The organism is Vibrio azureus (assembly GCF_002849855.1).
GTDB lineage: Bacteria > Pseudomonadota > Gammaproteobacteria > Enterobacterales > Vibrionaceae > Vibrio > Vibrio azureus.
Map to the genome: position 1 here is coordinate 749,728 of NZ_CP018617.1, position 461,373 is coordinate 1,211,100.

Annotated in this window: 396 protein-coding genes, 5 tRNA genes, 21 pseudogenes and 1 riboswitch (2 of these 423 cut by a window edge); of the genes and pseudogenes, 210 read left to right on the top strand and 212 right to left on the bottom strand. The window is 41.0% G+C overall.

The annotated features are described in order from the left end of the window. Window positions 1–452, top strand: the final stretch of a protein-coding gene (locus BS333_RS17005) for a DEAD/DEAH box helicase (protein WP_021710659.1). It extends 805 nt beyond the left edge of the window; 452 of the gene's 1,257 nt are visible here — the last part of the coding sequence; the start codon falls outside the window, past its left edge; its stop codon occupies window positions 450–452. Window positions 453–528: 76 nt separating this feature from the next. Here BS333_RS17005 and BS333_RS17010 read toward each other — a convergent pair whose 3' ends face one another. The 3 genes from BS333_RS17010 to BS333_RS17020 all read right to left on the bottom strand — a co-directional run bounded on the left by BS333_RS17010 (window position 529) and on the right by BS333_RS17020 (window position 3,584). Further along, entirely contained in the window at window positions 529–1,317 is a 789-nt protein-coding gene (locus tag BS333_RS17010) for an EAL domain-containing protein (protein ID WP_033004115.1), read from the bottom strand. Window positions 1,318–1,507: 190 nt separating this feature from the next. Next, window positions 1,508–2,140 (bottom strand): hypothetical protein, encoded by a 633-nt coding sequence (locus BS333_RS17015; RefSeq protein ID WP_021710661.1) that lies wholly within the window; start codon window positions 2,138–2,140, stop codon window positions 1,508–1,510. Between the two features lie 320 nt (window positions 2,141–2,460). After that, a protein-coding gene (locus BS333_RS17020; RefSeq protein ID WP_101903941.1) for an IS3 family transposase occupies window positions 2,461–3,584 on the bottom strand; the annotation gives its coding sequence in 2 pieces (ribosomal slippage) (window positions 2,461–3,332 and window positions 3,332–3,584; 1,125 coding nt in all). An 85-nt stretch (window positions 3,585–3,669) separates the two neighbouring features. Here BS333_RS17020 and BS333_RS17025 point away from each other — a divergent pair. The 4 genes and pseudogenes from BS333_RS17025 to BS333_RS22110 all read left to right on the top strand — a co-directional run. Further along, a pseudogene (locus BS333_RS17025) lies at window positions 3,670–4,040 on the top strand (integrase core domain-containing protein); the annotation flags it as partial. A gap of 190 nt (window positions 4,041–4,230) precedes the next feature. After that, entirely contained in the window at window positions 4,231–5,217 is a 987-nt protein-coding gene (locus BS333_RS17030) for an IS110 family RNA-guided transposase (protein WP_021711687.1), read from the top strand. A 513-nt stretch (window positions 5,218–5,730) separates the two neighbouring features. Next, a complete protein-coding gene (locus BS333_RS17035; protein WP_021711686.1) occupies window positions 5,731–16,269 on the top strand; it encodes a hypothetical protein in 10,539 nt (3,512 codons plus the stop codon). A gap of 245 nt (window positions 16,270–16,514) precedes the next feature. Next, window positions 16,515–16,682 carry a hypothetical protein gene (locus BS333_RS22110; protein WP_156007142.1) on the top strand — a complete coding sequence of 56 codons (168 nt, stop codon included), beginning with the start codon at window positions 16,515–16,517 and terminating at the stop codon, window positions 16,680–16,682. A 145-nt stretch (window positions 16,683–16,827) separates the two neighbouring features. Here the strand turns inward: BS333_RS22110 and BS333_RS17040 are convergent. Then, window positions 16,828–17,046, bottom strand: a pseudogene (locus BS333_RS17040) (integrase core domain-containing protein); the annotation flags it as partial. A gap of 349 nt (window positions 17,047–17,395) precedes the next feature. On the opposite strand from BS333_RS17040, the gene BS333_RS17045 reads away from it, so the two are divergent. Both BS333_RS17045 and BS333_RS17050 read left to right on the top strand, forming a co-directional pair. Beyond that, window positions 17,396–17,926, top strand: coding sequence for a cytochrome b (locus tag BS333_RS17045; RefSeq protein WP_021711685.1), 531 nt, complete (start codon window positions 17,396–17,398; stop codon window positions 17,924–17,926). Beyond that, on the top strand, window positions 17,923–18,492 hold the full coding sequence (locus BS333_RS17050; protein ID WP_021711684.1) for a YceI family protein: 570 nt from the start codon (window positions 17,923–17,925) through the stop codon (window positions 18,490–18,492). Before BS333_RS17045 ends, BS333_RS17050 begins: the two co-directional genes overlap by 4 nt. A gap of 95 nt (window positions 18,493–18,587) precedes the next feature. Here the strand turns inward: BS333_RS17050 and BS333_RS17055 are convergent, their stop codons facing one another. The 3 genes from BS333_RS17055 to BS333_RS17065 form a co-directional block, all read right to left on the bottom strand. Beyond that, a complete protein-coding gene (locus BS333_RS17055; RefSeq protein ID WP_021711683.1) occupies window positions 18,588–19,634 on the bottom strand; it encodes a hypothetical protein in 1,047 nt (348 codons plus the stop codon). A gap of 80 nt (window positions 19,635–19,714) precedes the next feature. Further along, window positions 19,715–20,812: a hypothetical protein gene (locus tag BS333_RS17060; protein ID WP_021711682.1), complete on the bottom strand. Its 1,098-nt coding sequence runs from the start codon at window positions 20,810–20,812 to the stop codon at window positions 19,715–19,717. 574 nt (window positions 20,813–21,386) lie between these two features. Beyond that, window positions 21,387–23,021 (bottom strand): DUF2813 domain-containing protein, encoded by a 1,635-nt coding sequence (locus BS333_RS17065; RefSeq protein WP_021711424.1) that lies wholly within the window; start codon window positions 23,019–23,021, stop codon window positions 21,387–21,389. A gap of 332 nt (window positions 23,022–23,353) precedes the next feature. Here BS333_RS17065 and BS333_RS17070 point away from each other — a divergent pair, with 332 nt between their 5' ends. The 3 genes from BS333_RS17070 (at window position 23,354) to BS333_RS17080 (ending at window position 27,121) form a co-directional block, all read left to right on the top strand. Then, on the top strand, window positions 23,354–25,102 hold the full coding sequence (locus BS333_RS17070; protein WP_050568082.1) for a bifunctional metallophosphatase/5'-nucleotidase: 1,749 nt from the start codon (window positions 23,354–23,356) through the stop codon (window positions 25,100–25,102). Window positions 25,103–25,636: 534 nt separating this feature from the next. Continuing rightward, entirely contained in the window at window positions 25,637–26,659 is a 1,023-nt protein-coding gene (locus tag BS333_RS17075) for a TerC/Alx family metal homeostasis membrane protein (protein WP_021711422.1), read from the top strand. 273 nt (window positions 26,660–26,932) lie between these two features. After that, window positions 26,933–27,121, top strand: coding sequence for a hypothetical protein (locus BS333_RS17080; RefSeq protein WP_021711421.1), 189 nt, complete (start codon window positions 26,933–26,935; stop codon window positions 27,119–27,121). Window positions 27,122–27,226: 105 nt separating this feature from the next. Here the strand turns inward: BS333_RS17080 and BS333_RS17085 are convergent, their stop codons facing one another. Together BS333_RS17085 and BS333_RS22115 are read right to left on the bottom strand one after the other, a co-directional pair. Then, window positions 27,227–27,565 (bottom strand): DUF952 domain-containing protein, encoded by a 339-nt coding sequence (locus tag BS333_RS17085; protein WP_021711420.1) that lies wholly within the window; start codon window positions 27,563–27,565, stop codon window positions 27,227–27,229. 143 nt (window positions 27,566–27,708) lie between these two features. Further along, complete coding sequence (locus BS333_RS22115) at window positions 27,709–29,235, bottom strand: hypothetical protein (RefSeq protein ID WP_021711419.1); 1,527 nt, start codon at window positions 29,233–29,235, stop codon at window positions 27,709–27,711. 560 nt (window positions 29,236–29,795) lie between these two features. On the opposite strand from BS333_RS22115, the gene BS333_RS17100 reads away from it, so the two are divergent. The 18 genes and pseudogenes from BS333_RS17100 (at window position 29,796) to BS333_RS17190 (ending at window position 40,451) form a co-directional block, all read left to right on the top strand. Continuing rightward, window positions 29,796–31,196 carry an SMI1/KNR4 family protein gene (locus BS333_RS17100; RefSeq protein WP_021711418.1) on the top strand — a complete coding sequence of 467 codons (1,401 nt, stop codon included), beginning with the start codon at window positions 29,796–29,798 and terminating at the stop codon, window positions 31,194–31,196. Window positions 31,197–31,491: 295 nt separating this feature from the next. Further along, window positions 31,492–32,100: an EVE domain-containing protein gene (locus BS333_RS17105; protein ID WP_021711417.1), complete on the top strand. Its 609-nt coding sequence runs from the start codon at window positions 31,492–31,494 to the stop codon at window positions 32,098–32,100. 189 nt (window positions 32,101–32,289) lie between these two features. Further along, window positions 32,290–32,925, top strand: coding sequence for a DUF6348 family protein (locus BS333_RS17110; RefSeq protein ID WP_021711416.1), 636 nt, complete (start codon window positions 32,290–32,292; stop codon window positions 32,923–32,925). Between the two features lie 187 nt (window positions 32,926–33,112). Then, complete coding sequence (locus tag BS333_RS17115; RefSeq protein ID WP_021711415.1) at window positions 33,113–33,574, top strand: hypothetical protein; 462 nt, start codon at window positions 33,113–33,115, stop codon at window positions 33,572–33,574. A 154-nt stretch (window positions 33,575–33,728) separates the two neighbouring features. Next, a pseudogene (locus BS333_RS22655) lies at window positions 33,729–33,851 on the top strand (integrase); the annotation flags it as partial. A gap of 200 nt (window positions 33,852–34,051) precedes the next feature. Further along, a complete protein-coding gene (locus BS333_RS17125) occupies window positions 34,052–34,252 on the top strand; it encodes a hypothetical protein (protein ID WP_021711413.1) in 201 nt (66 codons plus the stop codon). 153 nt (window positions 34,253–34,405) lie between these two features. Further along, a pseudogene (locus BS333_RS22250) lies at window positions 34,406–34,960 on the top strand (RHS repeat-associated core domain-containing protein); the annotation flags it as partial. Between the two features lie 14 nt (window positions 34,961–34,974). Beyond that, a complete protein-coding gene (locus BS333_RS17140; RefSeq protein ID WP_021711411.1) occupies window positions 34,975–35,454 on the top strand; it encodes a hypothetical protein in 480 nt (159 codons plus the stop codon). A gap of 118 nt (window positions 35,455–35,572) precedes the next feature. Beyond that, window positions 35,573–35,986: a hypothetical protein gene (locus tag BS333_RS17145; protein WP_021711410.1), complete on the top strand. Its 414-nt coding sequence runs from the start codon at window positions 35,573–35,575 to the stop codon at window positions 35,984–35,986. Beyond that, window positions 35,976–36,404 carry a hypothetical protein gene (locus BS333_RS17150; RefSeq protein ID WP_021711409.1) on the top strand — a complete coding sequence of 143 codons (429 nt, stop codon included), beginning with the start codon at window positions 35,976–35,978 and terminating at the stop codon, window positions 36,402–36,404. The genes BS333_RS17145 and BS333_RS17150 overlap by 11 nt, the downstream gene beginning before the upstream one ends. 108 nt (window positions 36,405–36,512) lie before the next feature. Beyond that, the gene (locus BS333_RS17155; RefSeq protein ID WP_021711408.1) at window positions 36,513–36,830 is read left to right on the top strand and encodes a hypothetical protein; all 318 of its coding nucleotides are present in this window, start codon (window positions 36,513–36,515) and stop codon (window positions 36,828–36,830) included. 8 nt (window positions 36,831–36,838) lie between these two features. Next, on the top strand, window positions 36,839–37,366 hold the full coding sequence (locus BS333_RS17160) for a hypothetical protein (protein WP_021711407.1): 528 nt from the start codon (window positions 36,839–36,841) through the stop codon (window positions 37,364–37,366). Window positions 37,367–37,623: 257 nt separating this feature from the next. Then, window positions 37,624–38,016, top strand: coding sequence for a DUF6911 family protein (locus BS333_RS17165; RefSeq protein ID WP_021711406.1), 393 nt, complete (start codon window positions 37,624–37,626; stop codon window positions 38,014–38,016). A gap of 50 nt (window positions 38,017–38,066) precedes the next feature. After that, window positions 38,067–38,462 (top strand): hypothetical protein, encoded by a 396-nt coding sequence (locus BS333_RS17170; RefSeq protein ID WP_152428710.1) that lies wholly within the window; start codon window positions 38,067–38,069, stop codon window positions 38,460–38,462. 115 nt (window positions 38,463–38,577) lie between these two features. Further along, window positions 38,578–38,862: a bacteriocin immunity protein gene (locus BS333_RS17175; protein ID WP_021711404.1), complete on the top strand. Its 285-nt coding sequence runs from the start codon at window positions 38,578–38,580 to the stop codon at window positions 38,860–38,862. Window positions 38,863–38,868: 6 nt separating this feature from the next. Further along, window positions 38,869–39,468, top strand: coding sequence for a CPCC family cysteine-rich protein (locus BS333_RS17180; RefSeq protein ID WP_021711403.1), 600 nt, complete (start codon window positions 38,869–38,871; stop codon window positions 39,466–39,468). Window positions 39,469–39,580: 112 nt separating this feature from the next. After that, a complete protein-coding gene (locus tag BS333_RS17185; RefSeq protein WP_021711402.1) occupies window positions 39,581–39,886 on the top strand; it encodes a hypothetical protein in 306 nt (101 codons plus the stop codon). 82 nt (window positions 39,887–39,968) lie between these two features. Continuing rightward, window positions 39,969–40,451 (top strand): hypothetical protein, encoded by a 483-nt coding sequence (locus BS333_RS17190; protein WP_021711401.1) that lies wholly within the window; start codon window positions 39,969–39,971, stop codon window positions 40,449–40,451. A gap of 139 nt (window positions 40,452–40,590) precedes the next feature. Here BS333_RS17190 and BS333_RS17195 read toward each other — a convergent pair whose 3' ends face one another. Further along, entirely contained in the window at window positions 40,591–41,148 is a 558-nt protein-coding gene (locus tag BS333_RS17195; RefSeq protein ID WP_021711400.1) for an SUKH-3 domain-containing protein, read from the bottom strand. Window positions 41,149–41,192: 44 nt separating this feature from the next. Then, window positions 41,193–41,792 (bottom strand): SUKH-3 domain-containing protein, encoded by a 600-nt coding sequence (locus BS333_RS17200; protein ID WP_021711399.1) that lies wholly within the window; start codon window positions 41,790–41,792, stop codon window positions 41,193–41,195. A gap of 330 nt (window positions 41,793–42,122) precedes the next feature. Between BS333_RS17200 and BS333_RS17205 the strand changes: the two genes are divergently transcribed. From BS333_RS17205 to BS333_RS17215, 3 genes are all read left to right on the top strand, one after another. Then, the gene (locus BS333_RS17205; protein ID WP_033004396.1) at window positions 42,123–43,250 is read left to right on the top strand and encodes a hypothetical protein; all 1,128 of its coding nucleotides are present in this window, start codon (window positions 42,123–42,125) and stop codon (window positions 43,248–43,250) included. 15 nt (window positions 43,251–43,265) lie between these two features. After that, window positions 43,266–43,619 (top strand): hypothetical protein, encoded by a 354-nt coding sequence (locus tag BS333_RS17210; protein ID WP_021711397.1) that lies wholly within the window; start codon window positions 43,266–43,268, stop codon window positions 43,617–43,619. Window positions 43,620–43,739: 120 nt separating this feature from the next. Next, window positions 43,740–44,126 (top strand): nuclear transport factor 2 family protein, encoded by a 387-nt coding sequence (locus BS333_RS17215; protein ID WP_021711396.1) that lies wholly within the window; start codon window positions 43,740–43,742, stop codon window positions 44,124–44,126. Window positions 44,127–44,164: 38 nt separating this feature from the next. Here the strand turns inward: BS333_RS17215 and BS333_RS17220 are convergent. Continuing rightward, a pseudogene (locus BS333_RS17220) lies at window positions 44,165–44,356 on the bottom strand (hypothetical protein); the annotation flags it as partial. A 40-nt stretch (window positions 44,357–44,396) separates the two neighbouring features. On the opposite strand from BS333_RS17220, the gene BS333_RS17225 reads away from it, so the two are divergent. The 4 genes and pseudogenes from BS333_RS17225 to BS333_RS17240 all read left to right on the top strand — a co-directional run. Next, on the top strand, window positions 44,397–45,422 hold the full coding sequence (locus BS333_RS17225; protein WP_021711395.1) for a hypothetical protein: 1,026 nt from the start codon (window positions 44,397–44,399) through the stop codon (window positions 45,420–45,422). Further along, on the top strand, window positions 45,391–45,633 hold the full coding sequence (locus BS333_RS17230; protein ID WP_021711394.1) for a hypothetical protein: 243 nt from the start codon (window positions 45,391–45,393) through the stop codon (window positions 45,631–45,633). The genes BS333_RS17225 and BS333_RS17230 overlap by 32 nt, the downstream gene beginning before the upstream one ends. A gap of 79 nt (window positions 45,634–45,712) precedes the next feature. Then, window positions 45,713–46,282 carry a hypothetical protein gene (locus tag BS333_RS17235; protein ID WP_021711393.1) on the top strand — a complete coding sequence of 190 codons (570 nt, stop codon included), beginning with the start codon at window positions 45,713–45,715 and terminating at the stop codon, window positions 46,280–46,282. Window positions 46,283–46,284: 2 nt separating this feature from the next. Next, window positions 46,285–46,989: pseudogene (locus tag BS333_RS17240) on the top strand (IS3 family transposase); the annotation flags it as partial. 167 nt (window positions 46,990–47,156) lie between these two features. Here BS333_RS17240 and BS333_RS17245 read toward each other — a convergent pair. Then, on the bottom strand, window positions 47,157–47,456 hold the full coding sequence (locus tag BS333_RS17245; RefSeq protein WP_021708785.1) for a hypothetical protein: 300 nt from the start codon (window positions 47,454–47,456) through the stop codon (window positions 47,157–47,159). A gap of 482 nt (window positions 47,457–47,938) precedes the next feature. Then, window positions 47,939–49,840, bottom strand: coding sequence for a hypothetical protein (locus BS333_RS17250; protein WP_033004591.1), 1,902 nt, complete (start codon window positions 49,838–49,840; stop codon window positions 47,939–47,941). A 159-nt stretch (window positions 49,841–49,999) separates the two neighbouring features. Here BS333_RS17250 and BS333_RS17255 point away from each other — a divergent pair, with 159 nt between their 5' ends. From BS333_RS17255 to BS333_RS17270, 4 genes are all read left to right on the top strand, one after another. Continuing rightward, window positions 50,000–50,431, top strand: coding sequence for a toxin YdaT family protein (locus BS333_RS17255; protein ID WP_081638588.1), 432 nt, complete (start codon window positions 50,000–50,002; stop codon window positions 50,429–50,431). A gap of 112 nt (window positions 50,432–50,543) precedes the next feature. Further along, window positions 50,544–51,422 (top strand): helix-turn-helix domain-containing protein, encoded by an 879-nt coding sequence (locus BS333_RS17260; protein ID WP_101903943.1) that lies wholly within the window; start codon window positions 50,544–50,546, stop codon window positions 51,420–51,422. Then, the gene (locus BS333_RS17265; protein ID WP_033003449.1) at window positions 51,409–51,828 is read left to right on the top strand and encodes a hypothetical protein; all 420 of its coding nucleotides are present in this window, start codon (window positions 51,409–51,411) and stop codon (window positions 51,826–51,828) included. The genes BS333_RS17260 and BS333_RS17265 overlap by 14 nt, the downstream gene beginning before the upstream one ends. Continuing rightward, entirely contained in the window at window positions 51,828–52,388 is a 561-nt protein-coding gene (locus BS333_RS17270) for a hypothetical protein (RefSeq protein WP_021708800.1), read from the top strand. The genes BS333_RS17265 and BS333_RS17270 overlap by 1 nt, the downstream gene beginning before the upstream one ends. A gap of 47 nt (window positions 52,389–52,435) precedes the next feature. On the opposite strand, the gene BS333_RS17275 is transcribed toward BS333_RS17270, so the two are convergent. Further along, on the bottom strand, window positions 52,436–52,774 hold the full coding sequence (locus BS333_RS17275; RefSeq protein ID WP_033003430.1) for a hypothetical protein: 339 nt from the start codon (window positions 52,772–52,774) through the stop codon (window positions 52,436–52,438). Between the two features lie 643 nt (window positions 52,775–53,417). Between BS333_RS17275 and BS333_RS17280 the strand changes: the two genes are divergently transcribed. The 8 genes and pseudogenes from BS333_RS17280 to BS333_RS17315 all read left to right on the top strand — a co-directional run bounded on the left by BS333_RS17280 (window position 53,418) and on the right by BS333_RS17315 (window position 58,587). Continuing rightward, entirely contained in the window at window positions 53,418–53,831 is a 414-nt protein-coding gene (locus BS333_RS17280) for an RDD family protein (RefSeq protein WP_021708799.1), read from the top strand. Between the two features lie 343 nt (window positions 53,832–54,174). Further along, window positions 54,175–54,527: pseudogene (locus BS333_RS17285) on the top strand (site-specific integrase); the annotation flags it as partial. Window positions 54,528–54,838: 311 nt separating this feature from the next. Continuing rightward, window positions 54,839–55,303: a hypothetical protein gene (locus BS333_RS17290; RefSeq protein WP_021708797.1), complete on the top strand. Its 465-nt coding sequence runs from the start codon at window positions 54,839–54,841 to the stop codon at window positions 55,301–55,303. A 22-nt stretch (window positions 55,304–55,325) separates the two neighbouring features. Further along, window positions 55,326–56,126: pseudogene (locus BS333_RS17295) on the top strand (DUF4150 domain-containing protein); the annotation flags it as partial. Between the two features lie 121 nt (window positions 56,127–56,247). After that, window positions 56,248–56,547, top strand: a complete 300-nt coding sequence (locus BS333_RS17300) for a hypothetical protein (protein ID WP_021708795.1) — start codon at window positions 56,248–56,250, stop codon at window positions 56,545–56,547. Between the two features lie 661 nt (window positions 56,548–57,208). Next, window positions 57,209–57,637: a hypothetical protein gene (locus BS333_RS17305; protein WP_021708794.1), complete on the top strand. Its 429-nt coding sequence runs from the start codon at window positions 57,209–57,211 to the stop codon at window positions 57,635–57,637. A 97-nt stretch (window positions 57,638–57,734) separates the two neighbouring features. Further along, the gene (locus BS333_RS17310; protein WP_021708793.1) at window positions 57,735–58,076 is read left to right on the top strand and encodes a hypothetical protein; all 342 of its coding nucleotides are present in this window, start codon (window positions 57,735–57,737) and stop codon (window positions 58,074–58,076) included. Beyond that, window positions 58,060–58,587, top strand: coding sequence for a hypothetical protein (locus BS333_RS17315; RefSeq protein ID WP_021708792.1), 528 nt, complete (start codon window positions 58,060–58,062; stop codon window positions 58,585–58,587). Before BS333_RS17310 ends, BS333_RS17315 begins: the two co-directional genes overlap by 17 nt. A gap of 42 nt (window positions 58,588–58,629) precedes the next feature. On the opposite strand, the pseudogene BS333_RS17320 reads toward BS333_RS17315, so the two are convergent. Continuing rightward, window positions 58,630–58,964, bottom strand: a pseudogene (locus BS333_RS17320) (hypothetical protein); the annotation flags it as partial. Window positions 58,965–59,007: 43 nt separating this feature from the next. Here BS333_RS17320 and BS333_RS17325 point away from each other — a divergent pair. From BS333_RS17325 to BS333_RS17350, 4 genes and pseudogenes are all read left to right on the top strand, one after another. Continuing rightward, complete coding sequence (locus tag BS333_RS17325; protein WP_021708791.1) at window positions 59,008–59,295, top strand: barstar family protein; 288 nt, start codon at window positions 59,008–59,010, stop codon at window positions 59,293–59,295. Between the two features lie 22 nt (window positions 59,296–59,317). Continuing rightward, a pseudogene (locus BS333_RS17330) lies at window positions 59,318–59,593 on the top strand (type I restriction enzyme endonuclease domain-containing protein); the annotation flags it as partial. 871 nt (window positions 59,594–60,464) lie between these two features. After that, the gene (locus BS333_RS17335) at window positions 60,465–61,490 is read left to right on the top strand and encodes a hypothetical protein (RefSeq protein WP_033003425.1); all 1,026 of its coding nucleotides are present in this window, start codon (window positions 60,465–60,467) and stop codon (window positions 61,488–61,490) included. A 951-nt stretch (window positions 61,491–62,441) separates the two neighbouring features. Next, entirely contained in the window at window positions 62,442–62,846 is a 405-nt protein-coding gene (locus BS333_RS17350; protein WP_021708787.1) for a DUF6201 family protein, read from the top strand. 336 nt (window positions 62,847–63,182) lie between these two features. Here the strand turns inward: BS333_RS17350 and BS333_RS17355 are convergent, their stop codons facing one another. The 3 genes from BS333_RS17355 to BS333_RS17365 all read right to left on the bottom strand — a co-directional run bounded on the left by BS333_RS17355 (window position 63,183) and on the right by BS333_RS17365 (window position 65,624). Next, entirely contained in the window at window positions 63,183–63,482 is a 300-nt protein-coding gene (locus BS333_RS17355; RefSeq protein WP_021708785.1) for a hypothetical protein, read from the bottom strand. Window positions 63,483–63,897: 415 nt separating this feature from the next. Next, window positions 63,898–64,380: a hypothetical protein gene (locus BS333_RS17360; protein WP_021708784.1), complete on the bottom strand. Its 483-nt coding sequence runs from the start codon at window positions 64,378–64,380 to the stop codon at window positions 63,898–63,900. A gap of 581 nt (window positions 64,381–64,961) precedes the next feature. Then, window positions 64,962–65,624: a LexA family protein gene (locus tag BS333_RS17365; RefSeq protein ID WP_021708783.1), complete on the bottom strand. Its 663-nt coding sequence runs from the start codon at window positions 65,622–65,624 to the stop codon at window positions 64,962–64,964. Between the two features lie 293 nt (window positions 65,625–65,917). Between BS333_RS17365 and BS333_RS17370 the strand changes: the two genes are divergently transcribed. Genes BS333_RS17370 through BS333_RS17380 form a run of 3 tightly spaced genes read left to right on the top strand, consistent with a single transcriptional unit; the run spans window position 65,918 to window position 67,664 of the window. Continuing rightward, complete coding sequence (locus BS333_RS17370) at window positions 65,918–66,208, top strand: hypothetical protein (RefSeq protein ID WP_021708782.1); 291 nt, start codon at window positions 65,918–65,920, stop codon at window positions 66,206–66,208. Beyond that, entirely contained in the window at window positions 66,208–67,077 is an 870-nt protein-coding gene (locus BS333_RS17375; protein ID WP_021708781.1) for a helix-turn-helix domain-containing protein, read from the top strand. Before BS333_RS17370 ends, BS333_RS17375 begins: the two co-directional genes overlap by 1 nt. Continuing rightward, a complete protein-coding gene (locus tag BS333_RS17380; protein WP_021708780.1) occupies window positions 67,077–67,664 on the top strand; it encodes a hypothetical protein in 588 nt (195 codons plus the stop codon). The genes BS333_RS17375 and BS333_RS17380 overlap by 1 nt, the downstream gene beginning before the upstream one ends. A 179-nt stretch (window positions 67,665–67,843) precedes the next feature. Here BS333_RS17380 and BS333_RS17385 read toward each other — a convergent pair whose 3' ends face one another. Continuing rightward, the gene (locus BS333_RS17385) at window positions 67,844–68,443 is read right to left on the bottom strand and encodes an SUKH-3 domain-containing protein (RefSeq protein WP_021708778.1); all 600 of its coding nucleotides are present in this window, start codon (window positions 68,441–68,443) and stop codon (window positions 67,844–67,846) included. A gap of 698 nt (window positions 68,444–69,141) precedes the next feature. Between BS333_RS17385 and BS333_RS17395 the strand changes: the two genes are divergently transcribed. Beyond that, window positions 69,142–69,519: a DoxX-like family protein gene (locus BS333_RS17395; protein ID WP_021708777.1), complete on the top strand. Its 378-nt coding sequence runs from the start codon at window positions 69,142–69,144 to the stop codon at window positions 69,517–69,519. Between the two features lie 151 nt (window positions 69,520–69,670). Here the strand turns inward: BS333_RS17395 and BS333_RS17400 are convergent, their stop codons facing one another. From BS333_RS17400 to BS333_RS22355, 3 genes and pseudogenes are all read right to left on the bottom strand, one after another. Continuing rightward, window positions 69,671–70,759 carry a TolB-like translocation protein gene (locus tag BS333_RS17400; RefSeq protein ID WP_237359110.1) on the bottom strand — a complete coding sequence of 363 codons (1,089 nt, stop codon included), beginning with the start codon at window positions 70,757–70,759 and terminating at the stop codon, window positions 69,671–69,673. 863 nt (window positions 70,760–71,622) lie between these two features. Continuing rightward, a complete protein-coding gene (locus BS333_RS17405; RefSeq protein WP_021708775.1) occupies window positions 71,623–73,296 on the bottom strand; it encodes a DUF262 domain-containing protein in 1,674 nt (557 codons plus the stop codon). Window positions 73,297–73,535: 239 nt separating this feature from the next. Beyond that, window positions 73,536–73,977: pseudogene (locus tag BS333_RS22355) on the bottom strand (site-specific integrase); the annotation flags it as partial. A 113-nt stretch (window positions 73,978–74,090) separates the two neighbouring features. Between BS333_RS22355 and BS333_RS17415 the strand changes: the two are divergent. The 8 genes and pseudogenes from BS333_RS17415 to BS333_RS17455 all read left to right on the top strand — a co-directional run bounded on the left by BS333_RS17415 (window position 74,091) and on the right by BS333_RS17455 (window position 85,179). Then, window positions 74,091–75,809 (top strand): annotated as a pseudogene (locus tag BS333_RS17415) (class I SAM-dependent DNA methyltransferase). Continuing rightward, the gene (locus BS333_RS17420; protein ID WP_021708771.1) at window positions 75,799–77,193 is read left to right on the top strand and encodes a restriction endonuclease subunit S; all 1,395 of its coding nucleotides are present in this window, start codon (window positions 75,799–75,801) and stop codon (window positions 77,191–77,193) included. The pseudogene BS333_RS17415 and the gene BS333_RS17420 overlap by 11 nt, the downstream one beginning before the upstream one ends. A gap of 127 nt (window positions 77,194–77,320) precedes the next feature. After that, window positions 77,321–80,590 (top strand): type I restriction endonuclease subunit R, encoded by a 3,270-nt coding sequence (locus BS333_RS17425; RefSeq protein WP_021708770.1) that lies wholly within the window; start codon window positions 77,321–77,323, stop codon window positions 80,588–80,590. A 253-nt stretch (window positions 80,591–80,843) separates the two neighbouring features. After that, window positions 80,844–81,389 (top strand): hypothetical protein, encoded by a 546-nt coding sequence (locus tag BS333_RS17430; protein ID WP_152428726.1) that lies wholly within the window; start codon window positions 80,844–80,846, stop codon window positions 81,387–81,389. Between the two features lie 60 nt (window positions 81,390–81,449). Then, a complete protein-coding gene (locus BS333_RS17435) occupies window positions 81,450–82,394 on the top strand; it encodes a hypothetical protein (protein WP_021708768.1) in 945 nt (314 codons plus the stop codon). 207 nt (window positions 82,395–82,601) lie between these two features. After that, on the top strand, window positions 82,602–83,630 hold the full coding sequence (locus BS333_RS17440; protein WP_033003421.1) for a hypothetical protein: 1,029 nt from the start codon (window positions 82,602–82,604) through the stop codon (window positions 83,628–83,630). Window positions 83,631–83,862: 232 nt separating this feature from the next. After that, window positions 83,863–84,066, top strand: a pseudogene (locus BS333_RS17445) (site-specific integrase); the annotation flags it as partial. Window positions 84,067–84,750: 684 nt separating this feature from the next. Continuing rightward, window positions 84,751–85,179 (top strand): hypothetical protein, encoded by a 429-nt coding sequence (locus BS333_RS17455; RefSeq protein ID WP_101903944.1) that lies wholly within the window; start codon window positions 84,751–84,753, stop codon window positions 85,177–85,179. A gap of 100 nt (window positions 85,180–85,279) precedes the next feature. Here BS333_RS17455 and BS333_RS17460 read toward each other — a convergent pair whose 3' ends face one another. Next, entirely contained in the window at window positions 85,280–85,873 is a 594-nt protein-coding gene (locus tag BS333_RS17460) for a phage antirepressor N-terminal domain-containing protein (protein ID WP_021708765.1), read from the bottom strand. 247 nt (window positions 85,874–86,120) lie between these two features. Between BS333_RS17460 and BS333_RS22125 the strand changes: the two genes are divergently transcribed. Further along, window positions 86,121–86,288, top strand: a complete 168-nt coding sequence (locus BS333_RS22125) for a hypothetical protein (RefSeq protein ID WP_156007083.1) — start codon at window positions 86,121–86,123, stop codon at window positions 86,286–86,288. A 250-nt stretch (window positions 86,289–86,538) separates the two neighbouring features. Here BS333_RS22125 and BS333_RS17465 read toward each other — a convergent pair. From BS333_RS17465 to BS333_RS17495, 6 genes and pseudogenes are all read right to left on the bottom strand, one after another. Continuing rightward, window positions 86,539–86,817 (bottom strand): annotated as a pseudogene (locus BS333_RS17465) (alkylphosphonate utilization protein); the annotation flags it as partial. A 150-nt stretch (window positions 86,818–86,967) separates the two neighbouring features. Next, complete coding sequence (locus tag BS333_RS17470) at window positions 86,968–88,194, bottom strand: site-specific integrase (RefSeq protein WP_021708763.1); 1,227 nt, start codon at window positions 88,192–88,194, stop codon at window positions 86,968–86,970. A gap of 374 nt (window positions 88,195–88,568) precedes the next feature. Then, entirely contained in the window at window positions 88,569–88,940 is a 372-nt protein-coding gene (locus BS333_RS17480) for a hypothetical protein (RefSeq protein ID WP_021708761.1), read from the bottom strand. Continuing rightward, on the bottom strand, window positions 88,940–89,191 hold the full coding sequence (locus tag BS333_RS17485; protein ID WP_021708760.1) for a hypothetical protein: 252 nt from the start codon (window positions 89,189–89,191) through the stop codon (window positions 88,940–88,942). The genes BS333_RS17480 and BS333_RS17485 overlap by 1 nt, the downstream gene beginning before the upstream one ends. A 169-nt stretch (window positions 89,192–89,360) precedes the next feature. Continuing rightward, window positions 89,361–89,624, bottom strand: coding sequence for a hypothetical protein (locus tag BS333_RS17490; RefSeq protein WP_021708759.1), 264 nt, complete (start codon window positions 89,622–89,624; stop codon window positions 89,361–89,363). Window positions 89,625–89,752: 128 nt separating this feature from the next. Continuing rightward, a complete protein-coding gene (locus BS333_RS17495) occupies window positions 89,753–90,418 on the bottom strand; it encodes a LexA family protein (RefSeq protein ID WP_021708758.1) in 666 nt (221 codons plus the stop codon). Between the two features lie 128 nt (window positions 90,419–90,546). On the opposite strand from BS333_RS17495, the gene BS333_RS17500 reads away from it, so the two are divergent. From BS333_RS17500 to BS333_RS17525, 6 genes are all read left to right on the top strand, one after another. Continuing rightward, entirely contained in the window at window positions 90,547–90,750 is a 204-nt protein-coding gene (locus tag BS333_RS17500) for a helix-turn-helix domain-containing protein (RefSeq protein ID WP_021708757.1), read from the top strand. A 59-nt stretch (window positions 90,751–90,809) separates the two neighbouring features. Then, window positions 90,810–91,358 carry a toxin YdaT family protein gene (locus BS333_RS17505; RefSeq protein WP_021708756.1) on the top strand — a complete coding sequence of 183 codons (549 nt, stop codon included), beginning with the start codon at window positions 90,810–90,812 and terminating at the stop codon, window positions 91,356–91,358. Window positions 91,359–91,470: 112 nt separating this feature from the next. Further along, on the top strand, window positions 91,471–92,349 hold the full coding sequence (locus BS333_RS17510; RefSeq protein ID WP_021708755.1) for a helix-turn-helix domain-containing protein: 879 nt from the start codon (window positions 91,471–91,473) through the stop codon (window positions 92,347–92,349). Continuing rightward, complete coding sequence (locus BS333_RS17515; RefSeq protein WP_033003419.1) at window positions 92,336–92,755, top strand: hypothetical protein; 420 nt, start codon at window positions 92,336–92,338, stop codon at window positions 92,753–92,755. The genes BS333_RS17510 and BS333_RS17515 overlap by 14 nt, the downstream gene beginning before the upstream one ends. Continuing rightward, the gene (locus BS333_RS17520; RefSeq protein WP_021708753.1) at window positions 92,755–93,342 is read left to right on the top strand and encodes a hypothetical protein; all 588 of its coding nucleotides are present in this window, start codon (window positions 92,755–92,757) and stop codon (window positions 93,340–93,342) included. The genes BS333_RS17515 and BS333_RS17520 overlap by 1 nt, the downstream gene beginning before the upstream one ends. 814 nt (window positions 93,343–94,156) lie before the next feature. Further along, a complete protein-coding gene (locus BS333_RS17525; protein ID WP_033003418.1) occupies window positions 94,157–94,627 on the top strand; it encodes a hypothetical protein in 471 nt (156 codons plus the stop codon). 519 nt (window positions 94,628–95,146) lie between these two features. Here BS333_RS17525 and BS333_RS17530 read toward each other — a convergent pair. The 7 genes from BS333_RS17530 to BS333_RS17555 form a co-directional block, all read right to left on the bottom strand. After that, complete coding sequence (locus BS333_RS17530) at window positions 95,147–96,724, bottom strand: S8 family peptidase (protein ID WP_021708749.1); 1,578 nt, start codon at window positions 96,722–96,724, stop codon at window positions 95,147–95,149. A 393-nt stretch (window positions 96,725–97,117) separates the two neighbouring features. Next, window positions 97,118–97,249, bottom strand: coding sequence for a hypothetical protein (locus tag BS333_RS22515; protein WP_255209430.1), 132 nt, complete (start codon window positions 97,247–97,249; stop codon window positions 97,118–97,120). A 131-nt stretch (window positions 97,250–97,380) separates the two neighbouring features. Then, window positions 97,381–97,632 carry a hypothetical protein gene (locus BS333_RS17535; RefSeq protein WP_152428741.1) on the bottom strand — a complete coding sequence of 84 codons (252 nt, stop codon included), beginning with the start codon at window positions 97,630–97,632 and terminating at the stop codon, window positions 97,381–97,383. Between the two features lie 346 nt (window positions 97,633–97,978). Next, window positions 97,979–98,881 carry a DUF4435 domain-containing protein gene (locus BS333_RS17540; RefSeq protein ID WP_033003415.1) on the bottom strand — a complete coding sequence of 301 codons (903 nt, stop codon included), beginning with the start codon at window positions 98,879–98,881 and terminating at the stop codon, window positions 97,979–97,981. Then, the gene (locus BS333_RS22660) at window positions 98,844–99,161 is read right to left on the bottom strand and encodes an AAA family ATPase (protein WP_101903945.1); all 318 of its coding nucleotides are present in this window, start codon (window positions 99,159–99,161) and stop codon (window positions 98,844–98,846) included. Before BS333_RS22660 ends, BS333_RS17540 begins: the two co-directional genes overlap by 38 nt. Then, a complete protein-coding gene (locus tag BS333_RS17550) occupies window positions 99,158–100,207 on the bottom strand; it encodes an ATP-binding protein (RefSeq protein WP_101903946.1) in 1,050 nt (349 codons plus the stop codon). Before BS333_RS17550 ends, BS333_RS22660 begins: the two co-directional genes overlap by 4 nt. A gap of 395 nt (window positions 100,208–100,602) precedes the next feature. Beyond that, window positions 100,603–100,821 (bottom strand): hypothetical protein, encoded by a 219-nt coding sequence (locus BS333_RS17555; protein ID WP_021708745.1) that lies wholly within the window; start codon window positions 100,819–100,821, stop codon window positions 100,603–100,605. A gap of 407 nt (window positions 100,822–101,228) precedes the next feature. Here BS333_RS17555 and BS333_RS17560 point away from each other — a divergent pair, with 407 nt between their 5' ends. The 28 genes from BS333_RS17560 (at window position 101,229) to BS333_RS17695 (ending at window position 122,512) form a co-directional block, all read left to right on the top strand. Beyond that, complete coding sequence (locus BS333_RS17560; protein ID WP_021708744.1) at window positions 101,229–102,281, top strand: DUF2971 domain-containing protein; 1,053 nt, start codon at window positions 101,229–101,231, stop codon at window positions 102,279–102,281. Between the two features lie 201 nt (window positions 102,282–102,482). Further along, the gene (locus tag BS333_RS17565; RefSeq protein ID WP_021708743.1) at window positions 102,483–104,006 is read left to right on the top strand and encodes an RNA-directed DNA polymerase; all 1,524 of its coding nucleotides are present in this window, start codon (window positions 102,483–102,485) and stop codon (window positions 104,004–104,006) included. Window positions 104,007–104,040: 34 nt separating this feature from the next. Then, window positions 104,041–104,994 (top strand): GapS4a family protein, encoded by a 954-nt coding sequence (gapS4a, locus tag BS333_RS17570; protein ID WP_021708742.1) that lies wholly within the window; start codon window positions 104,041–104,043, stop codon window positions 104,992–104,994. Beyond that, window positions 104,987–106,090 carry a GapS4b family protein gene (gapS4b, locus tag BS333_RS17575; protein WP_021708741.1) on the top strand — a complete coding sequence of 368 codons (1,104 nt, stop codon included), beginning with the start codon at window positions 104,987–104,989 and terminating at the stop codon, window positions 106,088–106,090. The genes gapS4a and gapS4b overlap by 8 nt, the downstream gene beginning before the upstream one ends. Window positions 106,091–106,265: 175 nt before the next feature. Then, entirely contained in the window at window positions 106,266–106,631 is a 366-nt protein-coding gene (locus BS333_RS17580; protein WP_021708740.1) for a hypothetical protein, read from the top strand. 281 nt (window positions 106,632–106,912) lie between these two features. Continuing rightward, a complete protein-coding gene (locus tag BS333_RS17585; RefSeq protein WP_021708739.1) occupies window positions 106,913–107,125 on the top strand; it encodes an HP1 family phage holin in 213 nt (70 codons plus the stop codon). Beyond that, window positions 107,106–107,633: a lysozyme gene (locus tag BS333_RS17590; protein ID WP_021708738.1), complete on the top strand. Its 528-nt coding sequence runs from the start codon at window positions 107,106–107,108 to the stop codon at window positions 107,631–107,633. The genes BS333_RS17585 and BS333_RS17590 overlap by 20 nt, the downstream gene beginning before the upstream one ends. Before the next feature lie 12 nt (window positions 107,634–107,645). After that, the gene (locus tag BS333_RS17595) at window positions 107,646–108,002 is read left to right on the top strand and encodes a hypothetical protein (RefSeq protein WP_021708737.1); all 357 of its coding nucleotides are present in this window, start codon (window positions 107,646–107,648) and stop codon (window positions 108,000–108,002) included. Window positions 108,003–108,030: 28 nt separating this feature from the next. Further along, the gene (gene lysC, locus BS333_RS17600; protein ID WP_227739162.1) at window positions 108,031–108,216 is read left to right on the top strand and encodes an Rz1-like lysis system protein LysC; all 186 of its coding nucleotides are present in this window, start codon (window positions 108,031–108,033) and stop codon (window positions 108,214–108,216) included. A 213-nt stretch (window positions 108,217–108,429) separates the two neighbouring features. Beyond that, the gene (locus BS333_RS17605; RefSeq protein WP_021708735.1) at window positions 108,430–108,900 is read left to right on the top strand and encodes a DUF1441 family protein; all 471 of its coding nucleotides are present in this window, start codon (window positions 108,430–108,432) and stop codon (window positions 108,898–108,900) included. Then, entirely contained in the window at window positions 108,881–110,977 is a 2,097-nt protein-coding gene (locus BS333_RS17610) for a terminase gpA endonuclease subunit (protein ID WP_021708734.1), read from the top strand. The genes BS333_RS17605 and BS333_RS17610 overlap by 20 nt, the downstream gene beginning before the upstream one ends. Then, window positions 110,974–111,195 carry a hypothetical protein gene (locus tag BS333_RS17615; protein ID WP_021708733.1) on the top strand — a complete coding sequence of 74 codons (222 nt, stop codon included), beginning with the start codon at window positions 110,974–110,976 and terminating at the stop codon, window positions 111,193–111,195. The genes BS333_RS17610 and BS333_RS17615 overlap by 4 nt, the downstream gene beginning before the upstream one ends. Beyond that, on the top strand, window positions 111,188–112,690 hold the full coding sequence (locus tag BS333_RS17620) for a phage portal protein (RefSeq protein ID WP_021708732.1): 1,503 nt from the start codon (window positions 111,188–111,190) through the stop codon (window positions 112,688–112,690). Before BS333_RS17615 ends, BS333_RS17620 begins: the two co-directional genes overlap by 8 nt. Further along, window positions 112,674–114,707 (top strand): ClpP-like prohead protease/major capsid protein fusion protein, encoded by a 2,034-nt coding sequence (locus tag BS333_RS17625; RefSeq protein WP_021708731.1) that lies wholly within the window; start codon window positions 112,674–112,676, stop codon window positions 114,705–114,707. Before BS333_RS17620 ends, BS333_RS17625 begins: the two co-directional genes overlap by 17 nt. Before the next feature lie 71 nt (window positions 114,708–114,778). Further along, window positions 114,779–115,111, top strand: coding sequence for a hypothetical protein (locus BS333_RS17630; RefSeq protein ID WP_033003411.1), 333 nt, complete (start codon window positions 114,779–114,781; stop codon window positions 115,109–115,111). A 69-nt stretch (window positions 115,112–115,180) separates the two neighbouring features. Next, on the top strand, window positions 115,181–115,441 hold the full coding sequence (locus tag BS333_RS17635) for a hypothetical protein (RefSeq protein WP_227739166.1): 261 nt from the start codon (window positions 115,181–115,183) through the stop codon (window positions 115,439–115,441). Further along, complete coding sequence (locus BS333_RS17640; protein ID WP_021708728.1) at window positions 115,422–115,946, top strand: hypothetical protein; 525 nt, start codon at window positions 115,422–115,424, stop codon at window positions 115,944–115,946. Before BS333_RS17635 ends, BS333_RS17640 begins: the two co-directional genes overlap by 20 nt. A gap of 10 nt (window positions 115,947–115,956) precedes the next feature. Beyond that, on the top strand, window positions 115,957–116,433 hold the full coding sequence (locus BS333_RS17645) for a hypothetical protein (protein WP_021708727.1): 477 nt from the start codon (window positions 115,957–115,959) through the stop codon (window positions 116,431–116,433). Next, window positions 116,381–116,974, top strand: a complete 594-nt coding sequence (locus tag BS333_RS17650) for a phage baseplate assembly protein V (protein WP_021708726.1) — start codon at window positions 116,381–116,383, stop codon at window positions 116,972–116,974. The genes BS333_RS17645 and BS333_RS17650 overlap by 53 nt, the downstream gene beginning before the upstream one ends. Continuing rightward, a complete protein-coding gene (locus BS333_RS17655; protein ID WP_021708725.1) occupies window positions 116,971–117,303 on the top strand; it encodes a phage baseplate assembly protein in 333 nt (110 codons plus the stop codon). The genes BS333_RS17650 and BS333_RS17655 overlap by 4 nt, the downstream gene beginning before the upstream one ends. Further along, window positions 117,300–118,280, top strand: coding sequence for a baseplate J/gp47 family protein (locus BS333_RS17660; protein WP_021708724.1), 981 nt, complete (start codon window positions 117,300–117,302; stop codon window positions 118,278–118,280). The genes BS333_RS17655 and BS333_RS17660 overlap by 4 nt, the downstream gene beginning before the upstream one ends. Further along, window positions 118,264–118,920: a phage tail protein I gene (locus BS333_RS17665; protein ID WP_021708723.1), complete on the top strand. Its 657-nt coding sequence runs from the start codon at window positions 118,264–118,266 to the stop codon at window positions 118,918–118,920. Before BS333_RS17660 ends, BS333_RS17665 begins: the two co-directional genes overlap by 17 nt. Continuing rightward, window positions 118,917–119,453 (top strand): phage tail-collar fiber domain-containing protein, encoded by a 537-nt coding sequence (locus tag BS333_RS17670; RefSeq protein ID WP_021708722.1) that lies wholly within the window; start codon window positions 118,917–118,919, stop codon window positions 119,451–119,453. The genes BS333_RS17665 and BS333_RS17670 overlap by 4 nt, the downstream gene beginning before the upstream one ends. After that, window positions 119,453–120,250 carry a hypothetical protein gene (locus BS333_RS17675; protein ID WP_021708721.1) on the top strand — a complete coding sequence of 266 codons (798 nt, stop codon included), beginning with the start codon at window positions 119,453–119,455 and terminating at the stop codon, window positions 120,248–120,250. The genes BS333_RS17670 and BS333_RS17675 overlap by 1 nt, the downstream gene beginning before the upstream one ends. A 7-nt stretch (window positions 120,251–120,257) precedes the next feature. Further along, window positions 120,258–120,587: a tail fiber assembly protein gene (locus tag BS333_RS17680; RefSeq protein ID WP_021708720.1), complete on the top strand. Its 330-nt coding sequence runs from the start codon at window positions 120,258–120,260 to the stop codon at window positions 120,585–120,587. Continuing rightward, entirely contained in the window at window positions 120,563–120,862 is a 300-nt protein-coding gene (locus BS333_RS17685; RefSeq protein ID WP_227739165.1) for a hypothetical protein, read from the top strand. The genes BS333_RS17680 and BS333_RS17685 overlap by 25 nt, the downstream gene beginning before the upstream one ends. Continuing rightward, the gene (locus BS333_RS17690) at window positions 120,862–122,031 is read left to right on the top strand and encodes a phage tail sheath protein (RefSeq protein ID WP_021708718.1); all 1,170 of its coding nucleotides are present in this window, start codon (window positions 120,862–120,864) and stop codon (window positions 122,029–122,031) included. The genes BS333_RS17685 and BS333_RS17690 overlap by 1 nt, the downstream gene beginning before the upstream one ends. After that, complete coding sequence (locus BS333_RS17695) at window positions 122,024–122,512, top strand: phage major tail tube protein (RefSeq protein WP_021708717.1); 489 nt, start codon at window positions 122,024–122,026, stop codon at window positions 122,510–122,512. The genes BS333_RS17690 and BS333_RS17695 overlap by 8 nt, the downstream gene beginning before the upstream one ends. Before the next feature lie 90 nt (window positions 122,513–122,602). Here BS333_RS17695 and BS333_RS17700 read toward each other — a convergent pair whose 3' ends face one another. After that, window positions 122,603–123,070, bottom strand: coding sequence for an Arc family DNA-binding protein (locus BS333_RS17700; protein ID WP_021708716.1), 468 nt, complete (start codon window positions 123,068–123,070; stop codon window positions 122,603–122,605). Window positions 123,071–123,265: 195 nt separating this feature from the next. Between BS333_RS17700 and BS333_RS17705 the strand changes: the two genes are divergently transcribed. The 10 genes from BS333_RS17705 to BS333_RS17750 all read left to right on the top strand — a co-directional run bounded on the left by BS333_RS17705 (window position 123,266) and on the right by BS333_RS17750 (window position 131,613). Continuing rightward, window positions 123,266–124,084: a KilA-N domain-containing protein gene (locus BS333_RS17705; protein WP_021708715.1), complete on the top strand. Its 819-nt coding sequence runs from the start codon at window positions 123,266–123,268 to the stop codon at window positions 124,082–124,084. Further along, window positions 124,081–124,278 carry a hypothetical protein gene (locus BS333_RS17710; protein ID WP_021708714.1) on the top strand — a complete coding sequence of 66 codons (198 nt, stop codon included), beginning with the start codon at window positions 124,081–124,083 and terminating at the stop codon, window positions 124,276–124,278. The genes BS333_RS17705 and BS333_RS17710 overlap by 4 nt, the downstream gene beginning before the upstream one ends. Window positions 124,279–124,323: 45 nt before the next feature. Next, window positions 124,324–124,899, top strand: a complete 576-nt coding sequence (locus tag BS333_RS17715; RefSeq protein ID WP_021708713.1) for a phage tail assembly protein — start codon at window positions 124,324–124,326, stop codon at window positions 124,897–124,899. Between the two features lie 112 nt (window positions 124,900–125,011). Then, window positions 125,012–127,732: a phage tail tape measure protein gene (locus BS333_RS17720; protein WP_021708712.1), complete on the top strand. Its 2,721-nt coding sequence runs from the start codon at window positions 125,012–125,014 to the stop codon at window positions 127,730–127,732. Window positions 127,733–127,734: 2 nt separating this feature from the next. Continuing rightward, window positions 127,735–128,103: a phage tail protein gene (locus tag BS333_RS17725; protein WP_021708711.1), complete on the top strand. Its 369-nt coding sequence runs from the start codon at window positions 127,735–127,737 to the stop codon at window positions 128,101–128,103. Next, entirely contained in the window at window positions 128,100–128,303 is a 204-nt protein-coding gene (locus tag BS333_RS17730; RefSeq protein ID WP_021708710.1) for a hypothetical protein, read from the top strand. The genes BS333_RS17725 and BS333_RS17730 overlap by 4 nt, the downstream gene beginning before the upstream one ends. Window positions 128,304–128,539: 236 nt before the next feature. Further along, entirely contained in the window at window positions 128,540–129,277 is a 738-nt protein-coding gene (locus BS333_RS17735; protein ID WP_237359111.1) for a contractile injection system protein, VgrG/Pvc8 family, read from the top strand. Window position 129,278: 1 nt separating this feature from the next. Further along, a complete protein-coding gene (locus tag BS333_RS17740; RefSeq protein ID WP_021708708.1) occupies window positions 129,279–130,553 on the top strand; it encodes a tyrosine-type recombinase/integrase in 1,275 nt (424 codons plus the stop codon). Between the two features lie 38 nt (window positions 130,554–130,591). After that, entirely contained in the window at window positions 130,592–130,888 is a 297-nt protein-coding gene (locus BS333_RS22665; protein ID WP_021708707.1) for a MarR family transcriptional regulator, read from the top strand. A gap of 296 nt (window positions 130,889–131,184) precedes the next feature. Continuing rightward, window positions 131,185–131,613 (top strand): hypothetical protein, encoded by a 429-nt coding sequence (locus BS333_RS17750; protein WP_033003406.1) that lies wholly within the window; start codon window positions 131,185–131,187, stop codon window positions 131,611–131,613. Window positions 131,614–131,713: 100 nt separating this feature from the next. On the opposite strand, the gene BS333_RS17755 is transcribed toward BS333_RS17750, so the two are convergent. From BS333_RS17755 to BS333_RS17770, 4 genes are all read right to left on the bottom strand, one after another. Further along, entirely contained in the window at window positions 131,714–132,307 is a 594-nt protein-coding gene (locus tag BS333_RS17755; RefSeq protein ID WP_021708705.1) for a phage antirepressor N-terminal domain-containing protein, read from the bottom strand. A gap of 665 nt (window positions 132,308–132,972) precedes the next feature. Continuing rightward, a complete protein-coding gene (locus BS333_RS17760; protein ID WP_021708704.1) occupies window positions 132,973–133,530 on the bottom strand; it encodes a PhnA domain-containing protein in 558 nt (185 codons plus the stop codon). 200 nt (window positions 133,531–133,730) lie between these two features. Then, entirely contained in the window at window positions 133,731–136,241 is a 2,511-nt protein-coding gene (locus tag BS333_RS17765) for a VolA/Pla-1 family phospholipase (protein WP_021708703.1), read from the bottom strand. 23 nt (window positions 136,242–136,264) lie between these two features. Then, complete coding sequence (locus BS333_RS17770; RefSeq protein WP_021708702.1) at window positions 136,265–137,503, bottom strand: outer membrane protein transport protein; 1,239 nt, start codon at window positions 137,501–137,503, stop codon at window positions 136,265–136,267. Between the two features lie 566 nt (window positions 137,504–138,069). Between BS333_RS17770 and BS333_RS17775 the strand changes: the two genes are divergently transcribed. The 5 genes from BS333_RS17775 (at window position 138,070) to cutA (ending at window position 141,210) form a co-directional block, all read left to right on the top strand. Beyond that, on the top strand, window positions 138,070–138,504 hold the full coding sequence (locus BS333_RS17775; protein WP_021708701.1) for a hotdog fold thioesterase: 435 nt from the start codon (window positions 138,070–138,072) through the stop codon (window positions 138,502–138,504). A gap of 54 nt (window positions 138,505–138,558) precedes the next feature. Next, window positions 138,559–138,792, top strand: a complete 234-nt coding sequence (locus BS333_RS17780) for a DUF3389 domain-containing protein (protein WP_021708700.1) — start codon at window positions 138,559–138,561, stop codon at window positions 138,790–138,792. 141 nt (window positions 138,793–138,933) lie between these two features. Then, window positions 138,934–140,640: an SgrR family transcriptional regulator gene (locus BS333_RS17785; RefSeq protein ID WP_021708699.1), complete on the top strand. Its 1,707-nt coding sequence runs from the start codon at window positions 138,934–138,936 to the stop codon at window positions 140,638–140,640. After that, the gene (locus BS333_RS17790; protein ID WP_021708698.1) at window positions 140,624–140,875 is read left to right on the top strand and encodes a hypothetical protein; all 252 of its coding nucleotides are present in this window, start codon (window positions 140,624–140,626) and stop codon (window positions 140,873–140,875) included. The genes BS333_RS17785 and BS333_RS17790 overlap by 17 nt, the downstream gene beginning before the upstream one ends. Before the next feature lie 2 nt (window positions 140,876–140,877). Then, window positions 140,878–141,210, top strand: a complete 333-nt coding sequence (gene cutA, locus BS333_RS17795; RefSeq protein WP_033003433.1) for a divalent-cation tolerance protein CutA — start codon at window positions 140,878–140,880, stop codon at window positions 141,208–141,210. Here the strand turns inward: cutA and BS333_RS17800 are convergent. Further along, window positions 141,172–141,768 (bottom strand): DUF2238 domain-containing protein, encoded by a 597-nt coding sequence (locus tag BS333_RS17800; protein ID WP_021708696.1) that lies wholly within the window; start codon window positions 141,766–141,768, stop codon window positions 141,172–141,174. The two genes, cutA and BS333_RS17800, sit on opposite strands and share 39 nt — an antisense overlap. A gap of 256 nt (window positions 141,769–142,024) precedes the next feature. Here BS333_RS17800 and BS333_RS17805 point away from each other — a divergent pair, with 256 nt between their 5' ends. Further along, window positions 142,025–142,864: an isopenicillin N synthase family dioxygenase gene (locus tag BS333_RS17805; RefSeq protein ID WP_021708695.1), complete on the top strand. Its 840-nt coding sequence runs from the start codon at window positions 142,025–142,027 to the stop codon at window positions 142,862–142,864. Window positions 142,865–143,012: 148 nt separating this feature from the next. On the opposite strand, the gene BS333_RS17810 is transcribed toward BS333_RS17805, so the two are convergent. The 4 genes from BS333_RS17810 to BS333_RS17825 form a co-directional block, all read right to left on the bottom strand. Beyond that, window positions 143,013–144,665 carry an ABC-ATPase domain-containing protein gene (locus BS333_RS17810; protein ID WP_021708694.1) on the bottom strand — a complete coding sequence of 551 codons (1,653 nt, stop codon included), beginning with the start codon at window positions 144,663–144,665 and terminating at the stop codon, window positions 143,013–143,015. Window positions 144,666–144,783: 118 nt separating this feature from the next. After that, the gene (locus BS333_RS17815) at window positions 144,784–146,679 is read right to left on the bottom strand and encodes a sensor domain-containing phosphodiesterase (RefSeq protein WP_021708693.1); all 1,896 of its coding nucleotides are present in this window, start codon (window positions 146,677–146,679) and stop codon (window positions 144,784–144,786) included. A 196-nt stretch (window positions 146,680–146,875) separates the two neighbouring features. Further along, window positions 146,876–148,075: an enoyl-ACP reductase FabV gene (fabV, locus tag BS333_RS17820; RefSeq protein WP_021708692.1), complete on the bottom strand. Its 1,200-nt coding sequence runs from the start codon at window positions 148,073–148,075 to the stop codon at window positions 146,876–146,878. A gap of 83 nt (window positions 148,076–148,158) precedes the next feature. Further along, window positions 148,159–148,761: an arylesterase gene (locus BS333_RS17825; RefSeq protein WP_033003402.1), complete on the bottom strand. Its 603-nt coding sequence runs from the start codon at window positions 148,759–148,761 to the stop codon at window positions 148,159–148,161. Between BS333_RS17825 and BS333_RS17830 the strand changes: the two genes are divergently transcribed. From BS333_RS17830 to BS333_RS17840, 3 genes are all read left to right on the top strand, one after another. Next, the gene (locus BS333_RS17830) at window positions 148,760–149,455 is read left to right on the top strand and encodes an ABC transporter ATP-binding protein (protein ID WP_033003401.1); all 696 of its coding nucleotides are present in this window, start codon (window positions 148,760–148,762) and stop codon (window positions 149,453–149,455) included. The genes BS333_RS17825 and BS333_RS17830 overlap by 2 nt on opposite strands. Beyond that, window positions 149,452–151,866, top strand: a complete 2,415-nt coding sequence (locus BS333_RS17835) for an ABC transporter permease (RefSeq protein WP_021708689.1) — start codon at window positions 149,452–149,454, stop codon at window positions 151,864–151,866. Before BS333_RS17830 ends, BS333_RS17835 begins: the two co-directional genes overlap by 4 nt. Window positions 151,867–152,273: 407 nt before the next feature. Then, a complete protein-coding gene (locus tag BS333_RS17840; RefSeq protein ID WP_033003432.1) occupies window positions 152,274–153,722 on the top strand; it encodes an FAD-dependent oxidoreductase in 1,449 nt (482 codons plus the stop codon). A 127-nt stretch (window positions 153,723–153,849) separates the two neighbouring features. On the opposite strand, the gene BS333_RS17845 is transcribed toward BS333_RS17840, so the two are convergent. From BS333_RS17845 to BS333_RS17855, 3 genes are all read right to left on the bottom strand, one after another. Further along, the gene (locus BS333_RS17845) at window positions 153,850–154,785 is read right to left on the bottom strand and encodes a 5-oxoprolinase subunit C family protein (RefSeq protein WP_021708687.1); all 936 of its coding nucleotides are present in this window, start codon (window positions 154,783–154,785) and stop codon (window positions 153,850–153,852) included. Next, on the bottom strand, window positions 154,782–155,468 hold the full coding sequence (locus BS333_RS17850; protein WP_021708686.1) for a 5-oxoprolinase subunit B family protein: 687 nt from the start codon (window positions 155,466–155,468) through the stop codon (window positions 154,782–154,784). Before BS333_RS17850 ends, BS333_RS17845 begins: the two co-directional genes overlap by 4 nt. A gap of 98 nt (window positions 155,469–155,566) precedes the next feature. After that, window positions 155,567–156,310 carry a 5-oxoprolinase subunit PxpA gene (locus tag BS333_RS17855; protein ID WP_021708685.1) on the bottom strand — a complete coding sequence of 248 codons (744 nt, stop codon included), beginning with the start codon at window positions 156,308–156,310 and terminating at the stop codon, window positions 155,567–155,569. 441 nt (window positions 156,311–156,751) lie between these two features. Between BS333_RS17855 and galE the strand changes: the two genes are divergently transcribed. After that, on the top strand, window positions 156,752–157,768 hold the full coding sequence (gene galE / locus BS333_RS17860; protein ID WP_021711742.1) for a UDP-glucose 4-epimerase GalE: 1,017 nt from the start codon (window positions 156,752–156,754) through the stop codon (window positions 157,766–157,768). A 402-nt stretch (window positions 157,769–158,170) separates the two neighbouring features. On the opposite strand, the gene BS333_RS17865 is transcribed toward galE, so the two are convergent. Both BS333_RS17865 and BS333_RS17870 read right to left on the bottom strand, forming a co-directional pair. Further along, a complete protein-coding gene (locus BS333_RS17865) occupies window positions 158,171–160,336 on the bottom strand; it encodes a TonB-dependent hemoglobin/transferrin/lactoferrin family receptor (protein WP_021711743.1) in 2,166 nt (721 codons plus the stop codon). Window positions 160,337–160,705: 369 nt separating this feature from the next. Beyond that, a complete protein-coding gene (locus BS333_RS17870; protein ID WP_021711744.1) occupies window positions 160,706–163,345 on the bottom strand; it encodes a bifunctional acetate--CoA ligase family protein/GNAT family N-acetyltransferase in 2,640 nt (879 codons plus the stop codon). Between the two features lie 288 nt (window positions 163,346–163,633). On the opposite strand from BS333_RS17870, the gene BS333_RS17875 reads away from it, so the two are divergent. The 4 genes from BS333_RS17875 to yciH all read left to right on the top strand — a co-directional run bounded on the left by BS333_RS17875 (window position 163,634) and on the right by yciH (window position 166,177). Then, the gene (locus BS333_RS17875) at window positions 163,634–164,203 is read left to right on the top strand and encodes an SPOR domain-containing protein (RefSeq protein ID WP_021711745.1); all 570 of its coding nucleotides are present in this window, start codon (window positions 163,634–163,636) and stop codon (window positions 164,201–164,203) included. A gap of 166 nt (window positions 164,204–164,369) precedes the next feature. Further along, window positions 164,370–165,359 carry a D-alanine--D-alanine ligase gene (locus BS333_RS17880; protein WP_021711746.1) on the top strand — a complete coding sequence of 330 codons (990 nt, stop codon included), beginning with the start codon at window positions 164,370–164,372 and terminating at the stop codon, window positions 165,357–165,359. Between the two features lie 118 nt (window positions 165,360–165,477). Next, window positions 165,478–165,861, top strand: coding sequence for a DUF3319 domain-containing protein (locus tag BS333_RS17885; protein ID WP_021711747.1), 384 nt, complete (start codon window positions 165,478–165,480; stop codon window positions 165,859–165,861). A 4-nt stretch (window positions 165,862–165,865) separates the two neighbouring features. After that, window positions 165,866–166,177: a stress response translation initiation inhibitor YciH gene (gene yciH, locus BS333_RS17890; RefSeq protein WP_021711748.1), complete on the top strand. Its 312-nt coding sequence runs from the start codon at window positions 165,866–165,868 to the stop codon at window positions 166,175–166,177. A 120-nt stretch (window positions 166,178–166,297) separates the two neighbouring features. Here the strand turns inward: yciH and BS333_RS17895 are convergent, their stop codons facing one another. Continuing rightward, on the bottom strand, window positions 166,298–168,352 hold the full coding sequence (locus BS333_RS17895; protein ID WP_152428722.1) for a metallophosphoesterase: 2,055 nt from the start codon (window positions 168,350–168,352) through the stop codon (window positions 166,298–166,300). Window positions 168,353–168,873: 521 nt separating this feature from the next. Here BS333_RS17895 and BS333_RS17900 point away from each other — a divergent pair. Both BS333_RS17900 and BS333_RS17910 read left to right on the top strand, forming a co-directional pair. Further along, a pseudogene (locus BS333_RS17900) lies at window positions 168,874–170,225 on the top strand (ISNCY family transposase). 445 nt (window positions 170,226–170,670) lie between these two features. Continuing rightward, window positions 170,671–171,633 (top strand): phosphatase domain-containing putative toxin, encoded by a 963-nt coding sequence (locus tag BS333_RS17910; RefSeq protein ID WP_033004496.1) that lies wholly within the window; start codon window positions 170,671–170,673, stop codon window positions 171,631–171,633. A gap of 629 nt (window positions 171,634–172,262) precedes the next feature. On the opposite strand, the gene BS333_RS17915 is transcribed toward BS333_RS17910, so the two are convergent. The 21 genes from BS333_RS17915 to BS333_RS18015 all read right to left on the bottom strand — a co-directional run bounded on the left by BS333_RS17915 (window position 172,263) and on the right by BS333_RS18015 (window position 217,319). Further along, the gene (locus BS333_RS17915) at window positions 172,263–172,955 is read right to left on the bottom strand and encodes an ABC transporter ATP-binding protein (RefSeq protein ID WP_021711736.1); all 693 of its coding nucleotides are present in this window, start codon (window positions 172,953–172,955) and stop codon (window positions 172,263–172,265) included. A 17-nt stretch (window positions 172,956–172,972) separates the two neighbouring features. Next, complete coding sequence (locus BS333_RS17920; RefSeq protein WP_021711737.1) at window positions 172,973–174,256, bottom strand: ABC transporter permease; 1,284 nt, start codon at window positions 174,254–174,256, stop codon at window positions 172,973–172,975. Between the two features lie 6 nt (window positions 174,257–174,262). Continuing rightward, window positions 174,263–175,477: an ABC transporter permease gene (locus tag BS333_RS17925; RefSeq protein WP_033004497.1), complete on the bottom strand. Its 1,215-nt coding sequence runs from the start codon at window positions 175,475–175,477 to the stop codon at window positions 174,263–174,265. Beyond that, window positions 175,477–176,751, bottom strand: coding sequence for a TolC family protein (locus tag BS333_RS17930; RefSeq protein WP_021711739.1), 1,275 nt, complete (start codon window positions 176,749–176,751; stop codon window positions 175,477–175,479). The genes BS333_RS17925 and BS333_RS17930 overlap by 1 nt, the downstream gene beginning before the upstream one ends. After that, window positions 176,744–177,880 (bottom strand): efflux RND transporter periplasmic adaptor subunit, encoded by a 1,137-nt coding sequence (locus BS333_RS17935; protein WP_021711740.1) that lies wholly within the window; start codon window positions 177,878–177,880, stop codon window positions 176,744–176,746. Before BS333_RS17935 ends, BS333_RS17930 begins: the two co-directional genes overlap by 8 nt. Before the next feature lie 235 nt (window positions 177,881–178,115). Continuing rightward, complete coding sequence (locus BS333_RS17940) at window positions 178,116–192,038, bottom strand: non-ribosomal peptide synthetase (protein ID WP_158297085.1); 13,923 nt, start codon at window positions 192,036–192,038, stop codon at window positions 178,116–178,118. Between the two features lie 52 nt (window positions 192,039–192,090). Further along, window positions 192,091–201,807, bottom strand: coding sequence for a non-ribosomal peptide synthetase (locus BS333_RS17945; protein WP_021711499.1), 9,717 nt, complete (start codon window positions 201,805–201,807; stop codon window positions 192,091–192,093). 120 nt (window positions 201,808–201,927) lie between these two features. Then, entirely contained in the window at window positions 201,928–203,598 is a 1,671-nt protein-coding gene (locus BS333_RS17950; RefSeq protein ID WP_021711498.1) for a cyclic peptide export ABC transporter, read from the bottom strand. Between the two features lie 173 nt (window positions 203,599–203,771). Then, window positions 203,772–205,082, bottom strand: coding sequence for an amino acid kinase family protein (locus BS333_RS17955; protein ID WP_021711497.1), 1,311 nt, complete (start codon window positions 205,080–205,082; stop codon window positions 203,772–203,774). Window positions 205,083–205,173: 91 nt separating this feature from the next. Continuing rightward, the gene (locus BS333_RS17960; RefSeq protein WP_021711496.1) at window positions 205,174–206,046 is read right to left on the bottom strand and encodes a cupin-like domain-containing protein; all 873 of its coding nucleotides are present in this window, start codon (window positions 206,044–206,046) and stop codon (window positions 205,174–205,176) included. A gap of 15 nt (window positions 206,047–206,061) precedes the next feature. Next, window positions 206,062–207,006 (bottom strand): cupin-like domain-containing protein, encoded by a 945-nt coding sequence (locus BS333_RS17965; protein ID WP_021711495.1) that lies wholly within the window; start codon window positions 207,004–207,006, stop codon window positions 206,062–206,064. Continuing rightward, window positions 206,996–208,351: a diaminobutyrate--2-oxoglutarate transaminase gene (gene ectB, locus BS333_RS17970; protein WP_021711494.1), complete on the bottom strand. Its 1,356-nt coding sequence runs from the start codon at window positions 208,349–208,351 to the stop codon at window positions 206,996–206,998. The genes BS333_RS17965 and ectB overlap by 11 nt, the downstream gene beginning before the upstream one ends. Window positions 208,352–208,980: 629 nt before the next feature. Beyond that, a complete protein-coding gene (locus BS333_RS17975) occupies window positions 208,981–209,148 on the bottom strand; it encodes a YoaH family protein (protein WP_021711627.1) in 168 nt (55 codons plus the stop codon). A 120-nt stretch (window positions 209,149–209,268) separates the two neighbouring features. Continuing rightward, window positions 209,269–210,180 carry a DUF2861 family protein gene (locus tag BS333_RS17980; protein ID WP_050568045.1) on the bottom strand — a complete coding sequence of 304 codons (912 nt, stop codon included), beginning with the start codon at window positions 210,178–210,180 and terminating at the stop codon, window positions 209,269–209,271. A 10-nt stretch (window positions 210,181–210,190) separates the two neighbouring features. After that, a complete protein-coding gene (vxrB, locus tag BS333_RS17985; RefSeq protein WP_021711629.1) occupies window positions 210,191–210,853 on the bottom strand; it encodes a response regulator transcription factor VxrB in 663 nt (220 codons plus the stop codon). Then, complete coding sequence (gene vxrA, locus BS333_RS17990; protein ID WP_021711630.1) at window positions 210,828–212,282, bottom strand: sensor histidine kinase VxrA; 1,455 nt, start codon at window positions 212,280–212,282, stop codon at window positions 210,828–210,830. The genes vxrB and vxrA overlap by 26 nt, the downstream gene beginning before the upstream one ends. 165 nt (window positions 212,283–212,447) lie before the next feature. Further along, window positions 212,448–213,842 (bottom strand): Re/Si-specific NAD(P)(+) transhydrogenase subunit beta, encoded by a 1,395-nt coding sequence (pntB, locus tag BS333_RS17995; protein WP_021711631.1) that lies wholly within the window; start codon window positions 213,840–213,842, stop codon window positions 212,448–212,450. 11 nt (window positions 213,843–213,853) lie between these two features. Next, window positions 213,854–215,410: a Re/Si-specific NAD(P)(+) transhydrogenase subunit alpha gene (locus BS333_RS18000; RefSeq protein WP_021711632.1), complete on the bottom strand. Its 1,557-nt coding sequence runs from the start codon at window positions 215,408–215,410 to the stop codon at window positions 213,854–213,856. A 146-nt stretch (window positions 215,411–215,556) separates the two neighbouring features. Next, window positions 215,557–215,838, bottom strand: a complete 282-nt coding sequence (locus BS333_RS18005; RefSeq protein ID WP_021711633.1) for an HlyU family transcriptional regulator — start codon at window positions 215,836–215,838, stop codon at window positions 215,557–215,559. Between the two features lie 144 nt (window positions 215,839–215,982). Next, complete coding sequence (locus BS333_RS18010) at window positions 215,983–216,333, bottom strand: late competence development ComFB family protein (protein WP_021711634.1); 351 nt, start codon at window positions 216,331–216,333, stop codon at window positions 215,983–215,985. A 23-nt stretch (window positions 216,334–216,356) separates the two neighbouring features. Further along, window positions 216,357–217,319 (bottom strand): GGDEF domain-containing response regulator, encoded by a 963-nt coding sequence (locus tag BS333_RS18015; RefSeq protein ID WP_033004478.1) that lies wholly within the window; start codon window positions 217,317–217,319, stop codon window positions 216,357–216,359. 222 nt (window positions 217,320–217,541) lie between these two features. On the opposite strand from BS333_RS18015, the gene BS333_RS18020 reads away from it, so the two are divergent. Continuing rightward, window positions 217,542–217,982, top strand: a complete 441-nt coding sequence (locus tag BS333_RS18020) for a DUF3069 domain-containing protein (protein ID WP_021711636.1) — start codon at window positions 217,542–217,544, stop codon at window positions 217,980–217,982. Between the two features lie 128 nt (window positions 217,983–218,110). Here BS333_RS18020 and modC read toward each other — a convergent pair whose 3' ends face one another. Genes modC through modA form a run of 3 tightly spaced genes read right to left on the bottom strand, consistent with a single transcriptional unit; the run spans window position 218,111 to window position 220,668 of the window. Continuing rightward, the gene (gene modC / locus BS333_RS18025; protein WP_021711637.1) at window positions 218,111–219,220 is read right to left on the bottom strand and encodes a molybdenum ABC transporter ATP-binding protein ModC; all 1,110 of its coding nucleotides are present in this window, start codon (window positions 219,218–219,220) and stop codon (window positions 218,111–218,113) included. Beyond that, the gene (modB, locus tag BS333_RS18030) at window positions 219,217–219,906 is read right to left on the bottom strand and encodes a molybdate ABC transporter permease subunit (RefSeq protein WP_021711638.1); all 690 of its coding nucleotides are present in this window, start codon (window positions 219,904–219,906) and stop codon (window positions 219,217–219,219) included. The genes modC and modB overlap by 4 nt, the downstream gene beginning before the upstream one ends. Window positions 219,907–219,918: 12 nt before the next feature. Next, complete coding sequence (gene modA, locus BS333_RS18035; protein WP_021711639.1) at window positions 219,919–220,668, bottom strand: molybdate ABC transporter substrate-binding protein; 750 nt, start codon at window positions 220,666–220,668, stop codon at window positions 219,919–219,921. Window positions 220,669–221,049: 381 nt separating this feature from the next. On the opposite strand from modA, the gene BS333_RS18040 reads away from it, so the two are divergent. Beyond that, window positions 221,050–221,583 (top strand): hypothetical protein, encoded by a 534-nt coding sequence (locus tag BS333_RS18040; protein WP_021711640.1) that lies wholly within the window; start codon window positions 221,050–221,052, stop codon window positions 221,581–221,583. 91 nt (window positions 221,584–221,674) lie between these two features. Here BS333_RS18040 and BS333_RS18045 read toward each other — a convergent pair whose 3' ends face one another. The 3 genes from BS333_RS18045 to nrdD all read right to left on the bottom strand — a co-directional run bounded on the left by BS333_RS18045 (window position 221,675) and on the right by nrdD (window position 225,674). Continuing rightward, complete coding sequence (locus BS333_RS18045; protein ID WP_021711641.1) at window positions 221,675–222,862, bottom strand: amino acid aminotransferase; 1,188 nt, start codon at window positions 222,860–222,862, stop codon at window positions 221,675–221,677. 196 nt (window positions 222,863–223,058) lie between these two features. Further along, window positions 223,059–223,538, bottom strand: a complete 480-nt coding sequence (gene nrdG, locus BS333_RS18050; protein ID WP_021711642.1) for an anaerobic ribonucleoside-triphosphate reductase-activating protein — start codon at window positions 223,536–223,538, stop codon at window positions 223,059–223,061. A gap of 15 nt (window positions 223,539–223,553) precedes the next feature. Next, window positions 223,554–225,674, bottom strand: a complete 2,121-nt coding sequence (gene nrdD, locus BS333_RS18055; RefSeq protein ID WP_021711643.1) for an anaerobic ribonucleoside-triphosphate reductase — start codon at window positions 225,672–225,674, stop codon at window positions 223,554–223,556. A gap of 581 nt (window positions 225,675–226,255) precedes the next feature. On the opposite strand from nrdD, the gene BS333_RS18060 reads away from it, so the two are divergent. Further along, window positions 226,256–227,131, top strand: coding sequence for an endonuclease/exonuclease/phosphatase family protein (locus BS333_RS18060; protein ID WP_418369085.1), 876 nt, complete (start codon window positions 226,256–226,258; stop codon window positions 227,129–227,131). A 222-nt stretch (window positions 227,132–227,353) separates the two neighbouring features. Then, complete coding sequence (locus tag BS333_RS18065) at window positions 227,354–228,616, top strand: hydroxymethylglutaryl-CoA reductase (protein ID WP_021711645.1); 1,263 nt, start codon at window positions 227,354–227,356, stop codon at window positions 228,614–228,616. Between the two features lie 425 nt (window positions 228,617–229,041). Here the strand turns inward: BS333_RS18065 and BS333_RS18070 are convergent, their stop codons facing one another. Further along, window positions 229,042–230,139 (bottom strand): ketoacyl-ACP synthase III, encoded by a 1,098-nt coding sequence (locus BS333_RS18070; RefSeq protein WP_021711545.1) that lies wholly within the window; start codon window positions 230,137–230,139, stop codon window positions 229,042–229,044. A 258-nt stretch (window positions 230,140–230,397) separates the two neighbouring features. On the opposite strand from BS333_RS18070, the gene trxC reads away from it, so the two are divergent. The 3 genes from trxC to BS333_RS18085 all read left to right on the top strand — a co-directional run bounded on the left by trxC (window position 230,398) and on the right by BS333_RS18085 (window position 232,643). Further along, a complete protein-coding gene (gene trxC, locus BS333_RS18075; RefSeq protein WP_021711546.1) occupies window positions 230,398–230,832 on the top strand; it encodes a thioredoxin TrxC in 435 nt (144 codons plus the stop codon). 175 nt (window positions 230,833–231,007) lie between these two features. Then, window positions 231,008–232,168, top strand: a complete 1,161-nt coding sequence (locus BS333_RS18080) for an MFS transporter (protein ID WP_021711547.1) — start codon at window positions 231,008–231,010, stop codon at window positions 232,166–232,168. A gap of 298 nt (window positions 232,169–232,466) precedes the next feature. Further along, complete coding sequence (locus BS333_RS18085) at window positions 232,467–232,643, top strand: DUF2986 domain-containing protein (protein ID WP_021711548.1); 177 nt, start codon at window positions 232,467–232,469, stop codon at window positions 232,641–232,643. 90 nt (window positions 232,644–232,733) lie between these two features. Here BS333_RS18085 and BS333_RS18090 read toward each other — a convergent pair whose 3' ends face one another. The 3 genes from BS333_RS18090 to BS333_RS18100 form a co-directional block, all read right to left on the bottom strand. Then, window positions 232,734–233,096 carry a hypothetical protein gene (locus BS333_RS18090; RefSeq protein WP_021711549.1) on the bottom strand — a complete coding sequence of 121 codons (363 nt, stop codon included), beginning with the start codon at window positions 233,094–233,096 and terminating at the stop codon, window positions 232,734–232,736. A 299-nt stretch (window positions 233,097–233,395) separates the two neighbouring features. Further along, window positions 233,396–234,865: a tryptophanase gene (gene tnaA / locus BS333_RS18095; protein ID WP_021711550.1), complete on the bottom strand. Its 1,470-nt coding sequence runs from the start codon at window positions 234,863–234,865 to the stop codon at window positions 233,396–233,398. Window positions 234,866–235,136: 271 nt separating this feature from the next. Beyond that, window positions 235,137–236,411: an aromatic amino acid transporter gene (locus BS333_RS18100; RefSeq protein WP_021711551.1), complete on the bottom strand. Its 1,275-nt coding sequence runs from the start codon at window positions 236,409–236,411 to the stop codon at window positions 235,137–235,139. 434 nt (window positions 236,412–236,845) lie between these two features. Between BS333_RS18100 and BS333_RS18105 the strand changes: the two genes are divergently transcribed. Both BS333_RS18105 and BS333_RS18110 read left to right on the top strand, forming a co-directional pair. Next, entirely contained in the window at window positions 236,846–237,526 is a 681-nt protein-coding gene (locus tag BS333_RS18105) for a winged helix-turn-helix domain-containing protein (RefSeq protein WP_021711552.1), read from the top strand. A 13-nt stretch (window positions 237,527–237,539) separates the two neighbouring features. After that, window positions 237,540–238,052: a hypothetical protein gene (locus BS333_RS18110; protein WP_021711553.1), complete on the top strand. Its 513-nt coding sequence runs from the start codon at window positions 237,540–237,542 to the stop codon at window positions 238,050–238,052. On the opposite strand, the gene BS333_RS18115 is transcribed toward BS333_RS18110, so the two are convergent. Further along, window positions 238,046–238,501: a hypothetical protein gene (locus BS333_RS18115; RefSeq protein WP_021711554.1), complete on the bottom strand. Its 456-nt coding sequence runs from the start codon at window positions 238,499–238,501 to the stop codon at window positions 238,046–238,048. The two genes, BS333_RS18110 and BS333_RS18115, sit on opposite strands and share 7 nt — an antisense overlap. Then, on the bottom strand, window positions 238,494–239,219 hold the full coding sequence (locus BS333_RS18120) for a winged helix-turn-helix domain-containing protein (protein ID WP_021711555.1): 726 nt from the start codon (window positions 239,217–239,219) through the stop codon (window positions 238,494–238,496). The genes BS333_RS18115 and BS333_RS18120 overlap by 8 nt, the downstream gene beginning before the upstream one ends. A gap of 333 nt (window positions 239,220–239,552) precedes the next feature. Between BS333_RS18120 and BS333_RS18125 the strand changes: the two genes are divergently transcribed. Then, window positions 239,553–241,520 (top strand): FG-GAP repeat protein, encoded by a 1,968-nt coding sequence (locus BS333_RS18125; protein ID WP_033004454.1) that lies wholly within the window; start codon window positions 239,553–239,555, stop codon window positions 241,518–241,520. A gap of 105 nt (window positions 241,521–241,625) precedes the next feature. Here BS333_RS18125 and BS333_RS18130 read toward each other — a convergent pair whose 3' ends face one another. The 11 genes from BS333_RS18130 to BS333_RS18180 all read right to left on the bottom strand — a co-directional run bounded on the left by BS333_RS18130 (window position 241,626) and on the right by BS333_RS18180 (window position 250,832). Further along, the gene (locus BS333_RS18130) at window positions 241,626–243,242 is read right to left on the bottom strand and encodes a methyl-accepting chemotaxis protein (RefSeq protein WP_033004455.1); all 1,617 of its coding nucleotides are present in this window, start codon (window positions 243,240–243,242) and stop codon (window positions 241,626–241,628) included. Between the two features lie 231 nt (window positions 243,243–243,473). Continuing rightward, on the bottom strand, window positions 243,474–243,962 hold the full coding sequence (locus tag BS333_RS18135) for a LabA-like NYN domain-containing protein (RefSeq protein WP_033004459.1): 489 nt from the start codon (window positions 243,960–243,962) through the stop codon (window positions 243,474–243,476). 83 nt (window positions 243,963–244,045) lie between these two features. After that, window positions 244,046–244,567: a sterol desaturase family protein gene (locus BS333_RS18140; RefSeq protein WP_021711559.1), complete on the bottom strand. Its 522-nt coding sequence runs from the start codon at window positions 244,565–244,567 to the stop codon at window positions 244,046–244,048. Window positions 244,568–244,986: 419 nt separating this feature from the next. Next, a tRNA-Cys gene (locus BS333_RS18145) sits at window positions 244,987–245,060 on the bottom strand. An 84-nt stretch (window positions 245,061–245,144) separates the two neighbouring features. Then, a tRNA-Leu gene (locus tag BS333_RS18150) sits at window positions 245,145–245,231 on the bottom strand. A gap of 76 nt (window positions 245,232–245,307) precedes the next feature. Then, window positions 245,308–245,383, bottom strand: a tRNA-Gly gene (locus BS333_RS18155). A 4-nt stretch (window positions 245,384–245,387) separates the two neighbouring features. Beyond that, window positions 245,388–245,461 (bottom strand) — tRNA-Cys (locus BS333_RS18160). A 69-nt stretch (window positions 245,462–245,530) separates the two neighbouring features. Continuing rightward, window positions 245,531–245,617: transfer RNA gene (locus BS333_RS18165), tRNA-Leu, on the bottom strand. 242 nt (window positions 245,618–245,859) lie between these two features. After that, on the bottom strand, window positions 245,860–247,581 hold the full coding sequence (dld, locus tag BS333_RS18170) for a D-lactate dehydrogenase (protein ID WP_021711560.1): 1,722 nt from the start codon (window positions 247,579–247,581) through the stop codon (window positions 245,860–245,862). 134 nt (window positions 247,582–247,715) lie between these two features. Next, window positions 247,716–249,161, bottom strand: coding sequence for an ATPase RavA stimulator ViaA (gene viaA, locus BS333_RS18175; RefSeq protein ID WP_021711561.1), 1,446 nt, complete (start codon window positions 249,159–249,161; stop codon window positions 247,716–247,718). A 9-nt stretch (window positions 249,162–249,170) separates the two neighbouring features. Continuing rightward, complete coding sequence (locus tag BS333_RS18180; RefSeq protein ID WP_021711562.1) at window positions 249,171–250,832, bottom strand: ATPase RavA domain-containing protein; 1,662 nt, start codon at window positions 250,830–250,832, stop codon at window positions 249,171–249,173. A gap of 724 nt (window positions 250,833–251,556) precedes the next feature. Here BS333_RS18180 and BS333_RS18185 point away from each other — a divergent pair. The 3 genes from BS333_RS18185 (at window position 251,557) to BS333_RS18195 (ending at window position 254,330) form a co-directional block, all read left to right on the top strand. Further along, complete coding sequence (locus BS333_RS18185) at window positions 251,557–252,072, top strand: NUDIX hydrolase (RefSeq protein WP_021711141.1); 516 nt, start codon at window positions 251,557–251,559, stop codon at window positions 252,070–252,072. Window positions 252,073–252,106: 34 nt separating this feature from the next. Beyond that, entirely contained in the window at window positions 252,107–253,114 is a 1,008-nt protein-coding gene (ltaE, locus tag BS333_RS18190; protein WP_021711142.1) for a low-specificity L-threonine aldolase, read from the top strand. 220 nt (window positions 253,115–253,334) lie between these two features. Then, window positions 253,335–254,330 (top strand): succinylglutamate desuccinylase/aspartoacylase family protein, encoded by a 996-nt coding sequence (locus BS333_RS18195; RefSeq protein ID WP_021711143.1) that lies wholly within the window; start codon window positions 253,335–253,337, stop codon window positions 254,328–254,330. A 109-nt stretch (window positions 254,331–254,439) separates the two neighbouring features. On the opposite strand, the gene BS333_RS18200 is transcribed toward BS333_RS18195, so the two are convergent. From BS333_RS18200 to BS333_RS18255, 12 genes and pseudogenes are all read right to left on the bottom strand, one after another. After that, window positions 254,440–254,757 carry a hypothetical protein gene (locus BS333_RS18200; RefSeq protein ID WP_021711144.1) on the bottom strand — a complete coding sequence of 106 codons (318 nt, stop codon included), beginning with the start codon at window positions 254,755–254,757 and terminating at the stop codon, window positions 254,440–254,442. 221 nt (window positions 254,758–254,978) lie between these two features. Further along, window positions 254,979–255,359 carry a nuclear transport factor 2 family protein gene (locus BS333_RS18205; protein WP_021711145.1) on the bottom strand — a complete coding sequence of 127 codons (381 nt, stop codon included), beginning with the start codon at window positions 255,357–255,359 and terminating at the stop codon, window positions 254,979–254,981. Between the two features lie 138 nt (window positions 255,360–255,497). Continuing rightward, window positions 255,498–255,863 (bottom strand): hypothetical protein, encoded by a 366-nt coding sequence (locus tag BS333_RS18210; RefSeq protein WP_021711146.1) that lies wholly within the window; start codon window positions 255,861–255,863, stop codon window positions 255,498–255,500. Window positions 255,864–255,980: 117 nt separating this feature from the next. Further along, window positions 255,981–256,115, bottom strand: a pseudogene (locus BS333_RS22560) (cupin domain-containing protein); the annotation flags it as partial. A gap of 188 nt (window positions 256,116–256,303) precedes the next feature. Next, window positions 256,304–257,554: an SDR family NAD(P)-dependent oxidoreductase gene (locus BS333_RS18220; RefSeq protein WP_021711147.1), complete on the bottom strand. Its 1,251-nt coding sequence runs from the start codon at window positions 257,552–257,554 to the stop codon at window positions 256,304–256,306. Window positions 257,555–257,757: 203 nt separating this feature from the next. Continuing rightward, the gene (locus tag BS333_RS18225) at window positions 257,758–258,312 is read right to left on the bottom strand and encodes a GNAT family N-acetyltransferase (RefSeq protein ID WP_021711148.1); all 555 of its coding nucleotides are present in this window, start codon (window positions 258,310–258,312) and stop codon (window positions 257,758–257,760) included. Window positions 258,313–258,390: 78 nt separating this feature from the next. Then, window positions 258,391–258,864: a GNAT family N-acetyltransferase gene (locus tag BS333_RS18230; protein WP_021711149.1), complete on the bottom strand. Its 474-nt coding sequence runs from the start codon at window positions 258,862–258,864 to the stop codon at window positions 258,391–258,393. 228 nt (window positions 258,865–259,092) lie between these two features. After that, complete coding sequence (locus tag BS333_RS18235) at window positions 259,093–259,548, bottom strand: GNAT family N-acetyltransferase (protein ID WP_021711150.1); 456 nt, start codon at window positions 259,546–259,548, stop codon at window positions 259,093–259,095. Window positions 259,549–259,628: 80 nt separating this feature from the next. Continuing rightward, window positions 259,629–260,102: an HAD family hydrolase gene (locus BS333_RS18240; RefSeq protein WP_021711151.1), complete on the bottom strand. Its 474-nt coding sequence runs from the start codon at window positions 260,100–260,102 to the stop codon at window positions 259,629–259,631. Between the two features lie 25 nt (window positions 260,103–260,127). Continuing rightward, a complete protein-coding gene (locus BS333_RS18245; RefSeq protein ID WP_021711152.1) occupies window positions 260,128–260,352 on the bottom strand; it encodes a hypothetical protein in 225 nt (74 codons plus the stop codon). 75 nt (window positions 260,353–260,427) lie between these two features. Further along, window positions 260,428–261,036 (bottom strand): glutathione S-transferase family protein, encoded by a 609-nt coding sequence (locus tag BS333_RS18250; protein ID WP_021711153.1) that lies wholly within the window; start codon window positions 261,034–261,036, stop codon window positions 260,428–260,430. 187 nt (window positions 261,037–261,223) lie between these two features. Beyond that, window positions 261,224–261,607, bottom strand: a complete 384-nt coding sequence (locus BS333_RS18255) for a lysozyme inhibitor LprI family protein (RefSeq protein WP_021711154.1) — start codon at window positions 261,605–261,607, stop codon at window positions 261,224–261,226. A gap of 433 nt (window positions 261,608–262,040) precedes the next feature. Between BS333_RS18255 and BS333_RS18260 the strand changes: the two genes are divergently transcribed. Then, window positions 262,041–262,574: a hypothetical protein gene (locus tag BS333_RS18260; RefSeq protein WP_021711155.1), complete on the top strand. Its 534-nt coding sequence runs from the start codon at window positions 262,041–262,043 to the stop codon at window positions 262,572–262,574. 10 nt (window positions 262,575–262,584) lie between these two features. Here the strand turns inward: BS333_RS18260 and BS333_RS18265 are convergent, their stop codons facing one another. The 4 genes from BS333_RS18265 to BS333_RS18280 form a co-directional block, all read right to left on the bottom strand. Further along, entirely contained in the window at window positions 262,585–262,986 is a 402-nt protein-coding gene (locus BS333_RS18265; protein ID WP_021711156.1) for a hypothetical protein, read from the bottom strand. Between the two features lie 152 nt (window positions 262,987–263,138). Then, on the bottom strand, window positions 263,139–263,951 hold the full coding sequence (locus BS333_RS18270; protein WP_021711157.1) for a hypothetical protein: 813 nt from the start codon (window positions 263,949–263,951) through the stop codon (window positions 263,139–263,141). 159 nt (window positions 263,952–264,110) lie between these two features. Further along, entirely contained in the window at window positions 264,111–265,202 is a 1,092-nt protein-coding gene (locus BS333_RS18275) for a hypothetical protein (protein WP_021711158.1), read from the bottom strand. A 239-nt stretch (window positions 265,203–265,441) separates the two neighbouring features. Beyond that, window positions 265,442–265,954 carry a lipocalin family protein gene (locus BS333_RS18280; RefSeq protein WP_021711159.1) on the bottom strand — a complete coding sequence of 171 codons (513 nt, stop codon included), beginning with the start codon at window positions 265,952–265,954 and terminating at the stop codon, window positions 265,442–265,444. A gap of 385 nt (window positions 265,955–266,339) precedes the next feature. Here BS333_RS18280 and BS333_RS18285 point away from each other — a divergent pair, with 385 nt between their 5' ends. Next, a complete protein-coding gene (locus BS333_RS18285) occupies window positions 266,340–267,170 on the top strand; it encodes an AraC family transcriptional regulator (protein WP_081638560.1) in 831 nt (276 codons plus the stop codon). On the opposite strand, the gene BS333_RS18290 is transcribed toward BS333_RS18285, so the two are convergent. From BS333_RS18290 to BS333_RS18310, 5 genes are all read right to left on the bottom strand, one after another. After that, entirely contained in the window at window positions 267,139–267,480 is a 342-nt protein-coding gene (locus BS333_RS18290) for a branched-chain amino acid transporter permease (protein WP_021711161.1), read from the bottom strand. The two genes, BS333_RS18285 and BS333_RS18290, sit on opposite strands and share 32 nt — an antisense overlap. Before the next feature lies 1 nt (window position 267,481). After that, window positions 267,482–268,177, bottom strand: coding sequence for an AzlC family ABC transporter permease (locus BS333_RS18295; RefSeq protein ID WP_021711162.1), 696 nt, complete (start codon window positions 268,175–268,177; stop codon window positions 267,482–267,484). A 283-nt stretch (window positions 268,178–268,460) separates the two neighbouring features. After that, window positions 268,461–270,632 carry an immunoglobulin-like domain-containing protein gene (locus BS333_RS18300; protein WP_033004305.1) on the bottom strand — a complete coding sequence of 724 codons (2,172 nt, stop codon included), beginning with the start codon at window positions 270,630–270,632 and terminating at the stop codon, window positions 268,461–268,463. 437 nt (window positions 270,633–271,069) lie between these two features. Beyond that, complete coding sequence (locus BS333_RS18305) at window positions 271,070–274,120, bottom strand: AAA family ATPase (RefSeq protein WP_021711164.1); 3,051 nt, start codon at window positions 274,118–274,120, stop codon at window positions 271,070–271,072. Further along, window positions 274,117–275,277 carry an exonuclease SbcCD subunit D gene (locus BS333_RS18310; RefSeq protein WP_021711165.1) on the bottom strand — a complete coding sequence of 387 codons (1,161 nt, stop codon included), beginning with the start codon at window positions 275,275–275,277 and terminating at the stop codon, window positions 274,117–274,119. Before BS333_RS18310 ends, BS333_RS18305 begins: the two co-directional genes overlap by 4 nt. 494 nt (window positions 275,278–275,771) lie before the next feature. On the opposite strand from BS333_RS18310, the gene BS333_RS18315 reads away from it, so the two are divergent. Together BS333_RS18315 and BS333_RS18320 are read left to right on the top strand one after the other, a co-directional pair. Beyond that, window positions 275,772–277,334 carry a ricin-type beta-trefoil lectin domain protein gene (locus BS333_RS18315; RefSeq protein ID WP_021711166.1) on the top strand — a complete coding sequence of 521 codons (1,563 nt, stop codon included), beginning with the start codon at window positions 275,772–275,774 and terminating at the stop codon, window positions 277,332–277,334. Window positions 277,335–277,623: 289 nt separating this feature from the next. Continuing rightward, window positions 277,624–278,199 carry a YceI family protein gene (locus tag BS333_RS18320; protein WP_021711167.1) on the top strand — a complete coding sequence of 192 codons (576 nt, stop codon included), beginning with the start codon at window positions 277,624–277,626 and terminating at the stop codon, window positions 278,197–278,199. Window positions 278,200–278,414: 215 nt separating this feature from the next. Here BS333_RS18320 and BS333_RS18325 read toward each other — a convergent pair whose 3' ends face one another. The 3 genes from BS333_RS18325 to BS333_RS18335 form a co-directional block, all read right to left on the bottom strand. Further along, entirely contained in the window at window positions 278,415–278,987 is a 573-nt protein-coding gene (locus BS333_RS18325) for a cytochrome b (RefSeq protein ID WP_021711168.1), read from the bottom strand. Window positions 278,988–279,145: 158 nt separating this feature from the next. Then, entirely contained in the window at window positions 279,146–282,013 is a 2,868-nt protein-coding gene (locus tag BS333_RS18330; RefSeq protein WP_021711169.1) for an Ig-like domain-containing protein, read from the bottom strand. Window positions 282,014–282,435: 422 nt separating this feature from the next. Beyond that, complete coding sequence (locus BS333_RS18335) at window positions 282,436–284,088, bottom strand: SpoIIE family protein phosphatase (protein ID WP_021711170.1); 1,653 nt, start codon at window positions 284,086–284,088, stop codon at window positions 282,436–282,438. Between the two features lie 379 nt (window positions 284,089–284,467). Here BS333_RS18335 and BS333_RS18340 point away from each other — a divergent pair, with 379 nt between their 5' ends. From BS333_RS18340 to BS333_RS18380, 8 genes are all read left to right on the top strand, one after another. Next, a complete protein-coding gene (locus tag BS333_RS18340) occupies window positions 284,468–285,724 on the top strand; it encodes an aromatic amino acid transport family protein (protein WP_021711171.1) in 1,257 nt (418 codons plus the stop codon). 247 nt (window positions 285,725–285,971) lie between these two features. Continuing rightward, a complete protein-coding gene (locus BS333_RS18345; protein WP_033004308.1) occupies window positions 285,972–286,307 on the top strand; it encodes a lipoprotein in 336 nt (111 codons plus the stop codon). A gap of 724 nt (window positions 286,308–287,031) precedes the next feature. Then, the gene (locus BS333_RS18350) at window positions 287,032–288,810 is read left to right on the top strand and encodes a S8 family peptidase (protein ID WP_033004070.1); all 1,779 of its coding nucleotides are present in this window, start codon (window positions 287,032–287,034) and stop codon (window positions 288,808–288,810) included. An 11-nt stretch (window positions 288,811–288,821) separates the two neighbouring features. Further along, window positions 288,822–289,280: a hypothetical protein gene (locus BS333_RS18355; protein ID WP_021710483.1), complete on the top strand. Its 459-nt coding sequence runs from the start codon at window positions 288,822–288,824 to the stop codon at window positions 289,278–289,280. Window positions 289,281–289,602: 322 nt separating this feature from the next. Beyond that, on the top strand, window positions 289,603–289,938 hold the full coding sequence (locus BS333_RS18360; RefSeq protein ID WP_021710484.1) for a hypothetical protein: 336 nt from the start codon (window positions 289,603–289,605) through the stop codon (window positions 289,936–289,938). A 1,367-nt stretch (window positions 289,939–291,305) separates the two neighbouring features. Continuing rightward, window positions 291,306–292,400, top strand: coding sequence for a pyruvate dehydrogenase (acetyl-transferring) E1 component subunit alpha (pdhA, locus tag BS333_RS18370; protein ID WP_021710486.1), 1,095 nt, complete (start codon window positions 291,306–291,308; stop codon window positions 292,398–292,400). Then, a complete protein-coding gene (locus BS333_RS18375) occupies window positions 292,393–293,376 on the top strand; it encodes an alpha-ketoacid dehydrogenase subunit beta (RefSeq protein ID WP_021710487.1) in 984 nt (327 codons plus the stop codon). The genes pdhA and BS333_RS18375 overlap by 8 nt, the downstream gene beginning before the upstream one ends. Then, window positions 293,373–294,518, top strand: coding sequence for a dihydrolipoamide acetyltransferase family protein (locus BS333_RS18380; protein WP_021710488.1), 1,146 nt, complete (start codon window positions 293,373–293,375; stop codon window positions 294,516–294,518). The genes BS333_RS18375 and BS333_RS18380 overlap by 4 nt, the downstream gene beginning before the upstream one ends. A gap of 105 nt (window positions 294,519–294,623) precedes the next feature. Here the strand turns inward: BS333_RS18380 and BS333_RS18385 are convergent, their stop codons facing one another. Both BS333_RS18385 and BS333_RS18390 read right to left on the bottom strand, forming a co-directional pair. Then, window positions 294,624–295,595 (bottom strand): electron transfer flavoprotein subunit alpha/FixB family protein, encoded by a 972-nt coding sequence (locus tag BS333_RS18385; protein ID WP_021710489.1) that lies wholly within the window; start codon window positions 295,593–295,595, stop codon window positions 294,624–294,626. A 13-nt stretch (window positions 295,596–295,608) separates the two neighbouring features. Further along, entirely contained in the window at window positions 295,609–296,358 is a 750-nt protein-coding gene (locus BS333_RS18390) for an electron transfer flavoprotein subunit beta/FixA family protein (protein ID WP_021710490.1), read from the bottom strand. A gap of 257 nt (window positions 296,359–296,615) precedes the next feature. Here BS333_RS18390 and BS333_RS18395 point away from each other — a divergent pair, with 257 nt between their 5' ends. Further along, window positions 296,616–298,274: an electron transfer flavoprotein-ubiquinone oxidoreductase gene (locus BS333_RS18395; protein ID WP_021710491.1), complete on the top strand. Its 1,659-nt coding sequence runs from the start codon at window positions 296,616–296,618 to the stop codon at window positions 298,272–298,274. 72 nt (window positions 298,275–298,346) lie between these two features. Here the strand turns inward: BS333_RS18395 and BS333_RS18400 are convergent, their stop codons facing one another. Further along, window positions 298,347–299,363, bottom strand: a complete 1,017-nt coding sequence (locus tag BS333_RS18400; protein WP_021710492.1) for an OmpA family protein — start codon at window positions 299,361–299,363, stop codon at window positions 298,347–298,349. A 104-nt stretch (window positions 299,364–299,467) separates the two neighbouring features. After that, the gene (locus BS333_RS18405; protein WP_021710493.1) at window positions 299,468–301,027 is read right to left on the bottom strand and encodes a methyl-accepting chemotaxis protein; all 1,560 of its coding nucleotides are present in this window, start codon (window positions 301,025–301,027) and stop codon (window positions 299,468–299,470) included. A gap of 322 nt (window positions 301,028–301,349) precedes the next feature. On the opposite strand from BS333_RS18405, the gene BS333_RS18410 reads away from it, so the two are divergent. The 4 genes from BS333_RS18410 (at window position 301,350) to BS333_RS18425 (ending at window position 305,448) form a co-directional block, all read left to right on the top strand. Then, entirely contained in the window at window positions 301,350–302,948 is a 1,599-nt protein-coding gene (locus BS333_RS18410; protein ID WP_081638558.1) for a response regulator, read from the top strand. Continuing rightward, window positions 302,945–303,280: an Hpt domain-containing protein gene (locus tag BS333_RS18415; RefSeq protein WP_021710495.1), complete on the top strand. Its 336-nt coding sequence runs from the start codon at window positions 302,945–302,947 to the stop codon at window positions 303,278–303,280. Before BS333_RS18410 ends, BS333_RS18415 begins: the two co-directional genes overlap by 4 nt. A 44-nt stretch (window positions 303,281–303,324) precedes the next feature. Beyond that, window positions 303,325–303,510 (top strand): hypothetical protein, encoded by a 186-nt coding sequence (locus BS333_RS18420; RefSeq protein WP_021710496.1) that lies wholly within the window; start codon window positions 303,325–303,327, stop codon window positions 303,508–303,510. A 114-nt stretch (window positions 303,511–303,624) separates the two neighbouring features. Then, window positions 303,625–305,448, top strand: coding sequence for an acyltransferase family protein (locus BS333_RS18425; protein WP_021710497.1), 1,824 nt, complete (start codon window positions 303,625–303,627; stop codon window positions 305,446–305,448). Here the strand turns inward: BS333_RS18425 and BS333_RS18430 are convergent. Next, the gene (locus BS333_RS18430; RefSeq protein WP_021710498.1) at window positions 305,438–306,850 is read right to left on the bottom strand and encodes a coniferyl aldehyde dehydrogenase; all 1,413 of its coding nucleotides are present in this window, start codon (window positions 306,848–306,850) and stop codon (window positions 305,438–305,440) included. The two genes, BS333_RS18425 and BS333_RS18430, sit on opposite strands and share 11 nt — an antisense overlap. 22 nt (window positions 306,851–306,872) lie before the next feature. Continuing rightward, window positions 306,873–307,445 (bottom strand): GNAT family N-acetyltransferase, encoded by a 573-nt coding sequence (locus tag BS333_RS18435; RefSeq protein ID WP_021710499.1) that lies wholly within the window; start codon window positions 307,443–307,445, stop codon window positions 306,873–306,875. A 195-nt stretch (window positions 307,446–307,640) separates the two neighbouring features. Here BS333_RS18435 and BS333_RS18440 point away from each other — a divergent pair, with 195 nt between their 5' ends. Further along, complete coding sequence (locus tag BS333_RS18440) at window positions 307,641–308,996, top strand: endonuclease/exonuclease/phosphatase family protein (protein ID WP_021710500.1); 1,356 nt, start codon at window positions 307,641–307,643, stop codon at window positions 308,994–308,996. Between the two features lie 471 nt (window positions 308,997–309,467). On the opposite strand, the gene BS333_RS18445 is transcribed toward BS333_RS18440, so the two are convergent. Further along, window positions 309,468–310,199, bottom strand: coding sequence for a sulfite exporter TauE/SafE family protein (locus BS333_RS18445; protein ID WP_081638559.1), 732 nt, complete (start codon window positions 310,197–310,199; stop codon window positions 309,468–309,470). A 302-nt stretch (window positions 310,200–310,501) separates the two neighbouring features. Here BS333_RS18445 and BS333_RS18455 point away from each other — a divergent pair, with 302 nt between their 5' ends. Beyond that, window positions 310,502–311,038, top strand: coding sequence for a prepilin-type N-terminal cleavage/methylation domain-containing protein (locus tag BS333_RS18455; RefSeq protein WP_021710502.1), 537 nt, complete (start codon window positions 310,502–310,504; stop codon window positions 311,036–311,038). Between the two features lie 170 nt (window positions 311,039–311,208). On the opposite strand, the gene BS333_RS18460 is transcribed toward BS333_RS18455, so the two are convergent. Continuing rightward, window positions 311,209–313,389 (bottom strand): prolyl oligopeptidase family serine peptidase, encoded by a 2,181-nt coding sequence (locus BS333_RS18460; protein WP_081638557.1) that lies wholly within the window; start codon window positions 313,387–313,389, stop codon window positions 311,209–311,211. A 556-nt stretch (window positions 313,390–313,945) separates the two neighbouring features. Then, on the bottom strand, window positions 313,946–314,689 hold the full coding sequence (locus tag BS333_RS18465; RefSeq protein WP_021710504.1) for a hypothetical protein: 744 nt from the start codon (window positions 314,687–314,689) through the stop codon (window positions 313,946–313,948). 407 nt (window positions 314,690–315,096) lie between these two features. Between BS333_RS18465 and BS333_RS18470 the strand changes: the two genes are divergently transcribed. After that, a complete protein-coding gene (locus BS333_RS18470) occupies window positions 315,097–316,086 on the top strand; it encodes a BspA family leucine-rich repeat surface protein (RefSeq protein WP_021710505.1) in 990 nt (329 codons plus the stop codon). A gap of 89 nt (window positions 316,087–316,175) precedes the next feature. On the opposite strand, the gene BS333_RS18475 is transcribed toward BS333_RS18470, so the two are convergent. Together BS333_RS18475 and BS333_RS18480 are read right to left on the bottom strand one after the other, a co-directional pair. Continuing rightward, window positions 316,176–323,123, bottom strand: a complete 6,948-nt coding sequence (locus BS333_RS18475; protein WP_021710506.1) for a TcdA/TcdB pore-forming domain-containing protein — start codon at window positions 323,121–323,123, stop codon at window positions 316,176–316,178. Between the two features lie 347 nt (window positions 323,124–323,470). Further along, window positions 323,471–324,436: a hypothetical protein gene (locus BS333_RS18480; protein WP_021710507.1), complete on the bottom strand. Its 966-nt coding sequence runs from the start codon at window positions 324,434–324,436 to the stop codon at window positions 323,471–323,473. A gap of 327 nt (window positions 324,437–324,763) precedes the next feature. On the opposite strand from BS333_RS18480, the gene BS333_RS18485 reads away from it, so the two are divergent. From BS333_RS18485 to BS333_RS18495, 3 genes are all read left to right on the top strand, one after another. Next, the gene (locus BS333_RS18485) at window positions 324,764–325,297 is read left to right on the top strand and encodes a hypothetical protein (protein ID WP_021710508.1); all 534 of its coding nucleotides are present in this window, start codon (window positions 324,764–324,766) and stop codon (window positions 325,295–325,297) included. Window positions 325,298–325,435: 138 nt separating this feature from the next. Then, complete coding sequence (locus tag BS333_RS18490; protein ID WP_021710509.1) at window positions 325,436–326,170, top strand: IclR family transcriptional regulator; 735 nt, start codon at window positions 325,436–325,438, stop codon at window positions 326,168–326,170. Window positions 326,171–326,324: 154 nt separating this feature from the next. Next, a complete protein-coding gene (locus tag BS333_RS18495; RefSeq protein ID WP_021710510.1) occupies window positions 326,325–329,429 on the top strand; it encodes a DUF6701 domain-containing protein in 3,105 nt (1,034 codons plus the stop codon). A gap of 3 nt (window positions 329,430–329,432) precedes the next feature. On the opposite strand, the gene BS333_RS18500 is transcribed toward BS333_RS18495, so the two are convergent. Further along, complete coding sequence (locus BS333_RS18500; RefSeq protein ID WP_021710511.1) at window positions 329,433–330,467, bottom strand: metal-dependent hydrolase; 1,035 nt, start codon at window positions 330,465–330,467, stop codon at window positions 329,433–329,435. A gap of 91 nt (window positions 330,468–330,558) precedes the next feature. Between BS333_RS18500 and BS333_RS18505 the strand changes: the two genes are divergently transcribed. Continuing rightward, window positions 330,559–331,356, top strand: a complete 798-nt coding sequence (locus BS333_RS18505; protein ID WP_021710512.1) for a CLCA_X family protein — start codon at window positions 330,559–330,561, stop codon at window positions 331,354–331,356. A 25-nt stretch (window positions 331,357–331,381) separates the two neighbouring features. On the opposite strand, the gene BS333_RS18510 is transcribed toward BS333_RS18505, so the two are convergent. Then, window positions 331,382–331,633: a DUF6482 family protein gene (locus BS333_RS18510; RefSeq protein WP_021710513.1), complete on the bottom strand. Its 252-nt coding sequence runs from the start codon at window positions 331,631–331,633 to the stop codon at window positions 331,382–331,384. A gap of 169 nt (window positions 331,634–331,802) precedes the next feature. Between BS333_RS18510 and BS333_RS18515 the strand changes: the two genes are divergently transcribed. Both BS333_RS18515 and BS333_RS18520 read left to right on the top strand, forming a co-directional pair. Then, on the top strand, window positions 331,803–332,402 hold the full coding sequence (locus tag BS333_RS18515; protein ID WP_021710514.1) for a pentapeptide repeat-containing protein: 600 nt from the start codon (window positions 331,803–331,805) through the stop codon (window positions 332,400–332,402). A gap of 146 nt (window positions 332,403–332,548) precedes the next feature. Beyond that, window positions 332,549–332,788 carry an RNA recognition motif domain-containing protein gene (locus BS333_RS18520; RefSeq protein ID WP_021710515.1) on the top strand — a complete coding sequence of 80 codons (240 nt, stop codon included), beginning with the start codon at window positions 332,549–332,551 and terminating at the stop codon, window positions 332,786–332,788. A gap of 172 nt (window positions 332,789–332,960) precedes the next feature. Here BS333_RS18520 and BS333_RS18525 read toward each other — a convergent pair whose 3' ends face one another. The 5 genes from BS333_RS18525 to BS333_RS18545 all read right to left on the bottom strand — a co-directional run bounded on the left by BS333_RS18525 (window position 332,961) and on the right by BS333_RS18545 (window position 337,775). Next, window positions 332,961–333,968, bottom strand: a complete 1,008-nt coding sequence (locus BS333_RS18525) for a tetratricopeptide repeat protein (RefSeq protein ID WP_021710516.1) — start codon at window positions 333,966–333,968, stop codon at window positions 332,961–332,963. Window positions 333,969–334,256: 288 nt separating this feature from the next. Beyond that, complete coding sequence (gene yidD, locus BS333_RS22670; protein ID WP_081638525.1) at window positions 334,257–334,610, bottom strand: membrane protein insertion efficiency factor YidD; 354 nt, start codon at window positions 334,608–334,610, stop codon at window positions 334,257–334,259. Between the two features lie 72 nt (window positions 334,611–334,682). Beyond that, entirely contained in the window at window positions 334,683–335,153 is a 471-nt protein-coding gene (locus BS333_RS18535; RefSeq protein WP_021710518.1) for a GNAT family N-acetyltransferase, read from the bottom strand. A 148-nt stretch (window positions 335,154–335,301) separates the two neighbouring features. Further along, the gene (locus tag BS333_RS18540; RefSeq protein WP_021710519.1) at window positions 335,302–336,594 is read right to left on the bottom strand and encodes a DEAD/DEAH box helicase; all 1,293 of its coding nucleotides are present in this window, start codon (window positions 336,592–336,594) and stop codon (window positions 335,302–335,304) included. 200 nt (window positions 336,595–336,794) lie between these two features. Next, window positions 336,795–337,775 carry a CobW family GTP-binding protein gene (locus BS333_RS18545; protein WP_021710520.1) on the bottom strand — a complete coding sequence of 327 codons (981 nt, stop codon included), beginning with the start codon at window positions 337,773–337,775 and terminating at the stop codon, window positions 336,795–336,797. 163 nt (window positions 337,776–337,938) lie between these two features. Between BS333_RS18545 and BS333_RS18550 the strand changes: the two genes are divergently transcribed. Continuing rightward, window positions 337,939–338,187 (top strand): hypothetical protein, encoded by a 249-nt coding sequence (locus BS333_RS18550; RefSeq protein WP_021710521.1) that lies wholly within the window; start codon window positions 337,939–337,941, stop codon window positions 338,185–338,187. A gap of 90 nt (window positions 338,188–338,277) precedes the next feature. Here the strand turns inward: BS333_RS18550 and BS333_RS18555 are convergent. The 5 genes and pseudogenes from BS333_RS18555 to BS333_RS18575 form a co-directional block, all read right to left on the bottom strand. After that, window positions 338,278–338,390 (bottom strand): annotated as a pseudogene (locus tag BS333_RS18555) (putative quorum-sensing-regulated virulence factor); the annotation flags it as partial. 194 nt (window positions 338,391–338,584) lie between these two features. Then, on the bottom strand, window positions 338,585–339,064 hold the full coding sequence (locus BS333_RS18560; RefSeq protein WP_021710522.1) for a hypothetical protein: 480 nt from the start codon (window positions 339,062–339,064) through the stop codon (window positions 338,585–338,587). Between the two features lie 62 nt (window positions 339,065–339,126). Then, on the bottom strand, window positions 339,127–339,714 hold the full coding sequence (locus tag BS333_RS18565; RefSeq protein ID WP_021710523.1) for a hypothetical protein: 588 nt from the start codon (window positions 339,712–339,714) through the stop codon (window positions 339,127–339,129). Between the two features lie 244 nt (window positions 339,715–339,958). Continuing rightward, window positions 339,959–340,789 (bottom strand): TIR domain-containing protein, encoded by an 831-nt coding sequence (locus BS333_RS18570; protein ID WP_021710525.1) that lies wholly within the window; start codon window positions 340,787–340,789, stop codon window positions 339,959–339,961. A gap of 872 nt (window positions 340,790–341,661) precedes the next feature. Continuing rightward, window positions 341,662–342,540 carry a LysR family transcriptional regulator gene (locus BS333_RS18575; protein ID WP_021710526.1) on the bottom strand — a complete coding sequence of 293 codons (879 nt, stop codon included), beginning with the start codon at window positions 342,538–342,540 and terminating at the stop codon, window positions 341,662–341,664. A gap of 62 nt (window positions 342,541–342,602) precedes the next feature. Here BS333_RS18575 and BS333_RS18580 point away from each other — a divergent pair, with 62 nt between their 5' ends. Beyond that, window positions 342,603–343,595, top strand: a complete 993-nt coding sequence (locus BS333_RS18580) for a nitrilase family protein (protein ID WP_033004090.1) — start codon at window positions 342,603–342,605, stop codon at window positions 343,593–343,595. A gap of 229 nt (window positions 343,596–343,824) precedes the next feature. Here BS333_RS18580 and ltrA read toward each other — a convergent pair whose 3' ends face one another. After that, window positions 343,825–345,297: a group II intron reverse transcriptase/maturase gene (gene ltrA / locus BS333_RS18590; RefSeq protein WP_101903951.1), complete on the bottom strand. Its 1,473-nt coding sequence runs from the start codon at window positions 345,295–345,297 to the stop codon at window positions 343,825–343,827. Window positions 345,298–346,150: 853 nt separating this feature from the next. Here ltrA and BS333_RS18595 point away from each other — a divergent pair. From BS333_RS18595 to BS333_RS18615, 4 genes are all read left to right on the top strand, one after another. Further along, on the top strand, window positions 346,151–347,356 hold the full coding sequence (locus BS333_RS18595) for an N-acetyltransferase DgcN family protein (RefSeq protein WP_021711668.1): 1,206 nt from the start codon (window positions 346,151–346,153) through the stop codon (window positions 347,354–347,356). Further along, window positions 347,353–347,844, top strand: coding sequence for a type III PLP-dependent enzyme domain-containing protein (locus tag BS333_RS18600; RefSeq protein ID WP_021711667.1), 492 nt, complete (start codon window positions 347,353–347,355; stop codon window positions 347,842–347,844). Before BS333_RS18595 ends, BS333_RS18600 begins: the two co-directional genes overlap by 4 nt. Then, a complete protein-coding gene (gene gspS2, locus BS333_RS18605; protein WP_227739128.1) occupies window positions 347,819–348,205 on the top strand; it encodes a type II secretion system pilot lipoprotein GspS-beta in 387 nt (128 codons plus the stop codon). Before BS333_RS18600 ends, gspS2 begins: the two co-directional genes overlap by 26 nt. A gap of 462 nt (window positions 348,206–348,667) precedes the next feature. After that, window positions 348,668–348,877: a hypothetical protein gene (locus BS333_RS18615; RefSeq protein WP_021711665.1), complete on the top strand. Its 210-nt coding sequence runs from the start codon at window positions 348,668–348,670 to the stop codon at window positions 348,875–348,877. A 13-nt stretch (window positions 348,878–348,890) separates the two neighbouring features. Here BS333_RS18615 and BS333_RS18620 read toward each other — a convergent pair whose 3' ends face one another. The 4 genes from BS333_RS18620 to cspE all read right to left on the bottom strand — a co-directional run bounded on the left by BS333_RS18620 (window position 348,891) and on the right by cspE (window position 350,050). Beyond that, the gene (locus BS333_RS18620) at window positions 348,891–349,106 is read right to left on the bottom strand and encodes a hypothetical protein (RefSeq protein ID WP_021711664.1); all 216 of its coding nucleotides are present in this window, start codon (window positions 349,104–349,106) and stop codon (window positions 348,891–348,893) included. Further along, window positions 349,103–349,267, bottom strand: a complete 165-nt coding sequence (locus BS333_RS22210; RefSeq protein WP_021711663.1) for a hypothetical protein — start codon at window positions 349,265–349,267, stop codon at window positions 349,103–349,105. The genes BS333_RS18620 and BS333_RS22210 overlap by 4 nt, the downstream gene beginning before the upstream one ends. 251 nt (window positions 349,268–349,518) lie before the next feature. After that, window positions 349,519–349,719 (bottom strand): hypothetical protein, encoded by a 201-nt coding sequence (locus tag BS333_RS18625; protein WP_021711662.1) that lies wholly within the window; start codon window positions 349,717–349,719, stop codon window positions 349,519–349,521. A gap of 118 nt (window positions 349,720–349,837) precedes the next feature. After that, window positions 349,838–350,050, bottom strand: coding sequence for a transcription antiterminator/RNA stability regulator CspE (gene cspE, locus BS333_RS18630; RefSeq protein ID WP_021711661.1), 213 nt, complete (start codon window positions 350,048–350,050; stop codon window positions 349,838–349,840). 920 nt (window positions 350,051–350,970) lie between these two features. Here cspE and BS333_RS22225 point away from each other — a divergent pair. Then, window positions 350,971–351,207, top strand: a pseudogene (locus BS333_RS22225) (reverse transcriptase N-terminal domain-containing protein); the annotation flags it as partial. A 470-nt stretch (window positions 351,208–351,677) separates the two neighbouring features. Here BS333_RS22225 and BS333_RS18640 read toward each other — a convergent pair. The 3 genes from BS333_RS18640 to BS333_RS18650 all read right to left on the bottom strand — a co-directional run bounded on the left by BS333_RS18640 (window position 351,678) and on the right by BS333_RS18650 (window position 352,671). Next, on the bottom strand, window positions 351,678–352,100 hold the full coding sequence (locus tag BS333_RS18640) for a GNAT family N-acetyltransferase (protein ID WP_021711659.1): 423 nt from the start codon (window positions 352,098–352,100) through the stop codon (window positions 351,678–351,680). A gap of 68 nt (window positions 352,101–352,168) precedes the next feature. Beyond that, a complete protein-coding gene (locus BS333_RS18645; RefSeq protein WP_021711658.1) occupies window positions 352,169–352,414 on the bottom strand; it encodes a hypothetical protein in 246 nt (81 codons plus the stop codon). Between the two features lie 41 nt (window positions 352,415–352,455). Further along, a complete protein-coding gene (locus BS333_RS18650; protein ID WP_021711657.1) occupies window positions 352,456–352,671 on the bottom strand; it encodes a DUF3820 family protein in 216 nt (71 codons plus the stop codon). Between the two features lie 150 nt (window positions 352,672–352,821). Between BS333_RS18650 and BS333_RS18655 the strand changes: the two genes are divergently transcribed. After that, a complete protein-coding gene (locus BS333_RS18655; protein ID WP_021711656.1) occupies window positions 352,822–353,130 on the top strand; it encodes a cysteine-rich CWC family protein in 309 nt (102 codons plus the stop codon). A 101-nt stretch (window positions 353,131–353,231) separates the two neighbouring features. On the opposite strand, the gene BS333_RS18660 is transcribed toward BS333_RS18655, so the two are convergent. After that, window positions 353,232–353,570 carry a 4a-hydroxytetrahydrobiopterin dehydratase gene (locus BS333_RS18660; RefSeq protein WP_021711655.1) on the bottom strand — a complete coding sequence of 113 codons (339 nt, stop codon included), beginning with the start codon at window positions 353,568–353,570 and terminating at the stop codon, window positions 353,232–353,234. After that, the gene (gene phhA, locus BS333_RS18665; RefSeq protein WP_021711654.1) at window positions 353,560–354,354 is read right to left on the bottom strand and encodes a phenylalanine 4-monooxygenase; all 795 of its coding nucleotides are present in this window, start codon (window positions 354,352–354,354) and stop codon (window positions 353,560–353,562) included. The genes BS333_RS18660 and phhA overlap by 11 nt, the downstream gene beginning before the upstream one ends. A 233-nt stretch (window positions 354,355–354,587) precedes the next feature. Between phhA and BS333_RS18670 the strand changes: the two genes are divergently transcribed. Next, window positions 354,588–356,561: an acetoacetate--CoA ligase gene (locus BS333_RS18670; RefSeq protein ID WP_021711653.1), complete on the top strand. Its 1,974-nt coding sequence runs from the start codon at window positions 354,588–354,590 to the stop codon at window positions 356,559–356,561. A gap of 153 nt (window positions 356,562–356,714) precedes the next feature. On the opposite strand, the gene BS333_RS18675 is transcribed toward BS333_RS18670, so the two are convergent. The 6 genes from BS333_RS18675 to BS333_RS18700 all read right to left on the bottom strand — a co-directional run bounded on the left by BS333_RS18675 (window position 356,715) and on the right by BS333_RS18700 (window position 364,361). After that, window positions 356,715–357,704 carry an OmpA family protein gene (locus tag BS333_RS18675; protein WP_021711652.1) on the bottom strand — a complete coding sequence of 330 codons (990 nt, stop codon included), beginning with the start codon at window positions 357,702–357,704 and terminating at the stop codon, window positions 356,715–356,717. Window positions 357,705–357,713: 9 nt separating this feature from the next. Beyond that, complete coding sequence (locus BS333_RS18680; RefSeq protein WP_021711651.1) at window positions 357,714–358,751, bottom strand: fimbrial protein; 1,038 nt, start codon at window positions 358,749–358,751, stop codon at window positions 357,714–357,716. Window position 358,752: 1 nt separating this feature from the next. Continuing rightward, window positions 358,753–359,496: a fimbrial biogenesis chaperone gene (locus tag BS333_RS18685; RefSeq protein ID WP_021711650.1), complete on the bottom strand. Its 744-nt coding sequence runs from the start codon at window positions 359,494–359,496 to the stop codon at window positions 358,753–358,755. Between the two features lie 122 nt (window positions 359,497–359,618). Next, the gene (locus BS333_RS18690) at window positions 359,619–362,063 is read right to left on the bottom strand and encodes a fimbria/pilus outer membrane usher protein (RefSeq protein ID WP_033004480.1); all 2,445 of its coding nucleotides are present in this window, start codon (window positions 362,061–362,063) and stop codon (window positions 359,619–359,621) included. Window positions 362,064–362,185: 122 nt separating this feature from the next. Further along, window positions 362,186–362,743 carry a fimbrial protein gene (locus BS333_RS18695; protein WP_021711648.1) on the bottom strand — a complete coding sequence of 186 codons (558 nt, stop codon included), beginning with the start codon at window positions 362,741–362,743 and terminating at the stop codon, window positions 362,186–362,188. A 1,030-nt stretch (window positions 362,744–363,773) separates the two neighbouring features. Next, window positions 363,774–364,361: a class I SAM-dependent DNA methyltransferase gene (locus tag BS333_RS18700; RefSeq protein ID WP_021711647.1), complete on the bottom strand. Its 588-nt coding sequence runs from the start codon at window positions 364,359–364,361 to the stop codon at window positions 363,774–363,776. Window positions 364,362–364,579: 218 nt separating this feature from the next. Here BS333_RS18700 and BS333_RS18705 point away from each other — a divergent pair, with 218 nt between their 5' ends. Beyond that, window positions 364,580–365,458, top strand: a complete 879-nt coding sequence (locus BS333_RS18705) for a LysR family transcriptional regulator (RefSeq protein WP_021711646.1) — start codon at window positions 364,580–364,582, stop codon at window positions 365,456–365,458. A 439-nt stretch (window positions 365,459–365,897) separates the two neighbouring features. Beyond that, window positions 365,898–366,791: a cation diffusion facilitator family transporter gene (locus BS333_RS18715; protein WP_021711928.1), complete on the top strand. Its 894-nt coding sequence runs from the start codon at window positions 365,898–365,900 to the stop codon at window positions 366,789–366,791. Here BS333_RS18715 and yddG read toward each other — a convergent pair. Continuing rightward, window positions 366,785–367,708 carry an aromatic amino acid DMT transporter YddG gene (gene yddG / locus BS333_RS18720; RefSeq protein ID WP_033004609.1) on the bottom strand — a complete coding sequence of 308 codons (924 nt, stop codon included), beginning with the start codon at window positions 367,706–367,708 and terminating at the stop codon, window positions 366,785–366,787. The two genes, BS333_RS18715 and yddG, sit on opposite strands and share 7 nt — an antisense overlap. 906 nt (window positions 367,709–368,614) lie before the next feature. Between yddG and BS333_RS18730 the strand changes: the two genes are divergently transcribed. The 4 genes from BS333_RS18730 (at window position 368,615) to BS333_RS18745 (ending at window position 370,411) form a co-directional block, all read left to right on the top strand. Further along, window positions 368,615–368,824 carry a cold-shock protein gene (locus BS333_RS18730; protein ID WP_005433440.1) on the top strand — a complete coding sequence of 70 codons (210 nt, stop codon included), beginning with the start codon at window positions 368,615–368,617 and terminating at the stop codon, window positions 368,822–368,824. A gap of 72 nt (window positions 368,825–368,896) precedes the next feature. Then, the gene (locus BS333_RS18735) at window positions 368,897–369,442 is read left to right on the top strand and encodes a YaeQ family protein (RefSeq protein WP_021711469.1); all 546 of its coding nucleotides are present in this window, start codon (window positions 368,897–368,899) and stop codon (window positions 369,440–369,442) included. Continuing rightward, the gene (locus BS333_RS18740) at window positions 369,429–369,980 is read left to right on the top strand and encodes a hypothetical protein (protein ID WP_021711468.1); all 552 of its coding nucleotides are present in this window, start codon (window positions 369,429–369,431) and stop codon (window positions 369,978–369,980) included. Before BS333_RS18735 ends, BS333_RS18740 begins: the two co-directional genes overlap by 14 nt. Window positions 369,981–370,051: 71 nt before the next feature. Next, window positions 370,052–370,411, top strand: a complete 360-nt coding sequence (locus BS333_RS18745; protein ID WP_021711467.1) for a glutaredoxin family protein — start codon at window positions 370,052–370,054, stop codon at window positions 370,409–370,411. 198 nt (window positions 370,412–370,609) lie between these two features. On the opposite strand, the gene BS333_RS18750 is transcribed toward BS333_RS18745, so the two are convergent. Further along, a complete protein-coding gene (locus tag BS333_RS18750) occupies window positions 370,610–371,233 on the bottom strand; it encodes an OmpA family protein (protein WP_033004431.1) in 624 nt (207 codons plus the stop codon). A 249-nt stretch (window positions 371,234–371,482) separates the two neighbouring features. Here BS333_RS18750 and BS333_RS18755 point away from each other — a divergent pair, with 249 nt between their 5' ends. From BS333_RS18755 to arfB, 3 genes are all read left to right on the top strand, one after another. Beyond that, window positions 371,483–372,115 carry a thioredoxin domain-containing protein gene (locus BS333_RS18755; RefSeq protein WP_021711465.1) on the top strand — a complete coding sequence of 211 codons (633 nt, stop codon included), beginning with the start codon at window positions 371,483–371,485 and terminating at the stop codon, window positions 372,113–372,115. A gap of 30 nt (window positions 372,116–372,145) precedes the next feature. Continuing rightward, entirely contained in the window at window positions 372,146–372,619 is a 474-nt protein-coding gene (locus BS333_RS18760; RefSeq protein ID WP_021711464.1) for an FKBP-type peptidyl-prolyl cis-trans isomerase, read from the top strand. A gap of 233 nt (window positions 372,620–372,852) precedes the next feature. Further along, on the top strand, window positions 372,853–373,266 hold the full coding sequence (gene arfB / locus BS333_RS18770; RefSeq protein WP_033004430.1) for an alternative ribosome rescue aminoacyl-tRNA hydrolase ArfB: 414 nt from the start codon (window positions 372,853–372,855) through the stop codon (window positions 373,264–373,266). A 110-nt stretch (window positions 373,267–373,376) separates the two neighbouring features. Here the strand turns inward: arfB and BS333_RS18775 are convergent, their stop codons facing one another. Next, on the bottom strand, window positions 373,377–376,529 hold the full coding sequence (locus tag BS333_RS18775; protein ID WP_021711461.1) for an efflux RND transporter permease subunit: 3,153 nt from the start codon (window positions 376,527–376,529) through the stop codon (window positions 373,377–373,379). Between the two features lie 8 nt (window positions 376,530–376,537). Then, window positions 376,538–377,665, bottom strand: coding sequence for an efflux RND transporter periplasmic adaptor subunit (locus BS333_RS18780; protein WP_021711460.1), 1,128 nt, complete (start codon window positions 377,663–377,665; stop codon window positions 376,538–376,540). A gap of 209 nt (window positions 377,666–377,874) precedes the next feature. Between BS333_RS18780 and BS333_RS18785 the strand changes: the two genes are divergently transcribed. Further along, entirely contained in the window at window positions 377,875–378,333 is a 459-nt protein-coding gene (locus BS333_RS18785) for a dCMP deaminase family protein (protein ID WP_021711459.1), read from the top strand. 282 nt (window positions 378,334–378,615) lie between these two features. Further along, the gene (locus BS333_RS18790) at window positions 378,616–378,789 is read left to right on the top strand and encodes a hypothetical protein (protein ID WP_021711458.1); all 174 of its coding nucleotides are present in this window, start codon (window positions 378,616–378,618) and stop codon (window positions 378,787–378,789) included. A 302-nt stretch (window positions 378,790–379,091) separates the two neighbouring features. Here the strand turns inward: BS333_RS18790 and phaC are convergent, their stop codons facing one another. The 8 genes from phaC to BS333_RS18830 all read right to left on the bottom strand — a co-directional run bounded on the left by phaC (window position 379,092) and on the right by BS333_RS18830 (window position 388,267). Further along, complete coding sequence (gene phaC / locus BS333_RS18795) at window positions 379,092–380,885, bottom strand: class I poly(R)-hydroxyalkanoic acid synthase (RefSeq protein WP_021711457.1); 1,794 nt, start codon at window positions 380,883–380,885, stop codon at window positions 379,092–379,094. 68 nt (window positions 380,886–380,953) lie between these two features. Then, window positions 380,954–381,301, bottom strand: coding sequence for a phasin family protein (locus BS333_RS18800; protein ID WP_021711456.1), 348 nt, complete (start codon window positions 381,299–381,301; stop codon window positions 380,954–380,956). Between the two features lie 54 nt (window positions 381,302–381,355). Next, the gene (locus BS333_RS18805) at window positions 381,356–382,564 is read right to left on the bottom strand and encodes an acetyl-CoA C-acetyltransferase (protein ID WP_021711455.1); all 1,209 of its coding nucleotides are present in this window, start codon (window positions 382,562–382,564) and stop codon (window positions 381,356–381,358) included. Between the two features lie 11 nt (window positions 382,565–382,575). After that, on the bottom strand, window positions 382,576–383,316 hold the full coding sequence (locus tag BS333_RS18810) for an SDR family oxidoreductase (RefSeq protein WP_021711454.1): 741 nt from the start codon (window positions 383,314–383,316) through the stop codon (window positions 382,576–382,578). Between the two features lie 571 nt (window positions 383,317–383,887). Beyond that, entirely contained in the window at window positions 383,888–384,790 is a 903-nt protein-coding gene (gene secF, locus BS333_RS18815; protein ID WP_021711453.1) for a protein translocase subunit SecF, read from the bottom strand. A 2-nt stretch (window positions 384,791–384,792) separates the two neighbouring features. Continuing rightward, window positions 384,793–386,622, bottom strand: coding sequence for a protein translocase subunit SecD (secD, locus tag BS333_RS18820; RefSeq protein WP_033004429.1), 1,830 nt, complete (start codon window positions 386,620–386,622; stop codon window positions 384,793–384,795). A gap of 372 nt (window positions 386,623–386,994) precedes the next feature. Further along, window positions 386,995–387,528, bottom strand: coding sequence for a hypothetical protein (locus BS333_RS18825; protein ID WP_021711451.1), 534 nt, complete (start codon window positions 387,526–387,528; stop codon window positions 386,995–386,997). Window positions 387,529–387,604: 76 nt separating this feature from the next. Continuing rightward, a complete protein-coding gene (locus BS333_RS18830; RefSeq protein WP_021711450.1) occupies window positions 387,605–388,267 on the bottom strand; it encodes an SH3 domain-containing protein in 663 nt (220 codons plus the stop codon). Between the two features lie 320 nt (window positions 388,268–388,587). Between BS333_RS18830 and BS333_RS22565 the strand changes: the two genes are divergently transcribed. After that, window positions 388,588–388,818, top strand: coding sequence for a hypothetical protein (locus BS333_RS22565; protein ID WP_021711449.1), 231 nt, complete (start codon window positions 388,588–388,590; stop codon window positions 388,816–388,818). 56 nt (window positions 388,819–388,874) lie between these two features. Here the strand turns inward: BS333_RS22565 and luxQ are convergent, their stop codons facing one another. From luxQ to BS333_RS18865, 5 genes are all read right to left on the bottom strand, one after another. Continuing rightward, window positions 388,875–391,457 (bottom strand): quorum-sensing autoinducer 2 sensor kinase/phosphatase LuxQ, encoded by a 2,583-nt coding sequence (gene luxQ / locus BS333_RS18840; protein WP_021711448.1) that lies wholly within the window; start codon window positions 391,455–391,457, stop codon window positions 388,875–388,877. After that, a complete protein-coding gene (locus tag BS333_RS18845) occupies window positions 391,457–392,560 on the bottom strand; it encodes an autoinducer 2-binding periplasmic protein LuxP (RefSeq protein ID WP_021711447.1) in 1,104 nt (367 codons plus the stop codon). The genes luxQ and BS333_RS18845 overlap by 1 nt, the downstream gene beginning before the upstream one ends. Before the next feature lie 660 nt (window positions 392,561–393,220). After that, the gene (locus BS333_RS18855) at window positions 393,221–393,574 is read right to left on the bottom strand and encodes a GIY-YIG nuclease family protein (RefSeq protein ID WP_050568014.1); all 354 of its coding nucleotides are present in this window, start codon (window positions 393,572–393,574) and stop codon (window positions 393,221–393,223) included. Further along, entirely contained in the window at window positions 393,571–394,227 is a 657-nt protein-coding gene (locus BS333_RS18860) for a YceH family protein (RefSeq protein WP_021711769.1), read from the bottom strand. Before BS333_RS18860 ends, BS333_RS18855 begins: the two co-directional genes overlap by 4 nt. A gap of 70 nt (window positions 394,228–394,297) precedes the next feature. After that, complete coding sequence (locus tag BS333_RS18865; RefSeq protein WP_050568015.1) at window positions 394,298–394,513, bottom strand: hypothetical protein; 216 nt, start codon at window positions 394,511–394,513, stop codon at window positions 394,298–394,300. A gap of 184 nt (window positions 394,514–394,697) precedes the next feature. On the opposite strand from BS333_RS18865, the gene BS333_RS18870 reads away from it, so the two are divergent. The 4 genes from BS333_RS18870 (at window position 394,698) to BS333_RS18885 (ending at window position 398,980) form a co-directional block, all read left to right on the top strand. Next, the gene (locus BS333_RS18870; protein ID WP_255209443.1) at window positions 394,698–395,060 is read left to right on the top strand and encodes a DUF496 family protein; all 363 of its coding nucleotides are present in this window, start codon (window positions 394,698–394,700) and stop codon (window positions 395,058–395,060) included. Window positions 395,061–395,217: 157 nt separating this feature from the next. Continuing rightward, window positions 395,218–396,549 carry an MATE family efflux transporter gene (locus BS333_RS18875; RefSeq protein WP_021711766.1) on the top strand — a complete coding sequence of 444 codons (1,332 nt, stop codon included), beginning with the start codon at window positions 395,218–395,220 and terminating at the stop codon, window positions 396,547–396,549. Between the two features lie 503 nt (window positions 396,550–397,052). After that, a complete protein-coding gene (locus BS333_RS18880) occupies window positions 397,053–398,486 on the top strand; it encodes a glyceraldehyde-3-phosphate dehydrogenase (RefSeq protein ID WP_021711765.1) in 1,434 nt (477 codons plus the stop codon). Window positions 398,487–398,770: 284 nt separating this feature from the next. After that, window positions 398,771–398,980 carry an FxsA family protein gene (locus tag BS333_RS18885; protein ID WP_021711764.1) on the top strand — a complete coding sequence of 70 codons (210 nt, stop codon included), beginning with the start codon at window positions 398,771–398,773 and terminating at the stop codon, window positions 398,978–398,980. A 65-nt stretch (window positions 398,981–399,045) separates the two neighbouring features. On the opposite strand, the gene BS333_RS18890 is transcribed toward BS333_RS18885, so the two are convergent. Next, entirely contained in the window at window positions 399,046–399,696 is a 651-nt protein-coding gene (locus tag BS333_RS18890; RefSeq protein ID WP_021711763.1) for a YoaK family protein, read from the bottom strand. Between the two features lie 166 nt (window positions 399,697–399,862). Beyond that, window positions 399,863–400,480 (bottom strand): LysE family translocator, encoded by a 618-nt coding sequence (locus tag BS333_RS18895; RefSeq protein ID WP_033004513.1) that lies wholly within the window; start codon window positions 400,478–400,480, stop codon window positions 399,863–399,865. A 282-nt stretch (window positions 400,481–400,762) separates the two neighbouring features. Between BS333_RS18895 and BS333_RS18900 the strand changes: the two genes are divergently transcribed. From BS333_RS18900 to BS333_RS18945, 9 genes are all read left to right on the top strand, one after another. After that, the gene (locus tag BS333_RS18900) at window positions 400,763–402,103 is read left to right on the top strand and encodes an ABC1 kinase family protein (protein ID WP_021711761.1); all 1,341 of its coding nucleotides are present in this window, start codon (window positions 400,763–400,765) and stop codon (window positions 402,101–402,103) included. 540 nt (window positions 402,104–402,643) lie between these two features. After that, the gene (gene codB, locus BS333_RS18905) at window positions 402,644–403,909 is read left to right on the top strand and encodes a cytosine permease (protein ID WP_021711760.1); all 1,266 of its coding nucleotides are present in this window, start codon (window positions 402,644–402,646) and stop codon (window positions 403,907–403,909) included. Between the two features lie 691 nt (window positions 403,910–404,600). Next, window positions 404,601–405,335: a helix-turn-helix domain-containing protein gene (locus BS333_RS18915; protein WP_021711816.1), complete on the top strand. Its 735-nt coding sequence runs from the start codon at window positions 404,601–404,603 to the stop codon at window positions 405,333–405,335. Between the two features lie 172 nt (window positions 405,336–405,507). Then, a complete protein-coding gene (locus tag BS333_RS18920) occupies window positions 405,508–407,373 on the top strand; it encodes an MFS transporter (RefSeq protein WP_021711815.1) in 1,866 nt (621 codons plus the stop codon). A 149-nt stretch (window positions 407,374–407,522) separates the two neighbouring features. Next, on the top strand, window positions 407,523–408,137 hold the full coding sequence (locus BS333_RS18925; RefSeq protein WP_021711814.1) for a lipase family alpha/beta hydrolase: 615 nt from the start codon (window positions 407,523–407,525) through the stop codon (window positions 408,135–408,137). A 123-nt stretch (window positions 408,138–408,260) separates the two neighbouring features. After that, window positions 408,261–408,401: riboswitch (FMN riboswitch) on the top strand. A gap of 159 nt (window positions 408,402–408,560) precedes the next feature. Continuing rightward, complete coding sequence (ribB, locus tag BS333_RS18930; protein WP_021711813.1) at window positions 408,561–409,217, top strand: 3,4-dihydroxy-2-butanone-4-phosphate synthase; 657 nt, start codon at window positions 408,561–408,563, stop codon at window positions 409,215–409,217. Window positions 409,218–409,533: 316 nt separating this feature from the next. Further along, window positions 409,534–409,833 carry an isoamylase early set domain-containing protein gene (locus tag BS333_RS18935; protein WP_021711812.1) on the top strand — a complete coding sequence of 100 codons (300 nt, stop codon included), beginning with the start codon at window positions 409,534–409,536 and terminating at the stop codon, window positions 409,831–409,833. Window positions 409,834–410,177: 344 nt separating this feature from the next. Further along, window positions 410,178–411,827, top strand: a complete 1,650-nt coding sequence (locus BS333_RS18940; RefSeq protein WP_021711811.1) for a phosphoethanolamine transferase — start codon at window positions 410,178–410,180, stop codon at window positions 411,825–411,827. Window positions 411,828–412,092: 265 nt separating this feature from the next. Next, window positions 412,093–412,524, top strand: coding sequence for a YccF domain-containing protein (locus BS333_RS18945; protein ID WP_033004542.1), 432 nt, complete (start codon window positions 412,093–412,095; stop codon window positions 412,522–412,524). Window positions 412,525–412,675: 151 nt separating this feature from the next. On the opposite strand, the gene BS333_RS18950 is transcribed toward BS333_RS18945, so the two are convergent. Continuing rightward, window positions 412,676–413,551 (bottom strand): LysR family transcriptional regulator, encoded by an 876-nt coding sequence (locus tag BS333_RS18950; protein WP_021711809.1) that lies wholly within the window; start codon window positions 413,549–413,551, stop codon window positions 412,676–412,678. A gap of 789 nt (window positions 413,552–414,340) precedes the next feature. Here BS333_RS18950 and BS333_RS18955 point away from each other — a divergent pair. Both BS333_RS18955 and BS333_RS18960 read left to right on the top strand, forming a co-directional pair. Then, entirely contained in the window at window positions 414,341–414,634 is a 294-nt protein-coding gene (locus tag BS333_RS18955; RefSeq protein ID WP_021711583.1) for an ArsR/SmtB family transcription factor, read from the top strand. Between the two features lie 380 nt (window positions 414,635–415,014). Beyond that, window positions 415,015–415,467, top strand: a complete 453-nt coding sequence (locus BS333_RS18960; RefSeq protein ID WP_021711582.1) for a fimbrial protein — start codon at window positions 415,015–415,017, stop codon at window positions 415,465–415,467. A gap of 176 nt (window positions 415,468–415,643) precedes the next feature. Here BS333_RS18960 and BS333_RS18965 read toward each other — a convergent pair whose 3' ends face one another. The 6 genes from BS333_RS18965 to BS333_RS18990 all read right to left on the bottom strand — a co-directional run bounded on the left by BS333_RS18965 (window position 415,644) and on the right by BS333_RS18990 (window position 422,692). Beyond that, window positions 415,644–416,048, bottom strand: a complete 405-nt coding sequence (locus tag BS333_RS18965) for a putative signal transducing protein (RefSeq protein ID WP_021711581.1) — start codon at window positions 416,046–416,048, stop codon at window positions 415,644–415,646. Window positions 416,049–416,694: 646 nt separating this feature from the next. Then, window positions 416,695–418,452, bottom strand: coding sequence for a leucine-rich repeat domain-containing protein (locus BS333_RS18970; RefSeq protein WP_021711580.1), 1,758 nt, complete (start codon window positions 418,450–418,452; stop codon window positions 416,695–416,697). Between the two features lie 550 nt (window positions 418,453–419,002). Then, entirely contained in the window at window positions 419,003–420,418 is a 1,416-nt protein-coding gene (locus tag BS333_RS18975) for a BspA family leucine-rich repeat surface protein (protein WP_021711579.1), read from the bottom strand. Between the two features lie 26 nt (window positions 420,419–420,444). Then, window positions 420,445–420,882 (bottom strand): BspA family leucine-rich repeat surface protein, encoded by a 438-nt coding sequence (locus BS333_RS18980; protein ID WP_021711578.1) that lies wholly within the window; start codon window positions 420,880–420,882, stop codon window positions 420,445–420,447. Between the two features lie 596 nt (window positions 420,883–421,478). After that, window positions 421,479–421,952: a type III secretion system chaperone family protein gene (locus tag BS333_RS18985; RefSeq protein WP_021711577.1), complete on the bottom strand. Its 474-nt coding sequence runs from the start codon at window positions 421,950–421,952 to the stop codon at window positions 421,479–421,481. A 26-nt stretch (window positions 421,953–421,978) separates the two neighbouring features. After that, window positions 421,979–422,692 carry a hypothetical protein gene (locus BS333_RS18990; RefSeq protein ID WP_021711576.1) on the bottom strand — a complete coding sequence of 238 codons (714 nt, stop codon included), beginning with the start codon at window positions 422,690–422,692 and terminating at the stop codon, window positions 421,979–421,981. Window positions 422,693–423,017: 325 nt separating this feature from the next. On the opposite strand from BS333_RS18990, the gene BS333_RS18995 reads away from it, so the two are divergent. Further along, entirely contained in the window at window positions 423,018–423,740 is a 723-nt protein-coding gene (locus tag BS333_RS18995; RefSeq protein WP_021711575.1) for a ZmpA/ZmpB/ZmpC family metallo-endopeptidase-related protein, read from the top strand. Further along, window positions 423,730–424,020, top strand: a complete 291-nt coding sequence (locus BS333_RS22365; RefSeq protein ID WP_021711574.1) for a hypothetical protein — start codon at window positions 423,730–423,732, stop codon at window positions 424,018–424,020. Before BS333_RS18995 ends, BS333_RS22365 begins: the two co-directional genes overlap by 11 nt. 224 nt (window positions 424,021–424,244) lie before the next feature. Here BS333_RS22365 and BS333_RS19000 read toward each other — a convergent pair whose 3' ends face one another. The 6 genes from BS333_RS19000 to BS333_RS19030 all read right to left on the bottom strand — a co-directional run bounded on the left by BS333_RS19000 (window position 424,245) and on the right by BS333_RS19030 (window position 431,058). Further along, window positions 424,245–424,634, bottom strand: a complete 390-nt coding sequence (locus tag BS333_RS19000; RefSeq protein WP_021711573.1) for a hypothetical protein — start codon at window positions 424,632–424,634, stop codon at window positions 424,245–424,247. 86 nt (window positions 424,635–424,720) lie between these two features. Beyond that, a complete protein-coding gene (locus BS333_RS19005) occupies window positions 424,721–425,827 on the bottom strand; it encodes a hypothetical protein (RefSeq protein ID WP_021711572.1) in 1,107 nt (368 codons plus the stop codon). A 1,157-nt stretch (window positions 425,828–426,984) separates the two neighbouring features. Further along, complete coding sequence (locus BS333_RS19015) at window positions 426,985–427,848, bottom strand: HNH endonuclease (RefSeq protein ID WP_021711571.1); 864 nt, start codon at window positions 427,846–427,848, stop codon at window positions 426,985–426,987. 233 nt (window positions 427,849–428,081) lie between these two features. Next, entirely contained in the window at window positions 428,082–429,272 is a 1,191-nt protein-coding gene (locus BS333_RS19020; protein WP_021711570.1) for a BspA family leucine-rich repeat surface protein, read from the bottom strand. Between the two features lie 26 nt (window positions 429,273–429,298). Further along, window positions 429,299–429,736 (bottom strand): BspA family leucine-rich repeat surface protein, encoded by a 438-nt coding sequence (locus BS333_RS19025; RefSeq protein WP_021711569.1) that lies wholly within the window; start codon window positions 429,734–429,736, stop codon window positions 429,299–429,301. A 566-nt stretch (window positions 429,737–430,302) separates the two neighbouring features. Beyond that, entirely contained in the window at window positions 430,303–431,058 is a 756-nt protein-coding gene (locus BS333_RS19030; protein ID WP_021711568.1) for a hypothetical protein, read from the bottom strand. 173 nt (window positions 431,059–431,231) lie between these two features. On the opposite strand from BS333_RS19030, the pseudogene BS333_RS19035 reads away from it, so the two are divergent. Continuing rightward, a pseudogene (locus BS333_RS19035) lies at window positions 431,232–432,101 on the top strand (phage portal protein); the annotation flags it as partial. A 539-nt stretch (window positions 432,102–432,640) separates the two neighbouring features. Here BS333_RS19035 and BS333_RS19045 read toward each other — a convergent pair. Beyond that, window positions 432,641–433,033: a hypothetical protein gene (locus BS333_RS19045; RefSeq protein WP_021711565.1), complete on the bottom strand. Its 393-nt coding sequence runs from the start codon at window positions 433,031–433,033 to the stop codon at window positions 432,641–432,643. Between the two features lie 973 nt (window positions 433,034–434,006). On the opposite strand from BS333_RS19045, the pseudogene BS333_RS19055 reads away from it, so the two are divergent. Then, window positions 434,007–434,257, top strand: a pseudogene (locus BS333_RS19055) (Ogr/Delta-like zinc finger protein). Here BS333_RS19055 and BS333_RS19060 read toward each other — a convergent pair. Beyond that, window positions 434,252–434,470, bottom strand: coding sequence for a hypothetical protein (locus tag BS333_RS19060; protein WP_021710426.1), 219 nt, complete (start codon window positions 434,468–434,470; stop codon window positions 434,252–434,254). The pseudogene BS333_RS19055 and the gene BS333_RS19060 sit on opposite strands and share 6 nt — an antisense overlap. A gap of 187 nt (window positions 434,471–434,657) precedes the next feature. Here BS333_RS19060 and BS333_RS19065 point away from each other — a divergent pair, with 187 nt between their 5' ends. Then, a complete protein-coding gene (locus tag BS333_RS19065) occupies window positions 434,658–435,203 on the top strand; it encodes a BRCT domain-containing protein (RefSeq protein WP_021711563.1) in 546 nt (181 codons plus the stop codon). A gap of 93 nt (window positions 435,204–435,296) precedes the next feature. Further along, entirely contained in the window at window positions 435,297–435,569 is a 273-nt protein-coding gene (locus tag BS333_RS19070; protein WP_050568094.1) for a DUF4917 family protein, read from the top strand. Here the strand turns inward: BS333_RS19070 and BS333_RS19075 are convergent. Next, a protein-coding gene (locus BS333_RS19075) for an IS1 family transposase (RefSeq protein ID WP_101903957.1) occupies window positions 435,570–436,269 on the bottom strand; the annotation gives its coding sequence in 2 pieces (ribosomal slippage) (window positions 435,570–436,016 and window positions 436,018–436,269; 699 coding nt in all). Window positions 436,270–436,366: 97 nt separating this feature from the next. Between BS333_RS19075 and BS333_RS19080 the strand changes: the two genes are divergently transcribed. Then, window positions 436,367–437,080, top strand: a complete 714-nt coding sequence (locus tag BS333_RS19080; protein WP_227739134.1) for a DUF4917 family protein — start codon at window positions 436,367–436,369, stop codon at window positions 437,078–437,080. A 220-nt stretch (window positions 437,081–437,300) separates the two neighbouring features. On the opposite strand, the gene BS333_RS19085 is transcribed toward BS333_RS19080, so the two are convergent. Genes BS333_RS19085 through BS333_RS19095 form a run of 3 tightly spaced genes read right to left on the bottom strand, consistent with a single transcriptional unit; the run spans window position 437,301 to window position 440,901 of the window. After that, window positions 437,301–439,316: a DUF3732 domain-containing protein gene (locus BS333_RS19085; RefSeq protein ID WP_021711204.1), complete on the bottom strand. Its 2,016-nt coding sequence runs from the start codon at window positions 439,314–439,316 to the stop codon at window positions 437,301–437,303. Beyond that, entirely contained in the window at window positions 439,313–439,777 is a 465-nt protein-coding gene (locus BS333_RS19090; protein WP_021711205.1) for a three component ABC system middle component, read from the bottom strand. The genes BS333_RS19085 and BS333_RS19090 overlap by 4 nt, the downstream gene beginning before the upstream one ends. Next, complete coding sequence (locus BS333_RS19095; protein ID WP_021711206.1) at window positions 439,774–440,901, bottom strand: hypothetical protein; 1,128 nt, start codon at window positions 440,899–440,901, stop codon at window positions 439,774–439,776. The genes BS333_RS19090 and BS333_RS19095 overlap by 4 nt, the downstream gene beginning before the upstream one ends. A gap of 423 nt (window positions 440,902–441,324) precedes the next feature. Here BS333_RS19095 and BS333_RS19100 point away from each other — a divergent pair. Continuing rightward, a pseudogene (locus BS333_RS19100) lies at window positions 441,325–442,095 on the top strand (phage integrase); the annotation flags it as partial. Window positions 442,096–442,218: 123 nt separating this feature from the next. Here the strand turns inward: BS333_RS19100 and BS333_RS19105 are convergent. The 6 genes from BS333_RS19105 to BS333_RS19130 all read right to left on the bottom strand — a co-directional run bounded on the left by BS333_RS19105 (window position 442,219) and on the right by BS333_RS19130 (window position 450,146). Further along, window positions 442,219–443,265, bottom strand: coding sequence for a GMP reductase (locus BS333_RS19105; RefSeq protein ID WP_021711208.1), 1,047 nt, complete (start codon window positions 443,263–443,265; stop codon window positions 442,219–442,221). Window positions 443,266–443,829: 564 nt separating this feature from the next. Then, a complete protein-coding gene (locus tag BS333_RS19110) occupies window positions 443,830–444,972 on the bottom strand; it encodes a DUF3103 family protein (RefSeq protein ID WP_021711209.1) in 1,143 nt (380 codons plus the stop codon). Between the two features lie 261 nt (window positions 444,973–445,233). Then, window positions 445,234–446,529: a sphingomyelin phosphodiesterase gene (locus BS333_RS19115; RefSeq protein ID WP_021711210.1), complete on the bottom strand. Its 1,296-nt coding sequence runs from the start codon at window positions 446,527–446,529 to the stop codon at window positions 445,234–445,236. 556 nt (window positions 446,530–447,085) lie between these two features. Continuing rightward, the gene (locus BS333_RS19120) at window positions 447,086–448,612 is read right to left on the bottom strand and encodes a bifunctional ADP-dependent NAD(P)H-hydrate dehydratase/NAD(P)H-hydrate epimerase (RefSeq protein ID WP_021711211.1); all 1,527 of its coding nucleotides are present in this window, start codon (window positions 448,610–448,612) and stop codon (window positions 447,086–447,088) included. Between the two features lie 88 nt (window positions 448,613–448,700). Continuing rightward, on the bottom strand, window positions 448,701–449,141 hold the full coding sequence (locus BS333_RS19125) for a PAS domain-containing protein (RefSeq protein ID WP_021711212.1): 441 nt from the start codon (window positions 449,139–449,141) through the stop codon (window positions 448,701–448,703). After that, window positions 449,142–450,146: a response regulator gene (locus BS333_RS19130; RefSeq protein WP_021711213.1), complete on the bottom strand. Its 1,005-nt coding sequence runs from the start codon at window positions 450,144–450,146 to the stop codon at window positions 449,142–449,144. A gap of 658 nt (window positions 450,147–450,804) precedes the next feature. On the opposite strand from BS333_RS19130, the gene BS333_RS19135 reads away from it, so the two are divergent. Next, on the top strand, window positions 450,805–451,800 hold the full coding sequence (locus tag BS333_RS19135) for a TDT family transporter (RefSeq protein ID WP_021711215.1): 996 nt from the start codon (window positions 450,805–450,807) through the stop codon (window positions 451,798–451,800). A gap of 79 nt (window positions 451,801–451,879) precedes the next feature. Here BS333_RS19135 and folE read toward each other — a convergent pair whose 3' ends face one another. Continuing rightward, window positions 451,880–452,551: a GTP cyclohydrolase I FolE gene (gene folE / locus BS333_RS19140; protein WP_021711216.1), complete on the bottom strand. Its 672-nt coding sequence runs from the start codon at window positions 452,549–452,551 to the stop codon at window positions 451,880–451,882. 284 nt (window positions 452,552–452,835) lie between these two features. On the opposite strand from folE, the gene moeA reads away from it, so the two are divergent. Together moeA and moeB are read left to right on the top strand one after the other, a co-directional pair. Further along, window positions 452,836–454,074: a molybdopterin molybdotransferase MoeA gene (gene moeA / locus BS333_RS19145; RefSeq protein WP_021711217.1), complete on the top strand. Its 1,239-nt coding sequence runs from the start codon at window positions 452,836–452,838 to the stop codon at window positions 454,072–454,074. Between the two features lie 9 nt (window positions 454,075–454,083). Next, window positions 454,084–454,833 (top strand): molybdopterin-synthase adenylyltransferase MoeB, encoded by a 750-nt coding sequence (gene moeB, locus BS333_RS19150; protein ID WP_021711218.1) that lies wholly within the window; start codon window positions 454,084–454,086, stop codon window positions 454,831–454,833. A 106-nt stretch (window positions 454,834–454,939) separates the two neighbouring features. Here the strand turns inward: moeB and ribB (BS333_RS19155) are convergent, their stop codons facing one another. From ribB (BS333_RS19155) to luxC, 7 genes are all read right to left on the bottom strand, one after another. After that, window positions 454,940–455,632, bottom strand: a complete 693-nt coding sequence (gene ribB, locus BS333_RS19155) for a 3,4-dihydroxy-2-butanone-4-phosphate synthase (RefSeq protein ID WP_021711219.1) — start codon at window positions 455,630–455,632, stop codon at window positions 454,940–454,942. A gap of 21 nt (window positions 455,633–455,653) precedes the next feature. Continuing rightward, window positions 455,654–456,355 carry an NAD(P)H-flavin reductase gene (gene fre / locus BS333_RS19160; RefSeq protein ID WP_021711220.1) on the bottom strand — a complete coding sequence of 234 codons (702 nt, stop codon included), beginning with the start codon at window positions 456,353–456,355 and terminating at the stop codon, window positions 455,654–455,656. Window positions 456,356–456,441: 86 nt separating this feature from the next. Beyond that, window positions 456,442–457,581 (bottom strand): long-chain-fatty-acid--protein ligase LuxE, encoded by a 1,140-nt coding sequence (gene luxE / locus BS333_RS19165; RefSeq protein WP_033004323.1) that lies wholly within the window; start codon window positions 457,579–457,581, stop codon window positions 456,442–456,444. 87 nt (window positions 457,582–457,668) lie between these two features. Then, window positions 457,669–458,643, bottom strand: coding sequence for a luciferase subunit beta (luxB, locus tag BS333_RS19170; RefSeq protein ID WP_021711222.1), 975 nt, complete (start codon window positions 458,641–458,643; stop codon window positions 457,669–457,671). 26 nt (window positions 458,644–458,669) lie between these two features. Then, a complete protein-coding gene (gene luxA, locus BS333_RS19175; protein ID WP_021711223.1) occupies window positions 458,670–459,737 on the bottom strand; it encodes a luciferase subunit alpha in 1,068 nt (355 codons plus the stop codon). Window positions 459,738–459,771: 34 nt separating this feature from the next. Beyond that, entirely contained in the window at window positions 459,772–460,689 is a 918-nt protein-coding gene (locus tag BS333_RS19180) for an acyl transferase (protein ID WP_021711224.1), read from the bottom strand. Between the two features lie 15 nt (window positions 460,690–460,704). Next, on the bottom strand, window positions 460,705–461,373 hold the 3' portion of the coding sequence (gene luxC, locus BS333_RS19185) for a long-chain-fatty-acyl-CoA reductase LuxC (RefSeq protein ID WP_021711225.1). The gene runs 765 nt beyond the window's last position; the window shows 669 of its 1,434 coding nt (coding positions 766–1,434); the start codon falls outside the window, past its right edge; the stop codon is at window positions 460,705–460,707.

Consider the following 461,373-nt stretch of genomic DNA (forward strand, 5'->3'; position numbering starts at 1 on the left):
AGGCAGTGTCGATCAATGGTGATAAATCTCAAGGCGCAAGACAACGTGCATTAGATGAATTTAAACAAGGAAAGGTGCGTGCATTAATTGCAACGGATGTAGCCGCTCGTGGGCTTGATATACAAGAATTAGAGCAAGTGGTTAACTTTGATATGCCCTTCAAAGCTGAAGATTATGTTCATCGTATTGGCCGCACAGGGCGAGCGGGCAAAAAAGGTCGTGCCATTTCTTTAATGAGTCACGATGAAGAATACTTGTTGCATGCAATTGAGCGTTTGTTGGATAAACGCTTGCCTCAAGAGTGGTTGGCAGGATTTGAGCCTAGTGCAAAAGAGGATGTGGTAAACGAAAAACACAATACTCCCCCAAGACGGTCAAGTCGCTCAGCAGAAAAACGCAAGCTGAAAGCGAAGTTAGCGATTCATAAGAACAGAGGTAAAGCACGAAAGTAACTAAGATCCGAGTATTTAGTTATAACTGAGCGTTGAGGCCTCTCAATCAGTATGAAAAATTGTACCACCCAAGTAATTATATTGCTTGGGTAATCTGTTTGCTTTTCAAAGGCTCTGGCATGGCAAGGTAATAACCTTGGTACATATCAAAGCCAAGCCTTTGCATTAAATTAAGTTGTTGTTTCGTTTCAATACCCTCGATCACTGTCTTAGAGCGCATTTCTTCAGCCAGTGATAGAGCACCTAAAAGGCCGCTAGAATCGCCAGCTTCATACTGAACTAGCAAAGAGCGATCTATTTTAATAATGTTTGGTTTAACGTATTTAACACGTTCACGCGTAGAGGCATTGATGCCATAATCATCAATAGCGATCTGGTAGCCATATTCACTGAGTTTTCTGGTGGCCTTGTAAAGAAAGCTTTCATCACTCGCATCAAGTTCGAGCAGTTCCATGACGATTTGTTCATGTTTCAAACCAGCATCTAAAATAGTTTGTGATAATAAGTGACTGTTGGTGTTTTCTTTGGCGAGCAATTCCGCGGCTTTGGGTAAAACATTAAGGAACAATCGGTGCGAGTTAAATTCAGATTGACCAAAATTACGAATATGAATAAGTCGACTTAACCGTTCAACATTAATTTGACAAGATTCAGAAATTTTATCCGACTGGAAAAAGTAAGAAGGAGTAATATTACCCTGATTACGACTGTTTATCCTAAGTAGTGCTTCCAAACCAACAATAGACAGATTCTGACTGTATATAGGTTGAAATACGCTTTTAAGTATCAAGTCATTGTATTTAGCAATATATTGTCCATCTTCTTGCTTTGAAATACAGCTCAAAAGCTGTGGCACTCTCATCATTAGCTTATAACCTAGCTCAATTAAGTTCACATTTCTTGTTTATGTAAAAACTAATTCTATCTATAAGAATAAATCTATGCTGGCATGAGACTTATATCAAGATAGCAATGGGTTATTAGGAATTAATGTGGATCTGCGTCAAAAAAATAAATGAATACAATGAGAACCATTGATGATCTTTTGAATGAGTCTACCACTGTAAAACGGCATAAAGCTGAACGTACTTTCTCACTTCTTGCTGATTATTAGAACGGCGGAGTGGATGAACAGATTTTATATAACAAGGGCTGATGCCAAATCGTTGCTCCAGCGATTCAAGCAAGGTTGATTGGCAAGTGTATAAATGAATGCCTTGCTCGATGTAATCATTTAACGGTTGGGGCATTTCTCCTTTCCACCAGTGTATGAGTTCACGGCTTGTTTTACTCCGATTAAACCAATGATCAGTGACTAAAAACAGTAAATCATTTGGCTGTAATGCATAAGCGTACTCACTTTGCCATTTAGCGATACTTTCGAGTAAATTCTCACGACATGCTTTCCCCGCACTGACCATATGGTGGCTGAGTACCCACACTGTGCCTATGTCTGATGAGATACGATAATGATGAGGAAGTTCCTGTTGTGCTGAAATTTCAATTGGCTGTATGGCGCTTTGATGACCAAAGTGGGAGAAAGTGTGTTGCATTCTTCGTGCAAACGCGAGGCCTAAGTGATGCTCATTCATCCCTTTATTGTGTACGGTGGGGTAATGTTTTTGACACAGCTTACGACAATCATCTTGAAAATAGTTGACGCTTTCAATCACTAAATCGAGCAGCAAAGATAACCTCTAAAGATTTAAATTTCGTGGGTTAGGTGCTATTTACCCAAGTACAAGGTTCCATATACTCAAGTATAAACTTATACATAAGTATATACCCAAGCAACCTTAGAAGTCAGTGACTTTGCTCGACTTGAATTGTCTCGTTCTCACATCTGCTTACTTGGTAACAGAAAATGAAGGTGATTACCTTGAAAAACGCAAGAACAATGAAAGTGGGTATTGGAAGATGAGGTAGAGTGTTGGAAGATGATGGTCAGTAAAGAAGTGGACCCCAATGGTTGGACACATAAGCTAACTTCTTAAGTGGTTGATCCAGCTCATGCAGCGTATCTCTGCCTACCAAGGTAGGCTTCATCAGGGGTGAGGTCATTGAGTCCCTGACGGTTACGCTCCTCATTATAAAACACCATGTAGTGGCCGATTTCAAGCCCTGCTTCTCGGGGCGTGGTGTAAGCTTTTAAGTAAACCTCCTCATATTTCAGGCTTCTCCATAATCGCTCGATGAAAACATTGTCGACCCAGCGTCCTTTCCCATCCATACTTATCCTGACTCCATGGTCGAGTAGCTTCTGTGTGAATTCGGTGCTGGTAAACTGACTGCCTTGATCTGAGTTGAAGATATCTGGCGGCCCATAATGTTTAAGCGCGTCTTCAAAAGCTTCGATACAAAAGCTCGTGTCCATCGTGTTGGATAGCCGCCAAGACAGCACCTTCCGGCTATACCAGTCGATAATGGCGACTAAATACAGGAATCCCTTAGCCATCGGGATATACGTGATGTCAATCGCCCAAGCTTGGTTCGGGTAAGTGACTTCGATATCACGCAAAAGGTAGGGATAAACCTTGTGTGCTTCGTTCGCCAGGGTCGTTCGAGGCTTGGGGTAAATAGCCCCAATGCCCATGTCTCGTATGAGCCGAACGACACGTTTACGATTAACGTTATGGCCTTTTTTAGTCAACTTATTTCGAATGCGTATGCTCCCCATGAACAGATACTGAAGGTGAATTTCGTCAATCATGCGGCGTAGTTCAATCTCTTCAGCAGAGAGTCCTATGGGTTGATAGTAAGCAGTAGAGCGAGCAATACTGAGAAGCTCACACTGGCGTTTTATTGGCAATTGGGTGGATTTAACCAGCGAGCTCTTTCGCTGGGCTCGGTCTAACGACCAAGCACTTTGGCCAAAAAATCATTTTCCATGGTCAATTGACCAATCTTGGCGTGCAGTTTATCCACTTCTTCAGAGCTGTCCTTGCCTGACTGGCTTTCAGAGGTAAAAATCATGGCTGCATTTTCGAGCAGCTCTTTTTTCCATGTAGAGATTTGGTTAGCGTGAAGGTTGTATTTCTGAGCTAACTCAGCGACAGTTTTATCACCTCTAGCAGCATCAAGCGCCACCTTAGCTTTAAATTCGGGTGAGTGGTTTCTACGTTTTCTAGTCATAATCTGTTCCAGTATTTTTAGGTACTATACAAACAGAACAATCACTTAAAGTCATGTCCGAAAATTGGGAGGCCACTTCTTAGGCAAAGCTCTTTCGATGGCTTATGAGTCTCGTGTAAGCCTAAAGGTGTCATGTTCCACAGCGATCAAGGTAGTCACTATACCAGTCGTAAATACCGTCAATTACTGTGGCGCTTTCAAATAAAGCAGAGTTTATCGCGCTTAGGAAATTGCTGGGATAATGCGCCGATGGAGCGCTTCTTTAGAAGTCTGAAAACGGAATGGGTGCCAACGGTGGGTTATCGTAGCTTTGCAGAGGCTCAACAAGAAATCACTCGCTACATCATTGGATATTACTGCCAACTCAGGCCACATCAGTATAACGGTGGTCTAACTCCCAATGAGTCAGAACGATTATATTGGGAAAACTCTAAAACCGTGGCCAATTTTAGTTGACCACTTGTATGTTGAGATTTTGGATGATTAGCTATCACCAAGCTCTAAAATCAGTGAGGATGCTTGACCACATAATGCTAGACATTGTTCTGTAGATTATCCCCTGATTTTACTTACTCAAATACTGGATGGTATCCAAGCGCATAGCTCGGTAGCTAATGATGCTGAATGTACAAGTGGAGTCGTTGATATGAGTATAAATGTTGGCATTGATGTAAGTAAGGGAAGTCTAGATGTTTGTGTACTTAACAATCAAACCAAGAGCGGACAACGATATCGTAAGTTTAAGAACGATAAAGAGGCTCATTCTGACTTGAACTCTTGGTTGCTAAAAACAGCAAAGTGTAAAGCAGAAGATATCTTAATCACTATGGAGGCGACTGGTGTCTATCATGAGCCAATAGCTTTTTACTTACATATGGCTGGTTTTTTGGTGTTTATATCTAACCCCGGCAAAGCAAAAAAGTTCTCTCAATCATTGGGCCTTATACATAAGACCGATAAATCGGATTCATATATGCTGGCTTTGTATGGTGATGCACAGGGAAGCCGAGCTCATCTGTGGACACCAGATAGCCTAAACGTAAGGAATATCAAATCATTATCTCGTCGCCTGAGTGCTTTAGAAAAGGATAGACTGAGAGAATCAAACCGTTTGGAAGCTAGTGAAATCAGTGATGCTCATGAGCGAGTGATATGCTCGATAAAGCGCGTCATTAGCTTAATCGACGAAGAAATAGCCTCGATTGAGGAAGAGATTGATCTAGCAATTAGATCAGACCCTACCATGAATAAAAATCATCAACTATTACAAAGCATCGTTGGTGTTGGTAAGGTCATGTCTCGCGAACTTGTTTACTTATTCAGTGCTAAACAGTTTTCTAGTGCAAAGCAGGCCGCAGCTTTTGTTGGGCCCATCCCTAGACTAAATGAATCGGGAAACCTCAAAGGTAGGACTACCTTGAGTAAGGTTGGCCCATCAAGAGTTCGTGCTAAATTGTTCTTGGCGGCGGTAAGTGCTAGCACCCACAACCCTGATATTAAAGAGCAGAAACGAAGGTTGCTGGCAGCAGGTAAAACCAAAATGCAAGCGCTTGGAGCGGCAATGAGGAAACTTATTCAGATTTGCTTTGGGATACTCAAAACGCAGACTGAATATCAGCCCCAAACGAGCTAGAACTATGCTTGCTGATTAAGTTGAGAGATGGTATCTACAACCTGACAGAGGGCGAATACGTACAAAAATCCCTATTATAAATTCACACTAGTCAATTTCGTCTCCCATCACCTACAACAAGTGGGTCGTCGTTTAATGTTCAAAAATAAGTCTAATAATCATATAGATATTTTTATCACCTTCACATCACTTGAAAAATTATGCTGACTAGCTTGAAAATAAAGCTAAAAAAATAAACATTTATTACTTTTTACAAATTATCATAATTACTCATGAATAGTTAGTTCAGCTTGTCTCCATTTTTTGTAACAGTGAATTTATTATTAAGCACAATATTTTGAAAATCAGTGGACAGAAAGCGTCTAGTATTCGCATGATTGTTATCATCAATTTCGATAAATGCAGCCATTCGCAAGTAGATAAACTTGAGCGCAGAGAAATATAACGATTTCACCAAGCTTTAAGACTTTCTGTCAACGTGATGAATAAATTTAAACCTAGCGGATGCAATCAATGCCAACTCCACCAGTTCGAGTCACCTCTTCTCATTCTTTTAAACCATCCAAAAAAGAGACTATAGATAACTCTTCAGCCAAGGGGGCTTTGGGTAAAAAAATAGTTAGAATTGGAACAGCAGATAAAAATGGGGGCAAATTATTTAATCCTTCGCATATGCTTCGTGATGAGAGTTTTCGGAAGCAAAAGCTTGCAAACCTATCGGGATTGGGGGCTGAATGGCAAATCGAACCTTATGGCAGTATAGCTAAGGTCAATTTGCCTTTACAGACGGTATTTGCCTCCTTGGATGAAAAAGCAAAAAAAGCACAAATAAAAGAGGCCGAGGAGTTTATCGAGAAAGGCTATAACGAGCTAGTTATCTCTATTAAGAAAGAGATGTTGCCGTCTTTGGAGAAGAGGATTGCAGAGATAAGGAAGGCACGAGATAGTCAAGACTCTTATCTGGGGCCAGACGAAAATACACTCAAGAAGATTGAGTTGTACATCAATAAGTTTGAAGGGTGGGACAGCCTTGAATCTAAGCCTAAGAATAGAGGCTTAGCCTACCAAATCGCACGTCATATCGAAACCAGTATTAAAGCCGTTGATGAGGCGCTAAAACTAGGGCAGATGAATGCACGTATTGGTGATTTATCACAATGGCACGCAAACGTTACCAATGAATTTTTGCAGAAAAATGACTTTTTCAAGAAGCAAAATAAAGATGGTACTTCTACCTATGAGCACAGACGGGCGATGAAACAACTCAGTAGCTCTTGGGGACAGAAGCTAATGACTAATCATCTCACTATGCAGCGCACCGAGGTTATGAATGAGCTTAACAGGAGTAATAATCAACTGTGCAGCTTGTGGGCAAAAATGGATAGGTATGATAGAGAGGTATCAAATACCAATCACTTTTCTATGTCTAGAGAGATAATTGGCGATATCCAAAGAGTTGTTCGTGTTAATGCAAAGGAGTTTCGTGGCAATGCTGGACGCTTTAAAGATCCGAAAAAGGCATGGGGATATGAAACATTTACAGTTACCCAGAAGCCGACTTTTGCCGAGACAGTAATCGCTATATTTAAACATTCCAACAGTCAAGCGAGTCAGGCGATGAGCTCGCTCACTAAGGCTTTGGGAAAATTGCCATCGGATACATTAGGCGCCTTGAAAAAGCTGCCACAGCAAGCCTCGATGGCTTCACATGTTGCTGGTCATTGGCGAGATGTCCCCTATAAAAAAATGGCTGCTCTTTGGCCGGGTACCATTAGTGCCCCCTCAACATTATCAGGCGAAGAACAGAAGGTTAAGTCCATTGTCCGCAGTATGTATTGGCTGATGCAGCAGCCAGCACTGCGTATGCAGTATGATTTTAACCCCTTGCAAGCAGCAGCGACTCATCTGAAGAAAGATAAGCCGTTGGACGCAGATTTTACCACAGAGGCTATGCAAGATATTGGGCTTACATTTACTATTGACGACATGGTAACCGGGAAAGCGAGCGGACAAAATCAAGCTGATCCGCTTAGCAAAATGGACAAAGCAACTCAAAAAAGTGCATTTAGGGAAAGTTGTGATAAGGCGATTAAAGCGTCAGATGACATCCTTAAACAAATTGATGAGTTGCCAGATTTGATGCGTCAGCTTATTGATTCACAAAAAAGAGATCTGTCTAGCTGGGGGCAGGATCTTTTGGATAAAGAACTCAAAGTAATAGATGTGCCAGAGTTTTATAAGTCCTTAAAGGGACAGATAGACAAAGTTAAACAGGCTACGAGAAATAAATCGACTTTTACAGAAGAAGAATTAGGCAAGATTATTGATCTAACTCGCATTGCTAACCTATCTGGGCAAGGCGAATTAGATAACCTCGATTTTAAGGCTCTTTCTTTGACAGGTAAACGCCTCGAACCTTTTTCCAGACATGCAAAAGTCGCCAAGCACTGGGGAATAAAGGCACAACAGATCATGCCGGAGGATGATATTCCGGAAGTTGAATCTTTACGTCAAATGCTGGAAAACGACGGATTATTAAAAGCTGTGGTTTCAGAAGAGGATCCTAAAGGGATTTTATTTGCAACACGCATGTGTCAGGAGTGGCAGTATGCACGTGATGAAAAGACCATTCTGCCGAAGACGCCAGAGCAGCATCTCGCGGAAGAAAAATCTTTCGCTGAGTTTGTGACCAAATGGGGACAGAAGCAGGTGGGTCGTGGAGCCATTTATGCTGTGATTGAAGGTGGTGTTGACTTTGCTGCGGGGGCAAACGTGACCTTAGTAAAAGGAACGGTGAAAGCTGGGGTTAAGACGGCTATTGCTTCGTTCACTATTCCTTATAAGGTGCGCCAGATAAAAAATGGTGTGATGCCAGGAGAGGATTACCCCTATAAAGTGGTGCAAGATGTCGTAAATAATAGACTTAAGCAGCTTGGTTTTAAGGCTGCAATGTCGTTTGTGCCTCGTCCAATCAAAACAGCCGTCGGTGGCGCGGTTGTGATGAGTGCCTATACACATAATGCAATCGTAGACCCTAAAGATAAAATTAAAATGGACTCGTGGTTCAAGACCTTAGCAATAGAAGGTGGGGTAACTGGCGCCTTCGTTGCAGTGAACAAGGTTATGCAAGTAAAGGCTCAAGCCGATTTCAAGAGCATTCAATTACCAGAGTATAAGGAAAAACTGGCTCAAGCGTACGAGGAGTACTCTAACGGGCTCAAAGCGCAATTTGAGGAAATGAAGACACAGTTCAGGACAGAAATGGAGGGAGTACTGCCTGAAGAAGTTATCAATGAAATGATTGCGACTCAGGAGACGTCTTTCCCAGATGATTTAGCCGAAATGCAGGCTAAATTTAGACAAGAAATGTCGGCAAGCTTTGATGAAAAAATGCGAGACTGGCAAAAGCAGGGACTGGTTAAAGAGTGGGATCCCTTGTTTGCAGAGGAAGTGAGCAACGAAAGTATTGAAAGCGGTAGTCTTGGTATTGATACTGACAATGCAGATACTGAAGCCGCTGGCCCTGATTTCCAAGGAATACAATTGGGCGGAAGTAAAGCATACCGAGTCAAGGTTAGAGCTCACCTAGAAACCCTACAACAGACCCCAGAGGGGAAAAATACTCTGGAAACAATGAATGAGCTAGGGATCACCATCAGCCCTCACCGTGCAGGAGAGCCTTTGCGTACTGATGAAAATGGCCAAGAATATTATGCTAATTTCGCCAGTCCTTTAACAAAGACCATTTATTTCGATCCTTGGAATACTTTGTTCACATCAAGTACAGATGACCTTGAGACTCGATCTTGGCTTAAGTGCGATCCCACAATATCTTTGGCTCATGAAGTGCAGCATATTGGTCTTCATAGTAACCCAGCAATAGTCAATGCTCATGGTGAGGTTTTCATTCTTAGGGGAGATGGTGACCCAATGAATGAACACCTTGTTAGTGGGGTCGATCACACCGACGCTTTAGGAGATACGTTCTACTTTTCTGACCCTAAATGGGTTGAGAAACATGTTTCGAGAGCCTCGGGAACTAAAGAGTTCGTAACCGAAAACGATTATCGGCGTGCTTTCTACGGTTATAGGAAAGAGAAACCTGTCTTAAGGGAAGCCTATTGGACTGGCCTAGATGATATCTGGAGTGATGACATCAAGCCGTTTGATGCTCAAGATAACTGGAATGAACAAGAGGATGTTACAGACAAAGAGGTCTCTTTAGCTCGGTATGCTCGTCATCGTGGAACTGAAGGGGAACAGAACTATCAGAGCAAATCCAGACGTGCTAGGTATAAAGCAACCAATAAATTTTATACGCGCTTCGAGGGTGATATTGAGCAGGTAAAGGTGAAATTTTATAAGAAGATCAGAAGTATATATAGCACTGATGGTCGATTAGAGTTTCTTGAAAAAAATCTCAATAGAATGGAGAAAATGGCGGCGCAAGCTAGAGGGAACAAACAATCAGCATTTTTTGCTGAGGTTATTTCATTGTTGAAGCAAGCTGCTGACTCCAATGACACCAGTCATTTCCGTGATGCCTTGCGCGCTTTCCGTCCTCATTTGACCGATATGGATGAGGATATCTTAGATAACATTTATGGCTCTGATTTTCCCAAGCACAAGTTTATCCAACCTATGATTGATTACCATAAGTTCTTAGTAGAGTACTCTCTAGCGTATAGTGAAGAGGAGTTTAGTGCCTTTATTGAACAAGAGGACTTTATTGCTAGACAGCCAAATACAGGCGGTCCTCGGGGAATGACTATTAATGATGAGTTTCGCTTTGAAACACGCTCGATAATTAATAATATGAGTAACAAGTCCTATCGAGACAAAATCCTCGAAAATAGCGTCATCGCACAAATGAATGCCATTAAAAACGATCTTAAGATCAGTGGAAATAATATTTCTCCTAAGGACTATAAAAGGATCATTACTGAGCTTAGGGCGAGAAAAGAAGCAAGCATAAGGCCTTATGATAAAATAATCTATACCTTGTCAGAGCACGCATTTGAGTCAGAATTTGAACATGGTGAACATGGTGAACATGGTGAACATGGTGAACATGGTACTCGAGTAAAAAATATAACAACAGAAATCTATCAGCGTCCAAGTTTTGATGAATTTAAGATACCTTTGCTGCCAAGTGAAGATCTCTATGTTAAGAATCATCCAGAGCTTGACCAAGAGACAGTGCTGTCAAAGATTCTTCAATATCGAAATGGAGATCTTGAAGTTCTGCATGAAGACGGGGCTCAGCTAGAAAAACTCTATTTGGATGGGCTACAAGATAAAACACTCCCCAATGGCAATGTTTATACCAAAGCGCAGCAAATTAAAGATATTACGGTTCATGGCGGTCTATTTGCTTACGAAAGGTCGGTTATAAGAAGCCATAAAATGGCTGGGCTTTTAGGAGATTTACATCACCCTACAATAGGCAAAAAATATTGGGCACAACGTGGTATATCAGAGCCTGAAAAAGTCAAATACGTATATAAATATCCCGAACTTCCAGCCGCAAATATCTATACTATGCCCAGTGAGGGGGATAGTCGTAAAGTCCAAGTTGAAAAGCTGGAAAAGGTGACTTGGGATGTCAGCTATTATAGGTTGATAGAACAAAAAATGGGCAAGCATTACTTACATTCAGTTAATAAGGCTGAGCTAGGGAGTGATGATGTCAATTGGGACCCAGAAAAGTACGGTAAAATATTAGAAAAACGCGCAACCTCCTTGGTTGATTCCATGACAAATAAGGGTGATCGAGAGTATGTAAGGAACACGTTGCAAAGCGCATTAAATCCGCCTAAATTTACGACCTCGACAGAGGCCTTACCTTTCTTTATTAAGCCGAAAATAGGCGACTACCCACTGGAGAACATGTTGTTTATCACGGATGGTAATAAGCATATTATGATTAGCTTAATGCCACCCGGAAATATTCGAGTTTTTGATTCGTATGAAAAAGTTGATAGATTTGTCCGCAATAAAAGTAATCATGAATTTCTTCTATCACATGCTAGTTTAGCAAACCAAATGGACGGTAGTACAGCTAGCGGTATGGAATCTATCCTGGAAGATGTCGCCGCTCACCGCTATGTAACTACTGGAGGGAGAACCTTAACTGTGGCAGGGAAAGAAATTTTCCCCTACCGTTCAGAAAATACAGTGCACAATAGAATGAACGGTCAGGGAATATTTCATCGTTTGGCTGTATCATCAATCGGTGATGGTGGAGGCGGTCATATAGTCAAGACAGATTTACTCCAAGCGCTTGGTGAAAGTTATTGGCAAGGGATCACAGGCTCTCATACTGTGGAAGTAGCGGGTGATTATCAGTTACCGGCTCGATACCAAGGTTTAGATGGAGAAGAGCTGTTTAAAAAGCTTTACAGTCCTCAAGTTAAAACTGATATGCAAAGACTGGTTGAAGGTAAAATCAATGAATTCGAAGAAAAGCATTTCTCAGATTATTCTGATCATCTCAAAGCGACATTTGACAGATTAGCCTCTTCAGCGGAGCGTAACAGAAGTTTAAGTCCTGAAGGAAAAGTCTTGATTCAAGAGATGAAAAATGGATCAACTGAGGTCGAAGTCTCCTTACCCGGACTGACGGGGAAGAGAGATGATTATTTCCCTCTGGAAGGTATGTTGCTGATAAAGAAAGGAGAACGCCACATCCTTGTTAGTCTGCAATCTGATGGGGCCCTTATCGAATTTGGTAGCAAACAATCCCTTCATCGATTTTTCAGTAACCCAGCGAATAGAAACTTCATACTTTCACACATGAGTGAATATGATAAACAACCCGTTCTACCAGGTGGAGATACTCCAGATAGGACATTAAACGATTTCGCGACGCACTCAGATCGTTATCACGGTACGAAATTCACAAGTGTGAATTATCGCGTGTCTAAAAGGGAGGTCGCTGATAATCTCGACCTAAATCATATTCCTCTCAATGGTAAGGATAATATATTCGATACCATTGGCAGAAGAAACTTGCAGAGGCTTAGGCAAGATGCTGATGCACAGCTGACTTCCCATGCAGAGTGGAATACAAAGAAAGCGCTTGAGGTTGTCGGCGGTGTATTGGCCGTTCCAGCATTTGCACTCAGTGTTGCTGCGATCGTCGTGAGTGGGGGCAGCGCTGCACCTGCTGTAGTAGCAGGCATCACTGGGGCTGCAATGATTGTTGATGCTGCGAGCCTTGGTGTAGGACTTGCCGAAGGGATTTATCTTTTAGTTGAGGGAGATTCGGCCGAAGAGAGGGCTAGTGGACTCATTCCTCTTGCTTTAGCTCCTCTGGATGCGCTAGGGCTAGTGTCTAGTGCTGGTGATGCTCTCAAGGCGTTAAAGGCGCTGAAATCGGCACGACAGGCTGGCGGAGCTTTAGGTGATGCCAGTTCATTTGTTGATGATGCCTTGACTGGTTTGAGAAGACAAGGTCAGGATATAGATGATGTTTCAGGGGGGGGGAAGCCTAAACTGGGTTCTGATGCAGCGGAGCAACTCAGGGAAGAGATAGATGATCAGCTGGCTAAAATACGTAGTGCTCTGGATGATCTCGATATCGTACAAGAACCTTCATATGCTGAGCATGCAACAGTTGTAAATTTGGATGTTGGGGTTTGGAGAGAATCCCAAGCAGAAATTCATAATGCTCCAGGTGGTTTTATTCGCAATGGACCCAATCAAGCCTATGCAGTGAAAGATTCGAAGGGAAATTATCTTTTTTCGGATACAGGAGCAGGCGCCAAGCCACTCAATGTTCATGGCCATAATCAAGATGAGGTACTGACCTACCTAGATGTACATTCAGAACAAAAGATAGTGAATAAAACAGGCGGGGATTCAGGTGTTTATGTTGGATGGGTAGAAGACCCCAAGCCTAAAGCTCAGCAAGGGATTTTCTATAAACAAGATGCAGCAGCTACGACAACAAAATCCGGTGTGAATTTTGTTGTAAGAACGGGGTTATTTCCAGGACCGTCTTTGGGAAGCAGGTTTCCTGAGTTGGCAGGGGTGAGTGTTTCTCCTGGTGGTTTGGGCAAACCCATTTCCGGCGGCTTAGCTCGAGTGAAGAAAGTTTTGGGCTGGCAGGATCAGCTAGCCAATAACCCCAAGCCCAGGTGTACGCTGAAAATCTCTATGTTCCCTGAAGAAGGCCTAACCAAAATAGGTGACGGAGAGGTGACTTTTGGCGATATAACTAAAAAGTTAAGCACCACTCAAAGAGAAATACACAGTAGCGAGGTACCATCAGGAGGATCTGCGAATCGTATTTTAGATGATGGTCGTGGTAGGACTCCTAATGTGGGAGAGGGGAACAATACTGCATACCCGGTTGATGGTCATTCTCAAACTAGGGACGGTTTCGTACCGAACCCAAGGAGAAATATTGTAGTCCAAGGGATTCAACAAAAATTTGAGGAAATAGCAAGGCCATTTAGCCTTAGTGGCACAGGTATTGACGTTCTAGGAAGAGTGAAAGGTGGAGTGTTCCAAATAAAGACTAAGGGAGCATGGACGACAGGTACGCCTGCTCAAAAGGCGGCTTGGCGTTCGCAAAATGCTGGCAGTATTAGCAAGTGGGTCAAAACGTGGTTTGGAAATAAATCACTTCGCGACAACTTTGAACCAGGCGATATAATTTTTGGACTGTCGATAGACAGAACACCGGGTGTTGATTCTTTAGACCCTGCTCTCTTCCCTAGACGCACGGGTAAGAAGGATAATATTTTAATTCAAAACCCACTAACAGACGCAGTTTATGGTCCACAGGTTAAACCTGACATTCCGAGAACTGATGCGGAAATTTTAAACGATTTAAATGACGGCCAAAGAGGATTGGGGTTTAAAAAGTTTGCCTCTTCTTATCCGCCATTACAAAAGCAAGATTATTTAGCATTAGAAGGGGATGTAAGAGCTAATAGGCTTTGGAAAAGAACGAGTAAAGCTGGCTTGCTTTATCAGATTTTTGAACGGAAGAAAACTGTCCACTTTTGTGTTGATCATCTAGAAACTGCTATTGGGAAAATAGCGAAAAAACAAGGTGTTGAAGGTAATAGTGTGACTGCCACAGAAATAAGATTATTATATAGATATAGACACCATCCTGATATCAGAAAATACTTGAAAGTATACAGTGGAAATAAAGAAATATCAGTAGATGCGTTTTTTGCAAACCCTTTATGGAACGACTATATTCCGCATCGATCGTATTATCAGATTTTAGGGACAGATGACGCACCTAAACTTGCTGCGGAAGGTTTTGATCCTGTCGGTACTGCGACTCGCCAAGTTAACGGTAATTTAGTTACCTCTACAGATCTTCAAACTTCGAGTGGTTTCGTACCCTATATAAAGCCTGGCGGTAAAAAGTATGTTTATTTCCCCTTGATAGATAAAGAAAGAGTCGTTGATAGGTTAATACCTTTGCTCGAAGGGCTAAAGAAAAAAAATAAGCCTCTATATGTTCCGGTATTTAAAGATTCGGCTCAGGTTAAGAAATTCAAAGGCATTCTTACTAAGAATTATGGGCCAGCTGACAATTCCACATTGGCGCCAGAATATCGATACTTATATACAATAGATAAAACCAATTTATCTGATCTTGATAAGACCAGTACACTGTATATTAGCGGGCATTCTTCACCGGGTGAAACAAATATATATAATGCGGGAGGCTTTCTTGCTCCCAAAAGAATGAGTTCTAAACAACTCGCGGAAAATGTTGTTGATATGGGCTTGCCACCTGAAGTTACCGTAAAAATGGCATCTTGTAACAGTGCTGTAGGGAATAAACAAAAGATAGAAATTCCACCGTCTTTATTTCATAAAAAAGGGACTCAGGAAGTCAATTATGATGAGGCTTATTCATATGTGACGGATCCAGCTAGAATGGGGCCATATGATGCATCGCTGGCGGGGGATTTTGAGAATGAATTACTGAAACTACAACCGGGTAGAGAATCTGGGATTGTCTATGGTACTGTCGGGCTTAACACGTTAAATAAAATAGAGATAAGGATGGCGAAAATAGTTGATGGTCAGCTAATCGATGCTGATACAACTCATTCCTTAGCTGTCTTCTATGAACATGGATCGGCTAACATGATGGAGTTCAGGAAAAGTGATATGATGCGCGGCCGCTTTTATGATCCAAATCCAATGTTAGGTAAACATGGACTACCGCCGCTACCAGAAGATGCACCTCATATCGATACACAAAAATTAGCAGCCTCGGATCCAGATTTAGAACCTAGAGTGAGCACAGCAGTAGATCTAGATGCGCCTCACTCTCTGATACAAGCACAGGGACGTCCAAGTGATACACTTTTCCTTGCTTCAGGCCGTGATGGGAATGTACTTGATCACGCTAAAGGTACTGTATGGGAAAATAGTTTGCAAAGTAGCAAGGCGATACCTAAAGATGTCTTATTGTTTGATTCTGGTGCAGGTATCAATATCGATACCGTTATAAAGAGTATGAATAATGGCGATTTGAGACAATATAGTGAAGTATCAGGCTATTTTGGAACTGCTCTAGCTTCTTTCATTAAAATAGTTAGACATGTTCATGAGGGCGAAGATCGTTATGAAATAACAGTTGAAACATTAGAGTCGCAGCCTTTGACTGTTCGTGATGTTGGACAAGGTTATGAAGATCCAGAAGCAATAATAGGGGCATCTTTATTGGGGGAGACGGTAACGGAAGTTGAGGAGCTAAACTTCAAACAGCTACAAGATATGTTTAACTCGATAAATGACTCTCAGCAATGGGGGAACTGGGTACAAAAACATCACCTTGAATTTAATCAGCTCTTTGAACAGATGGCAGATGGTGGATCAGAGATATTCCAAGAATATAGATCTGGATTTAACAATGAAACTGCTAAAGAGTTATGGTTCAGCGTAAAGGATTTACAAACGGTTAGGGCTGATCGTAATAGCACGCCAAAAGAGTTGGAGATGGCATTTAATCGTGCTGTTACATCGCTTAGTTCTGCACTGCGATCTGGATATCAAGCAGCGTCATGAGGCTTAGATGCTGCTTAATATTCCGTGTTATGGCCATAACATAGTGAATAAGATGCCTCACAGTAAGTGAGGCATTTCTTAGCACTATCTTGCTAGTTTGATGGGTCTTTAAATAATGTTTTGTTCAATTTATCCTTGGTAAGTTAACGTAGCTGTTGGCCTCGGTTTAATGCAATTGGCTTATCTAAGATATGCTCGCCATTTATACGGATGCCCTTGTGCTCATATTCTGAGGTTAACCAATATTGGATCTGGTTTTAGTTGCCTTTGCTTTTAGTCGACCGGAATTACCAAAAGACGGAGTATTCACTGTTTTTCATACCTGTTCTGAGTTAGTAGAGTACGAGCAAATAAAGGCGATGAAAGGACAGAACAACGCGATTGCCGTACCTGTCAATCAATTCAAGAACTAAGGTTGTATAGCCATTAAATAAACTAATGGCTATTAATTCAATAGATTAGAAACCTATAATGGTTTAGATATCTGGGAAAATATCTTAGAGAGGTGGACCTCAATGGTTGGAAACATAAGCTAACTTCTTAAGTGGTTGATCCAGCTCATGCAGCGTATCTCTGCCTACCAAAGTAGGCTTCATCAGGGGTGAGGTCATTGAGTCCCTGATGGTTACGCTCCTCGTTATAAAACATCATGTAGTGGCCGATTTCAAGCCCTGCTTCTCGGGGCGTGGTGTAAGCTTTTAAGTAAACCTCCTCATATTTCAGGCTTCTCCATAATCGCTCGATGAAAACATTGTCGACCCAGCGTCCTTTCCCATCCTTTTAGGTACTATACAAACAGAACAATCACTTAAAGTCATGTCCGAAAATTGGGGGCCACTTCTGTAAGCATGGTAGTGAAGTGCGTCACAAATTGATGTTATTCAGTCTTCTGGTAATAAGAACTCACCATTAAATTAGCCATAATTTATTATAAGTCCATGTATTTATTAGATAACTTAAATATAGATTGTGATGAGTGTTTCGGGTAATATCGATTGAGTTCCAATTATTGTTAAGACCTTGTTTATTAGACAAGTACAGGTAGTTCAAACGAGGATTCGGTAGTAGGGGTTATACCCTAAGCGGCCTTTTGGGGTGAATCATTTGGGCAATACAAGGATGTGAAATGACAAAAAATTATAATCTTCCGGCGCGCTTGATGCACTGGATTTCAGCGATAGTTATTTTCATTATGTTCGGCGTTGGCCTATGGATGGTCGACCTAAGCTATTACAGTCAATGGTATCAGCTTGCTCCCCATTATCATCGTTCTGTTGGCATTTTATTGTCCGTTTTGATCCTTTTTAGAGTCTTTTGGAAAGTGACCACTGCGTCTCCGAGCATAGAAGGCAAACGATATGAAATTGTCTTAGCGAAATCTGCTCATGTGCTGATGTATGTCATGTTGGCCATAATTTTTATTTCTGGATATCTTATTTCTACGTCTGATGGACGTGGTATCGAGGTTTTTAATTGGTTTACGGTTCCCAGTGCAGGGGAGCTTTTTCCTGAGCAGTCTGATGTGTCAGGAGAGATCCACTTTTATGCTGCAGTAACGCTGATGATTGTTGTCAGTTTGCACGCGATTGCTGCTCTAAAACACCATTTCATCGATAAAGACAACACATTTAAAAAAATGTTAGGAGCTTCAAAATGAGAAAGTCACTGATTGCTACAGGATTAGCCTTGATTACGGCGTTGCCATTGAGTGCAAACGCTGCAGATTACGTCATCGATACCAAAGGGGCACATGCCTCTATCAACTTCATCGTAAGCCACCTCGGATACAGTTTTACTAAAGGTCGTTTTAATACTTTTAGCGGTGATTTTACCTTTGATGAGAAGAATCTTGCTAACTCAAAAGTTAACGTCGTTGTGGATACCAGCAGTGTCGACTCAAACCATGCTGAGCGTGACAAGCATATCCGCAGTGCCGATTTCATTAATGCTAAGAAATACCAGCAAGCGACGTTCAACAGTACCAAGGTGGTCGATAAAGGTGATGGTAAGCTTGATGTAATTGGTGATTTAACCTTACACGGTGTGACCAAGCCAATTACGATTGAGGCCGAGTTTATTGGTGCGGGTAACGATCCTTGGGGAGGGGAACGCGCAGGATTTTCTGGTCAAACGCGTATTGAGCTTGCCGATTTTGAGATACCTGTGATGGGGGCGTCAAGCTATGTCGATATGGAGCTCTACGTTGAAGGAATCAAGAAGTAATTGAGTTGAATAAGGACCACAATACCCAAGTGGCTTGTAATCACTTGGGTATGCACTTTGATATTCCCTTTGATATTGGTTTCTGTACTGAAATCTTATCTAAAAATACCGCCAATCAACTGAGAAGGTGTCTTACTTTCATAGCCAACAACATATCGATAAGTGTTGCCCATCCAGTTAACATCTTCCGTGGTAATCGTCAGGGTTTTCTCGTCGTCCGGTATCGTAATACTCATTGCTGTATATTCGTCAGTTGTCGGTATATCTGCTTCAACTAATTCCTCATGGCTGTAACCATCCGCCATGATCAAAGGGTAGTGATTAGGTAAAAACTCCCTAACATAAGAGTGGCCAACACTGTATTCACCATCAATATCGATATCCGGTGAACAACTGTCATAAGCCGATACGCTGACTGAGCCACAGGCAGAATGCAAAGCGACAACACCATCATCATTACCAGGTAATAACCCACTGGTTAAGTTAGCAAAATCACTTCCACCACCAATTATCCTCAATCTTGGTATGCGATTGTAAGGATAGCGAAGGTAATTTCTGGCTTTGCTTGGACTGATGTCATTAATAATACCAATATTATCTGGCCCTGGCGCCTCACCAAGCCATTCTTCAATAATAAAGTCGTAAAATGCGTTGCCATCTCCATAGGCAGAGCTGATCACTATGTCAGCAAGCTCAGTACCACCTCCTGCTCCAGAAAAATCAAAAGTCGCAAGAATATTTAGAGGTTTATAACCTACTGCGGATAACCAGAGCTCTTGGTGTTCCAAGATGAGCCTAGCAACAAGATCGCCTGTTGAGTGAGTGACAAAGATACAACCGACCTCACAGGTTCCTTGTTGAGAAATTCGTTGTAGTTCTGGCCATATATAACCAGTTATGACGCCAGATTGAAGCCTCTCAGATGAAGACCAGTTAATAAAATCATCAGCCTGTTCAGCCCAGTAAGACTGCCAATAATGGGCAGTGTCTGAAACGAGCTCTTCAGGTGTTGGTTTAGAGGTAATATGTTCGCTTTGTAAGCCATGTATTGCGATAATTTTAATTTCATTTAATGGTATAGCAAAGGCACATTGAGCCACTATACAGTTAATAAAAAATAAAATATAAATCAAAGTCTTCATATAAGCCCTTATAACGATGTTGTGTGTGTTTTATACCCAATGTTCTTTAGGTGACTTGGGTGTTTTATTTTGTTTTAATATTATTTTGATATGGATTTAATTAAAGATAGTGAATTTTCCTCCTGGCTGTTTATTGTATGGTTATTAATTATCAAATCGTCTTTTGAAATAACACCAATGTCATGTTCATTTTTTAATTCTTTACCATATTCTTTCTTTTCATAAGGAGAAGTAGAAAGTTTATTTATCCTAATATTGAATAGCTGATAATTTTGTTGTGTCCTTTCTAAAACGCTATGGTGAATTTTTAAAAATATTTCATTCTCTCCAGTTAATAACTGGCTTCTGTTTCTTAAAAAAGCGGTAATATTTTTATTGTTGGTTTTTAAGTTTGCCAATATTTCATAAAAACCATCTTTTATGACGGTAACGTAAATAGGAATAATGATATCTTCATTTAAAGGATAGGGTGTTCCAAGGTGAGAAACTTGTCCAACGCTGGATAAATGATAGGCGTCGGCGACTAAGGTTATCTTTTCAGGGCCTGTAAAATCAAATGCGCCTTGTAGATCCTCATAGCTGCCCTCTTGAGTACTAGACAAATCTCGTGGCATATTCGTGTTGTTTTGCTCGAGCTGAACCTCTGCAATGATACGTAACTCATTTCCCCAATGTGATTCAACTGGAATACTTAGCTCTTGTGACACGGTTTCATCAACGTATAAAATCTCATCACTATCAATATCTTGTACTGAAATTTTCACCTGTGACATAGTAATAGGCGTCGTAATGGTTAACTTCATTACATCAGAGTCAAAATATCGATATTTATCTAAATGCAAGCTGATAGATAAACCGTCTTCTGATATTGGTAAAGAGACACGGTAGCCCGGATTAGAATCTAAATAATAACTTTCATTGTCTATTACTTTGATAGAGTACTTTGGATAGCTTATTGATTGCTCGTAACTTTTAGCGATGATATTTTTAAAGCGTTGTTTTAAGTTTTCTTCTTTTTCGTTACTTATATCAAACTCTTTTGTTGATAAGCTCTTTTTACTTCGAGATTCTTCATTTTTTACAGTTTTATTATTTAATTTGTCATTATTTGTGTATTTAAAAAATATCAATAATAGAGATAACAGTATTAGTGTTGCAGCTAACGACTTTCTGAGCATATGATTACCAGAATAATATATAATGTTGTTTATAATTTTTATTCTAACTTCTGTTATTTGTCAATAAACTGGATGCTCCGTTTCATTATTTTTCTATTAACTGTTTATCTTAAATTGATACAAATTAATAATAAGTAACTTTAAAGGATACATTTCATTGGTTTGGTATGAAATGTATTTACTTTAGTTAAATTATACCCAAGTAACCTCAAGATGCTGTGTTCAGCGAGATGACCTTAACTTTCAGGCGCGGCAACGATTCGAAGATATAGTCGTTCTACATTGAGAATCGTTAACAAAGCCTGAGAGTTAAGGGCACTCGCCCTTTGGGAGCGTGTCACTGAGCCGACTTCTTTCGTCAGACAACCGTTCTTCTTACAAAAATGAGAAAGAGCCTGCTATTCCGCTTCGTTGTCTTCCTTGAATTCGACTCAGTGACCTCGCTCTGAATCAAGCATCTTGAGGTCACTTGGGTATATACCCAAGGCTAAGTATCTTGTTGGCATTGCGGTGTGTTCGGCGAGATGGCCTTAGCTCTCAGGCGTGGTAAAGAATAGACAACTGAGACTCATCCTTAGGTATTACCATTGGCCATGCTGACCACACGTTTCAGTGTCCAACGTAGTAATAAAGGAATACACTCTGTTCCTTTTTCTTCACAAAATGACACGATTGCGAGTGCAAGATCGGGTTTGGCTTGTTTTTTTAATACTCGACTGACGACTTTTTTCGCGGGAATAGGATGGCTATGTGGGATTTTGATTAGGTCTTTAAAGAATAAATCAAAGCCATTGTTGTATAAGAAATGTTCGATGTCTTGATCAGGCAGTTCAGTTAAACGATGGCGATCGTTTTCGTGTTCTAGATGAACTCGAACGGTGTGAGCGTACTTCTTACCAGCGGGATCACCGTCGGTGACAACATGCCAATCAATTGCAAACTCTTCGGCCACTTTTATTAAAGACTTCAAGCCCGATTGAGCAAACTCGACAATTTGTACGCCTTCTGCGGCGAGGTCATAACCGCATTGTTTAGCTAATTCGTTAAATAACCAAACTTCTGTTTCCCCTTCGACAAGCAGCCAACAGCGAGCAAATAAAGCACCGGCTCGATGAAATCGGATGTGGAACCCGATTCGACGGAGTTGGTCTTCAGAGAAGTGCTTGGCATTCATTGACTTGGCTATCGTTTTTTCTGATTGGCGCACAAGGCGACGAATGGAAGCCAACGGCACGGAACCAAGCATGAGTGTACTGTTCGTGGTGAGTATCTTTTGCATGGGAAGACGTTGAAGCACTCCCCAAGCACGCGATAAGTGAGTAGGGTGGAGACGCCCCTCGGGATCCTCGATAATCAATATCGGTCGTGCACAGCGTCGCAATTCATTGGGCCCTTTGGCCTGAAGATAAGCATTTAGTAGCCCCATTAACAAGAGTCGTGTTTGCTTGTTGTCAGTCTCTTTTAAAAATTGCGCTAAACCTTTATCAGAGGGCGAGCTTGTATAAAATAGCCCGTCTCTAGGCTTTCTCGGGTTGCCTTTCTTTAGACTCCGAAAGGCAAAGTAATGCTCTATAAGGGTTTGCATTGAAGACAAGCTGCTGCGTACCTCGCCTTTGTTAACGTGCCCGGGCATAGCGATCAAGCGTCGACAGGTGTTATTAATACGCTTTTCGATTCGAGCGTTTTTGCTTTCATTACTAATATGAAGTGGTTGAGGGAAGCGGCGAGAATCTTGCAGACGGATAACAGGATGCAAAGTCATCAATTCTCTTGCTAATCGTTCAGTATCATGGAGTAATAGGTTTTCGCCTTGGGTATCTAAGAAAGCATATTTCGTTGTGATTGTATTACCGAGCCGTGTAGCACTCAGACGGTAATAAATAATGTGCTCATTATCTTGATTAAGACACCAAATGGGCCGGATACGTCGATAGCGACCAGCATTGATTTCATTTTTATCTAGGCTTTTAAAGCAAAGGATGATCTGCAGATGCTGCGATTGCGGGGACGAGATTGAATAATCGACATGAAAATCTGTCATCGTAAATTGATAAAGCTGACCATTTGCAGGCAAAGCCAGTGACAGGGCATCCAACAGAGAAGACTTGCCCCATGTATTTTCCCCAATCAATGTGGTGAGTTCGTCAAAAGAGAGTGAGAGACGCTTAATTCCTCTAAAGCCAGAGATTTCAATTCGCTCAAGCCGCATTGGCACCTTCCATGATACGTGTTTTTGTCGAAAATCTTGCCGTTACTTAATTTAAGTATATACCCAAGTAACCTCAAGATACTGTGTCCAGTGACCTCGCTCTGAAGCAAGCACCTTAAAGTCACATGGGTATATGCTTTGGTTGTATACCCAAGTTATTTGGTTATAAAGTTTTTTTATTGTGAACCACTGTGTCATCACTTGGCTCTATGAATTACTTGTATTAGGCCAATTAACATCACACTCTGTTGAAACATGAAATTCTCGGTTTCATAACATTCATGATTCTGTCATGATTAAGCTCTAATAATAAGAACAATTAAAAAGAGAAGATGCTAATGAAGAAAAATCATAAGTCAGTCAGAATCAAACTGGCACACATCAATGATACCCATTCCTACTTTGAGCCTACCTCATTACAGCTTGCGCTCAATCTTGACGGGCAGCAGGTTGCTGAGCCTTACGTTAGTGCTGGAGGCTTTGCTCGTATTGCCACGCGAGTCGAGCAATTACGTGAGGATGCACATCGTCAAAATCAAGGAATGTTATTTCTACATGCGGGTGACTGTTTTCAGGGAACATTGTATTTTTCTCTTTTTAAAGGGGTCGCTAATGCCGATCTTCTTAACGCATTAAACATTGATGCTATGACTTTGGGCAATCATGAGTTAGATATGGGCAATGAGCCTGTAGCACGCTTTTGTCAGCGGATTCAATTTCCCTTTTTAGCGGGCAACTGGGACCTCACTCATGAGTTACCACAAAAGGAACATCGGATCAGTGAAAGCTCAAATGTATACAGTTACGATCCAGACAGCAAAAGCGCTCAGTATATCGTTAAAACGTTTGATGATGAGCCCGTAGCAATTTTCGGTCTATCAATTGATAAAATGAGTGATATTGCTAACCCAGACGTTGATACCCCATTTATTTCTGCCTTGCAGACTGCACAAAACACGGTGAAAAAAATCCACAGTGACGGGATCAATAAGATCATTTTGCTTAGCCATTTAGGCTACGATAGTGATCTAGAACTTGCTGAAAAAGTGGATGGGATTGGTATTATTGTGGGCGGGCACAGTCATCGCCTTCAAGGTGATTTTAGTGCGATTGGTTTAAGTAAAGATGATCGGTATGGCGTTGAAGTTAATGGAACGTATGTCGTCCAAGCTGGTTATCATGCACTGGCGCTTGGACATTGCACCCTTGAGTTTGATCAGCAAGGTAAGGCGACCATGTTAAATGGTCAGAATGAATTACTGCTTGGACGTCGCCTGTTTTGGGACTCAACGATGACGACCACTTTGGATCAACGTAAATTCGAGTCTACCTGTGATTTCATTCATCGTCAGCCTAACGTGACAATTTGTAAAAAACATCCGGCGATTCAAGCGATTCTGAATGATAAATACATACCTCAAGTACGTAAGTTGCAGTCTCAAGTTATCGCTCATAGTAACAAAACGTTACGGCATGTCAGAATACCTGATGAGCAAGGTGGCAGTGAGTTGGCTCCGGCTGTTGCTCGATCATTTTTACACAGTTTGAACAAGCGTGGACATAACATTCAATTTGCGATTCATAATGCAGGTGGTGTTCGAACTTCTCTCAATTCAGGAAATATTACCGTTGCTGACATTGCAGGCCGATTGCTTCCGTTTGCGGTGCCAATTGGCTGTTATGAAATTCAAGGAAAAATGATCCGTCTGGCGCTCGAAGGTGCAATTAATAATGCTTTAAACAATGGTGTAGAAGGAACGGGGACAGGCAGTTTCCCTTATGTTTACAATCTTGATTTTAAATATAACAAAGAGGCTGAACAGGGCCAGCGAATTGAAAATCTGACAATTTTTGAACAGGATAAATGGCACCCAATTGATGATAAACGCTGGTATCGTGGGACGTCATCTGCTTATACCATGAAAGGAAAAGAGGGCTATGATGCGATGCTTCATATGAAAGGGGAAGGATGTGTGAGCCCGCTTTCCATGGCCGATTGTTTTATAGAGTTACTCACCGATAACCCCGATTGTTTAAATCAGCTTACTTCAATGGGGTCTTCAACAGGGTTTTATCCTTAAAAACAACGGTTCTGACAGAATCTCTTCTCAGGTGATTTGGTCTAGAGCGAGCTAGGCCTGATCCAACTGGTATCTTTTTTGCCTAATCCTCACACTGGTGTAACAGGAGAGGAGAGAAAAATGTGGGACAGAGATTGGCTTGACATCGTTATTGTTATCGCTCTGATTGCTATTTGGTTGTTACTTGCCTACCTGTTGCCCTTACATGGCTTTTAGAGCAAAAGAGATATACCCAAGTAACCTTCATTTGCTCACTAAGAACGATGACAAAGAACGATAAATAATTTTTGTTGGAGATGTTCGTTAGCAGGCGTATGATAGCGCCGTTTGGGGAGTAGTTAGCGTAAGTTTATTTATCGTCATCTCGTTAAGCATTCGCTTATCCGGTAAGTAAAGGTGCCCACCACAAAGATTGGTCAGGCACTCCAACGAGACCAACGCATACTTTAAGTCGTGCCTGAATGATGTTCAGGTACTGGTTTTTATTGTCTGCGGAAGGTCTAACTCTTGTCCACCTTCCGCTCGGGAGGTTCCATGTCTTTATTAGAAAATACCCTTGCCGTCAATCCACCTGTGGTCGTTCACGATTCTTTATTCATGTATGGTGCATTTGGCTTATTTACATTACTTCTGGTCGCGATAGACATTTTTCAAACCCGTGGCGGCGCAATTACGATGAAGAAAGCCATGGCCTGGAGCGTGTTTTGGTTTCTGTTAGCCTTTGTTTTTGCTGCTTCTATTTATTTTTTCTGGACTCATTATGCGCCGTATAGCAGCTACACGAATGAAAAAGCGACCGTGGCATTTTTAACGGGTTACCTGTTAGAAAAATCCCTGAGTGTCGACAATTTATTTGTGTTTGCCATCATTTTTACGCAATACAAAGTCCCTGAAGCGTTACGCCCTAGAGCATTACTTTGGGGGGTGATTGGGGCATTGGTGCTGCGTGCCATCATGATAGGTGTAGGTGCTCAATTATTGGCTCAATACCATTGGGTTCTGTATGTATTTGCGGCTTTCCTTATCTGGACTGGTATTCAACTGGCTCGTGATAAAGGGGATGAAGAAGCGGTAAACCCTTACCCTGAACGCTTCATTCGTAAGTTTCTTCCTGTAACGGAAGCGTTCCATGGTAAGCACCTTGTTTTGAAGCAAGCAGGGCGCTGGTTTGCGACTCCTATGTTGGTTGTAGTAGGGGTGATTGCGGTCATGGATGTGATGTTTGCGCTTGACTCTATTCCGGCCATTTTTGCGGTGACTCAAGAACCCTTTTTGGTACTAGCGGCAAACGTGTTCGCGTTACTTGGTTTACGTTCACTGTACTTTGTACTTCAGGCGATGTTGGATAAGTTTGTTTATTTGAAACCTGCACTGTCCATCATTATGATTTTTATTGGTATTAAGATGGTTTTAGTTGGTTCTGAATACGCCATTCCAACCACTTGGTCTCTGACGTTTTTAATCAGTGTTATGTCGATTGCGGTGATTGCTTCAGTTTATAAATCCAAGCGTAATAATGAAAGTGGACTAACTATTCCTAATGAGAACCTAAAGTAAATGAAGCTAGCACAGAGACTTAAAAAAACTTAAGTTAATTTGATGTTAATTTTTCAGGGTTGATAAACTGATAAATGTTCTTTATTCAATCAGATATGCCTTGTTTTGAATAAAAACTCTATTGTTTTGATTTTTTATTACCCTTGTATGTAACAAGGTTGTTTCATAAGAAAATGTAATGCGAGTGGGTAGTTTTTGTCATTTCTTGAACAGTTAAAAAGTGTCTAACATACAAGCATCAAAACTCATTAAGGCTTTAAAAGAGAGGCAATCATGGAACAAGCAATGCAAATGACTAATATCGCTTTACCAACCTCTATGGATAAGAAAACCTATTCGGTTAACTTCAAAGGATTGATTGCTCACTTGGTTGACATTCTGTTTACGGAAAAGGCACCACGTCAGTACTACGCAGAAGATTTTTCAGCGCATATGCAAAAAGATATCGGCTTTTATCGATAATTACCGAATGGAATTAAGAGACAGATGCCAGCGTAATTGCTGGCATTTTTGTTTTTAACGCATGATGGTTAAGAACAGTAAAGTAGTCATGAAGGATTCAGACATCTATAAGTTTGCTTTTAACGCACCTGCTGAGTCTGTGACTAACCTTATCGTTTTAACTACTGCTTGCTTCCATAGCGGGCTGTATAAATGAGGGTAGAGCACCCCATTATCTACAATACCTGCTGGAGGTTCGTCTTTTAGTGATTGGGCTACAGCGTTTATATCGATTTCAAGAAGATACACCTCATTAACACCAACAAAAAAGCAATCAAGGATTTTTTGGACTTGCTCTTTGTAAGCGAGATGAATAAAACCGTCATTCTTAAAAGAAGCAGGTTTATAGTATTCAGTACTTTCATACTTCCTGTAATCATCTTTTGTAAGTAGATGATATAACAACTATCTATCCTTTGTTAAAAGTCGTTATCTGTATGGCAATTGCCTATCCATTTCGAATGTATTAAATTTTTTGTTGTTTGTGTATTTAAAAAAAGCAGCGTGTTACGCTGCTTCAATATGATCATTTAGAGTCATGATGCTATCTATTTAGCTTTAAATGATTCATGTCGAGATAACCTTCCATACTCAATTGGTACAAGTTCAGAGCCGTCCCTTAACTTGTGTACATTTGATAACTTATTCGTATACAGAACAAGATATGCAATATCAAGTCGATCTGTTGCATCTACTTTAGACTTTTTGAGAGCATGTTTATAATACCTTATTCCATCATTTATTTCTTTACCAAAATAGGTATATTTCCCTGATATAGTCGCAGAACTCTTTTTAGATGACATATCACAATCCGGATCAGAGTAAGCAATTAGTTCACTATCAAAATAATATTTGTCAGCAGAAAAATCTACTGTTATGTAATAATCTTTAGCGATGAGTTTGCAAGGTAACTGCCAGTCCCCAGTCAATTTACCTTCTGGAAAGAGTGGATCAGGATTAAGAGTTATTATACCACTAGTATAAACTATTATGTTATGGTCGACTTCATCATAAAGAAAATCCAACGTGTCTTTGGCAGACTTTTGTATATTCTTAATATTTTCAGATGTTTCTACCAACCTATTTTTAAAATCTGAAAATATAGTGCTCGCTAGAGCAGAAGGCATATTTGAGTAGTACCCCTTAGTAGTATAATCATTTGATATATCCAAATAACCACCAGGGGTCTCAAATTGACTTGATAATTCATCGAGGTTATAGTTTTGTAGCTTGGCTAATGTTGTAAATGGACTAATGATTCGCTCACCTTGAACAGATATCATTTCTTTGCCTTCAAAACGAGCGATGATGTCGTAATCACTGTCCGATTTTGTAATTAGAACTTCTCCATTTCTATCGGTATTACCGATATACTCATCCTCTTCCACTCTTTTATTGCCATTTCTATCAGCATATACCTTCGCGCTACGAGATGGAGAATAAACGATTACACGGTATTTATAGCTTTCCGTGTCATCAATAGTACTTTCGTCAGTGCTTGAGGGCGCTGTGCCACCCGTAGTCTCTGTTTCATCTGGGGTCGTGGTTCCACCTATGGTCTCCGCTTCAACTGTGGTCTCTCCATCATCTGGGGTCTCTGCTTCATCTGTGGTACCTGTTCCACCTATCGTCTCTGTTTCATCTGTGGTATCTGTTCCACCTACGGTCTCCGCTTCATCTGTGGTCGCTGTTCCGCCTGTGGCCGTTGTTCCGCCTGTGGTCGCTGTTCCGCCTGTGGTCGTTGTTCCACCTGTGGTCGTTGTTCCACCTGTGGTCGCTGTCCCACCTGTGGTCGCTGTCCCACCTGTGGCCGTTGTTCCGTCTGTGGTCGCTGTTCCGTCTGTGGTCGTTGTTCCACCTGTGGTCGTGGTTCCGCTTGTGGTCGTTGTTCCACCTGTGGTCGTGGTTCCGCCTGTGGTCGTGGTTCCGCCTGTGGTCGCTGTCCCACCTGTGGCCGCTGTTCCGCTTGTGGCCGTTGTTCCACCCGAGGATGCTGACGTATCCTTCGAGTCATTGCCGCCACCACATCCAACTAAAGCACTACTTAATGCAATAGCAATCAACGTGTTTTTCATTAATCAAAATCCCTAATTCATTATACTTAATATCAATCATCTATAGAGCGCATGGTTTCAACTCGACATATCCCAAGCTTTTGCAAATTACACCAGTGTAGGAGGAATCAAATGAAACTCTAAATGCTATATTTTCATTGCAATTGGTCGTTGAAATTTTTTGAGATACTCAACTCAATTTACTAATATAAGAACGTAAACCACTAAAATTCATACCAATTTTTGCTCGCATATAATGCACACACAAAAAAATAAAATCAACGTTAAAATCAATGACTTAAATTACAATAATGTCATTAGTTTCTAATGAGCATAATAATGTTTAATTTGTTAATTAAATTTATTGAGAGTATCTGAGGTGGCATTGCGTCTAAATAGGGCTAAAAAGCAGCTTATTTGCGCTGTTTTATCGTTGTTACCTTCGATAATGAAACTATCTATTGCACTTTATATCCTTTATCAAGGGCATATTCATAATTCATTCTCTACCCATTATGATAATAATGAGTGATCATGTTATTATTGATTATCACTTAAATAAATATATTGAGTAATAACTGATGTATGAAGAGCAGATAATAAGAATCAAACAAAAACTCAAAAAGGCATATTCTGTAGACTCTGACTTTAAGGTTTTTGGGGCGAGCTCACACAAATACTGTGTAAAAGATCCAATATCAAATTCTAAAATCGAAGAATTTGAATCAACTTATAGAGTGACTCTTCCTTTATGCTACAAAGAGTTTATGTTAAATGTAGGTAATGGTGGAGCCGGTCCTTATTTTGGGATATACCCTCTAGAATATGGGGTTAGTCTGCTAGCCAAAAAAGCCGGTGAAACGCTTGGAAATGAGGTGCTTATTAGTCCCGGGATTACAGATGATGAATGGGAAGAATTAACACTAAAACTTGATGATGTTAATCTTTCCGATGATGTGTTAGATGATTTAGATGCAGAATTTTACTCTGGCATTTTGCCTATAGGAAGCCAAGGATGCACTTACTATCATGCCTTAGTATTAAATGGAAAGTATGCTGGTAGAGTGGTTAATGTTGATGTTGCTTTAAACATGCCAATACTTTTTTGCTATGAAAATAACTTTTTAGATTGGTATGAAAGGTGGCTAGATGAAGTAATCTCAGGGGTACTGATATCAGATAAAGCAGCCTGGTTTGGATATACCATGGGTGGGGATGATATTGAGCTACTAAACCGTTTCGATGAGTCAGATAACTATAATGCTAAATTCGATGTTCTATTAGGGCTTACAAAACTCCACTCTGCAAGCGAAGAAAGTTGTGAAAGGCTAAAAACTATTTACTTACAAAGTACCGGGAAGTTAAAGCGCCTATCAGGTGAGCTTATTACGAAATTTAACTACCAAAAGTCCAAGAGTATATTAGAAGAGCTTATTGAAAGTGATGATGTAGATTGCAAAACGGCTTGCCAAGCTATTTTTTGGTACCAAAGAGAGTACTCGTATGAGTGGGTACCGCTTTTATCTAAAAGAATCCAATTTATTAAGGATCCTGAAACGTTTACATTTGTCACATACATTCTGCGTGAAGCAAAGTGTGATTTTGGTGATTTGTTGGCTCCATTTTGTCATAATGAATCTGAGCAGATTAGAGCAACCAGTTACTATTCATTAGGGTTGCTTAAGAGCAAATCAGATTATATAGATGAGTTTTCAAGAGGGTTGAGAGACGAATCCTCTAGAGTAGTTCGTACAGCATTGCAGGCCGTGTCGGGCATTAGAAATGATAAACTAGAGCGCGAATATCTGGGGATTATAGAAAGATTTAAAAACAAGAATAGCATGCTTGTAGAGCTTGATCACAATATCAAAAAGCTTGGTTATAAAACAAGATCGGAATTCATAAAAAAGTATGATGTTAACTACAGTCCTAACAACAAATTAAAAGGTATCGTAAAAAGAATATTAGATCTATTTAAGTAATGCCTAAAAAACACATAACAATCGTGGTCGAGTGAAAAATATGGCTATCGAATTCTATTTTTAGAGAGGTAATGTGAATAATAATCATGGGATTAGTCGAACGTATGCCGTCATCATTTGATGCGCGAAATACCAATGTGCAGTTCACAGAAAAAGGGGCAAACTTGATATTTGAAGCAATTATAGAAAACACAGATGAGGATTTTTTTCCTGCTTAAGCGAGGGTCAACTTAAACAAATATCAATCCCTGACATCAAAATTAATGGTTTATAAAAATCTATCACAGGATGTGTTGTGAGAAAGTTTTGGTGTGGGGTCGTTTCCCGTGAACATATTAAACGTGGCGTCGCAGGAGGATTTTGCCAAGTGTGCCATGGCAAGTCCGCCCCTTTGAATAGAATGTCAGTGGGTGATGGCATAGTTTTTTATTCTCCGACTCATAAGTTCAAAGGAAAAGAGCGATGCCAGAAATTTACCGCGATTGGTCAGGTGATAGGAAAAGGGAGCTATCAGTTTAAAATGGCACCCGATTTCATTCCATACCGCAGAGATATTGAGTATATAAGTGGTCATGAAGTCGCCATTCATCCAATGTTAGATCAGTTAGAGTTTACAACCGGAGAAACAAACTGGAGATTTAAATTCAGGTTTGGTCATTTTGAAATCTCACAGAGTGATTTTGTCACGATAGGCCAACATATGGTGGGCTCTGTTACTCTATCAGAATGCTTTAACCTTTCTGACAGCACAATATCCACCATTCCACTACATCCATATGATTTGACGCTGCAACAAATACGAAAATACCCCTTTCCGGGACAGCGATACTTAGCCTTTGAAACTATTAGTAACGTGCTTTGCCTTACATGTTGCTGGGTAGCATTACTGATCATCTGTGCGTAATGGGCGTTATAACTCCCTAGTATCAAAGCAAATGTAGAGACAAATTTGACGCATTAATATAGATGGTATATTCAATAGAAATCTGATAAGTTCTTGTTTTACAGATAGTTAGGGTTGCACGTTTTTGCTAATTCAATGAGGCAAAAGTGCATGCGTACGAATGCAAATTTATGCTCCTTAAGGAGAGTCATGGAACCTTTAGATATAAAAGAGTATATATGTGAGTTGTTTAAAGCTCACGAAGTCCCTTTTCACACAGAAAATGAATGGATAGTTCCTTACGGAGAGTTTCCTGCTATTCGAGCGACTTGGTTTCAAAAGGAAGCTATTGGTGTGTTTGAAGTAGAAGTTTTGTTAGATAGCGGACGTATTATTAATGAATGCTTTGCTGGGTTTGGTGTCGGTAAAGCAGGGATCATTAACGGCTTAGAGAACTTCTGCGCTAACTCGTTTCATGTTTTATTATCTGCCTTTTGGAAAAAGCACGAGCCCGAACAAGTAAAAACCGACAATTGGCTAATAAACGGAGTAAAATATAACGTATATATTGGAAACTTAGGAACCAGAACGACAAACGGTGTCGAAGCATCAATTCCAGAATCTCTTGCTGAGTCTCTAGAAAAAGCAGTCAAAAGTGAAACACTAGAATCAGAAATATCTTGGTTTAGGATATTCTTCTGTAGTGTGTCTGGCGAATTTACCTTTGAAGCTTTAAAAGAAAATGAGATTTGGGAAAAAGGTATTTCAATGTTAAGTACACAACCTTGGGAAAAAACCGAAGGTTATTATAGTGTTCGAAACTTCATTGTACTGCGCAAAGCATAAAAAAGCGTACTCCGATAAAACTGCTACGCAAAACGCTCTTCACAGAATGTGCTGGTGAGCTTTGTGTAAAAGGCCTTAGATTGAGAAATTAAATGATATCGAGAGATGAAGCGATACAGTCAGTGCGAGATACCTTAGATGAGGATATGGATATCTTGAACGAATCAATTATCGAAAAAGACTACGGGTGGTTGATTTTTTTAATTCAAAGAAGTTTATTCGCACTGGAAACCATATAAACTCAAAGGTCGGCTCTGGAGGCATTCTGATAGAGCGTAAATCTGGTAGGCATATTTCTTTCAGCTCAGCATACTCTTGTGATGAAAACCTAAAGATATATGAAAAAGGTTATCTTAAGTATGAGGATTGGGATATTGAAATAACCAAAATCAGTAACCTGAGAGTTACGGTAGATGCTTTATTAAAGTTAAAATTGAGTTTCGTCGTGCCAGAGGAAGCCAATGGTACTATTTGGAAGATTCCAAGAACATACAAGTACAAAGAACTAAAGCGGAAGCTAGCTAAATTACCGGTCAAATTTAATGTTGGTAATTTGTATTTCCTATGTAAAGAGCTAGATACACTCAAAATACTTGGGTGTTGCGAATTTAAGTTGATGGAAAATATGGGCTGTAAAAATGACATTTAAGATGGGTTTACAATGCTTGCCATTTTCGATTTGATTCAGTTTTAGAGTTTACAGCACAATGATTTAGGCTAGGGTCTGAGCGTTGCTCACCTCTGATTTCCTTTTCCCGAGTCCAAGGAAAGTGGGTCAACCCATGAGATATAGTTATGATGTGCGCACTAAAAATATTCGAGCGCTTCAACTGCTTCTCGGTCATGCTAAGTTGGATAATATTATCCGATATCTTGTTGTTGAGGTTGAAGATGCTCTCCATATCTCAGATGGCGTTGATTCTTAGCCTTTCTACTCTTTTGGCGAATTAACAAGGGTTCGATAATGAATGCTATTAAAGCAATACAAACACCCGTGGGATTTGTTGCGGGGCGAGATGGATTTTATTAGGATGATATCAGCGAGGACAAGCAAGGACAACGGCTTGTTCTAAGCGGTGATATTAACTTGGAGTTAGCATCAGGATATAAGGGGCAGGCCATATGGATGAAGTATAAATTAGAATTTTCTGATGTTACTTCATTTAAAAAGGAAGATGTTGATAATAGTAGTTTTGGTGAAAATTCAAGCTTTGTTGAGCTACCATCTTATGATACCAAGCGAAAATTTATATTTGCCACATATGATTATATATACAAAATAGAGGCAAGGGAATATGTGTTCAGCCTAGGTGAAGGACGAACTTAGGAAAAAGCTACAGGATATAAACTCAAAGCTTTGCTTAAGCGCCAGTTTTTATTTTTACAGTTCAGCAGCGAATGACCTACGCTATTAAGGGAGTATTTTCTTTATAAAACATCGCTTTACTATAATCGGCACCGTTATTATGATAGCGGCAGCGGTCAGTATTTAAGCTCTGACCCAATAGGGATGGCAGGTGGTTTAAGACCACAAGCTTACGTGCATAATCCGATGGAGTGGGTTGACCCGTTCGGTTTAGCTGAGTGTCCAAAGGGTCCAAGCAAAGTTGGTGTTCCTGCCACTCGATCCTCAAATCAGTTAGATACAGTCTTAGAGCGTGATGCTTATGGAAATGAAATCATGTATCGGTCTATGTCAGAGAAGCAATATCGAATATTTGAGGAAACTGGTCAGCTTCCCTATGCTGGTGAGACTTCAGTTTCGCCGTTGCTTGAGTACTCAAGTAAATACGATGGCCATACCGTCAAAATTACTACGCAACGAGGTACTTCCGCGCAGCTTCAAGATATAGGAATTGCAGCTAACAAACCTGCTTCTATTGAATTGCCTCATTTGTCCACTCAAACAGGAAAGTGGAATCAAACCCATTCTCGATTTAAAGTCGAGTCAGGACAGATGACCACCCAGCTTAGTCAAGGTAAAGCGTTGGATATATTCAATCAAAATATCTTGGATTTTGAGTTATTAGAATAGAGAAATTAATGTAAATGCTATTGAAATTAGATGATTCACCAGTTCCGATGAAGCTGGTGTACTTATTATCCGACGAATTAAAAAATGACCCGAATCGAGTTAAGGTGGCTCAAGAACTTACTCTCGATCCGGCAAGGCCGTTGATGGGGCTTAAAGGTTCTCATGGTTTATTTGCGTCTGATGAATGGTGGGAGAACGTCTATGCGGAAAAAATTCCTTTGTCATTCATTAAGGGGGTTATTGAATCTGCATATATCGCTGGTCAAGATGAAGAAGGAATCAATAATACGGTTGATGTAAAACTGGAGGATGGATCGACCGTTGCTGTAGGTATTTACACGAATGATGTAGCGGATGTGAGCTTATTTAAGCCTGGCTGTTTAGTTTATGTTGTGTATGCATTTGATGAATTGAAAAGGCAGCCCGCTAGAGATGGTGGTGTAAATTACTCAAAGGTGGCTGTCGAAATGGCAGTATCAGAATCCCCTATTTAGCCTTTTATTTAAATTTTAGTATTGTTTTTGAGTGTATTTGGAACAGGATATTCGGCTTCAACGGGAAGTAGGTTTTTAGCTTCTTCTAAGCTGTTTTAATAGTGCTGTTGTTGGTGCAATGGCTAATGCTCGAACTCGCTTAGAGTATGGTGATGATTGCTCTGAGATAGCTGATGATTTACATAGAGCTGCGGGTGGTGAAGGGCAAGTGATTGTTTTTCGTTCTAACGATGCACCTTGGCCAGCACCAACTGTCGAGAATGTGAAACCTAGATTCAATCCGCCATTTAGGGATAGTACAACATTCAATTACCCGCAGAATCTAGATGGGTCAATAAGATCGTTAGATGAAGCCTATCATGCTGTCTATTCAGATGGTCGCTATGTTTATGACGGTGCTCTGCATAACGATGGAATACCAATTGGCGATGATACTAAGCTAGTAGATTCGATGAACCCCAATGGTGTGGGTTATCGCCTCTATAACCCTGATGCTGGTGAATTATTGAAAGGACCGATTAATGGAAAGTAAATATTACGAGGTTAAAGCGCTTCAAAATGGCTTGGCAACTTCGTTACCCTCGGTTTTAAGAAATAAAGATCTTATTGTTTGGCACTCCGCTTTACCGGCGAAGAGCCCGCTTGGTTATGACGATCAAATTGCGCCTCTTGTAATGTGGGCATTTGCTAGTGATAAGGAAGATCAAGAAGATGAATTGATTTCTTTGATTAATTCATTTCAGACAAAGATTGGATGGCATTTAGATAAAGTAAGAAATGGGAGATGGAGGTTAATGCCTAATCGTGTATGGGCTGTTTATGAAAAAAATAAAGATTCCACTCTAATTGATGCGTCAGCAATAGTACAGCGAGAAGATCCTCAATTTGGAGTGTTGGCAAATAAAGAAATATTAGAGATGGCGCGTTATCTGGATGAGAGCCTCCGCTGACTAATATATAAACATACAGGACATATATGAATACGAATGAAAGCGCTTTAATTGAATGGCGGAGGCAAATTTGTGCATTAAGAGATGTACAGTTGAATAGAGGTAATTATGGATTTGAAACTTTCTCCTTCTTCTGATGAAATTGAAATCTTTTTGTTTGAATGTGTGGTAAAGAACTTGCAATCATTCTATGGACATTCATACGATGATGCTGTGCGCTTAGTTAATGAATACTATGCGAAATTTACTGATGCGCACTTCTGTCGTCAGCATGGTATTCCTGTACAGACTGCTGACCTCTTCTCGCATATTGCGGCTGCAGGTATGGCTGATAGGGTTCAATATTACCAAGGGCTAAAAAATGATCCGAATGAACGCGCTTTAATTGAGTGGCAGTGGAAAATGGTGGCATTAAGAAATGTATAGGAATTTAAATGGCTGTTTTAATTGAAGCATTGTCTGTTGTTATTCGCTGCGAAGCGATTGCTAAAAAATATATTGGAGGTATGGACGCTTTTATCGCTGCTCTTCCAAATAAATCGCTTTGCTCAGATGGTGAGTTGGCTCGTGTCAGATTTATGGTTCCTATAGATGTTCAAGCTTATGTTGAAAGTTTGATTGCTAATGGATTGACTTTCAAACGGTCAGATAAAGCTATAGATATAGTCGTTGTCGATCAGATGCATGGTCCGACAACTGATTGTGATTGGGTTGATGTTGGAGAAACTGATTGGAATAACAACCCCAATCATACGGTGGCAGTGTGCTGTGCTAGGCCGACAAAAGTGGATCGCATTTTCGTTCCAGAAGGCTGGAGATATGAAGAATCTCTGAGCGCAAGCGGTATCTATATTGATGGAAAAGAAGTTCCAGAAAGCTTAAAGTTTGCTAGACATGAAAATGGGGTAGATGTTCTTCTTGATGAAAAAACGGGTCAAGAGTTTTATGTTGGCCGTTCATAATATTCCTATTTTCTATTTTGCTTTCAATTACCAAAGGTATGTTTAGCAGTACATTAAATTATAGCAAACAAAGGCCTAGCACTTGCGAGGTCACTAATTTACACCACAGTAAAAATCAATTTCTTGTCAGGCACATCAATGGTTTAAGGAGTACATATTGGCTAAACAAGCTGAATCTAAATCCTTGACAGTATAAGAAGAAACCGAAAGTCCCCAAATGGGCAACTAGGCTTGAAATCTCTAAAAAAGGCGCAGTAATGTTTTCATTTTCTTGGGTGATTGGATTTGGTGGAAGTGCACAGGGCGGTAACACCAAGGATGTGCAGATTGAAAATGTTTTAGAAACAGTTGAGTTGATTTTTAGTCGTGCAGGCTCAGTGACTCTGGATGTGATTGATGGTGAGGAAATAGGCCCAGAATGTTTACAGGTTCAAACTGAGAGTGGTAAGTCAGTAATATTGTTGGGTGAAAATACTAGCGATGATTATGTGGTTCGTTCATTTAACGGTAAATTAGTTAATGATGGAATGGTTTCAATTCTTGGGAATGAATGGGACTCAAAGATGATTTGTGAGGGTTCTGAATTAGTAAAAGCCATAGTCAAGGAATTTCTTTCAACGGGTAATGTATCAATGGATTTCTTGAGTTAATACTCCGGATAGGCAAAAACAAATGAGACAATATTATGAGGGCAAAAACGATGGCTGATTTATTGTTATCCTGTCCAGACTGTAGTAAACAAGCATGTGTCAAATTGGGGCAGGTTGATAGAAGGAATAATCTAGCTTGGTTTCGATCATGGAATTGCGAAAATTGTGGGTTGAGAATCGAAGAAGATGGGGATGAAACACCCAATAAAATTCGGGAAATTCTTATAAATGAAGAGGGCGCTTGGGCTCTCATTCTGAGTGAAGTATCTAAGAAAGCTTCAGCTTTTAAAATCCTGAGAGATGTTATAGGTCTTTCATTGCAAGATGTTGCGAGACTAAGAAAAGATAAATCAGGCTGTGTTTTTATAGGAACTAAAGAAGAAGTTAATTTTTATCAGAGGAAATGTGGTGAGTTAGGTTTGGAGCTATTAGTAATAGATAATTAGTTCCAAACAGTTCACTTCAGAAACATCTTCTATTTTTGCAACAAGCCTGTATCAATAGGTTAGGGTATTTCATCTCCAGTTCAGTGCCGCTAAGGCAGTTTAGAGGAACACTATTATGAAACTTATAATGAAAGATGCCCTGCAGGACTATACAGAAGCCGAGTTTTATCGTTTTCTAGAGGACTTTTTCGAAGATACTGACACTAATGACTTAGATGATGATGCTTATGATCTTCATATATCAAAGCTAACTGATCATTTTTCAAAATTGGTATCTCACCCCGATGGGAATTCATTAATCTTCCATCCATCACCAGACAGGGAAGACTCGCCTGAAGGAGTTATTATGGAAATAAAAAAATGGTATGCAAAACAAGGAATGATTTGCTTCAAAGAATAAAATACAATGTCAAAAAATGATGGTAGAAATACTAATGCATTCCAAGAAGTAATTTACTTTGCAAAGGTCTTTGATGTGAAAATACTCGATAGAGTAGAAGCGATAAAAGCGATATGTAACAAAAAATTGCCGACGCTTAGCTTTAATGAACGAGAGTCAATTATTTTGGATTGGTGGGGAATTGATGAGGAAGATAATGAATTTTCTAGACTCTCTGCTCAGTTAAAATGTCAGATATTAGAAAATGATGAATTACCAGAAGATTGTGAAAATCGTAAGTACGATGAGCTAATACTCGTTGCATTATTATCCGATTATGAGGGAGTCAGTAATAATTACATAGCTGAATCTATGGATATAATGGGTCTTGGACATTTTCGCGTAGAAGGTCAAGTGGAGAAGCTGGAAGTTTGTCCATGTTGCAATTACAGAACCTTGAAATCTAGAGGTAACTATGACATATGTCGGTTATGTAACTGGGAAGATAATGGACTGAACGATGACGAGAAGTATAGCGGGCCTAACTATATGACACTGGGTGAAGCTCGTGAAAATTTCTTAAGAAACATGGGACAACTACCATCTAGCAAATGGGTCAAAGCTTAACTTTTAAGGCTTTGACTTAATGTTACATTTGGGCTGGAGTATCTTCGGTAGTTCTCGTTTAAGGAAGTATTACAGTGAATGCATTAAAAGTAATTAGACAATGGGATTAACCATGAACGACAAGGAATTACTGGCAAAACTAGAAACAGCCTATGAGGCATTCAGCGTTCCACTTAGAATGGGGGATGGTTTGAATACTCAATTATTTTCAGACCTATATACTGCACTAGAGCAATGTTGTAAGTGTTGGAAAGATAAAGACAATATCCCTAAAAGAGCTGCTTCTATTTTTGTTGATACTTATTCTTCTATGGTATCTGCATCATATTTTTACGATGAAAAGAAAAGACAAGAAATAGATATGATAGCTGACGAACTGACTGACTTGATTAGAGCGTGCGTTGAACCTAAGAAGTAAATAGTGCGTTTACGACTAGACAAGATTTTGTTAGAGCGCTTTCTGTTAGTGGTATCCCGATGGGAGAATGGATAAGAATTAGATGAGTAAAACTATTATTGGTTATATCAATTCACAGAAAAAAAATGAATTGATATCGTTAGAGAATGACATTCAGAGAGAAACCGCTTTTGGATTTAAGTTCAAGAACGGATTAAATCTGTATAATTATCCACAGATCGTGTTGTTACGTGATGATATTGTTCAATTCGTGATATCTGACTCAAGAGAGCTGAATACGGCAACAATATTGCTCAATGAATATGACTACGATCCTGAAGATGAATCAGAAAGTGACTTTCAAAAGCGGTTTCCATCTTTGCTGAAAGATAGGATCTTTGAAATTACAAAAATTATTAAATTTTTGCTAAATGTGGATTCTGTTCGAGAGCTGGGTTTCTCACTTAGCGACTGCGATGAGGTAGAGCAAGTAAAACACAGCTCAATAGAGTCATTTGAAAGTCTTGTTGTTGCTGATTGTATTAAAGACTGCCCTCCGAACACACTTTATGTTATAGATAAGTAAAGAGTTCAATAATAATCGTATTATCGGGTATTTTTAATGCGTTGCTTTTCATTACTGGGCTATCAAACTTGTACCAGTGTTAGTGCATAGGATTCAGCATCACCCAAGTAGTTAACACTTGTGTTAATACAACATTCATTCACGACAGTTTAATTGGAATAAGTCCTAATTCGATATCATACAACCAAGGCGCCGGGGTTTTCGAATTGTAATAAGTTAACCTTTGTGAGGATGTTAATTTACTCTCAAGTCCTTCTGGGTAGTTAACACACACGTAAGGCTCTGGACACTCAATCATGACCCATTTTCTTTCGTTATAAACAATCGTTTCAATGAACTCATCTAGATTTGAACCTAGAAAAGTGATTTCTCCATCAGAGTGATAGAAATTTCCATATTTATCTAAAAATAGATAGCCATCAACCTCAGACATTGTACCAATTGGATATAGTTGAAAAGGAAGCATGACATCTTCAATAGTTTCCAAAATAGTTTCTTGTGCAATATCATGATCTTGGCGGGTCAGAAGTAAAGGCCTTTTGTATTTGCCAAAATTTAAAGTGAGGCCATATATATTCCTTAAAATATTCTTGATGATATCACTAATTGAATACGCTGAATACTCTTCAGGTAATTCAACCTTACGATCACTACTCCAACCAATGGAGGTAAGATATTTTTTAGTTTTTTGTTGCATTATCTATTACTCCATTTTTTACGGGCTTGGTGCAACAAGCCCAATCACTTTGTCATTCTTAGAAGTGACTTGAATCGTTGCAAAAAACCTATATTCAGCGGAATAAGTCCTAATTCGATATCATATAACCAAGGGGCTGGCTTTGTCGTACTAAAATAAGTGAGCCTTTGTGAGGGTGTTAATTTGTCCTCAACACCCTCTGTGTAGTTGGCACACATACAAGGCTCCGGGTACTCGATAACGACCCATTTTCTTTCGTTATAAACTATCGTTTCAATAAACTCATCTAGATTTGCACCTAGAAAAGAAATGTCTCCATCTGAGTGATAAAAGCTTCCATGTTTATCCAAAAATAGGTAACCAGGCATATCATCCATTGTACCAATTGGATATAGTTCAAAAGGAAGCTTAAATTCTTCAATCGTTTCTGATACAACTTTGTTTGCAGAAACGAAATTCTCACTCGTTAGAATTAAAGGTCTCTTATAACCACCTTTATCAATTAAAGTGAGGCCATATATATTTCTTAAAATATTCTTTATGATATCACTAATTGAATACGCTGAATACTCTTCAGGTAATTCAACCTTACGATCACTACTCCAACCAATGGAAGTTAAATACACTTTACTCTTGTTTTGCATTATCTACTTCTCTTCCTTCACATCCTCGATAACAACAAGAAAGCTGAGTGCCGTTCCAAATGACGCTATAGCTTCGGCTGCTTTTTCTCTAGATGCGACTATACATCGAATAAACGCCTCAAATAAAAAGATTTAAAGCTTCATTATGAGTATTTGGCTAGTCAAAGTGACCTTTTGATTGGTCAAGTTACCTTTATATCTTGTTAGTAATGATAACCAATTTAAAGTATTGATATCATAATATATTTATTAGTCAGGTGACCATCTTACCTTAGCCATGATTCATCAGCCATACCACTTATGTGATTAGTATTTAGGTAAAAATTGATTATGCCCAATTCGAAACAGACTTTATCCATTGAATATTTTGGTGATCAAGACGGAGTATTTTGGTGTTCCATTCTCGTTATCATTCTATCTGCTATATGGTGGAATGACGACTCGAAGGTATTTTATCAATGGTCGGTAGTTGGCTTAACTACACTCTATACTTTTTCGTTTCACAACGTTTCTCCACGATTATGCCAGACCATTTCAGATACTGGAACGCATCTTCAAATTGAACAAAGACGCGAACTACCAATCATGGCGAGTGTGTTGTTTGTCATCATTGCATACAACAGCTGGAATCTGAATGAGTTTTCACCAGTTTGGGGCTCTTTTTGCGCTTTATTACTCACGTCGGTTTTACTTCGACCTTTCGTCTTAAATACCATCACTCTGGATAAAACCAAGACCTACGGCTTTTTTGTTGAGAAAGGTATACACCCTAATGACGATAATGAATATACGTTGCTTGAATGTAATGAAGGGCAATGGAAACGTCTTGGTATTATGTATAGTTCACTTTCTCTTAAAGAAGCAAAGTATTGGCTAGTAAAGCAGGGCGTCAAAACGCTTCACGGCGAGTGCATACAAAAAGGTAACATTTTTTCTAACCTTCGGGCCGCCGCGTTTTATATCTTCCTTGCCTATTTAGTACTGCATTATTTACCGCAAATAACTAGGTATATTTTCCCGGTAGGCTTTGATGAAGTGAAAGGCCTTACAGTATACCGTACAAAGTCGGAACAGGATGTGGCTGTTTGGATTTCCTTCTTGTTAGGAGCTATCCCCTCTGCCTTTTTTTTTCTCATAGAAGCGTTCATTTGTCTGAGATTAGTGTCGCTGGGTGGGCGGCAGCTCATTCTATTTCTAAATAAGCAAGTTATTTTGACCAATGGTAGCGGTAGAAGAGGTACGAACAAATCGCTGAGTTTTACAACTATTCAAAGTATTATTATTTGCCCAAACAAAGAGGGTAAAGAGAATACTGACATCGATGAAAGGGTCAAACTCACCGATGTAAAAGGTGAGTTAGTGTCACTCTCTGAATGGCATTTTGGTGCTAGAGAAGTATTAAACCATCTAGCGACTCTAGGTGTGCCCGTAATCAATGAAGAGAACAAAGCGCCGTAGGTGATTCATTCCTGAATGTGCAATCGAGACTTTATCATAGACATAGATTATTCAGCTGGTTATGAGGAGATAGAAAAATCCATTTCTTCATTTCCATTAAGTGTTGACGTAAGAGTGAGTGACTCTGGAGATAAGTACATTCATCAAAATAAAGTGTCTACAGTCGCGGGGATATTACTTGAGGAGACCGATGGCTTCATTCAAAGCTACTCAACATCGAGCTTACTATCTGAGACTAAAACAGATGAACTGCTTTTAAAGTTCTCAGAGTTTTTTAAGCAAGCCAAAATACCCCACAAAATTATCGAAATCTTGCATGATTTAGACTTTGATGAAGAGATAATTAGCTATAAATGGGAACACGCATAACAAAATTATTAACCTATTGATTCTAAATTGAAATACGATTGAAAAGGCTGCATAATGTGAGTAGGAAAAGCCGCTAAAAGTTGTATAGAAAGCGTTATCGGATATGAGGTAGTTGATAGTATGGAAAGTCATGCAGTTAAAGAAATAATTGAAGCAGAAGAGAAGTTAAAAACTGCAATGCTCAATTCAGATACAATTGCCTTTCAAGACTTATTATCTGATGACTTGGTATTTATTAATCACCTTGGTCATCGAACTTCCAAACAAGACGATATAGCACTGCATAGTTCAGGCTTACTAGTTATTAAGTCGATTCGATACCATGATTTTCAAGTCGTCCCTCAGAAGAATGTCGTTTTGGTTTACGTAAACGCGGAGATTAAGGGTAGTTATAATGGGGCTTTAGCAAACGGTGAGTTTGCCTTCTCTCGTGTTTGGACAAAGTGTAAGGGCAACTGGCAGGTTATCTCTGCGCACTCAACAGTTATCACAAAAACGAACTGTTAAAGAGGGATTTATGTACCTAGATGGATCAACAGGTGTACATCAATCTCTTCAATTAACCTTCGGCCGAACCTTTCCCTTATCTGAGCCAATTCAATTTCTATAACGCAAGGGCAACAACTTTACAGCGTCTATCTCGCTTACATTTGGACGAGAACTGAATGAGAGCTTTCTTCGAGCGTTACAGACAGTACGGATTGACCTTTAAAACGTACCGAAATTAAGCCCCGCAAGGTAGGGATGTACGATGACAGACTTGAGGATGTTTTTTAAATGAGTATATTTTCAATACAGTTACCCATGTTTAGAGGGACTCCTTTTTCGTATTACTGGCCTAGCCTCCGTAAAGAAGTACAAATCGTAAAAGAAGAAGACCCTATGGAACCTTTTATGTCTGTGAACGATGATGTGCTTACATTGCGGTCTGGCTTTCATATAAGGCGAATATCCGTGATAATCCCCTTAGCCTTATTATTTACTGCAGTGTCTATTTTATATCTAAAAGACCGTTCAATATTTTTTGAAAATAAAAAGAAGTATGCTGCCAATGAGATTAAGTTGATTAAGAAGGATATTGAAGAGATGCGTTCCCTAGTAGTATCTTTTGAAAAAAAAGGGAATATAGGAAAAGCTGAGTGGTATAAAAATCTAATAAAGAAGGATGAAAAAAAATTAGAAGGCTTAAACGTATATATCAATAAAAAAGGTACGGTGAATATATTTACTCATATGGAAGCTCTAGCTATTATTGATGATGATGAGCTTAGAACATTTAAAATTTATCTATTCATGGATTGTATAATCTTAATTATAACCTTGTTATTTTGGATTCTTCTTATCTTTAAGCCTCGCGATGCTGAAATATATTTTGATCGGCAGAGGCAAATCGTTTATACCTGGCGTTCTGGTCGAGTAGGGGCTGCTGCTTTTGATAAAGTAGGTTTAAGAACTAATAATACGGGATTGTGTATCATTCTGAACTTTGAAACAAAAAAACGTGATGGTTATACTCCCAAATCAACTCCAGCTATCAGTATCGATAAACTTGTTGGTCATGTATCGAGAGACTATATCTATACACTAGGTCAGATACTAGCATTTATGGATAATGGTAAGGAGGCGTTAATTACAGGCGACTCATTCCATAGGCCGCAAGAAAAGTTTTTCCTTCGTGACTATCAGAAACCGGAAAACTTGGAACAGCGAATAGAAGCTGCGCTTAAAGACGGAGATAGGTTTATGGAACGTTACCAGACACGAACGGTTCGTGGTTTTCACGATTTGTCGATTAAGAAGTAATGGTTGTTCTTTAATAGCTTTTGCAAAAGGTGTTATTTTAGAGGCGACCATTGTGCCGCCTCATTCTAACCTGCCTACTAAGAAAGAAATTGACCATATAGGAGCTTTGAAAGTTTACCTTGGTATGATTGACGGCAAAATTGTTAAAGCGAATCTATATGGATTTTCCATATTAAAACTTATCCATGAGCATTTAGTTTTAGATTTTTGAAATAAAAAGTAATGGTACGATAGGAATGAATGATAACAAATATGAAATAATTGATAACCTATTAGAGGTGCTCTTGTAAATGAGTATATTTTCAATACAGTTACCCATGTTTAGAGGGACTCCTTTTTCGTATTACTGGCCTAGCCTCCGTAAAGAAGTACAAATCGTAAAAGAAGAAGACCTTATGGAACCTTTTATGTCTGTGAACGATGATGTGCTTACTTTGCGTACAGGGTTTCATAGGCGTCGACTATTTGCTTTGATGCCATTTGTTATATTATTTACTGCAGCGTCCATCTTTGCGATGATCCATTACCCTCCTTCTTTTGGTTATCTTAAAGAATATGCTATTGGTTCGATTCAATTCCGCAAAAAAAATATTGAGAAAGCGACTATATATGCAGAGGATGCAAGAAAAAATGGAAACATTGAAGAGTATAATACTTTTAAGGGGTATATTGAAGATGACTTAAAAGAAATTGAAGTCTTGGAAATTTATGCCAAAAAGCAAGGTTCAGTCACGATTTTTACTCATCTGGAAGCGTTAGCCGCTAGCGATGATGGCAGCTTAGGGGATGTTATTGATGGGGTATTTTCACTTCTCGAACTATATTTGACTACCTTATTACTTTGGTTCTTTCTTCTTTAGCAATATTTAAGCAAAGTCGAAATAGCTTAGGTTATCGGGAATTGCGTAAGCGGTTGTGCAATGAGGGCTTTACTATCAGTGATTATGGTACACAAAAGTTGATGGACAAGCTGGGTTTAGTGGTTACACAGCGTGTGGCATACAAGGTCACAACTAAGCGTAAACACAGTGATGCAGTGGCTGACAACCTGCTGAACCAGAATTTTAACCCTGTTGCTCCTAACCAAGTGTGGGCAGGAGATGTAACCTATTTGAAAACAGGAGAAGGTTGGATGTATCTGGCCATCGTGATGGACTTGTATTCTAGGCGAATTGCCGGCTGGCACATAGATAAACGTATGACCACTGATTTAGTCAGCAAAGCCATGATGAAAGCCTATAACTTGCGCCAACCACCTAAAGGTTTGGTATTTCATTCAGACAGAGGCTCACAATATACCAGCAAACGTTATCGTAATCTGCTGACGAGTTACGGCATCAGAGCCAGTATGGGCGATGTTGGTGCTTGTTGGGATAACGCTGTAGTAGAAAGGTTCTTCGGTAGTCTAAAGCACGATTGGTTACTCAAGGTGCCCCAACTAACCAGAGAACACATGAGAAATGATGTCGCAACTTATATGCAATATTACAATTTAGATCGGCTTAATACTGCTAACAACAATATGTCGCTAATTAACTATGAAGTTTCTTTTAGAAAAGTGTCCTGAAAAACTTGAGCAGAACATTGAAAGAATGTATTAGTATCTAGACAATTTGAATATTACGACAACTGAGTCGATATGAAGTTGACACACTTACGTCTATTCATTGTTCTGTGAGTATAAGTTATCAAAAAGTAATGCCGTCACTTGAACGGCATTTTTGTATTGATAATCTAGCTCTTAGTTTTCTCGAACCAGTAACTGTCCATTTGAGGTATCCAGTTTCGGTTTTTATCTTTTGGTAAGACGCCAGCCCATAGTAAATTCAGCTGCCTATTAAAAGTTCCAATAGAGTGCCCACCTTGCGCACCTTCAAATGATAATACCATTGGGCCTTTATTACTGACTCCTGCTTGTCCCTCATGGCAGTAGATTTTCGAGGTATGTTCTACATCAGGCGTTAATGAGTAGCTCATAGTTAACGTTGTGCAGTCTGTACCACAAGAGCCAGGTTGGGGGGCTGTAACATACATTATTAAACTAGAAGAGTTTATAGCAGTCCATTGCCCTGAAAGGTATGAACAATCAATAGGTTGCGTTTGATTTGCGTATATATTTTTAGAAGCAAGAAGACATAAAGATACAAGGAGGCATTTATTCATTAGAAAAACCATGAGATATAAAATATAGGCTTGTAATATGTCACATTGAAGTATTAATTGATAGCGTATATGTCTAATACTTTATGATCCCGTAAGTTAAAATAGGTTCTTCTGGATCCTACAGATTTGCAAACGCGGGTACTGTTCGTGAAATAAAAATTTTTCGGGGTATATGGCCACCACCACCTCTAAAGAGATTTATGAGGTAATTAATAGAAATCTAGTTTAGCGTGACGCTGCATGAACTTTATTTGCTCAATAAGCCCTAATACTTCGATGAAAATTAGGGCTTACAGATCCACCATGAGCTCCCTTGTGTGTATATTTTAGGAGTTAATTATTGGATGCCACATTTAAAGGCCAGACATACCTGGTCCCCAACTTACTCCTGACATTGCGTTTTGTAGTTCTTGAATCCTTAATCGTTGTTGTTCTTCTTCTTGTTGACGCAGTATTGTCATAAGTGAAGTAGGGTACATCGGAGCAATTTCGGCCACTTGCTCCATATTTTTGTAAAAATAATCAGGCAATTTCGTGTAAATTTTTAGTTTATTTAATAAACACTTTTGTTGTTCTTGACTCGTATTTCTATAGAGTGGGCAACCAAACTTCTCTTCTCGATATGGATTAAAGGTGGGTTCATCTAGTTTACGTACAAAGTGGAACTTGTTCTTTTTAATGACTCCGCCATACTGTAATTTAAACATATCTTCTGATAGTTCAATAATAGCAATGGCATCATGTTTTTCTGGATTAGTATTTGTTATGTATAATACCATTTCATTCAAATTAAAAGCTATGACTGAACTCCTTTTTAGGTTCAGTTGCTCTCCTTTACTGACGATGTTTGTTGTCAAGGTTTGATTTGTTGGTTTGTGAAAAATAGCGATTTCATAGGGATATTTATCCTGTTCCCCATAAGTTTTTGATACTGTGATAGGAAATGATTTATCAATAAAACTAGGAGTAAAGACGCATAGATCTTCTAGCAATATATAAAATGGTTGAGGTGGGGCCCAAGCATCTGAATTACAACCATGGCGCTGAATTTCACCAATTAAAACTTTTGGTATTTTAGACAAAACGCTAGTAATAGCTGTCTTTAAAGCAAACGTTTTAGAATAATTTGCTACCTTAAATTGATCAGAAACAATACCGCGCATAGCAACAACGGACTCGCTCAGTTTATCAAGTTGATTAACCGTTGTGAGCACCTTTATAGTGGTATTAAATATCTGACGTATATTTGGGGTGACTGCCTTGTTATAAACGAATTGACCTAGATCCTGTAATATAAATTCTCTATCGATAGGCTTTAATTCACCTAAAGAGTTTGTATTAACATCAAAAATATCTGCGTTTTCATTATAAAATATTCTATATTTCAGAAGGAAATCGATAATTTCACTATTATATTTGGCGGGAAATATTATTCTATGTGAAGGTAGTTCAATGATGCTGGAAACTCCGAATAAAGTAAAATCAAAAGCATTGACTTCGTCATACCATTTTTCTTCACTTTGAGCATTATAATGTTCGACAATGAACCTAGTTGTACAATTATTACACGCAGGACTATCTTTTTTATTATTGACGATATCCGAAAAGATATCTTGGAATAACATTAACATAGCCGAAGTAAACTTTCCCGTTTCATTTTTAATATTCATCCTTAATACGCCCATCAAAAATTCTTTATAAGCGGAGGAAAGTGGGTTGTTAAAGTCTAAGCTTTCACCGAATTCATTATTCAAATAGCGTAGATCCTGATTATCTTGGATATTTTTTAGCAAGACCCTGTTGACACCTTGAAATTCAATTGGAGTAAACTGCATATTCTCTAGTAAAATTCTTTTATATTGAGCTTGTCGTATTAACTCCAACCGAGTATTGACAAATGAAAGAGGGATGGTCAGAGCAGTAAAAATATCTTCGTGAGAAGTGAGCTGACTGTATGCAGAATCTAAGTAATCGAAAGTTGCTTTTGTAAATGGAGTTTGTTTTTCTCGATACTTGATTTCTGCTGATATACGCATGGAATATAGCACATGTTCACAGTAGCCATAATTATCAAGACATTCTTTGGCGACTCCTAGTTGCATGATTAATAAAGTGTCCACTTCCTCATTAGTCAGTGTGGGATAATATTTTGAAAAAGAGCTATTAAAGAAGTGTTGGCGTAAGTTGTCATTAAGCACGTTAGCTTTTAATGATAATGGCAACAATGCGATTAATGTTAAGAGAAAAGTTTTCATTTCATATTTACAGGATATATATTAAATAGAACCCATTATTCTTATTTATTGCAAGGCTAAGATCAAGATTAGATATTAAATCAAACGTCTTTAGGGAATTGGTTGGTGTTCAGATGACAGTGTCACCAGAGAACATCGTCACATTCGGTTTGGGATTGGATGACTTTATCGCGAATTTCGCAACACTTACTTAAAGTCCCCTCAGCATTAAACAACTCAAACAATACCCAAAATCTATTTCGATACATCAGCCGAACAAGTCCAGAAGCGAAAGCGAACGTCATGGATCTGCTGCCCGCCATTATTGCCGCCATGCCCAAACAAAGAGCCACCGCTGCGCTGAATCAGTTCCTTAATCCACTTGGTTATTCAGTTGCAGCTATTGGCTCAAGTCACGCTATGGCGAACCGTGATCAACTGCTGGCCGATTTCAGCAAAGAATCTTCAGAAGCCCTTCGCTCAGTACTTTTACTGAGTGAGTACGCTTCGACGGATCAACTTCGTAACGCTTACCGAGAGTTACAAGAGAGTGTCGGGTCTCATGAACCCTTACTCAAATATCTAGAAACATTAATGGTGCAGAAGGCCTAACCCCCCGAATGCAATTACTCACCACGCTAATAAGCAAAACAAGAGAACTTTGTGCAATGAGTCTTTCTTATCAAAATTATGAATCTGCATTGAATGCGGGGAGGGAAGCCAGATGAGTATGCTTCTTACCGCTCAAGCCATGCAGTTAAAAGTCGGCAATGCGACCCGTAAACTCGTCCTGCTGAAGCTAGCAGATAACGCCAATGATAATGGTGTGTGTTGGCCATCTTATGAATACATCGCTGATATGTGCGAAGTCAGCCGCCGAACCGTGATGCGCCACATCAAAACGTTGGAAGAAATGGGGTTGGTTTCAGTGAGTTCTCGTAAGGGAGAAAAGGGCAATTCGACCAATGTTTATCAGTTACATTTAGGGGGTGACAAATTGTCACCTCCTAGTGACACACGATCACCAGGGGGGGTGACACAGGATCACCAACCTAGTGATCCTGTGTCACCCGGAATCAGTCATAGAACCAGTCATAAAGAACCTAAAAAAAATAAACAAAAAAAGTCTGCTGAATTTGAATCTTGTTTTAGCCGACTTTGGGCCGTATTCCCCACCAAAAAATCCAGGAAAAACGCGTTAGCAAAATTCATCAGCATCGTGAAAGCGCAGAGTGAACCTCCAGAAGTCTTCACCGAGATGCTTTGCCAAGATATCGAGACCCGGGTGGCTAATCGGCAATTTGGTTTCGACAGGCTTCACCTAACGACCTACTTGAATCAAGAGCGATGGAACGACGATCATGAAATCAACCAAGCAAGCCATGGAGGCGCAGAATCACAAGCACAGCGATTGGAGCAGCTTAACGCCGATTTGCTCGCCCGTTACGGCCACACTGCCACACCAATTCGACAATCAAATTTTGCACCTGAGTGTGGAGGATTGGATCCAAGCGAAGTTTGTGGAGGGATTTGGCACGAAATGGATTTACAAGGTACTCCCATCGACCTGGATTCAAGCGATTTCCACGATGTCAGTGACTGAGATTCGAAGAGCCATGAGCCAAGTTTTGTTGAAAGGGGATGCGTGGCCGCCAAGCATACCTGAGTTCATCAACATGGGGCGAGAAGTACTGGTCGATGTCGATGAAGCCTTCACTCGGATGCTGCACGGAGTGCCAAAAGGGGACATCGAATACTGGGCTTCGCAAGAAATCGGTTTTATTTGTCGCACACAACTGCGTGAACGAGAAGCCAGGGCCAAGCACCGAAAAGTGCTGAACAAGTACGCTGAAAAGGCGAGAGCAGGGACATTACCTGCAAGAAATTCCCTCCGCTTAGTGGACAAAACGAATGTAAAACCCATCAGTGAAATCACAAGGCCTGACCCAAGCATGTTTGAAAAAGACTCGGTGTTTGCAAGAGTCGCGGCAATGGGGGCTAGGGCGTAATGCAAATTGAAAGATTATTGGCCAAATTCAACGTAAAAGGGATGAACTACGAACCATTAAGCGGTGGGAAAGGGCTCATTTCACACGAAGAACAGTTGGCCATCGTCGGTGCAGTCTGGAAAGAATCGCCAATTGGATTTTTAGTGTTATTCGTTGAGTGCCTTCAAGATAAAACCGCACTTAACAAGTTGTATCAAGCCACTTTGCTTGAAGCGAAAGCCCTGATGGATAAATGGCGTGGCCCATACCCAGACAAGGCACTTCACGCACTCGTATCCACAGCCATTGCAGAAGCCACGCAGCAGTCTGGCCAAGTTTGCCCAGAATGTAATGGCAGCGGCAAATACATTGCCAAAAACCGAGCCAGAAGAACCTGTCCATGCTGCGATGGTGGCCGTATAGCTTGGACCCAAGAAACCCGTTTTGCGTTCTTCTGCCAAACTTTGCCCGTCACATTCTCACGTTTTAAGAGGTACGAACCCATTCTTAGCAAGTTAGTAAAGTATTTGGTCGACAAACGCAATGCAGCGGCTTTGGTGTTACAGGGAAGGTACGAGTAAGAAAAGGCCGTGGCGAAAATGTTATAAGAAAAGATAGGTGCTTAGCCTTACTTCTCCTCATACATACCAGCGCCGAGGCTGCGGACGACTTGCAGAGATGAAGGAACAGAATGGCGTTTCGACCGCCTGCGTTTGTTAAATATTTTTGATAAGTACATGCTCAGCAATTTGCTCAGCAATTTTGAAGGCAGCAGACATTGCATGACCACATTGTGGATAGTCATCTGAGACGACCTCGATTTCTTGAACTTCAAGGTTACCATTGTGTTTTTCATTTGCACCCCTGCCAGTATTTCTTCGATATGCCTATCAAGATTAAACTGTATTTCAGACTTTTCTTGCTTGAGGGAGAGACGCTTCACTACAAGTACACCATCTTTGGGCATTTTACCGAACTTTATTGAGACAAGAACACAGCCTGATCCTGTGACATGTTGCCTCCGATAATATGTGCTTTCGTGGATCATCATAGATATTTAACAGGTATCACCCCGAGTTTCGCGTTATTCCAGATTCTTTAAAATAATAACAAACATTTAATTTCAACTATTGTTGACTATTTTCAATGCATTTCCAACCCTCTCTGGCAAAAACTCATGCACTCATGCAATTTGAAATTGTAGAAAGAGAGGATTGGGTTCTGTCACAAATCTAGTTAGAGGTGTGACGATCTATCCTACAGGTATAATTACAAATTGAGTACATAGAATTATTCCAAAACCGTCTGAACTTCAACATCTATCTGCTCTCCTTTCAATATTGTCGACATTCCTCGCCCATGTAGTATTACCAGATCTTATTCTATTGACTTCCAACCCCGCGCTAGTTGTGTTTTCTGTTTCATTGGGCGTTTACTTTGCTCTACGATATTTTTGATATATCCAATAACCGTATTAAATAAAGTATAAGGTGAAGGTGCAATGTCGTAAATGGTTGTTATTACTGTCAAAAAGTCATTATAATATAAAGAATTATTCTATCTAATGTCTGTTAGCTAATTTAACAGATTTCTACATCAGGAGGTTTACAATGTTATCAGACAGCCAGTATCATCAAAATGAGCGGATCCTCGCTAGTCCAGGCATTAGGCTTATCGGAATAAACATAGATTTTTTATTTAGTGCTGCTATTTTCTCTTTCTTACTTTGGGTTGTACCAAAGCTTGGTTTCGTTCAAGTGATAGCTAGTGAAATATCATTTTTTACGGCTGTAATGTGTTTTCTATTGTCGGACGGGTTACCAAATGGCCAAAGTTTAGGTAAGAAACTTCTAGGTATTTCGACTATTAGTATCAAAAGTGGAAAATATTGTAGCTTTACTCAATCTTTTTTCCGTAATGTACTATTTCCAATAATTGGTATAATTGATGCTGTGTTTATTTTGGGTAAAAAAAGACAAAGGCTCGGAGATAAATTAGCAAAAACAGTCGTTGTGAAAAAATAAATTAGCTAACAATACGTTAAGATTCTAAACTTTTCATATTAGGCTTTGTTGCTTAAATCAATGGAACTAAATCAAGGTACTATGAACTGAACGGCTACTCCAGAAATCATCATAGACCGTGATGAATCATAGTGAAAGTTTGGCGGCTCGTCAGGTTATTGCAATAAGCCCGCACAGTGAGTTTTCTATTTGCTGACTTTAATTTTTCGCAGTTTAAGTGAGGTGTAAGAGGCCTATGAGACTAATCATCGCTTTTTTATCAGTGGCTATTTTGCTAGCTCTATTAATGACAATCTTTTATCTTTATGGGCAATGAGAACTTCACGGACCAGATTACCCGTTTATTTGGTTTGAAATCACATCGAGGGCCGCTCAATCTATTTCACAGTGGCTTATCATGAGTGGGTTGATCGCCTCTAATTTCTTTTCCCGAGTCCAAGGAAAGTGGGTCATCTCGTGAGTTATAGCTATCATATTGGGTTTATTCGATGGTGGGCCGAGACTCTGGGCTATGACGTTTATCTGTATGGCACTCACTCGATGAGACGAACTAAAGCAACACTTATCTATGCACGCACTAAAAATATTCGAGCGCTTCAACTGATTCTCGGTCATGCTAAGTTGGATAATATGATCCGATATCTTGTTGTTGAGGTTGAAGATGCTCTCCATATCTCAGAAGGCATTGATTCTTAGCCTTTCCACTCTTTTGGCGGCCTCTGTATGTTCATGGAGGTCCCATTTTTCCATGTTGATTTTTATGACGGTCATCGTCACTCCCTGACTTTAATGGTTGATCTAGATCACATTTATAGAATGTCTCAAACAAGGCGATTAGCCGCAAAAGAAGGCGATTCTTTCTTTTAAATTATGTGAATCATAAAAAGCCCACCATAAACTCTTTTTGTTTGGTGATAATGTCGTATTGATTGGTTATTGTCACATTATTGTCTTCATTGAAATTACAGTAAAATCATAGATATATGAAATTGTTGTGAGATAAAGAAGTGCAGAAAAACGATGACATGCCTTTTCAAAACATTCCTAGAAAAAACGCCTCTCGTATTGGCCGGATAACAGAACTCAATCAAGACAACGTACGAGTAAAAGTTGAGTACGACCACCCCCCATTAAGCCAGCCTGTCTGGGCGATGCTCGGTCGCGCTTTTTCGCATGATGCCATACACATGGCAATCGACAACAAATTGGATTGTCGTATCGACTTCATTTCTGATGACCTAGAACTTCCAACGGTGGTTGATATTTACATGTCTTTGTTAGGAGCAGATGAATTGGTGATTAAAGCCAAGCGTGTTGTTCTCGATGGTGAAGATGAAGTGGTGATTCGCTCAGGTATCGCACAATCCAAATACAGTGGTTGCGATAGTCGTGTTTCTACCTCCGCTGAGCATATTACTTCCAGTGCTGAAAGAATGCAGAAAATTCAGGGCTCAAAGATCTCACTCAACTAAACCGTTTAATAAGGATGTCCCTATGAGTGTCACAATCAATGCAAATGGACTCAGTGTTGTCCATAAAGGCTCAGGTGGAGAAGCGAACGCGTCGGTCCCTGATGTATGTTTAACCAAGGTGGGTAAACCCGTAGTTCCCATTCCTTATGGAAATAATGCGAAATCATCGGATTTAGCGGGCGGAACAACGACGGTAACCGCAGATGGTGGTAACAGTATCGCCTTAAAAGGCAGCACCTTTTCAAAAAGTACCGGTGATGCGGGAGGGGACAAAAAAGGCATCTCTTCAGGCACCATTGAAGCAGAAGCAAAATTTACTTCCGCGTCTCCCACCGTCTTCATTGAAGGTAAAGGCGTCGCTCGTCTGTCAGATCAGATGACAATGAACGAAGCCAATACGATATGTCTTGGAGTACAAAACCCTCCGGTGACGGTCACCGAAGAAGAGGAAGGCACTCACACTGTCTTTGTAAAAGCAAGGTATCCTGATGGTATCTTGCTCAAAGAGGCCGATTTTGACATTACAGAGACGAGTGGTAGCGTCCTAAAAAATGGACGCCTTGATAACTCAGGAAAAAGTAAGGTTTCAAAGCTTAAGCCCGGACAAATCAAAATTGCTGTCAAAGAGAGTTCAGAGGATTTTGAGCCTAAAAAAGTGCGGTTGGCGAACCCTCACTTTTTGGCAGAGATCAGCGACAGTGATTTCTTTGATATTGCGACTCAAGGGCAACAAACATTTTGGCAACCAAATCTTATCGCTCCGCCTGCTGCAAGCTGGGGATTGATGGGGAAAAGTTTAATCGCTGACCGCTCTTTCTTAGAGAGATGGTTCAAGAGTATATTTCAGAACAATAGGTGAAAATGTTGAAATCCTTGGAAAATCGAATAAAGCCAATCAACAAAAAGTCATAAATGAAGTAATCAAAACGTTTGGAGGCAAATAAATGGAGTATAGTCTTTCGATAGTAAATGGTAAAAGGGAAATTAATGAAACTAATGATAATATTGACGTCGAAATTCATTTAAAAGATGGAAGTGTATATTCTGCCACACTTTTTAGCATGGAAAATATTACTGAAATTATGGAAAGTTATCAAAACACAGGAGAGTGTTTAAATGGAGCGTTTTTTTGGGCCTCAGACATGATAATTATTCAGAATTTCAAGTTAGAAACCATTAATAATATTATTAAAGAATTGGTCGAATCAGGTGAATACAAGTATGCTTGTTCTAAAATTAATTAGCTAGGGGACCCACTCCAGGCCCTAGCCTTAACACAGATTTGCATCTAATACTGCAATCAGTTTTAAAAATCATCCCTGGTCGACAGCACTCATCAACACATAGCCATTATGCTAAGCTGGGGTATATTAACCAAGCTTTAAAATCTGGTTTATATCGTTCAGAAGGAAATTTGTTCTGGTTGCAATTGGCAATGCACAACTAGGTATGATATTAGATGATTTATTTGATGAGGTAATTTCGAGGGCTTGTTGCAAAAATTAAAGATGTGTCTGATGTGCCTATCTGAGCACCTCTTTTCATACGTATATTCCAAAGATACTGAAGAGTGTGTTGAAGAAGACAGATCTTTCCAGCACTCTCAGTTCAGGCTTCTTAAGACTTAACCAATAATCGAACTGGCTTTTATTCAAGTGTAATAGTTATTAAATCGACTTATTGACTCTCAGGCATCAAAATAGAGACCACCCACTAAGGCGGTCTCTTATGTTAGGCTTTACTATGCTGTCTATTCAGATGGTCGCTATATTTATGACGGTGCTCTGCATCATGATGGAATATCAATTAGCGATGATACTAAGCTAGTAGATTCGATGAACCCCAATGGTGTGGGTTATCGCCTCTATAACCCTGATGCTGGTGAGTTATTGAAAGGACCGATTAATGGAAAGTAAATATTACGAGGTTAAAGCGCTTCAAAATGGCTTGGCAACTTCTTTAACCTCGGTTTTAAGAAATAAAGATCTTATTGTTTGGCACTCCGCTTTTCCGTCGAAGACACCAATTGGTTATGACGCTCAAGATGCGCCTCTTGTAATGTGGGCATTTGCTAGTGATAAGGAAGAGCAAGAAGATGAATTGATTTCTTTGATTAATGCATTTCAGACAAAGATTGGATGGCATTTAGATAAAGTAAGAAATGGGAGATGGAGGTTGATGCCTAATCGTGTATGGGCTGTTTATGAAAAAAATAAAGATTTCACCATAATTCATGCGATAGCAGAAGTAAAGCGAGAAGATCCTCAATTTGGAGTGTTAGCAAATAACGAAATATTAGAGATGGCGCGTTATCTGGATGAGAGCCTCCGCTAACTGATATAAACATATATGGATACGAATGAAAGTCCTTTAATTGAACGGCAGAGGAAAATTGTGGCATTAAGAGATGTACAGTTGAATAGAGGTGATTATGGATTTGAAACTTTCTCCTTCTTCTGATGAAATTGAAATCTTTTTGTTTGAATGTGTGGTAAAGAACTTGCAATCATTCTATGGACATTCATACGATGATGCTGTGCGCTTAGTTAATGAATACTATGCGAAATTTACTGATGCGCACTTCTGTCGTCAGCATGGTATTTCTGTGCAGACTGCTGACCTCTTCTCGCATATTGCGGCTTTAGGTATGACTGATAGGGTTCAATATTACCAAGTGCTAAAAAATGATCCGAATGAAAGTGCTTTCATTGAGTGGCAGAGGAAACTTCGGAAACGAAAAGAGTATAGGAATTTAAATGGCCGTTTTAATTGAAGCGTTGTCTGTTGTTATTCGCTGCGAAGCGATTGCTAAAAAATATATTGGAGGTATGGACGCTTTTATCGCTGCTCTTCCAAATAAATCGCTTTGCTCAGATGGTGAGTTGGCTCGTGTCAGATTTATGGTTCCTATAGATGTTCAAGCTTATGTTGAAAGTTTGATTGCTAATGGATTAACTTTCAAACGGTCAGATAAAGCTATAGATATAGTCGTTGTCGATCAGCTGCATGGTCCGACAACTGATTGTGATTGGGTTGATGTTGGAGAAACTGATTGGAATAACAACCCCAATCATACGGTGGCAGTGTGCTGTGCTAGGCCGACAAAAGTGGATCGCATTTTCGTTCCAGAAGGCTGGAGATATGAAGAATCTCTGAGCGCAAGCGGTATCTATATTGATGGAAAAGAAGTTCCAGAAAGCTTAAAGTTTGCTAGACATGAAAATGGGGTAGATGTTCTTCTTGATGAAAAAACGGGTCAAGAGTTTTATGTTGGTCGTTCATAATATTCCTATTTTCTATTTTGCTTTCAATTACCAAAGGTATGTTTAGCAGTACAGTAAGTCTGATAAAAAGCCCAGCCATCGAGCTGGGCTTTTTACGTCTGTTGCTGGATCGCTGTATCCATCATACTTTATGGCCCTTTTGGCAGATACACCAATCATCTTGGCCGTTTCGTTGATGCTCATTTGGTTATCGACTCTGAGCTTGTAGATTTTTTCATGCAGTTCCAGGTTAGGCTTCCTTCCTTTATATTTCCCTTTTCAATACCTTGCTTCTGGCGGCGTCTATCTTCATAATCCTTTCTAGAAATTGCGGCCAGCATGTCCATCATCATGATGTTGATGGTCTTGATAATCGAGTTGGTGAATTCATCAGAAAGTACATAAGTTTGGTCGTTAGAAAAATTGAAGAAAATATCAAATATGAAAGTCTTTATTAACGGTAATGATATTAAAACGGAAATTGACTTCCACAAACACATTGCACAGGCATTGAATTTTCCATATTACTATGGGAGTAATTTAGATGCTCTGTGGGATGTTTTGAGCACTGACATGGAACGACCTACAACGCTTGTTTGGAAAAATGCTATGCTGTCTCAGGATGCTATGGGGGAGGAATTTATAAGAATACACGACCTTTTAAACAAGGTTGTGGCCCAAGATATTGAATGGGGACTGGATGAGAGATTTGAATTGATCATTGATTGAGGATACTTTCAGCTACAAGCCCGATGAAATCGCTTTTTATCGAGCATTGGTTACTAATGAAGCATCGGTACGAGTATTAGGTGATGATAACCTTCGTCAATTGGCCATTGAATTAACCATACAACTGCGCAAATCAGCCACCGTTGATTGGCAAAAGCGAGAAAGTGTTCGGGCCCGCATGCGTAATTTAGTACGCCGGCTTTTGCGCCGCTGGAAGTCTCCACCAGATGAGGCTGAAGAAGCCATCAAGCTGGTTTTAGAGCAAGCAGAAGTGCTCGCTGACGGTTGGTATAAGTAATGAGAAAGGCAGGGCAGATACCCTGCCTTTTGAGTATCTATTCACATGTGGCTTTTATACAAGATCGAATAGTCATACCTTCGAGATAAAAAATATAATCCCAAATGAACCAAATTAGGTTTGACCCCTAACCAATAAATGTCTGAAGACCTGCTAATGAGGCATGTTTATTGGATTACTGGCCTCACTTTGTCGATGATTGCTTTTGTAAATTATTATTTATTAACGGCTTGTTTTTCATATCTTGGACAACATGCATTGTTAAAAAAGTGGTGATAGGCCGGCGCACTTTATATTAGGATAGAGTAAAAATCTCGATATATATTCTTTAATTTTTATTGGCTTATGATAAATTAAGCGAAAGTAGAGCAGGTGTAAAAACGAGACTGACTGTTACTAAAAATGTTAGGTTTAAAAACAATGCTAAGTGAATCACAAAATATCGAGACCTATAAAATGCTTGGACAAGTAGCTTCTTCAGCAAATATTCAACTTTATGGAATTTAGTAAAAGCTCACTTATTACTGGAGATAGCTTTAAGAGAAGTCAGCCTAAAACATATTTTTTCACTGATAAGAAGCCGGAACCATTCGAAGAAAGACTAAAAGACATTCTAGAACACGAACATATTCTTCCTAAATTATATCGCAATCTAAAAGAGTAACTGAGCATTAGGTGCTTCAAGTCCGCACTTTATTTTGGACTCAGTCACTAATCTGAAAAGTTCAAGCGAATCTATATGGATTTTCTATATTAAAACTTATCCATGAGCCTTTAGTTTTAGATTTTTTAAATAAAAAGTAATGGTACGATAGGAATGAATGATAACAAATATGAAATAATTGATAACCTATTAGAGGTGCTCTTGTAAATGAGTATATTTTCAATGCAATTATCCATGTTCCGAGGAACCCCTTTTGCGTACTATTGGCCAGATCTTCGAAAAGAAGTACAAATTGTTATCGAAGAAGAAGACCCTAAGGAGCCGATTTCGTCTGTAAGTGATGATGTACTTACTCTACGCACGGGCTCTCACCTGCGTCGAAACTTTGTTCTTATTCCTTTACTAATAATGTTCACCGCTTTTTCGTCTTATATAGTGAATTTTTCTCCTCGTCTTTATCATAGCAAGGTATATGCTGCTGATATGACAAAGTATCATAAACAAAATGTAGCTAAATTCACAAAACATTCAATTGAAGCAAAAAAGAATGGAGATATTAAAAAATATAAACATTACCAAAAGGTTATCGAAAAAGAACTAAAAGAAATTGAAATTCTCAGTACTTATTTAGAAAAGGAAGGCTCGATAACAATTTTCACTCATATAAAGGCGTTAGCCATTGCTAATAACGGTGAGCTTGAAACGTTTTTATTAGAGTTAGCTATATTCGTAGGGCTCTATGGAGTCACTCTCTTTTTCTGGGTTTTCTTTCTACTAAAACCTCGTGATGCAGAAGTATATTTTGACCGACGGAAGCAAATTGTCTATTCGTGGCGAGCAGGTAGAGTAGGTGCAGCTGCATTTGATAAAGTGGGTTTGATGACCAACAACACGGGATTGTGTATCGTTTTAAATTTTGAAACGAAAAAGCGTGATGGTTATGTAGTCAAAGCAATGCCAGCCATTGATATAGATAATTTTGTTGGTCATGTCTCCAGTGATTATATCTACACGTTGGGTCAGATCCTTGCTTTTATGGATGATGGTAAGGAAGCGTTGATTGCTGCAGATTCATTTGAAAGGCCTCAGACAAAGTTTTTCCTCCGTGACAGTAAAAAGCCCGAAGATTTAGAGGCGCGTATTGAAGCCGCTCTAAAAGGTGGGGAAGAATTTTTGGACAAATATCAAAGTCACATTATCTGGGGGTTTGGAGACTTCAATTTCAAGAAGTGAGATTGCTCCTCTGTTTATTGTGATATTGCAAATGAGGCGACCACTGTGTTGCTCTATTGGCGCTAACCCCGAATTTGGGGTTAGCTATGGCATCGGTCAATTCTGATAAATCTTGGTGCCGTTAAACTAAACATTTATTAATGTTTTTTCCCCGTGAAATCGGGTATTGAACACCCTTCAGCTATATATGGTGTTAGTATCACGGGTGGCCAATCAGATGAGCAGAGCGATCGTGCATGGCTACTAAACCGCATACGATTTAAGAGAGTTAGCGCATACCCTGTGGACAGATATCGGCATTGATTACCTGTGGGCAGAGACCTTATTGAATCATGCGAAGGGCAAAATGGATCAAGCGTATATCCACACGCACATAGAGCTGCAGAAATCAGAAGCACTCAAAGCTTATCATTTGTGGTTAAAAAATTGCTGGTGAACCTGTTGTATACCTGATTTTCAAAAAAACTTCCTCTTTACAATCGCGAGTTAAATCAATGATTAACCGCTATTCAAAATTTAATCACGGTGGACAATATTACTAGGCTCAAAGTGTGATAAAAGTCTCAATTTAGAGGCTAATGTACAACTTGCGCCTCACCAGATGATTGGTTGAAGCTGATCAACACACAAATACGTGTCCTTGGATTTGATAGAGTAGAGGGTGGGTGACAGTGTAACTTGTTTCTGATCGATTAGGTTTGTCACCAAGATGGGCAAGTTCGAATTTGAGAAGTTTATATGAGAGATGTTACCTAACGAGAAGACATACTGGTTTAGATTGTGGGGTCATGGAGTTTCGCTATCGTCGTTTTAAAATCGCTGAAGAGTAAATAATACGATAAGTGGCATTTGCCTATTATAAGCTTCGTTTTAACTAGTATTACACTCATAAAGCTTATCGGTTCATGATAATATCAATCATGGATTAAAGAGCAATGATATCAGCAAGTTATGATTAAAAAATGTTTAAAATTTCTCTCTCTAACTTTCCTTGCATTTTTACTATTTTGGTGGCTTGTATTATCTCCAGTTTCTTTCCCAAATGATAAATACTTTCGAACTATAATAAGTCCAGATCATAAGTGGAAGCTAGTAATTGTACCAGTATCTTTAACAACACCATTATCATTCATTCAAGCCTTACAAAATAAAAGTTATATCGTATTGTTTGATGAATTTGATAATTACGTAGGGCAAAGTACACCTTTTTGTCTCATGCCAATCGATGATTTTAATGTATTATTTCCATCAAAATATTATAAAGATGTCGGTATCCAACCTGAAGATTGCGATTATGAAATACCGACAGATGATAAAAAATGGTGGAGTGAGATAATCGGATTCCTTCATTATTGAAGAGATTTTTTTAAAAATTAAATAGCTTCTATGCCTTATGAAAAGAAAGAGTTTAATAATAACATGGCTATCCTATATGCTTTTGAGTGAAAAAGGGATGAAGTACGCAGATAATTTGCAACACTCTATTTTAAAGATTGCTGATGCGCAGAAAACAAAAGACGAAATCTTAGCGAGAGAATCATATTGAAAGAATGTATTAGTATCTAGACAATTTGAATATTACGACAACTGAGTCGATGTGAAGTTGACACACTTACGTCTATTCATTGTTCTGTGAGTATAAGTTATCAAAAAGTAATGCCGTCACTTGAACGGCATTTTTGTATTGATAATCTAGCTCTTAGTTTTCTCGAACCAGTAACTGTCCATTTGAGGTATCCAGTTTCGGTTTTTATCTTTTGGTAAGACGCCAGCCCATAGTAAATTCAGCTGCCTATTAAAAGTTCCAATAGAGTGCCCACCTTGCGCACCTTCAAATGATAATACCATTGGGCCTTTATTACTGACTCCTGCTTGTCCCTCATGGCAGTAGATTTTCGAGGTATGTTCTACATCAGGCGTTAATGAGTAGCTCATAGTTAACGTTGTGCAGTCTGTACCACAAGAGCCAGGTTGGGGGGCTGTAACATACATTATTAAACTAGAAGAGTTTATAGCAGTCCATTGCCCTGAAAGGTATGAACAATCAATAGGTTGTGTTTGATTTGCGTATATACTTTTAGAAGCAAGAAGACATAAAGATACAAGGAGGCATTTATTCATTAGAAAAACCATGAGATATAAAATATAGGCTTGTAATATGTCACATTGAAGTATTAATTGATAGCGTATATGTCTAATACTTTATGATCCCGTAAGTTAAAATAGGTTCTTCTGGATCCTACAGGTTTGCAAACGCGGGTACTGCTCGTGAAATAAAAATTTTTTGGGGCGTATGGCCACCACCACTGGCAAGCCGCTTAATGGTGAAAATTGAGCTTAACCACTGAGAGTGATGCGTAACGTTAAGCTGTAATGTCCTTGTTTGCTTAAAAAACGCGGTAAAGCATTATTTTAGAATAAACCCTTTATCGGGATATATAACCTCAAATTGATTTCCTTTGCCAACTAACTCCGTACAGACGCGCTTGTAACCAGCGACTAATCCATCACGTTCAGTAGACCTTTCAGAGTTAATGGTAAAATAAAAGCGATTAATACCAAGTTTATTTCCAATAGCCACACCTTCCAAGAGAGTTTTTATCGCATATCCTTGACGCTTGATTGACTCATCCATCACTACTGCAAAAAAGTGAATTCGACTCATTGGTTTCTCCCAGTAAAAGTAGCGAAAGCCTAAAATATTCTCTGATTCATCCTCTACAGCTAACACATAATTTAGTTCCTTTTTAGCAGAGGTTGGATCAACCTTTTCTAAGAAATTCGTATGATTATGAACATAGGAATAGAAATCCTGTGCAACGTTTTCTGTCATACGCGAGTCGTAGTCACTTTCCAATAAGTCTTGTGCCAAATACTGTACTATTTTCATCTGCTTACTCTGATGCAAGATTGTGTCAATACATAAAATACTTTTTATACTGAGATTATCCGCATTTAAAGAATGAATAATGCCGCTTTTTATTATCCAAATCAATGGTAAATCAATAGGTTAGTGGTGTTTTAAAGTTGTTAGATTAACCTTGAAGCTTTTTTACATGCTGAATAGAAGGATGATGAAGGTGTAAGGACAGAGCGAAAATTGGGGCTTTTTGATTACAAACACATGGGACAATTGATACATTTTTCATGATATTAACTCTCATGGAGTCTTTCTACTGATTTAAGTACCTTGAGAGTGCAAATTTAATTTGTATCTTTGAGATACCAAATTGAAATTAACTTGGGCCTTGTAAGTTCATAGTATGACGCGTCTTTTCAACTCAACTAATTACATGATAATGATTTTTTAATTAGTGAAAGTAGGGTAGAAAAATTTCTAAATGAGGGCATTTGTGACGCTAGAACACGTTACTGGGGAGTTAAGAGGGTAGGTGTTACAGCAATACTTTATAAGGTTTAACAACTAGAGTTTGAACAAGGTCGAGAATTATCGATTAATCTTGTAGCAAACTATTCCGGATTATAGCTACCTATGACAACACCACAAACCTCAATCCCATCTTCTAGTATTGGCCGGTAAGAGGGGTTGAGAGGCTTTAAATATTTCTCGCCATACTCGTTTTCTGCAAGCTGTTTGAATGTATGTCCCTTGATTGTTTTTGCTAAAACTCTTTTACCTACTGAGGCTTCTTTGAGTGGGTCAACAAAAATGATCGTTCCCTCTGGATAACTACGGCCGTATGGATTGGTCATTGAATCCCCGACAACACGCAAAGCAAACGTACGTTCCGATGCACCTAATGTTGGACAAAAAATCATCTCAGAATTGGCCGGTATAACTTGTGGCTCTGAACAGCAAAAGATACTGGCTTGAACCCAAGAGATAATAGGAACCTCGCGAACTGGAGTTGTGGTTGGAGAGTAGGCTTCCTTTTGATCTACAGTGTTTGTTGCTCTTGAATGGTCTAAGTCTAGCCAGCCGGTTTGCATACTGGTACATCTTTCAATATGACGAGCTAATTTTGAACCAATTGTCTTAGTAGGATTTTTTCCCATCACCCTACTAATTTGAGTAGCGGAACGATCCAGTACATTGGCGAACTCCGATAATGTCTTATACCGAGCAAGTAATGTGCGAGCATTTAGTAAACGGACTTCTTCAATAGTTTTCATTATTCGCCTGATCTTTGTGATGTACCACTACAACTATTTTATTTTCATGGACTCAAAAGGTACACGACCTTTACGGTTCATATGCTTTATTGTTTAATGTACCAAGTAGGTACCTATTACGTGCAAGGAGTATTGCGGAACTTATCTGACGATAAAAAAGCAGCGCTCGCGAGTCAATTAGAATCACGATAAACACAAGTTAAGGCCTGACATTTTCTAAATACAACTTAGTCAATCTAGGTCATGAAGTATGTTCACCAACAATCTGGTAAAAAACCAGTAAGGGAGGAACCATGCAACCCAGTTTAAAAAGTGTTATGCATAACGCGGTCGTCGCTTGGCGCAGCGAGGCCACTAAAGGACAGATCGCAGAATACATTTCACGTTCCTATCACAAGATGAAAATCTTCGAAGAGGAAGATTGCCAAGGGCAACATCTGTTTAGAATCCCCTCGGCTTTAAACAAACCAAACAATACTCAAAATCTATTTCACTACATCATGTGCAAAACAAGAGAACTTTGTGCAATGAGTCTTTCTTATCAAAATTACAATTCTGCATTGAATGCGAGGAGGGAAGCCTGATGAGTATGCTGCTTACCGCTCAAGCCATGCAGTTAAAAGTCGGCAATGCGACCCGTAAACTCGTCTTGCTGAAGCTAGCAGACAACGCCAATGATAATGGTGTGTGTTGGCCATCTTATGAATACATCGCTGATATGTGCGAAGTAGACCGCCGAACCGTGATGCGTCATATCAAAACGTTGGAAGAAATGGGGTTGGTTTCCGTGCGTATTCGTAAGGGAGAAAAGGGCAATGCGACCAATGTTTATCAGTTACATTTAGGGGGTGACAAATTGTCCCCCCCTAGTGACACACGATCACCAGGGGTAGTGTCACAGGATCACCACCCTAGTGATCCTGTGTCACCCGGAATCAGTCATAGAACCAGTCATAAAGAACCTAAAAAAAATATACAAAAAAGTTCGGCTGAACTTGAATCTTGTTTTAACCGACTTTGGGCGGTATTCCCAACCAAAAAATCCAGGAAAAACTCGTTAGCAAAATTCAAAAGCATCGTGAAAGCGCAAAGTGAACCTCCCGAGGTCTTCACCCAAATACTTTGTCAGGATATTGAAACACGGGAGGCCAACCGTCAATTTGGTTTCGACAGGCTTCACCTAACGACCTACTTGAATCAAGAGCGATGGAACGACGATCATGAAATCAATCAAGAAAGTCATGCAGCTAGAGGCTCACAAGCATATTTTGTTAGTCGTTCACCGCTGAGTGAGAGAAGGGTCAGAGTAGGGGCATTACCAGCAATAAATTCCCAATATTTAGCCGATAAAGTGGATGTAAAACCTGTCAATGAGATTACAAGGCCCGATCCAAGCATGTTTAATCAAAAATCGGTTTTTGCAAGGGTCGCTGCAATGGGGGCTAGAGCATAATGAAAATTGAAAGACTACTGGCCAAATTCAACGTAAAAGGGATGAACTACGACCCATCGTGCGGTGGGAAAGGGCTCATTTCACACGAAGAGCAGTTAGCCATCGTCGGCGCAGTATGGAAAGAATCGCCAATCGGATTCTTAGTGTTATTTGTGGAGTGCCTTCAAGATAAAACAGCACTTAATAAGTTGTATCAAGCAACGCTAATGGAAGCGAACACCCTGATGGATAAATGGCGTGGCCCATACTCAGAAAAGGCACTTCACGCGCTCGTGTCGACCGCTATTGCAGAAGCGACGCAGCAGTCTGGCCAAGTTTGCCCAGAGTGTAATGGCAGCGGTAAATACATTGCCAAAAACCGAGCCAGAAGAACCTGCCCATGCTGCGACGGCGGCCGTATAGGCTGGACCCAAGAAACTCGTTTTGCTTTCTTCTGTCAAACTTTGCCTGTCACCTTTTCACGCTTTAAGAGATACGAACCTGTTCTTAGCAAGTTAGTAAAGCACTTGGTCGATAAACGCAATGCAGCGGCTCTGGTGTTACAGGGAAGGTACGAGCAAGAAAAGGCCGTGGCGAAAATGTTATAAGAAAAGATACGTGCCCTAGACATGACGCTTTACTTCAAATTAAAAAGAGCAACGACCTGTTTGCTGAGAGGGTGCTAACTTGGTCATGCCCCTTTCTATTTCTATAGATTTTCGGTTACGTCGTAATAAGCCGACACTGAGTGTCTCTAAGATCTCAGCTTTCCTTAACAAACCCTTAATCACTTTGTCATTCTTAGAAATGACTTCAATCGTTGCCAAAAACCAGTTTTCAACGGAATAAGACCTAATTCGGTGTCATACAACCAGGGGGCCGGCGTTTTCGAATTGTAATAAGTTAACCTTTGCGAGGGTATTAATTTGCTTTCAACGCCCTCTGGATAGTTGAAACAATAGCAAGGATCAGGCTCGTCAATCCCGATCATATCCCTCTCATTGAAAACCATCGTTTCAATAAACTCATCTAAATTTGAACCCAAAAATATTAGTTGTCCCTCTAAGTAATAAAAGTCCCCATTTTTATCTAAATATAGGTAACCTCCTAATTCAGATAGCGAGCCAATTGGGTATAAATCTAAAGGGAGTTTATAATCCTCAATCATTTCCTGAATATCTCTTTTTGAGCAATCAAAATTCCTACTCGTTAGACGTAAAAGCCTCTTCTGACCAGTCTTACTAATTAGAGTGAGTCCATATATATTCCTTAATATGCTTTTGGCATTATCACTGATTGAATAGGCTGAATATTCTTCAGGCAATTCAACCATACGTTCACTACTCCAACCCATGGAGGTTAAATACTCTTCAGTTTTTTGTTGCATTGTCTATTAATCCATCTTTACGGCCTTGGTGCAACAAGCCCATTCTTTCCAGGTGATATGTTTGTTATTGACATATTTTATTTCAAGATAAATAAAGATATTTAAATCTATATAATTATTGAAATATTAACATTATAAGTGATTGATATGAAATGAAAGTATAAAGTTTTAATATCATTTAAACGAATGATTTAGTTGCTCTCAAACCTGAAAAAGTGTTATTTTCTCTATAGTCAATTTAATTCAGCTATTTAGCTCATCATTTAATGAAATTCAGTACTCAAAGAAAAATTTATCGCTCACGAAAAAAATTTCATTTTTTTATTTATCGTACTAGTAGAATAATATTTAACCTGGGCGGTGGGATATTTTTGGGCTTTGCATCTGTCGGATACTGGATGCGTCGTAGTCAGGAAACAATAACGATCTCCAATATAAGGCATAGTATGGTACTCGAAAATACTGAATTCCTTAAGTTTCAGGAATTATGCATAAGTGTATTTTTGGGTTTCCTTGCTTTCTGCTTTCTGGGATGTTCTTTTATTTATATCATTAAGGCGTATTGTAAAGATAATTATCAAGCGTCAAGAAGAAAATGGAGAAAAAACAGGCGTGATAGAAAACTAAAGAAAAAAGCTGATGGTAATCCTTAACGACAAAGTGGCTTGGTGCAAAAACCTCAAATTGAAGGAGAACATATGACTACTGTGCAAATCGCTAGGTTCATAATTACCTCTGCGTGGTTATATCATGGTCTAGCTCCAAAGCTAATACAGATAGCACCGCTTGAACAATTTATTTCAGGAAGTGTAGGTTTTGGAGAGGAAATAACTTACATATTCATAAAAGTGGCAGGGATTGCAGAGGTTATGTGGGGAGTAATATTCTTCTTTTTTTACAAAGTTAGAGTAGTCCTACTATTAAATATTATCGCTTTGATTGGCTTGCTCTTAGCGGTCGCAGCGTTGCAACCTCAACTTTTAATTGAAGCGTTCAACCCTGTAACAACAAATATTCCTCTGATAGCTTTTACGGTCATTATTCTTACAAGTCATAAACATTGTAGAGAAAGTTAAGGGACAAATTGGGATTTAGAGAAGACGTAGAAGTGTTGCTAACCAAGCCCTCATTTTGTGCAGGTGGCAAGGTTTGAGAAGCTTGGCCATAACACCTTGCTTAGAGAGGGGCTTGTGCAACACTTGGGATTTAACGTTGGCTACGCAACGCTTAATCCTTAAACCACAGACCGTTATTTGCTGACGCATTATATAAGCTCAGATTTGAGTTTAACCCTGTAGAGCCGTTACCAAGCGGCCTCCAGCGCCAATTTAGCTGTTTCTCTCGGTCGGCAACATAAAGAGGAGATAGGCGAGCCCCCGCACTAAATTTGGCATCCTTACCAAAAACCAATGGTCTTCTAAAATTTTTATCTTTTATTTCTTCGACAGTTTCTTTTTCTACATCGAAATAGTAATCAGCTTCCATATTAGTTCCCCAAGCAAAACGGCCCCCTGGACTAACCGAGCGAAATTTTAACCTCTCATATCGCATGATTTCTTGACCTGGTTTCATGCTAATCTTCTTTGTTTCAAGGGTTTTAATATTTCTTTTATACAGACCAGTAGCACCCACCGAAGTTAGGTTATCGCCATTGAGAACAGCGCCAAAAGCAACACCAAAATTCGATTCTGTAATTTCGCCGGTTTCAGAATCCCATCGAGCACTCGTTGAATTAGAACTGACTTTTGATGTCTGAAAGTACAAATAGCGGCTGTCTGAAGACCAAACCATCCCCGGTCGAGCGCCACCCGGTAAACGTGTCTGTTGTTGAGTTTTTAGGTCATAGACATATTTTGAGCTTGCTCTATCAACCCATGAAACATACCGCAAGTTAGGTGAGCGTCTAATCAGCTCAATGCCATCAACATCCGATTCAGGCACGACCAATCGCAAATCGGTACCGTCCGTTTTCATGCTCCAAATTCTTAAATTGTATCGATTATCGTCAGTCGACCAGGCAAATTGAAAGCGTGGTAAGTCATAAGAGCTTGGATCCTCGATGTCTTCTCTCGGCCACTCGTCAGCGTTTTGAATGTGATACTGAGGAAAGAGTCTAGAGACGTAGGTCAAGCCTTCAGCCGTTTGTTTAAAATTATCGGTATCGCTGTACTTCATAACATAGTAATTATGTTCACCTACGTAAGTACGTTTGGGGTATTGCTCTTGTAACGTCAGCTCTTTCTCATCATTCGCTTCATTTAATTGCAACGAACTGTCGCAACCATAAAACGCAAAGCTGAGAAGGGTAATTAACATTGTTTTTTTCATTGTTAGCCTAATAAGTCTGTTATTCTTATTTTTGTTGTTAGCTTAATGGATTTAAAAGAATTTTGTTGAAAAAATCATGTTCTACAATTGTTTATCATTGAACAATGCCTTACGGTCAAGTCTGAATTCAAAGTGTGAAAGCAGGCTTGGCCAACCATCCAAGCTTCTTCCTTTATTCAAAGCCCGTGATAGTGCATTAATTTCCGCACATTCACGGCGAAGCAATTGCCAAGTGCATTACCTAATGCACTTTATGCCTTCATTATGAGTGTTTGGTTAGTCAAAGTGACCTTTTGATTGGTCAAGTTATCTTTATATCTTTTTAGTAATGATGACCAATTGAAATGGTAGAAGAGGTACGAATAAATCGCTGAGTGTTACAACTACTCAAAGTATTATTATTTGCCCACAAAAAGAAGGTAAAGAGAATACTGACATCGATGAAAGAGTCAAACTCAGCGATGTAAAAGGGGAGTTAGTGTCACTCTCTGATTGGTATTTTGGTGCTAGAGAAGTATTAAACCATTTAGCGACTCTAGGTGTGCCCGTAATCAATGAAGAGAACAAAGCGCCGTAGGTAATTCATTCTTTTATTTGGTGTGTGAAGTCGTCAATTGAATTCAGACTTAGCCATAACCATAACGTCTTACTCAGTGATGAATCATAGGGAATGTTTGGCGGGTTGTGAGGTTTAATCTACTATCGATATTTTTAAATCATTAGGTACAAAATCACAGGGTGAATATCTGAAAATCAGTTCGCTTGTTCTACTTCATAACTTTGCTAAATATATGAACCGCATGTTGCCACTATCCAGTCTCAATCGACTCTGGATAGTGTCTGGTTACCCTTTACCTAAATGACCATTCAGTGATCGCAAAGTCGACGATTTTGTTATGCCGTTCATTTATTGCTTCACAATCCCACATTGGGGCCTCGCTATCTTTAACAAAAGAAGCAATCTCAGCTTGTTGGTTGAGAATTGGGTTCTTTATGTAAGACATTAATTTATCAGCAAATGGTTTGTTTCCGATGGACGCATTGTGCGACCCTGATATAAGCATCAAGTTACCAAGACAATTGAGGTATTCAGAGCTAAAGTCTTCGGAATATTCACCCTGCTCATTGAGTTCATATCCTATTTCGATAGGATTCCCATCAGTAGGTGTGCGCGGTGCTATATGTTCAATTTGTTGGTTAGTAATCTTGAACCCTTCGACTGAATATCCCGCTCCCTGAAGATAACTCTCATAGCTCCAAAGCAGGTAGCTTAGTACATTATTTCCGTACATCCCGCCATGTAGATAGTTCTTCGTATTTGTATCACTCCAATACCATATATCGTTGAGCTTACTTGTTATTTTTTCTGATAAGACAGCATTGTTGCCATCGTAGGAGAGCAGAATTTCATTGAGACGCTCTTGGATATTTGCCCGACTATTGATGAGCTTAGCCCTAAAGGTTATCACTTCAAGAATGCGGAAAAGAGTTGGGAGATCTGAAGGGTTATAACGGTAGCCCTTAATAATGAATGGGTAAATGTACGCGGGGATCCCAAGTTTAAACAGTCTTTTCGCATACAAACTCTCTTCATGTTGTAACTTATCTATGGCCACGAATGAATCGTTTAAACTTCGAACGTACTCTTTTATCCAGGTAACCTTGTCATCTTTGTCACGGAAAGCTTCCTTCAAGTCATCCAGAGTACGGTAGGCATACCCCTTGATATAGGCATTGTTGTGGTAAATCAGCACACTATCTTCATTAATACGTTCTATGTTGTTGATCACCTGATAAATGCGTTTAAATATGTTCGATACAAATTCGATATTGTTATCAACATCATCAGCAGGGCTATTCACGTACATCTGATACATGAAATACGATTTGACCTTTTCCATATTGGTCAATTCTTTGCCTCTATTATTTTCCAGTTCAAACATCAGAGCCGCATCCTTCTTACCCTCCAATTCGATGATGGTAAGGTCGGTATTTTCAAGCTTCTCCTGGATGCTTACAAGACGTGCGGTATCAAGTTTAGAAAGTTGTTTAGTGAAGTATGCTTTCGCTTCAAGTAGTTTCTTTTGTGATGGAGAATAGGCATCAAACTGATCGTGATTTTCGACAATTAGGCAGTCATAACAACTTCGATCATATTCAACTGGGCGAAGTTTAATATTTTTATCTCTGATGAAGGCTTCTTCAGTGTCATCAATGTCAAAATCATGCTCTGACAGGTCATTTCGTGTCTTTAATACATTGAGCAGAGAGCGAACAAATATAGTAATGGTAGTGACCCTTTGCTGGCCGTCAATGATTTCGTATAACTTGTTCTTTTCAACGCATTCAAGAAGAATATTCCCGAAAAAATAATTGTTTTCCCCATCTACTTGCTCATAAAGATCTGACAAGAATTCATTCCAGTTGTTCTCTCCCCAAGCATAAGCCCGCTGGTATACAGGGATCTCGTAACTAACCTTGGAGGGCTCAAAGAAAGCCAATACTGTGGTTTGATTAAAGTTCATTTTACTCCCATTACTAAATATCGCAAAGTGTTTAATATCAACAGGTTAATCATAGTGAATGCATTAAAAGGAAACAGTGAAGAATGCAGTATTTTTTGATTCATTACATAAGAACCCATATTTGGGGTTGTCGTGGTTCACTAAAACTGACCCCTGATTAAGGGGCATTGCATGGTGGTTCCTCACGTCTCACAACTCACCGAAATCCTTAGTGCATCTTCAATCTCGACACTAAGGCTTTAATTAGTAATTGATAATTTAGTATAATGTGCAATTGAACAAATAGTCCTAAGATGCTTATTCTTAACGTAGATCAAAGAATATTTGGTACGATGTGTGGAATATATGCGCATTGCGTTTTGTCTAAGCTGGTATTGCTCACCCAGCGGCTCACTAGCGTGGTGTAGAAATGGTATGAAATCGGGTGTCTCACGGCGTGGGCAGGGGAGAAGGAAGTCTTCTGCTGTGTCACGATGGCTCTCGGCATCACACAGCCACTGCGGCTGATATCTTGCACTTTGTGGTTTTGCAGGTCACAAGACCTTAGCTTGCTATCAATGGCAAGATTGAACAGCGCCAACTTAAATAAGCGCTCTTCAAGCTCTAAGCGAATTCGAATCCGCCAAATACCTTTAATTTGAACGCTTTCTTCTGACCAACTCGCTTACCTTTGTTCCAAGCTACCTTGGTGTACTCTTTACTTCATAAAAACCACGATCAAATAGACATAAATCAAAGTAAATCGAAAGCTGAGTGCTATTATGTGTGCATTGTTGCATATTAAGTAAACTCAAATGAACCAACAAGAACAACTATTCCTGAAAGAGCTTGAAAGTAAGCTCTGGACAGCAGCAGAAAAGCTGCGCTCAACGCTCGATGCGGCACAGTACAAGCATGCAGTGTTAGGTCTAATCTTCGTTAAATACGTTTCTGATGCGTTTAAGTTGCGTCAGGATGAAATCAAAGCTGACCTTGCTAACCCAGATCACGAATACTACCTAGATCCAGCCGACTTCTCTTAAGAAGAACTGGCTGAAGAGATTGCTAATGAACTAGAGGTTCGCGACTTCTACACCGAGAAGAACGTGTTCTGGCTGCCAACAGAGTCTCGCTGGCAGTTCTTGCAAGATAATGCACCTATAGCTATTGGTGGTGCCGACCTTGAGATTGACGGCCCAAATCAGCAAAAAGTCACCAAGAAAATCACTTCTGTTGGTCACCTAATTGATAACGCACTTGAAGGTATCGAGCGCGACAACCCGAAACTGAAAGGCGTACTGAACAAATCCTACTCTGCTTTGAAGATTGACCAAGCGAAGCTGAATGAGCTAATCAACTTGATTGCCACTATTCCGTTTGTTCATGCAGACCTAAACAGTAAAGACATCCTTGGTCACGTATATGAATACATGCTTGGTCAGTTTGCACTGGCTGAGGGTAAAAAAGGTGGTCAGTTCTATACGCCAGCATCCATCGTATCGCTGATTGTTGAAATGATTGAACCGTTTGAAGGTCGCGTCTATGACCCTGCAATGGGTAGCGGCGGTTTCTTTGTGCAATCGGAGAAGTTTATCGAGCGTAGAGCAAATCAAAAAGAACTCGACTCGCTAACGCAAAAGCAGAAGATCTCTATCTACGGTCAGGAATACAACCACACCACATGGCAGCTCGCGGCGATGAACATGGCGATCCGTGGTTTGGATTACGACTTCGGTAAAGAGCCTGCCAGCACTTACACCAATGACCAGCACCCTGATCTTCGTGCTGATTTCATCATGGCGAACCCACCGTTCAACATGAAAGAGTGGAACACAGGTGTTGATGATAACGATCCCCGTTGGATCTACGGCAATCCGCCTTCAGGTAATGCGAACTTTGCGTGGATGCAGCACATGCTTTATCACCTTGCACCGGATGGCTCGCAAGCCTTGTTACTTGCCAACGGTTCGATGAGCTCCAGTACCAATAATGAAGGTGAAATCCGTGCTTCCTTAATTGAAAACGATTTAGTGGAATGCATGGTGGCACTGCCGGGTCAGCTGTTTACCAATACCCAAATCCCAGCATGTATCTGGTTCCTAACCAAGAACAAAACCGCTCGCACCGATAAAGCGGGTCGCAAACTGCGTGATCGCAAAGGTGAAGTGCTGTTTATTGATGCGCGTAACCTTGGCTACATGAAAGATCGTGTACTGCGTGATTTCACCCGCGATGATATTCAGAAAGTCGCTGATCTTTACCATGCGTGGAAAACTGGAGCAGAAGTAAATGGCATCGTTTATGAAGACCAAGCAGGCTTCTGTAAATCAGCAACCCTTGAAGAAATCACCAAGCACGATTTTGTATTAACTCCGGGACGTTATGTTGGCGCTACTGAAGAGCTAGACGATGGCATTCCATTCGGTGAGAAGATGGCAACGCTAACAACTAAATTGAGTGAGCAATTTGCTGAGTCAGCAACGCTAGAAGCTGAGATCAAGAAGAACCTAGCGGGGTTGGGTTATGACATCTAAATGGCCTGAGGTATCCTTAGCTGATATTTACGATATCCGTTCGGGTCTATCAAAACCAGCAAGTGCATTTGGTAGTGGTTACCCGTTTCTAAGTTTTAAAGAAGTCTTTGGTAATTATTTTGTTCCTGAAGAATTATCTCAGTTGGTTGAGTCTTCAGAAAAGGAGCGCGCAAATGGTTCGATAAAGAGAGGTGATGTCTTCCTTACTCGGACAAGCGAAACAATGCATGAGCTTGGTATGAGTAGCGTAGCTTTAAAAGACTACGAAAACGCTACTTTTAACGGGTTTACCAAACGACTACGTCCCAAGGAAGGTACTTCTTATGAAGTGCACCCAGAATTTGTCGCTTACTATTTTAGAAGCCCACGCTTCAGAACTAGTATGCTCGCATTCTCGACATTATCAACAAGAGCTAGTCTAAACAACGATATGATTAGTCGTTTGACGCTACCTTTGCCTCCAATTGAAGAACAGGAGAGAATAGCTAACATACTGAAATGTCTAGATGATAAAGCTTCAGTTAACACTAGCACTAATCAAATACTAGAACAAATGGCTCAAGCCATCTTTAAGTCATGGTTTGTCGACTTCGATCCTGTCAAAGCCAAGATGAATGGCGAGCAACCAGAGGGTATGGATGCGGCTACTGCCTCGCTATTCCCAGAAAAGCTCGTTGAATCTGAGTTGGGTTTGATACCAGAAGGTTGGGAAGTTGGAACTTTAGATAGCCATACATCTATGATTATCGACCATCGTGGAAAAACACCTAAAAAGCTCGGTAGTGACTGGGTTGAAGAGGGTTATCCAGCGATCTCGGCAAAAAATATTAAGTCCAAGAAGATTGTTCGCCCAGACACAATCCGTTTTATCGATGAAGTTACATATAAGAAATGGATGAAAGAGCCTCTTATCAAAGGTGACATCATCATGACGTCTGAAGCACCGATGGGTGAACTGTACTTCTTTGATGGTTCACAAGATTTTTGCTTAAGCCAACGACTTTACGGTCTTAGAGCTAACAGTGATGTTTGCAGTCCAGAGTTCTTGTTTAACTGGCTCCAAACAACAAAAGCAAAGTCAGATATGGAAGGTCGAGCTTCAGGTACAACTGCCTTGGGCATTAAACAAGCTGAGCTTCGCAAGGTTAAGATCTTGACGCCACCACGAGAGCTTCTCGAAAAGTACAGTGTTGTAGCAAGTAATCTCGTGGGTATGGCAGCAAAGAATAACGCTCAAAATACTGTTCTTGAAGACTTGCGCGACACCTTACTTCCTAAATTGCTTTCGGGCGAAATCGAATTAGAGGCAAGCAAACCATTAGTTGAGCCGCTCCCATGGCTACTTGATTTAGATACAAGAGAACAAGTGGTTGAGGCTGTCTAATGGCAACCCGAGTAGAAATGATCATAGAAACGCTTAAGGCGCATCCTGAGCAAAAATGTACTGCTCGGTCTGTTTATGGTTGCTTGATTCATCGTGCTTGGAATCAATAATAAGGGAGATAGTGGTCATGATTACAGAACACCAACTAGAACAGCTCTGTCTTGATTGGTTCGTAGACCAAGGTTACCTCTATAAAAATGGCTACGATATCGCCCCTGACGGTGATACACCTGAACGTGACGATTATCACCAAGTCGTGCTGAAACAACGCTTACTGGAGCGTTTAGAAGTACTGAACCCTGAGCTACCACAAGAAAGCTTGGCTGTGGTGGTGAGCACGGTGAGTACACCGGATACGCCAGTTCTGATTAAAAGCAACCGAGTTTTCCATAAATACCTGATTGAAGGCGTGCCTGTTGAGTACCCCGTGTATGAAGACGGGGAAACTGGTCAGTTGGAAACAAAGACTAAGCACACTCATGCGCGTTTAATGGACTTTACCAATCCAAATAACAACGAGTTTTTGGTTGTCAATCAGTTCACTATTACAGGTAAAAAGGGCAACCGTCGCCCGGATATCGTGGTGTTCATTAATGGTTTGCCTATTGCGGTTATCGAGCTAAAAAATCCAGTTAAGACGCATTCTGATATTTGGAATGCTTATAACCAGCTTCAAACCTACAAAGAAGAAATATCGGATCTATTTGTATTTAATGAAGCCTTGGTGATTAGTGATGGTGTCATTGCCAAAGTGGGGTCATTAACGGCAAATCAAGAACGATTTTTACCGTGGAAAACCGTTACAGGTGAAGATGATAAACCACTGTTAGAGTTTCAGTTAGAAACCATGGTACGCGGGTTCTTTAGACCGGATTTGCTTTTAGATTACATTCGCTATTTCATCTTGTTTGAAACCGACCATGACAAAATTATTAAAAAAATTGCAGGTTATCACCAGTTTCATGCTGTTCGTGCTGCGGTAGAAGCGACCGTTAAAGCAAAACAGGGGGGGGATGATTTACCAATGGTGGCTGAAAGTGTTGGGAAGTATCAAGTTCAAGCAACGAAGGGTTTAGAAAACATCAAATCCGGTAGCGGTAAAGCTGGTGTGGTTTGGCATACTCAAGGCAGCGGCAAAAGTATCTCTATGGTTTGTTATGCCAGTAAGTTATTGCAGCAACCCGCGATGAATAATCCAACCATCGTTGTGGTTACCGACCGAAATGACTTAGATGGCCAACTTTACAATACCTTCAGTATGGCGAGCGAGACGCTAAAGCAAATTCCTCAGCAAGCAGATGATCGTGAGGAATTGCGGGATTTGCTACTCAACCGTCAATCAGGCGGCATCATCTTCACCACGATTCAAAAATTTGCGTTATTGGCAGATGAAACAGAGCATCCCGTTTTATCTGAGCGAGCCAATATTGTGGTGGTATCGGATGAAGCGCACCGCAGTCAATATGGTAACAAATCCAAGTTAGTATCAATCAAAGATGATGATAATAATGTGATAGATTCTAAGTATGTGTTTGGGTATTCGAAATACATGCGTGATGCACTGCCTAATGCGTCTTTCATTGGCTTTACGGGTACACCCATTGCCGTTGATGACAAAGACACGCGTGGTGTGTTTGGTGAATATGTCTCTATATACGATATTCAAGATGCTGTCGATGATGGTGCTACGGTACCCATTTATTATGAATCGCGCCTAGCAAAGCTTGATATCAACCAAGCTGAAATTGAAAACCTTAACGATCAAATTGACGATGAGATCAGCGAGGAAGATGAAACAGAAACGCGTGAAAAAATTAAGTCGCAATGGGCAACGCTAGAAAAGCTCGTTGGTGCAGAGCCTCGTATCAAACAGGTTGCTCAAGACTTAGTGGCACATTTCACCACTCGTACTGAAACGTTTCCTGGTAAAGCGATGATTGTTGCAATGAGTCGCGAAATATGTGTCGATTTATATAACGCGATTGTAGCGATCAAACCTGAATGGCACAGCGATGATCCTAATCAGGGTGCTATTAAAATTGTCATGACTGGCTCTGCTTCTGATAAAGAAAAAATGCAGCCTCATATTCATGATAAAAAAACAAAAAAGCTGTTTGAAAAACGCTATAAAGACACCAATGATGAGCTGAAGTTAGTGATTGTACGAGATATGTGGTTAACCGGCTTTGATGCCCCATGCTGCCATACCATGTACATCGACAAGCCAATGAAAGGGCATAACCTTATGCAGGCCATTGCTCGTGTTAACCGTGTTTTTAAAGATAAACCCGGCGGTCTTGTTGTCGATTATATTGGCATCGCCAGTGAACTTAAAAACGCCCTGAAAACGTACACAAACAGCCATGGTAAAGGGCAACCAACCGTTGATACTGCTGAAGCTTTCGCTGTCTTGATGGAAAAGATTGATATTGTTCGCGGGATGTTTGCTACGCCAGTTGATGACAGGGTATTTAACTACCGTCCTAACTTTGAAACCGAGGCTTTACGTTTGCTGCCGGGCGCGGTAAATCATTTATCAGGTTTGTCACATATCGATAGCAATGGCAAGGAAGTGCGCGATGGCAAGCGTCGGTTCCTAGATGTGATGGCCGCAATGACGAAAGCCTATTCGCTGTGTAATACCATGGATGAAACCCAAGGCTATAAAAATGAGATAGCCTTTTATTCTGCGATTAAGACGGCGTTTGTTAAGCACTCAACGGTTGATAAAAAACGCACTGATGAACAGCGTAACAGTGCGTTAAAGCAAATTTTAGATAATGCCATTATTGCTAATGGTGTGGATGACATTTTCTCGATGGTGGGGTTAGATAAACCGAATATCGGATTGCTTTCTGACGAGTTCTTAGAAGATGTAAAGAACCTAAAAGAGAAAAACCTTGCGGTAGAATTGCTTGAAAAGCTCTTGCGCGATGAAGTCAAAGCACGAATGAAAAATGATGTGGTGCAGGAAAAGAAATACTCAGATCGCATTCTAACGACGCTAAACAAATACCATAACCGTAGTATCGAAACTGCACAGGTCATTGAAGAGTTAATTAAATGGGCTAAAGAGATGGCTGCTGACGCTGAGATGGCGGCAGGGCTGAACCTGTCAGCGGATGAAATCGCTTTTTATCGAGCATTGGTTGCGAATGAAGCATCGGTACGAGTGTTAGGTGATGATAACCTTCGTCAATTGGCCATTGAATTAACCATACAACTGCGCAAATCAGCCTCCGTTGATTGGCAAAAGCGAGAAAGCGTTCGGGCCCGCATGCGTAATTTAGTACGCCGGCTTTTGCGCCGCTGGAAGTACCCGCCAGATGAGGCTGAAGAAGCCATCAAGCTGGTTTTAGAGCAAGCAGAAGTGCTCGCTGATGGTTGGTATAAGTAATGAGAAAGGCAGGGCAGATACCCTGCCTTTTGAGTATCTATTCACATATGGCTTTTATACAAGATCGAATAGTCACACCTTCGAGATAAAAAATATAATCCCAAATGAACCAAATTAGGTTTGTCCCCTAACCAATAAATGTCTAAAGACCTGCTAATAGGCCGGCGCACTTTATATGAGGATAGAGTAAAAATCTCGATATATTTTCTTTAATTTTTATTGGCTTATGTTAAATTAAGCGAAAGTAGAGTAGGTGGAAAAACGAGACTGTCTGTTACTAAAGATGTTAGGCTTAAAAACAATGCTAAGTGAATCACAAAATATCGAGACCTATAAAATGCTTGGACAAGTAGCAATGTGTGCTGGTGGAAGCGAGTTTAAAATTTCGTGGGCAATGAGCTTACTTGAACAAGGTCTCGAAACAGAAAATCTAGCGATTCTGGCCACTTTACTTAAGCCCGTGAACGAATTCGAAGCTGATGATTATTTCAACCGTGTTCTAGCTGAGTTAAGTATTACTCGTCCAAGCGATGAAGCGGCTATTGAGGGTTATGTAAAAGTAATAACCGATGAAGTGACAAAAGGGTATCTTTTACCTGAATCAGCGGTGTCGAAGATCTGTGCTGCAAATGTTCGACTAGATTATCCAGGTTTTTTGGGGGAATTTACTACTTTGGAAGATGAGTGGTATTGTGAATGTATTAACGGGTGGTCAAAACAGAAGAGAAATGAAGAAATTATTAAGGCTTGTAAAGAAGCATATGAAGCTCTCAACTACCCATACATCAGAGAAGCCTAAAAAGCAGAAAACTTACCTTGATATGATAGACGGCGAACTTGCGGATTATGAGAGATATTTATGATTAATAATGATAAGTTATTCATTAGATCCAAATATGCTCAAAAACTTATTAATGGCAGAGACTTCTTTTTACAGAAAAAAAATATAGAGCCCGAAGAAGAGCCACTTGAGCCATTTATGCGTGTTACAGATGACATACTTTGTGTTCGTGAACACAGGTATAATATACGCTCTGTATATATAATTCCGTTTGTTATAGCTTTTTGGATTATATTAATATATGCTGTTAGTAATATAGGATTAAACTCAAATAATATTTCTTATGCGAAAGAAAAACTAATTGAATATGAAGAAATGAAAAAAAGTGGTATTTATTTTGATGAATTTGATACTAATAGTCTTAACTATTTTAAAGGTTTATTCGGAGAAAATAAAAAATATTCAATTATCAATTACTTAAAAACAGTGTATTTATATGCTAACGAAGGTCACCGTGAGGCTGTAAAAAATAATTTAATTACTATAGCTATCATATCAATTTTTACATTTTACTTAACTCTCTTCTTTATAAAATCGCCAAGGCCCGCTGATATTTATTTTGATCGTAGGCGGAAAATTGTTTATACGTGGGTTCTAGGTCGTTTAGCAGCATGCCGGTTTGAGAATTTGGGATTTTTAGAGAAAAGTACAGGTGTTGTTTTATACCTTTATGGAGATAAAAGGAATGATCACGGAAATTATGATCTGATCCGTATGAAAGTGCAACCGACAGGTGGTGTATTTCTTAATTCAGAAGAAGGGAATAACTATTTTCTTCAGCAAATATTCAACTTTATGGAATTTGGTAAAAGCTCACTTATTACTGGAGATAGCTTTAATAGAAATCAGCCTAAAACATATTTTTTCACTGATAAGAAACCGGAACCATTCGAAGAAAGACTAAAAGACATTCTAGAACACGAACATATTCTTCCTAAATTATATCGCAATCTAAAAGAGTAACTAAGCATTAGATGCTTCAAGTCCGCATTTTATTTTGGACTCAGTCACTAATCTGAAAAGTTCAAGCGAATCTATATGGATTTTCTATATTAAAACTTATCCATGAGCCTTTAGTTTTAGAATTTCGAAATAAAAAGTTATGGTAGGATAGGAATGAATGATAACAAATATGAAATAATTGATAACCTATTAGAGGTGCTCTTGTAAATGAGTATATTTTCAATGCAATTATCCATGTTCCGAGGAACCCCTTTTGCGTACTATTGGCCAGATCTTCGAAAAGAAGTACAAATTGATATCGAAGAAGAAGACCCTAAGGAGCCGATTTCGTCTGTAAGTGATGATGTACTTACTCTACGCACGGGCTCTCACTTGCGTCGAAACTTTGTTCTTATTCCTTTACTAATAATGTTCACCGTTTTTTCGGCTATTATGATGGTGAATGCTCAACCCCGCTTCTCTTACAGTAAGGAGGATGCTGCTGATATGATAAAGTATCATAAAAACAGTGTAGCCGAATTTACTGAATATTCAATTGAAGCAAAAAAGAATGGAGATATTAAAAAATACAATGATTATCAAAAGATTATTCAGCGTAGCTTAAAACAAATTCAAGGGTATAAAGTTTATACAGATAAAGAAGGCTCGATAACAATTTTCACCCATATGAAGGCGTTAGCCACTTTTGGCAACGGTGAGCTTAAGGAGTTTATATTATATATAGCTGTATTCGGAGGGCTCTATGGAGTCACTCTCTTTTTTTGGGCCTTCTTTCTACTAAAACCTCGTGATGCAGAAGTATACTTTGATCGACGGAAGCAAATTGTCTATTCGTGGCGAGCAGGGAGAGTAGGTGCAGCTGCATTTGATAAAGTGGGTTTGATGACCAACAACACGGGATTGTGTATCGTTTTAAATTTTGAAACGAAAAAGCGTGATGGTTATGTAGTCAAAGCAATGCCAGCCATTGATATAGATAAGTTTGTTGGTCATGTCTCCAGTGATTATATCTACACGTTGGGTCAGATCCTTGCTTTTATGGATGATGGTAAGGAAGCGTTGATTGCTGCGGATTCATTTGAAAGGCCTCAGACAAAGTTTTTCCTCCGTGACAGTAAAAAGCCCGAAGATTTAGAGGCGCGTATTGAAGCCGCTCTAAAAGGTGGGGAAGAATTTTTGGACAAATATCAAAGCCACATTATCTGGGGGTTTGGAGACTTCAATTTCAAGAAGTGAGAGTGCTCCTTTTATTGTGATATTGCAAATGAGGCGACCATTGTGTCGCTTGATCGGAGCTAACCCCGAATTTGGGGTTAGCTATTGCATCGGTCAATTCTGATAAATATTGGTGCCGTTAAACTAATCATTTATTAATGTTTTTTCCCCGTGAAAGCGGGTATTGAACCCCCTTCAGCTATATCCGAGGCCAGTATTCAGCTCGGTGGCCAATCATATGCTCAGAGCCATCGCGCATGGCCACTGGACCGCACACGATTTAAGAAAGTTAGCGCGCACCGTGTGGGCCGATATTGGCATTGATTACCTGGTTGCAGAGACCTTATTGAATCATGCGAAGGGCAAAATGGATCAAGCGTATATCCACACGCACATAGAGCTGCAGAAATCAGAAGCACTCAAAGCTTATCATTTGTGGTTAAAAAATTGCTGGTGAACCTGTTATATACCTGATTTTCAAAAAAACTTCCTCTTTACAATCGCGAGTTAAATCAATGATTAACCGCTATTCAAAATTTAATCGCTATGGACAATATTACTAGGCTCAAAGTGTGATAAAAGTCTCAATTTAGTGGCTAATGTACAACTCGCGCCTCACCAAATGACGGGTTGAAGCTGATCAAAACACAAATACGTGTCCTTGGAATTGATAGAGTAGAGGGTGGGTGACAGTGTAACTTATTTCTGAACGATTAGGTTTGTCACCAAGTTGGGCAAGTTCGAATTTGAGAAGTTTATATGAGAGATGTTACCTATCAAGAAGACATACTGGTTTAGATTGTGGGGGCATGGAGTTTCGCTATCGTCGTTTAATGCCCCTGTGATGATGAAAGCTTAAAAAGGATCTCAAAACCATCTATATAAAACAATGAGATAGGTTCTTCTGGATCCTTCAAGTTAGCAAACGAGGCAACTGCTCGTGAAATAAAAATTTTTCGGGGTGTATGGCCACCACCACCTCAAAAGAGATTTATGAGGTAATCAGTCAAACTTAGATTGAGCGTGATGCGTAACGCTGTATCAAGACCAGCTTTAAGTGCAAAGTGTAGTTGAGCGCAATGCTAAACTGACCTGCTTTCTAAATGATTCTCCATAAAATGTATTTAATTGAAAAAAATTTTTGTATAAAATTATCTACATTATTGTTTTTAATAATCTTTTTATGCTAAAAATCATTTTAATCGTTGTGTCAATAATATTTACTTTTTTCGTTCAGGCTAACACGCTGGTTACAACCCATTTATTATGTGCGAATGATAAGGGTACAGAGTGGGATTGGGCCAATTGGAGTAACGGGGATTATATAGAGTTAAAAGGATACTGGGGGTCTCTACAGTATAAAGGAAAGTGGATTGGTTATTTTACTGTAGATAACAAACAATATGAGCTTTTGAGTGAATGTTCTTGTTTTACAGAGCAGTGTCTTAATTATTTCCCTCATCCCGCCGATGCTCTCAATAATTATTGGTATTTAATTAGAAATGCTGACACAAAGAAATTTTCAGGGGGCTATTACACTAAGTTTAATTATAACCCTTTCCCAACATAATTGTGTAAATATACCTCATCGGTCAAAAAAGGCGCTCCAATAATTTGAGCGCCTCTTTTAAATCTTCACGAAAAATAATAACGACTTCTTACGACAATATTCAGCGATTATTTCTCTTTGCAGATAATAATTCAGCCAATCTACAATTTGCAGTTTCGGCAATTCTTGCATAGTCCTCAATAGAAAAATATCCAGGCTCATTCAGCAGCTCAGGAAGCTTTGAACGCTCAAAGACCGTTACGTCATTGCCAACTGGAATAACACCGATCACACGGCCGTTTTCTAATGTCATTAAAAGTTTGGTAGTAGTGGAGATAGGACTTGAGGGAGGGAGTTGGTTGGTTTCTTGATTCCAGTGTCGCCAGAGAACATCGTCACATTCGGTTTGGTATTGGATGACTTTTTCGCGAATTTCTCTACGTATTCGATTAGGTTGCAGTGTTTGGAGCCAACCAAAGAGTTTTCGAAGTGGGATGCAGATACGTTCACGAGGTTTGTTATCAGAAGCAACCATGGTCATTATGACCATAGTCCAGCGTTCGGAGTTCCCAGTTAACTTTCTATACTGTGTTTTCCAATTTAAACCGATGCCTTCGACAATGGGTTTCATTGGTATGTAAGGTTCGTTGTTGTACTCAACGACCAATAGATTAGAACCGTAGAAAGGGACAATGACTTGATGATTGTTCGGCATAAATGCCTCCGATGCAATGAGATTGAACATTGACCACTCAAAGGGACCAAACTTTGGTGGCGGACTGAACTGGGTTGGTCCTACCGCTGCATCGGAAGCGGCCAGCCTAAGCTGCCCAATCCAGCCCACCATAATACAGATGTGCGGATTCTGTGCGTAAAAAAACCAGCAAGAGCTGGCGTATACACACCGATGCAAGAGATTTAACTCCAAAGCGGGGGACCAATCCCGTCACTGGATTTTGCCAGTGAATTCAAATTATGAGCCTAGAGATACATTAAATCAAGATATGCTTTTGGGGCGATTGGTAAGACCAATTTTAGGCTTTGGGGCGTTTTTGGGGCTTTTGGGGCTTTTTGATTACAAGCACATGGGACAATTGAATAAATTTGCTCACTTTATTAGCAGGATTTAGGACAAATTTACGTGCATTCATCGGAACCTTTGTTCTTTTTTAGTTCAATATTATCAATCACTTAGACGTAATGACCCACAGAAAAAAAATTATCACGATTCTTTGGGGCAGTCGGTAAGACCAATTTTAGTCTTTGGGGCGTTTTTGGGGCTTTTTGGGGTCAAACTGGCCAAATTCAGCCCATTTTTCCGATAAAAAAAAGGCGCTCTAATAATCTGAGCGCCTCTCTTAAATCTCACTAAAACAATGACTATTTTTTACGGCAATATTCCGCGATAACGTACATTGATTGACCGCCATTTGCCTTACCAGAAACCAGCTTCGGATCGTCGCCAAGGCTTATGCCACGTATGACCGTGCCTTGTTTGATGACTTGGTTTGTACCTCGAACGGGGAGGTCTTTGATGACCGTTACGTCGTCACCTTTTTTCAGTTCAGTGCCGTTACAATCAAGCGTTTTATCGTCATCTGACATGCCTTTCATCGCCCAATTCATCTGCTCTTCTTCCATATACATCATATCGAGCGCAATGTTGAAAATTTAAAATCACCTATATAAAACAATCTTTTATACAAATTTATAAAAAAATTTTGGGTAGAAATGGGATCATCGCTCCTGCTGTATTGTTCACCCCAATCGATCAACTTATCCAAAGGAGCGGACTCGCGAAGCTTTTGTCTACTTATCAGAACTCACTTTCTTCAACGCTTCCCAGGCCTTTTCACTTTCCGAAGCGTTTTTGTTCTCCATCCATTTCCCATAGATATTGGCGATCATTAAAAAGTTACTGTGTCCCATTTGCTTTGCGAGATACGCAATGTTCACGTTCGCGTAACTCAACATCCACGACGCATAAGTGTGGCGCAGTTGATAAACATTGCGGTAAGGGATACCGGCACGAATGCAAATATTCCTCCACATCTTATTTGGTGACGTCTTACTAAAATAATCATAGGGCGTTTTCGCATTGAGATTTTCTGTCGCCTTCGGGTTGAAGACAAAACGAATGTTATCGATACGGACAGTCTTATCAGCCAATTCAACTTCATGGTCTTTTTTGGGATAGAAGGCACTCAATTTCATCTGCGCTTTCAAAGCCTCAAATGCAGGAGGCATTAAATCAATCGTTCGTTCACGATCCGTTTTGGGTGTTTTCAACCCGCGAGCCTCAAAGGTTGCTCTACGAATGGTGAGTTGCTTGTTCTCAAAATCGACATCTTCCCAGGCTAACCCACAAATCTCACCCGTTCTCAGACCCGTGTAAGTGAGTAGGGTGATCATGTTTCTGTGTTGCTCTTTCATGCAGGCATTCAGGGCTTTGTTTATCTCATCCATCGAAAATGGGTGAATGTTACGTTCTGGTGTTTTAACGCTCTGCATAAACTCCGCATAGTTGCGATCTACAAACTCCATTTTATGCAGCCAGGTAAAGAAGGATTTGATCGCACGGAAATACGTATTCAGTGTTCTAGCGCCTCGATCTTTCATCAGGAGGGCACGCAGTTCCGTCACCGATTGAGGACTCAACGTGTTACAGCTACGCTCAGCACCATACGCGTTTTTGGCGATCTTAAACAAAGAAACGTATTTCTTGTAGGTCGATGATCTTAATTCAAGCTGTTTGATTTTGAGGTATTTATCCACCATATCACCAAACGTACTCGCTTTGGCGCAATCAGTCGCATGAGGGGAATCAGGGAAGTGTTCTGCATAAGAAAACGTGCCAATACAGATTTCATACATGATGGTCTCGCGTTTTCGTGAGGCAAATTGAATGTTCTGCTTGCTCGCAACAAGGCCTAGAGATTCACGGCGACGCTTTCCTTTGTAGAAAAAAATGATTCGTAACCGCCTGCCATGGATCTCTATACCCGTTGGAAGTTTTACATTCTGGCCCTGTGCCATCGGTTCCATTCCTCAGTGTCGACCATCCATGTTCCATTAATTTTACAAATGACCGAGGAAGGGTAGATCCCCTCGTTGGCTCTATCACGCATAGTTTTTGTACTGATACCGATAAGCTCAGAGGCCAGTTTTAAAGTGACGATGGTTATCTTTGCAAGTTTGGGATTTTGGGTTTCCATTGTATTAGAACCTCGCTTTAGGGGGGGATTGAACGTTATCACCCCGTGATAAACCGGAAGAGTTCACACTCATCCATAAAGTGTTCAGATTGACGAGTCATGTTGAGCCTCACTCATTGTCGTTCTCCCTGTTGTATAAAAAGTAAAATCCATAAAAAGTCGCACAAACGAGTGCGTAAACCTCGATGCTCAAAATCAATCATCTCCTGATGGTATAATTCGTACTCGGTTTGTTGTGTGCCAACACATCGCATCACCATAAAACAAACCGCCTTCGCGTAACTTTGCACATCCTAGTGGTAGTGGTTCGCCACATTGACCACAGCAACCTAACTCGTTTTCTATTTTTGGTATCTCCGCATGAACGCGATGAATAAGAGACTGTAAAGCTTCAACTTGTGTATAAGCGGTACCGGGGTAAGAGAAGAACTGACAGATATCCGCTAACATCACAATCTCATTCTGTGACAACGTCACTCTAATGTCTTTGTTACCACTGGCTTTACGCTTGTCTCTTAGACGTTGAGCACGAGCCGCTGCTTTTTCACGCCTACGCTTTTCATTCATTAACCCGCCTTGCGTTTGCGAGAGGTGGCTTTCTTTTTCATAGGGGCGAGTAACTGGCGGGCTTTGACCAGACAAAAGTCGAAACACTTTCCCCCTCGGCCGCCAAAAGAAGCGGTGGTTCGGTAGGTTTCAATCGCGAAGTGACAGGCACGATTGACTTGGTGATATTCGTAGCCTTCACCAATTAAGATTTTGTGAATGTGCTTATGGATAAACTCTTCCTGAGAGTTTCGAAGCGGTGAGGTCTTCATTAAACAGTTCCTTTGTTTTCAGGGTGAAGCCAAGCAATCAGTTTAAATACTTGAAATCGGTGGTCAGCCGGTTATATACTGATTATGAGGCTTGGTTATAAAGTCTCATTGCACAAAGTCAGCCCTTATTGGTTTAGTCACCGATAGGGGTTTTCTTTTTCTGATGCTTTCAAATTCTCATTTCATTCAACTTACTGCTCAATTGTTCAGAAAGGGCGTTGAACTGCTGGATGGTCTGAGAGTCCTCTTCTCCTACGCTGATTTCCAAGTCTTTACACTTATCGCTTAGCGCAATAAGCTGTTGTAGTTCGTTGTATAACGGGTCACTTTTCGGCAGGTTAGCTAACAAATCCTGAAAGCTCGTCCTATGAAGTTGAATGGCTTTATAGCCTTCAAGAGTCTTGCTAATCGCGTCGATAGGCACAAACATCATATTTTCCTCATAACACCTTAGGTTGTTTTTAATCCTACAACTGATTCTTTTAGCATGTCAACACCTAAGGTTGTGTTTTTGGATATAAAAAAACCCGCACTGGGCGGGTCATTTTTATGTCTTAAGGTTTAAATATCCATAACTACTTGTTTGACATAACCAATTATTCGGCAGTTACCACTGATTGATATCGGGTCGTACTTCGGGTTCAACGGTAATAAATATTTCTGAGGGCCATCGATTTCAAGTTTCTTTATTGTTGCCTCTGGTGCGTCGTTTAATATCGCGACAACTATCTTTCCGTTGTCTGGGCTGCTACATGGCTCGACTACAATGACAGAGCCTGCTGGGATAGAAGGATAACCGAAAGGGTTAGTCATTGAGTTACCCGTCACCCTCATCGCAAAGGCTTTTTCTGATACCTTAACTGATGTGATTTGTTGATCAAAGTCCTGGTCTTTATCATGTATTACCTTCGCCCAGTCTCCAGCTTGTGCTTGGCTCAATATTGGCAAGGAACGAATCCCACTGGTCATCACCATTGCAGTATTGGAAGGACTTGTATGGTCTTTGTTACAGACTGCTAGGTTATCATCCTGAGGCTCTAACCCTTGAAGCCAAAGTGCACTGCATTTAAGAGCGCTAGCGAGCTGTAAGATATTACGAGGCTTCAACGTTCTACCATCTTCAATTTTATGAATAGACTGCTGGGCAACTCCGACTCTTTCAGCTAACTCAGACTGAGAGAGGTTGAGTTCTTTTCTACGTTGCTTAACTCGGTCAGCAAAACTCATTCGTACTTCCTATAACAAAAAAACCTTTCGGTGTTATCTAATTATCACAACAAAATGTGTTAATTGACAAACATCTTAAGTTGTAATTTAATGAGACAACATAAGTTGTTTTGGGTTGAGAGGGAACGATGTCAGCCATTGAGAGAGCTACTGCAATTCTAGGAGGTCAAACATCACTAGCAAAGCTTTTAGGTGTAAGCCAATCCCATGTTTGGAATTGGATCAACCGAAAGCGTCAGGCGCCAGCAAAATATATTCGAGCAATTTCAAAGGCAACAGGAGGTCAAGTATCAGTGAATGAATTATTAACTGACCATGAAGATATTAAATGAAATGCGTTAAGGGATCGAATTACCCACATTCTGGATAAAAAGCCAGTAAGGAAGGAACCATGCAACCCAGTTTAAAAAGTGTTATGCATAACGCGGTCGTCGCTTGGCGTACCGAGGCCACGAAAGAACAGATTGCGGAATACATCTCACGTTTCTATCACAAGATGAAAATTTTTGAAGAGGAAGATTGCCAACGGCAACACTTACTTAAAGTCCCATCAGCATTAAACAACTCAAACAATACCCAAAATCTATTTAGATACATCAGCAGAACAAGTCCAGAAGCGAAAGCGAATGTCATGGATCTGCTCCCCGCCATTATTGCCGCCATGCCCAAACAAAGAGCCACCGCTGCACTAAATCAGTTCCTTAATCCACTTGGCTATTCAGTCGCAGCCATTGGCTCAAGTCACGCTATGGCGAACCGTGATCAACTGTTGGCCGATTTCAGCAAAGAATCTTCAGAAGCCCTTCGCTCAGTACTGTTACTGAGTGAGTACGCTTCGACGGATCAACTTCGTAACGCTTACCGAGAGTTACAAGAGAGTGTCGGCTCTCATGAACCCTTACTCAAATATTTAGAGACATTAATGGTGCAGAAGGGCTAACCCCCTGAATGCGATTAATCACCACGCTAATAAGCAAAACAAGAGAACTTTGTGCAATGAGTCTTTCTTATCAAAATTATGAATCTGCATTGAATGCGGGTAGGAGAGCCAGATGAGTATGCTTCTTACCGCTCAAGCCATGCAGTTAAAAGTCGGCAATGCGACCCGCAAACTCGTCTTGCTGAAGCTCGCAGATAACGCCAACGACAATGGTGTGTGTTGGCCATCTTATGAATACATCGCTGATATGTGCGAAGTCAGCCGCCGAACCGTGATGCGCCACATCAAAACATTGGAAGAAATGGGGTTGGTTTCAGTGAGTTCTCGTAAGGGAGAAAAGGGCAATTCGACCAATGTTTATCAGTTACATTTAGGGGGTGACAAATTGTCCTCTCCTAGTGACACACGATCACCAGGGGGGGTGACACAGGATCACCAACCTAGTGATCCTGTGTCACCCGGAATCAGTCATAGAACCAGTCATAAAGAACCTAAAAAAAATAAACAAAAAAAGTCTGCTGAATTTGAATCTTGTTTTAGCCAAATTTGGGCGGTATTCCCCACCAAAAAATCCAGGAAAAACGCGTTAGCAAAATTCATCAGCATCGTGAAAGCGCAGAGTGAACCTCCAGAAGTATTCACCGAGATGCTTTGCCAAGATATCGAAACCCGGGTGGCCAATCGGCAATTTGGTTTCGACAGGCTTCACCTAACGACCTACTTGAATCAAGAGCGATGGAACGACGATCATGAAATCAACCAAGCAAGCCACGGAGGCGCAGAGTCACATGCACAGCGATTGGAGCAGCTTAACGCCGATTTGCTCGCCCGTTACGGCCACACTGCCACACCAATTCGACAATCAAATTTTGCACCTGAGTGTGGAGGATTGGATCCAAGCGAAGTTTGTGGAGGGATTTGGCACGAAATGGATTTACAAGGCACTCCCATCGACCTGGATTCAAGCGATTTCCACGATGTCAGTGACTGACATTCGAAGAGCGATGAGCCAAACGCTCTTGAAAGGGGATGCGTGGCCGCCAAGCTTACCTGAGTTCATCAACATGGGGCGAGAAGTGCTAGTCGATGTCGATGAAGCCTTCACTCGGATGCTGCACGGAATGCCAAAAGGGGACATCGAATACTGGGCCTCGCAAGAAATCGGTTTTATTTGTCGTACACAACTGCGTGAACGAGAAGCCAGAGCCAAGCATCGTAAAGTGCTGAGCAAGTATGCTGAAAAGGCGAGAGCAGGGGCATTACCCGCAAGAAATTCCCTACGCTTAGTGGACAAAACGAATGTAAAACCCATCAGTGAAATCACAAGACCTGACCCAAGCATGTTTGATAAAGACTCGGTGTTTGCAAGAGTCGCTGCAATGGGGGCTAGGGCGTAATGAAATTGGAAAGATTACTGGCCAAATTCAACGTAAAAGGGATGAACTACGACCCATCGAGCGGTGGGAAAGGTCTCATTTCACACGAAGAACAGTTGGCCATCGTCGGTGCAGTCTGGAAGGAATCGCCAATTGGATTTTTAGTGTTATTCGTAGAGTGCCTGCAAGATAAAACTGCACTTCACAAGCTGTACCAAGCCACTTTGCTTGAAGCGAAAGCCCTGATGGATAAATGGCGTGGCCCATACGCGGAAAACGCCCTTCATGCACTCGTATCCACAGCCATTGCAGAAGCCACGCAGCAGTCTGGCCAAATTTGCCCAGAGTGTAATGGCAGCGGAAAATACATTGCCAAAAACCGAGCCAGAAGGACCTGCCCATGCTGCGACGGTGGCCGTATAAGTTGGACCCAAGAAACCCGTTTCGCTTTTTTCTGCCAAACCTTGCCCGTTACCTTTTCACGTTTTAAAAGGTACGAACCTATTGTTGGTAAGTTGGTAAAGTATTTAGTTGATAAACGCAATGCAGCGACTTTGGTGTTACAGGGAAGGTGGAAGCAAGAAGAGGCAGTAGCGAAGGAGTTATAAGCTTAGGTATAACTCCTCAATGGTGCTTCGCTGATTAAGTATGTAGACAGGATTTAGTCTTCTAGGTAGTCAGTCTTTACTTCTAAATATGGATTGTCTTAAAGTCCATAGAATAAAAAGAGAAGTTTGAAAAATTAATCGCTTAACTGTGACATAGCCCTTTGCAGCCATATAACGTTGGGTAGTATATTGACGTGGCATTGATGTACTTTTTGAAGTACTTTCTACATTAGTAATCTTTTCATGACCAGCCAATAACCATCTTGGCTGGTTTTTTTTTATTACCAGTTGCTAAAGTATGAATGGGAGACTAGGCTGTAAAAGTAGAGTTTATACTCCGAGCCACTTTCCTTAGCTTCCAGTCGTAGCTAAGGCTTTTTTCTCTTATCTCGTTAATTCAGCCAGTGTCGAAAAGTCCATAGTTTTAAAACGTTAACCTTCCTGGCTTCCTTCTTTTCTTGAAGAATTCAACAAAACACTTGCGCGCAAAAAAAAGCCCAATGGAGTAGACATTGGGCTAAGTTTACGTAGCTAACAGTGACAGTAGTGAAAAGTCTGGGGAGACTTTCCAGATACTCAAAAACTATAGTCAATGCCTTTTAAAAGATCCCTTTTGGGATACTAAAAACATCACTCTTCGAGAATAAATTGAAAAAATGTGATGAGTTGCAAATTATCGCGGTGCTTAAATCATTGGATTCAGAAGTGACGCCTACGTAACCTCAAATTATGGAAAAGTAAGTTTTAGAACTGTTAATTTCCAACCATTCACATATGCCATAATTTGCACATAATCGTAAATAGAGACAAATATATGCCCCCAAGTCATGATCAAGACATACACCAATGTATTGAAGAAATATTAATAAAAAGTCCTTCTGCTTCGTCTTTTACCTTGCGTCAAGAAGTTAAAATGAGTGTTCAAGGTCAATGTCAGTATCATCACCTCCTGCCATTCTATGAAAGTGGCCTTGTCAATGACCGAGCAGATATTTATCGAGAAATCCAACTCATGCTGGATAAAGGGTATGGGTTCACATTGATTGCCAAATTGATTTCGTGTGATCGATTTAATTACCTGCAGGTGGCGCAAATTCTGAATAGATTAGCAAGAGGACTGAACCATCTTGAACAAGCAAGAAAATGTAAGCTCCTCTCTTTTGGCTTTAAAACGGTCAATGACTCAGATGAGCAAGCCCGGATCATGACACATCTAAAAAATAAAGGGCATCGTTTAACCGATGTGTGGCAAGTGATTCATGATGAACGCAATGGAGAGATTTGACGAAAGACGAGCTTGTATCCTAGGAGACACATTTGAATGAAGCATAAATCAATAGCCATATGAGCTAAAAGCCACTTTGCTGCAATCGTCCTAGGATATTCGTTTAATAACTAGTCATAAAAGGGGGGGTAAAGTGTGTAGCCATCTCTAAAACTGACTGAATGAACCCCTTTCTCATTCAGTAACCTCCTGTGCTCATGCATCAATTGCTGGTGATTGAAATCGCAATAGAGATGGATGTCAGAGTGTGACTGATTACTATGATAAATGTCTATGAGCTCTGTCAAAGAGACTTCCAATAATTCTAGCTCTTCAATATACAACAATGGGGGGGCAAAGACTTCTTCCATGTTCTTACCTCGGTCAATAAAATCATTAGAAAAATAGACGACCTGTTGTTAAACGAGCGTGATGTAGCGCATAATTTTTGTTGCAAATTAACAAGTCTATGAATGATAGATGAAAATATTTTGATGTGGCCGTCGCTTCAAAACGACGGCCAGAGCAAGACGCTTTAGACTAGAAATCCGCTTGCAGTGATACCCCAGAGTAATCTGAATAGGCATTCAGCATAATGTGGTAACGCCCTGTTTCTGAATTATTTATTGTGCAAGTTTCTCGATTTCCTAGTTTATAGGGGCGGCAGTCCCAAGTCTGTTTTGTCGGCTTATCCCCAAATTTTAGGTACATATCTGCATCGCCGTTGCCGCCGATCATCAACACATTTAAGGTGGTGCCTTTTACTAAATCAACATAGAAAAACTGCTGCTCACCTTTCGGAGCACTCAGATTGTGAATGGGTACACCGGACAGTAATTGCTGGTCTGGAGAAGGGGTCGGGGTAGGCTTGTTACAATCAACCTTACAAGCGTCATCAGATAAGCTGTAGAGTAATTTATTAGCCGTATTACGGTTATCTGAAACTTTGTTGTCACTGGCGCGAGCGATCAATCGCTCCGAGACTTGTGCTGGTAAAAGGGTCTCATCTTCTTGTAAATACAATGCTGCTACACCTGCTACATGAGGTGTTGCCATTGAGGTGCCACTAATCGTCCTATAACCGCCATCGAACCAAGCCGATTTAATGCCAGAGCCCGGTGCAAACATATCAACACATGAACCCCAGTTAGAAAAGCTTGAGCGTGAGTCATTTCGGGTCGTTGACCCAACCGTAACGCCTGGCTCGACACGTGCTGGAGAGCCATTACAGGCGTCTGCATTTTCATTACCCGCAGCGAGCATGTAACTAATCCCAGACTCAATAGATTTCTCTACGGCATTATCCAAAGCCAGAGATTTTCCACCACCGAGACTCATATTGGCCACCGATGGTCCGCTTGCGTGTCCTGTCACCCAATCCACGCCAGCTATCACTCCGGAGGTGGAACCTGAGCCACTACAACTTAAGACTCTGACCCCAACCAGCTGAATGTTTTTTGCCACGCCGTATTGTGCGCCACCAATCGTACCTGCTACATGGGTTCCATGGCCGTGACAGTCAGAAGTATCATTATCCTTATCCACTGCATCATAACCTGAAATGGAACGGCCACTGAATTCTTCATGTTCATTGTTAATGCCGGTATCAATGACGTAAGCGGTCACACCCGTTCCATCATACTGGGTTGTATATTGGCTATCTAACGGCAAATCACGCTGATCGATGCGGTCGAGCCCCCAAACTGCGTCGTCTTGAAGGAGAGAAGGCGACAAAATTGGCCCCAATTCGATGACTTTATCCTGTTCAATAAAGTCAATACGTGGGTCCATACGAAGTACATTAAGCTGATGAGTGTCTAATCTGGCAACAAATCCCCCCATGGAATGGTCAAAAATTTGCTCTATATTGATGGATAAATCTTGGGCGACATCATTAATGACTTGATGAGTGAACTGTTTTAGCTCAATGGAGTTACTTTCTATGACACCTGGCAGCTTGAGAGAAACAATGTACTGTCCAGGGATCCCGCTGCTCGCAGGTGCTAACAGTAGAGGCGCCTTATCTTCCTTAGTTCCATCGAAATGTTGAGTGAAACCAGCATTTGCATAAGTTAAAGTTATGGCGGTGAGACCACCGATTATAGATATTTTCAGCATATTCATTCCTTGATTGAAAAAAGCCGCCCCTTCAACCTGTTATTAAAGGAGGTGCATATTGATAACTACGACTACTAAAATCTATATCAATAAGTGCGTTTTAATTCGATGACTTTGCCGCTTTTATCCAAAATACGACCAGTAATAAAATACTCTGTAACAAAATGTAACAAGAATAAGGTTCACGAACGTCGGAGATAGAGTGAATAGGGGGAGTATTGAGGTTGGGAGGGCCTTAGAGGCTACGCAAAAGGAAAACCGAATAAGAGTTGTGATGTAGCACACATAAATACTATTCTGTTTGGTATTTTAATAACGAATCTGAGAAAGCGAGCTAGTCTGTTTGTGTAAGCTTTTTCTCGGTAGTTTTAGCTTGCACTACTCATACGACTTTCAACCTATTTGCAATACGACTTTGCCCGGCGTTACCTTGAATGCGCTGGGCTTCTTTTTTGTTGAAGCATTGTGTCGCTTTGCTCCGATTTCCTGTTCAATCTCAGCTAGCTCATGGCGTATTTGTTCCATTTTCCTACTCCTTTTCAATTCATTGCCTGAAACAAACCTACCATTTTGATTACCAAAATTACTATTCACAGAAAAAGCTTTGCGTGAGGTGGTCTGTATCGATCAAACCTTACGGAAAGTGACTATAGAAATTATAATTCTTTAAGAATAGGACTTTCAGGGTTGGTCTCTTCCAGTATTTTTACAATTTTTTCGAGCAGTTTATCTTCTTCATTTGAATAGAATTCTTTTTTAATTTTAATTGTTGTATCGACTAGTTCATTTGTCTCAATTTTAAAGCCTAACCCTTCAAATGTACCTCCACAAAGTAGAAAAACAATGACAAATGGGAGAAGGCTACCAGTTAGACCTAATTCAATAACCCCCATAGCATCATTTTTCAAATAAAAAGTGACCATAGAAACAGGTTGCCGAAACTGTAATAAACTATTTAAAATCATACGGTGAGGTATGTTGTTTTTTGTGGGAGAGTTGGTATAGATGGCATGTTATTTTAGCCGAGGTTTAGAGGACGGTAGTGTTTGCCCTTTTCCAGTTAGTACTTTTACTCATTCAAAACCTGTTAATGTGCGTTTGTCATACTAAAAGTTATCCAAATTCAGTATATGCCGAGATTATGCATCAAGAGACGTTTCAACTTCTCAATACCACAACTAACTTACGGATTTTTTGAAGCTTTAGAAAATTGCGCTAGTTATAAAATCCAGCGCAACTAAAGTTAATTTAAATCTAGATGCTAGGTGTAATAACAGAGTTTCGACAATCTATTACTTGAGATATGTCGCAGTTCAAAGCAAGTCTTTGCTTGAAGTTCATATGTGATACACTCTTATTCAAAATCGTAGATACCTTACTGTGAATCATAGGGTAGAGGTAATCTTTTCCCGATACATGCGTTGTCAACTTACATAACGAAGATTCCATTCTTTCAAGTATTTCTTGGTATGTTTCAGTAAATATTTCTTGCCCTTTAGAATTTATTATCACGTCATTGAGTTCCGAAATTTTATACTTTACTTTTTCTGGGTCGATTGTTGAATTATACTTATCATCAAGGAAATCTTTAATAGGAATTGAAACATTAGGTACACTGGGAATGTTTAACTTTTGAATCATTGCATACCTGATAAACAATTCAACAAGTGGATACTCACAAACTGATTTCCATTCGTCGTAAGAGAATTCACTAACGATGTCCTCTTCACGTAAACTTGTATGCTCTTCATTAATGTAATTAATAATTGCGTTGACATCAAGTAGAAGGTTTTCGACACAATAATAAGGTAAACGAAAGACACCACGAGGAAGTTCATTTTCCCCTTTTAATATGTAAAGGTCACCATCAACAACAAATAGAGTTGGTTTTTTAATATTGCCTTTTTTCTCGTTACATTTTTTTATGACGTTACCTCTAGAGCCAATAGGATATACATTGTCAATCTTGTATTGATCATTAAATATTCTCTTGAAAATATTCACATATAGTTTGTCGTAATTTTTTGCAGTATCTTCTATATAAATATCAATATCATTGTATGTATCCAATAGTTTTGATTTAGAAAACTTAGCTGCATCTTTCCTCTGCAAAGTCATCTTATATCCCCCACCTCTCGATCGGAGTGCAATAATCATCATATTCGCCAATGATATCAGGAGAGTGTGTTGCCAAAATTAATTGAATATTACTATTTATCTCTCTCAATGCAGAGATAAACATATCCTGCCACTTTATGTGTAGGGATATTTCTGGTTCATCTATAATAATACTGTTAATATCGTTCTTTCTCGAGAATACCATGTTGGCTATTATGATGACTAGTTGCTTTTCACCAGAAGAGAGTTCATCTATTTCTACTTTATGTGAGCTATTTTTAATGCTTGCGTAAATATTACCTATTGAGTTTATAACTATTTTTTTTCGGTTTCATCAAAAAAGTAATTTACTACCTTTTCAAAAAGATCAATTTTTTTTCTCTTTTCGTCAAGGTTGGATTTATGCTTGTCTATTATTTTCACGAGGTTATAAATTCGTTCCACTTGGGTTATGTTGAGTAAGTACTCAAGTGTAAACTTCATTTCTTCTCGATCTTTGTTTTTTGAAAAAGCTTTGTCGTAAAGTCCATCGAGTTTCTCAAAGAAAGATGAACTCATAGTGCTAAGTTCATGACCTTTTATTTCTATATTATTAAGGACATCTAGTATTTCGTTTTTCCTTTCTTTTACTTCTAGAAAGCGAGATTCAATCATCGATTGACTATCTATGATTCCATCATAGTTATCAATGTATGTAAAAGATGAAGTTATTATGTTATTTCTTAAAGTATTTAGTTGAGCGTTTTCGTATTTCTTAATTCTCTTAAATTCATTATTAACTAGTCTCTTGCAATCGTTAAGAGCAACATCAAAGCTGTCTATTTCTCTCTCGATCTTTTCATCAAACATTTTAATATTATAGCTTCCAAATAAGTCATCTTTAGATAGTAAATCCTTTTTTTTGTTTGATATTCTTCTGTTTAATCCTATTAACATTGGTGCGTTAATATTTGAGAATATATTGAAGTCTGAATTGTCATTCATAACTTCCATATTGTATCTATCAATGAAATCATTAACTATTGTGGATTTTTTATTGCCAAATATGTTATTTTTTCCAGTGTTTTTCACTGAAATTTTAAAGTCGTTAACATAAAAGTCTAAGCTGGCTTCAGCTTCAGGTTCTAATTTTTCAATTAGTATTTTATAATCTTTTTCTCCTACATTTATTAAAAGTTCAAATGTCTTAAATGATGTCTCATTAATTTTTTTTATATCTAATTTTAGTACTGACTCAATTAAACATAATATGCTGGTTTTACCACTTCCGTTTACACCTGTTATAATGCTTAGTTCGTGATTAAATCTTATTTTTTTCGAAATATATTTATGCAAATCTTGAGTTTTTACACTTAGTATTTTCATTGTATGCTCCTATGCAACTAGTGTTTATGATACATTGACACTCAGTGTGTCACAAGCATCGTAAAAGTTTTCAACATGACGTTTAAGAGTGATTCTCAACGCTTGGCATTTTCAGTTTGTATCGATTTTAGTGATCTGCACTATCAACTATGGACTTCAAGTTAAGCTACTTTTCATACCTGTAGTTATTCATGAACTGCTAATGTTCGAGTTTCTGAAACTGATTCATGTCCAAGAACCATTCACATAAAGCCTACTTTTTTGCGTCAAACCTATCGATACCGTAGTAAGATAGAATAGACATACTACCGACAACTTGAGTGTGGAAGCCTTTCAAAAGGGGAGTCCACAAAAATTTGTCTTTATGTTCAAAAATCCAAGGGGTTACACGCCCATTAATCATCACTGAAAAGAGCAATGTACTCAGGTGAATAGATGTTAATGTATTGTTGGTGGGGAGCATAGAGCTCAAATAGTATCTCTAAGGTATCAGTTTCAACTTGAACCATCGGGGATTTATTAGCTTTTGCCTGTTCAAGGGCAGCTTGTGCAGTTTGTAGTTTTTCGCCGATTTCCTGTTCAATCTCAGCTAGTTCATCTTGCACTTTTTCCATGTTCCTATTCCTCTTCAATTTAATACCTGAAACAAACCTACCATGCTGATTATCAAACTTACTATTCACAGAAAGCACTTTGCGTGACATCACACAGGACCTTAGGAAACGAGATGTAGATTAAGTGGCGTATTGTGTGAGGTGGTCTGTAACGATCAAGCCTTACGGAAAGTTACTATAGAAAAAAGTTGTCGAAACGATAAATAATCCCTTTTGTGAACTCAAATACAGTATGGTATTTTGTTTTCTTATTTATAGAGAGTTGGAATTGATGGCTGGTTACTATGGCCGAGAAGTAAAGGGCGGTAGCTTTTATACTTTGTACTCCATCTAAAGAGTATAATTTTGTCTTTAAATATAAAATTTCTCTACCTAATAGTGGTTATACAATAGGAGTTAAAAGTAAGTTGTTGGTTAAATATTATGGTTTGATTGATGATGAAAGTGGTAATGGTCTAATCCCAAGATTTCAATTTCTAATAAATGGTAAATTTCGTTTTACTCAGCCAAAGTATTTAAATGATAAAGGTAGCGAATCAAAGTTGCTTCCTTATTTCAACCGGTTTTCCCCATCAGACCTAAAATGGGCAAAGCGGCAACATGACAAATGGCAGGCTGATCCTGATTATGTCCCTTCGGATGAAGAATTGATTAATATGCATTTGAGACCATCAGGCATAAGGCTTGATGACTGCTTTCCGACCATGATTCTAACAGAAAAAAACTTTGATTCTGTGTCTGATTTTGAAGAACATAAATTTAAAAGTATGGTTTCGAGTGTTAACACGCTTATCCTTGATGCTTTAAGTAGCCAAATTGGTGTACTTTCACTAAGTAATACAGCGACAAATGAATTAATGTGGACACACTATGCTTCTGAGGGCAAAGGGATAGCGATTTCATTCAATGAAGCTCATCCATTCTTCACTAAACACATACCTCTTCCTGTGACTTATAAATCAGAAGATAGAGCATGTATTACCTATTTTGAAGGTAATTGGCGTATAAATGGTGAACCAGTTGAAAGTTATCAAACTTCAGAAAAATCAAGTGCAATTGAAGCTTATACTCAAATGTTGTCTAACGGGGTTGATATTGATGAGCTGACGAAGCGACTAATGTTCTCAAAAGCACATAAATGGGCTTATGAAGATGAAACACGTATTGTCTTGCCACTTGAGCTTTGTGATGAAAAGCTCGGTCCAATAATAAAACTGCCGGAAGAAATAAGCAGTCTTAATGTTAAACTTTTAAATTTAGGCAATTACCCTGAAGTATGCCTAAAGAGAATTCCGTTTGATGCGTTCGACACTTTATTTTTTGGTTATAATTTGGATAATGTCCATAAAGAAAAAATCATCAAAGCTGTGAAAAATAATAAAGAGCTTTCACATTTAAAAATAAAGTCAGTTAAACATGATATTTATGGGGAAATTGAGCTTGTTGAAGCTTTTATATGACATTTTTTTTGGTGTTAGAATACTTTTTTAGTTTGAAATTAACACTTTAAATCCCAACTTAAATGCGATTTTGGATTAGATTTTAAAACTATAATTATGGGTAGTAGTAATGATTGGGGACTTTATCACTTGGACTCCATTTTTTAATAATAAACATTTCAATTTTTAGTTAATAATATATTATAAATATAAGGTTAGGTAGTGAGTAAATTAACAGAAGAATCATTGGAATTCGCAAAGAAACACATCAGCTCATTTTACGACTCAGACTTTTTCCCAAAAACGTTTGAATTTGAAGCTATTTGGTATAACTGGGAAGATGTTAAAAAGCATCTAAGCTCTACTAATATATCGAAGTTGAGGGTTAAACATCCTTTATCCCTAGCTTCTAAGAAGCCGAAAGGCAGTTATAGAATCGTCCATCAGTTAGAGCCATTGGATACAATTATTTATACAGCATTAGCTTACGAATTTGCTGAAGCTATAGAATTATCTCGAACTCCAGAAAAACAAAAAATAGCTTGTTCATATCGTATAGAGCTAAGTGAAGGTGGTTTCTTTTCCAAAGACAACGGTTTTAAGAACTTTACTGAAAGAACAGAGAAGTTATCCACTAGTTACGAATATGTTTTAACAACCGACATTACTGACTTCTATAATCAAATTTATTTACATAGATTAAATAATGCTCTTGAGCTTGCAGCCCCTAGCTTGAAAAATAAAGCAGACGATCTTGAATCATTTCTTACAAGTTTAAATGATAAATCATCACAAGGTATTCCTGTTGGACCTGCGGCAAGTATTTTAATGTCAGAGGCAATATTAGTAGATATAGATCGTTTCATATTCGAAAAAGGTGTAGAACATACAAGGTATGTTGATGATTTTAGAATTTTCTCAGACTCTAAGCTTGAGCTGGAGAAGGTACTTGAAGAGTTAACTCTTTATCTGTACGAAGCTCACAGGCTTTCACTAGCTACAGACAAAACGAGGATACTCGAAACTGAACAATATGTAGAAGGTACACTCCACAATCAATATGAACTAGAGAAAGTGGAAATATTCAGAACCTTAGAGGTTTTAAACCCCTATTCAGGTGAGGTTGATTTCGTCGAAGTGCCAGTTGAAGACGAAGACGAAAAAGTAGAGCATCAACTGAATGAAATCTCTGATCAGCTCCTGAAGCGTGATACTTTAGATCTTGGTTTAGCTCGGGCATTAATCAGAAAGGCTAAAAAAAGCAAAAATATCTCAATTGCATCTGTGATATTAGATAATTTTGAGTTTTTTGTGCCTGTTATAAACGACGTGGTTTTGTATTTCGAAGAAGTTACTAATGAGAGTTTTACAAAGGTACACAAAAAACAGCTTAAGTCTGTTATAAATAATGATGCAGCTCAAAGCCAAATTGTTCGCTTTTGGTTAGAGTGGTATGTCGCTCACAATAGTTTATTACTAGAAGACCGTGAATTCAGACAGTACATTCATGGTAGTGAGTTTATTGAAAACCAAGCTATTGCAGCTGTAACAACAAAGAATGTGTCTTGGGTACGTGATATCAAAAAAGACGTATACAACGTAGGTGAGAAAGGAAAGCGTGCCATTTTGTTTGCAACACAAATATTACCTACTGATGAGCGAACCCATTGGTTAAAGTTATTTGCTAAAAACTCACCGGAAGAGCTTGATCGTTGGATTGCTAAGTGGATTTTGGAAGCAAAGTAAAATTTTAGTAGTTGTTGTATTTAAGAGGTAGATTGTGGCTGGAGAACGTTCTAAGACCATTGGTGAAGTTGGTGAAAGTATTGCTGAAAACTTTTTTAGTAAAATTGGGTGGGGCTTACCTCAGAAAGGGATCTATTATCCTTGCATAAAGCGTCAAAAGCATGCACTTTCAACGTCTAAGAGTGGTGAAAAAACACAGCACGGTATTGATTTCCAATTTTCTTACAAGTCATTACTAGAGTCAGAAACTCTGAACCACCTTATTATTTCTGTTAAACATGCCAAAGATAGTAAGTATCCAGCATCTGCTACTGCAAAGTTCAAAGGGTATATTCAAGATCTAGTTCATACAAGAGAGTGTTTTTTACGCTCTGGAGAGCGAAGAGAGCTGAACGTAGATTACAAAGGGTGCAAGAGAATTAATGATATTCCCGTTTTATTCTACATATCAAGTTGTGACCATGAAGATTTTGACTTCGTCTCAAAACTACAAAGCAGTAGATTTATGAATGACTATGATATAGGTGAGTTATATATAGTGGATAATCGTAGAGTATCATTTATCCTCAATGTTTTGACATATATTGAAAGTAAACATTCTGATTGGGATTGGAATTTTTTTAATCCATTGACTGGCATGAACATAGCTGACTCTACTATTATGCAACATAATAAAAAAATGCAAGTAGAGTTCTTGAATAGTCCATTTGTCCCGTTTTTGCTAAAGAAGACTGTTGGCGGGCATGAAACTTGTAAATTCTTGGTTGCATCTATCGATGGATTTTCTGCAAATAACTTTGCAAAGCTGATAACATACTGTCGTCAGAACACTAATGACAATGTCAGTGATGTTGAGATTGTTACTGGTGATTATTTTCCAGATGATCATGACTCGATAATACGAAAAGTATTATCTTCGAATGAAATGGAACTAAATGTATCACTTGGTAACTTTAAGCCTAATTTTAGGAGTCTAGCTAATGTCTGACTTCTTTATTCCTACTGGTGATTACCTACGGCAATTTATTGGTAATTCAATGATAAAACCTGGTGATATCAAGGATATTTTAAAAAAAAGAGGGATCTTTTCTTCATCTAACGATAAAAAAATTCTTGGTCCTTTGTTGGTAAAAACTGGTATATCTCCGGATGAATTTGAAAGCTTGAAAGAGTCCATTCAGACGAAAGAAGAAAACCCTAAGGTCCAAACTAGAAAACTTGTCTGGAATAGTGAAGAAGATTTAGTTGATGCAATACCATATGATTTTGACTTTTCAGATTTAATAGTAGATCCGTTTGGAATATCCACTGTTGATAACGATCCATGCTTTTCTCTTGCAGGTGATGGAAAAGATCCAAATCATTTAGTTGCTGATATTGTCATTAAGAGAACAGATAAAACTAAAAACTTTGGGGATGACACTTCTTACCATAATTGTTCTATAGAATTAAAACTTGATGATAACAACAATATTGATTTAAACATCACAGTCAAACACTCATCTAAAGAGAGTCTTAGTGTAATTAACAAGGTTTCAACCAGGGTCCATCATCATTTAAAAAGTAACGGCTATGTTTCCCAAGAGCCAATGAAGAAAATTCTATTTGGTGACTTTACCAATGAGCATCGTGTAGATTTTCTCATTGAATTAGCTAAGTCAAAAGAAATGTATTTATATTACCAAGACATTAAGAAAATTTACTTTGCTCCTGATGAAAATGTTAAAGGAGAAAAACCTCAAGAGATCGAGTGGTTTGAAAAGAAAGTTAAAGACTTAATGTTCAAAGGAGAAAAGCTGGATTCCAGTATTTTCTTGATAAAGCCCGAACTCAAGAAGCATCTAAAGTTATATAGTATAAGTTCTAGCCATGAGCTAAATGACTCTGATCATCAGGGCACCTGTGTGCTTAACCTTTATTTTCAAGGAATGGACGCGAATAGTGAGTTAATGATGGAAGTTGATGGTTTGAAGATTCAACAGAAGTTAGCAGATGAAAACAAGTCTATTATCAAGTTACAAGTACTAAAGTTTTTAGAAGCAAAGAAGCTAGAACTTTACGAAAAATATTCGCATAAAGAATAGTCAGACACATAATGATTGCTTTTATTTGAGTTCTTAAAGCCGATCTCGCTTCACTCAAACATAACACACCTAAATAAGCTGAGCATTTAACGCATCGTTATTGCGTTGCTAATATCTTAACAGTTGTTAGCAGTGCAAATTGAATTCAACTTTAAAAATAACTGGTAGGATAAGAATGAACTTAGAGGCTTTAAAAGAAATTATTAGAAATCACCCGGAGATTCTTGAGGAGTCAGCTCGAGATAGTGGTGCCGATGAAAGTGTAGTTATGGGAATCGCTAAATTTTCCAGTCGGAATGGCTATGAGGTAATGTCTGAACATCAGAAGTATCATTTTGATAAATCAATTCGTCATTTGGTGGAAGATGTTCAATGTTCAGGTTATACACATGAATTTGAAGAAGAACATCAAGAGTGTCTAAATATCTTAGATGACGATGACTTGGTTGAGTATTACCAAAATGACGGGGGGTACTGTGAAAGCTGTCAAGGTCAATCCGACGCAGATGCACATAGTAAAGCATCATTTATGGCGGACTAATCTGAAGAGTGCTGCGCACTGCTAATAAGCGTTTAGGGTTTCAACTAACTTTAACTAACCAGAATGAAATAGGTTAATGCATAGTGCAGTACCTCTAAAGCGTTTTTGTACAAATGTTATGACACATAGACCTAGTATTCTTGCTTTCCCCGCTCAAGTGTGCATAATTACTACAGTAAAAAAACCTCGCCCAATCGGCGGGGTTTTTTCGTTTCTAGCGTTTATAACTTTCGAGCACCCCTTTCCATTGTGAAAGTAGGGTGCTTTTTTATGGGCCTCATATGCAAGATAAACTCAGTTCATTCTTTTCATATCTCACGAGCGGCTTATTGGCTCTGACCGGGGCCTTCAGCATTCAAGATTGGGCAGCCGTGATTGGTATTGTGATGGTGTTTGTCACGTACTTCACCAATCGGCGCATCAAACTCAAAATGCTTGAGGAAATTCGCAAGCAACGAATTTCGGAAGCGCTCAATGAAAAACTTAATCAGTAAAACCGTTTGTTCAGTTGCCGTTGTATTGTCCATTGTTTTTACCCTTAGTCCCAATATGCAAACCAGCCAGCAAGGTTTGGCGCATATTGCCAACCTCGAAGGGTGCCGAACACAAGCGTATCAGTGCAGCGCTGATGTATGGACCATTGGCCTGGGTCATACCACGGGCGTTAAGCAGGGTGATGTCGCGACGAAAGAACAGATTGCCCGTCACTTTGTCGCCGATATCCAAACCGCTGAAAAAACGGTCAACCAATACTTAACTGCTGATGTGACTCAAGCTCAGTTTGATGTCCTGGTGAGCTTTGTGTTCAACCTCGGTGCTGGCAACTTTAAACGTTCCACCATGCTCAAGCTGTTTAATCAAAACCAACCTTTAAAAGCGTGCCGAGAGTTTTCACGTTGGGTTTATGTTAACGGAAAAAATTGCAATGACCCTGACAGCCAATGTTCAGGGGTGGTCAAACGCCGGGCAATAGAGCAACAAGCGTGCTTAAACGGCTGGTAAAAGAGGGGGCTTATGAACGTCTCTATCAAACAGTTCTTGCTGGTGGGCGTAGGGGTTTTACTGCTTGCTAGCTTAGCGGCGTCGGCTTATCTGTTTGAGCTCACTCAGCTTCAAGCAACGCGATACGGTGATCTGCAGAGTCAATTTAAAGCGTCCCTGAACCAAAATAAATCCCTAGCTATCACGGTGAAAACCTTAACTGAGGAAGCTCGTCAAGCGCAGCAGGCCGCCGATGTCTTGCTGCAAGCCAAAGCAGAGCGAAATACCGTCACCATTCAAACCGTGACAGAAATTAAAGAGGTACTCAACCATGAAAAGTGCGCTGATGTACCTATTCCTGATGCTGCTAAGTGGGTGTACTACCACTGAAGTCATCACCGAAGTTCAAGAAAGATTAGTGCTTCCACCTGCGGTGTATCTGACCGCTTGCCAACAACCGTTTACCGCGCCGCCGAAAACCTACGGTGAGGCGGTCGAGCGTGACCCAATATGGCTCGAATCTTGGCGCAATTGCGCAGACCAAATTGAGCACTTGCGTGACTTTTATGGTTACGACAGTGCGATTTCAAATCCAGACAAATAACACCGAATACCGGTAGGCGTGGGTTCCTCGCTGTCTGGCTTGTTAGCGATGATCATCTTCAGCTTCGGCTGATACTCCTTACGTGTGAGCGCAAGTACAGAATCAAAAAGGAACAAGCAGAGTTCAAACGAACTACATTGATTAGCAACGTCAGCTTGATGCGAAAAAGGGCGTGACGCTCGGAGAGACGAGACCTATTAATAAGGGCTTTCAATGAATAATGAAAAACGACTTTGGAATTTAACCGAGTTGGAAGCGTTCGACTATCACCGTTCAACGATCCGCAAAAAGCTTAAATCGGCAGGAGTTGAGCCGATTGCCTTTAAAGGGCAAACCCCGCTGTATGATGTGGTGCAAGTCGCGCCTTACTTATGCAAAGCGCCACTCAAAGAAAGTGCGGCGCCGGATTTGATGGGGTTTAAAAGTGCCGCGGAGTTAAGAGCGTACGTGCAATCGGAACGAGAAAAGCTCGCGCTGCAAAAAGAATCGAGCGAGTGCATTTCTAAAGAAGATTATGAGAATGAAATTGCGCTTTGTATATCCGGTTTAAAGGGCTTTAAAGACAAAGTCATTACCCGGATTGAATCGGCAATCCCAACGGCGACCACGCAGCAACTCGAAGCATTAGAACGTTTACTTAACTTTGATTTAAAGGCGGTGTCAGATGGGCTTGAACAGCTTTGATACCCGTCTTGGTGTTCAATTTGCTGATGCGAGTAAGATCCGTCGAGAGCTGGCTTATTTGTGTGCACCCACCGATAAAACTCCGCTTGAAGCTGCAGATGAAAATTTGTGGATATCCGATGGTACCGATGTGACCAAGTTTCTGTCTTCGTTGGTCCCTTACATGAAAGAGCCGATGAACTGCTTGGCCAGACGCATTTATGAAGCGGTGATCGTCGTCGGTCCGGCGCGTTCGGGCAAAACCAAAGCCTTGGTGGAAGGGTGGATCAACTATACGGTCACGCAAGCTCCTGGCGATATGCTGCTGATTTACAGCACCAAAACCAAAGCGGCCGATATGTCCAAGGCCGATTTGGATCGCTGCTTTTCGGCCACATCAGGCATTGCGCGTTTGAAAACCGGGCGTAAGTCTGACGATAACATCACCTCTAAGAAATTTAGAAATGGCATGAATCTTAAGCTCGATTCTGCCACGGAAACCAGTTTGTCGGCGTCGACCTATCGATATGCGGGTGCGACCGATTACGACCGGGCCGATGATGGCGTAGGGCAAGAGGGCTCTAAGTTTGAGCTGATGCTCATGCGGGTTCAAAACGCCAAATCGTCAGGCATGGTGATGGCCGAGAGTTCGCCTGGTCGTATTGTTCGCCATCCCAAACCGGAAGAAGAATTGCTGCCTCATGAAGCGCAACCTTGTGGGGGGATTGCCTCGTTGTATAACCAAGGGGATCGTCGCCGTTTCTATTGGACCTGCGATGATTGCCACGCCCACTTTAGGCCAGAATTTGAAACATTGAAATGGGACGACAAAGGGGACCCATTACTTTCGTCTCAAACCGCGTATGTGGCTTGCCCAAGGTGTGGCCATCGAATTGAAGAAAGTGAAAAACACGCCAAGAATGCCAGCGGCCAATGGTTGCGTGAAGGGGCGGTGGATAAATACGGCGAGTTAGTCAAAGATGAGTCCGAGATACGCACCACCAAATGGGCCACGTTTTGGTTTGAGGGCGTGATTGCGACCTACAGCAGTTGGCAAAACTTGGTCTATCGCTATCTCAATGCCGAGGCCATGTATCAAGACAGTGGCGACGAAGACGCCTTGATCTCGTTTATCAATACCCGAATGGGGCGCTCGTATATTCTGCAATCCCAAGGGCAAGATATTGGGGCGCATGAGCTGATGGAAAAAGCCAAAGCGAACCCGTATTTACGCTGCGTGGTACCCGTTGGCGGCCGCTTCTTGCTGATGAATATCGATGTGCAAGGCGGGCAATCCAACGCCCGTTTTGTGGTGCAAGCTCAGGTTTTTGGTGAAGGGCTGCAGCGCTGGATCATCGACCGCTTTGAAATTCTCACCGCGCCACACCGAAACGGTGACCGCATCAATCCGACCATTTACGCCGAAGACTGGGACTTGCTTATCGATCAGGTAATCAAGAAAACCTATCCCGTGGCCGATGGCAGTGGCCGAGTGATGAAACCCGCTTTAACCCTGTGTGACTCTGGCGGCTCGGCTGGGGTCAAAGATGGAAAGAAAACCTCCGTGACCGATTTTGCTTACCAGTTTTATAACCGGCTCAAAGCAAAAGGCCTGTCTCATTTGTTTCGCTTGGTGAAAGGGTCCAGTAACAAAGACATGGATTCGTTAATCAAAGAGTCTTATCCAGATAAGCGCAGCAAGTTGGCCCATGGTGAGATCCCGTTATTGCTGCTGCACACCAACCGACTGAAAAATCGTGTGGTGGCCAGCTACTCACGTGAAGAATTTGGTTCTCGGTATTTTCATTTGCCGGCTTGGGCACCTAGAGAATGGTTTGATGAACTGACGGCCGAATTTATCGATGAAAAAGGCCAGTGGATTTGCCCGGATAAGACGCGTAACGAGAGCTTTGATTTGTGTGCCTATGCTGAGGCGGGGATGCACTTTCTCGGTGGTGATGATATCGATTGGGAAAACCCACCCCCTTGGGCGTGTGAATGGCAGATAAACCCAAACGTCATTGATGCAGACTTACCGCCGGTGTTCGAGCGCAAGCCTAAGCAACGATACAACCACTCAAGAGGGATTTTCGGATGAATGTCGCCATACCCAGCCATCAAGACAGATTGCAGTGGTACCTAGACGCTGAGCAAAAAATCTTACAGCAACAGTCTGTAAAAACGGCAGAAGGGGAAGAGTTGACCTTGGCCAGTTTAAGCACGGTGCGCAGAGAAATAGAACGTTTACAGCGCATTATCTCGCTGCAGGCGCAAGGAGGGCGGCTTGCCATGATACGGAGAAACTATCTTGAGTAGCCCAAACTGGATTGACAAGCTTATCGCCGTCTTCAATCCGCGAAAAGGCCTAGAGCGCGCCCACGACCGGCGACTGTTAAATAAATACAATGCCGCACTTTCTCGTAATCCCCACACTAAAAAGACCAACAAACAATCGAAAGGCGATGCCAACGCCCTAAACAAAGGCGCCAAAGCCGTCTATCAGCGTGCCCGGCACATGGATGAGAACAACCCATTTGTGACGGCCATTTTAGATGAGCTTTGCGCCAACGTGATTGGTCCCAATGGCATTATGGTCGAGCCTCAACCGCTCAATCATAAAGGGGAAGTGCATGTGGTCTGCGCTCAGGCGATCATGACTTGGTGGGAGAACTTTTCGTTAAAGCAGAACATCGATGCCGAGCTGTCGAGAGCAGAAACCGAGTGGTTAGCGGGGCGAACCTGGTTTCGTGATGGCGAGGTGTTTTGTCGCATGTTCATGGGCAAACATAAGGATTTAACTTATCCGACCGACACGCCCTTTGCCGTGCAGCCCTTTGAGCCCGATTTCATTCCGGCGCACATCACTGAGGCCGACGGGGGCATGTTTGAAGGCATCAAGCGCAATAAGCTGGGGCAAGCCATCAGCTATTTGATCCAAAAAGATGCAAGGGGCTTTGAGTTTGCAGAGGTCGATGCGCAGTTTGTTTGCCATTTGAAGTTTACTCGCCGCTTTCATCAAAACCGGGGCATTTCGCTGTTGCACTCGGTATTGGATTTGGTCGATGACCTTGAAGATTACGATCAGTCGGAGCGTATCAGCGCCCAAATCGCCAGCCGCTTTGCCTATTACATCAAACGCGATCCGTCTTTGCATTCCAACACCACCGACGCGTTTGATCGTGGCGGGGATTTGTTCTTAGGGATGGGAAATTCGTTTGAACTGGCCCCCGGTGAAGAAGCCGGCGTGGTGGAGAACAACCGCAAAGAGACCATGAGCAGTCCTTTTCGTAATGCCCAGCTGCGATTGGCCAGTGGAGGCGCCGGGGTGAATAACTCCAGCGTAACCCGAGATTACAGCAACGGCAGTTATTCTGCGCAGCGGCAAGAGTTAATCGATTCGTTCAGTCGTTACCGAGTCCTGCAGCGCAAATTCGTTTTAGGTTGGACGCGCCCCCAGTATCGGCATGCCCTTAAAATGGCGATGCTCGCCGGTGAGGTAACCTTGCCTAAAGACGTCGACCGTACGACCATTTTGAATGCGATTTATCAAGCGCCGGTGATGCCTTGGATTGATCCCAGCAAAGAGATGGTCGGCGTGGAAAAAGGTACGCGCTTGGGGCTGCATTCGTTAAGCCATGCCCAGCGTGAACGCAACATCAACCCCTTATCGACGCGCCGTGAAATCCAATCGGAGCGACAACAAATGAATGATATGGACATCGTGAGCACCTCCGATCCTGCTCATGCGATAAAGAACAACAACCCACAACACAACCAACAAGAAGAGGCCAACCATGCCAAAGCCAAATAAGCGTTGGTACACGCTCAACAATGAAGCCGAGGTGATTAAGATCTGGGTGCATGGCGACATCAGCGCTTGGGATATTGATGCGACAGAAATCATCACGGCACTGCAAGCGGCCGATGGAAAAGAGGTCGAATTACGCATGTTAAGTGGCGGTGGCAGTGTCTACCAAGGCTTAGCCATGTACAACGCCTTACAGGCCCACAAAGGAAAAGTGATCGGCATCGTCGATGGGATGGCCGCCAGTATCGCCACTTATGTTTTGCTCGCCTGTGATGCGATTCGTATGCCTGAAAACGCCATGTTGATGATCCATAACCCCTCGATTGGGGCCTGGGGCGGTGAGAAAGAAATCAACTCCGCACTGCAGCAGTTGCAAGCGGCCACCCAAACCATTTCGAAAGCGTACGCGCAAAAGTCCGGCCAACCGCTCGACGCGGTACTGACGGCGATGGAGAACGAAACTTGGTTCACCGCGAAGGCCGCCAAAGAGTGGGGACTGGTTGATGAAGTGGTGGAGGCAGTCGATTTGAGTAACTCTCTACAAGACTTCGATGAATCCGACTTTAAGCATTTCAAACAACCGCCCAGCGCACTTATTCACTCGCTCACACGGCAAAGCAAAGAAACCGAACCCTTGGCCGCCTCTGCTCAGCCACTTGCAACTCAACTCAACCCACCCAAGCAGGAAAGCGACATGCCAAGCCCAAATGAAGACATACACAAGGCGGTGAAACATGAAAACCAGCGCCAAGCCGATATTCGTGCGCTGTGCGCGCAACATCATGTCAGTGAGGCCCTCACCAATGCGATGCTCACCGATTTAACGTGCTCAGTGGCGCAAGCCTCGACCAAGATTTTAGCCAGTATTGGCCATCAATCGGCGACAGGGCAGCCCGAACCGGAGGCTAATTTAACCGCCATCCACATGAGAGTGGGCAATGGTCACCATGTGAAAGAGGAACTGCAAAATGCTTTAAACGCACGATGTGGGGTGGCGGAGCTGGAAAAAGACAACGCGTTTGGTCATGAATCGCTGCTCAATATGGCGCGGGCTTGCCTTGATGTGAATGCCCGCAGTGCCATCACCAAAAATGAATTGGTCAACCGGGCCTTTAACACCGGGGATTTTGGCGACATCATCACCGAAGGCATTCGCACGGTGATGCGTGATGAAGCGCAGGCCAGTGCGCCGATGTGGCGTGAGCTGGCCAATGTGGAAAACCTCACGGACTTTCGTGAAACCGAGCTGGTGATGGTCAACGACGCGCCGGATCTGATGAAAATCTCAGAAGACGGTGAGTACAAAGCGGCGATCTTAAAAGGCAGCGGTGAGCGCATTCAGCTTGCAACCTTTGGCCGAGAAATACAGTTCACTCGTCACGCCATCATTAATGATGAGATTGGTTTGGTAGCCAAGGTGCCGCGTAAATTCATGCAATCGGGATATCGTCTGTCAGACAAGTTGATGTTTAACGCGATTTTCGCCGGCAAGATGGCCGATGGCGGCGATGTGTTTAAAGCCGGTAAAGACAAGGGCTGGGGTAATCTGGTTAACGACGTAGCCCAAGGCGATTACGCGGCCATGATCATGGCACTGCACAAGGTGTTTGCTACGGCCACCACCATTCCGTTTAGTGGCGAAGCCGGTCAAGGTGATGCGTTAGATTTGCGCGGTGAGATTTTAATCGCGAGCCCCGATCATGCCTCTATGTTTGAAGCGGTATTGAATACAGCAAGCAAACCCGATGTGTTTAACCCAGCGTATAAAAAGTTCAGCAAAGTGATTGAAACGGCGCGTGTGGCCGAGGTCAATGGCGCTTTGGCGTTAACGGGCAAAGACTTTGATACCGTGGTGATGGGGTTTTTAGATGGCCAGCAAGATCCGTGGCTTGAAACCGGCGACGGCTGGACCAGTGATGGGGCCAAATTCCGCATTACTTATGACTTAATGTCGAAGGTGTTGGATCGCCGTGGCATTGCTAAGGCGAGCTTTGCAGCAAATGGGGTCAAAACAAAGTGATGGGATGGCTAACAACCAGTTTATTGGATAGATAGGGTGAGCATGGCTTGCCCTTTTTTAATGGTGACGATATGCGTTTAAGCGATGGAAAAAAGATAGTCGCCCCCGTTCCAGCGGGTGGTTTTCAAAAAGATGTGCCGTGTTTACTTGGGGCGTTACTCGTGGTGCCCAATTTTACCGCAGAAGCGGGAGACACGGCGGTGTGTTACCTACAAGGCCATTTTGATGGGCCCATTCGAGCAGGCGATGATGTGCGTTTTGAGTCTGAGCCAGCGTACTTTCACGATAGCGAGTTTACCAAGACCCAACCGACGGGTACCGGAGACATCTCTCAACCGGTTGGGGTGTTCATTGATGGCGGTGTGCTCTTAACGGGCGGGCTCATCACTGAGTTTGTGACCTAAGCGATGAGCGTGTTTGTAGCGGCTCGGGATCTTATTCGTCAATCAATCCAACGCTGTTTTGGGCGCTCGATGGAAGTGATGACCAGACAAGGGCAGCCATTGGAAGTGGTGGGTTACCTTCGGCGCCATGAAAAGGGCGTCAATCAAGTGCATTTGCTGCTTACCGACTCCACGCTGCCGGAAGGCTGTATCTTACACTATCAGGGCGAGCGCTATCGGTTGGTCTTTCATGCCGCCGCGGGCAATCCCAGCGCAACCAGTCAGCTGATGCGCGAATATGTCATGGTCTCAGACAGTCAGAGGGCGCAGCATGAATGGTCTGAATTCTAGTCGAAATGAATGGCAGCTCGATACCACGTTCATTCATCGTTATGAAGCGTTTGAAAAGGCCATCCCCAAAGCCGTGATTCGAGCGGCGTCGCTGACTTCTCGGTGGCTGCGGGGGGTATCGATGGCCGAGCTTGGCTATGAAATGAGCATCGATATCAAAGCGCTGCGTTCACGGTTTCGAGTCTACAAAAAAGGGCGGGTGTCGAAGGTGTGGATTGGGGTGCGTGATATTGGCGTGCATCGGCTTGGCAGGCCAGTGCAAACTCGCTCAGGCGTTCAGGTTGGGGAACATTTTTTTGCCGGCGCGTTTATCTCGCCAATGGACAGCGATCAGCTTTTGGTATGGCGAAGGCGAGGTAAGTCGAACAAGCGCATCGAAAGCGTCACCATCGAGATCCATGATGAGGTCGATGCGATTGTCGAGAGCTACTTACCTGATATTAATCGTAAATTTGAGGCATTTTTTCATCGTGAATTCAAACACGTTCTTTCGCTCGCCGCGTGAGTGGGTTTTATTGGTGGTCCATCACTTAGAGCAGCGCCTGGCGCTGAACATCGAGACTGTTTATCGGCGCCAAGCGGTTCAATTGGACACTACCACCGTCAGTTATCACATCGGCGAGGCCGATCCGGTCAACGAATATGCCAACGATGGCCGGAACCTTCATGAGATTGAATTGCGGTTCTTGGTTGAAGTGCCTCTTTCCATGCCGGACTTTGATTTAGAAGCATTGGACGCGTCAACACGCTTAGAGCGGGAATTATCGATGCAGCACTTTGGCGTCTGCAGTGATTTAGACGGCGCGACCGTGGTAGCCAATCTGCCGAGTAAATTCGATCCGAAAAATGGTGTGTTTGCCCGAACCGTGACCATGAGACAGCGGATCCGATTAGGCCCAGTGGAAGAGAGCTGGCATTACATTGAAGGAGGGGCGGCCCATGCTCACCCAACTGATGAAACATGTGAGTGCCTTAGAGAAGAAGGTGCTTGAGTTGCATGAAGAGCTTGAAGAAAACCATCGTGCTTCGGCCAATCTACTGCGCTTAGGTGTGGTGGTCAAAGCCGAGGCAAACACCGTCGATATTCAAACCGGGGCGAATCTGGCTAAGCGGGTCCCTTTTTTTGTCCTTGCCGCAGGCAGAGTCAGTCAGTATCGGCGGCCCTCGGTCAACGAGCAATGTTTGCTGATCAACTTGGGCAGCGGGGATAACTTAAACAATGCGGTGGCGTTGATGGGATTGCCGTCGACGCAGTTTCCAAGCCCCACCATCAACGAGAACGAGGTGATGACCGATTACGGCAACGGCATGACTGAGCTTTATAACCTCGATGACGGTGCGCTGATTTGTCGGTATCCAGGCGGCATGAAAATCTATGGGGATACTTGGCAAGACGGGCACTATAAAGCCACGGGCGCCATCACCGACCATACTCGCTCGATGCAAGCAGACCGTGAGATTTATAACCAGCACGCTCACCCAGGTATTGCCTCTGGCCCTTCGAAAACCCAGCCAACGGAGCAAAAGCAATGATAGGTATTGATCCCCAAACCGGCAAAACCGTCACCGGAGCCGCTGCGTTGAGCTGCCGTTTTGCCAAGATATTAACCACACAAGTGAGTTCACGAGTCAAACGTCGCGGCGTGGGCAATCGCGCCGTCTCGCGATTGGGCAAACAGCAGAGCCCGACCGAAGCGATGATCGTGCAAAACCTCACCCTAGAAGCGTTATCTAACCCATTGAATGGCTTGACCGATTACCAAGGCATTCAGTGCCAAGCCACCCCACATTTGAATGGATTTCGAGTCAAGGTTTCTGGGACCTGGCGCGGTGAGCCGCTGCAGTTAAGGGGTGTATTATGAGTGCCAAACCCAAGGCGTTCAGTGAGCCGCACTTTGAAACGCTGCTCAGTGACTACATCCAACATGCGCTGGCTTATTGCGCCGAGCGAGACCAAGACAAAGCTACTCTTCTGCGTGAGGCGTTTGACAATCAAGGCGAGCTGCTGGCTCAGGTAACGCAAGCCTTTGTCTTAAAACGCACCGCTGAAATTCGCGAGCAAAATCATCAAGCGTTGCAGATGTTTCGTAAATACGTCACCGATAGCGACATGGTCGATTTACTGGCACTGCAATACAGCTTGAAACGCCAAGTGATTGAAGCGGGGGATGACACGGTCTTTCCTGCCAAGCCTGCGGTGATGGAATCGAATGAAAGCTTGCTGCAGCGTTTCGATTTGGCGCCTTTTCAGTTTCATACCACCGGCACTCGGCTCGGTTATCGCTTTCATGCGATGACGTTAGAAGAGCGGCCCACCATTACGGTGCGCTCAGAAAAAGACGCGCTGGTGATGCGTTATGAATTTCCTGACACATCCTTACCCAATCCCATCAAAGATGCGCAGGCCAGAATGCTAGAACCAAATACGGGCAAAGTGTGCGTGGCACTGCTCAGCCGTGCGTCCGCCGATGGGGTCCCTCATTCAGACTTGCTGGAAAGAGCGCACCAATATTTAAATCGCGATGATATCGCGCAAGAGTCTGATGAAGTGACGGTCAAAGCCGCGATACCGAAACCCTATCGCATTGAGGTGACCTTGTTCACTGGCGCCGATCCAAAAAACGAAGTCGATAATGCTTCAGCGGTCGCTGTGGCTTGGCAGTTTGCCGACCAGGCGCAGACACTTGGCAGCATTGTTGACCGAGAAGAGGTGGCGCACATCTTTTATGAATTAGGGGCCAAGCGAGCCAAAGTGCAAGCGCCGGTGACGGATGTGATCTGCGCTTGGGATGAAGCGCCGTATTGTACGGAGGTCGTGGTCCATGTCCGAGCTGAATAAGGCGTTTATTTCGGTCCAGCCCAATAATGCGTCTTTGATTGAAGAGGCCTTGGAGTATGGCTGGGCGCAGCTTCTCCACTCGCTGCCTTGCCCGTATCCCAATCTCAAACAGCCTTTATTGACCGCGCCACCCTTTGTGGCCTTGCTGGCGGGTGAGCGGGGCGTGCGCGATTGGCAACCCAAAGATACGCCACAGAGCCAACGCAAAACCGTCGATAAGGCTTTTGAGATCCACCGTAAAGCGGGCACGCGGCTCGGTTTGTCGATTGCCCTCGATGCAATTGATTGTGATGTGGACGTGATCCCTTGGCATCAAATGACCCCAAGAGCGCCTCCGTACCACATTGAATGCATCGCAACGCAGCGGAGCCAAGCGCTTGATAAGGCGGCCACCACCCGAGTGTTAAGCCGCATTGAGAGCACCAAATCAGAGCGAGACACGGTGCATTTGATCATGGCACTCAGTGTCGATTCTGGGTTTACCTTGTCTGCCGTGACGCACCCCATCGTCATGGTAAGCGATGAATCTGCACTTTTGTGTGCGCTTCCTGATATTTCCCCTGGCGTTGCGCCGCTGTACTGGGGCGCTGCCACACGCCTTATTTTTACCACCGAACATCAATTTGGAGCCATCGCATGAGTTATGTCGTGCAATACACCGATGCCGGGCTGGCGGAACTTATCAGCGCCCAACATCAAGGACTCAAGGCAGCGATCAAAACCATTGCCGTGGGGGATCGCAGTTATACACCAACGACCGACCAGCAGGCGTTACACAACGAGCGGCAACGTGAAGTGATTGTCGATTGGGAGGAGCTCAGCCCAACACAATTGAGAATGAGCGCCGTATTCAAAGGCAATCAAGAATATGAAGTGCGAGAAGTCGGGTTCTTTTTAGCGTCCGGTACCTTGCTCGCACTGTATTCCGCTCCGAATACCTTGCTGACCTACAAGTCAGCGAACTCGAGTTGGTTACAAAAGTTCACCTTGGATGTGTCTCCACTGCCAAGTGACAGCATTACGGTCGAAGTAGGGACCGAGAATTTGAATTTACTGATGTTTGAAGAGGTGCTCACTGCGGCCATCGCCACGATCTCTTTAGGCACCACACAAATTAAAATCGCGCACCAGCAATGGTTGCTGAGTGAGCGACTCAGAGCGGAGTTGGATTAATGAGTATCGAGCAAAAGATCACCGATTTACAGACGGCCTCGGCAGAGCAGACGGCCGCTTCACAAGCCTTGTCCCAAGAGGTGATAGAGAAACTGGGCGAGATTGATCAAAAATTTATTGAAGCCAAGGACAGCTTTGAGCGTTGGCGGGGGCAAGTACAAGCCAAAGACATCCATGGCCAAAGTATGTATCAGTCGATGATTGATTTAACCGGGTTGAGTACTGACAATTACTATCCGGTGTGGTGGCAATTTCCCAGTAATAAAGGGGGTGACTCACGGCTCACCATTTCAAGAGAGTGGGCGCAAGACCAAGAGCTGGATCCGTTCGGCGAAAGGTTGTCTGTCGCGGGGTTAAATCTGCAAATAGAAGGCGCCGGACACCCAACTCTTGGCGACGCCGATTACATGACCATCAAACGATTTTGGCAAACCTACCGAAAAACGGTCCGAGGCCTTGCGTTTGGCATGCAGTGCATTGCTCGCCCCATTAATGGCCTTAGACCTATGTATCTTGGGTATACGGACGGGCAAATCGTTAACCATTCAAGTCGAAGTGGTTGCTACCTGAGAGGCGGGCTGACTTACCATGTCACCAAAAGCTTCCAGCATCAGCTGTGGTACAGCCGGGAAGGTGGGGAGGTGTCGGCCGGGACCTATTCCAATGAAGCTTTTGAAATCGATTGGCGAGTGAAAGCTTATCATAAGGACGATCCCTTTCTGGGCCCCGATTATGACGATCAAATTCGCTTTCTTTATGCGATGGAGTTAGACAAACGTTATGTAAAAGCACAGTGAGGACAGCATGACCTATACAATTAAGACGTTGACGGATGCCCATGGTGAGACACTGTACAATGTGCCTGCCGAGCCCGAAATATTGATGAAAATGGGCTTTAATGCGCAGCAAGCGGTAGAGATGTGCCATGCGGCTGAGCAGGAAGCGCGATGGGCACACATTCGAGCCGAGCGTGACTCAACCCTGTCACAGACCGATTTTACTCAGGTGGGGGATGCGCCGATGACCGAAGACAAGCAGCGTGAGTTTGCCACTTACCGCCAAGCGCTTCGTGATTTACCCCAACAGTTTTCTAATCCCAATGAGGTCATTTGGCCACCAAGGCCCACCCTATAAACGGCGCCGAATGCGTTTTTCTCTTTAACCCAAGCCCTTTGCCACCGCGTGAAGGGCTTTTTTATTGGAGCGTCTCTGTGCAGAAATCCACACTCACCCCACTGGAATACCCGATCCTCCAAGCGTTTCGATTGCAAGGTCGTTGGGTATCGCCCAGTGAAAAAACGATCCACCTTTTGCCTCAACAAACGGCCTTCCTGATCCAAAACGGGAAATTAGGGGCCGCGATGGACGCCAAGGTATCGTCTAAACCCACGCAAAAAGAGGGCAAGTAATGCTCACACCAATCCAAGATTTTGAACTCAATGGGGTAGAAGTCAATACCATTGAGCCTCAACCCAGCATGGGGCCACTTGCCTTGCAGGTGGTGCACTTAATTGGGACCGCGCCCAATAAGAGTCCAAGTTTGAATTATAACGAGCCCACGCGTGTATGGAATTTCACTCATGCGATGGTATCGCTCGATAGTGTTGGGACCCGGCAAGGCACGTTACCAAACGTGGTGCGCTACTTACTCGAATTCGTTCAGTGTATTGTTTACGTTACGATTGTCGAAGCCGATACCGATCCTACCGTGACCGAAGCCCATATCATCGGTGGCGTTAATCCTTCTACCGGCGCAATCACCGGCCTTGAAACCGTGAAAGCGTGCGCAGAAACGCCCACCATCATCGCCGCGCCAGGGTTTCATTCCCTCGCCGTGGGGCAAAAGCTGGCGCTTATCGGGCGCGATGTGCGCTGCCGACCAGTTCTGGATGGTCCGAACACCAATGATAAGGACGCGGCCGAGTTTGCCGCTCAATTTGGCTCGGAGGGGACCGGGCAAGATAAGTTGTCAATCATCGACCCGTGGTTTTTGAAAACCTATGACGGCGTGCAATCACTGATGCCAGCTTCCATTGCTTTGGTGGCCGCGATGGCCTCGGTTGAAGGTTGGGAGAGTCCACAAAATCAAGGGGTTTTGTGTGACGAAGCGGCGCGGCCTGTGTCGTACAAAATCAACGATAAAACCACCCAAGCCAATTTCTTAAATAAGCATGGCGTGGTGACCATCGCCCGTACACGAATGGGCGGCATGTCTATCATTGGCAATCGGACCAATACCGGACGTTTTATTGCTCATGTCGGCTTGGAAGATTTAATGGCGCGTAAGCTCGAAGAAACCAGCCAACCGCTGCTGGGACAACCATTGACCGAAGCGTTTATGGAGCAAGTGGTTGATCGCTTAACAAACTGGGGGCAAAACTTGGTGGCGCAGGGCGTGATCCCAATCTTTAACGCCTTCCTGCACCCGAGTAAAAATAACCTAGAAAATTACACCTCTGGGCGTTGGTACTTGTGTGTTAACTATGGCCGCTACAGCCCAAATGAACACATGGTGTATGAAATGAGTGTGGATAATGGCCTGATTGAGGCATGGTTAGAGGAGGTCATCAATGGCTGATCGTATTCGCATGCGGATTTCGGCGCAGGTAGAGTCTGTGCCGCTGATGAACGAAATCGTCGAATTCACTCCGGTTGATATCAAAACCAAGACCGTCTCAAACGAGGGCTCGTTTGTGCAATCGGAAGATGTGGTGGGCTTTGAGCCGCTGAAATGGACCCTGAAAGTGCGGGGGGATCACCAAAAAATCCAAAACGCGCTGGGCCGCTTCTTTATGGATAACGCCCAAGTGAACGTGACGGAAAAAGGCAAAGGCACCGATCAGTCGAAATACCATGAGGTGTATTCGATGTATGGGCTTATTACCAACATCAAAAAAGAGGCGGTGAAGATGGGAGAAAAGCCCACCGTCACCATTGAGGGAACGTGTAAAGCCTACAAGCTCACCGATACGGGTACCGTCATTCACGATATTAACGTTGAAACGGGCAAGACTATCGTGGGTGGTGTGGATCTGATGGGGACGGCGGGGATCCGTTAAGATAGAGAGTAAGTCCACATTGTTAACATTGTTATTAGTGGCGACTGTCCACACGCCCCTTATCACCCGGCAATATTCGCGTGACCGCATTTATTCCCAGGCTATCGTGAAACCTTCAATACTCCAGTCGCAGGGGAGTGTATACCCACAATCCACCAAAGATGAGATGACGGGTTTGATGACCGTCTCAATAACAGGCTCAGCATCGGAGGCCAGCTCAAACTCTCTGAGACAAATATAAGCGTTAAAAAGACCCAGCGCCGAGCGGCGGTGAACTTCATTGCTGATCCGGTTCATTAGGTTCAAATGAAGGAAAGCTCTGCTTGCAATGGTCTTCTGTTTTGCTTCATTGGCGTTGGGGAGTTTGACGGGTATCGGCGTCTCTTTTATAAATGATGAACTGAGGCGACTGACTATCTCGGCGTTGACGGAGATGTTGTGTTCTTTTGCTGCTAAGTGAAGGTTTTTCTTAAGATCTTCTGGCATTCGCACGTTAATTTGTGGAGGACGTTGAGTCATATAAAATTCCATAGGACAGTCTTTGACAATAATAGCCATATACTACTATTCTTCCAATGGTAGCAACTGGCTATCACTGGTTGAAGGAGGTCATTTTGAAGGGAAAACATCGTGATCAACAAGCCAAAATGGAGCATGAAAAACAGGGTGGATGATCAACGGTGTAGAAATGACAAAACCCCAGTGCGTGAACACTGAGGTTTCAGTCCAATTCACTATTCCGTGGAGGGGAATATGAGAAATGAACATGGTTTAATCTTAACACCAGATCCGATCCCTGTCATTGCGGGTATCGAAATACGTGTCGATGAGATGGGCCGTTATAACTTAAATGATTTGCACAAAGCCAGTGCGCTTGGAAAAAGTAAGGCGCCCAACAAGTGGTTAGACAACGCGTCGACCCAAGCTTTGGTGACCGAATTGGACCTAACCCCGAATTTGGGGTTAGCCTCGGTCAACTGTGTAAAAGGGGGCATTCACCCTGGTACCTATGCCCACGAACTGCTCGCCATTTCCTATGCCGGTTGGATAAGCCCACGCTTTCAATTGACGGTGAATCAAGCCTTTTTAGATTCCAAACAAGCACAGCGCCCAGAACTGACCACAACCGAGATATTGGAGATTGCGTTAGAAGCGGCAAGAGAGCGTGATGTGCTGAGAGTTGAAAACCAACAACAAGCGCAAAAAATTGAGGGACTGGAAAATCTATTTAAAGGTGGATTGACCGCGCCGCAGTTTGGTCGCATGCTCAATGGTATTAACGTCCAACAAATCAACGCGTTTTTGGTTGAGTTAGGCTGGATGTACAAAGAGCGCAGCAAAAGGTCGGGTTATCGGGTCGCCAGTTATGCAAGAGATAACTACATGACCGAAAAAGAGAACCTGATCTCAATGCATGGTTACGACTCGTTTGTCACGGCCACGCCCATTTTACTGCAAAAAGGCGCCATCAAATTATATGAGCTGTATTTGCAGGGTAAGTTACCGATGAAGAAGAGCTGGGACAGTGCCTACACCCACCTAAAGCTGAGCAAGGATCGGGTGGCCGCATGAGTGACACTGACCCCATCGACGCGGAATCTCTTGAGCACGCCCTGGTCTCACTTCGCAGCATTTCTTCCATACTCTCTCTTGCGCTGGAAGGCGAAAATCGAAAAACGGAACAATACGCAGCGATTGAGGGCGCGATCCAGCTCGCGGACTTTCAAGAGCGTAAGCTGAGCAAATTGCTCCGTAATCCCTATTAACCACGATGCATTCAAGCCAAAGCCATCCACTCGGGTGGCTTTTTTATGGAAAAACGCATGAAAAATCAAAGTAAACTGACGTTCTTTTGCCGTGAGAACGTGGTATTGAACACCCTTCCTGTTGCCCAATTTCGTCAGCTGCCACACATCGAAACCGAAGATGAACTGACCGCCAAACAGTTATTCGAGCAACGCAAAGCGCTGATCTTGGCGTGCAGTGATGTGAGCAAAACAGAGTTTGATACCTTATCGGTCCCCGATTTTAATCAGCTCTATGACGATATCTGCGATATGATCCTCCAACCTTCCGATGCCTTGCAGGGCGCACCGCTGAATGGGGCCTCAGCCGAGTTTACCTTGCTGTATCCTTTCGACAATGAGGTCGGTGAAACCATCCATAAAGTGACGTTTGCGATACCGAAAGTGGCGCACTCTGAAGCGTTGGCCGACATCAACGAAGCGCAAGCGCGTGAAGATTTCATGTTTGAGGTCATCACCGGTTTGCAGCCTAGTGATCTTCACTTTCTGTCCATTAATGATTACCTGGCGCTCAAACCGCAGGTGGGCGCTTTTTTTCAACAATCGGCGGCGTACTTTCGCCCGATGACGTCGAAAGCCTGATTGACCTCATCCCGATGCACCGTAATACCTCTGAATCTGAGCTGAGGCGATGGCCACAAGATGTGGCGGTGCGCCGTTATGAGCTTATTCTGGCCAAACTTGGGGTGAACTAATGTCCGAAAAAATTAACCTCATCCTTAATACTGCGGTAAAGGGTCTTGAGGCGATAACCTCCACGACCACGGCGACAGAGCGCTTAACCGCGGCATTGGAAAGCCAACGTGGTGAAGTGATTTCACTCAATGGCAAACTCAAGCAGCTCAACGGATTTGAGTCGGCAAGCAAGCGGGCGGCAAAGTTGGCAGGCCAGCTGGATGAGGCCAAAGACAAGCTGAGTCGCCTTGGCCAAGCGCTGGCCGATAACAAACAGCGAACGTCGAGTCTTCGCGGTGAATACAGCAAGACACAAGCGCAGATAAACCAGCTCAACGCGCAAATGAAAAAGGCCTCAGGCGAAGGGGCGAAGGATCTCAAGCGCCAGCTATTGGAGGCGCAACAGCGGTTAGAGGCGTTAAACGATGAGATCCACCACGGTAAGGTAAAAACCCAAGACTTGAATGCGGCCTACAAAGCGGCCACCAAACGAGTCACTCAGCTCACAGAGCGCCAACACCAGCAGCGAGACAAACTCAAACGGTTAGGCGCGGCCTTAAAAGAGTCGGGGATCCATACTGGCCGCTTGAGTGATGAGCAAAAAAGGCTCGAAGCGCAGGCAGAAAAAGCCACCGCAGCGCTTGCCAAGCAAACTCGGCACTTGAAAGAGCGCCAATCGATCCAATCTCGCATCGACAGACGTAATGCAACATTGAGTGAGATGGGTGGGCAAGCCACCTCGCTGACCATGGCTGCAGCCCCCATTGCGGCCACGGTGTGGTCGGCCGTTAAGAACGAAAGTGCCTTCGCGGATGTAAAAAAAGTGGTCGATATGACCCCTGAAGAAGCCGAAGCGATGCGCAGCTGGTCGTTAAAAACCTCGACGCAAACCCCGATGAGCGCCAATGACATCAACGCGATGTTAGCCGCCGGTGGCCAAAGCGGCATCAAAGACCCAACGCAATTAAAACAGTACGTGCTCGACGCCGCGCAAATGGGGGTCGCGTTCGATATGGAAGCGAGTCAAGCGGGTGAGACCCTCGCGGTCTTTAAAGCCGCATTAGGCTTAGATCAAAAGGGGGCCATGGGCTTGGCGGGGCTGGCTAACCATCTATCGAATCACTCGAATGCCAAAGCGAAAGACATTGCCGGCGTAATGGCAAGGCAAGGGGCGTCGGCCAAGATGGCAGGGTTCTCCGCCAATGAAGCCGCGGCGCTGTCGGCCTCAATGCTCTCTGCGGGGATGGGCGAAGAACGCTCAGCGACCGCATTAAAGAACATCTCCGGCCGCCTGACCCTCGGCGACGCTGCGACCAAAGCGCAGCAAAACGCGCTCTCTAGCGTAGGTTTCGATCCCACTCAGCTTGCTGCCTCAATGCAAAGCGATGCGTCAGGCACCTTATTGCAGGTGCTTGAAGCCATCAAAGACGCGCCATTGGAAGAGCAAAGTGCCTTGATCACGAAAATCTTTGGTGAAGAGGCGAAAGGCGCGGTGGCGTCGCTGGCCGCGAACACCGGGCTTTTTCGTCAAACCCTTATGTTAGCAAGCCAAGGGCAAGACTTGCATATTCAGTCATTACAAGACGAATATCAGGCGCGGATCAACACCAGTGAAAACGGCATTGCTCAGTTCATCAACAAGGTGAATCGGCTCAGCGTGATCATTGGGACCGCACTTTTGCCGGCGCTCAATTGGGTGCTGGAGCCACTAGGTGATGGCATCAACCTCTTGGCCGATTTTGCCGAAGCCAATCAGGGCGTGACCGCTGCCGTCGGGATCGGCATTGCCGGCTTACTGGCCTTTAAAGGTGCGCTGTTAGCAGGAAAAGCCGCCTCGCTTATCTTTGGCAATACCCTGGATAAAGGGCGCTTATTTCGCAAAGGATTAAACCAAGAAACGCAGCAAAGTGGCCGGGCTGCGGCCTTTGCCACCAAGCAATTGAGTCGATTGAATCACACCCTGATGCGCATGGGCTCCGGTCGTGGCGGTATGGGGGCGAACAGGCGCTCACCCTCTCAGAGATCTTCAAACCGGCCGCGATCACGTAACCCATTAGGGCGCGCTTACTCGATGGCCAGCACCATGATGACCGCGAACAGAGGGGCATTACCGCTGGCTTTGGGAGGCGGCGCCTTAGCCATGACGCCAGCGGTGGCGATGGCCCAAGACGGCATCGGGTTGGCAGGCGATCTGGCCCAAGGCGTTGGGAAAACGGGGGTGGGCAAGTTACTTAGACCATTGGATATGGCCATCAGTGCCGGCAACATTGCTACGGCGGTGTCCGAAGGCGATACCAAAACGGCTTTAGTCGAAAGTGGCGGCCTGCTTGGCAGCATGGGAGGCGCCGGGATCGGGGCAACGATTGGTACCATGATTTTCCCTGGCGTCGGTACCGTGATAGGTGGCCTCGCTGGGTCGCTATTAGGGGATTTGGGTGGTGAGTTTTTAGGGGGCTGGTTTGGCGATAAGCTTGATACACCCAGCGATAAGCTGATGGCCTCACAAGCGGTGTCTGAAAAAGTCGTAGAAAAAGAAAAAGCCGGTTCCGCCGTTCGACAGCCCTCCAATGTCAACTTTGAAACTCATGTCGCGATCCAAGCGGCGCCGGGTATGGACGAGCAGGCCATTGCGGCCCAGGTCAGCGCTCAAATTGATCAACAACTCAAGGCTCAATATCACTCGCTCACGGGGCTGACCATCGACGAATCCATTCAGGTATCGGCCATTGATAGAGGTTAACCATGCATCATTTAGTGATTGGAGAGTGTGTGTTTTCGGTGGGCGATAAAACGCCCATCACCCAGTTTGATAGAACCACGGCCGGCGCTTATTCTGAAGTGGGCCTGATTGATAACGCCCGTTCAGAGCGAACGGGCCGACCACTGGAAACGATAGACATCCGTGCCAAATGGCTTCAATACAGCGCAGCGCAATCGGTGGATGCGATCCGTGCTTTGATTGATGAGCCGCAACAAGTCAGTGATGGTCAAGGGTTTAACCTTGGCCGCTGGACCATCAAGCAGATCAAAGAAGGGCGCAGTGAGCTCATCCATGATGGCCGCGCCATGGTCACCGAGGTGTCGTTGCAATTGTTGGAGTTTCGAGAATGAAAGTATGGGCCCGTAAAGGGGAATTAATCACTGATTTGTTGTTTAAACACGCCAGGCAAGACAGCGACCCATTAGAGGTCGAGTTTTATCGCCTGAATCCACATGTCCGTGGGGATATCTTCACGGCCGATACCGAGGTTCAACTGCCTGAGTTACTCACGGTCGAACCCACTCAATCTGTAACGAGGTCTTGGGACTGATGCTCAAACTTATTGGTAAACACAGCGAATGGATATTGGCTCGCCTTAAATCTTGGCGCCTCTCTGATGGCAACGGCATCGAGGGGGATAGCCTGACATTAACCATTAACTCGGATGATATCGACGGCATTCCCCCGAAAGGAGAAAAGTACTCGGTCTATTTAGGGGAGGTGCTGCGCGATGAGTTTCAAATATCGAAACGCTCCATTTGCTTACACCCCCGAGAAGTGACGTTGGTGCTCTCTGTTGCCCCGTTCCACATTAAAGACCAAACCGGTTATCGAGAGCGTCAATCGATGAGCTGGGACAAGACCACCTTAGCGCAAGTCGTCGCCGATACGGTCACCCCACATGGCTTTCAAGCTTTTGTCCATCCGAGATTACAAAAAATTGAAATCGCACATCTTGATCGCACCGATGAAAGCACCCCGGCGTTTTTGCACCGATTGGCCAAGCACTATGATGCGGTTGCCAAACCCGTCGATGGCCGTTTTATTTTTGCGCCCAAAGGGGAAGCGAGAAGTGCCAGTGGTAAAGCGATTGAAACGGTGACGTTGTCACAACCTGACGATAACCAACCCCAGCGACCGAACGTCATTAATGTCAGCATTGATCTCGATGGCCGAACCGAGGTGACCGGTGTGAAGGCGTTTTATCTTTCGACCGAGAATGGCACGCGTCAGGAAGTGAAAAAGGGCAAGGCGCCATTTAAAGTGATCGGCAAAGACAAAAACAGTCAACAAGAAGCCGAGCAAGCCTGCGCGAGTGAACTGAGAAAAATGCAGCGAGAGGGACGAAAGCTCACTATCGACGCGCCGCCAAACCCTGCTGCCTTTGCCGAAGGGCTCTTGATCCTAGACAGCACCTTCCCCAAAGCCTTTCAAGGGACGTGTTCCATTGATAGCGTGTCATTCTCAGGCCAAGGGCTACAGCCAAGAAGAATGAACATTACCGCTACGTTAACAGGAGAGTAGGATGTTAACGTCAAATGCTGCCGTGCATCTGCCTGCGACCGTGCGTTGTAAGATCTCAGAGGCGCAGATCAAGCGATATGCCAGACGCCTTCATGTCAGACAGCTGAAAGATGACCGATATTCGGTGTACTTTCGCTATAAGAAAAACCGAGTGCAAGGCTCTTGGGTCTTTTATGAGTACAAAGATGGCAAGCAAAGCGCCCATGTGTTTGGCAAATACCCCAACTTAAGCGCGAAAGACGTCCCCGAGGTGGTTGAGCACATCGCCAAGCAGCGCTCAGTGGGGATCACAACACGCGCGAATGAATTTACCACCGTCGATGAGCTGCTGATTTGGTATTTAGATATGGAGACGCGAAATCGACACTTATCGAGAGATCGACTGAATTCGCTTAAGCCCATGGTGGATGCCCACCTGATTTCTCGTCTGCATGGTGTAAAGATAGCGGGCCTGTCCCACCGTGAAATTGAACAGCAATTGATGAAGCCGTTACGCGAACAGCAGTATTCCATCAGTTATATTCGCTCGATATTTCAGGTGTTAAAGGTGGCCTTCAACCGGGCAAGAAAAATCAACAAAATCGGCCATAATCCGCTCAATGACATGATCTTCACTGACTTTGTCAAAGCCAGAATCCAGCCAAAGGGATGCAGTTTGCTGGTTGGGCAGACAGCAGAGTTATTGGTGCAGTTTGGGCAAGCTGAGCCTTTAACGCGCATGTTATGTTTGATGATGCTCAGCCATGGCACACGCATTGGGGAAACGCGCAAATCAAAATGGTGCAACATTTGTTTTATCACCAAGCAGTGGAAAATTCCGATGCGGGACACCAAGACCAGAAAAGAGATCGTCTATCCATTAACCGATGAATGGGTGTGTTTGCTTAAGGCCTACAAAGCCTGGCAATTGGCGCATCATTATAAAGGCAACCATCTCTTTCCCGCCTCACCGCGAGATCGAAGCCCAATCTCAAGCACGGTGGCCAATCAGATGATCAGAGCCATCGCGCATGGCCACTGGACCGCACACGATTTAAGAAAGTTAGCACGCACCGTGTGGGCCGATATAGGCATTGATTATCTGGTTGCAGAGACTCTACTGAATCATGCCAAAAACAAAATGGATCAAACGTATATCCACACGCATATAGAGCTGCAGAAATCAGAAGCACTCAAAGCCTATCATTTGTGGTTAAAAAATTGCTGGCGAACCTGTTTTATACCTGATTTTCAAAAAACGTTCCTCTTAATAAACGCAAATGAAATCAGTGATTAACCTCCACTCAAAATATAATCGCTGCGGACAGTATTACTATGGGTAAATTTGGGGTAAAAGGTGACCTGAATCACAATTTAGTGGCCGAGGCGCAACGTGATCCTCACCAAGTGAAATGGTTGAAGCTGAGCAAGACACAATTACGCGTCTTGGATTCGATAGAGCAGGGTGAAGAAGTTACAGCGCAACTTATTTCTAAACGATGCGATTTGTCACCAAGTTGGGCAAGTTCGAATTTGAGAAGTTTAAATGAGAGATGTTACCTAACAAGAAGACATATTGGTTTAGATTGTGGGGGCATGGAGTTTCACTATCGTCGTTTAATGCCCCTGTGATGATGAAAGCTTAAAAAGGATCTTAAAAGTATCTATATAAAACAATTACATAGGTTCTTCTGGATCCTTCAAGTTAGCAAACGAGGCAACTGCTCGTGAAATAAAAATTTTTCGGGACGTATGGCCACCACCACCTCTAAAGAGATTTATGTGGTATTCAGTCGAACTTTTATTGAGCGTGATGCATAACGCTCTATCAAGACAAGCTTTTGGTGCAAAGTTTAGTTGAGTGTTATGCTAAACTGATCTTCTCTCTAAATGATTCTCCATAAAATGTATTTAATTGAAAAAAATTTTTGTATAAAATTATCTACATTATTGTTTTTAATAATCTTTTTATGCTAAAAATCATTTTAATCGTTGTGTCAATAATATTTACTTTTTGCGTTCAGGCTAACACGCTGGTTACAACCCATTTATTATGTGCGAATGATAAGGGTACAGAGTGGGATTGGGCCAATTGGAGTAACGGGGATTATATAGAGTTAAAAGGATACTGGGGGTCTCTACAGTATAAAGGAAAGTGGATTGGTTATTTTACTGTAGATAACAAACAATATGAGCTTTTGAGTGAATGTTCTTGTTTTACTGAGCAGTGTCTTAATTATTTCCCTCATCCCGCCGATGCTCTCAATAATTATTGGTATTTAATTAGAAATGCTGACACAAAGAAATTTTCAGGGGGCTATTACACTAAGTTCAATTATAACCCTTTCCCAACATAATTATGCAAATATACCTCATCGGTCAAAAAAGGCGCTCCAATAATTTGAGCGCCTCTTTTAAATCTTCACGAAAAACAACAACGACTTCTTACGGCAATATTCACCAACTTTTTCCCTTTGCCGATAATAATTCAGCCAATCTACAATTTGCAGTTTCGGCAATTCTTGCATAGTCCTCAATAGAAAAGTATCCAGGCTCATTCAGCAGCTCATGAAGCTTTGAACGCTCAAAGACCGTTACGTCATTGCCAACTGGAATAACACCGATCACACGGCCGTTTTCTAATGTCATTAAAAGTTTGGTAGTAGTGGAGATAGGACTTGAGGGAGGGAGTTGGTTGGTTTCTTGATTCCAGTGTCGCCAGAGAACATCGTCACATTCGGTTTGGTATTGGATGACTTTATCGCGAATTTCTCTACGTATTCGACTAGGTTGCAGTGTTTGGAGCCAACCAAAGAGTTTTCGAAGTGGGATGCAGATACGTTCACGAGGTTTGTTATCAGAAGCAACCATGGTCATTATGACCATGGTCCAGCGTTCGGAGTTCCCAGTTAACTTTCTATACTGTGTTTTCCAATTTAAACCAATGCCTTCGACAATGGGTTTCATTGGTATGTAAGGTTCGTTGTTGTACTCAACGACCAATAGATTAGAACCGTAGAAAGGGACAATGACTTGATGATTGTTCGGCATAAATGCCTCCGATGCAATGAGATTGAACATTGACCACTCAAAGGGACCAAACTTTGGTGGCGGACTGAACTGGGTTGGTCCTACCGCTGCATCGGAAGCGGCCAGCCTAAGCTGCCCAATCCAGCCCACCATAATACAGATGTGCGGATTCTGTGCGTAAAAAAACCAGCAAGAGCTGGCGTATACACACCGATGCAAGAGATTTAACTCTAAAGCGGGGGACCAATCCCGTCACTGGATTTTGCCAGTGAACTCAAATTATGAGCCTAGAGATACATTAAATCAAGATATGCTTTTGGGGCGATTGGTAAGACCAATTTTAGTCTTTGGGGCGTTTTTGGGGCTTTTGGGGCTTTTTGATTACAAGCACATGGGACAATTGAATAAATTTGCTCACTTTATTAGCAGGATTTAGGACAAATTTACGTGCATTCATCTGAACCTTTGTTCTTTTTTAATTTAATATTATCAGACATTTAGACGTAATGACCCACAGAAAAAAAATTATCACGATTCTTTGGGGCAGTCGGTAAGACCAATTTTAGTCTTTGGGGCGTTTTTGGGGCTTTTTGGGGTCAAACTGGCCAAATTCAGCCCATTTTTTCGATAAAAAAAAGGCGCTCTAACAATCTGAGCGCCTCTCTTAAATCTCACTAAAACAATGACTATTTTTTACGGCAATATTCCGCGATAACGTACATTGATTGACCGCCATTTGCCTTACCAGAAACCAGCTTCGGATCGTCGCCAAGGCTTATGCCACGTATGACCGTGCCTTGTTTGATGACTTGGTTTGTACCTCGAACGGGTAGGTCTTTGATGACCGTTACGTCGTCACCTTTTTTCAATTCAGTGCCGTTACAATCAAGCGTTTTATCGTCATCTGACATGCCTTTCATCGCCCAATTCATCTGCTCTTCTTCCATATACATCATATCGAGCGCATCCTGAGCCCAGCTTTCTGTGTTTAGGCGAGTCAATTGACGCCAAGCTGTAACTTGTACTGCTGGAACTTGGCTCCACATGCTATCGTTCAAGCAGCGCCAGTGATTAATGTCTTTAGGGTCTTCGATTTCACTATGACACTTATCACAAATCATGATAGCAGTATCAACTGTGACATTGCTGTGTGGTGGCACAGCGTAAGCCGTGAGTTGAGAATCTGATGCACACAATTCACATTTTGAATCGCAGCGTGAAAGAAGAGTCGTTTCGATAGACATAAGAGCATACCTGAGTAATTTTGAATGGCGGTATTATCCACTTTATCTCGAGAAAAAAAAGGGGGGGAAGTCATTAATGACTCAATTCTGAGCAAATAGAACAGAGAAGTGTAGGGTAGTGAAGCCATGTGTGTGAGGAAAAAATAAACAATAAAAAAAGGCCCTGAAAAACAGAGCCTTAAATTAATCGGAAGCTAACTTTAATTGATGTCTGTATTTATCGTGTTATCTAACAAATCATCATCATTTTTCACATTAAAGTTACCGTCTTTGTTGCCTTTTGAAAGAGTAAACTTAACTATTTCGGAAGCCATTTCTTTATGTGCAGCCGGATCTTTTTCAGAAGTAACATCTGGCGCTATAACTGTTGAATGCTTAGCATGTTTGAAGTAGGAAGCTAACTTTGTTTTACCCTGTGTTCCAAGCATTGTGTTGGATAACTGCAATTTGGCAAGAAGCGGTTGCCCCCCAGCTGTAGGCATCGTTTTTACAGTGTTGGGAATGGTAGTATCTTGATTTGACTGAATAGCAAACACAGGAGCATCCTTATCGACTAAAGAAGCTACGTTGTATGGGTCAACGGGATCAAGCACGGTTTGGGCTGCGAATGCAAACATATCGAGTGTGTAATCAATCATTTGCTTGTTCTGCTCAGATTGATTGTAAAAATCGTCAAAACACTTAACATCAGAGATCTTGTCATCGTTGGCACAGTTTTGCTGATAGTAAGTTCTATAATCAGGAACACCATTATAACTGACAGAATGTTTAATTTGACCGGAAAATGCTTGAGATTCCAGCAAGAATGGCGCGATAACGGCACCCGGATTAGCTAAAGTCGCACTGGTATAGTGGAAATCTTCGCCATTATTAACGTCTGCAGCGGCATAAGAACTGATGCCTGTGATGGCTCCAATAGAATGGCCCATTAGCGAGATGTTGCTTGTATCTATAGTACTAAACGCAGACAAGTCTTCAGGAGAATGTTGTACAGCATAAGCCAGACCAAGGCCATCAATAGCACCTTGACGGATATTATCTCGAGCAACTGGCAAGTATTCCAAATTCATAAAGGGTGTTGGGTTACTTGGGGTTGTCACTACTTCTTTGGATAGAGCTCGTTGACCATGCAAAGGTTGATCGATAGCAATAAGTGCATATGGTTTGTTATAGTTTGGGTTCTGGATGGCAGATGCAATATGCTCCAAAGCAAACAGGTAAGAAGTCTCTTTAATACCAGTAATACCATGTTGATATTGTAGAAGAGGAAGGTTATCGTTGAAGTCCTCTCCATTATCTCCATCCTTGACTTCAGGAACAAACATCAGGAATGGTACGTCTTGTACAGAGCGAATTTGTGGTAATGTACTGTACTTAGTTAAAATACGCTCGGGATCCAATTGTTCGCCATTTGCAAGGAATAACTTAGCGCCAAATAGCTTAGCCTGATTCGCAGGGTTGGCTAACTGCTCCGAAAGGTTTTCAGGAGAAAAACCCAATTTTACCAGTTGCGTGACCAAATACGCTTGGTCTTGCTTAGACCCAGACGACAGCACTGAAAGTATCTTTAAGGCACTTGGCATAGCACTACGCCAAGGTTGTGTCTTCCATTGGTCGTTTTCTAAATTATTACTCAGAAAGTAAGGAAGCTTTACCGTTCCACGATAAACAGTGATCCCTTTTAATTTAGTCAATGCTTTTGCCAAAAGATAGAGATTTTTCATTTGTTCTGCTACGGCTAAGCCTTCTTGTGCATTTGGAAAAAGGCTTAGAAATAATTGATCAGAAAGTAACGCTTCACCAAAATCAATCTGAGTAACATTATTAAATGTGTAAAGTTCTTTGAGTTGTTCGGCAGGAATGTTATTTGGGTTAGCAGTATGACCCGGTTCCCAAGTTTTACTCGGGTCGGCTTTAGTCATTTCCTGTGCCACAGCTTTTATTGATTGACCAACAGAAGCGGTGGTAAACATTGAGGAGTAAATAATGTCGTCTTTTTCGACACCATTAGCTCCAAATGTATTCTCAATCATCCAAACCATTTTTTGCGGTGCACTGAGGTCTCCACCTTGTGGCTTGGCAGATTTTAGCATTGCGTAAGATGGGGAAGTGCCTAGGTTATCTCCGTTGCTGTCTTTAATGCTTTGTTTTAGGGCATAGATATAAGTTGCATTTGGCTCTAAACCTTTAACTGGTAATACTTTAATATTTTTAAGATCGCTAGAAACAGCAATAAAGTCTTTTCCAGGGAACAAAGGGGTATAAACTTTATCTTGTGACTGTGGGTCATTGCTAATTTTAGCAACCAAAATACCGTCAGTCACGTTTTGACTATAACCTGACTCAACAAGGTCATTGAGGAGAGTTACGCCTTGCTTAAAGTTTAGGTCGATAGAAAATGGCATGACGGTACTCCAGCCATCCGCTTCACCCATCGCGACTGATGGGTTATTTAATCCCGTTGGTTCGCCAGGAGAAACAGGGATGTTTAAAGTATGATCCGTTGGGTCTAGAAGCAAAGATGATGGTACTGGAACGTTCGCGTTTGTACCTGATAATACAAAGTCGATAGAACCGTCACGGCCAAGAAGATCTTGGATGCTATCTTCAAATTGTGGGGTATCAGAAGTGCCTGAGCTTGAACTGTTATCACCACACCCTGCTAATAATACAGCAGCACAAAGTAAAGATAGTTTAAATTTATGATTCATTCTGGTTTACTCCGATAATACCGTTATTTGAAGGTGTAGTTCATTTGAATTGCACTAATGTATGCAACACCTTTGGAGTCAAAGCTGAGCTCTTTATTGATGTTGTTCGTTTCTTTGAATGAGCCAGACTTACTTTTAACCAGCGCAAATCCAGCATCTAAAGACAGGTTTTCCTGTACTTTATAAGTAAAGCCTGCGGTGTACCACATACGGTCACTGTCAGGGATGCTAAGCGTTGCTTCGCCTGCTTGTTCGTCATAGGCGATACCGGCTCTTAGGGTCCAATCTTGGTTAAGAGTGTAAGCACCACCGACTGAATAACGGTTATTACCTTTGTAATGCTCTGGCTTTTGAAAACAAACACCGCCTAAACAATCACTACTGGTTGCTTTTAGCTCAGTGAACTCACTCCAGTCAGTATGTTGCCAGCCATAGTGGACTGCCCATTGGTCATTCAATTGGTGGAAACCAGAAAGTTCAATAATGGCAGGCAAGGAGATTTTAAGGCGACCTTTAACCTTTTTTGGACTCGAAAGGCCAGAATCGTAGCTATTAAATTCACCATCGTCAAAATCAAGATCGATTTTAGAACGGTAGCCAAAACCAAAACGATGATTTTCATTTAACTCAAATAGTGCACCTACGTTCCAACCAAATGCGACGGTATCACCATCCATGCTAATAAGCTTTTTCGATTTTTGAGCCTCACCGGCTGCTGAAGTCAGATTACCTTGGTGGCGAGTAAGTTCAGCTTGAGCATAAACAAGGTTTACACCTCCACCAAGGCTAAATTGTTCATTAATTCGGTAAGCGACATTAGGATTAAAATTTACAGATACAAGGGAGGTGTCGCCTGCTAAATCTCCAGCGGAAATATCATCAGGGTAATCGGTTGCTACACCATAGTTGGTAAACATACCGAAGCCCCAAGCCCACTGATCATTAATTGGACTGATATAATAAGCAGCAGGAACAAACTGCATCGGTGCGACATCTTTTGAGTGCTCATTATTTGTAACGTCGTAGACATCAATTTCAGGGTCAACAATAGAAAAAGCACCTGAAAATTGAGCTTCTTTAAAGCGTGTCATGGCTGCTGGGTTACGTGCTAATACACTCGCATTATCAGCTACAGCACCTTCACCAGAAAATGCTCTACCTAGGCCCGATGCTGAATGTTCGTTCACTTGAAAACCCGCAGAATGGGCATTAAACGCCATCAATACGGATATTGAAAGCAGAGAGCAGCGCGTTTTATTCATTCTTTCCTTCCTAAAGGTCGTTATATTAGGCTTGAGCCCAAAAGTTAAATTCAGTAACAAAAAAGTCAGGCTATAGTTCTAAAAATAACACCTAGAGCTATTGATTCTGTTATTACTTAAATACGTCACTAAATTTAAATTTAACATAATGTTTACTTAATGCTAACTTTTATTCTTCGCCATTGTCAAAGAAACGACGAATTTCAATTAGTAAAACTGATGCATAAATCAAAATAAAAGATTTCAGCTTTGCATTATGCCGAGATAATTTCATCAAATGGTATTACCAGATTAAATCTTTGATAAATATTGAACAGAAATCGTTTAATTATTGAACGGTTGAGCGTTTCTATACAGTTTGTTTATAGGTTGATAAACAAAATCTAAAGTAGGGACATTCATGAGTAAAAACTCTAAAATTGTTAGCAAGCTCGATTATACGCAAGTAAGTTCATTCGATTTATTAAGCTTTCATCATAATTTTTGCTGACATTTTGTGGTTAAATAAACAACGTAATAGCATATGCACGGTTATATTTTTAACTCATAGCGAAAAAGGATGGAAAATGAGCATTTGGACTGAAACACTTTCATTAGAACTTCTCAATGCAACGTCGAAGAACACCATGATGGAGCACTTGCAGATTAAGTACACCGAATTTACTTCAGATACGATCAGTGCAACGATGCCCGTTTGTCACTATACGCACCAACCTTTCGGCTTACTTCATGGTGGAGCTTCCGTCGTTCTTGCTGAAACCTTGGGCTCTCTAGCGGCAAATTGTTGTGTCAAGGAGGGGCATTACTGCGTTGGTCTGGAGATCAATGCAAATCATATTCGCTCGGTAAAAAGTGGCATTGTAACGGGTCAGGCGAAACCGATTCATCTAGGCTCAACAACACAAGTTTGGCAAATTGATATTAAAAACGAAGACGATCAATTAGTATGTACGAGTCGTTTGACGGTCGCGGTTAAACAACGCACTGCTACGCCCAAGTAACCTCAAGAATCTTGGGTATCATTAATATTAAAACGAAGATATAGTAAAATACACATGGTTATTGATTTCTCACTAGGCAAAATTGTTGCTACTCCTCATGAAGTTGTCATCAAACTTATTGGCGATAATATGGTCACTTTGCAAGCTCATACTGATGCTTTACAACTGCTAGGCCGCGGAGCGAATGTTATTTTAGCGCATGGAGCAGAAACGAAATGGTCGATCAAATTGGATGATGAGCAGCAGTTGCAAGCGTTAGCCAGCGCCATTGGAATTGATGTTCGATAGCCATTCTACCCAAGCCGCCTTTAGAAGCTTAATTCAGTAAGAGAACCTTAGGTATCTTTGGCTCAAAGAGTGAAAAATTTGCACTTTTCATTAAAAATGAGGAAACTGAAGATATCAATCGAATGAAACCATTTCCTCTTTATGACTAGTACACGATTACGTCTTCAATTCGAGACCCTGTTCAAGAAATTTTCTGGTCAAAATTCAGAAGCCCAGTTGGACGATATTACGGACGCGTTATTTTGTACTCGTCGTAATGCTCGTATCGTCCTCAACAAGCTAGAGCAAGAAGGCTGGATCGAATGGCATCCTTCGGCTGGACGAGGCAAGCTGTCCAAGCTGATTTTCAAACGCAGCCGAAATGACGTCAGTGAAAAATTAGCCAGACATTATCTCGAAGAGGGCAAAATTGGCCAAGCGCTTGAAGCGTTGGATAATGATGCCACCAAGCTTGCCCAAGTCATTCAAGGTTACCTTGGGCTACAACACCAACAAGGTGAGCAGGTGATTCGCTTACCTTATTATCGCCCATTGTTGATGCTTAATCCTCAGAAACTGATGCGTCGTTCAGAATTGCACATTGCTCAGCAAGTTTTTAGTGGCTTAACCAGATTAGATGACGAAGAGTGCCTTCAGCCCGATTTAGCGCATCATTGGGAAGCACTATCAGACAAACATTGGCGTTTTTATTTAAGGCGTGGGGTTCGTTTTCATAATGGTCAACGTCTCACCACCGCTTGTGTGATTGAGAGCATAAAAGAATTATGTGATTTTAACCTTTTTTCACATATCGAAAGTGTCAGCTCACCTGAACCGTGGACGATAGATATCCTTTTATGTCGTCCTGATAAATACTTACCTCAATCACTCAGTGAGCCACAAGCCAAAATATTGCTGCCATCATCAATGCGCTCTGAAGAATTTGATACCAAGCCAATCGGTACCGGACCATTTCAAATCAAAATTAATGACGAAAAACGCCTCATTTTGACTGCATTTGATGGCTATTTTGGTCTGCGCCCACTTCTCGATCAGGTGGAAATATGGGTTATTGATGAAGCATATTCTTCAATTGTCTATCCTAGTTTGTCCAAACCTCAGATGGATAAAACCTCTTCTGCTGATGACGTTGAACTTGATCCGGGTTGCACACTTTTGCTGCTCAATAAACGCTCTGGTTTAGCCAAAGATCCTCGATGGGCAGAATTTTTGAGCCAAGCGTTAAACAGTTATCAAATTTATGCACACCTGCCTCAAGATAAAGTTGTTGAGTTTGGTATTTTACCTGCTTTCGGTTTGAAGCCAGGATGGTTGGATCTCGTTCCTTCGTCAATCGGTGCCGCACCACAGCAAGGTAAGCCGATCTGTGTGGCGTATCAAAAGAACCATCCGGTATACCCAAGTATTGCCCAAGCGATTAAACAACAATTGCTTCCTTATGATATCAACATCACTTTTTTAACTTATGAGTATGAACTCCCGAGCGTCGATGATATCGATATATGGATCAAACCAATGGGGATTACTACCCGTCGTGACGATGTTTTTGCTGGCTGGTTATTAGACTACAGTAATATTGAGCAAGCCAGTAATAACAATGATTTTTCAAGTTGGGTCACATTGGTTGATGGCTGGCGAGCTGGGAAATACAACGATTTTCCAGCTCGTGAATTGGGCCGTCAGCTGGTAAAAAGTTGCCAAGTGATTCCCATGTTCCATTGTTGGCTTGGAGTCAACAAAGACCATAGTGGTGCATTACAAAATGCAAAATGTAATGCGTTAGGGTGGTTTGATTTTAGTCGAGTATGGGTTAAACCGGAAATAGAGAATTATGGCAAAACCAAATAAGAAACAGCCTTCCAAAACTGTGGTCATTTCTTGCTCTAAATGTAAAGCAGTGTTATTCAAGTACCGAAAAGGGGGTAAAGGGGCGTTAGTTAAATGTTTCAAGGAGCGTATCACACAAGACTTTACTCTTACCGCTTGCTTTTGTCCCAACTGTAGCCAAGAATTTGCAAGAGAGACCCTAATCCGTGGCACGCCTGCCTATAAAATTATTGGCGGTAAGGTAACAATGAAATGACAATAAACGAACGATATGAATACTGCATGGTTCTCAGTACAGTAGGCTCGGCAGAAAATCGCGATATTATCATCAAAAACTTACTTGATGACCAACTTGCTGCTTGCATTCAAACTCTGTCTATCGACAGTCATTATGTATGGCAAGGCGAGGTATGTAGTGACCCAGAATGGCTATTAATTATCAAGACAAGAAGAGACTTATACGCCTTGGTCGAAGAGAAAATCAAGAACTTGCACGAATATGAGATTGCTCAGATTGTACAAGTTCCCATTGTCGATGGTTTTAACCCATATTTAACTTGGCTTAACCAGTCTACGCTGCGTGGCCAATAACAGTAAAGCTGTCACGGCACCGAGTGTGTCACACAACATATCTTTTTGTGCATCCCAAACATCCCCTTGAGAGCCCAAAAAAGCGATCCCTTCATCACCACCGGCTAGTGCGGCATACCACCATTCTATAATTTCATAGCTCGCCGCCAGAGACATAATGGCAAATAAAGCAAATAGCGTTGAAAACGTCATGCTTAATTTTTTTTGTCTTATCAAGTATTCGGCAATAGGGTAGGCATAAAGGCCGATTGAAAAGTGCGCGACGCGATCAAAGTTATTACGCTCTGAACCGATCAATTGATTAAACCAGTCAAAAGGAACGTTGGCAAAAGTATATTTGGCACCAATTGTATGTAAACAAAGCCAAATGAACATTAAAATATAAGCAGTTTTGCTAAAAGTAAACCGGAGTGATATCACCCATATAATGGTAAGTATGGCAAGTGCAGGAATAATTTCTGCAAGCCAGACAGCAAATGAACTTGGTTCGACGACAGAAAATAAAAAGATAAAAGTATATAGCAAAGTTAATAAGCGTAATGTCGTACTACTTTTCATAGGGTGATATGTCCTTAAATGGCATGTTAGCCGCATTATGATTACATATAAATGAACGGCGTTCAATAAACTAGGAACTTTTCCATAAGCTCCATCAATACAGTGCAGTGACGAATCACAAAGCTTGCGAATAGGTGTAATAATTCTGCGCTCAGGGCTAATTTTTTACTTAATAAAATAATAATTAGGTTTGCGTTCAAGCATAGTCACTCATAAAATTCACTTTATTATATTTACATTACAAAGAAGTAAAGTCATGAAACTAGAAACTGTCGATTACCTTGCTGACGATGCTGCTCAACAGTTCGTTGCATCGCTCCGTGAAACAGGATTTGGGGTTCTTAAGAATCACCCGATACCACAGGAGTTGGTTGAGTCTATCTATAACAATTGGTACCAATTCTTTAACTCTGAGCAGAAGAACGACTTCCATTTTAATGTCGAAACTCAAGATGGCTACTTCCCACCATCCGTTTCGGAAGTGGCAAAGGGGCACTCAGTCAAAGACATTAAAGAGTATTTTCACGTTTACCCTTGGGGACAGATTCCTGATCAGCTGAAAGCTGAAATTTTGGAATACTACGAACGCGCTAATGCCTTCGCGCAAGAGCTGTTAGGTTGGGTTGAGGCATGCGCACCAACAGACGTTCAAGAAAAGTTCTCCGTTGCGCTTTCTGAAATGATAAATAACAGTGACAAGACATTACTTCGTGTTTTGCATTACCCACCAATGACAGGTGAGGAAGAACCAGGTGCTATTCGTGCTGCCGCTCATGAAGATATCAACTTACTTACTGTTTTGCCTGCAGCCAACGAACCAGGTTTGCAAGTAAAGAGTAAAGAGGGTGACTGGTTAGATGTGCCTTGTGATTTTGGTAGCCTGATCATTAATATTGGTGACATGCTGCAAGAGGCATCGGGTGGTTACTTCCCATCTACGACTCACCGCGTCATCAATCCGACTGGCGGTCGTCAAGAAAAGTCTCGTATCTCTCTACCGCTTTTCTTGCACCCAAAACCAGAAGTTGTTTTGTCTGAACGTTACACTGCAGATAGCTATTTAATGGAAAGACTGAGAGAACTTGGTGTGATTTAACCTGAAGCTCTTTGGTAACCATTCTTCTATAATATGGTTATTACAACAGATAGAAAAAAGAGCCAGCTGTTTAACTCAGCTGGCTCTTTTTTTGAACGCTTTCTAATCACTTTTAAGCACTAAGGAGCTGAGAACAATGGTGTTTTGCTCAGTTTTGCTTAAACTGTGACTTTCTCATTCTATTCAACGCTGCCATCACATCGAGAGTGCGTGGCTTGGCAAGATCACCTTGTTGAGGAAGTGTTTTATGCCAGCCGTCTGAGAGCATGATTTCGATTTCTTTGGCTGGATTCTGTGACCAACCAGGTTGCTGAGCCAATTGAAACCACAGCCAGCCGATAGTATTGACTTCATCTGCCGATTCAAGCTGTTCCAATGCACTCAAGTCTGTAAACTCTTTTCCGAAACGCAAAGAAGTTTTACCTTTTGCACTCACACGGAATTTGCCATCGGTTAAAATAGCCATCAGAGCTTGTCGGCTCAAAGAACGTGGACGGAATGTGTGAAGATTATCTTCCGATTCATTGTGACGTTGAGTTGGGTGTTGTTCGATAACTTGACGTGCTTTTTCTGTGACATCGACGGCTTGGTAATCGTGCATTTGAATCACAGTATCGGCAACGTCTAAATAGTCTCCCGAGCCACCCATAACAATAAGGGTAGACACGTCCAGTTCATCGCGAATTTGTGCAATGCGGTCCACTAAAGGCGTTATGGGTTCATCACCTTTAGCAACGAGAGCTTGCATGCGCTCATCACGAATCATAAAGTTAGTGGCTGAGGTATCTTCGTCAATAAGTAATGAAGAAGCACCAGCCTCAAGAGACTCCTGTAGCCATGCGGCTTGAGACGTTGAGCCAGATGCATCTTGAGTTGAAAAGTCCGCGGTGTCTTTACCCATTGGTAAGTGGTTAATGTAATTCGATAAGTTTAAGTGATGAACGCAGCGACCATCTTCAGCTCTTATCTTCATTGCATTTGCATCTGTCACAATATACTCACGGCCATCACCGGGAATATGATCATAAATTGATCGTTCGATAGCATTGAGTAAGGTAGATTTACCGTGAAAACCACCACCGACAATAAGCGTAATGCCCTTAGGAATACCAAGTCCTGTAATGTAGCCTTTATTAGGCGCATGCAATGTAACTTGCAGTGAGTCTGGAGCTTGGAATGGAACCGCATCTTTCATCGGTAAATCACAGTTACCTGCAAGGCGAGGTAAGATACTGCCATTTGCGACGAAAGCGACCAGATTATGCGCCTCTAATTGTTCACGAATCGCAGCCTGATCTTCGATTACTTTACAGTGCTCAACCAGCGCATCATGATTTAATTCTCTTGCCAAGGTAGCACGTCGAATGAATTTTGGAAGATAAAACGTCAGGATGTTGTTGGCTTTTTTCCCAAGGACAGAACGACCTTCGGCAGGTAAGTTCACTCTGAAACGCAACTCAATGCCTTCTTCAGTAAAAAGAACGGCGGTATTATCTAAAACGGTTTGTCCGCTAAGAGCAATAGAAACGGCATTTTCTTGTTTGGCAAATTGATCAAAGCTACGGGCAATAAAATCACGAGCAGCGCGCTGGAAAGAAGGGGATTCTTCTTTTAGCCACTCAAGACCGGTAAGAGACCACGCTCTTGTAGCACGTAAGCGTGAGGCTGAAGCATAGGGATCACCTTGAATGTAGTCGATGTGCAAAGTGAAATCACCGAAGTCATATTGACCTTTGATTTGCTGGTACGCACGGTAGTTTTGCTTTTCGATCTTCTTGAGCGTCGCTGTCAACTGATCCATGAAAGTTAGCCTTATATTTTTAGCGGGATGGCGATTATAGGAATCAAGAGTAGGATAGTAAAGGAGAGATAACTGAGATGGTTACGTTATCAACGAGGATAGTTGGTTATCAGTATTTCTAAATACCCGATGTCCCTTGCTGAGTGTAGAGTACTTGTTCAAACTTATGGCAGGGCATTGGCTTGGCGTAGAAAAGTCCTTGGCCGATATCACACCCTTCTTGAAGCAAAAACTGTACTTGTTCTGCAGATTCAATCCCATCGGTCATGACATTCAAATTAAGTTTCTTGGCGATATGAATGATAGAGCGCACAATGGTTTTGTCCTCTTCTGAATAGTTCATTTGTTGAATAAAGCTTTTATCTATTTTAATCGCCTTAAAAGGGCAATTTTTAAGGTAATTAAACGAATAGTCACTGGTACCAAAGCCATCAAGTGACAGTGTCACACCAAGTCTATTGAGTGTTTTCAAGGCATTGAATGTGATATTCCCATTTTCTTGCAGAGCAGATTCAGAGATTTCTAATTCAAGGCAATGTGGAGGCAAATGGTAAAAAGCGAGAAAGTATTCGATTTTTTCTAAGAAATGTCTGTTGAGTAATTGGGATTGAGAGACATTAATCGCAACCTTAAAATCCTTTACTGTATCAGACCATTGCTTGGCCTTTTCAATCACGATACGCAAAGCAAACGTACTTATTTCATGAGTTAAGTTATTTTGTTCAGCCATCTGCATTAACGCATCATTAGACACATCACCCAAAACCGGATGCAGCCAGCGAAGCGAGCTTTCTGCACCAATCCATTCTCCCGTATTGGAGCACACTTTTGGTTGGAAATAGATCATGACATCGTCATTACGAATCGCTTCAAGTAAGTAATTTTCTAATTGATTATGTTGGTTGAGAACTTTTGTGTTTTCTTCACTGCAGTATCGATACGATTTACCCGATTCTTTACACAAAGTCATGGCATGGCAGGCATTTTGAAGCAATTGTTTTGCATTGAATCCGATGTTGCCTTGGACAATGCCTGTGTAGGTTTGTAAGTGCACGGTTTGATCATCGATGTTGTAACTATCACATTTGATGTGGGCAATATTCTCAAGTAGCCGGTGGGTGACATTTTTGGGCTCAGGGCCTGAAATAATCACCACCATATCACTAGAACTGAGCCGACCCGTGACGAAGTGTTTTGACTCAGCGAAATCAAGTTTGCTTCGAAACTGTTGCAGTATTTCGTCTAAACGTTCAAAACCATATTTGGTTTGAATGGCTCTTGCATTGGCAAAACCAATATTTAATACGGTCAAAGAACTCATTTCACCGTTGAGCTCAGCTAACGCTCTTTCTAAGTACTCTTCTGTGGCCGATGTATTTAAAAAGCCGGTGCCCAAATCGTGAGTATTCTGGTAATTAATCTGCTCCTCTGCTGCTTTCCGGCGCGTGATCTCCTGCGTAAGAGAATAGCTTAGCTTAGCAAGATCGGTTGTTCTGGCTGCAACTCTGTTTTTCAATTCGTGATTTAAACGGGCCAGTCTATGTTGGTCAAAGACAATGGCCAACTGTGTTTCTATCGACTTCTTAAATGTATACAGCAATTGTCGATAAGCTTTATGGTATTGATTTGCTTTGGAATCGAGTAAACATAAGGTGCCAAACGTTTTACCATTTGGCCAATGTAACGGTAATCCACAATAAGAAATCATGCCCAATTTTTTGTTTGCCATATGAGGCAATTTTTTAGATTCTAAAGCATTAGGTATCACAAGCTCCTGTTTATTTAGAATCACTTGTTCACAATAAAGGCTTTGTTCTGGGTAACCTTTGTCACCAACTTGGAATGGATTTCCTTCAATCTGACTGGAGGTATTGACCTCAATATGCTCCGGGTAGATACGCATAATGAGGGTAGTAGGGATGTTTGTTGTTTTGGCTAATAGGTCAACAATGCTTTGCCAATTCTTTTCTACTGACTCTGGGATAGTGTAATTTAAGGTATGAAATGTGCTCATGGTGGTAATCCATCTCCTGATTCACTTCCTGTATTCTTACCGCATACGAGTTAAGCCTTAAAATGTGATCTATGCCACTTAATGAAGTTTATGTATAGAAAGCTGGAAATTAAATAAAATCCGCCCTGAAAATTCATCAGGGCGTAAAATAAGCGGATTTTATCTCAGCAGTGAGACAGATTTGAGAAAAGCTCTGTTAAGGTTTCAGTGCTTTGAGATATGCAAACGAGATATCTTGGGTATAATCGATATCAGCAAAGTTAAATCCATTTTGTTTCATAAATTCCTCTTTAAAACCTGCGTAGTCGCCTAGCTCCATGAAATTATCCTCATTCATCTGTTGTAGGCATTGCTTCACAGCTTCCTGTACCTCAGAATCAAGTTCCCACTCATCCAGTCTTATCAAACGTTCACCATCGACTACTGTGTTATCTTGGTGGTACATTTTGGTTGTGAAAAGACGCTGCATTTGTTGTATACAGTTTTCATGAGTCCCTTTGTTTTTCATTACCTGATACAGGGCAATAAGGTAGGGGCTCAGAGTAGGAATAAACACACTGGCTTTAGTGACTAAAGCCTTACATACCGTGGCATAGGCACCGCCATTGAAATTGGCAAGCTTCAAGTTGAGTGAGTGACTGGTTTGATGTAAGTCGACTTTGGCTCGTCCTAATGTGCCATCTAAATAGATCGGATGAGTGCTTTCAGGCCCAACATAAGAAAAAGCAATGGTCTTGCAGCCTTCTGCCAACGACTCGGAGTTAATCAAAGTATCGATCCAGCTCTCCCAATCTTCTCCCCCCATAACTTTAACCGTTGCATAAGCTTCATCTTCACTGGCAGGCTCAAGGATAGACTCTCGCCATTTATCCTGTTCAATGTCAATGGTTGCACCGCTGATCGATTCCCCTATGGGTTTAATCACGCTCCGCCAAGTGTGACTGGTTTTATCATCCAACCTCATACCAGAAGCTAAGCTGTAGATCACTAAGTCTACTTCACCCTCGAAGTACGTTTCGATCGCTTCAATCACTTGGTCTCGGACTCGTTGCGAGAAAGCATCGCCAACAATATTCACTGCTTTACAGCCATGTTTGAGCGCCGCTTGTTTAAAAAAGACATTATTATACCAGCCGGCACTGCCCGTTTTGTCCTCTGATGGGCCGTGTTCAAATGAGACTCCAATGGTATCTGCATTGGCTCCACCAAAAGTTAACGCGATTCGAGCCGCTAGACCAAATCCAGAAGAGGCACCAATGATCAAGACTCGTTTAGGGCCTCGCTGAATTTGGGGTGCTTGCTTAACGTAATTAATTTGCTCATTAATATTTGATTGGCATCCAAAAGGATGAGCAGAACGTGCGATAACACCTTGAATAACAGGTTTTATTTGCATTTTTATTACCTAACCTTTGTGACTGTATGTAGGGTTAGACTAACGCAAACTATCCGGTGACTTATTGAGCTAGGCCATTAAAATTAGAGATGTTTCAGTAATTCTTGTGCAACGAAGTTAGCAATGAACGGCTGAGCTTCAGGTTTGGGGTGCAATCCATCCGACATCATCCACTCTGGCTTGGTTATCACTTGTTCTAAGAAAAATGGCATTAAAATCACGTTTTTTTTATCAGCTATTGCTGGGTAAATGCCGTAAAACATCTCACCATAGCGTTTACCATAATTGGGCGGTACACGAATCTGCATCAAGACCACATTTGCACCAGAAGTTTTGCTTATATCAATGATTTCCGATAAATTCGAAGAGATCAGTTTTGGCGGGAAACCTCGTAAACCATCATTCGCGCCAAGCTCGACAATCACCCAAGAGGGTTGATGCTGTTTTAAAAGTTGTGGTAATCGAGCTAAACCATTGCCAGTTGTATCACCGGAGATACTGCCGTTGATAACAGAAATAGCTTGGCCTTGCTGACTGAAAATACTTGGCAACAAACTGGGCCAACTCTGTTCAATAGCCATCTGATAGCCAGCACTTAAGCTATCTCCTAAAACTAATATCTTTTGGTTAGCTTGAACCGCAACGGAAAGAAATAAAGATAATACTATGGAAAGTAAACGAATCATGACGACACCTGTATCTAATGAGCTGATCATAAAAGCGACGGAAGTGAGTAAACAAGTTTCTACTAATCAAAGTCAATTAACAATCTTAGATGGTATAAATCTTGAGATAAAACGTGGTGAGAAGGTGGCTATTGTTGGGGCATCTGGAGCAGGTAAATCAACATTAATGACATTATTAGCAGGTTTAGACACCGTTACGTCAGGTGAAATTTGTTTACTGGGTCATTCTTTGTCGGGTATGGATGATGAGGCTAGAGCAAAACTTAGAGCAAACTCACTTGGATTTGTTTTCCAAAGTTTTCTGCTGATTCCGAGTTTAAGTGCAATACGTAATGTCACTCTGCCTTGTTTACTCAAAGGTGAACGAGAAGATTTTACCAGAGCACGTGCATTGTTAGCCGCGGTAGGTTTAGATCAGCGAACTGAACATTTGCCCAGTCAGCTTTCTGGAGGTGAACAGCAAAGGGTCGCATTGGCTCGCGCTTTTATGACGCAACCCGAACTGCTGTTTGCCGATGAGCCAACCGGTAACCTAGATCATCATACGGCCGAGAAAGTGACCGAGTTGCTGTTTTCTTTGAATCAACAGCATGGCACCACGTTGGTACTGGTGACACATGACCTTCATTTAGCGCAACAATGTGACCGAATATTCACCATGGAAGCCGGAAGATTTGCTGAGGAAACACTATGAAATCAGCAAGTCTCAACGTAAACAAAAGCCTAGCAAGGTGGGGGATGAGCGAAATTTTCCAAGGTAAGCTCTGGCCTGTAGGTTTTGCTCTGGTTTTAATTATTGCCAGTATTTTCGCTTTGTCTGCGCTGGCCATGAGAATGGAGCTTGTGGTCGTAAAGCAGGGGAAAGAAGCACTCACCGCTGATGCTGTTTTCGCTTCAGCCAACCCTCTTCCTCATACTTTATTGTCCGCTTCAACAACACTTGAACGCTCGATGATGACTCAATTTAATACCATGTTATTCAGTGATACGGGTATGCAGCTTATCTCCGTACGTGCTGTGGATGAGTATTATCCCTTGATTGGTGATTTGGTTCTCGATGACAGTCAAGTTCATCATGTTGGGGAAAGCCAATTGTGGCTTGATAAACGCATCATGACACAACTTGAACTTTCCCATGGTGACGTTGTCACATTAGGTGATGCCGATTTTAAGGTTTCAGGTATTGTGCTTGAGGAACCTGGATTAAGCTTTAATCCTTTCCAACAAATGCCTTCTGCTTATATCCATTCCAGTGATATTAAAAAAACAGGTGTAATCCAATTGGGTAGCCGCGTTCAATATCGGATGTTTCTAAATGGAGAACCAGAAAAGCTGATACAACTTCAGGAATCGGTGGAGTTATCACCCAGTGATAAATGGCAAACGCAAGAGACAACGAACCGTAGCAGTGAGTTTTTTGAACGAACGATTCAATATTTATCGCTGACCGTCATCATGGTGATCATCATGTCGGCAACGACTTTAGTATTAACATGCCAAAGTTATGTAAACAGTCGTTCTCAGACTATTGCAATGCTCAAGAGTTTAGGGGCCAGTACAGGTTGGGTTTGTCGGTGGCTTCTTATTCAAATCAGTCTTCTTTTCTTGTCCTCGATACTCATTGGGCTTATTGTGGGCATTGGCTTAGAATATTTATTACGCATTCCCTTAAGCGAACTGCTGCCAAATCCACTTCCAAGTTACGGGATTACGCCGTTTGCCGTTTCAGTTCTATCCGTGGTGTTGATTAGCCTACCGGCCTTAGGCATTCCTTTGAGTCACCTAGTGAATACGCCTGCTATCGACGTACTTCAGCAAAGTCAGTGGAGGTTTAATAAGCAATTGTTATGGTTGATTTTAATACCTCTGATTCCTTTGTTGGCCTTTTATTCGAAAAATGCCCTGATATTACTGATTTTGCTCAGTATCTTGGTTTTGTTTATTGTTTTAGCCCTAATCAGTGTAGGACTGACTCGTGTACTCAGTAGACTCTCACTGTCTTCTTCTTTGGCTCTCGCTTTCAGCAGAATTAATCGTACTCCCGTAAGTAGTGGTCTTCAGTTATCGGCATTAGCGTTATCTTTAATGTTGTTAGCCACTATCGGATTGTTAAGACATGATTTAATCGAGGATTGGCAGCAAGTCTTACCTGAGCATGCTCCTAACGTGTTCGCCTTAAATATCTCAGAGCAAGAACTAAATGACTATTTAACGCAGCTGGATAGCAATCAAGTCATCCGCTCGGAGGCTTTTCCCATCATTCGCGGTCGACTTCAGTTCATAAATCAACAAGACGTCAAGGAATTGTCTTACCCTAATGGCAAACCGAATGCAATTCAGCGAGAACTCAACTTCACTTGGGGGAATGATATTCCTGACTATAACCAAATAGTTTTAGGCGAATGGTCCAATTATTCCCATGTTTCAGTAGAGGAAAAGCTTGCCAATGAGCTGGGTATTCAGGTTGGGGACAAATTAGGCTTTGTGATCAACAGTCAGTTTATCGAAGCGACAGTAGGCAGCCTGAGACATGTTGAATGGCGAGATATGAAGCCTAATTTTTACTTTATTTTCTCGTCAGATATTATGCAAGAAGTCAAAGGTTCTTATTTACTCAGTTATCGTATTGAGGAAGATCAGCAAAGCTTACTCCAACAACTGTCACGGCAATATCCGACGGTTACAGTCTTGGATATTCAGACGATGGGTAACAAAATCCAGGCTTTACTGCAGCAGGTTATGTCTGCTGTCACCATTCTTGCTACACTGGGTTTGCTTGCAGGACTCTTGCTTATCTTTACATTACTCCAGCTCAGTATTTCACAACGCCAAAGTGAGGTTCGTTTGTACCGTACCTTAGGCGCAAGTAAAAAGCGGATTGCATCGACGCTTTGGGTAGAGTTTGGCATCATTGCTTTTGTCGCGAGTTTTATTGCTGTCTTGTCTGCAGAAACCATGGTCGCCATTGTTGTTAAACAGGTGTTTGAAATATCCCCTCAGTTGCACCCTTTTTTGTGGCTAGTGCTGCCCATTGCGACAAGTTTAGTGCTGGCAGTCGTGGTCATGAATGCTCTGGCGAATTTATTAAAACCACACAAGCCGTAATCGGTTTACTTTTACCCACATCGGGCTAGATGAACTTAGTTATCCACAAAAACAGTGGATAACTTTTTGGATAACTAAATCAATAAAGGATAGGAAGTTTTCCCTAGGCTTTATATTTTGGGAAGTTGCGAAACAGCGGTTTTACAAGTTACCGCTCAAGGTGTTTTTCACCGAAATGCGTCAAGTATTTTATTTGCTTTTTTTCATATTATTTTTGATCTGAGTCGTCTTGCTTAACGTAGTGTCTTGAGGTCATTTGGCATGGCATTGCACGTTCTTTGCTGATTCCTGTCGATGTCAATATTGATATCACACAAAACCATGAGTTTTTTGTGATTTTAATCGTATTAAAAGGCGAGTAGAATCTATGTCCAGTCTAGAATATTTGTTATATGTCTGATAATAAAATGAAGCCGAAAACTTCCGATAAAAAACAGAAACACATTGCGGTCATTGGTGGTGGAGTTGCAGGTGCTACCGCTGCTATTCACTTTGCTGAGCTAGGATTTCATGTCTCAGTGCTTGAGCAAGGCCCCTCATTAGTCAATGGCCCGCCAATTTGTCATTTGCATGCTGGTGGAAACCTTTACCGCGAAATTTCTGAACAACAATGTCTAGATCTTCTTTCACAGTCGATCGAAACCATTCGACTGTATCCGCATTCACTTAATATCAGACCGACAATCATCGCGGTACCAGAGACGGATGGCGGAGATCCTAACACTCTGATCCCTCGCCTTAAAATCATTAAAACGGCTTATCAAAAGCTAGTTTTATCCGATGAACGAAATCAAGTTTTGGGCGACCCAGAAGCTTATTTTAAGCTTTACACCAAGCAAGAACTTCAGGCATTAGCAGAGAAAACTCAGCCCAAAGAGCCCAAAACGATTGATGAGTGGTGTATCCCTTTTGCCCAAAATGCCAACTTAGAAGTACTGAAATACCCAGTTGTTGCAGTGCAAGAATACGGCTGGAGTGTTTTTCGCCTTGCCGCTATCGCCAATTTGACATTATCCGAAACCAATAATGCAGACGTTTACCTTAATGCTAAGCTAACAAGTGCGCAATGGAACGGTACACAGTGGCAACTCACTTACCAACAGAATGCTCTTGACCAACATTTAGCGTGTGATTATTTAGTCAATGCGTGCGGTTTTGAAACGGGGACAGTTGATGACTCAATTGGGCTTAAGCGTAAACGCTTAGTCGAGTTTAAAGCCGCTTATGTGACACACTGGCAAGCGTGCCATCAACTTTGGCCTGAAGTCATCTTTCATGGCCCTCGTGGTACAGATAAGGGCATGGCACAACTCACACCTTATGGTAATGGCTATTTTCAATTGCATGGAATGACGAAAGGCATCACCTTATTCAAAGGTGGCCTTGTTGAAAGTTCTGACCAATCTGCCCAGCCTAAATTACCAAATCAATACCTTGCTAAAATTCGTCATGGCTGGCAACAGGACGTTCTCACGCAAAGAACGGATAATGCAATTCAACACATGGCACAATTTATTCCAGATTATCAATCGGCCAAACTGGGGGGTAAAGCCCTATTTGGTGCTCAGCAAATCCCTGGGCAAGATCCAATACTTCGTGCTGCTGATGTTACGTTTGAAGAAAACAATTATGCTCGAATCGAAGTCGTTAAAGCATCATCAACACTGTTGGCAGCACAAAAGATTGCTCAGCACTGGTTTAATTTAGCTAAATCAGAAGATGTAGAACAACAACATCCTATTACCGTCCATTGGCACCCGCAGCAAATAGAGCAATACGCGATTCAACTTTGTCATGATCGAGGTTATCCAGTAGAACTAGCGCAATATTATGGTGTAAGTCAAAACATGGTGTGAGCCAAAACGCCCGGTTGATGTCCGAGTAACGTTTTATTCCCAAGTAACCTCGCTCTTAATCAAGTATCTTAAGGTCACTTGGGCAATACGTTCAACTTGAGTATTAAATTTAACTTGAGCATAAAGTTCAATAGCCAAAAAATCGGGCCCATTGACACCATAAATTCTGTAACTCTTCACGGTTCCCTTTGACAAAGTGCACATGTTGCCCTGCCTTAGCTTGAGCAAGGCGGGGCAAATCTATTCTCGCAACACAACCGAGCTTCGGATACCCACCAATGGTTTGATGGTCGTTCAGCAAAATAATGGGCTTACCATCTGCTGGAACCTGAATTGCTCCCAGAGTGATGCCTTCTGAGAGAATTCCGCTCACCGGTGGTGTGATGGTCTCTCCCGTCACCTTGTAGCCCATGCGGTTTGATTGGTTAGAAACGGTGAAAGATCCTGAATATATTTTTTGCCGCGCTTCAGAACTGAAATATTCGATTTGATAGCCTTCAATCACTCTAAGAGTCAGCGGGAGGTTGTAATCAGGTTTAAAACGGAAAGTCACTTGGCGTGAATTGGACTGGGGTAAATCATGTCTTTGAAATGGAATAATATCGCCTGATTTCAACTTGCTACCACGCTGGTCAAGGCCACCTAATGACTCCCTCATGACGGTAGCCGTACTGCCAAAGTGAGGGGACACGGAAAAGCCACCTTGAATGGCCAAATAAGCACGCAGGCCATTTTTAGCGTGACCAAATTTGAGAGTCTGGTTCTTTCTCAAGTAGAAATCCGTCCAATTATTCAGCGGGGTCCCATCGATGCTTGCACTAAGGTCTCCTCCACAAATGGCGAGGTGGCAGTCTTCCGTAGCGGTAAAAGCGCAGTGACCAAACGTAATCTCAATCACTGAGCTGTTAATTGAATTCTTTAGCAAGTGATTAGCCCAACAATACGCATAGTCATCGACAGGACCACCTTGGGTAATACCAATATGAGCGAAACCATAACGACCATAATCCTGTATTAACGATAGTGGGCCAGCTTGTTTGACCAAAAGAGCAGCGCAACTCATAACTTTCCCCCTAATTGAATAAATTCATCGCGTGATATGGAGGTAAAGGTAATGTTATTGCCGACTTCAAAAGGAATAAATGGTGCGTGGTCAGAGAACAGACCAAGAGGGGTTCTTCCAATCACATTCCAACCTCCAGGACTATCCGACGGGTAAACTGCGGTTTTACTATCGGCGATGGCAACACTACCAGCAGGTACATTAAGACGTGGAGATGCATGCCTTGGAATGCTAATAGAATTAGGCACATCAGAAAGATACGCAAATCCGGGCGTAAACCCTATCGCTGACACGGTATAAATCGGCTGAGTATGGACTTCAATCAACTGCTCTAAATGTATGCCTTTATCCTCAAAACGCTTAAGATCCAAGGCGGTCTCTTTTCCATAATATACTGGTATCGTTAGCGTTTTAGCATCCTCACTTGATAAGGTGATTTGCTCAAAGCTTAAAATTATCGACTGAATGTATTTATAGATTTCGGACTCACTGACTCTAAAGGGCAAATACTGGACTAAGATCGTCCGATATGAGGGGACGACATTGATAATAGAACTTGACGATACATTTTCACGCATCTGTTGAGCAAGATACCCAACAGACTCAATCGAAACAGTCTTGTCAAACTCGAGCATTAAACTGCTTTCCGAAACAGGAAAGAGGGAATATCGATCACTGTTCATTGAGGTCCTTCTCTTTGAGTGATTAAAGATGTTTGCTACCCAAGTGACCTTGCTCTGAATCAAGTACCTTTAAGGTCATTTAGGTATAGATAGTGTGATTACAAACAATGGCGAATTTTTTGAATTAAAGCGATGGCCTCCGCATTATCACCATGGACACAAATAGTATCTGCCTCCAAACGGATATATTGACCTGATTCTGTCTTTACTCTTCCTGAGTTAGCCAACATTTGCACTTGCTGTAATATTGCAAACTCACTGTTTAGTACAGCATTAGACTGAGTCCTCGGTGTTAACTTGCCATCATCTTGATAAAGTCTATCTGCAAAAGCTTCGAACAACAAAGGAACATCAAAGTTATCCGCAATTTCTAGATATTTCTCATTTTGTTGTGATGCCAGAATCATCAAGGGCAATTGAAAAAGGGCAGCCGCTTTAACCACTGCGAGAAAGATCCTGTCATCACACATCATGTCATTATAAAGTGCACCGTGTGGTTTGATATAGTTAATATCGTTGAATTGAGCTCGACATAAAGCTTGTAATGCTCCAATTTGATAAATCAACATGTTGGTTATCTCTTCGCCACTCATTGCCATACTTCGTCGGCCAAAACCTTGGAGATCGGGATAACTTGGATGAGCGCCAATTTCCACATCGTGCTGATTTGCCAATACGATAGTGTTGTTCATGATGGTAGGGTCGGAAGCGTGAAAGCCACAGGCAATATTGGCCATATCAATGTGAGGCATGACATTCTCATCATTGCCCATCTTCCACGAACCAAAGCTCTCTCCCATATCACAATTGAGACTGAGTTGTTGCCTATTCACTAATGTCATCGGTCATTGTTTATATTAAATGTTGTGGATTAATTTTAGTGGATCGTCAATACAACTGACAAGCAGGCTAAGGTATATATACCCAAGTGACCTCAAGATGCTTGATTCAGAGCGAAGTCACTGAGCTGAATTCAAGGAAGACAACGAAGCGGAATAGTATTCTATTTCTTATTTTTGTAAGAAGAACGGTTTTCTGACGCAAGAAATCGGCTCAGTGACTCGCTCCCAAAGGGCGAGTGACCTTAACTCTCAGACTTTGTTAACGATTCTCAATGTAGAGCCACTATATTTTCGAATCGTTGCCGCGCCTGAGAGCTAAGGTCATCTCGCTGAACGCAGCATCTAGAGGTTACTTGGGTATACAAGTACTTGAGGGTATAAACATTTAAATATGATGGATAAGGCGTTAAACTAGAAAGATAATGTCATAAGGAATGAAAAATGAAAGTACTTGTTACTGGTGGTATGGGTTACATAGGCAGTCATACTTGTATTCAGATGATTGAAGCAGGCATGACACCCGTCATCATTGATAACTTATATAACAGCAAATCAACAGTATTAGAACGAATTGAGAAAGTGTGTGGCCAGAAACCCACTTTTATCCAAGGCGATATTCGTGATAAAGCATTACTGGTTGAAATCATGAACCAACATGATATTGAAGCAGTTATTCATTTTGCTGGCTTAAAAGCCGTCGGAGAGTCTGTCGCAAAACCTTTGGAGTACTACGACAATAACGTTAATGGGACGTTAGTTCTTGTCGATGCCATGCGTGCAGCGGGTGTGAAGTCAATTGTTTTTAGCTCTTCAGCAACCGTTTATGGGGACCCGGCTACTGTACCAATTACAGAAGATTTTCCTACCAGTGCGACCAACCCTTATGGCCGCAGCAAACTCATGGTAGAAGAGTGTCTGACTGACTTTCAAAAGGCCAACCCAGATTGGAGCATTACTTTATTGCGCTACTTTAATCCGGTCGGTTCACACCCATCGGGAGAGCTTGGCGAAGATCCTCAAGGTATTCCAAATAATTTGATGCCATTTGTTTCTCAAGTTGCGGTAGGGCGACGTGAGTTTTTATCTGTCTTCGGTAGTGATTATCCAACCAAAGATGGTACTGGTGTTCGCGATTACATCCACGTAATGGACTTGTCCGACGGACATATTGCTGCGTTAAATAAGGTAGGTCAGAAACCAGGTCTACACGTTTACAACCTTGGCACAGGCAATGGTTTTAGTGTTCTAGAAATGGTTCACGCCTTTGAAAAAGCATCTGGTCAAGCGGTTCCATATCAATTAGTTGACCGTCGTCCAGGCGATATTGCCGAATGCTGGGCAGATCCGGCAAAAGCGGCAGCAGAACTCGAATGGAAAGCAGAACGCACATTGGATGAAATGACCGCTGACACTTGGCGTTGGCAATCTAATAACCCTCAAGGCTATCCAGATGCCTAACCAATAGGCGCCTTAATAATATTAGGCTCCCCCCCAAACCTATTTCACACTTTTGGGGGGACAAGTTTCTGATTATACACATACATTATTTGATCTAAATCGAGATCTTTGTGATGCATTAGTTAAATTGTGGTTTAAAAACCTCAAAGTGTTAAACTGCTGTTGTTTTTCAAGTGTTAAATCGTAATTTCGTCTAAATCAATTGGGGTAGTCAATGGAACTTGGTCTGATCATCGCCTTTATCGTTACAGCAGCAGTGATGGTAAAGAAAGAGATGACAAAGTAAACTTTCACTTTTATTCCTTTCATAACATTTTAATGTGAAAGTTGAATTACCATGATAAAAGCCAGCAATTTAGCTGGCTTTTTTGTCGATAATTTAAAGGTACAAATCAAACAGCATTAGAACTCATACTTAACACTCAAGCTATAGTTTCTCTCTGCTTGAGTAAGATCGCTCGTTAGCGCTGACTTTCCTCGAACATCGTTCCACAGATAGTATTTTTCATCCGTTAAATTCATCACGCCAGCACGAATCGTTATATTATTGATTGGTTTGTAGTAAGCGGTTAAGTCAGCAACGGTTGCTGAGGGGGTAGCCACTTGTTTATCTGTGCCACCATTATCTTTATCATAGTTGATGTCTGATTTAGACTTATTCGCTGTGTATCTCACTTTTAAACTGGTCCCCCAAGTTTTATTCGGTGAGTCGTAATTGACTTCTGTTACTGCATTCCATGGGTTGACGCTATTAAGAGGTCTACCTTGGCCATCTTCACCTTGCGTATATTCTGCTGCAATTCGAGTGGTAAGCCCCTGAGGTGCATTGGCGATCTTGTGAAGGTCGAGTTTGTTAGAGATTTCTATTCCTTTGATTGTAGCTTCATCTAAATTTTCATTTGTATATATCGTTGGACTGCTGTTGTTAGTACCGCTTGAGGAAACTTGCGCAATAAAATCGTCATAATCACTGTAATACAATGAAATTTCACTGGCTGAAAATGCATTAATGTGACGATAACCGACTTCATAAGAGATACTTTTTTCAGATTTCAGATCCGGATTTGGCTCATTTACGTAGCCATGGATTGGGTTATCATAGGTATAGTAAAGCTCATCAAATGAAGGAGCTCGAAACCCTTGGCTGACTAGGCCAAAAATTGTCCCCGACGGTGACAGTTGATAAGTCGCTCCCAAGCGGCCAGTTAAAGCAGCATCATCAAACTTTTTAAATGATTCCCCATCAATGTTAGCTGGGTCGGTCACGAAGCGGTCGTAGCGTACACCCGGAGTTAAAGTGAGACGCTCATTTAGAAGAGAGATTTCATCTTGAACAAATAGACCAAGGCTGCTTTCTTTTGCATTTGGGCTATAGACATACAGTTTATCATCGATATCTGGTGCAGAATTATATTCTTGGTTCGTATTTTTGATTTTACTTTTTTTATAAGATAGGCCGTAATTCAAGTAATGATTATTGATCTCTTTATCGAGTTGAGTTTCTATCTCAATTCTTTTTTCAGAATAGTGGTAATCTTTCTTCTGGTTGTTATCTGAATGCCTTTGACTTGCTGGTTGAAAACGATGAGTTTCCGCGTGTTCTTTTTTATCTATCCAATTTGCACGTGTAGTGACACTATCAGCAACCGCTGAGTCCGCAAACCATTGATGTTTCAGGCCAAAACGATTTTGCTTTGTGTTATCGCTAGAGGTATCGTTATCAGAATATGAACTGGCAAGATCAGCATCACTCTGATTTGAGATCATTTCACCCAATAAGGATATTTGGTGTTGATCGTTCAATTGCGACTGTAACTTGACTAATAGATCATTTTTGCTGTAATCCTGAGATGTGACGGCGTTTTTCACATAAGGTGCTTTAGCGAAGTTTTGTAATTTGTCACCGTCACGTCGAGTAAAAGCAATCAGGGATTCGACCTCTCCAAAACGATTCGCTAGAGCAACGTGTTCATTAAATGATTTGTCTGCCGACGAATACCCCAGTTTAACTTGTCCACCTTGTTTACGGTTTTTACCCAGAAAGTCCTTAGGGTCTTTGGTATCAAAAGCAACGACACCTCCAATTGCATCGCTGCCATGAAGACTAGAAGCTGCGCCTTTTACGACTTCAACAGTTTTCAGCATGTCTGGATCAATCGATACCGCACTAGAGTTGATAAAAGAGTAGGGACCACCATCAAATGCGCCAGGTTGTGATGCACCATCAACTAAAATCTGAATCCGCTTTCCCTCAATACCACGGATATTGATGCTCTGAACGCCTTGGCGCTGAGTCGTGTTTACAGTAACTCCCGGAGTCTCTTTAAATAACTCGCTGATGTTTTCGACCATATTTTCATCGATCTCTTTTGCAGTAATCACACTGACAGAAGCTGCAACAGACTCCAGATTTTGGCTATTTCTTGTGGCAGTTACTAAAACTTCATTAAATTGTGACTGCCCTTGTTCATCAGAGGCTTCTTTTATAGTAAGAGACTCTTGCTGTGCATTTACGGAATGACAAAAAGTAAAAAGAATAGAAGCAGACAATAAAGATCGTTTGAACATTTTTCCAACTCCATGATACTAAACGGGAGGGGAATGTTAATTCATGATAATGAGAATTACTATCGTTATCATTCAGATTTAATTTTGGTAACTCGTAACCCAAATGTGCTAACTTAATTTTTACATGTTAAAATCAGAAGGTTAGAGAGTTTATTTTGCCGAGAATAATTATTCTTTAATTAGCATTATTGTGACAAAAATCACAATATCACTAATTGGCAAATCAGATCAAAAGCGTAATAAAACCTTATTATTTAGAAGAGAATATTGATTTAGAAGAGGATAGTGATTTAGAAGGATATATACTCAAGTGACCTCAAAATGCGGCGTTCAGCAAGATGACCTTGCTCTGAATTAAGCATCTTGAGGTTACTTGGGTATAAGAGTTAATGTCATATCCGCAGTGCCGTCAGCAAATTGAATATCTAACTCAAACCCTAAGCTTTGAGCCAAACAAAGCATCCCTCGGTTGGTTGGCATCGTCATTCCTGAAATTTGTCGAGTCTCCTTCACTTGACAATAATTAATGATTTTCTGCATGAGTAGTTTGCCAAGACCTATTCCTTTTAAGTCAGACTGAACTAAGATTGCAAATTCAGCATTACTATTATCGGGATTAATTAATGCTCGAGATACCCCGATAATTGAAGGGCCATTTTCGTCAAATGCCACAGCCACAAAGGCCATTTCTCGGTCATAATCGATCTGAGTTAAATGAGCAAGTGCTTCATGATTTAATTCACCAACATCAGAGAAAAAGCGGTTATAAAGATCTTCTTTGGAAACACGCTTTATGAAAGCGACGTAGTCAGGTTCATCTTCAGGCAAAATAGGACGTAATAAAATTGGCTGTCCATCTTTAAGCGTTACCGTTTCGACAAATTCGGCAGGAAAGGGTCTAATGGCAAGACGTTGTTGTGCATCGCCTTGATAAGGTTTTAAAGTAAGATCCGCATCAATAATCGTCATGTCACTATCTGCAACGAGAAGAGGATGAATATTGAGCGTCTCTATTTCAGGCAGCTCGACCGCCATTTGAGAAATCCTCACTAAAAATTTAGATAGCTCATTTATATTAATGGTCTTTTGATGTTTTTGACTACGTATTTTCCCCGTTTTCAATGCAATAACAATCAAGTAACGGGCTAATGCCATATTCAAGGGAGGTAGGGCAGCAACAGCATCTTGATTCAAATTCCACTCTGTTCCTCCTTGACCTAGTAAGATTACTGGCCCAAACACTTCATCAGAAACAATACTGATACGTAATTCTTCTGCATTCCCCAGTTTTGCCATACCTTGGATTAACAATCCTTGTAACCGAGCTGAGGGTTCATGGTTTCTAATATCGGCAAGAATAGATTGAGCAGCAGTTTCGACTTCCTGTTGATTACGCAGGTTTAAAGCAACACCATGAACATCTGATTTATGTTTAATATCAGGAGACCGGAGCTTTACAGCAACAGGATAACCAATTTTATCGGCCATGAGCATGGACTCATTGACATCATGTGCAATATAGGTGGGTAATAACTGAAAGCCTAACTGCTCAAATAATGGGAATACTTGATGTGTATCTAATTGGGTCTCGTGTTTTGTATTCAGTTGGTCTTGTATCCATTTTCTAGCAGAATCAACACGACTTGAGTGCAAAGGTTCAGCCGTGGTTGGAGTTTCCATGAGCTGTTTTTGGTTTCGTCGAAATTCAACCAGATGCATGTAAGCAGATACCGCGCTCTCAGGTGTGCGGTAGCTAGGAATGCCCGCTTGAGTGAAAGCTAGACGAGCTTCGCGGGACATATGCTCGCCAGCCCAGTTTGTCAAAAAGTTAAAGTGCCTATAACGAGGGTGACTTTTAATACATTCAATAACAGCATGAGCAGTATCTAATGAGTCAGAAACAGCAGATGGGCAATACATAATGAGAATAGCGTCAGTACAGTCATTATTCATTAACGCATTGAGGGATTGTATATAATGATGCTTTGTTGCGTCCCCTTTTAAATCGATAGGGTTCGTTCCTTGCCAATGGTTGGAGAGAACATTAGCTAATTCTGACTTAGTATCTTCATCTAATACCGCCAATTTTCCACCACGATTTAACAACTCATCAATTGCCATCACAGCGGGTCCGCCACCATTAGTAATAACAGCAAATCGCTCTCCACGTAATGGTACTGAATGCGTCAATGTTTCAACCGCGGCAAAAAGCTCTGCGGTATTTTTTACCCGAAGCATGCCTGTTCTGCGAATTGCAGAATCATAAATGATGTCTAGAGAATCTGTTGGTTTATTATTTAAAGAGCGAGCTTCGGAATATTTGCCGGCTTTAAGTACCAAGATCCGGCAATTGCGCGATGCGGCTCGAGCTGCAGAAATAAAACGTCTTGCATCATGAATTGAGTCGACGTACAGCAAAATCGCATCTGTTTTTCCATCCATAGCAAGATAATCAAGCAGTTCAGCAAAACCGATGTCCCGACCTTGACCAATTGAAATAAAGGCTGAAAATCCGATATTTTTCTCATACGCCCAATCAAGAATCGTTGTACATACTGCTGCCGATTGTGACACAAAGGCGATTTTTCCGGGTTTTGCTGCAACGGGAGAGAAAGAACAATTAAAATTATGCCAAGGTAGAATCATCCCTAGGCTGTTGGGGCCCAGAACTCGAATATTCAAATGGGCTGTATCAAGTTGTTGCTGGTCATCCGAGATAACGATAGCAAACTCAGTACCTCGCTGGTCTAGTTCTTCAAGTAGCGCTAGGTTTCGTGAAGCATGGGTACATAAGATAGCTACATCAGGGGTAAAAGGGAGAGAGTTGACGCTCGGATAAACAATCACACCTGATACGGTTTGATACTTGGGGGTCACTGGCATAATTGCCCCTTTAAATCCACTTTGGAGTAAGTTGCGCATGACGATGTTGCCTGCGCTTAACTCTTTTTGAGATGCGCCAATCACCGCAACGGACTGAGGTTTAAATAACTTCTGTAACGTATTCATCATGGCTCCTTGGCGTAAAATGCAAAAACCGTATCAAAAATTCAATTGACCCAACTGACATTGCTACTGTGGGAAAAATCACTGAATCGAAAAGCTTGAGAGCACTAGGGTATACAATAACATTGGTTTAAAACGTGAATAAGCTAGATATTGCTGCAATTTTGAGCCATGCTTACCATGTTAATGTCATTGATCTAATCAAAATCACAAATTATTGTGTTTTGTACTTGATAATGTGCCCGGCTATCGGCATGATTTATAGTAAAATTTTAGAGCGTTTGTTATTCCATGAAAAAAATCTCAATTTTAGCTTTGTCAGTGCTGTTATCTGCATGTGCATCTGAAACCTACATTTCTGATGTAACGACCGAAAGCTACCGTGAAGACTACACAACACCAACATCATCACAATCTATCACAACGACTGAAACGACGGATGTTGAGCAAGGAAACTCTCAAGCCTTCACTCGAAAGCCTGCAAAACCGATAGAGAAGAATTACGCTCGACTGACGCCTAAAAATCAGGTTAAACCTGTTGAAATTACTCCTCCAAGTAGGCAGCAAGCAAGTATCCAACGTTTTGGTTATACCATTCAGGTAGTTGCAGTAGGGAGCCCTTCGAAGGTTACTCAATTTGCCAATCAACTGCCTCAGAATGGCCAACCAATTTGGCAAAATTACAAAGTAGTCAATGGTACTAAATGGTACTCGGTCCTTTATGGTGACTATGCAACAAAAGCTGAAGCCAAACGTGCGATTTCATCTTTACCGAGCTATTTCCGTCAGCTTAGCCCATTTGTTAAAAGTATTGACTCGATTAAAAACTCAGCTTATCCAGGTTTAAACAAATTAAACTGATACCGAATAGGGGGCCTCGGCTCCCTTTTTACTTTTACATTAAGAGCCTAGCTAGGTTATGTCTGCATAACCCCTACCCAAACAGTATGTACCCCACTAAAATAACTGTACGTCCACATTCAATTGTTTATCATATCTAGTTTAGCGATCACGGAAAGATGAATTCATGATTAAAAATGTCCTCCTTTTATGCGGCGGTGGTTCGTCAGAGCACGAAGTATCAATCATGTCCGCCAATTTTGTCGAACAACAACTTAACTTAATCGAAGATATTCAAGTTGTTCGTGTAGAAATCAAGAAAAATGAGTGGCTGACAAGCCAAGGCGAGTCAGTTTACCTGAATATCAACACAAAACAGTTGTGCTCAAAGACCTCTGAGCTTCAGATTGATTTCATTGTACCTTGTATTCACGGCTTCCCGGGTGAGACTGGTGATATTCAATCCATGTTTGAAATGGCAGGCATCCCTTACTTAGGATGTGGACCGGAAGCCAGTAGTAACAGCTTCAATAAGATCACCTCAAAGCTCTGGTATGATGCGATTGGAATCCCCAATACGCCATATTTATTTCTGACGCGCAATGATCAGCAGTCTCATCAGCAAGCTTTAGCCGCTTTCGATAAGTGGGGTAAGGTATTTGTCAAAGCTGCAAGACAAGGCTCATCGGTTGGCTGTTACAGTGTAACTGAAAAGCAGGATGTCACTCGTGCTGTTAATGATGCATTTGATTATTCAGAACAAGTTTTAATAGAGAAAGCGGTTAAACCCCGTGAGCTAGAAGTCGCTGCTTATGAGATAAATGGTAAGCTCTACATTACTAAACCTGGTGAGATCATCGCCCCAGACGATAGTTTCTATTCATATGATGAGAAATACAGCTCTAGCAGCCATTCTTTAACAGAAGTTGAGGCTAAAAACCTGACTGATGAGCAAACGGAAACGATTCGAATCATGTCAGAAAGAGTCTTCAAGCAAATGCATCTTCGCCATCTGTCAAGAATCGACTTTTTCTTAACCGAAGATGGCGAGATATATTTAAATGAAGTAAATACATTCCCTGGCATGACACCAATATCGATGTTCCCAAAAATGTTACAGAACAATGGTCACTTGTTTCATGAATTTTTAGCCAGTTGCATCGAGATTGAGAGCTAGGAAACATCATCACCGAGCATTTTGTAGTGAAATATACGAATGTTGAGAAGAGATTATTTGAATAATACTCAATAACCATTATCATAGAAATAACGCACTAAGTGGATGACTCGGTGATATGGCGATTTCAAATTACAGAGGATTTAACCTCAAAGCAGGCGGTCCAGATGGCAGAGTCTGGAAAGTTAAAATTAAAAACCATGTTTTACAAGGCAGTTTATCTGCAGTAAAAAAAAGCATTGATTGGTGGTGTGACACTGCATCGATTGTTGATCCCAAAGAATTTGATAACCTTGATCAACGTTCGAAAAATACCGCAAATGCTCAGTCAGAGGCTTTTAATGGTTATACGCTAAGAAATGATACTGGAGAGCCTAATGCTTGGTATTGTATGTTCAATGGCAAGCTAATTAAAGGTGCGAAACCTGCGATCCAACGTCATATCCAAGCTTATTTGGTCGCTAAGGAAAAAGCGTTACAATCACAACAACAAAAGAAATAATGTTATGACACTTGTATATTCCACGGAAACTGGCCGCATTAAACCAGAAGAACCTAAAATAGAACGCCCTCAAGGTGATGGTATCGTCAGGATACAGCGTCAGACAAAAGGTCGAAAGGGGAAGGGGGTCTGTATCATCTCTGGTTTAGACCTTGATGATACCCCGCTTAAATTATTAGCTGCCGAGTTGAAAAAAATCTGTGGCTGTGGTGGCTCTGTCAAGGATGGGACGATAGAAATTCAAGGTGATGCTCGTGATAAAATCAAAGCTCACCTTGAGAAAAAAGGCATGGTGGTCAAACTTGCCGGTGGATAATCACATAGATTGATTGCAAAAGCCTACACTAACTTCTTTAGCCTAAAAGTTTATAGGAATCTAAAAGAGCGCTGATTGAAAGCGCTCTTTTTATTATTTAAATTTTCGTTAAACTAGGATCTACCAAGCAATACAAGGCCTTTCTTCCACGAAATTATGTTCTTTTAGTAAACTCCAATAGTTAGTATTACTAAAATCATATTGATAAGAGTTATCTGACTTAGCTTTGTAATATTGAATCAAAGCTCTTGGCTGTTGTGACCATCCGTCTGTGATTTGAAAAACTTTGCTGTCATCAAAAACATCATATCCAGGGTAGGCTTGAGGCTTACCACCATACATTCTAAGGAAGCGGCCTGTTGCTCTATTTCTCAATAATAACTGATTACCTTGTACAGGCATTACCCACCATTGTTGATAAGCATTGCCTGCATTTGGGTATTTTGTATAAACCTTACCATTAGAGTCACTGTCTAACACTCGGCCAGTTTTCATTTGTTTAATGTTGTACCAAGAGTTGTTTTCTGGCCAATAGTCCCCGTAGGCTTTTTCAAAAGACCATAATTGATATGGATTTCCTGCATTTTGTGAATGCCCGTATACATTACCTTTTGAATCTCCATCAAGTACCCAATCTTTATTGTTTGACAGAGAAAGATTAATATAATGACCAGAAGGGGGTAAAAAATCACCTCTATAAATAGCACCAGCTGCACCGACTTGACCTTTAGTTAGACACATTGATTTTTGGTCTTTCTTTTGTTCAGTATACGTTTCTAAAGTGGTAATATTCTGAGCACCTTCTGGTGCGCTATATTCTTTAATTTCTATTTCGCCTGTTGCAGCCTTATAGTTGACGATATGAAATTCACCCTTAAATGCGGCACTCGTAACATATACTGGTGTATTACCATATACCGAATGATTGTAGTGCTTATGTTGGTAAAAAGCGTGGTTGTGTCCTACAAATATCGCTATAGGATTATAAGTATCGAGTAAACTTCTAAATAGTTTCTTTTCGCTCTCTGTTGCCTCATTCCAATAATCATAGGCGTGGAAATTGATAATGATATCTTTAACACCTCTAATTTTTGCTAGCCTTAAGTCTTCTGCAAGCCAAGTTAAAGAAGATTTATAATCATAAGTACGCCCACCATGCCAAGTGCCATATGTGTATTTATAATAAGGTTTAAATTGAAGTTGAGTAAAGTGAACCCCTTTGTAATCCCAAGAGTAAGAAAGGCTGCCGACCTTATGTCCATCAGAAATACCCCCCCAGTCTTTACTGAAGTGTTCTAAAATAGGAGAGCGAGCATAATTATATTTAATTTTATCTTCCATTCTATTCATGCTGTACATCGCACAGCTATTCTCTGATGTACCATCTAGAGCTGCTTCAATACAATCATTTCGATTATTGGCAATATCATGATTACCAAGACCAACAAGAAGGGGACCTTTCACATTAGAATATACTTCTTCAAATGAATTCCACTGGCTTTTACGTCCATATTCAGTGAGATCACCGTTCATGATAGTAAAATCAACAGGAGTTTGATCGTACATTGCATTTAGAGCAGAAACCGTATTTCTGTTTATTTTATACCATGCGTCTTTATTTTTTCCGTCACCAGAAACTCTCCATGGCTGTGGATCGGCTGTCAAAGCAAATCGAATATCTTCATTCGTATCAACTTTATAGACAGCTTTCATCTCTTTATTCACGTCAAGATCCACACGACCACATGAAATATCTGAGCCTTTTTTAAGGAATACACCTTCTTTATACGGTGGGTTTGCACCGCAATTACCATTTTCATTCAGGTCCCATGAGTTATAAGAGCCTTTTGGAACAACACTGGTCGCAGTTTTGAATGAAGCGACAATATTTCCCTGTAGATCGGCTAATTGCCACTCATGATCAAAACGACCATTACTATTAACATTATATGTCAATGGAGAATGGCAAAATACTCCTGTACTTCCTTTCGGAATAGTGGATGATTCGCTGGTTGATGCATGTGTATTTGCAAAGCTTTGAGTTGTTCCAAATTGAAAATCTCGAGCCGTGTTGGTCACATCAATGCAAAGTGATTGCGCTGCGGTTCCAGCGTATGAGGCTGCACTCGCCATCATACTTGTGGAAGCTAATATATATATAAGTTGCTTATTCAAGGTATCACCAATGAATGGTTAGTGGTTGATATAGATTTTGAATTCTAGTTTTATAAAAAACACTAACCAAGTGATTTATCATTACCCTTTATTTTTCATAAATTTTCAAATTTGATATTTTTTTGACATTTATTTAATTAGAGGAATAAGCCCATAAGTAACAGATTTTTCAATGTATTAATTGATATCTAACGTCAGTTTAGATAATTTTTTTAGATAAAATTTAATAAAAATGTGATTCAATTAATCAGGAGCTAACCAATCGTGATTGGTTAGCTCCTGATTATATACTTTATGTTAAATGGACATTATGTTTAATTGAATTTCTACTTTATTGTATAAGTTATAAAAGGGGGTAGTGCCCATTCAAAATGAGGCAAGGAAAGAATCTTTCCCATGAACTCAATTTAACATAATACATATAATACGCACCGGGCTTGTTATAACAAAGCGAAAATGTCTTAATATTACCAAGTGAAAATGTCCTACATTTCCTTGGAGGTTTGAGGATGCTAATCACTATGAATGATCGTGAATTACAAAGACTGACGATAATCCAAGATGTCTTACACCATAACCTAAGCCGACGTGATGCCTTAAAGTTATTGGGTTTAAGTTATAGGCAACTCCAGCGGCTCATTACTCGCTTCATTCAACAAGGCGCAGCTTCTCTTGCGCATGGTAATCGAGGCAAACCTTCCTCAAATCGTGTCAAAGAAAGCGTCAAGCTGCAGGCATTAGAACTCATTCATCAGCACTATTCTGATTTTGGACCAACGCTAGCCCACGAAAAAATTCAGGAAATCCATGGCGTCTCGGTATCTCTTGAGACTCTACGACAATGGATGATTGCTGACGGTTTATGGGTTCCTCATAACAAGCGCAAACCTCGAGTATATCAACCTCGTTATCGACGCGATTGTCTAGGTGAACTCATTCAGATTGATGGCTCACACCATGATTGGTTCGAAGGACGCAGCGATAAGTGTTGCCTACTGGTCTTTATAGATGACGCCACGGGTCAATTAATGAATTTAAGGTTCAGTGAGACTGAATCCGCATTCGATTATATGTTGGCAACCCGAGAATATCTCAATGAGCACGGCAAACCGGTCGCATTTTACAGCGATAAGCATTCCATATTTAGAGTTAACCAAGAAAAGCACAAACTGGTAGGACAAACGCAATATGCGCGTATCTTGAATGAACTCGGTATTGAGCTTATCTGCGCCAATAGCTCCCAAGCTAAAGGACGCGTTGAACGAGCGAACAAAACGTTACAGGATCGCTTAGTGAAAGAGATGCGATTGCAAGGCATTAACACTATTGAAGATGCGAATGCGTGGCTCCCTGATTTCATTCATGATTTCAATCGTCGTTTTGCAAAACCTGCTAAATACCCAAAAGATTCACATCGAAAAGTAAGAGAATCGGACCAGGATCTCCACGATATCTTTAGCTGGCAAGAAGTTCGCAAGTTGTCTAAAGCACTGACTATCCAATACGACAAAGTCATTTATCTTATTGAACCTTCGGATGAAAATAGCCGATTAGTCCATGAAAGTGTGAAAGTACTCGATTATCCAAATGGAGAGATTGCGATTGTTTATGGTCATCGAAAACTTAGTTTCAAAACCTTCGACAAGCTCGAGGAAGTTCACCAAGCTCAAGTTGTCGACAACAAACGTCTGGGTCAGTACTGAAGTTTGCTCAGCAAAAACAAGAAGAATTCGAGCAACAACAAAAACGGGCTCGGAGCAAAAATGCGCCAAAACGTCGAGCTCAACAACGAGCATTGCAAGAACAGTTGCGAACGATTAATCCAGTACTGGCCAACCCCGAGCAATTCAAAACTTCAGGCAGAAAAACATAGCTTCCCTACTCTTTTTCTTCTGAGTTTTAGGACATTTTAACTTGGTAAGAAATGAGTCATTTTAAAATGGGATAAACAGAATCGTGGATTCAACTGTAGGCCCCAGATAGTAATGTCCGGTTTGACCCATTTAAAAATGTCCCCCTAAGATTAACGACATTGTTTGCTTTTGAGGCTTTAACCGATGTTGATTACGATGAGTGAAAAAGACATTTATCGATTTAAGGTTCTGTCTGACATCCGTGAAAAGCGATTACGTCAAGTTGATGCTGCAGTTATTCTAAATGTGTCTGGTCTGACCTTCAAAAGGATAATTATTGACATGATTAATTATATGGGTAATATCTCTACCATATTTTTGTTTGACATTTAATTTTTTATGAAGATTTCATCTTTCGTTAAAAGTCATTTTAGTACTGTAAACATTTCATCTTCTGATGCTAAAATGTTTAAGAATGACATAAAAAGAATTTATAACTGTAAGAATGTAGACCGTGCAATAAATACGGTTTTAAAATCATCGAGAAAGCACGATAATTTAAAAATAGACAAAATAGCGACTCTTACATCAGCGTTACTCTCCGAAAAAGAAACAAAGAACAAATTACTTCAAAGTATTGACAACAAGAGTCCAGATAAAGCAGCGACAGTCATAGGTAACCTACCTAAAGGTCTATCTAAAGATGTTCTAGAGAGTATTTCTCCGGGGAAAGCTGCAAGAATCCTGATGAATCTGCCATTAGGTAAGCAACTAGATATCCTAACAGAAATGAGTCCCACTCGTGCTGTCAATGCTCTTTTCCAAATGCCCCCTTCAAGTGCGGACAAAATAATTGATAAACTAAGTATAGATATTAAAACCTCAGCTGATAAAGATTTTATTCATGAGGTTATGGAGAAATACCATCCGCTATCAGGCCTTGAACGAATTGGGATGATTAACATCCAATATGTTGAAAAAACAAATATTATCAGGGGAGGAGCTCCATATCCTCCGGGCCATAAAAGAGAGGGAAAGGTCGACTATAATAGTGATGTCGTTAGTGCTCTTTTGAGAGCGGAAGTAAGGCATGTGATTAGTTTTAATGAGTTTTTATCTCCTGAAATTAGTGAACTTGACCATGCTGGTATTACATTTACACACTTCCCTACCGAAGACTTCACTCCTCCCCAAATGACTGATATTCAGCGAGCCTCGGAAATATGCTCAAATATGACAGACGGTAATGTATTCATTCACTGTGGAGCTGGATTTGGTCGTACAGGCACAGTTATTAGTGGTATAGAGATAATCCAAGATGGTACTAAAAAGTACAAGCATGAAAGAACTAGGGCCTATAAAAACAACGGTGTTGAGACTATAGAACAAGTTAAATTGCTAGATAAACTTTATGAAACTGTTTCATAGACACACTTTCAACCATACTGGGTGCCTATGGACTTTTCACCTGACTAACCTCTCAGGCACGACAGGGATAAGCGAAGCGTGACATGCCAGAACTCAAAGACATTGAGTCTACTTAAGAGACTAGTATGAAGAGTTGTTTAGCAGCCGTTGTTGTTCTTATTGAATAGATACACTTAACCAGTTATTCGTTGCTTTTTTGCAATCAAAAATGAAATTTACTAACTATTCGCACCGCACACTTTGCAATCATAGCAAGAACTATGTTCGGGTAAAAACCACAAAAGATTGCATTTTAAGATAATCACGTTTAAAGAGTTAAACACACAAGCCTTCATGCCTTGGCTATGACCTTTTTCTATCCTAATCTTATATTGAGTTATGTATCATTTTAGTAAAGGGAAGAGCCAATGGATTGGATACACGATGTTTATGAATTTATTCTTGGGGTTTACCTTGTCGTGCTCTTCGCTGGGCTTTTTAGTTTACGTAAAGCACGGCGTAAGTAAAAACTAAGCTGGCTTAGGATGGATGATGTAAACCAGCTTAGTAATACGAACAATACCAATAAACTTTGAAAACTAAGATCCATTAGTTTTGCTCAGGATTAGTCAGTACCTTTTCAACAGCGCTTATTTTTTACTTAGATCAGATACCTTTTTACCGTCTTTAATGGTAATAATTCTTCTTGTTCGTTGAGCTAAGGCATTATCGTGAGTCACCATGATTAACGTTCTTCCTTGTTCGTGAAGTTGATGAAACAAGGCTTCGATTTCAGCACCTGACTTTGAGTCTAAAGCTCCTGTTGGCTCATCAGCAAAGATAATCTGTGGATCATTAACGAGTGCTCTTGCGATGGCTACCCTTTGCTTTTGCCCTCCAGACAGTTGATTAGGCTTATGCTCGAGTCTGTCCCCTAGCCCAACTTGGTTTAATGCTTCAGCCGCCTTTTGTCGTCGAATATTGGCTTTAATACCGGAATAAACCAAAGGTAAGGCGACATTATCTAGTGCTGACGCGTAATCCAATAAATTGAAACTTTGAAAAACAAAACCAATTTGTTGATTACGGATTCGAGCAAGTTCATTTGAGTCAAGCTTTGCTACATTTTGACCATCCAATAAATAATCACCTTGCGTCGGGTTGTCCAAGCAGCCAAGCATATTCATTAAGGTTGATTTACCTGAACCTGACGGGCCTAAAATGGACACAAACTCACCATGTTGAATTGTCAGGTCGACCCCATCCAGCGCTCGGACTTCAGTCTCACCACTCGAATAATATTTACAAATATTGGTCATTTTAACCAATGGACGTGATGTCATATGTGTCTCCAATGTGGTTAATCACTTTGTAATGCATCTAAAGGACTCACTTTCGCCGCCCGATTTGCTGGAAGCCATGCTGAAACAATACCAATAAGTGTCAGAGTAATGATGACGATAAAGACCACGAACCACGATAATTCGGGTACCGGTTTTCCTATCCGCTCGTAAAGCATGTTGCCATCTAGATTGACTGACTGAATAGCGGACACAAGAAAGTAAGTGATGCCGAGGCCAATTAAGCCTCCCAGTGCCATTGTCATAATAGATTGGAGTAAATAATGCAGCCGAATGGCCGTTGGTGTCGCACCTACAGCCATTCTTAATCCAATATCACGCGTGGCTCTTTTAACCGTTGCGTACATCACGTTCGCAATACCTATCCCTGCAACCGCTAATGTAATAAAACCTATAATCCCAAGGAAACCTTGTAAACCAACCAAGAATGACCGCATACTTTCTTGCTTTAATAGCATATCTTCAACTTGAACTACCCGTCGGTCCAAAACACTTGCTCCATTCTTACGTGCTATGGTTTGGCGTATTTTCTTTGCCAATTCAAGACGATTCGTATCCTCTGTAGGATTGATATTTATTGCAGAAAGATCGCCATTAATATGAAAACGTTGCCATGTGGTGAGTGGGACAAAACTCGAATAGTTAATATCATACCCTTGCTCAATTTTGCCGCTATTCTTCTGCAAAATACCAATTATCGTGAATTCTTCATCACCAATTTTCACTTTTTTGCCTACAGGATCAGTCTGCAAGGATTCTGTTTTAAACCAGTTAAAGTCGCTTTCTGAATTAAATAAGCTCGTCGCTAATAAATAGCCAATCACCATGACTTTCCGTTTTTGTTTCATGTCATGTGGATTAAACCAGCGGCTGCCAGCTAATAATTTTAGGTGCGTCATCTCTTGGTAATTTATTGGCACAGCGAGCGGCGTTTTCCATGTTGTTCTATCGCCGAATGTGATGCGTTCTTCCCAGTTAGCTGAAGGCGCGACTTGGGCAATGCCTGGTAACTCACTCAGAACCTTTACATCACTCATTAACAATTTAATTTTTTTTCCTTGATGTGCAGACCCATGATTAATACTGACCATACCGCTTGTTAGGTGCATAAGATTACCATTACCGTTTTTTACGGTGGTTAATACTCCTTGCCGAATACCTTCCCCAACCGCTAACATTACGGAAATGCTTACCGTGGCCCAAGCAACCGCCAAAATGGTCAATCCCAAGCGTAGTTTCTCTGCGGCCATTTCTTGAAAAATTTGTCTCATTGGGAGCAACATAACGATTTATCCTCTTGCGCCTAATGCAATGACAGGGGTAAGACGCGAAGCTCTTCGAGCAGGAAAATACGCGGCCAGCAAAGCCAGTAATGATGTTAAAATCAAAGATTGTGCAATCGCCCCAAATGTAATGACTGGTGTTCCAGACCACTCTGGTAGACTTATCTGCGTCAATAATAAGACCGCAGCGTAAGCCAGTAATAATCCCGTTAATGCCCCAACAGCAACCAAAATCAGCCCTTCGAGTAAAAATTGAGCGAGAATCAGTCTTGGTGTAGCCCCTATCGCGAGCCTTACTCCAACTTCTCGTGTTCTGTCAGTGACAGACAAAAACATAATATTCGCCACGCCCAGTGCACCGACGGCTAAAGTCATCGCACCGCTTACTCCAAGGAAAAGTTGAATACCCCGCAAAATACTTTTGAAAATCGCAGAACTTCCGGCCAAGTCTGGCTGACGAATCGCTTCTCGATCACTGGGGTCAAAATGAAGTATCTTTGCTAAAAACTGCACTATATTTTTCTGAAAAAGAGGGATATTACTGGGGTTGTAAGGCACGAGTAATAACATCCAAGGTGGATTATCCCACATACTAAGATAGGTAGTGTTAGGAATAAATACCGCCCGGCTGGCCCCAAATGAATAGCCTGTATTTTTATTGCTTATGATACCAATCACACGAAATGGGACATGGTTAATGTGTATTTGATCGTTTATCTCAACTTGTCCCATAGCTGCAATTTGATTCCCTAATATTGCAACTCGAGTACGATTTAATATATCCGTCGGTGAAATATTACGCGAACCGGCTTTTAATTGACTTTGCATCAAGGGGAAGTAATTAGAATCGATACCACTTATACGTCGAGCAAACTTTAGCCCTTTCTTGTTTGTAATCTGACTGTCTGTTTGGCTATAAACCGCCGATACCTGTTGGACAAGTCCCGATTGTTCGAGTTGGTTTAAATGTTGTTGAGAAAAATTGATACGGCGCTTCTCAGGTAGGCCTTGCCACGTTTTACTGGTCGTTGAAGGAAAAACAAGTTGGGCATCACTTATCATGACAGAAAACGCTTTGCTTTGATGACGATAAAAACCTTCACCAATAGCCAGTAGCACCAATACTGATAAAACACCCCAGGTAATCGCAATAATAGCTAGTACGCTTTTGACACGATATGCAAACAATGTTTTCAGCGTTTGTTGCAACAAAGCGTTCATCATTGGAAAGCCATTGTAAGCAACTGGATAGCTTGTTCATCGAGCTTACCCACTGTATTGAGTAGATTAACTCTTTCACGCCAGTAACGGTTCAAGTTTATTTGTAAGCTATTTTTTGCTTCATAGAAACGATCATGTGCATTAATCACATCAGAAAGTTCAAGACGCCCAGCTTTGTATAACGTATTTTTACTGTTCAGCACCTTCTCTCGCGATTTTACAAGTTCATAGGCAACCAATACCTGACTCCAGTTTAGGCCTACCTGAGAATAAGCCTGCATAACACGCTTTTTGATGTTAATTTCCACTTCTCGTAAACTTTGCTTAGCTATTAATAGGTTCAATGATGCTTCATCAACTCGTGCAGCCATGGAGCCATTTAAATCGAGGGGTAAATTTAAACTGACCCCCGCATTCAATTCTCCATGATCTTGAAGAGCGCTGTCATTATACCCAAGGTTACCTGTAACTTTAGGGTAGTACCCACTCTCTGCTGATTCTTTGGCGATTTTACTGGCTTTTACTTTTTGTATTGCGACCAAAAGCTCTGGGCTGTTGTCTTTAGCAAGTTTCAACCAAGCTTCTTGTTTTTCAACCATCATAGCAGGTGGCTTATCAATATTGGTTCGTATCAGATTTACTTTTTCAAAGTCCTGATTCATTAAAGAAGAAAGCTCTGTATGTTTGATTATTAAATCCGCTTCTGCTGTAAGCACATTATTCTGACTCGCAAGGAGCGTTGCATTACTTTCTTCTACATCCACCGATTTTATTTTACCAGCAAGAAAGCGGGCTTTGATAATCTCGTGTAATTTCTTGCCATCTCGCAGTTTGGTTTTTGCTAATTCCAAACTACTTTGTGCACTTGCAACATCCAGATAAGCCTGAATCACCTTCAAAGCTAAATTATTTTGAGCCTGTACTAATTCTAATTTAGATTGCAAATATTGAGCTTTGGCATGGTCCAGCTCTGACCACAGATTACTATCCCAAATATTTTGGCTAAGAGAAATACCATAACGATTAGAGTCACCACCTGATTCACTCCAATTTTCAGATGCCGACACTTGAACGTTAGGTAACAGATTACTTTGGTACTGTTGAACAACCACTTCACCCCGTTTAACACCGAGCAATGATTTTTGATATGAAGGATCCGTTACCTCCGCACCCTTCCATGCCTCTTCAAGCGATAAGGCAAAGCTAGAAGTACTCAATGACACCATCATTATCACTAAGAAACTGTACAAAGCTAAGATAGACTGTTTAATCATTGGTATGAGTACCCGTCATGCTGCTATCAATAATGGTTTCATTGAGTTCCAAACCTGATATCACTTCTACTTTGATGCCATCAGACAAGCCTAATTGCACCTCTTTCTTATAAAAACCTGATTGTGAGTTGTCCGGAATCAGCACATATGAGGTCTCACCATCAAATTGGAGTGCTCTCTCTGGAACCGTTAAGACATCAATAGACTGCTGCAGAGTAATTTCGGCAGTAGAGGAGAAACCAGAGCGTAATTTAATCCCTTCAGGGATGGTTAATTGTTCGACTTCCACCTCAAAACCATTTTCAAAACTTTTTGCTGAGCTCGCATCCTCTGGTGAATTGAGGGTCTCCGACTGGATGGCGACTTTACTTAACACGCCAGTGAGCTTCTGATCAGGATAAGGCGCAACGGACAGTAAAACAGGCATGTCTGGAGATAGAAGTGCGACATCTTGCTCACTCACACTCCCTTTAAAAATCAAATGATTCATATTCGCTAACGACATCATCTCTGTTGCGGCTTGACTAGATTGAGTCGAAATAATGGGCTCACCGACTTCCACTTTTTGATTGAGAACCGTACCATCGATTGGAGCATAAATGGTTGAAGTTAAGTGAGCTTCTCCCACAGATGCTTCACCACTACGAATCAGCGCTAAGTTCTGTTTCTTTTGTAAAACATTCGCCTTTTCTGATTTGACTCGAGCCAGAGCAGTGACATATTCATCGTAGTTGGCAGGAATGATCCCCTGCTGTACTAGGCCTTCTAGGTTGTGGAGTTTTTGCTTTGCAGACTCAAGTTCCGCTTCACTCCTCATTAAATCCGTTGAAGCATCAGTCAGTGATTGAGGTGTAGGATTTGGACGTACCTTAATTAAAGCTTGCCCTTGCTCGACTTTCTGACCGACTTCGACATAAACATCACCGACAATACCATCAATTTGAGATTTAATTGAAACGGAGTGTGCGGGAACGATAAAACCAACTGCAATAGCCTGTCTCTCGATTGTGCCCTTTTGAACTTTAATAGTTTTAAATACACTTTCTTCATGAGGCGAGGAAAGATAAGTATAAGATCCCATACCAACTAGGCTGACAGTTAAAGCTAAAATAATCCAAAATTTAGGCATGAGTGGTTCCATTAGTAATGACTTAAACAAGAAGTTATACCCAATAGAAAAATTATCTGTGAATTTACGAAGGGGTAAAGCATCTCTTTTGTGATAATAATATCAAAAGAGATGAGAAATGAAAATTTGAAAAAAATAGGCCGTAAAGTCATTACCAATAAACTTTACGGCCTATATCATTTCAATCTATAGAAATATTATTTTTCTTACACGCGCACGTTGAAGAATGAATAAATTAGTCTGCATAATTTTTCAAAGTATGTTCTATTACTAAAGCGATTTCAGCTGCTCCTTGATCAAGCAACATGGTATTGTGATCGCCGAAGGCTGTGTAAGTATATGCCTCTCCAGTCGTTAATAAGTGTCTATTTTCCCTTTCTTTTCTTTTATCAATTTCGTCAGCCGCATAAATCATAACAACATCATTGATGGAAGAAGCACTGGGCTGATACGCATCTGACATCGCGTCATGACGACGACCAATATCAATGAAACGCTGTGTCATGGCTTTATCGTCAAAGAATTGTTTTAACAGTTCATCAGTCGTTGTATCACCCACTTTTGAACTTTTTCCACGATTTAAGAAAAGCTCAACAATTTCAGCGATATCGTCTTTATCACTTGATGTTACGCTGTCACCATGGGTTACACCGTCACTTACCTCTGAGTAATCTTCACCTATAGGACGAATAAAACTATCGAGGAGAATGGTGATCGCCTGCTGCCCTTGATTTTGTAGTGCAATTGCGACTTCATAGGCAATTTGTCCACCTGAAGAATGACCAAGGATAAAATATGGACCACATCCTTGTTCCTTACGTATTTCAGCTGTAAATGCCACGACCATTTCTTCAATAGAGTTATGAGGTATTTCTTCAGTAAGAATGCCTTTATGATCAAACGCATTAACGTCAAATTTTGAACCTGCACATTGAGCGAGATCTAAATAAGCAACGGCTAGTCCCCCGGCTGCTGGTACACAAAATACCTTAGGTGCATCCTTGCTTGCAGCAGAGTTCAATTTCACCATCAGCTGATGATTATTTTCATTCGGTGTCGACTCTAACCTTGCTGCTAAATCTGTAAGTGTATCCGCTTCAAAAATATCTTTGATTTGAAGGTTACAATTAAAGTGGCGTTTAATATGAGTCAGCAATTTTACCGTCAAAATAGAATGGCCACCGCTAGTGAAGAAATTAGCATGCTTACTGACTCTCTCCAGTCCAAGGAGTTCACACCAAATATTAGCCAGGCGCTTTTCAGTGCCACTTTCTGGTGCGAGATATTCACTCTCTGCTTGCCAGTTAGGCTCTGGTAAAGCACGGCGATCAATTTTATCCGCCGCGTTTAAAGGCATCTTATCTAAAACGGTAAAACTATTTGGCACCATATAATCGGGCAACGAACGTTGCAGTCCTTGACGCAGCTCTGCCGTTGTCGGATAAGGTTGTTGTTTCGCCACCAAATAAGCCGCGAGCGCATTTTGGCCTTGTTGATCACGGCGTATGACAACCGCACATTCCCCGACATTATCCAGTTTAGCCAGACTGGCCTCGACTTCACCGAGTTCAACCCTGAACCCTCGGACTTTGACTTGGTTATCAATCCTGCCCATAAACTCTAGCGTGCCATCAGGTAACCAGCGCCCTAAGTCTCCAGTGCGATATAAGGTATCACCATGCACTTGATTATCCGGCTCATCATAATAAGGGTTAACGACAAAACTGCTTGCGGTCCGCTCCGGCTTATTCCAATACCCTTTACCGACACCAACACCAGATACACACAGCTCACCTGGCACACCAATCGGCTGTAGCTGAAGCCCTTTGTCCAATACGTACATGGTTAAATTAGGGATCGGCCGCCCAATCGGTACACTCGGTGTGTTTGCGGGTAATGGCGTACGGATAACGTACTCTGTAATGTCATCAGATGCTTCACTTGGCCCATAACCGTTCATGATCGGGATTTGAGGGTTCAACGCTAACCATTGGTTTAATAATGGCACTGGCGCAGCCTCTGCGATGGCCATCATCCACTCTAAATCTGGTAAGGCTCTCTCACTCGGTGGCAATGTTTCTAAATGGTCGACAAGTAACTGCAACACCACAGGAGCAGCTTGCATCAAATGCACTTGATGCTGTTGTAGTAATCGCACTAATTTAGGTATATCAGTCATATCATCCAGAATGACCGTCTGCCCGCCACACATCAATGGTGCGAGGAACTGCCACACCGAGACATCCGATGAAGAAGCAGCGCTTTGCAAGAAGTTCTTCGCCATCAATTGGTGGTTTTCATCGATAAAGTCCAACACATCAAACTCGGCATCAATATGATTGAGCGCGCCCGCATGATGAACAAGTGCGCCTTTAGGTTGCCCGGTGGAACCGGAGGTATAAATCATGTAGGCCAAATCATCAGATTCATTACACCAAACCGGGTTCTCTGTACTGTAGGTTTCTAAAGAAGATAAATCACAATCCAATCGCAATGCTTTACAAGCCAATGGCGTTTCTAGATTATCTTTCAAATGTTCAAGCAACTCGTTTTCCGTCAACAGCACCGAGACACCCGAGTCTGTGAGCATGTAATCAATGCGCGAAATTGGGTTCACGGGATCAAACGGAATATACGCCCCTCCGGCTTTCATTATCGCTAGAATAGCGACCAAAAACTCAGGTGAACGCTGAGCATAAATACCCACCAAGTCTCCTCTTGCCACGCCAGACTCGCGTAAATAGTGCGCTAACTGGTTAGCTTTGGCATTTAATTCGGCGTAGCTCAGACTGTGATTGTCCCCGATAACCGCCATCGCATCTGGGCAGCGTTGCACCTGAGATTCAAATCGATAATGAACGCAAGGCTCACCATGATAAGTGACGGTCTTACCATTGAAATCATTGAGGATCTTGGTTCTTTCATCCGATGATAAAATGGAGATATCGCTCATTTTATCGTTTGGACGATGAACAATTTGATGAAGCAGTTGATCAAAATGTTCAGCCATTCTCTCAATCGTTATTCGATCAAACAAATCCGCAGCATAATCCCAGACCAACGTCAGACCGTTCTGGTTCTCACTGATGTCCAAGCTAAGATCAAACTGAGTCGTAGTGAATTCTTGCTCAACCGGTGTCAAATTAAGATCAGAGAATGACAAAGTGCTATCTGAATTATTATCTAAGGAAAGCATGACCTGAAACAGCGGGTTATAGTTAAAACTGCGTTCTGGTTGAAGTTTATCGACCAATAACTCAAACGGCAGTTGTTGATGTTCAAAAGCAGCGAGGACCCGTTCACGACTTTGTTGTAACAACTCAGTAAAGCTCAAGTCTTCAGACAAATCCGCACGCAATACCACCGTATTGATAAAGCATCCGATCAGTGGTGCGATTTCATTTTGCTCTCTATTCGCGATTGGGGAACCTATAACAATATCACTCTCTCCACTGTAACGATTGAGCAGTGCAGAAAATGCCGCATTAAGCACCATAAATAATGTAGCTTGATTGCTTCGGGCCAATTGGTTGAGCTCTGACGTCAAGTTTTTATCAATCTGACAAGTAAACTGCGCGCCTTTAAAGCTCGAATTATTTGGGCGTTGGTGATCCAAAGGTAAACTGTGCGTAGGCGGTAAATCCGCCAACTGAGTCATCCAATATTCGAGATGACGATCAAGGTTGTTAGCCAGCCAGTTTCTTTGCCAGTGCGCATAATCACTATATTGAATCGCTAGCGGTGCGAGTCCATTAGGCTCACCTCTTACTGTACTCGCATATATCTCCGACAGCTCATTGACCATCACACCTTCTGACCATCCATCAGAAGCAATATGATGTAGCGTGAGCAATAGAACATGGCGCGTTTCTGCCAAATGCAGTACCTGTGCGCGCAGCATTAAGTCCTGACTCAAATCAAAAGCTTGTGACATTTCTTGATGGACTAACGCTTGGACTTGTAATGACTGCTCGGGTTCTGATAACTCGCTCAAATCAATGACAGGAAGAGTAAACTTAATATCTTGTCGTCGCTGAGCCTTTGCTTCTCCATCGTCCAACTCAAAACAAGTATGCAACACATGATGTCGTGCAATTATCGTTGAAAATGCTTGTTCAAGAGCTTGAATATTTAAGGCGCCCTCCACTCTGTATGCTGCGGGCATATTATACTCACAACCTTCTGGATCTGATTGGTGAATAAACCACATTCTTTGTTGAGCAAACGATAAAGGCACCTGAGCATCGCTTACGACGGATACAATTTCAGGTGTCTGTGTCTTAAATGCAGCAGATTGAGTTGAAGCAGATTGAGTTGAAGCAGATTTAATTGAAGCAGAGAGAATTAACGCAAGTTGCGCTAATGTTGGTGCTTCAAAAACCGCTTTTACGGGTACATCGATGTGTCTATCTGCTCGTATCTGTGCCACCAAACGAGCCACTAACAGCGAGTGCCCACCACAATCGAAGAAGTTGGCGTTCGCACTGACCTGTTCTAACTGCAGCAACTCACTCCAGAGCGTCGCTAAATACTGCTCTAATTCCCCTTTCGGTTGTTGATATTCACTATCAGCTTGCCAGTTAGGCTCTGGTAAGGCACGGCGATCAATTTTATCCGCCGCGTTTAAAGGCATCTTGTCTAAAACGGTAAAACTATTTGGCACCATATAATCGGGCAACGAACGTTGCAGTCCTTGACGCAACTCTGCCGTTGTCGGATAAGGTTGTTGTTTCGCCACCAAATAAGCCGCGAGCGCATTTTGGCCTTGTTGATCACGGCGTATGACAACCGCACATTCCCCGACATTATCCAGTTTAGCCAGACTGGCCTCGACTTCACCGAGTTCAACCCTGAACCCTCGGACTTTGACTTGGTTATCAATCCTGCCCATAAACTCTAGCGTGCCATCAGGTAACCAGCGCCCTAAGTCTCCGGTGCGATATAAGGTATCACCATGCACTTGATTATCCGGCTCATCATGATAAGGGTTAACGACAAAACTGCTTGCGGTCCGCTCCGGCTTATTCCAATACCCTTTACCGACACCAACACCAGATACACACAGCTCACCTGGCACACCAATCGGCTGTAGCTGAAGCCCTTTGTCCAATACGTACATGGTTAAATTAGGGATCGGCCGCCCAATCGGTACACTCGGTGTGTTTGCGGGTAATGGCGTACGGATAACGTACTCTGTAATGTCATCAGATGCTTCACTTGGCCCATAACCGTTCATGATCGGGATTTGAGGGTTCAACGCTAACCATTGGTTTAATAATGGCACTGGCGCAGCCTCTGCGATGGCCATCATCCACTCTAAATCTGGTAAGGCTCTCTCACTCGGTGGCAATGTTTCTAAATGGTCGACAAGTAACTGCAACACCACAGGAGCAGCTTGCATCAAATGCACTTGATGCTGTTGTAGTAATCGCACTAATTTTGGTATATCAGTCATATCATCCAGAATGACCGTCTGCCCGCCACACATCAATGGCGCGAGGAACTGCCACACCGAGACATCCGATGAAGAAGCAGCGCTTTGCAAGAAGTTCTTCGCCATCAATTGGTGATTTTCATCGATAAAGTCCAGCACATCAAACTCGGCATCAATATGATTGAGCGCGCCCGCATGATGAACAAGTGCGCCTTTAGGTTGCCCGGTGGAACCGGAGGTATAAATCATGTAGGCCAAATCATCAGATTCATTACACCAAACCGGGTTCTCTGTACTGTAGGTTTCTAAAGAAGATAAATCACAATCCAATCGCAATGCTTTACAAGCCAATGGCGTTTCTAGATTATCTTTCAAATGTTCAAGCAACTCGTTTTCCGTCAACAGCACCGAGACACCCGAGTCTGTGAGCATGTAATCAATGCGCGAAATTGGGTTCACGGGATCAAACGGAATATACGCCCCTCCGGCTTTCATTATCGCTAGAATAGCGACCAAAAACTCAGGTGAACGCTGAGCATAAATACCCACCAAGTCTCCTCTTGCCACGCCAGACTCGCGTAAATAGTGCGCTAACTGGTTAGCTTTGGCATTTAATTCGGCGTAGCTCAGACTGTGATTGTCCCCGATAACCGCCATCGCATCTGGGCAGCGTTGCACCTGAGATTCAAATCGATAATGAACGCAAGGCTCACCATGATAAGTGACGGTCTTACCATTGAAATCATTGAGGATCTTAGTTCTTTCATCCGATGATAAGATGGAGATATCGCTCATTTTATCGTTTGGACGATGAACAATTTGATGAAGCAGTTGATCAAAATGTTCCGCCATTCGAGTCATACTTGAGTGCTCAAATAAATCGGTTGAGTATTCCCAATGCAATTGAATCCCTTGTTCAGATTCGACCACATTCAAACTGAGATCAAACTGAGAGGTTGAATATTCTTGCTCAATAGACTCAAACTCTAGACCATCCAAATTAAAATCAGACTGACGATTATTTTCTACAGACAACATGATTTGGAATAATGGGTTGTAACTCAAGCTACGTTCTGGCTGTAATCGTTCTACGAGTGTTTCAAACGGTGCCTGCTGATGCTGTAAACCAGCTAAGGTATTGTCGCGACATTGAGCTAAAAGTTGAGTAAAGCTTTGTTGATGATCCACTTGCGTTCTCATCACCAAGGTATTGACAAAAAAGCCAATAATAGGCTCAAGTTCAACTTGCTCTCGATTGGCAACTGGCGTCCCAATCACAATATCCGTTTCACCACTGTAACGGCTGAGCAATAACGAAAACGCGGCTTTGAGTACCATAAATAAACTGGCTTCATTATGTTGCGCTAACGTTAAAATCAGACGGGATAGTTCTGGACTTAAAGTCTGAGCCAGTTCAGCCCCTTGGAAGCTTTGAATCGAAGGCCGTGCTTTGTCCAATGGCAAATGATGCACTGGAGGCAAGTCTGCTAATTGTTGCAGCCAATAATCTAAATGGCGTTCAAGTCGTTCACCTTCAAGCCAAGCACGTTGTGAATAAGCATAATCACTGTATTGATATTCCAGTGGCAACAAAGGTGTTGGTTCAGTGGTTAAAAACCTATGATAGGCTGATGATAATTCTGAAATAAGTACACTGGTTGACCAACCATCAGAGGCGATATGGTGCTGCGTAATCAAAAATGCATTGTGTGGCCCTTCCGTTTCTACGCCCTCTTTTTTGAGCTTAACCAACTTAGCTCTTAGCATTAGATCTTTGCTAAGATTGAACGGTGTGATGGCTTCCTGTTCAACAAGGTTTTCTAACATCACCTGCTGTTCAGTGTGCGAGTACTCCGATATATCAATCAGCTCGAGAACGGAATCGAAATCTTGTAAAACGCTTTGATAGACGTTCTGATCTTTGACTCGGTAAACCGTGCGCAATATTTGGTGACGCTCAACCACGCTGTTCAATGCACGTGTAAATGCAGCAACCTCTAATCTACCATTCACGTAAAACGCTTCTGGCATATTATATTCATAGCCGTTGGGTTCTAGCTGGGCAATGAACCACAAGCGCTGCTGGGCAAAAGATACCGGAAGTAACGCATCTTGTGGAGCCTTGTTAAGAGGCATCACATGAAGATCCATGAAATCCTTACTGCCACTTCGAGCCAATTGATTATCGATCTGGCTGGCTATCCCTTTTAACGTTTTTAGCTCAAAAATCGCTTTTAGGCTGAGTTCAACTTGCCAAGCATCACGCACCTGAGAAATTAAACCAACCGCCAACAGTGAATGTCCTCCAAGCGCAAAAAAGTGACTGTCTCTACAGACACTTTGGCATGAAAGTAATTGGCACCAAATAGACGCCAAACGCTGCTCGGTTTCAGATTTAGGTGGCTCATCGCTGTTGAGTAATGTGAGTTTAATATCCAATAAGGCTTGTCTGTTGATCTTACCTGCCGCAGTTAGAGGCAATTCATTCAGAGACATAAAGATCGCGGGGATCATGTGGTCAGGCAATGTCTTACTCAAATATTCACTCAAATTGTGTTGGAGTTCTGACTCTAGACCCAATTTGGTGACCAGATAGGCAATCAACTGATCAATGCCTTGCTCTGTTTTCTTTATCATCACCACCGCTTGAATGACGGCCTCATGCTGCATCAATACTGTTTCAATCTCACCCAGCTCGATACGAAAGCCTCTCAACTTAACTTGGTCATCGATACGCCCAACAAACTCTAATTGCCCATCCTGATGATACCTGACCAGATCACCGGTTCGATATAATTTGGCGCCTGGCTTTTGACTCAAATGGTCATCAATAAAGCGCTCTTCGGTTAACGTGTCACGATGCAAATAACCATCAGCCAAACAATCACCACCGATTAACAATTCTCCAACAGCACCAACAGGCACACGTTGCATTAATGGGTTAACAACATAAAGTTGACGAGGACCACAAGCTTGTCCAATCAACATTGTCGTCAGAGAGGCCAAGTTGTCTGCGGTTATCTCAAAAGCAGTACTGGTGACGGAAGCTTCTGTGGGACCGTAAGCATTGATAAAGCGACGACATAAATTCACATCAAAACAGCTTTCTACGGTTGCTTTAGGGATCGCCTCTCCACCTACAACGAGTAATTCTAAGCTTGTGAGTTGTTTAGCCTCCAGTGTTTTTTGAGAGTTAAGATAAGTTAAATATTGTGATAAATAAGCCAAAGGTAAATCAGCCACACTGATTGCATTCTGGGTTAAATAGCGATCAAATTTCGATACCTCCATTTCTTGAAGGGAGACAATGTGCAGTTCACAGCCTAGAGTCAAAGGCAGAAAAATTTGCTCAAAGGCAGCATCAAAATTGACCGATGCAGATAAAATACAGCGATCTTGAGACGTTAACTTAAAGTGGTCATTGATGGTTGCAATATGGTTTGCAGCGGCTTTGCGACTGACTTTAACCCCTTTAGGCACGCCAGTGGAGCCAGAGGTATAAATAACGTAGGCCGGAGCACTGTGATTACTCGGCAAGCAAGTAAACTCGATGTGATGCTCCTCTAATTGCGCGATAGTCTCAGGCGTATCCAACAACATGTACGGCACACGCACTGGTGGTAACAGTCCGAGTTGCTCTGTGTCCGTTATGATGAAATCGGCTTGAGAGTCATTCAACATATGCTCCAAGCGAGCTTTAGGATAAGCCGGGTCCAGTGGTAAATAGGCAGCTCCTGCTTTAAAAATCGCGAGTATTGAGACAATTAAGTCCACGCCTCTCGGTAAGCATAAGCCAACCAAGTCACCTTGCTGGACGCCTTGCTCAATCAATCGATGAGCGAGCTTATCAGCACGATGTTGTAATGCTTGGTAAGACAAACGTTTCGTGTTCCATACCAAGGCCGTTGCGTCAGGTGTACGCTTTACTTGCAAGTCAAACTGTTCTTCGACCGATAACACTTCGGCATCAAGAAAAGCGGTATTCGACCAAGCATTGAGTTTCTGTTGATCCACTTCAGCGAGAATTTCAATGGCATTCAATGGAGCACTTGGGCTCTCAATAACCGCACCGATCAGTCTTTGCAAGCATTGGGACATACGAGAGATTGTCTCCGGTAAAAAGAGCTCCGTATTGTATTCCCAAGCCAACGCCAACCCATGCTCTGTTTCACTCATATCAAGCGTAAGATCAAACTGTGCGGTATGGTTAGGTTGCTCAATTGGAGAAAGCGCAACATCACCAAACTTGAGCGAATTGACATTGGTATCATTTAAAGAAAGCATGATCTGGAACAGAGGGTTATAGCTTAAACTCCGCTCAGGCTGCAGATCATCAACAAGAATTTCGAATGGAACATGTTGATGCTCCCAAGCCTGTAATAATGTTTCTTTGCTGTGGCTCAACAATTGTTCAAAACTTGGGTTACCTGCCGTATCCAACCTTAGCACTAAGGTGTTAGCAAAAAAGCCTATCAAATCTTTTACTTCAAGCTGGTCACGGTTGGCGATTGGCGACCCCATAACAATGTCAGACTCGCCACTATAACGGCTGAGTAACGCGGCAAAGAGAGTATGTATCGCCATAAATAAAGTGGCATTATTGTTCTCTGCAAGCTGCTTAAGTTTACTTGTTGTTGCTACATCGATTTGTTGCTTGATCTGATTACCCTGAAACTTCTGTACTGCTGGTCGTACAAAGTCCACTGGTAAACTATGTACCAAAGGCAAAGAAGACAATTGCTTACGCCAGTAAGTGAGATGTTGTTCAAGCGTATCCCCTTTCAACCAATCACGTTGCCATAGAGCATAGTCTCGGTACTGGATTGGCAAAGGAGGTAATGGAGCCGCTTTTTGTCGTGAAAAAGCACCATATAACGTTGAAAGCTCGTTAATGAGTAAATTCATTGACCAGCCGTCAGAGGCAATATGATGCATGGTAATCAATAAGACAAAGTTCTCTTTGTCTAGAGTTAACAACTGAGTTCGCAACATCATATCTTGGCTTAGGTCAAAAGATTTCGACGCTTCTTCTGTGACAAGGCGATGAATTTCTTCGGATTTATCTTCAACCGTTAAGTGAGTTAAATCCTTCTGCTGTAATTTAAGAACCCTACCTTTTACCACACTTGATTCAGTGCGCTGCGCTTGTGTTTTCGTTGACACTTGTGCATGAGTCGACTCAACATAAACAGTATTTAATACCTCATGACGTTGAACCACTGTCGCGAGAGCACTCTCTAACGCAGCAATATCGAGCTTTCCAGTCAGTTTAAGCGCGGCTGGCATATTATACTCACTGCCACCAGGGTGCATACGGTCAAGGAACCAAAGCCTTTGTTGTGAAAAGGATAAAGGTGCTTTGTCTATATTCGGATTTGCAATGATCTGACGTCGATTTGCACGACAATCAACATGGCTTTCTCTATCAATTAAATCAGCTTGATCTTCGAGTGTTTGCGTTTCAAAAATGGATCTGATGCTAAGATCCACCTCCCAAGCCTGCTTGATCTCAGTGATCAACTTTGTCGCCAAAAGAGAGTGCCCACCCAAGGAGAAGAAATTACTCTGTCGACCTACCTGCTCTGTCGCAAGCAGCGTTGACCACAACGAAGCAAGTTTATGTTCTGTTTCAGTTTTTGGTGCTTGATACACGTTTGAGGAACACAAGTCCGGCTGAGGTAATGCTTTCTTATCCACTTTACCATTGACCGTTAACGGCAATGCCTCCATTAAGCAGAAAACACTTGGGATCATATAATGAGGCAGTGATAGTTTCGCTTGTTCTATCAGCTCTTGCTCAGAAATAAGGAAACTTTCTGCGTCTTTTTCTGCAACAACCCACGCAACCAGTTGCTTTTCCTTACTTCCTTTTGCCGACTGAGCCAACACAAGCGCATCTTTGACGCTTTGATGACGACTCAAAGCATTCTCTATTTCTCCAAGCTCAATACGAAAGCCACGAATTTTTATCTGATCATCACTTCGTCCAACAAAAACAAGCTCGCCACTTGGTAACCAACGAACTCGATCTCCTGTTTTGTAAACACGCTTTGCTTCTGGATTGGAGAATTTTGAAAGATCTGAGCCACTTGGAAGAGATAAATCGAAAAATTTTTCCTTAGTCAACTCAACCTGATTTAAATAACCTCTTGCTAAACCTAAGCCGGCAATATGCAGCTCACCTTCAACACCAATAGGCACGATCTGCTGTTCATCATCCAAAACATAGATAGAGAGGTTATCTAATGCAGAACCAATGTTAAGTGTTTGATGTGGCTGTACTCTCGATATCGTGGCGCATACCGTACATTCTGATGGGCCATAGGCATTGTATAATGGAAAGCGCTCTGCCCATTGCCAAGCTAAAGCCTGATCACAGGCTTCTCCACCGACAATTAAAACTTGGAAAGCGTATTCTCTTTCCATGTCCAAGTGTGCAAGTAAAGACGGTGGTATCAGCGCATGTGTGACTTTATGCTCCAATAAAAAGTCCGATAGCTTGTCTGGATTCACACGAGTATTGTCGCTACAAATGTATAAGCAGGCTCCCTGTGTCAACGCCATCATCCATTCCCAAGTTGCTGCATCGAATCCCAAGGCGGCAAATTGTAGGACTCGGCTGTTTTCGTTTATCGCGAACTCTGAGTCGAGACTTTGCAATAAGTTCACCGCGCCAAGGTGCTCTAACAACACGCCTTTCGGTTGACCAGTCGAGCCCGATGTATAAATAACATATGCGAGGTTTTTTGCTGTCAATTCTTGAGCTAAAACAGGGTTATCCGTGGTGTATTGTGACAACTTTGCGCCGATCTCCGGAGCGTTTAAACTGATCGACGTAATATCTCCTGCAAGCCGAGCCGTTTCTTTCTCAGTTACCAAAAATTGGATGCCGCTATCATTTAACATGTACTGCACGCGCTCTGTCGGGTTGGTTGGATCGATTGCGACATAAGCCCCACCCGCTTTCAAAATCCCCAGCATGCCGATCAACATATCCACTGAACGAGACACAGACAAACCCACTAACGTATCTGGTTTAACTCCGAGTTGAATCAAATGGTGCGCAAGTTGGTTAGCCTTGTTATTCAGTTCACCGTAAGTTAGCGACATTTTTTCATCAGGCATTTTCTCCGCTACCAGTGATGTGTACTGTGCCGTTTCTTCTACAACAATGGCCAACTCATTAGGACGCTGTTTCGCCTGCTGTTCAAAATATTGATGAATACAATGAGGTCGTGCAAGTGGGACTTCACTACGATTAAACTGATTCACTATGCCGTCTTGTTGATTCGAGGTCAGTAAAGGTAAAGTCTGCACTTTCTGATTGGGTTGAGCGACAATCCCTTCCAGCAAAACATTAAAACTGTCTGCCAAACGTTCAACGCTTTGTGGTGTGAACAAATCTTTGGCAAACACCCAATTCAGCGTAAGGCCTTGTTCAGATTCGGTGACTTCCAAGGTCAAATCGAATTTTGCGTAATCGTCTTTGAAGACTTCAATTTCAGTATCAATCCCATTTAATCGCAAGCTAGCATCATCGTTATTCTGAAGAACCAGCATAATTTGGAACAGCGGTTGATGGCTTAAGCTGCGCTCAGGCTGTAAGGTTTCTACTAATAAATCGAATGGCATCTGTTGGTGCTCAAATGCCGACAAAATGTTTTTGCGTGACATTTGTAGAAGTTCAGTAAACGACAGAGACTCCGACATATCGGTTCGTAAAACGAGATTATTAAGGAAACATCCGATCAGACCTTGTGTTTCACTGTGATCCCGATTGGCTATCGGTGTCCCAATCACGATATCAGTCTCACCGCTATATCGTGCTAAAAAACAACTTAATGCAGCATTCAGCACCATAAATAACGTTGAATCATGCGCTTTGGCAAGTGTATATAATGCGGCCAGCCCTGATTTAGAGAAGGATCTGTCTATTTGTTGCCCACGGAAGCTCTGCTCAGCAGGCCGGGGAAAATCAGTCGGTAAGTTATGCAGTGTCGGCAAGCCCTTTAAGGTTTGTTGCCAATAATTCGTTAGTTGACGTAAGGCCTCTCCTTGCAGGTTATCTCTCTGCCAAAGTGCATAGTCTTTGTATTGGATACTCAAAGGCAATAGAGGGGCTTCTTCACCTTCACAATAACCATCATAAAGCTTGGACAGCTCATCTGCCCAAATCCCTTGTGACCAACCGTCCGAGGCAATATGGTGCATAATAATCACTAACAGATGCTCTTCGGCGCCTAAACGCAATAACTCTCCGCGCATCATAATATCTGAGCTAAGGTCAAAAGGCTGACTGAGTAAGAAGTCGAGGCGCTCGCGCATTACGGTCTGTCTTGTTTTTGAGTCTTTTACATCATCACTTAAAAGTTCATAAACAGGTAACTCGAACATCACTTCATCTTTTACATGTTGCACAGGCTGACCGTCTTTAATCCGATAAGTGGTACGTAAAATATGATGCCTTTGAACAATCGTGTTCAAAGCTTGCGTCAAGGCGAATGTATTGAGGTGACCTTTCATCCTCAAAATAATCGGCATATTGTATTCCACACTGCCATTTTGCATCTGGTCTACGCTCCATAAACGTTGCTGGGCAAACGATAAAGGAACAGGTTCATCATGTTGAATGTGCTGTTTGATCAACTGAGGCATTACTGCTTTTTTAGCGGCTTTTTCTGCCATCATTTTCTTCAATAATGCGCGTTTCTTTTCTAAATCCATGTTTTGTCTCATTGTCATATTTTTTGATTTTTTTGATGACGCGTGTCCGTACTTATTGTTCAGCCAGCAGAGCAAGATATTGATCTAGCTCTTGCTCCGATAACGAATCTAAGTCGAGATCGTGCAGTTGTAACAACGCCTTATCGGCATCGATCATGCTGGCAACCTCAGCGAGATGTGTGGCTTCAAATACCGATTTGAACGCCAGATCCACTTGCCATTGATCACGAATATGGTTGATCATTCGGGCTGCAAGAAGTGAATGACCACCGATATCGAAGAAGTTGTCATATCGGCTTATTTCAGTGTTGTTGAGTAATATTTGCCAAATTGACGCTAATTGTTTTTCTGTTTCAGAAACAGGCGCTTTATATTCCTTTTCTCTGTCGTTCACAGGATCGGGTAAGGCATTTCGATCCAGCTTTCCGTTGGCTGATAAAGGCATTGCCTCCAAGAAGGAAATATTATCTGGCACCATATACTGAGGTAATTGTTGTTGAAGGTATTCTTTAATTGCTTTTGAGACTGAACCTAGAGTAGCGGAATCTCGCTCTGGTTGATTAAGCACAACGTAAGCCACCAGCACTGCGTCTCCTGAGTGATTCGATCTAGCAATGACCACACTCTCATTGACCATTTCGTGTTGACTGAGTGTCGCTTCGATTTCCTCTAGTTCAATACGATAGCCTCGTACTTTGACCTGAAAATCTTTTCTCCCGATGAATTCAAGACGACCATCAGCATGGCGTTTAACAAGATCACCGGTTAAATACATACGTGAATCGAACTCATCTCTTGGCCAAGGGTTAGAAACAAACACAGCTTGCGTCTTTTCAGGTTGATCTCGGTAACCTCGCCCAACAACAGCACCAGACACCGCCAGCTCTCCAACCACACCAACAGGAACAAGTTCTAAACTTGGACTTACAACATGTAGGTGTGCATTGGCAACAGGCGTCCCAATCATGACCTTTTCTATCGGGCTATCAATCACTTGAAAAGCGACATCATCCGAGCATTCCGCTGGACCGTAGGCGTTCATCAGTGGAATTTGTGGGTACTGTTCAAACCAGACACTCACCAACTCTGACGATAAGGCCTCTCCTGTTGGCATCACCCAACGCAAGCTCGGCAATTCAATTTGATAATATAACGCGGCCTTAATCACTGAAGGGACGGGTTCCCAAATCGTCACCGCATGTTGATTGAGCTGTGTGAGCAAAGCTTTAGGATCTTGAGTGATACTCGAAGGGACTATCACCACCTTGGCTCCCAGAATAGGTGCGGTTAAGAACTGCCAAACAGAGATATCAAAACACTGAGATGCAGTTTGCGCAATCACATCATGCTGAGTAAGAGCAAGTGGCTCAAACTTACTTAACATGTTATTGATCATGCCTCTATGTTCAATCATTACCCCTTTAGGCCTTCCTGTTGAACCAGAGGTAAACAGCACATAAGCTAAATCCCCTAGAGAAGGCCATGGTAAAGCATCGGTACAAAGAGAAGTCGGCACCTCTGCGAATAGTTCAGAATAAGCGCAGATTTTGTCCTGTTGCCATGTGCCACTTAGCTTGCGTTGTGTATCTTGGAGCTTATCACCAACAATAAGTAATGTTGGCTGGCTTTCGTTTAAGATCTTTTGCCAACGCTCTAAAGGCTGCTCTGGATCCATTGGCATGTAAGCGGCACCTGATTTTAGAACCGCAACAATCATGATCAACAGATCTAACCCTCGGTGATCAAGCAGTCCAACAACATCACCATTACGGATCCCTTTGTGACGCAGTGATCTCGCTAGAGCCTCAGATTGTTCGTTGAGTTGTTGATAAGTCAACTGATTACCTTCACATATGGCCACGACGGCTTCAGGGCTTTTCATCACCTGCTGGTGAAATAACTCCGGCCAGCTATGTTGAAGTAGTGCTGGATCCGTGGTGTTATTCCAATCAGATAACGATTGAATTTCTTTTTGCCCCAAGTAACGCGTCGTTTCAACCAGGCTGTCAGAGTTTTCAGCCAAGTCACATACAATTTGATCAAGGTATTCTTTAATGCACTCGACAAAATCATGATTAAAACAGCCAGAATCAAGATTAATGCTAATTTCAAACTGCTCCGTTAACGGATGACGGCTGTAATTGGCATCAAACAAGTAATTCGTTTGTTCAAAGTCATCCACTCTTAATATTTGAATATCTTGATCCATCTGTTTATAAACGTGGAAGTCAATGTAGTTAAACAGTGATGATGAGTACTCTATACCCGTTATTTGCTGAATTTTAGCTAATGGATAATGGCGGTGTGGCATCATCATTAACCACTGTTCGTCTAACTGACGAATCAATTGATGCCAGTCCTGTTTAACATCCCCAACACGAAGTGGCAGTGAATTCAAAAATAGCCCTAAGGTCTTATCACTGCCTTCCATTTCCGGCCGTCCATTGGTAACAACAGAGGTTGTGATATCAGAACACCCAGAAATCTGAGCCAGTAACACCATATGGATCGCCAAAAAGACGCTTTTTTCCTGAACTTTGAGATGATGAGCTAAGGCTTTTAGCTTTTTATCATGATGTGACGCCAATGAATAACTCAGCAAGGTAGTACCATTTTGTTCAGCACTGGCCCACCATGGCAGCTGCACTTGTTGCAAATGAGATTGCCAGTACCCTTTGGTTTGCTGATTTTGCTCAGACTGCTGTTCTAGAGCAATAAATTGTCGATATGACAGTGGCTTCTTGAGTTCAGGCAATGTTTCCTTGCGTAAAGCACGAGTGTACAAATCAAATAATTGTGTATTTAGGCTTGCAACACTCCAACCATCCCACAGCGCATGATGGAAGCTGAGTTGATAATAAAACTCATCTTGAGCCAATTGAAAGATGAAGATTCGCCATAATGGTTGAGTAAAATCAAAGGGGGCACTTTTCTCGTTCATCGAATGCTCTTGCATGACTTTATCTTGTTGATCTTTTGTCATATGGCACAAATCGATGCATTCAAAAGGCAGGTCAATGTGTTTGTAAACCACTGATAATGGACGCTCTACGCCTGATAAATATAAGGTGCGGAACGACTCCTGAGAGTAAACAAGCTTAGATAACGCGTTTCTAAACAGCGCTTCATCCCAACGGGCTTTGACTCTATAACCAAAGATATCGTGATAAGTCCCCTCTGCAGCACTTAGCAAGCTATGTACAATCATTCCCTGCTGTAAGCTCGATTGAGGATAAGCATCTTCAATCGATTCATGATCACCATGCTCACTCAGCCAATGTTTCTCAGCTGTGTCTAATAAACCAAAAACCTCTACTTGCTGTAATTCTTCGACATGCGTGTTTTTCTGTTGAATTTCATTGGCTAAGCTTTGAATCTCTGGGAATGCAAACAGATCGCGAATTGAGTAGTTAATTCCAGCCTTTTTGCTTGCTGCTACGATCGAGATTGCTCGAATTGAATCACCACCTAAATGGAAAAAGTTATCCAATACCCCGACTTTATCGACTTTGAGCTGAGTCTGCCAAATTTCACATAAAGCTTGTTCGGTCAGCGTGCTAGGCGCTACAAATTGGTGATGGCTTTGCTCTTCTATCTTCATCGAGAGCAGCGCATTTCTATCGGTTTTACCATTGGCCGTCGTTGGCAACTTATCGAGCAATACAAAAGCAGCTGGTACCATGTGTTCTGGCAATTGCTGAACCATTGCCTCTCTCAATTTGGCAATGTTATCCGAGCCTGCATGCTCATCACCGGAAGAAATGACAACATAAGCAACCAGTCGTTTTGGCTCATCACGAGGAAGTACAACGGCTTCTGTCACTTCAGGCAAGCTAAGCAAACTGGATTCTATTTCACCAAGTTCAATTCTGAAGCCACGAATTTTGACTTGCTGATCACAACGGCCAAGGTATTCCAACTCCCCATCATGACGATAACGTGCCAAATCCCCGGTGCGGTATAACCTTTCGCCTGGCACAAATGGATTATCAATGAAACGAGTTTGATTGAGATCGCTACGATTCAGGTAACCACGAGCGACCCCTGCACCACCCACATAAATTTCACCGGGTACACCAGTCGGCACAACATCTAAGTTAGGCGTGAATAAATACATAGCCAAATCTTGGAGTGGTTGACCAATCAGGCTACTGTTAGAACACGTATTCTGTACATCCTGCTGGTAGATTCGTCGATAAGTCACGTGGACGGTTGTCTCGGTAATACCATACATATTGATAAGCTGAGGGGCGTTATCTCCATGCCTATTGATCCAAGGCACCAATGACTTCATATTCAACGCTTCTCCACCAAAAATGACATAACGTAGCTTGAGAGGTTGGCGATGTTCACTGTCCACTCCAATAAGATGGCCAAAAGCGGTAGGTGTTTGGTTAAGAACCGTTACGCCTTCATCGCATAACAGTTGATAAAAATCAGTTGTTGAACGAGCGACCCATTGCGGAACAATAATCAATTTACCGCCATGCAATAACGCTCCCCAAATTTCCCAAACGGAAAAATCAAAAGCAAAAGAGTGAAATAGTGACCATACGTCTGACGAGTTAAATTGGAAGTGTTGCTCACTGGCATCAAACAATCGAATCACTTGTCGATGCTCCACCATTACTCCTTTCGGTTTACCCGTAGAGCCAGAGGTATAAATCACATAAGCAAGATTATCAGCAGACACGCCACGACTAGGATTCTCTGGTGAATATTCAGAAAACAGGGCTTGGTGGTCGATATCAATCACGCGTTGGTCGCTTATCGGCAATTGCTGCTTGATCTCAGAGGTGGACAAAATAAGTTTCGTCGCAGAATCTTCTAGCATATGCGCCAAGCGTAACGAAGGATAAGCTGGGTCTAAAGGTAAATAAGCCCCACCCGCTTTTAAAATGGCCAGTAGCCCAATCACCATGTCACAACAACGATGGACACTTAGCCCAACCAATACATCAGGACCAACACCTTGCTCAATCAGATAGTGCGCTAAACGGTTGGCACGTTGATTGAGTTCTTGATAAGTCATTTGCTCCTGCTCATCACTTAAAGCAATAGAGTCTGGGTAACACTTCGCCTGCTGCTCAAACCTCTGATGTAACACATCTTGGCTTGTTATTGGATTAAGGTTGGCCACCCAATGGTTGATCAAGCTTTGACGCTGACTCTCAGTGATAAAAGAAATCTCAGTTACCTTTTGTTGTGGCTGTACAGAGACGTTATTTTGAGCAACGTTATTTTGAGAAATTTTGTTTTGAGAAACCTCTTGTTGAGAAACATTGCACAACAACTGATTTAAGTGCATCGCCATAGACTCAATGGTAGCAGGTTCGAACAAGTCTGTGGCCCAAGTCCAATTTAACTTCAGTTGCGCACCAATTTGTTGTACCTCGACACTGATATCAAATTGTGACCTTAAGCCATCTAACGTCTGTTCCTCTATCTCGAGCTCAGCTAAATGTAACGAACTCTGTGTATTATTTTGTACAGCTAGCATGATTTGGAACAAAGGGTTATAACTTAAACTTCGTTCCGGTTTTAATGTCTCAACCAAGGTATCAAATGGCAGTTGGCTGTGACTGAATGCATCCAATGCACTTTGCTTGCTGCGTGCTAACATATCAGCGAAAGACGGGTTACCCGATAGATCAGAGCGAATAAGTAGCGTATTAACAAAAAAACCAACCAGAGAAGCTATCTGAGGCTGATCTCGATTAGCAACGGGCGTACCGATTACAATATCGTCTTCACCACTATAACGATGAAATAAGCATGCTAATGCCGCATTCATTAACATAAATAACGTCACATTATGCTGTTTAGCTAACTGTAATACCCTCTCACTGACTTCCGCTGATAAATCCAATGAAAGTGTCTGGCCATTATGACTTTGTTGTGCCGGGCGGGGTTTATCCAACGGCAAGCTATGAACTGGAGGAAGCCCTTTTAAGGATTCTCGCCAAAAATGGATTTCTTTGTCTAATCGTTCTTCGTTCATCCAATTACGTTGCCAATGAGCATAATCGGAATATTGCACAGCTAAAGGAGGTAAAATGGCTTTTTGCGCTTCTGGAGTCTCTTGAGATAGCGATAGCTGAGGGAATGGTTGTTGTGAAAAGACACCATATAGTGTCGACAATTCCTCAAGTAATAGCGCTTTTGACCAACCATCCGACGCAATATGATGCACCACAATCAATAAGCGATGTTCTTGGTGACTCAATTTGAAAAGATTCGCTCTCAGCATCAGGTCACGGCTTAAATCGAACGGATAAAGGGTTTTGTCACTGATTAAGTACGCCAGTTTGTCTTGCTGCTCACTGGCACTCAGTTTTGTTAAATCTTGCTTGTTCAACTGAAAGTGAATTTCTGCTAAACGATGTTGTTCAACTTGACCATCAATTTGTTGATAGACGGTATGAAGGATATGGTGACGAGCAATGATATGGCTTAAGGCCTTTTCTAGCGCAGACTCATTGAGGTTACCCTTGATAGAAAAAGCAGCCGACATATTGTATTCCGTTGCATCGTTTTCCAACTGATCAATAAACCATAAGCGCTGTTGAGCGAATGAGAGAGGCAGTGAACCATTTTGCTGCACAACCGGTGTAATCGTTGGCAAACTGGTTTGGCTGGCATGATCGATCATGTTGGCAAGATCGGCCAAGTGTTGCGCCTCAAATATGTCTTTGATTCGAAGATCAACATGCCAAGTGTCACGGATCATTGAAAGCATTCGAGATGCCAACAATGAATGGCCACCAATGTCAAAAAAGTTAGCCTGATTACTTATGGATTTTCGGTCAAGCAGTTGAATCCACATCGCCACCAGCTTCTCTTCGGTTTCTGTTTGTGGAGCAATACATTGTTGTTCTTGTTCGAAAGTCGGCTGTGGTAAGGCCTTACGGTCTATTTTTCCGTTTGGTGTTAAAGGCAGCTTATCCAAGGTAACGATAACTTGTGGCACCATATACAGAGGCAAAGTGGATTTTAACCAATGACGCAGTTGATTTGACTCCAACTCGATTTCTGACTGCGTATCAAGAACCACATAGGCCACCAAAAGCAATTGATCGTGCTTGTCATATTTAGCATCCACGACGGCTTCAACGACCATTGAATGGCATAAGAGTTGTGTTTCAATTTCGCCAGGCTCAATACGATACCCACGAATCTTAAGTTGATGATCTTTACGACCAATATACTCTAGACTGCCATCTGGCAAGCGACGCGCAAGATCCCCCGTTAAATACAAGCGTTGATCGGTCTCATCTTGCGAATACGGATTATCAATGAATACCGCTTGAGTTTGTTTAGGCAGATTTAAATATCCACGCCCGACAACCGGCCCTGATACGGCAATCTCCCCCACCGCGCCCAATGGTAACAGCGCCTGTTGGTCATCTAAGATATACAATTTGACGTTAGCCACAGGTTGACCAATCAAGACTCGGTCTACCGCTTGATGAATTGGCTGAAAAGCAACATCATCAGAACACTCTGCAGGGCCATAGGCATTCATAAGAGGGATATGTTTATAGCAGTCAAACCACTGCGAGACCAAAGAAGCACTCAAAGCTTCACCAGTTGGTAACACCCAGCGCAACGATGACAAAGGTTGGTGACAGTCCAATGCTGCTTGCATCATCGACGGTACGGGTTCCCAGATAGTCACTTTTTGTTTTTCGAGGTAAGCCAATAATGCACTAGGATCACGGCAGATTTCGAATGGTACTACATCAACCTTGGCTCCAAGCAAAAGTGCGGTTAATGTCTGCCAAATCGAAATGTCAAAACATTGAGATGCGGTTTGAGCAATGACATCTTGAGGCTCAAGGGAAAGAGGCTCAAATTTCGCCAACATGTTATTGATCAAACCCGCTTGCTCAATCATGACACCTTTTGGTTTTCCCGTAGAACCGGAGGTAAAGATAATGTATGCCAAGTCGTTCATGGCTGGGTAATGACAGAGTTCACTATCGCCAACGTTTAAGGCTAAGAATTCATCGATGTTGAATACTTTTTCTTTATTCCACTTTCTTTTCAAAGAGCGCTGCTCAAGAAGTAATGTATTTCCAACGAGTAAGGCTGCTGGGTCACTTTCTTGTAAAATATCCAACCAACGTTTAGCGGGATGGTTAGGATCTAATGGTACCCAAGCAGCGCCCGATTTTAGTACTGCAATCATCATCGTAACCAGATCAATACCTCGATGATCTAATAAGGCAACGAGGTTTCCGGAACCGATACCTTTTGCATGTAACGCGTGGGCAATCATGTTTGAACGCGTATCAAGCTCTCGATAGGTGATCGATTGCTCTTCTTGCTGCACAGCAATCGCCTCGGGTGTTTGTTTGACTTGATTTGCAAACAGTTCTGGCCAGCTTTTGGCAATCAACTGTGGTTGTTGGGTACAATTAAATTGATTGAGTAGCTGATCTCTTTCACTAGAAGTAATAATGCTAATGTCAGAAAGGCATGCTTGAGGTTCGATACTCGCAAACTGTTCAAGAACATGAAGATATCGTTGCGCAAATAACGCCACCTCTTGCTGATTTAAATAAGCATTTCGGCAATAAATTTCTATAACAGGCGTAGATGGTGACATTGCATCGACATTGGCGGATTCGGTGATCCTAACTTGAAGCGGGTCACGACCGGTATCCGTTGCGACGAAATTCACCTCAGTAGGAGCTTTAATATAGTTAAATACAACCTCTGATAAAAACGCTCTTCCTTGCCCAGTCAGATTCAGCGCTCGCCCCAATTGGTGCATGGGATAACTTTGATGACGTAAGTTGCTTCTCTGCTCTTTCTTTACCTGATTAATTAATTCTTCAACCGTCTCCGTAGATGACAAATCAAATCGACCAGGCAGATCGGTGGTGAACATTCCTAGCGTATTTTTCTGAATCGCATTCTTACGACGATGAACAGGAGTCGCAATAACCACATCATCACGTTGCTTTTCTTTTGAAAAATACAGGATCAATGCCGCCAGTCCAAAATGGTGAAGTGTGGCTCCCATTTCTTTGGCTTTTTTCTCTAACGTTTGATGAAGAGAAGCTGACATCTCTAAAGAGACTTTGTGACTGGACGCTTCTAATGATGAGGTTTGCTTATGAACACTAGGCAATAATAATGGCTCTGGTAACGTTTTGAACTTCTCATTCCAATAAGCGGCATCTTTGGAATATTGATCTGAGTCTAAATACGTGTGCTCTTCGAAAATCACTTCCTGAAAGTTTCCAACCCGTGAGCTCAACGCTTGGTTTTTACCAGAAAGTAATGACTTTAAATGATTAATTAGCAGATAAATACCCATTCCATCCATCATGATATGGTGTGCTTTAATGCACCAAAAATATTGATCATCATGAATTTTATAGAGATAAGAGGCTAAAAGGCGCTCTTCGCCGAGTTTGAAGGGTTGCTCAAACACCACGTTTATCTGCTCTATCGCTTGTTGCTCAGGGTTTGAAAAAGTAGAAAAATCTTGTGTGATGAGAGGAAAAGAATTGTGGTGACCAAATTCTTGCATCAACTGCTTATCTTTCACGACGAAATGAATACTCAGGACATCAAAGTTGAACACGCAAGCATCCAATTGCTTCTGTAAAGAAAGCGCTTGCTGTTTGTTTAAACTAATGTAACAACCAATGTTGTAGCAAGGGTCGTCTGGCTTTAACATCTGGTCAAAATAAATGCTTTCCTGAGAAGTGGTCAATGGGCAAACAGTTGGGTGTTGAAAAACACGATCCATCATAATAGATTAATTCCTTTTATATTTTTACGCATAAGTTGCGCCAAGAAATTGCGCCAAGAGTGACATCGCGCTGAATAAAGCATCTTGAGGTCACTTGGGTATATATTTTTCTGTAATTTATTATGTTTCTAATGAACATGGTGCATTGGAACGCATAGGTGAATGAGACATTTCCATGGCCAGTCCGGCTTCGAATTTGTACAGCTTGTCAGACAAATGAAAATATCGGTCATCATGGCTGATCACGATGACAGCTTTGCCTTTCTTTTTCATATCAGGTAATAACTCTTGATAGAAAAACTGTCTAAAATACGGGTCTTGATCTGCAGCCCACTCATCAAATAGGCACACGGGTGTGTCTTCTATATAAGATTGAAGCAAAGCGAGTCTTTTTCTCTGGCCATGAGACAGAGATATCGTGGATAGAACACCCTCTTTAACCGAAACTTTTTTATCCAGTTTTAAAAGTTTTAGGTAATGGTTGACCTTGTCATCACTCGCAAGCTGCCCTTCGTGATTAAGAACGTGATTGAATACATAAAAATCAGAAAAAATCGTACTGAAGTTTTTCCGGTATTGTTCACCCTCTCCTAGCGTATTTACCTGATCAGCATCTAAAAATACTTGCCCACTTGTTGGTTGATATAAGCCTGTCAATAACTTCGCAAACGTTGATTTGCCACTGCCGTTGCCACCAGTAATAAACGTAACTTCTCCACGCTTAAAACGAGCATTGATCGGACCTAATACAAATTGATAACCAGAAGACTCGTTAGACTGATATTCATACGTTACCTGGTTAAGAGACAACTCAGACCAATCAGAATCACTAAGATCACTTTCTTTGGTTTCAAACTCATCGACGTTCTCAGATAATTTAAGCTTTTCTATTTTGCGATTAGCGACTAAGCCGTTACTGAACTCTTCAAAGCTATCGACAACAAAGCTAAGAGGCCCTATGAGGTAGATCATGACCAAAATAAATTTCACCATGACATCCACAGAAATCTCTGAGAAAAAAAACTGACTGCCATACACCACCGCTCCCATTGAGGTGAACAAAACAACATTGGTCCAGTTGGTGATGTAAACAAAAAACATTTTGGCTTTGACATCTGCTTTTTGGACTTTCTTTATGGTTGGTGTCGCGACATCACGGTAAAAAAAACGCTTACGATTAGGATTGATATATAATTCCTTACCCCCTTCTACTAGAGCTTTGATATGCGCGAATAACTCGTCATCACACTCCCTAAGTGACTCATAACTTTTAATGCCTTTTTTAAGAATCAAGCCTCCAACTAATACCGCGATACTCAACAGAAACACAACGACAAGAAAAAGCTGCCAGGAGTGGTAAGCCATATAAGCCAAACAAAACAAAACGGCACTAAAGTTGTAAACAAATAAAGGCAAAATAGATAAAGCTTCAGAAGCGGTTCTGATATCTCCCGTTAAAGTGACGTATATTCTATGACCGCCAATTTTCTCTAGATTTGAATAGCTCGTGGACAAAACCCTTTTAATCATTGTATCGCGTAGGGTCGCAACGACAGAGGCACTCAACTTGGACAGTATAAACTGTGAAAAAACACCAAAAAAAGCTAACGTAACGATACCAGTGATGAACAAGGTGAGCCCTTCTTGCAGATCAGCAGTACCGTTAGTCATTTCGGTCAGTTGGTCATTCACCAACGCCATAATACTAATACCAGCTAATGCACTCAGTACACTGAATACCGTAGCAATAAATATTGTCAATTTATATCGAGCTAAAAGGTTACTCAACATGATTAATTCCTAAATATATTCATGACACAACCTCAAACTTTTATTATAAAGAGTAGGAGTTGATTCATTAAATGAAATATGGATAAGAAATCTAGAAACAAAAAACAATCGTTTAAGGGAATCTTTTCAATTTTTAATAAGTAATCTCTATTAAATTACTTTGAAAGATATACTTAAGCGCAAGATTTTATATCTTCAGAATGCTTACATACTCTAGCATGCATAGCGCTATACTGTGCATTAGTTATACTTCCATAACAAAAAACCAAAAAGGTTTCCTCGTTAACTTCCCATATATGGAAATAAGAAACTCTCTCTTTATTTAAAGTAACTTCGATATCTTTTTTAATACCGGAAATCAATATTAGCCCCACTTCTTTTGAATTAGAGTAGTTTTCTCGAAATTCAGGCTTAATAAAACAGTATTGATTTTCCGGAGAACGTGACTCTAACAAGACATGAGCATTTTTTAATTTAGTCAGTTCTTCAGATGCGAGTAAGGAAATATGATTCACTGCTGAGACCAAACACACACTTGGCTTGTATTTCCGCACGATCTTAGTACCTGGAGCTGAAGGATGGTGGCTGTTTTTTAAAAAGACTTCGCAATCTACATTGCCGATGACGTCTAGGGTGCGGGTATGCAGGACTGGACTTCCTGTTTTGGCTAAAGTATCGGCAAGCTCCCAGCTGATTTCTGCAAGTGGGTATGCCTCTTCAACTCGATTAGGGTCTGCGCTATAAATCCCTGATACATCGCTCCAAAAAAACAATTTAGTCGCACCAGTTAAACGTGCACATAAACTAGCCGAGTAATCACTGCCGTTTCGCCCTAACGTCACTGTGCGACCCTGCTTATCGGAAGCGATGTATCCCGTTACCACTTTAAGACTCGAGTCATCAGAAATTGGCACCAAACCGAGGTGGCTCAGCTTTTTCTTACTGACTTCCAGATCAACATGTTCACCATCGCACAGGATAAATGATCTAGAATCAACGGCCTTGGCTGGTTTGCCCAAACAAGTCAGTAACTGAGCCATTAATCTCGCAGACCAAAGCTCTCCAAAGCATACCCAATCGTCAAAACACGTGACTAAGCGATCACAGCTAAAAATCTGTTTTTTCAGCTGGTCAATATCCTGTTGTAATTCATTGCTAAGTTGATGTCTTATAAGTTCTTGTTCAAAGAGCTCATCAATATTGTAAAAGACATTGAATAAGTTCAACTGAAAATGTGCAATGTCCATTAATAGGCTCAAAGCCTGTTCTTTTTCTTGAAACGCTTTTTCGGCAACATTAATGAGTCGGTTGGTGGTTTTTCCAGCTGCAGAAACCACCACCCACCCATCCATCGAACTCATGCCATTGCCAGTATGGCTCTTGATGATTTGGGCGACTCTTAAAAAAGAATCGGGGCAACTCAAACTAGAGCCACCAAATTTATGAATATGAGTTTTTTTAATTCTCGAACAACTTAATTCCACGGAAAATCCTTTATCTATGATTAAATTGAAATTATGAATCTTTTAATTTTTAAAATGGATTCCATTCTATTATATTTTTAGTGGTTAAGATTTATGAAATATAATTGAGGTAAGACTTGTACCTTTCAAAACATTGATCATTGCCATCGCCAAGAGAGAGTGCTTTAAAAACTTGCGAGTTGTAGCGTAAATTAACCAATGGCATTCCTTTAAAGCACCCCAGAAAAGATTGAAAGACACTATTCAAAGTGTGAAAGTCCACATTAAAGGAGATACCATCATCTAGGCTTCTGACTTGATGCAAAGTACCTGGCGGCATATAAAATATATCCCCACTCCTCACCGTAATATGTTCTACTTTGGCATGCTTAAAATCTGGAAACTTGTCATAATCTGGATTGTCAGGATCAACATCAAACCAGCGCCACCCTTTTCGATAGCAGTATCGGCCATCTCGAGGGTGGATAATGGTAAATACCTTTTCACCTTTAATTTGAAAAAATAAATTATGAGTCAGTAAAGTATCAAAGTGTAAAGGCGTGACATTACCTTTGTTAGAAACGAAGAATTGAGCATATCGGGACCAGTTTTTCGCGTACCAATCTGGAAGGACTTCTGAAGGAAACCAACCGATATCATTGAGAAGTGCTTTTTCCAACAAAAAAATAGGCACATCATGACAATAAGGAATCGATCGATTTTTTTTCTCATCTTGAGAAATTTTTAATTTTCCTATGATAGAAGCATATTGACCCATCGACATGTTTTTAGATTTAATGCCTTCCTGACCAAATATTTTCGTTACAATAGGTATGTTCGGATAAGACTGGGCAAAAAAATCTAAACTCCATTTATTGACTGCAGGCCAATCTGCGACCGCACCTCTAAAAACAGAGGTATGCTTCCCTAAACAAAGGTGCTGAAACTCGCTAGACTCGAAATAATTACGTTCTATTATCGACATTATTCACAGCCCCTTCTAAACATGTACTTGTTCTTCAAGAGCTTGCTCTATCTGATAAAAATACTGGTTGTAACGTTTGATAATGTCTGCAGGTGCCGCGAAGTTTTCCCCTGCTTGTTGGTAGAAGTAGTTAAGAACCTCAAACTCACTGTCATTCTTGGGATCATCCATTAAATAATCGATGTATTCTAATGCACCTCTTTCATGAATAAAGTTCCAAGTTATTGAGACAGAGTCTTCAACAGCAATTACATCGTGCAACCAGCCATGAGGTACGTAAAGAAGTTCTCCTGGATTTAAGCGCCCTTCAAAATCAGGTGTAACACTGAGTGTATCTAAACGTTCTTTTCGAACATCTAAATATCCGCCAAAAGAATCATCAGAATGATTTATGCTTAGCTCTTTAACACGGCTAGGATGGTACATCGCCACATCTTTAGAGCCATAAAACTGAACGACCATCGCATCACTACAAAAAGGGTCGGTATGAAGGCGGGTTCTCGCACCACGAGCGGCAACAAGAATGCCTCTGTAAGGAAAAGGATCAATGACTGGATCGGGATATTGATCTTGTTGAGAAGGAGGGATTAATAAGTTTTTACCACTGAAGAAGTCAGGTTTCTTCCATAAAGAGCGCAATTTTGCAAAAGCCTCATCTCCCCAAGCATAATCTACGTCTTTTAAACGGTTGTACCAACGAACATAAGGAATATTAGGCTTATAATCTCCAGATTTACCAAAATACTCATCAATATACTGACTCAAAGTGGAGAGATTCTTCAAGTCAAAAAGTGAATCGTATTCCTGAGTAGGTAAATGACCGATAAGATCTTTCAAATGATCAGGGTGCCACTTATCTTTTTCAAATTTCAAGTTTTTAATAACAACTGGCTTATTTTTTTCAATATATTCTGAGGTAAATAACTCTTCACTAATATTATCGAGAACATCAATTTTCATTGCACACCTCTTCTATATTGGTGACGTTATTTTTGATATCTGTTATTTTTTCGAGCAATGCTTTTTCTTCGATACATTGATTAAAAACAGAGCAAACTAATTTTATGATGTCACCAATATTTGCTAAAGAAGATTTAAGAAGTGAAGTAGTCATATTAAGAGCTGGCATAAATTTAAGAACTTGATCTCTTTCCCCGCATGTTTCAATTAAGATCTTATTCTCAAAGCAAGCTTTTGCTACAGCTGCTGTTAAGACTTCATCATAAAATTCAATTCCCTGAAATAGCCCAACTCCTCTCGTCTCCTTGATATATTCATCGCATTCGGTTTTCAATTGATGAAAAAACTGATGAAATAGGATTTCTTTTTCTTTAAGTTCACTTTCAAAACTATTATCAGACCAATACATCTCGATCATTTTCTTTGACGCGATAAATGCCAAATTATTGCCTCTAAATGTACCGTTATCCTCGCCGGGTGCCCAAATATCTATCTCAGGATTAATCAATAACAAAGCCATAGGGAATCCAATTCCACCAATAGACTTAGACAAGCAGACTAAGTCAGGCTTAATATCTGCTCTTTCAAAACTAAAGAAAGCGCCAGACCTACCTACACCGGCCTGAATATCATCCACAATAAGAAGGATGCCAAAATCTGAAGCCAATTGACGAATTCCCTTTAACCAATGATTGGAAGCGACATTAACCCCCCCTTCACCCTGGATGGTCTCTAGAATAATCGCTGCAGGCAGATCAATCCCAGAACTTGCATCAGTAAGAAGCTTACGATAATAACTGATCGAGTCATAACCTTGTCCAAGATATCCATCGTAAGGCAATCGGGTCACCCCACCTTGAGAAACGGCTTGTCGCTTACTCTTGTTACCTGTAAGACTCAGTGACGTCCCTGACATCCCATGGAAGGCATTGGTGAAACAAATGACATTCTGTCTACCTGTGGCTTTTCTCGCAAGCTTTACTGCAGATTCAACAACACTGGTGCCTGTTGGGCTAGTAAATTGTATCTTATAATCTAAGTTTCTAGGCACTAAGATATTATGATTAAAAGTTTCAATAAACTCTTTCTTGGCTGAAGTATGAAGGTCTAAGCTCATTAGCACCCCATTACTTTCTATATAATCAATAATATCTGACTTTATTTCCAAGCAATTATGTCCATAGTTTAGAGCACCAGCACCACATAACATATCTAAATACTGATTCCCTTCGGTATCATATAGATAACTATCTTGAGCTTTATTAAATGTTACGACAAAATTACGACAATAACTTCTAGCTTGGGATTCATACTTATCATATGTATTTGAGCTAATTTCATCCATTATATATTAATCCTTTTTTAACTTGCTTAACTTTGACCCAATTAATGACTCCATTATTAATAATCACAGGTCAGAAATAAGTATACCAAATAATTTACAGAAAAATATACATATTTTAAATATTAATTTAAATAATAAGTTAATTAACTTTTTATTTTTATGGAATTGAGCTTTTGGATAACAAAAAATAAATGATAAATCCAGATAAAATAACGCGCGCTAATTCTAACTTTTTTAAATAAGTAATATTATATTTAATATTAACGGGGTAATCATACCCAAGCAGTATCAAAGTGCTTGCTGCAGAGAGATACGACTTGGGTATAGGAGGAAAGGAACTTAACTATACCCAAGTGACCTCAAGATGCTTGATTCAGAGCGAGGTCACTGAGTCGAATTCAAGGAAGACAACGAAGCGGGATAGTATTCTATTTCTTATTTTTGTAATAAGAACGGTTGTCTGACGCAAGAAGTCGGCTCAGTGACACGCTCCCAAAGGGCGAGTGACCTTAACTCTCAGACTTTGTTAACGATTCTCAATGTAGAGCCACTAAATCTTCGAATCGTTGCCGTGCCTGAGAGCTAAGGTCATCTCGCTGAACGCAGCATCTTGAGGTTACTTGGGTATATTAATCTTCATTTTTTCTGTTCGTTTTTTCGGCATATTCAGCGCGAATCTGCTGAGCAACGATCTTTATGGCTTCTGCTGTACTCGTACCAGTTTGCATCAACTGTTGAATTTTTTCGACAGCCTTTTGCTGCTCTTGATGTGATAGAGGGGGTAAATCATCAAACATTAAAAAAATCCTCTTCGTAAAGTGCGAAGACTATAGCGATTCATACTTCGAGCTGCAAGTTAAAAGATAGTGCCTTACAGTGAATTTAAATAATCAGTTTTATAGAATATAAGTTAAGGTTCATTCATCGTCTGGTAGATCATCTGATGACTGCTGAGTAACATTAAATGTACGGCTAATGGTTTGTGCCTGCTCAATACTTATCCCACCCTGCCAACGACGACTACTGATTGTTAAAGCAAGTACATAACGTGATTGCGGTATCGCATTATCGGGTAACGATGTTGGGTAATTTGATTTGTAGCTTTTTTGCCAAACTTCCTCAAACTCTCCATTTGTATAGTCGAAAAGTGACATTTCTAGTTCAGGCAGAGGACAATAAGAGTTGATCAACACACTTTTTTCAACTTTCCAACTGTCGTTAGACGTCCAGCGTACATAAAGAGATGAGTTTGACATCCCTAAAATAACCCATGTTCTGTAAGTTTGAAAATCGCCACTTTTAATTGTTAGATGATACAAGCCAGGCTCTAACCTTCCGGAGATGTTGTAATGTTTTAAATATGTTTTTAGATTGTAACTTGGGTCAGTGCCCTGTGTGGAATCTTTTTCATAGTTAAACTTGTTATCGGAAGAAATAGACTCTTCAAACCAACGTTCAAAAACAATTTCGTCAATATCCTTCGTTGAACTGGCCTCAATCACAACCTTATAGGAGTCTCTACCCGGGCTTTGTATAGTTTGATGAACAATGTTTAAACTTTTAAGCCAGTCAGGAAACTCTGGGGATGTTAAAGACTTACCACAGTCTTTGGTCAACGATTGCGCCAATAGCTCATCCAAGTGAGCACCAACCCCAGGATCGGTTTGACGCTGTAGAAGTTCGACAAGATCATCAAACATTGCACCTAAATCGTCCTCAAGAAGGTCTTTGTGAGCACGCTCTAGGGGCGAGTTAGATTGAAACCAGTCCATAGAATAGGCTGGTTTTATCAACATTAACAAAAGAAATAACGCAATTGATGATTTCATTATTTGTTACTTATGTCTTCATTTTGTATCCAACACCTCGTAATGTTTCAATCTCTAGCCCTGGCAGTTTCTGACGAAGTTGAAGGACATGTGTATCAACAGTACGGGTGGTGGGGAAATGGTTATAACCCCAAACATGATCGAGTAATTCATCTCGAGTGAATACTCTACCAAGGTTGGAAGCTAAAAATAATAATAGGTCAAACTCTGTTCTAGTTAGCGTTATCGGCTGACCATTAAAGATAACTTCACGTGTCGCTCGGTTAATCTCAAGGCCTTTAGTAACCACTTTATCTGATGCATCTACACCATCAGAATCTGGAGCTCGAAGCTGAGCGCGAACTCTTGCCAGCAATTCTGCTTCTGCAAAAGGTTTTGTCAAGTAATCGTTTGCACCTGAGTCTAAACCTGCGACCTTATCTTTTATTGTCACTAATGCAGTTAAAAGAATGACTGGGACATCTTTGAGTTTTTTCCATTTAGGCAACGATAAAACAGAATCACCATCTGGTAGTTGTCGATCTAATATAACTAGGTCAGCCTTCTTCCACTCAGGCTCTACATCTGAAATACGCTCAACATGTATACATTCATAGCCAGCTTGTTCCAAGCTTACTAGTAGCCCATCGGCCAAGTTTCTATCATCCTCAACGAGAAGCAGCGTCTGTTTCACAAGGTATCTCCAAAGTAAACGTTGTTGGTGGACCCGCTAGGTGCATCTTCCCACCCATGCGACCTACCATCGATTCAACAATAGTTAAGCCCAAACCTAACCCATTTGCACTGACAAACGGCTTTCTTAAGTTTTGCCAATCTTTTTCAGTCAAATTACCAGCGTCTTTGACTTGAATTATGAGCTTTTCAACGCTGGTTTGTATATGTAGTTCAACGGGAGCAACACCATATTTGATGGCATTCTTCAACAAATTATCAATACATGTTCCTAACCAGTACACATTAACTTTAGCAGCAACGTCATGGTTTATATTTAAAGTTACTACACCGCTGAATTCTTCTTCAATCTTGTATTCTAACCATTCTTCAACAGATTGAACCCATTCTGTTGCAAGCATTTGGTTATCTGACTGTAAATAATCTTTGCTCGCTTCGGCTAACTGCCTTAGACGGCGAGTATCCTCACACAATCGACGGAACTCTTCATATAGGTTTTCTGGTAAGTGTTCAAACTCTCTTCGAAACCCTTCCACTGTTAACGAAAGAGAAGCGATCGGTGTTCGCAGCTCATGAGTTAGAATTTGTAAAACAAGCATACGACTGCGTAGCTCTTCTCGTTTACTGTTCCAACGATAGACTGACCAACCGATCACCAAAAGTATGTTAGCAATAACCAATACTAATATGCCGATTTGAAGCAGAGCTGAATGATCTTCCAGATCCCAACAAATATTACCTCGCTTCACGAAACAGTGATTACTCACCGCTGAGAGCTCGAATGACAATCCCGCTTCACTTATTTTTGGAGCCCAAACTTTTTTTGGAAAAACAAAGTAATGATCACCTTGTAATAACCATAAATCTTGACCTTCTATGAACATACTTGCCCCTCTGATAAAGGCATTGATAGTATCTTCATCCATGTTTTTCAAGCTGGTCAATAAGTGATCAGCGCTATTATTTGGCCGCTCTTTAACATGCATAAATTTGAGCAACTTATCTTTACTATCGGGAAAGATATTTATGTATCTAGCTGCATAAGTACCACCACCAGGATGAATCAGCCCACTCCTTTTAAACCAACTTGGCTTTAACTTTTTCGAATTACACATTGCTCGAGTAAAAACAAGCGGTTCAGTTATTGATGGGTTTAATGGCAGTTTGCCACGACATGTTTGCGATAACCGATAAAGAAGTTGAATATCTTTTAAAGGATAGTCTGTCGTTTGCGGGAACATCGAATCGGGCGAAATCAACTTTGTAGGATAAGTCGAACGCAATTCACGGGTATCATATGACCATTCTGCTATCTGATAGTTAAATAACGTTTTAAATGTATCAATACGTTCAGGTAATGTGTTTGCAATCGCAGCTGGAGAAAGCAAAGACAATATGAATGCAGAGCGTTGTAAAAACTGTTTAATCAAACTGTTACCGTTAGTTATGTTTATGCAGGAATATACATCAAGATAAATCTAAAAGTCATTATTTGCTTTAAGGCTTTACAGTACTATTACATTAACAGTATACAAAAAAGGCCAGCATTTGCTGACCTTAATTGATTTAATTGTTGATAAATATTTTTACCGTAGCTAGAGTGCTTTTAAAATTGACTCTACGGTTTCTTTGGCATCACCAAATAACATTGATGTATTCTCTTTAAAAAACAGGGGGTTTTGTACACCTGCATAGCCTGTATTCATGGAACGTTTAAAAACAATCACATTTTGTGCATTCCAAACTTCTAGAACAGGCATACCAGCAATTGGACTGTTTGGATCTTCTAGCGCAGCTGGATTAACGGTATCATTCGCACCAATCACCAACACAGTATCTGTTTCAGGAAAATCATCATTGATTTCATCCATCTCTAAGACAATATCGTAAGGGACTTTCGCTTCTGCTAACAAAACATTCATGTGACCCGGAAGCCGCCCAGCAACCGGATGAATACCAAAACGGACATTAACCCCCTGCGCACGCAGCTTTTCAGTAATCTCATGAACTGGATATTGCGCTTGTGCAACTGCCATACCGTACCCTGGAGTGATAATGACTGATTTTGAATTCTTCAACATATCTGCCACCTCTTCTGCGTTTACTTCAGTATATTCACCCTGCTCGTCATCACTTGTGATAACCACTTCTTGGCCAAAGCCACCTGCAATCACACTAATAAATGAACGGTTCATTGCTTTACACATAATGTACGAAAGAATGGCACCAGACGAACCAACTAACGCGCCTGTAACAATCAGCAAGTCATTAGCCAACATAAACCCTGCCGCCGCCGCCGCCCAACCTGAATAAGAGTTCAGCATAGATACGACCACAGGCATATCTGCTCCACCAATAGACGCGACGAGATGGTAGCCAAAAACAAATGCGATGAGCGTCATAGCCACTAACGCCATCATATTGCCATCAGCGTTGACAAAATAAACCATTAACCAAGCCGAAATTATAAGGATCGCAAGGTTCATCTTATGTTTATGAGGTAAGTTTAACGGTGAAGAAGAAATAATTCCGCGCAGCTTTCCAAACGCCACGACTGAACCAGTAAAGGTTATTGCTCCAATAAACACACCTAAAAAGACTTCGACCAGATGAATAACATGCTCGGCATGAATCTCTGTAAGCTCCGTAGAAACTGGAGCTGGTGGCGCTAAGTAGCTGTTGTAACCAACCAGAACAGCAGCCATACCAACAAAGCTGTGTAAGATAGCGACCAGTTCTGGCATTTCAGTCATTTCGACTTTTTTTGCATAATGGATACCAATACCACCGCCTATCACCATAGCAATGATAATCCAAGCAAAGCCTTCAGCATTGGGGCTAAAAATGGTCGCAAGTAACGCAATGACCATACCTGCGATCCCGAAATAATTACCTCTTCGAGCAGATTCTTGCTTTGAGAGGCCCGCAAGACTTAGGATGAAAAATAATGCAGCGACGATATACGCTGCCTGTACTAAACCAAAAGACATAATGACTCCTATTATTTGTCTTTGCGGAACATTTCAAGCATGCGTTTAGTAACCGTAAAGCCACCAAATATATTGATACTTGCAATAAGAACAGCAATGAATGATAGGAAGGTCACGACGCCATTCCCTTGACCAATTTGTAATAACGCCCCTACAACAATAATTCCAGAGATTGCGTTGGTCACCGACATTAATGGAGTGTGAAGAGCATGTGTCACATTCCAAACAACGTAATACCCCACAACACACGCTAGAACAAATACGGTAAAATGAGACAAGAATGCAGCTGGAGCCACTGAAGCAATCCATCCAAATGCGCCAAGCCCCAAGGCTAAGCATGCGACTTTCTTAGTAGGTGAAGTCGGTTCTGATTTTTTGGGGTCTTTTTTTATTGGTGCTTTTGACTCTACTTGTGGTTGAGCAGAAACCTGAATTGGAGGCGCTGGCCAAGTAATGTCACCAGCTTTGATCACAGTGACACCTCTTATGACAACATCATCAAAATCGATATCGATCTTGCCATCTTTTTCTTTACAAAGAAGTTTAAGTAGATTGACCAGATTCGTAGCATACAGTTGTGAAGATTGAGTCGGTAAACGACCCACCATATCTGTATAGCCGATAATCTTTACGCCGTTTGCCGTTGTGATTACTTGATCTTTGATCGTATATTCGCAGTTACCACCGTTGGCTGCCGCAAGATCTACAATAACGCTGCCTGCTTTCATGCTATCGACCATCTCTTTAGTAATCAATACTGGCGCAGGCTTTCCAGGAATAAGTGCAGTTGTAATGATAATATCAACATCTTTTGCCTGATCTGCATACAGCTCAGCCGCCTTATTGTTGAAATCATCTGACATCTCTTTGGCGTAACCATCACCAGAACCCGCTTCTTCTTTGAAATCGACAGTAAGAAATTCTGCGCCCATCGATTCAACTTGCTCTTTTACTTCGGGTCGAACATCAAATGCTCTAACAATCGCACCTAAGCTTCCTGCAGCACCAATTGCTGCCAATCCGGCAACGCCTGCGCCAGCGACCAGGACCTTTGCTGGAGGGACTTTACCTGCTGCTGTAATTTGACCAGTAAAAAAACGGCCAAACTCATGAGCGGCTTCTACCACAGCACGATAACCGGCAATATTTGCCATGGATGACAGAGCATCTAATGCTTGTGCTCTGGAAATACGTGGTACTGAATCCATAGCAAGAACATTGATATTCTTGGAAGAAAGCTGCTCCATCAACAGCGTATTTTGAGCTGGCCAAATAAAACTAATGAGTGTCGCTTCTTCTTGTAACTGTTCAATCTCATCAATCTCAAGTTCTGGATTCACTATGGGTGCATTCACTTTTAAGATGATTTCTGAAGCCCAAACCTCTTCCTTTGTAGACACTTTTGCACCAGCAGATTCGTAGGCAATATCATCAAAGCTAGCAAGTAAGCCAGCCTTTGATTCGATTACAACATCGAATCCTAATTTGATTAACTGCTCAACCGATTTTGGCGAGGCAGCTACTCGCGTTTCTCCCGCAAGTATTTCTTTAGGAACACCAATTTGCAAAACGCATACTCCTTGTATACATATGGCCATCATTTATAAAAGCAGGTCAATTACAACCATTTTTTAAGGTAAAAAACTAAAAGAGCCATTAGCATATACGCTAATGGCTCTCTTTGAGATGATACGAATCAAATTGCAACAATTTCTTAGCTGAAGATGCTATCACCCATCTGATCAATGAACATTTGAGATTTTTTAAGCATCAACTCGTTCGCATCTTGTTCTGCTAGCAAAAGGTCGGAACGGATAAAGCGGTGTGATTTTAATTCACCATTCAATTGTTTTTCGATACGCCCAGCGACCCGGTATTGCCCACCTTCTAAAAGACTTTCTTGATAGATTAAATACCCTTTGTATTCCATTGGCTCACTGATTTTCATCTCAGCGTTGTTTGAACTGCTCTTAAATAAACGAGAAAAAAATCCCACGCTCCCTCCTGTTGGGTATAGACATTAACGAAGATATTTTGGTTAAAATAACAATGACAGGCAAGCGGCAATACAAGAAATGATTTAAATAATCCATCAAAAGGGATAGTTAGACAAGGTCTATGAGAGCCTCATGGTAAAGCTCTAAATAGGATCATCATACAGCTCGAGAGCATTCTGTCGGCTTTCATTAGAATATGAAAGAAGAATTGGTACGTCGTTATTGCGATTTTGTCTTCGGTCTTGCTCAATCATTTTGACTGCATTCTCAACCGCAACAGACGCATTGTGTTTAAGTTGAGTGAGCTTATCTTCGGGTAGTGTCGCAAGAAAGTCGATATCATGTCGAATGTAAACTGGTTTTAATTGCACTAAAGCCAAACAAGCGATATCGGCAAGCTGTTCACTGTTAAACTGAGCAACAATATTCGATTCTGACAGTAATTGCCCAACGAGCGTTTCCATATAGTTATGAACTTCAGCACTAATTTGCATCGACTCTCTCCTTAAGTCATCTTCTATTCGGGCGACTCAATAACAGTATAAGTGTTTCGACCTCGTGATTTTGACAAGTACAGCGCCTTGTCAGCCAAAGAGTAAATCTCTGATATCTTCTCTTTACCCGTAGGTTGAAAAGCAAGCACACCCTGTGACACTGTCACGCAACTAGACACCGCTGAATATTCATGAACATAATCTAATGAGATCATAGCCTGTTGGACCCGAACCGCTTCTTTCTCAGCCGTATCTTTATCTGTACTGCTGAATATCAGAATAAATTCTTCTCCTCCATATCGGCCAACAAACTCCCCAGCCCGACAAAAAGTGCCTTTGAGTTGCTGGGCGATCGCTTTCAGGCAAAGATCGCCTTCTATATGACCGTAGTTATCATTAAAAAGTTTGAAAAAGTCGACATCAATAAGAATGATTGCCATGGGAATTCTGTGACGCCCATGCCATGCGATCATCGCCTGCAGTTGAGTATCAATATATCGGCGATTGTAAAGGTTAGTTAAACCATCTTCATTTGCTTGCTGTTGAAGCAAAATATTCATTGCCTCTAATTTTCTGGTTACTTGTTTAAGTTCACGACGCATCGACGCAATTCTTTGCATCGCCATTAATTTAGAGTTCAGCACTAAGCGATCAACGGGCTTGGTAAGATAATCATCGCCACCAGCAGCAATCGCTTTGGCAATCGTTTCTGGCTCTTCATGACTGCTTAAAAAGATGATGGGTATCCAGTCAGGAAACTTCTGTCTGATTCTTAATGACACTTCAAAACCTGTCATATTGGGCATCGCAATGTCTAAAAGGATAAGCTCAGGGTCAAAACGTTCATATAACTCAAGTGCTTCTCGGCCGCTACTCACTGCTTCGACATCATGTCCTTGCTGCTGTAACCTTATCGCCAATTGCATTCTGTCCACTTTGACATCATCGACAAGTAGAATACGCATGGCCGTTCCTGTTGGGAGCATGCCTTTCTCACATTATTTTTATATCTATTATTAAAAATATACCATTATGTGAATTTTGTATGATTAAAACGGAAAATAGATGCTATATTTTCGTTCTCAACTCATTTATTGGGTCGCTAAGCCATAGCGATATACAAGTCACCTTAAAATGCCTAGGTATAAAGGTAGCTATTTAATGTTTTTGGGATTAATATTCCTGCTTTTTGTAATGAGAGCGATATCATGTCAGAAGCCACTATGAACGAAGAAAACACCAAGATTGATCTTGCAACAATTTCTCCTGAGCTACGAAAAGTCATTGAGTTTGATGAAGTACCTGAGGAAATGTTTACAATGGTAGTCTCCATCCATGAAGTGTCAGAAGATGCTGTACGCGAGTCGTGGGATAGCATGCCAGCAAGCGCTCAGAATGTTTTAGACAACTTCGAGCAATTCCATGCATTAGTTTCGGTTGGGCAAGCATTCGCTGGTCTTAATGTTATGGAAGAGTTCCCAACCTTGAACTTACCTGAGAATATGAGTGACGAGGATAAAGAAGATTATCGAGCTCAGTTACTTGACAATGTACTTCATAACTGTGTTAAAGATATGGTTAAACAGGTGAAGAAAGCACGCCGTGATCCACTGCTAAAGCGTGAGTTTAAAGAAGTATTTACTAAGTAATCGTTATGCGGTTAAGGTATACCAACGGATTACCTCGCTAAGCAATCGAGCAATACTGAATTATGCTACTCAGTAAATTCGTAAAACGTCGTTCGGCTCTGTACGGCGTTTTTTTTGTACTTAAAGAATCAATCGTAATGTGGTCCGAGTAGGTCTTTGGGGCTAATTGCCACTCCTTTAATTTGTACATATACCTTATCATTAACCTGCAAGTTCAAGTCATCAATAGACCATTTGGTAAGATTAGCGTAGAGACAACATGACCGGGCCAGATTCAGTGACACTGTCACATTTTGTCTTCCTCCAGCGCAATTCACTTCCTGCATTGAAATCACTTTACCTAAAAGTACATTTCGGATAGAAGTCGCTATTGGTTTTTCCAGTGAGATAGAGACATCGTTCGAGCGTATTTGTAAACGAACCCAATCACCCAATTCTGCCTCTACCCTCTGAACCCAAAGCTCAACATTAGGCGCAACGGCTACTTTTGTCATTGTATATGTATCGTGCTGTTCTATTACCTTACCTTGAAAAAAGCTGCTCTGTTCACTGAACGATTGCCATGGCAACATTTCTTGTGAACTCCATACCTCTTCTAATGAACCAGAAATGGTAACTTTGCCACGATCTAAAATAGATAGATGATTTGAAAGGCGAACGATTTCCTGCAAGCTGTGTGAAACATAAATGATCGGCGTATTTACCGTCTGAGAAAGATTTTCCAGAAATGGTAAAATCTCTTGTTTTCGTGGCAAATCCAGTGAAGCTAATGGCTCATCCATTAAAAGTAAATCAGGCTTCGATAACAAAGCTCTAGCAATAGCAACTCGTTGTTTCTCACCACCCGAGAGTGAAATAGGGAAACGATTGAGAAGTGGATCAATTGCGAGAAGTTCTACGATAGTTTTGAAATACTGTTCATCCTTATTCGTCATTCCATAGAGGAGGTTGCCTTTCACTGAGTAGTGAGGAAATAGCCTAGAATCTTGAAAAACATAACCAATGTTTCGTTTGTGAACGGGTAAATTTATGTTTCTTGAACTGTCAAATAAGACATGCTCACCAATACTTATTTGTCCCTCCCTCGGCGCAAACAAACCACTGATCACATTAATAACCGTTGTTTTTCCAGCTCCTGAACGGCCGAATAAAGCGCTGATTCCCTGCTGAGGTAAGGTAAAATCGATATCAAAATCAACGTCGGAGAAGGACTGTTTAAATCGAATTTTAATGCTCATTTTATTTCACCTAAACGACGCATGGCTTTGCGACTTAACCATTCGGAGACCATTAAAGAAGAAAGTGCTAGAGCAATAGAGATAAGACAAAGACGAGCAGCTTCAATCTCTGCACCTGGAGTCTCGATAAAATTATACATCGCGAGTGGTATCGTTTGTGTCTCCCCTGGAATATTTGAAACAAAGCTGATTGTTGCGCCAAATTCTCCAAGGCTTCGGGCAAAAGCAAGCATAGTACCAGTGACAATACCTGGGATTGTAAGCGGTAACGTAATAGTGAAAAACACTTTAATCGGCGATGCCCCAAGTGTCGCAGCAGCATACTCCAGCTTTGAGTCAACGCTGTCCAAACTCAGACGTATTGAACGCACCATTAGAGGTAAGGCAACGACCATACACGCAACCACTGCACCTTTCCAGTTGAAGCTAAAAACTAAACCAAACTGTTGGTAAAGCCAATGACCAAGAAAACCGTTTTTACCAAGAGTGATAAGCAAAAGATAGCCAATAACAACTGGGGGTAAAACAAGCGGTAAGTGTACCAAGCTGTCTATAATTGATTTACCGACAAACTGTGTTCGTGAAAGTAACCAAGCTAGGCCTAAGCCAAGCGGTATCAGCCATAAAATAGTATAAAAACTCACTTTTAAGCTTAACGTTAACGCCTGATATTCAAGTTCTGTCACTCTAATAGCCTTTTATTGAAAACCGTATTGATTAAAAATATGCTTTGCAGAATCAGAGCGTAAAAAATCAAAGAATAACGTCGCCTGCTCGGACTGCTTTATGATAGCAGCAGGATACACGATTTTATCATGAGTGCCTTGGTTAAATTCCCCGACCACTTTTACGGTATCAATTAATTGTGCATCCGTTTTATAAACGATCCCTAAAGGCGATTCTCCTCGACTAACCAGTGCCAGTGCTAAGCGAACGCTTTTTGTCGGTGCAATAAAACCCTCAAGATCAGACCAGTGGCTTAAAGCAGTTAATGCTTGTTTAGCATAAATTCCTGCTGGTACCGAAGTGGGATCCCCCATCGCTAATCGCCCTCCATCCAAAGCCATTTGCCATTGCGTAAGGTTCGATAATTCCAACTTGTTTATCTTGGAAGTACTTGGTGTGATCACCACCAACTGATTGGTTACCAAATTTGTGACGTCGTCACCTTTTAGATTCATATCTTTTACAACAAAATCCATCCATACCGAATTAGCTGAAATAAAAATATCCGCTGGAGCTCCGTTTATAATTTGTCGTGCTAATGAAGATGAGCCGCCATAAATAGGTACGACCTTAACTGAGTGCTTTTTGTTAAACTCTCGAATGACTTCATTAATCACATTAGTCATTGAAGAAGCCGCATAAACTTTAATATCAGCAGCATAAGCCGAATTTTGTAAAACTAGCAATATCGTCAAACAAGCCAGTATGAACCACCTTTTCATACATACATTCCTTTTTAAGATTCTCAAATAAAGTAATCTCCTGAATAAAACCAAAAAAGAAATATTACTTTATGAATCATCTTCAACTGTACCATATATCTTTATATATCATATCGTTATCTTATACTTAGACTCAAGCACTTGAGTGTTATATTTGCATTTCAATGGACAAATGTTTATAAACTGTTGGCTTCAAAATATATAATTCAGTGCATTTGGGGGTTACTTGGGTATACCGCTGAATTGAATACAACGAACGCATGACGTAAACTGTTGAATATGATATACCCAAGTGACTTTAAGATACTTGGATATACTGTTACTTTTTTGTTATATAGCTTGTCAAAGCTAGGTTTCAATTCGATTCTTCTGGAGATTTCCATGTTAAAAGCCCTAAAGGTTCTGTCCCTTGGTTTATGCGCTATTTTACCACTCTCTTCATACGCCAATAATTTTAACTACAACATGTTAGAAGTTCGTATGGGAACAAGCCCTGGCACATTTGGAGGCGAAGCATCCACCTACTTTACTCAAAACACTCATTTCATTGGCCGTGTAGACACATCATTTGATAATGATTGGGATATGGCTGCTGGTGTGGGCTTTAATGGACCTGCTGGTCAGTTTGCTGATGTCTATGGCCAAATGCTAGTACATAACGTCAAGTCTGAAAATGATGATATTATCGGCAATAAATGGCGCACCGAGATCAATATCGGCACACGAATCTGGTTTATGCAAAATGTAGAGCTACACGCTCGTCTCGGTCAATTGATAGATAATGATGAGTCGAATCTTATTTACAACGTTGGTGCTCGTTTCTATTCAACTCAACAGCTGTCGATTGGGGCAGAGATCAAGGATAATGCCATATATGGCTCACAAATGGTGTTATCAGCTCGATTTAATTACTAGAATCTGCCGAAGAGCCAGCAAGCCTCTCAGTGCATCGAGAGGCTTAAAATATCGATAAAATGGCCGCTATTTTACGATATAAAAAAGTATTCTAACCTTGAGCAACTTTATGAATTGCCTTCGCGACATAAGGGATAGCTTTTTCAGTCAAACCTGCAATGTTCACTCTGCCATCACCAACAGCATATACCCCGAACTGCTGCTGTAATTGGGTCATTTGATTATGGTTAAAACCAATGACACTGAACATCCCTTTATGGCTTTCAATAAAATCAAATTGCTCTGAGTTGTGCTCGGTTCGCAGTTGTTGACACAAAGCATGGCGCAATTTTATTAACCGTTGCTGCATTTCATCAAGCTCTTGCTTCCAAACCGACGTCAAATGCGTATCTTGTAAAATCGTTTTTACCAGTGCAGCACCATGATCTGGCGGCATGGTGTAGTTAGTACGAACAACCGTCAGCAGCTTACTTTTTGCATTCGTTACGTCTTGAATACTCTTGCCCACAATCAAGGCCGCACCTGTACGTTCACGATAGAGTCCGAAGTTTTTAGAACAAGAGGTAGTGATCAACATTTCATCGACATGATCAGCCATAAAGCGTAAGCCTTTCGCATCCTCTTCAAGGCCATCGCCAAACCCTTGGTAAGCCACATCAACAAAAGGAATAAAGCCATTTTTCTGTGACAACTCAGTAATGGCTTGCCAAACAGAGAAGTCGAAGTCAGCCCCTGTAGGATTGTGACAACAGCCATGAAGCAACACGACATCTGACGGGCCAGCTTTGGAGAGATCATCCAGCATTTGAGCAGTGTCGACACCTTTTGTTTCTGGCGAGAAATAACGATACAACTTAACGTTGAGTCCAGCTGCTTCCATTATTGGCTTATGGTTAATGTAACTAGGGTTAGAGATCCAAACGGTCGTATCAGGTTGCACAAGCTTCATTAGGTCGGCCAACATACGTAGCGCCCCACTTGCGCCTGGTGTTTGGACGGTCGCCACCCTCCCCATTGCTGAAGTCCCTTGCAAAAGTAGGCTCGTCATACATTGGTTGAATTCTTCACACCCCGCTAAGCCGACATAAGATTTTGTTTTTTGGTTTGATATGACAATATCTTGCGCACTTTGAACCGCCTTCATGATTGGTGTTTCACCCAAACTATTTTTGTACACGCCAATGCCAAGGTCGATCTTATCTGGACGAGGATCGTTTCGATAAGCAACCGATAAAGATAAAATAGGATCTAATGCTGTTGTTGGAAGATGAGAAAACATGAAAGTCATAACCCTTTGAAATCCAAGAAGTGGACCTAACGTTATCATTTTCAGGTTGAATTCAGAAAGACTTTTTGTCGCATTTCATCGATTAAGGTATAAAATGTTGGTCAATTGCATTTTTTATGAGCGGGCTCATTGCAAAAAAGCACAATTACCTTCACTTCATTTACCTGATTGAGCCTTGGCTACCTCATTACCTAAGGAATCGTTCTGTAAATCGATAGATCACCTGATTAGAGCTGCCTCGCCACTCTAAATCCAAATCTTTTTTATCTTGTTCAAACTTTCCATCAACCAAAGTATCAATCAAAGCAATCACGGCCCTTTGAGCTTCATTTAGAGCTTCAAGTTGATAGCCAGTCCAAAGCCAAATATCCTTATCTGGACATTCTTTTCGAACGCGTTTTACCAGTTTGAGGATACTCGGTACATTTGCAGGGTGAAGGGGATCACCACCAGATAAAGAGAGGCCACGTCGTTTAATCCGAGTGTCCTTTAAATCAGCGATGATTTGATCTTCTGCTCGCTGGGTAAACGGTTGACCTGCACTCAGAGATTGGCTTGACTGATTGTAGCAGCCACGACATTGATGTTCGCACCCCGAAACAAATAAAGTACATCGTGTACCAGGGCCATTCACCACATCAAGTGGGTAATATTGCATATAATTCATTCGGATTCATACCCATTAAAGGTGTTTCACTCGCCTTTTCACTTCTTCTTGCTTGCCAAAGTTAAACGGCCGAGCATCTGGGCTCCCCAAATATCCGCATACTCGACGTGTCACTGATACTTTAGTGGAATCATGATTACCACAATTTGGGCAAGTAAAGCCTTTACTCGTACACTCGAACTCGCCGTTAAAGCCACACTCATAGCATTCATCGATAGGTGTATTGGTTCCATAATATGGCACACGTGAGTAACTGTAATCCCATACATCTTCCAATGCTTCAAGGTTACGCTGCATATTAGGAAATTCACCATAGCAGATAAAACCACCACTCGAGATTTCTGGGTATGGCATCTCAAAGTCAATTTTATCGTAAGGGTTCACTTTCTTTTCCACATCTAGGTGGAAACTGTTGGTGTAATATCCCTTATCCGTCACTCCTTCAATAACACCAAACTCCTTGGTATCAATGCGACAGAAGCGGCTGCATAAGTTTTCACTCGGTGTTGCATACAGACTAAACCCATACCCCGTTTCATCCGTCCATTGATTCACCGCTTTTTTCATGTATTGAATGATAGCAATGGCTCTTTCTCGAAGAATTTGGTCATCGTAGACATGACGGTCATTACCAAACAGCGCTTGGATGGTTTCATGAATTCCGATATAGCCAAGGGAAATAGACGCACGGCCATGTTTGAAAATGTCAGCAATCGCATCATCCGCTTGTAAACGTACACCACACGCCCCTTCCATATACAAAATAGGCGCGACACGGGCTTTAACATTTTCCAAACGACTAATGCGAGTTTCTAACGCTTTACGAGCGAGGCGAAGGCGTGTATCTAATAAGTCGTAAAAAAGTGCTTCATTGCCTGCCGCTCGAAGCGCAATTCGCGGTAAGTTCAAGCTGACCACACCTAAGTTATTACGCCCTTCGTGAATAAGTTCACCATTCTCTTGGAACACCCCTAAGAAACTTCGACAACCCATTGGTGTTTTAAATGAACCGGTTATCTCCACCACTTTGTCATAGTTGAGGATATCCGGATACATTCTTTTTGAAGCACATTCAAGCGCGAGTTGTTTGATATCGTAATTAGGATCAGTAGAACGATGATTTAACCCATCTTTAATGGCAAAGACTAACTTAGGGAACACAGCTGTTTTATGGTTTTTTCCAAGCCCAGCAATACGATTGTTTAAAATGGACGTCTGAATTAAACGTGATGCCCAGCTTTTACCCAAGCCAAAACCAAAGGTAACAAAGGGAGTTTGCCCGTTTGCTGTATGCAAAGTATTCACTTCATATTCCAATGATTGGAAAGCGTCGTAGCACTCTTTTTCAGTTCGAGCCTTAGCAAAAGCTTGTTGTTCAGTAATGCCCCACTCTTTTGCTACCTCTAAATGTTTATCGAAGCTCGCGATGACATAAGGTTCTAGGACTTCATCAATCCTATTGATTGTCGTCCCACCGTAAATATGACTCGCCACCTGCGCAATAATTTGAGCGGTAACGGCCGTTGCCGTTGAAATCGATTTTGGCGTATCAATCTCAGCATTGCCCATTTTGAAACCATGGGTAAGCATGCCTTGTAAATCGATAAGCATACAGTTAAACATCGGAAAAAAAGGCGCGTAGTCGAGATCATGATAATGGATATCACCCGATTCATGAGCAAGCACAACATCTCGTGGCAAAATATGAGTTTTAGCGTAATGTTTCGCAACAATACCCGCCAATAAATCCCGTTGGGTAGGAATGACTTTACCATCTTTATTGGCATTTTCGTTGATCAGATCAAGGTTGCTTTCCTCGATAAGTCCCTCGATTTCACGCGTAAGAGAACTTTGCTTTTCTCTTGCAATATCGCGATCGTGTCGGTATTCGATATAAGAGCGTGCCAATGACTTATGTGGACCTTGCATCAGTTCATTTTCAACAAGATCTTGTATCTCATGGATATGAATTTCATCGTGATCACTGAGTTTCACTTCGATGGCAAGAGCAACATTGAGAGCATAAATGGCGATTTCTTTGCTTTTTTGCTCCGCTGCCGATTCAATAGCAACTTGAATTCGGGCTCTTTCAAAAGGCGCTCTCGAGCCATCTCGTTTGATTACGATTGGTTTCACATCGGTTCCTTAATTTGGATAAACATACGCGTTTAACAGCTTTGTTGTTTCACGGCCAGGTATGCAGCTGTTATGTTTTTTAGAGAAAGTGACTGACTCGGTATCTCCTTTTAGAGACCATGGTCAGGGTGGTTAAAGCACAACGCAATGCCTCATCAGCTCGATATCATGCCCCCGGGTTCGAGTCCGTATCTGAACGACCATTAGTGCATATGTGCTACTTAACTTAACACACACCCACAACATATTGTGGCGTATTAAACGAAAAGCGCCATCTAAATACTTTGACTTTGATCAATAAAAAGCCGTCGTCGTACAATAAGAAAACAGTGCGAGCCTATTTCTAAAACTGTCAAAAACATGACTCAAACCCGACTGAATTTATAAAAAATTAATGTTTGTTTTTCAAAAATTGACGCAGACCACTTTTCAGGTTCAATTTCAACAAGCTTTGCTCGCAAAACATCAACATCAGACATTTTCCTCTGAAGATATTGTAGTAGGATGTTCTATATGACCTTAAGGTGCTTAGGTATATTAAAGAATATGCCACGCTGTCAAAAACGAGTTTATCCACGATGATAAGAATATGTTTATTGCTGACGGTTTTATTGTTTAATCGTCAAGGTATTGCCCAAAACCTCTCATTTACCGAACCTCTAAAATTCACCAGTTGGAACTTTGAATGGTTATCAAGTGGAAAAGGTAAAGTGATAAGAGACCAGCATGACTTCACTAAGTTGAGTATGTATATGCAGCAATTATCACCAGATGTTCTTGCCTTTCAAGAAGTGGACAGCACAGCTGCAATCCGAAAAGTGGTAGGAGACAATTACACCATTTACCTCTCCGACCGCGCACAACGCCGTTATCAATCATTACAGTTCAGAGATATTAATCAGTACACCGGCTTTGCCGTCCGTAAAGGTTTAGATGTCATTGATGAGCCAGATTTTTCTGTTACCAAAGGGAGGAGTAAGCTGCGATTTGCCAGTTATGTCGTTCTTAACCCAAACAAAAAGAATGAAATCCATCTGCTATCTGTTCATTTAAAAGCAGGATGCAGCGGGGCCTATAAAAATAGCCGAGACTGTAAAATCCTTAAGCAGCAAGGCCAAGCTCTGGCAAAGTGGATGAAAGAACGGGCTTCCAAGAAACAGAAATACGCCGTTCTTGGTGACTTTAATCATAATTTAGCGTATCGCGGTGACTGGCTTTGGTCGCAAATATCACGCGGCAATAGTGCCAAATTGATGACAAAAAATACGCCAGCTAAGTGTAAAGTACGCTCGAAGAAGAAACCCAATAAAACTCATCAGTTCCGCTCTTTGATTGACCATATTATTGTCAGCAATGGCGTGGCGGCCTCTGCCAGCATCCAAACACCTTTCAAGAGTCAAGATGTTCTGGATTACACGCTCAGCGATCACTGCCCTATTTCAACGCAGATCCAATAGCTCAATAACCCATATATTTAGAAACCTAAGTAATTTAAAACCTAAGCAACTTAGGCAAGACAAGATAGTAAAAGTAGAAATATTTTAACGATAATATCCAAGCAACCTCGAAAGGCTTGATTCCGAGCGAACACGATATCTTGTTACAAAAAATCAAGTGGGGATTGTAATTGTTTCAGGTATCACTACAATTCCAAAGAAAACGAACCACGAAACCTGTCTATGCCGAAACTTCATTTAAACAGCGCAATGCACCGCACAGATCTGACTGAAATTGAAACCAGCGAAAAAATCCAATCGGCATTAGAACCGAAGTTCCACAAACCCAATGTAAAGCTTTGTTTAAGTCCGAGCTTAACCGAAAAAAATATCGAACGACGTTGGAAAGTTTTGGAATCATACACCGATAAAACACTATTATTGGATGATTTCACTCGGTCCCATTTTGAGCAATATTCGCATAATATTGAACACTTTATTGGTACAGTCAATTTACCAGTCGGCGTTGCAGGTCCACTTCGTGTTAATGGGCTTTATGCCAATACCGACTATTTGGTGCCATTAGCCACCACCGAAGCTGCTTTGGTTGCTTCATACAATAGAGGTGCAAATTTAATCACAGCGGCAGGAGGAGCAAGCACACTCGTCATTAGTGAAGGGGTAAGCCGTACTCCTGTATTTGCATTTCAATCTCTTGCAGAAGCCGCTCAATTTGTCAGCTGGGTAGTAACACAATATGACATTTTCCGTAAAGAAGCTGAGTCCACTACTACGCACGGAAAGCTGAAAGACATTAATGTCCACATCGAAGGTAATCACGTCTACTTAGTGTTTGAATATGTCACTGGTGATGCTTCCGGACAAAACATGGTTACAATTGCAACGCATAATGTCTTCCATTACATCCTCAATCATAGTCCTGTTACCCCCATCGAAGCCTTCTTGGATGGTAATTTATCCGGTGACAAAAAAGCCAATAGCCACACATTACGCTCTGTCCGTGGTAAAAAAGTTTCAGCTGAAATCACCATCCCTACAGAGTTAGTGCAAAAGTACCTACATACTACCCCTGAAAGTATGGTCAAGTTCGGTAAAATGACCATGGTTGGAGGTCTTTTAAGCGGTTCAATTGGCATCAATGCTCACTATGCGAACGCATTAACCGCCCTTTACATAGCATGCGGACAAGACGCTGCCTGTGTCGCGGAGTCTGCTGTGGGCATCACACGAATGGACGTCAACGCGGAAGGTAACTTGTATGCTTCTGTGACGTTACCCAATATTATGGTTGGAACCGTTGGCGGTGGTACGGGACTACCCACTCAAAAAGCATGTTTGGATATTCTAGGGCTGCATGGTAATGGTAAAGCCAAAGCCCTCGCTGAAGTCGCTGCTGCTTTATGTTTAGCTGGTGAACTTTCCATCGTGGGTGCATTTTGTGCCGACCATTTTTCCCGAGCGCACCATAAACTTGCAAGGAAATAACCCGTATAGCCAGAACGTTTTTACGCCCAAGTACTCTTTTGTACCCAAGTAATTTTAAGATGCTTGGGTATATACCCAAGTAACCTCAAGATACTGTGTTCAGCGAGATGACCTTAGCTCTCAGGCGCGGAAACGATTCGAAGATATAGTGGCTCTACATTGAGAATCGTTAACAAAGTCTGAGAGTTAAGGACACTCGCCCTTTGGGAGCGTGTCACTGAGCCGACTTCTTGCGTCAGGCAACCGTTTTTCTTACAAAATAAGAAAGAGCCTGCTATTCCGCTTCGTTGTCTTCCTTGAATTCGACTCAGTGACCTCGCTCTGAATCAAGCATCTTGAAGTCACTTGGGTATAAGTGACTAGCTCGTTATACCTCTCTCAAAAAAGAGAGGTATAACTTCTCAACATTCTTAAACTATTGTCGCTTAAAGATGCTTCTTCCGCGCATTATCAAGACAACGCGTAACCGATTCTTGAATTAATTCTGCTGCACTTTGGTGACATTCAGGCAATTGCGCCTCGCTCTCAGCAACCGGCGTTACCCTGTCACCCCACTTAAGTAAAGCTGCACCCCAAGTGAGACCCGCTCCAAATGCGGCCAGTAGAAGGTTTCCTCCCGGTTTTACCCTACCTTCTTCTAAGGCTTCACACAAAGCGATGGGCACCGTTGCTGCAGAAGTATTGCCATATTTATGAATATTGATAAACGCTTTCTCTTCATCTATACCCGTTAATTCACACAAAGTTTGAATGATTCGAATATTGGCCTGATGAGGGATAACAAGGTCAATATCATCGGTTGTTAGCTCAGCATTTTTTAAGACATTTTTTGCAGCCAGTCCCATCCCTTTTACTGCGCGTTTGAAAATCTCCTGACCGACAAAATCGAAATGCCAAAATGCGTTATCTGGACAGAAACGATCCATCGCTGAACCAAATTTTGGCACCGATAAAATATCGCGCCCATTGGCATCACACCCGACTTTAGACTGCATCAGCCCTAGCGGCTGTTCTGTGCGGCTGAGCACGACCGCCCCAGCTCCATCCGCAAAGAGAACGGCAGAGTCTCTTAACGACCAATCAATATAGAACGACAGTCGTTCTGCTCCAATGACAACCGCATGATGGTAATTACCTGCTTGAATTAACCTGGTTGCTGTTTCTAACCCATAGATAAAACCCGTGCATGCCGCATTTAAATCAAAGGAAGCTGCGGAGCGAATTCCTAAATTCTGTTGAACCTTAGAGGCAATGTTTGGAATCAAGGTATCAGGCGAGCAAGTCGCAACAATGATAATATCGATATCAGAGACTTCAAGACCAGCCCGTGCTATTGCATGCTGGGCGGCGACGGTTGCAAGATCAGAGGTATTAACATGGCTGATTCGTCGACTTTCAATCCCTGTTCGAGTCTTTATCCATTCATCTGATGTGTCGATAAACGTACTCAGTTCTTCATTAGATAATGTCGCTGGTGGGATACATTTCCCCCAGCCTGTAATTTCAGCATAAAAATTTGTCATCCAAGCACCATTTAATGTTGATTTCTTGGGGATTTCCCTAGAAGCTGTAAAGATCTTACTCTGCCTAGCCTACTCGTAGGCAGCAGGATGAAAATAAGTATATGCAACAAGTATAATTATGCGAGGTTGAAATTAAGTCCACTTACATTAATCCGACTCTAGATGATGTCCGGCAATCAATGTATGTTCAATTAAAGCTTCTTTCATGATCGCCTAATTTTCTGCAAATACACAAAGATAGAAACAAAGGAAAACATCATGTCATCATTTAAAACTCGCTGCCCTTCTTGTGGCAGTTTAAACCGTGTTCCTAATGAACGAGTGTCAGAGTCCGCAAATTGTGGAAAATGCCAGCAAGCTTTGTTTGATGGAGCACCAATAGAAGGAACGATTGAGAATTTCTCTGCCCTACTAGAAAGTGACCTTCCTGTCGTTGTCGATTTTTGGGCACCGTGGTGCAACCCTTGTGTTGGGTTTTCCCCAGTTTTCAGTGATGTGGCAAATGAAAAAAATGGCAAGTTACGCTTTGTCAAGGTAGATACCGAAGCTCAGCAGCAACTTGCCGCTCAATTTGGCATTAGAAGTATTCCTACGGTCATGGTATTTAAAGGTGGTCAGCGCCTTGACACCATCAATGGTGCACTGCCTAAGACTCAGTTTGAACAGTGGCTAAATCAAGCACTTAATAAATAATACTAGCAGCTGGCCTACTTGTTAGGCTGGCTTTTTTTACCCCATCAAATTCTCTAAACTTCGATAAATATTTTTTGTCGACACGACAGAAATTTATCAGTTTACTTGACGATTAAATCACCTATTATGCGCGCCTGATCACTCTTTTATTAATCAATTTTTTAGGCGTAAAACATTGGACAACATCGTCAACACCCCAGTATCTCCAAAAGTTACAGTTCCGGTTATTGCACTGTCTCTTTATGCAGTAGCATCTGGTTATTTAATGAGCTTAATCCCTCTGATGTTGGGCGAATACCACATCTCTGTCGATTACGCGAGTTGGTTGGCCAGTGTTTTTTATGGCGGACTTTTGGTGGGTGCTGTTTTTTTTGAACGAGTTGTTCGCCTACTCGGTCACAGACAAGCCTTTGTTGGCTGCCTAGTCGCATTTTCTTGCACCGTTATGATTATGCCCTTGCTTCCGAATCCTAGCGTTTGGCTCATTGCCCGTTTTATCGCAGGTATCGCAGTTGCGGGGGTCTTCGTCATTGTTGAGTCTTGGCTGATGTCAGGAGAAGAAGCCACTCGAGCAAAACGACTCAGTTTTTACATGCTCTCTCTTTATGGTGGCTCAGCTCTTGGCCAGCTTGGTATTGGCGTATTAGGTGTCAGCGGAGGAGTGCCATTTGTTGCAATCACAACGCTCATCATGATCGCTATATTAGTGTTGCTGTTTATCGACTCTGAACAACCAAAAAGCCACGAGTCAACGGCGTTATCACTTAAACAAATCATGAAGCTAAGCCATGCCGCTATTATTGGCTGTATCATATCAGGGCTAACACTAGGGTCTATTTATGGCATGATGCCAGTGGAATTAGCAAACCGTAATATTAATCATCAAGATATTGGAACCTTAATGGCTTTGGTTATCTTAGGCGGAATGCTGGTTCAGCCAATGGTAGCAACACTGAATAAATACATGGGAAGAACCGTACTCATGGCTTTTTTCTGTATATTGGGTATTTTTTCAATCGGGCTGACATTCATCTCAAGCTCAACAGCAGTCTTAGCCGTCGCTTTGTTCTTGATTGGAATGGCGATCTTTGCCCTATACCCGATTGCTATTAACCTAGGTTGTGAAGGCTTAGAAGAGCGATACATCGTCTCTGCAACCCAAGTCATGCTGTTTAGCTACAGCATTGGCTCAGTCGTAGGGCCTGTAGTCGCTGACCAATTTATGGATAAAATACACGGTTTGTTAGGGTATTTATTTACGGCTTTACTCGCAACGTGTCTCTATATGTTGCTTGCAGCTGCTCGCTCAAAACGTCCAATGGCGACGGGCCTGTAAACAAAGCCTTAAACTGCAAACTTTCTGGGGTCTGTTTCTCTTTCGAAATAAAACTGTATTCGAAAAGTCAACAGACCCTAAGTCACACTATCCCTAGAGTCGCAAGAGAACCAAAAGTCAAAAGAGCGCTAAGCTCTCGTTATATTTCAGAGAGTTTTTCCAACTTTCCACCGTCATTGCTAACGCCAAAAACGGGGTTCACCTTATCATCACCGCTTCCAACCCAGCAGTTGAAGCACTTATGTTGTAAATGATCACAAAAGTGACTATCCTTCCGTTCGTCACAAAGGAATCAATCATGAACCGTAAGAAAAAAATTAATCAAATATTAAAAGCCAAGCAGAAGAAAATGAATGCTAAGCTGCATAAAAGTAACAAGCCTCGTTATATTTCAAAAGCAGAACGCGCTAAAATGGAAAACGAAGAACAGCAGCAACAAGAGCAAAGCTCGGAAAGCTCTCTAACAGAGTCCTGAACTCGTTATATCTTATCCAAAGGCCATGGTCTGCATCACCATGGCCCCTAATTTGTTCGGTTTCTTATCATCATTTACTTCCAAGTAATATTAACCTGTCTTCGACAAAGCTGACTTTTGTAATACTTGGTTAATCCCTACTGCTTTTTCAATGACGGTAATTAAATCCCCAGCCGTTACCATGCCTTTAGCCTCAATTGATGCCGTTAGTTGCTCAACCATGAATGGAGGTAATGCATACTGAGTTGACAACTCATTCTTAAGCGCCTCAATAACAGAATTTGTCTCAGTCAGACTAACATCAACGGCTATCGAATCACGACTTTTATCCTCTTTACCATAAGGCGCAGAAGCTCTGGCTTTATCTTTCAATTCCATTTGAGCATTAGTTTCTATCACATCGTTCATCTTTTCAGACAGATGAGAGTGTCCAATACTGTTACATTTATTCATAGCACAACACATTCACAAAACAAATAACTAAGGCAAGATGCTATACCAAATCTAAAATATCACTTATCAATATTGGACAAAGTTTTAACAATTTTAGGTGAAGCTGATAGAGGTACTAAAAAAGAACACAAGCCAAAATAGTGGCTACTTCAACCTACGAACTATTTATTCAATAGCATCAATAGATTAAAGCTAGAATAAAAAAAGCGCCCAAAATGACGCTTTAACTTAATGGATTGACTTCACCACTGCTCATTCAATCCTATTACTGCCGCTTTTGTAGTGACATAGTTAATTTGTTATACCTGCGCTATTTCTGAGGCAGTCGCCTGATTGGACAAAACATAAGGGGCTTCGACTTCTTTTAAACGTGCAGTGAAATGCCTTAGTACTGGTGGTTCATAAGTGAAGGTTAAACCTTTAACCTTGTGCACGTTTTGCTTCACCTTTTCAAACGCTTCAATCACATAATCCATATGAGTTTGGGTATAAGTCGCTCTTGGTAATGTCAGGCGCAAAAATTCAGCAGGACAAGACAGTTGCTGGCCCGTTTTGGGATCTCGACCCAGCAATAGCGAGCCAATCTCAGGCGCTCGTATTCCTGCCACTTTATATAGCTCACACGCTAGAGCATGGGCCGGAAATTGCTCCGGTGGGATATGAGGCAGTAATTTACCTGCATCAACAAACGCAGCGTGACCACCAGCTTGCTGACAAACAATGCCCAAAGCCTCAAGACCTTCCACTAAATATGCGACCTGAGAAATACGATAAGCTAACCATTCTTGACGCATGCCATCATAAAGACCAACGGCTAACCTCTCCATTGCTCCTCCTTCAAGCCCGCCATAAGTAGGAAATCCTTCTTGTACCACACATAAAGTCTGACATTCATGAAATACGTCTTTATAGGTGTCATCTTTAAAACAAAGTAACCCACCCATCGGTACCATCGCGTCTTTTTTAGCTGACATAGCCAAAGCATCAGCATATCGATAACATTCTTGCGTTATCTCTTTGATACTCCAATGTTGGTAACCTGGCTCGCGCTGTTGGATAAAGTACGCATTTTCAGCAAACCTTGCAGAATCCATGATCACTGGAATGTCATATTTCTTCGCGATCTGATAGACCGCTTTAAGATTCGCAATAGAAACCGGCTGACCACCGGCCGAGTTACAAGTAATCGTGCTGACAATATAAGGAACATTGTTAGCGCCTGTCTCTCGGATCACGAGTTCAAGTTTGTCTAAATCAAAATTACCTTTGAAGTCTTCATTCGTGGAGGTATCAAACGCTCCTTCTGAGTAAACATTGGTTGCGACACAACAGTTAATTTGTGTGTGACCTTGTGTGGTATCAAAAAAGTAATTAGAAATCGCTACCATCTTACTACGATCCAAACCTTTTTCTTTTTCTCGCTTCGCTATCAGCACCGGAATGTAAATTTGCTCAGCACCACGACCTTGGTGTGTCGGTATGGTGAACTCATAACCAAAAATATCCTGAACGGCATTCGCCAAAGCATGATAGCTTCGACTGCCACTGTAGGCCTCATCTCCTCGTAACATGGCGGCTTGCATTTCTTGAGTGACTGCCCCTGTTCCGCTATCGGTAAGAAGGTCGATAAAAACATCATCACTCGAAAGCAAAAACGGGTTCATGCCTGCTTTAATGATTGCTTCTTCTCGATAAGCTCGGGTTGTTCTTTTCACCGGTTCTATAACACGGATACGGAAAGGTTCTGGTAAGTGTTTAAAGTTTTCCATCTAGACTGCCTTTAATATTGATTCTTTGGATTTAAGCCATCAATAAATTACATATGCAATGGCTTCAGATATCAGGGCAAACCGTTAATAACAAAACGATTTGCTGTTTACTAAAGACCAAAGGCACTGTATATCTTAGAAAGAAAGCAAGTTTGCGGATCCCTTGTATACCAAGCAAATGAGCTCAGCCACTGCTGATATTGGGTCGCAAAACAGCTTCTCATGTTATCTGTATAAACCATAATTCCATCACTAGAAATTTACATCGGTATCAATTTAATCCATTAAAAGAAGGCAATTGCTCCATCACATTGAAGATGTGGACAACCATCACTGAAAGGCCGAAGGCAAAACATACCACTAAAACACCATTCCCTCCCTTCACTCTAAAATCTAATTGATTGCTGTTATCATGGCGCAATTCGTCCAATTCTGGGGTGGGATGAAAACGCAGCTTAACCGCCAAAAGTACCGGGATAATACAAGCCCATATCGCCGCGGCAAAAGCAGCGTAGCCAATCGCCGTTAGAAAACCGAACGGAAACAAAATCGAGCAAATCAATGGAGGCAGGAAAGTCACTGCCCAAGACCGAGTTCGCCCAGCACGAGTATCTTGGAACTTAAAGAAGTCTGCCAAGAAATCAAAAACTCCAAGACCTACTCCTATAAAACTAGACAATATTGCCGCCATTGAAAAAGCATGGATCACTTTTGTGACAAAAGACACCTCAATGGCCGTACCTAGTTGGTTCAATAAGACATCAACCGAACCTTTTGAGGCGATAACAGGTGCAAATTCATTACGAGGAAGGTTGCCATATATCGCGATAAGCCAAAGAACATAAACCATCAGTGAGATAATGGTTCCACCTAACAACGCCCTAGCCGCTTTATTTTCACAGCGATAATAATCACGCAACGAAGACACAGAGTGATGAAAACCAAATGAGGCCAACGCGACAGGTAACATGGACGCAACGTAAAGCGTATAGTTATTTTTAGATGAGTGACCAACATCCCATAAAATATCAAAATCAATATTTTTTGCTAATCCGAATACACCAAATACAAATGACAAGGCCATAAAGATAACTAATAGCACGGAGATTCGGTCAACCCAACGAGTCGAATGCCAAACAAAAAATGAAAACATCAATACGTACATAACAGATGCTGCTTTGCTATTAATAGACAACAAATCCCCAAATACTAAACCTGCAGAGGTAATGTAGGCATATAGTAATATGGAACCAACAAAGTAAACTGCGATGTTATTTATTATATTGACTTTTTTACCAAGTAATGTGCGCGTAACGGTGCTAAAAGAAACCTTGTACGGAAACTTTGAATAAACCTCAAGTAATAAACAACCAGACAACGTCATTAATGACATGGAAATAGCAAGTACAACGATACTCCAACTTGTCCAAGCACCCGCTCCTGCCGTTGGTAAACCTAACATCCCTGCTCCAACACAAATACATGTAATGATACATGCACCACCATAAATCGAAGGTGAATTTGCCGTAGTAGATGAATTGTTCATCGATTGCCTCCTATGCTATTGCTTTTCTCGCTCTCGTAATACTAATAAGCCGTGTGAAAGCCTTCTTATTTATCACAAGAGTTTAATATTGTTATTTTAATCATTATATTTCCCACTTAATCATTCCCGCTCACTAAGTGATTAAGGATAGATTACAGAGCTTCTAAAGAAAAACAAAATAATTTATTAACAGTTCTAAACTTTAAAGCGAAAGCTAATGATAAACTACTGATTAGTATAAGATTAAACTTCAGAGCAAAGGACAAAAGTACACACATAAAATTAACGTTAAAATAATTATTTACATTATAAATTAATATAATTTAGTTAAAATTATTTTCTAATCATGGAAAATGTTTGATTGAAACACTAAGGCGTAGAGCCAAGAAAATGATTTATTGAATGAACAGTAATTTCATTACAAAGGAAAAGCAATGAATATGAGAGAAAAGCACAGTGACTATATTGAAATCAGCTTTGGTTCATCGACACTAAAAAGGGATGAAAATGGTGCCTACATAATATTAAATAATGGTAAGTCTATTTCTATAACCATTCCAGAAAGTTATATACTCCATAAACTTATCAAACAAAAAAATGAGCTTGTATATAGAGATGAGCTGGTCATAGATGCGTGGGGCAGTATCGATATTATTGGGCCTAACTCTCTTCCCGTAGCCATTACAAACTTAAGGAAAATTCTCGATTTTGATAACATCAAAATTGTTAACATTCCTAAACAGGGTTACATGATAAAGCTCCCTGAGCCTAAAATAGTCACAGAAGTTCAACTCGATGAGGATGAACTTGAGGCTTTATCTGAAATCAACACTTTGAATATAGATAGAAGGTCGCCTAATCACTATTCAATTTATAAGACCAAGCGTTTATATTTGACTTTGTTTATATTTTTATCTTGTTTGTATATTATTTTTTATCTTGCACTTTCCTGGATTTCATTAGGTTGTCAATCCGTAGGAAACAACTCTATTTGTTTTATTGATGGTGAAAATATTGATATCAATAATGATATTTTCTCCTCATTGACCGACGGAAGCTATTATTCAGCTCGCTCGGGCCTAATCCAAATTAATGAAAAAGCTGACGAAAAGTGAATGGGGTCATCACATGGAAAAATTATCTTTTAATCTTCAAACAGCCCTCTCTCAGATTTTTAATAAATATCGCTTTTTTACCATGTTTTTTGCGGTGACTGTACTGTTAAACGCTCTACTCGCATCTGTTTTTATCTATGGTTGGATAAATGGATCAACTTGTCATTATACTCTGACATTGAAAACAGACGAAAGAGATACAGCAGCAACTTGTTATCGTGGAAAAGCCGTCATAATACATACTAAAGTAAATGATCAAGGTGAAGATCAATCTAAATGGAAAGTCGAGGCCAGATACCTCAGGGTCGGTGCTCAAATGGTCTTTGTTGTCTATCAACGCCAAGCCATTATTCAAAATAAAAAGTCGGATGCTAACGATCAGTTCAATCGATTATCAAGCGGGCTAACCTTTCTCTTCTACCATACGAAAAGAGTCGGCGATAAACTTTACATTTTCCAGAAATTCCCTGAATACAACATTCTACAAGCTAAAGTGTCAGGCAAACTGGATATGTGGGATCAGTGATTGAAAAAGCTCATTTCGCCATGTACAAGCCCTGTAGTAATTGTGCTTTTGGGGAAGTTTGCAAAGATGAAAACACGATCATCGATCCGGTCGATATGATAAAAAACCGTTTTGTATCCTGAGAATATTTGGTTGTAGCGATCGGTTTCATTTTCTTGGTTACCGCCTTCTAAACGTTCACGATGATAAACAAAGTAAATGAGTTGCTTACCAATTTGAAGTTGTCTGGCTGAAACTTTCCATTGACTGATGATCTCTCTGTCTTGGTTTAGTAACGTATGTAGGACCATCACCTTACCACGATGACAAGTTAGAAAAGTATTATGGCTATCCTGTTTTTCTATTGATAAATCATAACGACAGCCTGCACCATTGACCAGCCCAAACAAAATCACCAATACGACCAAGAAGGTACAGGTGTAAACCGCTCTTTCTAACCATTTAATCATTGCTTTTAGCCTCATACCGTTGACCTTCTGCATCAATAAAATAGGTCACACCTTTACTAATATGGTTTAGCTCATCTTGGCTAAGAAGTTGTTCGATATTAACTTCGGACGGGCTACAAACGGTCCCCTGTCCCCAATGTTGACAGCGGATATCTACCCAAGAAAACCATAAATAAAAAATGAGTATACAAGTGCATATGGCACACACCACAACCGAGACATAACGGACAGCTGATACCTTACTTGCTGTTTGCTGTTGAGCATGGTCAAATCCTTGGGTCAACGGTTCTTGTTCGTACGAGCTTTTATTTCGCTGTTGCTGACTATTAGAATTATTGGGGTTGTCATTCTCATTTTCTTGAGCCTGAGACTGAGCATCAAACATTAAACGATACCCTTGCCGAGGAACATTGATAATATTAATGCCTTCCGGCTGTAAAATTCGGCGTAAATTTGAAATAGCTACAGGTAGCGAATTACTACCAATGGTCTCGGGGTTTCCCCAAGCAGCAGTAATTAATTCATCTTTGCCAATGACTGTTCCTTGATTCTTTACCAAAACACTAAGAATGACTCCCTCCCTAGCTGTGACAGTGTAACTCCTGCCGTTTTTAATCACTAGTTCTGCACCACTTGAGTGAGTATGTAATACACAGTCAGCAAAATTCAGTTCAGAATCTTGAATTTCCTCATGTATATTCGGTTTTGTTGGCTTCATATTACCTACTCGCTTATTAAATCTAACTTCAAGTTTAGAAAACAATCACGACATTTAGTAATAAAAATAATAATATAATTAAATGTGAATATGTGGATTCTTTAATATAGGTTTCAATTTGACTTTCAATTTGCAAAATATAAATCATGGCCGCGCCTGAGAGTTAAGGTCATCTCGCTGAACGCAGCCTCTTGAGGTTACTTGGGTATATCAATATATTCACTTAACGAAGTTTGGTATGACTTGTGCTTTATTCATATCACGATGACCTGATGGTTAGTTTTAGCAGCAAACCTTTCGGGTAAAATTGAGTGGACTATCGTGAGGCCTATAATGAAATCGACGTCTGTATTGTGCGTACTAAGTTGTTCTCTTATGTTTGGTTGTAACTTGGACACCAAAGTCAATCAAATCCAGCTGCCGGACTCGAATGACAAACAAACAGAATTAACTCAAGCGCCTCAGCCATCGACGGAGCAGCCAGAACAACCCACTCCTCCCCAAAGCGAAGTGCCACAACCGCCAACGCCGTCACAAACTGAGCAGCCCAGTCAAACGGATACCCCCCCTGACACCACCATAGAACCTCCACAGCAGCAACAAGAACCACCCAAAATGCCCGGAGCGTTTACCCTTTCTGAACCAAGTGCGACGGGGTTTCACCAGTTTCAATTTCAATGGCAAACCAGTGAACACGCAGACAATTATTCTGTATGTTTAAAAGATGATTCACAACTCAATCGCTGTTCACCACTTATTACCGCTCTAAGTTCCACACAAATCCGCCATACTTTTGATCAGATTTTAAGCCCTTCTTCTGTATTTTTCGTGTTGGCCAACAATCAAACGGGCAGTACAAAAAGTAATGAAGTGAGTATTAGTTCTACAACCTTGCTGAATGCAATAAGCCTGCTCAAACATTCTAACGCAGATAGCCAAGATGAGTTTGGGCATGTACTGGCCTTGAATCAAGATGGTACTCGACTTGCTGTTGGAGCCATAAATGAATCCGGCCTGGCTAACGATCCTAACGTTAATACTTTCAGTAACTCTGGTGCTACGTATATTTTTGAACTGGACAGTAATAATTGGCAACAGAAAGCCTATCTAAAACCCTCTAATAGCGAATCTGGTGATGAATTTGGGTATGCCCTAGACCTCAGTGACGATGGTAAAACGCTTGCGGTAAGTGCCTTGCAAGAAGGCTCCAATGCTACTGGTGTAGACGGAGATCAAAACGACAACAGTAAACCACTTTCTGGAGCGGTGTATGTATTCACACTCACAGGCGAAACATGGCAACAGCAAGCTTATCTAAAAGCCTCAAATACAGATGCTTATGATTCGTTTGGTTTCTCGGTTTCTCTCAGCGGCGATGGCAAAAGACTGCTGGTTGGTGCACCTGGGGAAAGCTCCTCAGCATCGGGAATCAATGCAAACCAACTGGACAATACTGGTGCTTTATCGGGTGCAGCTTACCTCTTCGAGTTTCAAAATGATACTTGGGTTCAAACTCAGTACTTCAAACCTTCCAATACGGGGAATTTGGACTCTTTTGGCTTTGACGTTGATATTAGCCAAGATGGCTTGACCGCCAGTATTGCCAGCCCAGGTGAAGATTCTCTGAATGGCGATCCACTCGATAATAACGCCAGTAATTCCGGAGCCGTTTATCTCTTCAATGATGATGGAGCCCAGTGGAGCCAACACGCTTACTTAAAAGCGAGTCTCCCCGATGCAGAAGATCAGTTTGGGTACTCAATATCACTCAACCATGATGGATCAACACTTGCGATAAGCGCTTACCTTGAGTCATCGGACAGCGTAACCAATGGCAACGACGCTGATAATTCCGCGCCCAATGCAGGAGCCGCCTATATTTTTCAACAACAGCAAGACGTTTGGTCCCAACAAGCTTATCTAAAAGCCGATAACTCAGATTCAGGTGATAAATTTGGCCATGATCTTCAACTCGATTTATCTGGTGAACGACTGATTGTCGGTGCTCCCTTTGAAAGTTCATCAGACACCGGAGTTGGAGGCTTACTAAAAAATAATGACACGCTCTCTTCAGGTGCGGTGTATGAGTATCAGTTCAAAGAGGGGAACTGGCAGCAAACCAAATACATAAAAGCAACAAACCCAGACCAAGATGATCTTTTCGGTGATGCGGTTGCTATCAGTGGTCAAGGCAATACCTTAGCAGTAGGAGCGAAACAAGAGTCTTCCGCTCCACCACTGAGTGATAACGCCCCTACAGACAACTCACTTTCTAAATCTGGTGCTGTCTACCTTTACTAAGTCATGCTGATATTTGGGCAACGCACATTTTATATTGAAATTTTTGTCTATTGTTCGGTTGGTCTATTGGTCCCATAGTGCAGTTGCTTGTCTTGCTCTATCAGCTCAAACTTTGAAATATTTTAACTGATCATGCAGGATTTCAGAGGTAGCGGCTAAATGCTGACTTTCCTCTGCTAGCCTTTGTGAAGTTTGTTTCACCTCATTTGCAGCAAGATGAATCGTCGAAACATTTTGGCTCATCTCCTGAGCGACCAACCCCTGTTGTTCAGAAGCTGCAGCGATTTGCGCCACCATATCATTAGAGTGAAGCAGTTCAGAAACCATGGTCTCCAACTGAGCTTGCGTAGAACGAGAGATATCAACACTGACTTCTACCTTAAGGTTACTTCTTTCCATGGCTCTCACTGTTCGTTCAGTTTGTTCTATCAGTGAATCTATGGTTTTTTGTACCTCATCCGTGGACTTTTGTGTTCGACTTGCAAGGTTACGAACTTCATCTGCAACTACCGCAAACCCTCGTCCTTGATCGCCTGCTCGAGCTGCTTCGATCGCTGCATTCAAGGCCAAGAGATTCGTTTGTTCAGAGACATCTCGAATCACACTGACGACGGCTCTAATTTCATTAACACCAGCTTGAAGCTCGGACACCATTTGATCGGCAGTAGCAATATCTTGAGAAACTTCCGCGATGGTTTGAGCTGTTTGATGCATATCTTGGCCACTTTTCTCAGCATGTGATGTTACTAAAGAGGTGCTGTGCGATGTATTTTCAGCATTACTGGCCACGTCGGAAATTGTGGTGCTCATTTCTGTCATCGACGTAGACAGTTGTTCAAGTTGTGAATGTTGATTATTCACACTGCTGGCTGATTCTTCACTGGCCTGAGCAATATTTTGTGCCATGACTGACGATTGTAAAGCCGACTCATGAGCCGCTTGAAGCGTAGATTGTAACTTATTTAGCATGCGATCGAGCTCGCGACTCACCTCGCCCAATTCATCTTTGCGTTTAGCATGTTGACGTACGGTTAGATCGCCATTTGCGACTTCGCCAGTAAAAGCACTCAGTTGATTTAAGAAGCTGACAATGTTGTTGGAAATAAAGTATCCTAAAACCGCCAAAGCAAAGATTAAACTAAAAGCAACAACTGATTCTTTGATGATATCAGCAATTAAAGCTTCCTTGATATCAGCAACAAAAAGCCCTGAGCCGACAATCCATTGCCATTCAGGGAATAAAGCAATATAGGAAATCTTATCTTTGAGCTCGCCTTGAGGGCTTTTCCATTGGTAATCAAGAAATCCGGCTTGTTGCGAATTAGCAATAGTGGCCATTTGCCGCCAATGGAGTTTTCCCGCCCCATCTTTGATTTGGCTGGCATCAGCCCCTTCCAAGGTGGGTTTGCGTGGGTGAAGCAGTATTTTAAGTTCAGGGGTCAATACCCAAAAGTAATTATTGGTATCGTATCTTAGCGAACGAAGCGCCTCCAGTGCCCTTTGCTTAGCACCTTGTTCTCCTAAAATATCGCGTTGCTGGTAGTAATAGTTAATTAAGCTTGTGGCTACCTCAACTTGAGCACTCAATTTTGCTTCTCTTTCGCTAAGAGCGTTCTTCCTTTGTTCATTTAGATTATACAAACAGGCTGCGAGTAAAAGTGAAGCGGAGAAAACAACCAAGAGCAGTAATTTATTTCTAACTGAAAGATCACTAAGTTTCATCATTCGATTCTATGGTTTTTTATTAAAGTAAAACTTAAACCTATTAGAATCAAAGTCAGTCAAAACTGATTCAAATCAATTTTCATAATATTTGTTAGCAAAAAGTAACTTATATGCTGAAGTCCTCACACTATATTGCAAAGACAGAAAGTTTGCATCTAAGCCATATAAACTTAATTATAAAACAGATAATTATATACCCAAGTTACCTCAGGTGCTTGGGTATAAGCACTACAACAAAAAGTCTTCATCTATGGCAACAAAAGTATCTGCGCAGTCGACTAGAGCTTGAGCGGTAAGTTTAGGTACACCATAAACCGTGACTTTTTTCTTAAAACGCTGCTGAATGCGTTCAACAAGAAGGCAGAAGTCACCATCTCCAGAGACTAGAATCACTTCATCGACATCCGCAGCTAATTCGATTGCATCGAGAGCAATACCAACATCCCAATCTCCTTTGGTGCTCCCATCACTCCTTTGTATGTAAGGTTTCAAGATAACTTCAAACCCTATACCCCGTAAAATATGATGGAACTGTCGTTGCTTTGCATCTTTACTTGATATCGCATAAGCACGAGCCGTTGATACATTCACTGCTTGCGTTGCAACATACCAAAACTGATTGTAATCAAAGTGACGTTGATAGGCTTCCCGGCAGGTATAATAAACATTCTGGACATCGACTAAGATAGCCACATTGCGCTGATGATCTGAATTCATGCTTCTTTTCAAGTTAAAAACGTTGCCCATACCCTATGCCACTTTTCAGTAAAGTACAATCAATTCATGTAAGACAATGAAATTTAATATGATATCTTTGAAGATTTTAGCCTCTGGCTACGTCGCTTTTCTTTTACTGACTTTTCGTCTGTTCTAAATAGATAATCCCAAAAGGTAATAAAGAATGAAAAATTGCAACGAACGTTAGAGTGGTGTTTTAAATGAAATGAGCCAATAGACATAAAACGAGTGATTTTACCGGTAATTTTAGGGTTATGATCCAGAACATTACGGCTAAGAAATAATTCATAAAAGTAGTGAAACACCAGCAAAATTGCCCCTGGAATAGGATCAAATATCGTCAAAATCACCAATGGTAAAGTAAAGGCAAGATACACATCCATTGATGAACGAAGATCACCAAACCAGAAGAAGTACTCATTCCATGGTGGCCAGATACTGCCATCGTACTTATAACCATGATGCTTAAGATGGATGTATTGCAGGAGATTATATTTCGAGCGTACATGAGCAAGTACGTGATAAAGATATGAATATAATGTCCATAATAAAAAATACCCAATGACTTTAAATAAGATTTCCATAAGTCGTCCTTCATTCCATGACTTGACGTTTTTGATTAATAACCTGCTGTGTCTGCAACTTTCTAGTACGTCCGACAACAGAGCCAATATACCCAAGTAACCTCAAGATGCTTGCTTCAGAGCAAGATTACTTGAGTAGAACTATAAATTTGACATAAAAGTCATTAATTACAAAAAGTTAAATTAACTTCACTGGAAATATAGATGCTTATCCTAAATAGTCAAATAGGTTATTTATGTTAAATGAATAAACATTGCATAACCGTTAACACACGATGTTAAGGCGATAGGATTGGATACTTAATTTAAAAATATACCCAAGTGACCTCAGAGTGCTTTATTCAGAGCAAAGTCATTGAGTCGGATTCAAGGAAAACAACGAAAAAGCCCCAGCCTATTGGATGGGGCTTTTCGTAAAATGGAGGCGCCTCCCGGAGTCGAACCGAGGTCCACGGATTTGCAATCCGCTGCATAGCCACTCTGCCAAGGCGCCTTAATTCTTAAAATTTCAAGTCTTTAAGATTAACTTTTGCTACTTTGAATTTAAAAATTATTTTATCATTCAAAGTTTAATAGATGGTGCCCCGGGCCGGACTTGAACCGGCACAACGCGAACGTCGAGGGATTTTAAATCCCTTGTGTCTACCAATTCCACCACCAGGGCACACAAATTTCTTTGCGATGCCTTTACTAGAAAAGTAAAACACCATCTGATACCGCCGAAGCCATATCGTTTAATTTGGAGCGACACACGAGGTTCGAACTCGTGACCTCAACCTTGGCAAGGTTGCGCTCTACCAACTGAGCTAGTGTCGCAAAATGGAGGCGCCTCCCGGAGTCGAACCGAGGTCCACGGATTTGCAATCCGCTGCATAGCCACTCTGCCAAGGCGCCTTAATCTGTTTTTATAGAGTACAACTCTGTATTCATCACTTTACCTTAAATAGGTAAAAACGAGTAAGATGGTGCCCCGGGCCGGACTTGAACCGGCACAGCGCGAACGCCGAGGGATTTTAAATCCCTTGTGTCTACCAATTCCACCACCAGGGCAACGCAATCATGCGATGGTAACACCACCTCTCATCGGCCTTTGCCGTGAGAACGAGGCTTACTTTAACGGATTAATTTTTCTGGTCAACAACAAATTTTATCTTTTTCATTCATGCGGTTAAAAACCAGCCTTTACGATCACATTCCAATCAGCTCGAATAAATAACACTCAGACGATACCCCAGTGACCTCAAGATACTTGATTCAAGCACCTTGAGTTCACTTAGGTATAAAAATCCGATTCATCCCCCTTCAGCACAACACAAGCAATGGCGTCGATAACGATCCATTTTACCGATACCAGGGTTAAACGTATTGGTTGGATCAAGTTGATAATAAAATTCTCTTAACTTGGTTTCTGCTTCGTATAAATGACCCACATTATGCTCAGCTGGGTATTTTGCTCCTCGGCGAGTCAGATGCTCTAGCATTAGCATTTTCATCCGATGCGTGTCCGTACCCTTTGCAAAAATGTAATCTTGGTGAAAGACGTGACACATGAAATGTCCGTAGTAAAGCGACTTCACTAGATGCTTACGGACTTCTTCTGGCAGAGTTTCCACCCAATTCTCATCATTACGTCTCAGAGCAATATCAAGCGCAATGATATCTTCGACTTCATTTTCATGGATGGTTTCGTATTTAATTGCAGCACCTGCTGCTGCAAAACGATGAAGAAAGGCCTTTGTCCCCTCTTCTGGCGTGCATTGAAAAAAGCCACAATCGGGATCATCCAGCCAGCAACGCTTCAGATACTCTGTTGCTTCAGAGATACCAGTATCACTCATTTTTAAGATAAGGTGGTGTTCATATCTGTCCCGATAGTCCAGCATGCGCTGTGGTAAATGCGATGGAAACAAGAAGCTGACGTAATACATGGCTTTATCGGGCCAATTTTTATTAGCTAAAGGAATACGCTCGAGGACGTTTTCTACGCGAGCTTTTAACGAAAACAGTTTTGGCAGATTATCTGTACCCAAAATATTGATAGCAAGAAAAGTATCTTTGCCGTATTTTTCAGCTAAATTAAAAATATCACGGTGCAGGTATTCTGCCATTTCGGGGAGCTGAGTAAACTCAGAAAGCATGACTTGCCTGAGTTTGGTCAGCTTAGCAGGATCATTTGTGCCGAGGTAAAAGACTTGCTCTGTATTTGGTAACGGATAACTGTCCACTCGAACCGCAAATACGCCTAACTTTCCAGCACAACCGCTGGCTTCAAATAGACGTCGCTCATCGGCATTAAAACGTGCAGGAGTATCGGCATTAACCTCTCTGACTCGTTGTTGATATTCCTTATCTGATGCCATCCTCTGATCGAAAATGACATTTTGTGTGGAGAAATTGCCTTCATCTAGGTTTTGCAAAATCTCCTCTGGGGTTGAACCCAACCCTTCGATACCAAGGTGGTTAACCAAATGAAGTTTGCCCTCTTTGTCAACCTGAGCATAAATCGCGAGCTCAGTATAAGCAGGGCCACGTTTGACTAAAGCACCACCAGAGTTATTTGCAATGCCGCCAACCACGGTGGCTCCCAACGAAGAGGAACCAATCACAGAATGTGGTGCCCGATGTACTCCTTTGAGTACCTTTTCCAATCGATGTAATCGCGCGCCCGGCATGCATATAACTTGCTTACCACCATCGATCAAATGAATACGGTCGATATGGGTAATATTGATGATAATAACATCCCGATCATAATCATCACCACTTGGGGCTGAGCCTTCGGTCAAGCCCGTTTTCGCTGCTTGCATAATAATAATGCATTGGTTTTCCACACACTGCTCGATCACTTTCCATTGCTCAACAAGCGTTTGTGGAAATACCACAGCTAAAGCGCAGCCACTTCCAGAACGAAAACCACTTCGATAGTATTTCGTGCTTGTCTCTTCGGTAAGAACGTGGGCATGACCAACGATGGCTCGAAATTCATCTATAAGTAATTCTTGCTTACGATTCATGCCATTCATCTTCCTTATTTAATAAAACTGAGAGATACCCAGCTCGCTCCAAATCATTTTCGTAACGGTCTTAGGGGTACAATAGCAGAGTAAACAAAGAACAAATGTGGTCTAAATCGACTTAATTTATCAACTTATTTTAAATTGAAAAGACGCCCTGCAAGGCTAGGATGGTAAGACCAAGTATGATCAAACATCGACATCAACTCAGGATTACCGTATTTGGATAGACTGATCGCATGAAAACGGTTTTTTTTGGCTTTGAGTGCTGAGATTTGAGCCAACAAATCGTCTTGTTGTTTTGGTGCAATAAAGTCAGAGATCACAACCATATCCGCATTCTTGTATTTATCGTGACTCATTAAATCGATCGATTTCATTAAAGTCGGCTCAAGGTCTGTGCCACCATGAAAGCTGTATGAAAGAAAGTCCGCCGCTTCTCGTAGGCCATCTTGGCGGGTCAGCTCGTAGGTAATGTGCTCGGTGGAAAAGATAATAACGTAACAGTCTCGTTGCTCAGCTAAAGCAATCTGCATTAATGCATACGCCATCGCTTTCGCACATTGTTCTGGAAAGCCACTCATCGATCCCGAAGCATCAACACAAACAATAAAAGGCCCTTTTTCAATATCGACAGCCTTGTTGTCTGGACAATACGCCTTAACTTTACGCAGCTTACGAGACTTTCCCTGAGTCCGGTAGTTCATTAGTCTCTTATCAACTAAATGCTTATAAAAAACCACTTCGAGTTCTGGATAAGCAAGAAACATGGTCTCATTAGGCAGTAATTTGTTGAGGTCGTCGCTTTCGTGAATCCCGACAATGTCATCGGTCGCTTCATCACTTTTTTCCTCAACCATCTTGAGCTCCTCGTTAGGTGCTCGATTGAGTGACGGATCATCCACTTGCCCCGCCATTCGACCTAATTGGTCGGCAATGTCTTTTAAACCTTGATGTTTGTTGAGAAATTCAGCGTGACGCTTCATCACTGTTAAGTCAGTTTTACTCAGTTTTGCCGAAGCCATATCCCATAAACGCCCGACACTGTCCTCATCACCGGATTCTGTTACTTTATCCATATTGCGCATGGTTTCCATACGCTGATAAAGGTCATGCAATACTTTTTCTTTATTTTCTTCGAGTTCAGAGATTTGAGCCTGTTTGATTGCATCGGCTAAGCTTTGATACCATTGATCACAAAAGTAATGCGGAAACATCGGGTTATGAACCCCTTTGTTTTTTTCCAACATTCTTCGAGCCTGCATGTAAAAAGCAGAATGCCATTCCAACTTTCTAATCACATCATCAATCTGTTCGAAAAAAGTCTCTTCGTCCCAGTAAATAACCTCTTGATACAAGGCTAACTCTTGCTGAAAACGCTCTGTTTCACATACTTTGGTAATGCGTTTCTTAACCTGACCGCGCCATTTTAAAAGATGATTCTTGACCGATGTTTTCATTCCTCGGTTCTCGGCCACGACCATGACTTGGGAACGAGCTAACAAATCATTGACTGCTCCATCAATGATCCCGGAGTCTGCTATCATCAAGGCTAAATTCAGGCCATCTGCTCCTAACATCCTTTCTCCTTAAGAAAAAAACTGCGGTAAGTTTTTAAAGCGTTGAATGATTTTTTCATTCTCCCCTTGAATGGAGTCTAGTTGTTGAGTAACTTGCTGCAAGCTTGATTCCATCAATCGCGGCAGTTCAGGATCAACAAAGCTGTGTGGCAAAGCTCCGTGAAAATTGGCCTTTACTTTACGGATGTGGTGCTCAGCATCATTGAGTTGGCGGATAACATCTTCACACGTTGTTAGCCACAGTTGATGCAAATCCGTATCGAATCCTTGCTTGGTCACCAAACTGACCAAAATAGCGCGATTAGCAATGTCTCGAATGACAAAATTATTGTCCGCGTCAACGTCAAAACGCAAACGACATAAACTGGTGTTTTGGTTTACATAGCCATAGACGTCACCCTGACCTTCTTTAATGATTCGTTCCAAGTCGTCTTTCGCTACGTACACCCAGCGGCTGTCACCTTTTTCAGACTCTGACACCGACATGTTGCTCTGTAACATCACCAACTTAACCAAATTTTTAGCCGAACCAACTTGGTACTTTTTAGCGGAAGAAGTATCAAAGCTCATTGTTTCTTTACGCAAAATGCCGGTTGCTGCTTCCATGTTCAAAGTCATTTGGTAATGGGTTTCTAAGGCATGTTGGATTTCGGACAACGCTTCTCGACACTCTTCGATCTCTCGTGAGGCATCCTGTTGGTCAAACGCATGATTTAAGGCAAACTCTTCAATCACACGACGAACAACATCGCGAGACTCTGGGCTATTCCATAGGCAGTCTTGTAATAACAAGATATCTAACGGGTTGATTTCATCACGACCATTAAAGAATGCGCTTGCTTTGAGCAACTTAAGTGCTTTCTTCCAGCGTCGGTCAGAGACGTACATATCATTTAAAATGGGGTCACCAAACTCGGCTTCCACTTTATTTTCGAGCATTTCTTTAAGTAAGAATAATTTCTCAAACACTCCATCAGGCAATGTAAGGGCTTCTAGCTGTTGTTGCCAAGCATGATATTCTTCATCCGTGACCGCCAGACCTTGTGGAATTTTTACCTCTTGGGGTGTCCCAACCGTTAACATAGATTTAAAGTTCTGTTTATCCTGTATTCGATTGACAAAAACTCGCACCAGCATACGGTCATAAAGTGCGTCTAAACCGCTGTCTTCATCGGGCAATTCATTCGAAGCTGAAATCAGCAGTCGCATGGGTACTCGTTCGATATCACTGCCATTTTTAAAGGTTTTTTCGTTGACGACCGTGAGTAACGTATTGAGTATTGCGGGCCCTGCTTTCCAGATCTCATCTAAAAAGACGACTTGAGCGGTAGGTAAATAGCCTTGTGTTAAACGAACATAACGACCATTGTCTTTCAGCTCCTGAATACTTAACGGCCCGAACACTTCTTCCGGCGTGGAGAAACGTGTCATCAAATACTCGAAGTAGCTGCTGTTATCAAACGCTTGAATCAATCTTTTGGCAATTAAGCTTTTTGCAATACCCGGAGGACCAAGCAAGAACACACTTTCTCCTGCCAGAGCTGCAAGTAAGCATAATTTAATCGTATGCTCACGTTCATAAACGCCATCGGTCAACGCGTTAGCAAGTTTATTAATACGCTCAGAAAGCAGAGCTTTGTCGGCATTTGAGGCGAAATTCGGTTGGATCATGCAAGCTCCAGCAATAGACGGACAGTGTGTTTTTAAATGTATACAATTGTTATAACTTTGTTACAAGTATAATTTATCTTCTATCCTTTTATACCAGATGACTTTCACAACAATGCCTTTGGAAACCATAGTTTTCATTTATAGTGAGATAAAACACTGAATATATTAATGAAAAAATCATGCGTTTTTATCTTCTGGTCACAGCCATGGGTTTGAACGAATTGATTCACTACATTACGTCAAGCGGTTCAGATTGAGTATATACCCAAGTGACCTCAAGATGCTTGGGTGTATTACCTTGTACGAAAGCGCTAGGGATTCTATGATGTGAAGTTTATTAGGAACGATATATACCCAAGTGACTTCAAGATGCTTGATTCAGAGCGAGGTCACTGAGTCGAATTCAAGGAAGACAACGAAGCGGAATAGCCGGCTCTTTCTCATTTTTGTAAGAAGAACGGTTGTCTGACGCAAGAAGTCGGCTCAGTGACACGCTCCCAAAGGGCGAGCGGCCTTAACTCTCAGACTTTGTTAACGATTCTCAATGTAGAGCCACTATATCTTCGAATCGTTGCCGCGCCTGAGAGTTAAGGTCATCTCGCTGAACGCAGCATCTTGAGGTTACTTGGGTATAGTCACCTCATGATGCATTGTTCAACGAAACGACTTTAGAAAGCGTATCCATTGAGCACATTGAAAGTAACAAACTAGGAAATCCACTAGGATGAGCAAGACCATTCATACATGGAAGCAAATTTCTTTAATAGAAGAAGACATCGCACTCCCCAATGGCCAGACAATTACGCATACCATGATTCAGCACCCCGGAGCTGCCGTTATTTTGCCTATCACACAAGAGGGTAAAATCGTCTTGGTCAACCAGTTCCGCCCTTCTCTGAACAAATGGCTGTTAGAGCTGCCTGCCGGTACTCGTGAAGAAGGTGAAGATCCATTAAGTTGTGCGCAAAGAGAGCTTGAAGAAGAAACGGGTTACAGTGCTACAAGCCTGACCTCACTAGGCCAAGTGACCCCTTTAGCTGGGTTTTGTGATGAAATTCAGTATTTATATGTCGCCAAGAACCTAACAAAAACAGCACGCTACCAATGTGATGAAGATGAAGTCATCGAAGTGGTCACTTTATCTAAAACAGAACTTGAACAACATATCATTGAAGGTAAGATCACCGACGCAAAAACGATAGCGTGTTTAAGTAAAGCAAGCCTTTGTGGCTGTATATAAATCAAATAAACCCAGTTTCAATCTAGGAGAAATTATGGATTTTCGATCCGATACCGTGACCAAGCCCACTCAAGCAATGCGTGAGGCTATGTATAACGCAGCAGTAGGAGACGATGTCTATGGCGATGATCCAACCGTCAACGAACTGGAAGCTTTTGCAGCAGAGCTCGCTGGGTTCGAAGCCGCTTTATTCACAACATCAGGTACACAAGCTAACTTACTTGGATTGATGGCCCATTGTGATCGTGGTGATGAATACCTATGCGGTCAACAGGCACACAACTATAAATACGAGGCGGGTGGCGCTGCGGTATTAGGTTCAATCCAACCACAACCCATCGAAAATAACCCCGACGGCACCCTACCGTTTGATAAACTTGAAGCCGCGGTGAAACCTGATGATTCTCACTTTGCCAGAACTCGGCTCTTAAGCTTGGAAAATACCATTAATGGTAAAGTCTTGCCGCTTTCCTACTTGTCTGACGCACGAGATTTCGTTAATAAACATGGCTTGAAATTGCATTTAGATGGCGCACGCGTCTTTAATGCTGCGGCTGCTTTAGATGTACCAGTCAAGGAAATCGGCCAATACTTTGATTCTATGACGATTTGTCTTTCTAAAGGCTTGTGTGCACCTATCGGATCTTTACTTCTCGGTGACAAAGCGTTTATTGCTAAGGCACGCCGATTAAGAAAAATGGTCGGAGGCGGCATGCGCCAAGCCGGTATTTTAGCAGCAGCAGGTAAGCTCGCATTAACCGATCAAACAGAGCAGTTAAAAGTTGACCACACCAATGCTCAGTTACTTGCCCAGGGGTTGGCAAAACTTCCGGGCTTCACTGCAAACCCTAACCATGTTCAGACCAATATTGTCTTTGCAAAACTTGATGCAAAAATCGACATTCACGCAATTGCTGAAAAGCTAAAACAAAAAGGCATCACCATTTCGCCCGCTAACCCAATTCGCTTTGTTACGCATAATGATATCACCGAAAAAGATGTCAATGTCTTACTTACGGAATTGACGTCACTTTTAGACTGATGTATCGACGAAAAAGCGAGTTGTTTACACAGAAAAAGTCATGCTTCCACTGAGTAGGATTTTCATCTAAACTTATGTTTAGTATGTATAAAAGTAATTTTAAACGATAAAAATATTTTTACCTCTCAGCTCTATACTCAAGCGCTTCAACGTGCTTGAGTATAGGTAAAAACTTAACCCAAGAGATAGTTCACATCTCTCATTTGGGAGTTGCTCGCCGATGCCAACCACGATTTTAAGTGATACTCTTCAAGGCCATTCAGTCCTTCAATCTCTTGATGTCTCTGACTTACCTGCTGGCGAACATAAATTCTGGTTTCGTATTGCGACCAATGCTATTGGTCAATGGCAACATACACCAGTGTGGGTTTTTAAAGGAGCATCACCGGGTAAAAAAGTCATGATTACTGCAGGTGTTCATGGTGATGAATATAATGGTGTGTTAGCCGCTCAATCCGTTGCAAGGCAGCTTATTGGCGAGCGGTTATCAGGCACCGTTACCGTGGTTCCAACAATCAATCTGACCGGCATGCTCAATCATAGTCGTGATTTTGTCTCACCCGATCCTGATTTAGTGCGAACGAACCTAAATCGTTGTTTTCCTGGCAATGAAAAAGGAAAAGAGGCACACCGCTATCTTAGCGTTTTATGGCAAAATCTCCTACAACCTAACGCGGACCTCGCGATTGATTTGCACACTCAGACTAGCGGCGCTGTTTATCCACTTTATGTCTTCGCGGATTTTCGTCGTCCCCTGTCTAAGGATATGGCTCGTTGGCTAAATCCTGATGTTATTTTGAACGATCCCGGTGAACAAGGGGTACTAGAAACCACTTGGCAAAGTCATGATACCGATTGTATTACTGTAGAAATTGGCCAAGGAAGATATATTTCAAACGACTTGATACAACGCACTACCGAAGGCGTTTTCAATATTCTTAAACACCAGCACATCGTTAAAGGCCAACCCAAACCAATAAAACCGTGCCTTGAAGGCAATGAAATTATCAATATCAGCGCTAACCAAGGCGGCTTCGTCATACCCCAAGTGACCATGCTGCAAGCAGTAGAAGAGAAGCAACTATTGGCTATTCAATATGATGGCTTTGGCAGTGAAGTCGAACGTTACTTCTCGCCAGCCAATGCAACAGTATTAAGTTTTAATATTGAACCCATGCGTGCAGCTGGTTCATTGATTGTACGTTTAATAAGATAGCCGATAAGCTCAGCGCTAATATACCATTGAGTGCTTTATGCACTTATGAAAATTATCCGGCCTACCTTATTCTATGGTAACTTTACGGGAGACTTATTTCTAGAAGTCCTTATTTATCACTGAAGATCATTACGTAGTTTATTTCCTCTAAACCGACTCCATTACAAACGCCGCTGCCTTGTACTTGAACAACTTTATTAGCCATCAATGCAGCTAAGGCTGTACTGTGTTGGACTTCATTTACAAGAACCATCCTATTTTCTTTATTGGTTTTTTCACAGGCTGAATCAGTAATTGGCTTCTTAAAGTAAATAGCATTATAAGGATCTTTAATGCCTTCTGCTTGTATTTTTGATATCTCTGATGTCCAACTGTAAGAGTAAAATGATATACATGAAGCAGTAATAAATGTCAGAAAATTTCTCATCAGTGAGAATATCCATATTAATTCTAAGGTTTACATTATACTTATGAAATGGTCATAAAGCAGTGCTATAAATAAAACCAGTTACTTTTACACACTTTTATTTTTAATTCCAACTTATATTGGAAAAATGATTAACTCTTCATAGAAAAGTCATATCTACCCTAAAAGTACGTTGCTCAACGAGGTACCCTTTATCATCATTTCTCTATTAGGTACGAAGTTTAACCTTGTACCAACGTAACCCATTTGGAACGCCATTGTTGTGCAACCATAGGGTCAGGCCAGAACTCTTTTTGCTTGGTAATTAAACCGTGTTTAACGGTATGAAACGTAATAGCTCGGGCTTTTTGGACACCGTCTGTAATAGAAACATCCGTTACAACAGTGACACCGTCACAAATCACAGAGTGAATTTCAAACTCCCAGATGTCATTGGCAGGGTAATGAGTATTAATCGCTATGAAATTTTCTCGGCCAGTTATCAGTTCATTTGATTGAGGCCAAAGGCACTCGAAGTCAGCGCTGAGCCACTCACTCGCCCTAGTAAAATCATTAGTTTTCATCGCACCCCAAAAAGCTAGGACAACTTCCTTTGAATTCACAGTTTCCTCCAAATACCTAACAACAAATTGAGGATTAAACTAGCTTAGATTGCGCCTCAATCATAGTAAGCTAACGCATTGTATACCCAAGTGACCTCAAGATGCTTGATTCAGAGCGAGGCCACTGAGCCGAATTCGCTATTTTAAAGTAATATTAAACATCTCACTGTTGGTCCCACCAATCAATATAAGAGTATCGAATTGCTCTTTAGTTACCAAAATAGTTGTCTTTAATTCACTGCTTGATTGATTTGATTTACTGTCTTTGATTACCAGTACATCTACTATGTAATCTGTGTACTCCTTAGTAACTGAACCTGAAAACTCCAATTTTTCATCGTCATTATTTCTAATAATTGCAAACTTTTTATCTTTTCCAATTTCCGCCGAGATCGATGAGTCACCATAGGTCAAAGTCACTGAAGTTGGTTCTATAGTTTGGCCACCCAAGGCACTAAATGTAACTAAACAAATTGGAAGTATAAGTTTTGATAAAAAATTCATAATCTGCCTTATATTTGACTAATTAAAAAAGATCTCATGTTCTACTTTAAAATGAAGGTCAATGCGTCGTAAAACGCCATGAGTTAAGAATCACTGCCGAGGACCACTTATTGCAATTTACTTTAAGCTTGCTTGAATAATTAAAAGCTCAATATCATGGCTCGATGTGTTTACCAAGCCATGCGTCCCAAAGCGTTTATTGACTATGATATCTCCTGAAAACACTCGTGTTTCTTTACCCTCTATGGTCATTAAGCTCGTGGTAGGTTAAAACTCCGCTAATTTCTTAAGCTTAAACAGGAATTCAAAATCGCTGTTATTAGCTTCACGAATTTCGTACACCTAGCTCTCCACATCAACAACCAAGATTCGTTTATAACACACTGAGAAAATTTTTTAAAAAATCCAAGTAAAAGTAACCTGAAAAATGTTACCTAAAACTAATAAGTTAACTGATAAAAATGACGACGTGTCGGGCTACAACCAGGTAACTGAGCAAACAGAGGAAATAAAATTCTTGCCGCTCCATCAATCTCATCTAACGGCGGCACAACCCAAGGTCTATCACTCTCATAATATTCATCGACAGAAAACCAGCCAGGATCACAGCCATGTATGGAAAACCGACTCCCAGCCTCCGTGATTAAGTCGGACTTTCTGGCTAAACACTTCGTCAACATATGCAAAGCTGCCTTTGCCATATTAGTCTGTAGATGTAAGTCTTCTTTCTTCGTTTTAAAAATGCCTTCTCTAGCATGCACATTGATTATATAAGGTGAAACCGAAGACTTATTAAGTAAGGGAAGCATTTTTTGAATCAGTAATGTTGGTGCGACAGCATTAATACGATAGCACTCTTCTGCTTCTTGTTGAGGGAAGTCAGTTAATTTGACATGCCAACTATTCGTAAAACTATGATCAACATACTTTGGATCACCATAGCGATTTTTACCTTCGACAGAACCGATCTCACCATAAAGATGAGACTTATCTCTCGCTCTAATTGTTTGAGCGGCACAATTAACTAAAATATCTAAAGACTTGAGTGGCTCTAGTTCATTAGCTAGCGTAGCAAGCCTTTGATTTAGATGTAATGAATCAAGATCAAGCTCAATCAATTTCAAGTTATTTTTCCAGCAAGGATAATCATCATAGCTTGAAAAGATTTTCTTTGCTGAATCGATATTTCTCGTTGTCACAACGACATTTTTACAATTTGCCCGAAGAAGTTTCAATGCAATTTGGTGGCCTAGCTTTGTTCTGCCTCCAGTTACTAGAGCATTCAGTCCTTCTAAAGAGCGACTATAGTGCCTAAACCTCTGATTAAGACCACCACATTTATGGCAACAAAATAAGTAGGTCGGATGTGGGTTTCTGACCAGTTTATGGCATTGATAGCAACGCATAAAATGTTTATGAGAAGGGAGTCGAAAACGATTGTTGACATCAGGCTTAACAAATCTCTCCAATTCATCTAGCTGGTGGCATGTACTTTGTAGTTGCCTAGTAATACTATTATTTACGATTGCTTCTTTACCACTACAACTTTCATTCTTTAAACCAAAGTGTTCAACAGCTAATTGATAGAGTTCCTTCTGACTTACTTTTATATTCTTTTCTAAAAACTCTCGGCTTTTTTGTGTTCCATTTAAAACAACTTGAATGCCATACTTCGAGCTACTTTGATTCAATCTAATTTCCTATACTTCGTTGCTAATTTTATTAAGCTTCAAAAAATCAATACAGCCGAATAAGCTGAATTACATCAAAATGGGGGGCATTTGAAAATGCTCATACCTCGTCAGATTTAATGATAATCAAAAAGATGATAACAATATTTTCAATGATTTATCATTACTAATAAGGTATAAAGGTAAGTTAACCAGTCAAAGGGTTATTTTGACTGGTCAAGCCCCCTAGTATAAACCTGTTTTGAATAAACGGCTGTGCCACTCAAATCGCCTGAAGGCAACCTTCGAGCATTACGTAAAACCCCTTCCAAAACAAATCCACTACGCTCTGCTACCATTCGGCTTTTCCAGTTATTTTCAGCCGCTTTAATTTCAAGTCGGTTAGCGTTAAGCTCATTAAATGCAAATAACTCTATCGCTTTAAGTGCTTCAGAAATGAAACCATAGCCAACACTTGAACTACGCAGCCAATAGCCAATTTCAAAAGAAGGTACTGATTTATCAAGAATGATTAGCCCTATAGCACCAAGAAAGTGCCCAGTGCTTTTTTCTACAATGGAGTATCGTAACTCACCTTCAAAATTTTCAAAGTTATTAATTGCTTTCTTTGTCTGCTCAATGGATTCTGCTTCCGTTAACGCATGAGGCACCCAAGGAAGATACATAGCCAGTTCTTCTTGGCTTTCAATGATTGCTTCAAGCATCAAAGGTTGATGAACCAATGAAGGAGGGAGTAACTTCAGTCTATCTGTTTCCATAACTATCGCTTTCCACTCAAGGTTAATGAGTCCTAGTTAATGGGTAAGCAACACCATCATCAAAGACTCCATCGTAAATTAATAGGCCATGAGTTTTTTGTACATTATGTACTGAGGTCCTGCTGGACCGCCCAAATACTGCTCAGAATGAGCCTCGAAACCACCCTTTTCGTAACACGCTTTAGCACCTAAGTTTTTACAATTAACAGTCAGGTAGATCCAGTTGAATGTTGGGTAGTGTGTTTTTACGTAGAGTAAGAGTGTTCTGACCGCTTGCGTGCCCAGCCCTTTGCCTTGCTTATTAATATCGATGGCAAAAGCTCTTAATCCTAATGCGTCTGTCGGACAAAACTCGTAGTTAGAAGAGTACGCAATATCCAACTTGAAGAAACCGACGACTTCATCATTATCTTTTATGACATGTAAATGAGTCGTCTCATTTGCACTCGATATAAATTCTTCAGCAGTACCAGCAAATTTTACTTGTTCATCGGCTAAACGTACAAACTTAATTGCCGCAATATTTGACTCGTTAACTTTCTCTATTTTCAAAACTTCACCTCCATGCCATTGAATCGCATAACACCAGATTAAGGTGAATACCACGACCTCATTACCTGAACCATTACACCGTAGTCATTAAAATTAACGAATAGTAATGCTAACGCCAGCCTAAGCAGAAGACAAGGTACAAATAAATCCTCTGCATTAAGCTTTAAACACTAATATTACCGAAAACTCAAAATGCCAATATAAGAACCGTGGCATCTAACTAACAACCTACAACGCGAGTTTTAACCCTTCATGTGTTGCTTTGAATCCAAGTTTTTCATAGAACCTGATTGCATCAGGGCGCTGCTTGTCACTTGTTAGCTGAACGACTTTACAACCTCTATTTTTTGCCCGTTCAATAGCATGTGCGAACATTTGTTCACCGAACCCTTGCCCACGATAGTCGCTATGAATTCGAACGCCTTCAATGAGGCAACGCCAACTACCAATGTGCGTCAGATAAGGAATAAAAGTAATTTGAAGCATCCCAACCAAACAGTTTTCCTGCTCAACAACAAGTAATTCGTTGTTCGGGTCTCGTACAATTGCTTCGAACGCTTCAAGGTACGCATTATTCAACGGAACAGACACATCTTCTCTTTTACTACCTAGTGGGTCATTTGAGAGCAAAGCAACAAGACTTTCCAAATCTTCGACATCAGCTGAACGATACTTTAATTCCATCTATAGATCCTTATTTATTCTGACTGCTAGGAATTGAACAACGCAATACCACGCGCAGCCCCCTGTCCTTGAGTAACTTATTACATATAAATTTCTGACAAATGACTGATCTGCTTTACATTGTGAGCTGTGCTATGGCTTTGTTTTGTCGGATTAAACCAAATTACCTCAATGCCCACTGTTATTGCTGGTTCGATGTCTTTGTCGTAAGTGTCACCGACCATCACTACTGATTTTGCGTCTACATTTAACCTTTCGATTATTCTTTCGAAAAACTCTGGTGTGCCCTTACCTATACCGAGGTTTGCTTTGCAGAAATAGCCTGAAATATACTGAGATAAACCAACTCGGTTAAATGCATTTTTAATGTCATTTTCGGATGAATCTGCTGCATTTGTAGCAACATAAACGTTGTTATTGAGCGATAGCTTCCTTAGAACATCCAGTGCGCCATTTACAGCCTGAACGGTTACCCAGTCACACATTTTCCCTCTCTGACCTGGAAAATCGATCATGAGTGTATCGCCCCAATCAAATAGATAAATCTTGGTCATTTTGCCTCCTTGCACAAAAAACCATTTAAGTGATCACTACAAAAATTTCTTCTGGATAAATGTGACTTTTTGCACCAAGCGCCTTTGTATAAAACCCATCTTTAAAACGAGTTAATCTTGTATAATCACCGCTAACGCTATCTTCAGATAAGGTAATTTGACTTAAATTACCGTCTGAACCTTCAATGCACTCCCACTCTTTACCACTTGCTTCAGCCAATGGGTTCCAGTACTTTTTAGTCGATTTCATATCGTTTCCTCCATGAGACTCCTAAAGGATGGGCAACGCAATACCAAAGCCGCTGCGCCCCTCTTGAGCAGTTTGTTATGCGCATGGTTGACACATACCAACGTAACATTCAAAATCTTGAATCTCTGAAATCCAACGCTGAATATTTGGATACTTTTCTAGATCAAAGCCCCCTTCATGCGCAACGTGCGTGTAAGCGTACAATGCAATGTCTGCAATGCTAAACTGCTCACCAACTAAATAAGCTGATTTAGATAGTTGCTTGTCCATAATCGATAACGCTTTATTACCGCCTACTTGCAACGAAAGATATTCTTCAACTCGATGTTCAGGCATGCCAAGATATTTTTGAATAAACCTTGCTACTGCAACATAAGGCTCATGTGAGTATTGCTCAAAGAAAAGCCACTCGTAAACTTTTGCTTTTTCATATCTGTCCGTTGGCAAATATTCAGTACCCTCAGCAAAATAGCCAAGAATGGCATTTGATTCACACAGCACCCTATTATCATCAAGTACAACTGTTGGGATTTTTCCATTAGGATTTAAAACTAAAAATTCATCTGATTGCGTTTCTTTATTCAAAATATTTACATGTTGCCATTCATGATCAACGCCTAACAACGAAAGTAAAAGTTTAACTTTAAAGCAGTTGCCCGACTGATCATCACCATAAACTAACATATACACTCCTTGTATTATTGCGATTTAAACGCATAGTGGCTATTAAATAAAACCTCCACATTGAAATACAGAATTTTTCTATCTATTACCTTGATGATGTAAACCATGTCCCATTTTTATGCAAAATAGCAGCAAGCATCACCAATGCTCGAAGTTCTCATCTTATTATGTGCTTAATCAAATCAAGTCAGTACCAAGTTGTTAGATAGTTTGTACGCTCTTTGGTCATTTCAATTTCACACTCCAAGCGAGCTTCGTTTCGCTGGCTACCCCCACTCTGGAGTACATAAAATGCATCACAATTGGATTTTTTGAATTGGAGCCAACTTCTTTGACTACTGAGCAAACTTTGCTTAAGTTCAGCAGAGTCCACAAGGGAGCTATCAGATAGATCTCCTGAATTGATACGATTCATTATGTTTTTATAAACTTCATTCAACTCTTTATCTGCCACTTCAAAACTCCTCTGAAGTGTGCACAAAGAGCCCAATAATTGACAATCTTCGACGTTACTCTCCGCAGAAAGTAAGAACGATGAACTGTAAAGAATCACAACCAAAAAATTACGCACTTAACTTACTCCTACTAATTAGCACATAACGCCTGCATCATTTACAAAGTCTCATATACCCGAGTGACCTCAAGGTGTTTGATTCAGAGCGAGGTCACTGAGTTGAATTCAAGGAAGACAACGAAGCAGAATTACAGGCTCTTTCTTATTTTTTCAAGAAGAACGGTTGTATGATTCAAGAAGTCGGCTCAGTGACACGCTCCCCAAGGGCGAGTGGCCTTAACTCTCAGGCGCGGCATCTTGAGGTTATTTGGGTATATAAGTTACCACACTCTTTCATTGCGTTTTTACTGATTTAATGACAGAAATTATAGTATGTTGTTAAGTTACAACAGTCTATCTCATCGTAGGAACAGAGCTATTTTGTCTTTCATTTGACAACAAAGTCATTTAAAAATAGGATTATCATTAATTTGTAAAATAGGATTTTTCAATGAAGCAAATAGCCTTTTCTTTGTTCATATTTTTGTTGGTGGGGTGTTCAGGAAAACCGAATGAACAGCAACAAAATCAGTGGTCTTACGGCTCAACGGTAGCCGAACATACTATTACCCTTAAATACTCTAACAGTAAGTCCCCTTCTCAGTTTCAAAGCTATAAGATCACATTCAATCTTGAAGAAGACGCTCCGACGTTTTCTTTTGATTTGTGTAATGATTTAAATGAAGAGGCTTCATGTCCAAGTACTTTTAGTTTAAAGCCTTATAATGATACTTCGGCTTTTTTAAATTATTCCCTTTACTTCCCTAGTGGTGTCAACAATAAAGATAGTAGTCCAAACGAGCAGTACGCTTTTGGTATGAGAGGGGGCAACTCCCTATTAGTAGAGTATAGTAATGTGTCTGGCTCTACCTACCTGTCGTACCATCGATTAAATAAAGGTCCTGTTTTACTTCTTGCGCTGACTGATGAAGGCTCGGATATACCTTATATGACACTTGAGATTGTATCCAATTTATTACCTTAATCGTGGGATGTTACTTGCGATATTTTTGGTATATTGACTCGATTGAGTATTCGAAGAGTTGTTTGATATGTTGCTTAGCTTCTGCAATAGAAACAACCTCAAAGTCTACTGAAACCTTTTTACGACCAAAAATCCCAAGAAAACCAGGCTTCAATACCACATCCAGTGACAAAACTCCTTTATCCACCTCGACAGGTGTAAACTCATAGGAATCATGTATACCATCCATATCACCGATTGAGAAAACTAATCCACTTCCTTCCTCGAGCTCTATAGACAATTTAAGTTCTCTTTCCCAAGGGTAATTGGCAATGACTTCACAGATTTCACTATGAAAATTAAGAACCCTTTGGTAATTAACAAGTTTAGTACCATCTTCTCTAATTTGGTAAAAAGCGTTAACTAAAGCCATGCATCATCCTTATTCTATAAACGCTACATTATGCATTAAATCGTAAGTAGCGCGGTCACTTCAATTATCTATAAGCTACCACACTCTTTCATTGCGTTTTTACTGATTTAATAGCGGAAGTGATGGTATGCCGTTAAGCTTTTAATCGTGAGTCAAGTGATATCCTCTAGGTGATATATGAGATCATTTCTCATCCCTATAGGACTTTGCAGTAATCGTTCTTTTTCGCCATTCAAAAAACCACCTGTTATTTCTAGCTTTTTTAACTTTGGCAGATTGTTTCCTTCAAGAAATGCATCGGGGAAACGATAGCCGTACTGATCGTCGTCACAGTTCAAATCTATATACGCTTCTTCCAAGGCTGGATAATCTGATTCAAGCAATTTGTTCAGTGTAGAATGGCTTATGAAGCCGCCATTCGAACCTGTCACGAAATCCTCCAACGTTACCGAAATACTCTTGAGGCACTCAAAGTTCACAGCTTCTGTAAGCTCAAAATTGCCGTATAGGCCGAGTCGTTCTATTTTTGGGCTATTGTTGAGAATTTTTGTGATATCACCAAGCTGCCCGTACATACAGTGCGAGTTACTAAATAGCTGCCAAACCCCTAAATCAAGTATCTTTAAATTAGGGAATCGAGCAACACTCACTTTGTTAACCAGCTCGGTGTAATTTTGGTGTTTGCCAATCGCAAAAGAAGAGTTGCCTATGACAAGCTTCTCAATATGTTGCGGGTAATACGAATTTGCAAAATCAGAGACAAGCTGGACGCACTCCCCTCCAAGATAGAAGTAAATGCCTTTCAGTTGATTAGGCATTTGATTCAATGCAGTCCATCCAAAGGCATCATTTTGAGGAACACCAAATAAACAATGCTCAAGAGGCAAATTCCATTGACCTGGCGAGCTTTGTATACATCGATGTGCACTTGGCACTGATAGTGTAGACTGTTGAAACGTTCTCATAGCACACCTATTCGTAACCGTTATTGTATAATAAAGTTGAGGCGCCTAAATTGGCGCCTCAGATTTATGTTTTTTTCGTTAAAGTTCATAGATAGGAAGGTTTACCTTGGAGTAATCAATCCGATCGTATGTATTTAAGATGAGAACTAGCACTATCTATTATACGAAGAAATGATTTTTAGTGACAAAATTCTTGTTCATCTCATCTCTTTTTAACTCATGTTCGAGTAATTTACCAAATTTATGTTCTTTACCCACTTCTTTTATGATCTGATTTATAATTTTTTCCTTAAACTCGATAGGAAGCTCAAATAGCAATTCTCCATTATTTTTGTCAAAGGTATCTTTAGTCGAATCATGAGAAACAGCTTTGTCATCAACTGTTTTAAAATGGAATGTATTTAGAGTTCTAGACCTTCCATAAAGCACGCTCGTATCGTGATTGGCAGCTCTAAGGAAACCTCCAGCACTCCTAAATCTTACGTCGGTGAGATCATTGAGAGAAAATCCAACATAGTCTTCTCTGGAGCCTCCGAGCTTTTCAACTAGCTGATCATGTGATGTGACGATATTATTATCAGCATCGCGCATTGCATGTTTCAAAGGTTGGCCGCCATCATGTGTCTGGCCTTTATATTTTTTACCCCAAACTGAATCTGTCGCATCCTCTCGTTCAGGAGCTAAAGGATAAAGAGAGAGAGCCCCACTTTTTATATTGACGACCCCACAAAAAGAGTTTCCATCACTAGAACTATCAAGATAAGCTCTTGCTTCCTCGGTGCAAATTGGAGAAAATCTATCTAATTCAATATCTGAAACGACTTTTGATTTCAGCGAACCAGACTCTGTTCTTGGATCAACAAAGGTATAAATAAATTGATCTGGATTCACATTAGACTGCTTTTTTTCTGCCGGAGTAGTCTGAAGCTTCGCTAAGAGTCTAGGGTCATATTTAGACGTATCAATTCTGTACTGAGAAAGATTACTCGACTTGGATGGTTGAGCCGACTTCTGGCTTACATCTAATCTTATTGGAGATACTGTAATCTTAGATTCTTGATTATTAATTTCATTCTGATGAGACTTGTTACGCTGCTTAAAAAGCTTTTGGATTATAGTTGGTATATATTTCTTACTGCTAGTGGGTTTGACAACCCTTACGTTGTTAGCAAAATTGCCGTCCAAGCTTTTTGACTTTTCTGACTCCATAACTGATGATGTGTTACTTTCAACACCCTTAAATTTGATCATTAAATCATTCCTAGAGTTGTATATATTTAGATTGGCAAAAGCTTCTGAGCAAAAGTCACTTCTCTGAACAGCTCACTCTTAAAACTTAGGCGAATATACTCTGAGAATAAGTCAGTTAAAGCAAATGAAAAAAAATGACAATACTTGGCATACTTAAATCACCAATAAAAGAGGCGATCAAGGAACGTTCCTATTAATTTAGCACTGGCCGTTCCTGATTAATCATAATCTTCAGTTGATTAACGTTGCTCCACAAAAATCAATTGATCGACGTTAAAACCTTTTTCCGATGCCACCTGCTTAAAGTGTTCAACGATAGCACTGTCTACTGTTGGGGTTCTCGCCAGTAACCAAAGATAATCATGGTTGTAACCAGAGATAAAGGCGTAATCCTCACCCTGTTCAAACACAACATAAGATGAATAGAAAGGACCAAAAAACGATACTTTTAAATGACCTACGTCTTCTGCATCAACAAAGTAGGCCTTACCTTCAGCTTGAGTCCATTGCTGATCTTCATTGGAATAACCGCGATTGATCACAGCAATACCACCATCTGCTTGTGGTTGATATTCAGCACTGACTTGTGTCAAACCACGCTCAAAAGAATGATCGAGACGAGCAATTTCATACCACTTACCAAAATAAGGTTGTAGTTCAAAGTTTTTGACAGGTTCAACCCCTTGTGGCATCGATGTACAGCCAAATAAAGTGGTAAGAAAAGCGCAGGAAAGAACTCTTAGATATTTCATTACATAACCTAAAAACATTTAAACAAAAAATATTACTGTCTAGTGTGGTATATGGTTCAACCGATGTCATTTTATTTTTTGCTCTGTGGCACAGTGAGCTCTAACCTACCTATTACGTAAACCAGCCAACAAAGCTAACACTAACCCAACATAGCAAGTAAAGACATGTTTAATAAGAAGTTATATTCAATCATCTTGAAGTCACAGGGGTATACTGATAAAGTTTCGGTTATGCCATTGCACTTAAGTTTTAAGGCTGACATTAAAATTGTGACAGCGTCACTCAAGGTAAGCATTCGTAGAGTATTGACATCCTCCTATACCCAATTTAGTTATCAATAATGCTTCTTGAAATTAATAACTGCCCACTGAAGTATAAAAGGATATGATGAGTACGCTAAAATATTCTGATTTCAAAATAAATCCGATTTTCCCAGAAATTATCACCTCCAAAGTGGAGAGCCTTGAGCAAAAGTGTACGCCTCATTTACACCTTGATTATGACATCACTTTCGTTACCTCTGGTATTTTGAAACTTCAACTTGGTGATTCAACCCGATTCTATCATGAAGGGCAATTTTGCCTTCTTAACCCAGCGACGGTTCATCATGGCGAAGGCGTTGGGGATAAGCCACTCTCTATTAAAAATATAAAAGTTTCTCCAGCACAGATGCTTCAAGTGATGAAACTCAACAACCCAGAGAATACGCAATACCCAGCCTTCGACAGTTCACCTATTTTTGACCGTTCATTAAACCAGATATTTCAACACTTTTTTGATTTATTACGGGCCGATACCTGTCAGTACCAAGCTATCTCAGATGAAGGCTGGCGTTTCCTGCAAACCCTTGTCAACTATGCCTCTTTCCCCTCTTCTAAATCATCTGATGTTTCCCTCGACTTGCCTTTTGAAATCAGAATCATGAAAGACAAAATCCGAGAAAAGCTGAAAATTCCTGAATTGGCTCAAAAAATGAACTTATCAGAACACTACTTTATCAAAAAATTCAAAAGGCTATATGGCATCACACCCTATCATTTTTTTATGCAGCTTAAGTTGGAGACAGCATTCCGTGAATTATTAAAACAGCAAGAAATACAAAAGGTCGCCTATGATTTTGGCTATTCTGATCAAGCTCATTTCACTCGTCTTATTAAAAAGCATTACGGCTATAACCCTAGAGCTATAGGCAACTTATTAAAAAGTCATAGTTAACGATGATTAAGTGAGCCATCAACCCTCCCACAATTGCGATTAAAATATTTTTGCAGCACAAATAGAATACCGCAACAACCATGGCAGCACCTATCTGAGGCAGTCCGTAAGGCGCGGTTGTCACATCAATATCTAAAAAGGTATAGACGACTAACAAACACATGACGCCAAGTGGCATTTTAGAGCCGATATAAGTGATGTACTCACTGGAAGTCAGTGCCCCTTTCATCAAAAAAGGCAGAGCTCTTAGTAAAAATGTCACGATAGAAACCGTCGTTATAACCAAAAAGACATTCCAGTCACTGTGCATGTCAGGCCACCTCCATCGATTTTGTACGGTAATCTTTACTGATCAAAACCACATAGCAAAGCAATCCTGTTGCTAAAAATGAACCATTCACTACAAAGATTTCCATTAGTACTCCAACAACTGAAGAAACTAAAGCGTATAGCAGTAAAATGCCCTCCTTCATATGACATATTGTGTCCATCGCTAAGGCTATAAACATCGCGGTTAATGCAAATTCAAAGCCCGTGACTTCTGGTGGTAAGGCCGTAGCAAAAAGTGCACCGCAAAAACATGCTCCAACCCACCAACCATGGCTGATGATTTGCAGTAAACTGATCTCTAAGCCATTTAAAGGTGTTTGTTGATTGGCGGATAGGATCGAGTAGGTTTCATCGGTTAACGCAAAAATGCCGTACGTCCTTTGAACCCAAGATGTCATGCGATCGAGTGGAAAAGAGAGACCATAAAAAATGTGTCTAAAATTGATTATCAACGTCGTCGATGCAATCGCAACTAAAGACTGACCTGATTCAATAAATGAGACAATCAAAAACTCTATCGAGCCCGCGAATATGAACAAGGCGGTAAGTGGTGCCCAATACCAGTCAATACCGCTGGAGACCATAAAAACCCCAAGAGCAAACCCCAGAGGTATATAGGCTGTGGCAACCGGAATGGACCATTTGAGCGCTTTTATTATATGAGAAAGATACAACATGATTCCTATTGTTTATTTAATATTTCCCTGAATAACCTAAGTCACATCAGAGCAATAATCGTTAGAATTGGTTGATCTTACTGTTGTACCTTTGCTAAAGATTGCAGCAAAGTGCGCTATTTTTTGAATAATACTGCGATTAACGTATAAAAAACGTACACACCCATTTAGTGAGTGTGTACGCCGGATTAAGTTAAGTCTTCAAAAACTCAATCTTTAAAAGTTAATTCTTCAGAAACTAACCACTTTAAAAACCAAGCTCTAAAAACTTAAATCAAGGTGTTTACAATTTATCCCAAGCATCTGCCCAGAATTGTGACTCACCTGGTGCGTAAGCAGCATTTGCACACCAACCTGTGTAAGGCCAAGGTTTACATTGGTAAGCATTACCATCAGTACCTGTTACAATGTCACCTGCAGCATAGCTTTTACCTGCTTCATAATCAGGGTACTGACTCGGATTTGAAGACTCCTCTTCTACCTTAAAGCTTTGAGTGATGTTTTCTTCTTCACCGTTTTCTGACGTCGCAGTAGCTTCAAACGTAAAGTTACCGGCTTCGATATCATCCAGAGTGATGGTTACGCGCTCTTCGCCATTCACTGCGATACTTTGCTGGTAAACAGCCGTGTTCGTTTGGTCTTTAACTGCGACAGTAACAGATGATGATTCTGAGCTAACGAATGTTACGCTAAGCTCTACCATACCATTATCTATCGTGTATTGGTTTTTAAGGCCAGATACTTCAAAGTCGAACTCAGGAGCTGGAGTTGGGCCACAGCTTTCATCACTGGCTTTTCTCCATACCCCCTCCTCGCCTGTTGTACCTGGCTCATCACCTTTAGTCCACCAGCCAGCTTGCCACGTTGCGCCATTGTGAGAAACTTGATCGCCTCCGAGGTAAATCGCAGTTTTGTCCCAAGCTGCTGCACAAGCTTCGTTATCACCAGATACTACGTTCACTGTTCGAGAAACGGTTGACGTTTGATTTGAACTGTCTGTTACTCGGTAAGTTAATGTGTATGAACCTAGCACGTTGACATCAACAGTCCCTTGGATACGAATTTGATCAGTAAGATCACCGTCTTCTGCATCAATCGCTTTTACGCCAGTCATTGGATCGAACGCATCACCAAGCTTTACTTTAGTAGCAACAACACCCTCAAATTCAGGCACTAAGCTGTAAACCTCAACGGTACGACTCTGTTTTGTCTCGTTGTTATCGCTGTCTTTTACACTGTAAACCAAAACATAAGCGCCAAGAGTATTAGTGTCAACTGTACCCTCGACATGGATACTATTCGTCAGATTACCGTCTTCTTTATCGGTTGCGGTAACGCCAGCGTAAGCATCAAACATTGAGCCAAATCGAACGCGTGCATCTGACAAACCATTTAGAACAGGTTTGCCATCGCTTGGTTGAGGTGGTGTTTGACCATGTACAAACGGACCATAGTTTTTGATGAATTTTTCACCGTAAGCTTGGCCTGCAGCGTTCGTACCCATATCCCAGTTAATAGACCATGTCATGACACCACGTAACGCTTGACCTTGTGATTTTAAACGATCAAAAGCACGATATAGGTCTTCTGGGTTGTTCAAATAACCTGTGGCCGCTGCATCAATATTTGATGGAATACCAAAAACGAGTTTGTCATTAGGTATTTTATGGAAACCACGCGTACCATTTGATAGAGAGTCAGAGATGTAGTAAATGAACTCTTCTTTTAATGTATCGTTATTTTGTGCAATCCAGCCCACACCATCAACCCAGATACCGTCTCCACCTTGATTATAAAATTGTGGGTTAATCCAGTCATACACCCCTTCTAATGTCGTTAGGTAAGGGATATATTTGTCACCTTTCTTTAAGTAAGGAAACTCAGGTGCCATAGTGATCAGGAAATTTTTACCCTGCTGCTGGTAGTGCTCTTTCACTAGGAGCAAAGCTGCAGGGATCACAGTTTGGTTATCGGCTGCAGTGATCGCGGATTGCTCAAGGTCAATATCAAGACCATCAAAGCCGTATTTATCTGTAACACGGATGATTTCTTGAGCGAATGCTTCTTCATCACCGGCTTTTAATTCAACGTGTGCATCTGCACCACCTAAAGCAATCAATACTGCGCGACCTTGAGCATTGATTTCTTCAATCTGAGCAATAAACTCCTCTTCGCTCGAGCCCACTCCAGGATTAAACTTAAATGTTGGGATTCGGCCTTCGCTTGTATCGTAGACTTTCATAAAAGAGACGTTTACGACATTGTACATCGGATCAACTTCATCCAACGTAATACATGGAGCATTACCCCCTTGATAACCAGTGCCGTCACACCAGTTATGCCAGTAACCAACGACAACACCGCCATCAGGGTTCACCATTTCACTCGCTGATACAACATTTGAGAAACTACCTAGGCCTAGTGCTACTGCAAGATATAATGACTTATGCTTCATCCTATTACCTTTTCTGTCTTGATTTACTTTAATATCAATCGACATGATGAGACTAAACTGTAAATCGATTTAGGTGGGCCTAATACTAAGATTAGGTTGACCACATCAACACACGCATTGACTAACAATGCGTAATAGAAAACAGAAAAAATTATATTTCTAACATCATATTATTGATAGCAGTGTTACTTTTGTATTTTTAATATATGTTTATAAATGTGATTCAAGTGATATTTTCATTTAAAATCCTATTGAATTCATATTAATTTCAAACATTTTAGAAAAAAATCATTATAATTATTTGGTTTTTAAATCAAAAAAAACATCAAAAAAAGAAATGGATAAAAGTGAGGAATTGAAATTGTACATATGAGGAGTACTCAGTGCCATTTTGATTCCTCCCAAGTCATCTTCGAATAACTCAGGAGGAACAGAAGCTAACTGAGCAAAGCAGAGTGTATTTTAACTTTAGAGCCCAACCTTGACGCTTCAACATCTATCCTTTGACGCATCTGCTCTTTAAGCTCAGCAACATGGGAGATCACACCAATCATTCGACCTGTCTGTTGTAAATCGACTAAAGTCTGAATAGCAAGGTCAAGCGAATCGGGGTCTAGGCTACCAAACCCTTCATCGATAAAGAGCGTGTCTAAACGAATGCCACCGCTGTAAGATTGCACCACATCTGATAAGCCCAGCGCTAATGCTAAAGCCGCCATGAATGACTCCCCACCTGACAAGGTCGCAACATCCCGCGTTTTTGCGCTGTAGCTATCTTCAACCACTAAGTCTAACCCTCGCCCAGCAATACCTTTAAATCCTTCTGTTTTTCGGGCTAAAACATAGCGACCTTTGCTCATCAAACTCAACCGCTGCGACGCTTGGATAAGAACATCATCTAATAGAACGCCTAAAACAAAACGGTGCAAACTGATTCGGCTCCCGGTTTTACCACTGGCGACATCAAACAGAGTGCCATATATTTTATACTCTTCCTCAAGCTTGAGATTCTTCGCATGCAGTTCAACAATATTACTGCGCACTTTTTCTAAACGCTCAAACAGTGAACGCGTCTTATCCAACTGCTCCCTTGAGTGAGTGTAAGTTTCTTGAGCTTGATCTAAATGCGCATTCAGAGCGACTAAGTCAGGCTTGTCTGTCTCTTTAAGCGATTGATTTAAATCTTCCAGTGTTTGCGCTAGTTTGATGTGTTCTTGTTTAAAGGTTTCGACTTCTTCGAGCCAAGACTGCATCTCTTGCTCAGGTACTTTACTGGCTAAAAATTGCTCTTGACCTGAGAACATACTGCTATGTAAAGCACTTTCCCAATCTGTCTGCGCTAATTCATAAGCCGCGACGGCCTGTTTGAGTAGGTCTTGATGTGCGTATTTCTGACTCTCTGCTTGTGCTTTTTGAAGTGTCGCCTGCTGAAACTGGGATTGCGCCTGGTCTAGTCGCGTCTGTAATTCAATCAGCAGCTTACTCAATCGGTTCAATTCCAGATCGAGTTGTTCAATAGATGAAAACCTATCCCCCAGTTTTGCCATCACACCAGTGCGCTGATCTTGTTTAACGGTGAGCATGGATTCATTGGCTACCACTTGATCGTTAAGTGCCTTAATTTTACCTTCGCCATCTTCACAACGTTGCTGCAATGTCTTTACATGACTTTCTATTTGTTGAAGATCAATAGAGGCCAAGGTCTGCTTGTGATTAAACTGTTGTTGCAAACTTTGTTGGACATTGTTCAGTTCGGCCTGAGCATGTTGTCCTAACTCTTCGAGTATCTTATTGAGTTGTAGTTGATACTGAGAAATAGCAATGTGGTGCTGCTCCAATTGGTTATTCAATTGATTGAACTCAGCTTGCGCCATGCTCTCTTTCTGACGAGCTTGTTGGACTTGCTCTTTAGTGATTTCCTCGTTAGTAAATTGAGCTGGCTTGGGATGCTCCCTACTGCCACACACCGGGCACATTTCACCGATCTGTAATCGCTGCGCAAGAATCGCAGCTTGAGCATTATGCCAACTGAGTTCACTTTCATTGGCCAATTGTTGATGCTGTTGATAAGCAGACTGTGCCTTAGCTACGCTGTCTTGTTTACTCTGGGTTAATGCCTCTAGTGAACTTAAGGATTGGCGTATATCATCTCGTTTTTGTAAATCTTGCAGTAAGCGCTGTTGTTGTTGAATCTCAGCTTCAATCGTCGCAATATTTGCAACATCAAGACGTGCTTTTTCAAGCTCTTGCTGACCTTGTTGCGCTTCCAGCATTAATTTGTTTTTTAGCGCAACATATTGAATCTGTTTATCTTGTAGCGTTTTTTGCGTTTCAATGGTCTCAGCAATCGTTTTGTCTAATGCGATTTTTTCTGCCCACTGACTTTTCATGCTGTCCAATTGGTACTGCTGCTCGGTTAAAGCCGGAATTTGTTTTGCTTGCTCTTTTGCTTTTTGACAGTCTGATTCCTTACTGGCCATGATGTTTTCTGCCGAGCTCAGCGTTTGTGTAAGAGACGTGACTTTTGCTGTCAGTTCATCGACCTGCTGCTTTGATTTCTGTAAGTTAATGAAAGGAGGTTCAATTTGGTTCGCTTTGTAGGCTCTGTCTAACTGCAGCTTTCGTTCAGCAATATGCTTTTCTTGCTGTAGATGCTGATTCAATGACACTTCGGCTTGGTCACGTTTCGCAAAGTCACGGCGAATTGCTTGTGCTTTTTGTAAATCTGTTTTTAAACGGTTGAGCTGAGCCAAAGCTTCTTGTTCTTTTGCGTTTGATGATTCAAGTTGTACAGAAGCACTCTCTGCTTGCTCTCGTAATTCATCCTCTGAGGATACCGCTGCCACTTGAAGTGCTCCGCGAATTTGATTATCAAAATCCACTTTTGCCTTACTGATCGCCCCGGCTTTATCTTTTAGAGCATATTCTATTTTTTTGTAAATGTCGGTCTGGAACAGTTGACCGAAGATCTCTTCTCGCTCTCTAGAGCTTGCTAGTAACAACTCACGGAATTTACCCTGTGGTAGCACCATCACTTGACGAAATTGAACTTCATTCAAACCAATAATGTCTACGATTTCAGTTTTCACTTGTGTCGTTTTACTCGTGATCAACTGCTCTTCATCGGTAATGTCATACAGAGCCGAAGTATGTTTGCGTACGGTCATCCCTTCGCCACGTGCTTTGGGAGATTCCTGCTCCGGAGTACGGGTCACTCGGTAACATTTACCGTTCAGCACAAATTCCAACTCCACCTTGGTCATTAAAGTTGCATCAGCCATATCACTACGCATCTGCATGCCTTGGCGCTCATTACCCGTCGTTTCACCATATAACGCGAAACAAATCGCATCGAGAATGGATGTTTTGCCGGAACCGGTTGGACCGTTGATCAAAAATAATGGATTAGTACCTAATTTATCGAACTCAATGGTTTCTGTTTTAGCAAATGGCCCAAAGGCTTGCATGGTCAGTTTGAGCGGTTTCATAAGCTACCTTTGTTATTATTTGAGCGATGATGAGAAAGCTGATTGATAATTTGACTGATCGCTGCTTCTTGATCTTGGGAAAGATCGGTTTCTTGAGCTTCAGAAAAGAAGTCACGAAACATGTCCATTTCACTTCGTGCCAGTTTAGCTTGTGAAAGGGTTTGATTGACTCCGATAAGCATACCCGGTTTCTCAAGGTGTAAGACATTCGGATATACGGCTCGTAATTTATCCATTGGATTTAAAATCGCATGTTTATCCATCAACCGAACCAGTAAATAGTCATGATTTTTAGGGTCGGTTTTCCCCAGCTCTAAGACCTGATTCAAATCACCTTCGATGATTCTCATTTCATGAGGAGCGGTGAGCTCAATATGTTCTGCACAGACAAAGCCATGATGATCTAACTCAACCAAGGTAAAGCCTTTCTTGTGCTTTTGCTCCCCAAAACTGTATTTCATCAGTGAGCCAGAATAACGAATATACTCCTCACCTTTTTTTTGTGGTTGATGAAGGTGGCCCAAAGCAACGTAATCAAACCCCTCAAAATGCGCATGACTCACTCGATCAGCCCCCCCGATTGAAAGTGGCCGTTCTGAGTCAGACTCGATCGCTCCATCAACAAAGCAGTGACTGATCAATACATTGCGCTGGCTAGGTTGAAACTTCTGCTTAATATGATTCGCTAAAAACTGATGAGCTTCATCGTGCGTCGAGATTGCCTGTTTAAAAGTAAAACGAACGTGTTCTGGATCATTGTAAGGCAAGCCATAAAACGCCACATCTCCTGCCGATGGAGTATTGATCACAACAGGAGTCAGCATATCATCGAAGTTACTGACAATATGCAAACCTGCCTTACTCATTTGTTCTGCGCCAAAGCCTAGGCGCTCGGCACCATCATGGTTACCGGGAATCATAATCATCGGTGTGTTGAGCTCACCACAAATCTTCTTAACCGTATGATTCAGTAGTTCTATCGCGGATGTCGGCGGCACCGAACGATCGAAGATGTCCCCCGCTACAATCACGGCATCAACAGGGTTTGCCGCTATGTAATCAATAAATTGTTCAAGTACAGCTTTTTGGTCATCGAGCAAAGAGACATTGTGAAACTGTCGACCAAGGTGCCAGTCTGACGTATGGATAAACTTCATTTAACTTCGCTTAGTACAAAAATAGGCATCTGCCTATTATCGCAGTAGAAAGAAAAATCGTCATGAGTTTTTAACAAATTCAGCCAACACAGAGATATGTATCCCAGTGGCCTCAATTATTTCTGAATCGAACACCTTGCTCTTACTGAATATGTGAAAAACAAAAGGATAACTTTAGGTTATTTGTAATTTATTTAACAAAAAGAGCCAAAAAAGATAAATAAACCCCAAAAAAATAGCTTTATGTAATTTTCTGTAAATTTAATTGAGTTTTATAGAATTACAAAGAGTTTACTGTTTGGAAATAATCTTTGCGTGTAATTTAAAAGCCCATTAACAAATGGGTAACTAGGAAGGACATGCAGTCTAATGCCCGTACGAGGCTTATTCTCAAAGGCCACGTGTAAACGAAAAGTATGTTTAGCCAATTCAAAACATCAATAGCTGCATGAAAAGCCGAGCAAAAAATTAGACTGATAAATAAGAAATACAACATGAATAATAAAACTCAATTAGCACGTGCCATAGGTACTTTCATCCTCTCTTTGAGCGCATTAAGCCATGCTTTTGCTGCTGAAACATCCTTAGATAACACGAAAAGTGCAATGAATTCCCAGATAAGGTTTCTGTTTACAGCAGACCCTCAATTTAATACTAAAGAAGGCTATACCAATCATCAAACACAAGATCGGTTAGCGGGTATGTTTGCAGAGCTTCAATACAGTCAAGTAACGCCCAATCCAATTTTTGGGCTACTCGTCGGTGGCGACATGACACAGAACGCTCATGATACCAGTATCGTTGGTTGGGAGTTTCGTTTCTGGAAAGATGTTGTTAACTATTATGGTTTAAAAGGTAAGGCCTATGAAACGATCGGCAACCATGACGAGACAACATTAGGTGCCGCTGCTCCTGGAGATATCGTAAAGTATATTGATCGAGAACGTGATCATCGACGTTTAAGCTATCGCAGAAAAGGAGCCATGTACTCATGGGATGTCGACGATACTCACTTTGTTGCTTTGGGTACGGGAGTCTTTTCTTCGGACAACCCGACAAGGTTTGGTGATGTAAAGAACTACAACCAGTTGGACTTCTTGCAGTCCGACCTAGACGTCAATGTCGGAAACAGTGATAAAAAAGTGGTCTTAATGTTTCACATGCCAGCCAATAACGGCGACTGGAATGCTGCTGATAGAACTCGTTTTATCAATTTAATCCAGCAATATAATGTTGTGTTAATCCTTGCAGGTCACACTCACTCTTGGGGGGGGCAACAATACATCACCTTACCCAATGGCCGTAAAATACCACAGGTAATTGCACCAACAACGAGATATGACCTGAGGCCTGATATGGCACAATATACGGATATAAAGCTCCGTAAAGGCTCTCCTTGGCTGCAAGTAGAATTAAAGCATAATGAAGGAGAGCAACACTTTAGGGGTGATATAGAACTTGATTTAAGAACCGATGCAAATTGGTATCCAGATGCTTCACCAGTAAAAGCGCCCAAATATAAAGACAAGCAAGGCAACTTCGGTGGCTATCGATACTCCTACAAAGATGTTCATTATTATAACCTAAAAAATGATCAGAGTGGTCGTTGTATTAGTTATCATGAGTCGACACCGGGGCCTGGAAGTATGCTTGTTCAAACCACTTGCCACAAAGAAGATCCAAGACAAAACTGGTTCTGGTCATCTCAAACACAGATGATTCATAACAAATTGAATTGGAACTATTGTTGGTCAAACTCTGAGCGATATGCAGGAGGTTCCATTGTGTTAGCTGAATGTGATACGAATAACCCAAATATGCGTTGGGAATACACCAAATACGATAGAACACATGACTGGTTAAGATACATTAAACCTGCTGGTTTTTCCGGCTTAATGGTCGATGCTTATCGAGATACTGATGAAGTCAAAGTTTATCCTGCTCATGGTGGTGATAATCAGTTGTGGAGCGCAGATCACCAGCGTTACCCAGCAAACCAGTTTTCTCTGAGCACGCCAATCCCTATGCACAATGATCAAGTCATTTCACTAAAATAGGTTTATCCCTAAGTAACGGCAAGCATCTCTATTTAAAGGCCCTTCTCTTAGTTGGGCCTTATTTTTTCTTCTATTACTACTATTCCCAAGTGACTTCAAGATGCTTGATTCAGAGCCATATGCAATGTTTGTTAGGTATGGCAGCCAAATTTTATTTCCCTTTACTTATTCACAGCGTAAATATCAACTACTATACTCAAGTAACCGTTAGAAACTCATAGAAGGTTGCGATAACGTAATGATACTTGAATATATAACCAAGTAATCTGATAAAATAAAGGGATAAATAATGAAAAACATCATCACTCCGATCAGTTTGGCTTATCTGTTGTTTGCTGGACATACATTGGCTGATAATAGCTATGCTCTAAACCCAGAGTTTTCATCTGTGAATTTCGCAACAATTAAAAAGCAGTATATTATTGAACCTGCAACACTGAATACCCTCGAGGGCTCGATCGACAAAGAGGGAAAGTTCGAGCTCAAAATAGAGTTAAAAGGTATTGATACGGGCGTACCTATTAGAAATACTCGCTTGCAGGAGATCTTTTTCGAAACGGTGAAGTTTCCACAAGCAACTGTGACTGGAAAAGTATCATTGAAAGCGCTATCCGGTGGCCCTAATAAAATGATCATTCCAGCTAACATCACCCTATTTGGTCATACTAAAACTCTAGATTTTCCTGTTGTGATATTAAAAACAAAGGAATTAATGATGATAAGCTCAACTCAACCTATTATTATCAATGCCAGTGATTTTGGGATCCCTAATGAAAATTTAGATAAGCTTTCTTCAACTGTGGGTAACATCGCGATTTCAGGAACAGTACCTCTTTCATTAGTTTTAACATTTGTCGCCCAGTAATCGTTTAACCCAAAAAATCTCAAAGTACTATGTTCATGTTCAGTAAGATGACATTAGCCCTGTTCAGTGAGACTACTTGAGCTCTTCAGGCACGGCAATGATTCGTTAATGCAGTGGCATAATAGATACAAGGCAGAGTAGCTATTAGAAGACATAGGAGCATAAATAAATCGCACTCCACCAATTAGTGGAGTGCGGTTAATTCAGCTTAACATTTAAGAAACCATGCTTTTTAAAACATTGTTCTTATTGACAAAATGATGTTTTAAGGCTGCGAAAATATGTAATACAATCAATCCAGCCAATAGAGCACAAGAAACACGGTGCACCATAAAGAAAAACTGATTAATCTCTGGATTAGATATTGGGTTAGGAATAGTGAATAAACCAAACAACTCATAGCTATGTGTAAGCATTAGAAATCCACTAACAAAAACAACCAACATGATTAGGTAAATAACACTGTGTGCAAGTTTCGCTATTTTTTTTTGCACAGTTGGAATCGTATCTGGTAATTCTGGTTCAACCCGAAAAAAAGACCATACCCAGCGGAATAAAAGTAAAACAGCAGCAACTGTTGCTACAGACATATTTATTATCGATAACGTATGAAATAACTTAGGCTTATCCATTACCAGTAACATACTATAGCCAGCCAAAGTGGCGTAAATGATAATAATAGCCATCGTCCAATGCATCCACTTACTGAATGAATCATACGACCTTACTGCAAATTTAGAATTGTTAGTTTTTAATTCTGAGGATTTTGCTAAATTAGCTTGTGACATGAGGCTACCAATAAACGTAATTTTTAAAATGAGATTGAAAGTATCGATTAAATAATATATGAGCTCTTTGAGAGCTTACTATAAAATAAGATTTCGAATGAAAAGGTTAGAAGTTAAAAATGGCGGAAGGCCTCACAGCATCCCGCCATTTTATACCGTTATTTACTTACACTGATCATATCGTTGAAGTAATTCACTTGCTCTGACATGGATAGGCTCTGTGAATTAGAACCAAGTGTCCACATAAAGAAGCCACCGTAACCATTATCCTTCTGCCATTTAGCTCGCTCTAGGTTATTTTCTCTCGTTTCTACAAAGCTACCGTTTGGTCCCCATTGTTTATTGATCGTATTACCCAAAACAATTTTAGACTTGTCACCGACATAGGTTGCGAAGTTGTTCATGGCAACTTTATACAAGAATTCTTTACCTGCGTCATAAGTCATTACATTAAAGAAGTCAAAGTCGTCTTTTGTCTCTTTCAGAAGATCAATAATTTCACCATGGTGACCTGAACGACCACCAGCATCAATAAATGAGCAGTTTTCAAACACGTTTGAGTTTGCACATTCAACTGGGTCCGCACCAACATGGTAAGTGGTTAATGAAAGGATCTTGCTATCACCCACTTTTTGTCGAATCAGCTTGATCAACGCCGTAAGATCCTGATTCTCTTTGTCGGTGATACGTGCTGCCTTTTCAAAGTCGAAGTCTAAACCATCAATTTGCACGTAACCTGCAAGCTGATATTTAGAGTAATCACAGTCACCATTGCTATTTGTAGCAAGACACTGACCTACCACTTCCTCTGGTTTAAGGTTCTTCTTATATACTGGGAATGGCGTATTAACTAACTTAACCAATCCATTCGCCACAGCTTCACGGCTTTGTTCGGTACCAATTGCAGACCAGATGCTTTCGTAGTTCTGCCCACCAAAAGCAACCATCATAGAGACGTTTTCTTTGTTGTGCTTCAACGTCGTCCATGCAAGGTACTGAGAACGTAGCCAGTCTGGGTTGTACTCCGGAGCTTCAACCATTTGATCAGAAATGGTGATGTTACCTTGTGAATCCCATTTACCAAATGACAATAAGTAACCGTCACCTTCCGAATTATTCAGTTCTTCAAAGTCATTCAATCCCCATGAAGTTAGGTAACTGATCGAACGGTCTGGGTTATTTGCTAAACCTGCTCCACCTGTACTTTCTTGCACCAAAATGTTCGACACCGCAGAAGTTTGGGTTTGATTGTTAGTATTCACGGCCTTAGCTGAAACTTGATATTCGCCAGCTTGGACGCCTAACCACTCATATTCAAATGGCGCTTCAGAGTCTTTAAATAGCACTTTGCCATTAGCCATAAAGTCAACATGATCGATGTCTCCTTCATAGCTCTTTGCATCGGCTTTTATTGAGATTGCGCGACCTTCAAAGAAACGAGAACCATCAGCAGGTGAAGTCAAAGAAACCACAAGATCTTTGTCTGTGATTGCAATAGACACTGATTCTGTTTCTGAACTTGCCCCTTGATCGTCAAATGCAACCGCTTGAAGTGTGTACTGACCTTCCACTTGGGCTGGTACGTTAACAGTAAAGATATCCCCTTCACTTGCCTCATTTTCCGATGCAACAACCTGTCCATTTAGCTTCACATCAACTCGAGTGACTTCGGTATCGTCCGTTGCTGCGATAACAACATCAAATGGCTGATTTGGAGCAATCTTTTGACCATTAAATGGAGAGTTAATTTGGACTTCTGGTAGTGGATTTGGATCACACTCACCCACTTCGTTCCATGCATCTTTCCAAGCATTTGGATAACTTGGATGACCTGTTCCTGGTGTCCAAACAGGGTTGCCACACCAACCAAAAATAGTACATTCATAAATATTACCAACATTAGTGACTTTATCGCCAACATTGTATGAAGTGCCATCTTGGTATGGAGCAACGTCGCCACAGCTTGAGCTCGTTTCTGTTACAGTGATGGACAAACTTTTGTGAGCAACATGAGATTCTTCATCCTGAGCTTCAACACGCAGAGTAGTCGTGCCCGCTTGATTTGCAGACCAATCACAGGAGAAATTTTGCGTCGCCTTAGCATCGAAGCTGCAAATCTCAGCATTATTTGCCAAGATCTTTACTGTCGATAGATCATCGTCGGAATCTGTTACATTCGCCGCAACAGTGACAACATCACCTTTCTGGAATGAAGCATTCAAATTCGGTGATAGAAACTCAATTTCCGGTGGATTAGAAGCATCAGCATCAGAATCAACAGAGATTTGAACTTTTGATTCAGTTAACTTCTTACCTGCAGAATCAAAAGCCATAACTGAAATCACAGTTTCACCTAACTCTGTTGGTTTCCATGTTTGCTGATATTCAGTTGTGCCAGTAACAACAGATTGTTGTGCTAGACGAGTGTTGTTAATCCAAAACTCGACTTTATCAGCACCTTGGCCATCAATTTCCGCCAAAATATCTACACTCGAACCAACATATGCAATCGTATTAGGTGCTGGAGACAATATGTCTAAAGAGACATCAGGCGTCGGAACAGTTTCGCCATCAAGTTTTACCTCTACAGAGCTTTCCAAACCAGTTAAATCAGTGAGCTTAGAACCAAATGCAAGAGTTAAAGCGAAACTTTCATCAGCCTCAAGAGAAGAATCCACCCATGAACCTTGAGAAAAATCGACGGTTACAGAATGAAGCACTCCACCATCAACAGGTGTATGATCAATAGATAATGATGGATAAGACAAGTCAGTAGAAGCCCAACCAATATTATTCAAGGCTTCTGGTAGAACAAACTCAATCACTGCATTTCTAAGTTCAGCACTTTCAGAACCTGAGTTTTTCACTTCAAGTTTATAACTGCTCCAATATTGGCTTTCTGATTCAGCCACTGCATGTGAAGAAAACTCCACTGCTATTGCCTGTGAAATAGGATTTAAAAGCATCCCACCACAAAGAACCGCTAGGCCTAATTTCTTATATTGTTTTGTTTTGTACACACTCATTCTCTCTATCTCTTCCATGTTATATTTAATTTCAATATCAAAATTAATTATTGATACTAAAATCAAATTAAAAAATATAGAAAACAAAGTAAAGTAAAACTAAATCATTTATAAATAATTAACCAGAAAATAATTAATTCAAAAAAAAGCCAAAAAAACCACAAAAACCATTCATGAAAAAGTTATGAATTAAAATAAAAATAAATATAAAACCAAACATATCAACACCTTAAACAAAAACATCAAAAGTTTGCATTTTAGTCATTAGTCAAAAGCCAGTAAAAATCGTTGAACTTTTAAAAAAGGATAATTAGTAAAAATTTAAATCTATAACGTATAAAATTTAATTTAACGAAAACATAACAAAAGCGAATGATACGTTAAAGTTACACTTCACTTACCATTATTTATGTTGATGTAATCTAAGAAGATTTAAATACAGTGAATGTATTCCCATAACTATTCGTCTTAAAATAAAAATCATCAGTCATTTCAGCGATAAGCATAAGCCCTCTCCCCGAGGCTGACCAACTGGCTTCATCAAGTAGGTTAGGCGCTTGAATTTCTCTCGATACATGAGATTGAAAAACGCTTTCTTTGATTGCCTCTCCAAAGTTCGTGATACTAATCATCACTTTGGGTTCACTCTCTTTAAAAACTTCACATAACAACTCTATTTGTTGGCCATCTTGCTCTTTGTATGAATGAATGAATGCATTATTCATGAGTTCAACTACACAGAGTTCCATCGCCTGTACAATATTTCTTGGCACAAATTGAACATTAAGAAAAGCGGTAACATCTTTACTGGCTCGCCGAGAGCTTTCAAGTGAACCATAGTATGAGCGTTCCATTTTCAACTTTTTTGGATGCTCGAGTGTATTTGCTTGTGGCCCAAGCCAAGAAACTCTTAACAAGCTGACATCATCTTCCATTTCTCGTTTGTTTTGCCACCTTTGAACCTCTTCCAATATAATATTCGCTTGTTCTTTGGTACACCTACTTTGCACCTTATTGATTGCAGAGATGAGCCTATCCATACCAAATAGAGTTGTCCCTTTTCTGGCCTCTAAAAGACCATCAGAAAAAAACCACAATGTGTCCCTAGGCTCCATTTGCAATGTGCCACTTTGGTACATCATAGGCTCCAGCATACCAACCATGAAGTTATCATCACCTACCAGCTCGAATTTGTTATATTTCTTTTGCCAAATAAACTTAGGGTGACCTGCTGTACAGTATTGCAGCTGGCCTGTTCGAGTATTGAGAACCGCATATTCAATCGTGAAATAGATTTGGCTTTGTGGTGTTTGCTGGTACAGCCGATTTAGTCTCTCTACGACCTCTGCGGGTTGCCGAATTTGAGAGCCTTCTTCATTCCAGTCTAGCGTTATCGACTCAATTTTATTTTTTTGCGATAGCGTTTGCTGGATAGAGAAAGCCATTAGAGCCGCTGATATACCATGCCCAGAAACATCAAAAACATAAAAAGCGACATGTTCATCATCCAACTCGATATACCCCAGCATATCCCCACCAATTTTGGAGCATGGTAAATAGGCATAATTAAATCTGGCCGAGTGAATATGCTCTTCAATTGGCAGCAATTGCTCAATGAGTTCACTTGCCGCATCCAAATCCCTTTGGATCATCTGATAAGCAGAGTCGAGTTCTTGGTTTCTAGCCGTAATCATATTATGCAAGTTCAAAGTCCTAAACCCTGCTCTGATTCGAGCTTGAAGCTCACCAACCGATGTCTTCTTATCTACAAAATCATCAGCACCAGCATCCATACCTTTAATGATCGAGTCTTGATCATTCTTAGAAGAGAGTAATACAAAAAAAATATAACGTGTGAAACATTCAGATTTAAGTCTACGGCATAACTCAATACCACTGATACCGGGCATGAGGAGATCGCTGATCACAAATTGAATGTCATCCCGTTTGATCAAGGTCTGTAAAGCGTCTTCACCGTTTTCAACTGTGATGATCTCGTAGCCATGTTTTTGTAATGCACTACTCATGTAACATAAAACTGTCTTACTATCGTCGACCAGTAATATAGAATCCATTTAATGCCCTACCCAATCAACCTCGTGCGTATTCCCCTAATATACCCAAGTGACCTCAAGATTCCTGATTCAGAGCGAGGTTACTTGGTTATAACTATAGATAAAATTGTTCAATAAAGTGATAAGCCTACCAATTTACTCAAGTTCTCTATCTAAAATGGGCTAAAAGTAACAAAACTAATAAAGTGTGAAATTTCCACTTTAAAAACCAATAAACTAATAAAAAATGGTGTTTAATAGTAATTTTTTTAAAATAAACAGTTCAAATAACCATTCTATAAAATCAGTTTAGTATATGATGCTAACTCATAAAGATGATAAATCTATCCGAAGACTATAAGATTCTCGACATTATTGTTTATATAAAGGCTTGTTTTGAGTGAATGAATCTAGAGAAACGTTAAATATCAGTGAACCTACTACAAAATCTAACTGGTCAAAACATGATACACGTTGGACACTGAGCTTATTTGGCACTGCTGTCGGAGCTGGGATCTTATTTTTGCCAATTAACCTTGGAGTTGGTGGCTTCTGGCCATTAGTACTTATGGCCATCTTAGCGTTTCCAATGGCATTTTTATCACACCGAGGCCTCAATCGATTTGTTCTTTCTTCAAGCAGTTCAAATGCAGACTTTACTGATGTCGTCAAAGAACATTTTGGTGCAAAAGCTGGTCTATTAATCTCTTCGCTGTATTTTTTGTCTATTTTCCCGATCTTACTTATCTATGGCGTTGCCATTACAAACACAGTGGATAGCTTTCTCGTTAATCAAGTTGGCATGAGCTCTATTCCAAGACCGATATTATCGGGCACACTCGTGTTCAGCTTGATTGCGATTATGATGGCGGGAGAGAAAGTAATGCTGCGAGTTTTTGCCCTGATGGTTTACCCACTCGTGCTCGTATTAACCTTAATTTCTTTGTATTTGATCCCACACTGGTCAATGCCAAACTTATCTTTTCCCGAGACAGGGGCATTTCTTAAGACGACTTGGCTTGCAATCCCAGTCGTGATTTTTTCTTTCAGCCACGCTGCCGCAATTTCAAGCTTTGCTAATGTTCAGCGCCGCCATTACGGCCAACAAGGTAACCGAAAATCTGAACAAATACTTCGCTGCACTAATATCATGCTAGTTGTCTTTGTCCTGTTTTTTGTCTTTTCATGCACACTGAGTCTATCACCAGAGCAGTTACTCCAAGCTAAAGAGCAAAATGTATCGATTCTTTCATACCTTGCGAATGCGAATGGCCAACCTTTCATTGACTTACTCGGCCCACTCGTTGCTTTCGTTGCAATTACATCTTCTTTCCTAGGTCACTTTTTGGGTGCTCGCGAGAGCTTGAATGGATTATTAGTCAAACAGACTTCCATGTCTTCCTCGACGATCAGCAAATGCATCAATGTTTTTCTTTTCTTAGCGATTTGGTGTGTTGCTATTATCAATCCAAGTATTTTGGACATGATGGGAGATTTATCTGGCCCTATCATTGCTATGATTCTCTTCATAATGCCCACCATTGCGATTTTTAAAGTCAAATCCTTGCACAAGTTCCGTTACCACATTTCGACCGCTTTTGTTTTTATCACTGGCACGATTGCCGTGAGTGCACTAATTTTTCAGTTGGTAAACTAACTCAAAGCCTAAACTCAAAACCCAAGCACTTTTTTACGTGCTTGGGTTGATACACCCAAGTGACTGCAAGATACTTAGTTATATATGCGTCACTTTTAAGATCCTATCGCTTAAAATAAAGATATAACTGTTGACTTGCTCTATCTAGAAACGAGAATAGCGGCATTATCATGACTGAGAGAAAACACGGGATTCGTAAATTCACTTGCTTAGTCGCTGTTGGCCCTTAAACATCAATGAATATATTATGAAAAAAACATGGATTTTTACGTTACTAATCACACTCTTTCTGTCTGCCTGTAGCACGCAACAAGCTTCTCAAATGGGCTTAAGAGGAGGCAGTGTAAATACCTACGCTCAAAAGATGAGTAGTATGGAACTCTGTGAAGTTCTTTATTATAAAAGACCAACGAATCAATCGAAGGTCTCCGTTGGAGCAGAGTTTAATCGACGTGGTTTGAATAAACGTATGTGTGACAAAGAGTATAATAAACTCTATGTTGAGAAGATCATTGAAGATCTGATTCCCGTTGAGGAGAAAAACACATTTAAGCCACTTGCAACAATACAACCGCTCAAATAAAACATCACCACTCAAATAAAGACCAGTCAGTTGCTTAAAGAACAATCGGTTAACTAAAAAACAAGCGGTTAACTAAAAAACAAGCGGTTAACTAAAGAACAAGCGGTTAACTAAAGAACAAGCGGTTAAATGTGCGTACTTCTTTCGTTAACCTCACCTCCTTTAAACTCGATTATCCAGAATATATACCCAAGCTACCTCAAGATACTTGATTCAAAGCGGGCGCCCTAAGCCATCAGACGCAGCACCTTGAGGTAATTGGGTATATTGATCGTTCAAGTCATAAACGTCAAAATAATGTCACTCGTCGAAAAAATAACGTAAATAGCCTGTAAACGGTTTTCGTCTTTCTTGTAACCCGTTAGCTTTATACCCAAGTAACCTCAAGATGCTGTGTTCAGCGAGATGACCTTAACTTTCAGGCGCGGCAACGATTCGAAGATATAGTCGTTCTACATTGAGAATCGTTAACAAAGCCTGAGAGTTAAGGCCACTCGCCCTTTGGGAGCGTGTCACTGTGCCGACTTCTTTCGTCAGACAACCGTTCTTCTTACAAAAATAAGAAAGAGCCTGCTATTCCGCTTCGTTGTCTTCCTTGAATTCGACTCAGTGACCTCGCTCTGAATCAAGCATCTTGAGGTCACTTGGGTATGTAAACAGCCCCATATACCCGTTTGTTAACCCAATCTGGATATGTACTTCACAAAAAGACATGAGGTCACACATGAATCAACTTTTTCATCGGCTATATATGGCGACAACTTTGCTTGGATTAACCACGACCGTCCAAGCCAATGATCCCCTTTATCCACACCAATGGCATCTCAATAATACAGGTCAACATGCTTTTGCTGATAACCCAGCAGTGGCAGGTAATGATCTCAATACCCATCTGGCTCAAGCCATGGGGATTGCCGGTGTTGGCGTTAAAGTTGCCGTTATTGATACTGGCGTCCAAATCGACCACCCCGACCTGTCTGAGAACGTTGTGGCGGGCAGTCGAAATTTTATCGAGGATTCACTGCATCCTACTGACTACCCCGTTGATAATCATGGCCATGGCACTGCAGTTGCAGGATTAATCAGTGCTGTTGGCAATAATGGAGAAGGAGTAAGAGGCGTCGCTTCTCGATCTTCTCTACTTGGTTTCAACTGGCTATCTAACCAAACTCTCGAAGGCTGGCTAATTTCTCATGGTGTTGATTCAGCGACCTCTGATGTAAGAGTGTTCAATCAAAGCTATGGTTTTAGCCCTATTGATCCCATTCCATTTGATGAGAGTGACCCACAAATAAAGCTTGAAATGGATGTACTGAGAGACATCAGTAACAATAATGCTTGGGGACGAGGAGCCATCTTTGTTAAGTCTGCAGGAAATGGATATCGCTATTTCAATAACGGCCGTTTTTTTGTGCTGCCGGGCGATTTTTTTGCGGGAGGCAATAACGGTGGCTTACCGATGCATAATTCCGGACAATCTTATGATAACAGCAATTATTATAACCTTGTGACGAGCGCATTAAGAGCAGATGGTAGACTCGCTAGCTATTCCTCTGTTGGTAGTAATGTCTGGGTAGCGGCTCCAGCAGGTGAATTTGGACAAGATTTTCCAGCTATGGTCACAACGGATCTCATGGGATGCGATGCGGGTCAAAATACAACCGCTGGTCTTGGCTCGAACGACCTTCATGGTGGCACAGAACAAGACCCAAACTGTAATTATACAAGCACAATGAATGGGACATCATCTGCCGCACCCAATACTTCCGGAGTCATCGCCGCCCTCATGTCCACAAACCATGCGCTGAGTGCTCGTGATGTCCGTGCTCTGCTAGCAGAAACAGCAAGTGTGACAGACATTACTCACCCTGGCGTTTACCTCCAGTTCACCAATCAGCAAGGAAAGCCCGTTCAGTATGAAGCCATTTCTCCATGGCAAACTAACGCTGCTGGTGTCCCTTTCCACACTTTTTATGGTTTTGGGGCAGTCAATCTTGATGCTGCCATGAAAAGAGCTCGCATGACCAACAACGTCTTGCCACCACAGATCATAACGCCTTGGATCAGTGAAACATCTAATACGCTGATTCCTGATGCTAGTCTGACGGGTGGTTCATCTTCCATTAATGTGACAGAGGATCTCACCGTAGAGTCTGTTCAGGTTAAACTCACACTAGAACATGCCCGTTTACCTGATTTAGCCATAGAATTGATTTCTCCGTCAGGTACCCGTTCCGTTTTGCAAACCCCAAGAAATGGGTTGGTTGCTCAAGCGCTCGATCCAAACCTACTCGGATATAAAAACCAATTAATGCTGTCGAACCAGTTCTACGGAGAAAATGCCAAGGGTAATTGGACTCTACGGGCGATTGATACTAACGGAGAGGAAGTCTTCTCTGTCATCGCCTATTTTAATGCTCAAGCGATCTATCAATTACCTATGAACAATAATACGACCCCCGGTGTACTTAAAGAATGGTCTATGCGCATTTTCGGTCATTAAGGAGCAATTCAATGAAAGCTATCATATTTTCTTTATTAATCAGTTTAAGTTCTGTCATCAATCACGCATTTGCGCAGGCGCCTTTGCCACAACAACCTGCACCTGATTTTTTCATCACTTCTGATGTCATTGAGATTAACGGACAAGCATACCGGAAAAAAGTCACCTCTCCCAGAAGTCGAAACGTAAATAATCTGACCTTAAATAGCGGTGATCAAGTCATTAAACATGCTTTTAGCCGAGTTTCTACTGCAACAGGATTAGTGTTCGTTACGGTGAATAATCCAGTAGAAGCAAGAAGCGTAGCAAATGCCTTAAAGCTTGAGTTAGTTTATGCTCATGGCGAATCTGCGGTTTTTCGTGCCACAGAAGAACAAAACCTGCTTACGCTTCATGATCAACTTTTAGCAGACAGTCGTATAAAGGCAGCTAAAGTCGAATTAAATAGCAGTAAATTTGACGTACAATAATTCGCTAACAGCGAGGTTGGATAGCAACCAATGCCCCTTTCTTTATGTTGAGGGGCATTTTTACTTTTTATTATCGAACCAAAGCGCAATTTTCATTAGATACAAAATTACTAATAAATTGAACTGCAAGTGTGAACTTTATCTCTCCTTTAAACATCTAGAGCTTCTATCCTTTAGTGCATAAATAAACGAACACTAGGTGACCTCAAAGTGACGTTTTCAGCTTATTAGCCTCGCTCTAAATAAGCATATTGAGGTCATTTTAGCATGGTCATCTGTTTTATAAATTAACTACCAATGAACTTTACATCGAGTAACCAACATGCACAAAATGAATCCAGCTCTACTGCTTATCACCACGACTCTGTTCGCTTTTAGTACCTTTGCAAACGAAAAAAATGAGGCATACTCTGATAGAGTTGAGAAATTTGGGTGCTCTGGTTTGATCAACAGTTATGATGCACAAGACCACAACTTTGTCCTTTCTTGCCAAGCGGAACATGTTCCTGACTTCCAGACTAAAACTGTACATATCAACAAAAATACCCGGCTAGAAAATATTCAAGAATCCGATTTAGATGGGGCAAGTGTCAAAGTAGAAGGTGTTGTCATTGATGGTCAGAACATTGCAAAAATAATTCAATTTGCGACTGAATAGACCCAACTCTGGCGAAGCTTGATTGTTCAGTCGATGCAACTATTCATGTTTTGAAATCGATGTCCTCGGTAAAGGTATCGCCCAAAGCATCGGAATAGTGAGTATAAAAAAGACCGGGATTAAACTGAGTCCATACCAAATAGAGTAATCATCGCGAAACAACCAAAATATACTGATTAACAATAAGTATGAAAAACTGCAGCAAAACCCCAAGCACAAAGCAGAAAATCGCTGATAATGTATCGAGATAATTCGATGTAGGTATTTCCCTAACTTACCAGCACAGTAGACAGAGAAATGCCATGTAATAACGAAGCTTACTAGGGCAATAAACCCTGACCAGAGCCCTAAAGTGTAGCGATCAATCACAAAAGATTGACCCGTACGACTCAAAAGCAAATACATTTTTTGCTCAGAGTATGACGCAAGATGAAGAGCATTAGCTGAGGCAATAAAATTGCTGAAATAAGCAATGGCAAAAAAGGTCGTTCGTAAACAATAGGGTTGATAAATTTGTGAACATCTTCGTAGCCAGTATCGTGCATCGACTTTCTTGATACCTTTATGATTTATCGCCCTATTCTGTGTAACTTTGTTTGTTGAGCTGTTTGTTACCATGTCACGAGACGTCATATGACGACTTGATTGAGTGTGATAGGTTAACTTTGCGTGGTGATCTGGTTTCATGTGATCAATAGGTTTTGTACTACAAATAAGACTACTAGGCCGATTGTGAAACAACAGCCAGAACATACCAAAAACTAAAAAAGCCAATAAAATAAATAGCATGATACCTCCATAGGAGAGACTTCCGTATCGCTATTTAAGAATAGCAGCTATGTTTCTTTACAACTCAGCGGTAAAAGCCATACTAAATTATGGGCTACCGACAACAGCCTCTACTCCCCTGTTTTTTCTCCGTCATTCCGCTATATTTTGTAAAATTTCACAACGTAATTTTGTTGCGAATTTTATATAAATACTAGTGATTCAGTTCAACTTCTAATTTTCGATCTTTATAAATTCAGAGCTTTATACTAAAACCCCCCTCTAATATCTCATGGCACAATAAAAACACGTTTCACCGCCAAACAAAACTTAACATTTTGTTTACACTTACTTGGTAGGTTATTTCAAAATTCATCGCTGATTTGAGTCCGTTAATTAGCAATAACTATTAGCCAGACTCAATATTTCAGCACACTGTTTTGTTTTGGCCATGCTTGATAAAAACCGTGCTAGAGCAACAACAATGAAATTTGAAGGTAGCCTCTGCACCTCTACAAAGCCTTACTACTCGATAGGCTGTTGTTTAATGATAAGTAGCTGCAATCTCGAAGATATGCGGCTCTCCAAAGGAGCTTGAGATGAGTATTCAGGCATTACCTATGCATCGATTTATCGATCATGATGGGAACCTAGTCAGCCAATTACCCAACTGGGCTGATTTGCAAACTTTAGTTGGCTTTTACCGGGACATGGTATTAGCTCGTACTTACGATAATAAAGCAGTTGCGTTGCAACGGACGGGTAAATTAGGCACTTATCCATCACACCTCGGTTCAGAAGCCGTTGGAATCGGTGTTGGTCGCGCGATGAAAATGAGCGATGTTTTCATCCCCTACTATCGCGATATGCCAGCTATGTGGTGCCGAGGAATAGGAATGGAAAAGAACTTACAATATTGGGGGGGAGATGAACGTGGCAGTGATTTTTCACCTGAGGACAGCCCTTTCCCAAGCCGTGACCTCCCCCTTTGCGTGCCCATTGCAACGCAGTGCACACACGCTGTTGGCGTTGCCTCTGCGCTTAAAATTCAAGGTAATCATGATGCTGCTTTAGTCATGTGTGGAGATGGCGGTACATCCAAAGGTGATTTCCTTGAATCAATAAACTGTGCAGGCGCTTGGAATATTCCACTCGTTTTCGTCGTAAACAATAACCAATGGGCTATTTCCGTACCACGCGACCTTCAATGTGCCGCAGATTTCTTATCAAAAAAAGCCCATGGCGCTGGTATACCAGGAATTACCGTTGACGGTAATGATGTCGTCGCTGTTTATGATGCTGTTTTCACTTCCTTAGATCGTGCACGTAAAGGGAAAGGTGCCACATTGATTGAGGCCGTCAGCTATCGTTTAAGTGACCATACCACAGCAGATGATGCAACACGTTATCGTGACAATGATGAAGTAGAAACCGCTTGGAAATATGAGCCAGTTAAACGCCTTAAAACTTTTTTAGTCCAGCAAGGGAAATGGGACGAAACACAAGAAAAAAATTGGGCCGAGCACTGCAAAAAGTTGGTTGAATTCAGCGTAGAGCGTTACTTGAATATGCCTAACCAAGCACCGGAAACAGGCTTTGATTTCCTCTATGAATCGCTTCCTCAAGAGCTCCATGCTCAAAGAGATGAATTAATTAACAAAGCAATGCGTATGCAAGGAGGCAAACATGGCTGAAATCACTTTAGTCGAAGCAGTTAACCTTGCTTTGCACCATGAGATGGAACGTAATCGAGATGTGATTGTACTCGGTGAAGACGTTGGTGATAACGGAGGCGTTTTCCGCGCTACAGTCGGGCTAAAACAAAAATTCGGTTTGAGACGTGTCATGGATACACCATTGGCAGAAGCTCTCATTGGTGGTGTTGCGGTAGGTATGGCGACACAAGGTCTAAGGCCCGTGGCAGAGTTTCAGTTTCAAGGCTTCGTATTTCCCGCGCTTGAGCACTTGATGTGTCATGCCGCGAGAATGCGTAATCGAACTCGAGGCCGGTTAACCTGTCCGGCTGTATTTCGTGCTCCGTTTGGCGGAGGGATTCATGCACCAGAGCATCACTCTGAAAGTGTTGAAGCTCTTTTTGCCCACACTGCAGGCTTCAAAGTGGTTATTCCATCTTCCCCACAACGTGCTTATGGACTGTTATTAGCCTCCATTCGCAGTAACGATCCTGTAATGTTCTTTGAGCCGAAACGCATTTACCGAACGGTAAAGTCCGAGGTGATTGATAACGGTGAAGCATTACCTCTTGATACATGCTTTACGCTTCGCAAAGGGCGCGATATCACACTGGTAACTTGGGGGGCTTGTGTGGTCGAATCGCTTCAAGCAGCCCAGTCGCTATCAGAGCAAGGCATTGAAGTTGAAGTCATTGACTTAGCCAGCATCAAGCCGATTGATATGGCAACTATTCTCAATTCTCTAGAAAAGACAGGACGACTTCTCGTTGTTCATGAAGCCAGCAAAACATGTGGTGTAGGTGCAGAGATCATCGCTCGCACTTCAGAGCATGCCATGTGCCTACTAAAAGCCCCGCCTAAACGCGTTACAGGTATGGACACAATCATGCCTTACTATCGAAATGAAGATTATTACATGATCCAAAAAGAAGACATTACCCTTGCGGCTCGTGAACTCATGGAGAATTGGAAATGAAGACCTTTAACTTACCCGACCTTGGCGAAGGACTGGCAGAATCTGAAATAGTAAAATGGCATATCTCTGTCGGTGATACTGTCGAGCTGGATCAAATTGTGCTGACTGTGGAAACCGCTAAGGCAACCGTTGATGTACCAGCCCCCTATAGTGGCACAATTGTGAGTCGTCATGGGGAAGAAGGTGAGGTGGTTAATATCGGTGCCCTCCTACTTGAAATCGATGAGTTGGGTGCAACTCAAGCACCTGTAGAGAAAAAACAAACCGCTGACGCAGCAACCGTAGTGGGTAATGTTTCTCAACGTGCACACAGTGTTAATGTTGATGATTTCTGGATTGGTGGCGAACATAACACTTCTAACAATGAGTTTATTACTGCTCTTCCTTCTGCACGCTTACTCGCTAATAAGCTTGGTGTTGATATTAAAGAAGTGAAAGGATCGGGTCCTAATGGCTTGGTTGTTGATGCCGATATTTACGATGAAGCCGGAAAACAGCGTCCAGGTACCGAAGTATTAAAAGGGGCTCGCAGAACGATGGTTTCGACCATGGCGGAGTCACATCACAACGTTGCGTCGGTTACTATCACAGAGGAAGCCTTGCTGGAAAACTGGGAAAAAGGCGAGGATATTAGCATCCGCTTAATTCAAGCATTGGTTTATGCATGTAAGGAAGAACCCGCAATGAATGCATGGTTCGATGCTGAAACCATGACACGCTGCGTGCATACAACCGTTAATATTGGCGTAGCCGTCGACAGTCGCCATGGACTTTATGTTCCCGTACTTCGTCATGCCGATGAATATGAGCCAAAAGATGTTCGTCGTTGGCTAGATCAAACGGTTGAAGGGATCCGTGACAGAAAGATTGGTCGTGAACAATTGCAACATGCCACTATTACCTTATCGAACTTTGGCTCTATCGCCGGTATCTATGCGACCCCTGTTGTCACTCCTCCACAAGTTGCGATTGTAGGGGCTGGTCGAATTATCGAAAAAGTCGTTTTAAGAAAAGGGAAAGCGGTCGGTGTAAAAGCAATGCCCCTCTCTGTAACGTTTGATCATCGGGCTTGTACAGGTGGTGAAGCCGCTCGGTTTACTCGATGTTTAGCTGAGCACTTAAGCAGAGCCAGTGTGGAATAAAGTGGGTTAACTTATTGTTGTAATGCTCAACAAAGAGCCTAACATTTCTGTTAGGCTCTTTTCGTTAAACAGCGTTTAAGTCAAACCGCTTCTAAACGAAACGACCTAGTCGGTGACCTTTTGTATTAGCTCAGGTACTACCTCAAATAAATCACCAACCAACCCATAGTCTGCAACTTGAAAGATCGGTGCTTCCGGATCGCTATTGATCGCGACAATCACTTTAGACTCTTTCATGCCCGCTAAATGCTGAATCGCTCCAGAAATACCGATTGCAATATAAAGTTGTGGGGCAACAATTTTTCCTGTTTGCCCAACTTGAAGATCATTAGAGACAAAGCCTGCATCAACTGCAGCTCTAGATGCACCAATCGCGGCACCAAGTTTGTCTGCCAATTGCTCGATCATTACAAAGTTGTCTTTACTACCTAGTCCTCTTCCTCCAGAAACTACCACACTGGCAGCAGGCAGATCGGGTCTTTCGGTTTCCATCTTCTGTTGTCCAACAAACTCACTGCATTGCGAAGCAATCACGGTTTCTAACTTAACAACTTTTTCAACCACTGGGCTTGGAGATACGGTCGCTGAATCAAATGCCGTTGAGCGAATTGTCATCACTTTTGTCGCATCATCGGAGCGAACTCTGGCGAGTGCATTACCGGCATAAATAGGCCTTATAACGGTGTCCAAAGACTCTATCGCTGTAACGTCTGAGAGCTGTCCCACATCTAATAATGCCGCCACACGTGGCATCAGGTTTTTCCCAAAGGTAGAGGCAGGTGCTAAAAGATGAGAGTATTCAGATGCCATTTCAGCAATCAATGCTGAAGTATTTTCTGCTAATCTATGCTGGTACACATCAGAATCAATAGATAAGATTTGATCAACGCCTTCGACACGCTGCAACTGCTCTATAACTGATTGACACTGAAATCCGACAACTAAAGCGGTGACAGGTAATGAAGAATCATTGAGAGTAAGATATGAGGCTGCATTAATAACTTTTAACGTATCTGCCGAAAGTGATTGATTATCGTGTTCGACAATAACCAAGGTTGCATTTGGCTTGCTGTGCATAATAATGTTCCTTTTATATCACTTTCGCTTCAGTTTTGAGCTTTTCAATCAGTTCATTGACGTCATTCACCATAATACCGGCTTTACGAGCAGGTGGGGCCATCACTTCCAAAGTATGTTGCGTATTTACAACGCTGATACCAAACATATCCGGAGTCAAGACTTCCAATGGTTTTTTCTTTGCTTTCATAATGTTGGGTAAAGATGCATAACGTGGTTCATTTAAACGCAAATCAGTACTAATGATAGCGGGTAATGTGAGTTTTAATGTCTCTAAGCCGCCATCGATTTCCCTAGTAACAATCGCCATATCCCCTTCGATTTTGACTTCTGACGCAAACGTTCCTTGCGGACGTTGTGTAAGAGCAGCCAACATTTGCGCTACTTGGTTGTTGTCGGTGTCGATGGATTGTTTACCAAGCAAGACAAGCTGTGCCTGCTCCTGTTCCATAACACTTTTTAGCAGTTTTGCCACAACTAATGGCTCTGGTGGCATTTCAACATCAATGTGAATCGCACGATCGCCGCCTAGAGCAAGCGCCGTTCTTAACTGCTCTTGACAACTCTTATCGCCTATTGATATCACGACGACTTCGTCAGCAACACCTGATTCTTTTAATCGAACGGCTTCTTCAACGGCTATTTCGCAAAAAGGGTTCATCGTCATTTTGACATTGTTACTCTCTACACCCGAGCCATCAGATTTGACTCTTACTTTAACGTAAGGATCAATGACGCGCTTTATCGCAACTAATATTTTCACATTCCCTCCTAGCCGATCTTAAATCGATTCATGCCCTATGAATTACGTCATATTCTCTACATCTATCATGATGCAATCATTTGAAAGGCGGTGATTAATTACCTTTTACAAGAAAAAGTGTGACAACGTCACCAAAAATCACTGTCCGCCAATCATGTCGATACTATTTCAGCTTAGTAAAGTTTACGTTTACGTCAACTGCAACTATAGTTTTTTTAATTAGGCTTATAAAAAGATCGAATTTAAGGGAGCAAGTCATGGATAGAGAATGCATGGAGTTTGACGTTATCATTGTAGGTGCTGGCCCTTCGGGTTTAAGCGCTGCTTGTAGATTAGCGCAGTTAAACCAAAACCGTGAATCCCCTCTCTCCATCTGTGTGGTGGACAAAGGTTCAGAGCTCGGTGCACATATTGTTTCAGGTGCTATTTTGGAAACAAAAGCGCTGGATGAACTCTTTCCAGACTGGCGGAATATGGGCGCTCCCATTTCAGCCTCGGTTCAAAGTGACCAGTTTCTTTATTTAACTAATGAGCTCAATAGCCTTTCCATCCCTTCCTGGCTTACACCAAACCCAATGCACAATAACAGCGATAATTATGTAATCAGCCTAGCCAATTTTTGCCGTTGGCTTGGCCAACAAGCTGAATCTTTGGGGGTCGATGTCTATCCAGGTTTTGCCGCTTCAAGTATTAATTATGACCCATCAGGACAAGTGATCGGAGTCAATACCAGTGATATGGGGCTAGATAAAAGCGGTCACGAAAAGCCTAATTTCGAAGCCGGAATTGAATTAAGAGCTCGCTACACAATCTTTGCAGAAGGCTGCCGCGGTCATTTAGGCAAAGAGTTAATACAACAGTTCGATTTAGCGAAAGACAAGCAACCACAACATTATGCTCTCGGATTAAAAGAGATCTGGGAATTACCAGAAGATCATCACTTTCAGCCTGGTGATGTCCTTCACTCAGCAGGTTGGCCTTTGAGTAAAAGTCAGACTACGGGTGGAGGTTTTCTGTATCACTTAGAAAACCGTCAAGTTGCTGTTGGCCTGATTGTAGATTTAAATTACAGCAACCCTTATTTAAGCCCTTTCGATGAGTTTCAACGCTTTAAACAACACCCAGCCATCAAGATTCACCTGCAGGGAGCACAACGCATCTCTTATGGAGCTAGAGCCATTGCTAAAGGAGGGTTATCATCGCTACCAAAACAGCAATTTCCCGGTGGCATATTGGTCGGCTGTGACGCTGGAACGTTAAATGTCGCCAAAATAAAAGGGACTCATACAGCAATGAAATCCGGTTTGCTTGCTGCTGAAGCCATAGTTAAAGCTTGGGATTCATCGAATGCAACGCCAGATTATCAGTATCTATTTGAGTCATCGTGGCTGTATAAAGAGCTATACAATACTCGCAATTTTGGCGCTAATTTACACAAATTTGGCAATTTAGCTGGCGGTGCACTTTCCACATTGGAGCACAATGTCTGGCACGCTTTGTTTCATCGTTCAGTGCCCTGGACTGTCCTAGATAATGAACTCGATCATCAACAATTAAAACCGAAGAAGAAATGTCGACCGATTATTTACCCAAAGCCTGATGGCATTATCAGCTTTGATAAACCCTCTTCTGTTTTTCTATCAGGCACGCAACATGAAGAGAATCAACCCTGCCATTTACAATTGACAGATCAGTCTCTTCCACTTCAGCAGCATTTAGAACAATTTGATGAGCCAAGCCAGCGCTATTGCCCAGCGGGTGTTTATGAAATCGTTAAGGTTGATAACGTAAAGACATTCCAAATCAACGCTGCTAATTGCATTCATTGCAAAACTTGTGATATCAAAGATCCATCGCAAAATATCATTTGGAAGGCACCGGAAGGTGGAGGTGGCCCTAATTACCAAAATATGTAACAAAAGTTCGAGTGTGATTTTAATGATCAATCACACTCAACTAAATCAGCCTTTCATTGATTTTGCTTGCTCTTAATAATCATACTCAAAAATTGTCACTTCGATTCGACGATTTTGCGCTCTCCCTTGCTTTGTTGAATTACTCGCTATAGGCGCCACTTCCCCTAAGCCAACTGCGGTTAACTGTTCGCTATTGACGCCACTTTCAATGAAAAACTGAGCGACACTTTCTGCTCTTTTTTGCGATAAATTCTTATTATGTGTTGAGGAACCCGTAGAGTCCGTATGTGCTGTGATCCTTGCCTTAGCTTGTGGGTACTTCTTTAGGGTTTGAATATAAGCCTGTAACCACTGCTGACATTCTTGATTGAGTTCTATCTTCCCAAACGCAAAATGGCAATTTTTATTCGATGATGTTCGCTGAAATGCGTGATGCGACACTGGGCTGTTTGATACTGGAGGTTCAGCTTCAAGTTTTAAAAGTTCCTCAGCAAGAGGCTCACCCACGAAAGATTCTCCAACTGAGTCCTCTATGCCTTTATACTGGAAGGCATATGAAAGGCGAAGAATGGCGGCATGACTGTCGTAATAACCGGTATTTGAGGTGCCGATGCGATCTATGTACTGGTACCCTATCGACATATCCAGAGTTGGGGACAATGAATAGCTTAAACCTAACTCTGCAAGAGGAGAAAAACCTGTTTTATCATTCCCGTCTACTGCAGGGGCTTTCTTATCGAGATCCCAATACGCTCCACCTAATCTACCATATAAAGCCATATCTTGCTTGAATGGCCAATCATAACGAATTGCAGTTTGTAAGAACCACGTTTTTACTTCTATGTCAGTTGCGGTTGCCTTTAACTTTTGGTGGTCTTGATACTCAAAGTCCCAAGACCATGTTGGTGAAAACCTGAGGCCTGCGAACAAGCCAAATATCGCTCCCTTTGGATCATGGTTGTATAAGTTATCTTGCGACAATTGGTAACCAACGCTGCCTCCAAAAAAGGGATAAATGGACTCTATTTCAGCAAGTGCATTTTGACTCAATAGACAACCAATAGCTCCAATTTTAATAATAAACCTCATTTAACCACCACCACGTATACAGTATTAAATTACAATCTATTCAAATGTAAATATAGCTAGGGTCTGTATATCTTTCGAGGTTAAATTTTATCCGAACCTATTGATTACTGATTTGATGCAAATTTACTGATCATTTCAGATAAATCCTTACTGCTCTCTTTGACGCTGGAATTCATTTGATTGGTTTCTGTCATCAGGTCATATGACTCATTGTATTTAAGGTTCAATATCTGAATATTTTGATTAATCTCATCGGTCACATAAACCTGCTCTTCTATGGCAACAGCGACTTGTTGATTTCTTTCAACAACATCCTGTACTAAGCGCTCAAGGTCTTGAATACTTTCTAAAGCAGTACCGAGTAGCGATACGGTTCCTGTCGACATATCATTGCCTTTTTCTAGAGCAGAAACTGCAGACTGGCTGCCACTTTGAATACTTTCGATCGCAGATTTTATTTCTGTTGTCGAATCCTGAGTTCTTTTTGCCAAGGTTCTCACTTCATCAGCAACAACAGCAAAACCTCGTCCTTGATCGCCAGCCCTCGCGGCTTCGATAGCAGCATTTAGGGCTAAGAGGTTCGTTTGCTCGGCAATATCATTGATAACTTCGATCACCGTACCAATTTGCTCTGTTTGATGGTTTAGGCGGAGTACAACATCAGAAATATCACCTAATTCTTTCACTAAGCCCAACACCGAGTGATTGACTTCATCGATGACTTCACGGCTTTGAGTCATCGTGTCTTGTGCTTTAACCGTCGCATCTGCAGTAGCCTGAGCATTGGTTGAGATCTCAGAAGATGAAGCTTGCATCTCATTAACAGCGGTCGCAACTGAGTCTATCTCTGTCTTTTGTTCACTCAAGTTACTGGTAACACGATCACTATTTTCTGCAGCACGATTGGCATTAATACTCGTTATATCGCATGAGTCTTTCACTGAAATACTGATTCGTCCGAGCAATGCGTCAGCGTATTGTTTGCGCATTTTTAAAGCCAACTCAATCTCAGAGAGGTCATTGATTTTTCCGCAATATATGTATTCCATCAAAGGGTTATTAAAATCCTTTCGACATTGTTTAGTCAATTTTTCAATCGGTCTAGTCAGAATATAGGTCGCCAAAGTGGACAATATCGCTACGACGCCAAAACTGAGTAGTGGCGATTGCCCATTGTGTATCAGTCCGTAACCTACAAGGCTAGATAAGATAATAAACAGTGCTGAGCGCATCCATAGCCGAGTTCTTGGAAGGAACATTTGAAAGGGCTGGCTGTTATTACGCATCTTGGCATAGGCTTTTTCCGCACGTTTTACATAAGCTCGGTCGGGTTTAAACCTAACTGATTGATACTCTACAGTTTCGCCCTTGTATTTTATTGGAGAAGCAAAGGCATCTACCCAGTAGTAACCACCATGCTTTCTTTTATTTTTTACCATCCCCATCCAATGCTTACCCGCCTTGAGGTGAGCCCACATATCTTCAAACGCTCGAGGTGGCATGTCTGGATGACGGACAATATTATGCGGCTGACCTATCAATTCCTTGTCATCAAACCCGGCCACTTCATTGAAGTTTGCACTGGCATACTTTATGTAACTGGAAGGATCAGTAATAGAAATTAGGTTGTAGCTCGCAGGATAATCGTATTCCTTGTCATTCATAAAAACACCCTCATTAAATTTGATTGACATCAGTTTTAGTAGGTGTATAGCCTGGCAAGATTTATACGCCCCTAAAACAAACTTATAGCACACCGTACCAATAAAAAGGATTAGTAATAGTTGTTTTTATATAAAGATCAAACTATCAATAGATAAGTAAAACCAATTACACACCTTTATTGTGGTCAATAGCACAAAAATGATTCAAATTTATTGGTCTCAATGAGACGACAAGCGCACAATGATTTCTTTTGGATACAATATTCGTCACCTGAACAGTTCCTGAGCAGTAATTATTAACTGTCATGATGTGATGCATTTGATGAAGCAAGATATCGATCACATCCGAATAAAAGAGAGATTGACTTTGGATACAGAGCAAAAAGCAGGTCTTAACCAATTAACTATCTTGGTCATTGATGATTGCAAGACATCAACCGTCCTGATTAGGCAGCAGCTAATTTCATTAGGAGCCGACACAAATAATATTACCTGTGTCCACTCTGCATCTGAGGCTTTAAGCACTGCCAAATCTCGTTTTTATTCATGCCTCATCGTCGACTACCATCTCTCTTACAACTTTACTGGCGTTGAACTGATTAATTTAATGAGCCGAGCTAAAGTGATCTCCGATACCACCGCCGTCCTCATGATTTCAGGAGACGCAAGTCAAGAAACCGTCCTCACCGCGTTATCTGGAAGAGTGCGGTATATGCTAACTAAACCTCTGCAAACAAAGGCATTAAAAGCAAGAATCCTAGCAGGAATGAAAGAGCAAACTGACCTTGCAAATGTCGAGCAACAACTTTGTAAGCTGAATAAGGTCAGCTTAAATGAATTAATCTCTATCAAACGTCAATACCCTAACAGCCTTAATGTCGAATCGTTACTCATCGATACATTAGTCGAACAACAGATGCACTCAGATCTAGAAGCGTTTCTCCCTTTTTGTTCTACTAAAGATCATGCCAGTAAAGTATGTGCTGAAGCTTTCCTGCTGCTTCATAAAGGGCAGTTACAACAAGCGGCTATGACTTTATCAGACTTTGTTACCCGCAATCCCCTCTGTTTAAGAGCAATAGATAACCTCACTGGTTTGTATGAGTCCCTCAACGAGCTTAATACCGCATTTACTTATGCTTATAGAGCATTTGAGTTAACACCGAGTAGTAGCCAAAGGATGATCACTGCAGTAAGAATCACCTCAAAGCTGGGGAATTTAAGTAAACTTTATGAATTAGGTCATACTTTTGCACAAAAAGTCTCTGCTACTGACAGTCTGTGGCTAAACGCCATGTTTAGCTATGTCGACTTTATCATGGAACATTTCAAGAAATTGAACACACCTCAAAGCAGAAAAGAAATGCTGCATAATTTAAACACAATGTTTCTACTGATTCATCGTCAGCTTCATACCCAACAGCGGGTGGCTCTTTCTGCTTTTAAACAATTAACCCAATGTCGGCTACTTTTAACGGATGGGGAACCAGAAAAGGCCCATAAAAAGCTGCTTTTTGCTCTCAGTCATTACTACGAAAACTTATACAAAATGCCCCTAGTCATGCTTCGACATTCGTTACCCTTATTAGAGCATTTCGGTGAACTCAGCATCAGACATAGTTTAGTGCTTCTCTCTCGGTCTAACACTTCTGATCATAAATTGCTTCTCGAGGAAAAGGATCACCCACGTGACTTTTCCCAGGAACGTTATCCCTTTTCGATAGAAATGAAATTGCTATCTCTTTGCAACGATGATGCTCTCAAAAAGAACCAAGCCGAACAAAACACTGTCCAATATTTACAGAAATGTTCTCTACCGCCGAATTGGAACATGTGGTTGAACGACTATATATCAGGGGCTTTTTCAACCACCCTTCCCCCTCCTTTTGATATAAGGGCGACTCAAGGAGAGGCCTCATGATTAACTTCGAAGAGCTGAATAGATACATGGATAATGATCCTGTGATAATCCAAATGGTTTTTCTTGCCTACCTTGAAGAGTACTCTGATGCCTCTAATACTATAATCAATTTATATAATAATGAGAGCTGGTCAGAACTGTTTATTTTTGCCCATAGCTTGAAAGGGGTGCTATCATCATTTGGTGTAGATGCTGTTGTAGAACGACTAAAAATAATAGAGGCGTCTACAAATCAACACATTGCACCTAGTGAGGATCAAATCCTACTCGTCAGTGAACAATTAATTGATATTAAAAAGAAAATTAATGGCTACCTAACTAAAATGGCTTAGAACTGTTTACTACCTAACATCCTGAGACACGGAGCGTTCCAGCCATGAATAACAAAGATTTTTCGCAATTCCTTCAATTAGTTAATGACCTAACACCACAACAAAAAAAATCCCTACTCAGTCATGCAGGGTTTACTGACCGAGGTACACAACAGGCAGATGTTCACGATCTACTTACTCATGAGGAGTTGGAAGCACTTCTTTCTATCTCTTTAACTTCTGTTAAATAGGAGATAACTCTACTCTCATCACTCCACATACAATAGGTACCAAAGGATTTCGACGTTTTATTTTGGCACTAACGACATTCATCTCACTGAAGTCGATATTGCAAGGAGACAGATATGACATATCGACCTGAAATCGATGGAATGAGAGCGATAGCCGTTATTCTAGTGGTGTTATTTCATGCTGACATTTCATTCTTCTCGGGTGGTTACATCGGCGTGGATGTGTTTTTCGTTATCAGTGGGTATTTGATCACAACCATCATCTTACATGATTTAAATTCAAACCAATTTCGTTTGGCTAACTTCTACGAACGAAGAATTAGACGTATTATTCCGGTCTTATTAGTCGTCATCACCGTGACTTATGTGCTCTCTTGGTGGCTATTTTTACCTCAAAGTCATAAAGATGTCGGCCAGTTTGCTACTTCTTCCATACTCTCGGCTTCCAATATCCTCTTGTATTTAAAAGGACATAACTACTTTGGACTTGAAGAAGAGTCTAACCCGCTCTTTCACACTTGGAGCTTGGGAGTAGAAGAACAGTATTACCTGTTTATTCCGCTTCTTTTGATCCTGCTTTCAAGAGGTAATTGGTTGTGGTATTTGTTCTTTTTTATCGGGGTGTTTGTCTCAAGTCTGCTTGCGACGCAAATGCTAAAAGCGAATGCAGATTTTGTCTTTTATTTGATTTTCACCAGAGCTTGGGAGCTTGCAGCTGGCTCATTGGTTGCCTTATGCATGATCCGAACACAAATAAGGCCGAATAACATCCTCGCTATCATCGGCTTTATATTGGTTTTGTATGCAGCCATTGCATTTAATGAATCAAAAGGGGCAGCAGGGACATTATTAGTGATTCCAGTCATGGGCAGTGCCATGATGATCCTATTCACTTCAAAAGAGACCTTATTCGGTAAAACTTTAAGCTTACAACCTGTCGTTTTTATCGGCCTGATGAGTTATAGCCTCTATTTATGGCACATCCCAATATTAGTTTTCTACCGTTATCTAGCAGAGCAACACTTCCACCTTTTTACCTATACTCTCCTTCTATTCCTGCTGTCTTACGCTTCTTGGCGTTTTGTTGAAAAGCCTTTTCGTCGGCGCAATGTCATTTCCATGCCGACACTAACAGCCTTCATTTTCTCTCTATCTGTTCTACTGATAACTTTAGGGGTTTGGGGGCATAAGAATGGTGGTTTTCCTGAGCGAAATGCTTTTTTTGCAGCAATGAAAGTCAATAATGGCTATGGACTAGAGTGTAACGGAAACAGTGTCATCAATGCTCAATGCTCTTCCAGTACAACGCCCACAACGGCGGTATTAGGTAATAGCTACAGTATGGTACTTGTTACTCCTTTAGCTCATAAAACGCCTTCAGGTGTGGTTCAACTGACCCAAGATTCTTGTGCCATTGGCTATATTGATCATATAAGGGATGCTGTTAACCTTAGATGTGGTGACTTTTTTACACAATCGCTCGAAACGATTCTAACAACGCCATCCATTGAACAAGTGGTGATTTCTTCTAACTTCGATAAAGAGCTATCTAATCACGAATATGAACAATCTTTTGGTGAGCTTTTACTCGAGCTAAGTTCAAAAGATGTCATTGTTGTTGGACCGCCCCCCTCAGCTCCAAAGCACATTGGCCAATGCCTGTGGAAAGAAAAAATGTTTAATGACGATGGCAACGAGAACTGTGACTTCGCTCCAGCCCCAGGTTTTTATCAACACATCACCGAACTTTCCCAATATTTATCAGCATTTAAACACGTTACCTTCATAGACCTCACCTCGGTAATATGCCCGGAAGGAGTATGTAAAATGGCATTAGGTGAACACGACGCTATGTACACGGATACAGGCCACCTTTCATATTCTGGCTCCGCCACAGTTATCGATCACTTGGGTAGGGACCTGAACTTTAACGAATAAAAACCTTACGCAATATTTTCATAGCTTGATCTCTTCGTCTGCTCAATAATCGAGCTCGAGGTAGCCATGTCGGCGTGTGAAAAACGGTTTTGGCATGACTGAAAGTTTTAAATCCCTCTTCCGCATGGTAATGCCCCATTCCAGATGCCCCTATTCCTCCAAAAGGAGCATCCTCAGCAGCGACATGTAGAATGGTGTCATTAATCCCCACACCGCCACTATGTGTACTACTAACAATTCTATCGATTAATGGCTTTTCTTCAGACATGATATAGAGCGCTAGCGGTCTCGGCTTGTTATTTATATATTCGATGACTTGGCTAATATTTGAATAAGGCTTAATTGGCAATATAGGGCCAAAAATCTCATCCTCCATAATCTTCATCTCTTCAGACACTTTCGTGACTAAATGAGGGTATAAACACCTTCCTTGCAAACTATGGCTTTCGACCGTATGAATTTCTGCTCCTTTATTTTGAGCGTCGTCTAACAAGGCTTTGAGACGCTCATATTGGCGTTGATTAATGATATGAGTTAACTGCTGATTTTGTTTAGTTTGAATATAAAACTTACTGAAGCGCTTCAAGAAAAGAGTCACAAAATCATTTAATTTCTGTTCCGGAACAAAAACATAGTCTGGAGCAACACAAATCTGTCCAGCATTCATACATTTACCTAGAAGCACTGCATCCACTGCTTTTTTTAGATTGATGTCATCAGCGATGATCACCGGTGATTTACCTCCCAACTCCAAAGTAATCGGCGTCAAGTTTTCTGCAGCAGCTTTAGCTACTGAGCGACCTACATTGGTTGAACCAGTAAAAAAGAGATGATTAAAAGGCAGTTGAGTAAATGCTTGAGCAACCTCAGTCTCTCCTTCTACAATTTGGACGTCATCGCTTAACTGACGGCATACATTGATGAGGACTTTGTTTGTTCTCGGCGTAAACTCACTTAATTTTATCATGGCTTTATTGCCAGCGGCGATGGCAGTAATAAGAGGAGATAAACTCAACAAGATAGGAAAGTTCCATGGAGATATAATGCCCACCACTCCTAAAGGTTGATATTCAACACGAACTCTAGAAGGCGAAAGTAACCAACCAGCATGGCGAGAACTTGGCTTGCACCATTTTTCCAAGTTTTTTAATGTGTAGCTAATTTGAGTAACGCTAGGCATGACATCAGCCATCATAGTGTCAAATGCAGAACGATACCCAAAATCGTCATTAACGGCTTGGATTAACTCTTGTTCATGAGTAAGTAATTGCTGCTTTAAAAGCAACAGCTTTTCTTTTCGTGTTGCGAGGTTTGGATAAGGGTCAGCTTTGTAGGCATGTTGCAGTTGTTCAAACTTTTGCAGTAATGTTTTGCCAACATCAATTTCTATAATGGCGTTCATACCTTGCTCCTTATTTTTACCATCAACACTTATCTTGATCATCAGAACAAGCCAAGTATAACTCATAAACACCTAATTGCTTATCAGCTCCCAAACCATAGAATTCATGAGAAATATAGTCTTTAAAAACAGCGCCAGCGCGTTGAGCAATTTTGATACTTGCAGGGTTATTTTCCATACACTGAAACTGCAAAGTTTGTATTTTTCCACGCTTTCTTATCAATGGTAAGAATGTATTGAGTACCGCGCCGATAACACCGTAACCTCTCCCTGCTTCTGTCAGCCAGTAAGCAATCTCCGCGCTCCCGTTTTCCGTATTCAGCCCCTTAATGCCAAAGACACCAATAAAAACACCATTGCGCATCAAAGCAACCCAGAAGACTTCTGGTAAGGGAATACCGATTCTGTCTTTGATGTAATTTATGGCCCCTCGCTCTGTCCTGACAGTATTAACCCAAGGTAGATAGAGAGATAAGTTTTCACGGGATGAGTTAACCGCTTTGAGTAAACCAGAGGCATGACTTGTACATAAAGGCTCGACAGAAAGCCAAGGAGAGATCATTAAAGACAAGTTTTGTTGATATCCTTGATACATTTTCCTATCTCGCTCCTTACTGGACTTTACCTGAGTATATTTTTTGTTTATTTAATGAGCAAACCTAGGATAAATCACAATTTAAATCGTTAAACACACTATAAAGCAAACGTTTGCATGACGTAGATCACTTTAAAATGGGTCAGTTCGTTTTAGTATCCGCTCACTTTTACTAAATACAATATCAACAAGGTTATGATAAAATCCTCTCTCGCGCTGTTAGTCAGTGCACTTCTCTTAACGGGTTGCCAAGACAGTTCAGAATCAACTCAAGAGTCAACATCGATAAAAATAGCCACATATAACCTTTCTTTTGATCGTGACTCCTTTGAGACTCTACTTTCTGAGATGCAAATTGAGCCAGAAAAACAAAATGCGTTAGTTCGCGGCTATTTCGACAACACCATTAGCAGTAATGATAGAAGCCTTGCTGAAAAAGTTATTCAAATTAGAAATGTAGCCGCAATTATACAAAAAAACCGCCCAGATGTATTAATGATGGCTGAATTCAATAATGATGGTACTGGTGAAAATAAAGCGGCGCTAGAAGGCTTCCAACGTAATTACCTTTCTGTTGCTCAAAGTCTTGATGGTGCTGGTAAATCAGCCAACCTATCCCCTATTACTTACCCATATTTCGAATCTTATTCAACCAATACTGGACTGAACAGTCAGTTAGATCTCAATAACGATGGGATTATAGGTAAGCTACCTGGTGACAGCTGGGGGTTTGGTCGTTACCATGGACAATATGCTTTTGCGTTGCTCTCTCGTTATAAAATAGATTCCGATCATACTCGTACTTTCCAAACTTTTAAATGGAAGGATATGAAAGGTGAAGGTATTCCAACAATTACCGTTTGTGATGGCTCGATCTCACTACCACAAGGGATGTCCTGTGGAGACAACTGGTATAATGACGAAGAATGGCAGCAGATTCGTCTTTCATCTAAAAACCATGTTGATGCCCCAATTGTCATCCCAACTGAAGGTGGAAATGAAACCGTTCACTTATTAATGTCTCACCCTACTCCTCCAGTCTTCGACTCAGGCAAGAACAAACAACAAAATGGCGCTGAAGTTGCATTTTGGCACCATTACATCCGAGGAGAAAACTATTTTTATGATGACAATGGATTAAAAGGTGGATTAGAAAGTGGAGCAAAATTTGTCATCATGGGCGATCAGAACTTGGATCCTTTAGCTGGAGATGGTTTTAGCGAGATCATGCAAGAACTTCATAATGATCCACTGGTTAATCAACATGTCATGAACGGATCTTTATATCCAAACAGCCTAGGCGCTGATGAGCATGCTGCTGATAGCTCATCTTCACACCCAAGACCAGATAGGCTTACGTCAACTTTTGGTCTCGGTGTCGACTACGCAATTCCTTCAGCAAATCTCAAGGTAGTTCAATCGGGTGTTTATTGGCCAGCTTCTTATCAACAAGGTTACCCCCTTGTCAATGATCAACGCCTTGGAGAGCAAGGTAATGGTAAGAAAGTATCCTCAGATCATCGTCTCGTCTGGATTACGATAGCTAAATAATCTAAAGCCTTGATCGCTCTGGATAGCGTAGAAAAATAAAGCCAATCACAAAAAGTGATTGGCTTCGTTAGAAGAACAAGGCTGTTCACTAACAACGTCAATTTGGCTAGGAGCCCCTAGACTAACGGGGCAACTTGGTAATTAGCATAACTCAAACTCACCACATCGTTGATAAATCTTCGACAATGTGAATGCTTGCACTTTAAACACATGTATGACTTTTTCTGTAACATTATTTTTGGGAGGCGTACAAGCTTTCTTCATGTGCCTTCAAGAACCATGATTCAGAATTTCTGAAGTTACTTATATCCAAATAACCTTAAGATACTGTTTTCAGCGAGATGGCCTTAGCTCTCAGGCGCGGCAACGATTCAAAGATATAATGGTTCTACATTGAGAATCGTTAATAAAGTCTGAGAGTAAAAGTCGCTCGCCCTTTGGGAGCGTGTCACTGAATCAAGCATCTTGAAGTCACTTGGGTATAGATATCAAAGCCTCAATTACAGCTGTTACACCACAAACAAAACACAACGTAAGCGCCCCAAGCCTCACTTTTTCTTTAGGTAATTTTTGCGTTGTTTGAATTGCTAACCAGTAACCAAGAGCGGCAGCGGGTAACAATGGTAATGTCAACATAAAGTATTGAACATTAAAAAAGCCAGCAGGTATCTGAATTATAAGGGATATGATAGAGCTACATACAAAGAATGCAGATAAGTTACCGCGTAACTGGTTGGCTTCTTGATGTTGTAGTAATAACGCCATTGGCGGCCCCCCTATTGCAGAGCTCGTCCCAAAAAGCCCAGAGAAAAAACCCGCAGAAAACATTCTGTTAGGGGTTGGTTCAATTCTAAAGGGCAATACACTGACAAGGACAGCAAATAGCACCAAGCAACCAATCCAGAGAGTTAAAGCTTGTGTAGAAACATAAAACAATAACATCCCCCCAACTATAGAACCCGGTACTCTGCCCAACAGCGCCATTTTCAGGCCACCGATTTCAATGCTACTGCGGTGTTTCATACTATTTAATAAAGAAATAAATAACGCCACGAGACAAATCGGAGCGGGTACGTATTCTGGTGCCCATAGAATAAGGAGCGGCGCTGAAACAATAGCTAGACCAAAGCCAATGGCCGTTTGTACATAAGACCCAAGAAATATCAGCCCCATCGCGACCCACGTCATTGAATCAAAATTTATTGACCACATCATTTTCTGTCATTTAGATTATAAACCATTGAATTATGCCACATACTTTAATGGTTGAAAAATACTTGCTTAAGAAAAATGTCAATAGCGTCGGATTCAAGGAAAGCTAAGAAGATAATAAAAATGAGCAGTAACGTTACTTTGTTTGGACTGCTTGACGTTACGAGTTGTTATCTTACACTTCAAATGCATTATATCTGCCCCAGTACCCTAAAAGCCAACTCAAGGAAACGTTCTGGGTTTGTACCTCCGGGCCAAGAAAACACACTAAACATTGATATTAAAGGGGATTTATGAAAAACAAACTAGGCTTTACTTTAATTGAACTTGTGGTTGTCATTGTTATCTTGGGTATCTTAGCCGTTATCGCCGCACCAAAATTTTTAGATCTACAAGATGATGCTCGTTCAGCAAGTTTAGAAGGGATGAAAGGGGCTATAGCTTCTGCATTAGGCATAGGATATGCCAAGCTCGCCGCCAATAGTCAAGAAAACTTACCCTATGTTTCTAATGTTGTGTCTACTGACATTACTCCGAAGCAATCCCTTCCTTTTGATGGTTGTCAGCTCAATGGTCCCAAAAATTGTGTATTTCTCTATGGCTACCCAGATGCCGATAATGAAAGCCTACCTTTACTCGTTAAAGGACTAGATGGACCCGACCCCGATTGGAAAATTATTAGACCTCCTCAGAGTTCTAACCAGCGTGAAGTGGTCATCGCACGCAAAGATAGTGCTAACGCGAGTATGACCGAATGTGGCGTTTTTTACGCTCCACCACTTAGTGATAATCAAACTTATACTCTGCGCGTTTTACCTTGCCCAAATTAATGCTTTCAATACATAAATAACGCCCAGATAACATTAAAGGCCTCCAAATTAAGAATCTGGAGGTCACTTTCAAAGTTGACCCTATACCCTTAGATATAGGGTATAGGGTAAACGTAACAAGGCTGCCGAAAATGGCAGCCTAATTTGATCGCTAATGTAAGTTTTGATGGTTAATGTAAGCTTGTTATACCCATATTAAATAAAGTAAACGCATACACATCTGCATATTTATCAATAATTTTATGCGTTGGCGTTCCAGCACCATGCCCCCCGTTCGTCTCAATTCGTAATAACGTCGGTAGAGCGCCTTCTTGCTTAGATTGGAGTTCCGCTGCGAACTTGTACGAGTGTGCAGGAACAACACGATCATCATGATCCCCAGTTGTGACTAATGTTGCTGGGTAAGAGGTTCCTACCTGAACATTATGGACTGGCGAGTACTGCCTTAAATACTGAAACATTTCTTCACTCTGTTCCGCAGTGCCATAATCGTATGCCCACCCAGCTCCAGCGGTGAAGGTGTGATAACGCAGCATATCGAGTACCCCAACGGCAGGGAGCGCCACCTGAAACAATTCGGGACGTTGAGTCATCACTGCTCCAACCAATAATCCTCCGTTAGAGGCCCCACTAATGGCTAATTTGCTACTCGAGGTATATTTCTCGTTGATTAAAAACTCTGCTGCTGCGATAAAGTCATCAAACACATTTTGTTTTTGCATTTGAGTCCCCGCGTCATGCCAACGTTTACCATACTCTCCACCACCTCGAATATTAGCTACGGCATATATGCCTCCAAGCTCTAACCAAGCCGCTTCTCTGGCTCTAAAGCGAGGCGTGATACTGATATTAAACCCACCATAACCATAAAGAATCGTTGGGACACTGCCGTCCATTGGCGTGCCCTTTTTGTAAGTAACCACCATAGGTATGCGGGTTCCATCTTTAGAGGAATAAAATACCTGCTTTGATTCATATTGTTCAGTATCAAATGGAACATTTGAGCGGCTAGACCATTCACTTTGCCCCGTTAACACATTGAAGCGATACGTTGTTTTTGGTGTTTTGTAGTTAGAAAAAGAGTAATAAACCTCCGTTTGACTTTCTTTACCATTAAAGCCCGTCACACTTCCTAACCCTGGCAAGGCAATATCACGAACAAACAGTCCTTGCATGTCATATTGCTTCACCTTAGACATCGCATCGACCATATAGCGTGCAAATAAAAAACCACCCGCCATCGAAATATTCAGCACCTGATCCGTTTCAGGGATCACATCTTGCCAATTTTCTGGTTGCGGAGCCTTCAGGTCGACTTTAACAACACGCTTATTTGGCGCATTGAAATTCGTCACAAAGTAAGCAATACCATTATTGACTTTAAGCAGTTCAGTATCGGAGTCAGTATTATTTACAATTGTCTGAATGGAGCTACCAACCTCTAAAAGGTCTTTAAAGAATAACTTATTACCTGATGTTGAAGTACTTGCACTGATGAACAGGTAGCGTTGATCACTGGATATCTCTCCAGAAACATAACGATGCTTTTCCTCATCTTTGCCGCCGAAGATCAATCTGTCTTCCTCTTGGCTTAACCCAAGCTGATGATAATACAGCTTATGTTGATCCGTTTTGTCTGACATTTCACTGCCGCTTGGCTTATCATAGCTGGAGTAATAAAAGCCCTCGTTTCCAAACCAACTGATTTCACTGAACTTAATGTCCTTAAGTGTCTCACCAATCACACGCTTCGTTTCTGTCTCTATCGTGATCACTTTACGCCAGTCACTTCCTCCTTCCGATATACTGTAAGCGACTCTTGAACCATCGGGGGAAAAGCTCACATCAGATAAAGAAGTGGTGCCATCTTCGCTAAAAGTATTGGGATCGATAAAGACCTCTGGCTCTTGGCCCTCTCGCTGTCGGTAGAGCACGCTCTGGTTCTGTAACCCATCATTTTTATAAAAGTATTGGTATTCCCCTTCTTTAAAAGGACGCCCTAGTTTTTCATAGCTCATCAAGGCCGTTAATCGCTCTTTGATGTGTTCTCTATACTCGATCTGTTCTAGGTACTGAAAAGTCACGCTGTTTTGCGCCTGCACCCATTCTGCTGTCTCTACGCTTCGATCATCTTCAAGCCATCTATAGGGATCCTGAATTTGGTGACCAAAATATTCATCGACAACATCACCCTTTTGGGTCTCTGGGTAGCTAAGTTGCTGGGAGGGTTCAGTACCTCCAATGCCGATGAACTCACTTCCATCAAGCGAAGAAGTCTGGTGAGCAAGTGCATCGTGTAATGGGTTCAATAACCCCATCACACTGGCCAAAATCAAGACATTGTTATTCATAAATATCCTTTTCATAAAAATTAATTACCATTCATACCATTAAACCAATCGCTATGCCCAAGTCTCCTCAAACTAAACTCAATCAACCTCATCACAAAGAGCAGTCGATGTAAAACTCCTCATTTTTTTCTGTGCTGATTGATGAAAATGCCTAAAAGACAAACGCTCAGCTCAATATTCTGGACTGATTTCAAACGATTATTTGACTCAGAGGTGCTTGAACAGGCAGCTATTTGGACATCATTAGTATCCTGTACAGTGATCACACTCACAGACAATACTTCATGAAATAAAAGTCAACCCATGAAAAAACAAATAGGCAACTAAATGCATACATTAGAGTGTCAGAATGTGGAGTTCAACTTGTTATGAGGTTTATTTGGGCTGGCTCACTGAAGATAAGGGCTATTCAAAAAGTACAATGAGCATGTACTTACACGATGGAAGGGAATGCACTAAAAAGGTGGGAGGGCAACGCTTTTTTGCCTTTGATATACCCAAGTGGCCCCGAGATACTTGTTTCAGAGCCAGGTGACTTGGGTATAGACGAGAACTACTATTGATTAAAAGCTATCGGCTCTAATTCAATCACCCCTCTCTCTCTGTATGCATCTTTGTTATCCTTATATATGGAGTAAGTCAAACCGGTGAGTATTTCTGATTCACGAATTCTAAATTTAGAGAAGCCCATCCCTTCATTTTGCATATAAAAAGGAGATCCTGACGAACTATAATGACAGAGCTCTTTTGTTTCACCACAGAGCGGACGAATTTGAATTAATGATGGTTGATCCTTGAGCTGTGCACTTTTTGAGTAACTAAAATTGATGATATTCCAATCATTTTTAGCTTTCGTTTCAGGTATATGCAATGATACTGAAGTGATATTAGATGACTCTAATTTCTTTGGTTCTACATCGAAGTATTGTTTACAAGCATCCGTATGGAAAGGAATAAATCTCATTTCATATTTCTCATACTTAGCTTGATTTTCTTGGCATATAGCAGCATTTAAGAACTGAGTGGAACCGATTAAACTCCCAGCACCATCTTGAATTTTCAATTTTAAATCAACAGTTTCGTTACTCGTCCCTAACAGTTCAACACTAATGCTCCGTTTCACTTCTTTACCATCCTGTAGATAAGAGAAAGTCGTAGGGCTTCCATTGATAGGTACAGTTACAGACATGAAAGCACCTGACGATTCAAACCTCACATCGGTTTTAAAAGACCAAGTAGGTACATCGGCATTGGCAAAGCCAGTAACAAGGGTTGAGAGCAAGATATAATTTTTTATCATAACGGGTTTTCCTTGATGATAACCATCTTTATTTATATTTCCGACATTGTAAGACACTAACTAAAAAGAAAAGTTTCCACCCTTCGAAAAATTTAAAATTCAAATGAAATATCCCCAAATACTTTCAATAACCTCATTAAAAGTACTTGTAAGTTTCTTTAAAGGATAATTTATTAATATTAATGATTTTAAAAACTTAATATTTCTTGCTTAAAATCACCATTTAGTAAGTTTGCCCCAACCATCATTGAAGTTAATCGAAAATTAAATAACCATATATACCCAAGTGACCTCAAGATGCTTGATTCAGAGCGAGGTGCCTGAGAGCTAAGGTCATCTCGCTGAACGCAGCATCTTGAGGTTACTTGGGTATAATTAATAAATACATAAAAATCAAAGACCATAACATGATTAACTACACTAACGTTATTAGGCTAACTCCACTTCTCGTCTGTACCTCCATTTTTGCCAGTAACCCAGCCTCTGCAATCGATATCTCGGTAAAATGCCAAAATAAGCCCGTTAATACTGCGATACTCGAAAAAGGACATTTATATATTGTCGTCGATGACAAAACGGTTAAAAACACTACAATGCTTGATAAATTGCAGCAAGGTCATATTCGCTTTTGTACAAGTAAGGTGACGAATATGTCAGGACTTTTCAAAAATCGTAAAACGTTCAATTCTGATATAACGGATTGGGATACTTCTAACGTTCGATCGATGAACGAATTATTTTACCGAGCGCAAATATTCAATCAAGATATCCGCTATTGGGATACTTCTCGCGTATCTAATATGCGTTCGATGTTTCAAGGGGCTTCAGCATTTAACCAATATATCGGCTATTGGGATACATCCAATGTCATGTATATGAGTCACATGTTCCATAGCGCCTTAGCTTTTGATCAACACATTGGACATTGGGATGTGTCAAAAGTTATCACTATGCAAAACATGTTTGGTAATACCAATTCTTTCAATCAGGATATCACTCATTGGGATACGTCCAACGTAGTTTCAATGGCTTATATGTTTAATGATGCCAATGCATTCGACCAACCACTCACTTATTGGAATACATCCAAAGTAACCAATATGTCCTTTATGTTTGCTAGTACTGATCGTTTTAATCAAACCATCAATCGTTGGGATACTTCTAATGTAAAAAATATGAGTTTTATGTTCTGGAATGCTGAGCAGTTTAACCAAGATATCAAGGATTGGGATGTCTCAAATGTGGCGAGCATGAAACAAATGTTTAAATACGCCAGCAGCTTTTCACAAGATCTCACCCACTGGGACGTCAATCGTGTAACACAATATGATGATTTTTCTTCCAAAAGTGCATTAACGGAGCAACGACAACCACGATTTAATCGGCCCAGTTTATAAATAAAAAACACTTCAGTGATATAAGAAGTCACTGAAGTGTTTGTCACTGGTCAACGTAGTCACTACTTGAAGTAATGACTACTCCACCATCAAAGTGAAAGCTCACTCATTTTGGCGATACCATCAATAGCTCGTTTATCTAAAGCCGATTGAATAAACAGCACACGCACTGGGCTTTGGCTGTCTGCAAAGCGTATTGCCAATTTATTTTTCGAAGACTTTTCAAGCTGCTCGATAACTATATATAGGCTATCAGCAACCACCAGCTTTAGGCGATTTTGCTCATGCTGCACAACTATCTGATCTTGAGAAAAACGAGACAGGTCAATCACGGACATGTAGCTACTATCCCTGATAAAGACTTGCTGGTATTTGCCAAACAGACCATTAATGTCATAGCTGTTTCTCCTACCAGAGGATGAAAGCACTAAAGAATCGGCCTCAATTAATTTAACACTCTGCAATTGCTGCCCTTGCATAGGTCTCGTGACCAAAGTGAAAACGTTATCGGCTCGAAACACATCCTCATAGAAACCCAGTGATACATGGCCCTGTTCAACATCAGAACGAATTAATTGTTGAGTTTTCGGTATATAGAACAATTCTTCTTGCTGACCCGCCTCCACAGATCCAATCCATAATGCTTCCTCTTTCGTCGCGAGATTGATTAATCGACCACTTTTGGTGACTAACCAACGAGGGTCATTTTCACCAACTTTTACCACGGAATCACTATGGTAATGATGGAATAAATCAGATAACTCTGCACCATTTTCTTTTAACCAACGATCTTTTATCGCGACCAGTTTAGGGGGTAACTCAGCTTGAAGCACAAAGACTAGCCCTGAACGTGTTTCGATACGATAACCATCATGAGCATGATAAAAGCTCTGTAACGGTTCACCTACTAAGTCCCTTGCTTGAGGTTGAGTAATTAAACCATCAGTAATAAAGCGAAGATCGGCAGTAAAGTTGTACATTTGATCAAGGCTCAACATTGGCTGACTGTAGACCGACCCTGTTGAAGGTTCAAACAACCATGCAGAGTGCTGATTTTTCTTACCAATCAGGCTCAATGGCTGAGAGCCTTCGTGATTTGCCAGCAAAACAAATTGCTCACCCTCTGGTAAGTACCAAACCGTAATAGGATTACGATCATAGTCTGTCAGCCCCATCAACATAATCGGCACTGTGGTACCGACAAACTTCTGACGTAACGTTCTTTGCCAGTCATTTGGGTTTAACTCAAACCATTGGCGACTTAAACCTATTAATTGGAACTGGCCTTGTGGCGTAATCACTCCCATTTCTCCGGTTCTTTTAGTCAGATAAACTTGCTGGTGAACCGTAATTTGATCATTTTCGTCTATGGTAACAACGTTGATATCATTTTTATTTACAATATACAGCTGATGCTTGTTTTTGTTATGCAAATAATGGGTACCATTATCACTCAACAAAAGTTGCAGATTAGGCTCAGGGTGTTCTAAGCGAATCTTAAGTAATTGCGTTTCATTAACTACACTCCAAACTGGCGTTTCTCTTTCGACACCAATTTCTACCGCCTCTGAAATGACAGGAGCCATACTGAACGATGAATTAAACCACCCCATGCCCAGTTCATTGACTTGTAATGCTTGTGTAAGCACCTCTCGGTGTTTCCCCGGCCCCCCCTCACTCAACGTTTGGTAAAGCTCTCTATCTCCATGTATATCGGTTAAAGCCAATCCTGTTGAGGTTAAGCGATACAAATATTTTATCGCTGATTGATCGGGCATATGATACGTAGCAGACACTAGGGTAGCATTAGCCTCAGTCCAAGCATCGAAGGTGATTGAAATGGCTTGCCCTTTTGGCTCATGGACCGAATAGGATGCTTGCTCAATACCCGTCGCCGTATCAATCTTCCACAACTGCCCATAGTGTTGATTAAAGAACAGTGCACTATCCCCTTGAACACTAATAAGTTTCGCATCTTGTGATAGCTCGATACTTACATCACGATTAACAATGATCTGGTCATGTCGAACATCATAATAAGCACGTCCTAACGGCTGTCCATGCTCTTGATAGTTGTCTACCGTTACGTAGTCACCAAACAACTGATGCTTCTTAGATAGCTGTTCCAAATGCTCAACGACACCTTGGCCTATTTCTTGTTGGCTGGCATTCATCTCTATTAGGGTCAAACTTGAAGACGTAGCTTGCCAAACATCACCGTTTGCCATAAACAGCGTAAGGGTGGAATGCTCAAGATCGTTGATTCGAAGTGATACAGAACCTACCTCTAGTATTCCATCATGCAGTACCGGACGCTGATGCTTTACCTCACGAGCATCAATTAACCACTCTACCTTTTGTCCGTTTTCTTCTACTAATGAATAATGGCCATGCTCTTGCACCAACAAGGTTTGTTTTCCCTGCTCAGCACTTAAACGGTAATCCAATTTTCGAAGGTCAAGACCATTAATTTTCGGCGTAATCACAACACGATCTTGTCGGCCAAGCTTAATATCGACAGTATGAGCGACAAACTCTTCTTTCATACTACGAATCAGATACTCAGAAGGGAAAACGTAGAAATCGTAATCAAAATCCAATTTATCTTCTAATCTTCTCAGTACATCAAAGCCGGCATCATGCCTTGTCGTCGCTCCGGGTAATATTTCATAGTCATAATCGATATAAGACACTCCTGTTACTGGTAGCATAAGCATTGTATTTGCGTTCATATTCAGTGAACTGACATCGGTGTACCCCAAACGCTCACGAACAGGCAAAGCTTTACTCTTGTCTCGCAGTGCCTTCGGTAAATCACCCGCCCAGAAAAAATAATTTAATCGACCAGAGCCCGTACTTCCATCTCGTGATGAGTAGAGATACTGATTGCCCAGTTCCACTTCACTCCGAGAAAGATCAATCCGGTTGATAACGGCGCCAGACAATGGGATGAGAAGATTACTTTGAGAGTCATAACGATAGCCACCATCTTGATAAGCCTTATCGACTTGCTGGAAGTAATGGCCAACTTGCTGGGCATCTAATGCAATTTTGCCAAATGCATCAGCTAATGCCGTAAAGCCTACCGCTAATCCTCCAATTAAAGCTCCAGCTTCACCCAAAACTAACGCAGTGGTTGACGCCCCAACCGTACCCGCAATCAAAGCACCGCCACCGACGGCCATTCCAATTGAATTCATACCAAGTTGCATGCCAAATACTGATGCTTGCTGAACATTTTTTGCATGGGCCAATTCATAGGAGTTCAAACTCACATTTAGAGCACCAAATACAAGTCCAACACCTTGATTTGCCAAACCAAAAGTACTGTTCATCGTCATGTTTACCAGCTCAGCATCTGTCGATAACGCAACCCTAAACAGATTGACGACATGAGAAACATCCATCGCGACACCGTGGACAATTTGGGTTGCCATAACATAGCTGTGTACCTTTAACGCACGCAATAATGAGTCGTTATGTTGAACAGATAACTGCTCTCTTTGTTGGTTTTGATACCAAGTAATCACTGACTGAACCGCAAAGGCTGCATTAAGCCCATCCATACCTTGAACGTCTTCAAACTCAAACGACTGAATCTTTTGCCCACTCGTCAAATCATAGCGACTGTTCATAGAAACATATTGTTCGTTCAGGTAACGATTCACTTCAACTAAATCTCGTCCAAGAACCTCAACTCGGACTTGCTGCTCGCTAATAGGATCCACAAAAGAAATAGAGGAATATCCAGGGTTAGACTCTTCGATGCTTCCAATTACAGGCAACCAATCCGTGGGAATATTATGCTGTTCTCTTGCTTGTGAAATCGCTAGTGATAATGCTTGGGCATGTTCATAGGCCTCAAGCTTAGTCAGGCTCATTTTTAAAGCCAAGTCTTGGTCAAAATTCTCATCCGCGCTATTGAGTACAATCACAGACTCATCGTCATCATCCAGTGTAATAATCGAAGCCGCATCTTCATCAATAGTCACAATCGATTGATCATCATCTAAAGTAATGATCGAATCCCCATCACTCACCGGGCTCAAAGGCTCTTCTGACGTTAAGCTAAACACTTGCTGACCAGGTAATACTTCCACCAAGGCCATTTGTGCCGTATCTATTTGAACTAATTTAAACTCTGGCTGCGCTGGCGTACCAAATGCAAGATAGTGATCAGCCATGCCATTGATTACAAAGTGAGCCTCTAAACCTTTTCTAAGAGCTTGTAGAGTCGGAAATTCTACTAAGGAAAAATTAGGATCGTAAAAGTAAAAACGTTTTTGGCCCATATCATTGATTGCCGATATCCCCATAGAGTGCGTCGATGTATTTAATGCGAAAGAAGCCTGTCCTTTGCTCAATAACTCTTTTTCGACCACGGACATAACACTATTGATGTCCATTTGCCCTAAAGGAAAGCTGCTTTCTCTTGCACCAAAGCTAGAATGGAGGTTGTGTAACGCATCAAGAAAAAACTGACTTTCAAGATCTTGAGGATTAGCCGCACCTATAAACAACTTATTAGACAATTGCCCAATCGCATCTTTACCCTGTGAGATAGCCACAGACATCGCTCTCACTAAGGGGTAGCAACGTCCACTGCCATCTCCCATCAGCTTTACAACAAAATCTTGCGGAATACTGGCAATAATTCGACCACCTAATTTGGTTGCTTCTTTATTAAAGCGAGCAGTAAGATCGAGTGTTCTTGTGATTTTTACTTTATCCAGTTGATTGTTAATAATCCTAACGAGTGCACCTTGCTGCCTGGCATCCAACTCATCAGAACTCAGCAGTAGCAATTGCTTCTGTGTTAAGGTCATTGCAGGGTCTAAATTAGGTAAATCGACGCTCTGATAGTCTTCATATCCCTGATCAAAACGAGTCCGTTTACTCCCCGTTAACTGTTGATAAGCATGTTCCTTGGTTAAAAAGCGTTGGTGAATCTGCCCTTTATCGAAGTTACCTGTTCTCAAGTTTTCATCGGTCACAATCAATGCGCCAATTCCTGACTCTGCCTTTTGTTGAACATTGAGCCACATTTGGTCCAGACCACGCGATAAGTTAATCAAACCTTGTGTGTTGTTATCTAGCTCTAATAAACTTGCACGTAATCGAGAAAGCTCTTGTTTCACTTCTGACTTATTTGGATAACCTGGCAACTTCAGTTTTGCCTGCAAAGTTAGCCTGTGGAGTGCTAAATTTTTTCTTTGGAAAGATAACTTTTGGTTCAGAGTCGCCCTTAGTTGATTCCATTGTGCCAAACTGGAGTGTTGATCTAGGATTTTGGCTTCCATCGGATCATAAGGTAAGTCCTCAATGCCTGTGGTATTAATTCCAAATCTCCGAGCTAAATTCAGTAGCTGTTTTTGTACACCCAAGCGGCCTTGTTGAAATAACGTGTCTAAACCCTGACCCACAGCTGCAAATGGCACCACCGTTGTAGAACCCGTTCGTCGAACCTCTAGGTCACTAAAACCATTGAAGGATTGCTTTTGTACTATGCTTTGCCAACCCTGCTCATTGAACATGAAAAAGGTCGCATCTAAACCGTGAGTAAACTTAATTTCCTCACCAATACGATAGCCGGATGTGAGATCTCTTAAAGCGACAACATTGTCATAAAGTGCATAAGCATGTGGGCGTTTATCAAAAAAGATACGGTAATATTTTGAGTTAAGGTCTGTGACGACCAGCGTACCCCCACTACTTGACGCCGCGACAACGACTTGTCCAATTGGAGCCACTTTTTTTACATCAATATAAGAAGGTGTATTGTCCAGTAAAGGAGGTAATAACACTTTTAATTTATTACTCGGAGAAAAGCCCTCTTCATAAAAACTTAATTGATAACCATCTGCGCCTTTTTGAATCGAAGGGCGACCTTTAAGAGGTCCATTCTGAGCAAGCAGAGGCGTTACATCAAGCGTGTACTTTTTCAAAAATGTTTGCGGATCACCGATAAAATCTCTCACCGCATTTTGCGAATCCGTTAATTGAGATTGATGATCAAACGATGAGTCAATTAAAGGTATCCTTTTTGAATCATAACCATGTCGACTTAACATTTCTGGCAGAAGAACAACCAGAGACTCATTTGTGAACAGGTTCTCCAAAATAGCATCTGCTGCCACCACCGCTCTTGCGCCACCATGGCTCGTAAAAGTAAACCGAGAACTTTCTGAGTAGTTACGCCCTTTTGCTAGCGCCACCATCCCTAAAGGCTGATGATCAACCCAAGCTTGAGGGGGAATGTATTTATCAAGAAATTGGACGACTTTCTGGGCATTTTGTTTGTTGGCATCGCTGAGATATAACACCGCTTGATCGGTTAAAGTTGGGAACCGATTCGGCGCCATAATTTTAGCCTGTTCGACAATTTCAGAGACTTCACCTGAATAAAGCTTAGAAAATGCATTGATAACCTCAGGTAAGTATTCTTTGGTAAAATTTAAGGTTAAACGTGAACTGTATAAGGACTCATCCTCTCCTAAATCAGTGTAAAAGCTCTTAGGCACAAAGCGAGCTGAAGTCGCATTATGGATAAAATATCCCTTGGGCACTTCAGAAATTGACCTATCTTGAAAACCTTGAATATTAATTCTCAAATTAGGGTCTTTTAGATAAACCTCCGTGAGTAAATTAAAAACTCGAGTGCTTTCCTCCTCTGTAAAAGGCTGTAAATGTGCGGGGCTATCAGCAGAATATCGATCATAAAACGCTTGATGTATATTTGTTTTCAGCAAAACATAATCTTGCCGAGATTGAATAGTCCAAGCTCCTTCTTTATCAAGCACTTCCTTGATACGGTCAATCAGAGTTCGATTTTCTGGATCTTGGCGAATTGAATCTCGAGTTTGACGTAATGCAGCTAAGAATGCTTCAAACCCGACTTGGTATTGCTTTTCCTCAGTGGCAGACAATTGAGGTCTTTCAATCACGACAGAAGGAATATCGTTACTGTCTCCAGCATAGCCAAAAGAAGGGGATAAAAAAACAGATGCCAATGCTGTCGATAAGATCTTTTTTTTCATAAGTAATATTTATAAAATTAAAACGGATATATATAACTAACAAATGAAAAACTATAACTCAATTTTTTTATTTAATTTTGAAGGAAATTTTATAAAAAAAGAATATTTGACAACAATCAAAATAACACAACCTAATTTAGATTTAACTTAATTAAAGTGTAGGATTTTACGCTCAAGCCAGCTTAAATTATCATTTTAATTTTATGGTGATAGGGCTAAACAACTAATATTTATACATTTTTCATTCTTGGCTTAATGATTTAAATGAACATTAAATAAGGCAATAAGCCAAGATATTGTATTTTACTAATCAATATAGTTTGATTATTAGTATTATTAAATCGAGTTTATTGACCTAAAATCGATTTCAATTTCTCACGCAGATCAATTTTCCAGTGTCCTTGATCTTCTTTGAGAACAACGACTTCATAGCTTGTAACCTCATTTTCTATCTTCTCTACTGTGATAAGTTTCTTATCTTGATAATCGATTTCACCGACTACGTTAAGAGATGAGATTTGCGTGGTATTTGAGCCTTTAAAACGGTGGATCACTGAAAGCATCTGATTCATGAAGTCGATATCAGTCATGATTTCAATATCAGAAATGGTGACATCTGTTCCAAACGCAGTATCTTTGAGGTACTCTATCGTTTCATTATTGTTTTCCAACCCAACCAGAATAAAACTTTTCAACTCATTAATTGTTTGACTGTGAAAAAACACGGCGGCTTGATCAAAGCCCACTTTACTGACAAAGTCGTAATATTGAGCAACAAACTCACTTGGATCTTGAGAGATAGAAATATCCCCGTCTATGCGAATGTTAACGCTCTTTATGAATGCAGGTGTGGAAGTATAAGGGGTAAAAGTCATATATTTATCTGCCTGCCACGTTTGATAAAGACTCGGCTCCTCATCAAAGCAGTGTTCATTACTGTCTTCTAACAAACTTCTAAACCCTATCGTTCTATTATATTCTTTATTGCCATCAGGCGAATTAACATAAGAATAAACCAATAGGCCAGATTGTGACCAAGCCTTTTGTTCTCTATCTTGGTTATGGGTCATTTCCACACAAACTCGATTAATATTCTCTAAGACAATTGGTAACTTTGCGGTCGCTTCTGCTCGAGTTGATAGGTAACCCTCAGAAAAGTCGAAATAGTCAAACTTAGGGGCTTGATATAAATTAGGTTCCTGAACCATTATTGGAAGAAAGCCTTTTATATCTGGTTTTATATTGAGTGTGCTCCCTAGTGATGGCATTGCTGCGAAAATAAATAATGACGTTGTGATTGACTTATAATTCATGATTTTCTCCTTTTTTCAAAATAAAATATCTTTTATAACTCAATTTATTTCAAGATAAATAGTATAAAAAACAATCTGAAACTTTGATTTGTGATAAAAATCAAGAATAATCAGATAATAAAAAACAGAAAAGATACTATTGAATTTATTTCGTCAAACTAGGAAGTGACACAAAAGACTATAGTTATTATTAAATTTAATATGGTAGTTTTAATTAACCTAAATCATATTTATTGGTAATACCAGGTTAATATAATAATTTAAGTTTGAAGTAATTAAATTTTAATGTTCATATTTAACCAAACAAATATTTAACAGGAATTAATTTTGAAACCACATACTTATATCATACTTTTCGGTCTAAATATTTTTAATTCAACAGCTGTTCTTGCTGATGATAGTTTCTCCGTTTCTAGTATCTTAAGCAATGAGCAAGTTCGTCAATTTTCCTTGGGAGACACTGATGGGGATGGACGTGATGAAATTATTTTCCTTACTGAGAGTGGTCAAGTGAAAATTGCCAAAAACTTTACCCACTCTAATTCATTTAATTCTCTGGTAGGGACAACATGGAGTTTGTCCACTCAGTGGCAGCTTGAATTCCAAGAACTCTCTTATCAAGGTTCTGGTATCAGTGTGAAATTAAAACAGATCTATGATGGCAACATCCTAAGAACTGGTGCAGGTGTCGCTATAGTCAAAGGTGGCAAAATTGAAGTTAACATAAATGGTTACAGTAACAATCCAGCGGTGAGTATTAATTACTTCTCAACAAACAATGGAACAATGGAAGGCAGTTATAAAGATATTGGCTATTCTCGTTCGCGTAGCTATCGCTTTTCCGGGCATGTGAGTGAGTAAGAGATCTATACCCGAGCCATCTCAAGATACTCTGAATCAAGCACCTTGAGATGCATTGGGTATATGGTTTAAACTGAGTCTTGTTGTTTACTCTCTGACAATCAACAATGCTTTTATTGCATTTAGGCTAACAGGCGTATGATCCTCAACAAACCCAGTATCAACCAAGTTAATGAAAAGTCACTTCAACTTTTAATGCAAGTTGCCGCCAGCCATGTGCCTATCTCGGCAAAAAACCTTAGCGAACAGCTGGCGGTTCCTTTAAGTAGCCTTTATCGCCATCTAAAACTGCTCAAAGAGTGGAATTTGATTGAAGAGAGTGTCAAAGATAAAACGTTCGTAATTGGACCTGCGGCATTACTGCTTATGCACAGCTATGAGAAAACCCATCATAACCTAGATACCGTTGAGACCATACTGTCTCGATTAGTTCAACAAACTGGAGAAACAGCGACTTATATGGTTCCGTCCGGTTATCGGGCTTTATGTGTCCGTCAAAAAGAGAGCATCCAAGCACTACGATGCCGCTTTGTTCAAGGACAAAGTCAACCTTTACTTTATGGTGCCTCATCTAAGGTTATGCTGGCCTTTTTACCCAAAAATCGGTGTGAAAAGATACTCAACTACTTTCATCAAGGTCCTTACTTAACACAATGGGAACAAGAACTGAACATCATCCGGTGTAATGGCTTTGCGCTGAGTACCTCTGAAATTGACCCTGGTGTGTCAAGTATCAGCGCCCCCGTCTTAAAGGGGAAGAAATTACTTGGCGCTATTTCTGTTATGGCACCTGCTCAGAGAATTAAGCAGGATGAGCAACGCATTATTCTCCATGTATTACAAGCTGCTAGAGCATTACCCCCAGAATCCTAACACTCTTCTTCTTATACCCAAGTGACCTCAAGAGGCCATGTTCAGCGAAAAGTAAAATCTTATTCACAAACAGAACATCACCCTGTATATTGAATTTTATTCTCTTCTCGACAATCGTAACTTTAGTGTCGTTTTATTTGGAATATGTTGTTAAATGCGCTGGATGTACTTTGTTTTTGTCTTGTCTCTCTTTTCTTTTCATAGCAGAGCAAATGTTTATGATGTGAGCCAGTTAGAGACACTTAATGAAATTTGTCACGGCGGCTCATTCACCGTACGAAACGGTATTTACTCGTGCTCAGGTCAGATTAACTTAGCGCTCAATGCCAAAATCATTAATCCCGCCTCAACCAAGCCAGTGACGCTTGTTTCATTCGGACACCTTACTCTGCAAGGGAACAACACGATTGGCACTGAAACAAATCGCATCAACATCAAAACGGCAGGCTCAGACTTAGAAATTAATATCAACAACACCGATGCAATAACTCGGATATATGGTGATATAAAATCGCATGCCGATCTCTCCTTGCAAAATGCAGCCATTTGGGGAAATCTTCGCAGTAGCGGCGGCAATATTACGGTCACGGGCAGTAAAAATTTCATTCTCGGCGACATTCATGCATTTCGAAAGTTACATTTAGACTCTGCCCAAGTTGATGGTGATATCTATGCCGGCTCATCGAGTTTCGATGCGGCAGACGCCTCTATATTGACCAACAATAGTATTATTAATGGCCAGTTAGACAGTATTGGGAACATCCGTGTTAAACAAAGCGATGTATGTGGCAACATCACTTCCTCTGGACAACACGTATTCATCGAGGGTAGCCAAAACCACATTGTGGGTGCCTTGAAAGCATTTGGTAATGCCAATATCATGGGAGCTCGAAGCTACGGCATTGCCGACAATACCAGCAATATTAGCGCACACAAAGTTACCATCGATAAAACTTCTCAGGTTTTCTCTTCTCATTTAGCCGTAAAGTCGTTCCTACGCCCTTCGATAGAGAGTGTATTGATATGTGGTAAAATAAACGCTTCGGAACCTGGTATTAACGGTGCACAGAATTACTGCGGCTTTAAAGAACCCCAATGTCAATATAGCAATCAAATACCTCCACAATGCCCACTCATCAGTGAGGATCTGCCATCATGTATCATCGCTCCCCCCTTGGAGGATAATTTTGAGCTGGTTGTGACTCCTTCAGAGCAACTGGCGTTAATGTGTGGCCAAACATTACCTAAGTTTAGCGCTCAAACAATGAATCTAGGGCAAGTAACCAGCACCCAAGTGAATACGTCCCTTTCGCATCCAAAATTATTCTCGCTACAAATGGTGGTTGGTGATTCAAAGCTATCACCTAATGCTTATCTCTCAACAAGTGATGGACGCTTAGAACTTAGGATCAGACCGAAAAATATAGATCAAATTAAACTTGATGAACGCTACAGCGTAACGTTTACTCTTAATGCTGATACAAATAAAACACAAACGGTTGAGTTTATGTTTACCCCCTATCTGTTTGAAGCTTATTCCCTTTCCTCTGGCCATAAGATCAACTCAATTGAGAGCATCGCAGGAAAGCCACAAAACGTTAACACTCGCTTACTGGCTTGTACCATTGATAATAAAGCTGTCATTGCCACCAATTACCAAGGTAACGCTAATGTAAGTCACACATTACTAAAACCGATGAATGGGACTGACGGTCAATTTCGTTATGAGACAAATTTTAAACAAGGTATCTCCAGTACGAACTTCATAACCAAGGAATCTGGCCTGTTTGAAGTAAAAGTAAGTGACGCCTTCAAATGCAATGGGTTTAGCTCCTGCCCTGAGAGTGGGCATGTTGAAGTAGAAGGTTACTTTCAAGTTAAATCACGCCCGTGGACTTTAGCCATTTGCCCTGATTCTCACCCGCTCCAATCAGGTACATCAGCTGCTGGGGCCGGCTTCATTGCTGCTGGTGAGCAATTTTCATTGTCCATAAAGCCGATTATTTGGCAAAAAGAGGGGCACATGACGCAGGATGTGAACACAGCTTCTTTGTGCGACGCTCCTGTTACTCATAACTTTATGCTGGCCGATGCTCCAAGCACAAACATTGTCTTGACCAGCAAACAGAGTACCCCCACTGAAACCGCTAGCCAAACCCAAGTGCTCCTCGAAAGTACCGATACACTTCGAAAAACACAGACACAACATGAAGACAATGCATACCGCTTCAAACAGCTGTTCTGGGATGAGGTAGGAAGCCTAAGGGTCAATGTAAGCTTGGACAGTGAATATCTAGGGATGCGTGTCAATCAAGGTTATCGAGATATCGGTCGTTTTTATCCAAAGTATTTTAACGCCACATCCTCCCAATGGCTCTATCCTAATCAACAAGATTTTATTTACATGAATCAACCACTTGATGGCATTTATTATGACGTTATTGCGCTAAACTCAAAGCAACAGAACACCAGTAATTACGCTTACTTTCACCCTAACCTACAAGCACTGTTTTACTTAGGAGAATTAAGTGATTATACCACGCGTTTTATTCCTCCAGCTCCTATCCATGCCGAGTGGATCAATCGCGAAGGATCGAGTGTGGGTTCATTTGTTATTGAAAAGCCAGCTTTCAGCCCAAATTGCGAGAATAGCCCGTGCTTCAGAAAAGATCATCCTGATGGAAATTATCCAGACGGCCCTTTCAATTCAGGCTTAGACAGTCAAAAAAGCAAAATTGGGTTAGTTTCCTTAAATAACGTCGATGAGATCCTTTTTTGGAACGATCAGCATATCTTTAAAAAACAGCCTGATATTCGATTTGGACGGCTTAACTTCTCAGATGTTAGTGGTTATCAGGGAACAACCATTCCAGTACCTCTTAGGGTAGAGACATGGCAAAAAGGGCAATTTGTTCTTAATACCGATGACAATACAACACAAGTAAATGCTAAAGAGTTCATTATTACCCCTCTTTGGCCGAACTCTCCGGATGATAATGCCATGCTATCTGGTGAAGGGGTTATGCTTGCGGGTATTACCCATCAATTGCTTGCCAAACAAAAAAAACCGATAAGAGAACAAGTGATGTTTCACCTTAATTTAAACCACAGTAGTCAGGCTCTACCTTGGTTAAAATATAATTGGGACATCTCGACGCCAGAAGAAGACGACCCATCAGCAATCGTCACATTTGGTATTCATCGTGGTAACGACCGAATCATTTACCGTGGTGAGCCCGGTGTGGTTGGGACTCATTAAATATCACTCAACACCTTTATACCCAAGCATCTTGAAGTCACTTGGGTATAACATATCGATAAAAGCTTGGGTCGATTCAGGTGTTCTTTCATGGTGTGTTGAATAACGAACATGCGCACTCTCGTTCGCCGTTGGTAATAACGTAATGCCCCACAATCCTTTGATTTGATTGGAAACCATTGAGTATCGCATATCAATAATACGTAATTTGTTATACGGATCTTGTGCTATAAAGCCATTTGAAAACCGATGAAAACGCTCAACATCTTTAGCTTGTTGCGAAGAAGAGGTTAACCATGGAAATGCTTCCTGCATATTCAGTTTAGAAATCGATGTGCCCGGATAAATATTGATTGATTGACCTAACCTCACTGCATCAACATAGTAGTTCCCCTGCGCTTCGTAGACAATCTTCCAGAGCAGTAAATTGGCGAATGATGGTTTGGCTTCTAGCTGCGTGAATGTATGCTGCCTTTGCTGAGCCAATTGCTTACCCACTTCCTCAGCCCTGTCACGTTGTATAAGCCCAAAAGTGAGATAAATAGAAATCCACAATAAGGCAAAACGCGCATACCAGAGATTCCGCTTCCACATTGTCAGTACAATCAGCATTAAAATAGGCAGTGTGAAAAAAGGATCGATAACAGAAACGATATTCCATGCAAAACGCTCATGGCTAAAAGGCCAAAAAAGCTGAGTGCCATAACTGGTGCAAGTATCTAACAACCCATGTGTGGTGTAGCCTAATGTACAGTAAAGCCAGCTTTGCTGAAACGATAAACCAAGCTTTTTGGCGATGAGTGGATGTAAAACCAAAGCACAGAGCAGCCCACCAACAGGAATAAAAAGCAATGAGTGTGTGAACTGTCGATGATATTCCAAAAACAGCAAAGGGTCGTTCGCAGAACGAATCAAAACATCCAAATCTGCAGCCATACCTGCAAGTATTCCAAGTATCCCAGCGGCCATCAAGTCCTGCTTTTTACAAACAGATTGAGACAAGGAAGCCCCAACTAATCCCTGAGTGATTGGATCCATGGCTTATTCTCTCTTATAATCCAAAGCCTGATATTTTGAGTATATACCCAGAGACAGCTTAACAATACCCATACATCCTGCGAGGGATAACTTGCAATTAACGAACTTTAAGTACAAAACACGTTCAGGTCCAGATTATCGCCATGGGGACCAAGTGTCATTTATCGATATAAAGGAAACATTTGGCATTGGCAGCATTCGTATTGGTAAATGGGTAAACAATGAAGAAAAAGACCTTGCCGCAAATTTGATTTTCGATGCGTTGGCTGATTTAGCTTTTATATTAGCACTACCGCCAAAAGCCATTGGGCTTCGTGGAAATTTAAACCTTGCATTCGGGACTGGTGGCCGTAAAGGCGTTCAGGCACACTATGCGCCCAATCAGCGTGAACTAGCGCTAGCAAAAAATGCTGGAGCAGGCGCCCTCGCCCACGAATTTTGGCATGCTTTCGATCATTACATTGCAGAAAAGGCGTTCGATATTGGCGATAGATCAGGCCCACAACGTGAAATAATCTTTGCGAGTGATTGCTGGCTAAGCAATGCCCCCCTATTACCTCATGCATTGAATCAACGGTTACACAAAATCTTTGACGCCACCCTACTGACAGCAGACGCACAAAATCATCATGATTACGTATCACGCAGTGTGGCCGCAGATAAAGCATTAGCTAGCCGATATTTCTCGCTGCCAACTGAAATGATGGCAAGAGCATTCGAGTCCGTTATCGAGTCTTGCTCTGATATCAAGAACTCGTATTTAGTTTCTGGTACCAATCAAGCGAGCAACCTATCTGTTTATCCAGACTTACAACACCGAGAACGGATTCACAGTGCAATCAAGGCTTATTTCCATCCATTGGGAAATGCGCTGGCACAGAGTGGATAGCAGCCCATCAAACAAATGGCCAGTATTAATACCAACTCAACTCGATTTCCAAAGGCAAATCACAGCGTATCCGTTCTCCACACATTTCATCAGAAGCATTAAGATGCACCAGTTTAGCTGAAGAGTAATCAGCCCCACGAAAATGGTCTCTGGCTTCGCACAGACTTGCGAAAGTGAGAGGGCTGTTGTTTTGATTAATAATCAATGTTTTTGTCTGGTCTACTACGTTGTAAGCGAGATAGATACCGCCCTCGACCGATTCAATCAGAAGATTCATAGCTGTTCCCTAAAGGAGGATGTAGTTCTTTTGCTATTACGACGAAAAGAAGAACTTAGTTCACTTTTTATACTTTATACCCAAGTGACCTCAAGATGCCCAACCCTTCGTATTTGAAAAATCAAGAACGGAAAGGTTACAATAATCAAAAAATAAGAGGCAGAACAGCATGAAAGCAATCATAAATGATGAGCAATACTTTGATGAAGCTTTTGAAAAACTTTTATTATCAAGTCATCAATATAACCACGTAGCATTCGAAGATTGCTATTTCAAAGATTGTGACTTCTCTGAATCGACGTTCACTCATTGCAAGTTTATCAATTGTGAATTTCATAACTGTAACTTCAGCTTAGCTAATTTTTCAAACTCCAAATTGTATACGCTGAAATTTTATGACTGTAAATTAATTGGGATAGATTGGACTAAAGTGAGCTGGGCTGAGTACCACTTAGATTATGAGTTAAGCTTTACACGCTGTATCATGAACGATTCTTCATTCTTTGGCTTAAAGATGCACGAGTTAAATTTTGATGAATGTAAGCTACACGATACTGACTTTCGAGAAGGTGACTATACTGATTCATCAATGACTTATTGTAACTTTAGACATGCCCTATTTATGCGAACTAATTTACAAGATGTCGATTTCAGCCACTCTGAAGACTATAGAATTGATGTGTTGGAAAATAATATAAAAGGTGCCAAGTTCTCGCGTTTTGAAGCATTAAATTTACTTGATAGTTTGGGCATCGAGTTAGTCGATTGACTATCGTAATGAAAAACGATAAAAACGAGCTATGTGAAATATTTCCACGTCATCCGTAGAAACATTACTCATATGCAAAAACTCTTGTTGGTTTACTTGTCCATACCTGAGACAATGGGTCGGTAACTTACACTAGGCAAAATATTATGAAACTTTTAGTCCGCAATCTAGCACGAACCACGACAGAGCATGAAGTTCGTGTTCTATTCTCTGCTCATGGCACCGTCACTCAGTGTGATTTAATTCTTGATCAAGAAACGGGACAATCTAAGGGCTTCGCTTTCCTTGAAATGCCTGATGAAAGTGAAGCCAAGTCAGCCTTAAACAACTTAAATCTGACCAAAGTAAATGCAAGCAAAATTCGAGTTAAATTCGCTCAAAGTTAAGCCATATAAAAATGGGAGCCAAGTTATCTAGGCTCCCTTTCTATTTAGTTATTTACCGCTTCGAGCTGTAATAATCAATATTTTGAGATATTATCCTTTGAGCAAAAAAACGGCCCAATTACCGCCTTTCACGATAATTAGTTGACAGAAAAAGAGTGACAACGGCTGGTGATCACATTATCTCTTCAATTAAAGAATCTTTAAGCTTCGCAGCAGCGACAATGTTTTCTTTAGACATGTACTGCTTAACATCAGCAATGTCTTTCTCTGCATCAGGGTCTCCGTTTTCTTGCGCGATCTCAAACCAAGCAAGGGCCTTAACAAAGTCACTCCAAGTGCCTTGGCCGTTTCTGTAAGCATAACCTACAGAATATTGACTGTAAGCATCCCCCTGCATGGCTGCACTCATGTAATACTTGAAGGCTTTTTTAGTGTCTGTCGTTTTGAAATTACATGGCTTTTTGAATTCAGAAAAAGAATAAATATCACCCATTTTTGCATTAGAGGAGGCATGTTCATCCTCTTCAATCGCTTTATTAAATAAGTTCATTGCTTTAGCACAGTTTTTTTCAACACCTTCTCCGTACAAATAGGCAATACCAAGATTATACATCGCATCTACATCACCTAAGTTTGCTGCTTTCTCAAACCAATACGCCGATTTAGTGAAATCCTGAGCAATACCAGAGCCTTCATCATATGAAAATGCAAGCTGATACATAGCATCCGAGTATCCAGCAAGAGCAGATGCTAAGTAATAATCGTTAGCTTTTTTAAGATCTCTTGAAGTACCCTCACCATCAAAATACATTACACCTAATGAATAGAGTACATAAGGATCATTACCTGACTCGGCTTTGTGGTACCAAAAAAGGGCTTTTTCATACTGTCCGTCGTTATAGTATTGATCTGCTAAACTCGTGATGGATCTTAAATCACCAGACTGAGCCGCCTTCTTTAGGTATTTGTAACCATGTTGTGCATTTTCTTCATACATTGAATGGTCAATTAAAAGCTCAGCGGCCTGTATCAGTACTTCGTTATCACTTGAGTTTTCAGCTTTCTTTAACAGTATCAAGTCCTCACCTTCAAAACCTTCTATTTCTAGATTGTATGCAAGTGCATTGGCTGAGAATAGCAGTGATATTAACGTTAAAGATGTATAACTTTTTTTTATCATTTCATATATTCCTTTAATCGGGAGAGATCCAAAACAGCGTCAAAAATAAAACATTAAAAATAGTATTCCCCAAAGTGCGAGTGACCTTAACTCGCTGAACGCAGCATCTTGAGGTTACTTGGGTATATCTCTATAAATGATTGCACGCCTGAACGCTAAATCGCCTCACTGAAGATAGCACCTTGAAGTATATTGGGTATAAGAAGCAGACGAAAACGATGATGTAAATCACCTAATACCACAATATAGTAAGATGCTGATTATCCATGTAATGGTTGTAAATTTTTCCTATGGCCAACAGTCACATGAAAGGTCTGGTAGTTCACAGTATTTATTTTTACCCACACAGTTTTCAATTTCACATACTGCTGATGGATCGCAGCAATCTTCTCCTTTATCTTTCTTTTTTCGTCTTTTTTTCTGATCATTCTTTTGAAGTGTACTGTAAGCCTGTTCGCACTCCTGCATTCTGGTTCTTATTTTTCGGTATCCGTGCCAAAGTCCATCTTGCTGTACAATGGCGAGAACAGCATTAGAGCAAGATGGCCCTTTATTAAGGTAGGCATGTGCGCATCTAAATCCCTTATAGGGAGAGATAAAACGCTGATAGAATCGTATCAATATAATCGCTAAAAGTTTCAACTATTATTCCTTTATATACCCAAGTGACTTCAAGATGCTTGATTCAGACTACATTGAGATTTTATCATTTCGTCATTGATTAATTTCTAGCGACATAGGAATATCGATCATACCCTCCCGATTCCGAATATCAGCTACACGCTTAAAACCAAATTTAAGGTACACTTTTTCTGCATTCAGTGCTGAGTTTGTAGTAAAAAAGCCACTATTACCGTTCTGAAGAGAGACTTCTTTTACGGCTTGCCAAAGAGTTCGTGAAAGCCCTTTCCCTTGGTATTTATCGTCTATAAATAAATGCAATAAGTGCTGATAATCTCTAATACCTGCAACGCCTACAACGTTATTTTTAGGAGAAACCGCAACCATATAGAAATAATTGCCAGTCAAATAAGTATGAAGGTTTTCTTCTGACATTGACTGAAGTAAGACTTGATGGATAGAAGGTTCACAAGTTGGACACACATATTTCTGGGTTAGATGGGTAAGTAATTCACTGATGGCTTTTATATCCGTGAGCTCCGCTTTACGAATAGTAATACTCATTCTCTGCTCCTATTATTGTTGTTATATATCCAAGTGACCTCAAGGTGCTTGATGAAGAACGAGGTTACTTGGGTATCAGCATGAGATTATATGAAAAAATTTGAGGCGCCAATAGGCGCCTCAAGTTTCAATTCAATTTTATTTTATTTTATTGAGAGTTACGACGTGCTTTTAAACGCTTCATCATCGCTAATCGGCGCTCTGCTGAGCCTTGATCGGTTGCTGACTGATTCGGGTTATTACGTCGCCCTTGGCGCTGTTTAAACGCGGGTTTAGAGTTGAGTTTTTCGATGTACGAATCACGCTGTTTTGGCTCGTAACCAGCCAGCTCTATACGACGAATACGCTGCTGGATTAAGTTTTCAACCTGAACAACCGTCAATTCTTCTTCACGATTGACAAAAGAAACTGCGTGTCCTTGCTTGCCTGCACGCCCTGTTCTTCCAATACGATGAACATAATCTTCAGCTAAGAATGGCATGTCGTAGTTCACCACATGTGGCAGGTCTTCAATGTCTAAGCCTCGGGCTGCGACGTCCGTCGCCACCATCACGCGAGCTTGACCATTTTTGAACTCATCGAGCGCTCTTCGTCTTGCACTTTGTGCTTTATCACCATGGCAAAGTACCGCCTTAATGCCATCGAGCTTTAACTCCTTAACCACTTCATTCGCTGTTTCTTTATAATTGACGAACACCAGCACTTGCTGCCAGTTTTTGCGCCCAATTAGCTCTGAAAGTAGCTCTGTTTTACGCTCTTGATCAACAGGATAAAGCACATGAGCAATCGTATGAGCGGTCGTATTTGCACGCTCGACTTCAATACGCTTTGGTTTACGTAAAATATCTTTAGCCAGCAGATTGAGTTGGCTTGACGTTGTCGCTGAAAACATCATGATCTGAGGATCTGTTTCCACTTCCATCATGATTTTACGTACGGCATGAATAAAGCCCATATCTAAAATTCTATCGGCTTCATCAAATACAAGAAACTCAAGTTGAGCGACAGACACATTACCTTGCTCTATGTGCTCTTGCAGCCTACCCGGCGTAGCAACAAGGATATCAACGCCATTTTCTAGCGCTGAAACTTGTGATGACATCTTACGTCCACCAAAAATTGCTGCCACAGAAAGCTGCGTGTATTTGGTATACGCCTTGATGTTATCTGCGATTTGTTCCGCCAGCTCACGTGTAGGTGCCATGATCAATGCACGGGTTGTCTTACGAGAGACTCGTCGTGCAGAATCTAATAAACGCTGGATCATGGGTAGCGAAAATGCAGCAGTCTTACCTGTTCCTGTTTGCGCAGTAGCTAGAATATCATGGCCTTTACGCGCCATTGGAATCGCCTTTTGTTGTATTGGCGTTAACTTCTCATAACCGCATTCCGTTAGTGCTTTAACGACTTCTGGCGCAAAACCTTGAGATGAAAATGACATTAGGCGTATTCCTTAAACAAATCTTGAGATAACGTTATTCCAAAAAACAATATCTCTGAGTTAGATGATCTTTAAACAACTTTAAATGTTGGCCGAGCACTATACCCGAATTTGAGGGTTATATCTCACTTTTTTAGCGAAACACGTCTAATCACCCTACTTGCTCGCCCAACAGTGCCCAAGCAACCTCACAACACGCTTTAGAGACCGCATAACTGCAATAAAATCTTCTCAAGTTGATCCCAAGGCATTAATTGACTGTCGATCACTTCAAATCGCGACTCAAAACCTTCTAGGCTGATTTCGTTCACCGATACCACACCATTTACGGAATTAAACGCAAAACAACCACGTTCTGTATTAACCACCGCTTTTACACGTTCCGCAGTCAATGCCGATAACATTGAGAAAAACTGGTCAAAGTCAAACTGATATTCAGCACCAAATATCCAACCACAGCTGTAATGTCCTTGGCCTTGGTTTTCTTTACGTAAATAAGCCTGACCTGGGGGTAATTGAAACTGTGGCTCGTCCTCAGCATGCGCTTTATGGTGAGATTCAATATTTGAAGATGCACTGCCCTGTTGTCGATTAAGATCAAGTACATCTGCTGGTAGCTGCCCATCTTGTGACAATTGGCTGTGTATCTTGGCTGGCGATTGAACGGATACCCACTGATTAAAAACTTCAATATCATCAGGTTGGCAAAGATCCACTTTATTGCCGACGACCACATCAGCACTTTCTAATTGGGAAATGAAGTTTTGATTAGACGTGTATTTCTCTTGGCTCAAATGTCGAGGATCGACCAAGGCCACCGTCGCCTTGAGGTCAACATAAGGTAAGTATTGGTCAGATAATAAGGTGGCAATAATTTGCTTAGGGTGACCTAAACCTGTTGGTTCAATTAATAGACGATCAGGTTGCTGACGCAGCAAGGCCGTAATGCCTACCGATGTGGGCACACCAGCAGTACAGCACATACAACCACCAGGAACTTCTTTGATTAATGCACCTTGATCCGTCATCATCGCGCCATCGATACCAATCTCACCAAACTCATTCACCAATACTGCCCATTTTTCATTTTTAGGCTTATTTTTTAATAAATTAAGTATGGTTGTTGTTTTGCCAACCCCTAGAAAGCCAGTCAGGATATTGGTTGGAACTCGATTTTGCATGATCACTCCAAATCTATTATTTTTTCACAATTATTCTTATGAGTTCGAAGCATACCTCTGATTTTTGTCTTCAACAAGTTATCAATAGCTACTTGGTTTATGTCAATAAGTTAGGTAGAGTAGCCGACCAGTTTAATCACTTGAAGTTCGAAGAGACTGAAAAATGAACCTTGATGAACACGTAATTGACACACTAGAGGAGCTAGAAGCCTTCCTCCACATGATTGAAAGCGGCGCTCTCGGCTTAGAGAGTGTTGCCGGTGTCGCCTTGGCAACAACCAACAGCGATGGCCGTCCATTTGTGGCTGTTTTAGATGAACAACATGAATTGGTCCTTGGACGCTGGGTATCTCAGTCTGTCTATGAAAATGGCAAAGACATCGTACGCAATGGCCCTAGGAAAAAGCACTAAACAACGAAAAAATATACGGCCATATATTACTTGAGTCTAGTTAACCGATAAGATAATAATCATCGGTTAACTAGACTTAATACAGGCCGTCTATTGGCTGATTTTTAAAGGTTTTACCACAGAATCTAGCCTTCAATTTTTAGCGCTAAGCATAATTGGAGTAACTGGCCTAGTTCACCTTCAGGAAAGCCTTTTTTATCAAATCAATAAAAACACATTCCCTCAGTATTTAACGTAATGACAAAGTCGCTTGGTGATCACAGAGTGTCATTGGTTGCTATAAATCATAATTTGACACTTGTGAGTTATTCACCTTGCTAAATTAGCAAGCTATGAATAACTCAACTAATGAAAAGTCGTTTAATTAACTGCCTCGTTTCGGTGGTACAAACCCTTACTATGAAAGACCAAAATCCCAATCATATGGATTTAGAAGTATTGCTTTATCTTCTTCCGTTAAATCATCATAGTTTTTCGATACATCTCTTATTAAGTAAGGAAAAAAATAGTCCATGATTACTTCTTCACCTAAGCCAAGAATTGAACCGTTGCAGCTCCACCTTGAATGATTAAAAACCTCCTCGCTGTACAGTTCATTTGAAATTGGAAACTTAATTACAAATTTGCCGTTGTTAGGTAGTTCCACCCATGCATCAATTCCTTTCGCATCAGAGCTGTAAAAGTTTTCTCCATCTAGCGCCAATTGACAATAACGGGTGAGAACACCATTAAGGTTTTTCAAAACATATGGAAATGAAATGAGTAATAGCTCTATAGTTTGATCAGCAAGAATGAATTTAAGTGCATTTTTTAAGTTATTTTCACGCCGATTTTTTATAGATAAAGGTATACTTGATTCACAATCCAAGCTCTTCATGTTATCTCCTGTATAGAAGCGTATTTCTTAATCCTTTCGTGTGCAGTCATTAAATTGAAATCCTAAAGTATCGAAAGTAGAAATGAGCCTACACTAGCGATGCTGCCCGCATGAGGCAACGCACTTAGCAACGTTTTGACAACTGCTTTACTCGGTTTGTCTGACTGAATCTGTAGTTCAATTGCATCAACAACTTCCAATGCTTCTTTCTTTTCAGCAGTATCTTGAACAAGCCTATCAATTTCGCTTCGAAGGAGCTGTATATACTCTACGATTTCAGAGTTCTGATTGACGATATTAGTTGAGTTGTCTACCGAGTTATTGTTAACTCGAGCATTGTCACCATGGAAGTTGTAAGTAATATTTTGAACTGCTTCCTTAGCTTCTGGAATACCTAACTTTTTAGCTTTGATTTGATAATATGCTGGTATTGAATGAAATTTTTCGTGAAAGCCTGGGTCTATTACTTTGTAAGTTTCTTCACCGCCGCTAGACATAAACCTCTGTATTAGATCATTTGTTTCAATCAAAACATTTGATTGCATAAGGTAAATACCTTTATCTTGCACACTAGCCTTTAAATCCGAATACTCATCACCATTAGTTTTAATAACTTTGATTCGATCTGTCATCATTCTTTGAAATACCATACTTTCTCCTAGGAATTAACAGGTTCAAAAACACAATAGCTCCCTTAGGAAATGAATTAATACTTTTTTCCATTGCTTGGGCGACTAATTTGGGAGACGAAGTGTTTGTAATAACACCTGATGTACTGTTTACTAAACTGACGGATAACAAAGTCACTTCAGCAGCTTTTTCAACCACTTTTGAAGATTAGATCAACTAAACTTTTGTTTCATAATTCTTTATTAACATAACAGCTTATTAGCATTAAAACGGGACATCACGGTCAAGACCATGTGGAAGTTCAAGAGCTTTTGGTTGGAGAACGTCTTCGTTCTTCAATAGAATATCGACCCCCATTTCAGTAATGGAATAAGCGTAATAGTCGTAGCCATCATGAGCGTCAGTTTCTACGGTTTTACTTATATAGCCCATTCTTTCTAGCTTTATTAGTGATATTTGTAACATTGCTTCATTCGCTCCGCGAAAATTGCTAGAAATTCTATGAAATGGTAGCCCCGAAGGGTCTGCGGTATGACTTTGCAGACAAGCCGCTAGAAATTTATAGTCTTGCGCTTTAAGTTCATAGCTACTTGGATTAGCAATAATCTTCTTTGATTCAGAGAGTCCTTCGTGCTTTATTAGACCCAGTCTTTCAACCTCAGATTTAATCAATGTACATGCGCGATTAGTCGCGGATACCAAATCTCCATCAGTTCGATTTGCATCGTAATCAGCAGGGGTCACGCCCAATAAATCAGTTGGAAGGTGCATTTCTACATCACGTGGCTTCAATATGAATGAACGAGACTTGCCAATCGCACCAACAAATAACCCCATCTCAAAGATCACGTTGTCTCTGACTACATGCTTACTTCTGCTTCTGATCGTAGATATATCGTCTGGAGCAAAAATAAAAAGCGCAAAATCTACAAAAGACGATTTCTCTACAAGATCATCTATTGCAGATGACGAAAGCTTAAAAGTGCCATTTTTCCAAAGAGTAACTTCAAACTCATGATCCAAATTTACATTTACTGCCTCGGCAATAGCTAGGCTTTCAACGGATGAAGCAATAAACAATCTTGGTTTTCTCAATTCATTATCTCCATACTCGGATTGACTGCTAACAGCTCAATAGCAAGCGAATCCAGGTTATTCCAAAGCATTTTCCCGTTTGACCCAACACTACAAAGTGACGTTTATGTCATAACTTTCAGAACAGAGCTTTAGCGTTTTCGAGAATGTGAAAAACGGGCGCGTTACCTGTTATCTCCACGAACTAGATGAACATTTTCATACTGTTAAAGCGATGTTAATACGCTACCGCCCTTTACTTATCAGCCACGTAACACACCATCACTACTAAATTCTTGCGGCATGGAATGTACTACAAAGCGCATATTTCAGTGCTTGATTTAGATCATTAGATTATTCAAATATTCAAGGGGGTGACTGCGTTCAGCAGTAAGCTAGAGGGAATACATAGAATGTCTTTTAGAAGGGTGTTTAGCCCCACTTTTCAGCAGAGCCATAGAGCGGAAAACACTAGGCAGGCAGAGCGAAGCCCTAGCCCCGATTGTGACACGTGACCAAGACTACGGAAAATACTCTGTTTGTATTTTATGTTGGCTTGGTTAAGCCACAGATTGAGGAAGACACGAGCGGAGAGGTTCGCGAAATAAAGCAGTTGGAACAGGTTCAACCCACGAGTGACGTGCTTGTCTCTTTGTCATCATACTGACTACCTAGCACTCACCCGATTCATGTGGTTATCAGGAGGATCACCCTCTTACGATTCAGATCCCAAGTGATTCGTATCGCTCTTCGTTACATTGTCCAAGCCGCTGCTTTATTCAGGCTCGTAGGTTCATCTGGTGATACAAATGGTTCATTCATAAAGCGATGAACAACGCTTCATACGACTTCAGGTAGCACGGACAAAAATGAGTTACAGCAAACCTATAAAATCAAAGACGTTCAATTGGCATCTTCTCAACAAATTGAATGAAGTTATCTTTTGCAAAGCTCTCTAACTGCTCATTCCAAATTAGGCCAACATCCCATGAACTATTTACCCCTGACAGTTCCCAAAAAGCGACATGCTCATTCGCAATATGCTTTACACTTGCAGGAACAATAGTGAAGCCCAAATTTGCGGAGACTAGTGCCAACAATGTTTGAATATCATCAGCCTCTTGAACGACATTCAGCTTTTTCTCATGCTCCTCTAATAGCATGTTTATTTGTTGGCTTAGCCCCTTACCTCGCTCAGGATTAAGCTGTAAATAATCGATTGAATCTAATGAAAACCACAATTTGTTTTTGTCTATAATTTGGCTTCTATGCGTCGCAAGCACTAAGTGATCTGTACAGAGCTTTACGCCTTTCAGCGGGGCTACAGCTGGTAGTCGACTAAAACTGAGATGAAGCTCCCCTCGAAGTAAGAATTCCGATTGTTTTTGAGATGGTATATCGTTCAGCGTAATGTGGATCTCTGGGTAGTGTTTTTTAAACTTAGCTATGTAATCTGGTGCAAGATGGTAAGAAGATATACCAAAACCTATATTGAGGTTTCCTACAATGCCCTTGGCAACTCGTTGGGTTAGACATTTATAAGATTCAAAACTTGAAACAATTCGCTGCGCTTCAGGTAAAAGAGCAACTCCTGCCGCCGTCAAACTGGCTCCATGTCTTCCTCTTTCAAATAAAACCACGCCACAAAAAGCCTCAAGACGTTGAATCTTCTTGGTTAAAGCTGACTGAGTAATGTGTAAGTGCTCTGAAGCTACTCGATAATTACCATCTTTTGCTAATTGACAGAATGTGTGTAAATCATCCAAATCCATTCCATGTACTCATTGTTAATGGGAAATTTATTCATTATACGGAATCGAATGAGCTTTTTAAAATGACGGATATTCACCGAAAAAAAGGAACAATCATGAAAGATATCCGTGTTGCCACTGTTCAATTTAACCACCATGCGAACGATAAAAATTACAACTTATCGATCATTCAAAGTTATGTAGAAATGGCTGCTAAAGAAGGAGTAAAAATCATTGTCTTCCCTGAAATGTGTGTTACTGGTTACTGGCATGTTTCAACACTGCAAAAGTCAGAGATCGAGGAGTTGTCGGAGTTCATCCCGCAAGGAGAAACTTCTCAACGCTTGCTAGAAATGTCTGAAAAATATCAACTCAGTATCGGCGCAGGTTTAATTGAAAAGGATAAGGACGGAAATCTTTACAATTCTTATGTAATGGCAATGCCTGATGGTCAGATAGCCAAACACAGAAAGCTGCATACGTTTGTCAGCGAACACATGAGAAGTGGTAATGAATACACTGTATTTGATACGCCGCATGGATGCCGTGTAGGTATCCTGATTTGCTGGGATAATAATTTAGTTGAGAATGTTCGAATAACAGCATTAAAGGGAGCTGATATTCTAGTTGCGCCTCATCAAACAGGCGGCACGAACTCTCGCAGCCCTAATGCGATGGGGGTGATTGATCCCCAACTTTGGCATAATCGTAAACAAGACCCAGAGTCGATTCGTTCTGAAATGCAAGGTTCTAAAGGAAGAAAGTGGTTAATGCGTTGGCTACCCGCGCGTGCCCATGACAATGGCATGTTCCTGATCTTTAGTAACGGTGTTGGGGTTGATATGGATGAAGTTAGAACGGGTAATGCGATGATACTCAATCCCTATGGCGAAATTATCGCTGAAACGGACTGCGTCGATAATGATATGGTTATTGCCGATCTCAATGCGAAAGATCTAAATATGTGTACAGGCAGACGCTGGATCAGAGGTCGTAGACCTAATCTCTACGCTTCCTTAACGATGGAAGGGAATGAATTGACGCCTTATCAAGCAAGATTCTCGACGCAAAAATAGATGGTGTAACTTATTGAACAGTCGCCAACGAATAATAGTTGGCGATTGTATTGTTTCATAAAGAGCCCCTAACAAGCTTGGGGCATTTTTCGTATTTCATAGCCTATCAGCACACTTTGTCGAGTAGACGACACTTGTTACCAAGTGCCGCCCCTCTAAGAACCGTACGTGCAACTTTCACTGCATACGGCTCAAGCCTCCACTAAGGCACCATTTGATACCCAGCAACTTATAACGCAGTCGGGACAGGCTCGTTCCAAGAGTTACGAGCTAGCCTTTTAGATTTTCTCTTCACCAAATATTCTTGGTATTGAGGGTCAAAAGGGGTCGCCGCATTCCTGATTTTTACGTGTCGCTCGATGGGCACTTTAGCTATTTGGAACAGATTGAAGTGACAGTCCATGTCCATGATTTTCTGCCAACCGTGAAATTGCCACTGGCCTTTACGATTGAGAAAATACTTATGAACAACCCAGTCTTTAGACTTGGTTGGATGACGTCTAACTGCCCAGTGCCATAACGCTTGGAATAGTTTGTGGCCGACATACCCGAATACTTGTTTAGCAACACAGTGGCGATAGTAATTCGCCCACCCTCTAAGTTTCGGATTTATCAACTTGATAAGATCGTTAACAGGGATGGTTGCGTGCTTTTTAATAAGTTCACGTAGATTTCTAAGAAATAACAGCGTGTTAGATTTGCTCGGTTTAATGAGCAATTTCCCTTTGTACTTCCTGTGACTGAAACCCAGAAAGTCAAAGCCATCATCAATATGAGTGACCTTCGTTTTCTCTTCGGAGAGGGTTAACCCTCTTTCTGCCAGAAAGTCAGCAATCAACGGTTTGATATCGTTCACTAGCACTTCCTTTGAAGAGCAGGTGACTACGAAATCATCCGCATAACCAATAAAGTTGGCCCTAGCACCCATTTTCAGAGCTGTAGATTTTATTTGTTGCTCTATTCCCGCGAGAGTCATTAGCATCAAGGTTGGAGAGATTATTCCACCTTGAGGTGTACCCTCATCGGTATCATAGAACAGACCCTTATCCACATAGCCAGACTTTAACCATTGCTCTAACATACGTTTATCAACCGTGATATTGTCGATAAGCCATTGATGCCCGATTTTGTCGAAGCAAGCCTTAATATCTCCCTCAAGAACCCATTTCGCTGATCGCTTTAGAGCCAAACATTTGAAACACTGACTGACGGCGTCAGCCGTACTGCGATTTGGCCTAAACCCATAGCTATTGAGGTCGGCAAGCGTTTCGGACACTGGTTCTAATGCTAGAAGGTGGAGGGCTTGTTGCGCTCTATCAATCATGCATGGAATACCCAATGGCCTGAGCTTACCGTTCTTTTTGGGGATGTAGATACGTTTGAGTGGTTTTGCAGAGTAAGCCTTGCGGCTCAGTTGATTAACCGCTTTCGTACGGCGTGCATCCGTGTTCCAGATAACGCCATCAATTCCGGGCGTTTTACTGCCTTTGTTTTGTGAGACTCGCCTGACAGCAAGAAGTTTTGCTGAGCGAGAATGCGTTAAGAGCCACTGTAAGGATTTCACCTTACCGTATTTCTTTTCTCTCGTTGCTTTTGCGATACGCATTTGAAGCTTTAATACGTGCGCTTCAGCGGATTTCCAGTCGATAGACTGCCACTGAGCACCGTCAGAAGATGCACTAATCTCTTTCGAGATCATCATTTGCTTTTCTCCTTAAATAAAGTTCTTCAAATTCTCTCGCAATGGGAGACCAGTCGGAAGTGGGCCCACTTTCGTAGTCAGGCAGAACCTGTATCTACATCATTACAATGTAGCTTTCGCTTTTTCCGACCTCCTATACCTGCATCACTATCGGTCGCAGAGACTTTCCCAATGGGAGTGATACAGGCTTACCCTGTTCCGTATGTCACGTAAAATATCAGCTTAGATGCCCACTATAGTGCGGAGAGCACTGCGATCACGAAAGAGTATTGTCCAACCTCTTTCCGACTCTCATTGCCTTTTGGCTACAGCGTATTAACCACTTCCGCTGTTTCGTAGCATAACGCACCTTTCATGGATTCACTTACGTTCATCATACTGACTACCTAGCACTTACCCGATTCACGTGGTTATCAGGAGGATCTGCCTCTCACGATTTCGATCCCGAGCAATTTAAAATTGCTCTTCGTTACATTGTCCGAGCCGCTGCTTTATTCAGGCTCGTAGGTTCATCTGGTGATACAGATGGTTCATTCATAAAGCGATGAACAACGCTTCATACGACTTCAGGTCGCACGGACAAAAACGCGTTACACTAAAAGCTCTGACCCACTCAACTGATATTAGAAAAAGTATCTGAAACTTTAAACCTTAGAGGTTGATATGGAAGTGTTGAACAAGAAGTCTTAAAGTGATAGACGCCGAAAGTGTATTAATAATAACCAACAAAAGTCTTGGAAGTGTGTTAAGATGGTTGCTCACCCTACCGCTTAGTAGGGACTTCTTTTCTTTTCCGAACTCACATCTCGGCACTCCTTAGTAGCCCCCCTAAGCCTTACTGCAGGCTTTAATTATGTCAATTTCAACTAGAAAGTTAAGAAACATCTTTCAATTAACTAGAACCGAACATATAAAAAACGACCATAGCCCAACTCGTCCGGAACCTTGGACGCCACTTTGTCATAAAGTTAATCCGACGACTCCCTCTGCAATTATTTACTGTGAAGGTAACTTTAATAAAACTGACGGAAAGACAGCGAATGGTTTGGTAAGGCACTCCCACAATTATCGCATTTTATCTGTCATTGATAGTGAGCTAGCTAGCTTAGATTCCGGTGAAGTTCTTTATGGTACGAAAAATCATATTCCTATTGTGGCCAATATTGAAGAAGCCATTATTCAGGCAGAAACAGTTCCTGATTACTTTATTTTTGGGATAGCACCGTCAAAAGGTTTTCTTTCAGATTCTGAAAAGCAAATTATTCTCGATGCTATGTCATTAAATATGAATATAGTGAATGGCTTACATGAGTTCTTAAATGATGACCCTGTTTTTCGTGAAGCCAGCTTAAAAAATAATGTTCATATTCTTGATATTCGTAGACCCAAGAGCAAGGGAGAACTGCAATTATTTAGTGGCAAAATACACACTGTTCAGTGTCCAAGAATTGCGATAATGGGAACGGACTGCGCATTGGGGAAAAGAACGACTGCGACGATACTGGCGAATGAGTTAAGAAATAAGGGTCTCAATGTTGTTATGATAGCGACGGGACAAACGGGCATTATACAAGGTGCTCCTTATTGTGTGGCATTAGATGCTGTCCCCTCTCAATTTTGTGCTGGGGAGCTAGAAGCAGTCATTGTTAAAGCGTATGAAGCAGAGAATCCAGATATCATTATTATTGAAGGACAGGGAGCACTGAGTCATCCTGCATTCTCTACCAGCTCGTTTATATTACGTGGTAGTTGTCCGACTAGTGTTATTCTACAACATGCGCCTAAACGTATGTATCGCATAGATTTCCCAGATATGCCGATGCCTTCCGTTGCCTGTGAGATAAACCTCATAGAGGCGTTCTCCAATACTACAGTTATCGGGCTAACTCTGAATCATGAAGGGATGTCTTCAGATGAGATTATTTCCGAAATTAGTTTTTATTCTGCTGAGTTTGACCTACCTGTGACAGATCCATTATCTCAATCTAAAGAACAACTGCTTCAGATGGTATTGTCGACCTATCCTTTGTTAGAAAACAAAATATCAGAGCAAAGGTGAGTTACCCGAAATTAAATATTGACTGTTCAAAAATTCACCACAACGCTAAGTTTCTTATTGAAACACTTGCTTTAAAAAATGTCTCAGTCACACCGGTTACAAAGTCCTGTTTAGGTCATCCTATCATTGTGCACATTCTGGTTGATGCTGGAGCAAGTATGCTTGGTGATTCTAGAGTGGAAAATATACAAAGAATGACACATTGTGGGGTTGCTGTTTCGCAGGCAATTCTCGCCCTGGGCCGTCAAGATGTTTGTGTGGCGGGGCTTATCGCTCCATATGATATGAACATTTTGTCGTCAAGCAGTGATCACTTAATTCTCGAAACTTCCCAAAAGCCCTTAACCGTTGGAACGAAAGTTCAATTCACTCTCGATTACAGTGCATTTTTGTCGGCTATGTCATCTAACTCAATGTATAAAGTTTTTCACAATTATAACTCTAGAAATAGTTCAAGAGGGAGTGTTTTTCTTGAATCAACATCGTAATACATTCGTACTATTTATCATCATTCTTCTGAACGGTTGTTTATCAAATCAAATGCTACCAAATGAGTTATCTGATTATAGAGCAACGATTATTTCAAGCCGACTCCCACAAAAAATAGGAGCATTAACATTAGTACAAGCCAAGTCAGATACGAATAACATTTCTCTTATTTTTACCAAAAACAAATTTGTTGATATGGATAGTCTAGTTGAGCAAGTCGCTATCGAATTTTGTGAGAAAGAGGAAACTAGATATCTATTGAAACGTGGTATTTCTTATCGAATTATAACGTTAGATTCCAGTAATAAAGTAGATAGCCTCAATTCCATCTCTTTAAACACATGTATTAATGATGAGTGAACATAACAAACATTCAATTGGGATTATCTTTGAAGCTGTTTAAAGCATGGCTTGGTTTATAGATGGCAAACGCACGCTCCTAGATTTTGCAGAGCATTTAGTCTAAGTGGCTTAGGGGCACTTCTGAGCAGAAACTGCAACAAGTTAAAATTCAACTTTAACCCACACAAGGTTGCCCATAAAAAAGCAGTTCTTTCAAATCGTTGAGCTTTGGGAGTAGCAACCACGACATATCTGGGGTACACATCATATATGGCAAGCGGGACGTTAAGTTGCTTAACCAATGGGGGCGATGAAGCAGGTTTGTGGATAAGGCTGAGGTAATAGCCATTGTGCGATGTACCTTTCCCGTCCATACTCCTTGATAATCAGTTACTTACCTAGTCAGTTCGAACATTTAGAGTGAAACAATGCTATATTGAAAGCGTCACATCATCACATCTCCATAAAAGGAATAATACTATGCCGACCTATCAGGTCACTTACTTCAACGCGAAACACGCCGTGATGGATAGCGAAGCTATCTTCATGAAAAGTCTAACGAACGCCAAGCGCTCAGCTGAGCATCATGCGCCAGAGGGCGCAATGCGAATTGAGATTAAAGATTTAATGGATCAGATGCTAAGTCGGATGACGCTTGATGATGACTGGGTAGATAGCAGTAAAGACTGACGTTGGCTAGCAATCATGATTCGTTTGGAACGTCGTGAATAAATACACAGGTTTGATTCGTTTTTCGTAGTAGCCTTTGACACAGTTTAACTTGTTTGTCTGACAAGGCTTGCTCACTGTTAAATTGATCTCGTAAACCTGTAAGCATATCTCGGTCCAAGTTGCTCAGCTTTTCGGAATGTAAGAGGAGTGTCGTATTGATAAGCTCAGAGAGGTTTCTTGAGCTCATAGTCCCCACTCCTTATCCCATTTTTTTTGTTCCTCAATCTCTTCTATGCGTTTGCGAACACCCATTGTTTTCAACTCTTCTGGTATCCGTTTAATCCCTTTCCCTTTCGGATTAATGCTAAATTGCTTCTGCTTTTGTGTCGATTTAGGTAACTTGTTCATATATCATCCTATTTTTGGTGGCTTACTGAATTCCGCGCCGCGTTCATATTGGCGATGAAAACAACAATGATACTACACAAGTCAGAACATAAATGGGCAACAGTAATTCAATGACTTTTCTAAATGAGATCAACACGGATTGAACCAACGATTGCAAAAAACTGAGACTCAGGCTTTTAAAAATGTAGCGATTTTAAGCAAAATAATTTTAGGTGATTTTATTCAGGTTAGAATAAAGCCATTTCAATTCACTATTTTTTATTGATGTATCGTTCAGCGGTTGCAAAAAGTTTATCGCATGCTTTTTTCTGTGTTAAATATTCTGATGAACCTTCAGTCATAGACTCGAGAATTTCTTTCGCTTCTTGGTATTCTTTTACCATCGCAGAGAATCGTTCTTCGAAGTTGTTTTTCTGTGTTTTTTTGCTTGATTTTCTTACTGGTTTTCTCATGTTACTTCTTATCTTATTGCTCCCAAAGTTGATTTTTATTCGTATTTCGAACTTTCGGAATCTTTATTAAACATAAAGTACAAAAGTCTCCTCGACAGAAGAGACTTTTAGAAATGTCTTACACTAACGTAACGTTACCCGCTTGAGGACCTTTGTTACCTTGCTCAACAACAAAAGAAACCTTTTGGCCTTCAGATAATGTTTTGTAGCCTTCACTAACAATTGATTTGAAATGAACAAATAGGTCAGAACCGCCGTTATCAGGGGTGATAAATCCAAAACCTTTAGATTCGTTAAACCATTTTACTGAGCCAGTTGTTTTATTTGACATAATATATCTCGATACATTGATTAAGTTAAAAAGAAAGCTACTAAATAAGGAATGAAGAAAAAGGTATCGCAGGATAAATATGACGAATTTAATCGAATAAAAACTGAGAAGAGCTTGAACTAAATATATTATCAATAACTCACCGCTTGAGCTGCCGACACTATACACTATATGAACATAATAGATATTTATTTCTTAATTAATTTTTATTATCCATAAAATCAATCACTTAAATACAAACCCATAACACGTGAAAGGCTAAATTGAAATCAACAGTATCATTAGAATAATTATGGTAAACAGATATTCGATACAAGCATGATCCCTATTTCTAACTTTGAATGGGGTGTGCGACGTGATGTCGTATGAAGCGCTGTTCACCGCTCAACGAGTGAACCATCTGTATCACCAGATGAACCTAGGAGCCTGAATAAAGTAGCGGCTCTGACAATGTAACTAAGGTTGGTATTTTCCAATCGGGATTGAAGTCGTGAGAGGACGATCCTCCTGATAACCACAACATCGGGTGAGTGCTAGGTAGTCAGCATGATGAACATAAGTGAATCTGCGTAAGGTGCGTTATATGATGAAACAGCGGAAGTGGTTAATACGCTGTAGCCAAAAGGCACGAGAGTCGGAAAGAGATTGCCCCATGCTCTTTCGTGATCGCTGAACTCTCCGCACCATAGCGGGCATCTAAACTGACATTGCGCGACATACGGAACACGGTAAGCCTGTATCACTCCCTCTGGGAAAGTCTCTGCGACCGATAGTGATGCAGGTAGAGGATGTTGGAAAAAGCGAAGGCTGCATTGTAACGATGCAGATACAGGTTTGTATCTGGCACGAAAGTGAGCTGACTTCCGACTGGTCTTCCGTTGCAAGATAATTTGAAGAACTTTATTCAAGGAGAAACGCAAATGATGATTTCAAAAGAGATTAGTGCCTCTTCTGACGGTGCTCAGTGGCAGTCTATCGACTGGAAATCCGCTGAAGCCCACGTATTAAAGCTTCAGATGCGTATTGCAAAGGCAACACGAGAAGGTAAACACGGCAAAGCGAAAGCGTTGCAGTGGATACTAACTCACTCGCGCTCAGCAAAACTTCTTGCTGTTAAGCGGGTATCACAAAATAAAGGCAGTAAAACGCCTGGAATTCACTAGGCAGGCAGAGCGAAGCCCTAGCCCCGATTGTGACACGTGACCAAGACTACGGAAAATACTCTGTTTGTATTTTGTGTTGGCTTGGTTAAGCCACAGATTGAGGAAGACACGAGCGGAGAGGTTCGCGAAATAAAGCAGTTGGAACAGGTTCAACCCACGAGTGACGTGCTTGTCTCTTTGTCATCATACTGACTACCTAGCACTCACACGATTCATGTGGTTATCAGGAGGATCACCCTCTTACGATTCAGTTCCCGAGTGATTCGTATCACTCTTCGTTACATTGTCCAGGCCACTGCTTTATTCAGGCTCGTAGGTTCATCTGGTGATACAAATGGTTCATTCATAAAGCGGTGAACAACGCTTCATGCGACTTCAGGTCGCACGGACAGAAGCACGTTAGAGTTTACGTCCTAACGCGTTCAATATGGATTAGAAAAAGGCTCTGAAACCACAGTCTTTTGTTAGCCAATTTTTTCACGCCGCATTGTTGTTATTGAATAACCCATTTCACGATCCTTTTCACAACGTTGTTGAAGAAACTCAGGATACTGACTTTCTTCAACTTCTTTGAAACCAATGTGCGTGTAAAAATCTGTTACGTGAGCTAGCGGCATACAATAGCCTACATGCGAATTTAGAACAGGTTCAATGTGCTTCAAGAACTTTAGCCCTAAACCTTGACCTTGAAAGTCGCTAGCAATGTACATACCTCTCAGAATTGTAACGTCATTGATACGCTCAACTTTCACAGAACCTATAATCGCATCACCATCAAGACATATAAATGCTCTTTCAGAATCAGACCAGGCACTGTGGTAACCTTGTTCTTTGTAGAATTGACCTACCGCTTCTTTCATTGAGCTATCAGCTTCAACTATTCTCATTTTGCCTCCATGTGTAAAACATATGGTATCGCGGAAGAACTTAGGCAGCTGTGGCAGGCCACTCTCACTTATTCCTTGAACTGGTGATGAGTCTTGTTAACAAGCTGTTGCATCGCCTCGGCAAACGTGGTTGTCCCGCCTTTAGCTTTAACCTGTATAACCTTATATCCCATCTGTTCCAAGACTTGGCGTTCTGCCAAAACAGCTTTATCACCTTGCTGACTGCCTTGAGCGGGTTGATGAATATAACATCCCTCTAGTTGACCATCTTCGACCAATTGGTGGTGTTTCAGTGCATCAATATCAAAATTCATAATAAGTCTTTTAATTAAACATGGGGATTTTCTGTGGCAGGTTACATGCGCTTTAAAGGTTTAACCACACTGTCTAACCCTTCAATTTTCAGTGCAAGGCAAAGCTTCAACAAATCACCTAGCTCCCCTTCTGGGAACCCCTTCTTATCAAACCAGAGAAGGTATTCTTCCGGAAGATCAATCAACATACGCCCTGCATATTTACCAAAAGGCATCGGCATTCTTGCCAATTTGATCAAATTTTCTTTTTCGAGCATTGGAACTTCCTCAAGCATTTCAGAATTGAGAAGAATTTTAAATCATGGATGACGAACATCACTTCTCAACGTATGATGCCCAAAGGATTTGAGGATACTGAAAGACTCACTCCCTGAAAAGCCCCAAATTAGCATAGATAATGAGGAAACATGAAGTCACCTTGTCGCGCAGCCTGTAAAAATAACGGTGGGATATGTTCTGGTTGTCATCGCACAATCGAAGAGATTGTTACGTGGAATACTAAGACAGACCAGCAAAGAGACGCCACAATAGCAGAAATTACTGGAATAACCGCTACTCATGCTTGTCCAAGTTGTGACAAGCAGACGTACTGTGGAATCTCTGCTGGTAAGGAAACATGCTGGTGTTTTGACGTTGAATCTCGTACGTTCCCCATTGAGGAAGAAAAACAAGCCTGTGTATGCCGTCAATGCTTGGAAAAAGCGCCGATTGAATAGCCCAAATAACCTAATAGTGCATAAGAACCTAATATTGCGTAAGAAAATAATAGTACTTAAGAACCATCTTGAGGTTACTTGGGGGTAACTTGTTCTAAAAATCAGTTTGCAACAAAAGCAACATCGCATTTAGACGCACAAATAAAGTCATTTTGATGCAGTCCTTTGATTGAGTGACTCCACCAAGTTACTGTGACTTTACCCCACTCGAGTAGGATAGAAGGATGATGGAATTCCTCTTCAGCTAATTCAGCGATCTGATTACTGAATGCCCAAGCTTGCTTGAAGTTCTTAAACTTGTACACTTTTTCAAGTTGAGGGATCCCATCTCTTTCAATAATTTGCCACTCTTCTAGTTCCATCAGTAATGTTTGCTGTTCATCATTACCCAAAGCAACAGCATCAATGCTACATGCTTGGCATTTTTGTTCATTTAACATGGTTAGATTCCTTAGGTTCAAAAAGTGGTGGGAGTAAGCCAGCTTCAATTGCAAAGTCGGCTTGTTCAAGCAAATCAATTTTGCTGAGTTCGAATAACTGAGAAAGCCCCTCAATCATAAAGTATTTGGGTTGCATGATATCAATGCGATAAGGTGTTCTTAATGCTGTCTGCAAATCAAAAGAGGCTCTCATCGCTTGCTCACTCTCTAGTGAGTAAATGGTCTCTCCTGGTGAAGATAATATCCCCCCACCGTAGATTTTTGTTTGACTGCCTTCTTTGACTAAGCCAAATTCAACCGTGAACCAGTACAAACGCGCAAGATAAGCTCTTTGTTTAGGGGTCGCTCTTTGGCCAAGCTGGCCATAATGTTCTGTAAAAGCGGCAAATTCTGGATTGGTGAGCATGGCACAATGACCAAAAATCTCATGAAAATAATCAGGCTCTTGTAAATAATCAAACTCTTGCCTTGTTCTTAAGAATGTCGCGACAGGAAAGCGCTTGTTACCGAGCAAGTTAAAAAAACGATCGAAGTCGATCAAGGCAGGAACCGGTTCAACTTGCCAGCCAGTGGTTGCTTTAAGAACACGATTCACTTCCGGTAACTGAGGGACACGTTCACAGGATAAATCGAGAAGCTCTAAACCTGTTAAATAAGCCTTACAGGCTCTGTCTTTGATGACAGCCATTTGCCTAGTCATTAAATCACACCAAATGGCATCCTCTTCTTGGCTCCACTCTACCCTACCATCCTGAGCAACAGGCTTTGAGTGATATTGGGTCATTCAACATCTCCGATAACAATTTCATTACATTAAGCCTATCTAGACTCTTTTCACCTTCCAATACTCCGTTGACGATCTAAAACAAATCACGGTGTAACATTTTGTTTACATAAAACAATAAGTAGCTGATTTACTACCAGGCATTGAAGGTTTTGGTTTATCGGACTTGGTTGACTTTACTTGAGCTTATAGACACACTCACAACTGTTAATAAAATGTTATCAGAGGTAAGTATGTCCGAGAACTCCATAATCTGGCAGCCAGACGAAAAGCGTATTGCTCAAGCTCAAATTACACAATTTATCAAGCATCTAAACTTACCGAAATTCACAACCTATTCGGATCTCCACCAATGGTCGCTAGAGAATGATCAAACTTTTTGGCAAGCCATTTGGGATTATTGCGGTCTTATCGCGTCCCCTGTTCCTGTCATCAAAGCGCAGGGCCCGATTCGATGGCAAGATCCAATACCAAATAGAGACACCATCTGGTTCCCAGAAGCTCATTTAAACTACGCTGAAAACTTACTTCAATTTTCCTCCTTACAGCCAAGCGAGATGGCTATTTGGTTTGAAAATGAACAAGGACATCAACAAACGTTTACTTGGCAAGAGTTATCACAACAAGTTTCTAGCATCCAGCAGTGGCTCAAAGAATGTGGAGTAGAAAAAGGTGATGTGGTTGCTGGTTACTTACCTTATATTCCACAGTCGGTCATTGCCATGCTCGCAACCACAAGTCTCGGCGCAATTTGGACCTCCACTTCACCAGATTTTGGCGTCGACAGCGTGATTGAACGTTTTGGACAAGTGAAGCCAAAGGTTTTATTTACCTGCGATGCCTACCCTTTTAACGGCAAAACATTCACTATGTTGGAGAAAAACAAACAAATTATTGAACAACTCCCTGAATTAAAAAATGTTTGCCTCATTGATTATCTTGGCTCCGAAACCCAAACCACAACCAACAAGACAACTCACTGGCACACTCTCATCAACGAGTTTGTCCCCGCCCCATTGCATTTTGAGCCAGTAAGTTTTAATAGCCCACTGTTTATTTTGTATTCTTCAGGAACCACCGGACACCCAAAATGTATCGTTCACTCTGCAGGCGGAACACTTCTTAATCATCTAAAAGAACATCAACTGCACTGCGATATCCAGCGCCATGATCGTGTTTTTTATTATACAACTTGTGGTTGGATGATGTGGAATTGGCATGTTAGCTCACTCGCTACTGGAGCAAGCTTGATCATCTTCGATGGCAGTCCTGTCGCTCCTAAAACTGAGGTTTTATGGGATTTTGCTCAAAGAGCAGACGTCACTCTATTTGGTACATCTGCGAAGTACCTTGAGCTATTACAGAAAAAAAATATCTCTCCTTGCGAGCACTATTCGTTACCAAGATTGAAAACGCTATGTTCAACGGGATCGGTCCTGTATCCCGATCAATTCGACTATGTTTACCAAAGCGTTAAGAACGATATTCATCTCGCCTCTATATCAGGAGGAACCGATATTTGTGGTTGCTTCGTACTTGGCAACCCGATATCTCCTGTCATTAGAGGGGAATGCCAAGCCGCTGGATTAGGCGTTAACGCTAAGGTTTTTGATCAGCAAGGGAATGCATTGATTGAACAGCGTGGTGAACTGGTTTGTACCAATTCTCTACCGAATTTTCCCATTGGTTTTTGGGGTGATAATGGAGAACGCTACCACCACGCCTATTGGGACAAATTTGACAACATATGGCATCACGGGGACGACGTACAACAAAATCTATCTGATGGATTTGTTTTTTACGGACGCAGTGACACTCTATTAAACCCAGGAGGCGTGAGGATTGGCACAGCCGAGATCTATCAACAAGTGAATACCATTGAAGGCGTAGTAGATTCGATTGCTATAGGTAAAGAAGTGAATAGAAATGAACAAATTTGGCTATTCGTCCAACTTTCTTCCGGGTTTGAACTGAATGAAGAGCTCATCTCAACCATCAAAACCAAGCTTAAAATGGCCTGCTCTCCACGACATGTTCCCAGTAAAATATTTGCAATTTCTGGCATACCCAAAACACGTTCGGGAAAACTCGTGGAATTAGCAGTAAAAGCCGTTGTTAATGGTAAGCAGGTGGAAAATATGGGAGCAATTGCAAACCCTGAAATATTGGATGAAATTAAGATGCTGAGCATGACTCAAAGCGATTGACGACAAGTAAAGCACCCCATTCCATCGTTTTCATCGATAAATCTGAAGGTACGTGATAGAGACTTTAGGGATATTCAAGTGAACCTTAAGATACGTTTTAAATGAGGGGCTAGTGTAGCCCCACTCGCTTCAAGGATTACCGTCTATCAAGTGTTAAGGTGAGACTCGTTCAGTACCGTTGACTGTGATCTCTACTTTGCGTGCATCAATGGCATCAGCTTGTTTCTCGCTTGTCGTAACAATAGCGGTTTCTAATCGAATCGCCCTTGCTTTTATGCCATGTGATATCAAAAAGTCCGCCACAATCTTAGCTCTTGTTTCGGCTAACTTGATATTATGTGCCATATACCGAGGCTTACTGTCTGCCCCTCCAGTAATGACAACTTCATAGTGTTCAAGCTGGTTTATCTTAACAATTAACGATTTGAGTAACGCTTTCATTTCATTATTGAGTGTTGCTTCATCATAGCGATATAAAGGGCTCAATTCAGCTAAGTTAATCGCCTTTTCTTGCGGCTCAGGCAAGACTTGCGTTATAGGTTGAGCTGGAGAGATTGTTCTATCCCAAGGACGCAATGTTAAAGATAAACTGACTTGATTGAGTGTTTTTTTATCATCAGTTCGGTGTTTCCAGTCTCCACCTGCGACATTAAAAAAACTATCGAGCTGTAAGGAGACATCAATATATTCACTCAATTCATAGTACCCTCCAACAGCGATATAAGGAGAGAAAGCCCTTTTTTCCCATGCTGGTTTTTTTTCAGTCTTATCCATTTCAGTTTGATATACATAGCCACCAGCTCCAGCATAGAGACCGCCAGAAGACCATAACTGCCAAGTATGCTTGGTAAAGACATCAACGCCTCCGATATCCAAGATATCTCTTACAGCAAAATGGCGATATCCAAGTTCAATATCCATATTTTGTAGTGAAAGGCCGAGGTTATATTTTAGGCTAGTCAGCGATTTTCCATCTTTACTGTCATTACTAAAGGGGAATGCACCACCTCCTGTGACTTGAAAGTATAAGCCGTTAGAAGTTAGCGTGTTAACCCAGCTTTCATCTTGATCCTCGTTATTAGCAAGTGTGTTAAAGCTAACAATGAGTACCAATGTTAATAATAAGTTTTTTTTCTCTTGCACTGTGATTACCTATAAATAAGAAACCGTATAAACCGCTACACCATTAAACTTACCTTTCTTAATATTATTAGGATCAAGAGGGACAAGTTTCGCTAAATATCTATCATAACCAATACGTTCAATCTCAAAGCCATTTCCAATGGGTTCATTAAGTATGACTTTTTGGCCATCAGGGGTATATAACTCAATCGCAAATGACGTGATTCTATTACCATTTTCATCAAAGACTGGAATATAATTTTTGTTCCCAGGTGAACGGACATTATTAAAGTATCCCCGAAGTTTTACCGATGGACATTCTGATGTATGTTTTAAGTTTTTAACAACAATAGTTAAAGGCTGAGTCACTTCATTGAAACTCGCACCGATACTAATAACACCGTAATCAACATTATCATTTTGAACTTCTAACTCGACTAGGCATTTAGACGGTTTTAGAAGTCCCATATTACCAATCACACTTCTGTAATTTTCGTATTTTTTGTTATAGCCGTGCTCACCATCTAACTGAAAGATATTAACCGGGTTTCTGTAACCAGAAAAAGTACCAGGTCCGGTTACTATTATAGGCTGATAAGTGATCGTTCTTGTTGTTTTAGTCTTTCTTTCACAATAATGATAATCATCATCACTTTTGCAGTTGGGCACAATAAATCCATCAACAGGTACTTTCACGCCGTATATATCTCTCCCTTTATAGCGAAACCCAATCTTTACTCCAGGAATAGATGCTACGCTTGTATTACCCGTTCTGCCTGGCCAAAAATAGACTTGCTCAATCTCTGTCATTAATCCGTAATAGTGTGTTGCATCTTTATAACACGTCACGGTCACCGTCTGTGTAGGCCCTCGCCAAACCACTTGACCATCAGGGGCATCAATAGGAACTGAAGCAGAGGGATCTATCTTAAATTCAGTCACTCCTCCAGGTCCTTTACCACCAAAGCTGCCACCGCTTTGCGCACTATAACAAGCTAAAGCTAAAGCAGAAGAACTGCAAGTAACACTGCATACCAAAATAGATAGAAGCGATAATATTCTCTTCATTTTACTCTTTCTCTTGTGCTAAACAGACATTACTTTTTTTACAGTCAAAAGTATTCGTTACTGTTGCGCCATAATCATTAATATGGCTGAGAGTATAAGTTCTATTTTTTCCAACTTTAAAAGATTGGCGGCTGAATGGTGCCATCATAGTTGGCTTAAAATTCGCAGCTTCTTTTGAGTCTCCGACCTTTAACTCTGATAAAGTAACATAAAATGGGGAGCCATTTTCTATATCAATAGTATTATTTGAATTTCTAATAATCTTTGTGGAGTTCATGATATGTCTATCCACATTTTTAATAGAACTCAAAGCACTTGGTCGATAGAAAAACTTTATCACAGATTCAATTGCAATCTGAATTGAGCCTACATTTTTTTTATTATCAGAGTTGGTTGAACTCTTAGCTGGTGGGACTTCTCTAACATGTAAATAATATACACTCTCTCGATCCTTTGGGAGATTTTCAATGAGTGGCAATGCTTTGATACGAAGAATCGCATAGTCATTGCTTTCTATTCTCATTACTGGCGGTATCACGACAAATTCATTATTCGCTTCTTCCCCATTGATATCACTTAACCAAGATTGAGCTAGAAATGGCTTATCTGCCGGATTTTTTATTTTTATTGTTTCCAGCTTTGAATCTTGTTCAAAAATAACTCGAGTTCGATCAAGAGCAAGAGCTGCACTCGCTGACGTGGTCATGACTAGGTATAATAATATTAGCTTTGTTAAGTTTTGCATATTTATTCCAATTACTATTCGGTACAGCCACAAAAAAGGCAATACTCTATTTATCTTTGCTTATATATCCAAGTAATCTCAAGGTGCTTGATTCAAAACATCTGAGGTTACTCACCTGTAAATTAAAGGCATTCTACATAACGAGGAGATTCGTGATTGTTCAGCACATCGTCATTAATAATAAGATGACAACTTTGATTTTGTCCCCAAGACACTTTTATCTTCGAGTCTTTATTCACCCCAATCAAATACGCCATTGAATTTTGTCCAACCACCGCAATTTCTTGTTCAAGTACTTCATCAACAATTTGAGCACCAAATGGAATATCCTGTTCACTTGTCAGGAATGCCATAAAATTGCTGCCAATACGTGCTCTAATGTGCTGATACCCTATGGCACCTTCTGTCAAAGCAATACTTTGGATACTATCAAGCACTTCAATATCTTCAGGCAAGGATTTGAAATCTACTTCGCTGTAATTTTTATGGTATGGCGTAACACCATTCACAATTGCTAGACCAAATGCATTGGTTTTTTCATTGCCACTGCCATTACCATTGATCGTTACACCTGCGACATTAGAATCGATAAGCATACGCGAGGTGCCCGAGTTGATACCACTGTAGGCAAGGCCGTATTGAGAGAACAACACCGAGCCGGCCATATTTGCATTCAACTGCTTGTAATCATCCGTTCGATAATTGCCACCAATGGATGTTGATACAAATGGAAAATCCTTGGAATAACGACCACTCACCCCATGTGATTCACCATCTATCACATCGTAATTTAACCTGTAATGAGATAAATCTTGGCTATTATGGCTCGAATAAGTAATATTTTGTGTAAGGCGATTTTTAAGTAACTGTGTTTGAGTCGATACATAATGATTACTACCAATTGGGATGGACACACCGATTGACCAGCCTCTCTCATTGCTTGATGGTGCATCCAACTTAGAAAAAGCGTTCTCCGATTGGTAAGCACTCATTGTTATGTAAAGATTAATATCATTAACCTTTAATGGATGAGATATATTCAAATCATACCTAGCACTGTCATGTCGCTGATCCCAGTAGTTTTTTGATGTATATGAAAGATAAGCATGAGTTGCACCAAAGCTTTTCATAGCCGTAAGGTAAACTTCACCTTGGCGACGCATATCAGATTGAAAACTGCCATTAGCACTTTTTTGCTCATAAGCATTCAAATAAACATCGAAATCGTAAAAATGCTTCTGGTATGCTCGATATCCACCAGTGAAACGGACATCAGATCCAAATAGCTCCAGTGTTTGGTTATAGCTGAATCCAAACGATACACCTTCTCTTTTCTTACCGTTTTTCATCGATGCTTGAGCATGAGACAAATCAATGGAAGCTGCACCGAGTGAACCTAAGTTAAATCCACTGCCTAATGCGAGAGACTGATACTTTTCAGACAACATTGCAGAAGAGAACAGTGATACTGTATTGTTCAATCCATAAGTGCTTTCTGCGGCAAAAAATGCTGGTGTATAAGCATATACATTGCTCTCTGGCATACCTGCAGTTAAACGGTAGCGAAGGTGGTTTGGTCGAGTCAAATAAAGCGTATCTGCTCCATTGACTTGATATCTTTGTACCTCACCATTGGCAAGTTTGACTTCAACATCCAAAATACCTTCAGTCTCTGGCGCTAGATCATCGATTAAATAAGGGCCTGCATTGACATCAACAATGTCCAAAATCCTACCATTTTGCCGAATCGTAATCGTGGCATCCATACTTGCTGTACCAGCTATGACTGGTGAATATCCACGAATATTCGATGGCAACATCTGTTGTTGGCTTTCTAGCCTTACCCCGTTCATTGGAAAAATACCATAAATATCTGAGTTGTAAGATGTTTGACCAAATGTTAGTTTTGCTTTTATCTTACGAATTGGGGTATATCCATATATCGACGTGAGTTTTCCAGACAGATCATTAGAAGATTGATAGTTCGCACGAAACCGAAATGAATCGAAGTTTAAGCCCGCTATTCCATATAGATATAGATTATTATTCCATTTATCGTCTTGATTTATAGTAAAATAGTCAATATTGTAGTCAAAAAATAAAGCTGATATCCCATCATTCCATAATTGTTCAGGAACAAATCCATTTCGATATTCCTTAGCAATAAACTTATGGGGTGTTGTTATCTCTAATTTACCTTTACCAAGGTCTGATACTATCTTTGTATACTCAACTTTTTCAAGTTGATAACAGATTTTATTCCTTTTCAGAATTTTTGTTTTTCTATACGCAATATCGCCTTCTTTATTAATTGGAAAAAGCTCCAGTACTTCATCAGCTATACAAGGTTGGTTATTCTTATACTCAATGACCTCTTCTTTTATCAACAAGCCATTCAGATAGACATTCATTCGATAATCACCATCATTGACAAAGTTACTTTGGGAGAAATTCGTCAAGTCAATCTTACTCGAGCTTCGTATGAAGCTTTCATTAAACTCGGTAGAGTAAGAGATAAACGGTGACATAAAAAAAACAATGAATATGTTAATTATTATTTTATTCATATCAATAACCAATAGCACGATTTAAAAGAGAGCCTTATAACTAGACTCTCTTTAATCTCAGAAAAAAACACTCTTAGAAATCAGAAAATATGATTGAACCTTGCGAGCGTTTCAGTTCATTTTTATAAGTAACCCACGCGTAATAATGCCCAAGACTTTGCAACACCCGCAGTAACAGGAACAGTACCACTTGAGTCCACATTTCTTTCATAAGCAGCAGAGAAAGAAACAATGTTTGTCCCATCCGTTAATTTATTTTCTGCCGCTACTGAGCCATTATCGATCTTTTCACCATTATGGAAAATTCGAACCCCAACCCCTCTAGCACCACCTGTTACATTGAATAACAGGCCTGTTTTGTCTGGGTTTGAAAGAAAGGTAAAAGTTGCTTTTTTTGCTGTTGTCGTATCGCAATCAATTAGCTTAATTTGAAAAGGTACAGGTGTTGAATGATCACCTTTTTCTTTAAATAGGTGAGTCGGTTGCTGACCCAGTTCAACTGTTTGATCAACACTGTCTGGTGATAAACCACATGCAGATTCTACAAGTTCACCGGTAAAATAAACATTGGTTTCATTTTGCTGCATATCTGCTGCTGTTGGGTTTGCCATTACTGAAGCAGAAAATGCACTAAATAGTACTGAAGTAGCAATTGCGATTCGATTAAGTGGAGTTTTCATTTAAATTATTCCTATATTTTATATTGAAGTGTTATTTTTATATTAAACAAAAAACAATAAACAGGCGTTCCTTGACATTGGAATACAATGTTCCAATATCAAAGATTGATACTGTAAGTAAATTCTTCCAGTCAAATTAAAATTCAAGAACTTATTATTTAACAGATACATTAACTTAAATATACTTATATAGCATATAGCATATAGCATATAGCATATAGCATATAGCATATAGCATATAGCATATAGCATATAGCATACAAACCTATATCTATTAAACTAAGTCAAGTAAGTATTAAATATTATTCTTTAAAACTAGATATAACATTACGTTATATAAAAATTAACTTATGCGGTAACAAACCTCTTTAAGCTTCATTGGTTTTCATTATGCCAAGCATGATAAACAATTGATATTATCAATACTATAAAAAATCGTCAGAATTTTTTATAAAACCAGGGAATTTCCTTTAGATTTGCTATTATAGAAATGAGTGAGATATTCGGATTTTCAACCGATTATTACGTTCAAATTTTATAGCTTTTCTCGTATTTCTTTAGCTTTAACAGTCAAATAGAGAGTTAAAGCCGCCATGAGAATTATTTTTCTTGTCCCAAACTACATGAAGGTGAAGATATAGACTGCCACCCTCATGACTTCAAATACTCTAATCTTATAAATTCACAACGTCAATTGAATTAACCATAAATAATACAACAACCAATACCGCATGATTGCCTATTGATCATTTAAGACATAGCAACCGTTTAAATTGATAATAATTATGATTATTAGGCAGTTAAAACCACAATATAAATACGGGCTACCTCCATTAATTTAAAGTATAGGAACCTGTAAGTATTCGTTAAATTTCTAAAAATTTTATATATAACCAAGTGACTTTAAGGTGCTTGGGTACACACCCAAAAGCTCTCGAGTCACTCCTAAAAAGCAATCACTTTAAAGGAAGATATAAAAAAGCCTAGAAATCGACAATTCCTAGGCTTCAATGATCTCATTATTGATTCATTAGAAGAGAGGATAACGACGACCAATTCCCATAAGCACAGAGCCGTTACCATTGTCTGTCAAGATATCAAATACTTTGCTTACTTCAACATCTTTAAAACCTGCATTATTCAATGCCTTTCTTGAGTGCTCTATCGTGAAACCTTCCGTCGCATCATCTGGGATCCAGTCAAAGTGAACGAAGTAGCCATTATCAGTCAGAAGGGACTGAGAAATTCCCAAAGCAGTAGCATGATCTTCAACAAAAGGAAGGACTGAAGAAGCAATAACAAGGTCAAATTGAGTACGAAATGCAGGGTGCTGAGCGACCAATCCACGGGTAAGCCCATCAACAATCGGCTCCACGTTAATCAGCTCCTTTTTATCAAGCTCTTCGATCATTGCCTCTGAAGCATCGAGAGCAACGATATCTTTCACGAAAGGAGATAACAATTGGCTTAGCTGCCCCGTTCCGCAGCCGAAATCCAAAACCTTGATATCATCAAGATCCATCATGCTTTGTAGCTGTGTAAACACCGACTGTGCAAAACGCTCTGTCACGGGATTTGATTCCCACTCCTTCGCCAAATCATCCCAATTTTGTGCCATTGTTGCCTCCATGTTCACATGTTTTACCACAATAGAGTACCGTAAAAATGTAAAAACGCCATAAACTTATCTGGTCAATATTCTTTTTTTTGATACCCTTTATGAATGGTGCTTTGATCAACAAGATTCTTAAGTACACTTATACCCAAGTAAATCTTTTTTACGTTGATTACAGCGTTCTCATCGCTGACTAAAAATCTGATATCACAGGTTTGAATATGAACTTAACGCAAGTTGAAGCCTTTTGTACTACCTCCGAGTGCGGTTCAGTCTCTGAGGCTGCCCGTCAACTGGGCTGTAATCGAACCAAACTCAGTATGTCACTCAAAGCATTAGAAAAAGATCTTGGGGTGGAACTATTCAATCGCACTGGCAATCAATTAACACTTTCAGAAGCTGGAAAAGCTATCTTGAAAGACTGTGAACATCTGTTAGTGATCAAACAACGCATTAAAAAAACCTGTGCTCAAGTCTCAGAAGGTTTCAACGCTGAAGTTTGGATTGCTCGTGATGACTCACTCCCCGATGAACTTTGGCAGGAACTATCACACACGTTAAATAACCTCTACCCTTCAACAACATTTAATTTGGTTCTCGCTTCCAGTGGAGATTTAGCAAGCTTAGTAACCACGCAGCAAGTTGACTTTGCTTTCGGTGTTGACTACGAGCGCGTAGATGACCCACACATCAGGTATAACCCTCTCGGTAAAATTCGTATGATGTCGGTCTGTCACTTCTCTCATCGCTTAAATCAGATGGGTAGAGTGACCGATGACGTGCTCAGAAACCAGATGCAAGCACTTATGGTCTACCTCAATGAAAAAGACAACCCCGAACTGCAACCTTTTTCCAACAGATATATTGGCTTTTCCAGCTTTGACTACATGTTAAACACAATACTTGAAGAAGATGCTTGGGGCGTTTTACCTGAACCATTGATCAGACATTATTTACGCCAACAGAAGCTCGCTGTAATTAAACATACCTACGGCTTAACACAGGAAGACTATTGTATGTTTGAGCCCAATGGTCAAAATGAACATCCAGCCATGAACTGGTTAGCCGACAAACTGAGTGAATACTTATTTGATTTCTAAATATACCCAAATGACCTCAAGATGCTTGATTCAGAGCGAGGTCACTGAGCCGAATTCAAGGAAGACTACGAAGCGGAATAGCAGGCTCTTTCCAAGTTGTCTGACGCAAGAAGTCGGCTCAGTGATACGCTCCCAAAGGGCGAGTGTCCTTAACTCTCAGACTTTGTTAACGATTCTCAATGTAGAATCACTATATCTTCTAATCGTTGCCGCGCCTGAGAGTTAAGGTCATCTCGCTGAACGCAGCATCTTGAGGTTATTTGGGTATACATCACTGAGCGACAAAATTACTGACACCAAACTTTATCGATAAGCTAATGATATTCAATATTTTTCACCAATAACCCACAAAAAGCGTTCAAAAGTTGCTCAACTTTAATTTGCCTAAATGCACACTAACGGGAACAATGTAAGTATGTAAATTTTAAAAGGCATTTTTATGTGTGACCGGACAAGTAAAAACGAAAACCATGTTCTAACTTTCTCAGCCCTTCTAGCTTCTGGCTTTGCTATCGGCGGGATGGTGCTCGGCTTACTTGTTGGCTCTATTGTCATCGTCTTCGATGGTGTTTACTCTTTAGTTAGCTTGCTGCTAACTTTATTGTCGCTTGCTGCATCTCATTATATAAACAAGCCTTCTAAAGGAACGTTTCCTTTTGGTAAAGCGGTTCTTGAACCTATTGTTATCGCAATTAAAGCAACAGTTATTTTAATCGTAGTGATCTTCTCCCTTTTTTCCGCTTTTATGACGCTGATAACTGGTGGTAGTGATATAGATACTTCTATCGCCACCATATTTGGCTTTGTTAACGTCATTGGCTGTGGTTACGCTTGGTGGTATATGGCTAAAAAAAGTCGCCACTTCTCTTCTGGTTTGATTGAAGCTGAAAAAAAGCAATGGCAAATGGACACGTTATTGAGTGTGGCCGTAACAGTAGGCTTTATCGTCGCTTGGACAATATCTTTAACTTCTTTGTCAAGCTATGCCGTGTATGCCGATCCGGTGATGATGCTTCTAATGGGATTCTACTTCCTCAAAGTTCCTTTCGACATGTTAGCTGGTGCACTGCGTGAGCTGTTAATGATGTCACCAAGCAAAGAACTATGCCAACGCGTTGGGAAAGATGTGTCAGAGATTGAAAAAGTCACGGAGCACCACCTAAAAGTGGCAGGGATCACGAAAGTGGGTCAAGAACTTAGAATCGATGTTGACGTCCATGTTGACAAAAATACACTGAAACTGGATACCCTAGAGCATACGAGAAAGCAACTCACAACTCGCTTATCCAAACACCAGTTTAAGCTTCAGTTGCATTTAAATGTTGCTTACTGATCAATGGCTATCTCTTTATCGGTGACCTTCTTTCGCTCTCTAGTCACAAGCCAACATAGTAATGAGCCAGTCGTCACCATAGCCACTCCCTGCCAAAAACTAGGGCTTAGGGTGACACCGAGCAAAATTGAAGAAAATAGAGCTGAGAAAATAGGGGTAAAATAAGATAAAGTAGCAAGAACGACCATGTTGCCACCAACGATAGCAATGTTCCATAGACCGTACCCACCCGCCATCAGAAGTGAAGCAACAATCAAATAGACACCCCCTGACCAGTTAAAAGCCATTGCAGGTTCATCAGACAAAAAATATTTTATCCAAAGTGATACAGCTGTCGCGATGAAAAAAATAGTAATGGCATTATGTTTGGATTGTAGCCTCTGCGTCAAATTACAATACACCGCCCAAATTACGGCTCCTGAAAAAGCCATGATATAAACAATCGGGTTGCTATTGACATGCTGGACCAGCGTACCTAATGAGAGGCCGTTTTCACCACTAACTGTCCAAGCAACACCTAAGAATGCCAACAAGACAGCTGGATACAACAAAATACTCACTTTTTTATTGCTTCCTAGCATTGCAAATAACACCGTTAGCGCTGGCCACAAATAATTAACAATCGAGACTTCAATAGATTGAGAGCGAGATTGGGAGTAACCTAAGGATAGGGCAAGAAACATTTCGTAGCACACAAACATCGCACCACCCAGCAGCAGGTATCTAAGCGGAAAATGGGACAGTTTAGGAATACCAACAACAACGAGTAAAAAGAGAGCGCTTAATGAATATAGAGCCGCCGCTCCCCCAACAACGCCAAGATTTTCTGTAACCAGGCGAGTCATTCCTAACAATCCGCTCCAGGCCAAAATAGCAATACATCCAAATACAGTGAAACGACCTTGCAACGACAACATCTCCATTCTCTCTTTTATTCATTTATACCCAAGTGACTTCAAGATGCTTGATTCAGAGCGAGGTCACTGAGTCGAATTCAAGAAAGACAACGAAGCGGAATAGCAGGCTCTTTCTTATTTTGTAAGAAAAACGGTTGTCTGACGCAAGAAGTCGGCTCAGTGACACGCTCCCAAAGGGCGAGTGTCCTTAACTCTCAGACTTTGTTAACGATTCTCAATGTAGAGCCACTATATCTTCGAATCGTTTCCGCGCCTGAGAGCTAAGGTCATCTCGCTGAACACAGTATCTTGAGGTTACTTGGGTATATACTCAAGTGATCTCAAGATGCTTGATTCCACAAGAGGGTTTTAACCTTGGGTACTTTAGCTTGAGTATTTTACCTTGAAGGCTTTGACTAACCCAAAAGATCTTAACTGAAAAATTCAGTTCCTCAACGGATATTTTATATAAATAAAAAAATATCACAAAATAGACCTTCAATCCCTATCATCAACGAAAGGTTGCTGTATTGGTCAGTGAAAGATTGTCTGACACCAACGATTCTGTAGTAATTTGTGACACTTTTTATACTTTTCGAAATGGCTAATTTTATTTATGAAACAACACCAAAAACGAACAAAAAACCGCCACCCAGCCCTCATTTATTTGAAAAGTCATCAAAAACATGCCCTTCATACAGTGACTAAATACAAATATTTGTCCACAGACTGCTAATATAGGTTGACTCTTACGGGATTTAACCTAGACTCGAACTCGGCTAGAAAGAAAGTTCTTTGTTTTCACATTTCGTTGGATTACTTGTAACTCCCCCGTCCTGTGGTACGCAATAGCAATTTTATTTTTTCCACGCTATAAGCGCCGATTAGGCGAAGATTTACTCAAAAATTAGATATTAGGAAATAGACATGTCTAACAAAGCGACTGGTACAGTTAAGTGGTTCAACGAAACTAAAGGCTTCGGCTTCATTCAACAAGAGAACGGTCCAGACGTTTTCGCTCACTTCTCTGCAATCCAAGGTGACGGTTTCCGTACACTTGTTGAAGGCCAGAAGGTAGAGTTCGAAATCACTCAAGGTCAAAAAGGTCCACAAGCTGAGAAAATCACTCTAGTTTAAGCCTTACAGATTCTGATATGTAGCCAGCATTTTGCTGGCTATTTTTTTACCTTTAATATACTGAAATAAAACATGGCTCTAAAACCAACAATTTACAAATTTCGTATCGCTATTTCCGATATGAACCATGATCATTACGATTCAACAAGCTTGACCATCGCCCTTCATCCTTCCGAGAAACCCCAACGTATGCTGGCTCGCATCTTTGCATACTGCTTAAATGCGCAGAGCAACCTAGAATTCACTAAAGGCCTGTCGACCACTGAAGAGCCCGATTTATGGTCCGTTATGGATGATCAAAGTATTACTCACTGGATCGAGATTGGTGAACCAGAGCCAGACCGAATAAAAAAAGCTACGCGTTTCGCCCAACATGTCAAAGTCTATACCTACAATACCAAAGCATCGGTTTGGTGGGAGAAAAATGCGGGTAAATTTAGCATGCTGCCTGTCGATGTCTTTAGTTTTGACTATGATGCGATCGATTCTATTGCTCAACATTTATCCCGAGGTACCAACCTATCAGTCATGATCAGTGGCGCTTCCATATTTGTTGATATCAATGAACAACATATCGAACTTATCGTTAAGGAATTGCAGGCTAATGACGCCTCTTAGTGACTTAATGCAAGAGCTGAAAGTTGAGTGTATCCCATTCATCAGCCAAAATAATGCCTTGAAAGAGCGCTGGATAAACGCACAATCATCACTGTTCGTTACCGTCTGTGAAAATAAACCGGATACAGATGTGAAGTTACACTTGCTCGGTCTACTGACAAAGTCTCATATCGAAGCAAGTGCGCAATATGAACACAGCGCGTCACCATCTCAGAAAATGCAGCAGGTTTTGAGTGAAACTTTAGGCGATGAATATGCCATGAAGTTTAATAATCAGCTCGTGTTAGAACTTATCTTGATTACACATCTCTGGTTATACACCCAAGGGTATTTGAATATGGATGATTCACTGGCTTATGATCATGCGCAGCAGTCACTGCAAATGCTACTCCCAGAGTTGGCATTCTTGAAAATTGATGCCGATGAGTTATTGCAGCAGTTCATACACAGTTATCAATTGGGTAAACAAGCAAACCCTAAGCAGGACCGCGGCATTCTGCACATGTTAAAAAGGTACAAGAACTGGTTTTGTCGCTAGCATGCGGCTGGTAAACTAGCTCGTAATCGCAGGTTCATTTCCTTAATTCCCACAGTTTAAAAGAGAATATGATGAAACTAATCCGTTTTATTTTAGGCAAAATTATTTTACTTCTTGACGCAATTTTCTCTCCACGAGGCGTGAAACGCTCACCAGAAGAGCAGCAACGCATTGACAATAAAGCCAAACACTTTGCCCTCTATCAGTTTGCAGCTTGCCCTTTCTGCGTAAAAGTGAGAAGAGCGATGAAACGTCAATCAGTCAATATTGAATTGCGTGATGCCAAAAACGATCTAACTCACCGTCAAGCCTTAGAGCAAGGTGGTGGACGCGTTAAGGTGCCTTGTTTACGCATTGATAAAGACGGCGAGACACAATGGCTTTATGAGTCCTCTGATATTATCGCCTACATAGAAAAAGAGTTTCGTTAACCACGTTTGTGAGTTAAAAACGTTCACCCTTTAGGAGTGTGTTACTGAGCCTGTTCTTACGTTAGACAACCTTCTTTTTATGAAAAATAAAAAGAGCCTACTATTCCACCTTGTTGTCTTGTTTGAATTCGACTCAGTGACCTCGCTCTGAATCAAGCATCTTGAAGTCACTTGGGTATAAATCCAGTGATTTCTTTTTTACTGGGAAACAATCAGAGTCAGTTCAGCTCTTCGATTACATGCTTTCCCACCAGCGGTTGCATTACTGCACTGCGGAGCAAATTCGCCAAAGCCGCGTGAGAACACTCTATGGCGAGGCAACTTCGTCGCGAGTAGCTGCTTTTCAACTTCTCTTGCTCTTTTCTCGGAAAGTCCATCGTTAAACGTAGCTTGACCAGTACTATCAGTATGCCCATCAATCACGACATCAATATCAGATGTTTCTGACAGGTAGTTGCCAAGTTGTCGTAACCAATCTTGAGAACGAAGAGAGAGCTTAACTGAACCAGACTCGAAATGAACCTGCTCTTTCAATTTAACCATCACGTGACCGCTATCGAGTGTTTCGTAAGCAATCTGATATCTATCCAAAAACATCTCCAAAGAGCTTAAGCCTTGAGAGTTATTGGGTAATGAGCGTGGCGAAGGGACGCTATAGCGAGGCGTGGTTGAATAAGTCTGCGCATTTCCCCAATTCGGATGCTTAAGTTGTGAACTACTGCTTGGCGCCGTATCCAACATATCACCACCAAATGGAATCTCTGAACTGATGCTACCACAACCCGCAAGAAGAGCACATACGATTAAAAAACAATATTTCATACCATTACCAACGTCAAATTTATACGTGTCACTGTCACTGAGTAACTTCTCGAAATTTTGGGTATATTCAACCCAAGCGGTCAAAAACTTTACTGCTCTTTTAACTTATTAAGCACCTATCGTGCCAAAGTAGCTTACGCCTTGGGTATATTTTACTGCTCGACTTTAATGTAACAAGTCATTTTTGGGGTTTCCGTAATCCTTGTTAATCGCTAGACTAACGCCAGTCTACATTTTCAGAGTATTAACATGATCAAATCTTTTGCTAAAAGTGTCTTTTTACTTGCCGCTGTTCTAGGCTTAGCGGCATGTGATAACGGCAATAATCAGCCACAATTAGGCAAACAATACCAAGCATTGCCAACACCTCTTACGGAATACAATCTATCTCCGGTTACAGAAGTGTTCTCTCTTAACTGTGGTCACTGCAGAAAGATGGAACAATTTGTACCACAGATAGAATCTCTTACCGAACAGAACGTTAAAAAAGTGCATGTCACCTTTAACGAAAGCGCTCAGGTTAGTGCTATCATTTTCTACACTGCGGTGATGCAACTCAATGACACTCCTGATAAAGCTTTTATGGATGAACTTTTCTCCGCCGTCCAAACGAATGCCAATGCCTCTCCAGAGGAGCGTCAAACGGCGGTTGATCATGTTTTTCAAACCCGTAACCTCGTTAGCCCTTATCAGTTAACGGAGGAACAGCAAGCAAAACTGTTTCAGTTGATGAAAGAAGCAGAAGAAATCACAACCGTGGGTAATATCCACGCCGTACCCATGTTCATCATTAATGGTAAGTACCAAGTCTTGACCTCTGGCCACAATACCGCAGAGTCACTGGCCAATACGATCAGCTACTTACTTCAACTAGCAGAATAATTTAACTACCATAATAAATAAGGAGTCATTGTGTCTAAGTTTCTATTCCCAGCGATCATCTTTTTCCTTGCCGGTTTTTTTATTTACCGAACATGGACAACGCATAAAGCGGCAGAGTCAAACTTTGCAGAAGGCCAGGCGTTTCTTTTAGAAAATGGCAAAAAAGAAGGGGTAATCACAACAGAAAGTGGCCTACAGTACCAAGTATTACAATCTGGCTCTGGCGAGGTTCATCCAGCACTAGGGGATAAAGTCAAAGTTCACTACCATGGTACATTAATCGATGGCACTGTCTTTGATAGCTCAGTTGAACGAGGTGAGCCTATTTCTTTTGGTTTAAAACAAGTAATTAAAGGTTGGCAAGAAGGTTTACAATACATGGTTACGGGAGAAAAAGTTCGCCTATTTGTCCCAAGTACGCTTGGTTATGGAAAAAGTGGCAGTGGACCGATTCCTCCAGCCAGTGTCCTTATTTTTGATGTTGAGCTACTCGATATCAACTGATCGCCTCCTTCAATCGGTCGTTTACTTTTAGTGATCGATAGCTCTTACGGCTCGATAGCTTTAATGAATCGATAACTTTAATAAATCGATAGCTTTCACGGTCAATAGCTTCAATCAAACCTATTATACCCAAGTGCTCTCTTTTGCTTGGGTATCTCCATTTTCCTTCTCTTCTCTGCCTTAACATGTTAGCGTTGCCTTGGTTTAAAAGTATGAATTACACTAAGAACAACATGATCACACTATCAAATTCAGTCGTTATTCAGGAATGGGAAGTTCAATTAACGGCCATCCGCGCCCAAGGAAATGGCGGCCAAAACGTAAACAAAGTCTCATCAGCGATCCATTTACGTTTTGATGTTCAGCGTTCAGCTTTGCCTGAGTTCTATAAGCAGAGGTTATTAGCTCTCGCTGATCATCGTGTGACAAAAGAGGGTGTGATCATCATTAAAGCGCAGCAATTTCGAACTCAAGAACAAAATAAAGAGGATGCGCTTCAACGATTAAAAGCTTTGATTCTCTCAGCCATCCGCCAAGACAAAAAACGTATTGCAACGAAACCAACCCGCTCTTCTCAAAGACGTCGACTGGATAACAAAACGAAACAAGCGACAAAAAAGCAGCAACGTCAAAAGATCAATTATTAATCATACCCAAGGCAGTTAACCATTCGATAGCCGAAGTACGCTACAATCGCTCCAGCCAAGATAGCTAGACTGCAAGTACTTCGTTACCATGAATATTCATTACGTTTTGCTTATTCATCATCAAGCGGGACAAGCTTAGTGTTACCACCGTGCACTTTTTCGCGTTGCCTCTGAACCAATGCATAAAAGCCGGGGATCAAAAAGGTACCAGCTAAGAGCACACAGAGTAACCCACCTATCAAGGAAATACCCAGTGAGTTTTGGCTTACATGCCCAGCACCTGCAGCAAAGAGCAGCGGAAGAATACCTAAGATGAATGACCACGATGTCATATTAACCGCTCTAAAACGTAACTGCCCTCCCTTCACCGCTGCGTCATCGACAGGAGCTTCTTTTTCTTCTCGCTCATTTTTTGCAAATTCAACAATCAATATCGCATTCTTAGCCGCTAAGGCGATCAATAAAACAAGACCAATCTGAGCGTACAAGTTCAATGGTGTGCCTGTGAGTTTAAGGGCCAAAAATGAACCCAGCGTTGCAATAGGGACAACTAATATAATGGCTAACGGTATACTCCAGCTTTCATATTGGGCAACCATAAACAAGTAAATGAAGATCAAGGCTAGTGCAAACGCATAGATAGCTTGATTACCGGCAAGCACTTCTTGATAAGCCATTCCTGTCCATTCGTACGTGTAACCCTGAGGCAATACTTCTGCTGCAATGCGTTCCATTGCCGCAATCGCATCACCACTTGAATAACCAGGTGCTGGCTGGCCTTGTATTATCGCACTTCGATACATGTTATATCGCCAAGCAACATCCGGCTCAAATACCTGCTCATAGCTAATCAGAGTGCTTAATGGCACCATTGATCCACCTGCAGTTCGGACGTGAAAACGTTCCAGATCATCCATACTACTCCGATATTGGCTATCGGCTTGCAATGTCACTCGAAAGTTTTTACCAAACATTGTAAAGTCATTTACATACAGCGAACCCAAGTTACCTTGTAACGTATGAAATATCGATGATAGCGGAATACCAAGTTGTTGCGCTTTCTCTCGGTCAATATCAACAAAGTAGTGAGGAACATTGGCACGGAAAGTACTAAAAGTGTAGGCGATTTCAGGTGCTTGATTGGCTGCCTGAATCATCTCACCCATTACCATAGAGAGATCCGTTCTACTTCGACCCAAAGTATCTTCTAAAACAAACTCAAAACCTGACGCTGCTCCCATCCCAGGCACTGCAGGAGGCCCCATAGCAAAAACGATCGCTTGAGGAATCTTAATTGCAGCCTTTTGGTTGATTCGTGCAGCGATAGCATTTGAAGAGTGCTCACCAGCAAGATCATTACGAAATTCCCAGTCATGTAACTTAATAAATACAGAGGCCCCATTTGACGCTGCTGCACCAGTCATAAATGAAAAGCCGTTCGCAACCGTAACACCATCAACGCCCGGCTCTTGTTCAATTAAAGTCATTAACTCATTCGTTACTTCTTCTGTACGAGAAAGTGAGGCTGAGTCAGGCAATTGGACGTTAACTAATAAGATGCCTTTGTCTTCTTGAGGAACAAAGGCCGTTGATGTTGTTTTAGCAAAGAAGGAAACCAAAGCCAAAGCCGCAGTAAAAAAGATCATAAGTAGCAGAGACTTTTTAACCAAGGTACTTGCAATACGACCATAACGAACGGTTATCCAATCAAACCCTCGATTAAACACTTTGAACCATTTTGCTGTATTCCCTCCCCCTTGTTTTAAAACCAGTGAACATAGAGCAGGAGAAAGAGTCAGCGCATTTATCGAGGAAATAATCACGGAAATACAGATCGTTAAAGCAAACTGACGATACATAATGCCAGTGATACCTGGTAACATCGCCACAGGTAGGAATACGGCTAGCAACACTAGTGTTGAAGTTAGGATCGGCCCGGTGACTTCCTTCATAGCCAACAACGTTGCTTTTCGGGGCGATATGCTCGGATCCTTTGTCATGATCGTATCGACATTTTCAATGACCAATATGGCATCGTCTACTACGATACCAATAGCAAGGATCAATCCAAACAGCGTGACGGTGTTAATCGTAAAACCTGCCACTTGCATGATTGCAAAGGTTCCAATTAAAGAAACAGGAATAGCAATAACTGGAACTAGTGTTGCCCGAGCGCTGCCCAAGAACAAATACGTCACCGCGATCACTAGCAAGATCGCCTCAATTAAGGTCTTGACGACTCCTTTAATCGATTCTGCAACAAATACCGTCGTGTCATAGCTGGTCTCGTAAGTCATGCCTTGAGGAAAGTTGACACTCAAACGCTCCAAAAGGGCCATTACTGCTTCACCACTTTCTAGTGCATTAGCATCAGATTGTAGCGAAAGCGCAACGATGGAAGCATCTTTACCACGGAATTTACCATTACCATCGTAGAATTTTTTACCTAGCTCAACACGAGCAACATCCTTAAGATAAATCGAAGAACCGTCTGAGTTTGCTCGAAGAACAACATGTTCAAATTCGCTGGCACTTTCTAAGCGCCCTTTCGTCACTAGGTTGAATTGGACTTCTTGAGTATCGTTGTATGGCGCAGCACCAACACGACCAGCAGCCACCTGAACATTTTGCTCAGCAAGTGCAGAATACACATCAGATGTTGTTAAATTCAAATTAGCCATCTTGTCTGGATCGAGCCAAACACGCATAGCATATTCACCTCCACCAATGACATTAACTTCACTTATCCCTTCAACTCGTGCTAATTGGTCTTTGACATTCAAGTTAATGTAATTGATGAGAAATTGATCATCATAAGTCCCATCAGGTGAATAAAAGTTCAGTACCATCAATAAATCTGGCGAACGTTTTTTAACCGTCACTCCAACCATACGAACTTCTTGAGGTAATTTCGCTTCAATTTGAGCGACACGATTTTGCACATTCACTTGTGCCATATCAGGATCCGTTCCAACCGCAAAGGTAACATTGAGGCTGTATGAGCCATCATTAGCACTTTTCGAAGACATATAGATCATGTCTTCTACACCATTTACTGATGTCTCGATTGGATCGGCAATGGCTTGCTCAACCACTTCAGCACTCGCTCCTGTATAAAATGCATTCACACTTACAGATGGAGGACTGATCTTTGGATACTCTGAAATTGGCAACACCGCAAGAGCAATCAGCCCCGCCAGCGTCAAAATTATCGAGATAACTAAAGCAAACTTAGGTCTCTGAATAAAAAAGCGACTTAACATAGCAACCCCTATTGTTTTGCAGAAGCAAGTATTTGAATACGCACTTCAATGCCATTACGAATCCGCTGTAAACCTTGAGTGATTATGACATCATCCTTATTAAGGCCTTCATGTATAATGATCCCCTGCTTTAATTGAGGCCCCAACTCGACATTTCGGCGCTCTGCAATATCGCCTTTTGTCAACACCATAACAAAGTTTCCTTCAAGATCGGTTTGAACCGCTTTACGTGGGACAACAATCACTTGTTTTGATTGTTTATCGCGTAATTGAATCGTGATGTGCTGGCCCGGAAGGAGCTGATGTTCTGGGTTAGGCACAATTGCACGCATTGCAATAGTGCCAGTTTGTACATTGATGCGGTTGCCCAAGAAGTCGATTTGGCCTAGGTGTGCAAAACTTTGACCATTTTCCAGTTCAAGCTGAACTTCTACGCGATTAGAATCAGTTGAGCCATCTCCCTTAATTCTGTCAATCTCTAACGACAGTCTCTCACGCTCACTGACATTGAAAGTAGTATGAACGGGGTCCAAACTCACAAGTGTCGTAAGAACACCAGATGATGGCGAAACCAAATCCCCGGTACTCACTTTAGTGTCACTAATCCGGCCACTAAACGGAGCACGTATTTGTGTATAGGATAAATTCACTTGTGCAATTTTAAGCTGTGCCTCGGCAGCCTCAAGTGCAGCTTGAGCTCCCAAGAGCGTCGCAGTCAGCGCATCAAACTCCGATTGAGAAATGCTGCCTCTCGGCAGTAAACTTTTCCCCCTTTGATGATCTAACTGCGCTTTTTTTAATCCAGCCTTCGCCTGAGTTAATGCCGCTTTCGAACTAGAGACTTGAGCTTGAAAAGTGGAAGGTTCGATGGTGTATAACAATTGCCCTTTCTTGACCATCTGACCCTCATTAAAATGGTGAGCCTGCAAATATCCAGATACCTGAGCAATAATATTCGTATCTTCTATTGCTTCAATACGGCCGATATAAGATTTACTCGGCTGAAAATCAACAGCCATTACGCGTTCAGTGACAACAAGTGGAGCTGAAGAAGTCGCTTTTTTTTCTGATACTTCTCCACACCCGGCAAGGAAAGTTGTCAGCGCAATCACTGCACAAAATGGTTTTAATTTCATATAGACACCACATTTATAGAACAGAATACCATTTAGATTAACCTAAAAGAGAACGTCAAAGTGCCGATAAATTTCAACAAACAGTAAGGAAAGTGTATCTAAGTGTAAGTAAACCAGTTGAAGAATCTGTTTATCTTCAAGATACTTAGGTATTTTTTCAAAAAATACGCTATGATTCGCTTATCAAAACCATCACAGAGAAGACAGAGATGAATAGCAAATGGGAGAAACGCTTTTACCAAATGGCTGAGCTGGTTGCCTCATGGAGCAAAGACCCTTCCACGCAAGTAGGTGCCGTTATAACAAAACAAAACCGTATTGTATCAGTCGGCTTTAATGGTTACCCACACGGGGTTTCAGACAGTGTTGATACCGATGAAAGAGAGCTGAAATACCTCAAGACACTTCATGCGGAAGAAAACGCGATCTTATTTTCAAAAAGAGACTTAGATGGTTGTGATATTTGGGTAACCCATTTCCCGTGCCCAAATTGTGCTGCAAAGATTATTCAAACTGGCATTTCAAGAGTCAATTGCCCACAGCAATCCGAAGATTTTTTATCTCGATGGGCTGATAAAATACAAGTAAGCCAAGATATGTTTGATCAAGCTGGAGTTGAAGTAAATTGGCTAAAAGCAAATAATATTGAAGATAGCGATGTTCGATAACGAATATGCTTAGAAAATATAACTCAAGCCAACATGAATAATGAGCACTTCATCATTATTACCTTGGATATATTTTTTATTGATTAAGTTCTATACTCTAACTAAAATGTATCTTCGCTAATAGAGCTGCTACATAACATTTCATATTCTTAATCATCGAATATGTGTACTTAGCAAGCTTAAAGCAACCAAAAGTAGCGTGTATACAGATAAGAGTTAATTCAACGTCTTCTAAATGGCACAGCATTTGTTCGATCAATAAAGGTTTCACGGAGACGCGACATGGCTACTGCAACACAAGTAAACATCAGTGCAGAATATGAGATCCGCTACTTTGAACAGGGTCAGATAATTGTCATCAAAGTTTTAGCCCAAAACAAACAAGAAGCGCATCAATACTACTTAGACTCTGGCAAGACGAACAATAACCTTTATTCGATCAGACCAGATAAGTAAAATACCAGACATAAAACCTGTCGGTATACTTTTGAATACTACGGGCTGCTCTAAATCGTAGTAAAAGCTTATCGCTTATTATACTCCAACGAATAGTATTCATCACTCAAACAGGCTCTCACCACTTGCTTGCCTTCTTTCTTTGCTCTTTCTTTGTTCGCTCTCGCCCTTCAATAAGAAGTGACTAAAAGGGCTTCGGCTAAAAGTGGTACCTTATGAGCACTCACTATTATCAAAAAATAGCAATGGCGGCAAATTAGACGCCATTGCTTTAGTTATCAAAGAAACGATAACACCAGTCTCTATTTGATAGGTTCTGTCACCGGCTCTTCTATCGGTAAAACTTGTTTTACATATTGACCAGGAGCTTGGCAAATGACAGGGTTTAGCTCAGAACCAACAGGGAAAGGCTCCACTTGTTCATCAGGATTAAATTGCATTAACCATTCATGCCAATGAACCCACCATGAGCCTTCTTTGTGCTGAGCATTATTAAACCACTCTTCAGCAGAATCATCTAAATTATCATTTAACCAATACCCATATTTATTTCTAGATGGGTGGTTGACGATCCCTGCAATATGGCCAGACTCTCCTAAGACAAATGTCTTATTACCACCTGCATTCAATGCACCACGATAAGTCCCCTGCCAAAGTGCAATATGGTCCTCTTTAGTAGAGACAAAATAGCTCGGTATTTTGATTTTATTCAGATCTATCCATACCCCGCCAATTTTAACTCCCTTCTCTTGCACGAGTTTGTTTTCAAGATACAGCTCACGCAATAAGAAGTTATGACAGGCTGCACTGACATTTGTGCTGTCACTATTCCAATAAAGAAGATCAAAGTCTACTGGGCTATTTCCTTTGAGATAGTTGTCTACATAATAATTCCAGTACAAACTATTCTCGCGTAATAAGCTGAACGTCACACTAAGTGAACGTCCATCCATATAACCCTTAGCGTTATTTTGTTTCTCAAGCGCACTAATGACAGTATCATTTATGTAAGCACCGACTTCACCTGGCTGAGAAAAATCGAGCAGCGTGGTAAAAAACGAAGCGGACTTAATGCGCTTTTTCATTCTCTTAGCGGCATAGTACGCCACAGTACTGGCTAATACGGTACCTCCAATGCAATAACCCGCAGCATTGATCTGTTCATGACCTGTGATTTCTTCAATAGCAGTGACCGCCTTCGCGACGCCGTCCGTTACATAATCTCCAAACTCAACTTTAGCTTGAGATGCTCCTGGGTTACGCCAAGACATCATAAATACACAGTGGCCTTGCTCTAGCAACCAACGAACCATGGAGTTCTTTGCAGTAAGGTCTAAGATATAGTATTTATTAATAAAAGGCGGAACAATGAGGAGCGGCGTAGCGCTTACTTTCTCAGTTAACGGACGATATTGAATTAATTCAAACAATTCATTTTGGTATACCACATCCCCTGGTGTCGTCGCGATATCGTCTCCCAAACGAAAAGCGTTATTGTTCGTCATGCGGACTTTTAAAATATCAGCACTTGACTCAACATCTTCTTTCAATTTGTCTAAGCCTGTGAGTAAGTTTTCACCATTTTGATCCAAGGTGAGCTTTAATAATTCAGGGTTAGTTGCAATAAAGTTGGAAGGGGATAGTGCATTGATCGCTTGACGAGAAAAAAAGCTGATGCGCTCTTTTGTTTTTTCATCAAGCCCCTCAATTGAATCTAAAGTATCGAGGTAAGTTTTACTAAACAATAGGTAGGATTGTTTTATAAAGCTATACATGGCCTCATTCTGCCACGCCTCATTGGTAAAACGTTTGTCACCTTTTTCAGCTTCGATTAACTGTGTCTGGCTACCTGCTAAAGCGACGTTCTGCCATATCTGTAACTGTTGCTCCCACCACTTGGCTTGCAACTGCAAAATTGCACCTGGTTGGTTAGCAGCTTGTTCAAATAACTTGGCGGAATCTTCAAAATTCACTTCTTGCATAGCCTTATTCAAGGGAGAATTCACGGCTGCCTTGTTCGATTCGAAATCATGCCACCATTGTTGATTGGTTTCCTGAAGTTTAACAAGGTAGTCCGAAAAGAAGTGCTGAAACATAAGTCTTACTCCTATTTTTCGGAAAAATAACGCCGCCCTCAGAAGGAGGGCGGCGGAAAGCGAGAAAATTACGCTGGAGTCACTGTTTTAAGGTTTTCCGAAGTCAATTGTTCAACGTCTTCTTTGAACTCTTTTGCAATGGATTGTAGCTTGTTGCTGTCATCCATCATTTGCTGAGACAACTTCGTTAGCACACCAAGCTGTTGGCTATTGAATGCCGTCAATGACGTTACATCTTTGATCTCAGACACAGCTTTCATCTGATTCAAGCCAACTTCACTGTATGTACGAACAGCATTAAGTTGAAGCTCTGTCAATACTTCAACATTTTTTGTAACAAGCTTATTAAACTTCAAGTATGGTTCTAGATTTTTCTCAGTTTGCTCGCTAAAAGTTTTAAAGAAATCAGTGTACATAGTATATCTCCTTGAAAGAAATTGAATATTGTGTGAATAGTTATTTACAAACAGCTATTTAACCGCTTTTAACACCACAGCCGTGCCCATACCGCCGCCGACACATAGTGAAGCAACACCGTACTGACCAGCTTGTTTATGAAGTTCGTGTGCTAAAGTAACCAAAATACGGTTACCAGATGCACCAAGTGGATGCCCCAGGGCAATAGCGCCACCATTGAAATTGGATTTATCTTGAATAGAGCTCACTGATACCTGATTCGTTTCAGCCAGTTTATGGATAACACCTAACGCTTGAGCAGCAAATGCTTCGTTTAATTCATAAACATCGATATCGCTGGTTTTGAGCTCAGCTTTTTTCAAGGCTTTGTTGATGGATTCAACTGGGCCAAGCCCCATCACTTGTGGATCCAGTCCTGATTGTGCGTAACTCACCACTTCTGCAATCGGCTTTAAGCCGTGTGCTTTGACAGCGCTTTCTGAAGCTAGAACGATAGCACTTGCACCATCATTAATACCTGATGCATTGCCGGCAGTTACTGTGCCTTCACGATCAAATGCGGGACGAAGTTTGCTCAAACCTTCTAGGGTAGCATTCGCTTTTGGGTATTCATCGGTATCAAATACAACCGTTTCGCGACGCAGTTTTACTTCAACAGGAACGATTTCATCTTTAAACTTACCCGCTTCTATCGCCGCGACAGCTTTTTGTTGACTACTTAAAGCATACGCATCTTGTTGTCCCCGGGTTAAGCCTACTTCTTTAGCCACATTTTCAGCAGTCACACCCATATGGAATTGGTTATATACATCCGTCAAACCATCAGAGATAAGAAGATCTTTGAGCTCCATACTGCCCATTTTGTTACCGTCACGCACTGTGCTAGGAACAATAAATGGAATCTGTGACATCACCTCAACCCCAGCAGCCACAACAACAGATGCGTCACCACTGCGAATGTGCGATACCGCATCCATAACGGTTTTCATGCCACTGCCACAGACCATATTTACGCTATAAGCAGGAACCGTCTCTGGAATACCCGCAGCCAAAGAAGCCTGGCGACCAACGCCCATGCCTTGACCAGCTGAAATAACATTCCCAACGATCACTTCATCAACCTGAGCGCCAGATAAGGACGAAGCCTCTAATGCACCTCGAATCGCGACAGCAGCGAGATCTCCCGCAGATGTATTTTTTAAACTGCCACCGAATGTACCAATCGGCGTGCGTTTAGCTGAAACAATAAATACTTTTTCCATGATACCAATCCTTAATTCATGTATAAGCCGCCATTCACCGATAAGGTCTCACCGGTGATGTAGGCACCAGCGTCACTGACTAAGAAACTGACGGACGCTGCAATTTCTTCTGGTGTTGCTAGACGCTTCATAGGGATTTGGCTGGTGATGGACTCAAGAACTTCTGGCTTCATTTTTTCAACCATGGGCGTTCCTGTGTACCCAGGGGCAATAACGTTTACTGTGACTCCGGAACGCGCTCCTTCGTAAGCTAATGCTTTAGAAAAACCTATCATTCCGGCTTTAGCTGCTGAGTAGTTAACTTGACCAAATTGCCCTTTCAAACCATTAACAGATGAAATATTAATGATTCGGCCACCGCCTTTCTCGCACATTGCTGCGAAAACTGGCTGAGTAACATTGAACAAACTCGTTAAATTGGTATTAATCACGTCGTTCCATGCCTCAAACGTCATCTTTTTGAACACACCATCACGCGTGATGCCTGCGTTGTTCACAACAACGTCAACGGTTCCTTCCTCTTGGAGTAATAATGAAAGTTTTTCAGCACACTCTGCAGTATTAGTCACATCCAGCTCAAGAAGGCGAACTTCTTCTTGCGTGTAACCATTATCATTAAACCACTCAAGGGCACTCTCATGTTTACCTGTAGAGTAAGTCGCAATAACACGGTATCCATCTTTAACTAATTGCGAAGATATTGCAGAACCGATTCCACCTTTCGACCCCGTGATCAGAGCAAGTTTTTTCATTAAAAGACTCCATTCTTAACAGCATTATAAAAAGCAAACTAAACCTCTAGAAAATATTTTTTATCTAAAGGGTTATAAATTTATTCAACAACCTTACAGGCTGTGTTTAAGGCTAAATTAACCTAGTGATATTACATTTCAATTAAAAAATATATTACTTTAAATAAAATTGATCACAATCACAAACGGAATGAAATATTGTAAATAAACAAAAGCCACACAAGCCTATGATTCACTTGACGTTTAACTTTCACGCAACATAATAAATAGAAAAAACCTCATAATTTACAAACACTTGAAAAAATTAAACCTCTAGGTAAAATTGTGACTTAAGATCACTTTAAAAAACAAATCAAATATATGAAAAATAGAAATAAAACTATCAATATTTATATTTATATACTAAACAATCACTATCAGAAAAATAAAATAAATCGATAACATATACATCAAAAAAATTAACAATCAAATGACCATCATAATAATTGATTCGTTTAAGACTTTCTTTTTAATTTATAAAATATACCCAAGTAACTAACAGCTACTTGGATATAGGCACACAATTCTATTTTTAAGGAGCAGTATCAACTTCCAGAACTTGATAATGTTTTGCTTCTAACTTCAACCATTCAGGTAAGACGGTGCCTACTGATATAGACGACCACGTCCCTGACAAAACCCCGATGAACATTGCTATAGAAAAACCTGCCAATGCACTTCCTCCCATCATCCACAGAGCACTCACAGTGATCAGTGTGGTTCCGGAAGTGACCATCGTCCTTGAGAAAGTCGCAAAAACGGCTTCATCGTTTATGTTTGCAGTTAAGCAGTCTGGTTTTGTTTTCAGTAGCTCTCGAATTCGATCTGAAATAATGATCGAGTCATTGAGTGAATAACCTAAAATAGCCAAAATGGCAGCGAAGACCGTCAAATTAAACTCCAGCTGCGTGAAAGCAAAAAATCCAAACACCAAAATGATATCGTGTGCTAGAGCACATAAAGCTCCACTTGCTAACCGCCACTCAAATCGAACACAGAGGTAGCCCAGAATCGATAAAATCGCAGCCAACAAGGCAAGGCCTCCTTGTTCGTATAAATCCTGACCGACCTGAGCCCCAACAATACTGTTACTAATAATCGATACTTGGCTCGAAATCGGTGTTAAGATCTCAGCAACACTTGGCAAAGACTTCGAATCATCTGGTGCTGAATAGCGGATGATCCAGCGCCCCTCCTCTCCCGCTTTTATAACAGAAGCAGTGTCACCCAAATTGGGCTGAATTTTCTCCAATAGATCTTCACGAGTCAGGTGCTTATCAACCTTAATTTCACTCACGATACCTCCGGTGAAATCAAGACCGAAATTAAGTCCTTTTAGGCTAAGTGCAAGCAATGAAGCTACGGTTAACAAAATCGAAATCAAAGTCGTAAGGTAACGGATCTTACGAATATTATTTTTTAGAAATGTAATCATTATTAAACCCTTACATCACGGCGGCCATCACGACCCCAAATTAAGTTGATCATGGCACGTGAAGCGAACACGCCGGTAAAAATACTGGTTAAGAGTCCAAGCCCCAAAGTCAATGCAAAGCCCTGTATTGGCCCATTACCGATCGCATACAAGATGAGAGCGGTAATCATGGTGGTAATGTTTGCATCCAAAATAGTCGCTAATGCGCTGTCAAAGCCTTTTTCTATGGCCTGAGCAAAACTACGGCCCTCTCGCATTTTGTCTTTAATGCGCTCGAAAATGATCACATTGGTATCTACCGCCATGCCGACAGTGAGGACTAAACCTGCAATGCCTGGCAGAGTCAAAACAGCACCAGGAATCAATGCGATAAGTCCCAATAAACAAAGCATGTTGGCACATAATGCGACGTTAGCAACCCAACCTAAGCGTCGATACCACATTGCCATAAATAAAAGAGTCATCCCTAAACCAAGGCCAAGTGCTGCAAAACCATTCTCAATATTTTCAGCTCCCAAAGAAGCACCGATCGTACGCTCTTCAACAATCGTTACAGGAGCCGTTAACGAGCCAGCACGAAGCAAAAGTGCAAGTTGTTGAGCTTCTTGCATGCTACCAACACCAGTGATGCGGAACTGACTTCCAAGTTGAGATTGAATGGTTGCAACACTAATGACACGCTCTGTACGTTGAGTGACTCCCCGAGGATTCGTGGTGTATTCGCGGTATACAGTGGCCATAGGTTTACCGATATGGTCAGCGGAAAAGTCGCTCATTTTTTCCCCACCCGCTTGATCCAGTGAGATATTGACTTCAGGCATCCCCATATCGCCAACACCTGCACGAGCATTAACGATATGCTCTCCCGCAAGCACTGGGCGCTTATTAAGAATCACATTTTGCCCGGCAGTATCTTTTAATACCAAGTTACCTTGGCGACTTGGTTCTGATTTAACTTCATAGAAAGCAAGACTCGCTGTAGCACCAATGACATTTTTTGCTTGAGCCGGGTCTTGTACTCCTGGAAGCTCAATACGAATACTTTCCTTCCCTTGCCGCTGAACGAGTGCTTCGGTAATGCCAAGCTCTTCTATGCGACCACGCATAATTTTTAAATTTTGTTGCAGTGTGCTTGTTTGAAACTCTTGAACATACTGCTCACTCGGTTGTACTTTTATTCCAGTGTCCACTGAAGTTACAATCCATCCCGGATAGTTTTGTTGAATAAAAGTTCTTACCGATTGCAAACTGTTTGGGTTACTTCCTCTCGCAATGATCTCGCTGCTGTCTGAACGCACTTGAACATCTCGGATTCGTAATTCACGCAAGTGCGTTTTCACTTCATCGACTAATGCATCTTGCTGCTCTTCCAAAGCTTTGCCCACGTCAACATTAAGAAGAAATTGAACACCACCTCTAAGATCAAGCCCCAGTTTTATTGGATTAAATCCAAGATCACTTAACCATTGCGGTGCAACAGAAACGTAAGAGAATGAAAGGTCCTCATTATTACTTAAGTTGTCACTTAATAACTTCCGAGCTTTAGCCTGATCATCTTCATTGGTAAAAATTAAGGTAACGTTTTCATCTTTTTGATAGGTCTGAGAAGGCTTAATACCATTGTCTTTTAATAAAGCATTTAATTGAAAGATCGATGGTGCATGCTGCTCTTTCTCAGTCTGAGTTATCTGAATAGAAGGCTGTTCACCAAACCATGTGGGTAAAGCACTGAGCGTTAAGATCACAAGTGTGATAATCAAAACTACATATTTCCATGCTGAATAATGATTCAATATTTTCTTGTTGGTTCGTTTTGTCATTTGTTTCTTCATATAAACATCATCCCTCCACGTCTTTGTGGAGTAAAAGTTAAAGTGCCCCTTCAATATGATTAACACAACGCTATATGATCAGTTTTCTATTAGGAAAATATCGAAATGCTGCAACAAACGAGGCTTTCTCAGGGGAAAAGCTAATTATTCAATTACTTAGCATCAAGCAAATAGCGTAATATTTAACTTAGGGGTACCTTTCATAACCAAGTGACTTCAGGCTCAGAACGAGGTCACTGAGTCGAATTCAAGGAAGACAACTCAATCAACTTGGAGAACAGCTTATCAAGACAGACAATCATGAATATGCGAAACGCATGACGTCGAAATACCAACCTTGAGAATCTCAAGCTGTGAGTGTCAATGAAAGGTTTATCGAAGGAAATGGCCGTTAAGGGCGACGTATAGAGCATTCGTTTCTTTCCAGCCAGAGAGGCGATGATCACTAATGTAACCATAGAAAGAAGTTTGAATGGACCGCCAAAGAACAGCAATACTTGGGTAGAGAAAACTAAAATGTCCGTCATCATCAGAAGACAACTTACTCTGCTCATAACCTAGCTTGTGTGCTCCACCTTGACGTTGGTTCAGTTGCCAACGAGAAAAAGGAAGGAGCGCAGGTGCATTATGGTAAACGTTTTGTTGTGAAATCGGATCAGAGGCCGTGTCTTCTGAAAAAATCACACCTAAAGCGACAGACAATGGACTTGTTTTGACTGTCAATCCTGAACAAAGTAGGTTTAAATATGAACAGCTTTGTTGCTGATTGTATTGGATCTGATAAGCGTTATTTGATGGGTTAAAATGGTTTGAGTCAATTTTCGCTTGCACGGAACCCACAGCCAATGATAGGAGCATCATTGAAAGGAGCAAGAGTAAAGCCGTTCTAAACTTAATCCAGACCATGTGAGTGCAACTCAAAAATAACGAACAGTAACCTAGCCGATAGTATGCCTATTATCTGTTTTCCACAACAAAAATATCAGCGTTGAAAGATTTCTTGAGTATCAGTGTTCAGGTAAATTTTATGACTCTGAGACAATCCCCCACAGTAAATAAAATAGACATTGCTTTTCTTGTAAGTGAACGATCGAACCCACCCACCTAATTCTTCAAAGTCTTCGGGCTCACATGTACCATCATCAAGAAGCTGCTGAGTTTTCGAACGAAATAAATCTTGATGCTCGACAAAGTCATCGGATTTTTTTAAGTATCCATCAATAATGCTGAGCTTTTCTTGCTCTTTTAACTCAAGCGGGGCATCCGATAGGCCTTCAGCCTCAACCCACTCAGCAGACGGTTCTTCTCCCTCTCGAAGAACGATGTAATCAGATAATCGAAGCCATCCATTTTCGGATTCCAAAGCGGTCACTTTCTCTCCTTTATAAAGAGTACTGACAACCAGTGACTTTGAATCTGCTTGGTTGTAAACATTAACTTTACGCTTTACGACATAGTACTCCATAGGATCCGTTAAAGGCTCTTCTCGTGTTACAACTTGCTTAATCTCTTCGCTCAGAGCCTCTACGTTTTCTTGAATGGTCTCCGTTTCCTCTGGTGTTTCGTTTTTATTAAACAAGAAAAAATAGTAACCTGCACCGCTCAACAGCACGATGACCACTAATATCAGAAGTACCTTCTTCATTATGTTTTCCTTGATTTATTCTTGTTATCGCCAAGTAACTTTGTTGTATATTCTCTAGTTTCTTTAGGCCTAAGTAAACTCAAAGCGCTCTGAATCAAGCAACTTGAAGTTACTTTGATATAAGATGCTACAACACAAATATTATCAAATACAAATCATTCTCTTTACCAAGTCACGACCGCTGTACAATAAATACACAAGGATAAGCATTTAAGGAGATATAGCTCACAAAAAGCCTTTACTTATGGTCAATTTTTGGTTAATTTAAGCGAATACATTTTGATATAACGTCATTTATGGGCTGGAGATGATATTCACATATGGTGATCAATCGATTAAGCAACAGGGACTGTTCTAATACTACCCAAGCCAAGTTTTTGTCAGTAGTTAGACACGTTAAAGAGTTTGGTTCAATCAGTGATTTGGACCTTTGCAAAATTTTTGGAGAAACAATATGGAGCGACGGAATGGAGTACCATTCATCTGCTTTCTCCTTCAAAGTGGACAGACAAACCGGCAACTGTGAAATATCAAAATATAAATATCAGTAGCTAATAACCCTCATTTCTAACGGAGCTAATTCACAGCTCCGTTTTCTTTTCTATAGTTACTGTATTTGATCTGGCGGCGTTTCTTCAAAAAAACGTTGCTTAAAGTCAACAAACGCTTCATGAAACGCATTTTCTTTAATTGGCTTCAATAATACGTAATTAGCACCAGCAGCAATAAAGGCATCATTGGTTTCCTTGGCAGTATCTGCAGTACAAGCATAGATGGGTGTAGTTAAACCTAGCTCTTGACGTATCTCACGGGTAGTCTCAATTCCCCCTAAATGAGGCAATTGGTTATCCATTAAAATTAAATCATAATGTTGATTGATTAAGTGACCAATCGCTTCTAAGCCATCTTTAACCCATTCAACTTGCATTTTGTATTTCTTACAAAATGCTTGAAGAATAAACGCATTGGTATGGTTGTCTTCAACTAAAAGCACCTTCAAGCTTCTATTAAATAACTGTTCTGGTTTCACCCGTTGGCTAGTACTCATTACTCTTTGACTTCGCTGACAGTCTTTCACTGGTAAGGTTACAACAAACGTCGTGCCTGTCCCTTTACAACTTTGGACTTGAACATCTCCCTCTAGCATCTCTACGAGGTTTTTTACAATAGTGAGGCCAAGTCCACTGCCGCCGTATTCTCGAGTTGTTGTTGCTTCTTCTTGAACAAAAGGATCAAACATTTGATCAATTTTATCCGTGTCAATCCCTATCCCAGTATCGGTAATTTCAACCACTAAAATACTGTTGTTTGAACGATCGCAATGTTCAAGTTCGGTATGAATGTGAATGCTTCCGTTTGGCGTAAACTTCACTGCATTGCTGACTAAGTTGAATAAAATTTGGTTCAAACGAACTTGGTCTGTAAAGATTTCAATGTTGGGGTCAAGCTCATTATCAATAATCAGATCTACCTGCTTATTTTTACAAATGGGCCCATAAATATTTTCCAAGGTTCGTATCGTATCGCTAAAAGAAAATGGGTGTTTATGAATGTTAAACTTCCCTTGCTCAATTTTTGAGAAGTCCAAGATATCATTCAGCACTGACAGTAAATGTTCACCGCTATGACGAAGCACATCAATTTGATTTTTTTGTTCCTCATCATTAGTCGAATCTTGAAGCAATTGAGCCACACCCAGTATCCCATTAATAGGCGTACGTATCTCATGACTCATCTTTGCAAGAAAGTCAGCTCGAGCTTGTGCCGATTGCTCCGCTTCTCTTCGTGCTAAGTTACTTTGCTTCTCTGCTTCAATGAGTGTGGTAATATCTTGACCTTGGACAATGATGCCACTGATCATGCCATCAACTCTGATCGGTGATAGATTCCAACGATAAATTTTATTACCAATAGGTACATTAACACCTGTCAGTGTTGCTCCTTGCGAAGCCATCTTAAGGTGAGGCGTTAACATTTCTTTAAAATTATCGAGTAAAGAAGGCTGCCCTTCCTCAAGTACAAGAGCCTTTCTAGCAGCAGGGTTCATCTGTATGAGTATGCCTGCTTCTGACCAAACCATAATGGGAGATAGCGCAAAGTTAAAGAGGTCACGAAATGATTTTTTCTGCGCTTCAAGTTCTTCAAAAGTATTTTCTAATGTCGAACCAATATGATCGAACTCGACAATATCGGAGCCTTCAAAACGTTCAAAACCCGTTTCCTCTCTTGCAGAACGTGTGTAAGACATCAGTGAGTCTAATTGACCTGATACTTTGCTTTCTATCCACTCTTTGGTCATTAAAGCAATCATAATCATACCAATGATCGATGAGAGCATGGCCAAAAGATGCTGAATTTGGAGTGTTACAACACTTTGATTATCTTGTACAGTCAATAGACGCAACGATGTTGCAACAGAGTTTAATTCTATTGGTGTCTCTATCACCAATAGTTTATCCAGCTTTTGTTGAGTATTCTTGCGTTCTATTACCTCATAGACATCATAAGGTTCATCACTAGACAAAGAATTAGCAAAAGGAACATCATCTTCGACTAGCACGACGTTATCGACGTTGCTTTCACGTCTTAACTTTTCCATCATCACAAAGTTGTTATCGAGTACCACGGCGTTAAAGGAGAAGCCCAGTACCTGCCCAGCAGCAGGAGAAATAACAGGAACCCGTCGAATCAAGATGTGTTTTGGACCAATGTTTGAGGTAACAGTTACGTAGTACCAATTGTTGCTAAAGGCAACTTTATCCACTAGAGTTTTGAGTTTTTCTGCGTTGAGGCCGTAAAAACTTGAGTTTCCATCATCCCATATTATTTCACGATGATCGGTTAAAAAACGAAATTCCGGAGTATGTGATGGATCACTTTGGTCCAAGCCAAGGAAATAATAGTTAAGTGCCTCTTCGTCGCGATTATCATAGAAATCACGAATCACTTTACTTTTGGAATTGCTGTCATGATGGATTTGAATCGCTGAAAAGTGGCTATTGTAGATATTATGAATCAGAGCAGAAGTCTGTTGCTTTGTTCTATCGACTTCATGCCAAATGATTTGCTTAGAAAAGTAGTAGCTTTGTATAAATATCCCCAAAATAATCGGGGCAAGAACCAAGATAATAATTTTTGTTATAAGCGTCGCAAGGGAGCGACGCCTTTTAGTATGTTGCTTTACTGCCATCAATGATCTGAGTACCTAAATGCCCGTTTTTTCAGTTCTTCAATTCTTTGCGGTGAGTCTTCTTTCGTCACAACTTCAAAGTCTCCTGAGTAAACCGTTGGAACAGGTTTACCTTCTAAATCCCACTTAATGGCTTCAGCCATAGCAATACCTGTGTCATCGTTCATACGCATCACGGTTATATCCAAGTCACCTTTTTGGATGGCTTCTAATTCTGCTGAGCCACCGCCCCAACCATTGATTAAAACATCTTTTCGTCCTAGCTCTTGCAATGCTTCTATCGCTCCTAGCGCAACATCGGTAGAACATGCATAGATAAAGTCAACATTTGGATATTGAGTGAGGCTCGCTTTTGCCGATTTATACCCAGATTCTTTCGTTGCTTTTGTATAGTACGCAGACTTAAGTTGAAATTTGTTATTTTTGTTGACCTGACGAATAAAAGTATCCCCTCTTACATCACTGATGTAACCTTCGGAGAAGTATAAAACACTATAAGACGTATTTTCAGGAAAACGATGACCTAGCTCCTCGGCAAGCTTTCGGCTTCCCTCAGCATGATCAAAACCAACGTATAAAAACGGCTGATGTTTATGCCACTCGCGAACTGGCGTTGTGATATTTTGTAGGATCAACTTCGTGTCGGTTGAATCCAATACATGTTCAATAAACTTGCGGTGTCGCGTTGTATCCAGAGTAAAAATCAAATAATCGGATTTACTCTCTAATGCTTCCATCAATGACAGACTTTGTTGCTTCATATCCGAGTTAGGTCGTGTAAAAACCTGACTCAGTTGATAATTTACATTCAACTTGTCTAGCCGTTTTTCAAATGCAGCGATATTTCTCACCCAGTAATCCGAAACCTGTTGCCCAGGATAAACGACAGAAATTTTTATTGGTTTATCTTTACTGCGCATCAGAGGAGAAGGTCGATTACGAACCACTTCAGATAATGCATTCGTCAAGTTTTTTTGTTCAGGGAACTCGTTCAGGTAATCTTGATATGCCCAATAACCGTTAAGGACTTGCGAAGATTGTGAAACAGGAGAAACGACAAACCCTACTAGAGAGAGTATGGAGGACAGTAATGCTTTTTTCATCTGTTGCTCTTTATCATTATTATTGAGCCTTTGGCTCTAATCAAATACCCAGCCAAGTCATCCTTTACTCTACTCACTGATATTTCAATGTCTCTTGATGAGTCTGGCAAATCATTGTGCCAGTTCACATCATTAAGTAGTTGAAACAACGTCAGTCTTAAATCATCCTCTCCGTTTGTCTCAAATAAATAACATTCTATTTACTTGAGCAAATTGTCCGATATGATACCTAGCTGATTGTGAAAAAGCAGCCTAATAGGCACGCAGCAGACGAAAAAATAACAACTTTCCAACCCAGACAGCAAAATTAACCAAAAGAGCTGACCAATTACACACTATAAACCATGTACTTGTACCCAAGTGACTTCAATATATACCCAATTAACCTCAAGATGCTGTGTTCAGCGAGATGACTTTAGCTCTCGGGCGCGTGTTTTTATATACCCAAGTAACCTCAAGATGCTGCATTCAGCGAGATGACCTTAGCTCTCAGGCGCGGCAACGATTCGAAGATATAGTTGTTCTACATTGAGAATCGTTAACAAAGTCTGAGAGTTAAGGTCACTCGCCCTTTGGGAGCGTGTCACTGAGCCGACTTCTTGCGTCAAACAACTTGGAAATAGAATACTATTCCGCTTCGTTGTCTTCCTTGAATTCGGCTCAGTGACCTCGCTCTGAATCAAGCATCTTGAGGTTACTTGGGTATAAATTTGAGTAAGTGACTCGTCCATTGTCATCAATATGAATTATTGCTTCAGCACAGACCAATTGTTCTTTTTTTTGCTTACTCAACTTTTTGATGAAACATTCAACTTTCATTGCAATGCTTTTACTGCCAAAAGCACAAGACCACTCAAGTGTAAGTGGTCCTTTGCCTTTAAGTGCTTTCGCACCTTTACCTTCTTGGTGTACTCGGAATCGGCGTTTTACATCATTCGTCACACCGCAATACAAAGCATTATTTTTATTTCGGATTAAATAGGCATACCAGTTGACTTCTGTAGTATCCTTCATGAAAGTAAAAGAGTTACCCGTTCTTTCAAGGCTTCCACCTCTTTGCGCAAAGCAAAAACTTCCTCTTCTAGTTGATTTATGCGTTCCCCTTCCGCTGTTCCTTGAACCTGAGGAGCGAGATTAGACAGCTTATCAACTTCGACAGGCCCACAAAGCAAGTGCATGTAACGTGACTCTCTTTTACCGGCTTCACGAGGCAACTTAACCACATAAGCACCGCTCTCCTCACGCGCTAGTCGCTCTAAAATACTCTCAACCTCGCTCACGTCACTAAACGCGGCTAGACGAGTTGTACGAGTGCGAATTTCACCGGGTGTTTGAGCGCCTCGCAGTAACATACAACAGACAATGGCCTTTTCTTGTTCAGACAGCTGAACATCACCAAACTCGGTATTACAAAAACGATGTTGATATTTGCTGACACGACTATTAAATCCACTTTCATCACTGACTAAACGTCGCTCGATGAGTATATTAACAGCATCTAACACTTCAGCTTCAGACAAGCCCATCACAGGTTCACGATTACTTTTCTGGTTACAGGCATTCGTTAACGCATTGAGGCTTAATGGATACTGATCGGGTGTGGTGACTTCTTTTTCAATCAAACAGCCGATGACTCTAGCTTCAGTTGCTGTCAGTTCAATTTTCATCCTACATTTCCTTGATTATATTAAGGTCAATAAATCCTAGTGATTAAGGCGTTTTTGTAATCGCTGAAGCTTAATGTTCAGATAAAATCGATACCCTTGTCATTTGACCGCTTTCATCGATTATCACCACTTTCGAGCGGTTAAGTTCAACTTCGATGAGCTCAAGTTGCTCCCTTTCCTTGATGTAGGCAGCCTTTAGTCTTTTTACCATAGAAACCTCTTCTACATTATCAGCCAGAGGTTCCATCTGTTCATTTACGGTTCCAGAGTCCATTTCATACTTCATTCGTTGTCTGGCATAGTCTTGATAATATAGTGAAGATCTGACAATGACAACGCTTCGTTGTCTCCCTTGAAGGTAACTCCGCAACATCGCTCTGAATCAAGCATCTATGGCTCACTTGGACATAATCGCCGAATAAATGCCCAGATCTTTGTCTGCTTTGATCTAAAGACTGTTATGGCACGAAATGTTGTGCTTTAATCAGTTCAGAAATTGTCAAATTAGGAAAGAAACCATGAGTAGCGTATTTGAAATCGTGAACCAAGCTCGACGTAAAAACAAGCTGAAACGTGAACTGCTTGATAATGAGAAAAAAGTCCGCGATAACCGTAAACGTGTAGATCTACTTGAGAATCTGCTCGACTACATTAAACCAGAAATGACACATGATGAAATCCTAGTCATCATTAAGAACATGAAGGCAGATTACGAAGATCGCGTCGATGACCATATCATTAAGAGTGCTGAACTGTCTAAAGCCCGTCGTGATATCAGCCGTCGTATTAGAGAACTGACAGAAGAAGATAAACAAGTCAGCGGCAAAAAGTAATGAAGCCATTACAGGCTTAAAATTTCTCCCCGACTAAATAATTATTTATTCGGGGATTCCCTCCCCAAAAAATATCGACTGAAACGAGAGGATATTTTGTCACAGCGCAAGTCTGTGTGTACAATGAAGGCTTATTTTTAGATCTAGCAATATTATTATGTCTTCAGTCCAACCTTCTTCCACTTCGACTCTCACCAAACAATTATTTACCATGACATGGCCAATGTTATTTGGTGTCCTTTCTTTAATGAGCTTTCAACTGGTCGATAGCGCTTTTATTGGACAACTTGGTGTGCTCCCATTGGCCGTCCAGGGGTTCACTCTGCCGCTACAAATGGTCGTCATTGGGATGCAAGTTGGCCTAGGCATCGCCACAACAGCAGTCATTGCAAGAGCACTTGGCGCTAACCAACGTCGCTACGCAAATCAACTGGCAAGTCTTGTTCTTGTTATCGGCTCAACAGGTGTGGCCATATTTGGCTTAGTCCTCTGGTTATTACGAAACGTTATCCTATCCTTACTGGGAGCACCTGAGACCATCATGCCGATTATCGATAGCTATTGGCCTTGGTGGATACTCAGTGCTTGGGTTGGCGCTGTATTATATTTTTATTACAGTATTTGTCGTGCCAACGGAAATACTATGCTGCCCGGCACCATGATGATGGTAACCAGTGCAATTAATATGCTGCTTGATCCTTTATTTATCTTTACTTTTGATTTAGGTATTAATGGGGCGGCTATCGCTACTGCAGTTGCTTTTGGGACTGGTATATTGATTGTTGCACCTCGCGTACAAAAGAATCACTGGTGCCACTTTCAATGGCAAGATCTCAATATTATGAGCAGTATTCGGGCACTTGGTAATATCATGGGGCCAGCGATGGTGAGCCAGTTGTTACCTCCTTTGTCATCCATGCTTGCCACCAAATTAATTTCAGGGTTTGGCACTGCAGCCGTCGCATCTTGGGCGCTTGGCTCACGTTATGAGTTTTTTGCTATTGTTTCTGTTTTAGCGTTAACCATGTCGATGCCACCTATGATCGGCCGTTTGCTAGGTGCAAAAAATTACCGTGATATTCAATCTTTAGTTTCCATTGCGATAAAGTTTGTTCTAGGTTTTCAATTATTCATTGCCATCATTAGCTATTTTGCAGCGACGCCACTATCACTATTAATGACTGCAGACTTAAAAGTAGAACAAGTGTTAGAAATGCATTTAACGATTGTTCCGATCAGCTTGGGCTCTCTCGGTGTGTGTATGCTTATGGTGTCGGTATGCAATGCTCTTTGTCAACCATACAACGCACTGATTATTTCTGCATTGCGGCTGTTTGTTTTCTTTTTGCCATGTCTTTGGTTAGGAGCGTTGATAAGCGGAATTCAAGGCTTACTTATTGGTGCGAGTATTGGTAATATGCTTGCTGGCCTTTCTGCCTATCTCATTTATCGCTCGACCATCAATAAGTTAATTCATACCAATACCTAAGTCTGAGGGCTCAGGACACGCGTCTTTTATTGGGCATAAATATGTGACTGAACACAAATTTTCAACAACCTCCTTACTTCTTAAGTGCTCTATTCAGCTTATAGGAAAAAACAAATAGAGCGCTTCTTTCCTCTAAAGGATATCTTTGTTTCACTTCTGAGAAAAAAAAATCATTGATCACACTTTATTAAATAAAACCTGCCTATTTGACAACATTAATTCTAAAAGCAAACATTTCTTTCGAAAAATAAGTCATTTAAAAATGCTGCTGACTTGTATTAAACAATTATCGTTAAGGGATATAACCTAATTATTCTGCTTATCTTTGCAGAATTACACATCCTTTATTTTTCCTAGCAGAATAAGGGGACTCGACCTACAATCCGCCCGAAAAATATAAGTCAATTCAAAAATGACACATAACTGCTGTTTTAGCCCTACTTGTCAAGGTAGCGTCGCAAAGCAAGATCAGCCTACAATAAAAACGTGAAAGGTCAAAAACAATGAGTCCAGAGAAATATCATCAAGACTGGCAAATTAACCAAACGATTGCGGAGTCGATTTCCCCTCTGATTGGTCAGTTATATCGTGAAAAAGGTATCGAAATCATATTATTTGGAAAAACCCTGATTAACGCTACGACTATCGACATACTCAAAACTCACCGAATTGCCAAACGCTACACTGGTCACCCACTGCCCCTAGAGCAAACCATGCCAATCATCAAAGCATTGTGTGAGATGAATGTCGCTTCTTGCAGAGTTGATATCGGGCAAATGGCTGAAATGTATTGGAAAGACCATGAAGATGCCTCGGGGTTAGATGATTTCCTTCAAACGGCTTTGCTTGGTGCTCGCGATGAAGCCTCCCCTTTCCTTGCTAGAGACGTAGTTCTCTATGGTTTTGGGCGAATTGGACGACTTCTCACTCGCTTACTCGTTGAAAAAAGTGGGCCTGGTTATCCTTTACGACTTCGAGCGATTGTCGTTCGCGGTGGGAAAAAAGGGGATCTAGAAAAAAGAGCCAGTCTACTGCGCAGAGATTCCGTCCATGGCCAATTCAACGGCAGTATTATTGTCGACGAAAGCCGCAAAGCATTGATTGTTAACGGCAATTATATTCAGATCATTTACGCTAATAGTCCAAGTGATGTTGATTACTCGGTCCATGGTATCAATAATGCTTTGGTTGTAGACAACACCGGTGTTTGGCGAGATGCTGAAGGCTTAAGTCATCACTTAAATTGTAAAGGCGCAGAGAAAGTACTGTTGACCGCACCTGGCAAAGGTGAAATTAAAAATATTGTGTTTGGCGTCAATGAGTCCGTTATTGCCGAGGAAGACACCATTATTTCAGCTGCCAGCTGTACGACCAATGCCATTACTCCTGTATTAAAAGCATTGCATGATAAATACCAAGTTCTATCGGGCCATATTGAAACGGTACATTCGTACACCAACGACCAAAACCTCATTGATAATTTTCACTCAGGCGATCGTCGAGGCCGAAGTGCATCACTTAATATGGTATTGACCTCAACGGGTGCAGCAAAAGCCGTTGCCAAAGCGCTACCAGAACTTGCAGGTAAACTGACAGGTAATGCAATTAGAGTTCCGACACCTAATGTCTCCATGGCTGTAGCGAACTTAAACCTTGGTAGTGAGGTAGAACGAGAGACGCTAAATGAATACCTCAAAGAAATGGCTCTCAACTCCAACTTATCCGCCCAAATTGATTATACGGATTCAACCGAAATTGTCTCCAGTGACTTAGTGGGTTCTCGTCATGCAGGCGTGGTTGATGGTCAAGCAACGATTGCACAAGACAAACGTTGTGTGCTCTACATATGGTATGACAATGAGTTTGGTTACAGTTGCCAAGTGGTACACTGTATGGAACAAATGATGGGCGTTCGTTATCCAACTTTCCCGAAATAGGTCAACCTTGCTCCACAACGTTAACCATCTGGGATGATGAAAATTTCTCAACGTTTGTATTGAATGATAAGCGCTTGCGCGGTACTAATAAACCAAACTGAATTTTGCCCGATACCTATCTCGGGCTTTTTTTATGCACAGTTAAACCAGTGACCTCAATATGCTGGGTATATTCATGCTCTGTTCATATTCAGTGAGGTAAAGTGAATCTATAAACTCAACGCACTCATCTAAAACAACCATTTGGTGAGCGTTGAAGACAATAGTCAAAAGAGGGCGTTATTATGAATAGAATCATCGTTACTGTACTCGCTGTTATCACAGGCTTTTTAACGTTAGCATTTAGCCTACTTATCGCTATTCCACTGGCAATCGCCGCTCTTATCACTGGCAAACGCATTGAAAAAAAAGTCAAAAACATGCAAGAGCGTTATGAATTTGATACGAGTAAAGGGGATGCCATTGAAGGCGAATACGAAGAAGTTCATCGCTAATATTTTTCGCCGCACCTTAACTCAATGAGTGAGGTGTGGCATCTATTATTAAGAATTAGGGAGCATTAAGTATCAGGGAGCTCGTGTGTCCAATACAACATAAGCACAGCAAAAGTAGACAAAAAAATAGGCACCATAAGAGCAAAGTTCAACGGCATAGCCATTGCCTTAACCCCTGTAATACCACCTAAAAATATAGCAACCCACAAGAAAAATGAATGCTTCAAGTCACTGTCTTCACGCCTTCCCATCATCCATAATGCTAGAGAACGGCCAGTATTAACTAAAAAGCCAGTTGCAAACGTCAGAGGCGTGGCCTGCTTTATGGTGATTCGAAGTGCGATATTTTGAATGCCCATAGCGAAACTGAGTAACAGGTTCGTTACGATGGGCGGAGTAATATAAGTGATCAAAACCGTCACGGACAGTAACAACACAACAAGCAACATAATGATACAACGATAATAAGGAGTCGCACTTAAAGCGACCATTTCGCCACATAAAGCCCCAAATATAAAAAAGCAAATCACCCCTATGTAATACCAAACTCTGGGATCATTCGGCTCATTAAGCAAAATACCAACATGAGTAGTATTACCACTCATAAAAGAGACAAATAAACCGTTTTTCAGATGCAAAAAGCCGATTACATCCACTATTCCTGCAATAAAGAGTAGGAAAAACGGCATAAAAGCTAATAGTCTTTTTTTGTCCATGAGCGCCTTGTCGTCACAATACATATTCAATTGTCCACCTCACAGCAATGCACTAAAAGAAAAGACAGTTGATAAGAAGTTCATTGCCTATAAAAAGTTAATTGCATATCAGGATAGTCCAGTAATTCTGGTCGTGCCGATTGACGTTCGTAAAACAAAACAGAAATTACATATTCATTACGATCACTCGTATTGCGAGTAAAATCAGAATCACCCCTGTCAATTTATCGATCAAACCAGCTTTGGAACGTATTTTATCAACAACACGTACATCGGATAAAACCATTGTCACAAATGTGTACCACAAACCATCGATAAGAAATGGCAAAGAGACGATAGTAACTTTAACACCGATGGGGCTATCTAAAGAAATAAATTGACTAAATAAGGCAGTGAAGAATATGGCGATCTTAGGGCTTAAAATCGCCATAAAGAACCCTTCTCGTGCAGATTTCACAACAGATGTTGCTTGGCCTGACTCTAGTTTTTCAGATATCCCACCCTTAGAGCGTAAGGCATTGACACCTAAATAAACCAAATATAGAGCACCGAGAATTGTAATTGTCTTAAAAATAATTGGACTTTGGTGAAGTACTATTGCTAAACCAAGTAGAGTTAAACAAGCGTAAATTGCAATCCCCATGGCATGTGCCCAAGCGGTTGCCAAACCGTTAATACGCCCCCCAGATAAAGCATGTTTGGCGACAACAGCCAAGCTCGGACCAGGAGACATGGCTCCAAGTAAGCAAATTGCAAAAAGTGATATCAAATCAGAGAGTGTCATTTAATTTTACCTAAAAACATTGAATAAATTACAACCAATCTATTCAAAAAATTAATATACCCAAGTAACCTCGCTCTGAATCAAGCATCTTGAGGTCACTTTGGTATACATCTTGTGCATTATCATTAATTTACAACTAACATATTTAAAAAATAAGTTAAAGATTTATTATCCATTCAATATTGATTCATTTTGATTCCAGACGTTATTTTAAACGTACAAAACTTTTATCAGCACAAATCGGGCTCTATACCCAATTAAACTAAAAAAAGAGAACCACTTATGTCAACAAAAGAGAAAAGCTTACCGACAAATCAGGCGCTCAGGTTGGGTAAAATAGCCTCTCTAGCCACCCGTGTGGCAGGTAACATGCTTGCTGAGGGAACCAAACAAATTGTCAAAGGTAACAAGCCTAAAGCAAAAGATTTATTACTCACGCCACAAAATGTTACTCGCTTAACTGATCAGCTTGCAGATTTACGTGGTGCTGCGATGAAGCTAGGCCAGATGTTATCAATGGATGCAGGTGACTTACTGGCACCTGAACTTACAATGCTCCTTGCTCGCCTTCGTTCTAATGCAGACCCTATGCCTGCAAAGCAACTTAACCAGACTTTAGAGCAAGCTTTAGGCTCTGATTGGAAATCTGAGTTTTTATCATTCAACTTTAAACCTATGGCGAGTGCCTCTATAGGTCAAGTTCATCAAGCCTATAGTGACTCTGGTGAAAACCTCGCCGTGAAAGTGCAATATCCTGGTATCAAAAAAAGCATTAATAGTGACATCGATAATGTCGGCCTACTGCTTAAGATGGTTGGATTAATCCCAGAGTCGGTTGATGTTAAGGCCCTTCTCGAGGAAGCCAAAGTTCAATTGCATTATGAAGCTGATTATATTCGTGAAGCACAATTCATCCAGCGTTATAACGAGCTACTCCGCCCCTATTCACAGTTTTCGGTACCAAAAACTTACCCTCAGAGCTGTGGAGAGTCTGTCTTAACGATGTCATACATTGAGGGAATCGCAATAGAAGATGCTAACGAATACGATCAAGAAACACGAGATTTCATTATGTACAATCTCTTGCACCTCATGTTCCTTGAATTGTTTGAATTCAAAATCGTACAAACCGACCCTAATTTTGCCAACTATGTATTCAATCAAGATACTCGTCAAATCGGTTTATTGGATTTCGGCGCAACACGCGAATATAGTGACAATGTCAGTTTGGGATACCTCAACGCTTTTTCTTCCGTGATTAATCACGACGAGCAAGGCCTGAACCTCGCTTTGGAAAATATCGGTTTCTTCAGCCAAGAGATCCTTCCGACACAGCGTCAAGCCGTTCTCGAGTTAGTTAAGCTCGCGTGTGAACCTATGCTGACTAACGGGCCTTATGATTTTGGTAACAGCGAGCTTGCTCAGAAACTGCGTGATGCAAGTACCACATTGAGCATGGAAAAGGATTACTGGCATACTCCACCAGCCGATGCCTTATTTTTACACAGAAAAATTGCCGGTATGTACCTTCTTGCAGCGAGATTAGAAGCGAGAGTGGATGTGCGTGAATTGATTGACCCCTTCTTTTCATCGAAAGAAGAGAAACAACATATTTGCTCTTAAAAACAACACAATCACTAGCATTTTACTCTTTTTTGCACTTCGCAATTTCATTTTGCAAATAATTGCAGTGCTCAGTGATGCAAAGTGCTATGAAATGGTATATTTGTTGACTTAAAAAGTTGGCATACTATGTGCTTCATATTGAATGTGGTCCTTTTAAGCCAAAGGCCACCTAGCCAACTGACGTTGTTAGTGAATGTTTATTGTTCACAGTTATAGATGCCAATTGCTTTTTTTGCAATTGGCTTTTTTCTGCTCAATCCATGACCACTTTCCCGTTTTCTAATTACCCTCTTTCTAAAACTTTCGCTTAAATATCTAACGGTATTAAATGTACATACCCAAATATACCCAAGTGACCTCAAGATGCTTGATTCAGAGTGAGGTCAATGATTCGAATTCAAGGTACCAGGGAATAAAAGAGTAAATCATTAATAACCTTCTAAACAAATAAAAATATTGACTCTAGTCATGATACAAACATAATAATTTAATATTGTAGACTAATTTATATTAACTTAATTATAATTGGATTTTACCATGGCTAAAAATAATTATTATAACTTTGAGCCAGTTCCCAACTCTGAAAAGAAAGGCGTATTCACATTAACAATGATTATGCTAGGGCTTACTTTTTTTTCAGCAAGTATATGGGCAGGTAACACATTATTTGACAGCATGACTATTATCAATTTTTTTCTCTTAGTTTTAATTGGTAATATGTTTCTTGCCCTTTACGCCGCCGCTCTTGGCTATATTGGCGCATATACTGGTTTATCCACCTATATGCTTACACGCTTTTCATTCGGTAATCGAGGCTTTTGGTTGCCTTCTCTTGTTATTGGTATCACACAGATCGGGTGGTTCGGTATTGGTGTGGCGATATTTGCAGTTCCTATACACAGAGCGACTGGTATCGATCTTTATACATTACTCTTTGTTTCAGGGGTAGTGATGATCTCTACCGTCTACTTTGGTTTGTACTCCATTATGCTTTTAGCCGCAATTGCAGTACCAACCATCACTATCTTAGGGAGTTATTCAGTTGTCGATACAATGGGACACTTTGAAGGAATACTGACATTAAAAGGTAATTCATCCACTGAACACATTGATTTTTCAATTGCTCTTGCGACTGTTATCGGTTCTTTTATTGGTGCAGGCACCATGACGGCCGACTTCGTTCGGTACGGTAAGACCCCAAAGAGCTCCGTAATGATCACTTTTTTTGCTTTTTTTATCGGCAATTCTTTAATGTTTTTTTTCGGAGCGTTTGGCGATATGAATGGAAGTCTGAGTAGTATTTCTGATAAAGTGATCTCGCAAGGTATCTTTATTCCTGCAACGACTATCCTTATATTAAGTGTTTGGACAACGAATAATCATGCACTTTATTCATCAGGGCTTGCTTTTTCAACAATAACTGGAATACCAAACAAAATAATGTCTGTTATAAGTGGTTTAGTTGGTACTCTTTTCTCTCTTTGGTTATATGAGAGCTTTTTAGACTGGCTTGTTATCATCTCCTCTATTCTACCGAGTATTGGTGGCATTATTATTGCCGACTTTTTAATTAACCGTAAATATTACAGTAAGATTAATCAAGATCACTATCAACCAGTCATCAATTGGGCCAGCTTTATTGCTTTCTTTACAGGTGTGATATGTGCCTACTTCTTACCCGGCATTATGCCACTTAACTCACTCATTGCGAGCATCATGAGTTACGTAATTTGCAACTCTGTCTTTAATCAAACGACTTACTTGAAAGAATCCTTTGATAAACGTGAGGCTTTCAGACAGTGACTCAATCCAATGCATTTAGACGCCTTGCTTCAACACTAGGCACTCACACTAAACCGGCTAAACTTAATATGATAGACCTAAAATTAAACAATATCGCCTACTTGTTACTAAAAATGCTGCGCTACGTAACACTTTTTCAATAAACACACAAAACACCAATAGAATCAGTAAGAAACAATTGAACTAAAGCGTAACAAACATTAAAATTATCATCATAATGAGCTTTACAGTAAAGATAAGCTCAAAGGTTTACAACAATTTACTAACAACGTCAAAATCAACACCTAATAAATAACTATAATTAATCTACTAGAGCCAACAATTTACTGTTGGCTCTTTTTTTGCGTTTCATCGACTCAGTGGTAAGCTCCCAAAAAAGCGAGAGTTTTGAGTTTACTTGAGTATATACCCAAGTGACCTCAAGATGCTTGATTCAGAGCGAGGTCACTGGGTCGAATTCAAGGAAGACAACGAAGCGGGATAGTATTCTATCTCCAAGTTGTCTGACGCAAGAAGTCGGCTCAGTGACACGCTCCCAAAGGGCGAGTGACCTTAACTCTCAGACTTTGTTAACGATTCTCAATGTAGAGCTACTAAATCTTCGAATCGTTGCCGTGCCTGAGAGCTAAGGTCATCTCGCTGAACGCAGCATCTTGAGGTTACTTGGGTATATAAGAATAAGAGAGGTTTTATGTCTGACAGCCATATCGTGATCAAAGAGCTGAAACGCCAGCTCAAACACGCAAACATTCATTATTCAGATGTAGCACAACATTTAAATCTCAGTGAAGGTTCAGTCAAACGCCTTTTGGCGCAGGGAAGCCAAATTAGTTTAGACCGATTAGAACGTATGTGCCAATTGACAGGGCTCGATATGATCGAACTGATCAAGCTCTCAGCAGAACACAAAAAGGGGTTAGAGTTTCTCACCTTAGAGCAAGAGCAATGTTTAGTTGAGGACAAAGGATTATTGCTTGTCGCCGTCTGTGTTATCAACGGTTACCTTTTTGAAGAGATCATCGAGCAATATGCCTACAACGAAACGGAATTGATTCAAAAGTTAGCGGTTCTGGATAAACTTAACATCATAGAGTTGTTACCTAGTAACAAAATTCGCTTACGTATTTCCCCTACTTTCAAGTGGCAGCCCGGCGGTCCCATACAACACTTTTTTCAGCAACAGGTTCAGGAAGCTTTTTTCCAAAGCACTTTTTCCGGTGAAGACGAAAAACTGGCAATGGCAACGGGGCTAATGAGTTTACCGTCAAACAAAAAAATTCAGCAAAAGTTACAAAAAGTCATCGATGAGTTTTATCAAACTTGCCGTGAGGATGGCACCCTAGAGATGGATGAAAAACATGGTACATCATTAATTTTAGCCATGCGACGCTGGACTTTCCCTCTATTTAGTGGATGGGAGCGATAAAACACCGACAGCAATAAAAGTGACTCAAGTGATCTAAAGTCACCCCAAAAGTAACACTATAAGTTACTTGATGTCACATACAGCTAGACTCGACCACTAAGACTGGTTTGACTGGCGATAATGCCTATATACTCAATTATCGCATTGAAAAATATGTTAAGCCGGAGCCTATATGTTATTCACCAAACGCTTTTTCCCTTACTTCGTAACCCAGAGTCTGGGGGCGTTGAACGATAACATCTATAAAAACCTACTCTTATTGATGGTTACGTATCAATATATTGATCACTTACCCATGCCCGTTGACATGTTCGTTAATTTAGCTGCGGGGCTTTTTATTCTGCCATTCTTTTTATTCTCAGCTCATGCTGGTGCTGTTGCTGACAATATGGACAAAGCTAAGCTGATTCAACGCCTAAAAATTCTAGAGCTCCTGATTATGTTGTGTGCTGCCGCTGCCATAACGATGCAAAATGCTATCTTGATGCTAATGCTATTATTTATGACAGGGACTCAATCTGCCTACTTTGGTCCAGTTAAATACGCTCTTTTACCTCAAGCCTTAAAGCCGGATGAATTGGTGCAAGGTAATGCCTGGGTTGAAGTCGGTACCTTCCTATCTATTCTTACAGGTACATTAAGCGCAGGTCTACTTTTAACCAGCGATAAGGGGTTATTAATAGCATCAGTGCTCGTAGTGTTGCTATCCTTCCTGGGTTTGATCAGTAGTTTTAACATTCCTTCTCTACCGTCTAAAACTCATGAGAAAGTTAAATTCGAGCCAATTACAGGTCTGAAAGAAACCCTTAGAGTAGCCAAAAAGCAACGTGGTATTTGGATGTCAATATTAGCCATCAGTTGGTTTTGGTTTATGGGTGCCACTTACCTGACTCAATTCCCAAACTTTGCCCGTGAACATTTGTTTGCTGACAGTACTGTGGTCTCTTTATTGCTGGCTCTTTTTTCAGTTGGTATTGCTTCAGGCTCTTGGCTATGTAGCAAACTGTCATTCAATCAAGTTGAATTGGGCATACTGCCTTTTGGCGTGCTTGGATTAACATTATTTAGTGCTGACTTGTTATGGGCTGTTCCTGATATGGCCAGCTTTCCTAATCATTATTACAATCTACAAAGCTTCGTCAGCCAATCCGAGCACTTTAGAGTGATGTTCGATCTCTTTTTGATTGGTGTGAGTGGCGGTGTATTTATTGTCCCACTTTATTCTTTCATTCAGTCTCGTTCTGAAGGTGATGAATGTGCGCGCTCAATTGCTGCGAATAACATCATGAACGCTCTATTTATGGTGGGCTCTTCTATTGTTTCAATTTTGGCTTTATCTATCTTTAATCTTTCGATTGTTGAGCTTTTTGCATTTATGGCAGCCGTTAACTTTATCGTTGCTATCTATGTGTACCAACAAGTACCTGAATTTACACAGCGTTTCATTAGCTACCTGCTCAGCCATGGGATGTATCGGGTAATCATCAGAGGACGTCAACACATACCACAACAAGGTGCAGCTCTTCTTGTTGCGAACCATGTTAGCTATGTAGATGCGCTGATCTTAATGGGCGCTTCTACCCGCCCCGTTCGATTCGTCATGGATAAATCAATCAGTGAGCTGCCTGTTTTGAAATATGTCTTCAGGCATGCAGGTGTCATCCCTATTTGTTCACCACGAAAATGTGCTGAAACGTATGAGGCTGCTTTCATTACCATCGAGCAAGCCCTACATAACGGTGAACTGGTATGTATTTTTCCTGAAGGTAAACTCACTACGGATGGTCAATTGAATGAGTTCAGGCCTGGCGTAGAGAAAATCCTCGCTCGCACTCCGGTACCCGTCATACCTGTTGCACTAAATGGATTGTGGGGCTCTTTTTTTAGTCATAAAAACGGACACGCTCTAACCTCACGCCCAACTCGCTTTTGGTCAAGAGTGGAAGTCAATATCGGTCAGATGCTTCAACCAGATCTGCTCACCAGAGATTCATTGCAACTTGAAGTACAACGTTTACGCTCGGATAAATTAATTTAATGGATTGACATTAACAGAATTGGCTTTCAACAGTGACTGCGGATAATTAAGTGTCTTCAGGGTGCTGTGCACAAGAACCAAGATCACCTCCCTAGCCTCATCTATTGTGCTCGGAGAGAGTGGCGAAGAAACGTCAGGAGACACATAGCTTGAGAATAATTATTTTACATGGACTCTACATGCATGGACTGGTTATGTTACCGCTAAGCCATCAATTACAAAAACTGGGTTATGACACTAAAATCATCAGCTACAATACTGTGTCCATTAATGAAGAAACCGTCTTTGAGCGCATCGACAAACAGCTAAAAGAAGGAACAGCCAATGTTCTCATTGGGCATAGTCTAGGTGGGCTCTTAATCAAACGCTATCTAGCTGCTAGAAAACCTTCGCTAGAAAGCATCTCTCATGTGATTACAATCGGTTCACCTCTTCAAGGCGCATCAATTGTTTCTCGTTTACAATCTCTCGGGCTCGGTATCTTTTTAGGTAACTCTCCTCATCATGGATTGAATGAACACCATGACCAGTGGCGATTCACTCAAAAACTTGGCAGCATCGCTGGCACTCGTGCTATTGGCGCGAGAAACGTATTTATACGTAATGATCAGGTCCGCTCAGATGGTACCGTCACCGTAAATGAAACTCGCTTAGATGGAATGCAAGATCATTTCGAAACACCTCATACTCATACAAGCCTGATATACAGCACTCAAGTGCCGAAGCAAATCGATCACTTTATACGAACCAACTGTTTCTTCTGATAGCGCGTTTTTTCATCAAGTAATACAGAAGCACTTTCCAAGTTGTAATGTAAACAGTAATATCCCTACTCTGACCACTTAAAACGTAGTCAGAGTGTATTTATGGCCATTGCGGCTACCATTAAATGTTCTCAGGGCGGGGCGAAACTCCCCACCGGCGGTATACTCTTTTTGAGTCAGCCCGCGAGCGCTCGATTTTCGAGGTCAGCAGATCTGGTGAGAAGCCAGAGCCGACGGTTACAGTCCGGATGAAAGAGAATAAGAGCACATCAGAGTCCCCCTACTAATCAAAGGGTTCTGGTGAGTTTCTTTATGGTTCACGTTCGCTACTAAGCATTACTAAGATAATCTCATCGAAAAATGCCGAACACCAACGATGTTCCCTCAGACCGCCCTGATTCTGGTGATAATTAGGAGTTAACCATGAATCAGTCATCACTTCTTGCCGAATTTGGCGATCCTGTTACGCGCGTTGAAAACGCTTTGATCGCACTAAAAGAAGGAAGAGGAGTATTACTTCTGGATGATGAGGATCGCGAGAATGAAGGCGATATCATCTACTCAGTTGAGCACTTAACCAATCAACAAATGGCCTTGATGATCCGTGAATGCAGCGGTATTGTCTGCCTATGTCTGACAGAAAGCCAAGCAGACAAACTCGAATTGCCCCCAATGGTAACCAACAATAACAGTGCTAACCAAACGGCGTTTACGGTTTCAATTGAAGCAAAACAAGGGGTAACAACAGGTGTGTCTGCAGCTGACCGTGTCACCACAATTAAAACAGCAGCCAATCCAAATGCCCAAGCCAGTGATCTAGCACGCCCCGGCCATGTCTTCCCGCTTCGTGCTCGTCCAGGTGGTGTCTTAGCCCGCCGAGGCCATACCGAAGGAACGATTGATCTTATGCAAATGGCTGGCCTGCAACCTGCTGGTGTTCTTTGTGAAGTCACGAACCCAGATGGCACCATGGCAAAAACACCTGAGATCGTAGCCTTTGGTCATCGACATAATATGCCTGTATTAACCATAGAAGATATGGTGATGTATCGTAATCAATACGATTTAAAATTGGCCTAACCTCTGAGGCTTTCCAAGCGCTAGACGCTTTCAAAACTCGAAGTTCCACAAAAGGCGGCATTGAAGTCGCCTTTTATTTTCTCTCCAATTTATACACGGCACAAAGACTCAGATCACTCGAGAGTATCGCTTCAACAAGTCTAATCTAACAATATCTCACTTGATTATGCTCGCCTAGGAACCAAAAAATCATTAAATACGTATAAAAAGCGTTCAATCAGCACACCTTTTACCGTCCGAAGTTCTAATAAACTTGAAATGACTATGAAACCTAAGTAATAGTTAGATGTATTTTTATACAAACAAGGAAAGATTCATGTTGAAAAAGAGATTTTTTAAGACCAAAGATGAAGTGGAAGTGACATTTGAGCTAGAAAAAAGCCACTGGAACACCATTCAAATCGCGGGAGACTTTAACAACTGGCAACCTGAGCCGATGAAACTGGTTAAGAAAAGTGGTCAATTTAAGTTTAAGACTCGCTTACCCAAAGCAAAAAACGTCCAATTTCGCTACCTTTTTGACAACGAACAATGGGATAATGATCCGCAAGCAGATGCGTATATCCCCAACGGATATGGAGAAGACAACAGCGTCGTTTGTACTCGGCAACCATAGTTAAATATTAGTACAGTAAAACTTGTATATATTTTATAACAAATAAGGCTTCATTTACGATATGGGGCTTTATTTGATTTATCAGATAATTCATTATCTTAAGAAAAATCAAAAAGTTCATTATTTCACTCATTAATTTGAGTCATTTGATATTAAAAATTTTTAGTCATAATAATTGACAATGCCCTACATTGAATTCAATATAAGTTACTTCTACCATAACGTGGTTCGCTATAGTCTGCCAAAAGTAATATTTTAATGAGAACACACTGCCTATGTGCAGTTATTTTTATTTTTTCGCTTAAGACAACAATGCTTCCAACTTTATCGAATAAAGCTTTCTTATGAAACAGATTAAACTCTTTCCAAAAGGTGTCTCTTATATCACCTTTACTATGCTGCTTGCTTTATATTACACATTAGTTGTTAATGTCCCTATCTATAAAGAACTCGTACAAATTCTTTCGGCTTTAGATACTGTCAAAATAGGGTTTGTGATTACCATTCCTATCTTTTTCTTTGCCGCATTAAATTTTCTGTTTAACTTATTTTCTTGGCCTTGGATTACCAAACCTTTTTTTATTTTACTATTAATTACTTCAAGCTTAGTAAGTTATGGCGGCTATAACTACGGAACTCTCTTCGATACAGATATGATTACCAATATCGTAGAAACGGATTCCAGTGAGGCCAGCTCTTACCTCAGTACATACTCCGTATTGTGGACGCTCTTTATGGGCATTATCCCTGCTTTACTCGTTTTTAAAGTAAAGTTAAAGCCAATAAGTGGGAAATGGTTAAAATTCGGACTCACTAAAGTCTTTTCTATGCTGGTATCTTTAGTTGTTGTGGCTATCATCGCCTTATTTTATTACCAAGATTATGCTTCTGTCGGTCGCAACAATAGCTACCTCAAGAAAATCATTATTCCAACTCAATATGTTTACTCGACATATCATTTTATCAAAGATACTTATTTCACTACGCCAGAGCCATACCGAGAAATAGGACTGGATGCACAGCAATCAACTTCAGCCCTTCAACAAGCTGAGCAAAAGCCTACATTATTAGTTATTGTCGTTGGAGAAACCGCTCGATCTCAAAATTATCAATTAAATGGCTACCCACGAGAAACGAATCCTTATACCAGCCAACTTGATGTGATTTCATTTGTAGATGTTGCTTCTTGCGGTACGGCAACGGCAGTATCAGTTCCATGTATGTTTTCTCAGCTCACTAGAAGAGAATTTGAGCGCAGTGTCGCGGATAACCAAGACAATGCTCTAGATATCATGCAACGTGCTGGCATTGACCTCTTATGGAAAGAGAATGATGGTGGTGACAAAGACGTAGCACACAAAATCAAGAAAGTTGAAATTGACCGTAAACGTAAAGATGAACTGTGTAACGGAAGTACCTGTTTTGATATGGCGCTACTTGAAAACTTCGACAATGACGTTGCTAAGCTAAAAGGCAACAAAGTGATAGCCTTGCACCTTATTGGCAGCCACGGCCCAACTTATTTCCAGCGTTACCCAAAAGATAAAGCCTTTTTCCAGCCAGATTGCCCTCGTGCTGACATAGAAAACTGCTCTGATAAAGCCATTGTCAACACTTACGACAATACCATTCGTTATACAGACTTTGTTCTCTCTCAAACCATTGAGCAGCTTAAGTCTTTGGAAGATCGATACAATACTGCCATGATTTATGTCTCCGACCATGGTGAATCGTTAGGAGAAAATGGCGTCTTCCTACATGGATTGCCTTATGGGTTGGCACCAGACTTTCAAAAGCGCGTACCACTGATCACTTGGATGTCAGCGGGCTTCCAGAAGACTAAAGGCATCAATAATGACTGCCTGAAACAAAAGGCCAAAATGACGGGAACTCACTCACATGATAACGTTTTCCACTCTTTGCTCGGCCTCATGGATGTAGAAACAACGGCTCGCGATGAAAGGATGGATATCTTCAGTTCTTGCCGACAGTAGTCTAATCTTTTCCGGCTATCTTGGGGCTTTTATGCGAAGCCTCGAGATAGCGATTAACCTCCCAATCGCGGTATATCCCCTCAAAGCTTAAAGCCTTCACATTTGTCCAGCTATAGGGGCATACCAAATCTCCTTGTCCAGATTAAAGCGACTCTGTCAATCATTCATCCAAGGTTCAGATTCTTGTGACATACTGTATTCAATGTCGAAAAATAGATGGGTTTATACCCAATCAGTACATATACAGCAAAGAAAGGTTTTTTTGATGAGAACTCTCGGTAACATAATCTGGTTTGTTTTTGGTGGTATTTTTATGGGGCTGCTATGGTGGTTTTTTGGCCTGCTAGCGTTTATCAGTATCATTGGCATTCCCTGGGGACGGGCTTGCTTTGTGATAGGTACCTTTTCGTTTTTTCCATTTGGTAAAGAAGCGATCTCAAGAGATGAGCTGACCAATGAAACGGACATCGGTACAAGTCCGTTAGGCACCATTGGTAACGTAATTTGGTTTGTGTTTGCTGGTATATGGCTTGCTTTTGGCCACCTTATTTCCGCAGCAGCTTGTTTTGTGACGATTATTGGGATTCCATTTGCTTTACAGCATTTAAAATTAGCTTGGATCTCATTAGCCCCGATCGGCAAAACTATCGTATCTACGGAAGAAGCCGCCGTTGCTCGTTACAGTATCAAACGTTAACGTCTAGGGCTCAAACGGCCATTATTCCCAATCAACGGGTATAGTGGCCTGTTCATTAGAGTGTGGCCTGTTAGCAAAAAGGTCCTGCTATTTCGCTTCATTTTCTTCCTGAATTCGACTCAGTGCCATCGCCCTGAATCAAGCGCCTGGGTCACTTGAGTATAACTGTATCGGTCAGTACTCCCTTCGTTCGAGATTCAATCGCTTGGATGGCCATTTTGACAGTCATCGGTACTTGAGCATGATAAGGGTGCAACAGATAAATTGGGCAAGGCTTGGATCTTTCAACATTAGTGACCGCTTGCAAATGTTCATTATTCTCCAGCATAAACTCAGGAATAATACCCACTCCTAGCCCAACCTCTAATAAACTCATGACATCAAATACGGTGTTCGCCTTATGGCCGATCTTGAATGTAACCGTTGTGTTATCACTTTCTCTTGAGGAAGTATGCATAATCGGTTCAACCTGCCAATCATGCGCAATATAAGGCGCAGTTTGCCAATCCCCGACAAATGTCGAAGAATGACAGAGTACATCATAAAACTCACCGACTTTGCGCTGTTTCAAGTTCGAATCACCGGATGTGCCAACTCGAACCGCCAAGTCAATATCTCGTTCTACAATATCAACATGTTGATCATCACTGATAAGGTTCAACTGCACCTCTGGATAATCAGCAAAGACTTGTGTTAGCGCAGGAAGTACGATGGCACGCATCAATGCATGTGACGCTGTAACATTAATTCTACCTGTTGGTACTTGTTTTAGTTCAGTCGCTTCTAGCCAGGCACTTTCAGCCTGTTTGGTCATTTGGGCACATTGCATATAGAAACGTTCACCCGCAGATGTTAAAGACTGCTTTCTGGTTGTGCGTTTTAATAAGCATGTATCTAACTCATATTCCAGTTGTTTTAACGCAGAACTCAATACGGATTTTGATAAGTCCAGTTTTTCTGCCGCTTTTGTAATGGATCCACTCTCTACAATATGAACAAACAGGGACATCAATCGTAACTTGTTCATTTTACCTATTATCCTTAGCTTTTAATTAGTGGCTCAATACCTGAGTTCTCTCAAGATACTTATGAGTCTATTTTTGTTTAATTTTAACTTCATGATTGAACGATAGCCAATGAAAACCTAGGTCTCTCTCAGCTATATACCCAAGTAACCTCAAGATACTGTGTTCAGCGAGATGACCTTATCTCTCAGGCGCGGCAACGATTCGAAGATATAGTCGTTCTACATTGAGAATCGTTAACAAAGTCTGAGAGTTAAGGTCGCTCGCCCTTTGGGAGCGTGTCACTGAGCCGACTTCTTGCGTCAGACAACCGTTCTTCTTACAAAAATAAGAAAGAGCCTGCTATTCCCCTTCGTTGTCTTCCTTGAATTCGACTCAGTGACCTCGCTCTGAATCAAGCATCTTGAGGTCACTTAGGTATATTAGATTTTCCTCATCATTCATTCACTAATGAAAAATATTACCTAAGTCAACATCAATATATGATGCCTTATCAAAATGACAAATTTACGACCATTGTTAATAGAAACCACCTCCAAGCAGCCTCAAGATGCCTAATTTGGCTCAGCAGATACAAATCATAAGATAAAAAAGACTCACTATTGAATTATTTAAAAACATATCGTTTTGTAAAAAATTAAAAATCACTAAGTATATATCTTATATACAGTTTTGTATTTTACTGAGAGTAAAGACATTTTTCATTAAATATGCATTTGTTATTTGCCATTATTTGACAGTTTTATTATCATCCTAACAGATTAAACAATCCAATATACATAAGAGAAACAATGAAACTTGAATCAGTTGCAAAGGCACTAAAAGAATTAGGCCATCCTACACGTTTGAATATCTATAAAGAAGTTGTAAAGTCAGGTACCCAAGGCATTGCTGTAGGCGGTGTACAAAATAAGCTTGGTATCCCAGCCTCTACCCTCTCCCACCATATCTCAAGCCTCTCTTCCGCTGGCCTAATAAGTCAGCGTCGAGAGGGTAGAACTTTATGCTGTATTGCTGATGACAACTGCTTAGATGCTGTGATCGGCTTTTTACGCTCTGAGTGTTTAGCAGGAAACACACTTTAAGGATTTTACTTCTTCTCTTCTTTAATACGAGCGTGCCATTTAAGGTACGCTTCACTCTTTATCCAGCCTGTTTACTCATTATGGCCTTTGATGAGCAAATATCAGCGTTAAAACTGGCTAAAAACTATTTTCAACTCGATGAACCCCTTCACTCCAAGATTACATACACAATAGCAATTAAAACTCACTGAAATCATTTTCAACAGAAATAATCCAGCAAGAAAACGCAAGCACAATGTCAATTCTTTCATTTTTAGCTGACATTTTGCTGTCATTTGGCTGACCACCTATTGACTAAACACTCACCAATATGGAGAATGAACCATCTCTTTTATAAAAAATGTCAAGAAAGTTTCAGGGATTTGAAAGCGGTGTGTGTTATGAAAAATAAAACGATCAAAAAATTGCTGACAGTAACATTAGTTACTTCAACATTGTTCAGCCCAGTAACTTTAGCTAACCCGACTTCTGGGAAAATTCACTTTTCAGGTTCTGTTATCCATAAACCGTGTGGTATTAACACTGCATCATCTCAGCAGGTGATCACTTTGAATACAGAAAATGGTGAAGCGCAGCGTATTAATATCCCTTTAATTAACTGCCAACAAACCGATTCTGATGCTCAAAGATTTAGTGTTACCCTAAACAGTACTTCCGAAGCGATCAAACTGTATGATTCAGCTCATAAAGCTATCAGGCTAGGTCAAGGCAACGATGAAGCCTCTTTTAATGCTCAAAAAAAACAGAGCCTTCAGCTATTTGCTCAGACAAAATTAACAAAGCTCAAAAGTAATCACTCAAGCTCATCGACTCTGTTGCTTTCTTACTTCTAGCTTTTCATAAACAACTTTTTGACGTCGAAGTACTAGTACATAGCACACTCATACTCAAGTAACCTCAGGATGATGCGTTCAGCGAGAAGCCCTTTGGGAGCGTGTCACTTAGGTATCTTACTACTCGTTTAGCTGCTTAATTCATCATGCTAAACGAGTGTTCCTACATATCCCTATCAAAGCTTTTCACTAAACTCCCCGCACTGGTTGCACTTATATCCCTGTTTATAGAAAAATAGCGGAAAACCTAATAATATAAACACCACAAAAGCCGGACGTTTTCCTTTTGTATGTGGTGAGAGATCATCGCTCCCGCAAGCTGGACATACATCATCTAGCTCCTCATCTACTTCAATCTCACTATGCACATATTGTGAAAAATCGGTATTTAATATTTGCTGAGCTAATTGGGCATTTTCTTCGCAAACCAATAAGCGGACTCCTCCCATCGCATTTGAGTAAAGCCATTGAGTATTGATCGTATGCTCATCCGCGATAAAACACTCAATTCCAGCAGACTCTAAATTAGATTTCGCCATTTGTGCTTCATGGGGAAATGAAAATCTCGCAACCACTACCATATATCCTTCCCTAACAATCGTTTAAATACTCCTTAAACATTAACAAAAACAATCAATACAAAACAAGTTGCTTATAAAGTAAATGCTGTTAATGTTAAAAAGTGAACCGTATCGACAAGTAAACTCAGGTACTCTATTTGAAGAATTTTTACTGTTATGCCTGATGATCCGCATAGCCTTTTCTATTTGGCTCAGATTTTTATGAAGTTTTCGGCGATTGTGCCAAATACTTCACCTCTTTAAACTATTATATGATCACTGACTGACGCCTCTTATGGCACCTCATCCCCTCTAAACTCTTAAAGTATGCGAGTATTGCCCCTATAGCATGGGCAATTTTTAGCGATATGAAGATCAAAACCAAGTAAATGATGCAAGTGTCATTTTCAGCTCAATGTTTGATTTGACTCGAATCAGAAAGGACACATGTTGGTATTACGTCGTGCTAACAGTATGCTGTTCATACCACATGGGGAGTGGTATTTCACTTTCGCTTGCAACTTCAAAGGCTGCCATCCGGTAGCCTTTTCTTTTAAAGGTAGCCTTTTCTTTTAAATATACTTTTGTTCATTCAACTCTGGCTTAAAAGTTAACTAACTCGAACATCAGGAGCCTCACCGAGAGTGAGGCTATATTTAAAGGTACCTTATTGACTTTTCATACATTGGATTATTTCTGTTTGATCGACATGATTTTGTTCCGCATAGCTCGCCGTTAAACACCCTGTATAAAAAATAAAAGCGTTTTTCAGTGCATCTTTGCTATCAAAGTCAGCCTTTTTCTTTTTGATTTCGCGTGACAATAATGACTGGCAGGCCTTGTTATAAGGCTCAAGTTTTTGTTCACACTGATTCGTGCTCTCGAACCCTAAGCAGTGCTGAAATGCGGCTTCTTTACAAATATAGCTCGAACCTTTGCTAAAGAGGTTTTGTAAGACCACAGCCTCCTTGATTGAGGCAAGCTCTTTGGGATCATCCAGATTGACTAGCTGAAAAGCTTTTTTTGCTAATACACTATCGCGATAAAGTATCTCGAGTTGCCAACGGCCGGATACTAATTCATTTTTATCGCCGAAATACCACAACGCAAGGTTCTGATCGTGCTTGAACATGGTATCAGGCCACGTAGATTCAGTGAACCCTTTACCTGTTTCAGGGTCAACGATTTCTGGATGCGTCATCCGAACGGTAATTGGGAATTGTTTAGTTTTGGTAAGGTTAGTCTCGCCCTGTTTATTTTTAGGCAACGTCACTGAGTATCGAAAGCCAATGTATTGCCCAAGTTCTGGCATCACGATTTGCGTTGGAGTTACTGTGTACTCTTTGCCCACTTGCGTGATTAAGCCCCCTTCAATAATGCTGACACGAGGAGACAGTAGATTTGAAATATCTTTCTCTTCGCTTGCTTGCGACGTTGTCGTTAGAGCAGCAGCATAGGGTGACCCCTCTACTGAAAATAGGTCAAACTCATGATCTTTAGGCAATGCAATATCATAAAGTGGGTTGTTAAATGCGGTGAGCTTCTTCAAGGTTAATTGTTGAGTCAGGTCCAGTTTGGTCAATTTATTATTGTTAAGCTCGAGTGACACCAAGTTAGGAATTTTGCCCAGTTGGAGCTCACTCAAATGGTTATAGTCGGCTTTAACTTCTTGCAATTGTTTCTGTTGACTGAGGTCCAAACGGGTAAGCTTATTGTTGCGCACGTTAAGCTGTTTAAGATTCACATTTTTAGCTAAATCAAGCTGTTGTAACTGGTTTGATTGAAGGGATAAATGCGATAGTTTTGGATTATGGCTTAAGTCGATCGTAGTTAGGCTGCCACTGCCTAAAAAGAGCGTTGTGAGTTCAGGGTTTTGGCTAACGTCGAGCTGCGTTAGTTTGTGGGCACTGAATCCAAGATCACTTAACCTTGATAAATGACGAACGTCTATCTCTGCAATAGGCATCTTATAGGCGTAGAACATTTTTAACTTATTGTTTTTAGTAATATTAATCTGTGTCAGTTTATTTTTTGAAATATTTAGTATTTCCAGCTCTGGGTTATAAGAGAGGTCGATATCTGTCAATTGGTTGTTTGCCAAAATCAAGCGTTTGAGCTTTGGGTTATATTTCGTATCGATGCTCTGAATATTGTTATTTAGAAGAATCAGGTGTTCTAACTCCGAGAAAAATTTGATTTCTTCCACAGAGCTAATGTTATTATCAGTGCAGTTTAGCTCTGTGAGAGCAGTTGGCGAGTATGCTTCGTAACCCGAAAAGCATTCAGCAAAATTAGGATCGACGAACTCGATTTCACCAATCGTATTTGGTGTTGGCATGCTGGCACAACCAGAGAGAAGTACAATGCTTGTTGCGGCTGAAATTTTACTTATCCATGCGATATTATCTACCACTGACACTTTCATTGATGAATCCTTTTTAAGTATTTATTTGCTTTAAGCGTTCAATTTTCTTGCCCTTAACGGATGTGATTTTGACAATCAACAGAGCAGAAGCAGTCTACGCAACTTTTCCGAACAAAGCTTTAGGTAAACCAACGTAATTATTAGCTTTTTTATCTAAATTCTGCAGACAATGTTTTTTGTAGAGCATTTAGAAATGGCTAACACCGATTGAAACGCACTCGTCCATAAGCCAACGGAGTGACATTATTAGAGTTCAGAGCGACTATAGCTATAAATCGTTACCGCGCTTGATAGTTTGACCAAAACTCATTGTCCAAACATGCCGTAGAACTTAATAAAACCAACACAAATCATAATAAAAACAATAGGTTAATTTAAATCACATGTATATAAAAACAGTTAAAAATGACAATTTACACCCATAAATAACGCTGTTTTACAATGACCGCCGCCATTTTTGCCGCCACTTTTTGAGAGTGACTCAACCAACAAAAAAGCCAGCGTTGAATCCATCAACACTGGCCTTTGTTTAGTTGAACCGAAACGGGAATCAGTCTACAAAATATGGCATGTGTTCATCAGTCAGAGCACTGCCCCACGGAAAGCCAACATAATTCTTTACTTTGCTCACATTCCAGTTAGTTAAGTCTTGGTTAAAGGCTATGGCATTTCTGAACATTCCTGACATATCCGTCACTATTGATGTATCCCAACCACCTATATCTTGGTTAAAGGCTTTTGCTTCTCTGAACATTACTGACATATCAATCACTATCGATGTATCCCAGCCACCTATATCTTGGTTAAAGGCTATGGCATGACTGAACATTCCTGACATGTCCGTCACTATCGATGTATCCCAACCACCTATATCTTGATTAAAGGTTGATGCCGAGTGAAACATGCGATCCATACCCCTCACATTAGATGTATCCCAATCACCTATATCTTGGTTAAAGGCTTCGGCTGAATAAAACATCTCCATCATATCATCAACATTTGATGTATCCCAATCACCTATATCTTGGTTGAAGGCATATGCATTTTTGAACATAAGTGACATATCCGTCACTATCGATGTATCCCAATCACCTATATCTTGGTTGAAGGCATATGCATTTTCGAACATAAATGACATATCCGTCACTCTCGATGTATCCCAATCACCTATATCTTGGTTGAAGGCTTGAGCACCATCAAACATATCTTGCATATTCGTTACATTCGATGTGTCCCAATGACCTATATCTTGGTTAAAGGCTTTAGCACCATCAAACATATCTTGCATCATCGTTACATTCGATGTATCCCAATGACCTATATTTTGGTTAAACACCTCTGCTCCGGAGAACATCCTTGGCATATACTTCACATTGGACGTATCCCAGTACCCGATATCTTGGTTAAAGGCTTTTGCGTTTAAGAACATCGATGACATCCCCAACACATTCGATGTATCCCAGTGGCCTATATCTTGGTTAAAAGCTTCAGCATCATGAAACATATTACCCATTTGCATGACGCTGGATGTATTCCAGTGGCCTATATCTTGGTTAAAAGCTTTAGCTCCAAGAAACATTTGTCCCATATCTCTCACACTCGATGTATCCCAATAACCTATATCTTGGTTAAAAGCTTTGGCGTATTGAAACATCCCCAACATACCCGTCACATTCGACGTATCCCAATCACTGATATCGGCATTAAACGTTTCACGATATATAAATACAGAACTCATGGACGTTACCTGGGTGGTACAAAATCGAATTTTCCCTTGCTCTAGCGTATCTAGCATCGTCTCGTTTCTTATTAGGGTGTTATCCACCACCACATAAACTTGCCCGTTTTCAAGCATCACGGAGTTAACAGGTTGGTCAGGGCATTTTACTGAGATATCTACAGCAAATGCGGTTTGGCTAGCGAGCGCAGCAGCGCCTACTAGAAGAGAAGTTATGGTTCTTTTCATTGTATTTTCCTAGGGTTGAATAGACGTTATTGCGTAAAAGTTGGAAGGCTATCTTCAGACAAGCCACTGCCTTTAGCGAAGTCGGTATGACGAGAGACGCGCTTGACGTCCCAGTGGGTTAAGTCTTGGTCAAAGCGCTTGGCGCCGGAGAACATGCGGTCCATATTGGTCACACGAGAGGTGTCCCAACGACTGATGTCCTGATTGAAGTATTGGTCTTTAGCAAACAGGTCACTCATGTCTGTTACGTGACTGGTGCAGAGTTGAATGTTGCCATCCAGAAAGTTTTGCCAATAGTCTGAATTGCGGATTAACTTGTCATTGACGATGACAAAGATTTCATCATTTTCAATCATCACCGTTCCGGGCGTTTTGGAATCACAAGTGATGGTTTCTTGCTCTGAAGCGAAAAGAGGCCCACTGGCTAAGAGTGCAGCCGTGAGCATCAGCGATTTTAATTGCATGGGAGAGATTCATTATTAACAATAGGAGATATTATTGTATTAATAAGCCAGACTTATATCACTTCAACATATAACATAGCCACCACAAATTAATTAATACTTGAATGCACCTCAAACTAAATACCACTTTTAATTACACAAAAAACACTAATAAACCATTTATTGTGTTGTTTGATGATTAGAATTAAATTACATTTTAACGATAAAATAGAGCCACAAATATTCTTATTACCTAAAAGAATGTGCTTACTTTTATCTATTATTAATTACCCTCCATTTAATTTACTAATCAGCCTGTGTTTTTATCTCAATACATTATTTAATTAGGATATATTTCATTAGTACTATCAAATGTTAGTTAGCCCAGTTTTAACAGATAGAATATTCCCCTGCAGAACTCCCAGCGTCAACCGTGACCTGAGCATTTTGCGTGATTTCGTCTATCACTGCATGGGCAATCGGTCTCAAACCTTCTCGCTTGTACTTTTATAAACAAAAAAGCCAGTGCTGAATCAATCAACACTGGCTTTTGTTGAGCTAAACCAATAAGGGAATCAGTTTAACTTTTAAAAATAGAGCGAAAATTAAACAGTCATTCAGACTCTAATGTTACTTGAGCTGAAAGACTGAGTAGTAGGTGTTGTTTCCTGTTCTTGTCCAGTAGCATCATTACCTAATAGAAGCTCATCCCATTCATGTGCTTTCTCAAGTAACTCTGCCAACGTTTCCTGAATCAAACCAGAACGATAATCAACTAACCTGACAGTGGTGAAAACAGATGCCTGTTCAGTACCTGCAAAAATACCGATGCCGGGTTCGCCACGAAGAGGTCCCATAGCATACTCCGCAAACAACGAGAAAAACGACTTAGGGACCTGACTCGGAATAGGCACTGTTGTCGTTACAGATATGGCTAACTCCTGCAAGACGGTATTACCGACTATATTGACAACGTAAGGGGGCCCCTCGGGGCTCGCTGCTGAATGAACTTTAAAACAGCAGACTTGGTTCTCATCAAAACTCAGCTGTTCAACGGCCAATTCAGCGAGTATTTTTTTATATATATCCACGCTAATTATTCCTGTTAATCCTCTATTTACATACCGAGTTGTAAATCTTGGTTCTTTTGTTGATTAAATGGCGCTATGAACTGAGCATTAAATTCCGCATTCACTCTATAACTGAGTTTTTCACTTTGATTTCTTAGCTCAATCAGTTTCTTTTGATCACCAGCTAAAGCTGGGGCTTGCTGTAAATACTCATCGGTCAGACGACTAAAAATGGCATCTTTACCAACGATAAAGCTAGAGAAATTTTGCTTTATGAACTCTAGTGCTCCACTATCCATATTTTCTAGGCCTAAACGTGCCTTGTTGGCATCCGTGACATCGTCGAATGTTGCTGTCGAAGGATCGGTGCCAGGTTTTAAATATTGGGCGTCATTCTTAAAATCACTGGTTGTTTGGCTAAAGGCTACTTTCACTAAGTTGTGTACAGGGATGCCATCTGTTAATTGTTTTTGCACTTCTGTTTTTATCTGATTAGCTCTGGTCGTAAATGCGCTCTCATTCTTATTGGCAGCTCTGCTGAAAAAATCAACGACAGCGTTTCTAATTCGTCCTGCCTTTGATAAATGTCCTAAATCCCGAGTTGCAGAAACTTGACCACTCCCATCTACGGTAATGGTGTAATCTTTACCTGTACCTAAGTTAAGGTGAAATCTCTGTTCTTCACCCGAATTTACTTTATCAAACTGTAAGTTATTACTAATCGCATTGGTAATTGCGGGGTTAACACCACTAATCGACATTTAATTCTTCCCTACTGCAAGGTTAACTTCATTTGTACGTACCTTAGCCTTAAATTAAAACGATTGTTACCAGTAACGGCCGAGCTATTTTAGAATCGATAAAAGATGACAAACATCAATATACCCAGCCTCTACAGTGAAGTACTGGTACTTTTATTACTCCTGTATGACATCAATCGAACCTTTTAAAAAGTCCTCCCTCAACCAACTATAGACAACAAAGCTCACAAAAAATATCTTAGTTCAGTTAATTATTTTACATATTTGCCAGACACATATAGATTCACCTAGAAAATACAATACAAGGCTTAGATGGAAAATACTTATGTTGAAAAGAGCACTTTTATTAACTGGTTTTGTGTCTTTAGGCGCTTCAGCCTCACCTCTTCAGATCGAGAGCTGTGAACAGTTGCTCAATCTTGCAGACAAAACCAACTCTGACTACGTTTTAATTCAAGACATTGATTGCTCTGGATTCGTTCATACCGAGCCCAAATCGTTTGCAGGCAACTTCGATGGTAATGATTACGCGATATCAAACTTAACAATTTCAGCAACGAAAGGTGATGTGGGATTATTTTCCAGAATTAATGCAGGGGAAATCAAGAATCTAACTATCAGTAATTTCCAAATTAATACCCAAGATAAGAAAGCTAAGACAGTTGGGGCTTTGGCCGGGTTACTAAACGGCGGGATTATTCAAAATGTTACAATCACTGAATCATCAATCTCAAACGCTCTCGGCGATTGGGCCATCGGTTTGCTTGTCGGTAGGGCCGATAACGCGATGCTGAAAGACATTACTGTTCAGCATAGTTCTTTAAGCACATCCACTGACTCTCGTAAAGTTGGTGGCGTATCAGGGTGGTTAATAGAGGGGGCTGGCGCAAACAATATAAAGATTAATGACGTTCAAATAACTGTAAAAAATAGCCGCTTTAATTACGTTGGTGGGATATTTGGAAACGTACACAAAACACCACTTACTTTGCTTGAAATCGCAGATAGCTCAGTTAAAAGAAATGATTTAGGAAAAAGTGGCCCATAACGGACTTTTAGTAGGGCAACTAGATAAATCATCCATCAAAGAAGGCAGCGTCGTAAACGTTGTCCATAATCTAGTTCTTGGTAAGTACAACGGTGTCGCAGCTGGTGTAGTAATCCAGCCTCAGGGTGATGAATTCGTACTAGAAAACATCTCTCATAACGATATAGAAAGCTCCCTACAATGGCACTATGTCGATCGAAATGAAACATACAGAACTCAAAACCTGTACCTAGATTTAAGTAACGAGTCAACGTTACCGCCACCAGTGTGCCGCTTCTAAATACTGTATAAACCCTAACCATAATTTAGTACCATAAATCTATCATTTCGATAGGTTTATGGTGTTATCTAGACGCCTCTCGACCTGTTATCATTTTCTGTGGGGTAATTTTAGTTGACCAGTAAAGAAGTGATAATGCACCAAACTTTAATTAAAATATTTATGCATAAAGTAAGGCGCCCAATGAGCGCCTCAGAGACCTCTTTAACTCTTGCAGTCAACCTTTAAAATTCGACTACTTTAGTAACCTCTTTTTGAGGAGGAAGTTTGATAAACTCATACCATTCGGTAAGGATTTTTAAAAAGATCGTTGTCGAGATAAATTGATTGTAGGAAACATCAAAATTGAAAGAGATTTCCGTACGCTCTCTACCAATTTCTGCATAAAATGTTTCGGTATGTATCTCTCCTTTGTCAATTTGGCCTTCAATAACTTTCTTAGTCTCTTCAATTCCATTTTTAGTTCTTTCGAGCACTTCCGCAAATCCCAATCCACCATCATCCGTTAAAACACCGACTAATGGGTCACAGTTTTCAAAAGCAGGTGTATCGTTAACACCATAAGCGAATGGTTCATCGAAGAATTCAAACTCCCAATAAAATTTAATTTTCATAACTTACTATCTTATTTTAATAGAAAATAATAACAATGATTATCACTGAACAATGAGTTGCAAAGAAGCCTGTCTTTTGAACAATATTAGTAGCGTAACATCGTTGTCATACTTTGAGCCCAACCTTTGTATAGGTTGCGACCGCTGGGATTGTTCTCTTTGTAGAAGTTATCTGCATTAATTGCACCTGTGTGCTGTAAATCCATGTTGTGGCCCATTTCGTGAATGAAGATTCGAGCTAGGTGATCAATTTTTGCATCTTCATTAATAGTGCTAGCATCGTACTTAGCCCATTGTGACATAGTAAAGTGAACCTTTTGTGTGTATTTAATGTAACTCATACCCCAGAAATTCTGTGTGTCAACGGTAGGTGATACTGTCGCAGTAATCCAACCTGTTCTGCCATAGTTTGAACCATAAGTCTCTAATAGAGGCCATAGGTTTTTCTTCCCAAGATTCTGGTTGCTGTTGCCTGTTAAGCGTGATACCTCTTTGATTACGAACCCATAACCGTTGGGAGCATACAGGTTCAGTTTTTTATTGAATTTAGCTAACCAGTTGGGGTTACCAAAATGAAGGTAGTCTGCACTATTTAAAGAAAGCAAACGCAAATGTACTGGAATATACTTAGTACTTAGTGCTGCTGCGGTTTCTACTTTGTATGGAGATGGGCTAATAGTATTTAAAACATCCCAAAATTGCATTTGTGCTTGGCGAACTGAACGAGAAAAGCGTTGATACTTTTTCCCCTTATATTGCACAGTTATACCGATACTGACATTATCAGCCGAGTAACCAGAGATGTAATGCGTCACTTTCATATCATGTCCAAGACAGCCATTTTTTAAGCCCCGGATGTTACAATATCCATCATAAAGATAGAAAAGTACGTAACCAAAACTACGATCTGCACCATTGGCAGCCCTACCGTTATGATGCCACCATAAGTAGCTTGCATCACCGAAGAACCACGTTTCATTGCCAGTCTGTTTACGGCCCTTAGTCCAAATCCATGAGAATGCACGAGTCGAACGATTAACAGCATACTCGAACTTACTCCGCACAGAGGTCGCCAACTTTGGGAATGTTTCAATATCCTTATATAAAAGATCGTCTGTCGTTTTGGTGGCGAAAGCCCCAGTTGATAACAGTAATGTCGTCATTAATATGACAAGCTTTTGGTTAAACTTCATATTATTTCCTTTCCTTATTTCGTTTCTAATCAAAATCATTTTATTTATAGGTTACAATTATATCACTCCAGTGTCTTTCATAATTATTGTTATTTAAACAGTTTCCAAGCCAATTCAAATTAAATAAAGAAATTAACTACAATAGTGATATTAATAAACAAAACTCCATATTAAATAATTTCACCATAGGTATTTAAAATTGAGAAAAATTCAACTTAAATATTCATTTCACCTAAAGATAATCATTTTTTTTCAGCCAAATTATTACTTATTTACCGCTAGATTCACTAATCAGCCTGTATTTTTCAAAAGATCTAACGTTTACGGGGTAAGAAACGGTCGATTAGATTCAATGGCTCAACGCTAACCGTTGATGAAGATGAAATGATTGATAGAGTTGCACTGGTCATGGAAAAATAATTGCTGTATCTATCTGTTAAGAATCCTCGCAGCTAGGTAGATAGCAGGTAGCAGGTAGCAGTCGGATCTTACTAAGTTATGGTTTCTCTGCCATTTTAATTATAAAAAACCTATCAATAGTCTTTAACTCTGTGTTAAAGACCATTGATTTTTAAGGTAGTATTGGTTTTTATCTAATTGTAAAAAACAGCCAAAAAGATCATCTAACTGTGAAGCGCATACTTAAAAATCTATTACTCTCTATACCATACTGGCCGTTACTGCTATTACTCAAAGAATAGTATACACTTTTGGTTATACCCATTACTTTCATTTCAATATTAACTCTATGCTTCGTGTTTTCGATTTATAGTGCTTATCAAAGAATTTGGAGATGGTTTTGGATGTATTTTATTACATTATCTTCTTTATTATTGGTTTATCTAACATTACCTTATGCTTAGTAAGCTAAAGGTAATACAGGCGTACAGGATTTTACCAACACCAGGTAAACTGAGACGAAAGTAGTAGCGACTTCCAAGACTAGGGGGTATGTATTGATACGGATAATACTGAAAGTTAAATTTGCAACACCTGCTGGTTTTGTAATAACCAGCACTTTGAAAGATTAAACGTAAGGCAGTGATAAAGTTTATAAAAGGCAACGTGACCAAAAGCCTAATTTGGTCACTATATATATTGGAGCAGGCTCAATATATAATTTTTTAATGTGCCTGCTCTTTAATATAACTAGAGCTCTATTTTAAGACATTCAGCCTGTGGTAACTGAGATATTCTTGTTGCTGCTCAGAGAACTTGCCATAGCTGCCTCGTTCAATGGACCAAGCTTTTAATACTTCGATATTTAACTTTTTGCTCACTATCATTTCACCATTATTTTCAAAGCTGATATAGCCTTTATCAAATAGATGATCCACATGAGGAGCAAGGAGAAGACCATTGTTACCATCAAGTCGTTCTCTATTATCTGATTTCGACCAAGGCTTTATGTGACTAGCAATTAGGTGATTCTTAAATGAAATGCCTGTCACTCTACAACATGGTTCAATTTGCTCTATCCGACTTCGAAAGAGACCTTGGCCCCTTCTGGCTTTTACAAGCTGATTCCTATCTGTTTCACCTATAGACTTGTCATTTAAGAGTTGGTATTCAATGGCGTCTGAGGTCATGGTCTTTTCTGTAGCCTCAGCAAAACCATCAATGATATCTTCAGCTTCACTACCAATGATTTCAATAATCTTTGATGCGAGGTTAATCGGTACTACAAACAAGTATGCTTGGTTGCCATTACCATTCTCTTGCAGTGGTGAATACTTCTCAGGTAGTAATGGGCGAATAAAATCTATGTGACTCTTTGGTCGAACTTTGTTGTTTACCAAATGATATTCAAGATCAATTTTCCAGCCATCATTAGACCAATCATCCCCTGCAGAACCAAATTCAGCCGGTTTTGTATATGAGTAAGCATGTGAACGCGCAATACCAACGGATAAGATCAACCCTTTTACAAAGGAGAAGATAACATCACCAGGCCTAACAAGCGTCATATTATTATAGAAATGGCTCTGCGTACCATTTCTGTTTTCTTTTGGGGACCACATATAGCCGCCCTCAAACTAACAAAAACAACACAAAAAACAATAAAAACATGTAGTTAATTAAATTTGCATGTATATAAAAACAGTTAAAAATGACAATTTACACCCATAAATAACGCTGTTTTACAATGAACGCCGCCACTTTGCCGCCACTTTTTGAGAGTGACTCAACCAACAAAAAAGCCAGCACTGAATCCATCAACACTGGCTTTTGTTTAGTTAAATCGATGAGAGGGTTAGTCTACAAAATACGGCAGTTGTTCTTCAGTCAAAGCACTGTCTTTGGCAAAGTCAGTATGCTCCAGTACCCTGCTCACGTTCCAATTGGTTAGATCTTGGTTAAATGCAGAAGCATTAGAAAACATCTCTTTCATATTTCGCACACTCAATGTATTCCAATTACCAATATCTTGGTTAAATACTTTTGCCCCAGAAAACATATTATCCATTGAATCTACTTGTGAAGTATACCAATTGCCAATGTCTTGGTTAAATTTTTCTGCGCCAGAAAACATCTTGCTCATAATCCATACTCTTGATGTATCCCAATGTCCTATGTCTTGATTAAAAACTCGTGCTTTGTAAAACATCGAAGCCATGTTCGTCACATTCGATGTATCCCAATTCCCAATTTTTTGGTCGAATGCGTGTGCTTCCCTGAACATACTTTGCATAAGCTCCACATTAGACGTATCCCAATTACCAATATTTTGATTGAACGCGTATGCTTGCCAGAACATCGTAGTCATATCCTGAACTCTTGATGTATCCCAATGACCGATATCTTGATTAAAGGATTCTGCCTTTCTAAACATATCCCTCATATTAGTTACATTAGACGTATCCCAATGACCAATATTTTGATTAAACGCGTATGCGCTCCAGAACACCGACCTCATATCCAGAACACTTGATGTATCCCAATAACCTATATCTTGGTTAAATACCCATGCAGAACTGAACATAAAATCCATTCTTTGAACACTTGATGTATTCCAATAGCCTATATCTTGGTTAAATGAATATGCCCAAGAGAACATAGAACTCATATCTGTAACATTAGATGTGTCCCAATGTCCTATGTCTTGATTAAAAACTCGTGCTTTGTAAAACATCCAAGCCATGTTCGTCACATTTGATGTATCCCAATCACTAATATCTGTATTAAAAGAAACTCGGTCATAAAACACTCTACTCATATCCGTCACCTGTGTGGTGCACAAGCGGATATGACCTTGCTCTAAATTATCTAACAAAGTCTTATTTTTAATTAGAGCATTATCCACCACGACATAAACCTTGCCATTCTCAAACATCACTGAGTTAACGGCTTGGTCAGGGCACTTTATTGAGATATCAGCAGCAAATGCGGTTTGGCTAGCGAGCGCGGCGGCGCCTACTAGAAGAGAAGTTATGGTTCTTTTCATTGTATATTCCTAGGGTTGAATAGACGTTATTGTGTAAAAGTTGGAAGGCTATCTTCAGACAAGCCACTGCCTTTGGCGAAGTCGGCATGACGAGAGACGCGCTTAACGTCCCAGTGGGTTAAGTCTTGGTCGAAGCGCTTGGCGCCGGAGAACATGCGGTCCATATTGGTCACACGAGAGGTGTCCCAACGGCTGATGTCCTGATTGAAGTATTGATCTTTAGCAAACAGGTCACTCATGTCTGTTACGTGAGTGGTGCAGAGTTGAATGTTGCCATCCAGAAAGTTTTGCCAATAGTCTGAATTGCGGATTAACTTGTCATTGACGATGACAAAGATTTCATCATTTTCAATCATCACCGTTCCGGGCGTTTTGGAATCACAAGTGATGGTTTCTTGCTCTGAAGCGAAAAGAGGCCCACTGGCTAAGAGTGCAGCCGAGAGCATCAGCGATTTTAATTGCATGGGAGAGATTCATTATTAACAACAGGGGATATTATTGTATTAATAAGCCAGACTTATATCACTTCAACATATAACATAGTCACCACAAATTAATTAATACTTGAATGCACCTCAAACTAAACACCACTTTTAATTACACAACAAACACTAATAAACCATTTATTGTGTTGTTTGATGATTAGAATTAAATTATATTTTAACGACAAAATAGAGCCACAAATATTCTTATTACCTAAAAGAATGTGCTTACTTTTATCTATTATTAATTACCCTCCATTTAATTTACTAATCAGCCTGTGTTTTTACCTCAATACATTATTTAATTAGGATGTATTTCATTAGCACTATCAAATATTAGTTAGCCCAGTTTTAGAAGACGGAATATTCCCCTGCAGAACTCCCAGCATCAACCGTGACCTGAGCATTTTGCGTGATTTCATCTATAACTGCATGGGCAATCGGTCTCAAATCTTCTCGCTTGTACTTTTATAAACAAAAAAGCCAGTGCTGAATCAATCAACACTGGCTTTTTCACGTTAGAGCTACTTGATAGTTGCTTCACATGATTAGTTACTCGCTATAATGTTTATCTCTTCTGGTTTTGTCACTGTAAAACCATCGGCCATAATCAACTCAGCCCACTTTTCATACATTTTTAAATATACGAATTCAAAGAATTTGCGTGGATTTTTGATTTCCCATTCAATGGGTAGATAGTAATAGTCATCTGGATCATCTTCTAAAAGCGACTCAAAATTGTAATCACTATCCATTAAAGCTTCTTTTAATACCTCCATAATTTCCTTTTTATGTGCAGGAGAAAACTCTATCTCTATACAACCTGAAAATAGTCTGTCATCAAGAGCTGCAGCAAGCTGTTCAGGGTCATTTGGGTCAAATTGATTTAAAAACTCACCCAGTGAATCATCTCGGTCATATACATTAAAGCCGCCAAGGCAAAAAGCAGGAGTAGGATTAAAATCCATACTAGTTTCTGGATATTTTAAGTTCATTTTTTGCTCTGTATAAGGCTCTGAAGTAAATCTCCCCCACACACTATCAATAATGAACTCTTTTGCTTCTTCCCTACTTTCCGCATCAGTAACACAATATAATTCATTATCTAAAATATTGACTAAATCAATTTCTGGATCAACTAAAAGTTGCTTGATCTCTTTTTTTATGGTTTCCACTTCCTCAGAGGATTCACGCGTCCTTCTTAAAATTCTATCTATTGCTTCTTCATCTAATCCAACATCAACAGACATAAGAAAAAGGATTTTTGATACACTTGGGTAGTTACGCATTTTTTCATTTGTCACTTTTTATAACTCTCATATTACTTAACTGGGAAAGTTGTAATTGTTTCCCAAACATTAGTGCTTTCATTTAACCTCTAAAATGCTTGTACTTTTGTAAACAAAAAAGCCAGTACTGAATCTATCAACACTGGCCTTTGTTTAGTTAAACCAATGAGATAGTTAGTCTACAAAGGGAGCCGCCACTCGATAGAGCCGGCCTAAATAAACTGACCAGAGCCAACGCCTATCATGGCTCGATTTTAATGACTCGTCGCAACATGATCGCAGGTCGTTACCTTCAAGGCGGCATGCAAAAGCAGCAGATGCAATCCGCCGTTCACGACTTTTTAGAGTTCGGTGATACCGCCATTTTAAAACTGCGCAATTACTTTGGCCAAGTTGTCGGCCTTTGGCCCATCCCTTCCATCTATTTACGCAAACGCAAGAATGGCGATTTTGCCTTTTTAGAACGCGACAACAAACAGAAGAGTTACAAGAAAGAAGACATCATTTTCATCAAACAATATGATCCTGTTCAGCAAGTCTATGGCGGGCCAGATTACCTTGGTTGTGTTCAGTCGGCCTTGTTAAGCCAAGACTCGACCACCTTTCGTCGCCGCTACTACAAGAACGGCTTGCACATGGGCTTTATCTTCTACACCACCGACCCAAACCTAAGCAAAGAAGATGAAGAAGATCTCAAAGAAAAGATGGCCTCAAGCCGCGGCGTAGGCAATTTTCGTTCTATGTTCGTCAATATTCCCAACTGTAATGAGAAAGGGATCCAACTTATCCCCGTTGGTGACATTGCCACTAAGGATGAATACGAAAAAATTAAGAACGTGACCGCGCAAGAGGTGATCACAGGTCATCGCTTCCCCGTCGAGCTGGCCGCCATTATTCCCAATGGCGGCACGCGAGGCGACCCAATCAAATTTGATTATGTCTACTGCAAAAATGAAGTTATCCCAGCGTGTGAGATGTTCATGGACGCCGTAAACAGCGACCCAGAAGTGCCTAAAAGTCTGCATTTGGTCTTTAATCTTGAGAACGCCGCCAAGTAACTGCAGCGAAGTTTTTTGCAATTTTGTTTTACACTGTCTTATTGCCCTCAGCCCTTACAAAATAAGGGCTGACACCCCACCTAAGAGATCATCGAAAAAACACAAATGATCATCAAAAAAGTGACCTAAAATACACAGCTCATTTAATTTCAACAACTTAGTCAAACCAATCAGATCAACCCTGATCGTTAAAATTTCAATTTCTTGCAATTTTTTTGCACTCTTCGCAATTTTCTCTCGCCCTCTGTAAGCCATTCTCAGCGCCTTAACTATCCCCTATCCCCCGTGATTCCTAAAGGGTTCGCAGCAGGCTGGCGCCTTCCCTAGATAACCTAATTGCACTGAATAAAAGTTGCGAAAAAACGAGATCAAAAACGTCGCAGGTGGGGAGGAGGAGTGTATTTTCCGTGGGGTGCTTGTGCTTTAGGTGACCCAGTTCAGGATTGATGATGCACCAAACTTTAATTAAAATTTTTATGCATAAAGTAAGGCGCCCAAATGAGCGCCCCAAAACGTCTTTAACTTTTGCAACAAACCACTCAAACTTCAACTATTTTAGTGACACCCTTTTGAGGAGGAAGTTTGATAAACTCATACCATTCTGTAAGGATTGTTAAAAACATCGTTGTCGGAATAAATTGATTGTAAGAAACATCAAAGTTGAAATATATTTCCGTGCGATCTCTACCAATTTCTGCACAAAATGTTTCGGTATATATCTCTCCTTTTTCAAGTTGACCTTCAATGATTTTCTTAGTTTCTTCAATTCCATTTTTAGTTCTTTCGAGCACTTCCTCAAAGCCCAACCCACCATCGTCATATAAAACGCCTGCTAGGGGATCACAATTTTTAAATGCAGGGACATCGCAATAACTATAAGGAGCTAACCTTCTACCAAAAGCTATTAATCTCCAACCAAAATATACTTTCATTACTAACTCTCTTACTCTAAGGGGTAAACTGTTCGGTTAGGATCTAAATATCCCGTTACTATCACACCACTTTTGGTGATACCTTGCCACATTTCAAGGGCTCGCGGTAGCTTGGCGCCTTCCCTGGATAACCTAATTGCCCTGAATAAAAATTACGAAAAAACGAGATCAAAAACGTCGCAGGTGGGGAGGAGGAGTGTATTTTCCGTGGGGCGCTCGTGCTTTCGGTGGCTTGGTGGCAGGTATAGAAAAGCCACCGTGAGTGGTGGCTATTAGAAATCGGTATTAGCCGTTGCTATGGGTGATTAGTTAGAGACTTTTCCCAACCAATTTTTTGTACTTGTACATCTTCCATCATGATATAAGTACTGACACATATAACAACTTTTACTTGGCCATTAGATCTCTAATTTGCTTAGCATTTAGGTTGTGCTTATGAACACAATGATCACCAATAGCTATCGCCAATATCCAACAAAGAAGAGGACCAATGATTGTCCCAGCAGTAAAGAAAGCAACAAGACACAGAACGAGAGCTCCAGCTATTGAAGAATAGAACAGTCCCAATGGACCAAAGAAGAGTGTAAGTAAGAAAGATACTAACCTTGATTTTTCATTAAGATTCACTTTAAGCACCTAAATCAATTAAATTTCGCCAACCAATTACCGAAGAAATAAAATGGCTACTGGATTAATTGAATTCTACACTGAAAACTCTCAAACAATAAAGATCATTATGCATCTAAACGCCTAAAATTCACGGCTATTTCTAAACAGCATTTATACTCCAATAACATCAACTCACTTCACACAAGACAGAATACTTCTACCTAGCTAAACCGTTATGGCTAACCTGTGTAAGCACAGCAATTTAGAAGGACAAAAAGGCAGCCTCAAAAGCTGTATCACTGTATAAATGAACATGAATATCTAGTGCCATGACTCCATCATTTCGATAGGCTCATGGTGTTATATGAGAGTAATTTGCCCCGAATGTGGCGCGAAAGCCTGCATACAAAAATCAAACCGCATTTCAACGAGCTACAGCGATTTATATTGCAGTTGCAGCGACCCTGAATGCGGCCACACGTTCGTGATGAATCTGTCCTTCAGCCATACGCTTAGCCCTTCCGCTAAGACCACCACACAAATGGCCTTTAACCTGGTTAAAGCACTTGGCCCAGAGCAAAAAAAGAGCTGAAAAACCAGCTCTCAATACTATAAATTAAACCTTGGGCTTTCTGTTTCATCCGCCATCTGAATGATCATCTTCATGGCCTCTATCTTATTGCTATCAAGCTCGCCTTGATTGTCTGCAATCACCAATCCCATCAAATACACACCGACTTTTGCCCTGCTCTCAAGTTCGGTACTTAACGCGACCCCATCTACGATTAACTCTAATGCTTGTTGGAAAAGTTGGTTTTTATTAGACATGACAAGCCCTCCTTATGATGACATAGGCAACACACTGGATATACATACAGCTCCCTAGTGAGGATTATATCTTTTTAGGATCGTTTTATAAGCTCATCAATGTGGACTGGCTATCGTTTCAGCCTTCATAAAGCGTTCCCATTCAGGATCTCCCCTATCTAACTCCATTTCTAAGAAGAATTTATCGATGATTTTTTGGCTCTTGGGTGAAATTCTACAGTTATTGCCACTGGACCAAGGGATCACTTCTGATGATGAGATCAATGATAGAGAGATCGACGGCCTACTCTCTCTTTTGGGTTCACATCCAACGATTATAGATACTTGGCCCGCTAATATGATTAACCAACGTGTGGAAATCATACTTAAAGACGGTGTTGTTGATGATCAAGAGAGAGCTGAACTTTTGGTTATGTTGAAATTAATATGCGGCCAACAATTTACAGACACTGGTGCTGCAGAATGTGGGGCTACTGATTTCTTTGGAGAAGCAATCGACCTCTTAAGTATAAAGGGGAATTCAATCTGTTTTACTGGAAAGTTCTTAAGTGATTCGAGAAAAGTTATGGAATCTCTTGCGCAAGAAAGTGGGGCAGAAATACGCACCGGCATAGCAAAAGATCTAGACTTCTTGATTATTGGTTCAATGGCCAGTCGAGATTGGAAGTTCTCAAGCCATGGAAGAAAGATAGAAGCTGTTCTGAGTAACAAAGAAAATTATCCCGTTAGGTAGTATACATAGATCATCAGTTTGGCTCGGATACCTAGACGACAGCCCAAAATAATAACGCAGTTGCCTAACTAATCGCTCAAGGAGAACAAAATTATGCCGCTCCCAACTTATCAAGAAACAATCGACGAGCTTCCAGAGGGTGTTACCCCATCAATAATACTTGGTAACGGTTTTTCTCAATCTTGGGATACCGAAATTTTTAGATACGATTATCTGTTGGACAGGGCTAACTTTGGACAGCGTGACGCAGAAATCAAAGAAATCTTTAGGCGCTTTGAAACTAGCGATTTTGAACAAATTATGAAAAATCTAATTGCTGCTGAATTTGTTGGCGAGGCTTACGGGGTCATGACTCCAACCTGTTGATTAAGTGTAATATTCTCGTTCAATAAAGGTGCCGATAACCTTATCGTGCATTTCTTCTGATTTAGAGAAACCAATGGTTTTTCTGGCTAGACGCTTAATACGAGATCTGAGTGTAAGGTTGGTTCTTTCTATCCTTTGGGTGTATCGTTTTCCAATGATATGTTTCTCTTTCGGGAGACTCGATGAGTACACGCTATAGTCATCGGTGCAATAAAATGGGATTGTGAATTTTGATAATAGCCGTTGTAGCTCATTAAAGGTATCGGTATCTCTTTTCCCAAAAGCATGAGCAATCACACGTTTATATCGAGGTTCCCATGCGTACCAAAGCCAACGTTGATTTTTCTTCTTAGCAACAAATGACCATTGCTCGTCCACTTCGCATATCAATTCAATATTGGCGAAGTCAAAAGGTATCGTTGTGACTTGTTTTGGCGTGAGCTTTTTTTAAAGTGCGTAGTACGGTGTTATATCCCACCTTTAATACACGTGCGGTTTCTCTAACACCAGAGCTATTCATAGCCATATCTACGATTTGTTCTTTAACCCATGGCTTGTAGGCTTCGTAGGCATAATCGAGTTGGAATGAACGCTTGCAATCAAGGCAACGAAATCGCTGAAAGCCAGCAGCCCCTATACCATGTTTCCGTACAGGCTCGCTTTGATTACAAAAGCGACAGTTTACTTGAATGGTAGCCATCGAAATACCTCTAAAAAGTGAGGTCATATTCTATCACACAATCAACAGGTTGGAGTCATGACCGGCTTACGGTATCGATGAAGATACACTTAAGCAAATTCGAGATGATCAAGAGAAACTAAAAGAATCACTGATTGATGTTATTTCTCGTAGTCATCCACTCCGCCCGAGTGAAGTAACGAACGTTCAATTCAGAACTGTTCGAGTATTTATCAGAGAATTTCAGAATATTTTTACTCTGAATTACGATATTTTGCTTTACTGGGCAATCAACAAAACTAATCGTGAAATCGATAGCCACAGATATCTAAACAAAACTGATGGATTTGATAGCAATTATTGGTCTCAAGACAGAAGTCAAAACCTGTTCTTTGTTCATGGAGGCTTACACCTATATGACACAGGAACAGACATCAAGAAGCATATTTATTATCGAGATGAAAGAATCGGCATCGTTGACCAAGTTCAAGAAAATCTTGATGCTGGTAGGTTCCCCCTGTTCGTATCTGAACCAACTCACGAAAAGAAACCCCAGAAAATAGAACACAACCCATATCTAAATCGTTGTTACCAATCCTTAAAGTCCTTAGATGGTGTTCTATATATCCATGGACACTCTATGGATGATAATGACATGCATATCTTCGAACAAATTAAAAAAAGCAGGGTTTCAAAGGTTTACGTGGTTATCTTTGGTGATCCTAATAATGAACGTAATAGACGTGCTCGTGCTAATGCATTGACTTTTCTACAAAAACCGGGACTTGAAGTTGAATTCTACGACTCTGCTACGGCTCCTCTCTGGGCTTAAAGCTAAAATGACAGCAGCCTCCTCGGGCGCTTCTGTTTCTGAGCGAGTTACTTCCGTGATTTACATATCAATAAATTTGGCAGCGTAAAAGAAGCGTTAGTTTTTTTGAGGACACACCTCGCCACTAAGAATTCGTAGCAAAAGCCGATGATGAAAATTACTTGGGCAAAAATGAGTCAGCGTAGATCTCAGCTGACTCAGTTCTCATAAATACCCTGTACTATTCTTCAACAGGATGAATCAAACCGCGCATTCGCCATCTATTATTATTAACTAACGATTCAAATGATACTCCATTAGACAGTGTCAAATTGTCTGCATGGTCTGTCACTATGATTTGTGGGCTAAAGCCGTAATTTGATTTTACTTCATTACAGTAAGTTGATAGTTGGCTGAATAAGTTTTCAACAGCTTTGACATCTTCATCAACAGGTCTATCTTCATCAGTCCTCTGCTCTTCTTCCTTACTTTTTTGCTCTTCGAAGCTGTTAGAGTTATCACGATTAAAGTTAGGAAAATAGACTTGCGTCGGCTGATCCAAGAACAATATTGAAGGGATGGCACACTTATCACCCAATTCAGCAAAATATTTATGCAATGCTAAAAATAAAGTTACATGGCAGTATAGCCAATTTGCACCACTACCCATTGACCTTAGATAGATTTTTTCGTTTTCTTGCGTTAAGTGATAGAGGTCAAAGGTTTCAAATGAAAAATGAAGATTGATGGGCTTATAGCTGGCTTCAAACGAAAAATGCTTACCAATTTCAACCATATATTCGTTTACCTTAGCCGATGCTTTTTCTAAACCTTTTTGCACATCGTATTGTTTAAGGTCATCATTAATCTTTTTGAGTTGTTTTCTTACCTCTTTGATTTCCTTTTCAAGCTCTGCATCATCGGCCATATTGAGATTATCGAGAAGTGCAAATAGCTTTGCCTTCTGCATTACAACGCTTTCATACAGACTCTTTTGTTCTGCTAATTGCTTATCTGTTTTCTCGATTTCCGTTATTTGTTGGTTTAGTTCGGTCAATTCCCTGCTGACAACTTCAATATTGCGTTGTACGTCGACCAATGAAGATTCAAACTTTGCTTTTATAGGGCGTGCTTGTGCAAGGTTACCCGATACCTTGGTGATCGCCAGTTGTAGTTTTTCCGCACTTTGTCGCAAGCTATCTTTTTCAGTATGACAAAACGGACAGACCGATGCTGATATATGAACATGCTTAGGTGAACTAAACTGCTTTACGTTATCAACAAATATTTCTTCTTCTTGAATATGTTTATTAATTGACGATGCTTGGCGCTGTAACTTCCGTAATTCGGCGTTTTTTTGATTACGCGACAGTTTCAACTGATTATATCTTTGTGTGGACGCATCGGAATTATAGTTAATTTTCTCAGAAACTATGATGCCATCGAATTGGTCTTTGGCATTTTGTGGATGGCGAAGCACCTTATCTAATGGTAAAGGAGCATCTTTAAATCCCATCAAGGCATACAACTGGCTCAAAACTGGGCCAACTTTTTGTTTATAGCTGTCTGAGGTACGATTGTTGGTTTCTTTTTGGCGCTCTAATCGTCTAATTTTCGCGCTAAAGCGTTCTTTTTCTTGTGATAAGTGAAAGAATTTTTGGTCGACAAGTCCTAAAAAGATCTTAGTATGCTCAATAACCTGATCTCTCTTTTCTTTCTCATCGAATCGATAAAACAACGCATGTTTATTAGCAACAAGGTTCTGATGTTGAAGCATAAATGATGAAAAGCTACGCACCGATGGTGTAGGAGCTTTTTGATTAAACCGCCGATTGGCTCTGGCAACCAAAGATTCATCGACATCATCTATATCTAAGAAAAACTCCCTTAAGTGCTTCTTGAACTCATCTAATGGACGAAAGTAGCTGGCATTGAAATAATCATGCTCAATATCTTTAGTACTGAATGCTTCAACGCGGCGAAAGAAGGCTTTCGATGCAATAACAGGATCACGCGCAATCACTATATCTTGTTCATTAACAGCAAGTGCAACATAATACATAGCGGCGCTAGTGGTAATAACGCCTTTTGGGATGGTATTTTCACCACTGCCAAAGCAGTAGTCAAAAATTTCAATTAAGGCACTTTTGCCTGTCGATGACTTACCAGTAACAACGTTAAGCCCAGCCTTAAAATTAACCGGATGCTTTTTCCCTTGTTTATCAATAACGCCAATTTCATGAATGAGTGTATTCATCGTGGTTTCACTCCTAAAAATGCATAAATCTCGACCACTGAGTGAGCACTGAATAATCGGCCTAACTTTGCTGCACTTTTTTGATTGGTAAAGACTGAGTCAGAACCATCACCCTTGTGAAGGGATAAACCTTGTTCGTTTACCGATAACCAGTCATTGATTAAGCAGTATTGAATGCATTGCTCGGTTAAGGCTTGAAATCCGTCAATTCGCTCTTGCAGGTCATAGAGTTGGGCGCGGTCGTTGAAAACAGACCAAATAGAGCTTTGTCTTTTTTCTCCAAACACAGCACCAGAAATCTTTTTATTAAAAACAGGATGGCTACAGAGTGGGATGACCAAAGGCGCGAGCAAAAGGTTATTTTCAGACTCATCAATGGTCGTGTAAAATGAAGCTAGGTAAGAACCATATTCAAACGGGTTGTATTTTAACTCGTACAGAGCATCGACAATACTGCTCATGGCTCTACCTTCCATTTCAAGTTGTTTTCATCATCATCCATAGCGTCATGGATCAGTCCATTTTTGTACTCAATCGGAGGTATATCGTTACCCATGTTCAGAGGTTGTTCTCCCATGGTTTTGTTGTACAGTAATTTTGAGCTTTTTATTCCATCAATTGCTTCGAGTTGAGCACTAGAATGAGCAAGCTTATATTTTCTAATCAGTTGTTTCTGATAAGTATTCGTTTTATCTTTGTACAATGGATATTCGTCTAGCTCTTTAAGAAGAGAGTTTTGTAGTTCAAGCCAGTTGCCCAAGGCATCTGGTATCATATCGTAATGTTCTATTTCAGCTATTTTTCGAACAAAGGTTTTTTCTTTATGTAATTCAATCTGAAGATCAGTTGCCTCGTAACCTGAAAATTCTGGAAAAGTAAACTCTTTTTTACAAAGATGAGCTGTCAATTCTTCACATTTGGCTGTGAAAGCTTGCTGACTGACTACCCACGACTGCTGTGTTGCCTGTGCATATACAAAGCCAACTAAGCTATTAAGGTAATTGTTTAAATTATTCTTCGGAATACCAACTGGCTTAGCAAGAATCTTTTTTTGAAGTAGGCCAGAATTATCGGCTTGCGTAAATAAGATGACTTTACTAAGAAGATTTTCCAATAAAGATTTGTCTGAATTCATAACCTCTTGTTGTAATTGAATTATTTTAGCTGGCTTTTCTGTATCAAGCTGTACTTTTTTTCGTTCAGAGAAAATCGCTTCAAGTACACTTACACGTTGTTCGATTGTTTGTGTATTCCAGTCTTTTAAACGAGTTTTTGTACCAAAAGCTTGAGTCGTGTGCAGTACTAGAAAGCCATATTGCGCATGGTCAAATTCGGGAGCCAACCAGTTCTTGAGGGTTTTCCAGAAGTTTTCATGGTGATCAGTTAGTGGTGCTGAGTAATCTTTTACTTCAGTTTGAATAGATATTGAAGTATCTGGCGAAAGCAGGCTCACGTCACCATCTTTTTCAAACCAAACGGACTGGCCTTCTTCTAGCGAAAAGCATTTATCCAAACCAATCAATACTTGGTAATGAAAGGCTAGCGCCGTTGTTAAGGCAGCATTTTTAGTTTGTCCTTCGCCCATGCTTTCAGATCCTCGTATTCCCTTCGTAAAATTTGGGGGAATTTCTCCCACGTTGGTTTTTGACAACTAGCAAACCCACTATTACATCATAACAGTCTGTTTTACATAGGATATCATTGAAGATAATGTTTCTACGATAGGGAAATGCGACAAAGTAGTGGAAATGCGACAAAGTAGTGGTATGGCTACAGAAATCGCAGCTTACTATTAGCAATTCTATTGGATAGGGCTAGTACTTGCTAAGAAAGAATAGGAGCATTTTTGAGTTAGAGAAGACAAAAACTATGGATTGGGCCTGTTGCCATCATTAAGAGCTTTGCACTCATAACTCAAGCAAGTGTTCTGTTTACCCCATTTAAAACATTGCACCACGTCTCACCACAAATTATACTGATTTTATATACAGTGTAATTTAAACCTCCTATGTCTATCAGAAACTTAAAAGACAGCTCTAAGAAGCCCTGGCTTTGCGAATGTTACCCAAACGGCCGCGCTGGTAAGCGAGTGCGTAAGCGGTTCACCACTAAAGGTGAAGCCGCCGCTTTTGAGTTGTTCATCATGAAACAAGTCGATGACAAACCCTGGATGGGAGAAAAAACTGATGATAGAAGGCTCTCTCAACTCATCGAGCTATGGTTCACTCACTATGGCGCTACGCTGGCGAACGGTTCTGTTATTCAGAGCAAGTTTTTAAAAATGGCGGATGCCATGGGGAATCCTATCGCCTCCACTTTCACTTCCAAAGTGTATTCGACGTTCCGCAGTCAACCAATGGCTGGGACCATAGATTTTGTTGATGCACGCTGGAATGAAGCTGCGCAGTTAAAAGGCTCTCAGCTCAGTAAATTTAAAGTGACGTTTACCAACACTAAAACGAAGAAAAATCGCTCTGTGCCCATCTCAGAAGAGCTTTACCATGAGATATTTAAACCTACCTCAGAAAAGTTGTTTCAAGAATGCTATACACCTTTCTGCTACATCTTAAAGAATAAACTAGGGGTTACCCTTCCCTCTGGCCAAGCATCTCATGTTTTGCGTCATACTTTCGCTAGCCACTTTATGATGAATGGCGGGAATATTTTGGTGTTAAGAGATATCCTTGGCCATGCTGATATCAGCATGACGATGCGCTATGCTCACTTTGCACCTGATCATCTCACTGAAGCTATTTCCCACAACCCGCTTTCAAATTTGCAGCCGTCGCCACAAAATTTTTTTGCTCGGCTGTCGCCACTTTGTCGCCACTTGCCAAATTTTAGGCAAAAAAAGAGCCGCAAAAAGCGGCCCTTAACAGTTCGTATTTTCCGAAGTATTGTATTACTTCTCTTTACCGAATACGTTGTTCTCTTGCTCTTGTACACGGATGAAAGTCGTACGCTTAGTTAGCTCTTTAAGCTTTGCTGCGCCTACGTATGTACACGTTGAACGTACACCGCCAAGGATGTCTGAAATCGTGCCATCTACGCTGCCACGGTATGGCAATAGTACGGTTTTTCCTTCAGCTGCACGGTACTTCGCAACACCGCCTGAGTGCTTGTCCATTGCCGACTGTGAAGACATGCCGTAGAACTTCATGAATTTTTGACCGTCTTGTTCGATCACTTCACCGCCTGACTCTTCATGACCTGCTAGCATACCGCCAAGCATCACGAAATCTGCACCGCCACCGAACGCTTTCGCTACGTCACCAGCACATGAACAACCACCGTCACCAATGATGGTACCGCCAAGGCCGTGAGCAGCATCCGCACACTCAATGATGGCAGATAACTGAGGGTAACCTACGCCAGTTTTAACGCGAGTCGTACATACAGAGCCAGGGCCGATACCGACCTTAACAATGTCCGCACCAGCAAGGATAAGCTCTTCACACATATCACCGGTTACTACGTTACCTGCAGAGATCACTTTGTCAGGAAACGCAGCGCGTACACGTTGTACGTATTCAACCAAGTGCTCTGAGTAACCGTTAGCGATGTCGATACAGATAAAGATAAACTCATCTGATAGCGCCATGATCTCTTGCGTTTTTTGGAAATCCGCATCTGATGTTCCCGTCGACACCATCACGTTATTTAGCGTAGTTTTGTTAGCAGACTGCGCAAATTCAGCCCAATCTTGAACCGTGTAATGTTTGTGAACCGCTGTCATTACACCGTGCTCGGCCAATGATTTAGCCATTTCAAAACTGCCAACCGAATCCATGTTAGCCGCAATAACAGGTACGCCTGACCATTGACGGCCGCTATGCTTGAAGGTAAACTCGCGGGTTAAATTTACTTGAGAACGGCTTTTTAAGGTTGAACGCTTCGGGCGAAACAGTACATCTTTGAAACCTAACTTGAGTTCTTGTTCGATACGCATTATGTAATTCCTTGATTCATATATGTATGTGCCTCATCAGAGCGCGTTATAAGCTCGTTGGCAGACGAGTTTATATTCTTTCGGACACAAAAAAACCGGAGCGTTGGCAGACGCTCCGGTTTTCAGCATTATAGGCTGTGATTTATTTCCTACAAGTCTGATATTTGATTTTTTTTTGTGATACCATATAGAACATCGCATATCTGAAAAACCTCATCTAGACACTACCTTACCACTTCATCATTAATTTCAAACATTTAAGAAAGTCGAAACGTAAACCTTTGCGCAAACCATTGCGTCAATCCGATGGTGATAGTGTGACCAAACCTGCTTATCAACCGAGCGCTCTCCTCAAAGAAACAAACAAATTGGTGATAATTCCTATTTTATTAAAGCTGCTTTTGCGCAAAAAAGTAGGAAAAATCACCATCAGATCACATTTTCTCTTATAACGTTTCTCTAAAGGCATTGCTATAACAGTTCTAGCATTGCAAAAAGTGTTGTAGAAAATGCCAAATAATAGATATACCCAAGTGACCTCAAGATGCTTGGGTATAAAGCCCGTTAATCCACCTCTCCAATGACCAAAGGCTCTAAAGTTACTGTAACGTTACCGCCAGCTGCTGAGTAGTCTGTGTAGGTTTCATTTTTTTGAATTGTATACAGCGCATCAATCACATCATCATGATCGATAAACACACTTTCTGGGAATTCTTCTATGATGCGATTGGTAATTTGTGGGATCACTGCATACTTCTTAACTCTTGGATCCTCGATGTTGTTCAGCACTTCTTGTGCGATTTGTACGAGGTTCTGAGCGATGTTTTTAAAGTTGATTTGATCGTCCATTTCCATAAAGATGATGTCTGCTGCTGCCCAGCGATAACGCTGCCAATAGATAGCAATTTGATTCACCGGATATTCAATATTGGCAAAATCCACCACAGGCATCTCGACAATGTCAATTTGTGGTACTAGGCGAGATGGCGATACCCCAGTGACAATAGCGTAGACTTCTGAAGGTTGTAACCACAGTTCCTTAATGTAATTGGCTTTGAATTTTTTGATCACCGTTGTGTGGATTTCATTCGGGAACTCTTCTTCCTCTTGTTCAGGCAACGGCGTGTCTTGCTCTTGATTTTGTGGTTCGGAGTTCTCTTGATCAGGCTCATTAAACATAGAAGACGCAGCCGTTAACTGATGAATCGTCAAGTTCATTTTATTGGCGACTTCCCGCATCAGCCTTGAACGATCAACGTCTAAGACAAGGACTGGCTGATTCGGCATCACGACAGGATCTAATAACACCTGCTCACCAGCCAATGTTAGGGCAGGAATAACCTCGCCTTCTTTTAAATTGGTTTGATAAACAAACAAAGGAGGCACTTCCGCCTGCCAGTATGGCAATAATGCTGGATTCGCTAATCGAAGTACTAAAAAGTCTTGCATCGAATCATCGAGCTCACGAGCTTGGCGAATACTTTCTTCTAATTGTGATAAAGTCTCTTTGGTGTCGTCCGGGAAGTTAAGCATTAACATATTAACGGAAAACTCGCCGTGAGAAAAAGAATCATCCACAATACTCTTGTTTTCATTCCAACTTGAGACGATATCCTTGCCTAAATCTAAAGCTAACTCTTTTGTAGTTTGTGAAAAAACCAATGTTGTCATTAATAAAGATACGATTAAAGTAACTATTCTAAACATAAAACCTCCTTTTCAACATTATTTATGTTTAAGGCACACTATAAATTTCCACAAGTATAAAAACTTATAATTTCAACAATCATCACAGATAGCATTAATTTTAAATGACAGTTAAGTAATATATAAACACTCAACCCAAGACCAATTAAAATAAAATTAACATGTGATAAGATAAACTTAAGGCATTGGCATTGAAAATTAATAACCCATCATTTATTGTGAAAGTCATTTATATTTATTGTTCTATTAAAAATGATTCTATCACCTTTCTGGTAGAGTAAACTTTGCCCTCACAGCAAAATGATCCGACAAATCCCAGGTTCCCCACATATCTTCCTCAAAATTTCTTGGAGCTTCTATTTTACTGCTGCTAGCGAGTATACTGCCGTTATCAACATACAGTAAATAATCGAGCCTTTCTCTTTCGGATTCATCGCTATAGGAAATATTCTCATTTAAATATGAGTCATAACTGTATTTAATATTATTGATTAAAGGAGGTTCCACCAGCTTTAAAATTCTTAGCATTTGTTCAAAGTCTAATGGATATTTGTGCTTTGCAATATTAAAATCCCCCCCGATGATGATTGGCTCATCATCCGGTAGGTTTAACTGTTCCATATAATTAAAAATTTCCCCAACCTGCAGCATTCTTATGTCTCTATGACCTTGTGAGTTCCAAGAGCCAAGATGTAAATTAAACAGATGGTAAGGCTGATTATCCTTGATGATCTTTGTGTAAAGGACCCCTTTATCTGCCGCACAATCAGTGCCTTTACAGTTTTCAAATACATGTTGAGACTGATCTACAATCGGGTATTTACTGAAAGTGAGCACGCCGCCATCATAGGTATTACTGCCATGATCGGTAAGTTTTTCGCTGACATAAGGAAAGTGAGTCTGCATTGTGCGACGAATCGCTTTATCATTTTCACTTCGAAATACTTCCTGCATAAATACAACATCATTATCTTTGACCTGCCCTGCGATTAAATCGTCTCTTGTATCCATATCCTTACCCACATGGCTGAGCATCCAAACATTATAACTGCATACAGTCAGGTTATTATTTTCTTTAGGTCCAAGAGAAGATGTCTTATCTACAACAAGAATAATATCATCGTAGCCGCCTGTATATTCTGCCTTGTAATAATACTGATACTCGCCTTTAAAGCCTCTGTAAATGGCACGGCCTGACTTAAACTCACCTAAATGGGTCGTTTCTGGGTCAGTAAGAGTATAAGTCATCGTTGTCCCCCAGACACTTCCATGTAATCGAATAGCTAAGGCAAGTTGCTCGTAACCCAAAAAGATAAAAAAATAATAGTCTTGACCCGATTCAATACCTGAATATCTGGTCAGGCTCGCAATTTGAGTGTATTTAAGTGGTGGAATCTGTGTTTCACCTATTTGTTGAATCAGTTCTTGATTTCCATTCACACCAACCGTTAATGCTTCCTCTGTATTATTCAATAAGTATATGTTTGTATCTGCACTGCATATAAAAGAAAATAACAAAACAATCACTAATATCGAAAGCTCAAATATTTTATCCATAATATCCCTACGGTTTATTCGTTCTCTACTTAATTAAAACATTTTTAATATCACTACGAGCTTTATCTGTTCTTTTAATGATTTTTTGTTATTTATCGCAAGTTTTGAATAGTAAAAGCCCTTTCTAATTTTAACTAATAGAAATATCAGGAACAGTGTTATTTATAATGAAAAATGACTTATTTTAAAATGTGCTTTAGCTCACATTTTAACTTTATCAGTGAATAGAATATAATAAACAAAAAATCTAAAAATAATTTTAGAATAAGAAAAACTTCAAAATGACAGATGAGACATCACAGTTACGTGTAATTCGTAGTCTTATTTAAAAACACCATTCATTGCATAAACACCCCTTTGCCATACCCTACAAACGATATGATCTTTGTTAAACTATTTTACGCTTTTTATGATAGTCTAGATTATAAATTTAGTGCACAATTACTGGCAATAAACTTCACATTTCCATAACATTTACCTGCAAGTGTGAAGTAGATAACTTTGAGTCTGCTGTTTGGCGCCTTATACCCAAGTGACTTCAAAATACTTGGGTATATTATGGATTCAAAGCCAAGCGCAACATGTTAACAACATCACTCGCTAAAAGTCCGTACTCTCCTGATTGAGCGGCATCAAGATCCGCAGCATGGCTATGAACGACCACACCTAAACGTGCCGCTGTCGCCGGTGGGAGCCCTTTTGCAACAAAAGCACCAATCACTCCAGTCAGCATATCGCCCATTCCTCCCGTTGCCATTCCAGAGTTACCCGCCAAACAAGCATACATTCTCACTCCGTCGTAAATTAACGTCCCAGCGCCTTTTAAAACAACAGCACCGCCATACTTTTCATGGAGCTGCTTAATCGCTGAAAAACGATCATTTTCGATAACATCCACACTCACACCAAGTAAGCGAGCGGCTTCACCAGAGTGTGGCGTGATGATTCGTTGTTTATCGTAAACGAATGCGCTGTTATTTTTACGGCTTACCTGAGCTAAAATGTTTAGCCCGTCGGCATCTACGACCTTAGGTAGGTCTTGTTGTGCTAGATATTGGTAGATCTGGTGTGCCCACTCATCATTCCCTAGACCTGGCCCAATAATGAGCACCGATGCCCAAGCGGTTTTTTCTGCGAGCACATTTTCAATGTCTCCCAATTCTTTAAGCGATATCGCCGTACTCATTACTTCTGGAATGCCCATCTGCAAGGATAAAAGCGATTCTGGGTGAGTGATCGCAGCCGCCAGCCCGACACCAGAACGAACAGCGCCCAGTGCACATAATCGGATTGCACCAGCCATACCTCGGTTCCCCCCAACACATAGCGCTTTTCCATGATGGCCTTTATGTGCTGTCTTTTGTCTGTCGGGTATCAAACGAGGAATAATCTGATGATCAATGCCTAACGCACTTTCGTCTTCAATAGAACGAAATTCTGCACTAATACCCAGCCCCGCAAAGTGCAGTTTTCCAATATAAGAACGCGCCTGCCCCGTACAAAGCCCCTGTTTAACCGCCACGAAGGTAACCGTATGTTCTGCCTGAATCGCGACACCGTGAACCGCTCCAGTATCTGCATTCAATCCAGAGGGAATATCGACCGAAATAACCGGACAATTGATCTGATTAATTTGAGTAATTCGAAGTTGATAGCCGTGATTGAGTGGGCCACGTAGGCCTGTGCCCAACATTGCATCTATGATGACTTCTGCATCGAGCAATGCGACATGCCAATCATCCCAATGCTCGATGTGTCCACCAATGCTACACCATTCTTCATAAGCGGTTTTAGCATCACCATCCAGCTGGTTTATCTCACCTAAATGGAAGACACGGACTTGTAACCCTGCTTGCTTAGCTAAACTAGCAAAGACATAGCCATCCCCCCCATTGTTGCCTTTGCCGCACACGACCAGTACCCGTTGAGCATCAGAATAGTGTTGCCGAAAGCATTTATAGACCGCAATACCGGCTTTCTGCATTAAGTCATACATCGACACCCCAGCAATTTGCGCCGCTTTGATCTCACCAGTTCTGACTTGCTGTGACGTATACAGTTTGAGAGAAAGATTAAAGTCCATATCGACATTCCACTCATTAAGGGATACTTTAAATGTATACAAAAAAGCCGGGAATCACCCCGGCTTTTATATATTTTATTTCCTTCGCTTATTTTTGTTTTTGTACTACCAGCGCCTCAGCAGTCGCATCCTGAACGGATAAAAACAACGAATTGACTTCTCCTGTAGGGCTTCGCATTGGGTTAAGCGTGATGTTTTGGTACATAAATTCTGCTTGCTGAGTCACCGGGCGGACATTACGGCAGCAAAATAGATAGGGCCTTTGGTGCCAAGTAATGAAACTACGGCAACCAAGATCATATACAGGCTTGGTTTTAAGCTTAAACCACTCTTGAGGAATCTCTGGGAAAATATCAAACAATGAGCGACCAATAGCTTCATGCGATTGCAGGCCGCTGTGATGAGTCATGAAACCATTCCACAGCTTCACGTTATATTGTCGATCAATCACGATAAGGCCCATATCGATGTTCTGGACCATGTCGATCATCCAATGAAATTGCTCAAACTCTGCTGGTAGATTTAGCATTTATAGTTCCTCCAGCAAGTAAGCGAGTTTATTGTCGAGAAGTGGTAACGATTCATCTACGAACATAAACAGCAGATCGCAACGTATTGAGGTTCCCTCGATGGTATAGCTAACTTCAAAAGTCATCGTACGACTAAAGCTACCTGCAGTGGACTCAATTATCGAATCGACCGAAATATGTTGCCCCAGCAAGACCGGAGGGCTTTGGAAAAAACGAACTTCAGATTGTTCACCCAACCCATTGAGAAATGATCCAACCAAAATGTTAGACATATCCATAAGCAACTCAAGCTCTTCTAATTCTTCACTCTCAACAGGCACTTTCATCAATGTTTTGAGATCCGAGACACTTGAATCACTGAGGATCACCAAGGCTTCACCAGCAATACCCTCTCCACAAAACCCTTGGCAAACCCCTGAAACATTATCTTTCGAGGCTAACTCTCTTAATGCCATATGTAATTCGCTGACTTCGAATATGTTGACATTGGGCAACGGCAAATTGACAAACACATCGAAGTGCCGCGCCAATGCATCAGCAGCTCGACCAATAGCAATGTTGGCTACCTCCATATACACATCACGGCGACGCAATTTAGGCAGAGAAATAGGCGCTGAATAGGCGGTAACTTCGTCTTGTTTGGAAACAGTAAAAGGCTTTAACGCATGATTAAGTTCATTAATATTAAAGGGCTTTTGAATGAATGCATACGCACCAAGGTCTAGCACGCGCTGTCTTGCCTTGGGCTGAATGTCACCAGAGACGACGATAACAGGCGTCGAGATCTGACGCTGCTTCATCTGTTCTAACGTCTCAAAACCGTCCATTTCTGGCATGGTGAGATCAAGAAATATCAGCTTAAATGACTTCTGCTGTAATGCGTGTAGGGCCTCTTTACCATTAACCGCAAAAGTGATATCAGCCTTCAGTGCTGTGGGTAGTGATTTCGCCATCTGCTTTCGTGCTAAGGCTGAGTCATCACAAATTAGGACAGGAAATGACATACTACCACCTCTCAAAATTGTAAATTGCGCCAATTTAACAGGTTGACACTGTACATTCTATATTTTGAGAAAAAATAACCTGTGTTTATCTTCAATACCCAAGTCAACGACAGGCTTGCCAGACATAGACATGTAAAAGGCGCACTGACAAGCGCGCCTTTGCCTCGTTGCTCAATCGTGAGTATGCGAATTAGAAGATTGTTTTCACTTCTAAACAGATAACGAGGAATTTCAATATATAGTTTTGATTCCATCCAAATTGTGCGTAAAACTAACATTTCTCCTATCGAAGTAGTTATGTTGATTTACACATTAACTATGGTTCATTTTGCTCATAAAACAAGTTTTGACGATAAAAAATTTTCATCTAATATGATACAAGCAGAATAAAAAAAACTTAAAACTTGCAAAATCAGGCACAAAGAATGAATCAGTAGGGACGCTTGAAGATATGGGCATCATTGCACTTTGATAAGTGAAAAACTCCAACAGCAGGATTTACCTGCAAATTAATCATAACAGGGAATCTATCCCCAAATCACCTCAGGCTACTTAATCCAGTTTTCTCAAGATAACTTGGGCATATTGATAAAAACATAATGATAAATAAAAAGAAAACTTGTTATAGTAGCCTTTTAATCTTTAGTATTTCTACTCAATGTCAAAAGATGGGCTCAATGTGAACTGGAAAAGATTTTTGAAATTGTCTCACGTACCGCCATCTCAAGCAGCTTTAGCACTTGGTTTGATTGGCCTAGGACAGGCATGGTCACTTTACGTCCCTGATATTGGGGAGCCATTACGACCAGTTTTAGCCTTTTTGGGTGCCTTGCTGCTGTTTCCTGTGCTGATGAAATACGCGACAAGTCCATCGCTATTTCTGTCTGATCTCAAGCATCCACTGAGAGGCAGTTTGATGGCACCGATGAGTATGGCTTTACTGGTCCTTTGTGATTACTTAGCCGTCGTCACTCCTCTTATTGCTTATCCCTTGTGGTTTCTGGCGATTGGCCTTCACTTTAGCATGATGACGCTTTTTTTCAGTTTCCAACTGATGAACTTCAAGGTCTCGAACATTGTCCCTAGTTGGTTTTTATACCCGGTCGGGCTTATCAGCTCTTCTCTGGCAGGTTCTCAATTTGGTCATACTGTTTTTTCTGAAACGTTAGCTATGGTTTGTATTGGGGTGTATTTTTTCATGTTACCGTTAGTTTTATACCGCTTGGTATTTTTTGGCTCTTTACCTCGTAACGCTAGACCGACTTTAGCCATCATGGCAGCACCTGTTAATCTTTCCCTTGCCGCGTATTTAGTCAATTTCCCTACTCCCGATCCTATTATCACCGGGGCACTGGCTGGCATCGGTATCACGATGACTTTGTTGATTTATTTGTGCTATTTTCGTTTAATGCGTCTCAAATTTCAGCCTTCGATTGCAGCCGTCACTTTTCCTTCTGTGATCAGTGCCATTGCCATGCATCGATTAACGACTTTTTTTGATCAATCTCACCCTAACTGGCTCTGGTTGCACGATTTTGGCTTTTTAGAGCTCAGTATTGCGACCTTTTTAGTCCTTTGGGTTTCTTTAGGCTATATCAAAATGTATTGGCCTGGATTATTTCAATCACCAGAAAACATATTCAAAAAAGGGTAAGCATTGGCTACCCTTTTTCTCATTTCATTTTTATTTTATTGCCCAGTAGCGACAAGATGCTTGGCTATCACTAAAATGCTTAACGCAAACCGTGTAAGAATTCAGCACGCGTAGCAGGGTTACTTTTAAATAATCCTCCTAGGGCTGTAGTGGTGGTTGAACTGGTCGCATCCATAACTCCACGAGATTTCACACAATAGTGAGTCGCATCCATAGTGACCGCCACATCTTCTGATTCTAGCAAAGTTTGCAACGCGACAAGGATCTGCTGTGTCATACGCTCTTGCACTTGAGGACGTTGAGCAAAAAAGCGCACAATTCGGTTAATTTTTGAGAGACCGATGATCTTTCCACGAGGGATATAAGCAACCGCAGTCTTGCCATCGATGGTAACAAGGTGATGTTCACAAGTGCTGGTGACGGTAATATCTTTAACGCGCACCATTTCGCTGACGTTCATCTTATTTTCAATAACAGTGATTTTAGGAAAATTGGCGTAGTCTAACCCTGAGAAAATCTCATCAACGTACATTTTTGCAATACGATGCGGGGTTTCTTCGAGGCTATCATCAGTAAGGTCCAGCTCAAGTAATGTTAAGATCTCACGCATGTGGTGTTCGATCTTTTGTTTTTTCTCTTCGCGGCTAAATTGATTTGGGTTCATCGGCGTTTCTAACCCACGCGATTCCAGCGCCTCTTTAACAATTCTCGCTGACTCGCTTAGCTTCGTTGACTGACTTAGACCTGACATTCCAATCTCTCCTATATGACAACTCAAAACTTTAATTAACAGCTACCTAGACTGAGTGTTCTTATTTGACGTTCAAAGCCCGATATCATCCGTATCTCATTGGGGCTCTGACCAAATTGGAAAGGAGCAGTAAAAATAGATTACCATCATTACCCTATACGGAGCGGCCTTAGGATACTCGTATTTTTGAATAATTACACCCATATTTTATTGATGGATATTCTTACTGAATGGGCTTTTATGATAAAATGAATGCACATTAAAGAACACACAGGATTTTCTCCATGGGCTGTTGTGATACACCGGGCTTAATGCCAATTGAAGAAGCCATTCAGCAAATGCTCTCTTCAATCAATCCTATTCAAATAACGGACTCTCTTCCTCTAACGGAGGCGCTGAGTTTAGTGTTAGCGGAAGACATTTTATCTCCCATCAATGTCCCTCCTTTTGATAATTCCGCTATGGATGGTTATGCCATTCGCCTGTGTGATTTCAAAACGCCTTCGACCTACTTCCCAATAGCGGGTAAATCGTTTGCAGGTCAGCCTTTTGAAGGTGAATGCCCTCAAGGCCAGTGTATTAGAATCATGACTGGCGCTCAGATTCCTGTTGGTTGTGATGCGGTTATTATGCAAGAAAAAGCACAAGTGACCGATGAGGGGGTTCAATTTCTACGAAACGATATTGCACCATTCAACAATATTCGCCCGATCGGTGATGATATCAAACAGGGGGCCCTCGTACTCACGAAAGGCTCTCGTTTAACGCCCCGTGACATTCCAATGATCGCCTCGTTGGGCATTAGCCACGTCAAGGTTTTCCGTAAACCCAAAGTCGCATTCTTTTCTACAGGTGATGAACTTAAAGCACTTGGAGAGCCACTTGATAAAGGCCAGATCTATGACAGCAATCGCTATGGAATCAAACCACTCATCGAAAACTTTGGCTGTGAAGCTCTGGATTTAGGCATTATCCCAGACTGCCCTAACACCCTTAAAGAAGCCTTTCAACAAGCACAAACACTGGCTGATGTTGTCATCACATCAGGAGGTGTCAGTGTCGGTGAAGCTGATTATACCAAAGATATTCTCGCCGAACTTGGAGACGTCTTTTTTTGGAAATTGGCGATTAAGCCTGGTAAACCTTTTGCCTTTGGTCAGTTAAGTGATGCATGGTTCTGTGGCTTACCCGGTAACCCTGTTTCTGCGATGTTGACAATGTATGTACTCGTCCAGCCTATGTTAGCCAAATTGGCAGGGCACACCGCTTGGAAAATGCCAGACTCTTTAACTGCGATCAGTAAAAGCGGCTTTAAGAAATCACCTGGTCGCACAGACTACCAACGCGGTATTTACACTATTGAGAATGGGCAGCTAATGGTCGAAACCACTGGCAATCAAAGCTCTGGTGCTTTCCGTTCGATGAGTCTTGCCAACTGCTTTATTGTGCTCGAACGTGAACGAGGAAGCGTCGAGGCGGGTGAAACCGTTCAGATCCAGATGTTCAATCCAAGTTTATATTAGAGGCGGCTTGTGGAGATTCTTTCCGATCAAGAACTGCTGCGCTATAACCGGCAAATCATCCTAAAAGAGTTTGACTTTGAAGGCCAAGAAGCGCTCAGGCAAGCGTCAGTACTTCTCATTGGTGCTGGCGGATTAGGCTGTGCTTGCAGTCAATATTTAGCCACGGCTGGTGTGGGGAAAGTCACTTTAGTCGATGATGATGTTGTTGAAATGTCTAACCTACACCGTCAGGTTCTTCACCATGAAAATGATATTGGCCGAAAAAAAGTGGCTTCCGCTGCAGAAAAGCTTTTACAGTTGAATCCGCACATAACCATCAACGTCATCGATCAGCGTTTAGAAGACCTTGAGCTTGAGAGCTTGATCCAACAGCACACAATTGTCGTTGACGCATCAGATAACGTTTCAACTCGCAACCAGCTGAACCGTTTATGCTTTAAAGCCAAAATCCCACTCATATCTGGGGCTGCCATTCGTATGGAAGGCCAAATCAGTGTGTTCACTTATCATGACTCCTGTCAACCTTGCTATCAATGCTTAAGCGCTTTATTTGGCCACGATGCTCTCAGTTGTGTCGAAGCAGGAGTGATGGCGCCACTCGTAGGTATCATCGGTGCGGTTCAAGCAATGGAAGCCATCAAAGTGATTGCTCATTATGGTCAGCCGCTACAAGGCAAGCTATTGATGTTCGATGCGTTAAATATGTCTTGGCGTGAAATGAAGTTAAACAAGCTTGCCCATTGTCCTGTATGTAGCTAGTCAATAAGAAATCTGCAGAATACCTCCCGGTAAAAGAATTGGCGAAGAGGAATGCAAACCGCTCAATCAAGAGCGGTTCTGCCTGCTTTCACAGCGAGTTAGGCAGCTATAACAAGCTTTCCTCACACTCTATACAGTGCTGAATATCTTGTCTTAGAGCAACGCCTGTTCGGTATTCAACAATATCTTCAATGGTCAAAACAGGCATAGAGTGCTTCTTGGCAAAAGCGACCGTTTCTGGCAATTTTGCCATAGTACCATCAGGGTTTGTCAATTCACAAAGAACACCTGACGGAATAAGGCCAGCTAAAGTCATTAAATCGATCGTCCCTTCGGTATGACCACGACGAGTAAGAACACCATTTGCTTTTGCTACTAAAGGAAAAACATGACCGGGTCTTGCGAGATCGGAAGGTTTGTCGCCAAACATCGCTGCCGTCTTAATTGTCGTTACGCGATCTTGAGCGGAAACCCCAGTCGTCACTCCTTCTTTAGCTTCTATCGTCACAGTAAACGCCGTTTGATTTTTGCTGTGGTTATCTTTCACCATTGGAGGCAGATCGAGCCACTTCGCTCTCTCTTCTGTCAAGCACACACAAACAATACCACTGCATTCACGAATCATTAATGCCATTTGTTCTTTGGTCAAATGTTGAGCCGAAAAAATTAAGTCTCCTTCATTTTCTCGATCTTCATCATCCATCAACAATATGCCCTTTCCTTGTTGTAATGCTTCAATAGCCCTCTCAACTCTCTCAAGTGGGGTGCCATACTCTTGCAATAACGATGTAGAGCTCATAATTTTTTCCTTAAGTGATGATTACAGATAAGCAAACTCATCAGCATATAATTGCTCAGGCTCTGCACCTCTTTCTCTACAGAACCACTTCCGGGCCATTTCAACCATGCGATTTGGGCCACATAAATAAATATCAAACTCAGATAAATTACTAAAATCACTCATAACAAAATCAAGGACTCGCCCCTGCTTGGTATATTGAGGAGTAGTCGACGTTTCAGTAATGGGGACATAGCTAACATTTTTATGTTCCAGAACAATGTCGATAAGTTCTTCGTGAACATATAAGTCTTCCATATCTTTTGCCCCCCAATAAACATAAATAGGCTGGGTGAACCCTTGATTTAAGCTATGTTTCAAAATACTTAATATGTACGACATACCAGTACCACTGGCGATAAGAAGTAAAGGGTTTTCACTTTGATTGCGTAGCCACGCGTCTCCTTGTGCTTCACTTAATATTACTTTTTTACCTCGAAGCCATGCACGATGAAGCTCACCCATAATGACGTTGTCTCTTGCTATCACATCAGAACCGCCAATATGCAATTCCACTAAGTCATTGTCTGAGGGGCAAGACGCAATAGAAAAAGGCAAACTTCCAAAGCTTAAGCTAACGTTAAGGTGCTGCCCTGCTTTATAAGTGAGCTCCTGTCCCGGTTTAAATAAAACTCGAAATATCTGATTCGATAACGGCTCTATCTTCTCTATCGTACACAACATAATTCAGCCTTCCTTGCTGTATTTAGTTTCTTGAGAATCAGTTTTTAAACACTAGCTTTGCCGATGTTACTTTTGTAAATAAACCTTTATTGTCCTTCCTCGTTATTTTTCGCCTTAAATGCTTGCGATAAGCTCAGCGCACAACCTTTTACTCCTCGGGTATTCACTCTTCGCACAATTTCAATCGTGGTCCCAGGACGTTCACCCTCTTCTTCTCTAACAATACCGATGTCATCGGTAACCAAGAAACATGGATAACTGACTGCAGAAGCATCCATATAGCTCATCAGTCCTTGTTCGCCATGAGGTAATGGAGTAAGAGTGACAGGATCTAAGGCTCTTGCATATACCCATGGTGGTACACGCTTTTGGTGATCCGAATCTTCAAAAAAGCATGTATTCAACTCGACTTGGTTAAAGGTATCTCTTACTTGACGATCACTAGCTAAAGAAAATGTTTCCATTAAAAGTTGGTTAAATTCTTCTCGATTGAGTGATTCATTTTGGTGTTTTTTCCATCCTCCACCTGTGATGATATACAGCTCAGAGCCACCATCAAAAGTTCGTCCCTCTTCTTGCAGAAAACGGCACAATAGGTAAATAAAATACGGTGGGCCAATCAAACAAATGGTTTTTCCTGATTTTTTGATTCGCTCCATATTTGCAATTGTTGCTTCAAAATCGATTTGATCATCATTTACAGTAAAAGCCGTTGGATAGAGCAGTTCAACGAGACTCATTACGTATTTGAACCAAATATTATTGGCATTAAATCGATCTGGCCCTAAATTGACTAACTCCATCTGGTGATCAAACCAATCTCCGACATATTTCATACCGAAGTTTACAGAGCCAAGTAAGCGTTCAATACTAAGTCGGTCTCTCGCAACAATACTTTTCACGCCGCTGGTACCACTACTTGTAAAAGAATTTTCAATCGACTCTTCTTCCACAGTGACTAACGTTTTTAACTTAAAAATAGAGGTCGGGAACACGGGTATATCATTTAAGTCATTGACGTTCTCGTTTACCCCAAGCTTTTGGCAAAAGTTTCTATAGTCCTCATTATGATGATAATGGTATTTATACGCTTCTTTCACTAAGCTGTTTGTCAGGTCTTTTTGCTGTTGTAATGACCATTGTTCTGGTGTACCCATGAAAATCAGGTCATCGATTTCAGTGCTGGCGGCGATATTTTCCTGTTTTACCGCTGAAATTACGTCCATATACATACCTATAATAACTGAGCGCGATGGCGCTTAAGAAAGGGTAATGAAAGGGGCAGTCACCTACCCCTAATAGTTGCATCAGCTCTAAGAGTGGTATTTACCAATATTATCGTTTACCACATCAATCACAGCTCGCTGTTGAGCTTTGTCTTCGATTGATTCAAATGACATCAGAACATCAGATGCACCACAACATTCGATTGCCAGTCGAGCAGCTGCGGTACTTTCTTCATAAGTACCCACAGCACACTCAGCTAACAGCTCTGCCATCTTCACTTCAAAATCACAGCAAGCATGTGTATCTCTGACGTAATCTTCAAGATAAAGACGTGTTTCAAGTCGCGCTTTCTCTCCGTCTACATTCTGGTTCACAAGAAGTGTCAGCTTATGTCTAACGTTATTAACATCAACACCATTTTGCTCTGCTACCTCACGATACAAATTGGCATATTCTTGACGAACCGCATTCGAATCATCCCATTTAAAAATAAGAGGAATCGCTTTCTTAGCCGCCCATTTGACAATATCTTTGTTTGTTGCACTTACAAATTGTTTTGGTCCACCCTCTGTGTAAGCATGTGGATTGACCGAGATCTTAGGGAAGCTGTAGAAATCATTATTTGGATGACAATAACCGGTTGTCAAAGCGTCATTAATAATGTCATAGCACTCGTTAAATAGTTCAAATTGACGATCAACGGGACGATTAAAGAAGCTGACATCGGAGCTTTTTTCGCAATCACTAAAGCCAAAAGTAAAACGTCCTTCACTAACTTGATCCAACAAACAAGCCTCTTCAGCAACGCGAACTGGATGGTGAGTTGTGATCACATGATTCAGCGAAGCTACCTTGATATTTTGCGTCATACCAAGTAAAAAGCCTGCCACTGTCAATGGTGCCCCTACTGCACCATGGTTGTTAAAATGGTTCTCAGCAACAGCAACAGTATCAAAATGCAGTTTATCAACATAATTAACTGTATCCAGCATCTCTTCCAGAACCAATTCTGAAGAGCGCTGTGAATTTATAAAGTTGAGGAAGAATAATCCAAATTTCATGTCTCTATCCTTATTGAAAATATTAATTACTGCTTCTCTTTGAGATATGGCATTACATCCGACTCGAATCGCTTCATACATGCGATGATTTCTTCTTCAGAGCCATTTGCTTCAAAGCCACAGCAAATATTGCTAATCCCTGTAATATCAATATCTTTTTGGATAATTTCAATACACTCCTCAGGCGTGCCAACTGGGTTGATTTCATAGCTGTAGTCGATACGACGGTTGGTGTCTTTGTGCCCTTTTAGAACAAAGTCTCGCCACTGGCCTTTGTTAAAGTCATAACCTTGTATCTGGTTGGAATCATCAAAAATTGTTGTCGCATTCACATAAGAGTCATACCAGTGCGCAAGGAAAGCGCGGCATTTCTCTTTCGCTTTATTGGAATCTGCATCAACTGACGTGATATAGGATAAGCAGTGGTCCACTTTGGTGTAGTCATGACCATTTTCAGCAGCAACTTCATTATAAAGATCAAGCTGAGCTTTCTTTTCAGTCGCATTAATGATCCAGCTTAAGATCATCGGTAAACCACGCTCTGCAGCCCATTCAGTGGTAGACGCAGACTCTGCCACAACATAAACAGGTGCGCCGCCTTTGGTGTATGAACTCGGGTTTAATTGAACTTTAGGAAACTTGATGTGCTCACTATCAGAAGACATGTAACCTTCTTTGAAGCCTTCTGTCATGAGGTCGTACCAACAATCCATCAATGCTCGGCTGTTGCTCATGTCCGTACCAAAGACTCGGAAATCTTTGTTGTACAGGCCACGACAAATACCAAACATAAAGCGCCCTTTAGACATTTGGTCTAATAGATTGACGTCCTCTGCTTGCCTTACCGGATGAGCCGTTGGTAAAACAATGGCAGCAGTACCAACATTCAGAGTTTTGGTTGCACCAAGTAAGTTCGCAGCAGCAACATAGGGGTTTCCTAGTAAGCCAAACTCCGTAAAGTGGTGTTCCAATAGCCAAACAGTATCAAAGCCACATTCTTCTGATGCTTTGCCAATGTTAACCATTCTCTTCATCACTTCTGACTGAGATAACTCAGGTGGTTGATAAGTGAGAAGGAAGTTTCCAAATTTCATAGTCTTTCCTTAATTGTTGGTGTAGCAATGAGAACTAAGCCATTTCAGGCGCTCGATTTTCAATTTCAGCTTTAAGACGGCGTTCATTCACCGTCGCGATGGTAAGTTGCTCAAAGTCTGGCTCTACCAAGTCCACGGCGATCTCTAAACTGCCATTGTCCATAGCGATCGCTGCTTTCGTTACAGATTGATAGAAGTTTCTCAGAACAACTAAGTTTTCTCCTAAGTCATGAGAACTGCCGAGCAAAGAATAAAGTTTGCAGTTACCACTACTTATGTTGGATAACATCTCATACACTTCTTCTTGCTTAACCCAATCATCATTATTTGCAGTAAAAGCAATCAACGGGACAGAAGTGCTTTGAACTCTTTGTAGCGTTGTATCTAAGGTGTCCCAGTTTTGTTCAAAACAGTCTCGAACAAAAACTTCTGCACCAAGCTTATGACCTTCAAAATCGAGATCATCAGGTAACTCGTTAATCGGTAGGCTGAGGTAATCAAAACCCAGTGCTTTTCCCAAGGTATCGCGTAAATTCACTACGCCGACCGCCGTGATTAGAAAAGACAAATCAAGATCAGCGACGACCTCATAAGCGACTCGAGCAGAAAGGCTCGCGGCAATTAAGCCAATATTGGGTGCACCTAGATGCTTGATCCATTGATAAACGGTGCACAGACTCTTCTTACCTGTCGTCATCGTGAATTCATCAATAGTGCCTGAGCTCAAACCTACATGGTGCAATGAGTCATAACGAAAAACATGGAAGCCATTTTCGGATAAATATTCTGCTAGCCCTGCAAAATGATCCATTCTTCGAGCAAACCCTGAAGCAATTAAAATTGTACTATTTCTTGGTGGCGTTTTATCTTTAGGTGGTGTTTCCCAAATATGAATTTCCTGACCACCATCAACATATAAAACATGATTGATAGTCCTGCATTGATTGTTCATTTTAAACTTCCTTATTTAAGGGACAAAAACCAAGAATTTATCTTCTTCCAGAAAACGAGTTTGCTCTATTTCTACGGATACATCCTTAGTGGTAAAGGTATATGGTCTTTCATGAGATACAAATCGAACTAAACGTTGTAATGGACGCATTGCATCATGCGCGCCACCAACCCTAAATATATTATTCATTCCAGATTCAACAATTCTTTCCACTCCTTTTTCACCAAACAAATCTCGATATTTTTTAGAAGATTCCCAAGGGAAGAAAGAAATAGTTTGAGTTTTATGTTTCTCTATAAAACTCAGCACATCTTTAACCTCTTCAATCTTGTGTATATAAACACATCGACTCAATGGCTGATTGATTTCCACGCCAGGGTTGGATTCAATAACCATCCATTTGTTTTTTATATTAGATAAAACATTTAAACCTGAAAATTGGCACTCTAGTCGAGTAAATGAGAAGAGTGCATCATCATCGAAGCTTTGTTTTTTCTTAGGTAGAATTTCTTCATACAGATTGAGTTTTTCGATCAACTTAACCTTAAACTCCTCATATTTTTCACCAGAAAAATAAATATTCTGCGTAGAGAAACAAGCACTTTGATCGTAAAAGCAAACATCGTGAGCAACACCAGATGCCGCCGCCTCCAAATCCTGCGGGTCATCCAGTACAGTGAAGCT

Bases quoted from the DNA above. Each gene is read 5' to 3' on its own strand.
- BS333_RS17800 (WP_021708696.1), bottom strand. From the start codon at position 141,768: ATGAAAAGTAGTACGACATTACGCTTATTAACTTTGCTATATACTTTT.
- BS333_RS18470 (WP_021710505.1), top strand. From the start codon at position 315,097: ATGATTAACTACACTAACGTTATTAGGCTAACTCCACTTCTCGTCTGT.
- BS333_RS19060 (WP_021710426.1), bottom strand. From the start codon at position 434,470: ATGTCTAATAAAAACCAACTTTTCCAACAAGCATTAGAGTTAATCGTA.
- BS333_RS17495 (WP_021708758.1), bottom strand. From the start codon at position 90,418: ATGAGTTTTGCTGACCGAGTTAAGCAACGTAGAAAAGAACTCAACCTC.
- BS333_RS22665 (WP_021708707.1), top strand. From the start codon at position 130,592: ATGGGTAAATTTGGGGTAAAAGGTGACCTGAATCACAATTTAGTGGCC.
- BS333_RS18595 (WP_021711668.1), top strand. From the start codon at position 346,151: ATGTCAATTTCAACTAGAAAGTTAAGAAACATCTTTCAATTAACTAGA.
- BS333_RS17530 (WP_021708749.1), bottom strand. From the start codon at position 96,724: ATGCTGAAAATATCTATAATCGGTGGTCTCACCGCCATAACTTTAACT.
- BS333_RS17870 (WP_021711744.1), bottom strand. From the start codon at position 163,345: ATGAATACGTTACAGAAGTTATTTAAACCTCAGTCCGTTGCGGTGATT.
- BS333_RS18775 (WP_021711461.1), bottom strand. From the start codon at position 376,529: ATGTTAAGTCGCTTTTTTATTCAGAGACCTAAGTTTGCTTTAGTTATC.
- cspE (WP_021711661.1), bottom strand. From the start codon at position 350,050: ATGTCAAATAAAACAACTGGCTCAGTAAAATGGTTTAACGAATCTAAA.
- BS333_RS17265 (WP_033003449.1), top strand. From the start codon at position 51,409: ATGTCAGTGACTGAGATTCGAAGAGCCATGAGCCAAGTTTTGTTGAAA.
- BS333_RS17420 (WP_021708771.1), top strand. From the start codon at position 75,799: ATGACATCTAAATGGCCTGAGGTATCCTTAGCTGATATTTACGATATC.
- BS333_RS18645 (WP_021711658.1), bottom strand. From the start codon at position 352,414: ATGAATTTTGATATTGATGCACTGAAACACCACCAATTGGTCGAAGAT.
- BS333_RS18270 (WP_021711157.1), bottom strand. From the start codon at position 263,951: ATGAGAACGTTTCAACAGTCTACACTATCAGTGCCAAGTGCACATCGA.
- BS333_RS17300 (WP_021708795.1), top strand. From the start codon at position 56,248: ATGGAGTATAGTCTTTCGATAGTAAATGGTAAAAGGGAAATTAATGAA.
- BS333_RS17825 (WP_033003402.1), bottom strand. From the start codon at position 148,761: ATGATTCGTTTACTTTCCATAGTATTATCTTTATTTCTTTCCGTTGCG.
- BS333_RS18730 (WP_005433440.1), top strand. From the start codon at position 368,615: ATGTCTAACAAAGCGACTGGTACAGTTAAGTGGTTCAACGAAACTAAA.
- BS333_RS19045 (WP_021711565.1), bottom strand. From the start codon at position 433,033: ATGAAAGTATATTTTGGTTGGAGATTAATAGCTTTTGGTAGAAGGTTA.
- BS333_RS18100 (WP_021711551.1), bottom strand. From the start codon at position 236,411: ATGAACAATTCATCTACTACGGCAAATTCACCTTCGATTTATGGTGGT.
- BS333_RS18130 (WP_033004455.1), bottom strand. From the start codon at position 243,242: ATGAAACTTAGTGATCTTTCAGTTAGAAATAAATTACTGCTCTTGGTT.
- BS333_RS17865 (WP_021711743.1), bottom strand. From the start codon at position 160,336: ATGTTCAAACGATCTTTATTGTCTGCTTCTATTCTTTTTACTTTTTGT.
- yciH (WP_021711748.1), top strand. From the start codon at position 165,866: ATGACACTTGTATATTCCACGGAAACTGGCCGCATTAAACCAGAAGAA.
- BS333_RS17680 (WP_021708720.1), top strand. From the start codon at position 120,258: ATGACCTATACAATTAAGACGTTGACGGATGCCCATGGTGAGACACTG.
- BS333_RS18800 (WP_021711456.1), bottom strand. From the start codon at position 381,301: ATGTACACTGATTTCTTTAAAACTTTTAGCGAGCAAACTGAGAAAAAT.
- BS333_RS17335 (WP_033003425.1), top strand. From the start codon at position 60,465: ATGAGTATATTTTCAATGCAATTATCCATGTTCCGAGGAACCCCTTTT.
- BS333_RS18870 (WP_255209443.1), top strand. From the start codon at position 394,698: ATGTTGTGCTTTAATCAGTTCAGAAATTGTCAAATTAGGAAAGAAACC.
- BS333_RS18945 (WP_033004542.1), top strand. From the start codon at position 412,093: ATGAGAACTCTCGGTAACATAATCTGGTTTGTTTTTGGTGGTATTTTT.
- BS333_RS18380 (WP_021710488.1), top strand. From the start codon at position 293,373: ATGAAGACCTTTAACTTACCCGACCTTGGCGAAGGACTGGCAGAATCT.
- BS333_RS17045 (WP_021711685.1), top strand. From the start codon at position 17,396: ATGACAAAAAATTATAATCTTCCGGCGCGCTTGATGCACTGGATTTCA.
- BS333_RS18740 (WP_021711468.1), top strand. From the start codon at position 369,429: ATGACGCCTCTTAGTGACTTAATGCAAGAGCTGAAAGTTGAGTGTATC.
- BS333_RS17950 (WP_021711498.1), bottom strand. From the start codon at position 203,598: ATGTTGAGTAACCTTTTAGCTCGATATAAATTGACAATATTTATTGCT.
- BS333_RS18065 (WP_021711645.1), top strand. From the start codon at position 227,354: ATGCCGAAACTTCATTTAAACAGCGCAATGCACCGCACAGATCTGACT.
- yddG (WP_033004609.1), bottom strand. From the start codon at position 367,708: ATGTTGTCGTTGCAAGGTCGTTTCACTGTATTTGGATGTATTGCTATT.
- BS333_RS18310 (WP_021711165.1), bottom strand. From the start codon at position 275,277: ATGAAGTTTATCCATACGTCAGACTGGCACCTTGGTCGACAGTTTCAC.
- BS333_RS18405 (WP_021710493.1), bottom strand. From the start codon at position 301,027: ATGAATGACAAGGAATACGATTATCCTGCGAGCTACAACCTAATTTCT.
- BS333_RS17960 (WP_021711496.1), bottom strand. From the start codon at position 206,046: ATGTCGATAATAGAACGTAATTATTTCGAGTCTAGCGAGTTTCAGCAC.
- BS333_RS17885 (WP_021711747.1), top strand. From the start codon at position 165,478: ATGGCGATTTCAAATTACAGAGGATTTAACCTCAAAGCAGGCGGTCCA.
- BS333_RS17425 (WP_021708770.1), top strand. From the start codon at position 77,321: ATGATTACAGAACACCAACTAGAACAGCTCTGTCTTGATTGGTTCGTA.
- BS333_RS18845 (WP_021711447.1), bottom strand. From the start codon at position 392,560: ATGAAAAAAGCATTACTGTCCTCCATACTCTCTCTAGTAGGGTTTGTC.
- BS333_RS18705 (WP_021711646.1), top strand. From the start codon at position 364,580: ATGAACTTAACGCAAGTTGAAGCCTTTTGTACTACCTCCGAGTGCGGT.
- BS333_RS17165 (WP_021711406.1), top strand. From the start codon at position 37,624: ATGTTTTCATTTTCTTGGGTGATTGGATTTGGTGGAAGTGCACAGGGC.
- BS333_RS18400 (WP_021710492.1), bottom strand. From the start codon at position 299,363: ATGAGGTTTATTATTAAAATTGGAGCTATTGGTTGTCTATTGAGTCAA.
- BS333_RS18960 (WP_021711582.1), top strand. From the start codon at position 415,015: ATGAAAAATAAAACGATCAAAAAATTGCTGACAGTAACATTAGTTACT.
- BS333_RS17385 (WP_021708778.1), bottom strand. From the start codon at position 68,443: ATGCAACAAAAAACTGAAGAGTATTTAACCTCCATGGGTTGGAGTAGT.
- BS333_RS17910 (WP_033004496.1), top strand. From the start codon at position 170,671: ATGTTTAAGAATGACATAAAAAGAATTTATAACTGTAAGAATGTAGAC.
- BS333_RS18440 (WP_021710500.1), top strand. From the start codon at position 307,641: ATGATAAAATCCTCTCTCGCGCTGTTAGTCAGTGCACTTCTCTTAACG.
- BS333_RS17380 (WP_021708780.1), top strand. From the start codon at position 67,077: ATGAAAATTGAAAGACTACTGGCCAAATTCAACGTAAAAGGGATGAAC.
- ribB (WP_021711219.1), bottom strand. From the start codon at position 455,632: ATGAGCTCTACATCGTTATTGCAAGAGTATGGCACCCCACTTGAGAGA.
- BS333_RS17640 (WP_021708728.1), top strand. From the start codon at position 115,422: ATGAATGGTCTGAATTCTAGTCGAAATGAATGGCAGCTCGATACCACG.
- BS333_RS17325 (WP_021708791.1), top strand. From the start codon at position 59,008: ATGAAAGTCTTTATTAACGGTAATGATATTAAAACGGAAATTGACTTC.
- BS333_RS18330 (WP_021711169.1), bottom strand. From the start codon at position 282,013: ATGAGTGTGTACAAAACAAAACAATATAAGAAATTAGGCCTAGCGGTT.
- BS333_RS18385 (WP_021710489.1), bottom strand. From the start codon at position 295,595: ATGCACAGCAAGCCAAATGCAACCTTGGTTATTGTCGAACACGATAAT.
- BS333_RS18300 (WP_033004305.1), bottom strand. From the start codon at position 270,632: ATGAAGCATAAGTCATTATATCTTGCAGTAGCACTAGGCCTAGGTAGT.
- BS333_RS18695 (WP_021711648.1), bottom strand. From the start codon at position 362,743: ATGAAAACTCCACTTAATCGAATCGCAATTGCTACTTCAGTACTATTT.
- BS333_RS18335 (WP_021711170.1), bottom strand. From the start codon at position 284,088: ATGGATTCTATATTACTGGTCGACGATAGTAAGACAGTTTTATGTTAC.
- BS333_RS17815 (WP_021708693.1), bottom strand. From the start codon at position 146,679: ATGAGCACATTTCATACCTTAAATTACACTATCCCAGAGTCAGTAGAA.
- BS333_RS17510 (WP_021708755.1), top strand. From the start codon at position 91,471: ATGAGTATGCTTCTTACCGCTCAAGCCATGCAGTTAAAAGTCGGCAAT.
- BS333_RS18975 (WP_021711579.1), bottom strand. From the start codon at position 420,418: ATGAAAAGAACCATAACTTCTCTTCTAGTAGGCGCTGCTGCGCTCGCT.
- BS333_RS17150 (WP_021711409.1), top strand. From the start codon at position 35,976: ATGGAAAGTAAATATTACGAGGTTAAAGCGCTTCAAAATGGCTTGGCA.
- BS333_RS17365 (WP_021708783.1), bottom strand. From the start codon at position 65,624: ATGAAAACTATTGAAGAAGTCCGTTTACTAAATGCTCGCACATTACTT.
- BS333_RS18970 (WP_021711580.1), bottom strand. From the start codon at position 418,452: ATGAAAGTGTCAGTGGTAGATAATATCGCATGGATAAGTAAAATTTCA.
- gapS4b (WP_021708741.1), top strand. From the start codon at position 104,987: ATGTCTGACTTCTTTATTCCTACTGGTGATTACCTACGGCAATTTATT.
- BS333_RS18955 (WP_021711583.1), top strand. From the start codon at position 414,341: ATGAAACTTGAATCAGTTGCAAAGGCACTAAAAGAATTAGGCCATCCT.
- BS333_RS17355 (WP_021708785.1), bottom strand. From the start codon at position 63,482: ATGTATGTTACAGCCCCCCAACCTGGCTCTTGTGGTACAGACTGCACA.
- BS333_RS17075 (WP_021711422.1), top strand. From the start codon at position 25,637: ATGTCTTTATTAGAAAATACCCTTGCCGTCAATCCACCTGTGGTCGTT.
- BS333_RS18290 (WP_021711161.1), bottom strand. From the start codon at position 267,480: ATGCACAGTGACTGGAATGTCTTTTTGGTTATAACGACGGTTTCTATC.
- BS333_RS18865 (WP_050568015.1), bottom strand. From the start codon at position 394,513: ATGAAGTATGAAATGGACTCTGGAACCGTAAATGAACAGATGGAACCT.
- pdhA (WP_021710486.1), top strand. From the start codon at position 291,306: ATGAGTATTCAGGCATTACCTATGCATCGATTTATCGATCATGATGGG.
- BS333_RS19090 (WP_021711205.1), bottom strand. From the start codon at position 439,777: ATGAGCAGTATTGTCGATGCTCTGTACGAGTTAAAATACAACCCGTTT.
- pntB (WP_021711631.1), bottom strand. From the start codon at position 213,842: ATGTCTTTTGGTTTAGTACAGGCAGCGTATATCGTCGCTGCATTATTT.
- BS333_RS17965 (WP_021711495.1), bottom strand. From the start codon at position 207,006: ATGAAAATTGATGTTCTCGATAATATTAGTGAAGAGTTATTTACCTCA.
- BS333_RS18090 (WP_021711549.1), bottom strand. From the start codon at position 233,096: ATGAATAAATGTAACAGTATTGGACACTCTCATCTGTCTGAAAAGATG.
- BS333_RS17650 (WP_021708726.1), top strand. From the start codon at position 116,381: ATGCTCACCCAACTGATGAAACATGTGAGTGCCTTAGAGAAGAAGGTG.
- BS333_RS17925 (WP_033004497.1), bottom strand. From the start codon at position 175,477: ATGAACGCTTTGTTGCAACAAACGCTGAAAACATTGTTTGCATATCGT.
- BS333_RS18495 (WP_021710510.1), top strand. From the start codon at position 326,325: ATGCGCTGGATGTACTTTGTTTTTGTCTTGTCTCTCTTTTCTTTTCAT.
- BS333_RS18110 (WP_021711553.1), top strand. From the start codon at position 237,540: ATGGAAAAATTATCTTTTAATCTTCAAACAGCCCTCTCTCAGATTTTT.
- BS333_RS17725 (WP_021708711.1), top strand. From the start codon at position 127,735: ATGCATCATTTAGTGATTGGAGAGTGTGTGTTTTCGGTGGGCGATAAA.
- BS333_RS22565 (WP_021711449.1), top strand. From the start codon at position 388,588: ATGGTGATCAATCGATTAAGCAACAGGGACTGTTCTAATACTACCCAA.
- BS333_RS18790 (WP_021711458.1), top strand. From the start codon at position 378,616: ATGGCTACTGCAACACAAGTAAACATCAGTGCAGAATATGAGATCCGC.
- BS333_RS18895 (WP_033004513.1), bottom strand. From the start codon at position 400,480: ATGACACTCTCTGATTTGATATCACTTTTTGCAATTTGCTTACTTGGA.
- BS333_RS17790 (WP_021708698.1), top strand. From the start codon at position 140,624: ATGGCAAAACCAAATAAGAAACAGCCTTCCAAAACTGTGGTCATTTCT.
- BS333_RS17435 (WP_021708768.1), top strand. From the start codon at position 81,450: ATGATTAATAATGATAAGTTATTCATTAGATCCAAATATGCTCAAAAA.
- BS333_RS17280 (WP_021708799.1), top strand. From the start codon at position 53,418: ATGTTATCAGACAGCCAGTATCATCAAAATGAGCGGATCCTCGCTAGT.
- BS333_RS22210 (WP_021711663.1), bottom strand. From the start codon at position 349,267: ATGAACAAGTTACCTAAATCGACACAAAAGCAGAAGCAATTTAGCATT.
- BS333_RS17590 (WP_021708738.1), top strand. From the start codon at position 107,106: ATGAAAAACTTAATCAGTAAAACCGTTTGTTCAGTTGCCGTTGTATTG.
- BS333_RS18245 (WP_021711152.1), bottom strand. From the start codon at position 260,352: ATGAAATCGACTAAAAAGTACTGGAACCCATTGGCTGAAGCAAGTGGT.
- BS333_RS18135 (WP_033004459.1), bottom strand. From the start codon at position 243,962: ATGAATTCAGATCATCAGCGCAATGTGGCTATCTTAGTCGATGTCCAG.
- BS333_RS17835 (WP_021708689.1), top strand. From the start codon at position 149,452: ATGAAATCAGCAAGTCTCAACGTAAACAAAAGCCTAGCAAGGTGGGGG.
- BS333_RS17080 (WP_021711421.1), top strand. From the start codon at position 26,933: ATGGAACAAGCAATGCAAATGACTAATATCGCTTTACCAACCTCTATG.
- fabV (WP_021708692.1), bottom strand. From the start codon at position 148,075: ATGCAAATAAAACCTGTTATTCAAGGTGTTATCGCACGTTCTGCTCAT.
- BS333_RS18950 (WP_021711809.1), bottom strand. From the start codon at position 413,551: ATGAACAAGTTACGATTGATGTCCCTGTTTGTTCATATTGTAGAGAGT.
- BS333_RS18070 (WP_021711545.1), bottom strand. From the start codon at position 230,139: ATGACAAATTTTTATGCTGAAATTACAGGCTGGGGGAAATGTATCCCA.
- BS333_RS17170 (WP_152428710.1), top strand. From the start codon at position 38,067: ATGGCTGATTTATTGTTATCCTGTCCAGACTGTAGTAAACAAGCATGT.
- BS333_RS18350 (WP_033004070.1), top strand. From the start codon at position 287,032: ATGAATCAACTTTTTCATCGGCTATATATGGCGACAACTTTGCTTGGA.
- BS333_RS17470 (WP_021708763.1), bottom strand. From the start codon at position 88,194: ATGGCACAGGGCCAGAATGTAAAACTTCCAACGGGTATAGAGATCCAT.
- BS333_RS18180 (WP_021711562.1), bottom strand. From the start codon at position 250,832: ATGATCCAACCGAATTTCGCCTCAAATGCCGACAAAGCTCTGCTTTCT.
- BS333_RS17060 (WP_021711682.1), bottom strand. From the start codon at position 20,812: ATGCTCAGAAAGTCGTTAGCTGCAACACTAATACTGTTATCTCTATTA.
- BS333_RS17710 (WP_021708714.1), top strand. From the start codon at position 124,081: ATGAGTGACACTGACCCCATCGACGCGGAATCTCTTGAGCACGCCCTG.
- BS333_RS17270 (WP_021708800.1), top strand. From the start codon at position 51,828: ATGCAAATTGAAAGATTATTGGCCAAATTCAACGTAAAAGGGATGAAC.
- BS333_RS18525 (WP_021710516.1), bottom strand. From the start codon at position 333,968: ATGATAAAAAAAAGTTATACATCTTTAACGTTAATATCACTGCTATTC.
- BS333_RS17945 (WP_021711499.1), bottom strand. From the start codon at position 201,807: ATGATGGATCGTGTTTTTCAACACCCAACTGTTTGCCCATTGACCACT.
- BS333_RS17200 (WP_021711399.1), bottom strand. From the start codon at position 41,792: ATGCAAAACAAGAGTAAAGTGTATTTAACTTCCATTGGTTGGAGTAGT.
- BS333_RS18780 (WP_021711460.1), bottom strand. From the start codon at position 377,665: ATGAAATTAAAACCATTTTGTGCAGTGATTGCGCTGACAACTTTCCTT.
- BS333_RS18565 (WP_021710523.1), bottom strand. From the start codon at position 339,714: ATGGTATTTCAAAGAATGATGACAGATCGAATCAAAGTTATTAAAACT.
- BS333_RS18515 (WP_021710514.1), top strand. From the start codon at position 331,803: ATGAAAGCAATCATAAATGATGAGCAATACTTTGATGAAGCTTTTGAA.
- BS333_RS17780 (WP_021708700.1), top strand. From the start codon at position 138,559: ATGGTTATTGATTTCTCACTAGGCAAAATTGTTGCTACTCCTCATGAA.
- BS333_RS18315 (WP_021711166.1), top strand. From the start codon at position 275,772: ATGAATAATAAAACTCAATTAGCACGTGCCATAGGTACTTTCATCCTC.
- BS333_RS18140 (WP_021711559.1), bottom strand. From the start codon at position 244,567: ATGGAAATCTTATTTAAAGTCATTGGGTATTTTTTATTATGGACATTA.
- BS333_RS17840 (WP_033003432.1), top strand. From the start codon at position 152,274: ATGAAGCCGAAAACTTCCGATAAAAAACAGAAACACATTGCGGTCATT.
- BS333_RS17775 (WP_021708701.1), top strand. From the start codon at position 138,070: ATGAGCATTTGGACTGAAACACTTTCATTAGAACTTCTCAATGCAACG.
- BS333_RS17540 (WP_033003415.1), bottom strand. From the start codon at position 98,881: ATGATTATTGCACTCCGATCGAGAGGTGGGGGATATAAGATGACTTTG.
- BS333_RS18120 (WP_021711555.1), bottom strand. From the start codon at position 239,219: ATGAAGCCAACAAAACCGAATATACATGAGGAAATTCAAGATTCTGAA.
- BS333_RS18660 (WP_021711655.1), bottom strand. From the start codon at position 353,570: ATGTTAAATGAACAAAAATGCCAAGCATGTAGCATTGATGCTGTTGCT.
- BS333_RS17250 (WP_033004591.1), bottom strand. From the start codon at position 49,840: ATGAAAACTTTTCTCTTAACATTAATCGCATTGTTGCCATTATCATTA.
- BS333_RS18480 (WP_021710507.1), bottom strand. From the start codon at position 324,436: ATGAATTATAAGTCAATCACAACGTCATTATTTATTTTCGCAGCAATG.
- BS333_RS17395 (WP_021708777.1), top strand. From the start codon at position 69,142: ATGACTACTGTGCAAATCGCTAGGTTCATAATTACCTCTGCGTGGTTA.
- BS333_RS18745 (WP_021711467.1), top strand. From the start codon at position 370,052: ATGAAACTAATCCGTTTTATTTTAGGCAAAATTATTTTACTTCTTGAC.
- BS333_RS18830 (WP_021711450.1), bottom strand. From the start codon at position 388,267: ATGAAGAAGGTACTTCTGATATTAGTGGTCATCGTGCTGTTGAGCGGT.
- BS333_RS18490 (WP_021710509.1), top strand. From the start codon at position 325,436: ATGATCCTCAACAAACCCAGTATCAACCAAGTTAATGAAAAGTCACTT.
- arfB (WP_033004430.1), top strand. From the start codon at position 372,853: ATGATCACACTATCAAATTCAGTCGTTATTCAGGAATGGGAAGTTCAA.
- BS333_RS17235 (WP_021711393.1), top strand. From the start codon at position 45,713: ATGAGTATATTTTCAATACAGTTACCCATGTTTAGAGGGACTCCTTTT.
- BS333_RS17615 (WP_021708733.1), top strand. From the start codon at position 110,974: ATGAATGTCGCCATACCCAGCCATCAAGACAGATTGCAGTGGTACCTA.
- trxC (WP_021711546.1), top strand. From the start codon at position 230,398: ATGTCATCATTTAAAACTCGCTGCCCTTCTTGTGGCAGTTTAAACCGT.
- BS333_RS17070 (WP_050568082.1), top strand. From the start codon at position 23,354: ATGCTAATGAAGAAAAATCATAAGTCAGTCAGAATCAAACTGGCACAC.
- BS333_RS18880 (WP_021711765.1), top strand. From the start codon at position 397,053: ATGAGTCCAGAGAAATATCATCAAGACTGGCAAATTAACCAAACGATT.
- BS333_RS19125 (WP_021711212.1), bottom strand. From the start codon at position 449,141: ATGCTAAATCTACCAGCAGAGTTTGAGCAATTTCATTGGATGATCGAC.
- BS333_RS17975 (WP_021711627.1), bottom strand. From the start codon at position 209,148: ATGTTTGATGATTTACCCCCTCTATCACATCAAGAGCAGCAAAAGGCT.
- BS333_RS22515 (WP_255209430.1), bottom strand. From the start codon at position 97,249: ATGGAACAAATACGCCATGAGCTAGCTGAGATTGAACAGGAAATCGGA.
- BS333_RS18275 (WP_021711158.1), bottom strand. From the start codon at position 265,202: ATGATCAAATTTAAGGGTGTTGAAAGTAACACATCATCAGTTATGGAG.
- BS333_RS17940 (WP_158297085.1), bottom strand. From the start codon at position 192,038: ATGGATTTAGAAAAGAAACGCGCATTATTGAAGAAAATGATGGCAGAA.
- BS333_RS18375 (WP_021710487.1), top strand. From the start codon at position 292,393: ATGGCTGAAATCACTTTAGTCGAAGCAGTTAACCTTGCTTTGCACCAT.
- BS333_RS18510 (WP_021710513.1), bottom strand. From the start codon at position 331,633: ATGAATCTTCTGATTGAATCGGTCGAGGGCGGTATCTATCTCGCTTAC.
- codB (WP_021711760.1), top strand. From the start codon at position 402,644: ATGGCTAAAAATAATTATTATAACTTTGAGCCAGTTCCCAACTCTGAA.
- BS333_RS18550 (WP_021710521.1), top strand. From the start codon at position 337,939: ATGAACCTTGATGAACACGTAATTGACACACTAGAGGAGCTAGAAGCC.
- BS333_RS17205 (WP_033004396.1), top strand. From the start codon at position 42,123: ATGCCCAATTCGAAACAGACTTTATCCATTGAATATTTTGGTGATCAA.
- BS333_RS17715 (WP_021708713.1), top strand. From the start codon at position 124,324: ATGGAAAAACGCATGAAAAATCAAAGTAAACTGACGTTCTTTTGCCGT.
- BS333_RS18475 (WP_021710506.1), bottom strand. From the start codon at position 323,123: ATGAAAAAAAAGATCTTATCGACAGCATTGGCATCTGTTTTTTTATCC.
- BS333_RS19085 (WP_021711204.1), bottom strand. From the start codon at position 439,316: ATGAATACACTCATTCATGAAATTGGCGTTATTGATAAACAAGGGAAA.
- BS333_RS18940 (WP_021711811.1), top strand. From the start codon at position 410,178: ATGAAACAGATTAAACTCTTTCCAAAAGGTGTCTCTTATATCACCTTT.
- BS333_RS19105 (WP_021711208.1), bottom strand. From the start codon at position 443,265: ATGCGTATCGAACAAGAACTCAAGTTAGGTTTCAAAGATGTACTGTTT.
- BS333_RS17730 (WP_021708710.1), top strand. From the start codon at position 128,100: ATGAAAGTATGGGCCCGTAAAGGGGAATTAATCACTGATTTGTTGTTT.
- BS333_RS18805 (WP_021711455.1), bottom strand. From the start codon at position 382,564: ATGGAAAAAGTATTTATTGTTTCAGCTAAACGCACGCCGATTGGTACA.
- BS333_RS18735 (WP_021711469.1), top strand. From the start codon at position 368,897: ATGGCTCTAAAACCAACAATTTACAAATTTCGTATCGCTATTTCCGAT.
- BS333_RS17695 (WP_021708717.1), top strand. From the start codon at position 122,024: ATGGCTGATCGTATTCGCATGCGGATTTCGGCGCAGGTAGAGTCTGTG.
- BS333_RS17035 (WP_021711686.1), top strand. From the start codon at position 5,731: ATGCCAACTCCACCAGTTCGAGTCACCTCTTCTCATTCTTTTAAACCA.
- BS333_RS18395 (WP_021710491.1), top strand. From the start codon at position 296,616: ATGGATAGAGAATGCATGGAGTTTGACGTTATCATTGTAGGTGCTGGC.
- BS333_RS18325 (WP_021711168.1), bottom strand. From the start codon at position 278,987: ATGTCACAAGCTAATTTAGCAAAATCCTCAGAATTAAAAACTAACAAT.
- BS333_RS17440 (WP_033003421.1), top strand. From the start codon at position 82,602: ATGAGTATATTTTCAATGCAATTATCCATGTTCCGAGGAACCCCTTTT.
- BS333_RS18265 (WP_021711156.1), bottom strand. From the start codon at position 262,986: ATGGCTTTAGTTAACGCTTTTTACCAAATTAGAGAAGATGGTACTAAA.
- BS333_RS18435 (WP_021710499.1), bottom strand. From the start codon at position 307,445: ATGTATCAAGGATATCAACAAAACTTGTCTTTAATGATCTCTCCTTGG.
- BS333_RS18320 (WP_021711167.1), top strand. From the start codon at position 277,624: ATGAAAAACATCATCACTCCGATCAGTTTGGCTTATCTGTTGTTTGCT.
- BS333_RS18420 (WP_021710496.1), top strand. From the start codon at position 303,325: ATGAATAACAAAGATTTTTCGCAATTCCTTCAATTAGTTAATGACCTA.
- BS333_RS17125 (WP_021711413.1), top strand. From the start codon at position 34,052: ATGAAGTATAAATTAGAATTTTCTGATGTTACTTCATTTAAAAAGGAA.
- modC (WP_021711637.1), bottom strand. From the start codon at position 219,220: ATGAGCATTAAAATTCGATTTAAACAGTCCTTCTCCGACGTTGATTTT.
- BS333_RS17770 (WP_021708702.1), bottom strand. From the start codon at position 137,503: ATGAATAAAACGCGCTGCTCTCTGCTTTCAATATCCGTATTGATGGCG.
- BS333_RS17550 (WP_101903946.1), bottom strand. From the start codon at position 100,207: ATGAAAATACTAAGTGTAAAAACTCAAGATTTGCATAAATATATTTCG.
- BS333_RS18640 (WP_021711659.1), bottom strand. From the start codon at position 352,100: ATGAGAATAGTTGAAGCTGATAGCTCAATGAAAGAAGCGGTAGGTCAA.
- BS333_RS17155 (WP_021711408.1), top strand. From the start codon at position 36,513: ATGGATTTGAAACTTTCTCCTTCTTCTGATGAAATTGAAATCTTTTTG.
- BS333_RS19065 (WP_021711563.1), top strand. From the start codon at position 434,658: ATGATTTTTTGGCTCTTGGGTGAAATTCTACAGTTATTGCCACTGGAC.
- BS333_RS17310 (WP_021708793.1), top strand. From the start codon at position 57,735: ATGGATTTGAAACTTTCTCCTTCTTCTGATGAAATTGAAATCTTTTTG.
- BS333_RS18560 (WP_021710522.1), bottom strand. From the start codon at position 339,064: ATGAAGAGCTTGGATTGTGAATCAAGTATACCTTTATCTATAAAAAAT.
- BS333_RS18900 (WP_021711761.1), top strand. From the start codon at position 400,763: ATGTCAACAAAAGAGAAAAGCTTACCGACAAATCAGGCGCTCAGGTTG.
- BS333_RS18240 (WP_021711151.1), bottom strand. From the start codon at position 260,102: ATGACCAAGATTTATCTATTTGATTGGGGCGATACACTCATGATCGAT.
- BS333_RS17520 (WP_021708753.1), top strand. From the start codon at position 92,755: ATGAAATTGGAAAGATTACTGGCCAAATTCAACGTAAAAGGGATGAAC.
- BS333_RS17180 (WP_021711403.1), top strand. From the start codon at position 38,869: ATGTCAAAAAATGATGGTAGAAATACTAATGCATTCCAAGAAGTAATT.
- BS333_RS18195 (WP_021711143.1), top strand. From the start codon at position 253,335: ATGCCAACCACGATTTTAAGTGATACTCTTCAAGGCCATTCAGTCCTT.
- BS333_RS17660 (WP_021708724.1), top strand. From the start codon at position 117,300: ATGAGTGCCAAACCCAAGGCGTTCAGTGAGCCGCACTTTGAAACGCTG.
- ltrA (WP_101903951.1), bottom strand. From the start codon at position 345,297: ATGATGATCTCGAAAGAGATTAGTGCATCTTCTGACGGTGCTCAGTGG.
- ectB (WP_021711494.1), bottom strand. From the start codon at position 208,351: ATGGATGAAATTAGCTCAAATACATATGATAAGTATGAATCCCAAGCT.
- BS333_RS19110 (WP_021711209.1), bottom strand. From the start codon at position 444,972: ATGTTTAGAATAGTTACTTTAATCGTATCTTTATTAATGACAACATTG.
- viaA (WP_021711561.1), bottom strand. From the start codon at position 249,161: ATGTTAGGAGCAGATGGCCTGAATTTAGCCTTGATGATAGCAGACTCC.
- BS333_RS17850 (WP_021708686.1), bottom strand. From the start codon at position 155,468: ATGAACAGTGATCGATATTCCCTCTTTCCTGTTTCGGAAAGCAGTTTA.
- BS333_RS17805 (WP_021708695.1), top strand. From the start codon at position 142,025: ATGAAACTAGAAACTGTCGATTACCTTGCTGACGATGCTGCTCAACAG.
- BS333_RS18825 (WP_021711451.1), bottom strand. From the start codon at position 387,528: ATGGTCTGGATTAAGTTTAGAACGGCTTTACTCTTGCTCCTTTCAATG.
- BS333_RS17210 (WP_021711397.1), top strand. From the start codon at position 43,266: ATGTGCAATCGAGACTTTATCATAGACATAGATTATTCAGCTGGTTAT.
- BS333_RS17275 (WP_033003430.1), bottom strand. From the start codon at position 52,774: ATGCCCAAAGATGGTGTACTTGTAGTGAAGCGTCTCTCCCTCAAGCAA.
- BS333_RS18345 (WP_033004308.1), top strand. From the start codon at position 285,972: ATGAAAAAAACATGGATTTTTACGTTACTAATCACACTCTTTCTGTCT.
- BS333_RS17585 (WP_021708739.1), top strand. From the start codon at position 106,913: ATGCAAGATAAACTCAGTTCATTCTTTTCATATCTCACGAGCGGCTTA.
- ltaE (WP_021711142.1), top strand. From the start codon at position 252,107: ATGGATTTTCGATCCGATACCGTGACCAAGCCCACTCAAGCAATGCGT.
- luxE (WP_033004323.1), bottom strand. From the start codon at position 457,581: ATGGACGTAATTTCAGCGGTAAAACAGGAAAATATCGCCGCCAGCACT.
- BS333_RS17935 (WP_021711740.1), bottom strand. From the start codon at position 177,880: ATGCCTAAATTTTGGATTATTTTAGCTTTAACTGTCAGCCTAGTTGGT.
- BS333_RS17490 (WP_021708759.1), bottom strand. From the start codon at position 89,624: ATGATGTTTGTGCCTATCGACGCGATTAGCAAGACTCTTGAAGGCTAT.
- BS333_RS18225 (WP_021711148.1), bottom strand. From the start codon at position 258,312: ATGGAAACAGATAGACTGAAGTTACTCCCTCCTTCATTGGTTCATCAA.
- BS333_RS18040 (WP_021711640.1), top strand. From the start codon at position 221,050: ATGTTAAAAGCCCTAAAGGTTCTGTCCCTTGGTTTATGCGCTATTTTA.
- BS333_RS18535 (WP_021710518.1), bottom strand. From the start codon at position 335,153: ATGAGTATTACTATTCGTAAAGCGGAGCTCACGGATATAAAAGCCATC.
- BS333_RS17500 (WP_021708757.1), top strand. From the start codon at position 90,547: ATGTCAGCCATTGAGAGAGCTACTGCAATTCTAGGAGGTCAAACATCA.
- BS333_RS17485 (WP_021708760.1), bottom strand. From the start codon at position 89,191: ATGAAGACCTCACCGCTTCGAAACTCTCAGGAAGAGTTTATCCATAAG.
- modA (WP_021711639.1), bottom strand. From the start codon at position 220,668: ATGAAAAGGTGGTTCATACTGGCTTGTTTGACGATATTGCTAGTTTTA.
- BS333_RS18885 (WP_021711764.1), top strand. From the start codon at position 398,771: ATGAATAGAATCATCGTTACTGTACTCGCTGTTATCACAGGCTTTTTA.
- BS333_RS18425 (WP_021710497.1), top strand. From the start codon at position 303,625: ATGACATATCGACCTGAAATCGATGGAATGAGAGCGATAGCCGTTATT.
- BS333_RS17705 (WP_021708715.1), top strand. From the start codon at position 123,266: ATGAGAAATGAACATGGTTTAATCTTAACACCAGATCCGATCCCTGTC.
- BS333_RS17525 (WP_033003418.1), top strand. From the start codon at position 94,157: ATGCCCCCAAGTCATGATCAAGACATACACCAATGTATTGAAGAAATA.
- BS333_RS17760 (WP_021708704.1), bottom strand. From the start codon at position 133,530: ATGTCTATCGAAACGACTCTTCTTTCACGCTGCGATTCAAAATGTGAA.
- BS333_RS17655 (WP_021708725.1), top strand. From the start codon at position 116,971: ATGATAGGTATTGATCCCCAAACCGGCAAAACCGTCACCGGAGCCGCT.
- BS333_RS17675 (WP_021708721.1), top strand. From the start codon at position 119,453: ATGAGTATCGAGCAAAAGATCACCGATTTACAGACGGCCTCGGCAGAG.
- luxA (WP_021711223.1), bottom strand. From the start codon at position 459,737: ATGAAATTTGGAAACTTCCTTCTCACTTATCAACCACCTGAGTTATCT.
- BS333_RS17225 (WP_021711395.1), top strand. From the start codon at position 44,397: ATGAGTATATTTTCAATACAGTTACCCATGTTTAGAGGGACTCCTTTT.
- BS333_RS18085 (WP_021711548.1), top strand. From the start codon at position 232,467: ATGAACCGTAAGAAAAAAATTAATCAAATATTAAAAGCCAAGCAGAAG.
- BS333_RS17505 (WP_021708756.1), top strand. From the start codon at position 90,810: ATGCAACCCAGTTTAAAAAGTGTTATGCATAACGCGGTCGTCGCTTGG.
- BS333_RS17670 (WP_021708722.1), top strand. From the start codon at position 118,917: ATGAGTTATGTCGTGCAATACACCGATGCCGGGCTGGCGGAACTTATC.
- BS333_RS18750 (WP_033004431.1), bottom strand. From the start codon at position 371,233: ATGAAATATTGTTTTTTAATCGTATGTGCTCTTCTTGCGGGTTGTGGT.
- BS333_RS17765 (WP_021708703.1), bottom strand. From the start codon at position 136,241: ATGAATCATAAATTTAAACTATCTTTACTTTGTGCTGCTGTATTATTA.
- dld (WP_021711560.1), bottom strand. From the start codon at position 247,581: ATGAATCGTAAGCAAGAATTACTTATAGATGAATTTCGAGCCATCGTT.
- moeA (WP_021711217.1), top strand. From the start codon at position 452,836: ATGGGCTGTTGTGATACACCGGGCTTAATGCCAATTGAAGAAGCCATT.
- BS333_RS17830 (WP_033003401.1), top strand. From the start codon at position 148,760: ATGACGACACCTGTATCTAATGAGCTGATCATAAAAGCGACGGAAGTG.
- BS333_RS18500 (WP_021710511.1), bottom strand. From the start codon at position 330,467: ATGGATCCAATCACTCAGGGATTAGTTGGGGCTTCCTTGTCTCAATCT.
- BS333_RS17360 (WP_021708784.1), bottom strand. From the start codon at position 64,380: ATGAAAATAGTACAGTATTTGGCACAAGACTTATTGGAAAGTGACTAC.
- BS333_RS18455 (WP_021710502.1), top strand. From the start codon at position 310,502: ATGAAAAACAAACTAGGCTTTACTTTAATTGAACTTGTGGTTGTCATT.
- BS333_RS17610 (WP_021708734.1), top strand. From the start codon at position 108,881: ATGGGCTTGAACAGCTTTGATACCCGTCTTGGTGTTCAATTTGCTGAT.
- BS333_RS17190 (WP_021711401.1), top strand. From the start codon at position 39,969: ATGAGTAAAACTATTATTGGTTATATCAATTCACAGAAAAAAAATGAA.
- BS333_RS18410 (WP_081638558.1), top strand. From the start codon at position 301,350: ATGAAGCAAGATATCGATCACATCCGAATAAAAGAGAGATTGACTTTG.
- BS333_RS18125 (WP_033004454.1), top strand. From the start codon at position 239,553: ATGAAATCGACGTCTGTATTGTGCGTACTAAGTTGTTCTCTTATGTTT.
- BS333_RS17875 (WP_021711745.1), top strand. From the start codon at position 163,634: ATGAAAAAAATCTCAATTTTAGCTTTGTCAGTGCTGTTATCTGCATGT.
- BS333_RS18280 (WP_021711159.1), bottom strand. From the start codon at position 265,954: ATGAAATATCTAAGAGTTCTTTCCTGCGCTTTTCTTACCACTTTATTT.
- BS333_RS19130 (WP_021711213.1), bottom strand. From the start codon at position 450,146: ATGTCATTTCCTGTCCTAATTTGTGATGACTCAGCCTTAGCACGAAAG.
- fre (WP_021711220.1), bottom strand. From the start codon at position 456,355: ATGTTGTGTACGATAGAGAAGATAGAGCCGTTATCGAATCAGATATTT.
- BS333_RS18935 (WP_021711812.1), top strand. From the start codon at position 409,534: ATGTTGAAAAAGAGATTTTTTAAGACCAAAGATGAAGTGGAAGTGACA.
- BS333_RS17100 (WP_021711418.1), top strand. From the start codon at position 29,796: ATGTATGAAGAGCAGATAATAAGAATCAAACAAAAACTCAAAAAGGCA.
- BS333_RS18680 (WP_021711651.1), bottom strand. From the start codon at position 358,751: ATGAAGAGAATATTATCGCTTCTATCTATTTTGGTATGCAGTGTTACT.
- BS333_RS18690 (WP_033004480.1), bottom strand. From the start codon at position 362,063: ATGAATAAAATAATAATTAACATATTCATTGTTTTTTTTATGTCACCG.
- BS333_RS18210 (WP_021711146.1), bottom strand. From the start codon at position 255,863: ATGAATTTTTTATCAAAACTTATACTTCCAATTTGTTTAGTTACATTT.
- BS333_RS17260 (WP_101903943.1), top strand. From the start codon at position 50,544: ATGAGTATGCTTCTTACCGCTCAAGCCATGCAGTTAAAAGTCGGCAAT.
- BS333_RS17635 (WP_227739166.1), top strand. From the start codon at position 115,181: ATGGAAGTGATGACCAGACAAGGGCAGCCATTGGAAGTGGTGGGTTAC.
- BS333_RS17145 (WP_021711410.1), top strand. From the start codon at position 35,573: ATGGCTAATGCTCGAACTCGCTTAGAGTATGGTGATGATTGCTCTGAG.
- BS333_RS17630 (WP_033003411.1), top strand. From the start codon at position 114,779: ATGCGTTTAAGCGATGGAAAAAAGATAGTCGCCCCCGTTCCAGCGGGT.
- BS333_RS19135 (WP_021711215.1), top strand. From the start codon at position 450,805: ATGTCAAAAGATGGGCTCAATGTGAACTGGAAAAGATTTTTGAAATTG.
- BS333_RS18995 (WP_021711575.1), top strand. From the start codon at position 423,018: ATGTTGAAAAGAGCACTTTTATTAACTGGTTTTGTGTCTTTAGGCGCT.
- BS333_RS17845 (WP_021708687.1), bottom strand. From the start codon at position 154,785: ATGAGTTGCGCTGCTCTTTTGGTCAAACAAGCTGGCCCACTATCGTTA.
- BS333_RS19020 (WP_021711570.1), bottom strand. From the start codon at position 429,272: ATGAAAAGAACCATAACTTCTCTTCTAGTAGGCGCCGCCGCGCTCGCT.
- BS333_RS17315 (WP_021708792.1), top strand. From the start codon at position 58,060: ATGGCCGTTTTAATTGAAGCGTTGTCTGTTGTTATTCGCTGCGAAGCG.
- BS333_RS18105 (WP_021711552.1), top strand. From the start codon at position 236,846: ATGAATATGAGAGAAAAGCACAGTGACTATATTGAAATCAGCTTTGGT.
- BS333_RS18920 (WP_021711815.1), top strand. From the start codon at position 405,508: ATGTTATTCACCAAACGCTTTTTCCCTTACTTCGTAACCCAGAGTCTG.
- BS333_RS17920 (WP_021711737.1), bottom strand. From the start codon at position 174,256: ATGTTGCTCCCAATGAGACAAATTTTTCAAGAAATGGCCGCAGAGAAA.
- BS333_RS18855 (WP_050568014.1), bottom strand. From the start codon at position 393,574: ATGAAGGATACTACAGAAGTCAACTGGTATGCCTATTTAATCCGAAAT.
- BS333_RS18575 (WP_021710526.1), bottom strand. From the start codon at position 342,540: ATGGATTTGGATGATTTACACACATTCTGTCAATTAGCAAAAGATGGT.
- BS333_RS17740 (WP_021708708.1), top strand. From the start codon at position 129,279: ATGTTAACGTCAAATGCTGCCGTGCATCTGCCTGCGACCGTGCGTTGT.
- BS333_RS18115 (WP_021711554.1), bottom strand. From the start codon at position 238,501: ATGATTAAATGGTTAGAAAGAGCGGTTTACACCTGTACCTTCTTGGTC.
- BS333_RS18860 (WP_021711769.1), bottom strand. From the start codon at position 394,227: ATGAAAATTGAACTGACAGCAACTGAAGCTAGAGTCATCGGCTGTTTG.
- BS333_RS17185 (WP_021711402.1), top strand. From the start codon at position 39,581: ATGAACGACAAGGAATTACTGGCAAAACTAGAAACAGCCTATGAGGCA.
- BS333_RS18650 (WP_021711657.1), bottom strand. From the start codon at position 352,671: ATGCTCGAAAAAGAAAATTTGATCAAATTGGCAAGAATGCCGATGCCT.
- BS333_RS17700 (WP_021708716.1), bottom strand. From the start codon at position 123,070: ATGGCTATTATTGTCAAAGACTGTCCTATGGAATTTTATATGACTCAA.
- BS333_RS17980 (WP_050568045.1), bottom strand. From the start codon at position 210,180: ATGAAATCATCAATTGCGTTATTTCTTTTGTTAATGTTGATAAAACCA.
- BS333_RS17555 (WP_021708745.1), bottom strand. From the start codon at position 100,821: ATGGAAAAAGTGCAAGATGAACTAGCTGAGATTGAACAGGAAATCGGC.
- BS333_RS17605 (WP_021708735.1), top strand. From the start codon at position 108,430: ATGAATAATGAAAAACGACTTTGGAATTTAACCGAGTTGGAAGCGTTC.
- BS333_RS17055 (WP_021711683.1), bottom strand. From the start codon at position 19,634: ATGAAGACTTTGATTTATATTTTATTTTTTATTAACTGTATAGTGGCT.
- BS333_RS17370 (WP_021708782.1), top strand. From the start codon at position 65,918: ATGCAACCCAGTTTAAAAAGTGTTATGCATAACGCGGTCGTCGCTTGG.
- BS333_RS17030 (WP_021711687.1), top strand. From the start codon at position 4,231: ATGAGTATAAATGTTGGCATTGATGTAAGTAAGGGAAGTCTAGATGTT.
- BS333_RS18010 (WP_021711634.1), bottom strand. From the start codon at position 216,333: ATGCAAATTAGTGCTGAAGTTCATAACTATATGGAAACGCTCGTTGGG.
- BS333_RS18890 (WP_021711763.1), bottom strand. From the start codon at position 399,696: ATGGACAAAAAAAGACTATTAGCTTTTATGCCGTTTTTCCTACTCTTT.
- BS333_RS18980 (WP_021711578.1), bottom strand. From the start codon at position 420,882: ATGCAATTAAAATCGCTGATGCTCACGGCTGCACTCTTAGCCAGTGGG.
- BS333_RS17460 (WP_021708765.1), bottom strand. From the start codon at position 85,873: ATGCCGAACAATCATCAAGTCATTGTCCCTTTCTACGGTTCTAATCTA.
- BS333_RS19000 (WP_021711573.1), bottom strand. From the start codon at position 424,634: ATGAAAATTAAATTTTATTGGGAGTTTGAATTCTTCGATGAACCATTC.
- BS333_RS18185 (WP_021711141.1), top strand. From the start codon at position 251,557: ATGAGCAAGACCATTCATACATGGAAGCAAATTTCTTTAATAGAAGAA.
- BS333_RS17245 (WP_021708785.1), bottom strand. From the start codon at position 47,456: ATGTATGTTACAGCCCCCCAACCTGGCTCTTGTGGTACAGACTGCACA.
- BS333_RS18200 (WP_021711144.1), bottom strand. From the start codon at position 254,757: ATGAGAAATTTTCTGACATTTATTACTGCTTCATGTATATCATTTTAC.
- BS333_RS17665 (WP_021708723.1), top strand. From the start codon at position 118,264: ATGTCCGAGCTGAATAAGGCGTTTATTTCGGTCCAGCCCAATAATGCG.
- BS333_RS18990 (WP_021711576.1), bottom strand. From the start codon at position 422,692: ATGTCGATTAGTGGTGTTAACCCCGCAATTACCAATGCGATTAGTAAT.
- BS333_RS17515 (WP_033003419.1), top strand. From the start codon at position 92,336: ATGTCAGTGACTGACATTCGAAGAGCGATGAGCCAAACGCTCTTGAAA.
- BS333_RS18625 (WP_021711662.1), bottom strand. From the start codon at position 349,719: ATGAGAAAACCAGTAAGAAAATCAAGCAAAAAAACACAGAAAAACAAC.
- BS333_RS17480 (WP_021708761.1), bottom strand. From the start codon at position 88,940: ATGAATGAAAAGCGTAGGCGTGAAAAAGCAGCGGCTCGTGCTCAACGT.
- BS333_RS18875 (WP_021711766.1), top strand. From the start codon at position 395,218: ATGTCTTCAGTCCAACCTTCTTCCACTTCGACTCTCACCAAACAATTA.
- BS333_RS18020 (WP_021711636.1), top strand. From the start codon at position 217,542: ATGTCAGAAGCCACTATGAACGAAGAAAACACCAAGATTGATCTTGCA.
- BS333_RS17405 (WP_021708775.1), bottom strand. From the start codon at position 73,296: ATGAACTTTAATCAAACCACAGTATTGGCTTTCTTTGAGCCCTCCAAG.
- BS333_RS18715 (WP_021711928.1), top strand. From the start codon at position 365,898: ATGTGTGACCGGACAAGTAAAAACGAAAACCATGTTCTAACTTTCTCA.
- luxB (WP_021711222.1), bottom strand. From the start codon at position 458,643: ATGAAATTTGGATTATTCTTCCTCAACTTTATAAATTCACAGCGCTCT.
- BS333_RS18015 (WP_033004478.1), bottom strand. From the start codon at position 217,319: ATGCTCCCAACAGGAACGGCCATGCGTATTCTACTTGTCGATGATGTC.
- BS333_RS19005 (WP_021711572.1), bottom strand. From the start codon at position 425,827: ATGAAGTTTAACCAAAAGCTTGTCATATTAATGACGACATTACTGTTA.
- BS333_RS18580 (WP_033004090.1), top strand. From the start codon at position 342,603: ATGACGGATATTCACCGAAAAAAAGGAACAATCATGAAAGATATCCGT.
- BS333_RS17215 (WP_021711396.1), top strand. From the start codon at position 43,740: ATGGAAAGTCATGCAGTTAAAGAAATAATTGAAGCAGAAGAGAAGTTA.
- nrdG (WP_021711642.1), bottom strand. From the start codon at position 223,538: ATGAATTATATGCAATATTACCCACTTGATGTGGTGAATGGCCCTGGT.
- BS333_RS17720 (WP_021708712.1), top strand. From the start codon at position 125,012: ATGTCCGAAAAAATTAACCTCATCCTTAATACTGCGGTAAAGGGTCTT.
- BS333_RS17690 (WP_021708718.1), top strand. From the start codon at position 120,862: ATGCTCACACCAATCCAAGATTTTGAACTCAATGGGGTAGAAGTCAAT.
- tnaA (WP_021711550.1), bottom strand. From the start codon at position 234,865: ATGGAAAACTTTAAACACTTACCAGAACCTTTCCGTATCCGTGTTATA.
- BS333_RS19015 (WP_021711571.1), bottom strand. From the start codon at position 427,848: ATGTGGTCCCCAAAAGAAAACAGAAATGGTACGCAGAGCCATTTCTAT.
- BS333_RS17880 (WP_021711746.1), top strand. From the start codon at position 164,370: ATGATTAAAAATGTCCTCCTTTTATGCGGCGGTGGTTCGTCAGAGCAC.
- BS333_RS18295 (WP_021711162.1), bottom strand. From the start codon at position 268,177: ATGTTGTATCTTTCTCATATAATAAAAGCGCTCAAATGGTCCATTCCG.
- BS333_RS17160 (WP_021711407.1), top strand. From the start codon at position 36,839: ATGGCTGTTTTAATTGAAGCATTGTCTGTTGTTATTCGCTGCGAAGCG.
- BS333_RS18620 (WP_021711664.1), bottom strand. From the start codon at position 349,106: ATGAGCTCAAGAAACCTCTCTGAGCTTATCAATACGACACTCCTCTTA.
- BS333_RS17375 (WP_021708781.1), top strand. From the start codon at position 66,208: ATGAGTATGCTGCTTACCGCTCAAGCCATGCAGTTAAAAGTCGGCAAT.
- BS333_RS17785 (WP_021708699.1), top strand. From the start codon at position 138,934: ATGACTAGTACACGATTACGTCTTCAATTCGAGACCCTGTTCAAGAAA.
- BS333_RS17195 (WP_021711400.1), bottom strand. From the start codon at position 41,148: ATGCAACAAAAAACTAAAAAATATCTTACCTCCATTGGTTGGAGTAGT.
- BS333_RS17350 (WP_021708787.1), top strand. From the start codon at position 62,442: ATGATTAAAAAATGTTTAAAATTTCTCTCTCTAACTTTCCTTGCATTT.
- phaC (WP_021711457.1), bottom strand. From the start codon at position 380,885: ATGTTTCAGCACTTCTTTTCGGACTACCTTGTTAAACTTCAGGAAACC.
- BS333_RS18355 (WP_021710483.1), top strand. From the start codon at position 288,822: ATGAAAGCTATCATATTTTCTTTATTAATCAGTTTAAGTTCTGTCATC.
- BS333_RS19070 (WP_050568094.1), top strand. From the start codon at position 435,297: ATGCCGCTCCCAACTTATCAAGAAACAATCGACGAGCTTCCAGAGGGT.
- BS333_RS18430 (WP_021710498.1), bottom strand. From the start codon at position 306,850: ATGAACGCCATTATAGAAATTGATGTTGGCAAAACATTACTGCAAAAG.
- BS333_RS18360 (WP_021710484.1), top strand. From the start codon at position 289,603: ATGCACAAAATGAATCCAGCTCTACTGCTTATCACCACGACTCTGTTC.
- BS333_RS18810 (WP_021711454.1), bottom strand. From the start codon at position 383,316: ATGAAAAAACTTGCTCTGATCACGGGGTCGAAAGGTGGAATCGGTTCT.
- ribB (WP_021711813.1), top strand. From the start codon at position 408,561: ATGAATCAGTCATCACTTCTTGCCGAATTTGGCGATCCTGTTACGCGC.
- BS333_RS17140 (WP_021711411.1), top strand. From the start codon at position 34,975: ATGCTATTGAAATTAGATGATTCACCAGTTCCGATGAAGCTGGTGTAC.
- BS333_RS17050 (WP_021711684.1), top strand. From the start codon at position 17,923: ATGAGAAAGTCACTGATTGCTACAGGATTAGCCTTGATTACGGCGTTG.
- BS333_RS18655 (WP_021711656.1), top strand. From the start codon at position 352,822: ATGAAGTCACCTTGTCGCGCAGCCTGTAAAAATAACGGTGGGATATGT.
- BS333_RS17595 (WP_021708737.1), top strand. From the start codon at position 107,646: ATGAACGTCTCTATCAAACAGTTCTTGCTGGTGGGCGTAGGGGTTTTA.
- BS333_RS18965 (WP_021711581.1), bottom strand. From the start codon at position 416,048: ATGGTAGTGGTTGCGAGATTTTCATTTCCCCATGAAGCACAAATGGCG.
- BS333_RS17065 (WP_021711424.1), bottom strand. From the start codon at position 23,021: ATGCGGCTTGAGCGAATTGAAATCTCTGGCTTTAGAGGAATTAAGCGT.
- BS333_RS19115 (WP_021711210.1), bottom strand. From the start codon at position 446,529: ATGGATAAAATATTTGAGCTTTCGATATTAGTGATTGTTTTGTTATTT.
- BS333_RS18045 (WP_021711641.1), bottom strand. From the start codon at position 222,862: ATGTTTTCTCATCTTCCAACAACAGCATTAGATCCTATTTTATCTTTA.
- BS333_RS18285 (WP_081638560.1), top strand. From the start codon at position 266,340: ATGATGAGTACGCTAAAATATTCTGATTTCAAAATAAATCCGATTTTC.
- BS333_RS18415 (WP_021710495.1), top strand. From the start codon at position 302,945: ATGATTAACTTCGAAGAGCTGAATAGATACATGGATAATGATCCTGTG.
- BS333_RS17810 (WP_021708694.1), bottom strand. From the start codon at position 144,665: ATGGATCAGTTGACAGCGACGCTCAAGAAGATCGAAAAGCAAAACTAC.
- BS333_RS19095 (WP_021711206.1), bottom strand. From the start codon at position 440,901: ATGGGCGAAGGACAAACTAAAAATGCTGCCTTAACAACGGCGCTAGCC.
- BS333_RS18915 (WP_021711816.1), top strand. From the start codon at position 404,601: ATGTCTGACAGCCATATCGTGATCAAAGAGCTGAAACGCCAGCTCAAA.
- BS333_RS18465 (WP_021710504.1), bottom strand. From the start codon at position 314,689: ATGATAAAAAATTATATCTTGCTCTCAACCCTTGTTACTGGCTTTGCC.
- BS333_RS18615 (WP_021711665.1), top strand. From the start codon at position 348,668: ATGCCGACCTATCAGGTCACTTACTTCAACGCGAAACACGCCGTGATG.
- BS333_RS17580 (WP_021708740.1), top strand. From the start codon at position 106,266: ATGAACTTAGAGGCTTTAAAAGAAATTATTAGAAATCACCCGGAGATT.
- BS333_RS18250 (WP_021711153.1), bottom strand. From the start codon at position 261,036: ATGTTAGTTTATGGTGATGATCAGTCGGGCAACTGCTTTAAAGTTAAA.
- phhA (WP_021711654.1), bottom strand. From the start codon at position 354,354: ATGACCCAATATCACTCAAAGCCTGTTGCTCAGGATGGTAGGGTAGAG.
- BS333_RS17755 (WP_021708705.1), bottom strand. From the start codon at position 132,307: ATGCCGAACAATCATCAAGTCATTGTCCCTTTCTACGGTTCTAATCTA.
- luxQ (WP_021711448.1), bottom strand. From the start codon at position 391,457: ATGGCAGTAAAGCAACATACTAAAAGGCGTCGCTCCCTTGCGACGCTT.
- BS333_RS18520 (WP_021710515.1), top strand. From the start codon at position 332,549: ATGAAACTTTTAGTCCGCAATCTAGCACGAACCACGACAGAGCATGAA.
- BS333_RS19120 (WP_021711211.1), bottom strand. From the start codon at position 448,612: ATGGACTTTAATCTTTCTCTCAAACTGTATACGTCACAGCAAGTCAGA.
- BS333_RS19025 (WP_021711569.1), bottom strand. From the start codon at position 429,736: ATGCAATTAAAATCGCTGATGCTCTCGGCTGCACTCTTAGCCAGTGGG.
- BS333_RS18235 (WP_021711150.1), bottom strand. From the start codon at position 259,548: ATGGAATTAAAGTATCGTTCAGCTGATGTCGAAGATTTGGAAAGTCTT.
- galE (WP_021711742.1), top strand. From the start codon at position 156,752: ATGAAAGTACTTGTTACTGGTGGTATGGGTTACATAGGCAGTCATACT.
- BS333_RS19180 (WP_021711224.1), bottom strand. From the start codon at position 460,689: ATGAACAATCAATGCAGGACTATCAATCATGTTTTATATGTTGATGGT.
- BS333_RS18260 (WP_021711155.1), top strand. From the start codon at position 262,041: ATGAAGCAAATAGCCTTTTCTTTGTTCATATTTTTGTTGGTGGGGTGT.
- BS333_RS18755 (WP_021711465.1), top strand. From the start codon at position 371,483: ATGATCAAATCTTTTGCTAAAAGTGTCTTTTTACTTGCCGCTGTTCTA.
- BS333_RS18670 (WP_021711653.1), top strand. From the start codon at position 354,588: ATGTCCGAGAACTCCATAATCTGGCAGCCAGACGAAAAGCGTATTGCT.
- BS333_RS17400 (WP_237359110.1), bottom strand. From the start codon at position 70,759: ATGTTAATTACCCTTCTCAGCTTTGCGTTTTATGGTTGCGACAGTTCG.
- BS333_RS18540 (WP_021710519.1), bottom strand. From the start codon at position 336,594: ATGTCATTTTCATCTCAAGGTTTTGCGCCAGAAGTCGTTAAAGCACTA.
- secF (WP_021711453.1), bottom strand. From the start codon at position 384,790: ATGATTACATTTCTAAAAAATAATATTCGTAAGATCCGTTACCTTACG.
- BS333_RS17110 (WP_021711416.1), top strand. From the start codon at position 32,290: ATGGAACCTTTAGATATAAAAGAGTATATATGTGAGTTGTTTAAAGCT.
- BS333_RS18785 (WP_021711459.1), top strand. From the start codon at position 377,875: ATGAATAGCAAATGGGAGAAACGCTTTTACCAAATGGCTGAGCTGGTT.
- BS333_RS17255 (WP_081638588.1), top strand. From the start codon at position 50,000: ATGACTTTATCGCGAATTTCGCAACACTTACTTAAAGTCCCCTCAGCA.
- BS333_RS17305 (WP_021708794.1), top strand. From the start codon at position 57,209: ATGGAAAGTAAATATTACGAGGTTAAAGCGCTTCAAAATGGCTTGGCA.
- BS333_RS22115 (WP_021711419.1), bottom strand. From the start codon at position 29,235: ATGAAAAACACGTTGATTGCTATTGCATTAAGTAGTGCTTTAGTTGGA.
- BS333_RS17010 (WP_033004115.1), bottom strand. From the start codon at position 1,317: ATGATGAGAGTGCCACAGCTTTTGAGCTGTATTTCAAAGCAAGAAGAT.
- BS333_RS17855 (WP_021708685.1), bottom strand. From the start codon at position 156,310: ATGACATTAGTGAATAGGCAACAACTCAGTCTCAATTGTGATATGGGA.
- BS333_RS17930 (WP_021711739.1), bottom strand. From the start codon at position 176,751: ATGATTAAACAGTCTATCTTAGCTTTGTACAGTTTCTTAGTGATAATG.
- BS333_RS18685 (WP_021711650.1), bottom strand. From the start codon at position 359,496: ATGCAAAACTTAACAAAGCTAATATTATTATACCTAGTCATGACCACG.
- BS333_RS18305 (WP_021711164.1), bottom strand. From the start codon at position 274,120: ATGAAACCGCTCAAACTGACCATGCAAGCCTTTGGGCCATTTGCTAAA.
- BS333_RS18700 (WP_021711647.1), bottom strand. From the start codon at position 364,361: ATGGCACAAAATTGGGATGATTTGGCGAAGGAGTGGGAATCAAATCCC.
- secD (WP_033004429.1), bottom strand. From the start codon at position 386,622: ATGAAGAAACAAATGACAAAACGAACCAACAAGAAAATATTGAATCAT.
- BS333_RS18545 (WP_021710520.1), bottom strand. From the start codon at position 337,775: ATGCAAAATCGAGTTCCAACCAATATCCTGACTGGCTTTCTAGGGGTT.
- folE (WP_021711216.1), bottom strand. From the start codon at position 452,551: ATGTCAGGTCTAAGTCAGTCAACGAAGCTAAGCGAGTCAGCGAGAATT.
- BS333_RS18460 (WP_081638557.1), bottom strand. From the start codon at position 313,389: ATGAATAACAATGTCTTGATTTTGGCCAGTGTGATGGGGTTATTGAAC.
- BS333_RS17175 (WP_021711404.1), top strand. From the start codon at position 38,578: ATGAAACTTATAATGAAAGATGCCCTGCAGGACTATACAGAAGCCGAG.
- BS333_RS17915 (WP_021711736.1), bottom strand. From the start codon at position 172,955: ATGACATCACGTCCATTGGTTAAAATGACCAATATTTGTAAATATTAT.
- BS333_RS17625 (WP_021708731.1), top strand. From the start codon at position 112,674: ATGCCAAAGCCAAATAAGCGTTGGTACACGCTCAACAATGAAGCCGAG.